General features: G+C 59.2%; 416 protein-coding genes, 14 tRNA genes, 1 other RNA gene, 6 pseudogenes and 1 riboswitch (1 of these 438 only partly in view). Of the genes and pseudogenes, 158 read left to right on the top strand and 279 right to left on the bottom strand.

Annotated features, from left to right (window positions below):
• The 4 genes from FB466_RS11570 to cydC form a co-directional block, all read left to right on the top strand.
• On the top strand, positions 1-37 hold the 3' end of the coding sequence (locus FB466_RS11570) for a cytochrome ubiquinol oxidase subunit I (RefSeq protein WP_141918538.1). 1,412 nt of this gene lie to the left of the window's left edge; 37 of the gene's 1,449 nt are visible here — the last part of the coding sequence; its start codon lies beyond the left edge, outside the window; the stop codon is at positions 35-37.
• Positions 38-51: 14 nt separating this feature from the next.
• Complete coding sequence (gene cydB, locus FB466_RS11565) at positions 52-1,083, top strand: cytochrome d ubiquinol oxidase subunit II (protein ID WP_141918537.1); 1,032 nt, start codon at positions 52-54, stop codon at positions 1,081-1,083.
• An 88-nt stretch (positions 1,084-1,171) separates the two neighbouring features.
• The gene (cydD, locus tag FB466_RS11560; protein WP_141918536.1) at positions 1,172-2,845 is read left to right on the top strand and encodes a thiol reductant ABC exporter subunit CydD; all 1,674 of its coding nucleotides are present in this window, start codon (positions 1,172-1,174) and stop codon (positions 2,843-2,845) included.
• On the top strand, positions 2,829-4,571 hold the full coding sequence (gene cydC, locus FB466_RS11555; RefSeq protein ID WP_141918535.1) for a thiol reductant ABC exporter subunit CydC: 1,743 nt from the start codon (positions 2,829-2,831) through the stop codon (positions 4,569-4,571). Before cydD ends, cydC begins: the two co-directional genes overlap by 17 nt.
• Here the strand turns inward: cydC and FB466_RS11550 are convergent.
• A complete protein-coding gene (locus FB466_RS11550) occupies positions 4,568-5,086 on the bottom strand; it encodes a flavin reductase family protein (protein WP_141918534.1) in 519 nt (172 codons plus the stop codon). The two genes, cydC and FB466_RS11550, sit on opposite strands and share 4 nt — an antisense overlap.
• An 81-nt stretch (positions 5,087-5,167) precedes the next feature.
• Between FB466_RS11550 and hisD the strand changes: the two genes are divergently transcribed.
• The 3 genes from hisD to FB466_RS11535 are packed head-to-tail and all read left to right on the top strand — an operon-like array spanning position 5,168 to position 8,022.
• Positions 5,168-6,472, top strand: a complete 1,305-nt coding sequence (hisD, locus tag FB466_RS11545) for a histidinol dehydrogenase (RefSeq protein WP_141918533.1) — start codon at positions 5,168-5,170, stop codon at positions 6,470-6,472.
• A gap of 15 nt (positions 6,473-6,487) precedes the next feature.
• Positions 6,488-6,982, top strand: coding sequence for a transcriptional regulator NrdR (gene nrdR, locus FB466_RS11540; RefSeq protein WP_141918532.1), 495 nt, complete (start codon positions 6,488-6,490; stop codon positions 6,980-6,982).
• Between the two features lie 8 nt (positions 6,983-6,990).
• On the top strand, positions 6,991-8,022 hold the full coding sequence (locus FB466_RS11535) for a quinone-dependent dihydroorotate dehydrogenase (RefSeq protein WP_141918531.1): 1,032 nt from the start codon (positions 6,991-6,993) through the stop codon (positions 8,020-8,022).
• A gap of 75 nt (positions 8,023-8,097) precedes the next feature.
• Here FB466_RS11535 and FB466_RS11530 read toward each other — a convergent pair whose 3' ends face one another.
• Positions 8,098-8,685 (bottom strand): DUF3043 domain-containing protein, encoded by a 588-nt coding sequence (locus tag FB466_RS11530; protein WP_141918530.1) that lies wholly within the window; start codon positions 8,683-8,685, stop codon positions 8,098-8,100.
• 168 nt (positions 8,686-8,853) lie between these two features.
• Between FB466_RS11530 and erpA the strand changes: the two genes are divergently transcribed.
• The 7 genes from erpA (at position 8,854) to FB466_RS14010 (ending at position 15,364) form a co-directional block, all read left to right on the top strand.
• On the top strand, positions 8,854-9,210 hold the full coding sequence (gene erpA / locus FB466_RS11525) for an iron-sulfur cluster insertion protein ErpA (RefSeq protein WP_141918529.1): 357 nt from the start codon (positions 8,854-8,856) through the stop codon (positions 9,208-9,210).
• Between the two features lie 114 nt (positions 9,211-9,324).
• Positions 9,325-10,212 carry an aa3-type cytochrome oxidase subunit II gene (gene ctaC / locus FB466_RS11520; protein ID WP_246054647.1) on the top strand — a complete coding sequence of 296 codons (888 nt, stop codon included), beginning with the start codon at positions 9,325-9,327 and terminating at the stop codon, positions 10,210-10,212.
• Positions 10,212-11,867, top strand: a complete 1,656-nt coding sequence (gene ctaD / locus FB466_RS11515) for an aa3-type cytochrome oxidase subunit I (protein WP_211344817.1) — start codon at positions 10,212-10,214, stop codon at positions 11,865-11,867. Before ctaC ends, ctaD begins: the two co-directional genes overlap by 1 nt.
• Positions 11,868-11,872: 5 nt before the next feature.
• Positions 11,873-12,289 (top strand): cytochrome c oxidase subunit 4, encoded by a 417-nt coding sequence (locus tag FB466_RS11510; protein WP_141918528.1) that lies wholly within the window; start codon positions 11,873-11,875, stop codon positions 12,287-12,289.
• A gap of 3 nt (positions 12,290-12,292) precedes the next feature.
• Positions 12,293-12,736, top strand: a complete 444-nt coding sequence (locus tag FB466_RS11505; RefSeq protein ID WP_141918527.1) for a GNAT family N-acetyltransferase — start codon at positions 12,293-12,295, stop codon at positions 12,734-12,736.
• 1,208 nt (positions 12,737-13,944) lie between these two features.
• Positions 13,945-14,370, top strand: a complete 426-nt coding sequence (locus tag FB466_RS13650) for a hypothetical protein (RefSeq protein WP_211344816.1) — start codon at positions 13,945-13,947, stop codon at positions 14,368-14,370.
• 811 nt (positions 14,371-15,181) lie between these two features.
• Positions 15,182-15,364, top strand: coding sequence for an IS1/IS1595 family N-terminal zinc-binding domain-containing protein (locus tag FB466_RS14010; RefSeq protein ID WP_425460910.1), 183 nt, complete (start codon positions 15,182-15,184; stop codon positions 15,362-15,364).
• Between the two features lie 447 nt (positions 15,365-15,811).
• Here the strand turns inward: FB466_RS14010 and FB466_RS11495 are convergent.
• Positions 15,812-15,897, bottom strand: a tRNA-Leu gene (locus FB466_RS11495).
• A 143-nt stretch (positions 15,898-16,040) separates the two neighbouring features.
• On the opposite strand from FB466_RS11495, the gene FB466_RS11490 reads away from it, so the two are divergent.
• The 12 genes from FB466_RS11490 to lnt all read left to right on the top strand — a co-directional run bounded on the left by FB466_RS11490 (position 16,041) and on the right by lnt (position 29,491).
• Complete coding sequence (locus FB466_RS11490; RefSeq protein WP_141918525.1) at positions 16,041-17,357, top strand: M20/M25/M40 family metallo-hydrolase; 1,317 nt, start codon at positions 16,041-16,043, stop codon at positions 17,355-17,357.
• A 42-nt stretch (positions 17,358-17,399) separates the two neighbouring features.
• A complete protein-coding gene (locus FB466_RS11485; RefSeq protein ID WP_141918524.1) occupies positions 17,400-18,224 on the top strand; it encodes an undecaprenyl-diphosphate phosphatase in 825 nt (274 codons plus the stop codon).
• 8 nt (positions 18,225-18,232) lie between these two features.
• Positions 18,233-19,537 carry a cysteine--1-D-myo-inosityl 2-amino-2-deoxy-alpha-D-glucopyranoside ligase gene (mshC, locus tag FB466_RS11480; RefSeq protein WP_141918523.1) on the top strand — a complete coding sequence of 435 codons (1,305 nt, stop codon included), beginning with the start codon at positions 18,233-18,235 and terminating at the stop codon, positions 19,535-19,537.
• A 61-nt stretch (positions 19,538-19,598) separates the two neighbouring features.
• Positions 19,599-20,297 carry an HAD family hydrolase gene (locus FB466_RS11475; protein ID WP_246054645.1) on the top strand — a complete coding sequence of 233 codons (699 nt, stop codon included), beginning with the start codon at positions 19,599-19,601 and terminating at the stop codon, positions 20,295-20,297.
• Positions 20,294-21,337 carry a tRNA (adenine-N1)-methyltransferase gene (locus tag FB466_RS11470; RefSeq protein ID WP_246054644.1) on the top strand — a complete coding sequence of 348 codons (1,044 nt, stop codon included), beginning with the start codon at positions 20,294-20,296 and terminating at the stop codon, positions 21,335-21,337. Before FB466_RS11475 ends, FB466_RS11470 begins: the two co-directional genes overlap by 4 nt.
• Before the next feature lie 50 nt (positions 21,338-21,387).
• Positions 21,388-22,317, top strand: coding sequence for an FKBP-type peptidyl-prolyl cis-trans isomerase (locus tag FB466_RS11465; protein WP_141918522.1), 930 nt, complete (start codon positions 21,388-21,390; stop codon positions 22,315-22,317).
• Positions 22,318-22,356: 39 nt separating this feature from the next.
• Positions 22,357-23,352 carry a helix-turn-helix transcriptional regulator gene (locus FB466_RS11460; RefSeq protein WP_141918521.1) on the top strand — a complete coding sequence of 332 codons (996 nt, stop codon included), beginning with the start codon at positions 22,357-22,359 and terminating at the stop codon, positions 23,350-23,352.
• Entirely contained in the window at positions 23,345-24,325 is a 981-nt protein-coding gene (locus tag FB466_RS11455) for a helix-turn-helix transcriptional regulator (protein ID WP_141918520.1), read from the top strand. Before FB466_RS11460 ends, FB466_RS11455 begins: the two co-directional genes overlap by 8 nt.
• Positions 24,326-24,407: 82 nt before the next feature.
• Positions 24,408-24,629: a twin-arginine translocase TatA/TatE family subunit gene (tatA, locus tag FB466_RS11450; protein ID WP_141918519.1), complete on the top strand. Its 222-nt coding sequence runs from the start codon at positions 24,408-24,410 to the stop codon at positions 24,627-24,629.
• A 58-nt stretch (positions 24,630-24,687) separates the two neighbouring features.
• Positions 24,688-25,449, top strand: a complete 762-nt coding sequence (tatC, locus tag FB466_RS11445) for a twin-arginine translocase subunit TatC (protein ID WP_141918729.1) — start codon at positions 24,688-24,690, stop codon at positions 25,447-25,449.
• Complete coding sequence (locus FB466_RS11440) at positions 25,446-27,890, top strand: DEAD/DEAH box helicase (RefSeq protein ID WP_141918518.1); 2,445 nt, start codon at positions 25,446-25,448, stop codon at positions 27,888-27,890. Before tatC ends, FB466_RS11440 begins: the two co-directional genes overlap by 4 nt.
• Before the next feature lie 44 nt (positions 27,891-27,934).
• Positions 27,935-29,491 carry an apolipoprotein N-acyltransferase gene (lnt, locus tag FB466_RS11435; protein ID WP_141918517.1) on the top strand — a complete coding sequence of 519 codons (1,557 nt, stop codon included), beginning with the start codon at positions 27,935-27,937 and terminating at the stop codon, positions 29,489-29,491.
• A gap of 33 nt (positions 29,492-29,524) precedes the next feature.
• On the opposite strand, the gene FB466_RS11430 is transcribed toward lnt, so the two are convergent.
• From FB466_RS11430 to FB466_RS11415, 4 genes are all read right to left on the bottom strand, one after another.
• Entirely contained in the window at positions 29,525-29,896 is a 372-nt protein-coding gene (locus FB466_RS11430) for an RNA polymerase-binding protein RbpA (protein WP_141918516.1), read from the bottom strand.
• 114 nt (positions 29,897-30,010) lie between these two features.
• Entirely contained in the window at positions 30,011-30,850 is an 840-nt protein-coding gene (locus FB466_RS11425; RefSeq protein ID WP_170206112.1) for a glycerophosphodiester phosphodiesterase family protein, read from the bottom strand.
• A gap of 4 nt (positions 30,851-30,854) precedes the next feature.
• Positions 30,855-31,832 carry an SPFH domain-containing protein gene (locus tag FB466_RS11420; RefSeq protein WP_141918514.1) on the bottom strand — a complete coding sequence of 326 codons (978 nt, stop codon included), beginning with the start codon at positions 31,830-31,832 and terminating at the stop codon, positions 30,855-30,857.
• Between the two features lie 18 nt (positions 31,833-31,850).
• Entirely contained in the window at positions 31,851-32,312 is a 462-nt protein-coding gene (locus FB466_RS11415) for an NfeD family protein (protein WP_246054643.1), read from the bottom strand.
• A 136-nt stretch (positions 32,313-32,448) separates the two neighbouring features.
• Between FB466_RS11415 and FB466_RS11410 the strand changes: the two genes are divergently transcribed.
• From FB466_RS11410 to FB466_RS11385, 7 genes and pseudogenes are all read left to right on the top strand, one after another.
• Positions 32,449-33,213 (top strand): SDR family oxidoreductase, encoded by a 765-nt coding sequence (locus tag FB466_RS11410; protein ID WP_141918513.1) that lies wholly within the window; start codon positions 32,449-32,451, stop codon positions 33,211-33,213.
• Positions 33,214-34,013: 800 nt separating this feature from the next.
• Positions 34,014-34,430 (top strand): annotated as a pseudogene (locus tag FB466_RS11405) (hypothetical protein); the annotation flags it as partial.
• Between the two features lie 56 nt (positions 34,431-34,486).
• Positions 34,487-34,801, top strand: a complete 315-nt coding sequence (locus FB466_RS13915; protein ID WP_281285147.1) for a transposase — start codon at positions 34,487-34,489, stop codon at positions 34,799-34,801.
• A 21-nt stretch (positions 34,802-34,822) separates the two neighbouring features.
• On the top strand, positions 34,823-35,707 hold the full coding sequence (locus FB466_RS11400) for an IS3 family transposase (RefSeq protein WP_342777452.1): 885 nt from the start codon (positions 34,823-34,825) through the stop codon (positions 35,705-35,707).
• A 101-nt stretch (positions 35,708-35,808) separates the two neighbouring features.
• A complete protein-coding gene (locus tag FB466_RS13910; RefSeq protein ID WP_141918512.1) occupies positions 35,809-36,702 on the top strand; it encodes a preprotein translocase subunit SecA in 894 nt (297 codons plus the stop codon).
• Positions 36,621-37,028 (top strand): hypothetical protein, encoded by a 408-nt coding sequence (locus tag FB466_RS11390; RefSeq protein ID WP_170206111.1) that lies wholly within the window; start codon positions 36,621-36,623, stop codon positions 37,026-37,028. Before FB466_RS13910 ends, FB466_RS11390 begins: the two co-directional genes overlap by 82 nt.
• Positions 37,029-37,237: 209 nt before the next feature.
• Positions 37,238-38,317, top strand: a complete 1,080-nt coding sequence (locus tag FB466_RS11385; RefSeq protein ID WP_141918510.1) for a winged helix DNA-binding domain-containing protein — start codon at positions 37,238-37,240, stop codon at positions 38,315-38,317.
• Between the two features lie 30 nt (positions 38,318-38,347).
• Here FB466_RS11385 and trpD read toward each other — a convergent pair whose 3' ends face one another.
• Positions 38,348-39,418, bottom strand: a complete 1,071-nt coding sequence (gene trpD, locus FB466_RS11380) for an anthranilate phosphoribosyltransferase (protein WP_141918509.1) — start codon at positions 39,416-39,418, stop codon at positions 38,348-38,350.
• Between the two features lie 156 nt (positions 39,419-39,574).
• Here trpD and ctaE point away from each other — a divergent pair, with 156 nt between their 5' ends.
• The 4 genes from ctaE to qcrB are packed head-to-tail and all read left to right on the top strand — an operon-like array spanning position 39,575 to position 43,781.
• Complete coding sequence (ctaE, locus tag FB466_RS11375) at positions 39,575-40,213, top strand: aa3-type cytochrome oxidase subunit III (protein WP_141918508.1); 639 nt, start codon at positions 39,575-39,577, stop codon at positions 40,211-40,213.
• A gap of 22 nt (positions 40,214-40,235) precedes the next feature.
• Entirely contained in the window at positions 40,236-41,039 is an 804-nt protein-coding gene (qcrC, locus tag FB466_RS11370) for a cytochrome bc1 complex diheme cytochrome c subunit (RefSeq protein WP_246054642.1), read from the top strand.
• 52 nt (positions 41,040-41,091) lie between these two features.
• Positions 41,092-42,171 carry a cytochrome bc1 complex Rieske iron-sulfur subunit gene (gene qcrA, locus FB466_RS11365; protein WP_141918507.1) on the top strand — a complete coding sequence of 360 codons (1,080 nt, stop codon included), beginning with the start codon at positions 41,092-41,094 and terminating at the stop codon, positions 42,169-42,171.
• Positions 42,168-43,781, top strand: a complete 1,614-nt coding sequence (gene qcrB / locus FB466_RS11360; protein WP_141918506.1) for a cytochrome bc1 complex cytochrome b subunit — start codon at positions 42,168-42,170, stop codon at positions 43,779-43,781. Before qcrA ends, qcrB begins: the two co-directional genes overlap by 4 nt.
• A gap of 11 nt (positions 43,782-43,792) precedes the next feature.
• Here qcrB and FB466_RS14005 read toward each other — a convergent pair whose 3' ends face one another.
• The 4 genes from FB466_RS14005 to FB466_RS11340 all read right to left on the bottom strand — a co-directional run bounded on the left by FB466_RS14005 (position 43,793) and on the right by FB466_RS11340 (position 48,820).
• Positions 43,793-44,542 (bottom strand): DDE-type integrase/transposase/recombinase, encoded by a 750-nt coding sequence (locus FB466_RS14005; RefSeq protein WP_425460913.1) that lies wholly within the window; start codon positions 44,540-44,542, stop codon positions 43,793-43,795.
• Between the two features lie 546 nt (positions 44,543-45,088).
• On the bottom strand, positions 45,089-46,429 hold the full coding sequence (locus FB466_RS11350; RefSeq protein WP_170206110.1) for a D-alanyl-D-alanine carboxypeptidase family protein: 1,341 nt from the start codon (positions 46,427-46,429) through the stop codon (positions 45,089-45,091).
• Positions 46,430-46,455: 26 nt separating this feature from the next.
• Positions 46,456-46,959: a GNAT family N-acetyltransferase gene (locus tag FB466_RS11345; RefSeq protein ID WP_246054662.1), complete on the bottom strand. Its 504-nt coding sequence runs from the start codon at positions 46,957-46,959 to the stop codon at positions 46,456-46,458.
• A 43-nt stretch (positions 46,960-47,002) separates the two neighbouring features.
• Complete coding sequence (locus FB466_RS11340) at positions 47,003-48,820, bottom strand: DEAD/DEAH box helicase (protein WP_141918502.1); 1,818 nt, start codon at positions 48,818-48,820, stop codon at positions 47,003-47,005.
• A gap of 86 nt (positions 48,821-48,906) precedes the next feature.
• Here FB466_RS11340 and FB466_RS11335 point away from each other — a divergent pair, with 86 nt between their 5' ends.
• The gene (locus FB466_RS11335) at positions 48,907-49,695 is read left to right on the top strand and encodes an SGNH/GDSL hydrolase family protein (RefSeq protein ID WP_141918501.1); all 789 of its coding nucleotides are present in this window, start codon (positions 48,907-48,909) and stop codon (positions 49,693-49,695) included.
• Here the strand turns inward: FB466_RS11335 and FB466_RS11330 are convergent.
• The 3 genes from FB466_RS11330 to FB466_RS13905 form a co-directional block, all read right to left on the bottom strand.
• Positions 49,692-50,519: a TrmH family RNA methyltransferase gene (locus tag FB466_RS11330; RefSeq protein WP_141918500.1), complete on the bottom strand. Its 828-nt coding sequence runs from the start codon at positions 50,517-50,519 to the stop codon at positions 49,692-49,694. The genes FB466_RS11335 and FB466_RS11330 overlap by 4 nt on opposite strands.
• Before the next feature lie 163 nt (positions 50,520-50,682).
• Entirely contained in the window at positions 50,683-51,537 is an 855-nt protein-coding gene (locus tag FB466_RS11325) for an IS3 family transposase (RefSeq protein WP_281285157.1), read from the bottom strand.
• Between the two features lie 51 nt (positions 51,538-51,588).
• Entirely contained in the window at positions 51,589-51,903 is a 315-nt protein-coding gene (locus tag FB466_RS13905; RefSeq protein WP_281285147.1) for a transposase, read from the bottom strand.
• 73 nt (positions 51,904-51,976) lie between these two features.
• Between FB466_RS13905 and FB466_RS11320 the strand changes: the two genes are divergently transcribed.
• Positions 51,977-52,774 (top strand): Sir2 family NAD-dependent protein deacetylase, encoded by a 798-nt coding sequence (locus FB466_RS11320; RefSeq protein WP_246054641.1) that lies wholly within the window; start codon positions 51,977-51,979, stop codon positions 52,772-52,774.
• On the opposite strand, the gene FB466_RS11315 is transcribed toward FB466_RS11320, so the two are convergent.
• Entirely contained in the window at positions 52,771-53,703 is a 933-nt protein-coding gene (locus FB466_RS11315) for an alpha/beta fold hydrolase (RefSeq protein WP_141918498.1), read from the bottom strand. The two genes, FB466_RS11320 and FB466_RS11315, sit on opposite strands and share 4 nt — an antisense overlap.
• Positions 53,704-53,772: 69 nt before the next feature.
• Here FB466_RS11315 and FB466_RS11310 point away from each other — a divergent pair, with 69 nt between their 5' ends.
• The gene (locus FB466_RS11310; protein WP_211344815.1) at positions 53,773-54,480 is read left to right on the top strand and encodes an exonuclease domain-containing protein; all 708 of its coding nucleotides are present in this window, start codon (positions 53,773-53,775) and stop codon (positions 54,478-54,480) included.
• Positions 54,481-54,616: 136 nt separating this feature from the next.
• Here the strand turns inward: FB466_RS11310 and FB466_RS11305 are convergent, their stop codons facing one another.
• From FB466_RS11305 to glgA, 3 genes are all read right to left on the bottom strand, one after another.
• Entirely contained in the window at positions 54,617-54,865 is a 249-nt protein-coding gene (locus tag FB466_RS11305) for a type B 50S ribosomal protein L31 (RefSeq protein WP_141918497.1), read from the bottom strand.
• A 143-nt stretch (positions 54,866-55,008) separates the two neighbouring features.
• On the bottom strand, positions 55,009-55,791 hold the full coding sequence (locus tag FB466_RS11300; protein WP_141918496.1) for an ABC transporter ATP-binding protein: 783 nt from the start codon (positions 55,789-55,791) through the stop codon (positions 55,009-55,011).
• Positions 55,792-55,827: 36 nt separating this feature from the next.
• Positions 55,828-57,015 (bottom strand): glycogen synthase, encoded by a 1,188-nt coding sequence (gene glgA, locus FB466_RS11295; protein WP_141918495.1) that lies wholly within the window; start codon positions 57,013-57,015, stop codon positions 55,828-55,830.
• Positions 57,016-57,066: 51 nt separating this feature from the next.
• Here glgA and FB466_RS11290 point away from each other — a divergent pair, with 51 nt between their 5' ends.
• Both FB466_RS11290 and serB read left to right on the top strand, forming a co-directional pair.
• Complete coding sequence (locus FB466_RS11290; RefSeq protein WP_141918494.1) at positions 57,067-58,308, top strand: glucose-1-phosphate adenylyltransferase; 1,242 nt, start codon at positions 57,067-57,069, stop codon at positions 58,306-58,308.
• Positions 58,305-58,970, top strand: a complete 666-nt coding sequence (gene serB / locus FB466_RS11285; RefSeq protein ID WP_141918493.1) for a phosphoserine phosphatase SerB — start codon at positions 58,305-58,307, stop codon at positions 58,968-58,970. Before FB466_RS11290 ends, serB begins: the two co-directional genes overlap by 4 nt.
• Positions 58,971-59,019: 49 nt before the next feature.
• Here serB and fabG read toward each other — a convergent pair whose 3' ends face one another.
• Entirely contained in the window at positions 59,020-59,730 is a 711-nt protein-coding gene (fabG, locus tag FB466_RS11280; RefSeq protein WP_141918492.1) for a 3-oxoacyl-ACP reductase FabG, read from the bottom strand.
• An 85-nt stretch (positions 59,731-59,815) separates the two neighbouring features.
• Here fabG and FB466_RS11275 point away from each other — a divergent pair, with 85 nt between their 5' ends.
• Together FB466_RS11275 and FB466_RS11265 are read left to right on the top strand one after the other, a co-directional pair.
• The gene (locus tag FB466_RS11275; protein ID WP_141918491.1) at positions 59,816-60,214 is read left to right on the top strand and encodes a DUF3099 domain-containing protein; all 399 of its coding nucleotides are present in this window, start codon (positions 59,816-59,818) and stop codon (positions 60,212-60,214) included.
• 274 nt (positions 60,215-60,488) lie between these two features.
• Positions 60,489-61,355, top strand: a complete 867-nt coding sequence (locus tag FB466_RS11265) for an SURF1 family cytochrome oxidase biogenesis protein (protein WP_141918490.1) — start codon at positions 60,489-60,491, stop codon at positions 61,353-61,355.
• A 61-nt stretch (positions 61,356-61,416) separates the two neighbouring features.
• Here FB466_RS11265 and FB466_RS11260 read toward each other — a convergent pair whose 3' ends face one another.
• The 6 genes from FB466_RS11260 to sufB all read right to left on the bottom strand — a co-directional run bounded on the left by FB466_RS11260 (position 61,417) and on the right by sufB (position 67,221).
• Positions 61,417-63,015, bottom strand: a complete 1,599-nt coding sequence (locus tag FB466_RS11260; protein WP_141918724.1) for an ABC-F family ATP-binding cassette domain-containing protein — start codon at positions 63,013-63,015, stop codon at positions 61,417-61,419.
• A gap of 150 nt (positions 63,016-63,165) precedes the next feature.
• The gene (locus FB466_RS11255; protein ID WP_141918489.1) at positions 63,166-63,495 is read right to left on the bottom strand and encodes a metal-sulfur cluster assembly factor; all 330 of its coding nucleotides are present in this window, start codon (positions 63,493-63,495) and stop codon (positions 63,166-63,168) included.
• An 8-nt stretch (positions 63,496-63,503) separates the two neighbouring features.
• Positions 63,504-64,265, bottom strand: coding sequence for a Fe-S cluster assembly ATPase SufC (sufC, locus tag FB466_RS11250; protein WP_141918488.1), 762 nt, complete (start codon positions 64,263-64,265; stop codon positions 63,504-63,506).
• A complete protein-coding gene (locus FB466_RS11245; protein ID WP_141918487.1) occupies positions 64,262-64,594 on the bottom strand; it encodes a non-heme iron oxygenase ferredoxin subunit in 333 nt (110 codons plus the stop codon). Before FB466_RS11245 ends, sufC begins: the two co-directional genes overlap by 4 nt.
• Before the next feature lie 3 nt (positions 64,595-64,597).
• Entirely contained in the window at positions 64,598-65,800 is a 1,203-nt protein-coding gene (gene sufD / locus FB466_RS11240) for a Fe-S cluster assembly protein SufD (RefSeq protein WP_141918486.1), read from the bottom strand.
• A gap of 2 nt (positions 65,801-65,802) precedes the next feature.
• Entirely contained in the window at positions 65,803-67,221 is a 1,419-nt protein-coding gene (sufB, locus tag FB466_RS11235) for a Fe-S cluster assembly protein SufB (protein WP_141918485.1), read from the bottom strand.
• Positions 67,222-67,516: 295 nt separating this feature from the next.
• Here sufB and FB466_RS11230 point away from each other — a divergent pair, with 295 nt between their 5' ends.
• Positions 67,517-68,518, top strand: a complete 1,002-nt coding sequence (locus FB466_RS11230; RefSeq protein WP_246054639.1) for a COX15/CtaA family protein — start codon at positions 67,517-67,519, stop codon at positions 68,516-68,518.
• Positions 68,519-68,616: 98 nt separating this feature from the next.
• On the opposite strand, the gene FB466_RS11225 is transcribed toward FB466_RS11230, so the two are convergent.
• Positions 68,617-69,549, bottom strand: a complete 933-nt coding sequence (locus FB466_RS11225) for a heme o synthase (RefSeq protein WP_141918484.1) — start codon at positions 69,547-69,549, stop codon at positions 68,617-68,619.
• 255 nt (positions 69,550-69,804) lie between these two features.
• On the opposite strand from FB466_RS11225, the gene tkt reads away from it, so the two are divergent.
• The 6 genes from tkt to pgl are packed head-to-tail and all read left to right on the top strand — an operon-like array spanning position 69,805 to position 77,951.
• A complete protein-coding gene (gene tkt / locus FB466_RS11220; RefSeq protein ID WP_141918483.1) occupies positions 69,805-71,898 on the top strand; it encodes a transketolase in 2,094 nt (697 codons plus the stop codon).
• A 38-nt stretch (positions 71,899-71,936) separates the two neighbouring features.
• Entirely contained in the window at positions 71,937-73,046 is a 1,110-nt protein-coding gene (gene tal / locus FB466_RS11215; protein ID WP_141918482.1) for a transaldolase, read from the top strand.
• Positions 73,043-74,650 (top strand): glucose-6-phosphate isomerase, encoded by a 1,608-nt coding sequence (locus tag FB466_RS11210; RefSeq protein WP_141918481.1) that lies wholly within the window; start codon positions 73,043-73,045, stop codon positions 74,648-74,650. Before tal ends, FB466_RS11210 begins: the two co-directional genes overlap by 4 nt.
• Before the next feature lie 35 nt (positions 74,651-74,685).
• The gene (zwf, locus tag FB466_RS11205) at positions 74,686-76,224 is read left to right on the top strand and encodes a glucose-6-phosphate dehydrogenase (RefSeq protein ID WP_141918721.1); all 1,539 of its coding nucleotides are present in this window, start codon (positions 74,686-74,688) and stop codon (positions 76,222-76,224) included.
• Positions 76,221-77,162 (top strand): glucose-6-phosphate dehydrogenase assembly protein OpcA, encoded by a 942-nt coding sequence (locus FB466_RS11200; protein ID WP_141918722.1) that lies wholly within the window; start codon positions 76,221-76,223, stop codon positions 77,160-77,162. The genes zwf and FB466_RS11200 overlap by 4 nt, the downstream gene beginning before the upstream one ends.
• Positions 77,163-77,222: 60 nt before the next feature.
• Complete coding sequence (pgl, locus tag FB466_RS11195; RefSeq protein ID WP_141918480.1) at positions 77,223-77,951, top strand: 6-phosphogluconolactonase; 729 nt, start codon at positions 77,223-77,225, stop codon at positions 77,949-77,951.
• A 76-nt stretch (positions 77,952-78,027) separates the two neighbouring features.
• Here the strand turns inward: pgl and FB466_RS11190 are convergent, their stop codons facing one another.
• From FB466_RS11190 to polA, 15 genes are all read right to left on the bottom strand, one after another.
• Positions 78,028-78,390 carry an RNA polymerase-binding protein RbpA gene (locus FB466_RS11190; RefSeq protein ID WP_141918479.1) on the bottom strand — a complete coding sequence of 121 codons (363 nt, stop codon included), beginning with the start codon at positions 78,388-78,390 and terminating at the stop codon, positions 78,028-78,030.
• Complete coding sequence (secG, locus tag FB466_RS11185; protein ID WP_141918478.1) at positions 78,390-78,641, bottom strand: preprotein translocase subunit SecG; 252 nt, start codon at positions 78,639-78,641, stop codon at positions 78,390-78,392. Before secG ends, FB466_RS11190 begins: the two co-directional genes overlap by 1 nt.
• Positions 78,642-78,730: 89 nt before the next feature.
• Entirely contained in the window at positions 78,731-79,519 is a 789-nt protein-coding gene (tpiA, locus tag FB466_RS11180) for a triose-phosphate isomerase (protein ID WP_141918477.1), read from the bottom strand.
• Positions 79,513-80,724 carry a phosphoglycerate kinase gene (locus tag FB466_RS11175; protein ID WP_141918476.1) on the bottom strand — a complete coding sequence of 404 codons (1,212 nt, stop codon included), beginning with the start codon at positions 80,722-80,724 and terminating at the stop codon, positions 79,513-79,515. Before FB466_RS11175 ends, tpiA begins: the two co-directional genes overlap by 7 nt.
• Before the next feature lie 18 nt (positions 80,725-80,742).
• Entirely contained in the window at positions 80,743-81,750 is a 1,008-nt protein-coding gene (gene gap, locus FB466_RS11170; protein ID WP_141918475.1) for a type I glyceraldehyde-3-phosphate dehydrogenase, read from the bottom strand.
• Between the two features lie 86 nt (positions 81,751-81,836).
• Positions 81,837-82,463, bottom strand: a complete 627-nt coding sequence (locus FB466_RS11165) for a superoxide dismutase (protein WP_141918474.1) — start codon at positions 82,461-82,463, stop codon at positions 81,837-81,839.
• Between the two features lie 67 nt (positions 82,464-82,530).
• The gene (whiA, locus tag FB466_RS11160; protein WP_141918473.1) at positions 82,531-83,514 is read right to left on the bottom strand and encodes a DNA-binding protein WhiA; all 984 of its coding nucleotides are present in this window, start codon (positions 83,512-83,514) and stop codon (positions 82,531-82,533) included.
• 48 nt (positions 83,515-83,562) lie between these two features.
• Positions 83,563-84,438, bottom strand: a complete 876-nt coding sequence (rapZ, locus tag FB466_RS11155; protein ID WP_141918472.1) for an RNase adapter RapZ — start codon at positions 84,436-84,438, stop codon at positions 83,563-83,565.
• Positions 84,425-86,380, bottom strand: coding sequence for an excinuclease ABC subunit UvrC (gene uvrC / locus FB466_RS11150; RefSeq protein WP_141918471.1), 1,956 nt, complete (start codon positions 86,378-86,380; stop codon positions 84,425-84,427). The genes rapZ and uvrC overlap by 14 nt, the downstream gene beginning before the upstream one ends.
• An 11-nt stretch (positions 86,381-86,391) precedes the next feature.
• Entirely contained in the window at positions 86,392-89,274 is a 2,883-nt protein-coding gene (uvrA, locus tag FB466_RS11145; RefSeq protein ID WP_141918720.1) for an excinuclease ABC subunit UvrA, read from the bottom strand.
• A gap of 86 nt (positions 89,275-89,360) precedes the next feature.
• Positions 89,361-91,430, bottom strand: coding sequence for an excinuclease ABC subunit UvrB (uvrB, locus tag FB466_RS11140; protein ID WP_141918470.1), 2,070 nt, complete (start codon positions 91,428-91,430; stop codon positions 89,361-89,363).
• A gap of 49 nt (positions 91,431-91,479) precedes the next feature.
• On the bottom strand, positions 91,480-92,097 hold the full coding sequence (gene coaE, locus FB466_RS11135) for a dephospho-CoA kinase (RefSeq protein ID WP_342777458.1): 618 nt from the start codon (positions 92,095-92,097) through the stop codon (positions 91,480-91,482).
• A gap of 118 nt (positions 92,098-92,215) precedes the next feature.
• Complete coding sequence (gene rpsA, locus FB466_RS11130; RefSeq protein WP_141918469.1) at positions 92,216-93,667, bottom strand: 30S ribosomal protein S1; 1,452 nt, start codon at positions 93,665-93,667, stop codon at positions 92,216-92,218.
• 172 nt (positions 93,668-93,839) lie between these two features.
• Entirely contained in the window at positions 93,840-94,850 is a 1,011-nt protein-coding gene (locus FB466_RS11125; RefSeq protein ID WP_141918468.1) for a variant leucine-rich repeat-containing protein, read from the bottom strand.
• Positions 94,851-94,874: 24 nt separating this feature from the next.
• Complete coding sequence (polA, locus tag FB466_RS11120; RefSeq protein WP_170206124.1) at positions 94,875-97,517, bottom strand: DNA polymerase I; 2,643 nt, start codon at positions 97,515-97,517, stop codon at positions 94,875-94,877.
• 82 nt (positions 97,518-97,599) lie between these two features.
• Between polA and FB466_RS11115 the strand changes: the two genes are divergently transcribed.
• Positions 97,600-98,019 (top strand): hotdog fold thioesterase, encoded by a 420-nt coding sequence (locus FB466_RS11115; protein WP_141918466.1) that lies wholly within the window; start codon positions 97,600-97,602, stop codon positions 98,017-98,019.
• Between the two features lie 63 nt (positions 98,020-98,082).
• Here the strand turns inward: FB466_RS11115 and FB466_RS11110 are convergent, their stop codons facing one another.
• Positions 98,083-98,700 carry an ANTAR domain-containing response regulator gene (locus tag FB466_RS11110; protein ID WP_141918465.1) on the bottom strand — a complete coding sequence of 206 codons (618 nt, stop codon included), beginning with the start codon at positions 98,698-98,700 and terminating at the stop codon, positions 98,083-98,085.
• Between the two features lie 38 nt (positions 98,701-98,738).
• Here FB466_RS11110 and FB466_RS11105 point away from each other — a divergent pair.
• Positions 98,739-98,822: transfer RNA gene (locus FB466_RS11105), tRNA-Leu, on the top strand.
• 86 nt (positions 98,823-98,908) lie between these two features.
• Here FB466_RS11105 and pyk read toward each other — a convergent pair.
• The 10 genes from pyk to FB466_RS11055 all read right to left on the bottom strand — a co-directional run bounded on the left by pyk (position 98,909) and on the right by FB466_RS11055 (position 112,101).
• Positions 98,909-100,354 (bottom strand): pyruvate kinase, encoded by a 1,446-nt coding sequence (gene pyk, locus FB466_RS11100; RefSeq protein ID WP_141918464.1) that lies wholly within the window; start codon positions 100,352-100,354, stop codon positions 98,909-98,911.
• Positions 100,355-100,422: 68 nt separating this feature from the next.
• Positions 100,423-101,880, bottom strand: coding sequence for a glutamate synthase subunit beta (locus FB466_RS11095; RefSeq protein WP_141918463.1), 1,458 nt, complete (start codon positions 101,878-101,880; stop codon positions 100,423-100,425).
• Positions 101,873-106,426 carry a glutamate synthase large subunit gene (gene gltB / locus FB466_RS11090; protein ID WP_141918462.1) on the bottom strand — a complete coding sequence of 1,518 codons (4,554 nt, stop codon included), beginning with the start codon at positions 106,424-106,426 and terminating at the stop codon, positions 101,873-101,875. Before gltB ends, FB466_RS11095 begins: the two co-directional genes overlap by 8 nt.
• A 128-nt stretch (positions 106,427-106,554) precedes the next feature.
• On the bottom strand, positions 106,555-107,508 hold the full coding sequence (gene lgt / locus FB466_RS11085) for a prolipoprotein diacylglyceryl transferase (RefSeq protein ID WP_425460909.1): 954 nt from the start codon (positions 107,506-107,508) through the stop codon (positions 106,555-106,557).
• 58 nt (positions 107,509-107,566) lie between these two features.
• On the bottom strand, positions 107,567-108,352 hold the full coding sequence (gene trpA / locus FB466_RS11080) for a tryptophan synthase subunit alpha (protein WP_141918461.1): 786 nt from the start codon (positions 108,350-108,352) through the stop codon (positions 107,567-107,569).
• A complete protein-coding gene (gene trpB, locus FB466_RS11075; protein ID WP_141918460.1) occupies positions 108,349-109,557 on the bottom strand; it encodes a tryptophan synthase subunit beta in 1,209 nt (402 codons plus the stop codon). Before trpB ends, trpA begins: the two co-directional genes overlap by 4 nt.
• A gap of 3 nt (positions 109,558-109,560) precedes the next feature.
• Complete coding sequence (trpC, locus tag FB466_RS11070) at positions 109,561-110,331, bottom strand: indole-3-glycerol phosphate synthase TrpC (RefSeq protein ID WP_141918459.1); 771 nt, start codon at positions 110,329-110,331, stop codon at positions 109,561-109,563.
• Position 110,332: 1 nt separating this feature from the next.
• Positions 110,333-110,566: a DUF6704 family protein gene (locus FB466_RS11065; protein WP_141918458.1), complete on the bottom strand. Its 234-nt coding sequence runs from the start codon at positions 110,564-110,566 to the stop codon at positions 110,333-110,335.
• A 530-nt stretch (positions 110,567-111,096) separates the two neighbouring features.
• Positions 111,097-111,402, bottom strand: coding sequence for an alpha/beta hydrolase (locus FB466_RS11060; RefSeq protein ID WP_246054660.1), 306 nt, complete (start codon positions 111,400-111,402; stop codon positions 111,097-111,099).
• A 108-nt stretch (positions 111,403-111,510) separates the two neighbouring features.
• Entirely contained in the window at positions 111,511-112,101 is a 591-nt protein-coding gene (locus FB466_RS11055) for a recombinase family protein (RefSeq protein WP_141918716.1), read from the bottom strand.
• 277 nt (positions 112,102-112,378) lie between these two features.
• Between FB466_RS11055 and FB466_RS11050 the strand changes: the two genes are divergently transcribed.
• The 3 genes from FB466_RS11050 to FB466_RS11040 are packed head-to-tail and all read left to right on the top strand — an operon-like array spanning position 112,379 to position 114,227.
• A complete protein-coding gene (locus tag FB466_RS11050; RefSeq protein WP_141918457.1) occupies positions 112,379-112,792 on the top strand; it encodes a TIR domain-containing protein in 414 nt (137 codons plus the stop codon).
• The gene (locus FB466_RS11045) at positions 112,789-113,748 is read left to right on the top strand and encodes a caspase family protein (RefSeq protein WP_141918456.1); all 960 of its coding nucleotides are present in this window, start codon (positions 112,789-112,791) and stop codon (positions 113,746-113,748) included. The genes FB466_RS11050 and FB466_RS11045 overlap by 4 nt, the downstream gene beginning before the upstream one ends.
• On the top strand, positions 113,745-114,227 hold the full coding sequence (locus tag FB466_RS11040) for a hypothetical protein (protein WP_141918455.1): 483 nt from the start codon (positions 113,745-113,747) through the stop codon (positions 114,225-114,227). Before FB466_RS11045 ends, FB466_RS11040 begins: the two co-directional genes overlap by 4 nt.
• A gap of 9 nt (positions 114,228-114,236) precedes the next feature.
• On the opposite strand, the gene FB466_RS11035 is transcribed toward FB466_RS11040, so the two are convergent.
• The 3 genes from FB466_RS11035 to FB466_RS11025 are packed head-to-tail and all read right to left on the bottom strand — an operon-like array spanning position 114,237 to position 118,049.
• On the bottom strand, positions 114,237-117,308 hold the full coding sequence (locus tag FB466_RS11035) for a Tn3 family transposase (RefSeq protein ID WP_141918454.1): 3,072 nt from the start codon (positions 117,306-117,308) through the stop codon (positions 114,237-114,239).
• Between the two features lie 60 nt (positions 117,309-117,368).
• Positions 117,369-117,812 carry an alpha/beta hydrolase fold domain-containing protein gene (locus tag FB466_RS11030; protein WP_141918453.1) on the bottom strand — a complete coding sequence of 148 codons (444 nt, stop codon included), beginning with the start codon at positions 117,810-117,812 and terminating at the stop codon, positions 117,369-117,371.
• A gap of 12 nt (positions 117,813-117,824) precedes the next feature.
• Complete coding sequence (locus FB466_RS11025; RefSeq protein ID WP_141918452.1) at positions 117,825-118,049, bottom strand: hypothetical protein; 225 nt, start codon at positions 118,047-118,049, stop codon at positions 117,825-117,827.
• Between the two features lie 372 nt (positions 118,050-118,421).
• On the opposite strand from FB466_RS11025, the gene FB466_RS11020 reads away from it, so the two are divergent.
• The 3 genes from FB466_RS11020 (at position 118,422) to FB466_RS11010 (ending at position 121,343) form a co-directional block, all read left to right on the top strand.
• Positions 118,422-119,633: an ATP-binding protein gene (locus FB466_RS11020; RefSeq protein WP_141918451.1), complete on the top strand. Its 1,212-nt coding sequence runs from the start codon at positions 118,422-118,424 to the stop codon at positions 119,631-119,633.
• On the top strand, positions 119,630-120,904 hold the full coding sequence (locus FB466_RS11015) for a tetratricopeptide repeat protein (RefSeq protein ID WP_141918450.1): 1,275 nt from the start codon (positions 119,630-119,632) through the stop codon (positions 120,902-120,904). Before FB466_RS11020 ends, FB466_RS11015 begins: the two co-directional genes overlap by 4 nt.
• Positions 120,905-120,992: 88 nt before the next feature.
• Positions 120,993-121,343: a hypothetical protein gene (locus FB466_RS11010; RefSeq protein WP_141918449.1), complete on the top strand. Its 351-nt coding sequence runs from the start codon at positions 120,993-120,995 to the stop codon at positions 121,341-121,343.
• Positions 121,344-121,710: 367 nt separating this feature from the next.
• On the opposite strand, the gene FB466_RS11005 is transcribed toward FB466_RS11010, so the two are convergent.
• On the bottom strand, positions 121,711-123,018 hold the full coding sequence (locus FB466_RS11005; protein ID WP_141918448.1) for a hypothetical protein: 1,308 nt from the start codon (positions 123,016-123,018) through the stop codon (positions 121,711-121,713).
• An 85-nt stretch (positions 123,019-123,103) separates the two neighbouring features.
• Between FB466_RS11005 and FB466_RS11000 the strand changes: the two genes are divergently transcribed.
• Complete coding sequence (locus FB466_RS11000) at positions 123,104-123,295, top strand: hypothetical protein (protein WP_141918447.1); 192 nt, start codon at positions 123,104-123,106, stop codon at positions 123,293-123,295.
• Between the two features lie 545 nt (positions 123,296-123,840).
• On the opposite strand, the gene FB466_RS10995 is transcribed toward FB466_RS11000, so the two are convergent.
• Genes FB466_RS10995 through FB466_RS10935 form a run of 13 tightly spaced genes read right to left on the bottom strand, consistent with a single transcriptional unit; the run spans position 123,841 to position 136,587 of the window.
• Entirely contained in the window at positions 123,841-124,470 is a 630-nt protein-coding gene (locus tag FB466_RS10995) for a Trp biosynthesis-associated membrane protein (protein WP_141918446.1), read from the bottom strand.
• A complete protein-coding gene (locus FB466_RS10990) occupies positions 124,467-126,011 on the bottom strand; it encodes an anthranilate synthase component I (RefSeq protein ID WP_141918445.1) in 1,545 nt (514 codons plus the stop codon). The genes FB466_RS10995 and FB466_RS10990 overlap by 4 nt, the downstream gene beginning before the upstream one ends.
• Positions 126,011-126,418: a phosphoribosyl-AMP cyclohydrolase gene (gene hisI, locus FB466_RS10985; RefSeq protein WP_141918444.1), complete on the bottom strand. Its 408-nt coding sequence runs from the start codon at positions 126,416-126,418 to the stop codon at positions 126,011-126,013. The genes FB466_RS10990 and hisI overlap by 1 nt, the downstream gene beginning before the upstream one ends.
• On the bottom strand, positions 126,418-127,179 hold the full coding sequence (gene hisF, locus FB466_RS10980) for an imidazole glycerol phosphate synthase subunit HisF (protein ID WP_141918443.1): 762 nt from the start codon (positions 127,177-127,179) through the stop codon (positions 126,418-126,420). The genes hisI and hisF overlap by 1 nt, the downstream gene beginning before the upstream one ends.
• Before the next feature lie 42 nt (positions 127,180-127,221).
• Positions 127,222-128,061: an ATP phosphoribosyltransferase gene (gene hisG / locus FB466_RS10975; RefSeq protein WP_141918442.1), complete on the bottom strand. Its 840-nt coding sequence runs from the start codon at positions 128,059-128,061 to the stop codon at positions 127,222-127,224.
• 45 nt (positions 128,062-128,106) lie between these two features.
• The gene (locus FB466_RS10970; RefSeq protein WP_141918441.1) at positions 128,107-128,370 is read right to left on the bottom strand and encodes a phosphoribosyl-ATP diphosphatase; all 264 of its coding nucleotides are present in this window, start codon (positions 128,368-128,370) and stop codon (positions 128,107-128,109) included.
• Positions 128,367-129,053 carry a ribulose-phosphate 3-epimerase gene (gene rpe / locus FB466_RS10965; RefSeq protein ID WP_141918440.1) on the bottom strand — a complete coding sequence of 229 codons (687 nt, stop codon included), beginning with the start codon at positions 129,051-129,053 and terminating at the stop codon, positions 128,367-128,369. Before rpe ends, FB466_RS10970 begins: the two co-directional genes overlap by 4 nt.
• 31 nt (positions 129,054-129,084) lie before the next feature.
• The gene (locus FB466_RS10960) at positions 129,085-130,560 is read right to left on the bottom strand and encodes an RsmB/NOP family class I SAM-dependent RNA methyltransferase (protein ID WP_141918439.1); all 1,476 of its coding nucleotides are present in this window, start codon (positions 130,558-130,560) and stop codon (positions 129,085-129,087) included.
• The gene (gene fmt / locus FB466_RS10955; RefSeq protein WP_141918438.1) at positions 130,557-131,483 is read right to left on the bottom strand and encodes a methionyl-tRNA formyltransferase; all 927 of its coding nucleotides are present in this window, start codon (positions 131,481-131,483) and stop codon (positions 130,557-130,559) included. Before fmt ends, FB466_RS10960 begins: the two co-directional genes overlap by 4 nt.
• Before the next feature lie 47 nt (positions 131,484-131,530).
• Positions 131,531-133,153, bottom strand: coding sequence for an ATP-binding cassette domain-containing protein (locus FB466_RS10950; RefSeq protein ID WP_141918437.1), 1,623 nt, complete (start codon positions 133,151-133,153; stop codon positions 131,531-131,533).
• Positions 133,134-134,018: an ABC transporter permease gene (locus FB466_RS10945; RefSeq protein ID WP_141918436.1), complete on the bottom strand. Its 885-nt coding sequence runs from the start codon at positions 134,016-134,018 to the stop codon at positions 133,134-133,136. Before FB466_RS10945 ends, FB466_RS10950 begins: the two co-directional genes overlap by 20 nt.
• Entirely contained in the window at positions 134,015-135,016 is a 1,002-nt protein-coding gene (locus FB466_RS10940) for an ABC transporter permease (RefSeq protein WP_246054637.1), read from the bottom strand. The genes FB466_RS10945 and FB466_RS10940 overlap by 4 nt, the downstream gene beginning before the upstream one ends.
• On the bottom strand, positions 135,013-136,587 hold the full coding sequence (locus tag FB466_RS10935; RefSeq protein WP_246054636.1) for an ABC transporter substrate-binding protein: 1,575 nt from the start codon (positions 136,585-136,587) through the stop codon (positions 135,013-135,015). Before FB466_RS10935 ends, FB466_RS10940 begins: the two co-directional genes overlap by 4 nt.
• A 177-nt stretch (positions 136,588-136,764) precedes the next feature.
• Here FB466_RS10935 and FB466_RS10930 point away from each other — a divergent pair, with 177 nt between their 5' ends.
• The 3 genes from FB466_RS10930 (at position 136,765) to FB466_RS10920 (ending at position 140,374) form a co-directional block, all read left to right on the top strand.
• A complete protein-coding gene (locus tag FB466_RS10930) occupies positions 136,765-137,397 on the top strand; it encodes a TetR/AcrR family transcriptional regulator (protein ID WP_141918434.1) in 633 nt (210 codons plus the stop codon).
• Between the two features lie 98 nt (positions 137,398-137,495).
• Positions 137,496-140,075: a valine--tRNA ligase gene (gene valS, locus FB466_RS10925; RefSeq protein WP_141918433.1), complete on the top strand. Its 2,580-nt coding sequence runs from the start codon at positions 137,496-137,498 to the stop codon at positions 140,073-140,075.
• A 14-nt stretch (positions 140,076-140,089) separates the two neighbouring features.
• Complete coding sequence (locus FB466_RS10920) at positions 140,090-140,374, top strand: hypothetical protein (protein ID WP_141918432.1); 285 nt, start codon at positions 140,090-140,092, stop codon at positions 140,372-140,374.
• Between the two features lie 82 nt (positions 140,375-140,456).
• Here the strand turns inward: FB466_RS10920 and clpX are convergent, their stop codons facing one another.
• The 5 genes from clpX to FB466_RS10895 all read right to left on the bottom strand — a co-directional run bounded on the left by clpX (position 140,457) and on the right by FB466_RS10895 (position 144,927).
• Positions 140,457-141,734, bottom strand: a complete 1,278-nt coding sequence (gene clpX, locus FB466_RS10915) for an ATP-dependent Clp protease ATP-binding subunit ClpX (protein ID WP_141918431.1) — start codon at positions 141,732-141,734, stop codon at positions 140,457-140,459.
• 177 nt (positions 141,735-141,911) lie between these two features.
• Positions 141,912-142,583 carry an ATP-dependent Clp protease proteolytic subunit gene (locus FB466_RS10910; protein ID WP_141918430.1) on the bottom strand — a complete coding sequence of 224 codons (672 nt, stop codon included), beginning with the start codon at positions 142,581-142,583 and terminating at the stop codon, positions 141,912-141,914.
• Positions 142,584-142,610: 27 nt separating this feature from the next.
• Positions 142,611-143,204: an ATP-dependent Clp protease proteolytic subunit gene (locus FB466_RS10905; protein ID WP_141918429.1), complete on the bottom strand. Its 594-nt coding sequence runs from the start codon at positions 143,202-143,204 to the stop codon at positions 142,611-142,613.
• Between the two features lie 182 nt (positions 143,205-143,386).
• Positions 143,387-144,793: a trigger factor gene (tig, locus tag FB466_RS10900; protein WP_170206109.1), complete on the bottom strand. Its 1,407-nt coding sequence runs from the start codon at positions 144,791-144,793 to the stop codon at positions 143,387-143,389.
• Positions 144,794-144,853: 60 nt separating this feature from the next.
• A tRNA-Pro gene (locus FB466_RS10895) sits at positions 144,854-144,927 on the bottom strand.
• Between the two features lie 243 nt (positions 144,928-145,170).
• Here FB466_RS10895 and FB466_RS10890 point away from each other — a divergent pair.
• Positions 145,171-145,244 (top strand) — tRNA-Gly (locus FB466_RS10890).
• A gap of 394 nt (positions 145,245-145,638) precedes the next feature.
• On the opposite strand, the gene FB466_RS10885 is transcribed toward FB466_RS10890, so the two are convergent.
• The gene (locus FB466_RS10885; protein WP_211344813.1) at positions 145,639-146,205 is read right to left on the bottom strand and encodes a gamma carbonic anhydrase family protein; all 567 of its coding nucleotides are present in this window, start codon (positions 146,203-146,205) and stop codon (positions 145,639-145,641) included.
• Positions 146,206-146,357: 152 nt separating this feature from the next.
• Here FB466_RS10885 and FB466_RS10880 point away from each other — a divergent pair, with 152 nt between their 5' ends.
• Positions 146,358-146,846 (top strand): Dps family protein, encoded by a 489-nt coding sequence (locus FB466_RS10880; protein WP_141918427.1) that lies wholly within the window; start codon positions 146,358-146,360, stop codon positions 146,844-146,846.
• A 90-nt stretch (positions 146,847-146,936) separates the two neighbouring features.
• On the opposite strand, the gene FB466_RS10875 is transcribed toward FB466_RS10880, so the two are convergent.
• The 6 genes from FB466_RS10875 to FB466_RS10850 form a co-directional block, all read right to left on the bottom strand.
• Positions 146,937-147,251 (bottom strand): AzlD domain-containing protein, encoded by a 315-nt coding sequence (locus tag FB466_RS10875; RefSeq protein WP_141918426.1) that lies wholly within the window; start codon positions 147,249-147,251, stop codon positions 146,937-146,939.
• Positions 147,248-147,976, bottom strand: a complete 729-nt coding sequence (locus FB466_RS10870) for an AzlC family ABC transporter permease (protein WP_246054635.1) — start codon at positions 147,974-147,976, stop codon at positions 147,248-147,250. The genes FB466_RS10875 and FB466_RS10870 overlap by 4 nt, the downstream gene beginning before the upstream one ends.
• A 131-nt stretch (positions 147,977-148,107) precedes the next feature.
• Positions 148,108-149,016, bottom strand: coding sequence for an ABC transporter substrate-binding protein (locus tag FB466_RS10865; protein ID WP_342777457.1), 909 nt, complete (start codon positions 149,014-149,016; stop codon positions 148,108-148,110).
• Positions 149,017-149,101: 85 nt separating this feature from the next.
• Positions 149,102-149,800, bottom strand: coding sequence for an ABC transporter permease (locus FB466_RS10860; RefSeq protein WP_141918424.1), 699 nt, complete (start codon positions 149,798-149,800; stop codon positions 149,102-149,104).
• Positions 149,797-150,438 (bottom strand): ABC transporter permease, encoded by a 642-nt coding sequence (locus FB466_RS10855; protein WP_141918423.1) that lies wholly within the window; start codon positions 150,436-150,438, stop codon positions 149,797-149,799. Before FB466_RS10855 ends, FB466_RS10860 begins: the two co-directional genes overlap by 4 nt.
• On the bottom strand, positions 150,419-151,258 hold the full coding sequence (locus FB466_RS10850) for an ABC transporter ATP-binding protein (RefSeq protein ID WP_141918422.1): 840 nt from the start codon (positions 151,256-151,258) through the stop codon (positions 150,419-150,421). The genes FB466_RS10855 and FB466_RS10850 overlap by 20 nt, the downstream gene beginning before the upstream one ends.
• A gap of 155 nt (positions 151,259-151,413) precedes the next feature.
• On the opposite strand from FB466_RS10850, the gene FB466_RS10845 reads away from it, so the two are divergent.
• Genes FB466_RS10845 through FB466_RS10835 form a run of 3 tightly spaced genes read left to right on the top strand, consistent with a single transcriptional unit; the run spans position 151,414 to position 153,534 of the window.
• Positions 151,414-152,745, top strand: a complete 1,332-nt coding sequence (locus tag FB466_RS10845; protein WP_141918421.1) for a GNAT family N-acetyltransferase — start codon at positions 151,414-151,416, stop codon at positions 152,743-152,745.
• Between the two features lie 40 nt (positions 152,746-152,785).
• Positions 152,786-153,193 (top strand): RNA-binding S4 domain-containing protein, encoded by a 408-nt coding sequence (locus FB466_RS10840; protein WP_141918420.1) that lies wholly within the window; start codon positions 152,786-152,788, stop codon positions 153,191-153,193.
• 26 nt (positions 153,194-153,219) lie between these two features.
• Entirely contained in the window at positions 153,220-153,534 is a 315-nt protein-coding gene (locus FB466_RS10835; RefSeq protein WP_141918419.1) for a hypothetical protein, read from the top strand.
• A gap of 289 nt (positions 153,535-153,823) precedes the next feature.
• Here the strand turns inward: FB466_RS10835 and FB466_RS10825 are convergent, their stop codons facing one another.
• The 3 genes from FB466_RS10825 to FB466_RS10815 form a co-directional block, all read right to left on the bottom strand.
• Positions 153,824-154,534, bottom strand: coding sequence for a DedA family protein (locus tag FB466_RS10825; RefSeq protein ID WP_141918418.1), 711 nt, complete (start codon positions 154,532-154,534; stop codon positions 153,824-153,826).
• A 536-nt stretch (positions 154,535-155,070) separates the two neighbouring features.
• Positions 155,071-157,725: a LuxR C-terminal-related transcriptional regulator gene (locus FB466_RS10820; RefSeq protein WP_141918417.1), complete on the bottom strand. Its 2,655-nt coding sequence runs from the start codon at positions 157,723-157,725 to the stop codon at positions 155,071-155,073.
• Positions 157,726-157,858: 133 nt separating this feature from the next.
• On the bottom strand, positions 157,859-159,145 hold the full coding sequence (locus FB466_RS10815; RefSeq protein ID WP_246054634.1) for a sodium:proton exchanger: 1,287 nt from the start codon (positions 159,143-159,145) through the stop codon (positions 157,859-157,861).
• Between the two features lie 390 nt (positions 159,146-159,535).
• On the opposite strand from FB466_RS10815, the gene FB466_RS10810 reads away from it, so the two are divergent.
• Positions 159,536-160,075, top strand: a complete 540-nt coding sequence (locus tag FB466_RS10810) for a helix-turn-helix domain-containing protein (protein ID WP_141918416.1) — start codon at positions 159,536-159,538, stop codon at positions 160,073-160,075.
• Here the strand turns inward: FB466_RS10810 and FB466_RS13645 are convergent.
• The 9 genes from FB466_RS13645 to recO all read right to left on the bottom strand — a co-directional run bounded on the left by FB466_RS13645 (position 159,974) and on the right by recO (position 168,446).
• Positions 159,974-160,639 (bottom strand): hypothetical protein, encoded by a 666-nt coding sequence (locus FB466_RS13645; protein WP_211344812.1) that lies wholly within the window; start codon positions 160,637-160,639, stop codon positions 159,974-159,976. The two genes, FB466_RS10810 and FB466_RS13645, sit on opposite strands and share 102 nt — an antisense overlap.
• Complete coding sequence (locus FB466_RS10800) at positions 160,636-161,094, bottom strand: OsmC family protein (RefSeq protein WP_141918415.1); 459 nt, start codon at positions 161,092-161,094, stop codon at positions 160,636-160,638. The genes FB466_RS13645 and FB466_RS10800 overlap by 4 nt, the downstream gene beginning before the upstream one ends.
• 223 nt (positions 161,095-161,317) lie before the next feature.
• Positions 161,318-161,390, bottom strand: a tRNA-Asn gene (locus FB466_RS10795).
• Between the two features lie 75 nt (positions 161,391-161,465).
• Positions 161,466-162,311 carry an ABC transporter ATP-binding protein gene (locus tag FB466_RS10790; protein ID WP_141918414.1) on the bottom strand — a complete coding sequence of 282 codons (846 nt, stop codon included), beginning with the start codon at positions 162,309-162,311 and terminating at the stop codon, positions 161,466-161,468.
• A gap of 121 nt (positions 162,312-162,432) precedes the next feature.
• Positions 162,433-164,313 carry a DNA primase gene (gene dnaG / locus FB466_RS10785; RefSeq protein WP_141918413.1) on the bottom strand — a complete coding sequence of 627 codons (1,881 nt, stop codon included), beginning with the start codon at positions 164,311-164,313 and terminating at the stop codon, positions 162,433-162,435.
• A 38-nt stretch (positions 164,314-164,351) separates the two neighbouring features.
• A complete protein-coding gene (locus FB466_RS10780) occupies positions 164,352-165,650 on the bottom strand; it encodes a deoxyguanosinetriphosphate triphosphohydrolase (protein ID WP_425460908.1) in 1,299 nt (432 codons plus the stop codon).
• Positions 165,640-166,824, bottom strand: a complete 1,185-nt coding sequence (gene dusB / locus FB466_RS10775) for a tRNA dihydrouridine synthase DusB (protein ID WP_281285174.1) — start codon at positions 166,822-166,824, stop codon at positions 165,640-165,642. Before dusB ends, FB466_RS10780 begins: the two co-directional genes overlap by 11 nt.
• A gap of 52 nt (positions 166,825-166,876) precedes the next feature.
• Complete coding sequence (locus FB466_RS10770; RefSeq protein ID WP_246054633.1) at positions 166,877-167,689, bottom strand: isoprenyl transferase; 813 nt, start codon at positions 167,687-167,689, stop codon at positions 166,877-166,879.
• Positions 167,690-167,708: 19 nt separating this feature from the next.
• A complete protein-coding gene (gene recO / locus FB466_RS10765) occupies positions 167,709-168,446 on the bottom strand; it encodes a DNA repair protein RecO (RefSeq protein ID WP_141918412.1) in 738 nt (245 codons plus the stop codon).
• 36 nt (positions 168,447-168,482) lie between these two features.
• Between recO and FB466_RS10760 the strand changes: the two genes are divergently transcribed.
• Entirely contained in the window at positions 168,483-169,343 is an 861-nt protein-coding gene (locus FB466_RS10760; protein ID WP_141918411.1) for a trimeric intracellular cation channel family protein, read from the top strand.
• 74 nt (positions 169,344-169,417) lie between these two features.
• On the opposite strand, the gene leuA is transcribed toward FB466_RS10760, so the two are convergent.
• From leuA to FB466_RS10730, 6 genes are all read right to left on the bottom strand, one after another.
• Positions 169,418-171,184: a 2-isopropylmalate synthase gene (leuA, locus tag FB466_RS10755; RefSeq protein ID WP_141918410.1), complete on the bottom strand. Its 1,767-nt coding sequence runs from the start codon at positions 171,182-171,184 to the stop codon at positions 169,418-169,420.
• A gap of 351 nt (positions 171,185-171,535) precedes the next feature.
• Positions 171,536-172,534, bottom strand: coding sequence for a GTPase Era (gene era / locus FB466_RS10750; RefSeq protein WP_141918409.1), 999 nt, complete (start codon positions 172,532-172,534; stop codon positions 171,536-171,538).
• Complete coding sequence (locus FB466_RS10745; protein ID WP_141918408.1) at positions 172,521-173,849, bottom strand: hemolysin family protein; 1,329 nt, start codon at positions 173,847-173,849, stop codon at positions 172,521-172,523. The genes era and FB466_RS10745 overlap by 14 nt, the downstream gene beginning before the upstream one ends.
• Positions 173,846-174,307 carry an rRNA maturation RNase YbeY gene (gene ybeY, locus FB466_RS10740; RefSeq protein ID WP_141918407.1) on the bottom strand — a complete coding sequence of 154 codons (462 nt, stop codon included), beginning with the start codon at positions 174,305-174,307 and terminating at the stop codon, positions 173,846-173,848. Before ybeY ends, FB466_RS10745 begins: the two co-directional genes overlap by 4 nt.
• Positions 174,304-175,317 carry a PhoH family protein gene (locus FB466_RS10735; protein ID WP_246054632.1) on the bottom strand — a complete coding sequence of 338 codons (1,014 nt, stop codon included), beginning with the start codon at positions 175,315-175,317 and terminating at the stop codon, positions 174,304-174,306. Before FB466_RS10735 ends, ybeY begins: the two co-directional genes overlap by 4 nt.
• A 16-nt stretch (positions 175,318-175,333) precedes the next feature.
• On the bottom strand, positions 175,334-175,687 hold the full coding sequence (locus FB466_RS10730) for an HIT domain-containing protein (protein WP_141918405.1): 354 nt from the start codon (positions 175,685-175,687) through the stop codon (positions 175,334-175,336).
• A 154-nt stretch (positions 175,688-175,841) separates the two neighbouring features.
• Between FB466_RS10730 and FB466_RS10725 the strand changes: the two genes are divergently transcribed.
• Positions 175,842-177,347: a UDP-N-acetylmuramoyl-L-alanyl-D-glutamate--2,6-diaminopimelate ligase gene (locus FB466_RS10725; RefSeq protein WP_141918404.1), complete on the top strand. Its 1,506-nt coding sequence runs from the start codon at positions 175,842-175,844 to the stop codon at positions 177,345-177,347.
• A 13-nt stretch (positions 177,348-177,360) separates the two neighbouring features.
• On the opposite strand, the gene FB466_RS10720 is transcribed toward FB466_RS10725, so the two are convergent.
• From FB466_RS10720 to FB466_RS10690, 7 genes are all read right to left on the bottom strand, one after another.
• Positions 177,361-178,113 carry a 16S rRNA (uracil(1498)-N(3))-methyltransferase gene (locus FB466_RS10720; RefSeq protein ID WP_141918403.1) on the bottom strand — a complete coding sequence of 251 codons (753 nt, stop codon included), beginning with the start codon at positions 178,111-178,113 and terminating at the stop codon, positions 177,361-177,363.
• Positions 178,114-178,124: 11 nt separating this feature from the next.
• Positions 178,125-179,228 (bottom strand): molecular chaperone DnaJ, encoded by a 1,104-nt coding sequence (dnaJ, locus tag FB466_RS10715; RefSeq protein WP_141918402.1) that lies wholly within the window; start codon positions 179,226-179,228, stop codon positions 178,125-178,127.
• A gap of 79 nt (positions 179,229-179,307) precedes the next feature.
• Positions 179,308-180,351, bottom strand: a complete 1,044-nt coding sequence (gene hrcA / locus FB466_RS10710; RefSeq protein ID WP_141918401.1) for a heat-inducible transcriptional repressor HrcA — start codon at positions 180,349-180,351, stop codon at positions 179,308-179,310.
• Positions 180,352-180,459: 108 nt separating this feature from the next.
• A complete protein-coding gene (gene hemW, locus FB466_RS10705; RefSeq protein ID WP_141918400.1) occupies positions 180,460-181,695 on the bottom strand; it encodes a radical SAM family heme chaperone HemW in 1,236 nt (411 codons plus the stop codon).
• Positions 181,696-181,699: 4 nt separating this feature from the next.
• Complete coding sequence (locus FB466_RS10700) at positions 181,700-182,383, bottom strand: DUF1990 domain-containing protein (RefSeq protein WP_141918399.1); 684 nt, start codon at positions 182,381-182,383, stop codon at positions 181,700-181,702.
• Entirely contained in the window at positions 182,380-184,230 is a 1,851-nt protein-coding gene (gene lepA, locus FB466_RS10695; RefSeq protein ID WP_141918398.1) for a translation elongation factor 4, read from the bottom strand. Before lepA ends, FB466_RS10700 begins: the two co-directional genes overlap by 4 nt.
• 27 nt (positions 184,231-184,257) lie before the next feature.
• A complete protein-coding gene (locus tag FB466_RS10690) occupies positions 184,258-184,611 on the bottom strand; it encodes a YchJ family metal-binding protein (RefSeq protein WP_342777456.1) in 354 nt (117 codons plus the stop codon).
• 348 nt (positions 184,612-184,959) lie between these two features.
• On the opposite strand from FB466_RS10690, the gene rpsT reads away from it, so the two are divergent.
• Positions 184,960-185,220, top strand: a complete 261-nt coding sequence (gene rpsT, locus FB466_RS10685) for a 30S ribosomal protein S20 (protein WP_141918397.1) — start codon at positions 184,960-184,962, stop codon at positions 185,218-185,220.
• Between the two features lie 80 nt (positions 185,221-185,300).
• On the opposite strand, the gene holA is transcribed toward rpsT, so the two are convergent.
• From holA to FB466_RS10660, 5 genes are all read right to left on the bottom strand, one after another.
• Positions 185,301-186,338, bottom strand: coding sequence for a DNA polymerase III subunit delta (holA, locus tag FB466_RS10680; RefSeq protein ID WP_141918396.1), 1,038 nt, complete (start codon positions 186,336-186,338; stop codon positions 185,301-185,303).
• An 18-nt stretch (positions 186,339-186,356) separates the two neighbouring features.
• Positions 186,357-188,735 carry a ComEC/Rec2 family competence protein gene (locus FB466_RS10675; RefSeq protein WP_141918395.1) on the bottom strand — a complete coding sequence of 793 codons (2,379 nt, stop codon included), beginning with the start codon at positions 188,733-188,735 and terminating at the stop codon, positions 186,357-186,359.
• Between the two features lie 3 nt (positions 188,736-188,738).
• Positions 188,739-189,443: a helix-hairpin-helix domain-containing protein gene (locus tag FB466_RS10670; RefSeq protein WP_141918394.1), complete on the bottom strand. Its 705-nt coding sequence runs from the start codon at positions 189,441-189,443 to the stop codon at positions 188,739-188,741.
• Positions 189,444-189,561: 118 nt separating this feature from the next.
• Complete coding sequence (gene leuS, locus FB466_RS10665) at positions 189,562-192,147, bottom strand: leucine--tRNA ligase (protein ID WP_141918393.1); 2,586 nt, start codon at positions 192,145-192,147, stop codon at positions 189,562-189,564.
• A gap of 79 nt (positions 192,148-192,226) precedes the next feature.
• Positions 192,227-193,660: an anthranilate synthase component I family protein gene (locus tag FB466_RS10660; protein WP_211344811.1), complete on the bottom strand. Its 1,434-nt coding sequence runs from the start codon at positions 193,658-193,660 to the stop codon at positions 192,227-192,229.
• 58 nt (positions 193,661-193,718) lie between these two features.
• Here FB466_RS10660 and FB466_RS10655 point away from each other — a divergent pair, with 58 nt between their 5' ends.
• Positions 193,719-194,552, top strand: a complete 834-nt coding sequence (locus FB466_RS10655; RefSeq protein ID WP_141918392.1) for an aminotransferase class IV — start codon at positions 193,719-193,721, stop codon at positions 194,550-194,552.
• Here FB466_RS10655 and FB466_RS10650 read toward each other — a convergent pair.
• The 15 genes from FB466_RS10650 to FB466_RS10580 all read right to left on the bottom strand — a co-directional run bounded on the left by FB466_RS10650 (position 194,549) and on the right by FB466_RS10580 (position 211,408).
• A complete protein-coding gene (locus FB466_RS10650) occupies positions 194,549-196,144 on the bottom strand; it encodes a DUF7059 domain-containing protein (RefSeq protein ID WP_141918391.1) in 1,596 nt (531 codons plus the stop codon). The genes FB466_RS10655 and FB466_RS10650 overlap by 4 nt on opposite strands.
• Positions 196,145-196,315: 171 nt before the next feature.
• On the bottom strand, positions 196,316-197,533 hold the full coding sequence (locus FB466_RS10645; protein ID WP_211344810.1) for an MFS transporter: 1,218 nt from the start codon (positions 197,531-197,533) through the stop codon (positions 196,316-196,318).
• Positions 197,534-197,618: 85 nt separating this feature from the next.
• A complete protein-coding gene (locus FB466_RS10640; protein ID WP_141918706.1) occupies positions 197,619-199,583 on the bottom strand; it encodes an ABC transporter ATP-binding protein in 1,965 nt (654 codons plus the stop codon).
• Between the two features lie 65 nt (positions 199,584-199,648).
• Positions 199,649-201,385: an ABC transporter ATP-binding protein gene (locus tag FB466_RS10635; protein WP_141918390.1), complete on the bottom strand. Its 1,737-nt coding sequence runs from the start codon at positions 201,383-201,385 to the stop codon at positions 199,649-199,651.
• Positions 201,386-201,566: 181 nt separating this feature from the next.
• Positions 201,567-201,642 (bottom strand) — tRNA-Ala (locus tag FB466_RS10630).
• 92 nt (positions 201,643-201,734) lie between these two features.
• Positions 201,735-202,112: a ribosome silencing factor gene (rsfS, locus tag FB466_RS10625; protein ID WP_141918389.1), complete on the bottom strand. Its 378-nt coding sequence runs from the start codon at positions 202,110-202,112 to the stop codon at positions 201,735-201,737.
• Between the two features lie 38 nt (positions 202,113-202,150).
• Positions 202,151-203,407 carry a hypothetical protein gene (locus FB466_RS10620; protein ID WP_141918388.1) on the bottom strand — a complete coding sequence of 419 codons (1,257 nt, stop codon included), beginning with the start codon at positions 203,405-203,407 and terminating at the stop codon, positions 202,151-202,153.
• Between the two features lie 230 nt (positions 203,408-203,637).
• Positions 203,638-204,240 (bottom strand): nicotinate-nucleotide adenylyltransferase, encoded by a 603-nt coding sequence (nadD, locus tag FB466_RS10615; RefSeq protein WP_141918387.1) that lies wholly within the window; start codon positions 204,238-204,240, stop codon positions 203,638-203,640.
• 6 nt (positions 204,241-204,246) lie between these two features.
• Positions 204,247-204,453 (bottom strand): hypothetical protein, encoded by a 207-nt coding sequence (locus FB466_RS10610; protein ID WP_141918386.1) that lies wholly within the window; start codon positions 204,451-204,453, stop codon positions 204,247-204,249.
• Between the two features lie 56 nt (positions 204,454-204,509).
• Entirely contained in the window at positions 204,510-205,781 is a 1,272-nt protein-coding gene (locus FB466_RS10605) for a glutamate-5-semialdehyde dehydrogenase (RefSeq protein ID WP_141918385.1), read from the bottom strand.
• Positions 205,782-205,785: 4 nt separating this feature from the next.
• Entirely contained in the window at positions 205,786-206,571 is a 786-nt protein-coding gene (gene proB, locus FB466_RS10600; RefSeq protein WP_141918384.1) for a glutamate 5-kinase, read from the bottom strand.
• Positions 206,558-208,072, bottom strand: a complete 1,515-nt coding sequence (gene obgE / locus FB466_RS10595) for a GTPase ObgE (protein ID WP_141918383.1) — start codon at positions 208,070-208,072, stop codon at positions 206,558-206,560. Before obgE ends, proB begins: the two co-directional genes overlap by 14 nt.
• 82 nt (positions 208,073-208,154) lie before the next feature.
• Positions 208,155-208,412 (bottom strand): 50S ribosomal protein L27, encoded by a 258-nt coding sequence (gene rpmA / locus FB466_RS10590; RefSeq protein WP_141918382.1) that lies wholly within the window; start codon positions 208,410-208,412, stop codon positions 208,155-208,157.
• Positions 208,413-208,451: 39 nt separating this feature from the next.
• Positions 208,452-208,760: a 50S ribosomal protein L21 gene (rplU, locus tag FB466_RS10585; protein WP_141918381.1), complete on the bottom strand. Its 309-nt coding sequence runs from the start codon at positions 208,758-208,760 to the stop codon at positions 208,452-208,454.
• A 236-nt stretch (positions 208,761-208,996) separates the two neighbouring features.
• Positions 208,997-211,408, bottom strand: a complete 2,412-nt coding sequence (locus FB466_RS10580; RefSeq protein ID WP_141918380.1) for an Rne/Rng family ribonuclease — start codon at positions 211,406-211,408, stop codon at positions 208,997-208,999.
• A gap of 272 nt (positions 211,409-211,680) precedes the next feature.
• On the opposite strand from FB466_RS10580, the gene FB466_RS10575 reads away from it, so the two are divergent.
• Positions 211,681-212,292 (top strand): vitamin K epoxide reductase family protein, encoded by a 612-nt coding sequence (locus FB466_RS10575; protein ID WP_141918379.1) that lies wholly within the window; start codon positions 211,681-211,683, stop codon positions 212,290-212,292.
• 64 nt (positions 212,293-212,356) lie between these two features.
• Here the strand turns inward: FB466_RS10575 and ndk are convergent, their stop codons facing one another.
• From ndk to FB466_RS10440, 27 genes are all read right to left on the bottom strand, one after another.
• Positions 212,357-212,776, bottom strand: a complete 420-nt coding sequence (ndk, locus tag FB466_RS10570) for a nucleoside-diphosphate kinase (protein ID WP_141918378.1) — start codon at positions 212,774-212,776, stop codon at positions 212,357-212,359.
• 33 nt (positions 212,777-212,809) lie between these two features.
• The gene (locus tag FB466_RS10565; RefSeq protein ID WP_141918377.1) at positions 212,810-213,226 is read right to left on the bottom strand and encodes a DUF4233 domain-containing protein; all 417 of its coding nucleotides are present in this window, start codon (positions 213,224-213,226) and stop codon (positions 212,810-212,812) included.
• Positions 213,223-214,578 (bottom strand): bifunctional folylpolyglutamate synthase/dihydrofolate synthase, encoded by a 1,356-nt coding sequence (locus FB466_RS10560; protein WP_141918376.1) that lies wholly within the window; start codon positions 214,576-214,578, stop codon positions 213,223-213,225. The genes FB466_RS10565 and FB466_RS10560 overlap by 4 nt, the downstream gene beginning before the upstream one ends.
• A 1-nt stretch (position 214,579) precedes the next feature.
• Positions 214,580-217,816, bottom strand: coding sequence for an isoleucine--tRNA ligase (gene ileS / locus FB466_RS10555; protein ID WP_141918375.1), 3,237 nt, complete (start codon positions 217,814-217,816; stop codon positions 214,580-214,582).
• Between the two features lie 243 nt (positions 217,817-218,059).
• Entirely contained in the window at positions 218,060-218,599 is a 540-nt protein-coding gene (locus tag FB466_RS10550; protein WP_246054630.1) for an NUDIX hydrolase, read from the bottom strand.
• 50 nt (positions 218,600-218,649) lie between these two features.
• Positions 218,650-220,698 (bottom strand): primosomal protein N' family DNA-binding protein, encoded by a 2,049-nt coding sequence (locus FB466_RS10545; protein WP_246054629.1) that lies wholly within the window; start codon positions 220,696-220,698, stop codon positions 218,650-218,652.
• 2 nt (positions 220,699-220,700) lie between these two features.
• Positions 220,701-221,900 carry a methionine adenosyltransferase gene (gene metK, locus FB466_RS10540; RefSeq protein WP_141918373.1) on the bottom strand — a complete coding sequence of 400 codons (1,200 nt, stop codon included), beginning with the start codon at positions 221,898-221,900 and terminating at the stop codon, positions 220,701-220,703.
• A 176-nt stretch (positions 221,901-222,076) separates the two neighbouring features.
• A complete protein-coding gene (gene rpoZ / locus FB466_RS10535) occupies positions 222,077-222,334 on the bottom strand; it encodes a DNA-directed RNA polymerase subunit omega (RefSeq protein ID WP_141918372.1) in 258 nt (85 codons plus the stop codon).
• Positions 222,335-222,348: 14 nt separating this feature from the next.
• Entirely contained in the window at positions 222,349-223,221 is an 873-nt protein-coding gene (gene gmk / locus FB466_RS10530) for a guanylate kinase (protein ID WP_141918704.1), read from the bottom strand.
• A 14-nt stretch (positions 223,222-223,235) separates the two neighbouring features.
• Positions 223,236-224,114 carry an orotidine-5'-phosphate decarboxylase gene (gene pyrF / locus FB466_RS10525; protein WP_141918371.1) on the bottom strand — a complete coding sequence of 293 codons (879 nt, stop codon included), beginning with the start codon at positions 224,112-224,114 and terminating at the stop codon, positions 223,236-223,238.
• Positions 224,111-227,398: a carbamoyl-phosphate synthase large subunit gene (gene carB, locus FB466_RS10520; protein ID WP_141918370.1), complete on the bottom strand. Its 3,288-nt coding sequence runs from the start codon at positions 227,396-227,398 to the stop codon at positions 224,111-224,113. Before carB ends, pyrF begins: the two co-directional genes overlap by 4 nt.
• Complete coding sequence (carA, locus tag FB466_RS10515) at positions 227,398-228,555, bottom strand: glutamine-hydrolyzing carbamoyl-phosphate synthase small subunit (RefSeq protein WP_141918369.1); 1,158 nt, start codon at positions 228,553-228,555, stop codon at positions 227,398-227,400. Before carA ends, carB begins: the two co-directional genes overlap by 1 nt.
• Positions 228,556-229,092 (bottom strand): PH-like domain-containing protein, encoded by a 537-nt coding sequence (locus tag FB466_RS10510; protein ID WP_141918368.1) that lies wholly within the window; start codon positions 229,090-229,092, stop codon positions 228,556-228,558.
• Between the two features lie 4 nt (positions 229,093-229,096).
• Entirely contained in the window at positions 229,097-230,440 is a 1,344-nt protein-coding gene (locus FB466_RS10505) for a dihydroorotase (RefSeq protein ID WP_141918367.1), read from the bottom strand.
• Between the two features lies 1 nt (position 230,441).
• Positions 230,442-231,395 carry an aspartate carbamoyltransferase catalytic subunit gene (locus FB466_RS10500; protein WP_141918366.1) on the bottom strand — a complete coding sequence of 318 codons (954 nt, stop codon included), beginning with the start codon at positions 231,393-231,395 and terminating at the stop codon, positions 230,442-230,444.
• Complete coding sequence (pyrR, locus tag FB466_RS10495) at positions 231,392-231,925, bottom strand: bifunctional pyr operon transcriptional regulator/uracil phosphoribosyltransferase PyrR (protein WP_141918365.1); 534 nt, start codon at positions 231,923-231,925, stop codon at positions 231,392-231,394. Before pyrR ends, FB466_RS10500 begins: the two co-directional genes overlap by 4 nt.
• A 146-nt stretch (positions 231,926-232,071) precedes the next feature.
• Positions 232,072-232,482: a transcription antitermination factor NusB gene (gene nusB / locus FB466_RS10490; protein ID WP_141918364.1), complete on the bottom strand. Its 411-nt coding sequence runs from the start codon at positions 232,480-232,482 to the stop codon at positions 232,072-232,074.
• Positions 232,483-232,501: 19 nt separating this feature from the next.
• Positions 232,502-233,065: an elongation factor P gene (gene efp / locus FB466_RS10485; RefSeq protein WP_141918363.1), complete on the bottom strand. Its 564-nt coding sequence runs from the start codon at positions 233,063-233,065 to the stop codon at positions 232,502-232,504.
• Positions 233,066-233,205: 140 nt separating this feature from the next.
• Entirely contained in the window at positions 233,206-234,831 is a 1,626-nt protein-coding gene (gene aroB, locus FB466_RS10480; protein ID WP_211344826.1) for a 3-dehydroquinate synthase, read from the bottom strand.
• Between the two features lie 32 nt (positions 234,832-234,863).
• Positions 234,864-236,069 carry a chorismate synthase gene (gene aroC / locus FB466_RS10475; RefSeq protein WP_141918361.1) on the bottom strand — a complete coding sequence of 402 codons (1,206 nt, stop codon included), beginning with the start codon at positions 236,067-236,069 and terminating at the stop codon, positions 234,864-234,866.
• A 10-nt stretch (positions 236,070-236,079) separates the two neighbouring features.
• Complete coding sequence (locus FB466_RS10470; protein ID WP_141918360.1) at positions 236,080-236,937, bottom strand: shikimate dehydrogenase; 858 nt, start codon at positions 236,935-236,937, stop codon at positions 236,080-236,082.
• Between the two features lie 3 nt (positions 236,938-236,940).
• Complete coding sequence (gene mltG / locus FB466_RS13515) at positions 236,941-237,993, bottom strand: endolytic transglycosylase MltG (protein WP_170206108.1); 1,053 nt, start codon at positions 237,991-237,993, stop codon at positions 236,941-236,943.
• Between the two features lie 1,358 nt (positions 237,994-239,351).
• Positions 239,352-239,825 (bottom strand): Holliday junction resolvase RuvX, encoded by a 474-nt coding sequence (ruvX, locus tag FB466_RS10460; RefSeq protein ID WP_141918358.1) that lies wholly within the window; start codon positions 239,823-239,825, stop codon positions 239,352-239,354.
• A 2-nt stretch (positions 239,826-239,827) separates the two neighbouring features.
• Positions 239,828-242,485: an alanine--tRNA ligase gene (gene alaS / locus FB466_RS10455; RefSeq protein ID WP_141918357.1), complete on the bottom strand. Its 2,658-nt coding sequence runs from the start codon at positions 242,483-242,485 to the stop codon at positions 239,828-239,830.
• Positions 242,486-242,507: 22 nt separating this feature from the next.
• Complete coding sequence (locus FB466_RS10450) at positions 242,508-242,726, bottom strand: hypothetical protein (RefSeq protein ID WP_141918356.1); 219 nt, start codon at positions 242,724-242,726, stop codon at positions 242,508-242,510.
• A 147-nt stretch (positions 242,727-242,873) separates the two neighbouring features.
• On the bottom strand, positions 242,874-243,503 hold the full coding sequence (gene rpsD, locus FB466_RS10445) for a 30S ribosomal protein S4 (RefSeq protein WP_141918355.1): 630 nt from the start codon (positions 243,501-243,503) through the stop codon (positions 242,874-242,876).
• 175 nt (positions 243,504-243,678) lie between these two features.
• Positions 243,679-245,124, bottom strand: coding sequence for a replication-associated recombination protein A (locus FB466_RS10440; protein WP_141918703.1), 1,446 nt, complete (start codon positions 245,122-245,124; stop codon positions 243,679-243,681).
• 102 nt (positions 245,125-245,226) lie between these two features.
• Between FB466_RS10440 and FB466_RS10435 the strand changes: the two genes are divergently transcribed.
• Positions 245,227-245,976 (top strand): peptidylprolyl isomerase, encoded by a 750-nt coding sequence (locus FB466_RS10435; protein ID WP_342777455.1) that lies wholly within the window; start codon positions 245,227-245,229, stop codon positions 245,974-245,976.
• Positions 245,977-246,050: 74 nt separating this feature from the next.
• Complete coding sequence (locus tag FB466_RS10430) at positions 246,051-247,286, top strand: DUF349 domain-containing protein (protein WP_141918354.1); 1,236 nt, start codon at positions 246,051-246,053, stop codon at positions 247,284-247,286.
• Between the two features lie 665 nt (positions 247,287-247,951).
• Here the strand turns inward: FB466_RS10430 and FB466_RS10425 are convergent.
• The 13 genes from FB466_RS10425 to FB466_RS10365 all read right to left on the bottom strand — a co-directional run bounded on the left by FB466_RS10425 (position 247,952) and on the right by FB466_RS10365 (position 261,046).
• Positions 247,952-250,204 (bottom strand): RelA/SpoT family protein, encoded by a 2,253-nt coding sequence (locus tag FB466_RS10425; RefSeq protein ID WP_141918353.1) that lies wholly within the window; start codon positions 250,202-250,204, stop codon positions 247,952-247,954.
• Between the two features lie 65 nt (positions 250,205-250,269).
• Entirely contained in the window at positions 250,270-251,295 is a 1,026-nt protein-coding gene (gene secF / locus FB466_RS10420) for a protein translocase subunit SecF (protein ID WP_141918352.1), read from the bottom strand.
• A gap of 2 nt (positions 251,296-251,297) precedes the next feature.
• Positions 251,298-253,028: a protein translocase subunit SecD gene (gene secD, locus FB466_RS10415; protein ID WP_170206107.1), complete on the bottom strand. Its 1,731-nt coding sequence runs from the start codon at positions 253,026-253,028 to the stop codon at positions 251,298-251,300.
• A gap of 82 nt (positions 253,029-253,110) precedes the next feature.
• Positions 253,111-253,458 carry a preprotein translocase subunit YajC gene (gene yajC, locus FB466_RS10410; RefSeq protein WP_141918351.1) on the bottom strand — a complete coding sequence of 116 codons (348 nt, stop codon included), beginning with the start codon at positions 253,456-253,458 and terminating at the stop codon, positions 253,111-253,113.
• Between the two features lie 91 nt (positions 253,459-253,549).
• Positions 253,550-254,563, bottom strand: coding sequence for a Holliday junction branch migration DNA helicase RuvB (ruvB, locus tag FB466_RS10405; protein ID WP_141918350.1), 1,014 nt, complete (start codon positions 254,561-254,563; stop codon positions 253,550-253,552).
• 4 nt (positions 254,564-254,567) lie between these two features.
• Positions 254,568-255,182 carry a Holliday junction branch migration protein RuvA gene (gene ruvA, locus FB466_RS10400; RefSeq protein ID WP_141918349.1) on the bottom strand — a complete coding sequence of 205 codons (615 nt, stop codon included), beginning with the start codon at positions 255,180-255,182 and terminating at the stop codon, positions 254,568-254,570.
• Between the two features lie 21 nt (positions 255,183-255,203).
• A complete protein-coding gene (ruvC, locus tag FB466_RS10395; protein ID WP_141918348.1) occupies positions 255,204-255,767 on the bottom strand; it encodes a crossover junction endodeoxyribonuclease RuvC in 564 nt (187 codons plus the stop codon).
• Between the two features lie 8 nt (positions 255,768-255,775).
• Positions 255,776-256,537 carry a YebC/PmpR family DNA-binding transcriptional regulator gene (locus FB466_RS10390; protein WP_141918347.1) on the bottom strand — a complete coding sequence of 254 codons (762 nt, stop codon included), beginning with the start codon at positions 256,535-256,537 and terminating at the stop codon, positions 255,776-255,778.
• Positions 256,538-256,581: 44 nt separating this feature from the next.
• Positions 256,582-257,202, bottom strand: coding sequence for a pyridoxal 5'-phosphate synthase glutaminase subunit PdxT (pdxT, locus tag FB466_RS10385; RefSeq protein WP_141918345.1), 621 nt, complete (start codon positions 257,200-257,202; stop codon positions 256,582-256,584).
• Positions 257,192-258,094 (bottom strand): pyridoxal 5'-phosphate synthase lyase subunit PdxS, encoded by a 903-nt coding sequence (gene pdxS, locus FB466_RS10380; protein ID WP_141918344.1) that lies wholly within the window; start codon positions 258,092-258,094, stop codon positions 257,192-257,194. Before pdxS ends, pdxT begins: the two co-directional genes overlap by 11 nt.
• Positions 258,095-258,113: 19 nt before the next feature.
• The gene (locus tag FB466_RS10375; protein ID WP_141918342.1) at positions 258,114-258,707 is read right to left on the bottom strand and encodes an HIT family protein; all 594 of its coding nucleotides are present in this window, start codon (positions 258,705-258,707) and stop codon (positions 258,114-258,116) included.
• Complete coding sequence (thrS, locus tag FB466_RS10370) at positions 258,695-260,617, bottom strand: threonine--tRNA ligase (protein ID WP_246054628.1); 1,923 nt, start codon at positions 260,615-260,617, stop codon at positions 258,695-258,697. The genes FB466_RS10375 and thrS overlap by 13 nt, the downstream gene beginning before the upstream one ends.
• A gap of 114 nt (positions 260,618-260,731) precedes the next feature.
• Positions 260,732-261,046 (bottom strand): DMT family transporter, encoded by a 315-nt coding sequence (locus FB466_RS10365; RefSeq protein ID WP_141918338.1) that lies wholly within the window; start codon positions 261,044-261,046, stop codon positions 260,732-260,734.
• Between the two features lie 9 nt (positions 261,047-261,055).
• Positions 261,056-261,122, bottom strand: a riboswitch (guanidine-III (ykkC-III) riboswitch).
• A 69-nt stretch (positions 261,123-261,191) separates the two neighbouring features.
• Between FB466_RS10365 and FB466_RS10360 the strand changes: the two are divergent.
• Positions 261,192-262,414: pseudogene (locus FB466_RS10360) on the top strand (IS3 family transposase).
• A 9-nt stretch (positions 262,415-262,423) separates the two neighbouring features.
• Positions 262,424-262,612, top strand: coding sequence for a hypothetical protein (locus tag FB466_RS10355; RefSeq protein ID WP_141918337.1), 189 nt, complete (start codon positions 262,424-262,426; stop codon positions 262,610-262,612).
• A 110-nt stretch (positions 262,613-262,722) separates the two neighbouring features.
• On the opposite strand, the gene FB466_RS10350 is transcribed toward FB466_RS10355, so the two are convergent.
• The 3 genes from FB466_RS10350 to FB466_RS10340 form a co-directional block, all read right to left on the bottom strand.
• A tRNA-Val gene (locus tag FB466_RS10350) sits at positions 262,723-262,797 on the bottom strand.
• 8 nt (positions 262,798-262,805) lie between these two features.
• Positions 262,806-262,879: transfer RNA gene (locus FB466_RS10345), tRNA-Cys, on the bottom strand.
• Between the two features lie 49 nt (positions 262,880-262,928).
• A tRNA-Gly gene (locus FB466_RS10340) sits at positions 262,929-263,000 on the bottom strand.
• Between the two features lie 118 nt (positions 263,001-263,118).
• Between FB466_RS10340 and FB466_RS10335 the strand changes: the two genes are divergently transcribed.
• Positions 263,119-264,126 carry a hypothetical protein gene (locus tag FB466_RS10335; protein ID WP_141918335.1) on the top strand — a complete coding sequence of 336 codons (1,008 nt, stop codon included), beginning with the start codon at positions 263,119-263,121 and terminating at the stop codon, positions 264,124-264,126.
• A gap of 61 nt (positions 264,127-264,187) precedes the next feature.
• A tRNA-Val gene (locus FB466_RS10330) sits at positions 264,188-264,260 on the top strand.
• A gap of 112 nt (positions 264,261-264,372) precedes the next feature.
• Here FB466_RS10330 and FB466_RS10325 read toward each other — a convergent pair.
• Both FB466_RS10325 and zapE read right to left on the bottom strand, forming a co-directional pair.
• Entirely contained in the window at positions 264,373-265,584 is a 1,212-nt protein-coding gene (locus tag FB466_RS10325; protein ID WP_141918333.1) for an ammonium transporter, read from the bottom strand.
• Between the two features lie 242 nt (positions 265,585-265,826).
• A complete protein-coding gene (gene zapE, locus FB466_RS10320; RefSeq protein ID WP_141918331.1) occupies positions 265,827-266,867 on the bottom strand; it encodes a cell division protein ZapE in 1,041 nt (346 codons plus the stop codon).
• 146 nt (positions 266,868-267,013) lie between these two features.
• Here zapE and FB466_RS10315 point away from each other — a divergent pair, with 146 nt between their 5' ends.
• From FB466_RS10315 to FB466_RS10305, 3 genes are all read left to right on the top strand, one after another.
• A complete protein-coding gene (locus FB466_RS10315; RefSeq protein WP_141918330.1) occupies positions 267,014-267,910 on the top strand; it encodes a sulfurtransferase in 897 nt (298 codons plus the stop codon).
• Positions 267,911-267,971: 61 nt separating this feature from the next.
• Positions 267,972-268,409, top strand: a complete 438-nt coding sequence (locus tag FB466_RS10310) for a SufE family protein (protein WP_141918328.1) — start codon at positions 267,972-267,974, stop codon at positions 268,407-268,409.
• Positions 268,409-269,128, top strand: coding sequence for a dihydrofolate reductase family protein (locus tag FB466_RS10305; protein WP_141918326.1), 720 nt, complete (start codon positions 268,409-268,411; stop codon positions 269,126-269,128). Before FB466_RS10310 ends, FB466_RS10305 begins: the two co-directional genes overlap by 1 nt.
• Here the strand turns inward: FB466_RS10305 and FB466_RS10300 are convergent.
• On the bottom strand, positions 269,067-269,975 hold the full coding sequence (locus tag FB466_RS10300) for an alpha/beta hydrolase family protein (protein ID WP_170206106.1): 909 nt from the start codon (positions 269,973-269,975) through the stop codon (positions 269,067-269,069). The genes FB466_RS10305 and FB466_RS10300 overlap by 62 nt on opposite strands.
• 348 nt (positions 269,976-270,323) lie before the next feature.
• Here FB466_RS10300 and FB466_RS10295 point away from each other — a divergent pair, with 348 nt between their 5' ends.
• The 4 genes from FB466_RS10295 to FB466_RS10280 all read left to right on the top strand — a co-directional run bounded on the left by FB466_RS10295 (position 270,324) and on the right by FB466_RS10280 (position 275,526).
• Entirely contained in the window at positions 270,324-270,917 is a 594-nt protein-coding gene (locus tag FB466_RS10295; RefSeq protein WP_246054627.1) for a DUF3000 domain-containing protein, read from the top strand.
• A complete protein-coding gene (locus tag FB466_RS10290) occupies positions 270,910-272,118 on the top strand; it encodes an HRDC domain-containing protein (protein WP_141918321.1) in 1,209 nt (402 codons plus the stop codon). The genes FB466_RS10295 and FB466_RS10290 overlap by 8 nt, the downstream gene beginning before the upstream one ends.
• 67 nt (positions 272,119-272,185) lie before the next feature.
• Positions 272,186-273,391 carry a thiolase family protein gene (locus FB466_RS10285; protein WP_141918320.1) on the top strand — a complete coding sequence of 402 codons (1,206 nt, stop codon included), beginning with the start codon at positions 272,186-272,188 and terminating at the stop codon, positions 273,389-273,391.
• Positions 273,388-275,526 carry a 3-hydroxyacyl-CoA dehydrogenase NAD-binding domain-containing protein gene (locus FB466_RS10280; RefSeq protein WP_141918318.1) on the top strand — a complete coding sequence of 713 codons (2,139 nt, stop codon included), beginning with the start codon at positions 273,388-273,390 and terminating at the stop codon, positions 275,524-275,526. Before FB466_RS10285 ends, FB466_RS10280 begins: the two co-directional genes overlap by 4 nt.
• A gap of 108 nt (positions 275,527-275,634) precedes the next feature.
• On the opposite strand, the gene dxs is transcribed toward FB466_RS10280, so the two are convergent.
• The 5 genes from dxs to dut form a co-directional block, all read right to left on the bottom strand.
• Positions 275,635-277,644 carry a 1-deoxy-D-xylulose-5-phosphate synthase gene (gene dxs, locus FB466_RS10275; RefSeq protein ID WP_141918316.1) on the bottom strand — a complete coding sequence of 670 codons (2,010 nt, stop codon included), beginning with the start codon at positions 277,642-277,644 and terminating at the stop codon, positions 275,635-275,637.
• A gap of 165 nt (positions 277,645-277,809) precedes the next feature.
• Positions 277,810-280,497, bottom strand: a complete 2,688-nt coding sequence (gene acnA, locus FB466_RS10270; RefSeq protein WP_211344825.1) for an aconitate hydratase AcnA — start codon at positions 280,495-280,497, stop codon at positions 277,810-277,812.
• A 128-nt stretch (positions 280,498-280,625) separates the two neighbouring features.
• Positions 280,626-281,387: a DUF3159 domain-containing protein gene (locus tag FB466_RS10265; protein ID WP_141918313.1), complete on the bottom strand. Its 762-nt coding sequence runs from the start codon at positions 281,385-281,387 to the stop codon at positions 280,626-280,628.
• A gap of 9 nt (positions 281,388-281,396) precedes the next feature.
• A complete protein-coding gene (locus FB466_RS10260) occupies positions 281,397-282,029 on the bottom strand; it encodes a DUF3710 domain-containing protein (RefSeq protein ID WP_211344808.1) in 633 nt (210 codons plus the stop codon).
• A complete protein-coding gene (gene dut / locus FB466_RS10255; protein ID WP_141918312.1) occupies positions 282,026-282,484 on the bottom strand; it encodes a dUTP diphosphatase in 459 nt (152 codons plus the stop codon). Before dut ends, FB466_RS10260 begins: the two co-directional genes overlap by 4 nt.
• 43 nt (positions 282,485-282,527) lie before the next feature.
• Between dut and FB466_RS10250 the strand changes: the two genes are divergently transcribed.
• Positions 282,528-282,971 (top strand): DUF3093 domain-containing protein, encoded by a 444-nt coding sequence (locus FB466_RS10250; protein ID WP_141918310.1) that lies wholly within the window; start codon positions 282,528-282,530, stop codon positions 282,969-282,971.
• Between the two features lie 79 nt (positions 282,972-283,050).
• On the opposite strand, the gene FB466_RS10245 is transcribed toward FB466_RS10250, so the two are convergent.
• Positions 283,051-283,341, bottom strand: a complete 291-nt coding sequence (locus FB466_RS10245; protein WP_141918309.1) for a DUF4193 domain-containing protein — start codon at positions 283,339-283,341, stop codon at positions 283,051-283,053.
• 202 nt (positions 283,342-283,543) lie between these two features.
• Here FB466_RS10245 and sepH point away from each other — a divergent pair, with 202 nt between their 5' ends.
• Positions 283,544-284,701, top strand: coding sequence for a septation protein SepH (gene sepH / locus FB466_RS10240; protein ID WP_141918307.1), 1,158 nt, complete (start codon positions 283,544-283,546; stop codon positions 284,699-284,701).
• Here sepH and FB466_RS10235 read toward each other — a convergent pair.
• Positions 284,698-285,849 (bottom strand): alkaline phosphatase family protein, encoded by a 1,152-nt coding sequence (locus FB466_RS10235; RefSeq protein ID WP_141918305.1) that lies wholly within the window; start codon positions 285,847-285,849, stop codon positions 284,698-284,700. The genes sepH and FB466_RS10235 overlap by 4 nt on opposite strands.
• Here FB466_RS10235 and FB466_RS10230 point away from each other — a divergent pair, their 5' ends adjacent.
• Positions 285,850-288,351 (top strand): DNA gyrase/topoisomerase IV subunit A, encoded by a 2,502-nt coding sequence (locus tag FB466_RS10230; protein WP_246054626.1) that lies wholly within the window; start codon positions 285,850-285,852, stop codon positions 288,349-288,351.
• Positions 288,352-288,407: 56 nt separating this feature from the next.
• Here the strand turns inward: FB466_RS10230 and FB466_RS10225 are convergent, their stop codons facing one another.
• Positions 288,408-290,495, bottom strand: coding sequence for a DNA gyrase/topoisomerase IV subunit B (locus FB466_RS10225; protein ID WP_141918304.1), 2,088 nt, complete (start codon positions 290,493-290,495; stop codon positions 288,408-288,410).
• Positions 290,496-290,679: 184 nt separating this feature from the next.
• Between FB466_RS10225 and FB466_RS10220 the strand changes: the two genes are divergently transcribed.
• Positions 290,680-290,901: a DUF7455 domain-containing protein gene (locus FB466_RS10220; protein ID WP_141918302.1), complete on the top strand. Its 222-nt coding sequence runs from the start codon at positions 290,680-290,682 to the stop codon at positions 290,899-290,901.
• A gap of 100 nt (positions 290,902-291,001) precedes the next feature.
• Here FB466_RS10220 and FB466_RS10215 read toward each other — a convergent pair.
• Together FB466_RS10215 and FB466_RS10210 are read right to left on the bottom strand one after the other, a co-directional pair.
• Positions 291,002-292,417: pseudogene (locus tag FB466_RS10215) on the bottom strand (RNA polymerase sigma factor); the annotation flags it as partial.
• A 247-nt stretch (positions 292,418-292,664) separates the two neighbouring features.
• On the bottom strand, positions 292,665-293,582 hold the full coding sequence (locus FB466_RS10210; RefSeq protein WP_141918299.1) for a proteasome assembly chaperone family protein: 918 nt from the start codon (positions 293,580-293,582) through the stop codon (positions 292,665-292,667).
• Positions 293,583-293,611: 29 nt separating this feature from the next.
• Here FB466_RS10210 and FB466_RS10205 point away from each other — a divergent pair, with 29 nt between their 5' ends.
• The 4 genes from FB466_RS10205 to FB466_RS10190 all read left to right on the top strand — a co-directional run bounded on the left by FB466_RS10205 (position 293,612) and on the right by FB466_RS10190 (position 300,487).
• A complete protein-coding gene (locus FB466_RS10205; protein ID WP_141918297.1) occupies positions 293,612-295,093 on the top strand; it encodes a leucyl aminopeptidase in 1,482 nt (493 codons plus the stop codon).
• A gap of 123 nt (positions 295,094-295,216) precedes the next feature.
• Complete coding sequence (gene lpdA / locus FB466_RS10200; RefSeq protein WP_141918295.1) at positions 295,217-296,590, top strand: dihydrolipoyl dehydrogenase; 1,374 nt, start codon at positions 295,217-295,219, stop codon at positions 296,588-296,590.
• A gap of 66 nt (positions 296,591-296,656) precedes the next feature.
• Positions 296,657-298,018, top strand: a complete 1,362-nt coding sequence (sucB, locus tag FB466_RS10195; RefSeq protein WP_141918293.1) for a 2-oxoglutarate dehydrogenase, E2 component, dihydrolipoamide succinyltransferase — start codon at positions 296,657-296,659, stop codon at positions 298,016-298,018.
• A 1,752-nt stretch (positions 298,019-299,770) separates the two neighbouring features.
• A complete protein-coding gene (locus FB466_RS10190) occupies positions 299,771-300,487 on the top strand; it encodes a DUF4191 domain-containing protein (protein WP_141918291.1) in 717 nt (238 codons plus the stop codon).
• An 88-nt stretch (positions 300,488-300,575) separates the two neighbouring features.
• Here FB466_RS10190 and FB466_RS10185 read toward each other — a convergent pair whose 3' ends face one another.
• Positions 300,576-301,004 carry an RDD family protein gene (locus FB466_RS10185; RefSeq protein ID WP_425460907.1) on the bottom strand — a complete coding sequence of 143 codons (429 nt, stop codon included), beginning with the start codon at positions 301,002-301,004 and terminating at the stop codon, positions 300,576-300,578.
• 135 nt (positions 301,005-301,139) lie between these two features.
• Here FB466_RS10185 and glnA point away from each other — a divergent pair, with 135 nt between their 5' ends.
• Positions 301,140-302,564 carry a type I glutamate--ammonia ligase gene (gene glnA, locus FB466_RS10180; protein WP_141918290.1) on the top strand — a complete coding sequence of 475 codons (1,425 nt, stop codon included), beginning with the start codon at positions 301,140-301,142 and terminating at the stop codon, positions 302,562-302,564.
• A 77-nt stretch (positions 302,565-302,641) separates the two neighbouring features.
• Here glnA and FB466_RS10175 read toward each other — a convergent pair whose 3' ends face one another.
• From FB466_RS10175 to FB466_RS10165, 3 genes are all read right to left on the bottom strand, one after another.
• Positions 302,642-305,638, bottom strand: a complete 2,997-nt coding sequence (locus tag FB466_RS10175; protein WP_141918288.1) for a bifunctional [glutamine synthetase] adenylyltransferase/[glutamine synthetase]-adenylyl-L-tyrosine phosphorylase — start codon at positions 305,636-305,638, stop codon at positions 302,642-302,644.
• 40 nt (positions 305,639-305,678) lie between these two features.
• Positions 305,679-307,016, bottom strand: coding sequence for a glutamine synthetase family protein (locus FB466_RS10170; protein WP_141918286.1), 1,338 nt, complete (start codon positions 307,014-307,016; stop codon positions 305,679-305,681).
• Positions 307,017-307,141: 125 nt separating this feature from the next.
• Positions 307,142-307,327: an SPOR domain-containing protein gene (locus tag FB466_RS10165; protein ID WP_141918285.1), complete on the bottom strand. Its 186-nt coding sequence runs from the start codon at positions 307,325-307,327 to the stop codon at positions 307,142-307,144.
• Positions 307,328-307,407: 80 nt separating this feature from the next.
• Between FB466_RS10165 and map the strand changes: the two genes are divergently transcribed.
• Positions 307,408-308,274 carry a type I methionyl aminopeptidase gene (gene map, locus FB466_RS10160; RefSeq protein WP_141918283.1) on the top strand — a complete coding sequence of 289 codons (867 nt, stop codon included), beginning with the start codon at positions 307,408-307,410 and terminating at the stop codon, positions 308,272-308,274.
• Positions 308,275-308,307: 33 nt separating this feature from the next.
• Positions 308,308-309,060 (top strand): polyphosphate--glucose phosphotransferase, encoded by a 753-nt coding sequence (gene ppgK / locus FB466_RS10155; protein WP_141918282.1) that lies wholly within the window; start codon positions 308,308-308,310, stop codon positions 309,058-309,060.
• Positions 309,061-309,075: 15 nt separating this feature from the next.
• Here the strand turns inward: ppgK and rnpB are convergent.
• The 6 genes from rnpB to FB466_RS10125 all read right to left on the bottom strand — a co-directional run bounded on the left by rnpB (position 309,076) and on the right by FB466_RS10125 (position 313,886).
• Positions 309,076-309,433: RNase P RNA component class A (gene rnpB / locus FB466_RS10150), an RNA gene on the bottom strand.
• Between the two features lie 51 nt (positions 309,434-309,484).
• The gene (locus tag FB466_RS10145; RefSeq protein ID WP_141918280.1) at positions 309,485-310,219 is read right to left on the bottom strand and encodes a zinc ribbon domain-containing protein; all 735 of its coding nucleotides are present in this window, start codon (positions 310,217-310,219) and stop codon (positions 309,485-309,487) included.
• 44 nt (positions 310,220-310,263) lie between these two features.
• Positions 310,264-311,118 (bottom strand): Nif3-like dinuclear metal center hexameric protein, encoded by an 855-nt coding sequence (locus FB466_RS10140; protein WP_141918278.1) that lies wholly within the window; start codon positions 311,116-311,118, stop codon positions 310,264-310,266.
• 75 nt (positions 311,119-311,193) lie between these two features.
• The gene (locus FB466_RS10135; protein ID WP_141918277.1) at positions 311,194-311,853 is read right to left on the bottom strand and encodes a methionine ABC transporter permease; all 660 of its coding nucleotides are present in this window, start codon (positions 311,851-311,853) and stop codon (positions 311,194-311,196) included.
• The gene (locus tag FB466_RS10130) at positions 311,853-312,881 is read right to left on the bottom strand and encodes a methionine ABC transporter ATP-binding protein (protein ID WP_141918275.1); all 1,029 of its coding nucleotides are present in this window, start codon (positions 312,879-312,881) and stop codon (positions 311,853-311,855) included. Before FB466_RS10130 ends, FB466_RS10135 begins: the two co-directional genes overlap by 1 nt.
• Before the next feature lie 72 nt (positions 312,882-312,953).
• The gene (locus FB466_RS10125; protein WP_141918273.1) at positions 312,954-313,886 is read right to left on the bottom strand and encodes a MetQ/NlpA family ABC transporter substrate-binding protein; all 933 of its coding nucleotides are present in this window, start codon (positions 313,884-313,886) and stop codon (positions 312,954-312,956) included.
• 299 nt (positions 313,887-314,185) lie between these two features.
• On the opposite strand from FB466_RS10125, the gene FB466_RS10120 reads away from it, so the two are divergent.
• On the top strand, positions 314,186-315,034 hold the full coding sequence (locus FB466_RS10120) for a universal stress protein (protein WP_141918271.1): 849 nt from the start codon (positions 314,186-314,188) through the stop codon (positions 315,032-315,034).
• 79 nt (positions 315,035-315,113) lie between these two features.
• On the opposite strand, the gene FB466_RS10115 is transcribed toward FB466_RS10120, so the two are convergent.
• Together FB466_RS10115 and FB466_RS10110 are read right to left on the bottom strand one after the other, a co-directional pair.
• A complete protein-coding gene (locus FB466_RS10115; RefSeq protein ID WP_141918269.1) occupies positions 315,114-315,377 on the bottom strand; it encodes a hypothetical protein in 264 nt (87 codons plus the stop codon).
• Positions 315,378-315,598: 221 nt separating this feature from the next.
• Positions 315,599-315,671, bottom strand: a tRNA-Val gene (locus tag FB466_RS10110).
• 265 nt (positions 315,672-315,936) lie between these two features.
• On the opposite strand from FB466_RS10110, the gene FB466_RS10105 reads away from it, so the two are divergent.
• Positions 315,937-316,608, top strand: a complete 672-nt coding sequence (locus FB466_RS10105; RefSeq protein ID WP_141918267.1) for an AIM24 family protein — start codon at positions 315,937-315,939, stop codon at positions 316,606-316,608.
• A gap of 83 nt (positions 316,609-316,691) precedes the next feature.
• Here FB466_RS10105 and FB466_RS10100 read toward each other — a convergent pair whose 3' ends face one another.
• Entirely contained in the window at positions 316,692-317,165 is a 474-nt protein-coding gene (locus FB466_RS10100) for a peroxiredoxin (RefSeq protein WP_141918265.1), read from the bottom strand.
• Positions 317,166-317,379: 214 nt separating this feature from the next.
• On the opposite strand from FB466_RS10100, the gene aceE reads away from it, so the two are divergent.
• The 6 genes from aceE (at position 317,380) to FB466_RS10070 (ending at position 324,990) form a co-directional block, all read left to right on the top strand.
• Positions 317,380-320,106 carry a pyruvate dehydrogenase (acetyl-transferring), homodimeric type gene (gene aceE / locus FB466_RS10095; protein ID WP_141918263.1) on the top strand — a complete coding sequence of 909 codons (2,727 nt, stop codon included), beginning with the start codon at positions 317,380-317,382 and terminating at the stop codon, positions 320,104-320,106.
• Positions 320,107-320,120: 14 nt separating this feature from the next.
• Positions 320,121-321,323, top strand: a complete 1,203-nt coding sequence (locus tag FB466_RS10090; protein ID WP_141918261.1) for a PucR family transcriptional regulator — start codon at positions 320,121-320,123, stop codon at positions 321,321-321,323.
• A gap of 76 nt (positions 321,324-321,399) precedes the next feature.
• Complete coding sequence (locus FB466_RS10085; protein WP_141918260.1) at positions 321,400-322,326, top strand: ACP S-malonyltransferase; 927 nt, start codon at positions 321,400-321,402, stop codon at positions 322,324-322,326.
• A 47-nt stretch (positions 322,327-322,373) separates the two neighbouring features.
• The gene (locus FB466_RS10080; RefSeq protein ID WP_141918258.1) at positions 322,374-323,372 is read left to right on the top strand and encodes a beta-ketoacyl-ACP synthase III; all 999 of its coding nucleotides are present in this window, start codon (positions 322,374-322,376) and stop codon (positions 323,370-323,372) included.
• A 58-nt stretch (positions 323,373-323,430) separates the two neighbouring features.
• Positions 323,431-323,679 (top strand): acyl carrier protein, encoded by a 249-nt coding sequence (locus FB466_RS10075; protein WP_141918256.1) that lies wholly within the window; start codon positions 323,431-323,433, stop codon positions 323,677-323,679.
• A gap of 81 nt (positions 323,680-323,760) precedes the next feature.
• The gene (locus FB466_RS10070) at positions 323,761-324,990 is read left to right on the top strand and encodes a beta-ketoacyl-[acyl-carrier-protein] synthase family protein (RefSeq protein WP_141918254.1); all 1,230 of its coding nucleotides are present in this window, start codon (positions 323,761-323,763) and stop codon (positions 324,988-324,990) included.
• 98 nt (positions 324,991-325,088) lie between these two features.
• On the opposite strand, the gene FB466_RS10065 is transcribed toward FB466_RS10070, so the two are convergent.
• Positions 325,089-325,592: a DUF3145 domain-containing protein gene (locus tag FB466_RS10065; protein ID WP_141918253.1), complete on the bottom strand. Its 504-nt coding sequence runs from the start codon at positions 325,590-325,592 to the stop codon at positions 325,089-325,091.
• A 181-nt stretch (positions 325,593-325,773) separates the two neighbouring features.
• Here FB466_RS10065 and FB466_RS10060 point away from each other — a divergent pair, with 181 nt between their 5' ends.
• Positions 325,774-326,331, top strand: coding sequence for a PadR family transcriptional regulator (locus FB466_RS10060; RefSeq protein ID WP_141918251.1), 558 nt, complete (start codon positions 325,774-325,776; stop codon positions 326,329-326,331).
• A 63-nt stretch (positions 326,332-326,394) separates the two neighbouring features.
• On the opposite strand, the gene FB466_RS10055 is transcribed toward FB466_RS10060, so the two are convergent.
• Together FB466_RS10055 and FB466_RS10050 are read right to left on the bottom strand one after the other, a co-directional pair.
• A tRNA-Ile gene (locus FB466_RS10055) sits at positions 326,395-326,471 on the bottom strand.
• Between the two features lie 74 nt (positions 326,472-326,545).
• The gene (locus tag FB466_RS10050; protein ID WP_246054625.1) at positions 326,546-327,466 is read right to left on the bottom strand and encodes a DMT family transporter; all 921 of its coding nucleotides are present in this window, start codon (positions 327,464-327,466) and stop codon (positions 326,546-326,548) included.
• 42 nt (positions 327,467-327,508) lie between these two features.
• Here FB466_RS10050 and def point away from each other — a divergent pair, with 42 nt between their 5' ends.
• Positions 327,509-328,075, top strand: coding sequence for a peptide deformylase (gene def, locus FB466_RS10045; RefSeq protein WP_141918249.1), 567 nt, complete (start codon positions 327,509-327,511; stop codon positions 328,073-328,075).
• 29 nt (positions 328,076-328,104) lie between these two features.
• Here the strand turns inward: def and FB466_RS10040 are convergent, their stop codons facing one another.
• Positions 328,105-329,148, bottom strand: a complete 1,044-nt coding sequence (locus FB466_RS10040) for an LLM class flavin-dependent oxidoreductase (protein WP_246054624.1) — start codon at positions 329,146-329,148, stop codon at positions 328,105-328,107.
• Positions 329,149-329,238: 90 nt separating this feature from the next.
• On the opposite strand from FB466_RS10040, the gene ybaK reads away from it, so the two are divergent.
• Entirely contained in the window at positions 329,239-329,736 is a 498-nt protein-coding gene (gene ybaK / locus FB466_RS10035) for a Cys-tRNA(Pro) deacylase (RefSeq protein WP_141918245.1), read from the top strand.
• A 57-nt stretch (positions 329,737-329,793) separates the two neighbouring features.
• On the opposite strand, the gene FB466_RS10030 is transcribed toward ybaK, so the two are convergent.
• Positions 329,794-330,546, bottom strand: a complete 753-nt coding sequence (locus FB466_RS10030) for an SDR family NAD(P)-dependent oxidoreductase (protein ID WP_141918243.1) — start codon at positions 330,544-330,546, stop codon at positions 329,794-329,796.
• 208 nt (positions 330,547-330,754) lie between these two features.
• On the opposite strand from FB466_RS10030, the gene FB466_RS13510 reads away from it, so the two are divergent.
• On the top strand, positions 330,755-330,922 hold the full coding sequence (locus tag FB466_RS13510) for a hypothetical protein (protein WP_170206104.1): 168 nt from the start codon (positions 330,755-330,757) through the stop codon (positions 330,920-330,922).
• 114 nt (positions 330,923-331,036) lie between these two features.
• Here FB466_RS13510 and FB466_RS10025 read toward each other — a convergent pair whose 3' ends face one another.
• Positions 331,037-331,444: a VOC family protein gene (locus FB466_RS10025; protein ID WP_141918242.1), complete on the bottom strand. Its 408-nt coding sequence runs from the start codon at positions 331,442-331,444 to the stop codon at positions 331,037-331,039.
• Between the two features lie 609 nt (positions 331,445-332,053).
• Here FB466_RS10025 and FB466_RS13900 point away from each other — a divergent pair.
• The 5 genes and pseudogenes from FB466_RS13900 to FB466_RS10005 all read left to right on the top strand — a co-directional run bounded on the left by FB466_RS13900 (position 332,054) and on the right by FB466_RS10005 (position 335,348).
• Complete coding sequence (locus tag FB466_RS13900) at positions 332,054-332,368, top strand: transposase (protein WP_281285147.1); 315 nt, start codon at positions 332,054-332,056, stop codon at positions 332,366-332,368.
• A 21-nt stretch (positions 332,369-332,389) separates the two neighbouring features.
• On the top strand, positions 332,390-333,274 hold the full coding sequence (locus FB466_RS10020) for an IS3 family transposase (protein WP_342777444.1): 885 nt from the start codon (positions 332,390-332,392) through the stop codon (positions 333,272-333,274).
• Between the two features lie 28 nt (positions 333,275-333,302).
• A pseudogene (locus tag FB466_RS10015) lies at positions 333,303-334,259 on the top strand (ATP-binding protein); the annotation flags it as partial.
• Between the two features lie 17 nt (positions 334,260-334,276).
• On the top strand, positions 334,277-334,486 hold the full coding sequence (locus FB466_RS10010; protein WP_141918241.1) for a hypothetical protein: 210 nt from the start codon (positions 334,277-334,279) through the stop codon (positions 334,484-334,486).
• 127 nt (positions 334,487-334,613) lie between these two features.
• On the top strand, positions 334,614-335,348 hold the full coding sequence (locus FB466_RS10005; protein WP_141918239.1) for a TIGR02391 family protein: 735 nt from the start codon (positions 334,614-334,616) through the stop codon (positions 335,346-335,348).
• Positions 335,349-335,384: 36 nt separating this feature from the next.
• Here the strand turns inward: FB466_RS10005 and FB466_RS10000 are convergent, their stop codons facing one another.
• Entirely contained in the window at positions 335,385-336,488 is a 1,104-nt protein-coding gene (locus tag FB466_RS10000; RefSeq protein ID WP_141918238.1) for a hypothetical protein, read from the bottom strand.
• Between the two features lie 543 nt (positions 336,489-337,031).
• Between FB466_RS10000 and FB466_RS13895 the strand changes: the two genes are divergently transcribed.
• The 6 genes and pseudogenes from FB466_RS13895 to FB466_RS13760 form a co-directional block, all read left to right on the top strand.
• Entirely contained in the window at positions 337,032-337,166 is a 135-nt protein-coding gene (locus FB466_RS13895; RefSeq protein ID WP_281285172.1) for a hypothetical protein, read from the top strand.
• A 58-nt stretch (positions 337,167-337,224) separates the two neighbouring features.
• Positions 337,225-338,988, top strand: coding sequence for a TraM recognition domain-containing protein (locus FB466_RS09995; protein WP_141918236.1), 1,764 nt, complete (start codon positions 337,225-337,227; stop codon positions 338,986-338,988).
• 152 nt (positions 338,989-339,140) lie between these two features.
• Entirely contained in the window at positions 339,141-339,650 is a 510-nt protein-coding gene (locus FB466_RS09990; protein ID WP_141918234.1) for a single-stranded DNA-binding protein, read from the top strand.
• 12 nt (positions 339,651-339,662) lie between these two features.
• Entirely contained in the window at positions 339,663-340,280 is a 618-nt protein-coding gene (locus FB466_RS09985; RefSeq protein ID WP_141918232.1) for a hypothetical protein, read from the top strand.
• The gene (locus FB466_RS09980) at positions 340,280-340,492 is read left to right on the top strand and encodes a hypothetical protein (protein ID WP_141918231.1); all 213 of its coding nucleotides are present in this window, start codon (positions 340,280-340,282) and stop codon (positions 340,490-340,492) included. Before FB466_RS09985 ends, FB466_RS09980 begins: the two co-directional genes overlap by 1 nt.
• A gap of 213 nt (positions 340,493-340,705) precedes the next feature.
• Positions 340,706-341,761, top strand: a pseudogene (locus FB466_RS13760) (recombinase family protein); the annotation flags it as partial.
• An 18-nt stretch (positions 341,762-341,779) separates the two neighbouring features.
• Here the strand turns inward: FB466_RS13760 and FB466_RS13755 are convergent.
• The 5 genes from FB466_RS13755 to FB466_RS09955 all read right to left on the bottom strand — a co-directional run bounded on the left by FB466_RS13755 (position 341,780) and on the right by FB466_RS09955 (position 345,068).
• Positions 341,780-342,223 (bottom strand): hypothetical protein, encoded by a 444-nt coding sequence (locus FB466_RS13755; protein WP_246054623.1) that lies wholly within the window; start codon positions 342,221-342,223, stop codon positions 341,780-341,782.
• A gap of 159 nt (positions 342,224-342,382) precedes the next feature.
• Positions 342,383-342,455, bottom strand: a tRNA-Arg gene (locus FB466_RS09970).
• Between the two features lie 57 nt (positions 342,456-342,512).
• On the bottom strand, positions 342,513-343,352 hold the full coding sequence (locus tag FB466_RS09965) for a metal ABC transporter permease (protein WP_141918229.1): 840 nt from the start codon (positions 343,350-343,352) through the stop codon (positions 342,513-342,515).
• Positions 343,349-344,125 (bottom strand): metal ABC transporter ATP-binding protein, encoded by a 777-nt coding sequence (locus tag FB466_RS09960; protein ID WP_246054622.1) that lies wholly within the window; start codon positions 344,123-344,125, stop codon positions 343,349-343,351. Before FB466_RS09960 ends, FB466_RS09965 begins: the two co-directional genes overlap by 4 nt.
• Positions 344,112-345,068 carry a metal ABC transporter substrate-binding protein gene (locus tag FB466_RS09955; RefSeq protein WP_141918227.1) on the bottom strand — a complete coding sequence of 319 codons (957 nt, stop codon included), beginning with the start codon at positions 345,066-345,068 and terminating at the stop codon, positions 344,112-344,114. The genes FB466_RS09960 and FB466_RS09955 overlap by 14 nt, the downstream gene beginning before the upstream one ends.
• A 132-nt stretch (positions 345,069-345,200) precedes the next feature.
• Here FB466_RS09955 and orn point away from each other — a divergent pair, with 132 nt between their 5' ends.
• From orn to FB466_RS09930, 5 genes are all read left to right on the top strand, one after another.
• Complete coding sequence (gene orn / locus FB466_RS09950) at positions 345,201-345,824, top strand: oligoribonuclease (protein WP_141918225.1); 624 nt, start codon at positions 345,201-345,203, stop codon at positions 345,822-345,824.
• A 39-nt stretch (positions 345,825-345,863) separates the two neighbouring features.
• Positions 345,864-345,939: transfer RNA gene (locus FB466_RS09945), tRNA-His, on the top strand.
• Positions 345,940-346,049: 110 nt separating this feature from the next.
• The gene (locus FB466_RS09940) at positions 346,050-346,400 is read left to right on the top strand and encodes a metallopeptidase family protein (RefSeq protein ID WP_141918223.1); all 351 of its coding nucleotides are present in this window, start codon (positions 346,050-346,052) and stop codon (positions 346,398-346,400) included.
• An 80-nt stretch (positions 346,401-346,480) separates the two neighbouring features.
• The gene (clpS, locus tag FB466_RS09935; RefSeq protein WP_141918694.1) at positions 346,481-346,732 is read left to right on the top strand and encodes an ATP-dependent Clp protease adapter ClpS; all 252 of its coding nucleotides are present in this window, start codon (positions 346,481-346,483) and stop codon (positions 346,730-346,732) included.
• Positions 346,729-347,358, top strand: a complete 630-nt coding sequence (locus FB466_RS09930; RefSeq protein ID WP_141918222.1) for a DUF2017 family protein — start codon at positions 346,729-346,731, stop codon at positions 347,356-347,358. Before clpS ends, FB466_RS09930 begins: the two co-directional genes overlap by 4 nt.
• Here FB466_RS09930 and FB466_RS09925 read toward each other — a convergent pair.
• From FB466_RS09925 to dinB, 3 genes are all read right to left on the bottom strand, one after another.
• Positions 347,324-347,881 (bottom strand): nucleoside/nucleotide kinase family protein, encoded by a 558-nt coding sequence (locus tag FB466_RS09925; RefSeq protein ID WP_141918220.1) that lies wholly within the window; start codon positions 347,879-347,881, stop codon positions 347,324-347,326. The two genes, FB466_RS09930 and FB466_RS09925, sit on opposite strands and share 35 nt — an antisense overlap.
• Before the next feature lie 21 nt (positions 347,882-347,902).
• Positions 347,903-348,241 (bottom strand): spore germination protein GerW family protein, encoded by a 339-nt coding sequence (locus tag FB466_RS09920; RefSeq protein WP_141918219.1) that lies wholly within the window; start codon positions 348,239-348,241, stop codon positions 347,903-347,905.
• Positions 348,242-348,313: 72 nt separating this feature from the next.
• Positions 348,314-349,519, bottom strand: a complete 1,206-nt coding sequence (gene dinB, locus FB466_RS09915; RefSeq protein ID WP_141918217.1) for a DNA polymerase IV — start codon at positions 349,517-349,519, stop codon at positions 348,314-348,316.
• A 105-nt stretch (positions 349,520-349,624) separates the two neighbouring features.
• Here dinB and FB466_RS09910 point away from each other — a divergent pair, with 105 nt between their 5' ends.
• Positions 349,625-351,310 (top strand): long-chain-fatty-acid--CoA ligase, encoded by a 1,686-nt coding sequence (locus FB466_RS09910; protein WP_141918216.1) that lies wholly within the window; start codon positions 349,625-349,627, stop codon positions 351,308-351,310.
• A 60-nt stretch (positions 351,311-351,370) separates the two neighbouring features.
• Here FB466_RS09910 and gatB read toward each other — a convergent pair whose 3' ends face one another.
• The 5 genes from gatB to mnmA form a co-directional block, all read right to left on the bottom strand.
• Complete coding sequence (gene gatB / locus FB466_RS09905; RefSeq protein WP_141918215.1) at positions 351,371-352,870, bottom strand: Asp-tRNA(Asn)/Glu-tRNA(Gln) amidotransferase subunit GatB; 1,500 nt, start codon at positions 352,868-352,870, stop codon at positions 351,371-351,373.
• Positions 352,870-354,399, bottom strand: coding sequence for an Asp-tRNA(Asn)/Glu-tRNA(Gln) amidotransferase subunit GatA (gene gatA / locus FB466_RS09900; RefSeq protein ID WP_141918213.1), 1,530 nt, complete (start codon positions 354,397-354,399; stop codon positions 352,870-352,872). The genes gatB and gatA overlap by 1 nt, the downstream gene beginning before the upstream one ends.
• Entirely contained in the window at positions 354,399-354,719 is a 321-nt protein-coding gene (gene gatC / locus FB466_RS09895) for an Asp-tRNA(Asn)/Glu-tRNA(Gln) amidotransferase subunit GatC (RefSeq protein WP_141918212.1), read from the bottom strand. The genes gatA and gatC overlap by 1 nt, the downstream gene beginning before the upstream one ends.
• Before the next feature lie 75 nt (positions 354,720-354,794).
• Positions 354,795-357,080 carry an NAD-dependent DNA ligase LigA gene (ligA, locus tag FB466_RS09890; RefSeq protein WP_141918210.1) on the bottom strand — a complete coding sequence of 762 codons (2,286 nt, stop codon included), beginning with the start codon at positions 357,078-357,080 and terminating at the stop codon, positions 354,795-354,797.
• Between the two features lie 5 nt (positions 357,081-357,085).
• Complete coding sequence (gene mnmA, locus FB466_RS09885) at positions 357,086-358,237, bottom strand: tRNA 2-thiouridine(34) synthase MnmA (protein WP_246054621.1); 1,152 nt, start codon at positions 358,235-358,237, stop codon at positions 357,086-357,088.
• A gap of 76 nt (positions 358,238-358,313) precedes the next feature.
• Between mnmA and FB466_RS09880 the strand changes: the two genes are divergently transcribed.
• Positions 358,314-358,949, top strand: coding sequence for a GyrI-like domain-containing protein (locus FB466_RS09880; protein WP_141918208.1), 636 nt, complete (start codon positions 358,314-358,316; stop codon positions 358,947-358,949).
• Positions 358,950-358,971: 22 nt separating this feature from the next.
• Here FB466_RS09880 and FB466_RS09875 read toward each other — a convergent pair whose 3' ends face one another.
• The gene (locus FB466_RS09875) at positions 358,972-360,138 is read right to left on the bottom strand and encodes a cysteine desulfurase family protein (protein ID WP_141918206.1); all 1,167 of its coding nucleotides are present in this window, start codon (positions 360,136-360,138) and stop codon (positions 358,972-358,974) included.
• Between the two features lie 57 nt (positions 360,139-360,195).
• On the opposite strand from FB466_RS09875, the gene glgX reads away from it, so the two are divergent.
• The 3 genes from glgX to glgB all read left to right on the top strand — a co-directional run bounded on the left by glgX (position 360,196) and on the right by glgB (position 366,554).
• A complete protein-coding gene (gene glgX, locus FB466_RS09870; RefSeq protein WP_141918204.1) occupies positions 360,196-362,262 on the top strand; it encodes a glycogen debranching protein GlgX in 2,067 nt (688 codons plus the stop codon).
• An 85-nt stretch (positions 362,263-362,347) separates the two neighbouring features.
• Positions 362,348-364,348 carry an alpha-1,4-glucan--maltose-1-phosphate maltosyltransferase gene (locus FB466_RS09865; protein WP_141918692.1) on the top strand — a complete coding sequence of 667 codons (2,001 nt, stop codon included), beginning with the start codon at positions 362,348-362,350 and terminating at the stop codon, positions 364,346-364,348.
• On the top strand, positions 364,329-366,554 hold the full coding sequence (gene glgB / locus FB466_RS09860) for a 1,4-alpha-glucan branching protein GlgB (RefSeq protein ID WP_141918202.1): 2,226 nt from the start codon (positions 364,329-364,331) through the stop codon (positions 366,552-366,554). The genes FB466_RS09865 and glgB overlap by 20 nt, the downstream gene beginning before the upstream one ends.
• A 22-nt stretch (positions 366,555-366,576) precedes the next feature.
• On the opposite strand, the gene FB466_RS09855 is transcribed toward glgB, so the two are convergent.
• The gene (locus tag FB466_RS09855; protein WP_141918201.1) at positions 366,577-367,533 is read right to left on the bottom strand and encodes a tetratricopeptide repeat protein; all 957 of its coding nucleotides are present in this window, start codon (positions 367,531-367,533) and stop codon (positions 366,577-366,579) included.
• Entirely contained in the window at positions 367,533-369,416 is a 1,884-nt protein-coding gene (locus FB466_RS09850) for a DUF8094 domain-containing protein (protein WP_141918199.1), read from the bottom strand. The genes FB466_RS09855 and FB466_RS09850 overlap by 1 nt, the downstream gene beginning before the upstream one ends.
• 288 nt (positions 369,417-369,704) lie before the next feature.
• Here FB466_RS09850 and FB466_RS09845 point away from each other — a divergent pair, with 288 nt between their 5' ends.
• Complete coding sequence (locus FB466_RS09845; RefSeq protein WP_141918197.1) at positions 369,705-372,551, top strand: DivIVA domain-containing protein; 2,847 nt, start codon at positions 369,705-369,707, stop codon at positions 372,549-372,551.
• Between the two features lie 12 nt (positions 372,552-372,563).
• Positions 372,564-373,637, top strand: coding sequence for an AI-2E family transporter (locus tag FB466_RS09840; protein ID WP_141918195.1), 1,074 nt, complete (start codon positions 372,564-372,566; stop codon positions 373,635-373,637).
• 26 nt (positions 373,638-373,663) lie between these two features.
• Here the strand turns inward: FB466_RS09840 and FB466_RS09835 are convergent, their stop codons facing one another.
• The 8 genes from FB466_RS09835 to rpsB all read right to left on the bottom strand — a co-directional run bounded on the left by FB466_RS09835 (position 373,664) and on the right by rpsB (position 380,277).
• Positions 373,664-374,386: an alpha/beta hydrolase gene (locus tag FB466_RS09835; RefSeq protein ID WP_141918194.1), complete on the bottom strand. Its 723-nt coding sequence runs from the start codon at positions 374,384-374,386 to the stop codon at positions 373,664-373,666.
• A gap of 336 nt (positions 374,387-374,722) precedes the next feature.
• On the bottom strand, positions 374,723-375,319 hold the full coding sequence (locus FB466_RS13745) for an aggregation-promoting factor C-terminal-like domain-containing protein (RefSeq protein WP_246054619.1): 597 nt from the start codon (positions 375,317-375,319) through the stop codon (positions 374,723-374,725).
• A 150-nt stretch (positions 375,320-375,469) separates the two neighbouring features.
• Positions 375,470-376,021 (bottom strand): DivIVA domain-containing protein, encoded by a 552-nt coding sequence (locus FB466_RS09820; RefSeq protein ID WP_170206103.1) that lies wholly within the window; start codon positions 376,019-376,021, stop codon positions 375,470-375,472.
• 59 nt (positions 376,022-376,080) lie between these two features.
• Complete coding sequence (locus tag FB466_RS09815) at positions 376,081-377,061, bottom strand: phosphatidate cytidylyltransferase (protein WP_246054618.1); 981 nt, start codon at positions 377,059-377,061, stop codon at positions 376,081-376,083.
• Between the two features lie 5 nt (positions 377,062-377,066).
• Entirely contained in the window at positions 377,067-377,621 is a 555-nt protein-coding gene (gene frr / locus FB466_RS09810; protein ID WP_141918188.1) for a ribosome recycling factor, read from the bottom strand.
• 50 nt (positions 377,622-377,671) lie between these two features.
• Positions 377,672-378,388 (bottom strand): UMP kinase, encoded by a 717-nt coding sequence (gene pyrH / locus FB466_RS09805; protein ID WP_141918186.1) that lies wholly within the window; start codon positions 378,386-378,388, stop codon positions 377,672-377,674.
• 141 nt (positions 378,389-378,529) lie between these two features.
• Positions 378,530-379,357 (bottom strand): translation elongation factor Ts, encoded by an 828-nt coding sequence (tsf, locus tag FB466_RS09800; protein ID WP_141918185.1) that lies wholly within the window; start codon positions 379,355-379,357, stop codon positions 378,530-378,532.
• A 38-nt stretch (positions 379,358-379,395) separates the two neighbouring features.
• Positions 379,396-380,277 (bottom strand): 30S ribosomal protein S2, encoded by an 882-nt coding sequence (rpsB, locus tag FB466_RS09795; protein ID WP_141918183.1) that lies wholly within the window; start codon positions 380,275-380,277, stop codon positions 379,396-379,398.
• A 342-nt stretch (positions 380,278-380,619) separates the two neighbouring features.
• Between rpsB and FB466_RS09790 the strand changes: the two genes are divergently transcribed.
• Entirely contained in the window at positions 380,620-381,183 is a 564-nt protein-coding gene (locus FB466_RS09790; protein WP_170206102.1) for a M23 family metallopeptidase, read from the top strand.
• Here the strand turns inward: FB466_RS09790 and FB466_RS09785 are convergent.
• The 12 genes from FB466_RS09785 to rpsP form a co-directional block, all read right to left on the bottom strand.
• Positions 381,180-382,088 carry a tyrosine-type recombinase/integrase gene (locus FB466_RS09785; protein ID WP_141918180.1) on the bottom strand — a complete coding sequence of 303 codons (909 nt, stop codon included), beginning with the start codon at positions 382,086-382,088 and terminating at the stop codon, positions 381,180-381,182. The two genes, FB466_RS09790 and FB466_RS09785, sit on opposite strands and share 4 nt — an antisense overlap.
• 106 nt (positions 382,089-382,194) lie before the next feature.
• Entirely contained in the window at positions 382,195-383,475 is a 1,281-nt protein-coding gene (dprA, locus tag FB466_RS09780; protein ID WP_141918178.1) for a DNA-processing protein DprA, read from the bottom strand.
• Positions 383,472-385,031, bottom strand: coding sequence for a YifB family Mg chelatase-like AAA ATPase (locus tag FB466_RS09775; protein WP_141918176.1), 1,560 nt, complete (start codon positions 385,029-385,031; stop codon positions 383,472-383,474). Before FB466_RS09775 ends, dprA begins: the two co-directional genes overlap by 4 nt.
• Positions 385,031-385,387 carry a YraN family protein gene (locus tag FB466_RS09770; protein ID WP_141918174.1) on the bottom strand — a complete coding sequence of 119 codons (357 nt, stop codon included), beginning with the start codon at positions 385,385-385,387 and terminating at the stop codon, positions 385,031-385,033. Before FB466_RS09770 ends, FB466_RS09775 begins: the two co-directional genes overlap by 1 nt.
• Positions 385,388-385,527: 140 nt before the next feature.
• The gene (locus FB466_RS09765) at positions 385,528-385,851 is read right to left on the bottom strand and encodes a DUF2469 domain-containing protein (RefSeq protein ID WP_141918173.1); all 324 of its coding nucleotides are present in this window, start codon (positions 385,849-385,851) and stop codon (positions 385,528-385,530) included.
• Between the two features lie 90 nt (positions 385,852-385,941).
• Positions 385,942-386,619: a ribonuclease HII gene (locus tag FB466_RS09760; RefSeq protein ID WP_211344807.1), complete on the bottom strand. Its 678-nt coding sequence runs from the start codon at positions 386,617-386,619 to the stop codon at positions 385,942-385,944.
• Positions 386,616-387,341 (bottom strand): signal peptidase I, encoded by a 726-nt coding sequence (lepB, locus tag FB466_RS09755; protein WP_141918169.1) that lies wholly within the window; start codon positions 387,339-387,341, stop codon positions 386,616-386,618. The genes FB466_RS09760 and lepB overlap by 4 nt, the downstream gene beginning before the upstream one ends.
• A 65-nt stretch (positions 387,342-387,406) precedes the next feature.
• Positions 387,407-387,754 carry a 50S ribosomal protein L19 gene (gene rplS / locus FB466_RS09750; RefSeq protein WP_141918167.1) on the bottom strand — a complete coding sequence of 116 codons (348 nt, stop codon included), beginning with the start codon at positions 387,752-387,754 and terminating at the stop codon, positions 387,407-387,409.
• Positions 387,755-387,907: 153 nt separating this feature from the next.
• Complete coding sequence (gene trmD / locus FB466_RS09745; protein WP_141918164.1) at positions 387,908-388,669, bottom strand: tRNA (guanosine(37)-N1)-methyltransferase TrmD; 762 nt, start codon at positions 388,667-388,669, stop codon at positions 387,908-387,910.
• A gap of 3 nt (positions 388,670-388,672) precedes the next feature.
• A complete protein-coding gene (gene rimM / locus FB466_RS09740) occupies positions 388,673-389,365 on the bottom strand; it encodes a ribosome maturation factor RimM (RefSeq protein ID WP_246054617.1) in 693 nt (230 codons plus the stop codon).
• Positions 389,365-389,601 carry an RNA-binding protein gene (locus tag FB466_RS09735; protein WP_141918160.1) on the bottom strand — a complete coding sequence of 79 codons (237 nt, stop codon included), beginning with the start codon at positions 389,599-389,601 and terminating at the stop codon, positions 389,365-389,367. Before FB466_RS09735 ends, rimM begins: the two co-directional genes overlap by 1 nt.
• Positions 389,602-389,604: 3 nt before the next feature.
• The gene (gene rpsP / locus FB466_RS09730; RefSeq protein WP_141918157.1) at positions 389,605-390,033 is read right to left on the bottom strand and encodes a 30S ribosomal protein S16; all 429 of its coding nucleotides are present in this window, start codon (positions 390,031-390,033) and stop codon (positions 389,605-389,607) included.
• Positions 390,034-390,286: 253 nt separating this feature from the next.
• Here rpsP and FB466_RS09725 point away from each other — a divergent pair, with 253 nt between their 5' ends.
• Positions 390,287-391,432, top strand: coding sequence for a glutamate--cysteine ligase (locus tag FB466_RS09725; RefSeq protein ID WP_141918154.1), 1,146 nt, complete (start codon positions 390,287-390,289; stop codon positions 391,430-391,432).
• Between the two features lie 45 nt (positions 391,433-391,477).
• On the opposite strand, the gene ffh is transcribed toward FB466_RS09725, so the two are convergent.
• On the bottom strand, positions 391,478-393,043 hold the full coding sequence (gene ffh / locus FB466_RS09720; RefSeq protein WP_141918151.1) for a signal recognition particle protein: 1,566 nt from the start codon (positions 393,041-393,043) through the stop codon (positions 391,478-391,480).
• A gap of 140 nt (positions 393,044-393,183) precedes the next feature.
• Here ffh and lipB point away from each other — a divergent pair, with 140 nt between their 5' ends.
• Together lipB and lipA are read left to right on the top strand one after the other, a co-directional pair.
• On the top strand, positions 393,184-393,843 hold the full coding sequence (lipB, locus tag FB466_RS09715) for a lipoyl(octanoyl) transferase LipB (protein WP_141918148.1): 660 nt from the start codon (positions 393,184-393,186) through the stop codon (positions 393,841-393,843).
• 101 nt (positions 393,844-393,944) lie between these two features.
• Positions 393,945-394,898 (top strand): lipoyl synthase, encoded by a 954-nt coding sequence (lipA, locus tag FB466_RS09710; protein WP_246054656.1) that lies wholly within the window; start codon positions 393,945-393,947, stop codon positions 394,896-394,898.
• Positions 394,899-394,930: 32 nt separating this feature from the next.
• Here the strand turns inward: lipA and ftsY are convergent, their stop codons facing one another.
• Both ftsY and smc read right to left on the bottom strand, forming a co-directional pair.
• Positions 394,931-395,803, bottom strand: a complete 873-nt coding sequence (gene ftsY / locus FB466_RS09705; RefSeq protein WP_141918143.1) for a signal recognition particle-docking protein FtsY — start codon at positions 395,801-395,803, stop codon at positions 394,931-394,933.
• 24 nt (positions 395,804-395,827) lie between these two features.
• The gene (gene smc, locus FB466_RS09700; RefSeq protein WP_141918140.1) at positions 395,828-399,463 is read right to left on the bottom strand and encodes a chromosome segregation protein SMC; all 3,636 of its coding nucleotides are present in this window, start codon (positions 399,461-399,463) and stop codon (positions 395,828-395,830) included.
• A 455-nt stretch (positions 399,464-399,918) separates the two neighbouring features.
• Between smc and FB466_RS09690 the strand changes: the two genes are divergently transcribed.
• Genes FB466_RS09690 through FB466_RS09680 form a run of 3 tightly spaced genes read left to right on the top strand, consistent with a single transcriptional unit; the run spans position 399,919 to position 401,224 of the window.
• Positions 399,919-400,338, top strand: coding sequence for an SRPBCC family protein (locus FB466_RS09690; protein ID WP_141918136.1), 420 nt, complete (start codon positions 399,919-399,921; stop codon positions 400,336-400,338).
• The gene (locus FB466_RS09685) at positions 400,335-400,745 is read left to right on the top strand and encodes an EVE domain-containing protein (RefSeq protein ID WP_141918133.1); all 411 of its coding nucleotides are present in this window, start codon (positions 400,335-400,337) and stop codon (positions 400,743-400,745) included. Before FB466_RS09690 ends, FB466_RS09685 begins: the two co-directional genes overlap by 4 nt.
• The gene (locus FB466_RS09680) at positions 400,742-401,224 is read left to right on the top strand and encodes a MarR family winged helix-turn-helix transcriptional regulator (protein ID WP_141918129.1); all 483 of its coding nucleotides are present in this window, start codon (positions 400,742-400,744) and stop codon (positions 401,222-401,224) included. Before FB466_RS09685 ends, FB466_RS09680 begins: the two co-directional genes overlap by 4 nt.
• Here the strand turns inward: FB466_RS09680 and FB466_RS09675 are convergent.
• Positions 401,175-401,309 (bottom strand): annotated as a pseudogene (locus FB466_RS09675) (zinc finger domain-containing protein); the annotation flags it as partial. The gene FB466_RS09680 and the pseudogene FB466_RS09675 overlap by 50 nt on opposite strands.
• 201 nt (positions 401,310-401,510) lie before the next feature.
• Between FB466_RS09675 and FB466_RS09670 the strand changes: the two are divergent.
• The 3 genes from FB466_RS09670 (at position 401,511) to FB466_RS09660 (ending at position 403,672) form a co-directional block, all read left to right on the top strand.
• Complete coding sequence (locus FB466_RS09670) at positions 401,511-401,867, top strand: hypothetical protein (RefSeq protein ID WP_141918124.1); 357 nt, start codon at positions 401,511-401,513, stop codon at positions 401,865-401,867.
• Positions 401,868-401,990: 123 nt separating this feature from the next.
• Positions 401,991-402,485, top strand: a complete 495-nt coding sequence (locus FB466_RS09665; RefSeq protein ID WP_141918121.1) for a hypothetical protein — start codon at positions 401,991-401,993, stop codon at positions 402,483-402,485.
• A gap of 14 nt (positions 402,486-402,499) precedes the next feature.
• A complete protein-coding gene (locus tag FB466_RS09660; RefSeq protein ID WP_141918117.1) occupies positions 402,500-403,672 on the top strand; it encodes a DUF6892 domain-containing protein in 1,173 nt (390 codons plus the stop codon).
• A 22-nt stretch (positions 403,673-403,694) separates the two neighbouring features.
• Here the strand turns inward: FB466_RS09660 and mutM are convergent, their stop codons facing one another.
• The 7 genes from mutM to FB466_RS09625 all read right to left on the bottom strand — a co-directional run bounded on the left by mutM (position 403,695) and on the right by FB466_RS09625 (position 410,447).
• Positions 403,695-404,582: a bifunctional DNA-formamidopyrimidine glycosylase/DNA-(apurinic or apyrimidinic site) lyase gene (gene mutM, locus FB466_RS09655; RefSeq protein ID WP_141918114.1), complete on the bottom strand. Its 888-nt coding sequence runs from the start codon at positions 404,580-404,582 to the stop codon at positions 403,695-403,697.
• Positions 404,575-405,315 carry a ribonuclease III gene (gene rnc / locus FB466_RS09650; protein ID WP_141918687.1) on the bottom strand — a complete coding sequence of 247 codons (741 nt, stop codon included), beginning with the start codon at positions 405,313-405,315 and terminating at the stop codon, positions 404,575-404,577. The genes mutM and rnc overlap by 8 nt, the downstream gene beginning before the upstream one ends.
• A gap of 76 nt (positions 405,316-405,391) precedes the next feature.
• Positions 405,392-405,595, bottom strand: coding sequence for a 50S ribosomal protein L32 (gene rpmF, locus FB466_RS09645; protein ID WP_141918110.1), 204 nt, complete (start codon positions 405,593-405,595; stop codon positions 405,392-405,394).
• A 24-nt stretch (positions 405,596-405,619) separates the two neighbouring features.
• Positions 405,620-406,162, bottom strand: coding sequence for a YceD family protein (locus FB466_RS09640; RefSeq protein ID WP_246054616.1), 543 nt, complete (start codon positions 406,160-406,162; stop codon positions 405,620-405,622).
• Positions 406,163-406,229: 67 nt separating this feature from the next.
• Entirely contained in the window at positions 406,230-407,567 is a 1,338-nt protein-coding gene (locus tag FB466_RS09635) for an aspartate aminotransferase family protein (protein WP_141918106.1), read from the bottom strand.
• A 95-nt stretch (positions 407,568-407,662) separates the two neighbouring features.
• The gene (coaD, locus tag FB466_RS09630; RefSeq protein ID WP_141918103.1) at positions 407,663-408,145 is read right to left on the bottom strand and encodes a pantetheine-phosphate adenylyltransferase; all 483 of its coding nucleotides are present in this window, start codon (positions 408,143-408,145) and stop codon (positions 407,663-407,665) included.
• Between the two features lie 76 nt (positions 408,146-408,221).
• Positions 408,222-410,447, bottom strand: coding sequence for an ATP-dependent DNA helicase RecG (locus FB466_RS09625; protein WP_141918100.1), 2,226 nt, complete (start codon positions 410,445-410,447; stop codon positions 408,222-408,224).
• A gap of 41 nt (positions 410,448-410,488) precedes the next feature.
• Here FB466_RS09625 and rsmD point away from each other — a divergent pair, with 41 nt between their 5' ends.
• Positions 410,489-411,067 (top strand): 16S rRNA (guanine(966)-N(2))-methyltransferase RsmD, encoded by a 579-nt coding sequence (rsmD, locus tag FB466_RS09620; RefSeq protein ID WP_141918097.1) that lies wholly within the window; start codon positions 410,489-410,491, stop codon positions 411,065-411,067.
• A 21-nt stretch (positions 411,068-411,088) separates the two neighbouring features.
• Here rsmD and FB466_RS09615 read toward each other — a convergent pair whose 3' ends face one another.
• The 3 genes from FB466_RS09615 to gabT form a co-directional block, all read right to left on the bottom strand.
• Positions 411,089-412,462: a flavin monoamine oxidase family protein gene (locus tag FB466_RS09615; RefSeq protein ID WP_141918094.1), complete on the bottom strand. Its 1,374-nt coding sequence runs from the start codon at positions 412,460-412,462 to the stop codon at positions 411,089-411,091.
• Positions 412,463-412,536: 74 nt separating this feature from the next.
• Positions 412,537-414,024 (bottom strand): NAD-dependent succinate-semialdehyde dehydrogenase, encoded by a 1,488-nt coding sequence (locus tag FB466_RS09610; protein WP_141918091.1) that lies wholly within the window; start codon positions 414,022-414,024, stop codon positions 412,537-412,539.
• 39 nt (positions 414,025-414,063) lie between these two features.
• A complete protein-coding gene (gabT, locus tag FB466_RS09605; RefSeq protein ID WP_141918087.1) occupies positions 414,064-415,413 on the bottom strand; it encodes a 4-aminobutyrate--2-oxoglutarate transaminase in 1,350 nt (449 codons plus the stop codon).
• 127 nt (positions 415,414-415,540) lie between these two features.
• On the opposite strand from gabT, the gene FB466_RS09600 reads away from it, so the two are divergent.
• Positions 415,541-417,124, top strand: a complete 1,584-nt coding sequence (locus FB466_RS09600) for a PucR family transcriptional regulator (RefSeq protein ID WP_170206101.1) — start codon at positions 415,541-415,543, stop codon at positions 417,122-417,124.
• On the opposite strand, the gene thiL is transcribed toward FB466_RS09600, so the two are convergent.
• Entirely contained in the window at positions 417,036-418,070 is a 1,035-nt protein-coding gene (thiL, locus tag FB466_RS09595; RefSeq protein WP_141918082.1) for a thiamine-phosphate kinase, read from the bottom strand. The two genes, FB466_RS09600 and thiL, sit on opposite strands and share 89 nt — an antisense overlap.
• Positions 418,071-418,092: 22 nt before the next feature.
• Here thiL and FB466_RS09590 point away from each other — a divergent pair, with 22 nt between their 5' ends.
• Positions 418,093-418,614, top strand: a complete 522-nt coding sequence (locus FB466_RS09590; protein ID WP_246054615.1) for a DUF3515 family protein — start codon at positions 418,093-418,095, stop codon at positions 418,612-418,614.
• Positions 418,615-418,639: 25 nt separating this feature from the next.
• Here FB466_RS09590 and FB466_RS09585 read toward each other — a convergent pair whose 3' ends face one another.
• From FB466_RS09585 to FB466_RS09545, 9 genes are all read right to left on the bottom strand, one after another.
• A complete protein-coding gene (locus tag FB466_RS09585) occupies positions 418,640-419,734 on the bottom strand; it encodes a D-alanine--D-alanine ligase family protein (protein WP_141918080.1) in 1,095 nt (364 codons plus the stop codon).
• On the bottom strand, positions 419,734-420,849 hold the full coding sequence (locus FB466_RS09580) for an NAD(P)H-dependent glycerol-3-phosphate dehydrogenase (RefSeq protein WP_141918076.1): 1,116 nt from the start codon (positions 420,847-420,849) through the stop codon (positions 419,734-419,736). The genes FB466_RS09585 and FB466_RS09580 overlap by 1 nt, the downstream gene beginning before the upstream one ends.
• Positions 420,849-421,610, bottom strand: coding sequence for a lysophospholipid acyltransferase family protein (locus FB466_RS09575; protein WP_246054614.1), 762 nt, complete (start codon positions 421,608-421,610; stop codon positions 420,849-420,851). The genes FB466_RS09580 and FB466_RS09575 overlap by 1 nt, the downstream gene beginning before the upstream one ends.
• A 144-nt stretch (positions 421,611-421,754) precedes the next feature.
• Complete coding sequence (murA, locus tag FB466_RS09570) at positions 421,755-423,083, bottom strand: UDP-N-acetylglucosamine 1-carboxyvinyltransferase (protein WP_141918073.1); 1,329 nt, start codon at positions 423,081-423,083, stop codon at positions 421,755-421,757.
• A 58-nt stretch (positions 423,084-423,141) separates the two neighbouring features.
• A complete protein-coding gene (leuD, locus tag FB466_RS09565) occupies positions 423,142-423,738 on the bottom strand; it encodes a 3-isopropylmalate dehydratase small subunit (RefSeq protein WP_141918070.1) in 597 nt (198 codons plus the stop codon).
• Complete coding sequence (gene leuC / locus FB466_RS09560) at positions 423,738-425,237, bottom strand: 3-isopropylmalate dehydratase large subunit (RefSeq protein ID WP_141918068.1); 1,500 nt, start codon at positions 425,235-425,237, stop codon at positions 423,738-423,740. The genes leuD and leuC overlap by 1 nt, the downstream gene beginning before the upstream one ends.
• Positions 425,238-425,396: 159 nt before the next feature.
• Complete coding sequence (locus FB466_RS09555) at positions 425,397-426,410, bottom strand: TerC family protein (protein ID WP_211344806.1); 1,014 nt, start codon at positions 426,408-426,410, stop codon at positions 425,397-425,399.
• A gap of 249 nt (positions 426,411-426,659) precedes the next feature.
• Positions 426,660-429,587, bottom strand: coding sequence for a UPF0182 family membrane protein (locus tag FB466_RS09550; RefSeq protein ID WP_141918065.1), 2,928 nt, complete (start codon positions 429,585-429,587; stop codon positions 426,660-426,662).
• A 44-nt stretch (positions 429,588-429,631) separates the two neighbouring features.
• Positions 429,632-430,777 carry a YlbL family protein gene (locus tag FB466_RS09545; protein WP_170206100.1) on the bottom strand — a complete coding sequence of 382 codons (1,146 nt, stop codon included), beginning with the start codon at positions 430,775-430,777 and terminating at the stop codon, positions 429,632-429,634.
• A gap of 180 nt (positions 430,778-430,957) precedes the next feature.
• Between FB466_RS09545 and FB466_RS09540 the strand changes: the two genes are divergently transcribed.
• Together FB466_RS09540 and FB466_RS09535 are read left to right on the top strand one after the other, a co-directional pair.
• Positions 430,958-432,412 carry a zinc-dependent metalloprotease gene (locus FB466_RS09540; RefSeq protein ID WP_141918057.1) on the top strand — a complete coding sequence of 485 codons (1,455 nt, stop codon included), beginning with the start codon at positions 430,958-430,960 and terminating at the stop codon, positions 432,410-432,412.
• A 76-nt stretch (positions 432,413-432,488) separates the two neighbouring features.
• Positions 432,489-433,304 carry a hypothetical protein gene (locus tag FB466_RS09535; RefSeq protein ID WP_141918055.1) on the top strand — a complete coding sequence of 272 codons (816 nt, stop codon included), beginning with the start codon at positions 432,489-432,491 and terminating at the stop codon, positions 433,302-433,304.
• Here FB466_RS09535 and FB466_RS09530 read toward each other — a convergent pair.
• Entirely contained in the window at positions 433,301-434,977 is a 1,677-nt protein-coding gene (locus tag FB466_RS09530; protein ID WP_141918051.1) for an ATP-dependent helicase, read from the bottom strand. The genes FB466_RS09535 and FB466_RS09530 overlap by 4 nt on opposite strands.
• Positions 434,977-435,903 (bottom strand): NAD(+) diphosphatase, encoded by a 927-nt coding sequence (nudC, locus tag FB466_RS09525; RefSeq protein ID WP_141918047.1) that lies wholly within the window; start codon positions 435,901-435,903, stop codon positions 434,977-434,979. Before nudC ends, FB466_RS09530 begins: the two co-directional genes overlap by 1 nt.
• A 67-nt stretch (positions 435,904-435,970) precedes the next feature.
• Here nudC and FB466_RS09520 point away from each other — a divergent pair, with 67 nt between their 5' ends.
• Complete coding sequence (locus FB466_RS09520) at positions 435,971-437,125, top strand: phosphotransferase (protein ID WP_141918043.1); 1,155 nt, start codon at positions 435,971-435,973, stop codon at positions 437,123-437,125.
• A gap of 12 nt (positions 437,126-437,137) precedes the next feature.
• Here FB466_RS09520 and FB466_RS09515 read toward each other — a convergent pair whose 3' ends face one another.
• Complete coding sequence (locus tag FB466_RS09515) at positions 437,138-440,431, bottom strand: ATP-dependent helicase (protein ID WP_141918040.1); 3,294 nt, start codon at positions 440,429-440,431, stop codon at positions 437,138-437,140.
• A complete protein-coding gene (locus FB466_RS09510) occupies positions 440,428-443,748 on the bottom strand; it encodes a UrvD/REP family ATP-dependent DNA helicase (protein ID WP_141918038.1) in 3,321 nt (1,106 codons plus the stop codon). Before FB466_RS09510 ends, FB466_RS09515 begins: the two co-directional genes overlap by 4 nt.
• Before the next feature lie 98 nt (positions 443,749-443,846).
• Here FB466_RS09510 and FB466_RS09505 point away from each other — a divergent pair, with 98 nt between their 5' ends.
• Complete coding sequence (locus FB466_RS09505) at positions 443,847-444,071, top strand: DUF3107 domain-containing protein (protein WP_141918035.1); 225 nt, start codon at positions 443,847-443,849, stop codon at positions 444,069-444,071.
• Positions 444,072-444,073: 2 nt separating this feature from the next.
• The gene (locus FB466_RS09500) at positions 444,074-444,364 is read left to right on the top strand and encodes a hypothetical protein (protein ID WP_141918032.1); all 291 of its coding nucleotides are present in this window, start codon (positions 444,074-444,076) and stop codon (positions 444,362-444,364) included.
• 18 nt (positions 444,365-444,382) lie between these two features.
• Here the strand turns inward: FB466_RS09500 and FB466_RS09495 are convergent, their stop codons facing one another.
• The gene (locus FB466_RS09495) at positions 444,383-445,102 is read right to left on the bottom strand and encodes a ferritin-like fold-containing protein (protein ID WP_141918029.1); all 720 of its coding nucleotides are present in this window, start codon (positions 445,100-445,102) and stop codon (positions 444,383-444,385) included.
• A 166-nt stretch (positions 445,103-445,268) separates the two neighbouring features.
• Between FB466_RS09495 and FB466_RS09490 the strand changes: the two genes are divergently transcribed.
• Positions 445,269-446,735: a DEAD/DEAH box helicase gene (locus FB466_RS09490; RefSeq protein WP_141918682.1), complete on the top strand. Its 1,467-nt coding sequence runs from the start codon at positions 445,269-445,271 to the stop codon at positions 446,733-446,735.
• 68 nt (positions 446,736-446,803) lie between these two features.
• On the opposite strand, the gene FB466_RS09485 is transcribed toward FB466_RS09490, so the two are convergent.
• The 9 genes from FB466_RS09485 to FB466_RS09445 form a co-directional block, all read right to left on the bottom strand.
• Complete coding sequence (locus FB466_RS09485) at positions 446,804-447,796, bottom strand: hypothetical protein (protein WP_141918027.1); 993 nt, start codon at positions 447,794-447,796, stop codon at positions 446,804-446,806.
• Positions 447,793-448,557 carry a hypothetical protein gene (locus tag FB466_RS09480; protein ID WP_141918024.1) on the bottom strand — a complete coding sequence of 255 codons (765 nt, stop codon included), beginning with the start codon at positions 448,555-448,557 and terminating at the stop codon, positions 447,793-447,795. The genes FB466_RS09485 and FB466_RS09480 overlap by 4 nt, the downstream gene beginning before the upstream one ends.
• Positions 448,558-448,579: 22 nt before the next feature.
• A complete protein-coding gene (locus FB466_RS09475) occupies positions 448,580-448,897 on the bottom strand; it encodes a hypothetical protein (RefSeq protein ID WP_141918021.1) in 318 nt (105 codons plus the stop codon).
• Positions 448,890-449,636, bottom strand: coding sequence for a hypothetical protein (locus tag FB466_RS09470; RefSeq protein ID WP_141918019.1), 747 nt, complete (start codon positions 449,634-449,636; stop codon positions 448,890-448,892). Before FB466_RS09470 ends, FB466_RS09475 begins: the two co-directional genes overlap by 8 nt.
• On the bottom strand, positions 449,624-449,914 hold the full coding sequence (locus FB466_RS09465; RefSeq protein ID WP_141918016.1) for a WXG100 family type VII secretion target: 291 nt from the start codon (positions 449,912-449,914) through the stop codon (positions 449,624-449,626). Before FB466_RS09465 ends, FB466_RS09470 begins: the two co-directional genes overlap by 13 nt.
• Entirely contained in the window at positions 449,902-451,269 is a 1,368-nt protein-coding gene (locus FB466_RS09460) for a hypothetical protein (protein WP_141918013.1), read from the bottom strand. The genes FB466_RS09465 and FB466_RS09460 overlap by 13 nt, the downstream gene beginning before the upstream one ends.
• Positions 451,256-452,572, bottom strand: a complete 1,317-nt coding sequence (locus FB466_RS09455; RefSeq protein WP_141918010.1) for a S8 family peptidase — start codon at positions 452,570-452,572, stop codon at positions 451,256-451,258. The genes FB466_RS09460 and FB466_RS09455 overlap by 14 nt, the downstream gene beginning before the upstream one ends.
• Entirely contained in the window at positions 452,566-452,901 is a 336-nt protein-coding gene (locus FB466_RS09450) for a hypothetical protein (protein ID WP_141918007.1), read from the bottom strand. The genes FB466_RS09455 and FB466_RS09450 overlap by 7 nt, the downstream gene beginning before the upstream one ends.
• Before the next feature lie 136 nt (positions 452,902-453,037).
• Positions 453,038-453,892, bottom strand: coding sequence for a PHP domain-containing protein (locus FB466_RS09445; protein ID WP_141918005.1), 855 nt, complete (start codon positions 453,890-453,892; stop codon positions 453,038-453,040).
• Positions 453,893-453,981: 89 nt separating this feature from the next.
• On the opposite strand from FB466_RS09445, the gene FB466_RS09440 reads away from it, so the two are divergent.
• On the top strand, positions 453,982-454,974 hold the full coding sequence (locus FB466_RS09440) for an endonuclease/exonuclease/phosphatase family protein (protein WP_141918001.1): 993 nt from the start codon (positions 453,982-453,984) through the stop codon (positions 454,972-454,974).
• Positions 454,975-454,999: 25 nt separating this feature from the next.
• A complete protein-coding gene (locus tag FB466_RS09435) occupies positions 455,000-456,430 on the top strand; it encodes an aminopeptidase P family protein (RefSeq protein ID WP_141916892.1) in 1,431 nt (476 codons plus the stop codon).
• A 71-nt stretch (positions 456,431-456,501) separates the two neighbouring features.
• Here the strand turns inward: FB466_RS09435 and FB466_RS09430 are convergent, their stop codons facing one another.
• Positions 456,502-456,999: a YflT domain-containing protein gene (locus tag FB466_RS09430; RefSeq protein ID WP_141916894.1), complete on the bottom strand. Its 498-nt coding sequence runs from the start codon at positions 456,997-456,999 to the stop codon at positions 456,502-456,504.
• 103 nt (positions 457,000-457,102) lie between these two features.
• Between FB466_RS09430 and FB466_RS09425 the strand changes: the two genes are divergently transcribed.
• Genes FB466_RS09425 through FB466_RS09415 form a run of 3 tightly spaced genes read left to right on the top strand, consistent with a single transcriptional unit; the run spans position 457,103 to position 460,138 of the window.
• Complete coding sequence (locus tag FB466_RS09425; protein ID WP_141916897.1) at positions 457,103-458,404, top strand: magnesium transporter MgtE N-terminal domain-containing protein; 1,302 nt, start codon at positions 457,103-457,105, stop codon at positions 458,402-458,404.
• The gene (locus tag FB466_RS09420) at positions 458,401-458,973 is read left to right on the top strand and encodes a DUF1003 domain-containing protein (RefSeq protein WP_141916899.1); all 573 of its coding nucleotides are present in this window, start codon (positions 458,401-458,403) and stop codon (positions 458,971-458,973) included. The genes FB466_RS09425 and FB466_RS09420 overlap by 4 nt, the downstream gene beginning before the upstream one ends.
• Positions 458,963-460,138: an Mrp/NBP35 family ATP-binding protein gene (locus FB466_RS09415; RefSeq protein WP_141916901.1), complete on the top strand. Its 1,176-nt coding sequence runs from the start codon at positions 458,963-458,965 to the stop codon at positions 460,136-460,138. Before FB466_RS09420 ends, FB466_RS09415 begins: the two co-directional genes overlap by 11 nt.
• Positions 460,139-460,252: 114 nt before the next feature.
• Here the strand turns inward: FB466_RS09415 and FB466_RS09410 are convergent, their stop codons facing one another.
• On the bottom strand, positions 460,253-460,618 hold the full coding sequence (locus FB466_RS09410; RefSeq protein ID WP_141916903.1) for a twin-arginine translocase TatA/TatE family subunit: 366 nt from the start codon (positions 460,616-460,618) through the stop codon (positions 460,253-460,255).
• 136 nt (positions 460,619-460,754) lie between these two features.
• Between FB466_RS09410 and FB466_RS09405 the strand changes: the two genes are divergently transcribed.
• Positions 460,755-461,373 (top strand): O-methyltransferase (locus FB466_RS09405; RefSeq protein ID WP_141917998.1); only part of this gene is annotated, 619 nt, incomplete at its 3' end.

The following is a 461,373-nucleotide window of genomic DNA, read 5'->3' as shown; positions in this document are numbered from 1 at the left end:
CGATGTTGACCACGCCGCTCTCACAACGGTCTACTAGAAGGAGATGAACTGATGGAACTGCAATACATTTGGTTCTTTATTGTCGGCTTTCTCCTGATCGGGTACTTCGTTCTGGATGGTTTCGACTTCGGCGTCGGGATGAGTATCCCCTTCCTCTCTAAGGACGACACTGATCGTCGTCAGATCATCAACACCATTGGACCGGTCTGGGACCTCAACGAAACCTGGCTGATCGTGGCCGGTGCGTGCCTCTTTGCGGCCTTCCCCGAGTGGTACGCCACGATGTTCAGCGGGTTCTACTTAGCTCTCCTTCTTATCCTGGTTGCGTTGATCCTGCGCGGCGTCTCGTTTGAGTACCGCCACCAGGGCAAGGGGGAGAAGTGGACAAAGTGGTTTGACTGGTTCATCGTGATTGGCTCGTTCCTGCCTCCGCTGCTGTGGGGAACGGCGTTTGCCAACCTCATCCAGGGCGTGCCGATGGAAACGATGGATAACGGAGGCTGGCTCTATACGGGAACGCTGTTTACCTTGCTCAACCCCTACGGCCTGCTGGGCGGGCTCACCGTGTTGCTACTGTGCTTCACCCACGGTGTCGTTTTTGTGGCGCTCAAGACGGATGGCGATGTTCGGGTTCGCGCTCGTGCCCTCGCCGTCAAGTCGGGCCTGATCACGATTCTGGCTGCCGCTGCTTTCTTGATATGGACGATTATCCAGCACCTCCAGTCGGACACCATCCTGCTCATCGTCGTGTTCTCCGCGCTGGCGGCTGTTGTGCTCATCGGGGCATGGCTTGCCAACTTCAAGGGTCGTGAAGGTGTGGCGTTTACGCTGCACGTGTTCACCTTTATCTTCGCGCTGGGGGCTATCTTCCTGGCTCTCTTCCCCAACGTGATGATTTCGAGTACCGACCCGGCATTCTCTATGAGTATTTCAGGTGCCTCTAGCTCGGCGATGACCCTGGAATTTATGACCTGGGTTGCGGTCTGTACTTTGCCCCTTGTTCTGGCTTACCAGGCATGGACATACTGGATCTTCCGTAAGAGAGTTAAGCGCACGGATATCGTGGCGGCTCCCGTTCACTAACGGTTATCCTGTCCACGCCACAACGACCGGTGGTAGCGTCAAGCTGCCACCGGTCGTTGCTTTTTATACATTTGGGAGAATAAGAGCCGTGAAGCCTTTTGATGCCAGACTCCTGCGCTACGCCCAATCTATTCGTGGGTTCTTGGTGCGCGGTGCCCTGCTGGGCCTGCTGCGGATCCTGTCGTTGGTGGGGGTGGCCTGGTATGCTTCCCAGGCAATCGTTGCTGTGGTTGAGGGCGACCTGGGCCGTTCCTTTGCCGTGTCGCTGTGTGGCCTGACCCTTTCGGTGTTTGTGCGCGCGGTAACAATCTGGCTGGTCGAGGCTAACTCGGCACGTGGGGCATCCGCCGTGAAGAGTGAGTTGCGACAGGCCTCGCTAGGGGCGATTGACCGGCTGGGGCCTTCCTGGTTATCTGGTCGGTCCTCCGCAACTATTACAACATCGGTAACTCAGGGTCTCGATGCACTTGACGAGTATTTCGCGAAGTACATTCCTCAGCTCATCTTGACGGTGTTGGCGACCCCGTTTCTCCTGATCCTGATATGGCGCAGTGATGCGCTGAGCGCGTTGATTATCATCGGTGTTTATCCCGTTATTCCGATTTTCATGGTGCTCATCGGCTGGGCGACTCAGAGCGTGCAGCGTAAACAGTGGGATGCTCTCAACACGCTCGCACGTAGCTTTCATGATGTAGTGGGAGGGCTCTCCACGCTTAAGATCTTCGGTCGTGCAGAACGCCAGAGTGCCCGAATTCAGCTTGTCACCGAGGACTATCGTGTTCGCACGATGAAGGTTCTCCGGGTCACCTTCCTGAGCGGGTTTGTGCTCGATCTAGCGGGCACCATCTCTGTCGCGTTTGTCGCGGTCGGTATCGGTGTGCGGCTGATTGAGGGCAGCATGCCTCTTGCGGTTGGGCTTTTTGTTTTACTGCTCACCCCCGAGGTTTTCGTTCCGATCCGTCAGGTGGGTGCAAGCTTTCACGCGGCGGCTGAGGGGCTCACCGCGGTCGAGGACGTGTTTGACATTCTTGACGAAGATCGTGCCCGCTCTGCATCGTTGACCCCAGGCGCAGTAGAGACCACCGCCAGTGAGATCCTCGGCGTGTCGGCGGCGCTGGAGCTTCGCTCCGTTAGCATCCGCTATGACACTCTCATCGCTGTGAACGAGGTGAGTCTCACGCTTGCTCCCGGCCTGGTCACTGCCCTGGTTGGTCCGAGCGGGGCGGGCAAGTCGAGTCTCCTGGGTGCCATCACGGGTCTTGTTCCGCACGGGGGTCGGGTGTGCGTGGCCGGTCAAGATGTTACGACCCAGCCACCCGGTCAGCGCGGCTGGTTATCCTGGGTCGGGCAGCGGCCGGGACTTGTCGCTGGTACCGTCGCGAGCAACGTTTCTCTGGGCAGCACGGATGCTGATAGTGCCCATGTGCGCGAGGCTGTCGCCGCCGCACTCACGGCAGCCGCCGGATCGGATATTGACCCGCTGTTGGAGCTGGGGCCTGCGGGCGAAGGATTATCTGGTGGCCAGGCTCAGCGGGTGTCGATTGCACGGGCGCTTTTTCGGCTTCGTGAGAAGGGGGCTTCAGTACTGATCCTGGACGAACCAACATCCGCCTTAGACTCTGTCACTGAGGGGGCCGTGCTTGACACGTTGCGCAAGGTGGCCGATAGCGGCATTGCGGTGCTCGTGGTGAGTCATCGTCACGCCGTGGCCGCACGGGCCGACACGATTTTAAGGATTGGTGACAATGTCAGCCTCAGCTAGTGTGCCCAGCTCTGATCACGGATCCGACACCAGCCGCAGGCCAGCGGCTGCGGATGTCGCGGGCATCCTGTCGTCTGCCCTACCCCCGCGCAAACGATTTGCTCCCGGTCTCATCTTGGCCGCGCTGGGTGATTTTTCTGCGGTAGTTCTTCTCGGTCTCAGTATGTGGCTCATTGTTCGTGCAGCTGAACAGCCGCCTATTCTCTACCTCAATTTTGCCGTTGTGGGGGTCAGGGCCTGCGCGATCGGGCGGGCGGCTTTCCGCTACGGCGACCGCCTGGCGAGTCACGACGCGGCCTTCCGCCAGTTATCTACTCTGCGTGTATCGTTCTACGAGCGTCTTCTGCCCATTGCCCCGGCTGGCCTACGCGCAACGAGTCGCGGTGATCTTCTCAGTCGCGTCGTACGCGATGTGGATGAGCTCCAAAACTACCCACTTCGGGTTGTGCAACCCGTGATCTCGTCGGGTATTGTCCTGGTATTGAGCGTCGTCACCGTTGGAATTATCTCGTTTCCCGCGGCCCTCGTTTTCACGGTGTGCCTGATTCTGGCAAGTATGGCGTCCGTGTGGGCTAACCGGGCTATTTCAGCAGCCTCCGAACGTCGAATTTCGGCACTTCGCGGCCGGTTAGCGGACGCTATCCTTGACGTTCTGGCTTCCCTTGACGTTCTCACCCTTTTTGGTGCACTTGAGCAACGTCTCGGTCTCGTGCAGAGGGCGGATGACGATCTCAGGCGGGCGGAGCGTCGCCGCGCCATCGGCTCTGGCGTCGCTGCGGCTGTTGTCTCGTTACTCGCCGGTGCAGCTACGGTTCTTACCCTCGTACTTACGGCAGGCTCCGTGAGTTCTGGCGCACTCGGGGCACCTCTCTTCGGGGCTATCGTGATGGTTCCCGCTGCCGTATTTGAGGTTTTCGCCGCCGTCCCTATTGCTCTGGCGGCCCGACGGCAGGTTGTGGCAAGCGCATATCGACTCTCGACTGCCGTTCCGGATGAGCTGCCGAGTGGTATTCCTGCGGATAGCGCGGATGGGGATGTTTCGGAGGTGGACGAGGTGAACCTTCTTGTCGAATTAGCGGGGCTATCCGCCCATCATCCCGGCAGCACTGAGTATGCGCTCAGGGAGGTGAACCTGAGGGTGGCCCCGGGGGATCGGCTGCTGATTGAGGGGGCGAGCGGGGCCGGTAAGACAACTTTGGCCCAGGTGCTCGTGAGATTTATCGACTACGAGGGTTCCTATCAGATTCGCGGAGTCGAGGCCCGAAAGCTGAGCCACGCGGCTGTTCGCGGAGTCGTTGGGCTGTGTGAGCAGTCTCCATATCTTTTCGATTCCGACATTCGGCAGAACCTCAAGTTTGCGGCTGAAGATGCGACGGATGACCGCCTGATGGAGGTCCTGACGCGCGTCGGTTTGGGGGAGTGGGTTGCTGATCGCGGTGGATTATCGGCACGTGTGGGCGAGAGTGGTGCCTTGGTGTCCGGCGGTCAAGCCCAACGGATTGCTTTAGCTCGTGCCCTTCTGGCCGGGTTCCCCGTCATCGTTTTTGACGAGCCAACGGCCAACGTTGACCCGGATCAAGCGGATGCCCTTATCGCCGATATTCTCGCTCTCGCTGAGGGCGGGGACCGCGCGGTCATTATCATCTCGCATACTCCCGTACCTCGGGACGCTGTCTCAGCTACACTGCGGCTTGCCGCGGGTCGGGTGACGGCCTCGACAGGTTAGTCCGTCAGGGGCTGCGGGGCTAGGTATACGCGTTCGCGGTAGAGCAGCCCCGCGTCGTCCTCGCCCTGATACCCGCCGACAACTTTTGCAACAATACACGCGGCACCGTGAACAACGTTTCGTTGGATAATTGTACCGATGAGAACAGCGGTCACATCGTTGAGAATCGGCAGGTTGAATTCGCCGCGATGCCAGTGGTCACCGACAAAACGGTTTGCACGAGGGCCAGCCATTCGAGCGGCCAGTGCGCGGTTACGCACACCCAGCATGTGAACGGCCACGTGGTTCGTCTCGGTGAGTGCCTCCCACGAGCTTGAGGATGTGGCGAGGTTAAAGGTCAGCATCGGTGGTTGTGCTGAGAGCGAGGCGAGCGAGGTTGCGGTGAAGCCGGTTGGCCTGCCCGTGATATCCGCGGCGGTGACGATAGCGACGCCAGCGGAGTGCCGTTGAAATGCTTGGCGGAATGCGGTCTGACTTCGCTCATCAGTAACCGTGGCGGGCAATTGAGTATTCATCACAGGTGGCAACCTGAGCTTGGGGAATTCTATTCCCTCTTTTCTTCTTTGTCAGGACAGTGCAACTAGACTGGGCAGGTCATGATTCAGACTTTAGATCTTCGCGGTAGCCACCTCACTCGTGCCGAGCTTCTCGCTCGTGTTCCCCGTGCACAGGTTGATATTGGCGCGGCCGTATCACGTGTTGAGCCCCTTATCGCGGATGTTCGAGAGCGGGGGAGCGTCGCGCTCGTTGATCAGGCCGAACGGTTTGACGGGGTCCGGCCTAGCCATGTGCGTATTCCGCCTGAACGAATTCAAGATGCCCTCACCAACTTGCCGCCGGAGGTCAAGCGAGCCTTGCTTGAATCTATCAACAGGGTGCAGCAAGCCACGGCAGCTCAGGTCCCGCCGGAGCGGGTCACTACGTTGGCCACTGGTGCCACGGTGACTCAACGCTGGAGTCCGGTTTCACGCGTGGGCCTGTATGTACCCGGAGGTAAGGCCGTGTATCCGTCGAGCGTGGTGATGAATGTTGTTGCCGCTCAGGTTGCCGGTGTCGAGCACATTGCGCTTGCTTCGCCTGCTCAGCGTGAGTTTTCTGGCGAAGTCCACCCCACCATTTTGGCGGCTGCAGCCCTTCTTGGCATCACGGAGGTCTACGCGATGGGTGGGGCCGGGGCCATCGCCGCGCTCGCTTACGGAGTAGCCGATATCGAACTGGAGCCGGTGGATGTCATCACCGGTCCGGGGAATGTTTTCGTTGCGGCCGCTAAGCGCGTTGTCAATGGTGTGGTGGGCATTGATGCGGAGGCTGGAACGACCGAGATCGTGATCATCGCGGATGCTACAGCCGTGCCTGATTTTGTCGCTAGCGACCTGATCAGCCAGGCGGAACACGATGAGGCCGCTGCTTCGGTCCTTATTACTGACTCGCCCGACCTGGCAGAGGCTGTTCGGGCTTCTCTCCAACGGCTTGTACCGGTAACCGGTAACCGCGACCGTGTGGTGGCTGCGCTGGGTGGACCACAATCAGCCATTATTCTTGTGGATGATAGCGACATGGCCGTCGCTGTCAGCAACGCGTACGGTCCGGAGCACCTTGAGTTGCATACCGCACACAACGCCACCCTGGTCTCGCAGATACGCAACGCCGGTGCTATTTTTGTGGGTCCGTATTCCCCCGTGAGCCTTGGCGACTATATCGCTGGGTCAAATCACGTTTTGCCCACCGGGGGGAGTGCTCGTTACACCTCTGGTCTCGGGGCGTATGCGTTTCTCCGTGCCCAACAAATTGTGGAATATTCCGCGGATGCTCTGCGAGATGTTCAGCTGCCTGTGGTCGCCCTTGCGGAGGCAGAACAGCTTCCCGGCCACGGCGACGCCGTCACTATCCGTTTCAGCTAGCTCAGGACGACCCTCATGCACTGTCCCTTTTGTAGACATCCCGATTCGCGTGTCATTGACTCCCGGACCGCCGATGACGGCACAGCAATTCGCCGCCGTCGGCAGTGTCCGGAGTGTAACCGTCGGTTTAGTACGACGGAAACGGCCAGTCTCACCGTCATTAAACGCAGCGGGGTCGTGGAACCGTTTAGTCGAGAAAAAGTTGTTACCGGCGTACGGAAGGCCTGCCAGGGACGTCCCGTGACCGATACTGATCTGGCTCTGCTGGCGCAAAAGGTTGAGGAGACGATCCGGTCCACGGGGGCTTCCCAGATTCAGGCCAACGACATTGGGCTCTCCATTCTGCCGCCGCTGCGTGATCTTGACGAGGTCGCCTTTATGCGGTTCGCAAGTGTTTACCAGGCCTTTGAATCGCTGGAAGACTTTGAGGTCGCTATCAAGGGGCTGCGTGACGTTCGTCAGGATGACGCCAAAGTGGGCGAGAGCGCACCTCGTCCGGGTCGGAGCTAGGCGTGGGAGTGTATGACCTTCTCTTTCGTGCGGTCCTGAGCAAGATGGACCCAGAACGAGCCCACCACCTTGCGTTCGACGCAATCAGGGCAATGCCGATGCTTGGTATCGGCCGCATTGTCCATCGGTTCACCCGCTCGCGCACCGATATCAGCGTCTCGACCATGGGATTAACCTTCCCGACACCGTTTGGTATTGCCGCCGGTTTTGATAAGGACGGAAAGGCTATCCGTGGCTTGGGTCAGCTGGGATTTGGCCACGTGGAGGTGGGCACGCTGACGCCGCTTGCCCAACCGGGTAATGACAAGCCCCGGCTGTTTCGTTTGGTTGCTGATCGCGCGATCATTAACCGGATGGGATTCAACAACGAAGGGGTCACAGATTCCCGCCCCCGGTTTGCGCGGGAATCTGCGCGCCGTATTCGCCCCGTTATCGGTGCCAATATCGGTAAGAACAGAGCGACATCAGTTGAAGACGCTATCCACGATTACCGGCTCAGCGCGCAACAGCTGGTCGGAGTCTCGGACTATCTTGTTGTGAACGTGAGCTCTCCAAACACCCCCGGCCTACGCGGTTTGCAGGAGGCCGAACAGCTTCGACCGCTGTTAGCAGCTGTTCAGGCTGTTTCACAGGGGAAACCGCTTCTCGTCAAGATTGCCCCTGATCTGGTCGATGAGGACATCCTAGATATCTGTGCCCTTGTTCGTGAGTTGGGCCTCGCCGGAATCATCGCCACGAACACCACGATTGAGCGTTCGGGCCTCCGCACGAATCCTGCGACGGTTTCGGCTGCTGGTGCCGGGGGTCTCTCTGGTCGGCCCCTTGCCGTCCGTTCGCTTGAAGTCCTTGCTCTGATTCGTACGGTGCTCCCCATGGAGACGTGTGTCATCTCGGTGGGTGGCGTAACGACCGCCCAGGACGTTGCAGATCGTCTGAGTGCTGGGGCGACCCTTGTTCAGGGCTACACCGCTTTCCTTTATGTTGGTCCGATGTGGGCACGTCGTATAAACAGGGGATTGGATCACCTCCTGAAACCCTGATCGACTCGTGATCGTGTGAGAGAGGGGCCGGGCACACAGTGTGCCCGGCCCCTCTCTCACATAATTGCTAATAATTTAGCTGGGGAACTGGCGTCGCTTCACCTGAGGCTTAGGCAGACGGAGGACACGCAGCTGCAAGATGCGCATGGCTGCGTACCAGCGATAGCCAGGTTGCACACTGTTCTCTCCAAACTTGCTGGCCAACTTTTTCTTGAGAATAAAGCCCACGACTATCGTGTCGATAATAGCCAGAATCAGAAATCCCCAGATTGCGAGGACGCTATACACCTGAAACTCCGGAATGGGCACAAACGTCATGACCAGAACAAGACCCATAAGCGGAATCATGAACTCACCGATGCTGGTCCGTGCGTCAACATAGTCACGGACCCATCGTCGCTGGGGGCCCTTGTCGCGTGCGGTGAGAAATTTTTCATCGCCAGCTGCCATGCCGAGTCGAGCACGCTCCCGCTGTTCGGCGACCTTAGCCCTGCTGGCCCGGTTGGCTTCTTTACGGTCGCTGACGACGAGGGGACGTGCCCGTGCGGCCTGCTGCTGCTTACGACTGGGGGTGGGATGCCCTTTCCCGGCTACCTGGTTAGTGGAGACCGAACCCTCCTGAACCGCTGAGCCATCCTGTGAAGTTTTATTGCGTGCCACCATCGAGTCCTCGTGTTGTGGGCGAAATTCCGTACAGAGACAAGAGTACCTCCTGAACGTGGGGAATATTCTCATACTTTCCCGGGTTGTAAGAGATAGAATCCCTACCTAACGGCTGGTGTGGATGCCGCGCGTAATCCCAGAGCCACCGGAAACCTTGAAGGAGCCACAATGACTGAGACTGCTACCGCGACTGTCGCGGAACACGGAGTTGGACTAACCGACGCCGCTGCACACAAGGTGCGCAGTCTCCTTGAGCAAGAGGGGCGGGATGACCTCCGCCTACGCATTGCAGTTCAGCCCGGCGGATGCTCTGGCCTGATCTACCAGCTCTACTTCGATGAGCGTTACCTCGATAACGATGCTGTTGTTGATTTTGACGGTGTTGAGGTCATCGTTGACAAGATGAGCGTGCCATACCTGGCTGGTGCAACCATCGATTTTGAGGACACGATAGAAAAACAGGGATTCAGTATCGACAACCCAAATGCGGCGGGAAGTTGCGCCTGCGGGGATAGTTTCAGCTAACTAGATTCCGTTTCGTGGCCGTTGTTGTCACGAGCGCCGCATCTCACAGGGTAGGCTTAGGACGACTAGTCATAGACTAGTTGAACAGAGTGTCTTACGTCTGAAAGGTCTGCGGTGCGATCCAATCGTCGTCTGAAATGGGTGGCAGCCCCGTTAGCAGTGATGCTAACTGTGGTGCTTGCTGGCTGTACCGAACAACAACTTCAGGGCTGGTTACCTGGAGATGGTCCCGATACAACGAACCACACAAGCGGAATCATTGGTCTATGGGTTAACTCATGGATCGTTCTTCTCGGTGTCGGTGCGATTACCTGGGGCCTCACTATTTGGGCAGTGATCGTTTATCGGCGACGGAAGGGCCAGACTGGTCTGCCCGTGCAGTTGCGATACAACATGCCCATTGAGACTTTCTTCACGGTTGTTCCGCTGATTCTGGTGCTTGGCTTCTTTGCCTTTACCGCGCAGGAGCAGGCAAAGATTGAAACCCGTGCGGATGATCCTGATGTCACCATTGAGGTAAATGGTAAGCGTTGGGCCTGGGACTTCAACTACCTGGATGAGAACGTTCATTTCCAGGGTGTGCAGGTAGCCCCGGATAAAAACTCCGACGTCCAGGGTGCGATTGATGAATCAACGTACCCGGTTCTCTATCTGCCTGTGGGCAGAGAGGTTGAACTTCAGCTTAAGTCGCGTGATGTCATCCACTCTTTCTGGGTGATTGAGTTCCTCTACAAGAAGGATATGATCCCCGGCAAGACTACCTACATGACTTTTGTGCCCGAGCGAATTGGCGAGTACGAAGGCAAGTGTGCCGAGCTCTGTGGCGAGTATCACTCGCTGATGCTCTTCAAAGTCAAGGTCGTCTCGCAGGCGGACTACGACGCGTATATTCAGAGCCTGCGCGATGCGGGTAACGAGGGCATCGTTGGTGACGAATATGACACCAACACGAACCTGCCCGGCACTAAGGTGCCCGCCGGCGAGAGTGACGAGGAGAAGTAGTGAAAAAAGGAAACGTCCTCGTCAGTTGGCTTACGTCAACTGACCACAAAGTGATTGGGTACATGTACCTGATTAGCTCCTTCGTCTGGTTTCTGATCGGTGGCCTAATGGCCCTCATCATCCGTGCTCAGCTATTTGCTCCCGGCCTTGAGATTGTGGCGACAAAGGATCAATACAATCAACTGTTCACAATGCACGGCACGATCATGCTTCTTATGTTTGCAACCCCGTTGTTTGCGGGATTTGCGAACGTTCTCATGCCTCTGCAGATCGGTGCGCCGGATGTGGCCTTCCCCCGGTTGAACGCACTGGCTTTCTGGATGTTCAGCTTTGGTTCACTGATCGCAGTGGCCGGGTTTTTTACTCCCCAGGGGGCTGCTTCATTCGGGTGGTTTGCCTACGCTCCTCTTTCTAATACGACGTTCTCGCCGGGTGTTGGTGGAAACTTGTGGGTTCTGGGATTGGGCCTTAGCGGATTCGGAACGATCCTCGGTGGTGTCAACTTCATCACCACGATCGTAACGATGCGGGCACCGGGTATGACGATGTGGCGTATGTCGATATTCACCTGGAACACCCTCATCACATCAATTTTGATTCTGATGGCTTTCCCCGTGCTTGCTGCAGCGATGTTTGGCCTTGCAGCTGATCGCATCTTCGGAGCCCACATCTATGATCCAGCTGCAGGAGGGCCAATCCTTTGGCAACACCTCTTCTGGTTCTTTGGTCACCCCGAGGTCTACATCATTGCTCTTCCATTTTTCGGAATCGTCTCCGAGATATTCCCTGTCTTCAGCCGTAAGCCAATTTTCGGATACAAGACGCTTGTTTACGCGACGATTGCTATTGCCGCCCTGTCCATCACCGTATGGGCCCACCACATGTATGTGACTGGATCCGTTCTGTTGCCGTTCTTCTCCCTGATGACCATGCTTATCGCTGTGCCAACGGGTGTAAAGATCTTCAACTGGATCGGCACGATGTGGCGAGGGTCAATCACATTTGAGAATCCCATTCTCTGGGCTCTAGGTTTCCTCGTATCCTTTGTCTTCGGCGGATTGACCGGTGTGATTCTGGCATCCCCGCCCCTCGACTTCCATATATCCGACACGTATTTTGTGGTTGCGCACTTCCACTACGTTATTTTCGGAACCGTTGTGTTTGCCATGTTCGCCGGGTTCTTCTTCTGGTGGCCGAAGTGGACTGGAAAGATGCTCAATGAGCGTCTGGGCAAGATTCAGTTCTGGATTCTGTTTGTGGGCTTCCACATGACTTTCTTGATCCAGCACTGGTTGGGAGTTATGGGAATGCCCCGGAGGTACGCCAGCTATCTGCCTGAGGATGGTTTCACCTGGATGAATGAACTGTCAACTTACGGCTCGATTCTTTTGGCTGTCTCCATCATCCCGTTCCTGCTCAACGTGTACATTACGCACCGGAGCGCTCCGCTGGTAACTGTTGATGACCCCTGGGGGTACGGGCGTTCACTCGAGTGGGCTACATCCTGCCCGCCGCCGCGTCATAACTTCACCTCTATACCTCGTATCCGTAGTGAATCTCCGGCTTTCGATCTCAATCACCCTGAAGTCAGTGGGGTAAAGCAGCCTGAGCCTGCGGTTCCCGTGGGTGAGCTGGTCAACGGGAAAGGTAAGTAAATCTCATGAAGTCTAACGTCGTAATTTTTTACCTCCTTACAGCCTTCTTTCTGATAATGGGTTGCATTTATATTGGATGGACAATTGCTGCTACGGGACAGCTTGAGTGGGCCGGTGCCCTGACGATTGTACTTTCTGGTGCGCTAACTGGGTTTGTCGGTTTCTATTTTGATCGGGTAAATCGGGCGCAGGGGGGCATTATGCCCGCCGACCGCGTTGACGCCGATATTGACGATGGAGACCCGGAGATTGGTCAGTTCAGCCCCTGGAGCTGGTGGCCCATGTTTATGGCCGCTTGCCTTGGTGTTGTCATTGTTGGGGCGTGTGTCGGATTCTGGATTGCCTTCTTTGGACTGCCCCTTCTATTGATTGCAATTGTGGGTTGGGTTTATGAGTACTATCGTGGAAACTTTGCGCGCTAGGGTATGACAACAATTCGACGCGGAGTAGCAGAGGATTCCCATTCGGTTTTCCTTTTGGCGCGCCAGTTCCAGACGGGACGCGTCCCTATTAATATTGATGATTTTCAGATCGCTTATGAAAACGTTTTGCGTCATCGTGATCAGGAGACAAACGTTTTGTTTGTTGTTGAAAACGACATGAGTGTTGTTGTTGGTTACTCATTGATGTCCGTGTCTCGTCTACTCCACGCTTCCGGCTTAACAGCTTTCTTGCAGGAGATTGTTGTTGATGCTGAGGAACGCGGGTCTGGACTGGGTTCTTCTTTGGTTGATGCTAATGAGTCCTATTGCGTTAGCCGTGGTGTTCGTCAGCTGAGCATGGCAACTTCACGGGCAGGGGAGTTTTATCACCGCCTCGGATACCATGCTGTTGGCGAATATTTTAAAAAAGTATTGGAACTTGGTTAACTAGTTTCGTGAGGTGTGGGTCACGCAGTTCTCTGTGTGGCCCACACTTTTTAAGCGGCGCTTCATAGTTGTGGGTGTCAGGGCGGAGCCGTGGAGGTGTTCGAGTTGGCTATTGATGCCAAGCGGGTGCTTGGCTGATCGACGTATGAGCTGCTGTTGGGCTTTCTGCAGTAGGATTGGTCGTTTTCTACTCTGCTTCTGCTGGCTGTTCGTAAGCGAACTGGACTTTGTTCGGTCGGCTGTAATCGAGCGCTGAGTGACGCCGCCGAGCGTTATGGACCTGCCGACGACTTTCTTCGAGTAGCAGTCGATGGCCGTGGCTAAGCAAATGAAGCCCCGCAAGCATGTCCTCAAGCACGTAATACGACCATCCCAGACCTGGTTCAACGCCCCGGTGTCCCTAATCTCTACACGATCAGTGATCGAGAGAACCCGACGTGACGCAAGAACCCCATTCCGCCCGACCCCACACAACACAGGGTGCGCTACCACGCTATGACACCAAGCCGGATCAACAGCGAAAAATCTCAGGGCAGAGCCTATGATCAGCTTTGTTGTAGAGGGGTGACGATGCGCATAGGGCTGTGCGCCGTCATGGCGGCGGCCGTCATGACGGCGTGAGAGCGAACATAATCGGGTTCCAGTAACCCTGAGTCGTCACGACAACCGGGAACGGCTGCATCGGCCGAATAGTCTGCTCGCTGACTGAGTAGTCTCGGTGTATGGATCAACAGCCTCAAGATCGGACCATATGGCAGAAGTGCTGGAGTTGGTTGTACACCGGGCACACCGGTTCCGGCGGGTACTTCACGTATCTGTCCATGAAGCGGGAACATATCTGGGGAGCCCCGGTTCGAGTATGGCGCATGCTCATGAGACGCCGCACTTCCCATCCAGTGCCACTGCTGTACGTTGTGGTCGGTGGCATCGGGTTGCTTATCGGAATCGCCGGGCAGAAGACGTTAAAGATGCGATGGTGGAGTGCGCCCCTCATACTGCTCGTCACTGCATGGACATACTTCTTTTCATCGATCTGGTGGCGATCTGTACAGCACCCGACAAGTTTACGCACAGATCTCCTCGCCGCAATCGCCCCCAAGCGGGGTGCACGCAGGCGGCTACGAGAGTCGTGTGAGCGGTTCCTTGCTTCACCTCTCCCGATCTTCGGCATTGACGGGGAGGAAGCCCCCGAACTGTCAGGAATGAGCATGGAGGGTGAAAAAGTTACGCACTTCTCAATCCTGTACCCAGATAGGGGGATGGTTGCGATTCTTGGCCCTGATACAGAAAGCGCGGAAGTTGAGGAACACCTGCGCGGAGAGCTGATCTCGCTGCGCGTGAATGAACTTGCTGACCAAGCTCCTCATGCTAATGACCCAGGCGACTGTTGTGAGCGCGTGATCTCGGAGACCGTGAACCTCGACTGGTCAGACACCGTGCTCACTATCGGCAGCGATCAAGTGCCTGGGTTCTCAACCTCGTTCTCCGGCCATGTCGTAGCATTTGCCCAAGCAAAATCATGCTGGGTCGCAATCATCGCACGGCCAGAGGAGTCGCTGCCACAGCTTCGAGAACTCAGCGAGGCCGAACGTGAAACGCTGGCGTCCAGAATCGGCATCGATGAGCAGCAATGACTCGTGTAGGGAGCCCATGTGTCGTTGGCGAGCTTGAAAAGCTCGCCCTCTCACAACAACTGAGCAGCACCAGGGCAACGACGCCAGCGGCGATAACTACGACTGGTTGTGGGGAAGCGGTGGAGGCTCCAGATCCATGTGCTTATTGACCTGGACAAACCCGAGCTGGGGGGGGGAGAGAAGCGGTTGACCCGTGGCGGGCTCACCGACCTCGAAGATGCACACCGTGAACGCGCCGCAATCTTCCCAGGCGCGAGCCCAGAAGCTCTCGCGCTCAGGTTGAACGACAACAACCCCAAGAGCGGAGGGCCAGTATCCGTCGGGCGGTGAAGACGAAGGATTGGAAGACCACGAAAATAGGCAATGCCCGTGTGATCGATGTGGACGCCTGTACCGCTGAAAGGGCCCGGCTTCTACACGGTTGCCCGCACCAAAGCCGACGCGTATGTGTTCGGTGGCGATGAGAGGAGCATCCGTCCGCCGGATACAATGACGAGCTGGTGGGATCGCTGCATGGAGTTGATCACCTAAGCCCACTCGACGCTGCCCAGCATCACGATTAGGGGGCTCCGTCACACGCACGCCACGCTCCTGCTGGTACTTAAGCGAGCATCCCGCGGTGGCGCAGGGACGCTCCTCCACCACCACGATGAACATTTACCATCGTGTCACTCCGCGGATACAGAAATCCGCAGCAGGCCGCTTCCCCCAGCATCTCGAGACCGCTTAGCGGTATCAGTCAAAAGGAGTGGATGGGATTCTCGTTTAGCCGCGTGATTCCGCGCTGAAACAGGGATCGGTATGGTCCGTGATGCTTAGGTGTGGACCTTCCCCAAATACGACGAAGCGCATGGTATACGGCAGTTCTCTTGTGAAGAATGGCCGACACCGATCAGGAACTCAACGCTGGCGGTGCCCATCATGCGGGGCATCCAGCGTGATACGCCGCCCAGACGTGACCCGCCGAGAGCAACTGCGACAGTTCGTGACTTGACTAGTCGGCAAGCACACCCAGGCCGGGACCGACGGAACCGGGAGCGGGCGAACCTTCCGACGCCAGACCGCATGGTGTTGGGATATCGAACCGCGACTCGCTCCCATCGACCATGATCCATCACGCGGTCCTGGTCGATGGGATCTGGATCTCTGGGTGGTGCTTGTTGATCACGCTCAGCGCGTGTTGGCCAGAGACGAAACACCAACGGTGTCTCTTCCACTTGCAAACGCGTGTGTCCAGGCATCTGACGATGAACCCCCGTACTGATGCGGGGAAAGCGTTACGGACGAAGGGCTCTGGCTACGCACAGGATGGGCAGGACGCGGGTGACACACCCGAACCATCCACTCTTTTTGGCCTATAACCCCCCATATATCTCAGCATGAACGAAAATGACCTCTAACCCGGTTATTTAAATCCCAGGTTAGAGGTCATTTTTATTCGTGCGCGAGGGGGGACTTGAACCCCCACGCCCTAATACGGGCACTAGCACCTCAAGCTAGCGCGTCTGCCTATTCCGCCACCCGCGCATGTTGTGACCGTTTTACCGGCCAGAGAAAACACTAGCATGAACTTTTGGGTCGTGTTGACCAGTTTTTGACGAATGAGCGACATTACGAGGAAAATCTCTTCGGAACGTGGTTAGGGCTGAGCAGTCGATACCCTGGGTTACATGGCTAACCACACTGATCCTGAGCTTGCATCCGTTTCTGCCACCGCACGCATTGCACAGGAGCTGATTCGATTTGACACCAGTAACTACGGCGGCGGAAAGTCCAACGGAGAGACTGAGGCGGCCGAGTATGTCGCCGAGCACCTACGTCGAATTGGCCTTGAGCCCGAACTTATTGATTCCGAACCGGGTCGCACGAGCGTCGTAGCCCGCGTACCAGGCCGCCACCCGGAACGCGATGCGCTCGTTGTGCACGGCCACCTCGACGTTGTACCCGCGGACGCCCAAAACTGGTCAGTTGATCCCTTCGCCGGCACCATCAAAGACGGTCTCCTCTGGGGCCGTGGTGCAGTTGACATGAAAAATATGGATGCCATGATTCTGACCAGTCTGGAAGAAATTCTGGCTACTGGTCAGCCTGCTCGTGACCTGGTCATCGCCTTCTTTGCAGACGAGGAAAACGGCGGCGTCTTCGGCTCGCACTACCTTGTTGATACCCGCCCTGACCTCTTCTCTGGTGCCACCGAAGCTGTCAGTGAGGTGGGTGGATACTCCATCACAGTTGCCGGGAAGCGTGCCTATCTCCTCCAGACGGGAGAAAAAGCCCTGTTATGGATCAAGCTCACGGCGCGTGGTGTAGCTGCTCACGGATCGCGTGTCGTTCGTGAGAACGCTGTCACCCGACTTGCTGAGGGCGTCGCGGCACTCGGCCGTCACGAGTGGCCCGTGCACCTCACCGATACCACGCGCCATCTGGTGCGTGAACTCGCGAGCATCCTTGGCGTGGATCCGCAGCAGGTCAGCCCAGACGAGATTGTTCTGGCCACGGGAAAGGCATCCGGATTCATCCATGCCTCACTACGAACGACCACAAATCCGACGGTATTAACCGCAGGCTACAAGCACAATGTCATTCCCGACAGCGCAGAGGCGCTTGTGGACGTTCGCGCATTCGCTGGCGACGAGGAAGCCGTGCTGAGGCAGATTCAGGAGCTTGTGGGCCCGGATATCGAGATCAGCATCCTCCATAAAGACGTTGGCCTAGAGACACCCTATAGCGGCCCTTTTGTGGACAGGATCACCGAGACTATCGAGCGCCACGATCCCGGCGCACAGGTGCTACCCTACCTACTCGCAGCTGGCACAGATAACAAAGCGCTCAGTAAATTGGGAATCACAGGCTACGGGTTTGTGCCTCTGCAACTGCCGACCGAGCTTGATTTCCCGGGGATGTTCCACGGGGTCGATGAACGAGTTCCCCTCACCTCGCTTGACTTTGGCCATCGTGTGCTCACAGACCTCCTTTCAACGTACTAATCTGGGGTGCTGGGCCGCCTATCGGCCAGGAATAGGAATACGATGGGTTTTATTGAGGCGATTATCCTTGGCTTCGTCCAGGGGTTGACGGAGTTCTTACCGATTTCATCGAGTGCACATTTGCGCATTGTGGGCGAGTTCCTCCCCTCCGGTACCGACCCGGGCGCAGCATTCACCGCCATCACGCAGCTGGGTACCGAGGCCGCAGTTGTCGTTTTTTTCTGGAAAGATATTACGCGCATCATCAGCCGCTGGTTCCAGGCTCTTGTCGGGAAGCTTCCACGCACGGACCCTGATGTCCTCATGGGGTGGTGGATTATTCTCGGCAGCCTCCCACTCGTTGTTCTGGGCGTCCTCTTTCAGGAGGCTATCGAGACTACTCTGCGTTCACTGTGGATCGTGGCATTCACTCTCATCGGGTTTGGGCTTCTTCTTGGCTGGGCTGACTACCTCGGGACGAAGCGCAAGACTCTCGACGATCTCAACGCAAAGAATGGCATTATCTACGGTTTTGCTCAGGCTCTCGCTCTTATCCCGGGGGTCTCCCGCTCGGGTGGTACTATCACGGCTGGGCTGCTCATGGGATATGATCGCCCCTCTGCAGCACGCTATTCGTTTCTGCTTGCTATCCCCGCCGTCATCGGCAGCGGCTTCTTCCAACTCGTTAAGAGCATGGATGGCAGTAGCCCGATCGGCCCGATCGAGACCGGTGCCGCGACACTCGTAGCTTTTGGAGTTGGCTTCGGTATCATCGCTTTCCTGATGAGCTACATCTCCAAACGGAGCTTCATGCCGTTTGTGATTTACCGGATCCTGTTGGGTGGCGTCCTCATCGGGTTGCTCTCGACCGGCCTTATTAGCGCTTAGGACCTCTCATGAAATCGTGGACCGCACCCCCCGTGCCTTCTCTCCCCGGCAGAGGAGTTATCCCTCGTCTGTTCGACACCTCTAGTCAAACTCTGGTAGAGGCAACACCAACAGACGGCATCGCCTCGGTATATGTCTGCGGAATCACGCCCTATGACGCCACCCACATCGGTCACGCGGCAACCTACCTCACATATGATCTGCTCCAGCGAGTATGGCGAGATGCGGGGGTCGAAACCCGTTACGCTCAAAATATTACTGATGTGGATGACCCGCTCTTAGAGCGTGCGACCGCGACCGGTGCGGACTGGCGCGATCTGGCAGCGGAGCAGATCAGCCTCTTCCGCACAGATATGGCAGCGCTCGGTGTCATCCCTCCCGAATACTTTATCGGAGTGACCGAAAGCATCAACCGGATTGCTCTCGGCGTAGCCGACCTCCTGTCGGCGGGCCTGGCCTATCGCGTTCCTACTCATGGATCCGAGGGGGATATATATTTTGATACCGATGCGGCGGGCCGCAAAACCCCCTGGCAGGTGGGCAGCACCACACCGTATGAATTCGTACAGCTCGCTGAATTCAGTCGTGAACGTGGGGGAGATCCTGATCGTGCAGGGAAGCGGAACCCGCTTGACCCTCTACTCTGGAGGACACAACGCGACAATGAACCGTCATGGGAGAGCCCCGTTGGTGCGGGGCGACCCGGTTGGCACATTGAGTGCACCGTCATCGCCGTTGACGCCCTGGGTAGCAACATCACGGTTCAAGGCGGGGGATCCGACCTCATCTTTCCGCACCATGACTTTAGCGCGGGGCATGCGATTGCCCTCCATCACAAGCCACTAGCCAGGATTTTTAACCACGCTGGTCTCGTCGCCTACGAGGGTGAAAAGATGAGCAAATCTCGGGGAAACCTCGTCTTTGTCTCGGCGCTAAGATCGGCGGGAATTGACCCGGCGATCATACGGCTGGCCATCGCCGCCCACCACTACCGCACGGCCTGGGAATGGACCGATGCGACTCTGACGTCGGCAGCCGATCGTTGGGCAACGTGGCGTGCAAGCTTCGTGGACCAGCCCTCACCACAGAAAGAGGGAGCGATGAGCTCTCTCGAGGTCCTAGCCCAGGTGCGCAAGGCTCTTGCACACGACCTGAATACCCCCGTTGCTCTCGCTACTATCGATCAAGCTGCTCACACCGGAGTGGACGACCCTGCGCTCCTTGAAGCAGCAATTCTCTCACTTCTCGGCATTTCTCTGGTGCCCGCTGCTGCCGCGACTCGTCTCGCCGTGAGCGCTGAATCAGCTGTATAGTCCAACGGATAGCGAACGAACCTCCGCATCAAGCCCGAGATGATGACTAGACTCGGTCGTTGTGAATACTCTCCTTCCTGCCGCCGTCCTGTGGGACATGGACGGCACACTCGTCGATACCGAACCGCTGTGGTATCGGGCCGAGGATCGACTTGCCGAACTGCATAACACCGGCATCAGCCCGGAGGTTCGCGCTCAACTCACCGGGATGGGCCTCTGGGAGGCCGCGCGCCTTATTCAGAGTTGTGGTGTTGAACTCGACGAAGACGGTATTGTGGAGTTTTTGACGGCCGAGGTCGCACGCCTCATAAAACCCGATAATATGCCGTGGCGTCCGGGAGCGTTGGAGCTTCTTAGCCAGCTGAATGAGGTGGGCATCCCCACCGCCCTCGTCACCATGTCTACTCGATCGCTCACCAACCGAATTCTGGAGTTCCTGCCCTTTAATAACGGGTTTAGTCTTGTTGTGAGCGGTGATGAGGTGCCTCACCCGAAACCCCATCCGGCCCCATATCAGATAGCTGCCCAGCAACTGGGTGTCGAGATTGAGCACTGTGTGATTTTTGAGGACTCAATAACCGGATTACGCTCAGCGTTTTTATCGGGTGGAGTTGCGATTGGCATCCCACATCTCATGGCACTCGACGCCACCGACCATCACGCCCTCTGGGAGACGCTTGTCGGCCGAACGATTACCGATATCTTCTACGAATTTTCCGTCGCACGACGCGACACCACTAACCAGGAGGTCACCGCGTGACAACGTCCCGCCCTGAACACATCGATACCCCGCGTACGTTCAGTGGCCCCTTCCGCGAGGGAGATAGAGTGCAGCTCACCGGGCCCAAAAATCGGCGAAACACAGTCACACTTGGCTCCGGTAAAGAGTTTCACAGCCACCGAGGCGTTATCAAGCACGACGATATCATCGGCCTCCCCGACGGCTCGGTTGTGGCCAACAGCGCTGGGGAGGAATATCTCGCTCTGCGGCCGCTCCTCACTGATTTCGCGATGTCCATGCCCCGCGGTGCGGCCATCATCTATCCGAAGGACTCAGCACAAATCATCACTCAGGCTGATATTTTTCCCGGTGCAACTGTGATCGAGGCGGGTGTTGGGTCAGGGGCGCTCTCTCTCTGGCTTTTGCGGGCGATCGGCCCCAGCGGTAGACTTGCGTCTTTCGAGCGCCGCGACGAGTTCGCCGATATTGCCCGTGAAAACATTGCCACGTTTCTGGGTTACGATCCTGATAACTGGTCCGTCACGGTGGGTGACCTTCAGGACGAACTTCACGCCACGTTCACGGATGGTTCAGTTGACCGCGTAGTACTTGACATGTTGGCACCCTGGGAATGCGTTGACGAGACGGCTCGTGTGCTGAAACCGGGCGGAGTTATCCTCTGCTACGTCGCAACGGCAACCCAGCTGTCCCGCGTCGCCGAGGGGCTAAGAGCGAGCGGTAAATTTACCAATCCAGACTCCTCCGAAACAATGGTTCGGGGGTGGCATGTTGAAGGTCTCGCTGTCCGTCCGGATCATCGGATGATCGCTCACACAGGATTCCTCATCACCGCTCGACGCCTGGCACCGGACACTATCCTGCCTGAGCTCAAACGTCGCCCGTCCAAGTCCGACTTCTCCGAGGAAGATGTTGAAGCTTGGACTCCCGGAGCACTCGGCGTCCGCGATAAAAGCGTGAAAAGCCTGCGCAAGCAATTACGCCAGGCTCAGGCGGGTGCCCAGCAGTCGCGCGCACTCCGTAACCGCGACAATGACGATAGCTTGCCCACCGTCCATTAGACTTTTTCCTGAGCGTAATGCCCACTCCGTCCCTTATGAAACGAGTTTTAGTGCGTCCCGTAGCCGTTTTTACAGTTGCTGCCCTGATCGTTACCCTGACCGGCTGTACCACATCCGGTGTGGTGACAAACGCGGATTGCGATGTGGCGGCGCAACCGGGCAATCTCTCCAATAGTGTTTCTGTTTCCGCCGAGGCTGGTACGGTGCCACAGGCGACATTCCCGCTGCCGCTGCGCTCAACCGAAATTGAGCGCACGGTCCTCACGAAGGGAACGGGGGACACCGTAGAGACTGGCGACCTTGTGCTGTTTGACTACTCAATGTACGAGGGAACAACAGGCGAAAAGCTGGGAACCTCTTTCCAGGAGGGGGGTACTCCGGCAACTCAGCTCCTGACGGAAAGTGCCGGGATGGCACTGTATTCCGGGCTGAGTTGCCAAACGATTGGATCACGACTCGTCCTCACCGCACCGGTTGCTCAGATTCTGGGCGATGAGGCGGCGGCGCAATTCCTGCCGACACTCGGCAAGAACGCCACAATCGTTGTTGTGTTGGACATCGTTGACCGTGTCCTCGGGCGCGCCGCAGGTTCACCGCGTGACTTGCCCAATGGTTTTCCGGTTGTAACAAACACGCCGGATGGCCGTCCCGGTGTGACCGTGCCCAGCGTTAAGGCCCCAGATACGCTTCTTTCTGCCACCCGGATCCAGAGTACGCTTCCCGAAGATGAGCAGGAAGTAGTGGCCTCCGATAGCGCTCTCATCCTCCAGGTGCTTGCCATCTCTTGGGACAATCGAACGGTGATTTCTTCTACCTGGGAGGATGGCACCCCCGGTAATTTCGCTTCTGGAACGGAACTTCCCTACATCGACGGGCTGACCGGCAAGAAGGCTGGAGACCAGGTCGTTGTCGTTACCCCCGGGCCGAATTCAATGATTTATGTGGTGGATATCCTCGGGGCGTACCCCGCCCAAGGCTAGTTCCGGCGCAGCACTGATTGACCACTCTAGAATGGATCCGTGCCCGAATTCACTCGCAAACCAGTTTCCTCAGAGAAACGCCTGTTCAGCCTTGTTTTGGCTCTCATCGCGAGCGATATCGGACTCACGAAACAGCAGATTCTTTCCTCTGTCTACGGCTATGCTGATCGCTATGCGGTGGGAAAAGATAACTCCACCTTGGAGCGACAGTTTGAGCGTGATAAAGACAGCGTGCGCGAACTCGGCATCCCGCTTGACGCGGTTGATGCTCCAGATTCCAACGGAAATACGCAGCTAACTCGATACCGGATTGTCAAGTCCGGATACAACTCGCCAGAGGATCTGACCTTCACCTCCCGTGAACGTGCTCTGTTGGCTTTGGCCTCAACTGTTTGGCGAGAGGGGTCTCTTTCAGCAGAGTCACGCCGATCATTGATGAAGCTGAGTTCTCAGGGGATATCAGCAGAGAGCGGACTCGTGGGCTACTCTCCACGCGTACACACACGCGAGGTGTCGTTTGCTCCGCTTATGCGCGCTATCCAGGCCGGGGTAGGTGCCGAGTTTGACTACCGCAAACCGGGAGAATCTCGAGCCAACACACGCCGCGTTGAGCCACTCGCGCTGGTGAGCTACGAGGGGCGCTGGCATCTGTACTCCCATGACTTTGCTGCTCATGCCCCCCGCACTTTTCTGCTTGCCCGGATTGTGTCTCCCGTCATGACGCTTCGACTTGACGACTCCGTTCGCAAGCCCGGCGCAGACTATGGTGCACGTGCACTTGCTGAACTCCGGCAATTAGCTGCCGAGCAGGTGGCTGTCATTTCGATTCGACCAGAGACGGATGCCGAGGCCCGCCTGGGGCCCCGAGGTCACGCCGCCGCTGTTGAAAACCAGCATGTCACCGGTTTTATCGATGGTCACCTATTCGCCGACGAGTTGGCAGGATTTGGGCCTGAAGTTACTGTAGTCTCACCTCCCACTCTCGTGAGCGCCGTCAAGGCCCGACTCGAAAGGGCCAAGATTCGCAATGAATAAGCCCATTCCCCTTCTTGCTCAGGATAAACTCACCTTCCTCCTGAGCGTCGTCCCCTACCTGATCGACCGAGGTTCGGTTACAGTTTCAGATATTGCCCGAGACTTCGGCGTAAGTCCTCAGTACGTGCGCAATATTATTCCCTTTTTGGGGAGCGCTGGCGTGCCTGGAGACACACTCACATACCAGCACTCAGACCTGTTCGATATCGACTGGGACGCCTTTGAGCAACATGATGAGGTCGTCCTCCGCAACTACGTGGGAATTGATGATGTTCCTCGTTTCTCAGGTACCGAGGCTGCCGCTCTCTTGGCGGGTCTCCAGTACCTAGCCGCCTCACCGAGCTTCGCAGCCCGCGAAGATCTTGGGGCCCTGATGGAAAAACTCAGCCGAGGAGTCGATCAACTCCCTCCGAGTGTCGTTGTCTCCTCGCCAACGGGCGGCCCCGTTGCCGACATCATCAATCAAGCTATCGCAGAGTCTCGACGGGTAGAGTTTCGCTATCGGGATGCACGCGGCACAGTTCACTCCCGCCAGGTTGATCCTTGGCAGCTCTACTCAACCGATGGCACGTGGCACCTCAACGGCTGGTGTTATCTTCGCGATGCGGTTCGCGTATTCCGCTTAGACCGAATCAGCGATATAACTATCACCCACCACGCAATACTGCAGCACAGTAATCAATCAGAAGCATACGGCCTACTCTTCGAATCAGCCTCAGCCGATATCGTTGTAACCCTGTCAGTCACGGGGGAGGGCAACGCTGCGATCCAAGATTATCGACCTGAGTACCCGCTCAACGAGGACGCGGATGCTGTCCGCCGCACCGCGTTGATACGCGTCGCAAATTATGCTGGTATCATTCGTCTGGTATGTTCTCGACCCGATGACATCGTTGTTATTGACCCACCGGATGCCCGGGCAGCTGTCGCACGGTGGGCCACAGATGCCCTAGAGTCCTATCGTTCTCAGTAAGCTCACAGCCGCAAACCGTGGCGGGCGGCACATGCGTTAGACTCGTACTTGACTTTTAAATAACTCAGAAAAGAGACTCACTATGCTTGCAGGCCTCACGGGATGGCATGCCCTGATCATTGTTGTGATAATCCTCCTACTTTTTGGTGCGCCAAAGCTTCCCGGGCTTGCCCGCAGCATGGGACAGTCGATGAAAATCTTCCGCAACGAGATCAAGTCTGACAAGAAGCCCGAAGATTTAGACGCGGATTCTTCGGATGCTCCCAGCTCGCGCACCGAGACTGACACTACCAACAAGCAGTAACCGGATAGCATCCGTGGCCTCATCACCCAAGGGTAAAAAGAAATCCCCTGATGGTCGAATGTCTTTGGGAGCTCACCTTGTTGAGCTTCGGAAAAGACTCTTTCGCATCGCTATAGCTGTCATTCTTGGAATGGTTGTGGGGTGGCTACTGTCTGATTTCGTATGGGGGCAACTTCGCCAGCCCATTCTTGATATTTCTCGCATCCAAAACAGGGATGCTCAGATTAACTACACCGATATCACGAGCGCGTTTGATCTGAAACTGCAGATTTCGCTGGTCATCGGAATCATCGTGTCTTCTCCTGTGTGGCTATATCAGATTTGGGCATTCCTTGCACCAGGTCTCACTGGTAAAGAAAAACGCTATGGCGTATTCTTTGTGATCGCGGCTATTCCGTTATTCTTTGCCGGCTGCTATGCCGGGTGGTACGTCCTCCCCAACATTGTGCGTCTGATGACGAGTTTTGCGCCAGCTGAGGACGCTGCATTCATCAGCGCACGAACCTATTTCGATTTTGCCCTTCGGCTCGTTGTCGTAGTTGGGGTAGCCTTTGTCGTGCCGGTGCTGCTCGTGCTACTCAACTTTGTGGGCATTCTGTCTGCAAGGTCGATCATAAAATCATGGCGTATGGCTATCTTGATCATCATCATGTTTACTGCCATTGCCACGCCGGCTGCCGATGTAATGAGTATGTTCTTCCTCGCCGTTCCAATGGTTGTGCTGTATTTTCTCTCCGCAGGTATAACGTACCTTCACGACCGCCGAGTAAAAAAGAAACAGGACGCAATCCTGTCTGAATACGAGAACCTTGCTTTGTGAATAACCAGGAGCTAAGCCCCTCTGAACGCTATGCGGCTTCACGCAGCAGAGCACGACACCCGCATACGCGAGATTTTTCTGCGGCCTCCGAATTTGCTCTGGACCCGTTCCAGATCGCGGCCTGCGAAAGCGTGGAGGACGGCAATAGCGTGCTTGTGGCGGCACCGACAGGTGCAGGTAAGACAGTTGTCGCTGAGTTTGCAATCTACCTCGCCATGAATGGGGAGAGCAATAAGGTTTTCTATACTGCACCGATGAAAGCGCTCAGCAACCAAAAGTACAACGAGCTTGTGACGGAATACGGCTACGAGAATGTTGGCCTTCTCACCGGCGACTCGAACATTAACTCGAGCGCCCGCATCGTAGTCATGACCACCGAGGTCTTGCGCAACATGATTTACGCTGATTCTGCTGCCCTGACACACCTGAGTTGCGTGGTGTTGGATGAAGTACACTATCTGGCAGATCGTTTTCGCGGGGCGGTGTGGGAAGAAGTGATCATTCACCTACCCTCGCACGTAACGATGATCTCCCTGAGCGCCACCGTATCCAATGCAGAAGAGTTTGGCGACTGGCTACAGACCGTTCGTGGCAACACCGATGTTATTGTGTCTGAACATCGTCCAGTCCCACTTGACCAACATGTGGTCACTCGATCCGGGCTAATTGAGCTTTTTGATCCTTCCGGGGGAGACGCGGTGGAGTCTTCCGCCAGGGTGAATCCAGAACTCGCCCGTCTCGCGCACAGTGAGTCTAGCCGTCGCCCCGGAAATCCACGCGGTAAACGCCGCCAAGACAATACCGCCCGAGGTCCGGCCCAGCGCACCGCAACGGCTCCTCGACGGTCGGAGATCGTCGAGGAGCTGTGGGATGCAGACCTCCTGCCGACAATCTTTTTTATTTTCAGCCGGATGGGCTGTGACCAAGCGGTAAAACAGGTGTTGCGTGAGGGGATTCGCTTGACAACCGTCGAAGAGCGTGACCAGATTCGCGCCATAGTTGAGCAGCGTACGCAAGATATATCGGACCAAGACCTAGCTGCGCTCGGCTACTGGGATTGGCTTAACGGTCTAGAGCGTGGGGTCGCCGCGCATCATGCGGGCCTCCTCCCTGCTTTCAAGGAAATCGTTGAGGAACTTTTCCAGAAGCGACTGGTCACCCTCGTATTTGCAACGGAGACTCTCGCACTGGGCATTAATATGCCAGCACGAAGCGTTGTCCTGGAAAAACTCGAAAAGTTTAACGGCGAATCGCGTGTGCCTATTACGCCGGGGGAGTACACACAGTTAACGGGGAGAGCGGGTCGCCGCGGCATTGATAGTGAAGGCCACTCCGTCCTCGTCTGGCAGGACAGCTTTGACCCCCATTCAGCGGCTGCCCTCGCCTCACGGCGAAGCTATCCCATGAACTCCAGTTTCCGCCCCACCTACAACATGGCTGTCAATCTCATTGATCGGTATGGTCGTGAGCGAACCCGTGAAATTTTAGAATCATCCTTTGCCCAGTTTCAGGCAGACAGGGCGGTCGTCTCACTCGCCCGCTCGGTGCGCCAATACGAGGAATCGCTTGCCGGCTACGAAAAATCGATGACCTGCCACCGGGGAGACTTCCGCGAGTATGCTGCTCTCCGCCGCGAACTTGTGAGTTGGGAACGTAAACCCCTCACGGGTGCGGCGGCCTCGGCTTACACTCAGGAGGAGCGTGCGGCACAGGTCACCCGGCTCCGCCAGCAACTAAAACAGCACCCGTGCCATTCGTGCCCAGAGAGGGAGGCTCACGCTCGATGGGCGGAGCGCTGGTGGAAATTACGCCAGAAAACGGACGAACTCTCCCGGCAGATTAGTGTCCGTACGGGAGCTGTTGCAACGGTTTTTGACCGAGTCACCGAGGTTTTATCTGAACTTGGCTATCTCAGTGTGGTTGACGGCAACCTTCAGCTAGGGCACTGGGGGAAGATCCTCAAGCGTATCTACGGTGACCGCGACCTCCTCATTGCCGAGTGCCTGCGGCATGACTACTGGATCGGACTTGATGCGCCCTCGCTCTCTGCGCTCTGCGCCGCACTCATTTATGAACCGCGACGCGACGAGAACGTGGGAGAGCAGTATCTTCCCACCGGGCTCTTCCGATCAGCCCTCCGCAACACGCTTGAGGCCTGGGCTCGCTTGGATGATGTTGAACGTACACACCGCCTACCTGGCAGTACTCAGCCGGCAACCGGGCTCAGTCCGGCTATGCATATGTGGGCCCGCGGAGAAAATCTTCATGAGGTTCTACGGGAGGCAGATATGGCCGCCGGTGACTTCGTGCGACGGGCCAAGCAGACAATCGATGTCCTTGACCAGATCTCTCTCGTCGCCCCTGACCCGACGGCTCACACTGCCCGGCAAGCGATCGAGGCCATTCGGACCGGTATCGTCGCTTACTCCTCGATGGTGTAGCCCGCGTGAAGAATCAATCGCTGCGTCCCCTGCCTCGAATATGGATGGCTCTCATCAGTGCAGCACTGGGCGGCGTTCTCTTCGATATGGCGTCCCCCGCTTTAGCGCTCTGGCCATTGGCCTTCCCCGCCATCTTTCTAATCTTGCTCGCACAGTGGGGTCGAGGTTTTTGGGCGGGCGCAGCGTTGGGTGCGGTTTCGGGAGCAAGTTTCTGGCTTCTCCACATTTCGTGGCTCACCCTATATCTGGGGGTTGTACCCTGGGCCGCACTCTCCGGGATCATGATCTTCTGGTGGTCATTGTTCGGCGGACTCACTGCAATGACAACCACGCAGCTTTCTCGGGTGCTTGACGGTCATCCCGGCTGGAGTGGAACTCTGCTTCCCGTCGCTGTGGCCACGCTCTGGATCGCCAGGGAAACCCTCGCGGGGAGTTGGCCCTACGGGGGATTTGCCTGGGGTCGCGCAGCACTCACACAGTCCGAAAGCCCGTTTGCGTCGCTTGTCTCCTGGGTCGGATTCACCGGTATGAGCGCGATCATGGTTGGTCTTGTTGCCTGGTTTATCCAGTCCTGGCTCTCGCATCGCGGTGCTGCTTCCTATCGCCGTGCCGCGTTCCAGCTGCTTCCGGTGCTCACCCTTGCAGTCATGGCAATCATTCCTCCATATCAGCTTGCCGTCACCGGACACACCCGAGTAGCAGCAGTGCAGGGAAATTCTGACTCTGGCATTTTTTCAGGCCATAGTCGCGCCCAAAATTTAAACGATCACTATAAGGCTTCTCTTCCCCTGGTCGGACAGAACCTTGACCTTGTCGTGTGGCCAGAGAATGCATCCGATATCGACCCACTTCGCGCATCAGACGCTGCCGCTACGCTGGACGACCTCAGTCGTCGCTTGGATGCACCCCTCGTTGTTGGGGCCATCACAACGGAGAACGATGAGTACTTTAACTCGTCTCTTGTCTGGCGAGTTGGGAGAGGGGTTATTGGCCAGTATGACAAGAAGCATCCCGTGCCATTTGCCGAGTACATGCCCAATCGAGAATTTTTCCACCTATTTGCACCAGATCTGGTAGACCTCGTGCAGTTGGAGTACACGCCCGGAACTCGGCCAACCACCATAGACATCAGCGGGACTCGCGTGGGCCTCTCGATCTGCTTTGATATCGTTGACGACTCACTCGCGCAGGAAATGGTTGACGAGGGGGCCGAATTTATTCTGGCCCAGACAAACAATGCGGATTTTGGTCGCACCGATGAGAGCGTTCAGCAACTCGCAATTGCTCGGCTGCGCGCGGTCGAGACGGGTCGTGCCGTTGTCAATATTTCAACAGTTGGGACCAGCGCAATGATTGCTCCTGGCGGCCACACCATCGAGTCTCTCCCCGCTCACACCGTGGGGCATATGGTTCAGGATATTCCACGGGTAGTCGGCTCAACACCCGCAATGATTATTGGATCCGGCCTGACTCTCGTGCTCAACGCTATCGGCTATATCGCGGCTCTCGTTAGTATTGTGGTCGCTATCTTTTATCGGTTTTCGCGCTCGCGCACAAGATATTCGGATAAAGAGTCGGGGCCACCCAGCTCAGCTGCGTAACCCCGACCGATTCTCACGAGATCTTGGTCGGTCTTATGCATCGACCCGATCGCCAAGGCCTCGGCGGGCACGCAGATATGTAAGTCGCTCTTCAAGAAGTTCTTCAAGTTCTTCTCTACTACGGCGCTCAAGTAACATGTCCCAATGACTCCGAGGAATTTTTGCCTCGGTGCCGTCGTCCGACTCTACGGGAACACCCAGGGCATCGAGCAGGACACCCGTATGCCCGCTTCTCAAGTCGCTCCATGTCCCTGGCATCTCAGCCTCACTCGAAAAAACCACATCGAACGTAGAGCCGTCATCGGCCCGGTAGGTTGCCGTTTTCCGCTCGGAATAGTGGACGCCTACCTCGCTCTGCAGGCTCGTGGCACCTATTCTTGCCCCCCGCAATGTCCGTTCAGCCATTGTTATTACCCCTCCTCTTTCGATTAACCGGTATAACACCGGTCTCTCCTTTTTTAGTCCCGCTCCAATAACCTTTCAGTTGTTATTCAGACTGAGTCGGCCCTTGTCTCGGGGCTACTCGGTGACGGACGATCCTGCGGAAGAACTTGGTGGCCTCTTTTTTACCAGGTCACAGGCAATATCTGCCCGATCAGTAACTATTCCATCCACGCCCATCCCCATGAGTCTAGTCATTGTTTCCCGAGTATTGACCGTCCACACATGAACCTCCACACCAGCGCGGTGAAGACGGTCAACGATCTGCTCGTTGAGAAGCGGCCATCTGCCAACATGCTCAGGAATTTGTAAGGCGTGATACCCGGATGTTGCCATCCAGAGCAGGGGAGTGGCGTTCAATCGGGCTAAGAGCAGAGCCCAGATGGCCTCACCGCGCGAAGCCCCCAGAACGACTCTCAGACGGTGTCGTGCGCGATGCTTTCGACGGCGCGAAAAGGAAGTGATGAGCACTCGGTCTTCAGACGTTGTGGCCAGGATTGCTTTTGCTGACGCACGGGAAGCCCGCGCATCTTTGATATCAAGGTTAAAATACATCTCGGGGAAGAACCGCAAAGCAGCTTCGAGAGTGGGGACATATACGCCGGGGGCCAACGGCATATTTGCGAGTTGGTCTGACGTGGTGTGCGCGATGTGCGCAACCCCATAAACAACACGCTCGGGGTCGTGAATGGGGGACCGGCGGACATAGCGAAAGGTACTGTCATGGAGGAGAACCGCGACACCGTCAGACGTAGCACGGACATCGGATTCAATGTGGGTCACGCCAACCAACTGGGCCGCCCGAAATGCAGGAAGGCTGTTCTCCGCCACGTCAACGGCGAAGCCGCGATGCGCAAAAACCCGCGGTCGGCCACCCGAGAAAAACCGAGAATGGCCGACCGCGCGTGGAAGCGTCACCTGTTTAGACCGCAGTCCCACCGTCAAGCGGCGGTAGCTTCGGGAACGTGGGCTTATGAGCATCGGTACGCTTGGGAGCATCCTCGTTGCTTTCGCCGCCAAAGGCCGAGGAAACGCTCTTGAGCGCATCCGTTAGTTCGCTCGGGAGAACCCAAAGGGTATTTGCTTGCCCCTCAGCGAGTTTGGGCAAAGTCTGAAGATACTGGTAGGCAAGCAGTGGGCCATCGGGATTGCCCTCATGGATTGCACGAAAAACCGTACTAATAGCTTCGCCCTCACCCTGAGCCCGTAACACTGCCGCCTGAGCCTCACCCTCGGCGCGAAGAATATCGGATTGCCGTGCACCCTCAGCCTCAAGGATGGCAGACTGTTTTGTGCCCTCGGCGGTCAAGATAGCAGCACGGCGGTCACGCTCGGCACGCATCTGCTTTTCCATGGAGTCCTGAATGGAGTGGGGCGGATCGATCGCCTTGAGCTCAACACGACCCACACGAACACCCCACTTACCCGTTGCTTCGTCAAGCACCACTCGAAGCTGACCGTTAATGTTGTCGCGGCTGGTGAGTGCTTCTTCAAGGTTGAGGCTACCCACAACGTTACGCAGCGTCGTGGTGGTGAGCTGCTCAACAGCGCCGAGGTAATTGGCAATCTCATAGGTTGCTGCACGAGCGTCAGTCACCTGAAAGTAGACGACGGTATCAATCGAGACCACCAGGTTATCTTCTGTGATCACCGGCTGGGGTGGGAATGAGACGACCTGTTCACGCATATCGATGAGTGGACGCACCCGGTCAATAAAGGGAACCAGTAAGTTGAGGCCGGGCATGAGTGTCTTATGGTATTTTCCGAGTCGCTCGACCACGCCAGCGTTCGCCTGCGGAATGATGCGCACGGAACGCACCAATACCGTAATCACGAAGATGACGAGAATGAGCAGCAATACAGCAAGTACTGCAAACCCGACGGTGCCGGAGTTGTCCATTTATATTCCTCTAGTTATTTAGACAGGCGAGACAACAGCGGTTGCCCCGTCGATGGAGATAAGAATCACGTCGCTACCGGGCTCAAGAACTCCGGCGAATGCAGAGGGAAGCAGCCTAGCCGTCCAGGTCTCGCCATTCGTAAATTTTACTGTACCAATCTTGTCGGAAGAGATCCCGGTCTGAACGATGCCGCGCAGCCCCTCAAGTGCATCAACGTTGCTTTTCGTTCGGTCCGAGCCGCGTTTTAACCAGCGCAGAAGCGGAGGGCGCAGAAACAGGATGAGAACGAGAGAGAACAGAGCGACAATGACAATCTGCACCCAGAAGGGGAGTGAAGTCAGGCCCAGGGGAATACCCATTAGGCTGGCGACGGCCAGCATGAGGGCAGTGAACTCAAGCGTGAACATCTCGACAATTAAAAAAAGCAAACCAAGAGCAAGCCACGCAACCCAGCCATGATTCACAAGAAAATCCACCATCAGTTCGTCTCCTGCGCCGTAGCCGTCATGCAACCAAAGCTACCATGTGTACGCGCGCGTCTTACGACCCTTGGTAGTCTCGGTGGGAGAGTTGAGGATCATTTCACCCTCAGTAACCGTCCCCGAGGAGATCACATTGTCTAACCCCCTAGCACCTGCCGCCCTGGCCGGAAAACGCATTCTTGTTACCGGTTCCTCACGGGGAATCGGCGCGGATACTGCCAGTTATTTTGCCGAGGCAGGCGCGGATGTTGTCATCAACTATCGCAATAAAGCGGCACGCGCTGAGAAGCTGGCTGCAACGCTTCGTGAGCACAACGTCCGTGTTATCACAGTTCAAGCCGACCTGACAGATGCCGATTCCGTTGCTGCAATGTTGGAGACGATCTCAACAGAATTTGGCGGCCTGGACATGCTCGTCCTGAACGCATCTGGTGGCATGGAAACCGGTGTGGCTGAGGACTACGCAATGGTACTTAACCGAGATTCACAGGTGAATTTACTCACCCAGGCCCTTCCGCTGCTCAGCGATGGAGCGCGCGTCGTCTTTGTCACAAGCCACCAGGCACACTTTATTGGTACTGTGCCAACAATGCCTGAGTATGAGGTTGTCGCCCTGAGTAAACGTGCGGGCGAGGATGCGCTCCGGGAACTCATTCCTGTACTTCAGAAGCGATCAATTGGATTTGTTGTCGTCTCGGGCGACATGATCGAGGGAACAATCACGGCCACACTACTAGAGCGCGCCAACCCGGGTGCTATCGACCAGCGTAAGGAGTCGGCAGGTCGGCTCTACAACGTGAGCGAATTTGCCTCGGAAGTAGCCTTGGCTGCCACCGAGTTGATTCCGGCCGATCACACCCGGTATGTGGGTGACGTCAGCTTTTTCACCCGCAGGTAGCGAGTCGTCATCCGGACCGCCTCGTGACGTTTGGTGAATGGCCGATAATGTATATTATGTCAGTAAAAGCCTTCGTTGTCTCATCGAATGAAATCCGAGAGCTGATTGTCTCAGTCCCAGGTCACCTGAAATCTTTTGAAGACGCGCACCCGTGAAGAACGTTACTGCATACAAGGCACAGCGAAACTTTCCCTTGCTCTGGGGGCGCACGAGAAACCAACGATACGTGGAGTTCACATCCTGGCGAGAGAGACCCTCTGATGCATCTGGATTTTGATCAAGCTGTTGTGGGGGTCTCGTCTCAGCTGTTCCGCATCACGGTCTCGGTTTCGCTCCCCCAAAGACTCATTTTCCTGACTGTTTCCTGAGACTCTCAGGCGGTACTGCCGTTGTGGTTAAGATGTGATTTCGACCAGTTCTTTGGCGCGGGGTACCCCATCCTCCGCACCCCGGGCACCGAGTATTGCCTTCCCCGATTTCGAGCAGTGGTGGTGTGCTTTTCGCGCCCCAAACCTGACGTGCTGACGCTATCGTGCCATCGGTGCGTTATGCATTGATAGAGAGTCCTCATCTTCAGAAGCAGAGCGTGGCTCCCCATGCGGGTGTCAGCTGTTGCCGACATCGTGCGACGGTGAGGCTTTCTCGGGGTATCGCAACAGTTGCTGCGAAGCCCGCGCCCGATTCTGATCGCTGCAAGGTCCATAGTCACGCACCTTGTGGAGATAATCGTCAAAATCTTCCAGTCCTTCCAGCTTGGGGTGGCCACAGAAGTGGCGAATTGCCCTCCGCAAAACTGGCATATGCTGGGGCAGCGCTCAGGTAGTCTCGCTAGGCTTTGCTCGTTCATTGCCTGGGTTGCATTTCGTGGCAGGTCGAACATTGGCGTTCTAGACAAGTTTGGGGTGGTCGTGGGTCTGTGTGACGACGTTCGGCGATACCTCGGGGTAGACGGAACTGTCCGGTTCCGTCGTCAATATTCGCTCGTGGAGAATCTCCCTCACCAAGGCGTGCGGCTTTCAGTTGAGGAAGTAATTGCTTCGGTGCTGCGGTTACGCTCGAGCCGTCGAGCGTGGGGCGTGGTAGAGCACGCAGAGTTCTGCAGAGTTGCTCGGGCGGTTACGCAGGCGGCGTTGGGTGTCAACGTGTTTGATACCCAACTGGTGGGCGCGCTGGCACTTCTGGGTGGGCACGTGATTCAGATGGGCACTGGTGAGGGGAAGACGTTGGTTTGGCCTGGGTTTAGTTCCGTACTTTCAACAAGGATAGGAACACCATGGCAAACAAATATGAACCAGAATTCCGTGAACGCGCGCTGCGTATGCTCACCGAAGCGCTCCCCGAGCATACGAGCCTCAACGCAGCCAGCAACCAGGTCGGCAAGCTCCTCGGTGTCTCACCAGACACGCTGCGTATCTGGCATCGTCAAACGCTGATCGATACTGGCCAAAAACCCGGCGTGACCACTGATATGAACGAGGAGAACCGGCGACTGCGCCGCGAAGTCGCTGAACTCAAGAAAGCAAACGAAGTCTTGCGAGCTGCGAGCATATTTTTCGCCAAGGAACTCGACCCGCCACGAACGAAATGATCCAATTCATCGATACCTATCGTGATCGTTTCGGGGTTGAGTTCCTGTGCCGTGTGCTGGGCTCGGCAATTCGTGTTTCTGACGTCCCGAGGATATCGGGCAGCGAAACACAGACTCCCGTCGGTCAGGAAACTACGCGACGAGATTCTCGTCACCGAGATCCGTCAACTCCACAAACAGCACTACAGCGTCTACGGGCGCCGCAAGATGCACGCCCTCCTCACCAGAGCAGGGTGGGTCATCGGACGCGACCAAACCGAGCGTCTGATGAAAATCGCCGGAGTGCGTGGGGTACGTCGTTCGAAGAGAGCCTTCACAACAACGAGTGACGTCAGGGATCAGCTGCCGGGTGATCTCGTCGAACGCCAGTTCGTGGCCGACGGGCCAATGAAGTTGTTGGTGTGTGACATCACTTACGTTGCTACGTGGGCTGGGTTCGCATACACCGCGTTCATTATTGATGTCTTTGATCGTAAGATCGTTGGCTGGAACGTTGCCTCAACACTGAAAGCTGAGATACTGCCGCTGCAGGCGCTTGAGATGGCGGCCTGGCAATCAGGTGGAACGCTCGACGGGGCCGTGCATCACAGCGACCACGGATCGAACTACATGTCGATGGTCTACTCCAACCGCGTCAGAGAACTGGGGGCGATTCCTTCAACGGGGACCGTAGGTGACAGCTACGATAATGCCCTGGCCGAGTCAGTGAACGCGCTCTACAAAGCAGAACTCATCCGCATGCGTGGCCCCTGGAAAACAGTTGAGGAAGTCGAACTCGCCACCCTGGAGTATGTGTGGTGGTGGAACAATGAGCGCCTCCACGGCGAGCTAGGCAGGCGAACCCCGGTCGAGGTTGAGACGGCGTACTATGCTGAGGCGCAGTCACTCGTGACAACCGTCGAGTGATGAACAAAATAGTCGGAACTAAACCCAGGCCAAACCACTAAACCCAGGCCAAACCAATCACGATCCAAGCCCTCATCGGCCGTTACCGAACCGTATGCGGGATGTCCGGGACGGCGCTGCCGGTCGCGGAGCAGCTCGCCGACCGGTACGGGGTGCGCACCGGTGAGATCCGCCCGCACCGCCCGGTCGCCCGGGAGGACCTCCCTGATCGGGTGCACCCCGACGGTGCATCACGGTTGCAGGCTGCGATCGAGTACATCACGGCGGAACATGTGTCGGGGCGTCCAGTCTTGGTCGGTACCGCCAGCGTGGCCCAGTCTGAGCATCTCGCGGATGAACTGGCACAGGCCGGGATCGCCTCGGTGGTGCTGAACGCGAAGAACGACGCTGACGAGGCTACAATCATTGCCCGCGCCGGAGAATACGGTCGGGTCACGATCTCCACCCAAATGGCCGGACGTGGAACCGATATCCGGCTGGGCGGAGCCAGCGGGAACGACTCCGAACGCATCATTGCTCTCGGCGGACTCTGCGTCGTGGGGATCGGCCGCTATGATAGCCGCCGCCTCGATGACCAGCTTCGCGGCCGCGCCGGCCGGCAGGGTGACCCGGGTACCAGCGTGTTATTCACGAGCTTGGAAGATGACCTCATGTGCCGCCACCTGCCCGGATTCGCGCAGTCCCTACGAAAGGCTTACGGGGCGCCGTTCAACCCCGACACGGCCGTCGAGCTTGTTGACCATGCCCAGCGCCTCGCGGAAGGGATCCAGCAACGATCCCACCAAAATACCCTCGCGTTCGCCGAGGTTCCCACTAACCAGCGTGCCGCTGTACTCCGGCTCCGCGCCGAAATCTTCACCGGCGGCCCGTTCGCCGATCTTCTGAACGACGGGCACGCACTGCTATCGATGCGTTGGGGGCCCAAATTAACCCCGCATCGATCTCGACTGCGGTCCGAGCCATCAGCTTGCACCAACTTGACCAGCGTTGGATAGAACATCTCGACATGCTTACCGCAGCTCGGGAGGGCATTCATTTGCGCTCTCTGGCCCGCAATACCCCGCTCAGCGAGTACAACAGGATCGCCTACCAAGCTTTCGATGGCTTCACCCGTGATGTCGTCGCCGCCATCGCGGCGACTCTCTCTCACGCTGCCAGAATGGGAACCCTCGATCCGGAAACCCTCGGCCTGAGCCGACCGTCAACCACCTGGACCTACATGGTCGCCGAGGACCCGTTCGGCTCTCCAGAACAACGTTTCGGCAACCTCATCCTCAACGCCCTCCGCCCTACCAAACCGAAAGGCACGCGAACGCCCTGACTCCGTTGATGCTGTTGGGGCTGGCCGCCCCCGGTTGCGGTCTGCACGGCAACCGCTGGATACGGTATGGGGCATACCCCAGCTAAGCCTCAACCGCAGGCAGGCCCGAACATCGAGTGGGGTTCTATGTGCTCTTTACTCTTTAGGCTGGCCAATGGCGACGCTATCCTGTCTGTTCGCGCCCTCACGCGTGATTTAGAATCCACAATATGACGGATCTCCTAGACCAGCGGCTCCATAACCAGCTTCTCACCCGCCCCACATCTAACGTTGAAGCAACGGTACGGCATATTGGTGCCATCCAGGCACAAGATCTTCCCGCCGCCCTGTGGGCGATCGGCGTGCGGACAGCGGACAGCACGGTTAGTTCGGTAAAAAAGGCTTTCAACGACGGTAAAGTCGTTCGTTCGTGGCCAATGCGCGGCACTCTACACGTCGTTATTGGCACCGATCTACATTGGATGCTCAGCCTCACAGCGGATCGGCTTATCGCAGGTGCAGCCCGCCGTCGCGAAGCGCTTCAACTGGATGACAGAATCATTGAACATGCGCGGTCTCTGGCTCAGGAACTGCTCCGCGATAACAAGACCGCCACACGGGCCGAATTCCTCAGCTATCTCGAAGACCACGGAATCGCTGTTTCAGGCCAGCGGGGATACCATTTGATCTGGAACCTAGCCCAGACCGGAACGTTCTGCTGGGGCCCATTTAACGACGCTGGTGACCAACTGTTAGTCCTCCTAGACGAGTGGGTGCCTCAGCCGACACGTTATGAAATCGACGAAGCCCTGGCAGAGTTTTTCATCCGTTATCTCAACGGGCACGCACCTGCTACCCTCGCCGACTTCGTTAGCTGGTCAAAGCTCACTCTCACCCAGGCGCGTCGAGCCGCTGCTATTTGTGCAGATCGGGTCATTCTGACGCGCATCGATGAAATCGAGTATTACCGCAGAGCCGAAGTTGAGTTGCCTGCTGGGGCCTCCCTCGCAACCAGCTATGCTCTCCCCGGATTCGACGAATATTATCTCGGTTATGCTGACCGTTCCGCGATTGCGACGCCAACCGTAGTCCAGGGGCTTGTGCCGGGTAATAACGGAATATTCCGTCCGATGATTCTCCAGAACGGTCGTGTTGTGGGCACATGGAAGCGAGCGGTCACACGGGCAGGGATCTCGATAACGGTCACACCGCTGGACACTCCCCTCCCCTCATTCGACTCCCTCGCCTTGTTGGGTGAAACTATCGCTAGGTTCTGGAAAATACCCTTTCACCACATAGTCGTCGAATAAACCGTGGGTCCCTCACCGAGGAACTCCGCTCTACGACACCACACCGGCCTCATCCCGGGTGGCTCCAATCCAGGCGGCGAGTTTGCGCTCTGCTGCCCCGCTGTCCACGGTATCCGCAGCGATAACAAGCTTGCTCGTAAGTCGCTCCAACATGGGAGTTTCGCTACTCGCCGGATCCAACGAAAGGTCGTAGGCTACAAGTCCAGCGGCAGCGTTGAGCAGGACTATATCACGGACCGGTCCAGCATCCCCCGCGAAAACTTTTCGGGCCACCTGAGCATTGTATGCGGCATCCTGACCGATAAGGTCTTCAATGTTTGCGCGAGCAATACCCAGATCCCGAGGGTCAAGGTCATGTTCTGTTACGCCCCCGCGGGTGACCTCCCAGATGTGCGAGTGACCGACCGTCGATAACTCGTCAAGGCCTTCATCACCGCGAAAAACGAGTGCGTTAGCACCTCGTGTTTGAAAGACCCCCACAATCAGGGGTACACGGTCACTCTGAGCCACCCCCACGGCAGAAGCCTCTGGCCGTACAGGATTGCACAGCGGTCCCAAGAAATTGAAGACCGTTGGTACACCGATTTCTTTACGCACCTTGCCTGCATACTGGAACCCGGGATGAAAGTGTCCTGCGTAGATGAAGGCAATCCCCGTCCTGTCAAAGACGCGAGCCAGCTGTTCTGGAGTGAGCTCTAGGCTCACTCCAAGGGACGCTAGAACATCGGATGAACCAGACTGCGAGCTAGCAGCGCGGTTCCCGTGCTTAACTACAGGAATTCCTGCCGCCGCTGCAACGATTGAGGACATGGTAGACACGTTGACAGTGCCAAACCGATCTCCACCCGTTCCGACGATGTCAAGCGATTGCGGCGTGATCGCCACAGATCGCGCGTGCTCCAGGATGGCGTCACGGAAACCGACCACCTCATTAACAGTCTCGCCCTTGATGCGCAGTGCGATCAGAAAAGCCGAGAGGGCCGCCTCGGATGCCTGACCCGTCATGATCTGCGTCATCGCCCAATCTGCTTCGCTGACGCTCATGTCGTCTCCGTCGATGAGCGTAGTAATTATTTGCGGCCAAGAGGGTGAGAAACTCATACAGAGATCCTAGGGTAGAAAACCCAACACCCGCGTATTCGCGTGAAAAAACCGCGTAAATACGATCCAGAATCTGGCCAGCCTAGCCTTACCTAACTCTGACACGCCCAGCCCCTTTACCTCAAGTGGCAAAAACCTTCCTGAGAATCAGCCATAATGGGTTGTGTGACAGCGACCTCAATCATTCCTAAGGCGACTACGCCCACGTTGAACCGACCCAACACTGTTGCCGTCGGAACCATTGTGTGGCTCGGCAGTGAAGTTATGTTCTTTGCGGGCCTCTTCGCAATTTACTTCACTCTCCGCTCAATGGCCCCCGAACTGTGGGACTTCGAGACGAGTAAGCACAACTTCACGTTTGCGCTTATTAACACCCTCATTCTGGTGTCGTCCTCGTTAACCTGCCAGTTCGGTGTTTTTGCCGCCGAGCGACTTCAAAACCGTTCCACAGGCTGGAAGCCCAACCAATGGGGAATGGTTGAGTGGTTCTTCCTCACCTATGCGCTCGGAGCAATCTTCGTCTCCGGTCAGGTCTGGGAGTACGCCACCCTCGTATCCGAGGGGGTAACACTATCCTCGAACGCGTACGGTTCCGCTTTTTACCTGACGACCGGGTTCCACGGTCTTCACGTAACAGCTGGACTCGTCGCTTTCCTTCTGGTTATCGGACGAGCCTTCGCCGTGAAAACGTTTGGCCACAAAGAAGCAACAAGCGCAATCGTTGTCTCTTACTACTGGCACTTCGTTGACGTGGTCTGGATTGGCTTGTTCTTCGTCATTTACGTACTCAAATAAGTAGCAGGAGCGACGTCACAGCATGATTCGTAGCACCAAGAAAAAAACAAAAAAGACCGGCCGTCGTCACCCGATGGCAACGGTTGCGCTCGTCGCAATCGGCCTGATCGTCACAGGTGCCGCTTACGCAGGGTTCAGTAATTCCTCTGCAATCGCGGAGGTTGATTTGCAAGCACAGAGCACGATTGATGAGGGGCAGAAACTCTTCGCCTCCAACTGTGCAACCTGTCACGGCATACAGGCAGATGGGACGGATGAAGGGCCTTCGCTCATTGGAGTAGGAGCCGCCTCAACCCACTTCCAGGTGGGGACCGGACGGATGCCGCTGGCATTTCAGGGGCCACAGGGAATGGTCAAGCCCAAGCAGTTCACAGAAGAACAAACTCTCCAGCTAGCCGCCTACGTCGCATCGCTCGCGCCGGGGCCGGGTATCCCCGAAGCGCAATACTTGGATGGCGATGGTGACGTTGCTAATGGCGGAGAACTGTTCCGTGTTAACTGTGCAATGTGCCACAACGTTGCTGGTGCAGGGGGTGCCCTTACCGAGGGAAAATGGGCACCAAAGCTCTCTGGTGTCGCATCGGTTCACATCTATGAAGCAATGGCTACTGGGCCCCAGAATATGCCCGTGTTCAACAATGCAAACATCTCTTCAGACGAGAAGCGCGACATCATCAGCTACCTGAAGTACCTGGAAAATTCCACTTCTGTTGGCGGATTCAAACTAGGATCCCTCGGCCCTGTCGCTGAAGGTCTCTTCATCTGGATCATCGGTCTGGGCGCTGTTGTCGCTCTTACCGTGTGGGTCACCGCAAAATCTAACTAATCAGGCTGACTGAGCAGCGCAACTATACAGATATCAAGGTTCAAGGAGAAACATGGCACAGGACGCGAAGAACGGCAGCAGCGACGCCGTTGTCGCCGCACCCTCTGCTGGAGATGTCAACACCGGCCTCTCCGCAGGAACAGCCGTGATACCGGCCGACTCGTTTGCCAATCCGGGGCATCCCCCGCACCGGGCACGGGTCACCGACACGGATCCCAAGAAGGAAAAGCGCGCAGTGCGCACCGTCTATACGCTGTTCTACATCTCGATCGTTGGAAGCATCGGGGCAATCGCTGCCTATGTAGCTTTCCCGATTGAGTCGGGTGATGATGTAGCAATTCGTCTCAGCACGCTATTCATTGGTGTGGGCATGGCACTGTCTCTATTCGGAATTGGCCTCGCAGCCATTCACTGGGGCAAGGCACTCATGTCTGATAAAGAGGGCGTTGACGAGCGTCACCCCGTTCGTGGCGACGACGAAACACGCCTTGCAGCGCAAGAAATCTTCAAGCAAGCCAATGAGGAATCTGGCTTCGGGCGACGCGCTCTCGTTCGTAACACCCTTATTGGAGCACTTATTGCGTTCCCCCTCCCCGGTGTTGTCCTCCTTCGGGGGCTCGCCCCACAAGACCAGGACCCCGTAGCTCTCCTCAAGCACACGATGTGGGACAAGGGGGTTAGGTTGACCCGCGATCCCTCCGGAACGCCGATAAAAGCGTCTGACGTGACCCTGGGATCAGTCTTTCACGTTATCCCCGAGGGTCTCAACGACATGGAGCACAAGTTGGACGAGAAGGCCAAAGCCATCGTTCTTCTGATGCGCCTAAAGCCTGAGGATCTTATCGAGGATGCCGATCGCAAGGATTGGTCGTACAACGGCATTGTGGCTTACTCAAAAGTTTGTACACACGTTGGCTGCCCTGTTGCTCTATATGAACAGCAGACCCATCATCTCCTGTGCCCTTGTCACCAGTCACAGTTCGATGTTACTAAGCATTGTGAGGTAATCTTTGGACCGGCCAAACGCCCCCTCCCCCAGCTTCCTATCACCGTGGACAGCGAAGGGTACCTTGTCGCGCAGAGTGACTTTACTGAGCCCGTCGGGCCGAGCTTCTGGGAGCGTGTGTCTTGAGTAACGCAACTGCAACACCAACTGTTACAGAATCTGAGCACGGAGTTCGATTCACGAGAGCTGCAGCGAACTACCTTGATGACCGTACAAAGATCTCGGTCGCTGTCAAAGAGTTTGGTCGCAAAATCTTCCCCGACCACTGGTCTTTTCTGCTTGGAGAAGTCGCTCTTTATAGTTTCGTTGTCATTCTTCTCTCGGGAACATTTCTGACGCTTTTCTTTCAAGCCTCGATGACTGAAGTGGAGTACAGCGGTTCGTTCGTACCGCTGAAGGGCATCGAAATGTCCGCAGCCATGGCCTCAACACTGGATATTTCATTCGACATCCGTGGTGGCCTGCTCATGCGACAGGTTCACCACTGGGCTGCACTTTTGTTTGTTGCCTCCATTGGTTTGCATATGCTTCGGATTTTCTTCACCGGCGCATTCCGTAAGCCTCGAGAGCTCAACTGGGTCATCGGATTCGTCCTGTTTGTCCTTGCTATGGCAGAAGGATTTACGGGCTACTCGCTCCCCGACGACCTACTTTCGGGTAACGGCCTACGAATTATTGATGGAATCATCAAGGGCATTCCGATCGTCGGTACCTGGATCTCTTTCCTCTTGTTTGGTGGAGAGTTCCCCGGCAATGACATCGTTGGGCGACTTTACTCAATGCACATCATGCTACTGCCTGCGCTTGTCATCGTTTTTATTGCTCTCCACCTGGTATTTGTTGTGGTGCACAAGCACACGCAATTCCCTGGAGCGGGTCGTACAAACAATAATGTTGTGGGCTTCCCTGTCCTCCCGGTGTATGCGGCAAAAGCTGGCGGTTTCTTCTTCGTAGTCTTTGGTGTAATCGTTCTGATCGCTTCCCTGTTCTCAATTAACCCGGTTTGGAACTATGGGCCCTATGACCCCTCCCCCGTTTCTGCAGGTACTCAACCTGACTGGTACATCGGTTTTGCTGATGGCGCTCTTCGGTTAGTCCCCCCGGGTTGGGAAACAGAATGGTTCGGATTCACCTGGTCTTGGAATATTCTTGTTCCTATCGGTGTAATCCTAATCTTCCTTGTAATGGTTGTTCTCTATCCGTTCATCGAAGGCTGGGTCACCGGTGATAAACGTGAACACCACATTCTTGATCGTCCTCGCAACGCGCCGACCCGCACTGCAATCGGCGCAGCGGGAGTGACCTTCTATGCGGCTATGTGGGCAGGTGCGAGTTCTGACATCGTCGCGACTCACTTCCAGATGTCCATGGAGGGCGTGATTCATTCTCTGCAATTTGCTCTGATCGTTGGACCGTTTATTGCATATGCGCTTACCAAGCGCATATGCCTGGGCCTGCAGAAGAAAGACAAGTCGATCGCATTGCATGGCTATGAGTCTGGCCGTATAGTACGGCTCCCAGGCGGTGAATATGTCGAGGTCCATAAGCAGGTCACTGATTATGAACGATGGGTTCTTGTGAACTATAACGAGTACAAACCGCTGATGGTTCGCCCGAACGATGAAGGCAAGATCACCGGAGGTCAACGCTTCCGTGGAGTTCTTTCACGGTGGTTCTTTGAGGATCGAGTCAGCCCCGCTACTCAATCTGAGTTGGACTCCGAGTCGCACCACTGAGTGTAAGTAGTTTAGACAGTTGGGGGTGTACAAGCCGAGGGCTGTACACCCCCAACTTTTGTATTTACGTCTGAGGCGTGAGGCTGACCCCGAAGTCCGGACGGGTGGTTGGTCAGGCTGCCAGCATGAGCTGGCAGCGTTCGTACTCTAGCGGGTTGATGTAACCGATTACGGAGTGGCGTCGGCGATGGTGGCGAAAACGTACCGGTGGTAGTACTCGTGTTTTGAACACAGACCAGAACGATTCCCCCAGCACACCCCGGTTCTTCCCATCGAGCGCAGCGCCCCGAGCTCGGCCGCGGCGTCGGCAAGCTGGCGCTGGTGTATTGGGTACCGCGGTCCGTGTGGAACACGACTTTCCTTGGCAGGTGTCCGCGGAGCGCGACGCTCTGCCGCAGCGCACCCTCGACCAGATCGGTATGCAAGCTGTCACCAACAGTGCACCCGAGAACCCGGCGAGTGTGACCATCGCGCACGACGCGCAGATAGGCCCCTCCTCCACCGGTACGCAGATAGGTGATATCGGAGAACCATGCGAGGTCCCGCTCGCCCTGGTCAAACTGCCGCTCGACAAGAAACGAGTCCCCGCCGTGAACGGTGCTCGCCGGACGCCACGTGCGAGGAATGATCCCCGTGATCCCGCCGATCTGCATGAGTTTCGCGACTATCTTGCGTGAGATCGTCACACCGGCTTCTTGCAGATCGGCGCGGATCTGCGGTGCCCCGTAAGTGCCATCAGATACGACATGGAACCCTTGGATCTAACCCTCAACTCAGCCGCACGCTGCGCCCAGGGCGATGGGCCTGCGGCCTGCCGGGCACGCCATTCATAGAACCGGCACCGATCCACTCCCAGTAACTGACACATACGAGTGAGCGTCATCACTGTCTTGTTCGCCTTCTCCGCCTCGATCACCGCGAACCCCTCCTCGGGTTCTGCTTCAACGCGAAGAAGGCCGCAGCTTTCCCAGGAACTCGTTGTACATTCGCAGCTCCTGAACCTCGCGACGCAACCGATCCAACTCGGCCCGCTCACCCAGCCCGAGCGGCGCGTCTCCAGGATCGGTGCACGCACGCTTTGCATGCACACACCGGCCCATCAGCTGCCCGCCGACCCGGATCTCTCAGGAGACAGCCACGACGGCGCCGCCTCATGACGATACTCAGCGTATACGTCTTCCTCTGCTTCGTGCCCGTCACGGACATCCTCCCCGACAGGATCGCAATCACGCGGATCCCGCCTGGCCAGTGTCCAGGCTTCAGGAGGAACCTCACCGATGATACGCCGCACTTGGGCTGTGTATTCTCTAGCCCCCGGTAAAAGCAGTCCAGAGCTCTGCTGGGTGAGTTAGTCGCCACACCAAACCTGGCTCGGTGACATCTCCCGCTGTTACAAGGTTCGTCGATTCTTGTGTCACGGGATCGGGCCTCAGCTGTACTTTGCCCACTACGTCTCCCTTCGGCGGGACTGCGGTATACGAGGTGAGCGAGGCTTCAGCGCTGACCGTGGCACCGTTCCAGAGCAGAGCCCCGAGGGAATCGGCGGCAGTTATGGTGATTTTGTCGCCCCAGGCCGTTGTGAGGTGGCCAAACTCATCCCCCTCCGATACCAGCGTTGGCTGGGAAAATGCACGTTCAACGCTGTGTGCCAGGTCAACAGCTGAACTATTGCGTAGGTAGTGACTATCGGCCCCCAAGATCACACCGACGGATGTCGTTGTCACGCCGTTAAACGTAAGGTCGCGTGCAAACATTACACAGTAGCCGGCCGCACTCGTGGTGCCGGTTTTAATGCCTCGAAAGCCGTCCGATCCGAGCAAGACGTTGGTGTTGGCCAGCTCTCCCCCGATGGGAATAGTTGCGGTGGACATGCTCACAGTCGCGGAGAGGAATGGGTTTTCCAGCGAGAGCTTCCCCAACCGCACCAGGTCGTTGGCTGAGGCCACATTGAGCGGTGACATTCCGTGGGGGTCAGCCATGGAAATGCTGTTGAGTTCCTGTTCAGCGAGCCACGTGGATGCGGCAGCCAGAAACTGGTCAAGTGAACCAAACGCCCAGCGTGCGAGGGTTTCAGCGTAGTTATTGGCCGAATTCAACATCATCCCCGTCATCAGTTCACGCTGGGTGAGGGACTGCCCAACCGCTACAGGAAGAACAACGCCGCCTCGGGCCGTCAGCGAGTTATAGGAGGCCATGTCTGCCGATGTAAATGTGATGGTGGGTCCCATCTCTCCCACGGCTAGAGGGTACTGCTTGAGCACAACCAGGGCCGTAACCACCTTCGACAGGCTTGCCATGGGTCGGGCCGTATCCGCACCCTCAGCGCTAACAACCAGGTCGTTCCCGATGAGGCTTACCGCGCCCGTGGAATCAGGGGAATCCGTGGTGGGCCAAACGGGTACCAGTGTGGGTGCGGTCGCTGTGAGAGCGGTTGTGTTCGCCGTGAGGGTGAGGAGCGGAGCGGGAAGCGGTGCCGCTGCTGCTGCACCAACGTAGCTACCAGCCAGTACCGTGAGCGTTGCTATCGTGACGATAGGCGCTACCCAGCGTCGCTTCCGACGCGTGTGGCTCTGTCCAGAGGAGGGCTGATCGCCTGGTTCTGGCTGGGCCGCATCGCGCACCAGTTCGTCAAATGTGTAGTCAGTCATCTCGCCCGACCCATCGCGAGACGTCATCAGCTTGCGGATCCAAGCGTGCGCTGAAGAAGAGAAACCCGTACGGTGTCGGCTTTAGTGGAGAGCTCCCCCACAGAGGTGAAGCCTAACCTGTGGTGGAAAGCGAGCGAACCGGGGTTGGGTGGGTCTAGGTTGACTTCGCAGAACACGCTCGGAGCGTTGCGTTCGGTCGCCCATGCAAAGATTCGTCCGTATAGCTGTGCTCCGAGCCCCTTGTTTTGGGCTTCGGTAGCCAGGACAATTCGGTCTAGGTAGATAAAGCGATCCGCGTACTCTGAGAACCAGCGATAGTTTTCGCTCTCGTAGTTGAGTCCTTCTGCAAGGGCGAGGGCAAAGCCGACGACTCGCCCGCTCTCTTCTTCCCACACGGCCAACGGCCGCTCAGAAAGGTTTACCAGGTGTGCAATCTCGCCCTCTGAGCTGAGGGGTACCGCAGGATAGGCGGCGTTGTTAATCGCGGTAATAGCGGGCACCATCTCAGCGGTCAGGGTGGTAATCGTCATAGTCACCCGACCAGAGTAGTAGAGGTTTGCTGAGCTTTTCGCCCTAGTGTGAGGCCCCCAGGCGCTTGCGGAGAACGCCGATCCGAGACTGCAACTGCGTTACGCTGGCCTGGGCCACCGCAGGCCCGCCACACACCCGCCGCAGTTCGGCATGGATGAGCCCGTGGGCCTCGCCGGACACCTTGGAATACATCCCTACCAAGCTGTTGAGTAGCTTTCGCTGCTCGCTGAGAGTCCGGTACAGCGGTTCGGGCGTTTCTGCAACTTCACTGGGGTGTTCCATCTTGCCGTGCTTCAGCGAGGAACGCTTGGCTTGGCGCGATTGGCGTTGGATGAGTAGGTCACGTACCTGGTCGGGCTCTAGAATTCCAGGCAGCCCAATGAAGTCGAGTTCCTCCTCAGTCTCAATGTCCGCGTAGCCGCCAAATTCGCCGCCGTCAAAGACGGCACGATCGAAGTGAGCCTCGGATTCGAGTGCCTGAAAGGAGAACTCGCGGGTGAGCTCGTCGGAGGCTCTTTCCTCCTGGTTGGCTGCTATCATGGCGTCCTCCTCATTCCACCCCTCCCCCTCTGAGGTCTGCCGGTCGAGGGCGTGGTCTCTCTCCCGTTCCATCTCCGCTGCCAGAGCCATGAGTCCGGGCACGTTGGGAATAAAGACGGATGCCGTCTCACCGCGGCGGCGTGAACGAACGAACCGACCGATCGCCTGGGCAAAGAACAGCGGGGTTGCTGCTGAGGTCGCGTACACGCCAACGGCCAACCGGGGCACATCGACACCCTCAGACACCATGCGCACAGCGACCATCCAGCGCGAGGTGTCGTCGGCGAAGTCATCAATGCGTTTACTCGCCTGGGTGTCGTCGGAAAGAATCAGTGCGACCGGCTCCCCCGTGAGTTGCCGCAGAATCAGGGCGTACGCTTTGGCAGTACTGTGATCGGTGGCGATGACGAGGCCACCGGCATCCGGAATGCTATTCCGTACCTCGCTCAGGCGTTTGTTCGCCGCCCGGAGGACGGCCGCGATCCAGTCACCGCTGGGGTCGAGAGCCGTGCGCCAGGCTTGAGAGGTGATGTCTTTGGTATTGCCCTCACCGAGCCGCGCCTCCATCTGGTCACCGGTGGTCGTTTGCCAGCGCATCAGGCCCGCGTAGACCATGAAAATCACGGGCCGAACGATGCCGTCGTTCAGGGCGCGGCCGTATCCGTAGTTGTAGTCGGTCTGGGACACTCGGATGCCGTGCTGGTCCGGCACGTACTCTACAAATGGAATTGGGGCGGTGTCCGAGCGAAACGGCGTTCCGGTGAGCGAGAGTCGGCGGGTAGCCCGCTCAAACGCTTCCCGGATGCCCTCCCCCCAGCTGAGCGTGTCGCCACCGTGGTGTACCTCGTCCAGGATAACCAGCGTGTTTTTCTCGGCTACGAGTTGACGGTGGAGCCCCGGGCGCATGACCACCTGAGCGTAAGTGAGGGCGGCCCCATCGTACTGGCGCGGGATCGTCATGTCGCTGTTGCGAAAATACGGGTTGAGTCTAATCCCGGCCCGGGAAGCGGCATCTGCCCATTGCTTTTTCAGATGCTCTGTAGGCGCTACCACAATGATGCGGTCAACGGTTCCCCGGCCACGGAGTTCAGCAGCTAGTCGGAGCGCAAACGTAGTCTTGCCCGCACCCGGTGTCGCTGCGGCGAGGAAATCGCGTGGTTCTGTACGAAAGTATGTTGCCAGGGCCTCTTCTTGCCAGGCTCGAAGGCGGCCAGCAGTTCCCCAGGGTGCGCGCGCAGGAAAGGCCGGAGAGAGATGTTCCGCCGCGCTGGTGCCGGGAACGTGCTCGCCTCCGGGATCAGGGTATTCAGGACTAGTCACGACCGTCAAGGATACCCGGCCTCACCGCATCCACGGCACACCTCGGTTACTATTGCACTGCGAAGACGAAAGGTTCTTGAGAACATATGACGCAACAGCATCCGTGGTCACGTTACGTTGCACTGGGCGATTCTTTCACCGAGGGTATTGGTGACCCCGAGCCTAATAGTCCCGGCGGTAATCGTGGGTGGGCTGACCGGGTGGCCGAGGTTTTGAGTGAAAAGACCGACGATTTTGCCTATGCCAACCTTGCCGTGCGTGGCAAACTCGTGCAGCAGGTTATCGACGAGCAGGTTGAACCTGCGTTGGCCCTCCAGCCAGATCTGATTACGATTTCAGCTGGTGGTAACGACGTGATCCGACCCGGCTCCGATCCGGACGCCGTGTCTCGCAAGTTGGAGGGTGCCGTTAAACGACTCAGCTCGAACAACGCTACGATCGTGCTCTTTACCGCTGTTGATGTGGGTTTTTCCCCAGTTTTCCGCAGTATTCGCGGCAAAGTTGCTATTTATAATGAGAATGTTCGTGCCATTGCGCATCGTTACGATTGTCTCGTCGCCGACCAGTGGGCAAGTGACTCTCTCCCGGATATCCGCATGTGGTCCGCCGATCGGCTTCACCTCAACTCACTGGGGCACCATACGGTAGCCCGGATTGTGCTTGATGCTCTCAATGTTGAGAATGTTCTTCAGCCGCTTGATCCGGAACCCTACCCGGCGCGTACCTGGCGGGCTGCCCGTCGGGAAGATATTAGCTGGGCTCGTGAGTACCTGGTTCCCTGGGTTATTCGCCGTATCCGGCATCAATCGTCCGGCGACTTTGTGAGCGCGAAACGCCCCGAGGCCGGTGCAGTGCATCTCTCAGACGAGAGTTAGCGTCCGGTGCCGCGGAGTTCTGAAGGTCGAAGCTCCCACAGAGCCACAGCGGATGCTGCAGCCACATTAAGCGAGTCAACTCCCGCCTGCATTGGAATGGTGACAACTCGGTCGGCTGATTGCAACGCACGTCGGCTCAGTCCGTCACCCTCGGTTCCCACCACGAAAGCAACGCGTTCATGGCCCTCAGCCGCAAAAACGTCGAGCGGGACGGCGCTGTCGGTGAGTGCGAGAGCGGCAACGGTGAATCCGTGTTCCTGAAACAGGGTACGTGCCTCATGCCACTCTGGTAGCCTGGTCCACGGTATCTGGAGCACAGTGCCCATACTCACACGGACACTTCGACGGTAGAGCGGGTCGGCACAGCGTGGCGTGATGAACACGGCATCCGCTCCCAAACCGGCCACGGAACGGAAGATCGCTCCCACATTGGTGTGATCGACGATATCCTCGAGCACGATCACACGCTGGGCCGTTGCGAGTAGAATCGCAGGCTCTGGTAGCGTCGGGCGCTGAATCGCCGCAAGCGCACCCCGATGCAGGTGGTACCCCGTCAGTTGCTCCAACTGTTTTGCCGTACCTGTGTAAATTGGAACGTTCGGATGCTGGTTAAGAGGTGCAGCGAGGGGTTCGAGCCAACGTTCCTCGCTGAGGATGGAGAGAGGCCGGTGGCCCGCGGCTAGCGCTCGCTCGATCACCTTGCTTCCCTCGGCCAGGTAGAGCCCCTCTCGTGGCTCCTGCACTCGCCGAAGGGACACATCCGTGAGTCGGGAATAGGCGGCCAGCTCGGGGGCGTTAACGTCACTGATGGGGATGAGATGCATCCGCCCAGCCTAACGCGACACTGACTGGCCTTCGGCGGAGTTGACTCCGCGGGCTTATCGGCAGTTGCCCACACCCGAGGAGATAACACATGAGATCGCGCGTGTTGAGTACGGGGTTTTCGGAGGTGGTTTGGCCTGGGTTTAGTTCCGACTATTTTGTTCATCACTCGACGGTTGTCACGAGTGACTGCGCCTCAGCATAGTACGCCGTCTCAACCTCGACCGGGGTTCGCCTGCCTAGCTCGCCGTGGAGGCGCTCATTGTTCCACCACCACACATACTCCAGGGTGGCGAGTTCGACTTCCTCAACTGTTTTCCAGGGGCCACGCATGCGGATGAGTTCTGCTTTGTAGAGCGCGTTCACTGACTCGGCCAGGGCATTATCGTAGCTGTCACCTACGGTCCCCGTTGAAGGAATCGCCCCCAGTTCTCTGACGCGGTTGGAGTAGACCATCGACATGTAGTTCGATCCGTGGTCGCTGTGATGCACGGCCCCGTCGAGCGTTCCACCTGATTGCCAGGCCGCCATCTCAAGCGCCTGCAGCGGCAGTATCTCAGCTTTCAGTGTTGAGGCAACGTTCCAGCCAACGATCTTACGATCAAAGACATCAATAATGAACGCGGTGTATGCGAACCCAGCCCACGTAGCAACGTAAGTGATGTCACACACCAACAACTTCATTGGCCCGTCGGCCACGAACTGGCGTTCGACGAGATCACCCGGCAGCTGATCCCTGACGTCACTCGTTGTTGTGAAGGCTCTCTTCGAACGACGTACCCCACGCACTCCGGCGATTTTCATCAGACGCTCGGTTTGGTCGCGTCCGATGACCCACCCTGCTCTGGTGAGGAGGGCGTGCATCTTGCGGCGCCCGTAGACGCTGTAGTGCTGTTTGTGGAGTTGACGGATCTCGGTGACGAGAATCTCGTCGCGTAGTTTCCTGACCGACGGGAGTCTGTGTTTCGCTGCCCGATATCCTCGGGACGTCAGAAACACGAATTGCCGAGCCCAGCACACGGCACAGGAACTCAACCCCGAAACGATCACGATAGGTATCGATGAATTGGATCATTTCGTTCGTGGCGGGTCGAGTTCCTTGGCGAAAAATATGCTCGCAGCTCGCAAGACTTCGTTTGCTTTCTTGAGTTCAGCGACTTCGCGGCGCAGTCGCCGGTTCTCCTCGTTCATATCAGTGGTCACGCCGGGTTTTTGGCCAGTATCGATCAGCGTTTGACGATGCCAGATACGCAGCGTGTCTGGTGAGACACCGAGGAGCTTGCCGACCTGGTTGCTGGCTGCGTTGAGGCTCGTATGCTCGGGGAGCGCTTCGGTGAGCATACGCAGCGCGCGTTCACGGAATTCTGGTTCATATTTGTTTGCCATGGTGTTCCTATCCTTGTTGAAAGTACGGAACTAAACCCAGGCCAAACCAGAGGAGATTATTGATCATATCCTCGTGCTTGCTCAGGAGGGTCCGCTCGCGGTGCTCACGGGTGCCGGCGTTAGTACCGACTCAGGTATCCCCGACTATCGAGGCGAGGGCGCTCCTCCACGTGCGCCCATGACCTTCCAACAGTTTTTGGCGAGCGAGACGAGTCGTAAACGCTACTGGGCGGGCAGTCACCGTGGCTGGGGCACCTTTATGGCAACAACGCCCAACGCTGGCCATCGTGCGCTCGCCTCTCTTGAAGCTAGTGGTCGAATAAATGGTGTTGTGACGCAGAACGTTGATGGCCTGCATGTGCGTGCTGGCTCGACCCGTGTCATCGACGTACACGGCTCCATGAGCCGAGTGTTCTGTCTGGTTTGTGGTCAAGCCTTTAACCGTGATTCTGTCGAAGAGCAGCTTCTACGAGAGAACCCCCGCCTGGACGAACCCGGATTTGTTGTGCTGGCACCGGACGGCGATGCGGATGTGAGCGGTATCGAGAATTTTGTTGTGCCCACTTGCTCGGTGTGTGCGGGAATGCTCAAGCCTGATGTCGTCTTTTTTGGTGAGCTGGTGCCACGCAAGCGGTTTGCCGCTGCACAGGCGCTCCTTACGGAGTCCTCCGGTCTACTTGTGCTGGGTTCATCGCTCGCGGTAAACACGGGTGTACGACTGGTGGAACAGAGCCGACGGGCAGCTCAGCCAGTGATCATCGTGAATCGTGGTGCCACAAAGGGAGATGCCAAGGCGAGCATTCGGGTGGAGTCTGGAACGACGGAGTTTCTACTTGCCCTCGCGGATCGGGCGGGTGTCCCTATCCTTTAGTCGTCTGTCATGAGGTAGGTCGTGATGGCGGTGACAGCTTCTTCCGGTGTCTCGTAGTGAACCAGGTGACCTACTCGGGGAATGACATCGAGCCGGGCGTTGGCAAAGCGTGTGAGGAGTTTTCTCTGGGCCGGGAGCGCTGTGATGTCGTCGTGTTCTGCAGCGATGAGCAGGGTGGGCGCTGTGACGCCGTCAGCAACGCTGCTGACATCGCTGCTGACGGAGGCTCGAAACGCCTCTAAGACGACCTCTCTGCTCGCGAACACGCTGAAATAGCGATCATGTTGCTGGTGAATCCAACGGCGCAGATGCTTATCTGACGTTTTTACCATGGCAATGCTGGTGATCCTCACAATGAGCCGATTCGTCAGGAGGGCGTATCCGAGTCTGTTCGGCAAAACGGCACCCAACCAATAATAGAAGACCGCGAACCGGGTCAGGATGCCGCGTGGACCACTAAGGGCCGGTGCCCCAATCGGGTTCACCAGGATGAGCCTGTCAACGGCGAGCCCCCCGGCCACGGCTGAGGAGGCAATGATCGAACCGAAGGAATGGCCCAGAAGATAGAGGGTCGTCCCTGTTGGCCGTATTCGTTCGGTGAAGAGGGTAAGCCACTCTACATATCCCGCCAGGTTGTGGATGTGCTGTGGAAAGGGTTGAGAGCGCCCAAAGCCCGGAAGGTCCGGTACTATAACTCGGTAGTCACGGAGTCCCGCAGTCAGCAAGAGCAGGCCGTGATGGTCTCCCCGGAACCCGTGCACCAGTACAATCGTGGGACGCTCGTCTAGCGTTTCATTACCCTGCGTGTATACCCAGTAGTGAGTGGTGGAACCCATCACCTCAATGGTCGCTTCGCGTCCCTGAAGACCAGAGAGAACCTGCTCTGGCGTACGGGCAGGTTCTGTGCTGTTGGTCGTCTGCGAAGTCATCACAGTCATTCTACGGCGGGGTGGCTGGCATTGCCACGAGTGTCACTGCTCTCCCCTAGAGTGGAGAACATGAACCAGAGCCAAATCGTGCCCCTGTGGTGCGAAAATATTGCCGTTTTTGATACCGAGACCACCGGTATCGATGTCACGACGAGTCGCATCGTGACGGCGACGATCGCCGTTCTAGATGCTCAGGGTACCGTCACAGAGCGGCACGACTGGTTTCTCAACCCCGGTGTAGAGATTCCTGAGCAGGCTTCTGCTGTGCACGGCGTCACAACTGAACAGGCAGCTGCCGGTGGTATGGACGCGGCGACGGGCGTGATGCAGATTCTCGACCGTGCTCACGATGTGTTGAGTCGAGGCCTTCCTCTGGTGGTCTACAATGCTCCCTACGACCTCGGTATCATGCGACATGAGGCCCTCCGCTACGGGTTGAGTCCACTGGATAATCCCACGCCCATTCTCGACCCTCTGGTTATCGACAAAGCTGTTGATCGCTATCGCAAGGGTAAACGTACTCTCGAGGCAACAACGAGTGAGTACGGGGTTACGCTCGGCGCGGCCCACGATGCTGGCGAGGACGCTATCGCTGCTGGCCGTGTCATGCAGCGGCTGGCTGCCCGTCACAGCACCAAGCTTCCTGACGACCTAGAAGCGCTACATGCGATGCAGGCCCGTTGGGCTCAGGAACAGGCCGCAAATTTCCAGGAGTATATGCGGCGCGTTCGCGATCCCGATTTTGTCGCTAATGGCTCCTGGCCCGAGCACGGCTGAGTCCCTGTGGTTGCGCGTGGGAGTCTGCGCGCAACCATCACAATTAGTGACTCTTCACGCGAAGCCCAATTGCCCAACGCAGAGGGGCGGTTCAGAAGCTGCTGCTCCTGAACCGCCCCTCTGACGGTGTGGCGTGTTACGCGCCAAACCCCTTGTAACGGGTGTTGAACTTCTCCACACGACCGGCAGAGTCGAGGATGCGCTGCTTGCCGGTGTAGAAGGGGTGCGATTCGCTCGAGATTTCGACGTCAATGACGGGATAGGTGACACCGTCCAACTCGATGGTCTTCTCGCTGGAAACGGTCGAGCGCGTGAGGAAAGTTGCGCCCGAGGCCAGGTCGCGGAATACCACCGGTGCGTAGTCGGGGTGAATGGCTGTCTTCATCGGATAATCCTTTTATCGCTCGTTATATTGGTGACGCCCAAGTGGGCACTAAAAAATTGTGAGGCTATCAAGCCAGCTATTCACTTTAGCAGATATCTCGCGCAGATGGCGGGACGCTCCCCCTAGTGCGTCTCAACAGGAAGTTAGAGCGCGCGTGCCGTGTAACGGTCATGATCTTTCGTGAGGTTAAATTCGAGGCCGAATGTGGAGCTGAGCGCTTCAGCAGTGAGCGTCGATTCACACTCGCCCGCGGCGATGACTCTCTCACCGCTCAGCAGGAGCGCGTGGGTGAATCCCGGTGGAATCTCCTCCACGTGATGGGTCACCATAACCATGGCGGGTGAGGTCGGGGAACTAGCGTAGCCACTCAATAATTGCAGTAGTCGTTCACGAGCGCCCAGATCGAGACTTGATGCTGGTTCATCCAAGAGGAGCATTTCAGGATCTGTCATAACGGCACGGGCAATGAGTGTGCGCTTTTGTTCCCCATCGCTCAGGGTGCCGAAGGTGCGCTGACTGAGATCGTGGAGACCCCACTCGCTGAGCACACGTTCGGCTCGGCGGACATCGAGATCCTCGTATTTTTCGTTCCATCGTCCCTCAACCGAATACGCGGCGGTCATCACTGTGTTGATCACCGTTTCGTTGGCAGGGATACGCTTAGCCTGGGCCGAAGATGCAAACCCAAGTCGGTTTCGTAGCTCAAAAATATTGACTGTGCCGAGTTGGCTACCGAGAACGGTAACGGTACCACTGGTCGGGTGCTCATGGCCGGTTGCTAGGCGCATCAGCGTGGTTTTCCCCGCTCCGTTGGGGCCAAGGATAACCCATCGCTGATCCTCTCGAACGCTCCAAGAAACGCCGTTAAGAATACGATTTCCGTTGCGAACATAGCTAACATCAGAAAACTCAAGCACACCAGACATGGCCACTAGCCTATCGGTCTTCACCTGTTGCGCAGATCACTTTTGGAGGAGTTCCGAATACAGCCCCCTGGTCTGCTCAGCGATGCTGTGCCAACTGAAATCGGACACGGCGCGTTCACGTCCTGCTGTGCCTAACATCCGTGCTAGTTCAGGATTCTCGATTACTCGGGTCAGCGCCGCCGCGAGGTCAACAACGTATTTCTCTGGATGCAGTGGTGTTCCTGTGCCGTCTTGTTCCTGCTCAAGTGGGACGATGAGCCCGGTCGTTTCATCGAGTACGACCTCTGGGATACCCCCGGTACCTGAACCCACAACCGGAGCGCCACAGGCCATAGCCTCCAAGTTGACAATTCCCAGCGGTTCGTAGATTGATGGGCACGCAAAAACTGTTGCAGAGGTGAGAAGCACACACAGATCCTCTCGGGAGAGGTGCCGGTCAATCCAGACAACCCCGTCACGGTGCGTCCGAAGCTCGTTCACAAGCTCGGTAACCTCGGCCAGTATTTCCGTCGTATCCGGGGCACCCGCGCAGAGAATAATCTGGGTGTGGGCCGGCAGGAGGCGGGCGGCGCGAAGAAGGTAAGGTAGGCCCTTCTGCCGCGTGATTCGACCGACAAAAACCACAGAGGGTAGGGATGGATCAACCCCCAGCGTACGAAGTTTCTCCTCGTCAACACGCGGAGTCCATTCGTCAGTATTGATGCCGTTGTAGATCACGTGCACCCGAGAGGGATCAACCTGCGGGTAGGAACGCAGGATATCCGCGCGCATTCCGTGGCTGACTGCGACAACCGCGTCTGCTGCCTCGTACGTCACCCGCTCAATCCAGCCGGATACCCGATACCCGCCGCCCAATTGTTCAGCTTTCCAAGGCCGTAGCGGCTCAAGACTGTGAGCCGTTACCACGTGCGGGATACCGTGCAGAAGCTTAGCCAGGTGCCCCGCGGCATTGGCGTACCAGGTGTGTGAGTGCACCAGATCGGCTCCCGCTACATCCTGGGCGATGGCCAGGTCAACGCCGAGCGTTGTGATGCTCGGGTTAGAGTTGCTGAGTTCTGCTGGCGCGGCGTAGGAGAAGGTATCCTGCTCATCACGCGGCGCGCCAAAAGCGTGCACTCGAACCGTTATCTCAGCCCGCAGAGCGCGAACGAGTTCGGCGACATGCACCCCCGCGCCACCGTAGACTTCTGGGGGATATTCCTTCGTTACAACATCAACACGCATACTCGAACTTTAACAGGGTCCGCGTTGAACGGATACCGCTAGCATTGCCTCATGGGTGCCCCAAAGATTTTTGCTATTGTTCTTGCCGGCGGTGAGGGAAAGCGATTGATGCCTCTCACTGAGGATCGCGCCAAACCCGCTGTGCCCTTCGGGGGGCAGTATCGACTGATTGACTTTGCGCTGTCCAACCTCCTCAATTCGGGCATGACCAAGATCGTGGTTCTCACCCAGTACAAATCGCACAGTCTTGATCGTCACGTCTCACAGACCTGGCGGCTGTCGAGTATGCTCAATTCCTATGTGGCCTCAGTGCCCGCTCAACAGCGCCTGGGTAAGCGATGGTTCAGCGGTTCTGCCGACGCAATCCTGCAGAGCCTTAACCTTCTCCGTGATGAGAAGCCAGACATTGTCGTTGTTGTGGGTGCAGATCACGTGTACCGCATGGACTTTAGCCAGATGGTGGAGGCCCACACGAATTCAGGTCTTGCCGTGACGGTTGCCGCTATCCGCCAACCTATTGGGATGGCTGACCAGTTTGGCATCATTGATATCGACCCCCTGCGTCCGCAACGGATTCGCGATTTCCTAGAGAAGCCAACCAATCCTGTCGGGTTACCCGACTCTCCTCAGGAGGTGCTTGCCTCCATGGGTAACTACGTGTTTAACGCGGACGCTCTCATCGATGCGGTTACCCGTGATGGGGTTAACCCTGAATCAAGTCACGATATGGGTGGGGACATTGTGCCCGACTTTGTGCGGTCAGGGCAGGCGGGGGTCTACGATCTCAAGCGTAATGAGGTCCCAGGTGCCTCCGACCGAGACCGCTACTATTGGCGAGATGTGGGAACGATTGATTCGTTCTTTGACGCCCACCAGGACCTCGTATCGGCCTTGCCTGTCTTCAACCTGTACAATAACTCCTGGCCAATCTTTAGCCAACAGCTCAATTCACCACCGGCCAAGATTGTGCGGGATGCTCGGGGAAACTTGGGGCAGACTATCGACTCGATCATCTCCCTCGGTGCTGTTATCTCGGGAGCCCACATCGAAAAAAGCGTTATTGGCCCGTGGGCCCGCATCGGTTCTGGTTCCCAAGTCCGACACTCGGTACTCTTCGACGATGTGGTGGTTCACCACGATGCCATTGTTGAGCGTGCCATACTCGATAAGTCTGTGATCGTGCACGCTAACGCCCGAGTAGGGATTGATCATGATCGGGATCGTGCCCGGGGTTTTACCGTGACCGATTCTGGCATCACCGTGGTAGGAAAAGGAATAGAAATTCAGCCATGACGCTTGCTACGCCTCCCGCGCTACCCTTCCTCGTTGTGTTAGACGCTGATTCAACCACCATCAAAGATGAGGTCATCGAGCTTCTCGCCGATGTGGCCGGTACCCGCGCTGAGGTATCCCTGGTTACTGAGCGTGCGATGCGTGGCGAGCTTGATTTTGCAGAGAGCCTCCGGGAAAGAGTCGCCACCCTTTCGGGCCTTCCCGATTCATGTTTCAATGACGTTTACGCACGGATCCGACCGAGTGATGGCGTCCACGACCTGATCGCGGCGATTCATGAGTATGGCGGTGCCGTTGGTGTCGTTTCCGGTGGCTTCCATGAGTTGCTTGACCTGCTCGCATCGGACCTTGAACTGGACTTCTGGCGTGCCAATCGCCTGGAGGTCTTTGACGGTGTGTTAACCGGCCGCGTGACCGGTCCTATTATTGATGCCCGCGCCAAGGCGGAGACCCTGCGGGGGTGGGCAACCACCTCAGGGATTCCGCTTTCTCGAACCGTCGCAATCGGCGATGGTGCTAACGACCTTGAGATGATGGCGGTCGCCGGTCTGTCGATTGCCTACAACGCAAAACCCGTTGTGCGTGAGCGTGCAAACGTGGTATTGGATACCCCCGACCTCAGCCTGGTAATTCCGTATATTCATACGCTGGTGGCGCCATAAGCTGACCCGGACAGCTGCGGCGGGGAGAGCCTCCGCCGTGACTGGTTGGCTAGTGGCCCATTCCTAATCCACCGTCAACGGGGATGACTGCACCCGAAATGTAGGACGCATTATCGCTGGCCAACCAGCTGACCGCTTGGGCGACCTCCCTGGCCTGGCCGTATCGTCCAGCGGGGATTGCATTGCGATACGCCGCCTGCTGTTCTTCCGGGAGTGCGGCCGTCATATCTGTCTCGATAAAGCCCGGAGCTACGACATTGGCCGTGACGCCGCGTGCGCCTAACTCTCGGGTCAGCGAGCGAGCAAAACCCACGAGAGCGCTCTTAGAAGCTGAATAGTTTACCTGACCGGCCCCACCATACAACCCCACCACGCTTGAGATAAAGATGACCCGGCCAAAACGCTGCTTCAAGAAGGCCTTCGAAGCACGCTTGACCACGCGGAAGGTCCCCGTGAGGTTGGTGTCGATGACATCGGTGAAATCTTGCTCGGACATTCGCATAAGAAGTGTGTCACGCGTAATTCCGGCGTTAGCGACAACCACCTCAACCGGGCCGAGGATAGATTCAATCTTGGTGAAGGCGTTGTCGATGGATTCCGCGTTGTTGACATCAGCGACAACAGTGAGCGAGCCCTCGGGGCCGTGGCCGGAACGTGCGGTGACGGCTACACGGTGGCCCTGGGTAATCATCTCCGCGGCGATAGCGTAACCAATTCCACGGTTGCCTCCGGTCACAAGAACGGTTCTAGGGGTGGTCATTGAAGGGGGTCCTTTCGGGGAGAATCAACAATCACCAATCATAGAGCGTAGGCTAGTGGTGCATGCTTACACCACACCCGTTGCTATGAAACCATCCCAGTCAGTAACCTATCTGTCCTCCGCTCCGGCTGATGACAGATCGTCACGTATGCTCAAATACAGCGTGATGATGGGTATCCGGTTTGCCTGCATCATCGCGATCCCGTTTATGCATGGGTGGTGGATGGTGGTCCCCATTCTGGGTGCTGTGTTTATGCCGTACTTTGCTGTGGTGATCGCCAACGTGAGCGGGGTGGGTAAACGAGCTACCCCTGAATCCCCCGTGGATCTGAGTCTTGAGTCGGCAGCTATTCCTCTCGCGGACACTCCTCCGATCATCATTGTTGATGAGCCGTTTGCGTCACCGGATTTCCCCGCCGTGAACTCCGGTCAAGAAACCTCCACGCGGTCCGTAGATCTACCCGATACTGGAGAGAATCAGTGACTGGCTCGCGATCACTGTGGGGCGGTAATCTCCCCCAGCGTTCCTGCTCACGGGCGGGGTGTACGGCGGAGGCCACCTGGCGGATAGACTGGCGTAATCCCCGCATTCACAGGACGGATCGGCTCAAAACCTGGTTGGCATGTGCCGAACACGTTGACTATCTGAGCGGTTTCCTTACCTCGCGATCTTTCCCTGTCACGATCACAGCGCTTGATGTGGTCGTTTCCTCCACGGGAGATCATTCCCGAAACCCCCTTCCGAGCGGAGACTCTCAATGACAACGGGCTGGCGTTTTCTCCTGTCAAAACGGTGGGGCGGGTATGTGGCTCTCCTGATTGTGTTCACGATTGTGTGTGTACTCTTGGCCCAGTGGCAGTTTAATCGAAGGGCTGATGCCCGGGCGGAGATCGCCAGGATTGACGGTAATTACGATGCAACCCCGGTACTCCTCACGGATGCGCTTCCCACTCTGGATGCCTACAACGATGAGGACCAAAAGTGGAGCACGGTGGAGATAACTGGTCACTACCTGAGCGATGACCAGGTGCTCGTGCGCAACCGGCCGCTCAACGGTAGCCCGGGGTTCGAGGTCCTCGTGCCATTCCAACTTGCGAACGGTAACGTCTTCGTGATCGACCGCGGCTGGTTGCCCACAGGGTCGAGTAACGGCGCGGAGAAAAATGCCCCCGATGTCGTCCCTGAAGCGCCCACCGGTACCGTGGAGGTCATCGCCCGGCTCAAGGCCGGTGAGCCGACTCTGCCGGGCCGTCGCTCAGTTGACGGTCAGATCGCCACCATCCATCTACCGGATATGGCGACGCGCATCGGCTTGCCTACGTACACCGAAGCATACGGGTTGCTGGTCTCCGAGAACCCCGCACCGAAGACTGCGCCAACACTCGCACCGAAACCAGAACGAGACGAGGGACCTCATCTATCCTATGCGCTCCAATGGTACGTTTTTGCCGTCATGGGGTTCATCGGTCTCGGGTACGGCGCGCGGCAGGAGTACCGCCAGGTCAACGTCTCAGACCTGCGCGAGCAAGAACGGGCCAGGATCCGTGACGATAAGAAATCACGTAGGCGCAAGAGTGATGCCGATATCGAGGACGCCCTGCTCGACTCCTCGCAGACGCATTAGCCTGGTGCGCGACACCGTAGGAGTCGCTGCCCATCGCATTCTTGGTCTGAATGCTATGGACTCAGGCGAGTTCGATGAGCTCCAGGTAGTCCTTGTTCCAGTGATCCTCCACACCGTCGGGCATGATGAGGACCCGTTCGGGGTTAAGCGCCTGGACGGCACCCTCGTCGTGGCTGACCAGAACAACTGATCCACTGTAGTGGGCGAGTGCATCCAGAATCTCGGCACGACTAGCCGGGTCCAGGTTGTTGGTGGGCTCATCAAGTAGCAGCACGTTGGCGGCCGACACAACGAGCATCGCCAGGGCCAAACGCGTTTTCTCACCGCCGGAGAGCACACCGGCCAGCTTGTGGCCGTCATCACCGGTGAATAAGAACGAGCCGAGCACCTTACGCGCCTCAGTTTCGGTGAGTGTTGCGGAGGCGCTCATCATATTCTGCAGGACGCTTGCCTTCACGTCGAGGGTCTCATGTTCCTGAGCGTAGTAGCCGACCCGGAGGCCGTGACCCGGCTCGATCTGACCGGTGTCGGGTTCGTCAACACCCGCGAGAATGCGCAGGAGTGTGGTTTTGCCCGCACCGTTGAGGCCCAGGATGACCACCTTGGATCCACGGTCAATCGCCAGGTCAACACCGGCAAATATCTCGAGCGAGCCGTAGCTCTTCGACAGATTGCTTGCCATAATTGGGGTCTTGCCGCAGGGGGCAGGGTCGGGGAAGCGCAGTTTAGCCACACGGTCGGCGGCCCGAACATCATCAAGGCTGGAAAGCATCTTCTCGGCGCGCGCAACCATCTGGTGGGCAGCAGCAGCTTTGGACGCCTTCGCCCCAAATTTGGCGGCTTGAAGCTGGAGCGCCGTGGCTTTTTTTTCCACGTTGGTGCGCTCCTTGCGGCGGCGTTCTTCATCGGCAGCCCGCTGCTTCTGGTAGTTTTTCCAGTTCATGTTGTAGATGTCGATTGCCTGGCGGTTGGCATCGAGATAGAAAACCCGGTTGACGGTCTCCCCCACCAACTCAATATCGTGGGTAATGACGATGAAGCCACCACGATAATTCTTGAGAAACTCACGCAACCAGACAACCGAGTCGGCATCGAGATGATTGGTTGGCTCATCAAGGATGAGGGTCTCGGCATCTGAGAACAGGATACGGGCCAGCTCGATCCTGCGGCGCTGCCCGCCCGACAGGGTGCTGAGCGGCTGCCCCAACACACGATCGGGCAAGTTCAGGTTACTCGCGATGGAAGCGGCCTCCGCCTCGGCCGCATATCCGCCCAGCGCGGTGAAGCGATCAGTCAGGCGTGCATACTTCTTCATCGCGGCCTCAGCAACTGCTGGGTGGGGGTCTCCCATGAGAAGAGATGACTCTGACATCCCCAGCACAAGTTGTCCTAGACCGCGGGCATCGAGGATGCGCGTGCGGGCTAACTCTTCGGGGTTGCCTGAGCGGGGGTCCTGTGGCAGATAACCCAACTCGCCTGAACGCTCGATCTTTCCTTCACTCGGTTCCAGATCTCCCGCCAGGTGTTTGGTGAGGGTGGTCTTACCCGCGCCGTTACGTCCCACGAGTCCAATTTTGTCACCGGCAGCAACTCGAAAGTTAACCTCAGACATGAGGCGGCGAGCTCCGACGTCAATTGCAACGTTGTGCACAGCAAGCATGGGCGGTGTGATTCCTTCCGGGGATTCCTCACGCGACATCCGATCAATGCGTGAGGCAAACCTCAAGACTACAGGCTAAACATGGTTTTTCCCCGCCCCCACTGCGGGAGGTGTTGGGAGTAGGTGCCGCTACATTCACCACAGACTGCGTTAGATTGAAAACCCGAGCGCACGCATCATATCGCGCCCGTCATCGGTGATTCGTTCGGCCCCCCACGGCGGCATCCATACCCAGTTGATGCGGAATGCCTTCACGAGACCGTCAAGCGCCTCCGCAATGTCGTTCTCGATGACATCTGTCAGCGGGCACCCCGCTGAAGTGAGGGTCATGCTGATAACCAGAGCTTCGTTCTCCGCATCCCATCCCAGATCATAGACCAAACCGAGATCTACGATATTAACGCCAAGCTCAGGGTCGGAGACCTCCTTCAGCGCCTCGATGGCTTGTTCGTGGAAGTCGGGTTCAAGTGAGGTGACCATGTGAATCCTTATGCCGAAGCGGTGAGATAGCGGTCGTAACCCTCGTCTTCGAGACGGTCGGCCAGCTCGGGTCCACCCTGCTCGGCCACCTTCCCATTGACAAAGACATGGACAAAATCTGGCTTGATGTAGCGAAGGATGCGAGTGTAGTGCGTGATGAGCAGCAGTCCGAGGTTGTTGTTCGCATGGGCCCGGTTGACCCCTTCTGATACGATCTTGAGCGCGTCCACATCGAGGCCTGAGTCGGTCTCGTCAAGGATTGCGAAGCGTGGCTTGAGTAGTTCCAACTGAAGAATCTCGTTGCGTTTTTTCTCGCCGCCAGAGAAGCCCTCGTTAACGTTGCGTTCGGCAAACGACTGATCCATCTTGAGGTTGGTCATGGCCTCGCGAACGTCGGCCACCCAGCCGCGGATGGCAGGAGCTTTACCGTCAACGGAAGTCTTCGCGGTGCGCAAAAAATTGGTGTTCGTGACCCCGGGGATCTCGACCGGATACTGCATCGCCAAGAATAGTCCGGCACGGGCGCGCTCGTCTACCGACATCGAGAGGACGTCCTCGCCGTCGAGCGTAATTGAGCCGCCCTCGACGGTGTACTTGGGGTGACCCGCAATTGTGTACGCCAGTGTTGACTTTCCTGAGCCGTTGGGGCCCATAACGGCGTGAATTTCGCCCTGTGTAATAGTGAGGTCAACACCGTGCAGGATCTGGATGGTGCCCTGATCGGTCTCTACGCTGACCTGAAGGTCCTTGATCTCGAGTACGGAACTCATACGGGAATCTCTTTCGTTACTGTGGGATCGATAAAAACATTGCCGTCTGTGATGACGATTTCATACACAGGCACGGGTTCATAGGCGGGTAGACTCTGCGGCTGCCCGGTTTTGAGGGAGAATGCTGAGCCGTGGGCCCAGCATTCCAGGGTGTTACCCTCAACAAAACCCTCGGATAGGCTGATGTCGCCGTGAGTGCAGGTATCGCCAATAGCGTGGACGTCACCGGCAGAATCCTTCACAACGGCAATGGGAACGCCCTCAAGGACAACACGGTATGCCTGATTAAAGGGCAGCTCGGCGACCGAGCAGACGAGTGTAAGGCTCACGGACTATCGGGCTCCCTGTGCGAGTTCGTGGGATTTATTGAGAGACTCTTCAACCGCGTCGTTAAGACGGGTTTCGAGAATGGAATTACCAATTTTCTGAATCACCTCAAGGAGGAAACCTTTGACAACCAGGCGACGCGCCTCCTCCTCGCGGATACCGCGCGACTGCAGGTAGAAAAGCTGCTCGTCGTCAAAACGGCCAGTGGCGCTGGCGTGGCCAGCACCCGTAATATCGCCCGTCTCAATCTCGAGGTTAGGGACGGAGTCGGCACGTGTACCGTCACTCAGTACCAGATTACGGTTCTGCTCGTACGAGTCGGTAGCCGTCGCGGTCTGACGGATGAGGACATCGCCAATCCACACGGAGTGCGCGCCATTCCCCTGTAACGCACCCTTGTATGTGACACGGCTAGTGGTGTGTGGTGCATCGTGGTTCACATAGACGTGCTGTTCAAGATGTTGTCCTGCGTCGGCGAAATAAGCACCGAACGCATCGACCCGACCGCCCTCCGTGTTGAGGTGTGTGGAGGGGTTGATGCGCACGACATCACCGCCGAGAGAGATGACGATATGCCGGAGGGTGGCGTTGCGCCCGATCGTGGCGAAGTGGCTGGCCAGGTGATGTGCGCCATCTGCCCACTCCTGGCTCGTCACCACGGTTAACTCGGCCTGCTCACCCACCACGATCTCGACGTTTTCGCTGAGTTCTGCGGTGCCAAAGTTTTCTAGGATGACCAAGCCGCGACTGAATGGGGCAGCTGAAATTACGGTGTGTGCGGCGAGGGCTGAAGTCCCCAGATCGCGCCGCGTGATGCTGATGACTTTGCTCTCCTCGCCCGTAACCTCGATGAGCAGGGCCTCTTCAAAAGCGCTCCAAGCCGCAGCGGAGCCGCGTTCCTCTGGGATTCCCGCCAGGCCGATTCGAGGATCGGAACGAGGAATCCACGACAGGGTGATTCCCGGGGCCTCAGACGCAGTGTAGTCATAGCGTGAGCCATCCAGATCGCCGTGGAGCAGCGCCTCAATGCGATCGACGGGGGTCAGCTTCCAGACAGCCTCACGACCGGTCACGTGAGCAAAGTCGGCGACGTCAAAGGAACGGAATCGCTCCGATCTGGTTTGCACGGGCACAACGGAGAGTCCGCCGTCGGTGGGGGTTTTAGCGCCATGTTGCCCACGCGTTGTTTCGGGTGTTGCCGTTGTCATAACTAACCGACGGATCCTTCCATGCCCATTTCAATGAGCTTGTTGAGTTCTAGTGCATACTCCATGGGCAGTTCACGGGCAATGGGCTCGATAAAGCCTCGAACGATCATAGCCATAGCCTCGTCTTCGGGCATACCTCGGCTCATCAGGTAGAAGAGCTGCTCTTCGCTGACCTTCGATACCGTGGCCTCGTGACCAAGCACCACATCGTCCACGCGGATATCTATGGCCGGGTAGGTATCGGATCGCGAGATGGTGTCAACGAGGAGCGCGTCACAACGCACAGTGTTGGCAGAGTGGTGAGCGTTGGCATCAATCTTGATCTCGCCGCGATAACCGGCACGACCGCCACCGCGGGCGATTGACTTCGACACGATAGAGGATTGAGTGTAGGGGGCCATGTGGATCATCTTTGCCCCGGTGTCCTGATGCTGGCCCGGGCCAGCGAAGGCTACAGAGAGCGTCTCGCCCTTCGCTCGCTCCCCCACGAGGAAGATTGAGGGGTATTTCATGGTCACCTTGGAACCAATATTTCCATCGACCCACTCCATCGTGGCACCCTCTTCGGCAATAGCGCGCTTGGTGACCAGGTTATAGACGTTGTTGGACCAGTTCTGAATCGTCGTATAGCGAACTCGGGCGTTCTTCTTCACGATGATCTCCACGACAGCTGAGTGCAGAGAATCCGACTTATAGATGGGTGCGGTGCAACCCTCAATGTAGTGGACGTAGCTTCCTTCGTCAGCAATAATCAGCGTACGCTCAAACTGGCCCATGTTCTCGGTATTGATACGGAAGTATGCCTGTAGTGGGATATCCACCTTGATGCCTTTGGGTACGTAGACGAACGATCCGCCCGACCACACGGCCGTGTTGAGCGCAGCAAACTTGTTGTCCCCCGCGGGGATGACAGTGCCGAAGTACTCCTCGAAAATGTCGGGATGCTCGCGCAGAGCCGTGTCGGTGTCCATAAAAATGACACCCTGCTCTTCAAGGTCTTCACGGATCTGATGGTAGACAACCTCGGACTCGTACTGGGCAGCGACGCCCGATACCAGGCGCTGGCGCTCGGCCTCGGGGATACCTAACCGTTCGTAGGTGTTCTTAATATCCTCGGGCAGGTCTTCCCAACTCTGGGCCTGCTTCTCGGTGGAACGGACGAAGTACTTAATATTATCGAAATCAATTGCAGAGAGATCAGCGCCCCAGGTAGGCATCGGCTTGCGCTCAAATAATTTTAGGGCTTTGAGGCGACGGCTCAGCATCCATTCCGGCTCATTCTTGAGACCAGAAATGTTTGTGACCACGCCAGGATTGATGCCACGCCGGGCCGAGGCCCCTGCGGCATCGGTGTCGTGCCACCCAAACTCGTATACGCCTAAGCTATCGAGTTCGGGCCGGTCGATCAGAATGTCCGACATAACCTCTTCTACCTTCTTCCCTTACTTAACCTGTATTAACAGGCCGGGACTGATTGCATTCCCCGCGACGATTGAAAAACCGCGTTTTCCACACCAGAGCGCTCATCGTCATGCTCATGGCAAGGCTTGGAGTATTCTGAGGAGGTGTGGATCACTTTGGCCCACTGTCGCGATTTCATCACGACCGCAGCCACCCGCCGTGGTGGCCGCAACGATGAATCTGATTCTACAGGGTTCCCCGCTCTTTGTGAGGATCTGCGCGCGATTAACAGTTTCCATTGAGTTGAGTTGAGTTGTGTCGAATCTAAGAGAAGTAGTGCAGAGCAGGACGACAAAACTGTGGCAGAGACTGCCCACGACGATTGATCAGCGGGTTCGATTCATTGCCTGGTTATCGCTGGCCGGTCAGGTCGTCATCGTCGCCACCGGCGGTGCGGTGCGACTGACCGCTTCTGGCCTCGGCTGCACCACCTGGCCCAAGTGCACTACAGATTCGTGGGTGGCAACGCCCGAGTACGCCATGCACGGCATTATTGAATTTGGGAATCGTCTCCTGACCTTTGTGCTCGCGGCAATAGCGGTCGCGGCTTTCCTTGCTGTCATCCGCTTCCGAGCACAGCGGCCAGATCTCTTCTGGATGACTTTTTGGCTCGGAATGTCCATTCCCGCCCAGGCCATACTGGGAGGTATCACCGTTCTCACCGGGCTCAATCCCTATCTTGTTGGCGCGCACTTCCTGCTCTCTGCCATTCTTGTGGTGTTAGGTACCGTACTTGTTTATCGCGTTTACAACGGACGCAGTGCCGGGCTAGGGGTTGACAGTCTGATGGTTGGTCTTGGCTGGCTGGTCGGGCTAGCCGCAGCGGTCACGATTGTGATCGGTATTCTCACGACCGGTGCGGGTCCGCATGCTGGTCATGATGGGGATGCAGCTGACGCGCCGGTCGTTCGCAATGGTTTTGACCCGATCAATATGCAGCACCTGCACAGCTATCCGGCCTACGCCATGCTGGGGCTCAGTATTCTGCTCCTCATCTGGCTGATCGCTGTGAGGCGGGGTCTCACCCTGCGGTTCGCGAGTGCGCTTATCGCAACGACACTGCTTCAGGTGGTCGTTGGGATTATGCAGGCTCGTCTTGGCTTGCCTGAGGTTCTTGTGGGAGTTCACATGGTGCTGGCCTGTATCGTCGTGTCGCTCGTTGCCGCCGTCATCCTGTCGTTCTACAACTCGTGTCAGGTTCTGCCAGGTCCCGTTCCGAACGATGCAGTTGAAGAACCTGCGACTCTTCGAAGCTAACCACTCTCACCTATCGATGTGAGAGATACGGTGGCTGCGTCGATCCGGTCTGCCCCGCATCTTTCACCGAGAACTGGTGGCGTCACTCTGCTTATCGGTTAGAAGACGAGAGGGTCAATTCCTACCGCCAAGAACAACAGCGTGAGATAACTGATAGAGCCGTGAAAAACACGCATGGGCTTGCTGTCTTCGCCTCGAATGGCGCGTCCGTACAGCCGGTGCGCCTCGTAAAGGAAGTAGCCGCCTGAGAGGAGTGCGACAGCCGTGTACAACAGACCCATATTTGCGATCGGGACCAGTAAAAGTGAACACGCCACCGTGGCCCAGGTGTAGAGAATGACCTGGAGGCCTACGACTGCCCGGCCGCGGACAACCGCCAGCATGGGTACTCCCGCGTGGGCATAGTCGGCGCGATACTTCATCGAGAGGGGCCAGTAGTGTGGTGGCGTCCAGAGGAATATAAGCATAAACAGTATGAGGGGGGGCCAACTCAGGTTGTTGGTCACGGCTGCCCACCCGATAAGGACGGGCATGCAGCCAGCGATACCACCCCAGACGATATTTTGAGTGGTGCGTCGCTTCAGAATGAGGGTGTAAAGCACAACATAGAAGAGGATCGCGGTAAGTCCCAGTGCTGCCGTGAGCAGATTAGTGAAGACTGCGAGCCAAACGGTCGCCGCCACGCCAAGTACCCACGAGAAGATGAGTGCCTCACGGTCGCTCAGTTCTCCCGTTACGAGAGGGCGGTTCTTGGTGCGATTCATGGTGCGATCAATGTCACGGTCGAAATAACAGTTGAATGCGCCAGCGGAACCCGCGCTTGCAGCGCCACCAATCAGTGTTGCAATAACAAGCCAGAGATTAGGGATACCCTGCTCGGCAAGGATCATGGTCGGCACTGTCACAACGAGCAGTAGCTCGACGACCCTCGGCTTGGTCAGAGAGAGGTAGCCAGCTACCTTGCGACGGAAACGTGGTTGAACGTGCCTGCCAGACACCTCATCGCTCTTTTTTTCACTCACGGTACTCATGTCCAGTACAGTGTACGCCACCCCGTGAGCGGCCAGGTGTCTGGTTCTCCGTGACCACCCGGATGTGACCGGTTGGGGCCCTAGTTTAAGAATGAGGTATGGATGGACTGAATATACTGTGGTGAATGCCCCTGCGCACTTCGCGATCCCCCGAGGGAAACCGTGTCTGTACCGCTGGGGAAGACTCGTGATTCGGATGCCTGTCGTTGCGCATCCCGCAAAGCGTCTTTCGGGACAATGAAAGGTGAGTTTCCAGTGGTAGATCTGCAGTGGGATTCAATTGATAACAAGGCCGTCGACACCGCACGTGTGCTGGCGGCCGATGCCGTAGAGAGGGTTGGTAATGGCCATCCGGGAACGGCTATCAGTCTCGCACCCGTTGCGTATCTGCTCTTCCAAAAGGTGATGCGTCGCGACCCACGCGATCAGGACTGGCTGGGGCGTGATCGCTTCATCCTGTCGGTAGGGCACTCATCTCTGACACAGTACGTACAGCTTTACCTGGGTGGATACGGTCTTGAACTTGACGACCTGAAGGCGCTGCGTACCTGGGGCTCTCTGACCCCTGGCCACCCCGAGTACGGCCATACTTCCGGGGTTGAGATCACCACCGGCCCGCTGGGCCAGGGCCTCGCATCCGCCGTTGGGTTTGCCTACGCGGCACGCTACGAGCGGGGTCTGTTTGACCCCGAAGCAGCAGCGGGCGAGAGTCCTTTTGACCACACCATTTACGTGATTGCTGGTGATGGCGACCTTCAAGAGGGCGTCACAAGCGAGGCCTCCTCATTGGCTGGACACCAGGAGCTCGGTAATCTCGTCGTTATCTATGACAGCAACCAGATCTCCATTGAAGACAACACCAATATCGCGTTCACCGAGGATGTTGCCGCTCGCTATGCGTCGTACAACTGGCATGTTCAGACAGTTGACTGGAAGAAGACGGGTGCCTACGTTGAGGATATTCGTGAGCTGAACGCTGCCATTGAAGCGGCCAAAGCGGTGCAGGACAAGCCTTCACTGATCATTCTTAAGACCATTATTGGCTGGCCAAGCCCCACCAAAAAAAACACCGGTAAAATCCATGGCTCGGCACTGGGCAGCGAGGAATTGGCCGGTTTGAAGCGGGAGCTTGGCTTCGATCCCGAGCAGACCTTTACGGTCTCTGACGAGGTCATTAATCGTACGCGTAGCGCCATTGAGCGTGGCGCGATCGACCGAGCTGAATGGGCGGTGTCATTCGACCGCTGGGCAGCCGCACACCCCGAGCGCAAGCAACTTCTTGACCGGCTTGAGGCCGGCAACCTTCCCGAAGGTTTCAACAACGCCTTGCCTGTTTTTGAGGCTGGTACCGAGGTATCCACCCGGGCCGCAAGTGGGAAGGTACTCAACGCGCTTGGTGGCATTATGCCCGAACTCTGGGGAGGATCAGCGGACCTTGCCGAGTCGAATAACACCACTATTGCCGGGGTGAAATCCTTTGTACCCGAGAAATGGTCAACATCAGAGTGGTCGGGTGACCCGTACGGTCGTGTCCTGCACTTCGGTATCCGAGAACATGCCATGGGCTCAATCTTGAACGGCATCGTACTTCACGGGCCGACTCGGGCCTACGGCGGAACATTTCTCATTTTTAGCGACTATATGCGCCCGGCCGTTCGTCTTGCTGCGCTCATGAATATTCCCTCCATCTTCGTTTGGACACACGATTCGGTTGCGCTAGGCGAGGACGGACCCACCCACCAACCGATCGAGCAACTCGCAACCTTGCGTGCGATCCCGAACCTTGCCGTTGTCCGACCAGCGGATGCCAATGAGGTGTCCTGGGCATGGCGCGAAATTCTGTCCCGTCGCGAAGGACCCTCGGGAATAGCCCTCACGAGGCAAAACCTACCCGTGTTCGAGCGTGGTGAGGGTGCAGCCTCCGGCGACACATTTGCCTCGGCTGACCACGTGGGCCGAGGTGCCTACGTACTTGCGGAGGCACCCAGTGGGACCCCTGACGTCATTCTGATCGCCACGGGCTCCGAAGTCCAACTTGCCGTTGCTGCCCGGGAACTGCTCCACATCGAGGGGGTTAATGCGCGTGTTGTATCAGCTCCCTGTCTGGAGTGGTTTGCCGAGCAAACCCTCGATTACCAGGAGTCTGTCCTGCCGCCATCCGTTCGCGCCCGTGTGTCTGTCGAGGCCGCTCTATCGCTTGGTTGGCGTGAGATTGTTGGAGACGCCGGCCGCAGCGTCTCCATTGAGCACTTTGGTGCATCCGCTGACTACAAGACACTGTTCCGCGAGTTTGGTATGACGACCGAGGCCGTTGTCGCGGCGGCTAAAGACAGCATCACCGCCGCCTAATTGACGGCACTACCCCACACAGAGGAAGACATAAAACTATGACTGAAACACCCACTGCCGCGCTGAGTAGCGCTGGCGTCAGTATCTGGCTTGACGATCTGTCTCGTAGTCGCATTAACTCTGGCGATCTGCAGCGACTGATTGCCGAGCGCAATGTCGTTGGTGTGACCACCAACCCTACGATCTTTGCTGGCGCGCTGGCCAACGGCGAGTCCTACGCTGAGCAGGTCGCTGTGCTGTCCGCTGAGGGCGTCGATGCAAGCCGCGCTGTTTTCGAGATTACAACCGACGATGTGGCCGCTGCCTCAAAAATCTTCTCTTCTATTTACGAGTCCAGCGACGGTTATGACGGGCGCGTGTCAATCGAGGTTGAACCTGGTCTTGCCCACGACGCAACTGGTACCGTCGTGCAGGCCCAAGAACTGTGGGCGAAGGTAGGCCAACCCAACGCAATGATCAAGATTCCGGCTACGGAGGCTGGCCTTGTGGCGATCACCGAGGTGATCGCCTTGGGCATCAGCGTTAATGTGACTCTTATTTTCAGTCTTGAGCGCTACCGTGCGGTGATCAATGCTTTCCTGACCGGGCTGGAGCGTGCTCGCACAGCTGGACACGACCTCAGCACGATCCACTCGGTTGCATCATTCTTCGTATCTCGTGTTGACGCCGAAATTGACAAGCGTCTTGCAGCGGTGGGCACTAAGGAAGCGCTCGCTCTACGCAGCAAGGCGGGGATAGCCAACGCCCAGCTGGCCTACCAGGTATTCGAGCAGGCCTTTGACAGCGAGCGTGCACGAGGGCTCTTGGCCGCCGGTGCACGCAAGCAGCGTCCCCTGTGGGCGTCCACTGGGGTGAAGGATCCGTCCCTCCCTGACACTCTGTACGTCACGGGGCTCGTTGCCGCAGGCGTAGTGAACACCATGCCCGAGAAAACCCTCGAAGCCACCTTTGACCACGGTGTCGTTACGGGTGACACGGTAACCCGTGCATACGATGAGGCTAATGCCGTCCTTGATGCTGTTGATGCGACCGGGGTGTCGTACACCGAGGTAACCGAGCTATTAGAGAAAGAGGGCGTTGAAAAATTTGTCGTCTCCTGGAACGAATTGCTCGAGACCGTTGACACCGCTTTGAGGGCAGCACGATGAGCGCTTTTGTAGCGGTTGGCTCCGCATTGCGGGAGCAGATCGCAGGATGCCTGACTGATCTCGTTCAGGACCATGTTGCGTCTAGGCTCAGCGGTTCTGATCACACTCTCTGGGGGCGTGAGGCTGAGGCCGAAGCGGTTAAACGACTGGGCTGGCTCGCCTCTACCAAGGTGTCGGCGCCGCTTGTAGAACAGATTCTTGCCCTCCGCGAGGAGTTCATCTCCGAGGGCATCACTCATATTGTCTTGGGCGGCATGGGCGGATCCAGCTTGGCTCCTGAGGTCATCACAGCAACCGCTGGTGTAGGACTCACGGTGCTCGACTCGACCGATCCTGACCAGGTTCGTGAAGCGATAGGCGACCGCCTGGCGCACACGGCTGTTGTCATCTCCTCGAAATCAGGATCAACGCTGGAGACCGATAGCCAGCGGCGCGCTTACGAGGCAGCGTTTACGGCCGCGGGGATTAAACCTGCTGATCGTATCGTTGTTGTGACAGACCCGGCTTCTCCCCTTCACGAGTCGGCGAGTGCTGCAGGCTACCGCGTTTTTCTCGCCGATCCCGCCGTGGGTGGACGCTATTCGGCGCTCACCGCGTTTGGCCTGGTGCCCTCCGGTCTCGCCGGGGTTGACATTGCAACGCTGCTGAACGATGCTGATGCCGTTATGGGCGAGCTTGCATCCGATTCCACGGACAACCCGGGGCTCGTGCTCGCTGCTGCACTGGCAGCGAGAGCACCGGGTGTCGATAAGGTTGGTCTCGTGGCTGATGACAGTCCGATCATAGGCTTTGGCGACTGGGCGGAACAGCTCATTGCCGAGTCTACGGGCAAGGGCGGCACCGGCATCCTGCCTGTTGTACTGTCCGCAGCCTCCTATGAGGCCCGCACCCCGTCAACAGACATTCTATTGGCTCGCTTGGTGAACGCCACCAGCATCCCCCGTCCGGACGAGATTCAGGTTACGGGACCACTAGGGGCTCAGTTTATGTTGTGGGAGTTTGCCACGGCTGTCGCCGGACGAATCCTGGGTATCAACCCGTTTGACCAGCCGGATGTGGAGTCCGCGAAGGTTGCTGCCCGGGGTCTTCTTGACTCAACTCCAGAAGTCGCTCCCCCGGTGTTTATCGATAACGGAGTGGAGGTACGTGGAAATTCTGATATTTTTGTTGGAGAAACGACCCTAACCGGTGCCATCTCGAAGCTCTTTGATCGTCTGAGCGACCGTGGGTATGCGTCTATCCAGGCCTACACGAGTAGGAACACTCACCCCGAGTTGGCGGCACTTCGTGAGGATGTCGCTGAGATGACTGGGCGTCCCACCACGTTTGGGTGGGGACCCCGCTTCCTGCACTCGACGGGTCAGTACCACAAGGGCGGAGCCCCGGTCGGTGTGTTCCTGCAGATTCGCACGGTTCCCACTGAGGATTTGTCGATCCCTGATCGCCCATTCACCTTTGGCCAGCTCATTTCGGCTCAAGCCGAGGGCGATGCTAGCGTCCTGATGGAACAGGGCCGTCCCGTCCTCATCGTGACGCTTCACAACGCAGCCCAGGGCGCTCAGGCGCTTCGTGAGGCTATCGCCGCCGCACGACTGGTCCGATAGTTCGTCCGTCGGCGGTTGAGAAAGGTTTTTCTGTGATAACAAGCAACACTCCACGCGCGGATAATCCGCTGAGGTCGGACGATGATAGCCGACTGAACCGAATAGCCGGTCCGAGCGCACTCGTCATCTTTGGCGTGACCGGAGATCTCTCCCGCAAAAAGCTCATGCCCGCTGTCTATGACCTAGCGAACCGTGGGCTTCTGCCCCCGGGGTTTGCACTGGTGGGGTTCGCCAGACGAGACTGGGCCGATGAGGACTTTGAAAAGGTGGTGCATGAGGCCGTTCAGGAGCACTCGCGTACACCCTTTAACGAGGATGTCTGGGCCCAATTGCGCCGGGGTATTCGTTTTGTTCAGGGTGAGTTTGACGATCCTCAGGCATTCGAACGGTTGCGGAGCACCCTAGATGAGCTTGATCGAGAGCGGGGAACCATGGGAAATCACGCGTTTTACCTCTCTATTCCGCCCCGGTCTTTCCCCGAGGTCACCCAGCGCTTGCGTGAGTCCGGTCTTGCCGAGGCTCGCGACGGTAGCTGGAGCCGCGTGGTGATTGAGAAACCTTTTGGCAGTAACTTGCAGAGCGCTCGTGACCTTAATGATGTCGTTGAGTCGGTCTTCCCACCCGATGCGGTTTTCCGTATTGACCACTATCTCGGTAAAGAGACGGTGCAAAACATTCTTGCGCTTCGATTTGCTAACCAGATGTATGAGCCCATCTGGAACGCTCAATATGTGGATCACGTACAGATCACCATGGCCGAGGACATCGGCGTGGGGGGGCGCGCAGGCTATTATGATGGCATTGGTGCGGCGAGAGACGTCATTCAGAACCACCTCCTCCAACTCCTTGCCCTTACCGCGATGGAAAAGCCGTACAGCTTCAACGCAGCGGATCTGCGTTTGGAAAAGGAAGCTGTTCTTGCCGGGGTGCGTCTTCCCAAAGACCTCGCAACCGCCACAGCGAGGGGACAGTACACCGGTGGCTGGCAGGGGGGCGAACAGGTTGTGGGGTTTCTTGATGAGGACGGAATGAACCCCGAATCCATCACGGAAACCTATGCGGCTATGCGTCTTGAGATTAATACTCCGCGCTGGCACGGTGTGCCTTTCTATCTTCGTGCGGGTAAGCGTCTTGGTCGTCGTGTCACCGAGATCGCTGTTGTTTTTAAGCGCCCAGAAGACTCGCTTTTCGCGCTCAGTCAAACGTCTGATCTGGGGCAAAATGCGCTCGTTATCCGAGTTCAACCCGATGAGGGGGTCACTATTCGATTTGGCTCAAAGGTTCCCGGACCGGTTATGCAGGTTCGGGACGTCACCATGGACTTCGGCTATGGTCATGCGTTTACGGAAGCTAGTCCCGAGGCCTATGAACGGCTCATCCTCGACGTTCTCCTCGGCGATCCGCCGCTATTCCCTCGCCATGAGGAAGTTGAGCTCTCCTGGAAGATTCTCGACCCTATCGAGGAGTATTGGGAGAGCGAAGGCAAACCTGAACCATACCGCCCAGGGACCTGGGGACCCAAGTCGGCAGATGATCTGCTCGCACGTGATGGAAGGACGTGGCGTCGACCGTGATCGTTGACCTACCCGATACAACAGTCAGCAAAATTTCTAAGGCTCTTGTCAAAATCCGTGAGGAGGGTGGTGCGGTTGCCCTGGGGCGAGTGCTAACCCTCGTGATCGCAACTGACCCGGAACATCTGGAGGATGCTGTCGCGGCAGCCAATGACGCCTCCCGTGAGCATCCCATGCGGGTTGTTGTTGTGGCCGTTGACCAGGGTGCCGAGCATATCGTTGAGGCCAGGATCAATGCTCAGATTCGGGTAGGCGGCGATGCCGGGGCAAGCGAGGTCATCGTATTGCGAGCTTTCGGTGCGGCCGCCAGCGACTCGGAAAGCCTCGTCACGGGGCTGCTGCTGCCCGATGCCCCCGTTGTTGTGTGGTGGGCGGGGGTATGGCCAGGGCATGCCGCGCAGACGTCACTCGGACGAATTGCCACGCGACGAATCACGGATGCGACCACACACCCTGACCCACAGCAGGCACTTGTTGATCTGGGCCACAACTACACCCCGGGTGATACCGATCTGGCCTGGTCACGAATCACCCTTTGGCGAGGGCAACTCGCAACTGTTCTGGATCAGCCACCCTATGAATCGGTTGACTCTATCCGGGTTAGGGGATCTGTTGAGTCTCCCTCAACAACGCTTCTGGCTGCCTGGTTACACCAGCAATTGCTTGCTCCCGTTGAGCACGTCCTCCATGAGGACAAAGCCGGCGGATGGGGCGTGGACAGTGTCGAGCTTACTCGCATAAGCGGAACCATTGTGCTCTCACGGACACATGATGCCGTTGCACAGTTGAGCGCCCCTGGGCAGCCAATCCACGACCTCTCCCTCCCCCGCCGTTCGCTACGAGACTGTCTGGCTGAGGAGCTTCGACATCTTGACCCGGATGAGCTCTACGGACGGGTTGTCACCAGCGGTGTGAAAGATTTGACAGCAGCTCAATAGAGAAAGACATAAGGGGCCCGAGGACGTACTCGGGCCCCTTATTCATGGAGGAGAGATAGTGTGACAATACAGCGTGAAATTCGCATCCATACCACCGTGTCCGACGTCGCTGAAGCTGTTGCGGGAGAGTTTATTAGTGTTGTAGGCGGTGTCCAACGCCTGGGAAAAACCCCGCGGGTGGTACTGACCGGAGGGACACTGGGAATTGCGGTGTTGCGTGCGACGGCTCAGCATCCTGCAGCCGCCTCAATCGAGTGGAACAACGTTGATCTGTTTTGGGGCGATGAGCGTTGGCTTCCCGACGGTGATGCCGAGCGCAACGACGAGCAGGCAAGGGAAGCATTCCTCGCACCGCTCGCGATCGGCGGAGACCGAGTTTATCGCTGTCCCAGCCCCGATTCGGGTCTCGATCTTGATCAAGCGGTCGCACGGTATGCGTCGGATATTAGTTGGGTGTGGGAAGAAAAAACCGCATTCGATCTTGTTTTTCTTGGGGTTGGGCCCGACGCGCACATCGCCTCAATTTTTCCCGGACGAACCGACTTGGTCGAGGCAACCGAACCGGTGATCGGTGTCCGCAACTCCCCCAAGCCGCCGCCTGAACGCCTGTCGCTCAGTCGCGTCGCGATTAACCGTGCCGCCCGTGTGTGGCTGCTCATTTCGGGGGAAGCTAAGCGTGAGGCATACGCACACATAATAAATGATGATGACGCCCTGGTCGCGCCCGCCGCATCTGTCGAAGGTCAGCTTCAGACGATTGTGTTTGCGGATACTGTTGTCAGCGATTAGTCCGCTTTAAGTGGTGCTCGGGCCGAGGAGATTTCTTTTCCCGGCCCGAGCACCACATAAACGTAGAGAATCGAAGCTAGGGTTTAACCGTGCCCCGACGAATGCGAAGCTGGCGTAGGGCATCCTCCAGAAGCTCTTCGGCTTCCTGTTCCGTCCGACGCTCCTTAACGTAGGCTAGATGCGTTTTGTACGGCTCAAGTTTTGCAATCTGGGGAGGGTTCTCCTTGTCGCGACCTGCTGGCAGGCCGGATGATGGGCAATCAATGTTCTCTGGGATCTCCTCGTCGGGAACATTCGCAGCGAAGTGACGAACAGTCTCATTGCCCAGAGCGTCCCAGTAGGAAATCGTAATCCGCTCTGCTTGGAAACCGTGATCCTGCTCGCCCATAGGGCCGGAGCCAACTCGCGATCCGCGGATCGCGCTACCGCCGCCCGCCACTAGAGACCCGTGTCAAACTTGGTGATGACGCCAAGCACAACGATTACGACAAACCAGACCAGACCAAGGATGACTGTGATGCGGTTAAGGTTACGCTCGGCAACACCCGAAGAGCCCAGGCTGGAGGTCATACCGCCGCCGAACATGTCTGACAGCCCACCTCCGCGGCCTTTATGAAGAAGAATAAGCATCGTCAACAGAAGACTCGTGATGCCGAGTACGATCTGCAGGATGACCTGAAGGATTTCCACCGAAGAGAACCTTTCACCAATTTGGAGGGCACGTCGCTATCGACGCTAAGACCACAGCCCAGTATACGTGATGATAACCAAGTTATCGGTTACACGCCCACGTGCTTCTTGAATTGAATAATGCGCGAGAACTCCTCGATCGCTAAGCTCGCCCCGCCGACAAGTGCGCCATCAATGTTGGGCTCTCGCATGAATCGGGCGATGTTTTCTGACTTGACTGACCCGCCATAGAGAATGCGCGTCGCGGTGGCTCGCTCCTCACCGAGGAGCTCAACCAGAGTCTCGCGAAGGGCGGAGCAGACCTGCTCAGCCTGCTCAGCAGTTGCGGCTTTGCCGGAACCGATTGCCCAAACTGGCTCGTACGCAACCACGATATCCGCGTCAGCAGAGAGCGAAGAGAGAACCTCGCGTAGCTGGGCAACGGGAACCGCACTGGGTCCATGTTCTGCTAGGTCCTCTGCGGTCTCGCCGACACAAATGATAGGAACGATACTATGCCGCACTGCGGCAGCGGCCTTCGCTCCGACAACTGCGTCCGTCTCGCCATGGAATTGGCGACGCTCTGAGTGCCCGACGATCGCATACTGCACATCCAAGCGAGCCAGGAAGTTGCCGGAGATCTCGCCGGTGTATGCCCCCGAGTCATGCTGGGAAACATCCTGAGACCCGAATCCGAGTTCGAGTTTGTCAGCCGATATGAGAGTCTGCACCGAACGCAGATCTGTGAAAGGTGGAAAAACTGCGACCTCAACCTGAGAAAAATCGTGCTTTGCGTCGCTCAGGCTCCACGAGAGTTTTTGTACGAAAGCGATGGCCTGGAGATGATCAAGGTTCATCTTCCAGTTACCCGCGATAAACGGTGTGCGCTGTTCTACCATCCCAATACCTCCAACCCCGGGAGCTTCTTGCCCTCGAGGAACTCGAGACTGGCTCCTCCGCCAGTCGAAATGTGACCAAATTGGTCGTCAGAAAAACCAAGCTGACGTACGGCTGCGGCGGAATCTCCCCCGCCCACAACCCCGAGGCCGGGAACCTCGGTGAGCGCGGCAGCGACGGCACGCGTGCCACCAGAAAAAGCCTCAAACTCAAATACACCCATGGGCCCATTCCAAAAGACCGTCTTTGCGGAGCGGATAGCGGCAGCGAATGTTTTTGCTGTGTCTGGCCCAATATCCAGCCCGATTCCGGCCGGGCCGTAGGGAGAACTCTCAATCTCGGACGCCGCTACCACAACGTGTGCGGCATCCTCCGCAAAGCGGTCTGCAACGATGACATCGGTGGGTAGCACAATGGTGACTCCCCGTTCCTGTGCCTCTTTAAGGTAGCCGCGTACGATGTCAAGCTGGTCGGCCTCCAGCAGGCTCGATGCAACCTTATATCCCTGGGCAGCTAGGAAGGTAAAAAGCATGCCTCCGCCAACGAGCAGAGTATCGACGCGGGGAAGTAAATGACCAATTACACCGAGCTTATCCGAAACCTTGGAACCGCCCAGTGCGACCACGTAGGGCCGCGTGGGGTTCTCGGTGAGTCGATCAAGCACCTTGAGTTCGGTCTCAATGAGCGAACCGGCTGCGCTCGGAAGAGCCTTGGCCAATTCGTAAACACTCGCCTGCTTGCGATGCACAACGCCAAAACCGTCAGAGATGAAAGCGTCCCCAAACGAGGCAAGCTGCGCGGCGAAAGCCTGACGCTCAGTTGCCTCATTGGACGTCTCCTCGGGGCAGAAGCGGAGATTCTCTAAGACAACAATATCGCCGTTGCTCAGGCTGGAGACGGCAGCCTGAGCACTCTCCTCAACCGTGTCGGAAGCAAATGACACGGGCGAGCCCAAAAGCTCTCCGAGGCGTTGAGCAACGGGGGCGAGCGAAAATTCAGTGGCGGGCTTGCCCGCGGGGCGACCCAGGTGGCTGATTACAACCACCCGGGCCCCCTCTTTCACCAGTGCCGACAGGGTGGGTAACGAAGCGCGTACGCGTCCGTCATCCGTGATTTTTCCTTTCGCCACAGGGACGTTCAGATCACAACGAACGATGACACGTTTACCCGTAAGGGAGCCCAACGACTCTCGAGTTCGAATCGACACTAGTTATTACTTCTTTCGTTAGAGCTTGCTCGCAACGAGCTCGGTCAGGTCAACAAGACGGTTGGCATATCCCCACTCATTGTCATACCACGAGGCCAGCTTAACCTGGTTCCCCATCACTTTGGTGAGGCCCGAGTCGAAGATCGACGAGTGCGGATCAGTCACGATGTCGCTTGAGACGAGTGGCTCATCGGTGTACTTCAGGATGCCCTTAAGCGGACCTTCAGCAGCAGCCTTGAACACGGCGTTAACCTCGTCAACCGTCAGATCGCTGCGATCGGTCTCGACAGTGAGGTCGGTGATCGAGCCGGTGGGCACCGGTACGCGCAGAGCGTAGCCGTCCAGCTTGCCCTTAAGCTCGGGAAGAACTATACCGATAGCCTTGGCAGCGCCGGTTCCCGTCGGAACGATGTTGAGCGCAGCGGCACGAGCGCGACGCAGGTCACCGTGGGGGCCATCCTGCAGATTCTGGTCGGCAGTGTAGGCATGAACCGTTGTCATGAGACCCTTGTTGATACCAAAAGCTTCATGAAAGACCTTGGCCATAGGTGCCAGACAGTTTGTGGTGCACGATGCGTTTGAGATGATGTGCTGCGTAGCGGGGTCATAGTCCTGCTCGTTAACGCCCAGCACAAAAGTGGCGGCATTCCCACTTGCCGGGGCTGAGACAATGACCTTCTGAGCGCCCGCGTCCAGGTGCTTCTGAGCGAGCTCGGCCTTGGTGAAGAACCCGGTTGACTCAATAACGATGTCGATACCGAGTTCTTTCCAGGGAAGCAGCGCGGGGTCGCGCTGCTCGAAAACTTTGATGCTCTTGCCATTGACGATAATTTCGTCTCCGGAGAGCTCTACCGTGGCATCCAGACGACCCGTAATGGAGTCATACTTGAGAAGGTGCGCGAGGGCGGCGTTATCAGTGAGGTCGTTAACGGCGACGATCTCAAGGTCACTGCCCTGTGCAAGGGCTGCACGTAGGAAGTTACGACCGATTCGACCGAAGCCATTGATGGCTACTTTTGCGGACACATTTGCTCCTGTTTTTGTGGCATCCAGAGATGCGCGTTTTTATGTTGTTGTGGCGTGCGAAGCGAACCTCACACGCCACAACGTCTTTAGGACTGCACGATCAGGTTCGATGTGAACTTGCGGGCGGTTGCCAAGCGCTTCTCGACATCGTCCCAGTTGACAACGTTCCAGAAAGCCTTGACATAGTCTGCTCGTACGTTGCGGTAGTCCAGGTAATAGGCGTGCTCCCATACATCAAGGAGGAGCAGCGGGATGGTGCCGGCAGGGAAGTTGCCCTGCTGGTCAAAGAACTGCTGAATATTGGCGCGCTGACCCAGAGAGTCCCATGTGAGTGCGGCCCAGCCGGAGCCTTGTACACCCATCGCCGCAGCGGTGAAGTGTGCGGTGAACTTGTCAAAAGAGCCAAAATAGTCATCAATGGCTGAGGCAACCTCGCCCGTGGGCTTGTCGCCACCCTCAGGTGACAGGTTGCTCCAGAACACCGTGTGATTCACATGGCCACCAAGGTTAAACGCGAGATCCTTCTCGAGTTTATTAACGTTCGCCAGATCACCCGAATCCCGCGCCTCCACCAGCTTATCCAGCGCCGTGTTTGCACCGTCAACATAGGTCTTGTGGTGCTTATCGTGGTGCAACTCCATGATGGTCCCGCTGATGTGCGGCTCCAGTGCCGAGTAGTCGTAGGGTAGGTCAGCAAGCGTGTATGTAGCCAAATTGCTCAACTCCTTGATATTGAGGTTTCACAGGCAGAAAATCTGCGACGTGGAAACCCAATTCTAGCTAAAGATCTTCCAGATCTGCGGGTAAACTCGCCTCTGTGCCGGGGACGCCGCGTAGGGAGGCTTCTTTGTCTGCCATTGCGAGGAGACGACGGATGCGGCCAGCTACCGCGTCTTTGGTCATGGGCGGTTCCGCATGCGAGCCCAACTCGTCCAAGCTGGACTCACGGTGCGCGAGTCGAAGTTCACCCGCATAGCGCAAATGGTCGGGAACACCTTGGCCTAGAATTTCGAGGGCACGTTCTACCCGAGCACAGGCAGCGACGGCGGCCTGCGCCGAGCGGCGCAGATTGGCGTCATCAAAGTTCACAAGTCGATTTGCTGTGGCTCGAACCTCTCGGCGCTGCCTCATGGCTTCCCATGCCGATACCGTGGCACTGGCACCCATCAGGGTCAGCATTTGAGCGATCGCCTCACCCTCGCGGATGACGACCTTGTGCACGCCCCGCACCTCGCGGCTCTTGGCCGGTACTCCCAAACGCCCTGCCGCCCCGACGAGGGCCATAGCGCTTTCGTTGGTGGGGCAACTCACTTCCAGGCTTGATGAACGACCGGGGTCGGTCAGGGTGCCCTGTGAGATAAATGCACCGCGCCATACGGCGGCGAGCTCTTCGGTGGTGCCCGTTGTGAGGCGATTCGGGAGACCGCGGATGGGTCGGCGGCGGGCATCCAGAAGCCCAGTTTGACGCGCGAGAGTCTCACCGCCCTCGATGACGCGAACCAGATAGCCCGGGGCACCTTTGCGTGATGTTCCCTGGGGCTGCACGCTCGCCGTGCTCCGTACTCCGTAGATTTCAGCGAGGTCTTTGCGGACGCGGCGAACGATAAGGGGGGTATCTAGCTCCGACTCCAGTGCAATACGCCCTGAGATGGTGTGTAATCCCCCGGAGAAACGCAGAATGGTCGATATCTCGGCGACACGTACGCTTGTCCGCCCGATCTCAACTCGCGCTAGTTCGTCCTTAACCTCGGCAGTCAGTGCCAACGCTGATACTCCTTCAAATAAATGTCAAAAGTGTGGAAGAGTACCGAATTACTCGCGCCCCAGATCCCGGTGTTTGATGTGCACCACCACACCCGGGAGGCCTTGAAAGCGATCTGCAAGTTCGCGAGCGACGGCTACTGAGCGGTGCTTTCCGCCCGTGCAACCTACAGCAACTGTAGCGTGTCGCTTGTTCTCGCGCTGGTAACCGGCAAAGACCGGCGCAAGCGCTTCTGCATACTTCTGGATAAACTCCGCTGCCCCCTCGCGGGACAGGACAAAATCCTTCACTTGACTATCGGCACCTGTGAGGCTGCGCAGCTCAGGAATCCAGAAGGGATTGGGCAGAAAGCGAACATCAGCCACAAGATCAACATCAGTAGGAATTCCGTACTTAAATCCGAAGCTCATCACGGTGAGCTGGAGGGCCGGGTCATCACTGCTTGCAAACATCTCATGTGTTGCATTCGCAAGCTGGTGAATATTGAAATTGGATGTGTCGATTACAACATCGCTCGATGCACGCAGCTCACGAAGCCTATTGCGTTCCTCGTGGATACCGTCGAGAAGGGTGCCCTCGCCCTGCAGTGGGTGTGGTCGTCGAACCGATTCAAAACGGCGAACCAAGACGTCATCGGTCGCCTCAAGGAACACGACACGCACCTGCGCGTTGGCCCGCAGGTCACTCAAGATTGCCTGGATATCATGGAAGAGATCACGGCCACGGACATCAACGACCGCGGCGATTTTGGGCAGTGACCCGCTTGCCTTGTCAGCGAGTTCAGCTAGCGGTCGGAGCATTTGGGGCGGTAGGTTATCAACGACGTACCAGCCCAGATCCTCGAGGGCGTTGGCGACAGTTGAGCGCCCGGCTCCTGACATCCCCGTAACGATCAGGACTTCCTGAGATGTGTCAGATTCCGTCATGATGACCGCTCCCGTTTCTGCTTGACTTCCCCTCAAGACTACCGTCTGACAGTCCTGGAGAAAGATCTTCGGAATCTGCTCCCAGGGTCGTGTCGGTTTTTCCCTGAAGTTCGTTGACAATGGCCGCTGCGAGTGCCGGACCAATGCCCTCGACCTCAGCGATGCCCTCTGCTGAAGCCTGCTGGAGACGCGCAACGGAGCCGAAGTGTCGCAGCAGAGACTTTGTGCGTGCTGGGCCGAGACCCGGCACGACGCTCAATCGGGTAGAAATATCTTTCTTGCGTCGATGCCGTTGGTAGGTGATCGCAAATCGATGGGCCTCATCGCGGAGACGTTGGATCATGAAGAGTGCATCACTGTTACGGGGCAAGATGACCGGAAAGGGCTCATCCGGAAGCCATACCTCTTCCAGCCGCTTGGCAATACCACAGAGCCCAATATCGGTGATACCTGCATCCGAGAGTGCGCGCTGGGCCGCGGCAACCTGTGGTTCACCACCGTCAACGACAATGAGCTGTGGGCGGTTGCGGAAAACGCCGGGGCCAGCATCCTCGTGAGCCTCAGCGTTGAGTTGCGCGGCGCGGCGCGAAACGACCTGGTTGATCGAGTCGGTGTCATCCGTGGTGTGCGGAATCGAGTATCGGCGGTATCCGGCCTTATACGGCAGCCCGTCCTCAAACACCACGAGCGAGGCGACAACGTTGGTGCCAGAGAGGTGCGAGACGTCTACACACTCCATGCGCAGCGGTGCCTGATTGAGTCCGAGCGCCTCCTGAAGCGTAGCGAGCGCGGCAGATCGAGTAGCAAGATCAACGCTGCGCCGGGTCTTGTAGAGAGCGAGGTGCTGCACCGCGTTGAGTCGTGCCCGGTCAAGCAGCGCAACTTTATCGCCACGTTTAGGTACGCGAATATCAATGCTGCCCAGGCCGTGTTGTGCAGCGAGAAGGGCCGCGAGTACCGCCGGATCTGGCGGAAGAGCAGCCACGAGTAGCGACTTGGGTGGGGGGGCATCCTCATATGCGGTCTGGACGATTGCCTCAATCAGCTTTTCCGGGGAGTCATCAAGCTCCAGATCCACGATCCAGTTGCGTTCTCCGCGAATGCGACCGCCACGCACAATAAACTGGTGTACAGACGCGGCCAGCTCGTCGCCTGCCAGGCCAAAGACATCCGCGTCTACCGAATCGTCAAGGGCTACAGCGCTCTTGGCCAGTATGAGATCGAGCGATTTTACTTGGTCCCGAATCTTTGCCGCAGTCTCATAGTCCTGGGCTTCAGAGGCGGCAATCATTCGGTTTGTCAACTCGCGAACGGTGCTGCGATCATTGCCGCTCAAGAAGGAGACCAATTGCATAACGATACTCAGGTGCTCGTCGAACGTAACCCGTTGTGAACAGGGACCGCCACACCGTCCGATCTGTCCGGCAAGGCAAGGTTTACCACTCGACATGGCCCGTTTGTAATCGGATTCGTTACAGGTGCGCATCGGAAACGCCGTCTGAAGAAGACTGAGCGTTTCTCGTACCGCCCACACTTTTGGGTAGGGCCCGAAGTATTTTGCGCCTCGGATTTTCGTGTTTCGGGTGATGAGCGCCCGCGGGGCCTCGTGGGCCAGGGTAACGGCGATGTAGGGATAGCTCTTGTCATCGCGGAACTGCACGTTGAAGGGAGGTTCATACTCTTTGATCCAGGTATGTTCCAACAGCAACGCTTCTGAGTCGCTGCCCACCATTGTCCACTCGACTTTGCTAGCCGTCGTGACCATACGCCGAGTGCGCTGGTGAAGAGATTCAATCGGCGCAAAGTAGTTGCTGAGTCGAGCCCGAAGGTTTTTTGCCTTTCCCACGTAGAGGATACGCCCCCGAGGGTCGGAGAACCGGTAAACTCCTGGGCCCGTGGGGATTTCGCCCTGAGCGGGACGATAATCACGCGGATTGGTCATCTGTCTATCGCCTATTTCTGGTGCGAGCGAACGATCCCCAGTACCTCGGCGAGAAACTCCCCCGTGTAGCTGTCTGGGTGTGCCGCAACTTTCTCGGGGGTTCCCGTGGCGATAATCGTACCCCCACCTGAACCTCCCTCGGGGCCCAGGTCGATGACCCAGTCGGCCGAACGAATGACGTCAAGGTTATGCTCAATAACGAGTACGGTGTTGCCCTTGTCTACGAGGCCGTTGAGTACGAGCAGCAGTTTACGTACGTCTTCAAAGTGCAGACCGGTTGTGGGTTCATCGAGCACATAGATGGTCCGCCCGTTTGAGCGCTTCTGTAACTCGGTAGCGAGCTTCACCCGCTGGGCCTCCCCACCGGAGAGAGTTGTGGCGCTCTGCCCCAGTCGTACATAGCCGAGGCCAACGTCCACGAGGGTCTTGAGGAAACGGTGGATGGCGCTGATCGGTTCAAAAAAGCCAGCGGCCTCGGCGATGGGCATGTCGAGAACCTCGGCAATATTCTTGCCTTTGTAGTGCACCGATAGAGTGTCACGATTGTATCGTGCGCCGCCGCACACTTCACAGGCTACGTACACATCTGGCAAAAAGTTCATCTCAATTTTGAGCGTGCCATCGCCGGAGCACGCCTCACAGCGCCCCCCTTTAACGTTAAAGCTGAAGCGACCAGGAAGGTATCCTCGGGCTTTGGCTTCGGGGGTCTCTGAGAAGAGAGTCCGTATACGATCAAAAACGCCCGTATACGTGGCAGGGTTAGACCGTGGGGTGCGCCCGATCGGATTCTGGTCAACGTGGACAACCTTATCAAGATGCTCAAGGCCGGTTACTCGAGTGTGGCGTCCGGGCACATTTCGGGCTCCATTGAGTTTACCCGCGAGAACACGGTAAAGGATGTCGTTCACCAGCGATGACTTGCCCGAACCGCTCACACCGGTCACCGCGGTAAATAGGCCGAGAGGGAAGTCAACTGATATGTTCTGTAAGTTATTGGCCTGGGCCCCCACAACACGAAGCATTCGGTCTTTATCCCTACGGCGACGAGAAAGCGGAGTCGTGATGGACAGCTGACCCGAGAGGTACTGACCTGTCAACGAACGGGGGTTGTCCAGTAACTCCTCGTAGCTGCCGGAGTGCACCACCTCTCCGCCCTCAACCCCAGCCCCGGGTCCGATGTCAACAATCCAATCGGCGGTGCGAATCGTGTCTTCATCGTGTTCCACCACGATGAGGGTGTTGCCGAGATCACGGAGTTTCACCAGGGTATCGATAAGGCGTCTATTATCGCGTTGGTGTAGTCCGATGCTTGGTTCGTCTAAAACATACAACACACCCGTTAGGCCGGAGCCAATTTGTGTGGCCAAGCGGATCCGTTGCGCTTCGCCACCCGAGAGTGAACCCGCAGCACGTGCGAGATCGAGATAGCTCAAGCCCACCTCGATTAAAAACTCAAGGCGCAGCCTAATCTCGCGAAGTACCTGAGCCGCGATAGAAGCCTGGCGGTCAGTGAGCGTCAGCGTATTCATGAAAGTCTGCGCATCACGGAGACTTAGCTCGCAGACATCCGCGATGCTTTTATCGCCGACCGTGACCGCAAGAACCTCGGGCTTGAGCCGCTGCCCCTGACACACGGGGCAGGGAACCTCACGCAGATAGTCAGACCACTTCTGACGCGCCCAATCGTTATCAGCTTGCAGGTATTGACGTTCGATGTAGGGCACAACTCCCTCAAAGCCTGAGGTGTAAGACATTTCTCGGCCGAAGCGGTTCTTCCACTTCACGTTGACCTCGAAATTGTTGCCGTTGAGAACCGCCTGCTGGATCTCGTTCGGAAGTTTTTTCCACGGTGTGCTGAGCGAGAAGTCAAGGTCGTTAGAAAGCCCAACGAGCAGCTTTTCGTAGTACTGGTAGAGGCCCTTTCCTTGTGTGGTCCATGGGATGATTACGCCCTCAGAGATACTCAGGGCAGGGTCCCCCAGCAGTAACTGTTCGTCAACTGACATGCGTGTGCCGAGTCCGCTGCACTCTCCACACGCGCCGAAGGGGGCGTTGAAGGAAAAAGTTCGAGGCTCAATTTCTGTCAATTGCACCGGGTGGCTGTTGGGACAGGAAAGCTTTTCGGAGAAGGTTTGCCAGGCACCATCACCGTCACGATCAACAAAATTGATCGTGACGAGTCCGTCGGTGAGGCGAAGAGCCGTTTCGAGCGAATCCGTGAGACGACCAAGGATCTCAGGTCCAGCAACGAGTCGATCAACAATCACCGAGATATCATGCTTGATCTGCTTCTTGAGTGTGGGCGGTTCACTCAGTTGAATACGCTCTCCATCTACGAGTGCGCGCGCAAACCCACTCGCGGCAAGATTACTGAAGAGGTCAACAAACTCGCCCTTCTTGGCCGACACTACGGGGGCTAAAATTTGAAAGCGGGTCTTCTCCTTCATACCCATGAGCCGGTCTGCAATCTGCTGGACCGTCTGTCGCTCGATAATTTCGCCGCACACCGCGCAGTGTGGGATTCCGGTGCGTGCCCACAGGAGGCGCATGTAATCGTAGATCTCTGTAATCGTGCCCACCGTCGAGCGTGGGTTACGGTTGGTGGACTTCTGGTCGATCGAAACGGCAGGGCTGAGCCCCTCGATAAAGTCAACATCCGGCCGGTCCACCTGGCCGAGGAACTGACGCGCATAGGCCGAAAGCGACTCGACGTAGCGGCGCTGCCCCTCGGCAAAGATGGTATCGAACGCGAGCGAAGACTTACCAGAACCAGAAAGTCCGGTAAAAACCACCAGCGAGTCGCGCGGAACGCTCACATCTACGTTGCGGAGGTTGTGGACGCGGGCGCCCTTGACGCTAATTGTCTGCTTGTCGTTAATGGTCAACTTTTCAATGATGGTGATCGCTCCGTGAGTAAGAGGTTGGGGCACAAGGACAATGGTAGATCACGCTACCGATACGTGGTGCGTGCGGTAGACGGTTACGAACTCACATGACCGGCCGAGATCATGTTGCGAAGTTCTTTCTTGAGATCCGCGACTTCATCACGAAGCCGCGCAGCCAGTTCAAACTTCAACTCGGAGGCCGCACTGAGCATTTGACTGTTGAGATCGGCAATTAGAGTTTCCAATTCGTTGGCCCCCTGTGCCGCGATTCCCGTCCGCTTGAGATGAGGCGTTGGCGCACGTTTCAGTCCGTCCCCACCAGACAGGAGCGCAGCTGTGTCGGCATCCTCGCGGGCCAGGATGGATGTGATGTCGCTGATTTTTTTGCGAAGAGGTGTAGGGTCAATGCCGTGAACTCGGTTGTACTCCACCTGAATAGCCCGGCGACGGTCGGTCTCCTCGATCGCCTGTCGCATGGACGGTGTGATGATGTCTGCATACATATGCACCTGACCTGACACATTGCGTGCGGCGCGGCCAATGGTCTGGATAAGTGATGTTGACGAGCGGAGAAAGCCTTCTTTATCGGCATCCAAAATAGCCACAAGAGATACCTCAGGAAGGTCGAGTCCCTCACGAAGCAGGTTGATGCCGACCAGGACGTCATAAATTCCCTGGCGAAGCTCACTCAACAGCTCAACACGGCGGAGTGTATCTACATCAGAGTGCAGATACCGCACCCGCACCCCGGCCTCCGTTAGAAAATCGGTGAGTTCCTCTGCCATTTTTTTGGTCAGGGTCGTGACCAGGATGCGTTCGTTTTGCGCCGTTCGCTGGCGTATCTGTTCAAGAAGGTCATCTATCTGGCCAAGAGAAGGCTTCACCACAATCTCTGGATCAATCAGACCGGTCGGCCGGATGATCTGTTCAACGATACCGTCGGCAATCCCCATCTCGTATTTACCGGGCGTAGCCGACAGGTACACCGTCTGCCCGACCCTCTCTGAGAACTCTTGCCAGCGGAGTGGACGGTTATCCAGCGCACTCGGCAGACGGAATCCATGCTCGACGAGGGTACGCTTACGAGATGAGTCGCCCTCGTACATAGCTCCAATCTGGGGCACGGTAACGTGCGATTCGTCGATTACAACGAGGAAATCATCCGGGAAGTAGTCGAGAAGACAGTGTGGAGCTTCGCCTGGCTGCCGACCGTCAATATGTCTGGAGTAGTTCTCGATTCCGGAGCAGAAACCAATCTGCTCCATCATTTCAAGATCGAAGGTGGTTCGCATTCGGAGTCTTTGCTCTTCGACAAGTTTGCCGGCGCGTTTAAGCTCGGGTAAACGTTCATCGAGCTCATCACGGATCGCACCAATCGCCCGATGCATCACATCGGTGCTTGCAACGTAGTGCGAGGCAGGAAAAATCGAGACGGAGTCCGGCCGACTCAGCACTTCACCCGTCAGAGGGTGCAAATAGTACAAAGCCTCAACCTCATCACCGAAGAACTCAACGCGTACGGCGAGTTCCTCATACATTGGGATGATCTCAACAGTATCGCCGCGCACACGAAAATTACCGCGTGAAAAATCGACATCGTTACGCTGATACTGCATCGAGACGAACTTACGAATAAGCCAGTCGCGATCAACGTGCTCCCCCACACGTAGCGCAGCCATCGCCTCATAGTATTCCTCGGGCTTACCCAGCCCGTAAATACAAGACACCGTGGAAACTACCACCACATCACGCCTGCTCAGCAAAGAATTTGTGGTCGAGTGCCGGAGTCGCTCAACCTCAGCGTTGACAGATGAATCCTTCTCGATGAAGGTATCCGTCTGCGGGACATAGGCCTCCGGCTGGTAGTAGTCATAGTAGGAGACGAAATACTCCACCGCGTTATGGGGCATGAGCTCACGAAACTCGTTCGCCAGTTGGGCAGCAAGAGTCTTATTGTGCGCCAGGATCAGCGTGGGTCGTTGTACTCTCTCGATCAGCCAGGCTGTCGTTGCAGACTTGCCGGTACCCGTGGCACCCAGCAAAACAACATCCGTTTCGCCCGCGTTAATTCGTGCGGCTAGTTCATCAATTGCTTTGGGCTGATCGCCACTGGGTGAGTAATCGCTTACGACCTCAAAGGGTCGAACCGCGCGTGTTGGTTCCATCACATCATTGTAAGTCCCACCACTGACATTGGCTTCGTTACCTGGGCATTTACGTGCCGGATACGGTGGCTAAGATGCGTTCCCAGAGGCTATCTGTTTGCGCAAGAGTTTGTTTCGTTGTTCCCGATGAATCGATCACAACGTGTGCTACTGCCCGCCGCTCTTCCGCGGAAGCCTGGCTTGCCACCCGATTGGCTGCGTCGGTGGTGGAGAAACCTCGCAGTTCGACAAGTCGGTTTTGGCGCATGTCTGCAGGAGCTTCGACCGTCACAACGAGATCCCAGGGATAGCTCAGCCCTGCTTCAACCAACAGCGGTATGTCATACACGATAATCACGTCGGGGTCGTTCTTCGCGAGCCGGGCAAAGCGGTCACGCGCCAAACGCTGAACTTCGGGGTGAACGATACTGTTAAGTGTGCTGAGTGCCTGCGAGTCGGCAAACACCCGGCTGCCGAGCGCGGCCCGGTCGAGTGAACCATCTTCCCGAAGCACATCACTGCCAAAAGCGGCCACAACAGAGGCCAGACCAGGCGATCCGGCGGCAACGGCATCCCGTGCTAGCTGGTCAGCATCAATCCGAACTGCTCCGAGCGCCTCCAAACGTCGAGCGACGGTGCTTTTCCCCGCGGCGATACCGCCCGTTAAACCGACAAGATACACGCGCATGATATTACCGCACATGAGGGCAGCAGGCGGTCACAGGTGCAGTGTGTGGTTTAACGACGTTGAGCCGCACCTTGTCGGTGCGGCTCAACGCTGAAAAACTACCCTGTCGGAAGGGGGACTAGTTGTTTTCCTCGAGCTTGGACTTGAGAGCGGCAAGTGACTCGTCTCCAGCCAGCGCCCCAGCTACCGTGTTGTCGCTTGAGAAAGCGGTGTCACCAGCAGAAGCAACCTCGGCGGCTTCCTCGGCTGCCGTCGTGGCGACCTGCTTCTTGTGCGCTTCCCAACGCTCCTGGGCTGCTGCGTAGTCCAGCTCCCACTTCTCACGCTGGGTTTCGAAGCCCTCTTTCCACTCGTTGGTTTCAGAGTCGAAGCCTTCGGGATACTTGTAGTTGCCTTCGTCGTCGTACTCGGTGAGCATTCCATAGAGTGCAGGGTCGAATTCGGTGCCCTCAGGATCGACACCCTCGTTAGCCTGCTTGAGGCTCAGCGAGATACGCCGACGCTCAAGGTCAATGTCGATGACCTTGACAAAGACCTCGTCGTTAACCGAGACGACCTGCTCAGCAAGCTCAACGTGCTTGCCAGACAGCTCGGAGATGTGCACAAGGCCCTCAATGCCGTCGGCAACACGAACAAATGCGCCGAAGGGAACCAGCTTGGTGACCTTACCGGGTGCAACCTGGCCGATTGCGTGGGTACGGGCAAACACCTGCCACGGGTCTTCCTGTGTGGCCTTGAGTGACAGGGAGACACGCTCGCGGTCAAGCTCAACCGACAGGACCTCAACGGTGACTTCCTGACCAACCTCGACGACCTCGGAAGCGTGCTCAATGTGCTTCCAGCTGAGCTCGGAAACGTGCACCAGGCCGTCAACTCCACCCAGATCAACAAAAGCACCGAAGTTAACGATCGATGAGATAACACCCTTGCGAACCTGACCGGGCTGGAGGTTGGCGAGGAACGTTGAGCGGCTCTCCGACTGAGTTTGCTCCAACAATGCACGACGTGACAGCACAACATTGTTGCGGTTCTTGTCGAGCTCAAGAATCTTCGCCTCGATCTCCTGACCGAGATACGGGGTCAGGTCGCGAACGCGGCGAAGCTCAATCAGCGATGCGGGGAGGAATCCACGCAGCCCGATGTCAACGATCAGACCACCCTTAACAACCTCGATAACCGAGCCGGTGACGACACCATCCTCGTCCCGGATCTTCTCCACATCGCCCCAGGCGCGCTCGTACTGAGCGCGCTTCTTGCTCAGAATGAGACGACCTTCTTTGTCTTCCTTCTGAAGAACGAGCGCCTCAACGCTATCGCCAACATTGACAACCTCGCTGGGGTCAACATCGTGCTTGATGGAAAGCTCGCGCGAGGGGATGACGCCCTCGGTCTTGTATCCGACGTCGAGTAGAACCTCGTCGCGGTCGATCTTCACGACGGTGCCCTCAATGAGGTCCCCGTCGTTGAAGAATTTCAGAGTCTTCTCGACTGCGGCAAGAAAATCTTCAGCAGAGCCAATATCGTTGATGGCTACCTGCTTGGCTGCCTTGCCGGTCGTTGCGGTTGTCATGTAGTTAGTACTCCAGTACGGACATAAATTAGGCCGTGACCGTTCGCCCTCGGTTGAGACGTCGTGCCGCGGCAGCGGATAAAAAATTGTCACACATGTGACTCTTGATTCTACCCCACGACACACCTGGTGTTCAAACCGTTTCAGCGGTCATTCCTGAAGCGTGCGCTTGTTAATTCTGCGAATACATGTTGACCGAGGTGATCCACTGTCGAAGCTCCGGGTAGCAGGCTGGGTTATTGGCGATGTCCTCGCGTAATTGCGGAAACTCGTATGCCAACTCGGCGAGACGTTCCGGTCTGCTAAGAGGGAATGACGCTTCCCGGGAGAATTCCTCAAGAGATGCTTCGATCCAGAGCCGGAGATCTGAATAACAGGAGGGGTGCTCAACAACTCGCGGCCAGGTTTGCACATCTGACTCTGCGATTGTCGCGAGAGTATCCTCGCCTGTGTCGAAACTTTCTAGTGCCAGTATGTGGGCTGCCGGAAGAGCTGGACGCGCGGCGGTTCCGCTGACGGGTGAATTCACAGATAGCGTGGGCGTGAGTACAGGGGCTGCAGATGTGAACGTGCCAGACTCCGGCTGCATCTGTAGCGGAGCCTGCAATAGATCACTGTGCGGAGCGGAGGGTGTGGGTGCTTCTGCGTGCGGTGACAGCGACGCTGTGGGTGCGACCATCATCGATACCGCAGGAGTTGGGTGACCACCTGCGGGAATCGAACCAGCAGGGATAAGGTGTCGCAAGAACTCTTTCTCTGCTTTGTCATGGACATCTCGTCCGCGCAGCTCATGGATATCCTCCACGGTTAAGAGCCATTCCGATGTTTCCAGCGTGATGCGTCGGGGACGCCGGTTGATGAGGCCCAGCGTTCCTTCCGTAGCAACGGTCATCGTTCCTTGATCAACATAAAAGGCCACACCCTCGCCGTTCGCCTGGCCCGATAGGACGTGGCCGAAAATTCGCTGCGGTGTTGTGCCGAGTGCGATGCTGCCGCGGACGGTCTGTGGTGAGTTGCCTTCCGCGCCAACAAATGCCGGAAGGCCCCGTTTGCTGGAAAAGGTGCCTGAAGCCATCAGCCAGAGACGCTCATCGCCATAGGTGCCATACATTGTGGGGAAATTATCGGAGGATACAAAGATCCCCAGAAGGGTCTCCGAATCGCGGAGAGACGTGACAGCCATAAATCTGGTCACCCTTTACGGAAATTAGTGAGCGGCAGCGTCCCAATTACTGCCATGCCCAACATGAACATCGAGCGGTACGCTCAGCCGGACCACATCACGCATTTCTTCACGAATAATGTGCTCTGCGATGTCCCACTCCCCCGGAGCTACCTCCACAATGATCTCATCATGAACCTGAAGCAACATGTGAGAGCCCAGTTTTTTCTCAGTGAATCGCCTTTCAATCCCGATCATTGCGAGCTTCATGATGTCGGCAGCGCTTCCCTGGATTGGTGCGTTGAGGGCTGCACGCTCGGCGTTCTCACGGACGAGACGATTGGGGCTGTTGAGCTCGGGGAAAAACCTCTTACGGCCAAAGAGCGTCTCGGTGTACTGATCTTCCTTGGCTTGTTCTACCACTGATCGCAAGTAATCGCGTACGGCACCGAAACGGGCAAAGTAGTCCTGCATGAGTTGCTTGGCCTCGGCTGAGGAAATACCTAGCTGCTTGGACAGACCAAACGCGCTGAGACCATAAGCGAGACCGTAGGACATCGCTTTGACTTTGCTGCGCATTGTCGGAGTGACGTCCACCGGCTCAACACCGAAAATTCGAGAACCCACAAAGCTGTGCAGGTCTTCCCCGAGATTGAAAGCTTCAATCAGTCCCTCGTCACCAGAGAGGTGGGCCATAATGCGCATCTCAATTTGTGAGTAGTCAGCGGTAAGGAGTGTCTCAAAACCCTCAGCCACGCAGAATGCTTGGCGGATGCGGCGACCCTCCGCTGTGCGCACCGGAATGTTCTGGAGATTAGGGTCAGTCGAGGAGAGGCGTCCTGTACTGGTCCCCACCTGTTGATAGGTGGTGTGAATACGGGAGTCATCACCGACAGCCTTCTCAAGGGTCTCGACAATCTGGCGAAGTTTCGTGGCATCCCGATGCTGCAGGAGAAGCCCGAGGAAGGGGTGGGGGCTCTTTGTTTGCAGGTCGGTCAGAGAAGCTGCATCCGTTGAAAAGCCCGTCTTGGTAGCTCGGGTCTTGGGCATACCCAGTTCTTCGAAGAGAACTTCCTGAAGTTGCTTCGGAGACCCGAGATTCACCTCGTGACCGATCTCGGCGTAAGCCGACTGAGCTAGTGCGGTTGTGCGATCCCCTAACTCGGTGTTGAGTCCCGCCAAAATGTTTCGATCAAGGGCGATCCCTCGGAGTTCCATGCTGCCCAGTACAGGGATGAGAGGCATTTCGATTGTGGCAAATACCCTCGCGGTTCCTTCGTCGAAGCGGGAGCGGATTGCCGCATCGAGGCGATGAATATACCAAGCGGCGTGACCAGCTCCCATGAGGTGATCGTCGCTGGGAATAAGCTGGTTGGGGTCGGCCTGGGGAAGTGTCTCGCCCAGATAACGGGTAACAAGATCGTCGAGAGTCTTGTCTGGGCTGCCGGGACGAAGGAGCCAGCCCGCAATGAAGACATCCGAGCGGAGACCGCCGAGAGGGGACCCCACACGTGAGAATGCCTGGGCCTGGTGTTTTCCGTCACAGAGTATTTTAGGTGCGTCACTCATGAGCCAGGTCTCAAACGGTGCATAGTCAGCGCTGCCGGGTTGCCAGGCTAGTTCAACGCTCGCCGACGTTGAGGCGATGCCCACCGTAACGATCTGACCAGTTTCGACATCAATGTCACAGTGCAAGCCAAGACCGTCTGGATGGGCAGCAGATTCGCGGTTCAGCCATGCTTCGAGTTCTTCATCGAGCAGGGTGACCGGAGTGGGTCGTGGGTCGGCAGGTGGGGAGGTCGTGGCGACAGCCACAGAACCCCCTTGTCCGTAAAGCTTAAGAACGCGTTCGAGTAGGCTACGAAATTCTAGGCGACCGAAAGAATCGCGTACAGCTTGCTCATCGAAGGGGTGGGGCGTGAGCTCGTCGAGTTCAAGCCCGAGTTCAACATCGGTAACCAAGCGATTTAGCCGACGATTACGAACCGCTAGGTGGGCATGTTCGCGAAGACTCTCCCCGACTTTGCCCCCAATTTCATCTTGATGCGCCAGGATCTCATCTAAGCTACCGAACTGATTGATCCACTTGACAGCGGTTTTCTCCCCCACCTTGGGCACGCCGGGTAAGTTATCGCTGGTCTCCCCGACGAGAGCCGCAATTTCGGGATACTGCTCTGGTCGCACACCGTAGCGCTCCCAGACTTTCTCTGCGTCATAGCGAGTGAGATCACTCACTCCCTGGCGAGAGGGATACAGGAGAGTAACGTTGTCATTAACCAACTGGATTGTGTCCCGATCTCCACTGACGACCAGGACTCGAAAGCCAGCAGCAGTCCCGCGCGCGGACAGCGTCGCCAGGATATCGTCGGCTTCGTAGTCTTCTTTTTCTATCGTAAAAAGCCCCATCGAGCGCAGGGTGGTCTGTAACAGCGGGATTTGCCCTTTGAACTCCTCAGGCGTCTCGCCCCGGGTGCCCTTGTACTCGGGGTACTCCCGCGTGCGGAACGAGTGTCGTGAGATGTCGAACGCGATAGCAACCGAATCGGGTTTCTCTGCTTTGAGGAGGTTGATGAGCATCGCAATGAATCCGTGGATCGCGTTGGTGTACTGGCCATCACGGGTCTGAAAACTCTCAACGGGTAGGGCGTAAAATGCGCGGAAGGCAAGCGAATGGCCGTCAATGACCATGAGGGTAGGCTGAGCAGTATCTGACACACCAACAGCCTACAAGCCCGCACCGATGGGCGGCTGACGAACTTGCGAGGACTTTATGACCAACACACCCGTTGATGGCATGGTATTTATCCGGGAACGGGGCTTGGGGGCTCTTGCCGAGAAAATGGGAATCGAGATTACCGAGTTCTCAATCGAACGGGCCGTCGCTCGGATGCCGGTTGAGGGGAATACCCAGCCAGCCAACCTCCTGCACGGTGGTGCCTACGTGGTAATGGGTGAATCGCTTGGTTCAATGGCGGCCAACTTGTTTGCTGGCCCGGGACGGCTCGCCGTTGGGATCGATATCAACGCTACACACACCACCTCGGCCGTCGCCGGTTTTGTGACGGGGGTGTGTACTCCGATCCACCTGGGGAACAGCCTCACAGTGCACGAAATAGCGATCACCGATGAATTGGGTCGCCGATGCTCCACCGTCCGGATCACCAACTTGATCAAAACCCTGCGCACGTAACCAGGGGACTTACACGCCGAGGGCCGGGGAAAATTTCCCCGGCCCTCGGCTAATGAAGTGTGGTTAGTCGTCGGCTTTCTTGCCGCCGCTGAGCTGCTCTATGATGGCCTGGGCGACATCGTGCATGGTGAGACGGCGGTCCATCGAGGCCTTCTGAATCCACCGGAATGCCTCGGGTTCAGTAAGCCCCATCTTCTCGTTGAGGATACCCTTAGCGCGGTCAACGAGTTTGCGGGTTTCAAATCGCTCAACCAGATCACCAACCTCGGCCTCCAATGCCACGATCTGCTGATAGCGGGACAGGGCGATCTCGATAGCAGGGAGGAGGTCGTTGGGAGTAAAAGGCTTTACCACGTAGGCTAAAGCACCGGCCTCGCTCGCTCGCTCGACGAGCTCCTTCTGGCTGAAAGCCGTCAGGAGAACAACGGGCGCGATGTGGTTTTTGCTCAGTCGCTCGGCCGCAGAGATTCCGTCAAGCTGAGGCATCTTGACATCCATAACGACAAGGTCGGGACGAAGCTCAGTCGCCAGGGCAACAGCGGTCTCGCCATCACCGGCTTCTCCCACGACGTCAAAGCCGTTGTCTCGCAGAATCTCAACGATGTCGAGACGAATGAGAGATTCGTCTTCGGCCACCACAACGCGTCGGGGTGCTGTATTTGATGTAGGTTGGTCGCTCACGGGGTCAAGCCTACGGTATTGTTGTACACGTTGTGCAAGCCGGATTGGCGGAATCGGCAGACGCGGAGCACTCAAAATGCTTTGTTCGAAAGGACGTGTGGGTTCAAGTCCCACATCCGGCACAGGTATTCTGTCCAGCAGATACAAAGGGAGATCCCCGCCAAAATTGGCGAGGATCTCCCTTTTCTTTGGGCGTGTCGCCCTCAGCCTAGTCGCGGTGTGCAGGCTCCTCCGGTCCGTACTTTGCATCCCCGACGTGATGTACGCGCATATCGTTAGTCGAGCCCACAACCCCGGGAGGAGAACCCGCAATAACGAGAACGGTGTCGCCGACGACCGCCTTGCCTGAGGACAGCAGACTCTCGTCTACCTGTAAGAACATTTCATCCGTAGAGTTCACCCGCTCAACCAGAAAACTCTCAACGCCCCAGGTGAGTTCCATTCGCCGACGGATATTGAGCGACGGGGTGAATCCCAGAATAGGAATCGGGCGACGCAGGCGAGACATCCGACGAACGGAGTCACCAGACTCGGTGAAGACGCACAGGAACTTTGCCCCGATGAAATCGGCAACCTCAGCGGCGGCCAGTGTGATCGCACCACCCTGGGTACGGGGGCGAGTACCGAGCGCGGGAATTCGCTCCAGACCGTGTTCCTCGGTGGACTCAATGATGCGTGCCATAGTTTCGACCGTAATCACGGGAAAGGCACCGACGCTTGTCTCCCCGCTCAGCATCACGGCGTCCGTTCCGTCGAGAACGGCATTGGCACAGTCAGAGGCTTCAGCACGGGTGGGGCGCGGATTTTCAATCATGGATTCTAGTACCTGAGTGGCCACGATCACGGGCTTCGCCATGCGGCGGCAGAGCTCTACAGCGCGCTTCTGCACGATAGGGACAGCCTCAAGCGGCAACTCAACGCCCAGGTCTCCTCGGGCTACCATAATGCCATCAAAGGCATCGATAATTGCTTCCAAGTTCTCCACAGCCTGCGGCTTCTCAATCTTAGCGATCACCGGAATCTTGCGATTTTCCTCTGCCATGATCTCATGTACACGAACGATATCGGTGGCGTCCCGCACAAATGAAAGGGCGATATAGTCGGCGCCAAGCTTAAGACCCCAGCGGAGATCTTCTTCGTCCTTAGCGGAGAGCGCCGGCACGTTAACGGCAACACCGGGCAGGTTAATGCCCTTATTGTTTGACACGTTTCCAGGAACCTCAACCACTGTCTTCACAGCCGTGCCATCTGTTTCCAGCACGCGCAGGGTCACCTTGCCATCGTCAACGAGGAGCGGGTCGCCAGGTTTGACATCCTGGGGCAGGCCTTTGAACGTTGTCCCACAGATATCTTTGGTGCCGACAACATCCTCGATTGTGATCGTGAAGATATCACCCTCGTTAAGATAGTGGGGGCCGTCGGCGAAGGTTCCAAGCCGAATCTTTGGGCCTTGCAGGTCTACAAGCACCGCGATGGGGCGACCGCTCTCATCTTCCGCTCGACGGAGGTTACGGTACACCCCCTCGTGAACGTTGTAGGTGCCGTGGCTAAGATTCATCCGCGCCACGTTGACTCCGGCGTTGATGAGCGCCAACGTCGTATCATAACTTGATACGGCGGGACCCCAGGTCGCGACGATCTTTGCATGCCTCATGAATTCTTACTCTTTCGATAATGGTGTGAGCACTTGGGATACGTGTCGCATCCGCTCACACGGAGGTGTTACAGGGTAAACCCGTGGTCGGTGGGCTTCACCGGTGATGGCAACACTGTCTGCCCTTCAAGGTACTCGTCAACTGCTGCGGCCGCAGCACGTCCCTCGGCGATTGCCCAAACAATCAGGGATTGTCCGCGTCCGGCATCACCGGCGACAAAAACCCCCGGATGCTCGGTGTGATAGTCAGCGCCGCGCACAACATTGCCACGACTGTCAAAGGGTACCCCTAATTGGTTGCTCAGCGTTTCACTCTCCGGGCCGGTAAATCCGAGCGCCAGGAGAACCAGATCAGCCGGAATCTCGCGCTCTGTGCCACTCCGGGGCACGCGCCTCCCCTCAACAAAATCCGTATCCGCCACACGGACTGCACGCAACTCGCCAGCCGGATTGCTCAGAAACTCAACGGTTGAGGCGAGATAGGTGCGCTCACCGCCCTCCTCGTGTGCAGTGGAAACCTCAAAAAGTATGGGTTGCATGGGCCACGGATGTGTCGGTGGGCGTTCCGGGGGCGGCTGGATACCGATTGCCAGCGACGTCACGGAAGCAGCACCCTGGCGGTGGGCCGTGCCGATACAGTCTGCCCCGGTATCACCACCGCCAAGGACAACAACGTGCTTACCCTCAGCGGTGATCTGACTAAATACGGACTCCTTGGCGGCGACGCGGTTGGCTGGCACCAGGTATTCCATTGCGAAGTGAACGCCAGGCAGGTCGCGCCCTGGGATAGCCAGATCACGCGGAACGGTGGCCCCGGTGGCCACGATAACCGCGTCATAGCGGCGGCGAAGTTCTTCCCAGGAGATGTCCACGCCAACATTGACTCCCGCTCGAAAGCGGGTGCCCTCAGCCTGCATCTGACCCAAGCGCAGATCAATGTGACGCTTCTCCATCTTGAAGTCTGGAATACCGTAGCGGAGAAGGCCGCCGATACGGTCGTCTCGCTCGTACACAGCAACCGTATGCCCTGCACGCGTAAGTTGCTGTGCAGCGGCCAAGCCAGCGGGCCCCGAACCCACCACCGCAACGGTTTTACCCGTGAGTCGTTCGGGAGGGTGCGGCTCAACCCAACCATTGCTGACAGCTTGGTCGATGATCGAAACTTCAACCTGTTTGATTGTGACGGCGGGTTGATTGATACCGAGCACGCAAGCCGACTCACAGGGCGCGGGGCATAGTCGTCCGGTGAACTCCGGAAAGTTGTTTGTCAGGTGCAGCCGCTCGATTGCAGCGCGGCCCTCACCCTGGTACATCAGGTCGTTCCACTCCGGAATGAGGTTGCCGAGTGGGCAGCCCTGATGGCAGAACGGTACGCCACAGTCCATGCAACGACCAGCCTGACGGCGCAGCTGACTTGGATCGCCCTGCTCATACACCTCCTTCCAGTCCATGAGCCGGATAGGGACGGGGCGACGGGCCGGAAGCTCTCGCTCTCGTGTTTTCAGAAACCCCTTCGGATCAGCCACCAGTCACCTCCAAAATACGAGCCCAGACGACATCTCCATCGGGGTCCAGTCCTTCGTCAACGGCCTGTTGACGGGTGTGCAAAACGGCCGCGTAGTCGCGGGGAACTACCTTCACAAACTCGTGAGATTCCAGTTCAAAATTATCGAGCATCCGTTGGGCAAGGTGCGAGCCTGTTTCAGCTACGTGAGTCTCTAAGAGGTCGCGCACGACTTCAACATCGACCTGGTCAAGCGCGGTGAGAGTAAGCTCTCCCGAGGACAGCGAATCGGTGTTCACCCTGGCCGGGTCAAGACGGTACACGTACGCTACACCGCCCGACATTCCCGCGCCAAGGTTGCGACCTGTCTCACCTAGAATCAGCGCGAGGCCTCCGGTCATGTACTCAAGTGCGTGGTCACCCACTCCCTCAACCACGGCCGTTGCTCCAGAGTTGCGTACGAGGAAACGTTCCCCCACAATTCCGCGGATGTTCAGCGATCCACTCGTGGAACCGTAGCCAATCACATTGCCCGCAATCACATTCTCCTCGGCTACGAGCATGGCGGTGGGGCTCGGTCTCACGATGATGCGTCCACCAGATAGGCCTTTGCCCACGTAATCATTGGCATCGCCCTCGAGCCGCAGTGTAATACCGGCCGGCATAAATGCCCCAAGAGATTGTCCCGCCGTGCCGTTCAGCGTCACGTTGATCGTGTCAGGGGCCAAACCCTCCTGGCCAAACCGTCGAGTAACGGCATTGCCCAACATCGTACCGACGGCACGTTCGGTATTACGGATCGGCAGCGTGATGTGCACGGGCTCACCATGCTCCAGTGCCGACTCGCTCAGCGCAATCAGCCGATTATCGAAATGCTGGTCAAGCTCGTGGTCCTGGGTGCGAGCACTGACACGCGGCTCGTACACGTCTTGCCCAATACCCGCAAGAATGGGTTCCACGTCGAGACCCGCTGCCTTCCAATGCTCGACCGCCGTGTTCGTGTTGAGTATCTCGTTATGGCCGATAGCCTCCTGGAGCGTACGGAATCCCAGCTGGGCCAGATACTCACGCACCTCTTCTGCGATGAACTCAAAAAAGTTGACCACAAACTCAGGTTTACCGCTGAAACGGCTGCGTAGCTCCGGGTTTTGTGTGGCAACACCAACGGGGCACGTATCCAGGTGACAGACGCGCATCATGATGCAGCCCTCCACGACAAGTGGGGCTGTGGCAAACCCGAACTCCTCCGCACCAAGCAGGGCTCCGATAATCACGTCACGGCCGGTCTTGAGCTGGCCGTCCACCTGCAGCACAACGCGGTCCCGCATCTTGTTGAGCATCAGAGTCTGCTGTGTCTCAGCCAAGCCCAGTTCCCAGGGCGTTCCTGCGTGCTTGAGAGAGTTCACCGGGCTGGCACCCGTACCACCGTCGTGACCGGAAACCAGGATGACATCCGATAGAGCCTTCGCAACACCGGCTGCGACCGCACCGATGCCCGACTGGCTTACCAGCTTGGTGTGGATACGGGCCCGCGGGTTAGCTCTCTTCAGATCAAAAATAAGCTGTTTGAGATCCTCGATCGAGTAGATGTCATGGTGTGGCGGAGGCGAGATCAGCCCGACTCCAGCCGTCGCATGACGGGTCCGTGCCACCCAGGGGTAGACCTTCGTGGGTGGGAGTTGCCCTCCCTCCCCTGGCTTTGCTCCCTGCGCGAGTTTGATCTGAATGTCATCTGCGTTGGTGAGATACATGCTTGTAACACCAAAGCGCCCGGAGGCGACCTGCTTAATCGCGCTGCGACGTTCAGGGTCAAGCAGCCGGTCAAGGTCCTCGCCACCCTCACCGGTATTGGATTTTGCACCCAGTCGGTTCATCGCAATGGCGAGCGTTTCGTGAGCCTCCTGGGAGATAGAACCATAGCTCATCGCCCCGGTGGAGAATCGTTTGACAATGGACGAGACCGGTTCAACCTCATCGAGTGGCACCGGAGTACGAGACTCATTAAAACGGAACATTCCACGCAGAGTCATCAACTGCTCGGACTGACCGTCCACGAGCGCGGTATATTGGCGAAAAATATCGTAGCGACGATTGCGGGTTGAGTGTTGCAACCGAAAAATCGTCTCAGGATTGAAGAGGTGAGGCGCTCCATCGCGGCGCCACTGGTATTCGCCACCGGTCTCAAGACGCTGGTGTGCCAGAGGTGCGCTGTCCTCCGGGTAGGCCTGCACATGGCGGTGGAGGTTCTCCGCCGAAATCACATCGAGTCCGATTCCGCCCAGTTTACTGGTGGTCCCCGTGAAGTAGCGCTCGATGAAGTCCTCGCTCAGGCCCAGAGCCTCAAAAGCTTGCGCACCCGCGTAGGAAGAGACGGTCGAGATGCCCATCTTGGACATGATCTTCAAGACCCCCTTACCGAGGGCCTTGATCAGATTGGCTACAGCCTTTTCCGGCGTGACACCCGTGACTCGGCCGCTACGGACCAGGTTCTCACACGTCTCCATTGCCAGGTAGGGATTGATTGCGGATGCACCGTATCCGATGAGCAAAGCTACATGGTGAACCTCACGCACGTCGCCAGCCTCAACAATCAGGCCCACCTTCATCCGGGTCGAACTGCGAATGAGGTGGTGATGGACCGCAGCCACCATGAGCAGTGATGGAATGGGAGCAAGGTCTTTGTTGGAGTCACGATCAGAGAGCACGATGAACTCCGCACCGTGATTGATGGCCGCATCAACTTCGGTGCATAGTTGAGCGAGGCGTCGTTCCATCGCATCGGTACCAGCGTCAAACCGGTACAGACCGCGCAGCGTGATCGTTCGTTCGGTGGCGACCGAATCATCAATATGTTGAAGCTTGGCAAGCTGGTCATTATCGATGACGGGAAAATCCAGAATAATCTGACGTGCATGATCAACCGAGGCCGAAAGTAAGTTGCGCTGTGGTCCTAACCCAAGACTGAGGGAGGTGACAACCTCTTCACGGATCGAATCCAGCGGCGGATTGGTTACCTGAGCAAACTGCTGCACAAAGTAGTCAAAAAGCAACCGGGGGCGTTCGGCGAGCACGGCAATCGGAGTGTCTGAACCCATCGCAGCGAGCGGTTCGGCCCCGTTCTTGGCCATCGGGGTCAGGAGAAGCCTTACCTCCTCCTCGGTGTAGCCGAAGGTTTGCTGACGGCGTGTAATCGAGGCTGGCGGGTGCACGATGTGCTCTCGCTCGGGTAACTCCGAGAGTCGGATCCGCCCCTCATTGAGCCACTCACCCCACGGCTTGAGGGAGGCGACAGATCCCTTAATCTCATCGTCTTCGATGACCCGTCCGCTTTCCGTGTCTATGAGGAACATTTTGCCGGGTTGGAGGCGCCCACGACGGACCACGCGCGCGGGGTCCACGTCAAGGACACCAGTCTCGCTACCCATCACGACAAGCCCATCATCGGTTATCAGGAATCGACCGGGGCGTAGACCGTTGCGGTCAAGTGTGGCGCCGACAAGGGTGCCATCGGTGAAGGTCAAAGCTGCCGGACCGTCCCACGGTTCCATCAGCATCGAGTGGTATTCGTAGAAATTTCTTTTATCTTGGCCGATCTCTGGCTGCTTCTCCCAGGCCTCGGGAACCATCATCATTATTGCATGTGGCAGAGAACGGCCCGACAGTGTGAGCAGTTCAAGCACCTCGTCAAAGCTAGCGGAATCACTCGCACCAGGGGTACAGATAGGCATGAGGGGTGTTAAATCGCCCAGCAGGTCTGACTCCAACTGAGACTGACGCGCTTTCATCCAGTTACGATTTCCCTCCACCGTGTTGATCTCGCCGTTGTGCGCCATCATGCGCAGAGGCTGAGCGAGCGGCCAAGACGGAAACGTATTCGTGGAATAGCGAGAGTGCACAATGGCAAACTTGGAGGCAAACCGCTCATCGCTCAGGTCAGGATAAAACGGCTCGAGCTGAAGCGTTGTTACCATGCCTTTGTACACCAGCGTCCGGGCAGAGAGAGAAATAAAATACGCGCCGAGCTCTCGCTCAACGCGCTTCCTCACCCGGAAAGTGAGCCGGTCCAGGTCGATGCCCATGAGCATGCCATCTTGACTTGCGACAAAGAATTGCTCAAATGCCGGCATCGCTTCTCGGGCCAGGGCACCAAGATTCTCCGGCACCGTTGGCACAACCCGCCAGCCGAGGATACGTAGCCCCTCCTCAACGGCAATCGCAGCGATGCGCAGCTTGATGGCGGCACGCTGAGCGTAGACCGTGGGAAGGAAAGCTACACCAACCGCGTATGAACCGCTTTCGGGGAGGTCAAAGTCAACCACCGCACGGAAAAAATCGTCAGGAATCTGGGTAAGGATACCGGCCCCATCACCCGTGCCTGCATCCGACCCAATAGCACCACGGTGTTCCAGATTTCGGAGTGCGTTGAGCGCGTTATCAATGATGTCGTGCCCAGGGGCACCGCGCAGTGTGGCTACCATCGCCAGGCCGCAGGCATCTTTCTCGGCGGCGGGGTCGTAAAGCCCTTGTTGTACGGGCATTGAGCCAACACCCAAAAATGGGTTCATCATATATTCACTACCGTCCTCACATGTCGTTGGGGTGGGACAGCGCTGGCCCGGAATATCAAGCAATTACCTCGTTCGCGCCCTCTCGGGGGCGCAAACCCGCGGCGCTGGCCAGTGCGCGCAGGCAATGACTAAGCCGGAGCGGATTCCTCGCTTGTGGCGGTCTCTTCTGCTGCAGTGTGCTGCTCGCCCGGCTCCGATTGTGAGCGGTTGAGGGAGTAGTACGCGTTTTCGTCTTCCGATGATACAACAGCCCGGGCAAAACTCGGACGATAAACGCTCGGCTCAACACCTGTGTGACGTCGTCGCTGAACGATGAAGAGCACCAGACCCAGCAGGATAGCCAGCAGGGCTGTCCAGAGGTTGACGCGAATCCCAAGGAAGACTTCGCTGGGGTCCAAACGAATCGACTCAATCGCAGCGCGACCAATGCCATACCAGACGAGGTAAAGAGCGAGCGTCTCGCCCCAGTGGGTGCGCAATCTACGCTCCACATAAAGGATGACGACTACGCCAAGTAGGTTCCAGATAATTTCATACAGAAATGTCGGGTGGAACAGCGTCCCTTCGGCAAGTCCCAGGGGGAAGGCCGGGTTGGAGGACTCAATCTCAAGACCCCAGGGCAGCGTCGTTGGGGTGCCAAAGATCTCATGATTGAACCAGTTGCCTAGACGTCCGAAAGCCTGCGCTAGGAGCAGACCGGGGACCAGCGCATCCGCAAAGGAAAGAAAACGTATGCCCGTGAATTTGCACGCAATGAGTGCGCCGACAGCGCCGCCCAGAAGGGCACCGAAGATTGCGATTCCGCCCTGGTTAACAGCAACCACGTTCCAGAAGTTTGCCCCCTCGTAAAAATAATCGTTGGGGTGTGTGAGTACGTGGTAGGCACGCGCACCGACAATGCCTAAGATCACCGTCCAAAATGCAAAATCAAGCACCACCCAGGGTTCACCGCCACGTCGGGTAAGTCGTCGGTTAGTGAGGAGAATCGCCGCCACAATACCCACCATGATGCAGAGCGCGTAGATGTGGATACGGAGACCAGCTATCGCAAAATAACTCACGTCAGGGCTGGGGATGCTCACGGGCAAGATCACCAAAAACTTCTCTCTCTTAAGCGGTTACTCGGGGGTGCAGTTGATTCTAGACCGAGGCACCGGCTGCAAGCGAGGCTGCCACGTCGGCAACCGCGCTCACTCCCCCGTCTGCAAGAGCGCGAACCAGGGCCGAGCCCACAATCGCGCCGTCAGCGTAGCTGAGGATTTCGGAAACGTGCTGCCCCGTAGAAATCCCGAGACCAACACACGCATATTCGGCTCCTACATTCCGGAGCCGACTCACGAGTTTCTGGGCGGCGTCGTCAATATCGTTTCGTGTGCCGGTGACCCCCATTGTCGAAACCGTATACACAAAGCCGCGACTTGACGCCACAGCTTGTCGCAGACGTTCATCCGTTGAGGAGGGCGCGGCTAGAAAAACACGGTCGAGACCGGTACGGTCCGATTCGGCCAGCCACTCGGCACCCTCGTCAGGAATAAGGTCAGGCGTGATCAGCCCGGCTCCACCCGCAGCGAGGAGGTCGTCGGCGAAACGCCCAACACCGTATTGCATGACGGGGTTCCAGTAGGTCATCACCAAGACGGGGGCATCAACACGTTGCTGGATTTCGCGAACGGCGGTAAACCCGTCCCTGAGTCGGAAACCGTTCTCACGGGCGCGCACGGTAGCAGCTTGAATAACGGGGCCATCCATCACGGGGTCAGAGTACGGCAAACCAAGTTCAAGGATATCGACGCCATTCTCGACGATAGCGCAGGCGGCGTCAATGCTCACCTCGAGCGAGGGGAAACCCACGGGCAGGTAGCCGATGAGCGCACCCGAACCAGCATCCCGTCGTGTGCGAATGACTTGTTCTACTGCTGAGCTCACGGGGCAATTTCTCCATCTAGAAGGTCGAAGTAGGCCGCAGCGGTTTCCATATCTTTATCGCCCCGGCCGCTGAGGCTGACCAGAATCGTGCTCTCTGGCCCACGCTCGCGGCCCAGTGTGAGCGCGCCCGCGAGGGCATGAGCCGACTCAATAGCGGGGATAATGCCCTCAGTTCGTGAGAGCAGGCGGAGAGCGTGCATGGCCTCCGCATCGGTGACGCTTCGATAGGTGGCGCGGTGAATATCAGCCAGCCAGGCGTGCTCCGGGCCAACACCCGGGTAGTCTAAGCCAGCTGAGATTGAGTGAGAGTCACGTGTCTGACCGTCTTCGTCCTGAAGCATCAGGCTGCGAGCACCGTGTAAAACGCCCGGGCGACCCATCCCGATGGTGGCCGAGTGCCTCGGTGTATCAATTCCTTCGCCCGCCGCCTCGAATCCGTATAAAGCGACAGAGGGGTCGTCAAGAAAAGCGTGGAAGATTCCGATGGCGTTGGATCCACCGCCGACACATGCGGCAACAACATCCGGCAGCTCACCCGTCAAGCTCAGAACCTGTGCGCGAGCTTCTTCTCCGATGATTTTCTGAAAATCGCGAACCATCGCGGGGAAAGGGTGTGGACCGGCAACAGTGCCAAAAATGTAGTTGGTGTGCTCGACGTTGGTCACCCAGTCACGCATAGCCTCATTAATCGCGTCCTTGAGGGTGCGCGAACCGGCTGTGACGGGGATCACCTCGGCACCCAGGAGGCGCATCCGGGCCACGTTGAGAGCCTGGCGTTCGGTGTCAACCTCCCCCATGTACACCACGCAGTCCAGGCCGAAGAGCGCAGCAGCGGTGGCCGTAGCAACACCGTGCTGGCCAGCGCCGGTTTCAGCAATTACCCGCGTCTTGCCAATACGCCGCGTCAGCAGCGCTTGGCCGAGAACGTTATTGATTTTATGGGAACCCGTGTGGTTGAGATCCTCGCGTTTGAGGATGATACGAGCACCACCAGCGTGCTCGGCAAACCGAGGAACCTCGGTAATAATTGAGGGGCGACCCGTATAGGTTCGGTGTAACTCAGTAAGTTCGGAAGCAAATGCCGGATCTTTCCGAGCTTCCGTGTAGGCAGCACTCAATTCATCCAAGGCGGCCACGAGCGACTCGGGAACAAATCGTCCACCGAAATCACCGAAGTAGGGCCCCTCTTCATCTCTTAAGCTCATGTGCTATACCGCCAAAAAATGGGCCAGGGTCGCCAAGGGATCACCAGTCACCAGTGCTTCGCCGACCAAAACGGCATCCGCGCCATCGCGACGGTAATGAGCTACATCGTCGGCTGAGTGCACAGCAGACTCGGCTACCCGTACTACACCCGAGGGAATCTGATCGGCGATGCGGCCAAAGAGATCCCGGTCCAGCTCGAAGGTGGAGAGGTTTCGAGCGTTAACGCCCACGATGCTGGCGCCGATATCGAGCGCACGCGAGACCTCGTCAGCATCGTGAGTCTCAACGAGTGCAGCCATGCCGAGCTCCCGGATAAGAGCGTATAGCTCCTGCAAGAGGGGCTGTTCAAGCGCCGCGACGATGAGGAGAACCATATCTGCCCCCGCGGCACGCGCTTCAAATACCTGATAGGGATCGGCGATAAAGTCTTTGCGTAGCACAGGGAGGCTGATCGCTTGGCGAACGGCCTCCAGGTCGGCCAGTGATCCACCGAACTTGCGTTGTTCCGTGAGAACGCTTACGGCGCTCGCCCCGCCGTCTTCGTACAGGGCGGCAAGCGCAGCCGGATCCGGGATATCGGCAAGGGCACCACGGGATGGACTCGCCCGCTTGACCTCGGCAATAATCTTGACTCTCTCCCCGGGCTGTAGGAACGCAAGAGCATCAAGAGCTGGAGCCTGCTCGTGCGCAGCGGCCTCAACGATACTGAGGGGGCGCTGCGCACGGCGAGCGGCCGCGTCTTCTAACGAGCCTGCCAATAAGGAATTCAGCACTTTAGTTATGTGCCTTAGCGACGTACTTGGGGCCGTTGACACCGTATCCAGCTTTGGACATGATGAAGCCCACCAGTGGACCCACAACAACCAGGCCAGCGCATGCCAAGACGATCATCGGCTGATGCATAAAGAATGCAACCGTACCGGCAGCCATTCCAATCAGCATCAGGACAACCGCGGTCCATGCTGCGGGTGAGTCTCCGTGGCCGGGTTCTTCGTGTTCGATACTCATGAATCTCCTAACGAAATGTACGCACCCGAGTCTATCGGGACGCAGGGGGCCTTTGCATGTTTACCACGCTGTCGCGGCTACGCAGAGGTATGCGAACCTGGTTCAGTGGGATTTGTTTTTCTGCGAATATTACCTGTAATGGGAACAATCAGTGAAGGAGAGGCCAATAGAAGCGAAGGGGCAAGCAGCTTACCGCACTAGGCGGGGCCTGAGCCTCAGTGGTAAAGAATCCTCCACTAGAAGAGAGTTCAGGAGTTGTTTGTAAGGAGGAAACGCCTGACGCCGAGTTGCTTGGCGATTGAGATAACGGCAACGGCTCGTTCGTTGGGCTATCGTCTCGAATACCTTCCAGAAGCATCGCCGCGGCGCGCTGGTTCCCGTACGTCTTTCTGGACGGCATGACGGAGTGTCGCCAACGATCGTCTGTCATCCAGGAAACGACCGGTTCTGACGTCGCGACGCTCAGAGTCTTGACCGTTTCACCAACCCGACCTGGATCGAAACCACTATCGGTACGGTAGAGTTCCGGCTCAGTGTTCCATCACGGCTCGCATCCACGCTGCAATTAGCGTGGTCGCGGTCGTCAACGCTTCTCGCTCAGGACGGTTCAGGAATGCATGATGTGTTCCCGGGAGTACGTGGTGCTGCACATCGACACCGGAGCGGATCAGCTCGGCGGCGAAGAGGTCGCCGGAGGCGCGCATGTTATCGTGCTCTGCATTGATGACAAGGGTGCTGGGGAAGCCGTAAATGTCGTGACCGCCGGGGAACCCAAGTCGGTCATCGAGCCCGAGTCGTGAACCGACGTAGTTGTGATTCGCGGCGTCGAGCGCCAGCGGTGCATGGGTGATGCGGCGGTGGCCCCGGGATCGGCCTAGACCATCGCTGGTTCGGGGGTGCCGTCCGTGAAAGGGGTCTTGGTAGCAGCGCCGTGAAAACGAGCCTTAGGCGGTTGGGTTGGGTCGGTTGCTGGTGTGGTGGCGGTAGTAGGTGGCGCGTGACCACCCGACGAGGCGTGCGGCGTCGGTGACGGTGCGACCGGCGGCGCGGGCTTGGTCGACGATGGCGAGCTTGGCTGCGACGTCGTCGGGGTCGAGGGGTGGTCGCCCGAACTTCGTGCCTGCTGCTTGGGCGGCGGTGACGCCGGCGCGGACGCGTTCGGTGATGAGCTCGCGCTCGTACTCGGCCAGGGTCGCCAGCATCCCGAGCAGCAGACGGCCGTTCGTGGTTGCGGGGTCGATGCCGTCGCTGATCGAGCGGACCCCGACCCCGCGGGTGCGCATGAGCTCGACGGTGGCCAGGACGTCGAGCAGGGATCGGCCGAGTCGGTCGATGCGCCACACCACGACGGTGTCGCCCTTGCCCGCGTACTCGAGGAGTCGGCTCATCCCTGGCCGGCCCGTCGCGGCCCGGGCGCCCGAGGTGACGTCGGCGTAGACGTCGCGCCGGGCGACCCCGGCGGCGAGGAGGGCGTCGACCTGGAGTCGGTCGTCTTGGTCGTTCGTGCTCACCCGCGTGTACCCCAGCAGTCTCATGCCCCGAATCGTCTCACAAAACTCCATCAGCCAACTTTCGGAGACAAGCGACCATGAGATGACTTTCTGAGACATTCGCCGATGACAGCATCTCGCGGTTCTCGTCGTCGAGCTCGTGGGCCTGTCGGGCGTCTCGGAAACCTACTCTTTTTCGAGACGACGCACGAAGTTCGATCACGCACCCTTGATGGTCATCGACGTCCAGGTGGCTACTGGTGGGATGTCGGGGGATACCTGTACGTTGGTGATCACCATCACAGACCCGCAGGAGGAACACATGTCCGACCCCCGCGCTTTCGTCAGCTTCGACTTCGACAACAACGCCGTTGAGAAGATCCTTTTCGCCGGTCAGGCGAAGACCGATTCACCCACGCCATTCACGATCGAGGACTGGTCGAGCAAGAGCGACCTTCCGCAGAACGAGTGGGAAGCTCTTATTGAAACAAAAATGTCCAGGACGCACATGTGCATCGTCTTGGTCGGCGAGTCCATGGCAAGTGCTACCGGCGTCGCTAAAGAGATCGCGATGGCCAAAGCCAACAACGTCCCCGTGTTCGGGGTCTACGTCGGTGGAGCGGGAACAAGTTCGACGCTTCCGACAGGGCTTGCGCGGAGCCGAACCATCGCCTGGACTTGGGCAGGCATCGCTGCAGCTGTCACCCAGATGATGGGTGAGGGTAAGAACGCATGAAACGTGCTCTATTGGTCGGAATCGACTACTACCAGGACGTCGGTCCGCTTTTTGGGTGCGTCAATGATGCCTCCTCGCTACATCCTTTGCTTGCTCGCAACGAAGATGACAGCCCGAACCTCGAGTGTCGCCTCCTCGCGGCGCGAGACGCGAATGGTCCAGTGACCCGGGACCAACTCCTGGGCGGGCTCGACGAACTACTGGCCAGTGGTCCCGCATTTGCTCTTTTCTACTTCGCCGGGCACGGTTCGCCGCGCAACGGTGACGTTACACTGGTGACCTCGGATGCGACTGAGCAGACGCCTGGGGTCGCGTTCGCTGAAGTTCTCGCCAAGATCAGCCAGTGTGCGCCACATACGGAGATTCTGGTGATCCTCGACTGCTGCTTCTCAGGGGGCGCGGGAACTATCGAGAGCCTGAACAATGGCCTGGCGAACTTGCGCAAGGGGCTCACTGTGTTGACTGCAAGCCGTGATGACCAGCCATCCGCAGAGGCCGGGGGGCGAGGCATGTTCTCAACCTACCTCGAAGGCGCACTCGAAGCTGGTGCCGCAGATGTCCTCGGACACGTGAACGTCTCAGGCCTCTACGCTTACCTGTCGGAGTCGTTCGGAGCCTGGGAGCAACGACCAACGTTCAAGGCGAACATTGATCGACTGCATGACATCCGCAAGTGTGAACCCCGAGTCCCATTGCCTACTCTGCGGAAGCTAACTGAGTGGTTTCCCAATCCCGAGGATGACTACTCTCTCGACCCCTCGTATGAGCCGACAGCCGAACCCGAGGATCTTGCGCATGAAGACATCTTTGCGGGTCTCCAAAAATACCGGGCTTGCCGGCTTGTCGAACCGGTTGACGAAGATCATTTGTACTACGCTGCAATGAACTCGAAAGGGTGTCGGCTCACTGCGCTGGGGAAGCACTACTGGCATATGGTCAAGGAAGGGCGGATATGACGCGTATTGGGATTACAGGCCATCAGGACATCCCCGCTGATGCTCTCGACTTCATCGTTGATGGTATCCGAGCGGTGCTCAGTACGCACGAGGAAGTGACCGGGTACAGCTGTCTCGCGGCCGGAGCCGACCAGTTGTTTGCAGTCGAAATTCTTCGCACTGGAGGCCAGTTGCACGTGGTGGTCCCTTGCACGGATTACGACACCACCTTCAATGATCGCGAGCTGGAGGAGTACCACGGGCTGTTTGCCTCAGCGGTCGACACAACTCGCCTTCCTTACCCGGCTCCTAGCGAGCAGGCCTATGACGCGGCAGGCCGGTACATCGTCGAGAACGTTGATCTGATGGTTGCCGTCTGGGACGGTGAACCTGCCCGCGGACAAGGTGGGACCGGTGACGTCGTAGCCTATGCCCGCGAACTAGGGGTTGAGGTGCGAGTCGTTTGGCCGCAAGGAGTCCGTAGAGACCCGGCGTCGTAGATCAAGCATCTACTGGGTGACCGGATCCGTTCCGCGTAGGGGCCGTAGCCCGTTGAAGGGTGGGGTGGTGAAGGCGTAGCGGCCGAGCATGTTGATGTGGGTGTCCACGAGCGGGGAGAGTCGGGCGAGGTCAGCGTCGGAGATCTCGCGTCCCTCGGTACGCAACGCAGTCACGGCGGCGTCGATGTAGGTGGTGTTCCAGACGACGACGGCGTTGACGACCAGTCCGAGTGCGCCGAGTTGGTCTTCCTGGTCGTCGCGGTAGCGCTGGTAGATCTGTCCGCGGCGGCCGTGGAAGATGGCTCGCACGAGCCTGTGGCGGGACTCATGGACGGTGAGTTGGTGGCCGATGCTGCGCCGGTGGGTTTCGTCGACGGGGTCGCACATGGTCAGTAGATGCTCGGTCTTGGCGATTCTCCCGTACTCGATGATGGCCGCCCCGAGCGGGGTTGGACGACCGTCACGGGCGAGCATGCGCAGGAGGTCGTAGGCGCGCACAGCGCCGGTGACAAGGGAGCCGGCCACGCGAAGCATCTCCGGCCAGTGGCGCCGGATCTTGTCCAGGTCGATCTTGTTGCGAGCGAGATCGTTCAGGGGACCGTAGTCGCTCGGGGTCCGTCCCGGTGGGTTTGCCCGCCACAGGCGGGCGTCGGAGACGTCGGCGATGCGCGGGGAGAACTTGTAGCCCAGGAGGCGGAAGATGCCGAAGACCATGTCGGAGTAGGAGGCGGTATCTGAAGCGATCATCTCGGGTTTGGGGCCGCCGTCCAGATTGAGCACCGTGTCCAGGACGTGCAGTGAGTCGCGCATCGTGCCGGGCACGACGACGGCCCCGACCCCGGCGACCTGGTCGTTGACCGCGTTGAACCACGTCAGGCCGTGCCCACGACCGAAGTACTTCGGGTTCGGACCCGCGTTGATCGTGCGAACCGGGACAGTGAACCTCAGACCGTCCACCGAGACAAGCAGACCATCCCCCCAGGAGCGCGTGATCGGGATTGCCCCTTGCGCTTCGATCAGGATCGCGTTGGCCGCCGCGTGAGTCTCGCTGCGCAGATAGTTCTGGTCGACGTGCCCGAGCCGGTCCCTGCCCAGGGCGGGGCTGGTCTCGGAAACCACCGGTGTCAGGCCGACGTTGCACGCTTCGGCGACCAGCAGCGCGGCGACCGACACCGCGAGATCCTTGACCCTGGTCCCGGCGCCGGACAGGTGGGTGTAGGCGTCCAGGAACCCGGTCCAGCCGTGCACTTCAAGCAGCAGCTCAGGTAGATCGACCTCGGGCAACATGCCGGCGACCCGTCGACGGAGCTCGTGCAACGAGGCGGGCACCTCGATCGCGTCGAGGCGGTCCATTGACAGTCGTGCCCGGTCGTCCTCGCCGATCTCTACCCGAACTGGCCCTTGGCCACCGGTGACCGACAGCCCGTCCGCCAGCGTGAGCCAGGCGGCATCCAAGCTCGCGGTGACGTCGGCGAGGTGCTCATCGACCGGCATGTCCAGGCCCAGACCGGTCAACGCCTGAGTGCGAACCTCATCCCAGCGTGGGCCTTCTAGGAGCTGGGCCCGCGGGTCGGCCCACCGCACCGACGGCTCGGCAAACACGTCGCGGCGGCGCAGCGCCGCGCGCAGCTGCTCAAGTACGCACAACACCCACGCATCACGGTCGACGTCCTGTCCGCCCTCACCCGTGAAGACCAGTCGCTGCCACCCGGGCGACACCAGCGAGGTATCCACCTCCTCGCGACGCACCCGCCGCCGCTGTCGCATCCCACCCAAGCCCTGCGCCGCCGCCAGCACAGCGGCGCCCTCAGCCGTAGCCAGCAAGGGCAGTGCCGCACCCAGCAACGGCAAGAACGGCGCGACCGTGCGGTACCGACGTGACATCTGCTCGCGTAGCTCAGACTGCTCACCCACCTCGGCAGGAACCAGCTCGCCGACCTTCGCTGCCGCAGCCGCGATCTGCTCGCGCGGAGCGACCTGCTCCAAAGCCGCCCACACTGCCTCCACGTCGAGCACGATGTTCTCGTCGTCGGCGTCCAGAACATCGACCAGTGCCCGACTCACCCGCGCCAGCACCGTCGACGCCTTCTCCAGCTCCGGCATACGCTTGGCCCGGTCCTCAGCGACCGCCCGCCGCGACGGATTGACTACCCGCCGAGTGATCAGCACATCGAACAGGTCCAGCGCGTCATCCACAGCCCGGCTCTCCAGCGACCACACCGCAGCCACCAACGTCGCAGTACGTCGCGGCTCTGCCAAGCGCCGCAACCGTTGCGACTTGGCCTTAAGCCCGTACCGGGCCAGGACCTGCAACCTCGACGCCGGCACGCCAGAGACGTCAACCGCACCAGCCCCCAGCGCCCGCACCGCCTGCACACGCGCAAGCGCACGGTCCATCTCCTTGCCCGACGTACGCGTCGGCGAGGTACGAAGCCGCTCCAGCTCACTACTTCGCTCCCCAGCACCCACCACCAACAACCCGCGCAACCGCGACCCCATCGACGGGTCCACCAAGTCCGCTGCATCAGCCAGATGCTCGTACAGACGGGTGTGAGCGGCCTCGCGAGACTGCTGGACGACCCGGACCAACGTCGTCACCCCAGGCAACAACACCCGGCGTCGGCGCAGCCAGGCTGTCGCCCGGTCGAACAGCGCATGAGGACCCTCCCCGTGTGTCCAGGCCCGCGCCTCGACGAACACCCTCAGCTCGCTAGCCAGCTCCTCACCCAGATCACGGAACCCATACACCCGGCGGATCTCCCGCGCATGCACACGCGCAGTCGCCTCCCGCTCCGAATACCCCTTGATCACCGACGGATCAACAACATCGAGCTGCCCAGCCACGAAGTCCAACACCGCCGTCGGAACCTCCAGAGGGTCAACCAGAAACGTGCCCAGGAACCGCACCGTTCCCAACTGCACCGCGAACCCCAACCGATTCTGCTCACCGCGGTGTCGCCCGACCAGCGCCAGGTCCGCGTCATCAAGGAAGAAGAAGCGCTCCAGCTCCGACCGCGACGGATCACCCACGAACCGTCCGAAAGCCGCAGCCTGCTCATCACTCAGAAACTCCACCGGCATGACAGTCACCCTACCCAGACAACCCACCAACCAGGCTAAACGCTCGTTTTCACGCCGCTGCTACCAAGACCCCTGAAAGAAACCGTACGCGAGGACGGCCCCGACGGCGCCGGTCCCCTCTTCGAGCGCACGGAGATTCGCTGCGGCAGCGAGGCATGCGCCCGCGCTTGCGCCACCCAGGACCACGCCATCCGGCGACTCAGCACCTACCTCCCGGTGGGCGTCGAGCACATCATCCAGCGCGAGTGGGTACCTTCCTCGGGTGCGTCCAGCCCACGACCTCACCCACGGCATCCCCGGAGGCGGCGCAAGACGATAGTCCACCGTCGCGACGGTGATCCCCTGTCGCGCGAGCGCCTCGCCGACTGCGTGGGCCTCCGGCTGATCGAGGCCGCCGCGAAAGAAGCCACCACCGTGCAGCCAGAGGAGAGTTGGTCGGGGAACGTTTGAAACGCTTGGTGGGCGATACCACCGGACGGGAACGCGTTGCGCTATCTCTGACATAGTGGGAGGCCTCTACGTCCGCCGCGATCGCGCGGTACCAACCAGCCCCACGATAAGACCGTCGATGAAGAGTATAACGGAAAGAGCGGTGACGACCAGGAGTCCGAGCACCGAAGGCACGTCGCCTACCTGCTGTTCATCGATCCAGGTTCCCAACGCAGTGCCACAGATGATCAGCAGAGCCGCCGAGATAGCGCCGATCCCAGCGATGACCCATCCCCAAACCATTCTGAGCATGACTCCACTCTCGCAGGGTTGAATCCGAGTCTTCTGGGAGCGCCAGAAAGGATCGTTTCCCGGACGTACCCAACATGATGCGGGTTCCATCCACAGGACGAGGAACCGCTCACCCCTGCGGTTGAGAACTGAAAAGATCGGGTCCCCAGTATGCTTACTCGGGAGAAGCCATGAGGTCTGGTCATCCTAGACAGCCGTGCACATGCCACCAGGTATGCGAGGGCGGCCGCGAGTTGGCTGATCATCCATTTGTCAGCGTCTTGGTGGGCGCAGCTCACCGCCGCGGTCGCGTTCAACGGCTATGGCCGAGTTACCGCTCATCGGTGCGAGGCGGGTGGAATTGACGACGTTGAGCATCGACTTGGAGGACTTATGGCGCAGGATGATAACTTTCTCGAGGTGATCGCTGCTGAGGTGGCACATGATCCGCAGAATATGGCGCTGCGAGAGGACTTCATCACGCTGCTGCTGCAGCACGATGTAGATCGTGCGGCCCAGGAGGTGACGGCCTTCGAGGCGCATGGTGGCGATCCGGCGCGCGTGGGTCTGCTGCGGGCTCGCGTGATGGCAACTCGGTTGCGTGGGGCGACGTCGGCACCGCCTGGACCCGTCGAGCCTGACCCTGCGTCGGTGGTGGCACCAGCAGCGCACGATCTGGTGGATGACGACCTCGACCAGGAGGACGACCTCGACCACCCCGCACTGTGGGATGCTGAACGCCCGACCGTCACCCTATCTGACGTCGCAGGCCTCGCTGACGTCAAGCAGCATCTGGATTCGACATTCCTCGCTCCGCTGCGTAACCCGGAACTCGCCGCTGCCTTCGGCCAGAAGCCTGGTGGTTCGTTGCTGATGTACGGCCCACCGGGCTGCGGGAAGACCTTCATCGCCAAGGCGATCGCTGGTGACCTGGGCGCCTCCTTCATCCACGTGACGCTCGCGGACCTGCTGAGCAAGTGGATCGGGGACAGCGAGAAGGCGATCCAGAGCGTGTTCCGAGACGCGCGCGCCGCGGGGACTTGCGTGATCTTCTTCGACGAGTTCGACGCCCTCGGTGGTCGGCGCACCTCCGGCAGCGGGTCGCAGTGGACGCGCATGGTCGTGACCCAGCTGCTTGAAGAACTCGACGGGGTCACCAGCAACAACGACGGCGTCTACTTCCTGGCGGCCACCAACCGGCCGTGGGACATCGACCCGGCGCTGCGGCGTCCAGGACGCATCGACAAGACCGTGCTCGTGCTGCCGCCGGACGCGGTCGCACGCGCCGCCATCTTGCAGGGCGACCTTGAGGGCAAGCCCGCCGACGGCGTCGACGTCACCAAAGTCGCCGCAGCGACCGAGGGATTCTCCGGCGCTGACATTTCACAGGTAGCCACCATCGCGTTGCAGCAGTCGTTGACCGCATCGATGAGCGCGGGCGCAATCGTGCCGGTCACCACCCAAGCGCTGCTCGATGCGGCGGCCAGTCTCACCCCGTCGACAACCTCGTGGTTTGACCAGATCACCCCGGTGCTCGACTACGGCATCGACGACGGCACCTTCGCCCAGCTTCGCGCCTACCGTGTGAAGAACGGCATGCGATGAACGAGCCGCGCGACATCGAACGGGCAGCGATTGAACACGACCGCGACCTCGCATGGGCGCTGTTCGAGGCCCAGCCCAAGCACCCGAGAATCCCGCAACTCACCCAGAGCGTCCTTGCTCGCGTTCCCGAGTTCACCGGCATGATCATCCTGCTGGCCAGGCATCGAAAGGCATGTGGAGAGAAAGACGAGGCCCGCCAACTACTTCAGGAGCTGATCGGGCAGCGCGACCGTCAGTACCTCAACGCCCTGCGCGACCTACGAGACCTCGAATACTCCGAAGGTCGCTACGTCGAGTGCCTGCGACTGGCACAGCTGGTCCTGCAGGAGGACCCGGAGAGCGACTGGGAAGATTTCATTGATCTCGGTGCCGCAATGGTCTTTCCGATAGATCCTGAGACTGGCTGGGCGTTGATCGATGATGCCGTCGAGATGTGCGCCCGCACCGACCCCGATAACTACGCCACCGCGCTCGGGCTACGTGCTGCACATTTCCTTGCCTTCGGCGTCCCGCCGGACCGGTTCCTCGTGGCAGCGGAGCAGGCGATCGAGGCAGACCCGACCCAGTCGGTGATTGCGACGGCCTTGGCCTACGCGTATTTGTACAGTTACCGCCTTGAGGATGCGTCCGAGATTCTCTCACGCGTGCTTCGCGAAGACCCCACCGACGAGTTCGCTCAAGCCGCGATGTCCGTGGCCAAGGCGATGTTGGCCCCACTTGAGAGTGGTGCCGGGACGATGGATGACCTGCGCAGTGCTGGCGCAGGTGAGATCGCGTGGCGCATCCTGCGGGACAAATCATTCGGCACCAGTGTCGACGAAGCGCTCCTAGCGCTAGAGGCCGTGATGCCGGACGACCTCGCCCAGTCGCTGCGTCCACCGTTGAGTCGGGAGGAAGCCCGGGAGAGCCGCGGGGAAGATAAGGTCATCGCCTGGCACGATGGTCAGGTGCCCGGTACCGGCGAACTGTGGGGCCAGGGGTGGCCTTTCCGCCTAATGACCGCCGCTGAGATCGGTGAGATGGACGAGGCGATTGAGCAACACCCTCAGGACTGGCCGCAGTGGAAAAACGAGAGCGAGTACTACCAACAAATCTTCACCGACGACGCCGGGGCGTACCTCATCGAGGGCCCCGGCGGGCGGTTGTATCGTCGCGGCACCCGGGAGGCAGACCAGGAGATAGCGGCGAGCCTGTCCGACTGGCTCTGGGACCGCGTCGCCGCCTTCGGCGGACACGACCCCCGGCCCGGCCGGGCCGGTCGCATGCGCTAGAGCACCCCACCGAGCAGAAGTGTTCTCGACGACGTGGAGGCGATGCCTCAGCTCTGGATATCGGCACCTCAGGTGACAGGATGTGTGCATGTCTGAAACGCCAGCCACTCTCTTCGCATTTCGCGATGACACTGGCCGCGAGGAGGTCCTGCCGATCAACCATCCCGACACCGGTTTTCGGCAGTTCACACGCTTTGTCAAGGAAGCCGCCGCTCAGGAGTACTCAGTCGAGAAGACGGAGACCGGCGAGCGGTTGACGATTGAGCCGGGTAGAGGCCTCATGACTCGCTTCAGCGGGCCGGACTCGTCGATCACGGAATACCTGATTGACGAGAGGCCTAGGCTGATCGGGAGCGCGCGCACGTTCCTCAAGGGGGGGATGCACGGCGCTCAACCGGCTCGCCGCAGGTCTCAGACCTTGGCTCCGCGACCCCGCTGATCTGGAGTTCTCGCCCGAGGAGCGGGGCACCGCTCGGGCCCGGGCCGTTCAGACCGAAGCGGAAGCGATCCATTGAGGTCATGGGCATCTGGGAAGTATGCGGCCATGTTGACGACACGATGAACCCGCCGAACGGGCACTACGTCATTCTTCGATGGTCACGCCGTTGACGATGTCAACGATCTGGAACGACGGGCTGTACTCAGGGTGCTCATACCCTTTCTCGGCCTCGAACAAGTCTCGGCACCGCCAGGCGCGTCCAAAGGTGCACTGTGGGTGCGCGCCAATCCACGCCTCGATGCCGTCGCAGAGAACTACTCGTAGCACCGCGATGCCGGTTGACCGCGAAACGCGCGGCCTGCACTGGTCACAGCAAGATGTTCGAGAACAGGCGCCGCTCCAGCAGCTCTAGCTCCGACTCGTCGTTGACGAACCCAATCCGCCAGCGCTGGGCGACGAGGAAGACGCCTGCCTCCCACTCGGCGCGCTCTCTCAAACCGGTGACCCACTCGGTGTCGTTCCCCGAGACCACTACTTGGACGCCCTTACGGACGAGTGCGACGATGACGTCGTTCGTCGTCTCGCCGGGGACGGCGCCGGAGAGCAGGAGTCGTTCGAGTCGAGGCAGTTCCATCAGGAACGAACAGTCCTCTCCGTCCAGGTTGAGTTCCAACCGTCGTACCGGGAGAGTGGCTAGCTGGGTGAGGTCGGCGTTGTGTGTCGTCCCGTTCAGATGCAGCTCGGTCAGCTCTGTCAGTCCCAGCAGAGGTGCCACGCTGAGCAGGCCGGGCTCGGCCTGCGCGGCGGCCCAGAGTGTCGTTAACCCGGTGCACTCGGCCAGCGGCGACAGGTCCGCTGGACCGCAAAACCCCACCTTCAAGCTGGTCAAACCGCTCACGGCACCGATGCCCTCGATGGATGAGGCGAACCCGAGATCGAGGCGCCACGGTGCCTGTCGGAACATCGTCGCTGCGAAGTCGCGCCGGTCGAACCGCCCCCAGGCCTTGTGCAGCTCGTCGAGGACCTTGTCGGGATAGCTCTCGCAGGCGTACTGGCCAAGCACCTCCAGCGCCTGCGGTGTGGCGATCTGACCGAGGGCCCGGATGGCGGCAAGGCGAGCCGTCGCCTTCTGTTTCTCGTACGGCGCCAGCACACCTAGGTCACCGTCGCCGTGCGTGCTCAGCCAGGCCTTGACCTCGGAGATTCGCTGCGGCGCGTCCGGCTGCGCCACCTGCGGAGCGGGCGCGGCTGTTGCGCTGCGACCAGCTGCTCTGTGCCTGGCAGCGCTACGACGGATCGTCGCCAGGTGCGTCTCGGACCAGTCCAGGTGGGCGAGCCTGCCAGCGACCCGGTCCACCACCTCGATGTCCGCACGAGCGGCCAGTGTCAACAACGCAAGGGTCGTCGTGTCCACTCTCAAGACGGCGACCAACCTCGCAAGGGTGGGGTCCATCCCCGGAACAGGGGACGAGTCCAAACCGAGGGTGCTGGCCATGCTCGAGTCGTCGATCAGCGCTAGCGCGGCAGCCTCGAGGTCAGGGGCCGCCGGCATCTTGGCGATACCTTTGATGAGGTTCGGATAGTTCACGTAGCGCGACACCTTGGCGGTGAAGTCGGCAGCCGTAGCAGGCCCGACATGCCGGGCGAGAGCGGCCTCGATGGGGTCGTCGGTCATGACCAGTTCTCCAGTGTCGTCGTCGATTCATGGCGCAATTGGCTGCCCCCGCCACTCGGGGTGGTAATGCAGTGTAGCAGTGTGGATGTCGCAGGTAGCGAACTTGCTGTTAGCGAACGGCTTGATGTACGCCGCTCTGCTCACAGAACGGGGTGTTACCTACCTGCAGGGGTCGGTACCCGGTCGGGCCGAACTGGGCGATTTCGCCTTCAATATCGGCCTCGATGGCTTCGAAGAGGTTGATGTTCCCGCTGTGCGCCGGGAAGATGCGGGCTAGTTCTACTGTCCAGGGACATTGATTGAACCACTGCAGTCGTTGACGAATAGGTGAGGGCCTCCGGTTCACAGTGGTGTTACTGACACAAAGACTGAAACCAGGGCCCATATGCCGGACCGTTCCTCTCGCCCGCATCAATCCCCAACGAAAACCTCGCCGGTTGGTGGGCAAAATCGTTCATTGACGGTGGAAGCAGAGCCTGGGAGCGATGGGATCGCGGGGAAAGTCAGGCTACCAGCTTCACTGGCTCCACCGATAAACTCCACGCATGAGCGACGCCTGCCACACCCCGGAGATCACGGTCAAGAAGCCCCACTCCTACAGGCTACAAATAAACGGCAAGACCGAACGATTCCATCGCACCACGGGGCGAGGGCTGGACATTCAAACGCTTCTATGCCGGCGAATCAGCACGCCTCATCGGGCTAGCAGCGTGGCTCCACGAATACAATCGTCACAGACCCTAATACCGCTATCGGAGACAAGTCGCCAATCACACGGTCAACCAACCTCCCTGGACATCACACCTAGGCATCCACTCGGCCTTAGTTTTCCGTAGGATCCACTCCCCGACTCATTCGGTCCCATTCGGAAATCCGATCCTCCGGCTCAGACGCATCAACATCCACCCCGGGACCTGACGCTTCAATCACGACCGTCTGATAGCGCGATGAGGACCGAGGCCACCGGGCGGAGGTGACGAGTACTCCCATCCCGCTCAAAACCACGAGGCCAGCCACCACACAGCCCAGCCATGGCCAGACCGATACCGCGACACTCTCCACCAGTGTGCGCAGCGACTCTGACCCCGCCAGACCCGTCTGCTCGGTGATGACCGCTCCCGCCCCGCTTGTCGGATCGCCCAGCGCCGCTGTTGTTGCCACAAGGATGCAGATACCGAGAAGGATTTGTAGGACGCCCAACACGTATCGAAAGACAAGGCCGGAGATTGACAGGGCACCACCCAACGCCAGACCACACAGTGCGAAAGCGCTCAGACTGGCTGCGGCTTGCTGGCCGGATATCTGGATAGGGTCGTCCACTCCCGCGGCATCCCTGAGAGTGAGAGTGAACCAGGGTTGACTCCACGCCAGGAACACCAAGCCGCTCGCGACCAGAACGCCGAGAATCGCGTAGCGCTTCAGCTGTGGGCTGGGAACCCGTTCGCGGGTCACGGGGTGCCCTCTAGAGGACGGAAGGTGTTAGCAATCGCGACCGCTCGGAGAGGGGCTGCTGCCTTATTTTGTGATTCCTCAAACTCCGACTGGGGAACGGAGTCAGCAACAATTCCGCCGCCAGCCTGCACGTGCGCGGTTCCCCTGACAATCGTGGCGGTACGAATAGCGATCGCGAGGTCTGCCGACCCGCTGAGGCCAAAATACCCCACCACTCCGCCATATACGCCACGCTGAGCGGGTTCTAAGCTATCAATAATTTCCAGCGCACGCGGTTTCGGTGCGCCAGAGAGCGTACCTGCTGGAAACGTGGCGCGAAAGACATCAACGAGACTGTTCTCTGGGCGTAACTCACCCTCGACCGTCGAGACAATGTGCATGATATGACTAAAACGTTCGATACGCATAAACTCGGTGACGTCAACGCTTGAGGCCTCACAGACGCGTAGAAGATCGTTGCGCGCGAGATCAACAAGCATGAGGTGCTCCGCTCGTTCCTTATCGTCGGCGCGCAGTTCCCGTTCCCAGGCGAGATCCTCCTCAACGGTAGAGCCGCGAGGTTTCGAGCCGGCAATAGGGTGGGTAATAACGTGTCCGTTATGCACCGTAACCAGGGCCTCTGGACTGGAACCCACAATCGAGTATGGACCAGTTTCAGCCGATTCAAGGTTCAAGAGATAGAGATACGGGCTCGGGTTGAGATGACGCAGCACCCGATACACATCGAGCGGATCGGCTGCACACTCCAAATCAAAGCGCTGCGACAGCACCACCTGGAAGATGTCTCCGTCGTGAATATGCTGCTGCGCCGTCGAGACGGATGCGAGAAAGTCGGCACTCCCGCTGCGATGGCGCGGTGTCGGAACGGCCGAAAAATCCGCCGTGACCAGCGGAGACTCCACGGGGGCGGCAAGACGGGCCTGGAGTGCGTTCAGGCGCCCCTGGGCATCCGCCCACATTGCGTCCGGGGTATCTCTCTCATCATTGAGAACATTGGCGATAAGCGTGAGCGTACCCTCGCGATGGTCAATGACGATGAGCTCCGAGACAAAGCTCAGTGCCTGCCCAGGGACGACGTAGTCGGCCGGCGGGTGCTCGGGCAGGTTCTCCAACTGACGGATCGCTTCCCAGCCGATAAAACCTACGAGACCGCCTGTCAGGGGCGGCGATCCAGGGGCGACGGGAGACGTCCACTTTGTCACGACCGCGTCAACAGCGTCCAAGGGGCTCATCTCACTCATGGGAGTGGCCACCAGCCGCTCTTCGGCGAGACCATACGCTTGCCAGGCGGCACGGTCTCCGACCTGCGTCAGTACGCCAAACGATCCTGCCCCGATGAAGCTGAATCGGGTCCAGATGCCGCCCTGCTCTGCGGATTCGAGGAGAAATGTGCCCGGTGCCCCAGCGGCCACCTTGCGATAGATGGATACGGGTGAGTCACTGTCGGCAAAAATTACCCGGGAAACCGGGACGACCCGCTGCGTCTCACGTAGCGAGTCAAACTCGCGGCGATCAGTGGAGTGCTGGGAAACGCCAAGCATTAGCTGTGCTCTTTCTTCTCGGTCCAATCGTGATGACCCGGAACAGCCCCAAGTGAGCGTCCCGTGAAACAGGTGCGGGTTCCTGTATGGCAGGCCGCACCAACCTGCTCCACCCTGACCAGAAGCGTGTCACCGTCACAGTCCGTAGCCACATCATGCACGTATTGGTGGTGACCGGAGGTGTCACCTTTACGCCAGAGTTCAGACCGAGAGCGGGACCAGAAAGTTACCCGACCCTCCGTAAGGGTGCGGTCGAGAGCTTCGGCGTTCATCCAGGCCATCATGAGGACCTCTCCTGAGTCCCACTGCTGGACAATCGCTGGAATCAACCCATCAGAATTAAAAATGACCTGATCGCGGAGATTGCTGAGCCCCTCAGGCTTCGATGACGCGGCGTCATTGGACACTAGCGGACCACCTCTCCCGCTCGGCTAAGCGCGTCCTTGACCTGGCCAATCGTGAAAGTTCCATCGTGAAAAACGGATGCTGCCAGGACAGCATCAGCGCCTGCAGCAATTGCGGGCGCAAAGTGCTCAAGCCGACCCGCGCCACCCGAAGCAATCACGGGTGCGCTGCTCGCAGCCCCCACGGCAGAAATGAGATCGATATCAAAGCCAGCGAGGGTTCCGTCGGCGTCAATCGAGTTGACAAGCAGCTCACCAGCACCGCGCTCAACAGCCTCGGTCGCCCAGGCAATAGCGTCGCGGGTGGTGTCTCGCTTACCGCCGTGGGTGGTCACGACGAATCCTGACGGTACGGCGTCGGAACGCTTAACATCGAGTGACAGGACAATGACCTGCTCTCCGAAGCGATCAGCAATCTCACCGATCAACTCGGGCCGGGCGAGCGCGGCGCTATTGATGCCGACCTTGTCTGCCCCGCTCGCGAGAAGACGGGCAACATCGTCTACCGTGCGGACCCCGCCTCCTACCGTGAGCGGGATAAAAACCTGCTCTGCGGTGCGGCGGACAACATCGTATGTGGTTGAGTGGTCGTCAACCGTGGCGGTGACATCCAAGAATGTGAGCTCGTCGGCACCTTGCTCGTAGTATCGTGCTGCGAGCTCAACGGGATCACCCGCATCACGCAGGTTGAGGAAGTTGACTCCTTTAACCACACGGCCGCCGGCCACGTCAAGACAGGGAATGACTCGAACAGCGAGTGACATGATGATGCTCCTTTGGTGACGCGGGTGGTGTTCTCGTACTGGTTACAACCGGGCCGCATGAATAGCCGTGACGAGAAGTGCCCTAGCGCCAAGGGCATACAGCGCATCCATCATCTGGTTGGCTGACGCGCGAGGAATCATGACCCGAACGGCCACCCACTCAGGGTCGCGTAATGGTGAAACCGTTGGTGACTCAATGCCCGGGGCAATAGTGACGGCTTCGTCCAGGTGGGCAACGGGCAAATCGTAGTCCATGATCACGTATTGACGGGCAACAAGAACCCCGTGCAGGCGACGCATGAGGGTCCGTAAACCGGGCTGTTCCTCGGGTGCGCTGATGAGGACTGCACTGGATTCTAGGATGACCGGGCCAAAAACCTCCAGACCGGCAGCTCTGAGTGTGGCCCCCGTCTCAACAACGTCGGCAATGGCGTCCGCAACACCAAGCCGAACCGCGGACTCCACCGCACCGTCGAGCGGTACCAGATGGGCAGTGACGCCACGTTCGCGCAGAAACGTGTCAACCAGAGCGGGGTAGCTCGTTGCTATTCGGAGGCCCTGAAGCTGGCTAATCTCGGTGTACTCACCCACCGGGGCGGCGAAACGGAAGGTGGAGCGAGCAAAGTCGAGACTCGAAACTTCGTGGGCGATTGAGCCAGAGTCGAGCAACAGATCGCGGCCCGTGATGCCGACGTGCAGGGCACCCGAACCCACATAAGTTGCGATGTCACGCGGGCGAAGATAGAAAAATTCCACCTCGTTTTGGTGGTCAGTAAAGACCAGTTGCTTGGGATCCCGGCGCAGGGAATACCCGGCTTCGGCAAGCATTTGGCTGGCGGTCTCGGATAGCGAACCCTTATTGGGAACCGCAATGCGCAACATATACGTGCTCTTTCGTTTAGCGTGTGGACCGTTACCTAACGGGGGTTAGAGATAGCGGTAAATGTCTTCGGTTGTCAGGCCTTTTGCGATCATGAGCACTTGGAGATGGTAGAGCAACTGCGAGATTTCCTCGGCTGTGGCATCGTTGCCCTCGTACTCGGCAGCCATCCAGACTTCGGCAGCCTCCTCGACGATCTTCTTACCGATCTGATGCACACCGGCATCTAAACGGGCAACGGTGTCAGAACCCTCCGGGCGCGTCAGCGCCTTAGCGGTGAGTTCACGGAACAGGTCGTCGAAAGTTTTCACCTGCTAAGGGTATCGTCTCGGTGGCTCGCCGTGTGCTGCTGCGCTGCGGCGCGTAACTCGGCGATGCGATCAGCGGGAACCCCGTTAAAAACGCTTGAACCAGCCACGAAAGTATCAGCCCCAGCCGTGGCTGCAACTCCAATGGTCTCGACCGTCACACCACCATCAACCTGAAGCCACACATCGAGCCCGTGCCTGCGCCGTTCAGCATCCAGCAGCAACAGCTTAGGCAGTGTCTCGGCCATAAAAGCCTGGCCACCAAACCCCGGTTCAACCGTCATTACGAGTACCTGGTCGAACTCGTGCAGGATCTCTAGATAGGGCTCAATCGGCGTACCCGGCTTCACCGCCAGGCTGGCCCGCGCACCAATGTCGCGCAAGCCGCGGGCAAGAGTAACCGGGTCAGTGGAAGCCTCCGCGTGGAACGTTACCGAGTATGCGCCGACCTCCGCGTAGCCGGGAGCCCACCGCTCAGGATCCTCAATCATCAGATGGACGTCAAGCGGCAGGGGTGAGACCTCCTGGAGGCGCTGGACAACCGGAAGACCCATCGTGAGGTTGGGGACAAAATGGTTGTCCATCACATCCACGTGAACGAGGTCGGCGGACCGAATGCTGTCAAGCTCACTCTGCAGGTTCGCAAAATCAGCCGATAAAATACTGGGGTTAATTCGTTGGCTCACATCAACATCCTAGGGCTGTCGAGAAAATTGCCTACACTCCATCACGTACCAGTAGCGCCACAAACATGGCATCTGTTTCATTTCGATGGGGCCACAGCTGGAGCGAAAGATCATCACCCGCCGTCTGGAGCGGGTGGGGGGCGATCTGGCTGGCCACCTCGCGTGCCGAGATCTCCCGCAGATCCGAGTGCTTGCGCAGAGCCGTTGAGACAACCATTCGGGTTTCGGCGCGGTGCGGAGAACAGGTGACGTAGGCGAGGATTCCCCCGGGGCGCAGGGCAGCAATCGCCGCCTCCATGAGTTCCTCCTGAAGTCGTGTAAGTTCGGGCACATCACCCGGCTGCTTGCGCCAGCGAGCTTCGGGGCGACGGCGCAGAGCGCCCAAGCCCGTGCACGGGGCGTCAAGGAGAATGCGATCAAACCCCTCCGGGTAAGCCTCGGTGATGTCGCGGCCGTCCCCTGAGACGACCTCAACCGTATCGCGCACGGCGGCCACTGAACGCCACACCAGATCAGCCCGAGAGGGGACAACCTCATTGGCAACTACCCGGGCACCGCCCAGACGCGCCTCGGCACCCAGCACCGCGCTCTTGCCACCGGGGCCAGCACAGAGATCAAGCCAGACCTCCCCCTCCTTAATCGGGCGAACGCGGCTCACAATTAATGCAGCTAACTGGGAACCCTGATCCTGCACCCGGATCCAGCCGTTACTGCGCGCCGTAATTTCACCGGGATCGCCGCCGTCGAGCACTGCTGAGAGCGGTGATACATCGCCCTCGTAGGCACGGTCCGGAAGCTCTTCACTGTGTGGGCCACCAGGAAGGCGAGCGAGGGTCACTCGCGGGGCCTCGTTGTCGGCGGCGAGTAGCTGTTCCAGCTCCCCTGCTCGGCCCTCCACCCGAAGTGACGCTCGAAACGCGCGCACAATCCACTCGGGATGCGAATACACCGCGGCAAGAACAGCGTCTTCAGAACCGGCGCTCTCACGCACCTCGGCCAGCCACTCCTCGGGCGACCGGCGGCCAAGGGCCCGCAACACACCGTTGACAAAGCCAACAGCCGATTCACGACCCACAATTTTCTGTAGGCTCACGGTCTCGAAGACGGCGGCGTGGCTCGGGATGCGCATTCCGAGAAGCTGATGGGCACCCAGGCGGAGAATCACGAGGGCGACCGGGTCAATATTGTCAACCGAGCGGCCGGCTGCGATCTGGATAATCTGGTCGTAGTAGCCCTGCATCCGCAGGGTTCCATAAACAAGCTCGGTGGTCAGAGCCCGGTCGGCGGCTGACAGTCCTGAGTCTCGCAGACGATGGGGAAGAACCAGGTTGGCATAGGCATCCGCATCCCGAACCTCCGCGAGTACCTGGTAGGCCACAAGCCGTGGACTGGCCGCCTGTGGAGCGTTGCGGTCTCTGGGGTTCTGACGGGTGGCACCGCCGCGGGAAGAGTTACGCCGATGGCTCGATCCGTGGGCCCCTCCGCCGCCGTCACGTTCTGTACTCACTCTGTTACCACCGTTTCTTCTCGAAGCCCCCGAAACCAGTCGGTTGCTGCCATCTCGCGTTTACCCGCCGGTTGAACGTGGAGCAGCACCAGAGGGGTCGTTCCCGTGCCCACTATTAGCTGTCCGTCGTGCAGGATGATATGCCCCGGGGGAACATTCACCGCGGCTATCGCTTTATCGAGGGGTAATAACGCGGCAACCTTCAGACGCTGCCCCCCCACCACGGTGAAGGCCCCGGGCTCGGGAGTAACTCCGCGGTAGCGGTTGTACACCCGTTCGGCAGGCTCCTGCCAGTCGAGGCGAGCGTCATCGAGCGTAAGCTTGTGGGCGTAGGAGCTGTCACCCTTCTGCATCTCGGGGACAAGGGTCCCCTCGTTCAGGCCGCTCAGCGCCCGAAGCACGGTGTCAGCCCCCGCGACGGCGAAGTGAGCGAGCACATCACCTGCCGTAGCATTCGGATTGATAACCTCGGTGTCCTGCACCAGGATTTCACCGGCGTCCAACTCGGCAACCAATCGAAACACGGTAACACCGCCGACGCTATCACCCGCCATGAGCGAGCGCTGTACCGGTGCCGCACCGCGCCAGGCTGGCAACAGCGAAAAATGTAGATTGATCCAGCCGTGTGTCGGCCCGCTGAGCAGGGGCTCCCGGAGGAGGCCGCCGTAGGCCACGATCACACCAACCTCAGGCTCGTAGGCCAGGAGTTGCTCGGTCACCTCGGGACCGAGGCGATTGGATTTGACCACCGACAGACCCAACTCTTCGGCAACGAGAGCAACCCTCGAGGGGGTCATTACACGTTTCCTCCCCCGTGGTGCATCCTCACGCGTCAGGACGGCCACAATTGTGTGGCCCGCGGCGTGGAGCGCACGGAGTGTGGGCTCAGCCACCCCAGGCGTACCCGCAAAAACTATCCTCATCTGGCAATTTTCCTGTCTTCATGAGCTTAACGGTCTCGCCCGGTCGTTCAGTTTACCGGTCTGCTCTGGCCCCCGGCCGCCGCATCAGCGAGATGGGCTGCAGAGGCAAGCAGTTCGCGCGTGAACGGATGCCGCGGGTGGCCTAAGACCGTCTCAGTGAGACCCTCCTCAACAACCTCGCCTCGATGCATCACAATGAGGCGGTGACTCATCTCGCGCACAACGTTCAGATCGTGCGAAATGAAAACGATAGCTAAGCCCGATACCGCTTGGAGAGAACGTAATAGTGCGACAATATCTGCCTGAACCGACATGTCCAGGGCACTGACCGCCTCATCACACACCAGGATGCTCGGGTCGGTCGCGAGCGCGCGGGCAATTGCCACACGCTGACGCTGACCACCGGACAGTTCACCGGGTCGGTGCCTTGCCAGGCCGGGATCAAGCCCAACTCGGGTCATGAGCTCCGCTACCCGGACGCTCCGCTCGCGGCGAGGGATACGCAGCGCCTCCGAGACAGACCAGCCAACCGTGCGTTCGGGGTTAAGCGCCGAGTAGGGATCCTGGTGGATGAGTTGGATACGACCCCGCAGTTTTTGCCGATGCCGCTCGCTGATCCCGCTCCAGAGCGTGCCATCGCATGTAACCGTGCCCTGATCGGGTGGCTCCACTCCCATGATGAGGCGGCTCAGCGTGCTCTTACCGGACCCCGACTCCCCCACGACCCCGAGCGTTGTGCCCGGATGCACGACACAGCTCACTCTCCTCACCGCGTGCACGGGTTCGGCCCCGCCCCTCTGGTAGGTCTTTGAAACACCATCCACAATCAGGCGCGGTTCGGCCACGGTCTCGGTCAACACGGGAGCAGAGGCGCGGGGAATGGCGGCGACAAGCTGTCGTGTGTGGGGATGCTGAGGCTTCGCCAGAAGGACCGCGGGATGGCCCCGTTCTACCACCTCACCGGCATGCAGCACGAGTAGGTCATCAGCGATATGCCGGACCAGACCGAGATTGTGACTGACGAGCAATAGTCCCATTCCGCCCTCGACGAGTTCCCGCAGAAGCGCAAGAATATGTGTCTGCACGGTACTGTCAAGGGCGGTTGTTGGCTCATCCGCGATCAGTAGCCGCGGTGCCGCGGCAATTCCCTGAGCAATCAGCACCCGCTGACGCATTCCGCCCGAAAGCTGATGGGGGTAGGCGTGACCCTGAATAGCCGGGTCGGGAAGGTGAACTCGGCGAAGCAAATCGTCCACGGCTCGGACGATGGAGACATCGCCGCGGGCAACGGGATGAACCACGAGCGGTTCGGCAACCTCCTTGTGAGCACGGCGGAGTGGGTCGAGGGAGAGCAGGGCATCCTGGCTGACCAACCCCACGCTACGTCCCCGCAATCGCCGCCACTCTTCTTCACCCAGTCGTCGGATATCCCGGCCTCCGAGCATCAGTTCGTCGGCCTCGACCGACAGCCCCGCCCCGGAGAGTCCAATCAGACTACGGGTGATCTGGGTTTTTCCCGAGCCCGACTCCCCCACAATGGCCACGCACCGACCCGGGGCGACATCAAAGGAGACACCGCGGATGATCTCGGCGTGTTGTGATCGGATCCGGAGCCCGCGTACTCGGGCGACTAAGCCCTCACTACCAGGATTATCGAGATAGTTCGTCACGATGCAGCCACCCCCTGCTTCGACGCGAAGACACACGAAGGTGGCCCCGAAAATCCTGTCGTCCCTGCACCGCCCGACTCAGGACGGACACCGAAAGGACTGTTCCGATGATCGCCAGACCGGGAAAAAGCGCAAGCCACCAGGCCTGGCTCAGCTTGTTGCGACTGCCCGCGAGCATTAAACCCCAATCTGGAGCAGGCTCCTGGGTGCCAAGCCCGAGAAAGCTGAGGCCCGCAGCCGTCACAATCCCCGTACCCACACCGATGGTGGCCAGCACCAGGAGGGACCGTACCGTAGTGGGCACAATGTGATGCAGAGCAACATGCCATCGGTTGCGACCCAGGAGAGTGCTTGCTTGTACAAATCCTGTCTGCAGCCGAGTCAGTGTCTCAGCCCTGGCTACGCGAATGTAGGCGGGAACGGCACCAATCAGCACCGCAATAGCCACATTCTTGGGGCCCGATCCCAACACTGCCAACACGATGAGGGCTATAAGGAAATCGGGAAAGGCCATGAGCACCTCGACAGCTCGAAGCAGGATCCCGTCAATCCAGCGTGGTGCCAGTCCCAGGCTAATACCCATCGCCCCTCCGATCAGGGCGGCACCGAATGCCGATCCGCACCCCACCACGAGTGAGAAGCGAGTGCCAAAGACCACACGGCTCCACACGTCACGACCCGTCTGATCGGTGCCCCAAAAGTGTTCGCTACTGGGCGGTTGAAGCGCCTCAGGCAGGCTCGTCGCCAAGGGGTCAGCGGTCGCGAGGAGGCTCGGCCAGAGAGCCGCCACAATAACCAGAGCCAGGAAAGGTGCGGCGAGAAGAACAGAGGGATTGATGCCCCACGGCACGCTCTTACTTCTCATCTCTCCCCTGCCACGACGAGCGATGCTCCCACAAACGAGCCGGATAACCGCGGGTCAATCACCGCGCTGAGCACATCAACCGCCGTGTTCACCACAACGAAAACGAGTGCAATCACAAGGATGGCACCCAGGACAACCGGGATGTCCCGCCCTAGAATGGCTGTGAGCATCACTCGACCCAGCCCGGATCGGCCGAATATCGTCTCGACCAGGACCGCGCCACCCACGAGAGACCCGGCGATGTAGGCACCCAGTGTCAGCGTGTTGTTGGCAGCGTGCCTCAGGGTGTGGTGCGTGAGAAGACGGCCTGGGCCGACCCCGCGTGCCCGAACGGTCTCGATAAAAGGCTCAGCTTCGGCCCGCTCGATACCCTGACGTAGCATCTGGCCCACCATGGCACTCACGGGAATCGCGATCGTGACGGCCGGTAGCACCAGCGAGTTGAGTCCGCGGGAACCCGAAACGGGAAACCACCCCAGCGCGAACGAAAAAACCGTGAGCAGGAGGAGCGCTGTCCAGAAGATCGGTGCGGAGACGGCAACCAGTTCCACAGTACCCAGGACGCGACGCATCCAGCGACGACGACCCAACAGCGCCCCCAACGACACCAATAGGGTTGCGATGAGCAGCGCGGTCGCGGACAGCTGAAGGGTGGGTACGAGCTGGTCGCCAATAATCTGAGCAACCGGCTTGCGTAGCTGGTAGCTGGTACCCAGGTCGCCCGACAGCACTCGGACCACGTAGCGGATGTACTGCTCGCCCCACGAGAGATCAAGGCCCCAGTCGCTCTCAATCTCGGCGCGTCGGGAGGGGGCTATCTGACCGTGCGTACCCAGCATGATGTCAACGGGATTACCACGAACTAGCTTGAGCGCAAAAAAAGCGAGTGTGACCGTTCCCCACAGCACGACAACGAGCCCACCGAGTCGGAGGAGAACGGCGCGGGCGATAACGTGTACCTGGCGGCTGCGATTTGATCGTGGCGAGATCGGTGTCACGTCACGGACACACCGTAGAAGAGGGGGCGACCGTAGAGATCATAGGCAAGCCCTCGCACGTGCAGGCCCGCCGCGGTGATGGCGGAGGGAACGTAAATAGGGACGATGGACACAAAATCATTATTCCATTGCTGTACCTGACGATAGAGATCGGCTCGCTGTGTCGGGTCCGTGCTCGCGGCTGCCCCGTCAAGTAGGGCGTCGATGTCGGGTCTAGACACGGTGGAGACCGTCTGGTAGCCATCACTGTGCAGGTGGTTGCGGAGGAGATCGGGGTCCACTCCGGAAAAGGCCCAGTCTGTCAGGTCAAAGGCCCTGGGGGTATATTTCTCCATATACTGCGCGGGTTCTAGATTCTCCCGCACGAGCTCAAAACCAATGGCTTTCAGGTCTTCCTGGAACGCGTTCGCCAGGCTCTGATTCTCCTCCGAGACGGGAGTGTAGGCAGTCCACGTAGCGCTCAATCGTTTCCCTTCCTTGGTGCGGTATCCCTCCGTATCACGCACGGTCCATCCCGCTTCATCAAGCAGCGCGTTGGCCTTCTTACGGTCGTACTGCCAGGTTCCCTCAAGAGACGCATCGTAGGCGTTAGGGGTCGTCGGCCCCAGGATGGACCAGGCTCGATCATACTGACCCGAGAAGACAGTCTTGACTGCCGAGTCAATGTCCATCCCCTGCCGAAAAGCTTGACGTACCTTCACGTCACGAAACACCCCAAATCCGTCGTTGAGGTAAAGGGAATATGGGAGGCCGGGCAGATCGATGGAGGTCACGGCCACCTCAGAGCCCAGGTCTTTCACGGATGACGGCGGCAGGTCAGTTGCCACGTCGGCCTCTCCGCTCGTGAGCGCGCCGATACGCACCGCACTCTCGGGCAAAATCGTGATCACGAGCCGATCAAGAAGTGCAGGACCGGAGTGGCTCGCAGCCTCCGATGGCCAGTTATAGTCTGTAAACTTCTCCATCACCAGCTGCTGCCCCGGCGTAAAATCGGTGAGCTCAAACGGGCCAGAGCCCACGGTGATGCCGGGGCCACCTGCGGCCAATTCATCCGCGTGTGTTTCCAACACAACGGGTGAGTAGAAGCCGAGCAGGGTTGAGCTAGCGTTCTGGAGGAAAGGGGCAAACGGGGCGGTGAACCGCACATTAACCGTGTAATCATCAACGATATCCGTGCCAGCATAGAGATCACCACCCAGAAGGCTGAGAGCTTGGGCCGACTCTGTCTCTGGAGCAACAACGTGGTCAAAGTTTGCCTGAACAGCGGCGGCGTTGAAGGGCTCCCCGTCCTGAAAGGTGACGTCGTTACGCAGGTGGAAGGTGTAGGTCAGACCATCCTCGGCGACCGTCCATGACTGAGCGAGCCACGGAACCGGATTGCCCTGAGCATCCAGATCAACAAGCGAGTCAAAGACGTTCCGCAACACCATGGCCGATGCATCAATTTGGGTCTTGTGGATGTCGAGGTGACCATCTGAGATATTGGCACCCTCAATGGCAAATGTGAGGCTCTGCTCGCCGTCCGAGGTTTCACCACTCGCACAGCCACCCAGGGCGAGGGATATAACCACGCACGCCGCTCCGATACGAACGATCCGATGAGACAGAGCAGACACTGGTCCTCCGAAGGTATTCTTAGGTGATTGAGTAGGGGGAATATAGAGTGATGCCCGACGACAGTGATCCCGTGGCTGTACCACAACTATATCCGTAAATATATTCAGTACAACAAGATACTCGGAGCGCATATGTCACCCACACCCGAAGCTGACCCCGAGGCTACCACTCAGGTCCGTCGAGGTCGCCCTCGCGTGTCGAGTCGTGACGTTCTGGAGGACGCCGCCTGTGAGCTTTTTATCGAAAAGGGCTACGCTGGGACGACGATTGACCACATCACCCAGCGGGCGGGCGTCAGTCGAGGCACTTTCTTCAACTATTTCACAGCCAAAGGCGACGTCTTCTGGGTGCACGTGGATGATAGCCTCGCCCACCTCAGCGCTCACCTTGCAGCCACCTCCCCTGAAGCGCCCGTCATGCACGCAATCAGCGAAGCACTCACCGCGGTAGCGCAAGACTTTGGCCCCAGAAAAGTACCGTGGATTCTTACCCAGTACCCCATTATCGGCAGCGTACACGAGCTACAGGCTTCGGCCCTGACCCGGCTGATTTCCTACACAGAAATTCTGCGCGCTTTCGCCGCGACTCGGCTCGGTCCCGCCGCAGACGACCTTACTCCGCGGCTCATGGCTTACTCGGCAATCAGTGCGCTCGTAGCCGCCGCCCAGACGTGGGCAACAGCCGGGAGCTCGCGTGGCTCACTCGTTCCCTACGTGGAATCCGCAATGGCTTCGTTCATCCGTGGCTTCAACGGGGAGAACTAGCCCTCCGATCAGGCTAAGCTGATTCGATCACATACTCAGGCACCCGGGGTGAACTCTGCCCCACGGACGCGGTGCCGCATAAAGCAACTGGAGCTGAGATGACCGACGCACGCGTTCCCCAGAAACCTGCCCTTGAGGGCCTCGAAGACACGTGGGGAACCCGGTGGGACGCCGCAGGAACTTATTCGTTTACTCGTGAGGGGGCAACACGCGAGTGCGTGTACTCCATCGACACGCCACCACCAACCGCATCGGGTTCACTACACGTCGGACACGTCTTCAGCTACACCCACACGGATGTCGTAGCTCGATTCCAGCGCATGAACGGCAAACGGGTCTTCTACCCGATGGGATGGGATGATAACGGCCTGCCGACTGAGCGCCGGGTACAAAACTATTACGGTGTGCGCTGCGACCCCAGCCTGCCCTACGTGGACGGCTTTGTTCCCCCGTTCGAGGGTGGGGATAATAAGAGCAGCAAGGCCTCCGATCAAGTACCGATCTCGCGACGCAACTTTATCCAGTTGTGTGAACGGCTCACGATCGAGGACGAGAAGCAGTTTGAATCACTGTGGCGCACACTCGGCCTCTCTGTGGACTGGGACCAGACCTACCGCACGATTGGACACGAGTCGCTCAGGGCGTCCCAACTGGCTTTCATTCGCAACCTTGAGCGAGGAGAAGCGTACCAGGCCATGGCCCCCACCCTGTGGGACGTCACCTTCCGCACCGCTGTGGCCCAGGCCGAGCTAGAGGACCGCGACCAGCCCGGTGCCTACCATAAACTTGCTTTTCACCGCCCGGATGGTGAGGATATCTTTATCCAGACGACGCGGCCCGAATTGCTTGCCGCGTGTGTGGCCCTCGTCGCTCACCCGGATGACGAGCGCTACAAGCCGCTTTTTGGCACAACCGTTACCACGCCACTCTTTGGTGTTGAGGTGCCCGTGCTCGCCCATCATCTCGCCCAGCAGGACAAGGGCTCGGGCATTGCCATGATCTGTACCTTTGGCGATGTAACGGATGTCATCTGGTGGCGTGAACTCGACCTACCCAACCGTGCCATCCTGGGTTTTGACGGCCGTATCGTGCAGGAGGCCCCCGAAGCTATCATGACCGAGGTCGGCCGGAACGCATTCGCGCAGATCGCCGGTAAGACCGTCTTCTCGGCAAAGAAAGTTATGGTTGAGTTACTCCAGGCCTCGGGCGAGATGGTGGGCGATGCGGTCACCATTACCCACCCAGTGAAGTTCTTCGAAAAGGGTGATAAGCCCCTCGAAATCGTCTCGACCCGCCAGTGGTACATCATCAACGGTGCGCGCGACGAGAAGCTCAAGAACCGCCTCGTTGAACTCGGTAACCAGCTCGAATGGTACCCGGAATTTATGCGGGTGCGCTACGAGAACTGGGTCAACGGACTTGCGGGCGATTGGCTGATCTCACGTCAGCGGTTCTTCGGCGTCCCGATTCCGGTGTGGTACCCGCTCGATGCCGAGGGTCATCCACTGTTTGATACCCCCCTCGTCGCTTCACCCGAGTCCTTACCTGTTGACCCCTCATCGGATGCTGCCCCGGGCTACAGAGAAGACCAGCGTGGTGTTGCTGGTGGGTTCGTTGGAGAAGTCGATGTCATGGACACCTGGGCCACCTCCTCCCTCACCCCCCAACTCGCGGGTGGATGGGAGCGCGACCCCGAACTCTTTGACCTCGTGTTCCCCTTCGACTTGCGCCCACAGGGGCAAGACATCATTCGCACATGGCTGTTCTCGACGATGCTGCGCTCGGTACTTGAATATGATGCCCAACCGTGGAAGGCTGCTGGCCTGTCCGGCTGGATCCTGGACCCCGACCGGAAGAAGATGTCGAAGTCAAAAGGCAACGTCGTGACCCCGGCTGGAATGCTTGAACAACACGGTTCCGATGCCGTGCGCTACTGGGCCGCCAGTTCCAAGCTGGGGGTTGACGCGGCCTTCGACCCCCAGAACCCCACCCAGATCAAGATTGGACGACGGCTAGCGATTAAAGTTCTCAACGCGTCCAAGTTCATCCTGGGGTTTGATACCTCCCACGCTCACGAGGCTACCGAGGCCGTCGATCTGAGTATGTTGGCCACCCTGTCCGAGGTGGTCGAGGAGGCTACCCGCGCGTTCGCCGCCTACGATCACGCCCGGGCACTTGAGGTGACCGAGACCTTCTTCTGGACCTTCTGCGACGACTACTTGGAACTTGTCAAGGAACGTGCCTACAGTGAGGATGGTGCGGGTCAGGGATCTGCTGTTACCGCTCTCCGCACCGCTCTCGCCACACTCCTACGCCTGTTTGCCCCGTTTATCCCGTTTGCGACAGAGGAAGCCTGGTCGTGGTTCAACGATACTTCGGTTCACCTCGCAGCGTGGCCAACCACGTCCGAGCTCCTGGGGTCCGCCGATGGCAACACGGATGTCTTGGTGCAGGCAAGCGCGGCTCTGATCGGTATCCGCCGGGCCAAGACCGACGCAAAGGCCTCACAGAAGACCGAGGTGGAACGGGCTGTGATCAGCGCTCCCGCCGACCAACTTGAGATCGTCGCCCTCGCAGCCAACGACCTCAAGGCCGTTGGCCGTATCGCTGAACTCACCCTTATTGAGGGTAGCGAGTTTGCGGTGACGGATATCGTACTGGTCCCGGTCGCCGAGTAGCTGAGGGAAGGCCTATGCAGTTGGGAACACGGTGGCGGTTCGGGGAGACTCCCCCGGGCCGCCTGTCTGCGGCGGTTGTTTCTGCGCTTGCCGTCGCGGAACGTGACGCTGCACACAACGCGACGGAAGCGGCCGGTTACGTCTGGACGCTCACCTGGCTGGAGGGTCACGCCGTGTGCGAGCTCGACGAATGCACGCGTGTTGTACAGCGGGCAGACGGCTCCGTCGGTATCGAGTCGATAACCGACCAAAATGATTTCGTCGGTGAGTGTCCCGAGGATGATTGGCTCATCCCATGAACCTCGTGCTCCTCTGAGCGGGTACAAAGGGGCCCCCGTCAGTAACTGCCGGGGGCCTCACTCAGATAATGGGGGTCTCTGCCTATGCAGACTTCTCCGATTGTTCTGGTTTGCTCATCACCAGGGTAGGCATGGCCCCCTCCAGCACACACTGCTCCGTAATGATGACCTTCTGCACATCCTCCGTTGAAGGAACCTCAAACATAATCGGACCGAGCACATCCTCCAGGATGGCGCGCAATCCGCGGGCTCCAGTCTTGCGCAGCACAGCCAAGTCGGCGATTGCCTCCAGGGCGGGTTTCTCAAACTCCAACTCAACACCGTCAATCTCAAACATACGCGCGTACTGGCGGACCAGCGCGTTCTTAGGTTCGGTGAGAATCTGCATCAGTGCCGATTGATCAAGCTGAGTCACCGTCGTCACGACGGGAAGTCGCCCGATAAACTCGGGGATTAGTCCAAACTTATGCAGATCTTCAGGGAGGACCTCACTGAACAGATTGACATCCTCACCTTTGCTGTGAAGGGGAGCACCAAAACCGATACCTTTTTTACCGGCGCGTGAAGAGATGATCTCCTCAAGCCCAGCAAACGCCCCCGCCACGATAAAGAGTACGTTCGTGGTGTCAATCTGGATAAATTCTTGGTGGGGGTGCTTACGCCCACCCTGCGGCGGAACTGAGGCAACAGTTCCTTCTAAAATCTTAAGAAGTGCCTGCTGCACGCCCTCGCCGGAGACATCACGCGTGATGGAAGGGTTCTCGGCCTTCCGGGCAATCTTGTCAATCTCATCAATGTAGATGATGCCCGTCTCGGCACGCTTGATATCGTAATCGGCAGCAGCAATCAGCTTAAGGAGGATATTCTCCACGTCCTCCCCCACGTAGCCTGCCTCCGTGAGGGCGGTGGCATCAGCCACAGCGAAGGGAACGTTGAGTCGTTTCGCCAGCGTCTGAGCCAGGTAGGTTTTGCCGCACCCTGTTGGGCCTACCAACAGAATATTCGACTTAGCAATTTCAACATCGTCGCCCAGGGCATCCGCGCTCATGAGAGAGTTGCGGGCTCGTATTCGCTTGTAGTGGTTGTACACCGCGACCGCAAGTGATCGTTTGGCTGGCTCCTGCCCAATCACATACTCTTCGAGGAAATCAAAAATCTCGCGGGGCCGAGGAAGCTCAAAATCACCACCCTGTGGCTCACCCTCTTCGGCTAACCGTTCCTCAATGATTTCGTTACACAGGTCAACGCACTCATCACAAATGTAGACTCCTGGACCCGCTATAAGCTGCTGAACCTGCTTTTGACTTTTGCCACAGAAGGAGCATTTTAGTAGGTCAGCACTCTCGCCTATCCGTGCCATGAATACGCCTCCCCTGGATTCACTACTCTAAAAACCTGCCACACCAATAACGGCGTGTATTGAGCCTACTCGGTACCTCAGACACCGGCCGCAGAATCGCCGCCGTAGCAGGATGTTGACAGGTTTCGTACCCTCAGATACGGAATTTTCCGTCAACACCCTGACACGTGACGATCACTACTGGGTTATTGCGGTTGCCGCAGATTTACGGCTCGTCAGAACCTGGTCGATCAACCCGTATTCGAGGGCTTCCTGAGCGCTCAGGATCTTGTCGCGGTCAATGTCTTTGTTGACCTGCTCAACACTGCGGTTGGAGTGCACGGACAGGGTCGCCTCCAGCCACTCACGCATACGGAGGATCTCGGCGGCCTGGATCTCGATATCGGAGGCCTGACCGTGACCTGCCTCACCAACTGCGGGCTGATGGATCAGCACGCGCGCGTTCGGCAGCGCGAGCCGCTTCCCGGGCTGGCCACCGGCCAGGAGAACCGCGGCGGCCGACGCTGCCTGGCCCAAGCAGACCGTCTGAATCTGCGGACGGATGTATTGCATCGTGTCGTAGATGGCCGTCATCGCGGTGAACGAGCCGCCGGGAGAGTTAATGTACATCACAATATCGCGGTCCGGGTCCTGGCTTTCAAGCACGAGGAGCTGAGCCATGACGTCATCGGCAGACGCGTCATCCACCTGCACGCCGAGGAAAATGATGCGGTCTTCGAAGAGCTTTGCATACGGATCCTGACGCTTGTATCCGTAAGCCGTACGCTCTTCGAAGCTGGGAAGAATATAGCGGGAACCGGGTGCCTGGAGACCAGAGAACGCCGTGCCGCCAACCTGTGGGATAGTCATCTGCTTGTTCCTTATCTCTCGCGACATTTAGTTCTCGTCCTGGACGGTTCCGCCGCCGCCAACCACATCGGTAGCCGACTCGCGGATGAAGTCAACAAAACCGTAGGCGAGGGCTTCCTGCGCAGTAAACCAGCGGTCACGGTCACCGTCCTCGTTGATCTGTTCAACACTTTTCCCCGTTTGCGACGCTGTAATCTCGGCCAGGCGGTTTTTCATTGAGACGATGAGCTGAGCCTGAGTCTGAATGTCGCTGGCTGTTCCACCAAAGCCACCGTGCGGCTGGTGCAGAAGCACGCGCGCGTTCGGGGTGATATACCGTTTGCCCTTGGTCCCGGCAGTGAGCAAGAATTGGCCCATTGAGGCAGCCATTCCGATACCCACCGTCACGATATCGTTCGGCACAAACTGCATGGTGTCATAGATAGCCATGCCTGCCGTGATCGAGCCACCGGGCGAGTTCACGTACAGGTAAATATCTGCCTTGGGGTCTTCCGCTGCCAGCAATAGGATCTTGGCACAAATCTCGTTGGCGTTTTCATCGCGCACCTCGGAGCCGAGCCAGATAATGCGGTCTTTCAGCAGTCGTTCGAACACACTGTTAGGCAGTGTTATTTCGCTCATAGAGGGCTCCATTTCGGTTGTGGGCTTGAGAAGAATCTATAGGGTTCAACGCCGCGAATCTGGCTAGTTCGCTCAGGGCAAACCCCGTGTCACCCGGGTTGCGCATAAACGTGTGGGGGTGCGAGTCGCTGACGCGAAACGCACCCCCACACGGGTGGCACTCAAAAATAGCCCGGAGCGGATTACTTCTTCTTGCTCGCAGCTGCCTTCTTCTGAGCTTTCGCGGGGGCAGCCTCATCTGCAACGATATCCTCGGCAGCAGGTGCGTCCTCGACGATCTCTTCGGTCTCGGCCCCCTCCTCGTTGCTGTGGTCAACGGCCGTGAACTCGGACAGGTCGATGAGGTTGCCCGAGGCGTCCTTCACAACAGCCTTGCCCAGAGCAATTGCGAGAGCTTTGTTACGGGCAACCTCGCCAACAATCACGGGGATCTGATTGTTCTGCTCAAGCGCCTGGATGAACTGCCCGGGCTCCATACCGTACTGGGAAGCCGAAGAGATGATGTACTGCGTGAGTTCACTCTGGGTGGCTTGGATGCTTTCTTGCTCCACAATCGCGTCAAGAAGCAGCTGGGTGCGGAGCGCCTTCTGGCTGGACTCAGTCACCTCAGCGCGGTGATCGTCATCCTCAAGCCTGTTCTCGCCTTCCAGGTGACGGTGTACCTCATCCTCAACAATTTCGGCAGAAACGGGGATATCTGCCTTCTCGAGCAGGAGGTCAACAAAAGCATCGCGTGCCTGACGACCCTGCGTGAAGACAGACTGCTGAGACACCTGCTCCTCCAGGCTCTTCTTGAGCTCTTCGATCGTGTCAAACTCGCTGGCGATCTGCGCGAAGTCGTCATCAGCCGGCGGAAGCTCACGTTCTTTGACTGCGGTGACGGATACCGTAATCTCAGCATCCTCCCCCTCGTGTTCCCCGCCCAGAAGGGTAGAGGAGAACGTGGTGCTCTCACCCGCGGTGAGTGAATCAACCGCCTCATCGATTCCAACGATCAATTCACCCGAACCCAGCTCGTAAGAAATACCCGTTGCGGAGTCAACCTCGTCATCGCCGATCTTGGCGACCAGGTCAAGCTGAACAAAATCGCCCGTCGTAGCGGGACGCTCCACCGTGACGAGAGTGCCGAAGCGTGAGCGCAACTCGTCAAGTTCGGCCTGCACGGCATCCTCGTCAATCACTGCGTCGTCAACGGTGAGTTCGAGTCCGGCGTATTCGGGGATGGTGAACTCGGGGCGAACCTCAACCTCGAAGGAAAGCGTCAGAGTTCCCGAGAGATCTTTAACATCCAGCCACTCGACAACGTCGGCCGAGGGACGCCCCATGGGGCGAACATCAGCACCGTCGAGGGCAATTCGGTAGAACTCATCAAGTGAATCATTCACCGCCTGCTCCACGACGGCACCTTTACCCACGCGCTGGTCAATAATGGCAGCAGGAACCTTGCCCTTGCGAAAACCGGGGATACTGATCTGCTCAGAAATCGTCTGGTATGCCTTGGCGATGTGGGGCTGAAGGTCATCTCCGGTAACCGCCACCAGCAGCTTGACGCGGGTGGGGTTCAGCTTCTCAACGGTAGTAGTAGGCACTTTATGTTCTTCCTTGGTTGATGACATTCGCGTCCTGAACGACGCGACTACAGACTCGTGTCGGGGCGACAGGATTCGAACCTGCGACCTCCCGCTCCCAAAGCGGGCGCTCTACCAAGCTGAGCTACGCCCCGGATCGCTATACAATCCGGACCCACACGGAAAATCCAACACTAAGATCGGTTCGCCCGAATGGCCTTCGCAAGTCTAACGGAGTTTACGGGCCGAGACGGACAGAAACGACATTTCTTGCTCCAAGCCCGAAAAGTTGGTAATTGCTCGTCCCCGGTGACAGGGCCCCAGAGCCCGGATTTTGCACCGAGAGTGCTTTTGTCATAGACTTTCGTCTCGCTGCGGTTTTACTGAGCGCGGCAAGCGGGGATGTAGCTTAATGGTAAAGCCTCAGTCTTCCAAACTGATTACGCGGGTTCGATTCCCGTCATCCCCTCCACGTACAACCCTTGATGTGTCACTATCTGTGCCTCTGCGCTGCGACCACAATCGAACGATATGATGCCGCCAATCCTGGTCCTGAGAGGATTGGGAGTAGTACCGAGCGAGAGCCACTCTCACCACATCTACCCCTCTGGAGAAGGCTTGTTCGATGTAGAACTGGCAAAGGGCCGGTGTCACAATGACACGACTCCTATCAACCGGCCTGAACTGGTCAATGGGCGCATCATCGGATCGCTCATTTTCAGATGGAACGGTTAGCGCGCGCACCTGTGTCGTCGTGCATTTCACCCCGACGCGCGACGACAAGGCAGAGGGATACGCGAAGCAGCCTGAGTAGCGTCGTTGGGCGCGAGCGGCCGCGAACGATCCCTATTGACCGCGGGCGATCACTACTCCAGTCCGGAGCCTGCTGCCGATGGGGCAACAGGTCTGTTCCGGTGTTCTTCGGTATGCACCAGGTACCCGGCGGCATTCTCCCGGAGTCCTTCCCGTTCCTCGGCGGTGAGCTCTCGGCGCACCTTGCCCGGGACGCCGGCTACAAGCGATCCGGGCGGCACAACCGTACCTGCCAGCACGAGTGCCCCGGCGGCGATGAGTGAGCCCGCACCGATCACTGCGCCGTTGAGAACGGTCGCATTCATTCCGATGAGGGCCCCGTCCTCGACCGTGGCCCCGTGCACAACCGCGTTGTGCCCCACCGAGACATTGCGACCCATCGAGAGAGGAAAGCCCGAGTCTACGTGCATCGCTACGCCATCCTGCACGTTGCTCCCCGCGCCAATGCGGATGTCCTCCCGCTCAGCCCGAAGAGTGGCGTTATACCAGATACTCGACCCGGCTTCCAGGATGACTCGGCCGACAACAACAGCACCAGGGGCTACCCAAGCGGAGTCGTGGATGCGGGGGCAAGCTCCGTCACCCAGGTCAATAATTCGGGCGTCACTGTCAGCAGCCACAGGGGATCTCCGCTCGTCGATGAGGTATGTAAGCCCATCCTAGGGGCTGGGGACTTAGCCGCGGCGTGCTCGGAGGAGCCTCAACTTGCTTGCAGAATATGCTCAGCCCGGTAGCGTTGTACACAACTATCGACGAAAAGGACAGCAAAACCATGACGACAATCAAGCCCGCCACAACTTCCGCCGTAACTAACCCCGATGTTGCTGCCGGCGTAGCCCAGTTTCTCGGCCCCGTCGTCGTTGATCTTCAGGCCCTCGCCATCAACGGCAAGCAGGCACACTGGCACGTACGCGGAGCAAACTTTGTGGGTGTTCACGAGCTCCTTGACACTATCGTGACGAACGCTCAAGGTTTTGCTGACCTGGCAGCCGAGCGCATCATTGCTCTGGGGCTCCCTGTTGATGCCCGCCTCGCCACGGTGGCCGCTCAGACCACCACTGGAACCCTCAGCGAAGGCTTCCAGCAGTCCCCCGTCATTATCCGTGAGTTTATTGCGCAAATGGACGCAGCCATCGCCGCCACGAACACGGCCGTTGCTGAACTAGACGACATTGACCTCGTTAGCCAAGATATCGCCATCGCCATTGCGCAGGGACTCGACAAAGACCGCTGGTTCCTGTTTTCCCACATCAGCGAGTAACGATCGCTCCAGGCACAACCCGGTGCCGCGTCTCACCCCTCGGGTGGTGCGCGGCACCACCCTGTGTGCAGCGCACGGGTACGGAAGAGGCTAAGCCCACCCGAGGAGAGCTCGCCCGCCTGCCGCCAGGGCACCCGCTGCAATCACCACCACAATAAAAGGAACCCTCAGCGCGTAGAGCGTCCCAGCCAGTAGCAGCGCCGGAAACCGAGCATCAAGAGTGAGGTTCTGCCCCACCGCCAACGTCTGCACGGCGACAAGCGCTGCAAGCAGCCCTACCGTGAGTGTATTGGCCGACCGGGCGATACCCGGTGACTCCACAACCGACGCTGGAACGTAGTACCCAGCCACCTTCAGCGTCAGGCAGAGCGCTGAAGCGATCAAGACGATATGCCAGAGAGTCACGCCGAACCTCTCCCCGTGTGCCGTGTAGGGTCCAGGACGTTGACCGCACCCAGGATGAGGGCAACGCTGCCCGCGGCGAGCACCGGGAGACCCGGCGACAGTACAGGGGTGAGCGCCGCAGCGATAACTGCTGCTGCCGCCGCCGCAGCGATAACCTGTCTGTTCCTCAAGCGTGGCCAGAGTAAGCCCAGAAACGCGGCGGCAGCAACCGCATCCAGACCGAAGACACGCGTGTCACCGAGTGAGTTCCCAATCAAAGCTCCGATCACAGTCGTGATATTCCAGCCCACAAATACCCCCAGTCCGGTCAGCCAGAACCCACGACGCTGGAGGGTCGGCGCGTCTTGTGATAGCGCCACAGCCGAACTCTCATCAATTGTCAACCATCCGGCCCAGAGCCGACGAAAACCTGTCAGCCCCAAAACGGGACCCAACTGGATGGCGTAGAAGGCATTGCGTGTGCCCAGGAGGACAGAACTACCAATTGCACCTGCAGCGGCGTCCACCCCGCCCGTGGCGATGACGCCCACGAGGGCAAACTGGGACCCTCCGGTAAACATCAGCAGGCTGAGGAGAGAGGTCTGCCAGATCGTGAGGCCTGCAGAAACTGCGAGAGCGCCGTAGGAGATTCCGTAGGCGGCCGTTGCGAGCGAAACGGCAATGGCCATCCGGGCCACGCGAGCGCGGGCAGAAACGTCCTCGGCGGTGGGGGCCTCCGCGGTCACGGCATCACGACTCCTTGAGAGAGGAACGGCGTACGAGATCTCTGCGACGCACCGATCAACCATAGCGGATGAGACCCGAGCATCCGTACGCATGCGGGAACCAGCGACTGTAGTCGTGGCCCGGCATGCGATCAGCTCGACAAAAGCCCCTTCTCCGTCAGCCAGTCCTGGGCAAGAGCGGCAGGCGCCGCCTTCTCATCGCCCTGGTTGCGCGCGTTCAGGTCGATAAGGTCCTCGGTAGTGAGCTGTGCCGACACATTGTTGAGAGTCTTGACCACAAGATCTGACGCGCTGTCTGAATTGATGAGGGGCAAGACGTTCTGCGGCAGGATCAAGTTTTTTGGATCAGCCAGGGTTACAAATTTATTTTCCGCGATTGCCGGCGTCGTGCTGAAGATGTCGGCCACCTGCACAGTACCGTCAATAAGCGCTGAAACAGTGAGTGGCCCACCGCTGTCGTTGATCGGCGAGAAGGTCATCAGATTGGCCTTCACCCCGTAGACATCGGTCAAGCCTCGGGGACCGTAAGGACGCTCGGCCAGCTCGGGGTTTCCCGCCACAACAAACGTCTCGTCAAGGTTTGCCAGGTCAGACAGCGTGTTGAGAGTGTGCTTTTCAGCAAACTCGGCCGTGACGTTGTAGGAGTCCTTATCTTCGGCTGCGGCGCGCTCAAGCACACGAAATCCGTCCGGCAGCGCGGAGCTGAGGGCGTCAAAAACCTCATCACTTGACCGTGCTGTGCTGTCGGCGGCGTAGTACTGCAAGAGGTTACCGCTGTACTCGGGGATCAGGTCGATTGAGCCATCCTGAAGAGCGGCTAAATAGACATCCCGTTGACCAATGTTCAGCTGCTTTGACACCGTAACGCCCTGAGCTTCAAGGGCCTGCGCGTAGATCTCGGCGATGATCTCGGATTCGGCAAAACCGGCCGAACCCACCACGATCGTGTCGGAGGGAGCGTCAGACGAGCCGCCTGACGCGAGTGGATCGATCGACCCGCATGCGCTCACAGATAGAAGGACTCCTGCGGTCAGAGCCACGGCGGCAGGGAATCGAAATCGCCCCACTGGTGATGATGATACAAACATGAGTATTCCTTTTCTCGGGTAGGTGGGGGTACGTAAATTAACGGAGGATTTCGGCGTGATCCTGCCCTGATCGAGCGACTCTAACACCGCGGGGGGTCACAATCCGCTGGATCAGGGCAAAAACGGCGTCACTCACGAGAGCCAACACAATCACTAGGATTGCACCGGCAAGCATTTGTGGATAGTCCCGCACCGGTAATCCATCAAAGATAAAACGTCCTAGGCCGCCGAGCGGCACAAAAGCAGCAACGGTTGCGGTGGCCACCACCTGGAGAAATGCTGATCGGAATCCACCCACCAACAGGGGTAAGGCAAGTGGGACCTCAACCCTGGTGAGAATCTGCCACTCTGTCATCCCGACGGCGCGTGCGGCCCCGCTCGCAGCAGGGTCTACCGACTCCACCCCCGCATAGGCACCGGCGAGGAGCGGCGGAATCGCTAACACGGTGAGGGCGAGGAGAGGCGCGAGTAGGCCCAGGCCCAAAAGCAAAGCCAGGAGGGTCACCAAGCCCAGGGTAGGAAGAGCACGAAGCGCCCCGGTGAGCCAGATGACAAGCGCCCGACCTCTGCCCGTGTGGCCGATAAAAAGGCCGAGCGGGGTCGCAATGACAGCCGCACACAGCACGCTGAGACCCGAATAGAAAAGATGCTCCCCCAGGCGAGCCCAGACACCGGTGGGTCCGCTCAGGTGTGCCGGGGTGAAGATCCAGAGGATAGAGTCCCAGAGATAGTTCATGAGCGAGCCGGCCGCATCCAGGGAGTACACCAGCGACCGCCCAGGACGATGAGCAGATCAAGGAGGCCAGCGATGAGGATCGTGCCTCCGATGCCCACCATGATCTCAGTGGGAAAATCGCGCTGAAACCCGCTCGTAAAGAGGTCACCGAGGCTTGAGACCCCGATCAACGATCCAACGCTCACGAGACTCACGGTGCTGGCCGAAACCACACGCAAACCCGCAACCACAATCGGGAGGGCGAGGGGCAACTCCACACGAGTGACCCGTTGCAATGGCGAGAATCCGACGGCCAGCGAAGATTGCCGCACCTCAGGGGACACGGAATCAAATGCCTCTGTCACTGTGCGCAGAAGTAAGGCAACCGCGTACAGGGTGAGCGCAATCACGACGTTGATCGGGTCAAGAATCTTGGTGCCGATCAGGACCGGGAGGATAACGAAAAGGGGCAGCGAAGGGATCGTATAGAGTAGCCCGCTGACTGTCAACAGCGCCCCGCGCGACCAACGGTATCGGTGAGCGAGCCAGCCGAGGGGTAACGAGAACACGAGCCCCAGCACAATCGGGGGGAGGCTGAGCGCAAAATGATCACGGGTGAGCCGCCAAATGTTCTCGGCGTTAGCGAAGATCCATTCCACCGGACGGCACCTCCTTCAACAGGCCAGCTGGAGTGCCGTGCTCATCAAGCACAACCGTGCGTCCATTGAGGACCCTCGTATGCAGGGTGCGCTTGGCTCGATCGGCTCCGATAAAACTCGCGACAAAGTCATCGGCGGGCGCACTCATAATGTCGGCGGGGCTTCCGCTCTGGGCGATGTGGCCACCCTCCCTCAGGATCACCACCTGATCACCCAGTTGGAAGGCTTCCTCGATATCGTGTGTCACAAACACAATGGTCTTGGCCAGATCACGCTGGATGCGCTGAAGCTCATTCTGCAACTCGGTACGCACGAGGGGATCGACAGCCCCAAACGGTTCATCCATCAAGAGAATATTTGGGTTGGCGGCCAACCCCCGAGCCACACCCACCCGCTGCTGCTGCCCGCCAGAGAGTTGGCTTGGATAGCGGAGGGCTAGCGCCTGATCCAGCCCCACCGTATCAAGCAACTCGCGTGCGCGCTGCCGGGCTACTTTCTTGGTGTCGCCGTTCAGAAGCGGAACCGTCGCAACGTTGTCAAGCACCGTTCGGTGCGGCAGCAGCCCCGAGTTTTGCATAACATAGCCGATCCGGCGACGCAAAGCCACGGGATTCAGGGTAGAGATGTCCTCGTCGTCAATACGGATAGTGCCACTTGTGGCATCCACCATGCGGTTGATCATCCGTAAAATGGTGGTTTTACCACAGCCCGATGACCCCACAATGACGGTAGTGGTGCGGGAGGAGATCTCTAAGCTCAGGCTTTCTACGGCGGTAGTACCATCCGTGAAAGACTTAGTAACGGAGTCAAACGTGATCATGCGAGGTGGCTCCTTTGATCATTCACCGATCATCAATACTCTCATGTGACCACCACTTCCTGGCCAGTAAATACGCTCACAGGGAACAGGGCATGGCGCTCCCCGGTCACGTCAGAACCCTGGTATCAGGACGATTTGCTCCGTATGCTGAGTAAATGAGCATCGATTTTGCCCGCATCCCCCACAGCGCTGCCGCCGTGGACAACCTCGCAACCTCCGGACTCCGCCTCAGTCTCATCCCCAAGGAAGACACCCTCGGCCGTGCCGCCTGGCTTCAGGCTGATGCACAAGGCTTCCACGAAGCAGAGCATTCTCCAGCGAAAGTAACTGAGCTACTCGAAGCGTGCGCACCACACCGGGTAACCGGCGTCTGGGACGACTCGGCTGAGCGAGCCGGGCTGCCCATCGCCACGGCGCGTTCGTGGCCAATGGCTCTGAGCGTTCCCGGAGCCACCCCCGTTACTGCCTGGGCAATCAGCTCGGTCACCGTCGCACCGACCCATCGACGTCGCGGCATCGCCCGCACTCTCCTGACATCTGAACTCCTAACCGCCAGGGAAGCCGGATGCTCAATCGCAATGCTTACCGTTACTGAGGCGACCATCTACGGTCGATACGGCTTTGGCCCCGCTGCCTGGGCAGCGCGGTGGGAGATCGCCACCGCCGGGGCGAACTGGGTTGGCTCGCGCCCGGCCGGTCGGGTGCAGTTCATCACGGCAGAGTCTGCCCTACGTTCCGGTCCAGAAGTGTATGAGAGAGCACGGGCAGCCACTCCCGGCGAAGTTGAGCTCAGCCCCTACTGGTGGAAGGTTCTCCTCGGGCTCAACTCCGCTTCGACCGATGAAGCTGCCAACAGCACGGTTCGGGCGGTGCGCTATGACGATGAGGATGGTGTTGCCCAGGGTATCGCTTTTTACACAGTGACGGCGGATGAACAGGTCATGGCGAACGGCACCCTAACGTTGAAATTCCTTGTGTCCGCAACCGACGACGCCTACGCAGCCCTCTGGCAGTTCCTGATCGAAATTGACCTGGTCTGCACCATCAACGCCCCCCTGCGGGCGGTGGACGAGCCTCTTCCCTGGCAACTGCGCGACGGGCGCGCCGCCCACAAGGTCGGCGAGCGCGACCATCTGTGGCTACGTATTATTGATGTCCCCGCGACGCTTACCGCACGCCGCTACAGCCACCCGGATGAGTTCCTCCTCACTATCACCGACACGCTTGGCCTCGCAAACGGTAATGTGCTTCTGACCATCGCAGAGGACGGATCAGCAACCACATGTGCCCACACGGGTGCTGTCCCCCACGGGGCCGCGCATCTCACTCTCACGATCGCCGACCTGGGGTCGCTCTATCTGGGCGGTGTCAACGCCGAAACCCTCGCCTCGGCCGGGCGGCTGTGGGAGCACACACCCCACGCGGCGGCACGGCTGGAACGCAGCTTTCACTCAACGGTGACGCCGCGAACCGGGAGTTGGTTTTAGTCGCGCCCGAAAGAACGACCGACTGCCCTAGAGTCGATATATGGATTCCTCCAGCACCGTACGCGTTGACAGCTGGCTGTGGGCCGTACGCGCCACAAAAACTCGCTCCCAAGCTACCTCCGCCTGCCGCGCCGGACACGTGCGAGTGGGCGATGTCCGGGTAAAGGCCGCGCATACCGTGCGCGTGGGTGACACCGTACGGATTCGGGCTAACGGGTTTGACCGTATCCTGGAGGTCACCCGGCTCATCACCAAGCGGGTGGGGGCCGAGGTCGCCGCGACCTGCTACCTCGATCACACTCCGGCACCGCTCACCGCTGAAAACGTTCCCGGGCTGCCCCGCCGCGACCGTGGCGCGGGTCGCCCGACCAAACGTGAGCGTCGCGACCTCGAAAAACTCCGAGGCCGCGATACCGACGACGGTCTTTTCACCACGGACAATACGTAAACGAGCGATAACAGATAAGGATTAATATGACCTCCCCCACACCTACCGCCGCCACGGACCAACCCCGGTACTCCATCATGGCCATCATGGCATTGGTCGTGGGAGTCGGTGCCGCTGCGCTCTTCGCCCTGGAGCCCTGGGGACTTGTAGTCGGAGCTGTGGCCATCATTCTGGGGGTGCTGTCACGACGAGAACTTCAGACCACGCCATCGCTTCGAGGCGTTGCCCCCTCGGTGCTCGGGTGCGCCTTGGGGGGCCTGGTCGTCATCGTTCAGGGGCTCCCCTGGGCTCTGCTCCTCATATCGGAGATCATTTATTTTCTGAGCCACCTGGGCGGCTAGCTGTAGTTCCTGAGTTACCACCTCGGTACCCCTCGCTCACCAGTGGACCGGGTCTTGAGCCGCTACCAAATGCCGTTACTCCATCACCTGGATCAGGCCACGGGACTCCCCCTGAGACAGAGTAAACCTCTCAGCTCCGAACAGGTGTTCCCGGAAGGTATCCAGAGGGTTCTTGCCAACAGGACCGCAGCCACGAAGATGTGAGGGCCAGCCGAAAACGGGTCATCCGAATCGCGGTGTGTGAGTGCAGGGTCACGGTCATCTTCACAAATGTACCGGCAGCAGCCAGTTAGCGGCGAAGGGTCTGCGGGCCGGTATCGGTAACCGGCATGACTTCTGGTTCCATGGTGTGTTTGGATGTGTCAGTGGCCCGCCCGGTGCCCGCAGCAATAGGCTGCCTCTCATCTCGACCTCGGGTGAGCGCAGCGATCGTAAGGTCAAGAAAAATACCCAGGATGATAGCGCCGACAATCGCCAAGACCGCGCCGAGCATTGGGTTACTACCCAGCCAGGCCCCTGCGAGAAGCCCAATCATCGTTGAGTACAGCGACCAGCATGCGGCCGCAATCAGAGTGAGGAGGAGGAACCGGCGGCGCGAAAACCGGGTAGCTCCCGCTGTCATATTCACGGCAACCCGGCCAACAGGGATGAAACGAGCTGTCAAGATAAGCGTAGCCGCCCGGCGCTCAAGGCCCCGCTGAGCCCAGGTCACCGCTGCGGCGATACGTGGACGGCGCATCCAGGCGATTCGATCGACCCCGATGAGTCGCCCCAGCGTGTAGGCGGCATGATCACCCAGCACAGCTCCCACAGCCGCAGCGATCATTATTAACCATATATTGGGCGAACCGCTCGCGGCCGCGAGCGCCGCCAGCCCGACGACAACCGACTCGCTCGGAACAGGTGGAAAGAATCCGTCTATGGCTACGAGGAGCAGCACCACGAGAGGTAGCCACGGGGAGGCGACAAACGATGCGACAACGTCGTTGACAAACTCCATCTACAGTCCTTTCATCGGCGATATACCCACACAGTAGGTGCCAAGCACCTCGGATGCGTCATACCCGAGTATGAGAACGCCCCTCCCCAGGCGGAAAAATTCGGAGAGAGGTTCAGAGGTCATAAAGGAACCCCGGCCGTATCGCTTGTTAGGGGTTAAGCGATAGAGCCGGGGTTCTATATGCTCCGAAGAGCCAGTAACACGATTGTGCTACTGATGCTCAGCGGCGCCATTGCCGCGAGCTGTCTCCGGCTACCACTAGCCGGAGAGTTTTTGGTTGAACAGGGCCGGGAAGGTGTTCTCTGTGGACAGTGTTACCCACGACATCCCCCCTACCGATCATATGTGTTACCCCGGAGGACCTTCCCCACGTTGTACGCCGAGACACTCTCTCGAGGATCACCGACACACCCTGCGGTGTCCCTTCCCGGTGACTGAAAGCTACGCTACGCGACTGGGATACCCCGGGGAAGTCATGACCCCTACTTTCACCCGGCTATATCACCCGCTCGCAGAAAGGACGCAGGAACCGTCATCTAGCGGAAGAGTCCCAGCTTCGAAGCGAGAGCGAGGGCCTCGTCCCGGTCGCTCACGCCCAGCTTCTTGTAGACACTTCGCAGCTGAGACTTGACCGTGTTAACGGACACATAGAGTTGATCCGCAATATCGGCGTTGGTTGCCACATGTTGCGAAATGCGCAAGACCTGAAGTTCCCGCTCCGTGAGCGAGGTGTTCAGCAACGCTTGGGGCATAAAGTGGGCCATTGTTGCCAGCTCGCTCATATATTCCCGGAGGGCAGCCCCGCCTCGCTCCCGGGCAACAGCGTGCAAATCGGCGAAGTCTTCGTGTGAGATGCACGTAAAAATAAACCGCAGGCGTCCTTTCGATCCCGGGAGGATGGCTTTGCTGAGGTATCCGACCGCCAGATCACGCGACCCGCTTCGCAGTGCGGCTGTCGCACGCATGAGCCAGAATGCAACCTGTATTCGCGGGGTGTAGATGGGGCGGTTGAGCGCCATATCGAGCGCCCGGATGGCAGCGTCCTGATCTGATACCACGAGTGAGTACAGGGCACGGGACATCGCGCTGAGCGAGTCGTTCTGTACGAGCCGATCCACGTAGAACTTTGCCTCGGCGACACGACCGGAACAGAGGTTAACCGTCGTACCGACAAAAGACGAGAACGAGTCGAGGTAGTTAGCGCCCCAATAGTCGGCTCTCCGGCGACGATACTCCTCGAAAACATCGGCCGCGTAGTTTGCTTGGCCTGCCGAAATAAGTGCAAAGATATGCGTGCCGGTCACAAAACCCCAGCGTTGGGGCTGGGCGAGCGATTGCACCCCCGCAGTAGCTTCCACGAGTGCGCTGTCGGCGTCTCCGCTGTCCAGATAGCCCCAGGCGCGACCCACGTGATACAGGGCACTGGTGATCTGCTGCGAGACATTGTGTTCGGGTACCGTTGCCGCCGCGTTGGCTCGTCCCTCCTCGCTGAGGATGTCCGGGTTACCAAAGAGCTCAGAGAGCGCAAACAGCCCGGTCAGGGCATCACGAACCACGATGCCCTGGGGATCTCCGTGGGCAGAGGCCAATTCAAACATTTCTTCGGCTTCCTCAAATGCCTCTAACTGGAGCATCGTATGGGCGAGGCTGAGTGAGTTCGAGGCTAAGATTTCTTCCTGATCGACATCGACCGTTGCGAGGTCTCGCGCAATTTCTCGGCCCCTCAGCGCGAAATCTCGAGCAAGGTCGCTGTGTCCCAAAAGCGCATTGACCGTTGCCTGTCCGGCCAAATCGCTGAGCCGTTCTCCTGGGTCTGAGGAGTGTTGATGGGCAAGAGCCACGAGATAACGGCGCATGAATGATTCCCCCTGGGCTGTCAACCCCGACTCTGCTACCCGGTAGAACCCGTTGAGGAGGAGCAGGGAGGGCCATCGGTTGAGGTCATCATTAGCTACCGCAAGAAGAGCATCGACCGTTTCCCGGTTGGCCCGAGTGAGAAGTTCACGAAAATAGCGACGAGCGATCGAACTAGCCGCGGCAAAGTCTTTCATGGTGAGGTACTGAACGAGGGCCGGGTGCGGCATACGATGGTTCAGATACCATTCTGCGACGATTCGACGCTGTCCCAGGATGTACTCCGTGCCTTCGCGAACACCCGCTGCACGTTGCAGTCGAGTCCAGATGTAGTCGCGCCACACAAACTCCAGCTCACCAAGTGCGTTGTTGGTCTCCCATGTGCCCATATTATTGTCCCGAAGACGCACCAGGTGACGCCCGATCTCCTGGACCCCACACAGCAGACGGGCGAGATCGACCGTGAATCTGCGTGCGACGGATAGGCTGTTCACAAATCCGAGGAAGTTATCGGAGGAGGAAAACTGAGGGGTTGAGTCGGCGACCAACCGGTGCGTGATGATCGCCAACCGGTCAAAATCGACACCTGGCCAGGGCCCCGGCCCTGGCCAGGCCAGGTATTGATCCATCGCGAAGAGAACACTCATGGGATGCGGAGAGGTGTCCCGAATGAGCTGTTCCACAATCTGGTCAGCGGCTTCACCCGCCCCGCCCCGTTGCAGAAGCGTACGCATCTCAGCAACGGTCATAATGAGCTGATCTTCCGTAATCCGAGAGACCACGATGGATGCATTCTGCGCCGCATCCGCAACCAGCTGATCGTCCATGGTCGTCACGATGAGGTAGAGTCCGTGGCAGGCGGAAAGCAGCGCAACCAGATCGGCTACGATTTCCGGTTGCTCAGCCCATTGGAAGTTGTCGAGGATGACGGTCAGCAGCCGATCTCCCTCATTCACGGCTTGCGCGAGCGCGTCAATTAGGTCATCGGGCATCTGGCCTCGTTCCACACGGTTCAGCATCGACCCCGCGGCGGGAACCCCGGCACCGCTCAGTTCCTCAAGAAGGAAGGCCCAGAACCCCGATCTCGTTCCGTGGCTCTGGTCCAGAGTGCACCACACGAGTGATTCGTCCTCGGTGTTTGTTGACTCACGAGCATCAACCCACTGTCGCACCACGGTTGTTTTACCCGCCCCCACAACTCCGCACACGGTCGTCAGTGGAGCACGACGATCCAGGCTTTCCAGTAGCCGGTGCCGGGACACCCACAGCGTAGCGAGTTCGCTGCGTGCCAGTAACGATTCGACCGTTACGGAAACCCCTAGTGCTTGTGTGTTCATCGCGTGTACTCCCCCATCAGCCGCCTCCCCGCGCAGCACGATACCGATGATTGTTTACCCGACGAGATGGAGGCTGCTTAAGCGTAGGGTGGCTGACAACAGAAACGCAAGCACCAGTCAGGAGGGTCACCCCCTAGCGGTGAACATTGACACCCTCAGGAGGATCGGTCACCTTCCTCGCCGGAAACCGGAACGGGGCACTCACCGTTGGCCATAGGTGACGTCGGTGACGTACACACAACACCAGAGCAATCACCGCGTAAAGGGCGGATACCGCGTAGCGTGCTTCCTGTCCCGTGACGATAAATGTTACGGCAAAAAGCACGAACAGACCTGCGGCCCAGCGTCCCGAGAAACGGAGTGTGAGCAGGATACTGATGCCCAGAACCGTCTGTGCCGCGGTCAGGACAAACTCTTCCACCTGCCTCGCATCCATGGGAAGAGCCCAGCCGCCGCCGCCCACCAGGTGGGCGATAGGGAGCGAGCCCACGAGGGCCGTCCACTGGTTGACCTTACTGGCCAGTAACATCCCGATGGCCATAGCCGATTTGCCGCGCAGCGCAAAGATGATGGCGATGACGAACTCGGGCGCCTCGGAGGCGAGCGGGGCAAGCCATTGAACGAGCAAAAAATCGTCGATTCCGAGCGCCTGACCGCCCTCGACCAGGCTCGTCGCGAAGGACTCTGCGAGGAGTAGAATCACCGCCGCCGAGAGGATAAATATGAGGAGGATAGTGGCGCGGCGCGACCGTGTTTCCAAGGTCCCGATGGAACGGGCTACTCCAACCAGATCGGGCTCCTCAGTTTCCCCCTGCGACACCCGGTAAAGGTAATACGTAAAGATGAGGAGCAGAATCACGCCCAGAAAGACATGAATCTGTCCAGTGAGCGGAATGATGAGGGTCAGCGTCGAAGCGATCAGAAGGAGGCCCAACTCAACCCGGCCATCACCCGGCAGGCGGATTGCAAACGGCCGAGACTCAATATCAATATCGAGCGTAGCATTGCGTTTTTGAGCGGCACGATACGCGAGGTACGACACGAGAAGAATAACCGGCCAGCCAAACCCCAGAAGGAGACGGTTAGATCCCGTCATATTGGCAGCGGCATAGGCGGCCTGAGAAGGGTCAGACCCCGCCGTGAACGCGAAGTAGAGGTCAACCGCGTACTCGGGCAGAATTGCGATAATCGCTAGGAGCCCCACCGTCAGGCCACCGGAGATGTCAACCTCTGCCGCCTCACCAGCCCAGGCCAGGGCAAACGCGGCGGCGACAATGGCCGCACCAAAGGCCAGCATCCCGAGCAGCGGGGAAATATCGGCACCCAAAAGGCGCAGAATAATTCCGGGAAGAGCAATCAGAACAACAACGCCCAGTGGGATAACCAGACGACGGAGAGAATTCGTGGAGGGTGCTGACACGGGGAACGGCCTTTCGACAGGTTTGACCGTCGCACACCGCAGGGGTGGAAAAAGCTTCGGTCAAAAGCGCTATTGACCGAAGGTCTCGCTCGCCCCGGAGAACCGGGGTGGGATGCCGGGCCGGTCACCGAGACCGGCCAGTATGTCGACATCGCCGCCGCCTGTGCGCACACAGACATCAGTGGGAACTACTCCCCTTCGATAGGAGTAATTGTGGCAGACCGATCACGCCACACCCCTTCGCAGCACAAAACTCTCAGGATTTTGGGTGCACGAACATCCTGATTCCGCAACCCGATTAGCAGTGTTGGGGTTAACGGCCACAGCGGCAGAGACGACAGAAAAGCGCAACGGTATTATTATCATTCTCAAGACCAGTATCATTTATTCATGGCCGGTTATGAGCTTCTCCTGCACCCCATCCGATTTCGTATCGTTCAAGAGTTCTTAGCCGGGGGCGAACTTACCACCGACCAGGTACATTCCCGCCTGGACGGCGTGCCGTTATCGAGCCTGTACCGACACATCAGCGAGCTTCTCAAGAACGATATCCTCCACGTTGTTCGGGAGCGTGCGGTGCGCGGCACCACCGAGAAGACCTACGAGTTAGCCCCCGAGAGCGTAAAGCTCACCGCAGCTCACCTCAGCACGATGTCTCCCGACGACCTGCTCGGCGCGTTCACCATGTTTCTCTCCGGAATAATTGCCGACTTTGACCGTTACGTCCACCGGCCGGAGGCCAATATTCTTGCCGATGGCGTCGGGTTCTCACAGGTGGCCTTCTACGCCACCGCCGAACAGTTTCAGGAACTCACCATGACCCTCAAGTCAAGTATTGAGCGCCTGCTCCCCCAGGGTCCCGGCCCGGACCGTGAGCGGCGTACCTTGACAACAGTATTCTTGCCTGACCCCGGCGGCGACGAGAAGTGATACCTCGCGCCCGATCCTAGGGATGCCGTGATAACCAGGTGAATCAATAATTGTTCCACCCGCCTCAGGAGCCTCACACAGCACACGCGTGCCAGCACCGCCACCGAGCGTGGGCTCCGCGAGCGCTCGCCCTCTCGACGAATAACGGGCTTCGCGCTCAGCATCCCAGTTGGCAGCAATCTGTCGGCACTGTGCGTACTGTTCCGGGGCAACGACAACGATCAGACGGTGATCGTGGTCACTGTACTGCACCAGAATATTGATGCCCGCGTCCGCAAGCCTGAGTGCGAAGGTTCCGAGCTGCCCAGGGACCTCCTGGTCGAGTCGAAGCGTCACCACGTCATGAACCCTCACCGGGCCTATCCCCTGTGCGACAAGAGCGGCTCGACCCCGTTCGGCATCATCCACAAGAAAGTGGGCAATAGCCTGACCATCGCGAGAAAACACGCCCCCGCCCTCCAGGCTCACTCCGGCCGCACCCAGCGTCCGCCCCAGCTCCGCAAGCGATCCGGGTGAGTGCCGCAGAATAACCTCGATGTCACGGAATGACTCACGAGCGCTCATGCGTCGAGAACCGTAACATCGAGCTCAATATCACTGTTTAACGAGTTAGCAATGTAGCACCCGCGATGGGCAAGGTGCACCAACCGGATGACCTCGTCACGGTCTGTCCCAGGGGTGACGCGTAGAACGGGGCGGAGGAGGATGCTCGAAATACGGGCTGGCAGTACCGAATCATCCATAAACCCCTCTCCGGTATCGGTATAACTCAATACATCAATTTTGTGCTGCGCAGCAACGGCGAGAAAGGACAGCAGCTGACAGGAGCTAGCAGCGGCCACAACAAGCTGCTCCGGGTTGAGACGGGTGGGGTCTCCCCGGAACGCGGGGTCAGCACTGAGCATAAGTGTTGTCTCAGCGGGTTCGGCGGTGGCCCTGTGGGCTCGGGAGTAAGCGCGGATGCCCAGCCCGGTTGAGCCCTCCCAGGTCAGCGATGCAGAGTATGTGTGTCTTGTCATAACACCACGCTACGGGCGGAACGTTTCGGGATTCACCGAAACGTGAGCGTGCGGGGCAGACTGATCCCGACCCGCAAGATCTAATCCGGGTGCAGGTCACGTGACATCCGCGACAAGAATAAGCCGCCACGAAGCCAGCTACCAGCACCCGGTCGGATAATCGGGCTTATTGGCAACATCGTTAACGCAAAAAGGCCCGGAGGGTGGAGCCTCCAGGCCTTCGCTCCCTGAGTTGGACTCGAACCAACAACCTGCCGGTTAACAGCCGGCTGCTCTGCCAATTGAGCTATCAGGGAATGCTGTTCGGTGAGATTCTCACCGGCAACAAGATACTACTCTAGCAAACGTTTTAGCATTCGTTGACCACTTTGCTAATCTGTTGACAATTCGTCGTAGGCGGTTGCCCTGAGTGCGTCCGCTAAACGACGAACATACCCGTGATCTGCTGCGGAAAACACGTCCTCAATGGTTCCCCGACCCACAAGCGAACCCTCCTGCAGAACAATGAGTTCTTCGACTAGATGTTCAAGGACGGCGATGTCATGACTCACCAGGAGCAGTGTCATCTCGTTTTTTTCGCGGAAGTGCGCCAAAAGGTTAATAATTCGCGGGCGATTAGCCACATCGACCCCAAGGGTCGGCTCATCGGCCACCAAAATCTTCGGCTGCATCACCATTGCGCGCATCACCGCAATACGCTGTCGCTGACCTTTGCTGAGTTCATGCGGATAATTGTTGAGCATCGTGAGAGGAAGCGCAAGCAGATCCATCATCTCGGCAATCACCAAGCCGACCGCTTTGCGGTCAAATTTCTTGGTGCGTTCCACGATGGGCTCCAAAATCACATCGGCCACCGTGCGATCAGGAGGTAGAGTGGCCCCGGCGGACTGACTGAGAAAGCCGATGTCTGCGGTAAGCTGATTCCGTTTTTTCTTGGAAAGCTTCACCACGTCTTCACCCAGAACGGTAGCAACACCGCTGTTCACGATCGGGGACACTCGACTATTGCCCTCATCAGCCCGAGCAGCCAAGACCCTCGCCAGAGTTGATTTACCCGAGCCGCTCTCGCCCAGAAGACCGTACACGCTCCCCCGCGGCACCGAAAAGCTCACGCCCTCAACGGCCTGGTGCTCAGCGCTTCCGCCGTGTGCCGGATAGTAGATGGAGAGGTCGGAGACGACAATCTCGTCGTTCTCGCGGGCAAGACGCTCGACCATAAATCTATTAACCTCCGGGAATGCTTGGCACCCGGTCGGGTGGCACATTCACTTTAGCCCATGTCAAACATCCCCCTTGACCCCAGGTCATTTCGCGAGTATTTCGCACGCGTGCGCGAGGCTACATCTGAGCTGCGCGCAGTCGCCGCCGCGCCGCCTCTAACTCAACCAATTGTCTCTGAACCCGCCGGTAGGGCTCACCCGTGCTATCACCCAGACGCTGGAGTTGTCCCACCAACTCGGCCTTGAAGGAGAGCATGTCACGCTCAATGAGGCTCGTCACCACGTCGTTGACATAACGCCCCAGCCCCGCCTGTGAACGTTCTGGGATGGGAGCGACCGCCAACTCACGCACGAGATCCTGAAAGGGGCCGGGAGCATCATTAATAACGTCGGCCAACCAGGCCGATGACTCCTCCGCCGGTAGATGTGCGGCAATCGCGTCACGCACAACTCCGAGAGAGGCATTAGCCAAACTCACCCGCACACCCTGGGCAAGTAGCTCACTCGTAATTAGCGTGGGATACTGCAGCATCGCCATCACCGCGTCACGCTCCAGGCGTGTCACCGGGTCGCGGGGAAGGGTCGTGATGCTGGCCCGCGACCCGGCGGATAGATCACGGTCCCCCACGCCCGGTTCTCCTTCCGGCCTGCTCGCCGAGGGCGGTGCCGCCGACTGCCGCGACTGCCGACCAGCCGCACGTACGGCAGCTTCAACCTCGCGCGCATCGGCACCGAGCATCCTGGCAAGTTCCCGCGTGTAGCCGGGCCGGAGTGAGACGTCACGAATATCAGACACAATCGGTGCGGCCGCCCGAAGAGCACCCACACGCCCCTCAACCGTATCGAGGTTGAAGCTGTTGATCGCCTGCCGCATCGCAAACTCGAACATGGGCTTCTTCTGGTCCATGAGCGCTACAACCGCCTCATTACCGTGCGCGAGACGCAGGTCGCAGGGATCAAGGCCTTCCGGCGCAACCGCCACAAATGTCTGAGCGCTGAATCGCTTCTCCTCACTGAACGCACGGAGGGCAGCCTTTTGTCCAGCAGCATCCGGATCAAACGTGAAAATAACCTCCCCCTGGCCCGTATCGTCGCCCATGATACGCCGGATAACTTTGATGTGCTCAACCCCAAAAGCCGTACCACAGGTGGCAACGGCTGTGGTCACACCGGCCATGTGGCAGGCCATAACATCCGTGTAGCCCTCAACAACAACCACACGGTGGCTGCGCGAGATATCGCGCTTAGCCAGGTCCAAGCCGTAGAGCACCTGAGATTTGCGATACACGGCAGTCTCGGGAGTATTCAGGTATTTAGGACCCTTATCATCCTCCAGCAGGCGGCGCGCACCGAAGCCCAGCACCTGGCCGCTCGTGTCACGAATCGGCCACATCAGTCGGCCGCGAAACCGGTCGTACACACCCCGGTCTCCCTGCGAGACAAGACCGGCCCCTACGATCTCCTGCTCGGTAAACCCCCGCGACCGCAGGTATTTGAGCAGCGCATCCCAACTTTTCGGGGCAAAACCCACGCCAAATAGTTGGGCAGATGCGGCATCAAAACCGCGCTCTCCTAGGAACGCTCGACCGATGGCCGCCTCGGGTAGCCCCAATTGCTCCGCAAAAAACTCGGCCGCCGCCTGGTTTGCCCGCAGTAGACGGGCGCGGTTAATTCCATCGCCCGCCTCGGAACCCTCCTCATAGTGCAACTGGTACCCAACGCTACCGGCGAGCCGCTCAACGGCCTCCGTGAAGGTCACATGGTCCATACGCTGAAGAAAGGTGATCGCGTCGCCACTCTCGCCACAGCCGAAACAGTGGTAGTAGCCGAGCGCCGGGCGCACATGAAAGCTTGGACTGCGCTCATCGTGGAAGGGACACAGCCCCTTCAGCGACCCTACACCGGCCGGTTTGAGGGCCACATGGTCGCTCACAATGTCAGCCAGATTGATCCGAGACTTCACCTCTTCGATGTCACTCTGTCGGATTAGTCCAGCCATGCGCACAGTTTAGTCGAGAGGATGCTCCCGCTGTGGGTCTACACAAGCGGCACGGCGCACAGACGCTTATGCCAGGCGATAGCGGATTGGTCGGTCAGGGTAGCGACCTGATCAACCACCACGCGCCGCCGCTCGACGTCTGACGCTGCGTACCGCCAATCAGCGGAAAAAGCGGCATCCAGGTCGATGCCATCGTTGAGGTAGAGGGTGTCAAGTAGCTCCGTGAGGAGTCCACGCTGGCGGGCGTATATAGGTTGACGTTTGCCACTCGCCATCACGAACGCCGCCACGACCCCCTTGAGGACAGCGATCTCAGACCGCACCTCGGCAGGCACCACCACATCTGCGCCGAAACGCACGAGGCTCTCCCGCGGAAACGCCAGGCGCGTGGCATCCGTCGCGGCCCGGGCAAACCGCCCAATCATCTGACTCGTAAAGTTCTTCAGGGTGGCGTGATCACGACGCGTACCCGCCCACCCGGTAAGCCATAGGGGGGACGCCGCCAGCCGGTCAAACGCGGCCCGCAGATCGTCCTCACTCATTTCGTTGCCCGCCCAATCAGCAACAGCCCGGATAAGCGAGTCGTGACCCACACGCGAACTCAGCATCGCGGGATCAATGTACTCCCCCACAATCGCATCCTCAAAATCGTGCACCGAGTAGGCGATATCGTCTGAGAGATCCATGACCTGAGCCTCGATACACACCCGCCCCTCGGGCGCACCCGAGCGCAACCAGGCAAACACCGGAAGATCATCCTGATAGGCCCCAAACTTCTGCCGCCCGCTGGGATCGCCCACGGCATTGCTCAGTGCCCAGGGATACTTGCAACTCGCATCAAGGCTCGCCCTGGTGAGATTGAGGCCGTAACCGCGCCCATCAGGGCCAAAAACCTTGGGCTCCAATCGTGACAGGATGCGTAGTGTCTGCGCGTTACCCTCAAACCCCCCGGCAGCGGCCGCCCAATCATTCAAGGCCCGCTCACCGTTGTGTCCAAATGGCGGGTGACCCAGGTCGTGCGCAAGACAGGCGGTATCGACAACGTCCGGGGCGAGTCCCAGCGATGCGGCCAACTCGCGACCTACCTGGGCCACCTCAAGCGAGTGGGTCAGGCGGTTGCGGGCAAAATCAATACCAGCGGTGGGGCTCAACACCTGGGTTTTGGCAGCGAGCCTGCGCAGGGCACTGGAATGCAGCAGCCGGGCACGGTCACGGGCAAAATCGCTCCGCTCCGAGTTCTGATGCTCCTCGGGTAACCATCGTTCCTCATCGTGTGCGGTGTACCGTTCATCTCCCACTGCACGGGCCGGATACTGCACGGGAAGACTATCCGCCACTGGTATCCAACTCCGCTCCGCTGAGTTCTGTTCCTTCGACGCTCGATAGAACACGGCTGTTCAACCAGCCATCCGGCAGCGCAGTCTTTTTGGCCGACCCGGCGCGACCCCGTGGACCCTCAGCATCCGCCCCCGGATAAGGTGCCTCCGCGTCAAGGGTAGCCAGAATGTCATCCATCTGGGCGAGCGATTCGACAAGCGCGAGGCTGCGCCGTGTCTCTGCGCCCACCGGATACCCCTTGAAATACCATGCAATGTGTTTACGGATGTCACGGCACGCCCGCTCCTCTCCGCCGAAGAACTCCACAAGCAGTTCGGCGTGTCGGCGCAGCGCAGTCGCAACACCACCCAGTGCGGGGTGGGTCTGGGCCGCGCGCGCCTCCGCGGCCGTGAGCTCACCCCGCCGGGCCCGGAAGGCGGCGGCCAGATCGCCGAAGAGCCAGGGTCGGCCCAGACATCCTCGACCGACGACCACACCATCGCATCCTGTTTGTTCCATCATGCGGATGGCGTCTTCAGCTGACCAGATGTCACCATTGCCTAAAATAGGGATGCTCGTGACCTGCTCCTTGAGAGCGCCGATAGCATCCCACTGTGCGTGGCCCGAATAAAACTGGTTGGCCGTGCGCCCGTGTAGGGCAACCGCCGCTGCACCCGCACCCTCGGCGGCCTTGGCCGCCTCAATATACGTGAGATGTTCCGCATCGATACCCATACGCATCTTAACGGTGAGGGGGATACTTCCAGCGGCCGCGGCCGCACGCTCAACGATGTCGCGAAACAGGTCGCGTTTCCAGGGAAGGGCGGCACCGCCACCCTTCCGGGTGACCTTGGGCACGGGGCAACCAAAGTTGAGGTCGATGTGGTCTGCACGATCCTCGGCTACCAGGAAGGTGACGGCCTCAGCAACTGTGGCCGGGTCAACCCCGTAGAGCTGGATCGAGCGGGGTGTCTCGCTCTCGTGGTGCTGTATCAGGCGCAGGGACTCGGGTGTGCGCTCAACAAGCGCCCGACTCGTAATCATTTCGCTCACGTAGAGACCCGCACCGTATTCTCGGCAGAGTCGGCGAAAAGCGGTGTTCGTGATACCCGCCATGGGTGCCAGGATCACCGGGACATCCATCTGGATAGTGCCGATACTCAGCTTCGACGGGGTTGGGGTCGCTACAGTCACCGGATCATTCTCCCAGATAGATCTGGGTACCGTTACACGCGCTGAAGAACGGCTAATCTACGGTGGGTGCGTCCACGGCCCCGCCAAAGCGCCGATCACGATACGCATACTGGTCAATGGCCCGCCACAGGTCCGTACGGGAAAAGTCTGGCCACAAGGTGTCCAAAAAGACCATCTCGGCATACGCCGACTGCCAGAGCAGAAAGTTACTTGTCCGCTGCTCGCCCGAACTGCGCACAAAGAGGTCCACATCCGGCATCTCGGGCAGATAAAGATACTTGCCAATTGTTTTCTCTGAGATCCCGGCGGGTCTAAGCCGACCCGCCGCAACGTCATCGGCGATCCTGCGCACAGCATCCGAGATCTCCATGCGCCCCCCATAATTAACACACATCGTGAGCGTGAGCGTACTGTTGTTGCGGGTGAGCTCCTCGGCCTCCCGCAGCTCACTAATCACCGAGCCCCACAGACGCGGTTGACGCCCCGACCAGCGTACCCGTACGCCCCAGGCATTGAGCTGGTCACGACGGCGACGTAATACCTCGCGGTTGAAGCCCATCAGAAAACGTACCTCATCCGGGGAACGACGCCAATTCTCCGTCGAAAACGCGTAAACACTCAGATGTTTTACCCCCATCTGGAGCGCCCCGGCAACCACGTCAAGCAGGGCGGCCTCACCGGCCCGGTGCCCCTCAATACGAGTAAGGCCGCGCTTATTGGCCCAGCGCCCGTTACCGTCCATCACGATGGCTACGTGGCGAGGCACCCGTGGCGGGATACTCTCCGGCCGCACCCCAGTCCAGTCCACCGGAATCAGCGGCTGCGGTGACGGGGATGCGCTCACACGTCGCTTTTTTTCACTCACGGTTCTAGCGTAGTGGCACTTAGTGACCGTACCGGAGCGAGCGGATGCCACGCTCAATATGCCACTGCGTGTATGCCGACACAAAGCCTCTGGCCTGCGCGCGGGTCCCCTCGCCATGCGCTTTCGCTCTCCCCCACTCACCGGCAAGAAGCGTGCCGAGCAGCGCGATAGTCTCAGCCGACATTCGCGGAGAGCCGGGGGGCGCACATGCGTCACACACTGTCCCGCCCAGCTGAACAACCAGAGCGGTCCCACCGCCGTGCGCTGCGGGAAGTTCGCCCCCACACCGCACGCACTCCGAAAAGTTAGGGGCCCATCCGGCCAGAGAGAGCGCGCGCAACAGGTACGAGTCTCGGGTGAGACCCGGAGGATGCTCACCCCGCGCGAGAGACCGCAACGCACCCACCAGCAAGAGATACTGTTGCCGCGCGGGTTCATCCTCGGTGGTCAACCGCTCGGCCGTCTCAACCATCACGTTGGCAACAGCGTAGCGATCAAAATCGGCCGCGATATTGCCGCCGTACGCGCCGAGTGTCTCAGCTTGCGTAATGGTGTCGAGCGTACGTCCCTCAAAAAACTGGATATCCGCCACCATAAACGGCTCCAGTCGGGCCCCAAATTTAGATGCGGTACGCCGCACACCCTTCGCCACAGCCCGAATCTGTCCGCGATCACGACTGAGCATTGTAACGATGCGGTCTGATTCCCCCAGTTTGTGGGTCCGCAGCACAACGGCTTCGTCACGGTAGAGGGGCATCTACCAATTATCAACCCTCCTAGGGGACAATAGTGTGTGCTCAACAGTAGTTTTACGATCCCGTGGTGGGGCGATCTCCTTGCCGTCGGCATCGGCAGCCTTCAGGGTGCCATGTTTGCCGCAGGGTTTAAAAAGATTGACCTGCTCGGCGTGGCCCTCATCGGCGTGGCCACCGGGCTCGGCGGTGGCCTGCTTCGAGACATCCTCCTGGGTGTGACCCCCGTAGCCTTTCAAAGCAACCCCTACCTAATCGTGGCCTCGGCAGCCGCCCTCATCGGCATGTTCCTTCAGCGCGTGTTCACCAAGGTAGACCCGGTGATTACCGCCCTGGATGCCCTCACCATCGGCCTCTTCGCCGCAATTGGCACCACCAAGTCGTTGTCTCTCGGGCTCCCCATCGTGCCCTCAATTTTTATCGGCTGCGTCTCGGCCGTCGGTGGGTCAATCCTGCGGGATGTGTTCCTCAACCTTCCCATCGCGCTCATGCATGTGGGATCGCTCTATGCGGTCGCAGCGATGGCCGGGGCTGGTTCGCTCGTTCTGTGTCTGCTGCTCGGACAACCCGTCGAGGCCGCTGCAGCCGTGTGTGTGATCGTGACAACCGTGATCCGTCTCCTGGCCGTGCGTTACGGCTGGAGCTTGCCGGAGCAGCGCGCGCTCAGCCGCATCCGCCGCCGCGAAACACCCCGACTACCGCGCCCGCCTCGGGGCAGCTCACGCCCCCTGTCGCTGAGACGACGTCGGCCGGGGGAATCCTCGTTAACCGGAACAATCCCCGTCATCCGCACGCATACGAGCAGCATACCCACCACACGCCCGCGGACAGGGAACAACGCAACCCTCCGAACTCTGCGTAGCGCTGAGCACCGACCCAACGAACCTGAACACCGCGCCTAGCCAGGTTTGTCTCGTCTGAACTACCGGTGGGCAGCCACCCACAGTATGTCTGCCCACCGATTTATCTAGTTATATTATGCTCCCGCACCGATCAAAGCCGACTCATTCAACCGAATCGAGCGGTTCACTGAACTGACAATAGCTTTGAGCGTCGCGGTCGAGATATCGGGGTCAATACCCACCCCCCAGAGGCGCTGTCCATCCACCTCGAGGTCAACATAGGCCGCCGCAACAGCGTCACCGCCCTCGCTCATCGCGTGCTCAACGTAGTCGTACAGGGTTACCTCATGACCGTGTTCGCGCATAACCGAGATGAATGCATCGACCGGGCCATTACCGGAGGCTGACACGGAGGCTATCCCCTCGTCAACCCGTAAATCAACGCTCAGTTCGGTGCCCCCGCCCAGATCACTACTGCTCGATGTACGGGTAATCTCGTAACGGCCCCACTTGGCGTGTGACGCTTCAACGGGTGCGGGCAGATACTCGTCCTGGAACACCGACCAAATCTGGTCGCTCGAGAACTCGCCGCCCTCGGCATCCGTTTTGCCCTGCACAACAGCGCTGAACTCGACCTGCAGTCGGCGCGGCAGGTCGAGCGAGTGGTCAGCCTTAAGCAGATAGGCCACACCGCCTTTACCGGACTGCGAGTTCACTCGAATCACGGCCTCGTAGGTACGACCTACGTCCCTCGGGTCGATCGGCAGATACGGAACAGCCCAGGGGATGTCATCGACCGTCACACCGGCGGCAGCAGCATCAGCCGCCATCCGCTCGAACCCCTTCTTGATGGCGTCCTGGTGCGAGCCGCTGAACGCGGTGTACACCAAATCACCGGCCCAGGGGCTACGCTCGGCCACACGCAATTGGGTACAGTACTCGGCCTTGCTACGAATCTCATCGAGGTTACTAAAGTCAATCTGCGGGTCAATGCCCTGTGTGAACAGGTTGAGGCCCAAGGCCACTAGGTCCACGTTTCCCGTGCGCTCCCCATTGCCAAACAAGCAGCCCTCGATACGGTCAGCGCCGGCCATGTAGCCCAGCTCGGCGGCAGCGATGCCCGTACCACGGTCGTTATGCGGGTGGAGTGAGATGATCACGTTCTCCCGGTGGTTGAGGTGGCGGCCCATCCACTCGATCGAGTCGGCGTACACATTGGGTGTTGTCATCTCTACGGTTGAGGGCAGATTGAGGATAACCTTGCGCTCAGGCGTGGGCTGGAAGACCTCCAGCACGGCATTGCACACCTCAACCGCAACCTCCAACTCGGTGCCGGTGTAGCTCTCGGGCGAATATTCATAGTAGATATCGGTGCCAGCTGCGATGGTCTCAGCAGCCACGCACAGTCGCGCGCCCTCGACGGCGATCTGAGTGACTCCCACAACATCAGTACGGAACACCACATCTCGTTGCAGCACGCTCGTAGAGTTGTACAGGTGTACAATGGCCCGTTTGGCCCCGATGATCGACTCATAGGTGCGCTTAATTAGGTGTTCGCGAGCCTGGGTGAGTACCTGAATGGTGACATCGTCCGGAATGGCGTTCTCTTCGATGAGACTCCGGACAAAATCAAAGTCGGTCTGGCTCGCGCTGGGAAACCCCACCTCGATCTCTTTGTAACCCATCTGGACCAGCAGGTCGAACATGATGCGCTTGCGGTCGGGGGTCATCGGGTCGATGAGGGCCTGATTACCATCGCGCAGATCCACCGCACACCAGCGGGGTGCCTCGGTAATGCGCTTAGAGGGCCAGGTGCGGTCGGGCAGTTCCACGACGATCTGCTCGTGGAACGGCCGATACTTGTGGATCGGCATCCCGGAAGATTGTTGTGTGTTTTCCATGATCTTAGAGTCCTTCTTCAGCTACTTAAAACGGCTGAGCCAACGACAAACTCCGCGACGAGGGAGGCCCAAAAAGCTAGGACTCGTCGCGGCAGCTAAGAAGGAGCATGCTGTAACCCACGCACCCACGTTAGCACCAACTGGGCAATTCGAAAACTTCATTTCTCGCGACCTTGGCCAACACACACGTTTTGTGACGTCGAGGAGGACCATACTGCACACGCCGACCCCCGCTCGCACGTGCGGCCCACCCGCGAGCAGGCGACCCGTCTGTAAGGATACACTCTGCCCTCGCCGCCACATCGTTACGGGGATGTCAAGAAAAGGCCGAACGCGACGCAGCGCTCCCGCCTAGAAGCCGAGTCTGCCCAACATTTTCGGGTCCCGCTGCCAATCCTTTGCTACCTTAACCTGGAGCGAAAGAAACACTTTCGAGCCCACGAGCGGCTCGATCTGTGCCCGAGCTACCCGACCCACCTCTCGGAGCCGCTCGCCACGATGACCAATGATGATGCCCTTCTGGCTATCACGTTCCACATAGATGTTGGCATAGATTTCGACGAGCGGTTTATCCTCGCGCACAATAGTATCCTCGACCGACACCGCGATCGAGTGGGGCAACTCGTCACGAACACCGTCCAAGGCTGCCTCACGAATGTATTCGGCGATGCGGTCGTCATCCATCTCATCGGTGACAGCCTCGTCCGGGTAGAGCTGGGCCGAGACGGGCATCAGCTTAACGAGCTCGCTAGAGAGCACATCAACCTGCTCACCGGTGAGGGCGGACAGAGGGATTACGGTATCCCAGTCACGCAGCATCCCCAATTCGGCCAACTGATCAATCGCCTCAGTACGTGTGGCCACATCCATCTTGGTCAAGATCGCCACCTTCTTCGCACGCGGAAACAGGTCAAGCTGCTCATTGATAAAACGGTCACCCGGGCCGATCTTCTCATTGGCCGGAACACAGAAACCGATCACATCAACATCGCCCAGAGTCGATTTCACGAGCGCATTGAGTCGCTCCCCGAGCAGAGTACGGGGACGGTGGATACCGGGAGTATCCACGACGATAATCTGACCGTCACCGCGGTGTACGATGCCACGAATCGCGCGACGTGTCGTCTGAGGCTTGTCGCTCGTGATCGCAATTTTCTCCCCCACGAGCGCGTTGGTCAGGGTAGATTTTCCTACGTTAGGCCGACCAATAAAAGAGACAAAACCGGCGCGATACGCGGGTGCGGGAGTTCCACCGCGCGGCTTACGTTTTTTCGAGGTGCCGGTGGCGGGTTCCTGCCCCACAGGGGTACCCCCCACCGGCTCGGAGAAGGTGTCATCAATCGGTGTCATGGGCTGTCCTGTTCTCTGGCTGATCGCCTGCGTCGTGTATGGCGGTGAGATGGTCATCTGCCCGCGCGGTGATTGTTGAGAGCATTTTCCCGCGCCCCTCGGTGCGCTCCGCGACGAGGATCAGGCCACCAGCCCGTACCTCGTCGCCGACGGTGGGGAGGCGTCCGTGAACTTTGGCAAAAAGACCTCCCACAGAATCCACCTCATCGTCATCCAAATCAATACCGAAGAGCTCACCCAGGTCGTCAATGGGGACGCGCGCATTCACCCGGTATAGGCCACCGCCCAGATCTTCGATGGGTTCCCGACTGCGATCATGCTCATCAAGGATCTCCCCCACGAGTTCTTCAAGGAGATCCTCGAGCGTTACCAAACCGGCGATACCGCCGTACTCGTCAACGACCATTGCGAGATGGTTTGATTCCAGCTGCATCTGTTTGAGTAGTGAGTCAACCTTCTGAGACTCCGGCACAAATACTGCCGGCTTCATGAGCTGAGTAACGGGGGTCACCTCTAGCGTATCCGGGTGCCGAAACAGGGCTTTACTCACATCCCGCAGATAGAGGATGCCCTCGATATTGTCCGCATCCTCCCGGACCACAGGCAGACGAGAGTGGCGTGACTGCATCAGGATCTCCATGGCGCTAGCCAGAGTTGCGGAGGAATCAACCGTCACCATATCGGTACGGGGCAGCATCACCTCACGAACCAGGGTCTCGTTGAACTCAAAAATCGAGTGGATAAGTTCGCGGTCATCGTCCTCCAGCAGATCCTGTTCCGCAGCTTGGTCAACCATGCTGAGGAGCTGCTGTTCGTTGCTAATGCCCGCTGAGCGCGGACGGCCGGGAGTTACCCTGTCTCCGAGGCTGACCAGACCATGTGCGGCCGGGCCCAGGACGACCCGAACACCACGGATGAGCGGTGCCGCAAAAGCCAAAATACCCTCCGGGTGGTGCCGACCCACGCTGCGGGGACTTGAGCCCACGAGCACAAACGACACTGCCGTCATTACCAGGGCCGACACGATCAGGGCCAGCCACAGCTCATCAATGGTGAACGCGAGCGTCAGCGTCACGAGAACGGCTGAGGTCGTTTCTGCGATAACGCGGAAAAAGTTCGTCGCGTTCATATGCGCGCCGGGGTCATGAGCAATCGCACGCAGTGCCGAAGCCGAACGGCGGTGGTGTGCCGCAAAGTCTTCCAACTCAGCACGGGAAAGCGAATTAATAGCGGCCTCAGAAGCCGCAAGTAGACCGCCCAGGGCGATCAGCGCGAAGGCGAGGGTCAGGAAAGCAACAACAATCCCGAGGGTCATCGACGGTGCTCGCCCGCCGCGAAACTCAGAAGAATATCGCGCTGTAAGCCAAACATTTCTTTCTCCTCCGCGGGCTCAGCGTGGTCAAAGCCCAGCAGGTGCAGGATGCCGTGGGTGAGCAACATCAGAATCTCATCCTGAACCGAGTGCCCGGCTGCCGCTGCCTGGGTCTCGGCCACCTGGGGGCAGATCACCACATCACCCAGGAGGCCAGCTGGCGTGACGGCATCAACCGTGCCGGGACGCAACTCGTCCATCGGGAAACTCAGCACATCAGTCGGGCCAGGTTCGTCCATCCACTGAACATGCAACTGTTCCATAGCGACCTCGTCAACCAAGACAACGGCCAACTCGGCATCCGGATGCACCTTCATGGCATCGAGAGCAAACACCGCGAGGCGTTGCAGCGCGGCCTCATCGACCGGGTACTCAGACTCATTATTAACCTCGATGCTCACGCGTTCCCCGCCTTTTTCTGCTGTTTGGTGTGTGCCACGGCTTGCCGCTCGGCGTCGTATTCGGTGTAGGCGTCGATAATACGACCCACGAGCGTGTGCCGCACCACATCCTCACTCGTCAATCGGGCAAAATGGATGTCTTCCACCCCATTAAGCACGCGAGTTACGAGCCGCAATCCGCTCGCCGCGATGGGGAGATCAACCTGCGTAATATCGCCCGTGATCACCATACGCGAGCCAAAGCCTAGGCGGGTGAGGAACATTTTCATCTGCTCAGGAGTGGTGTTCTGCGCCTCGTCAAGCACCACAAACGACTCGTTGAGAGTGCGCCCACGCATATATGCAAGCGGGGCAACCTCAATCGTGCCGTTGTCGATCAGCTTGGGTACCACATCCGGATCCATCATCTCGCTCAACGCGTCGAAAAGCGGCCGAAGGTAGGGGTCAATCTTGTCTTCCAGGGTACCGGGCAAGTATCCTAGGTTCTCACCGGCCTCCACCGCGGGACGGGTCAAGATAATGCGACTCACCTCCTGCCGCTGAAGCGCCTGTACGGCCTTCGCCATAGCAAGATAGGTCTTACCCGTTCCCGCAGGACCAATACCAAAAACGATTGTGTTGTCGTCAATCGAGGCCACATACTCGCTCTGCCCCACGGTTTTGGGTCGAATCGTCTTGCCCCTGGCGCTCAGGATGACCTCACCCAACACCTCAGAGGGCCGGTTTGTCGAGCCGGAGTTCACTAACTTGCTACTCTCTTTGACATCGCCGGTGTTCACACGGACTCCTTTTTGGGCCACGGCCAACAACTCACGGAGTACGGTAGCTGCAGCGGACACACTCGATGCGGGGCCGTCCATCGTGAGAATGTGGCCACGGATATGGAGGGATACGGTGGGATAGTGGGCCTCGACATCCCGAATGAGGTCGTCACCAGGCCCCAGGAACGAGACAAGATCGACACCATCAAGATGGATCACATCCCGAGCACGGTGCGGAGAACTGGACACACTTGAGGGCTCTTGACTACTCGGCACCGAGAGTATGCTCCTCCAGGCCACCAGCCAAAACGTGCGCGTGCACGTGAAAAATGGTTTGGCCAGCTGACGGGCCGTTGTTAAAAATAAGACGGAACTCGCCGTTGGCATGTTCCTCGGCCATCCGCTTGGCCACCGCCACCAGCTCAGCGAGCAGCTCGGGGTCACCGGCGGCCAGCTGGGTTACATCACGGTACTCACTCGTCTTGGGGATCACGAGGATGTGCACGGGTGCCCGGGGGGCCTGATCCGCAAACGCAATCACACGCTCGGTCTCGGCGAGAAGTTCAACGGGAATCTCGCCGGACACAATTTTACTAAACACGGTGGGTTCTGCAGACATAGGTAGAAGTCTATCGAGAGTACCCCGGATTCGGTGCGTCTCCGCTGGAAAACGATACCCTCCAGGGGATAAGCACAGCACATCTGCCGACCCGGCCGGGTCTGAGCGCTCTGGCGTCCGGACACCCATAGGGTAGACGCATGAGGTTTTTCGCATGAGCATCACCCCCGTCCGAGCCCTTGATCTTGGTAGATATGACCCCCGCCTAGCGGGCCGCAGCATCAGCGGACACCGCCTCGTTCAAAACAGCCGCGCAGTGATACACGGAGATATTTTCGTGGCTCTCGGCAGCACCGGGGCTGATGGCAGCACCTTTATCGGCGATGCCATAGCCCGCGGGGCGAGCGCTGTACTCTACGACGCCTCGGTAGCGGTGGGACACGAATTTTCCGATCACACCCACGGAGTCCACAACCTTCACGATCAGCTGGGTCAGATCGCCGATGACTTCTATGCGTGCCCCTCAGCCTCACTCACACTCGTAGGGGTCACCGGCACCAACGGCAAAACCTCGGCCGTGCAGCTCATCAGCCAGGCCTGGCACCGGCTCGGTATCCCGTCAGCCAGCATCGGCACACTCGGGGCAGGTCTCTACGGAGACATCAGTATCAACACGGGCCTCACCACGCCGCCCGTAACCCAAATTCACGAGCTACTGGCCGAGTTCCGAGATGAGGGCGTCACCCACGTTGCCATCGAGGTGAGCTCCCATGCTCTTGAGCAGAACCGCGCTGCCGGGGTCAAGTTCGACACTGCAGTGTTCACCAATCTCACACGAGACCACCTCGATTACCACCACACCATGTCCGCCTATGCGGCGGAAAAAGCCAAAATTTTCCGCCTCAGCGGAGTGCGTAACGCGGTGATTAATCTGGATGACCCCTACGGCGACGAGTTTTACCGCGCCGAGGCCGCGCACCTCGTCCGTATCGGCCTCAGCTCACGGGGACACGCGGATGCAATGATTCGGGCCGACGGGGTGCAGCTCACGGCCCAGGGCATCACCTGCACCCTGACAATTGGTCACAGGTCGTTCCCCCTGCACAGCAGTCTCCTTGGCCGCTTTAACGTGGATAACCTCCTCAGCTGTGCCGGTGTTCTGCACGCGCAGGGGGTGTCAGCCGATACAATCGTCACGACCCTAGGCACTCTTCAGCCGGTATTTGGCCGAATGAATCGTATCCAGCCCGACCCCTCGCTCCCCCTTGTTATCGTTGACTACGCACATACCCCGGATGCTCTCCGTCAGTCGCTCAGCGCACTCGCCGAGCACGCCTCCGGTCGGATTCTCACGGTCTTCGGGTGCACCGGGGATCGAGACCGCGGCAAACGGCCCGAGATGGCCCGAATCGCGGAGGACTCCTCAGATCTTGTGATCGTGACCGACGACGATGTGCACCACGAAGATGGTGATCGCATTCTCGACGACATCCGACCAGGATTCCAACGCCCTGAAGCCGTCGTGGAGGAGCGCAACCGCGCCAAGGCAATCGCCTACGCCATCGCACATGCTGGCCCCGCAGACATCGTGTTAATCGCGGGCAAGGGGCACGAAAGCTATCAGGTTGTGGGCGAAAAACGAGTGGGCTTCAGCGATACTGCTTGCGCCGAGCAGCTTCTCCAGAAGCGCCTCGCTGCTTCGCACACTGAGGCAGGCTAATACCTAGTATCACCTACCAGCGGTTGAGCGCCGCGTTCACGAGTGCCAGCGCGGCCGGACCGGCCGTCGAGGTGCGCAGGACGGTCTCGCCGAGAGCCACCCGCACCGCACCTGCTGAGGCTAACATCTCCAGTTCCCGTGGCGACAGGCCGCCCTCAGGTCCGACCACAATCACGATCTCACCACCCACCAGCGGGGTAAGCCACTCAATACCAAGCCGAGATAGTCGCTGGTCAGCCTCCGGGTCAAGAACAAGAACCCGATTGTTCGCCGCGAGAGCGACTAGTCCAGTAATGTCTACGAGTGGGCGCACAACTGGCAGGCGGAAACGCAACGACTGCTTAGCCGCCTCCCGGGCGACCTTTGACCAGCGGGCAGTCCCCTTCAGAAGTTTGTCACTCGTCCAGCGGGACACTGATCGTTCGGCCTGCCACGGGATTACCGCGTCAATACCCATCTCGGTCACAGCCTCAACCGCCCGCTCGTCGCGATCGCCCTTAGCCAGTGCCTGTACCAGCACGACACCGGGCGTCACGACGGGGCGTGTCTCAACGGCGGTGACCACCAGCTCTAGGCTCCTGGGGGTGGCCGTTCGCACCGAGCACTCGGCCCGGACACCTGCCCCGTTTCCCACCAGGATGCTCTCCCCCACACGCAGCCGACTCACCGTGACGGCATGCCGAGCCTCGTCACCGCTCAGCACCACGAGCGCGCCGGGGGCCAGATCATCGCCCGCAAGCGACTCATCAAAATAGAGGTTGCTCACGAATGCGCCCGCTATCCGCGGAAGAAACGGTCACGCAATTTACTGAACATGCCCTGTTGGAAGTGCCCCAACTCGGGGGCTGGCGGTTGGGATGATTCAGCGAGCTGACGTACCAGCTCCCTCTCCTTATGGTTAAGGCGCTGGGGGGTAAGAATTTGGAGGGCAATCTTGAGATCACCGCGCGTATTGCCTCGCATCTTGGTGATCCCCCGGCCTTTGACCGTAATGACCTCGGCGCTCTGGCTACCCGCCTTGATGTCGATGGGGACCTCGCCATCTAGGCTACGGATGCTCGTTGTGGTGCCAAGAATGGCGTCCGTCATCGCTACCTCAAGAGTGCAGAGCAGGTCCTCGCCATCGCGGCTAAAGATGTCGTGGTGGGCAATACGGAACTCAATAAACAGGTCGCCATTGGGCCCCCCGGCAGGGCCGGCCTCACCGCCGCCGCGCAGCTGCATACGCGCCCCCGAGTCGATACCCGAGGGAACCTCAACCGTAATGGTGCGCTGCGCACGCGTGCGTCCATTGCCGGCGCAATCGGGACAGGGGTGGGGAATCGTGGTGCCATACCCCTGGCACGAGCCGCAGGGGTGATTCGTGACAACATTGCCGAAGAGCGAGCGCACCTGCCGCTGGATAACTCCCCGCCCATGGCACACGTCACATGTAGCGGGTGAGGTGCCCGGTTGGCAGCAGGAGCCGTAACAGGTCGCACACGTCACAGCAGTATCAATTGTGACCTCGCGGGAGGTGCCAAAAACGATGTCGTCAAGCTCAACGTCAACACGAATGAGGGCGTCCTGACCGCGTTCGGCCCGCTCACGCGGGCCGGAATTACCACTGAAACCGCCGCCAAAGAACGTCTCAAAAATGTCGCCGAACCCGGTGAAGTTACCGCCCGCACCGCCCGGCCCTCCACCAAGATCATACTGCTGGCGCTGCTGCGGATCGCTCAGCACATCGTAGGCGTGGGTCACGTCCTTGAACTTCTCGGCGGCCGCCGGATCGGGGTTTACATCGGGATGCAGCTCTCGGGCGAGCTTACGGTATGCCTTCTTGATCTCATCAGGGGTCGCCTCACGCGAAACACCCAAAACATCGTAGTGGTCAGCCACCGAGGGCTACTCCTTTTCTCTGGTTAATCACAGTCTGTCCGAATTATGCACACCCGGGCGAGCCGGGGGTGATAGAAAGTTAATGGATATCCTCGCCAAACATGCGGCTCAGATATCGTGCGACGGCGCGCACTGCCGCGATATTACCCGCGTAGTCCATGCGGGTTGGCCCGAGCACAGCCAGCCGTGAGACGGAGTTGGCAGAGGACTCATAGCCCGTCGAAAGTACCGAAGTCTCCTCCAGGCCAAACGCCCGGTTTTCCCGGCCGATACTGATCCCCATCCCTGAGCCATCGAGCTCCAATTCGCCAAAAAGCTTGAGCAAAACAACCTGTTCCTCGATGGCATCTAGCAGGGGCGGAAGATTACGATTGAAATCGTTTTCAGTGCGCACCAGATTTGCGGTACCTGCCATGACGATGCGGTCGCTACGGTTGGCAGAGATCTGTCCGGCAACGATATCGAGCAGTGCCAGCTCTCGCACATCAACCTGGGATTGTACCGTATCGTCACGCATCGCGCGAACAGTCGCACTGGCGGTCGCGAGATCACTGCCTACAATCGTGGTAAGAACACGATCACGCAGAGCGTGCAGCCAGGCCTCATCAACGGGATCGGCGGCCAGCGAGGAGAGGTCGATCGTGCGCTGTTCCACCACGCCGTTACCCGCAATAAGGACCGAAAGCACCCGGCCTGGGGAGAGGGCCACGAGTTCCAAATGTCGCACCACGTTCTTGGCAAGCGAAGGATACTGCACCACGGCGACCTGGTTAGTGAGCTGGGATAGGAGGCGGACGGTGCGTGCCAACACGTCATCTAAATCTGCGGACTCGGCGAGAAAGTGCTCAATAGCGTGGCGCTGCGCGGAGGAAAGTGGGCGGCGATCAGCAAGCCGATCCACAAATACGCGGTACCCCTTGTCGGTGGGAATTCTCCCGGAAGAGGTGTGCGGGGCCACGATCAACTCTTCATCTTCAAGCTGGGCCATATCGTTACGGATCGTCGCGGCCGACACCCCAAAGGAGTGCCGATCAACAATTGATTTGGAGCCCACAGGCTCACGCGACTCAACGTAGTCGGTCACGATGGCACGCAGAACTTCAAGCCCTCGCTCTGAAACCATGACACCTCCCGTGAATCAGCGACCGCACCAATTGGCACTCGTTAAGTCCGAGTGCCAATTCTACCCCTAATTGAGCCGGATACCGCGTACATTCATCCCCGACCGGTGTTAGTCCGCAGTCTCGGCCAGCAGTCGGTGCACCACAGTATCCGCGAGTAGCCTGCCACGGAGCGTCGGAACGACCTCACCCCGCAGCGCGCTGCCGGGATCAAGCAGGCCATCGGCAATGAGCCCGGCAACCGCGAGACGCCCCTCACTCGTGAGCTGTGTGGTGGGCAGACCCTCCGCTAATCGCAAACGCAACAGCACGCTCTCAACCCGCCGGGTTTCCTCATCAAGAATCTCTCGGGCGGCCGCGGGCGATATCCCAGCGTTGATCCGATCGGCATAGGGCGAGGGGTGTTTAACGTTCCACCAACGTACTCCGCCCACATGGCTGTGCGCCCCAGGACCGACCCCCCACCAATCCTCGCCAGTCCAGTAGGACAGATTGTGTCGCGACCGATCAGTCAGGGTCTGTGCCCAATTACTGATCTCGTACCACTCGAACCCAGCGTCGCCCAGAAGCCTATCGACCAGCTCATACATGTCGGCGTGCAGGTCATCGTCGGGCTCGGGATACACCCCCCGACGAATCTGGCCCGCCAGCTTGGTACCCTCCTCGACAATGAGCGCGTAGGCCGAGATGTGGTCCGGTTGGCAGGCAAGGGCAGCCAGCACCGAAGTATGCCAATCGCCCAATGACTCCCCCGGGGTACCGTAGATGAGGTCGAGACTTACACCCAAACCCACCTCGCGAGCCCACTGCACCACGAGAGGTACCCGCTCCGGGTTGTGGGTGCGGTCGAGCGTCGCGAGTACATGAGGCACCGCCGATTGCATCCCAAAACTCACACGCGTAAAACCTCCGTCGTACAACTGCTGCAGGTAATCTCGATCAACAGAGTCGGGGTTCGCCTCCGTGGTAATCTCTGCCCCGGGTATCATCCCCCACTGGTCACGAATTGTATCGAGGATACGCACCAGGTCCTCGGCAGGCAGGAGAGTCGGCGTTCCACCTCCGAAGAAGACAGTGTTCACGGAACGCTCCGGAATACCCGAGGCAGCCAACGCCCGCTGGGCGAAGCTGAGCTCACCCTCGGCCAGCGACACAAAATCGCTCCGTGCGGCCCCCCGCAGTTCCTCGGCGGTATAAGTATTAAAATCGCAATAACCGCAGCGCACCCGACAAAACGGAATGTGGACGTACACCCCAAAGTTGCGCGTGTGAGCACCCACTCGGGCGCTAACCGGAAGAACCCCATCCGAGGGCGCGGGGATACCATCGGGAAGAACAGAGGGCATCCTGTTATTGCTCGTCGCTACGTGGAATAGCAGTGGCCCCAATCGCCTGAGTGGGGCGCAGCGCCCGTAACTGCTGGCGCGCACGCTCCTGGGCAGCACGGATGGCAGCCGTGCGCAAGGGCGCTTTCCACAGCGGCTGGACCACCTCGTGGAACCCACGGAATACAGCCCAGACGGTGTCATCCTCGCGCTGTTCCACGAGGTACAGTTCCTCGCCCACCGGGCCATTCTCGTCAACGGTACCGTAGGCGAATCCGATGCGTAGCGGCTCTTCCACTACATAAATCACGCGGACCTCGCGAGGGTCACCGCCAAGAGACTTGTGCGGCGCAAGAGTCGCCTCAATGCCCGGGGTGATGTAGGGGATGCCCTCCGCAGAGAACAACTGCTCGTCACGCTTGGGCACTACAAGAGGGTGACCATCCTCGTCAAACCGGACCCCCCGATAGTGGTTCCCGGTTCCTGCCCGCACATCACGCACCTCAAACCCGGCACCTCGCTGGGCACCCCACGTCATGAGGTGAGAACTTGCAATACGGAATCGCTCGTGACCGCTGCCCAGTTTGACAGCGTCCTCGCTGGGCGTGGATCCGACCGGAGGGTACTTCATCAGCGTAGCCTCACGAGTCGCACCGATCGCACCGTAGCTGATGGGCAGCTCGTCGTGTGTCGATCGGCGAGTCATCATTTTTTCTCTTTCGATTCAGTGTCCCCCGAGAGGGCGGCAATGAAGGCTTCCTGGGGAACCTCCACGCGCCCCACCATTTTCATCCGCTTCTTGCCCTCTTTCTGCTTTTCGAGCAGCTTACGCTTACGGGAGATATCCCCGCCATAACATTTCGCCAACACGTCCTTACGGATAGCCCGGATACTCTCGCGAGCGATGATTCGGGCACCAATAGCAGCCTGAATCGGCACCTCAAACTGCTGGCGGGGAATGAGATTCTTCAGGCGCTCGGTCATCAGCACACCGTAGGCGTATGCCTTATCACGGTGAACAATGGCGCTGAACGCGTCCACTTGCTCGCCCTGGAGCAGAATGTCCACCTTGACCAGGTCGGCTTCCTGGTCCCCCATGGGCTCGTAGTCGAGACTCGCATAGCCCTGAGTGCGGCTTTTCAGGTGGTCAAAAAAGTCAAAAACGATCTCACCGAGAGGGATGCTATAGCGCAACTCCACACGATCCTCACCCAGGTATTCCATGCCCAGCAGATTGCCGCGGCGGCTCTGACAGAGCTCCATGATCGTACCCACGTAGTCCTTCGGGGCCAGGACGGCCGCCTTGACAACGGGCTCACGTACACTCGCGATCTTTCCGCCGGGAAACTCGCTCGGGTTTGTCACGATCGCGACCTTTTTATCGTCGGTCATAACCTCATAGATCACGGACGGCGCGGTGGCAATCAGGTCGAGATCAAACTCGCGTCGCAGACGCTCGGTGATGATCTCCAGATGCAGCAGGCCGAGGAAGCCCACGCGGAACCCGAAGCCCAGGGCAACCGAGGTTTCCGGCTCGTAGTTAAGTGCAGCATCCGACAGTTTAAGCTTGTCAAGCGCCTCGCGCAGGATCGGATAGTCGCTGCCATCAATCGGGTACAGACCCGAAAACACCATGGGCTTCGGATCAGTGTAGCCGGGTAGCGCCTCGGTGGCGGGCTTGTTGCTCGTCGTGACGGTGTCGCCCACCTTGGACTGGCGAACGTCCTTGACGCCCGTAATAAGATAGCCGACCTCACCCACCGAAAGGCCCTGTGACGGGCGGGGCTCGGGTGAGCTGACACCAATCTCCAGTAGCTCATGCACGGCGCGAGTTGACATCATCTGAATCTTCTCGCGGGGCGAGAGACTACCGTCGATCATCCGCACGTAGGTCACAACGCCTCGATAGGCGTCATACACCGAATCAAAGATCATGGCGCGAGCCGGAGCGTTGGGATCCCCGACGGGCGGGGGAACCAACTCGGTCACGCGGTTGAGAAGCGCCTCAACACCAACTCCAGTCTTGCCGGACACCCGGAGCACATCCTCGGGCGAGCCGCCGATGAGGTTGGCGAGTTCCTGTGCATACTTATCGGGGTCGGCGGCCGGTAGATCAATCTTATTGAGCACCGGGATGATGGCTAGGTCATTCTCCATGGCCAGGTAAAGGTTGGCGAGTGTCTGAGCCTCGATACCCTGCGCCGCATCCACCAGAAGCAGTGCGCCCTCACACGCCGCAAGCGACCGGGACACCTCGTAGGTGAAATCCACGTGGCCTGGAGTGTCAATCATGTTCAGGCAGTAATCGGTGCCAGCCACGCTCCAGGGCATCCGCACGGCCTGACTCTTAATCGTGATACCGCGCTCACGCTCAATATCCATCCGATCAAGATATTGGGCGCGCATATCGCGGTCACTCACCACACCGGTTGTCTGCAACATCCGATCAGCTAGCGTGGACTTGCCGTGGTCGATATGCGCAATGATGCAGAAGTTACGAATAACCGCCGGATCGGTTGCGGCGGGAATCGGTGGGTTATCAGATCGTGGAGACATCGCCGATAATTGTCCCACATCGGGAGATTAAGCGCTAAAGCTCATATGCCCACGCGTCGGGCTCACCCGCCAGAGTGGACGTCGAGATTCGGCTAAGTTGCGGCGTTCAGGTACAGCCAGTGCCCCCGCTCCCGGACAAATGCGCTCACCTCTGTGCTGTTCGCCCCGCCCGCTAGAACCCGGAATACCACGAAAGTATGCGCGAAATTCGACCATGCCCCGCGTATCGAGCATACCGCCCCGCTCGACAGCCACGATATCGAGGCGATACCAGCTCATGTTGGCATCCAGTTCCAGCTCAGCCGGTCGCGTCTCCGGGTGCCATGTACTCAGGAGATATCGAGCATTGCCCACCGCGTAGGCGCTGAAGCGGGAACGCATGAGCCTGACGGCCGTTACCGGGGTTTCGGAACCGTTGTGCAGCGGACCACAACAGAAGCCGTATTTTTCGCCGCTCAGGCACGGGCAGCGCGCGGAATCTCTCAACGCCGCTCCGGCAGAAGAAGGTGTCTGTGGTAAGGCTTCGCGTGTCATCCCCCCATTATCGACCGGACGCCCCCAGACACCCTTCGGTGCGGTCACTATCGGCGTGTTTGCGCTGGAATCTCGAAGAAGAAACTGGTAGTGTCGGTTGTTGGCTTGCGTGTGGGTGTATCCGCACGAAACCGGTGAGTGCCTCTCACACTCGGCGGATCCATTATTAGACATCAAACGAAAGACATACCTAACGTGGCAAATATTAAGTCGCAGATCAAGCGCATTGGCACCAACAAGAAGGCCCAGGACCGCAACAAGGCGGTCAAGAGTGAGCTCAAGACAGTCGTCCGGGCCACTCGCGAGGCTATCGCCACTGGCGATAAGGACAAAGCCACCAGCGCTCTCGCCCTCGCAGCGAAGAAGCTCGACAAGGCAACGAGCAAGGGCGTTATCCACCAGAATCAGGCCGCTAACCGTAAGTCGGCCCTGGCCAAGAAAGTTGCTGCCCTGTAACATCAGCAGTCATAAAGTTTGTGGCTAGCACTGACAAAAATGCCCCGCTTCGGCGGGGCTTTTTTGTGATTCTTCTGGCGTTACGCCGCTGCTCGCCCCTTACGCGCGACCAGGAGAACCATCTTCTCAAGAGCGTAAACCGGGTCGCGTCCGGCACCCTTGAGCTGGGCATCCGTATCCGCAACGGCCTGGATACACACCGCAAGACCGTGCTCGGTCCATCCATCCATATCGCGGCGGGCTCGATCAACCTGCCAGGGTGCCATACCGTGGGCGCTGGCGAGCTGGCCCGCTCCACCACGCACGCCATAGATACGCCCCATCGTACGCAGTTTGCTCGCAAACGCGGCCAAGAGGGGGATGGGTTCTGCTCCTGTACCGAGTGCGTGCCGCAACAGGACGAGAGCCTCACCCGCCCGCCCCGCAATTGCAGAGTCAGCAACCCGAAAAGCATTAGTTTCGACGCGGCCACCGTAGTAGCGGTCAACCGTTTCCTCGGTGACCTCCGCCGAGGCATCCGCAATGAGCTGCCCACAGGCTGAGGCCAACTCACCGATATCATCGGCAAAGGCAGTCACGAGTGAGCGGAGCGCGCCGGGAGTTACCCGAACACTCGCGTGTGTAAACTCCGCCTGCGCAAATGCATAACGCTCTGTGTCTTTGGTGATTTCAGCGCAGATAATCTCGATGCCGTTGCCCTCCCCCCGGCGAACTGCGTCGAGAAGCGCTTTACCTCGCTGTCCACCGCCGTGCCGGAGCACCACGTAGGTATCATCGGCGACTTGGCTCAGGTAAGCCTGGGCATCGGCGAGAAACGCGTCACTACACTTCTCAACACTCGACACTCGAATCAGGCGTGGTTCCCCAAAAAGAGAGGGGCTCGCGAGGGTCATAAGTTCGCCGGAGGTGTAGGAATCGGCGCTGATATCGCTGATCTCGATGCTGGGATCCTCGGCGCGCAGGATATCACGGAACAGTCGGATGGCGCGATCTGCCAGAAATGCTTGGGTCCCCGAGACGAGAACGAGAGCGGCTGGCCGCACCTCGCTCCAGGAAAGCTGGGGGATCACCGCAGCCGCTTTAGCCCTGCCTCGATTATTAGCCTTTGCTACTGCCACTCCCCTAGCCTAGTTGCTCTACTTCTCAGCCGATGTCCCGGAGTTCCACACAACCCATTCAGGGCCCTCCGGCTCGCGTGACAGGGCCACCGTGCCGAGCTCATCCGTGCGGGCAACAGAGCTTCCTGCAGCGGAGAGGAGCGAGAGGGCATCATCCGTTGGATGCCCGTAGCCGTTATCTTGCCCCACCGAAACCAGTGCGACGGGTGCCCCCAGTTCACGGTAGAACTCGGGGCACTGGTCGCGCGAACCGTGGTGCGAGACCTTGACAACGTCCGGATGGGGCACGCTCCCGGTATCCCGCATGGTGGCGAGAAGTCGCCTCTGGGCGCTCTCGCCCAGGTCACCCAGAAAGATCGCGGAGCCCCGGGGTCCGTTCACCTCAAGGACCACACTGAGGTCATTGCTGTTGTCAGCATCATCTGTCGAGTCCGGGGCCCACACCCGCCATGCAGAGTCACCAACCACGCCGACATCGCCGCTGAGTCCTGTCTGTACCGGTATGCCCGCATGGTCGAGGCTGTCGAGCACAACGCCCTCACGACTCTCCCCAACGGTTGGTGCCACAACGGCCTCCCGAACCTGTCCAAGCACTCCCTCGAGCCCGCCCACATGATCCTGGTCGTAGTGGCTCAGAACGAGAAGATCAACCACCTCAACACCCATCAGGTCAAGGCAATCACGAATCAGAGTCGGGTAGGGACCAACATCAACCAAAACTGTGGCCGTCCCCGCATTGATCAGGACGGCATCGCCCTGACCCACATCGCACATGACGTAGGACCACTCGGCGGGGTGCGTAAGCTGGGCGTACCACCCCCGCCCATTGGCCCCACCCAACCCTGCACCCGCAACAAGCGCGATAGCCAGCAAGAGGACCGGACGCAGAATTGGCCGATAACCACGTCGAGCTGAGAGTCTCAGCACAATCACCCCCATAGCCGTACCCATCCCCAAGAGAAGAGCACCCAGGACACCCGAAACCCAGGAGACTTGGGCTCCGGGGAGTGAAGAACTTACCTCGGCAATCTGAGCGATCCAGGAGGATGGCCACCAGGCGACCTCGATAGCCACCCGGGCCAGGCCAGGAACCCCGGGGGCACAGACGCACGCGATAAGACCCACAATCGTTGCGATGGGGGCCGCCGGGGCCGCAGCGAGATTAGCCAAAACACCATAAACGGGAAGAACAGGCTGCAGAAGGATCAGAACCGGTTGGCAGGTCAGCTGTGCGGCGAGGGGAACAGCAAGTGCGGCGGCAATCCAGGCAGGAAACCATACCCGTAGACGCTCTGTGAGAGGACCGCTCAGGGCAAGGAGTCCCGCCGTCGCGAGCACGGAGAGAACAAACCCATAGTGACGCGCCAACCACGGATCCCACAACACCAGACCGATTACCGCGACAGCCAGCGACGATAGGCCGGCACCCGGTCGTCCGGTACCGAGCGACAGCATCACCACAAGCGACATCACTGCCGCCCGCAGAACACTCGGCTCTGGTGTCACCAACAAGACAAAGGCGAGTAGCGCCGCGGTTGCGGCAATCAGCCGGGTGCGGCGCCGCAGGCCGCACCAGCGGCCCACGCCCATAATCAGGCCGGTAATGACGGCACAGTTTGCCCCGGATACGGCGGTGAGGTGAGTCAATGAGCTCTCGACCATATCGCTCTCAAGTTCCTCCGAAACCAGCGTGGTGTCACCAATCGCCAACCCAGGAAGAAGCTGTCCGCCCCGCCCCGGCATATCTCTGGAGAGTTCCAGAAAGGATGCCCGGAGCCCATTAAGGTGCTGAAGCAGGACGCCCGGTGGGCTGACCTGCGTGGATGATGAATCAAGCCGGGCCCGATAAGCCTGCTGGTCCCCAGACGTGGTCGGGCTCAACCGAACGCTGCCCGAAACTACCCAACCGATTGTGACGGTTCGTTGTTCGGCGTCCCGCAGCGCGTTCCTCTCGGCGAGCAGTTGTACCGGTGCGCTCAGACTCACATGCGGGCCCTCCCCCGCGCACGGTCCTACTGAACGCATCGTAGCCGAGACAAATAGGCCATCGCCGAACCCCGACGCAGCACTCTCTGGGGTACCCATGATGAGGAACTCAGCACAGAGCTCAGTGCGGTCAGAAAGCAACCGCTCAAGTTCAGCGGGTGTCCGAGATTCCTCGCCAGTTGCGACACGACACCCGACAAGCCCGAGAAGCGCACAGGACACGAGAAGAAGAGTGAGCGTTCCGCCGCCCCGCCCGACCAAGAGCGTCCCAGCCCAGACCGCACACAGTGCAAATGCGCCGATGCCAGATGCCGAAGCATACTCAGGTACCCCCACAAGCACGATTGCTGCGCACCACACCACAACCGCCGGAATAACGAGCCGAAGGTCCGGCATCCGTCCGTTGCCCATCTCCTACACCGTGATCAGATCACGAAAGCCATCGAGTGTCTTTTCTCCAATACCGCTCACACCCAGCAGGCCATCGACGCTCGTAAAAGCACCGTTCGACTTCCGCCAGTCCACGATTCGCTGAGCGAGGGCAGGCCCTACGCGCGGAAGCTCCTCTAACTGGTCGCTCGTTGCCGTGTTGATATTGAGGAGACCTCCGGGGAGCCCGGAACCATTTTCTGAAGGAGCACCCGCGGCGGGTAGGGGCGGAGACTCACCCTCAGCGGGCACGTAAAGCTGCTCTCCGTCTACGACCACGCGGGCCAGATTGATGGCTGCCATATCAGCCCGAGCGGTCACCCCACCGGCCGCACCGACCGCATCGATAACCCGGGCACCCGTAGCGACCGTGTAGAGACCCGGAACCCGCACCTGCCCGAGAACGTGCACATACGCGTTATTGTCCGGACTGGGCATCGGGGTGGGCGGTTCAGACGATAACGCGGTTGGGGCGGCAACGGGTAACCGTTGAGTCGTAGCGTTCCGATCACTCAGCACACCCCAGAGGGCTGCGACAGAGAGGGCAGCAATAAAGAGCACAAGTGCAGCTAGGGTACTGATTCGCAGGCCTCGGCGCGGCTCAGCCTGCCCCGTAGGCACAGGTCCACCGCGGGTTTCCTCCGACAGCTGATCATCTAACAGGGCATCCGGGTTCTCTCGTGCTTTCATAAGGCCACGCTAGAAGAAGCACAATTTTCCCTCCACGGATGAGTCGCGTTAACGAACAACTTCCCCCCACACTCGGGGTGTGGAGGGAAGTAGACAGCGGTGCTGAGCGGGTTCGAAGCTAGAACGTCGTAGTCGCGATATTCACGATCTTCGGGGCCCGCACAATCACGTTCACAATCTGGCGACCAACCGTGGCCCTGGCAACCGCCTCCGAAGCCCGAGCCAGCGCCTCAAGATCCTCCACCGATATTTTGGGGGAAACCTCCACGCGATCTCGCACCTTGCCATCCACCTGAATGATCGCGGTCACGCTCTCCTCTACCAGCAGTGTGGGTGAGGCCTTGCGCCACTGGGCGTTGGCCACAGTCGCCTCATAACCCAGGCGATGCCACATGTCCTCAGCTGTATAGGGCGCGAACATGCTGAGCGCAACAGTGATGACCTCTGCCGCCTCACGGACAGCGGGGTCGGCCGGACCGGCACCGGAATCGATCACCTTGCGCGTCACATTGGTCAGTTCCATCAGGCGCGCCACCACCACGTTGAATTTGAACGACTCGGTCAGCCCAGGGGCCTCGGCAAGGAAACGGTGCGTGTGCCGACGTAGGGCCTGATCGCCTTTCTTCCAGTCAACATCTGGCGCACTCGAAACGTCCTTGGCGACCCGCCAGGCGCGGGCCAAAAACTTGGCCGAACCGTGCACGGATACATCCGCCCAGTCAACGTCCTCCTCGGGTGGGCCGGCGAAGGCCAGCGTCAAACGCAACGCATCCGCACCGTGCTCGTCCAACTCATCCGCAAACTCAACGAGGTTGCCTTTGCTCTTGCTCATCTTGGAGCCATCCAGCAGAACCATACCCTGGTTGAGCACGGCGCTAAAAGGCTCGGTAAAGTTCACGTAACCCAGGTCACAGAGAACCTTGGTAATAAATCGCGCATACAGCAAATGCAGGATGGCGTGCTCAACGCCTCCCACGTACTGGTCAACGGGTGCCCACTTCTCAGCCTCGGCAGGGTCGAAAGCCTGCGTACCGTCCTGGGCAGAGAGGAAACGCAGGTAATACCATGAACTGTCTACAAAGGTGTCCATGGTATCGGGGTCACGGCGCAGCTGACGCCCCGTATCGGGGTCAACTACCGTGGCCCAGGCGTCCGCCGCACCCAGCGGTGACGAACCCTTGGGTTTAAGGTCGAGTCCCTCACTCGCGGGAAGCCTCACGGGCAACTGCTCCTGTGGAACGGGAATAAGCTCACCATCCTCGCCATGCAGAATTGGGATGGGCGTCCCCCAGTAGCGCTGACGCGAGATGAGCCAATCGCGCAGACGGTAGGTCTTAGCGGAGCGGCCCGTTCCTCGCTCCTCCAACACCTCAATGGCGCGCCTGATGGCGTTGGTCTTACTCAGACCGTTAAGCGGGCCAGAGTTAGTCAGGCGCCCGTCACCCGTGAGTGCCCGGCCCGTCACCGCAGGATCAATGCTCTCGATGTCGTCAGGCAGGATCGGGACACCCTCACCATCGAACTCAATGACAGGCAACACTCCCGTAACGGGAGCGGTCGTGTCAACCACAACGCGCACGGGTAGGTCAAATTGCCGTGCAAAATCAAGATCGCGCTGATCGTGTGCGGGTACAGCCATCACGGCACCGTGCCCGTAGTCGGCCAATACGTAGTCGGCGGCCCAGATCGGGATACGCTCACCACTCACCGGATTAATCGCGTAGCGATGCAGGAACACGCCGGTCTTCTCACGCTCGGCGTTCTGGCGGTCTACCTCGCTCGTCTTCTGCACGGCGGTCAGGTAACTCTGGAAAGCCTCGGCCACCTCCGGCGTGGCCTCGGCCACCAGGTCAGCGGCGAGGTCGGCATCCGGTGCGACAACCATAAAAGTGGCACCGTAGAGAGTGTCTGGACGCGTGGTGAACACAGAGATTTTCTCCGGATGTCCCTCAACCTCAAAATCAACCTCGGCCCCGATCGAACGACCGATCCAGTTGCGCTGCATACTCAACACCTTGGCTGGCCAAGCGCCCTCCAACTGGTTAAGGTCGTCCAGAAGGCGGTCGGCGTAATCGGTGATTTTGAAGTACCATTGCGTGAGCTTTTTCTTAACCACGACAGCGCCCGAGCGCTCAGAGGTACCGTCATCAAGAACCTGCTCATTGGCCAGAACAGTCTGGTCTACTGGGTCCCAGTTAACCCAGCTAGCCTTGCGATAAGCCAGGCCTTTCTTATACATCTCAAGAAACAACCACTGGTTCCACTTGTAATACTCGGGATCGCTCGTGTGCAGCACGCGGCTCCAGTCGAACGAGGGAGCGTACAGCCGGAAGCTTTTCTTCTGCTGATCAATGTTGCTGTACGTCCACTCGCGCGGATCGATTCCCCGCTTAATTGCAGCATTCTCTGCGGGCAACCCAAACGAGTCCCAGCCGATCGGATGAAGCACATCGAAACCCTGACCGCGCCAGTAACGCGACACGATATCACCGAAGCAGAAAGCCTCGGCGTGCCCCATGTGCAGGTCGCCCGACGGGTAGGGAAACATGTCGAGGATGTACTTACGGGGGCGGACATCGCCCTCCCTGCCCGCCCGAAAAGGTTCTAGCTCATCCCAAACGGGTAACCAACGATCCTGGATGGCCCGGAAATCGTAAACCTCATCGGCGGTGGTTTCTTCAGCAGGGTATTGTTCGTCGCTCACTCAGTCCTCTTTGCATCACATCGCGGAGGCCACACACAGATTGCGGCCCGACTACCAAGAATAGCGGCATCCCGGCAGATTACGGGCCGAGAAGTGCTTGGAGAGGTGCCGCCGCCTTAATTTTGATTTCTGCAAGCTCCGCCTCGATGACGGAATCAATCGTTATCCCCCCGCCCGTGCCGATTGTCGCAACGTTACCGTCCAACATGATCGATCGGATGACCATGGCCAGATCCGTCGTCCCGTTGTCGCTCAGATATCCCCAGACGCCCGCATATATGCCACGCGGTCCGCCCTCCACGCTGTGCAGGATCTGCATAGCGCTCAGCTTGGGTGCACCCGTCATCGAGCCAGCGGGAAAGCAAGCGCGCAGTGCATCGACAGCTGTCATCCCCCTGCGCAGGCGGGCTTCAACCGTACTTACCAGTTGATGAACGTGGGCGTACGTTTCCACCCGGTGCAGAGTGGTAACCTGCACCGAGCCGATGTCGGCAACACGCTGAATGTCGTTGCGCATGAGATCAACAATCATTACGTTCTCAGCACGCTCCTTAGCGTTGCCCCGCAGTTCGAGAATGGTCGCAGCATCGTCCCCGACCGATTCGGCCCTGGGTCGTGTGCCCTTGATTGGTGCGGTGCGCACTACACCACGAGGGGTGACCGCAAGAAATTGCTCGGGGGTCGCGCTCACAAGCGAACACTCTCCCACCCGGATCAGGCCCCCGTGGTGTGTCGGGGATGATGCCCTGAGACGCTGATAGAGGGGAAACGGGGGCGGGCTTAGCCCAACCGTCACTCGGTTTGTAAGACAGAGCTGGTATGCGTTTCCGCGCCGGATTTGCTCCTGACAGGTTGTGATGAGTGCACGATAATCGCTGTCGCTGTGCCGCCAGGAGGGCAGCGGTGACGCTGTTGGCACCGGAAGTATCCGCGATACCGCCATCTGCTCATCCCCGTTCACCATGCGGGTATACAGGTCGCCATAACGACGCAACCACGCGTCACGCTTAACCTCATCACGAGCAACGAGAGTGATCTGCCGAGATGCGTGATCACAGGCAACAACGACGCCGACCTCCAGCAGCGCGGATGCGGGAATAGCCGAGAGCTCAGGTTGGGTTGGCAGACCCAGCTCGGCGACCCCCTCCTCATACCCGATCCAGCCAACCCAACCCAGATCGAACGAGGGGTTCTCCGCAGACCCACTCGCTTCTACCGGTGCCGGTACCCGCGTAGCCAGCTCGGCCAGGAAGGTTCCGGGTAACAGAAGGGCGTCGCGGATACCCGCGGCACCCTCCCCCGTAGCATCAGCGGACACTGTGCCCAACCGCACCACACCCTCGGAATCAGACCACAGTAGCCGTTCGCCCTCCCCTAGATAGCTGACCCCCGCAGAAGCGTTGCCACCCGTATCAAGCCAAAAAGAGTAGGGGTTATCTCCATAGAATGCGGCATAAAGTTGCTCGGGGTCAATCCAGCCCACAAGGGTATGACGGAAATGAGGTGCGGTCACTGTACTAGCCTAGAGTGGCTCGCGCAATCCGGCTGGGCAACACCGTGGGAGAAGCCTTGTGAGTGAACTCTTTTGGTGGGATGGCACAAGGCTCAATCCCGCCACGGACCCTGAGCCAATCGAGCGCCCCCTCCTCGCCGCCGACTCACACCGGGTGGTTGACGGGCGAGCTGTTGGGCTGGATCGCCATCGGGAAAGGTTTCTGTTCTCGGCTCTCATTATGGGGTTCACCGACCTGGCAGAGTACACACCCTACTACGCCGCCTCTGCCCAGCTCCTTGACGGGAAGGGTGAGTGGTTTCCCCGATACGAGTTGGTGTCTTGCCCCGACGGGCCGAGGTTGGCTCTGCTGCGCCGCGTGGCCCCGCCACGGACATCGGGTGTGGCCCTCATCACCAACTTCAGCGACCCCCGTCGGATGCCCACCGTTAAAGGACCGGATCTGAGAGCCCTCCGTCGCCTCAACGACGCCACCCGGTCCACGGATGCGGTGGTCACATCCGATGGACCCGCACATGAGACCGTCCTCTGCACCTCGCAGGGTCTGGTGATCGAGGGAACAACCACATCGCTCCTCTGGTGGCGAGGGGGAACGCTGTGTCGAATCGCGGACAACCAGCCCCGGGTTCGGAGTATCACCGAAGAGATTATCCTGGCCGTCTCGGCGGAATGGGGAATCCCAACGGTTGATGATCAGTTGAGGGCAGACGATCTCGGCAGCACCGAGCTGTGGGCGGTCAACGCGCTGCACGGCATCCGCCCCGTCGTGACGGTTAACGGTGCACCTGCGGCCCCCGCTAATCGCGAACGTCTTAACGCCTATGAGCAGGCCAGGACGCAACGGTACCAAGCGCTCAGCACGCCGTTCCACGCGCCGTCCGGCGGAGCCTAGGGCTCCCGGTCAATCTCCAAGAATCCGTCGCGAATCAGTTCGCGGACGCGCGGAAAGAGCGCAAGCCCTAACTCACGCTCATCAGCGGACAGCAGATCGGCCAGCGCGCTCGCGATAGCTCCGACCGTGAGCTCACCGTCACAGGCTCCCACACATGCCGCCAGTGCCGTGTCTGCGGCGACGGTACGGCCAAAGCCGCCACCCTGCACCAGCTGGATCACGGCAGGATGATCCTCCCCGGGGAGGTAGTGCCGATGCTCGGTGACATCGGAGGCCACGACACACCGCTGCCGGGCGAGTTCGCTGTCGCTAAGCCCCGCCAGCAACCGGGTGGCCATCAGACTCTCGGCCACGTGACGGCCGAGCCCGAGGGGGTTGTGCCCGAGGGGACCCGAGCAGCGTTCCAGTCGTCGTAGGGGCGCAGCAGCGAACTCCGATTCTGCAGGTCGTGCCACCAGCACGTAACCAAACCCCACCTCAGTGATGCCCCGCTCCTCAAAGTCGTGCAACCATAGGTCGTAAAGATCGTCAAAACGGGGTGTCCGAGGGAGGACACCACCGTCGCGAATCCAGGTCTCAGCATAGTCCTCGCACGACTGGCGCTCACGTTCGACAGCCCAGACATCCGAGACGGTTCCCTTCAACCAGGTGAGTACTGGCCCCAGATCGGGCTCACCCCGGCGATACTCCCAGTTAGCGAGAAGCTGCGCAACGCCCCCCGGCTTGAGCACCGAGGATACCCCGGTCGCAACGGCCCGTACCAGCGCATCACCGACCATTCCTCCATCACGGTACTCGTATATGGGCGCACCGTCCGCACGCGGCGTAATAACAAAGGGCGGATTGCTCACCACTCGATCAAATAGTTCACCCGTGACGGGCTCAAACAGGCTTCCCCTGCGAAATTCGACCTCCGTAACGCCGTTGAGCGCACAGTTCATCTGCGCGATGCGCAGTGCGCGTTCAGAAATATCAGTGGCAACGACCCGCCGCGCATAGCGGGTTGCGAGCATCGCCAACACACCGCACCCCGTGCCCAGATCAAGAACACTGTCAACCCGATCCGTCACGGCGCACGAGGCCAGAGTTCGCGTAGCACCACCGACCCCCAGCACATAGTCACCGGCAAGTTCATCACCACGGCTCAGTTCTCCCTGATCAGACAGGATGATCCATTCCACGGTACCCTGAGGGTCAGTGAATACCTGGGGGCGCGCATCCAGGAGTGGCGCAACCATGCCGTGATCAACGTCAACCCGCACCAGATGGATGTCGAGCGCACCGGGAAGAGTCACACCGCTCAGGGCTGCCTCAGCGTCAGCAAACGGCACCTTTTGGCCCAGCACAAAAAGCGCCACAAGGGTGTCCAGCGATGTATTCAGTCCCTGCCTGCGGCGAGAGGCGAGCCGCCGCCGCGCCGGCACCCCCTGAGATCTTTGGACAGCGGGCCAGGCCTCCCCCAGAAGATCGACCAGTCCCTCAGCTGTGTACCCTGCGGCCCGAAAGTCGTCCGCCAGGTTGTTGAGTGCCTCCGATATTGATACGGGCAGGTCCGGGACCGGGAGGTGGTACGAATCAGGAAATTCAGACATAGATCAATAGTGCCGCATGAGCACCCGACCCTCGCAATCACACGATCTCTGGACCCGGCCAGGGGGTATACGTCCACGATGAGTACGGAAATTGGCCAGATTTGCATCAATCCTGATCTGAAGTCGATGCTCGCCTCAGAGCGCCTTGTCAAACCGTTAAAGCGATACGCCTTAGCCGTCAACGATCGGAATCTCGCGGGTCTCCGTCCGGGAACGAGTATCCGGCGTCAGCAACCAGAGCAGCGAACCGCTGAGTAGTATCGCCCCTGTCACCGCAAACGCGACGGAGTACCCCGCGGCATCGGCTAGGAAACCGATCACAAGCGGCCCCAGGACCGCCCCCAGGTCCGAGACCATCTGAAATGTTGAGAGTACCTGACCGCCACGGGCGCGAGAGCCAATCACATCTGCGATAACAGCCTGCTGAGAGGGGGTCGCAACCCCCGTACCCACCCCGGCCAGTGCAGAGAGGGCCAGACACACCCAGAGCTCGGGAGCCATCCCGAGGAAAACAGTCGCCAATCCGGCCACCCCAAAACCGGCGCAGATGAAGGGCCGACGCCCGTATCGATCCGAGAGTCGGCCAGCCGGGATGATCACGGCCGCGTTGCCCACTGCATAGGCGGTCATCGCGAGTCCAGCAGCGGCAGGGCTGTACTGAAATGCCTCGACAACAAACATAGGAACAAGCGAGACGCGCACACCAAAAGAGGCCCAGCCATTGGCAAAATTAGCGCCAAGCGCCGAGCGGTAGGGCCGCAGCTGAAGCGCACGACGCAGAGTAAGCGCAGGACGCTGGTCCTGTGCCTGCTCCTCGGATAGGGGTGAGTTTCCCAGGGCTGTTGCCACAACCACACACGCGATTATGAGCGCCAACGAATAAATCACAAAGGGGGCCCTGAGGCCAAAACTGGCAAAAGCCGCACCCAGCACCGGGCCACCGATGCTGCCCACAAGAAAACTACCCGAGTAGAGGCTCGATATCCGAGCCCGCATGTGGGAGGGGCTGATCCGAATCAGCAGGCCCATGGCCGAAACCGTAAACATGGTGGAACCGATACCACCCAGGGAACGCAAAAAAAGCAGTTGCCAGTAGCTATCAGCGAGGGCACAGGCACCGGTCGAAAGCGCCACAATCGCGAGACCGCTCAGGTAAATTCTCTTTTCACCAAACTTCTGCACCAGCTGGCCACTTGCCGGGGCAAATAACAGACGCATGAGTGCAAACGAACTCACGATGGCGCTGGCAGCCCCTATGCTTACCCCAAACTCGCGCGCATAGGTGGGCAGAACTGGTGCCACAATACCGTAGCCCAACGCAATCACAAATGCCGCGCTGATCAGAACAAAAACTTCTCGCGGTAGTCCAGCACGCTTTGTTTCCAACACAACCCATCCTCACGGCGAGGGGGCCCAAAACCTCGGACCCCCTCACACCCTAAATGCTCACACGGCGCGCCGTTTTTCCCCCACCTTACGGGAGGGTCGAGTCTGGCACACTGGCCACAGCTGGCTCATCTTCATCAGCACGAAACTGAGCCGTGTACAGGTCAAAATAGGCTCCCTTGGCCTCAAGCAATTCGCTGTGTGTGCCCTGCTCCACGATGCGGCCCGACTCCATCACCAGAATGGTATGAGCATCACGGATGGTTGATAACCGGTGTGCGATCACAAATGACGTGCGATCAGCCCGCAGCGCGGCCATGGCCTGCTGCACCAGCAGCTCTGTTCGGGTATCCACCGACGAGGTCGCCTCGTCCAGGATGAGCAGCGACGGATTCGCGATGAAAGCCCGCGCGATTGTGAGCAGTTGGCGTTCGCCCGCCGACACACTTCCACCATCCGCATCGAGCACGGTGTCGTACCCGTCCGGTAGCTGACGCACAAAACGATCCACCATAGTGGCCTGCGCCGCAGCGATCACCTCTTCGTCGGTGGCGTCGAGCCGACCGTAGCGAATGTTCTCCCGAATCGTGCCCTCAAACAGCCACGCATCTTGAAGAACCATTCCCACCTGTGAGCGAAGCTCAGCACGCGATAGAGCGGTAATGTCCACCCCGTCAACCCGAATGCGGCCTCCGGTCAGCTCATAGAACCGCATCACCAGGTTGACCAGGGTCGTCTTTCCAGCACCAGTGGGACCCACGATCGCGACGGTCTGCCCGGGCTGGGCCGAGAAGGATAAGTCCTCAATGAGCGGAGTATCAGCACTGTACCGGAAGGACACACCTTCAAACTCCACATGGCCGTCAGTGCGCTCCGGCAGGTTTTCGGTGGCGTTTTCCTGGTCTTGCTCTCCGGCATCCAGCAGCTCAAAGGTCCGCTCAGCCGAGGCAACGCCTGACTGGAGCATATTGGCGATGCTGGCCATCTCGGTGATGGGCTGCGTGAACTCACGAGAGTACTGGATGAACGCGGTTGCGTCGCCGAGCGTCATCTGTCCGGAGGCTACCCGCAAGCCGCCCACAACCGCAATCAGCACATAGGAAAGATAGGACACAAACGTCATGGCCGGCATGATCATGCCGGAGACAAATTGTGCACCAAACGCGGCCCGATAAAGCTCTTCGTTGCGCACGTCGAATTCTTCCAGCATCTCCTTATCGCGCCCAAACACGCGGATAATTTCCTGGCCCGAGAATGATTCTTCAACGTGCCCATTGAGGGAACCAGTATTCTTCCACTGGGCAGCGAAGAGCTTCTGAGATTGCGCCCCGATCACACCCGCAATAATGCCCGACAGAGGCAACGCGATCAGCGCGATCAGCGCCAACTGCCACGACACAATAAACATCATGGCGATGATACCGATCACGGTCAGCAGAGACTGCACCAACTGCGAAAAGGCCTGTTGGAGGGCAGCTTGGATATTATCCACGTCGTTGGTGACGCGAGACATCAGGTCTCCCCGCTGGCGCGTATCAAAGTAGCTGAGGGGCAATCGGTTGAGCTTCTCCTCGATACTCTGGCGTAGGCGAAACACCACACGCATGACGAGACCGTTAAGCACGTAGCCCTGCGCCCACATGAGCGCCGAGGCAATCGTGTACATAGCGAGAACGATCAGAATGAGTCGTCCCAGCTCGGTAAAGTCCACGCCCTCACCGGGTACCACGGAGGTTCCCTGCAACATGTTGGCGAACTTCTCATTCCCCTGGGCACGAACCTGCTTGATCGCCTGATCAAGCGGTATCCCAGCGGGCAACTGAGCACCGAGAACGCCGTTAAATATGACGTCCATCGCCCGCCCGAGAATTTTGGGAGCGATCACCGTGAGAATTACCGAAACGATCACGAGCAGAACAACGATAGTCATCTTCACTCGTTCGGGCTTAAGCAGCCCAATGAGTCTTTTAGCTGAGGGCCAAAAGTGCTGAGCCTTTTTAGCGGGTGCGCCACCGAACATGTCACCGTCCGCCTCAGAGGGCGTGTATTCCATGCTCGACTCGACCGCGGCAGTGTCGGTCACGGGTACGCCATCATTCTTTGTGCGCTTCGCCACGGCTATGCCACTCCCTCGACGCTCAACTGAGACTCAACAATTTCTTGGTAGGTTTCGTTACTCTCGATCAATTCATCATGGGTGCCCCGACCCACAATAGCTCCGTCGTCAATCACAATGATCTGATCCGCCTCCATAATGGTGGAAACCCGTTGGGCCACGATAATGACCGTCGCGTCACCGGTCGCGTCACCGAGGGCAGCACGTAGACGAGCATCCGTCGAAACGTCCAGGGCGGAGAACGAGTCATCGAAGAGATAGATTCGTGGCTGCGCCACGAGCGCGCGCGCAATAGAGAGCCGCTGGCGCTGCCCGCCAGAAACATTGGTACCGCCCTGAGCGATGGAACTCTCAAGTCCGTCTGTCTTATCCCGTACAAAGTCGGCACCCTGAGCCACACGCAACGCGCTCCACAGTTCCTCATCGGTCGCGACAGCCCGCCCAAAACGTAGGTTGGAGGCAATGGTGCCGGTAAAAAGGTAAGGTTTTTGGGGCACAAGGCCCACGACTGCGGACATTTGCTCACGGGTGAGGTCCGCCACGGGCACACCGTCGATCGACACCGACCCCACCTGGGGATCGTAGAGTCGTGGGATGAGACTCATCAGCGTCGTTTTACCGGAGCCTGTTGACCCGACGATCGCCGTCACTTTACCCGGTTCTGCGGTGAAGCTGATGTTGTCGAGAACGGGACGCTCCGCTCCCGGATATCCAAAAGTCACGTTGCGGAACTCGACAATCCCACGTGTAGGTGTCGGCACTGTGGCCTCTCGGGGTGCCTTCAGCGTTGAATCTGTCGCCAGCACCTCATCAATCCGCTCGGCGCACACTACGGCCCGCGGAATCATCATGACCATGAAGACCCCCATCATCACGGCCATCAAAATCTGAAGCAAATACTGCAAAAACGCGGTGAGAGAGCCTACCTGCATATCCCCAGCGTCCACCCGCTGCCCACCGAACCAGAGAACCGCAGCCGTTGCCAAGTGCAGCACCATCATAATCACCGGAAACATGAGCACGAAGATGTTTCCCACCCGCACGGATACCCGAGTCAGGCTTTCGTTGGCTTTTTCGTAGCGGGCCGACTCGAAGGGTTCACGCACAAAGGCTCGAACCACCCTGATACCCACAATCTGCTCACGCAGGACACTGTTGATGCCGTCAATACGATCCTGCATCTGACGAAAAAGTGGCATCAACAGGTAAACGAGGAAGCCTACAATTGCGAAAAGGACCGGAACGGATACCCAGACAAGCCATGACAGACCGACGTCCTCACGCAAGGCCATGACGATACCACCGATACACATGATTGGTGTTGACACCATAAAGTTGAGCGTCATCAGCACGAGCATCTGTACCTGCTGGACGTCGTTAGTACTTCGCGTGATAAGTGTCGCCGTGCCGAATCGGCCCGTTTCCAGCGCACTGAGCGAATCGACTTTACGGTACACCTCGCGACGCAGGTCACGCCCAATAGCCATGGCCGTGCGGGCACCACAGTAGATGCCACCAATCGCCGTGGCGACCTGGACCAGGCACACAAGAAGCATCCGAACCCCGGTTGACCAGATAAAGTCGGTGTCACCCTGGGCCACGCCCTTATCGATGATCAGCGCGTTGAGGCTCGGTAGGTAGAGCGCGGCGATTGTGGATACCAGCTGCAGCACAAATACGGCCACGATCCACCCACGATAAGGCCGGGCATGGCGAAGAACAAGAGAAATAAGAACCAACTGGCATCCTGACAATTACGCAACAAAAATGACGACAACGATATGGTTGGCGTGGAGTCGAAAAATATCACCTCAATGGTACTCCACATCCGTTGACCTCGGCCTCGCAACCCTATCGGCGCGTACTCGGGGAACAGAAGAAGTCCCAGGCTTCATAAGATACCTGGGACTTTCCACTCGATGGTGGATCTGAGGGGACTCGAACCCCTGACCCCCTGCATGCCATGCAGGTGCGCTACCAGCTGCGCCACAGACCCGGGAAGCCAGACAAATGCTCGCCTGACAACTTCTCTATCGTACTACATAACCATTCCAATGATGAAATCGAGAAGCACAATCGGCGAAAATTTTAGGCATCAACAGATGCTTCGGGAACATCCAGCGAGATCGCGGGGCAGTCCTTCCACAGCCGCTCAAGGTCGTAGTAGGCACGCTCCTCCTGGTGGAAAATGTGCACGATAATATCGCCAAAATCGAGGAGAATCCAGCGGCCCGCCGCACGACCTTCACGACGAATGCGTTTTGTGCCCGCGGCGATCATTTTGTCTTCCACTTCGTCCGCAATCGCCTGAACGTTGCGCTCCGAGCGGCCGCTCACCAGAAAGAAAATATCGGAGAGGGGAAACAACCCGGACACATCAAGTGCCACAAAATTCTCTCCGTGCTTATCCCTCGCTGCCTCTACAGCAGTCGCGAGTTGATCCATGGATGTGCGCGATGCACTCATAAAGGGTGTCCTGTCATCTGAAAAAGTGTGTGTGTGTGTCAACCAAAGAGGCCGTTGGATGCCCCATAGCCAAGAAGCCCCAGGACGAGCAGGATGAACCCACCACCGGTCAGAGAGAGAATCAGCGGAAGGCGGTTGCCTGACTTAGTGGAGGGGGTCACGATGGCATTGCCCGATGCCTGCGCACTGATGGCGCGGGTCGCGGCAACGGGTCGAGTATCATCCGGGGCGAGCTCATCTGATTCCATATCGCCAAGCACGTTGTCGAGGTTGTCCACCGAATCGTGTAGACGGCCATGACCACCCGTCTCACCAAGCGCACGGGGAAGCTCGATCGAGCCGGTGATATATACCTCACCAGTCTCATTCAAGGCACCAGCAAGATCGGAACTATCCGGGATCACGGGAAGGATAAGGGCACCCGAAGATGTTTCAATCCCCTCGTCAGCAACCGCGCGCGAAATAATGTCGTCAAAGTCTCCTCCGCCGCTTCCCTCCACAGGGGAAGTGCCAGAGGCCATCGGTGTCTCCGAAGCTTCGACCACGGAGACTGTTGGCAATTCAGCGGGCAGGTCACCGGCATCAAATGTCACCGTTGATGGGTCAACAGTGACCTGATCCTCGGGGCTCTCCGGATCGATACTAGGGAATTGGTAGGGAGAGGTTGTTGGCGCTGCCTCGGCAACGGACGCGAACTCAGCCGTGACGTTCACCTCGGGAGCATCCGACGTACCAAGCGGGATTGAGTCGGTAACAAACTCTGCTTCCAGCGGGGCTTCAGAAAAAGTGGCCTCTGGAACGGGTGCTACCGGTTCTGGGTGAGGCTCGATAACGGGCATATCGGTAGCCGGTGCAGGTTGAACATAAATAGGCTCGACAAGCGGAGCAGCTGGAACGATTGCTGGCATATCCTCAACCGCGGGGAGCACGGCCTCGGCGGGAAGGGACGCAGGCTGTTGAACATACTCAATCGGTGAGGAACTCGGCTCGGCACCAACCGGCTGAGCATCAATCGCATGGGGTGGCTGTGCTATTGGCGTAACAGCGGGAGGGGTCACCGGAACGGCCACCGGATTGGCAGGGGGTACATCCGAAGCAACATAGGGAGGTGGAGAGATAACCGCATCCACAGTGGGAACAGCAGTCTGGGGTGCAGACACCGGTTGAGGTGAAGGGTAGTGAGTTTCCACAGGGGTGAACCGCTGTACGCTCTCATCCGGTGGTGCCACGGGCGGTACCGCCGGCGGCTGGGCAACATCGCGCTTGGCCTGCTCGGCCAGCCACAGTTCTCTCATCTCGCGTCGAGAGAGAGAGCGGCCTGACTCGGTCAGGTGAGGTGATGTATCCTCAAAGTTATCTTCAGCCGGAACGGCAAACGGTACCGGGGAAGACCCGGACCCTTCCCCCGCGGGTACACTAAAAGCACCGGTATCCAATGACCCTGTTTCTGGGGAGGATGACGATACCCCCAACCGCCTTTCCCGCATCTCACGACGGGTTAAAGGACGTTCTTCCTGTTGCTCACTCATTCCGTAACTCCATATAGGTGGTGCTTAGAAATGTACTGAACCACTCCATCAGGTACCAAGTACCACACCGGGAAACCCCGTTTTACTCGACTGCGACAATCTGTTGACGAGATTGCCAACGCCGGGACTTCCAACAAGCTTACGCCCCGCTCCGGCAATCCTGAAATAGAAAGATCGTGTCCCGGCCGGGACACGGCAACAAAATGGGCAAGCTCCCAGAACTTATCAACATCTTTCCAACTCAGAATCTGAGCGATCGCATCAGCCCCACTAATAAAAAACAACTCCGCATTGGGGCGGGACACACGGATATCACGAAGAGTGTCCAGCGTATAGGTTGGACCGCTCCGGTCGATATCAACACGACTCACCGTAAACCGAGGATTAGCAGCGGTAGCGATAACCGTCATGAGATAACGGTGCTCGCCATCAGTAACGTTATCCTTTTGCCACGGTTGCCCGGTGGGGACGAAGATGACCTCGTCCAGGTCAAAATGTTGCGCAACTTCGCTTGCTGCCACCAGGTGACCGTGGTGTATGGGGTCAAAGGTACCTCCCATCACGCCAATGCGTGGGCGCTGCACCTCAGCTGACACCATAAGTGACTAGTGCTGCGAGTCCGCGTGCTCGCGACGGAAAGCCTCTGCCTTGTCGGCGTGACGGTTGGCAACGTCGCGGAATGTCCAGGTCACAATGGCCAGAGCGGCGAAGGCAACGAGAGCGACTGCTCCGAAGAGGATGCTGGGCATGATTAGTTCGTTGGTCACGTGAGCCCCGCCCTCGGCGGCGCTCAGGATCGTCAAGAAAGACATAAAAATCTCGCAATCTTCATAGGGGTCCGGTCGGACACAATCTCTAGCTTAGCGTTTTAGCCGGGTCGTACCTGACCGTTCCCCCTCACAATCCACTTTGTGCTAGTTAGTTCGGGAAGTCCCATGGGACCCCTCGCGTGCAACTTCTGAGTCGAAATACCCACCTCAGCGCCAAACCCAAACTCTCCGCCATCCGTGAAGCGTGTCGAGGCGTTGACCATGACAACCGCGGAGTCAACCTCAGCCAGAAAACGTTCCGAGCGCGCAATATCGCGAGTGATAATCGACTCAGTGTGGCCTGTTGAGTATCGCTCAATATGCTGCATCGCTGCGTCCAGACCCGCAACAACACGAACCGCAACAATGAGGTCTCCATACTCCGTTGCCCAGTCATCATCTGTAGCAATGCCCGCACCGGGAAGGAAAGAACGGGTGATGTCACACCCGCGGATATCGACCGAAAGCGCAGTCAACCGCTCGCCGAGAACCGGGAGGAAGGTGGCGGCCACAGCAGCATCCACCAAAACGGTTTCGACCGCATTACATACACTGGGACGTTGCACCTTCGCGTTCACCACGATCTCGACCGCCATCGGCACGTCTGCGGTTGCCTCAACATAGATATGAACAACTCCAGCACCCGTCTCAAGCACCGGAACCGTTGAGTCTGCAACAACAGCACGGATCAACCTTGCGCTCCCTCGTGGCACCAAAACATCAACGTACTCCCGGGCCCGCATCAGCTCCTGGGCTCCCGCACGGCCGAACTCATCAACTGATTGCACGGCACCAGCGGGAAGGCCCACGCCAACCAGCGCGTCTCGAACCAATGCTACCAAGACCGCGTTGGTCTGTTCCGCTGCGGAACCACCCCTCAAAATAACGGAGTTACCACTCTTCAGAGCCAGGGCTGCGATATCAATTGTGACATTGGGCCTGGCCTCGTAGATGCTTCCCACAACGCCGAAGGGGACCCGGGTTTGGACAATCCGGATGCCATTAGGTAAAGTGCTCCCCCGCACTACCTGCCCCACCGGGTCAGGAAGAGCGCGAATCGCCAACACCGCCTCAGCGAGTGACTCCACCCGCGCAGCATCAAGACGCAGCCGGTCCTGAAGACCCGCCGACAACCCCGATTGTGCACCGACATCGCAATCGCGCGCGTTGGCCCGCACAATATCTTCAGAGCGAGCCCGGAGCAGCTCTGCCATCGCGGTGAGGGCAGCATCTTTCTGCTCGGTGGTCGCGATAGCCAAGCGCCGACCGGACACTTTGGCAGCCAAAAACTTTTCTGCGCAAGCCTGCGCAACGAGAGAGGTGCTTAGCATTCCCTCAGTTTAGGGGACGCGGTTCAAACCAGGTACCCACCTGGTCACCGTCAATCGCTCGGCCCACATTGGATGTTGAGGTGAGGAGAACACCAGTACCAACCTGTGCCGCATGTCGCGCAGCAGCCACCTTTGTTAGGGCACCGCCGGTACCGATCCCGGTACCCACACTCCCAATGGTGACTCCGTCGAGTTCGTCTCCGTAGGGAACAGATGCGATCGGAGTGGCACCAGGAGTTCCCGGAGGTGCCGTATACAGGGCATCAACGTCCGAGAGCAAGATGAGGCAGTCGGCACCCACAAGTTCCGCAACGAGCGAGGCAAGCCGATCATTGTCACCAAAACGAATCTCATGAGTCGCCACGGTATCGTTCTCATTCACGATGGGCAGGATACGCAGCCCCAGTAAACGCTCCATGGCCTGCTGTGCGTTCGTCCGAGACTTAGGATTCTCCAGATCACCCGCGGTGAGGAGAACCTGACCCGCTACGATTTTGTAGCGGTCGAACGAATTCTGATATCGAAAAACGAGGATATTCTGGCCCACCGCCGCGGCCGCCTGTTGGGTGGCCAAGTCGTTTGGACGTTCATCAAGCCGCAGGAAGGGCATCCCCGTAGCAATGGCACCACTGGAGACCAAGACCACCTCGGTATTCCGCGCGTAAACATCAGCCAAAGCGTCAACCAGGAGGGCAATATTACCGGAGTTCTCACCACTGATTGAAGAAGAACCAACTTTAACAACGAGCCTTCGAGCCGACCGGATGTCGGCGCGACTACGGGAGGTCACCGTCCTGATCCTTCCACAGGCCAGCCTCACGCTCACGTTCCAACAGCGCGCGCGCCTCAGCCTTCGCATCCATGCGATCAAGGTAAATCTCACGACGGGTTTTGTGAGTGGGGCGCTGGTTGTCATCCAGCCGCGCGTCCGCACCGCGTGGAGAGGTAATCAGCTCAGCCGTTGAGGTGAGTGTGGGTTCCCAATCAAATATCACCCCGTCACCAGGGCCGATAACAACCGTTGAACCGGCAATCGCACCGGCTTTGAATAGGCCGTCCTCAACGCCGATCTTGTTGAGTCGGTCAGCGAGATAACCGACGGCCTCATCGTTGGCAAAGTCCGTCTGGGCAACCCAACGCTCTGGCTTCTTACCCAAGACACGATAAACGTCTCCATAAGACCCTCCCTCTTTACGGATCGTAAAGGGTGCCTGGTCCACAGCACTCGGCCGCATAACGATGCGCGGAACCTCGGGGATGAGCGCAGCGAGAGCACGATGCTCCTCGACAATCTCGGCCAGGGCGAAGGTCAGAGCGCGAAGTCCGTCGTGTGCAACCGCAGAAATCGTGAAAACACGATATCCACGCGCTTCCAGCTCGGGAGTCACAAACTCGGCCAGCTCTCGGGCTTCAGGAACATCAACCTTATTAAGCGCAATCAGTTGTGGACGCTCATGTAGGGGAACCTCACCCTCAGCGACAGGGTAGGCTCTGAGCTCATTGAGGATAATGTCCAAATCGCTGATCGGATCACGGCCCGGCTCAAGAGTTGCACAATCGAGGACGTGTAACAGAGCGCTACAACGCTCAACATGACGCAGAAAGTCAAGACCAAGACCTTTACCCTCGCTGGCCCCCTCAATTAGCCCAGGCACATCGGCAACAGTAAAACGGGTTTCACCGGCTTGCACTACACCAAGATTGGGTTGCAGGGTAGTGAAGGGGTAGTCAGCAATCTTGGGGCGGGCCGCTGAGATCGCAGCAATGAGGCTCGACTTACCGGCCGAGGGGAAACCCACAAGAGCAATATCCGCAACCGATTTAAGCTCAATCTGCACGTCAATCTGTTCGCCAGGTGTGCCCAGCAGAGCAAAACCGGGGGCTTTACGCTTTGTGGTAGCGAGAGAGGCGTTACCTAGCCCTCCCAGACCGCCCTCGGCAACGACAAACCGCACGCCCGGCTCGGTGAAATCAATCAGCTCGTTGCCGTCAGCATCCTTGACAACTGTCCCAACCGGAACTTTCAGTTCTAGGTCGGCTCCCTGGGCGCCACTGCGATGATCACCCATACCAAAGCCACCATTTTCAGACGACCAATGAGGATGGCGATGGTAGGCCAATAAAGTGGTTGTTTGGGGATCTGAGACAAGTACAATATTTCCGCCATGCCCACCGTTACCACCGTCCGGACCGGCCAACGGCTTAAATTTTTCTCGACGCACGGAGACGCAACCATTGCCGCCGTCTCCCGCGCTCACATGCAATACAACGCGATCGACAAACGTAACCACAGTCCCCGTGCCTCCCTCTTACCTAAAACCCTACAAATGGGAAAGGCGAGCCGAAGCTCGCCCACCCGAAAGCTGTTACCGACTACTCGGCGGCAGCCACAATATTGACGACCTTGCGTCCACCCTTGGTACCAAACTCAACCGAGCCTGCTGCAAGAGCGAAGAGAGTGTCATCCCCACCACGTCCGACGTTAACGCCGGGGTGGAAGTGGGTTCCGCGCTGACGAACGATGATCTCACCGGCGCCAACAACCTGACCACCAAAACGCTTAACTCCAAGACGCTGTGCGTTCGAGTCGCGACCGTTGCGAGTGGAACTCGCACCCTTCTTATGTGCCATGGGCTTATCTCCTCAAATAATGGGCAAGTAGTCGAGAGACTACTTGATGCCCGTGACCTTGATACGGGTGAGCTCCTGGCGGTGGCCCTGGCGCTTCTTGTATCCCGTCTTATTCTTGAACTTCTGAATGACGATCTTCGGTCCACGCAGATCCTCAAGAACCTCTGCTACGACATTAACCTTCGCCAGAGCCGAGGCCTCCGAAGTGATCGTGTCGCCATCAACCAAAAGAACGGCAGGAAGCTGAACCTTGCCCTTATCATCGCCCTTGACGCGGTCAACAGTGAGGATCGTACCAACCTCAACCTTTTCCTGCCGACCACCGGCGCGCACTACTGCGTAAACCACTTCTACGTACCTTTTTCTTCAGGAACCCTGTCAGGTTCCGCAACTAATTCGAGCGGAATCACTCAAACACTGTTCGGGAGAGTTTTCCACCATAACGCGCGGACAACAACCGCTCGATGTCAAACCCAACGTGGGCCATTCGACAAGACGAACGACACCAACGCTCAACTCTATCGCACTGAATAAGGGTGGTCAAACCACGAAACGCCGAGAAATCCCCGAGTTCGTGGTAAAACCTAAGCTGACGACCCATCTCCCGGGAGCGTCCCCCCCTTGAGGGCGGTCGTCGTGACCCGACGACTACGTGACCGGCTCCGACCCGGAGCCGTCGGCTCTGGTAGCGCGTCAAGGACGGATCCTAGAAGCTGCTCAGCATCACTCAGGCTCACCCGGGCCGGGCGATCCGACTTGGCAATGACGGGGATGCCCAGAATAGGCACCTCAGTACCCGCTGTCTTCGCGGCGGGCTGCTGCGATACGGATGCCACACTCTGATTCGGGCGCGAAGAACCCATATCTTGGGCGACAGACGAACCACCCGCTGAAGATGAGCGCCGCGACGCACGCTTACGTCCACGGCGAGGCTCTGCGGACTCATCTGAGGACGCACTCCCCGTTCCGGAGGCACCCTCGTCGTCCTTGTGGATGGTGCTGGCAGCAATCTGGGCAAGAGCATTCTTAGCATCGTCGGTAATTGCGTGCGCCTGCGCGGGAGCGGCTGGGAGGCTGGCAGGAGCATTGTTCAGCGCGCCACCCTTGTTATTACGGCGGCGGGGCTCGTTGACCGTGGAACTACGGTGCTTAGCAACAGGCTCATGGTGAACGACAATGCCGCGACCGGCACACACCTCGCACGGCTCGCTGAAGGATTCGAGCAGGCCCAAGCCCAGCTTCTTCCGAGTCATCTGCACCAAGCCGAGCGAGGTCACCTCGGCAACCTGATGCTTGGTACGATCCCGACTCAGGCACTCCACCATCCGGCGCAAGACAAGATCGCGGTTGGACTCAAGCACCATATCAATAAAGTCAACAACGATGATGCCGCCAATATCGCGAAGTCGAAGCTGGCGGACAATCTCTTCAGCAGCTTCAAGGTTGTTCTTCGTGACGGTTTCTTCCAGGTTTCCACCCGAACCCACAAATTTTCCCGTGTTGACGTCAATGACCGTCATAGCCTCCGTACGGTCAATCACGAGGGAACCACCCGAGGGTAGCCACACCTTACGATCCAACGCTTTCGAGATCTGTTCTGTGATGCGGTACTCGTCAAAGAGATCGCGTTTGCCATCGTACTTTTCGACCCGACCCACCAGGTCGGGAGCAACCTGCTGCAGATACGTCTCGATCGTCCCCTGAGCCTCGTCACCCGCAATCACCATCTTGTGAAAGTCCTCGTTGAAGACATCACGGACGATTTTAATGAGCATATCGGGCTCGCTATGGAGCAACTGTGGTGCCTGACCCTTGGAAACCTGCGCGCTGATTGCTTCCCACTGCTTCGTGAGGCGGGTCACATCGAGCGTGAGCTGCTCCTCGCTTGCACCCTCAGCTGCCGTACGTACGATCACACCAGCGCTATCGGGCAGGACTTCTTTAAGGATCTTCTTGAGGCGCGCACGCTCCGTGTCAGGAAGCTTGCGCGAGATGCCATTCATGGAGCCGTTCGGCACGTAGACGAGGAAGCGGCCGGGCAACGACACCTGGCTCGTCAGGCGAGCACCCTTATGGCCCACCGGGTCCTTCGTTACCTGTACCAGAACCTGGTCACCTGCTTTGAGAGCAAACTCAATCTTGCGAGGCTGGTTACCCGTCTCTACGGCATCCCAATCTACCTCACCCGAATATAGGACGGCGTTTCGGCCGCGACCGATATCAACAAAGGCGGCCTCCATGCTGGGTAAGACGTTTTGCACACGGCCCAGGTAGACGTTTCCAATCAGTGACCCCTCATGCGAGCGAGCCACATAGTGCTCGGCCAACACGCCATCTTCAAGAACACCAATCTGGATACGGTCACTCTTAGAGCGGACAACCATCACGCGGTCCACAGACTCACGGCGCGCGAGGAACTCGGACTCGGTGACAACGGTGCGACGACGCCCAGCTTCGCGGCCATCGCGACGACGCTGCTTCTTCGCCTCAAGCCGGGTGGATCCCTTGACCTTCTGAGGTTCCGTGATGAGCGGGGCTTTCTCGCGCGGCTTACGCACTCTAATCACAGTGTTTTGTGGGTCATCGTTACCGGGGCGAGCCTCCTCGTCGGAACGGCGACGAGTTCGACGACGGACGGTAGAACTTTCTGACTCGTCGTCAAAAACGGAATTAATATCAAACTCGCGGTGGCGAGCACGCTTCAACTCAATCGGAGGCACGTCCGGCGCGAGGAACATCAATGCTCGTGTGGCCTGAAACTTCTCCAGGGCGGTCGGCTCACCGTCAGGCACAGAGTCAGAAGCAACTGGAGGAATCACTACCTGATTATCAGGAGATTGCTCGCTGGAACCAGTGACCACTGGGTCCAGCATGGGAGAAAGGTCCTCGCCGGGCGTTACCGGCACGGCTAACTCACCCCGCGTGGAGTCATCGGCTACCACGCTAATAGTCGGTGTCGCCTCGGAAAATTCATCGTGTGTATTGTTTTCCACCATCACTGGTGCACTCCTTCACCAAAAACTCGAGCATGTCGGCGTCTTGGGTACTCTTCTCGTGTATTGCGTCTTCCGCAATGCACTAATTCTTGTGTTGAGCCCAACCGGAATCTGCCAAGTTGCGCTCACGACCTCGTGGTCACTGGGTGGGCGGTGTATCCGCCACAAAGCTTTCAGTCCACGCTCGCCAGCATTTCAGCAACGAACGTATACAGTCATTATGTCACGTAACAGTTACAAATGAGCTTTTTCCCAGAGTAGGATCAAAAATTATGGGCAACAACGCACCCCGCCGCCGACCTGTCGGATTCGCGATTTTCACCGTTCTAGCGGGGATTGTCGGATGGTTTGCCTCGTTTGAGCTACTCACCGAGCGAATCAACACACTGATTGATCCCACCCACGTTCCCAACTGCAACATAAGCCTTCTCGTAAGTTGCGGGCCCAACATGGGGTCGTGGCAGGGGTCGGTGTTCGGCTTCTCCAACACCATACTTGGCGTGGCTTTCTTCATGGCCCCAATCATCGTGGGGATATCGCTTCTCTCAGGCGCTCAATTTGCCCACTGGTACTGGCGCACATACCTGGTAGGCCTCACCTTTGGCATTGGCTTTGTTGCGTGGCTATCTACGCAGAGCATTTTTAACCTGGGCACGCTGTGTCCCTGGTGCATGGTCGTCTGGACCGTCACCATCCCGCTCTTCTGGTACACACTCTTCTTTACCGCTAAGGAGGGACACCTGGGACTCCCAGCGTCTTGGCAGAATAAAGCCAACACCGTCTACTCCTGGGCTTGGGTAGTCACCATTGCTTGCTATCTCATCATCGCCGTTATCGCGCAGATTAATCTCGACTGGTTTGCCGAGGTGGCCAGGTCTTTCTAACCCGGCCACCTCGCCCTAAAACATACCGGCTACACCAACCGAAGTACCGGAAGTGGAACCCGTCCTAGCGTGTAAACCAGAGAGCGAGTTCGCGCGCGGCGCTCTCGGGGGAATCCGATCCGTGTACCAAATTCTGCTGGACTTTGAGCCCCCAGTCGCGTCCGAGATCGCCGCGGATCGTGCCGGGGGCAGCGGTCGTCGGATCGGTCGTACCGGCAAGCATCCGAAACCCCTCAATAACTCGATTACCCGCGATGCGAAACGCAACCGTAGGACCGCTCTCCATGAGCTCTAGGAGCGGCTCAAAGAATGGCTTTCCCTCGTGCTCGGCATAGTGCTGCGTGAGGAGGTCACGATCAGCTTGAACCAGGCGAATATCGACCAAAGAATATCCTTTAGCCTCAATCCGGCGCAGGATCTCCCCGGTAAGGTTACGGGCAACCCCGTCAGGCTTAACCAGAACTAGCGTTTCTTCTACGAGCATGTAAAACTCCTTCTTCTGAGTGCGATCATGAGTCTATCGGTCAGCCAAGGCCTGATATGCGGCGCGGTTACGGGCGTCAATCTTGTCACCGGTAATCATGCAGTACACCCACAGGGCGGTGAAGAGCGCTCCCACAATGAACATGACGGGCACCAAGATTCCCGTCAGAATGATGACACATTGCACGGCCCAGCCGATCCAAAATCCGATCGGGTATGTCAACAGGGCCATCGCAATAATCATGACCAGGCACATCCCGACCCCGCCCCACAGACCAAGCTCGCGCGGCTCAACCGCATTGAGTCCGAAAAGCAGCAAACCGGCCAAAAAGACAATGACAAGTTCAAAGCCCAAGACGATCGACGCAAGGCTCCGTTTCACGGAGCGGGGCGGCCCCAATGGGGTCACCTCGGGCTGGCTGATCGGTGGCTCCTGTGCTGCACTACTCATGACAGGGACCAGCCTTGCGTTCGGGCGAGGGCCATAACCTCGCCGAGGAGTATCACCGAACCGGTCACCAGCACACCCCTCGACTCCCCCTGAGTAGCCCATTCCCGGGCACCCTCCACGGCATCCTGAAGCGATGCCCCCCGAACAACCGTCAATTGCGGGGCGCGCTCGTGGATGATCTCGGCGAGCTCTGACACGCTGCGGGATCGCTCAGAGGACGACTCCGTCACAAAGACAACACTCGCTGAATGTGCAAGCGCGTCAACCACACCGGTTGTGTCCTTGTCATCGAGAGAGGAAAAGACGAGGGCCATATCGTCAAAAGCAAAGAACTCGGTGAGGGATGCGGCGAGGGCACGGGCACCGTGCGGGTTGTGGGCAGCATCCAGATACACCGGTGGGGTGGCGCTCAGGAGCTGCAGCCTCCCGGGTATCGTCACCTGACCGAATCCTTCCTCGATAACATCCCGGACAATAGCGCGACGCCCCGTGAACGCTTCAACGGCGGCCAGAGCCACTGCAGCGTTCTGGGCCTGGTGGCTGCCGTAGAGGGGTAGCATCACATCCTCATAGGCCGTTCCGGAGAGACCTCTCAGACTGATGACCTGCCCACCCACCGCCATGGTGCTGCTCATAACCGCAAAATCGGTCCCCTCCACAAGAAGCGGATCGTGCAGCGCATGTGCCCGAACGGCCAAAATATCAAGCGCCTCAGAGGTTTGCCGTGACGTTACAACGTCCCCGCCCGCTGCGATAATTCCTGCCTTAGTGGTGGCAATCTCGGCAATCGTGCGACCCAAACGATCAACGTGATCCAGGTCGATAGGGGTGAAAACGCTCACCGCCGCGGCGACAATATTTGTCGCGTCCCATTCTCCCCCCATCCCCACCTCCATAACAGCAACCTCGATGGGGGCATCGGCGAATGCTGCATAGGCCAAAACCGTCATCACCTCGAAGAACGTTAGGGGCGGCTCGTCCGCAACAGCCAACTCGGCATCAACCATCTCGACGTAGGGTTTGGTATCGGCCCACACGAGGGCAAGCGTGTCGTCTCCGATTGGTTCACCATCAATAATGATGCGCTCGTTAAAGCGCTCCAACTGGGGGCTCGTGAAGAGGCCCGTGCGAAGACCAAGCGCTCGCAGCAGTGACTCGGTAAGTCGACTCGTACTGGTCTTACCGTTGGTGCCGGTCAGCAGAATCACAGGGTAGCTATTCTGGGGGTCCCCGAGCAACTCTGCCACCCGACGGACCGGTTCGAGACGCGGCTGAGGAAACTGTTCCCCCGGCCGAGCCAGAAGCTCCGCGTACACCAGATCTCCGGGGCTATTCCCCGCAGTTTGCGCCATGTTAGACCTCCACTCGTGACAATGTGATGATGAGCGGTGAGCCCCGCCCCACCGTGATGCTGGACTCCCCCACACCGGAATTCACGCTGAACTCCGTCGCCAGAGTCTCGGAGCTCACCAGAGCCTGGAACGATCGCACGGAGCTAGCACCACGCTCATCGAGTGTGAGTGTGAGCGTAATGCGATCACTCACCTCGAGGCCAGCCGCTTTGCGGGCGTCCTGCACTGCCCGGATCACGTCGCGAGCAAGGCCCTCCGCTTCGAGCTCTGGGGTGGTTACCGTGTCGAGTAACACAAATCCTCCTTCGGGCAACAGTGCAAGCGCCGTACCCATGCCGGTGTTGCCCTCACCGATACTGAGGGCTAACTCATACTCCGCAGGCTCTAATTCCAGACCACCCGCCGTGACCACGTCGCCATCAATCGACCAGTCACCAGATTTAGCACCCATAATGGCTAGCTGAACGTTCTTGCCCAGGCGCGGACCGGCAACGCGCGCATTGACCGTCAGTTGCCGACGGATACCGTAGCGTTCAGCGCTGCCCTCCTCATGTTCCACGAGGATGACCTCCTTCACATTCAGTTCCTCTGCGATGATCGGAGCAAAGTCGGCCAGCGCATCAGCCTGTGAGACCACAACGGTCAACGAAGCCAGGGGAAGGCGAACCCGGAGGCCATTACCCTTGCGCAGCGAAAGTGCGGTCGAGGTTACGGCACGCACACGGTCCATGGTGTGCATTAGGTTGGTCTCTTCGGGGAACGCAGTAGCGTCCGGCCAATCAGTGAGGTGCACACTACGACCACCGGTGAGACCCTGCCACAGATGCTCACCCACAAGCGGGATGAGAGGCGCGGCGACACGGGCAACGGTCTCTAGGACCGTATAGAGCGTGTCAAAGGCCTGTGCGTTAGCGGGCTCGTCACGGACACCTACCCAAAACCGATCACGAGAACGACGAACAAACCAATTGGTGAGCACCTCGGCAAAGTCACGCAGACGGGCCGCCGCAACGGTACTGTCGAGCGCATCCAGATCGTGAGTAACATCGAGGATGAGCTGACGCGTCTTTGCCAAGATATAGCGGTCAAGCACATCCGTAGAATCGGTACGCCACGTGGCCTCATACCCGTCCGCGTTTGCATACAGGCTGAAGAAATACCAGCTGTTCCACAGGGGCAGAATAAACTGGCGCACCCCCTCACGGATGCCCTCCTCGGTAACCACCAGGTTGCCACCACGCAACACGGGGCTCGACATGAGGAACCAGCGCATAGCGTCAGAACCATCGCGGTCAAAAACCTCGTTTACATCCGGATAGTTGCGCAGTGACTTCGCCATCTTCTGACCGTCCGAGCCGAGCACAATGCCGTGGCTAATCACATTCCTGAAGGCCGGTCGGCCGAAGAGCGCCGTGGACAGAATATGGAGCATGTAGAACCAGCCACGCGTCTGGCCGATGTACTCCACGATAAAGTCGGCCGGTGAGTGGCTATCGAACCACTCCGCGTTCTCAAAGGGATAATGAACCTGCGCGAATGGCATAGACCCCGAGTCAAACCACACGTCCAGAACGTCTTCGATCCGACGCATGGTCGATCGGCCTGTAGGGTCATCGGGGTTCGGACGGGTCAACTCGTCGATGAAAGGACGATGCAGATCGGTCGGCCGCACACCGAAGTCGCGTTCCAACTCATCGAGTGACCCATACACATCAACACGGGGGTACTCAGGGTTGTCACTCTTCCACACGGGAATAGGGGAACCCCAGTAGCGATTACGGCTGATCGACCAGTCACGTGCGCCCGCAAGCCACTTGCCAAACTGGCCATCTTTAACGTTCTCGGGAACCCAGTTAATCTGCTGGTTAAGTTTTTCCATATCGTCACGGAAGCTCGTAACACGAACGAACCAGCTCGATACAGCCTTGTAAATGAGCGGGTTTCGGCAGCGCCAGCAGTGCGGATAAGAGTGCTCAAAACTCGCCTGCCGGAACAAGCGGCCCATGGCCTTAAGTTCCTGCGTCAAGGGTTTGTTAGCGTCAAAAACCTGCAAGCCGGCAACAGGAGTGACCGCGCTGAGGAAGGTACCACCATCATCCACAGAGATGATCACGGGAATGCCGTTCGCCTCACAAATCTTCTGGTCATCCTCACCGTAAGCGGGTGCCTGATGCACGATCCCCGTACCATCCGATGCCGTCACATAGTCGGCGACGAGAAACTTCCAGGCATTCTGCGTACCATAGGTTTCGGTATCGGCGTAGAAGTCCCACAGACGGGTGTACTGAACATCTTCCAACTCCGCGCCGAGCAGGGTGCGGCTGACCGCGGCCCGGGCAGCTTCAGCGTCCTCGTAGCCCAACTCGCGGGAGTAACTGCCCACCAAGTTCTCCGCCAAGAGATACTCGGCTGACCCCTCAGCGGCCGGCACAACCGCATATACCAGGGCGGGGCCCACGGCCAGAGCGAGATTAGTTGGGAGGGTCCAGGGGGTTGTTGTCCAGGCGAGCGCATTGATTCCTACCAGTCCCAGGTCTGCGGCTCTGGTACCGACAAGAGGAAACGTCACGGTGACAGTCTGGTCTTGCCGCATCTTATAGACATCGTCGTCCATACGTAGCTCGTGGTTGCTGAGCGGAGTCTCATCTCGCCAGCAATATGGCAGCACGCGGTACCCCTCATATGCAAGACCCTTATCGTGGAGTTGCTTAAAAGCCCAGATCACCGACTCCATGAAGGTGATATCAAGCGACTTGTAGTCATTATCAAAGTCAACCCAACGAGCCTGGCGCTCCACATACTCCTGCCATTGCGAGGTGTACTCCAGGACAGACTCACGGGCAGCAGCGTTAAAGGCCGCAACACCCATCTCTTCAATCTCGCGTTTCTCGGTAATCCCGAGTTGCTTCATAGCTTCCAACTCGGCCGGCAGGCCATGAGTATCCCAACCGAAGCGACGGTGCACCTGCTTGCCCCGCATCGTCTGATAGCGCGGAAACAAGTCTTTGGCGTACCCCGTCAGCAAGTGGCCGTAGTGTGGACGCCCGTTAGCAAATGGAGGGCCATCGTAAAACACCCACTCGGGCGCTCCCTCACGCTGGCGGACCGACTCACGGAAGGTGTCATCCGTCTTCCAGAAAGCCAGGACGCTCTCCTCAATGGCTGGGAATCGAGGGGATGAGGTGACACCGAACGCGGCACCATCGGTGTTGCTACTGTGAGACTTTGGGTATGGCATTGTTCTCCTGATTGATTGTCAGACGAGGACGCCAACCACTCAAACCGGTTGTCGCGGTACCACCCCGATTGCCGAGATTTCTCCCGACCGCTTGTTCATGGGCTGTTACGGGCCCGAACCCGTCCAGTTCTAATGGGCAGCAGGCGGGGCCCACTACCGTTCTTCCGGAAACTCACCGGTGATTGCCGGTTCACAGTTGCTGGGATAATCCTAACGCACAGGACCTTCGCTTAGCTGCCCCTGCTAAGAGACGGTATCAAGACGAGCCCGCAACGACGGCCAACTCTCCGCAAATTTGGGATGTAACGGCAGCGTGAGCACGTCGTCTAGGGCGACCCACCGGAGTTCCAGGCTCTCAGCATCACCGGCAATAGGCTCAAACGGAGTCAGCACACGGGTCACAACTGTGACGTACGACCAATACTTGAGGTCAAGCACCTCTGTGAAAAGTAACCGAAGGTGATCCTCAGGTACCCCGGCTTCCTCATGAGCTTCACGCAGCGCGGCAGTTTCCGCACTCTCCCCCTCATGTCGAGCCCCTCCGGGAATTCCCCAGGTACCTCCAAAATGGCTCCACTCCACTCGATGTTGCAGCAGAACTCCACGAGCACAATCGTGGACGAGCAGTCCTGCGGCGCCGTAACGCCCCCAGAATCGTGCTCCATTGGGGCCCACGACCCACGCATCGCCGCTATCGCGAACCGGATAGCCATCGGGTGGCAACAGCCCCTGTCCCCCACTCGAGTCGGACGGTTGAGCAGGGAGGTTAGAGGGCACAGTCACCCCTCTACCCTAGCGATCAGACCACCGAGAGGATATGGCCGGGCCTGAGGTTATCGAATATCAGCATCGTCCAGTTTAAGTCGAAATAGGGGCGGGGTTGCGCCCTGAGAACCAGGCATCTTCCTCGGACGACGATTCTTAATCGCGGTTGCAACCAGTTGGGCACGCAGAGTGCTGGCCACCGCTTCGCCGTTCCGATAGCCAAACCGAATAATTGACCGGGCCGACCCGTCTGCTTCTGACGTCGGGCCGAGGGCGTCAACACCCGCTATCCCGATCACACTGTCAACGGCGGCCTCAACGGCCTCGCGCGACCCTGTGATGGTCGCGATTCTCACGCTGGGCGGGAAACGCAACTCACGCCGATCAGCCAGCTCGGCTCTCGCGTAGTCGGGTTGACGCCAACCGGACAACGCGCTCCCGAGCGGGCCAGTCACCCCCACCAGCACACACGGGGCACCGGGACGCGCGAGCGCAACGGCGTTGGACCACCAGCGTAAACAGTCCTCACCCGTGCGCAGGCTTTCACGCCCCAGCATTCGTTCGCCGTCCAGCAGAATTACGGCGGCGTACCCCCCAGCAGCAGTGGGCTCGGCTCCGCGCGTCGCAACCACGATGGAGGGCCGAGAGTCCACGGACTGCCGGATGGTCTCACTATCAGACACCAACACGCGAACCCCGGGAAACGCTTTTTCCAGTTCCTCCGCGGTGCGACCAGAGCCGGAGCTGATAAGACGGAATGAGCTGGAGCCACAGTTACGGCAGGCCCAGTGACGGGCGAGCGTTCCGCACCAAGCACACCGAGGCGTCTCCCCCGCCCGGCGTACCCCCAGAGGCCCCTGACACGTGTGGCATCGCGCCGCCTCACGGCAGTTACCACACGCCAAGACAGGCGAGTACCCTGGACGAGCAACCTGGATGAGCACAGGGCCAACCGCCGCGGCTTCCTTGGCCTTGAGCCAGGCGATCGTGGGAATTCTGGCGCTAGACATCCCGCCCTCCTGATCGGTCGAGAGACTACTGAGGATGACACGGGGCTCAGGGCGACGCAACGGTTGGGCTTCTCGGAGCCAGGCGATATCGACCAGTCGCTGCACCTCAGTACTCCGGGTATGGGCAGCAAACACCAGACCACATCCCGCCTGTTCGGCCCTCACAAGCGCGGCATCACGAGTGTGGACGTAGGGGCTGAGTGGTTCCTCGTGCAGGGAATCGCCGTCGTCCCAGACAAAGATTGCCCCGAGGCGTGAAGCAGGCGCGTAAACAGCCGAACGATTCCCCACGATGATGCGCGGCTCGTCACCAAGAAGACGGAGAAACGAACGATATCGCTCCGCATTCGTCTGCTTAGCATCAACCCGCACGAGGGCCGCCTCGGACGAACCGGCTCGGTGGCTATCAAGAACAGCCTGTAAGGCGGAGAAGATTTGGTCGAGATCGCGGTAGTCCGGCAGCGCGATGATCACGCTGCGACCCTCATGATAGGTACCCACCGCAAGCGTCGCCAAGGTAAGGGCCCAGTCACCAACCCATTCCCCACTGGGCAACCGCTGGGGTCCAGGTATCGCACCCAACGCAAAGCGGTGGGCAGATGCAAGCCCGGTGAGAATTTCGGGATCATAGCGGCTCAGGAGGCGAATATCATCAGCTGAGTAGGCATCCGATTCACTCCCCGCAGGCCCGTCGGGCCCCGTGGTGCTGTCCGAGACTTCACTCGGCAGATCGGCATCAATCGCTGCCAGATACTGCTTCTCAACCCGCACCTGGCGCGGCGGAATCGCAAGCCGTAGGATATCTCCCACGCTCCCCGCCGCCCGATCTGCCAGAGTACGCGTGAGCGCCCATATCTCGGGGGTGAGCACGGGGATATCGCTCACAACATCTGACAGCAGGCTCAGTTCACCCGAAAAATCGGCAGTGTCCGTTACCTCAATGACATAGCCTCCAACGCTACGGGCAGCCGAGCGAAACGGAACCCGAACACGAACTCCCGGACGAACCCGACCCACAAGCGAGTGCGGAATCGCGTAGTCAAACAGATGGTCTAGCTGTGGGAGCGCCGAGTCGAGGAGGACCCGCGCCACGGGCCCGGTAACCATGATTACGGGATGAGGCCAGCAGCGCTCTGCAGCTCAGCCACCCGGTCGGTGCGTTCCCACGTAAAATCTGGCAACTCACGCCCGAAGTGACCGTATGCTGCCGTCTGAGCGTAAATTGGTCGAATCAGATTGAGGTCGCGGATAATCGCGAGTGGACGCAGATCAAACACCTCAAGAAGCGCCTTCTGAATCCGATCATTCGGGATATGCCCCGTCCCAAAGCTTTCCACGTAAAGGCCCACGGGATGGGCTTTACCGATCGCGTAAGCCACCTGAATCTCCAGTCGTTCCGCAAGCCCTGCGGCCACCGCGTTTTTGGCAACCCAGCGGAGGGCATAGGCCGCGGATCGGTCCACCTTCGACGGGTCCTTTCCACTGAACGCACCACCGCCGTGTCGGCTCGCCCCACCGTAGGTATCAATGATGATCTTCCGTCCGGTGAGCCCGGCATCCCCCTGGGGGCCACCGATCACGAAGGGGCCCGCAGGATTGATCAAAATAGTCGGTTGCGCCGAACGAAGGTCCACCCGGTCAAGAACCGGGCGAATAACGTGCTCGGTGACCTCAGCAGCCAGCCTATTTTGATCCACCTGCGCCCGATGTTGAGTTGACAGCACAATGGATTCGACCGATACAGGCCGATCCCCCTCGTAACCAACCGTGACCTGGGTTTTCCCATCGGGGCGCAGATAATCGAGCAGCCCCGATTTGCGCACGGCGGTGAGCTGCTCGGCCATCCGATGAGCCAACCAACTCGCCATCGGATGCAATTCGGGGGTCTCCCTGGTGGCGTAGCCAAACATGATGCCCTGATCCCCGGCACCCTGGGCACTCAATGCGTCTTCATCCCCACCCAAACGGGCCTCTAGCGAGGTATTTACTCCCCCGGCGATATCGGGTGATTGCTGGCCAATCGAGATTGATACACCACAGGACTGCCCATCAAAACCGATATCGGAGGAGGTGTATCCAATATCCTTCACCACTCGACGCACAATCTGTGGGATTTCCACATAACCCTGGGTGGTAACCTCGCCAGCAACATGGACGAGACCAGTTGTGACGAGCGTTTCAACCGCGACCCGAGCATGTGGGTCCTGGGCAATCATGGCATCCAGAATGCTGTCCGAAATTTGATCACAGATCTTATCCGGATGGCCTTCGGTGACTGATTCCGAGGTGAACAGCCTCAGTTCGCTCATGGATATTTCCTAACCCTCAATGTATTCATGCGTTCCTCGTGGTAACCCTCGCACCGCGAAGGTCCATACACACCAGCACCGGCCATTACCTGAAGAATGGCCGGTGCAAACCGGAGAGAGGACATTCGTTCAACTCGGCGAAGACGCCATCAACCGGCGGTGTGGTCCGACGAAGACTAGTTGGCGGTGTTAGACCGCAGGGTCAGCTTGTTCTCACCGATCTCGTGCAACGCAACCGACAGGGGCTTGTCCTCGACGGTGGAATCGACGAGAGGCCCGACGTTGTCAAGCAAGCTGCCCTCGTGCAGGGCGGCGTAGTAATCGTTAATCTGACGCGCTCGCTTGGATGCGAAGATTACCAGGGCGTACTTTGACTCAACCTTGGCCAGCAATTCGTCAATGGGCGGGTCAATAATTCCTTGTGCGTTTGGCATTTTTTTCCGTGCTCCTAAAGTGTATTCATCAATTCTACGACTCTTTCGGCCGCACGTTCCACTGTGTCGTTCACAACGACCTCATCAAACTCATCCTGCGCTGCCAACTCAACCTGGGCCGTCGCAAGGCGACGCTGCTGCTCATCCGTACTCTCCGTACCTCGCCCAACCAGCCGACGAACAAGTTCTTCCCAGGTAGGCGGCGAGAGAAACACTAGCCGGGCCTCGGGCATTGCCTCACGAACCTGACGGGCCCCCTGAAGGTCAATCTCCAAAAGAACCGATTCGCCGCGACGCGACGAATCCTCAATGGGCGTGCGGGGCGTACCGTAACGATAAGCGTTATGGACGGTTGCCCACTCCAGCAATTCTCCATCAGTAATCATCCGGTCAAATTCGGCATCACTTACAAAGTAGTAATGAGTACCGTTTATCTCGCCCGGGCGAGGCGCACGAGTAGTTGCTGACACGGAGAGAGAAATAGTCGGATAATTTTCCCGGATGTAGGCAGCCACCGTGCCCTTACCAACGGCAGTGGGCCCGGCGAGAACGGTAAGCCGAGGAACCTGCTGAGCCGCCAATCGCCGTAATGCTAAGTAATTCTCCAGACGCTGCCGCTGGTGAATACCCAGGCCCCCCAGACGTTTCTTGTCTGAGATCGTGAGCTCGGCGAGAATACGCGGCATTTTTGCAGAACCGATCGAAGGCAGGCAGAGAAGGAAATCCGTAACACGTAGGGAGTGGGCACTCGTCTCGGGATCGAGGGACTCAGCCAATACCTGCTCGGGAGTGAGCCCACCGGATCTCAGACGAGCCTTAACCTCGGCGCGGGCCTGCCGTGCCGCAACCGCTGCCCTATTCGCTGCCACACGATCAACCTCTGGCATCTGACGGTCTGCCACTACAGCGCCACCTCTCGTTTCACCAACTCCGCACGCTCACGCACAGCCGAGGCCACCGCTCCGGGGCCTGCTGACAAAACGCTACGCGATTCACTCACCAGAGTAGCGCGAGTTAGAGACCCAAAAAGACGCACCGCATCCGAGAGCGCTGCTCCCTGATGCCCGAATCCCGGCGCAAGCACTGGCAGTGCAGGCTTCCGCTGGGCAGCGATGCTGACGCCGTATTCCTCAAGATCAAGCGTTGCCCCCAAGACGACGCCAACAGAGCCGATATCGCCCTGCTCCGTCGGGTGGACGGCACGATTCCGTTCGTTCCAGCCCTGGGCCTCATTCACAATATGAGCAGCAACGGTCACCCCCTCCGGACCGACCCTGGCCCGCTGAATATCACGAGCCTCCGGATTGGACGTGGCTGCCAGGAGAAACAGACCCTTACCAGAATCAATCGTGTACTGCAGAGGATGCACAATCGAACCAAAACCCTGAAAGACGGAAATGGTCATAGCATCGGATTCCAGTGGGCTACCGGGCCGCAGCCAAGCATCGCCGTATGCCTGGACGCTCGTCCCGACATCGCCACGTTTCACATCCGCGATACTGAGAAGCTCTCGCTGCTTAGCGGCAACGAGCACCTCCTCGAGTACCGTATAACCGGCAGCACCAAACCTTTCGTAGAAAGCGATCTGTGGTTTAACCGCGGCCGCATGACCGGCAGCCGCGTCGAGGACACGCAGACTAAATTCGCGTGCCCCCGCCGCCGTATCCGCGAGGCCCCACTGCTCCAGGAGATAGCTGTGCGGATCTATGCCCACACACAAGCGTCCGCGCTGCAAAATAGCAGCACCCAGCCGGGAACCAAAAGTCTCTACCGCGCTCATGTCTCCAACGCTGCCTGGCGCTGGATGGCGTACTCCTGCAGGGAGGTCACTTCAAAACCGTCCCGAACCGCGGCAAAGGCCGCCACCGCAGCGGTCAATTCAGCCACCGTTGTGAAGAGAGGTTTATCAGCGGCAACAGCAGCCGCACGAATTTCATAGCCATCCGCACGAGCTGAGCGGCCACTAGGAGTGTTGATAACCAGATCAACCTCACCGGCATTGATCAGATCGACAACAGAGGGCTCATCACCAGCTTGGGAGAATTTTGCAACGGTGCGCGCGGTGATGCCGTTGCGAGCCAAGACGACGGCGGTTCCCGCCGTCGCCAACAGCTCAAAGCCCAACTCTTGTAGACGAAGCGCAGGCAAAACAACAGCGCGCTTATCGCGGTCAGCAACCGACACAAAAACAGAGCCGGACTGCGGAAGCCCGCCATAGGCCGCGGCCTGACTCTTGGCAAAAGCCCGCGGAAAATCTCGATCAATGCCCATGACCTCACCGGTAGAACGCATCTCCGGTCCGAGCAGAGAGTCCACGATGAGCCCCTCACGAGTGCGGAACCGCTTAAACGGGAGAACAGCTTCCTTCACCGATACGGGAGCATCAAGGGGTGCCCGCGATCCGTCACGCTCCGGTAGCAGCCCCTCAACGATGAGCGACTCGATAGTTTCTCCCACCATGATACGTGCTGCCGCCTTCGCGAGCGGAATTCCCAGCGCCTTCGACACAAACGGCACCGTGCGGCTCGCACGCGGATTCGCCTCCAACACGTAAAGAATGCCCTGACCAATCGCGAACTGAACATTCAGTAGGCCGTGTACCCCCACGCCCTCAGCGATGGCCAGCGTCGCATCACGCACCCTATTGATCTGGTCGTAACCCAGGGTCACGGGGGGCAAAGTACAGCTTGAATCGCCCGAGTGAACCCCGGCCTCCTCAATGTGTTCCATAACACCGCCAATATAGAGCTGCACACCGTCGAAAAGGGCGTCAACATCAATCTCAATTGCGTCATCCAGGAAGTGATCAACCAGGAGGGGGCTGCTCTGGCTGACAATGCCCTGGTCACTGATCCGTTCGAAGTAGTCTTCAAGCGAGGGGGCATCGTAGATAATCTCCATGCCTCGTCCACCCAACACATAAGACGGGCGCACAAGAACGGGGTAGCCGATCTCCTTCGCAATACGCTGGGCACCGGCAAAGTCATAGGCCATACCGTTTCGTGGAGCGACCAAACCCGCCTCGTCCAGAATATTTGAGAACAACCCACGTTCTTCGGCCAGGTCGATAGCCTCTGGTGTTGTACCCAAAATCGGCACTCCCGCAGCTTTCAGCCCCTTTGCGAGGCCGAGCGCCGTCTGTCCACCCAGCTGTACGATTACACCGACGATCTCGCCACTCGCACTCTCAGCGTGAATGATCTCCAACACATCCTCCAGTGTCAGCGGCTCAAAATACAGGCGGTCCGAGGTGTCGTAGTCGGTCGATACGGTCTCAGGGTTGCAGTTGATCATGATGGTCTCAAAGCCGGCATCTGACAGCGCAAACGACGCGTGAACACAGGAGTAGTCAAACTCAACACCCTGGCCGATACGGTTGGGGCCCGAACCGAGAATGATCACCTTGCGTCGCTCGCTCGGAACGACCTCGGTCTCCTGTTCGTAGCTGGAATAGTGATAGGGCGTGAGCGCAGGAAACTCTCCCGCACACGTATCAACCGTTTTAAAGACCGGACGCAGACCGAAGTTGTGACGGATAGCGCGAATATCGCTCTCCGCGCTGCCGCGTAGCTCGGCAATCTGGGCATCCGAGAAACCATGGTTCTTGGCCTGTCGGATGATGTCAAGTGACAGTTCGGCGGTTGAGGATACGGTGTCAGCAACCTCATTAATCAGCACAATCTGGTCGATAAACCACGGGTCGATCTTGGTGGCCTCAAAGACCTGCTCAGGCGTGGCACCGAAACGAAGAGCCTGCTGAACCAGGATAATACGGCCGTCCGTCGGTGTACGAGACTCCTCAAGCAGATCATCAACCGTGCGCGCCTCGGGGCCCCAGTGGAACGACGATCCCTTCTTCTCGAGCGAACGGAGCGCCTTCTGTAAGGCGGTCGTGTAGTTACGGCCGATTGCCATGGCTTCACCCACCGATTTCATGGTGGTCGTGAGAGTGGGGTCAGCAGCCGGGAATTTCTCAAACGCAAACCGGGGAACCTTAACCACGATGTAGTCAAGCGTAGGCTCGAAGCTGGCGGGGGTCACCTTGGTGATGTCATTCGGAATCTCATCGAGGCGGTATCCGATCGCCAGCTTGGCGGCGATCTTGGCGATCGGAAAACCGGTTGCTTTACTCGCGAGTGCTGAGGATCGAGATACCCGAGGATTCATCTCAATCACAATGATGCGACCGTTACTCGGATCAATCGCAAACTGAATGTTGCAACCGCCGGTGTCAACGCCCACCGCTCGGATAATGTCGATACCGATATCTCGGAGCTTCTGAAACTCCCGATCGGTCAGCGTGAGGGCGGGAGCGACCGTAATTGAGTCGCCCGTATGTACGCCGACGGGATCAACGTTCTCAATCGAACACACAACGACCGTGTTATCCGAGGTATCGCGCATGAGCTCAAGCTCATACTCTTTCCACCCCAGGATAGATTCCTCTAAAAGAACCTCGGTGGTGGGACTGTAGTGCAGACCGTCACCGGCAATCCGCACCAGTTCTTCGGGAGTATACGCAAACCCGGAGCCCAGTCCCCCCATCGTAAACGACGGACGGACAACGAGCGGATAGCCAAGGTCTTTGGCAAACTCCAGACATTCCTCAACGGTGTGAGCAATGTAGGATCGTGCCACGTCGGCACCTGCTTCAAGAACAAGCTCCTTGAAGAGTTGACGGTCCTCACCCTTCTGAATCGCCGCAACATTAGCACCAATGAGTTCAACCTTGTACCGCTCAAGAACGCCATTTTCATGCAGAGAAATGGCTGCGTTGAGAGCCGTTTGCCCCCCCAGAGTGGGCAGGATCGCGTCGGGACGCTCCTTAGCAATGATTGTCTCAATCACCTCGGGAGTGATCGGTTCGATGTAAGTCGCATCGGCAAAGTCGGGATCGGTCATAATCGTTGCCGGATTAGAGTTCACGAGGATGACTCGAACGCCTTCCTCCCGAAGTACACGACACGCCTGGGTACCGGAGTAGTCGAACTCGCAGGCCTGGCCGATCACGATGGGGCCAGAGCCGATGACAAGGACGGATGAAATATCGGTGCGCTTGGGCATTACTTGCTGTCTCCGTTATTGGCGCGAGCACTAACCAGCTCACGAAAACGATCAAAAAGGTAGAAGGAGTCGTGCGGCCCCGCAGCGGCCTCCGGGTGATACTGGACCGAGAAGGCCGGAATATCGAGGCAGCGAAGGCCCTCCACCACATTGTCGTTGAGACTGTAGTGGCTCACCTCCACCCGGCCGAAGCCGGAGGGTGAATCAGTGATCCCCTCACGCGGAGCATCCACCGCAAAGCCGTGGTTTTGGGCCGTAATCTCGACGCGGCCCGTTACCTTATCCCACACTGGCTGGTTGATCCCCCGGTGGCCAAACGGCAGCTTGTACGTATCAAAACCGAGAGCCCGACCCAGAAGTTGATTACCGAAGCAGATGCCAAAGTAGGGTATCCCTTCCGTTAGTAACGTGCGCAGGAGCGTGACATGTTCATCCGAGGCCGCGGGGTCGCCGGGGCCGTTGGAGTAGAACAGAGCATCCGGCTTAATCGCGCGAATCTGATCAACCGTGCTCGTCGCAGGCATCACGTGTACCTCAAAACCATGCTCAGCCAGGTAGGTGACCGTAGCACGCTTGATACCCAGATCGAGAACCGCCATACGGCCCACTGATTCGCCCATCGCCGGAACCACATAGGTTTCCGGCGTCGATACGAGCTCGGACAGATTCTGGCCAGTCATCTCGGCCACGCCGCGCACGAGGCTCAACTGCTCGTCATCGCTCAGCGAGTAGTCTGTACCGGAAAAGATTCCGGCACGCATCGCACCAGCGGAACGGATATGCCGGGTCACCGCGCGCGTGTCAATACCGCTAATACCCACGATGCTATAACGAGCCAAGTCGTCATCAAGACTCCGCTCGGAACGGAAATTGGATACGCGACGGGCAGGATCACGAACAACAAAGCCATTCACCCAGATTTGGCGCGACTCCATGTCTTCGTCATTCATCCCAGTGTTACCAATGTGCGGTGCCGTCATCATGACGATTTGGCCGGCGTAAGACGGGTCGGTCAGAGTCTCCTGGTATCCGGTCATCCCGGTGGAGAAGACGACCTCACCGAGAGTACGTCCGGCGGCTCCGTAGCTAGTGCCAATAAAACGGCGGCCGTCCTCAAGAACGAGAACCGCGGGTGGTGGTGCGGTGGTGGAACTCACCTATGCCTCCTGTGCTGGGTGTGTGGATGATATGGGCGTGTTGAGGAGGCCAGAAATCGCGCTTATCAGTGCGGATTTATCATCTGGCTCGGTGACACGAAAATAACTGTCTACGAGACGGGGAGTACCCTCCGAGTCAAAAAGGGTCCAGGTCAGTGCTACGAGGCCGCCACGCTCGACGACCTTATCGATCGTCAATTGGGCCGTATCAACGGCGCACAGCAGCTCCGCTGAGAGGGCAATCGGAGCCTCCCCCTGGATTGTGACGAGAATCCCGGTCGTACGCACCGAGATCGAGCAGAAACCACGATAGGTCAGGCGCGGCAGCGCGAGACGCTCCACAGGTTGATTGACCGGGGTTGTCGATACGTAGAGTGCTCTGGTCTGAAAAATCTCAAACCCAGCATCCCCGAGCATTTCAGGTAGAGCGGATGACTCAGCAGAGTTACGTTGACGTCGTGACCACGCACGCCACATCACGACAAAAATCAGAACGACACAACCCGCAACGATCAGGCCGGGAACAAGACGTTCCATACTGCTATTCCCCCATTTCCATCTGCGAGCCAGCACGGGCGCTCGCGGCAACAACCTCGGCCGGAACGACCAGACCATCATCGAGCGTGAGATACCCGTTGTGGAGGGTATATCGCACCGAGCCGCTGAGCTGCCTACCCAGATACGGACTGTTCACGCTCTTGCCTGCAAGATCTGTCACATCAAAAACACTCGATGTGGACGGGTCGTGCAGGGTGATGTCGGCCGCGGCACCTGCCCGAATCGCTCCCGCACCGATAAGCCCGCCGATCGCGGCCGGGGTAGCAGAAAGGAGACGCGCCACGTCGTTCCAACCGACCAGGTTCGTGTCCACGAGGGCTGTCTGGACCACCGACAGCGCCGACTCCAAACCAACCATGCCAAATGCGGCTGAGTCCCACTCACACTCTTTTGACTCGCTCGGGTGGGGAGCGTGGTCGGTGGCAATGATGTCGATTGTGCCGTCGGCGATGGCAGCACGCAGGGCAAGAACATCCTCGTCGCGGCGCAGTGGGGGGTTGACCTTATAGCGGGCGTCATAGCTGCGAACAAGATCCTCGGTCAGCAGCAGGTGATGCGGCGTGGCCTCAGCGGTCACTCGAATTCCCCGAGCCTTTGCCCAGCGGATCACCTCGACCGAGCCAGCTGTGGACAGATGACAAATGTGCAGGCGCGCTCCCACGTGCTCAGCGAGAAGCACATCGCGGGCAATAATCGATTCCTCCGCGACCGCGGGCCAACCTTTAAGTCCCAGTTCACTCGATAGCGAGCCCTCATTCATCTGAGCAGCTTCGGTGAGACGGGGATCCTGAGCATGCTGAGCAATGACACCGTCAAAACTGCTCACATATTCAAGGGCACGCCGCATGAGCAACGAATCATGCACGCACTTGCCATCATCAGAAAACACTCGAACCGCTGCGCGTGAATGGGCCATTGCACCGATCTCGCTCAGCTGCTCCCCGAGTAAACCACGAGTCACCGCTCCGATCGGGCGGACCGTCGCGTAGCCGGCCTGCTGCCCCAGCGATAAAACTTGCTCCACCACGCCTGCCGTATCGGCGACAGGCAGAGTGTTCGCCATCGCAAAGATTGAGGTAAAGCCGCCAGCCGCGGCTGCTTGGCTTCCAGTCAAGACCGTTTCACTCTGTTCGAATCCCGGTTCCCTCAGATGCGTGTGTAGGTCAACCAAACCGGGAAGAGCCACGAGCCCCGCAGCATCGATCCGACGGCTTCCGGCCGGGGCAGCGATGCTCCCCAGTTCGCGAATCACGCCACCAGCCACGAGGATATCGCTCTGAGAGCCACCGGGCAGGGTCGCTCCCGTTATTAGAATCGTGTCGATCATTCTAGGCACCCTCTCGTTCGCCGGCTAGCAGCATATATAAGGCAGCCATCCGGACGGAGACGCCATTTGTCACCTGTTCCAACACCGTGGATTGTGCGGAATCAGCCGCAGTAGAAGAGATCTCCAGCCCCCTGTTCATCGGGCCAGGATGCATCACGATGCTATCCGATCGCATCGCCGCAAAGCGTTCATCGTCAAGCCCCCACCACCGCGAGTATTCGCGTTCGTTGGGGAAAAACGCCGCATCCATCCGCTCGGCTTGAATACGCAGAAGCATAACAACGTCAGGCCGTCCCTCGCTCAACGTCTGATCGAGGTCGTAGCTGATCGTGGCTGGCCACTCTGCCGCCCCAAAAGGAATAAGCGTCGCGGGTGCCACAAACGTCACGTGAGCGCCCAGAGTACGTAGCAGCCAGAGATTGGAGCGCGCGACGCGCGAATGCGTGATATCACCAACGATTGCCACAGAGATTCCGTCGAGATCTTTCCCTCTGCTGGCATCACCGTGAATGCGTCGCCGCATCGTGAAAGCGTCCAAGAGGGCCTGCGTCGGATGCTCATGAGTACCATCACCGGCGTTCAGAATTCCCGCATCAATCCAGCGTGACTCAGCTAGGCGTTGAGGGGCACCGGAGGCCGCGTGCCGGATAATCACTCCGTCTGCACCGATTGCGGCGAGCGTCTGGGCCGTATCTTTAAGGCTTTCACCTTTCGAAACGCTTGATCCCTTCGCACTAAAATTGATGACATCAGCGCTTAGCCGCTTTGCAGCAGCCTCAAACGAGACGCGTGTGCGAGTCGAGTCCTCGAAGAAGAGGTTGACGACGGTCTTACCGCGCAGTGTGGGCAGTTTTTTCACCTCGCGCAACTGCGTATCAGACATGTCCTCTGCGATATCGAGAAGGAGAATTGCCTCGTCCCGACTCAAGTTTTTAGTACTTAGAAGATGTCTCATGAGTCGATAGTCACCTCATCAACGCCGTCCAACTCCTGAAGACGCACATTGATACGCTCCGAAACAGCACTCGGCAAGTTTTTACCGATGAAGTCGGCACGGATCGGAAGCTCGCGATGTCCACGGTCAATCAGGGCGGCTAGACGAACCGCACGGGGGCGACCGAAGTCGGCCAGAGCGTCCAGAGCTGCTCGGATGGTTCGGCCCGAGTACAGCACATCGTCAACGAGGACAATAGTTGCACCCTCTATACCGCCGACAGGGATATCCGTGGGTGAAGATGTACGGGTGGGATGGCTTGCGAGATCATCGCGATACATCGTCACATCAATCTGACCGACGAGCTGGCGCTCAGTAGGCTCAATGCCCTGAATAATGCCAGCGATACGTTGTCCCAGAAGGACACCACGGGTGGGGATTCCCAGAATTACGAGGTTATCCGTACCTCGGTTAGATTCAAGAATCTCGTGAGAAATTCGGGTCAACGCCCGAGTGATATCAGCCTGCTGCAGCACAACGCGTGTACTCATGCGGACTCCTTCCCCGCCTCACAGGACGGCTTTAAAGGTGCCAAAGATTAGACCCATCCTAGCAGGCAAACTAGTCGGAACCTTTCCCGATACACCTCAGCGGTGTGTCCGCGTAAGGCCGACACACCGCTGAGAGGTGTATGAAACTATACCGATTGGGCAACTTTACCGAGCACACCGTTGACGAACCCGCCCGAATCCTCTGTCGAAAAGGTCTTGGCCAACTCGACAGCCTCGGAGATCGCAACACCAGCAGGAACCTCGTCGTTAAAAAGAAGCTCCCAGACACCGATACGGAGAATTGCACGGTCAACCGCGGGCATCCGTTGCAAGGTCCAGCCCTGCGCGTACGTCTCAATAGTCTCGTCGATCTCGACGAAGTTGTCGTTGACACCATCCACGATGTCGCGCGCGTACAGCCAGGATGCGTGACGCTCCGGCTCGCTCACAGCCCGCTGGGCCTCAGACTGCAGCGCCTCGATCAGGGAAATCTCACGCAGATCAGCCTGAAAAAGGATGTCCAGGGCGCGCTTACGCGCCTTACTCCGGGCACTCATTCGGCGTAACGCTCCCCGACTACTCTTTGATCCGGCCGAGGTAGTCACCCGTGCGGGTGTCTACCTTGACACGGGTGCCGGTCTCAAGGAAGAGGGGCACCTGAATTTCAAAGCCGGTTTCAACAGTGGCCGGTTTGGTACCTCCGGTCGAACGGTCACCCTGAAGGCCGGGCTCAGTATATGTAACGACAAGTTCAACCGACGGAGGTAACTCAATATAGAGTGGCGATCCCTCATGCAGCGCAATCGTAACGTTCTGGTTCTCCAGCAAGAAGTTAACGGCGTCACCGACGACAGCAGCACCCACGGTGAGCTGATCGTAGTCGCTGGTATCCATGAAGACGAAGTCAACGCCGTCCTGATACAGATACTGATAGTCTCGACGGTCAACGTTGGCCGTCTCGATCTTGAGGCCGGCATTGAAGGTCTTGTCTACCAGCTTGCCCGTCGTGACGTTTTTCATCTTGGTGCGAACAAAGGCCCCACCCTTACCCGGCTTTACGTGCTGAAACTCGATGACCGACCAGAGCTGGCCCTCCAGCTTCAGGACAGTTCCATTCTTAATATCATTCGTCGTTGCCATAAAAGCGGTTTCCGTTCGATTATTACGTGTACAGGCGCGAGACAGTCGCGCAAAAGATTTGCCTCTTGAGCTTAGTGCTCCGAAGCAGAATCAGCCAATAGGGAACCCCGGTGCGCACAACACTCTCCGGCCTGGCCGGATTAGCTGGCTATCTCCTGATAGGCAGTAAAGAGCATCGACTCATCGGGACCAGCCAGAACGGCGGGCACGCCCAGCCGGTCAAGGACGATAAAGCGGAGCATTCCCGCGCGCGCCTTCTTGTCGCGTTGCATAGCAGCCAGCAAGCCGGGCCAGCGTCCGGCGGGGTACGTCGTGGGAAGCGTGAGCGATTTGAGAATGCTGCGGTGCCGGTCAACAGTCGCATCATCCAGACGACCCGCAAGCCGACCCAGTTCGGCCGCAAACATCATGCCGACGGCGATCGCGGCCCCGTGCCGCCACTGGTACCGCTCTGCATGCTCAATGGCGTGCCCCAGCGTGTGGCCATAGTTGAGAATCTCGCGAAGCCCCTGCTCGGTAAAGTCCTCACCAACCACCCGAGCCTTCACCCGAATTGACAACTCTATGACGCGACGGAACTCGGGAGTGAGTGGATCAATCGCTCGTGTAATATCAGCTTCAAGAATCTCCAGGATTTCAGGCTCAGCGATAAACCCACACTTCACCACCTCAGCGAATCCCGCCCGAATTTCGTTCTCGGGGAGTGTAGCAAGGTTGTCAAGGTCGGCAAGGACAGCCGCCGGAGAATAGAAGGCCCCCACAAGGTTTTTCCCCTCGGCCGTATTGATACCCGTCTTGCCCCCCACCGAAGCATCCACAATACCCAAAACAGTCGTGGGTATCTGGACCAGCTTTACCCCGCGAAGCCAGGTCGCGGCGACAAAACCGGCGAGATCGGTAACAGCCCCCCCGCCAAAGCCGATGACGGCGTCCGTACGGGTAAAGTCCGCCTGGCCCATCACCTGCCAGCAAAATGCGGCGACCTCAACGCGTTTAGCTGCCTCAGCATCCGGCACCTCGGCTAGGAGGACCTGCGCATACGTTTCACGCAAAATCTCGCGCAAGCGGGCGGCTGCGGCACCCAGGGTTGGCGGATGCACAATCAAGACCTGGTGGACGCTGTTGCCCAAAACATCCGGTAACGCACGAACCAGATCGCGGCCCACTAATATATCGTACGGATGCTCACCGGCGACAGAAATTGTCGTCATCTCGGGTTGATTAATCGTCATATTTTCTTCCTCGACGGTGTAACTGGGGCGGACCCACTCCGCGATGTCAGCAGCGATGGCGTCCTTGGGACGAACAGAGGTGTCAAAGGTGACCCGGGCTAGCCTCTTGTAGAGCGGCAACCGTTCGGACAGAATACGACCCCAGGCGGCAGGATCATGTGCGAGAAGAGGCCTGTCCTGAAGGCTCGATCGACTCAGCACAGCCTCCTCCGTCGTCATCACGAGAACCACACGACAGTCACGAATAAGGTCCTGGGTGGTGTCCGCGAGCACAGCCCCACCCCCCAGCGCCACAACGGTCAACCCCTCACCTGAAGGATCTCGCTCGGTATATTCCGTGCCGAAAAGAGCCGGGCTGCCAAGCACGCGGCGAACAGTGTCCGCCTCTATATCACGAAAGCGAGCTTCCCCCTGTGCCTCAAAAAGAGCGGGGATAGGCCCGTGCTCGGCAACAATCACCTTGTCAGTGTCGATAAAACGCGCACCGAGAAGCTTAGCCACTCGTCGACCGATGCTGGATTTACCGGAAGCCATCGGGCCGATAAGAATAACCGAAGTGGGTGGCGTCATCGGTCGCCGCGGTCGCCCCGAGTTGCCAGAGCAGCCGGAATATTGGCCAGATAATTCGTGAGGTTGCGGCGGGTCTCCCCCACGGAATCCCCACCAAACTTCTCGAGAATTGAATTAACCAGCACAAGTGCCACCATCGCCTCAGCGACAACACCCGCCGCCGGCACAGCACAGACGTCGCTGCGTTGGTGGTGCGCGGTTGCAGCCTCGCCGGTGGCCACGTCAACTGTGGGTAGAGAATGTGGCACGGTGGCGATGGGTTTCATCCCGGCACGAACACGTAAAACAGTCCCCGTGCTCATTCCGCCCTCGGTACCACCCGCCCGGTCACTTGACCGCTGAATACCTTCGGTCCCGGCGTGAAGCTCGTCGTGGGCAACCGAGCCACGGCGGCGAGTGGTCTCAAACCCGTCGCCCACCTCGACGCCCTTAATCGCTTGGATTCCCATGAGGGCGGCGGCCAACTGGGAGTCGAGGCGGCGGTCCCAGTGCACATGTGACCCCAGTCCCGGCGGCAACCCATAGGCCAAAACCTCGACGATTCCGCCGAGAGTGTCACCGTCTTTCTTTGCAGAATCAACCTCGACAACCATAGCCGCAGAAGTTTCAGGATCAAAGCAGCGAAGGGGATCGGCATCAAGGGCGGTGACATCGCTGGGGCGTGGCATGGCAGCATCGGCGGGAACGGTCACAGGGCCGATGGACAGCGTGTGACTCACGAGGTGAATGTTCAACTCGACGAGAAACGCACGAGCCACCGCCCCAAGGGCAACGCGGGCTGCGGTTTCCCGCGCACTCGCCCGCTCAAGAATCGGACGGGCCTCGGCAAAGTCGTACTTCTGCATGCCCACTAAATCGGCATGCCCCGGACGTGGACGTGTCAGAGCAGCACCGCGACCACGTGATTTCTCGGTGGGCTCGGCGGGCTCAGCACTCATTACTTCCATCCACTTGGGCCACTCGGTATTTCCGATGCGAAGCGCGATCGGGCTGCCGAGGCTGAAGCCCTGGAGCACACCGCTTGAGATGCTGAGCTCGTCCTCCTCGAACTTCATACGCGAACCACGTCCGTAGCCGAGCTTACGGCGGGCAAGGTCCGCCCGAATTTGAGAAAGGGAAACGGGTACACCGGAGGGCAACCCCTCCAGGAGAGCAATAAGTTCGGGGCCATGAGACTCCCCCGCGGTAAGCCAACGAAGCATGAATACCATCCTAGAGGGTGTGCGCAGGAAGGGCTGCCCTCATAGCGGATAGCACCTCAGCCTCGTGAGCTACAGGCTGCATAGCGGAACCTGTGGTAAAAATACGGACCTGCATCAGGGCCTGGTGCAGAAGCATTGTCACCCCCGAATGCGCACGTCCGTTAGCCGCCCGCCAGGCAACGGCGAGAGGGCTCGGCCACGGGTCATATGCAACGTCGTAAAGTGGGACCCGGGATCGAAGTTCCCGAGGAACGAGGATTTCACCCGTGTTATGCCCCGGAATCGTGCTGATGACAAGACTGGTATCGTTATTCCACGTCTCGCTAGAGAGCTCCACTGGTTCAACTCGAAGACCCTGCCGAGCTCCGAGTTCCACAAGCGGGGTGATCTGAGTCAGGTCACGGGCTCGGACGCTGAGACTAGTGGTGCCTAGCTGGGCGGCAGCAAGAATGACAGAGACGCTCGTGGCCCCAGCACCTAACACCGTTATGTGTTCGATCAAGCCCCCCTCAGCTTCACGGATCGCTCCGACGAGCCCCGCTACATCGGTGTTATAACCACACCAGGAAGGCTCCGGGTCGGGCTGGCCAGCGGGTCCGGACCGGACAAGAGTGTTCACAACCCTGCTTGCCTCGGCCACCGGGTCACGCCAGTCGGCCAACTCAAACCCGGCCTTTTTGAGTGGCATCGTCAACGACATCCCGTGCCAGTCGGTTGTTGCGACAAAGTCAACCAGTCCGTCCTCCCGACACGCGACAGCCGTGTAGGCCCAGGAAAGACCGAGTTGAGCGTATGCCGCAGCGTGAATACGCGGCGACAGGGAGTGTCCAATAGGGAAGCCTAGAACCCCCAGTCGTATATCCGGCATGACTCAGCAGGCCGCATTCTCAGGGTTGGCTACACACCACTGACGAGCCTGCTCAACAAGTTGTTCGTGCTCGGGCAAAGTGCTGCTAAAAAGAGTCTCGCCCGTATCCTGGTTCACGGTTACAAAGTACAACCAGGTGCCCTCAGCCGGATGCAGGGCCGCGTCAATCGCCACATCTCCAGGATTTGAGATGGGCCCGATGGGGAGACCGGTGTGATAGTAAGTGTTCCAACCATTATCACTATCACGCTGCTCGGTGGTAGTCCACACGTCTGCGCTACCGTTGGGCATCCCATATTTTGAGGTGGAGTCCATCTGAAGTTTCATCCCCTGGTCCAGTCGATTTTGGATCACACGACTGACCTTGTAGAAGGCATCCGTTGCGCGCGCCTCTCGCTGCACAATCGACGCTATTGTCAGCACGCGCTCCCGGTCATCAACCGGCACACCAGCCTCATCAAGCGCCTGGACCATCCGGGTCACAAGCTTCTGTAGGATCGACTGCGCCGTATCGTCCATCGCAAATTCGTAGGTAGCCGGGAACAACCACCCCTCAACGTTGGGGGCGGTAGCAGGAATCCCCAGCGCCGTTGGATCCTGAGCCGCCGTTTCAAAGTCAGCTACAGGGATACCCGTCACGCCAGAGATGATCTCGTAGATTCGGCTCGCTCGTGTGCCCTCGGGAATCACCGCCGTCATTTCTACCCGGTTGTCGGGGTTAAGTAACGCGTCAAGCGCAGCCGCGGAGCTCATTTTTTTGGCCAGAGTGTAGGCACCTGGCTGAAAAACGGGAACGGGGTCCTGGGCAAGAACGTGGCTGACAAACGCACCCGCTGTCAGAACAACACCGCTCGCCTCCAGGGTGTCAGCAATTGCATAACCGTCATCACCAGCGGCAATAGCAACCACGACCTCCCCCGACCCTGACCCCTCATAGTCTGTTTCAGACCAGCCCAAATAGTCAGAGATATCACCACCATAGGACGCCCATACCACCAAGCCGCCACCAACCGCAGCAACAAGCAGTGCCCCAATGATAATCAATGAAATAGTCATGCGGCGCTTCTTGCGCGGTGGCTGAACGGTTCGAGACGTGGGTGACATTGCGGGGTTACCTTCCGTGCCGAGTAGTTTGGCAAATGGGTTCTCCGAGGAAGATACCCCGTGATCCTGGGATATCTGGTGTGAATTCAATGGGAAAGAACGCGGTGAAGCAGTCTCACTGCGAACCTCTTCGTGACCAAGCGAGAGGGGAGCTGTGAGCGGTCCCCCACCCTGAATGGCGCCGCCGCTACGTCCTTCAATATCGTCAACACCAAAAATGACCTTATCGAAGGACTGATCCGTCGGCTGTCGTGGAATTATGGGACCAGTCGGGGGGTTACGAAAAACGTAAGCATCTGGCACAAAACCAGATGTACCCCGTGAGGTAGCGCTCCCCTCAAGATCATCAACGGGAATAATGGTGGGAAGACGTACCGTCGCAGGAGACAGATCGGAGGCGTCCGACCCGGCTGTTACCGCTCCGAGCACTGTGCGCACCGCCGTTGTGGATTCACGGAGTTCCGGTGTAACAACAGCCGACCGGTGCTCGTCCGCCTCCGGATCTGGAAGCGAAAGGAGCGAGGTGAAAGTGAGCTCGGGTTCCTTGCCTGGCGAGGCATCACAACAGACCTCAGTGCTTCTTGGCTTCTCCGCATCGCTGAGGTGAGGCGGGATCACATCGATTCGTGGAACCGTGCTGGTCTCGGAGGCTGCCGTCGCAACCTTCGCTTCCGGAACCACACGTTCAGCCTGGGCTGCACGTTCAGCCTGCAACCTGAGCTCACGTCGAGAAGGCAAGGGGGATGTCTCTGAAGAAACCGAATCTGGTCCGGCAGCCGAATCGCTGTCTGACAGCGATTTATCCCCTCGGGATGCGACAGAGCTGCGGGGTATTTCGACTGCATCCGCCGCTAATATCTCCCCCGGCAACGATGATGACCCGACATCGGGATCAGCAGCGGCAGAGGGTTCCGGAACTGTGGCGTGTCTATTATTGCCAGAGGAGGCGAAGGCACCCTCAGCCGAAGATGAAGAGAGACGATCAGAAATGGTGCGGCTAGACACACCAGCCGCTGCGGGGAGCGATGACTCCAGTTCGGGCGCGTCCTGCCCCGATTCGCCCTCAAGCGCCTCGTCAACACTCCACATCGGAGTTGTGGCACGCACCGGAGCAGGGTGACCCATTTCCTCGGGAAGAAGAGGAACAGATTTTAACGCCTCGGGAGCGGGACTCCATGTTGATCGGGTTCTCGCTGGGCCGCCCTTCGGCCCCTGGGCAGAATCATCACCCGTAAGCTCATCAACCGAGACGCCAAAAAGCTCCTCAAAAGGGTCTATTCCGCTGTCATGACCACCGTCGCTTTTACGTGTCATGTTGCCTGCCCCCGTTGCTCAACCGGTGTGCCGGGCGGGTTACCCGATGACCGCTCGGTATCAAGGGCCTGCTGCAAAATAATAACGGCTGCAACCTGATCGATAACAGAGCGCGATGATTTTGTCGTGCGCCCAACCCGGTGGAGTGCGCTCTGGGCACTAACCGTCGATAATCGCTCATCCACTAGTCGTACCGGAAGGGAAAGAGCCTCCGCTACCGCCAGGGCACAGGCAATAGCATCATCCGTCGAGGGGGTGCTCTCCCCCTGCATGTTCAGAGGGTGCCCCACAATAATCTCGAACGCCTCCAGCTCGGACGCGATCTCCGCGATACGGCTAACCGCATCATCGTTACTCATCTTACGCACGATAGTTTCCACAGGCATTGCGAGCATACCGTGGAAATCTGATCGCGAAACTCCGATACGAGCCTTTCCTACATCTATTCCGAGACGAACTCCGCCACGCATCACTACACCTGGATATTCCGACGCACCTCAGCGAGAGCGGCGCCCATCTGTTGCGGCTGCGAGCCACCGCCCTGAGCCATATCATCCTTACCGCCGCCGCCGCCACCCAACACCTTGGCCGCAATCTTGGCCAAGACACCGGCCTTCTCCCCAGCTTGACGCGCCTCGGCGGTGGTCGCAACGATCACGACAGGTTTCTCGGAACTCACGCCAGCCAGGACCACTACAGCGGGCTGATCCGCAATTTTCTCACGGACACCCAGCGCCAGCTGACGTACCTCATCCGCCGAACCAACAACGCCTAGATCTGCAATGATGACACTCACATTGCCAATAGTTTCGGCCCGGGATACGAGGTCCGGGATACGCGATTTCAGTACCTCCGACTCAAACTGAGCAATTTTCTTTTCTGCAACTTTGAGCTGCGCAGCCAAATCGACAACGCGATCTGTAATTTGGTCACGTGGCGCTTTAAGCTGCGTCGCCAACTGGGAGACCAATGCCCGCTCAGTGGCAAAACTACGAAAAGCTTCGATACCCACAAGCGATTCAACTCGTCGATTGGTCGAGCCAATTGACTGCTCACTAATAAGGTTGATAATTCCCACTTCGGAACTGCTGGACACGTGGGTGCCAGCGCACAGTTCACGCGACCAAGATCCCCCGATGTCAACCACTCGAACACGATCACCGTACTTCTCACCGAAGAGCGCCATAGCACCCAACTCTTTGGCTTCGGTGAGTGACATCTCACGTGTAACTACTTCGTGGTTAGCGCGAACTGCCAGGTTGGAAATCTCCTCGATCTCCGATTTGGTTTCAGTGCTCAGAGCCTGGGCCCAGTTGAAATCGAGCCGCAAATAGCCCGCCTTGTTAAAAGATCCCGCCTGGTGAGCAGTTGAGCCCAAGACTTGCCGGAGAGCCGCGTGCACAATGTGCGTACCCGAGTGGGCCTGCGTTGCTCCGCGCCGATAATCTTCATCTACGATACTGGTCGCATCAGCCCCCACGTGGACCTCACCTGCGACCACTTTTACGGTGTGGCTGATCAAACCGGATACCGGCTTCTGAACATCAACGACATCAAGCTCAAACCCATTCCCGACGATGCGACCTGCGTCGGCGGCTTGCCCACCCGATTCTGCCCACAGCGCGGTCTCCGCAAGGATAACCTCGGCGGTTTGTCCAGTTCGCGCAACAGGCGAGGGAAGACCCGCGACCAAAATACCCAACACGGCGGAATCGGTCGTGAGGTCGCTATACCCCGTGAAAACGGTTTCGCCCTTGGCCCGAAGGTCACTGTACACAGAGAGGTCAGCAAGAGTAGTTTTCTTAGCTTTAGCGTCCGCCTTAGCCCGCGTACGCTGGGCCGTCATCAACGAGGTAAAAACCTCACGGTCCACCGTGATTCCAGATTCCTCAGCGATCTCCAATGTCAACTCGATAGGAAACCCGTAGGTATCATGCAGGAGAAACGCCGTGTCTCCGGCCAACTCGGATGACCCACTTGACTTTGTTTCTGAGACAGCCAGGTCGAGAATCGTTGTCCCGCTTGCGAGCGTGCGAAGAAAAGTTTCTTCCTCGGCATAAGCCGACTGTGAGATCCGTAAATAATCATTCTCAACCTCAGGATATGCCGACTTCATTGCATCGCGGGAAGCAACAAACAGCTCAGGAAAGGTACCCTCGTCAACGCCCAGAAGGCGCATTGCACGCACAGTGCGCCGGAGGAGACGTCGGAGAATATACCCTCGACCCTCGTTAGAGGGGGTAACCCCGTCACTCATCAACATCAACGATGAACGTACGTGGTCGGCAATCACACGCATCCGCACATCGTCACCGTGGTCAACACCGTAGCGACGACCCGAGATCTCGGAAGCGCGGTCTAAAACAGGGCGAACCTGGTCAATCTCGTAGAAGTTATCGACTTCCTGCTTAATAAAAGCGACCCGTTCCAGACCCATGCCAGTGTCAATGTTTTTACTGGGCAACTCTCCCACGATACGGAAATCCGTTTTACTACGAACGTCCGCAACCAGATACTGCATGAAGACGAGGTTCCAAATCTCCACATAGCGATCATCATCGGTCGCAGGGCCGCCATCTTGACCGTAGTCCGGACCTCGGTCAAAGAATATCTCGGAGCAGGGTCCCGCCGGACCAGGTTGCCCGGTTGACCAGTAGTTTGTGTCCTTGTCAAGACGCTGAATCCGCTCATCGGGTAGACCTGCAACACGACGCCAGAGATCAATAGCCTCGTCGTCATCCCTGTAAACAGTAACCCAGAGATCCTTCTCCTCGAACCCATAACCGCCATCACTCTCAGAACTGGTCAGGAGTTCCCATGCATAGGCAATTGCTCCCTCTTTGAAGTAATCGCCAAAGGAAAAGTTTCCATTCATCTGGAAAAAAGTTCCGTGGCGCGGAGTCTTCCCCACCTCTTCGATATCGTTGGTTCGGATGCATTTTTGCACGCTCGTTGCTCGGCGGTACGGGGCAGGCACAACGCCGGTCAAATACGGCACAAAAGGAACCATGCCTGCGACGGTGAAGAGCAGCGTAGGGTCATCGCTGATGAGCGAGGCCGAGGGAACAATGGTGTGTTCACGGTCGGCAAAGAAGTTAAGCCAGCGCTGGCGAATGTCTGCAGTTTGCATGGGGAGTTACGCGTCTCCTGGGTTAGCGGTTCAGGTTGTTCAGGGCATGTTCAACGTCGTTGAGCGCAGAGCCCAACTCAGCACCACGATTGTGATAGCCGCGAGAAACGGCATCAGCAAACTCACGACGGCCCTGCTCAATTTCTTCAAAAAATCGGCGCCCCTCCGGGGACTGATTCACATAGTGAGCCGCCACAAATCCGATGGCAACACCACTTATTAACCACACCAGCTTACGCATGGGTTCTCCTAACCTGTTTAGCAACGCCGAACGGCGCGCGCACACTCGGAAACAAGACTACAGTCTCGCTCTGGCAAGGGGCAGAATGTGTCCCTTAACAAGGGAAGGGGATGACGGATAACCGTCATCCCCTTCCCTGCGGAAGAGTTAGCGAGCCGCGTAGTACTCAACCACCAGCTGAACTTCACACGTCACGGGAACCTCGACGCGCTTAGGCCGACGCAGTAGACGAGCCTGCAGCTTGTCGATCTCCACCTCAAGGTAGCCGGGGACGTTGGGCAGAACTTCCTGGTGTCCACCAGCGGCGGCAACCTGGAAAGGCTCCATACCTTCCGAACGTTCCTTAACATGGATCTGCTGCCCAGGCTTTACGCGGAAAGACGGGCGATCAACCAGCTGGCCATCAACAAGGATGTGACGGTGAACAACCATCTGACGAGCCTGTGCCGTGGTACGGGCAAAGCCCGCACGCAGAACGAGAGCGTCTAGACGCATCTCAAGAAGCTCAACCAGGTTCTCACCAGTCAGCCCCTCGGTGCGGCGAGCCTCCTGGAAAACGCGACGAAGCTGGGCTTCGCGAATGCCGTACTGGGCACGCAGACGCTGCTTCTCCCGCAGACGAACAGCATAGTCCGAGTCAGCTTTACGCTTGGTACGCCCATGCTCACCGGGCGCATAGGGACGCTTTTCAAGATACTTAGCCGCCTTGGGCGTCAGGGCGATGCCCAGCGAACGCGACAAGCGGGTCTTGCTACGGGTACGTGACTTAGTGGACACGATTTCCTTTCAGAAACAAAAAAACGTATAAAATCGCGTGCTGACTCTCAGAATCACGCGGAAAGTTTGAGGGATCAGCCATCGCAGCCCGGCTACAGGGCTCGCATTTTCGGATGAGCGCAACGCAGCCGCACGTCACAAACACCTAGGCCAGCGACAAGCATAGCACGGAGGTTTACTCGCCCCTCGTAATACGGCGCAATTTCTCCAACCGCTCCGAGATCTGCCGCTCATTTCCGTGATCACCGGGGCGGTAATATATTTTCTCTCCGATCTCTTCGGGAAGATAATTTTGGCGCACAACACCCAGTGCAGCATCGTGGGGGTATCGGTAGTCAACTCCGTGACCAAGGCTTTTCGCTCCCGGATAGTGACCATCTCTCAGGTGTTTCGGTACGCGACCAAAAGCCCCACCCCGCACATCAGCAATAGCTGCATCAATAGCCAGGTAAACGGCATTCGATTTTGCTGCAGTCGCAAGATAAATGGTGGCCTCCGCTAACGGGATTCGAGCCTCCGGCAACCCGATCAGCTGAGTAGCCTCCGCCGCTGCAACTGCGACGGTAAGAGCTTGAGGGTCAGCCATTCCAACGTCTTCCGCCGCCAACACGATGATGCGGCGGGCAATAAAACGAGGGTCCTCTCCCGCTTCGATCATCCGCGCAAGGTAGTGGATAGCGGCGTCAGGGTCTGATCCGCGAACAGATTTTATAAAGGCACTAATAACATCGTAGTGCTCGTCACCGTTCTTATCGTAACGAAGGAGGGCTCTGTTGACGGATGCGGCGACCATCTCGCTCGTGATCTCAGGAGTATTCGGCCCCGCAACAGAATCGTCCCTAGGGTCCTCCTCGTCAGGAACCTGAACCGGAGCGGGGGCGTCGCCCTTGCTCTCAAGATCTCCGCGCGCGGGATCCTCCATAGAACCCTGCACCGTGGCGAGAGCCGAGGAAGCTGTCGCCTCAAGAGCGGTCAGGGCGCGGCGGGCATCCCCTGAGGAAAGTTGAGTAATCGTGGCAACAGCTTCGTCCGTGATGGTCACTTGGCCAGCTAAACCACGCGGATCCGTCACGGCACGCCGAATAACCGCATCAATATCGCTGTCACGTAACTGCTCCAGCGTCAAGAGCAGTGAGCGTGACAGAAGCGGCGAGATCACGGAGAACGACGGATTCTCCGTCGTTGCGGCAACAAGGGTGACCCAGCCGTTCTCCACGCCGGGAAGAAGAGCATCCTGTTGAGCTTTGGTAAAACGGTGGATCTCGTCCAGAAAAAGGATTGTTGAAACGCTGTAGAGGTCACGATCGTTAAGTGCCCTCTCCATCACCGTACGCACGTCTTTTACCCCCGCCGTGACTGCGGAGAGTTCCACAAACCGGCGACCGCTACTGTGCGCAATCGCCTGAGCCAGTGTGGTTTTACCCGTACCAGGAGGCCCCCATAGGATAATGGATACAGCCCCGCTAGCCTGTTCTCCGCCCTCCCCTTTATTAGCTAAGGTCACGAGCGGCGAGCCCGGGCCTAGGAGATGCTTTTGACCCAGAACCTCGTCCAGGGATAAAGGTCTCATTCGGACGGCAAGAGGTGTGTGTGCACCGCCGAGAGCAAAACCAGTATCCATCACACGGACAGTCTATGAGCTAGCCGCAGTATGTTGGCGTGAGCCGCTCAGGTTGCGTAGAGTTCTGAATGGCGATTCCCCTTGAGAACCCGGAGCGATAACGTGGCACAGATTAAGACAAAGCGCGAAGAGCGCCTTCAGCGTGAACGACTGCGCGGATACCAAGCTAGGCGAACCGTTCACGCTGAGGGGGTCATCCGCCGCCGCCGCGACAATATCATCTGGACCGTTATCGGCGTCCTTGTTGTCACGCTCGCAACGGTCGGGCAGGTGTTCTTCCTCAACTCGAGTGTTCCCGATGCCTCACAAGACAACAAGACATTCACGCTTCCCACCGCTGAAACCGCCGAAAACCGGATGTGGACGGGCACTCTAACAATCAACGATATCCCCCTGGGCGTCTCACTCGACGGTACGGCTGCGCCTCAAGCGGTAGCAAGCACAGTCTCCCTGACAAACGGAGGCTTCTACAACAACACCTCCTGTCACCGCCTCACCACGGAGGGCATCTTTGTCCTGCAGTGTGGCGACCCGAAAGGAGATGGTACGGGCGGGCCCGGATATACGTATGGCCCCGTCGAAAACGCTCCGACCGACGACGTGTATGCCGCGGGAACCATTGCTATGGCGCGCACTAGCGGTGACGGCTCCAGCATGGGTAGCCAGTTCTTCATCGTTTATGACGAATCCACTATTCCCTCGGACGCCGCCGGCGGCTACACCGTATTAGGTACGATCACAAGTGGTCTCGACGAGCTGAAAGAGCGGGTCATTTCGCAGGGAACAGCAAATGGCTCCACCGATGGCAAGCCAGCTAGCGATGCTGTTATTACTTCGTTCGAACTCAAATAGCAGTCAGGCCCCCTCTACCAGTAGTCTTGGAGGGCGCTGAACAACGGCGTCCAGTAAACGTGAAACAGTAGGTGATGAGCTCAGTGTCCGACACAAATGCAAGCAAATCGTGGGGTCGTGTTGATGACACGAACACCGTGTATGTTCGTGAAGGCGATGGAGAGCGGGCAGTTGGTCAATATCCCGACGGCACCGCCGAACAGGCTTTAGCCTACTTCGAACGTAAATATAGTGACCTTGCTGGCCAGGTAACATTGCTTGAGCAGCGCATTAAACGAGGCACCTCCGTCTCGGATGTTGCTTCAACTGTTACTCGACTTCGGGAACAGATTGCAACCGCTAATGCGGTGGGCGACCTTGCTTCGCTCATCGCCCGACTTGATATCCTCACTGGGGCTGTAGAAGAGCTTTCCGAGCACCAGCGCCAGGAGCAAGAAAAGGCCCGTGCCGAGGCACGCGAACGCCGGGAATCCATAGTAGTTGAAGCAGAAAAACTTGCTGCCCAGGACTTGTCAAAGGTTCAGTGGAAGCTGACGAGTGCACAGCTTGACGAACTTTTTACCGAGTGGCAAACCCAGCAAAAAACGGGTCCACGCCTCCCCAAGTCCGAAGCCGATGCTCTCTGGAAGCGTTTTCGCTCGGCACGATCACACATTGAGGCCGCTCGTCGAGCTTTTTTCGCTGAGCTAGACGCCACGAACCGCGAAGTTCGGCAGCGCAAAGAGCGCCTCATCGAGCAAGCTGAAGCTTTGGCCTCCCGAGGCGCAGACGGTGTCCCCGCTTATCGTGACCTCCTCGAAAGCTGGAAAAATAGTGGTCGAGCAGGGCGCAAGCTTGATGATCAGTTATGGGCGCGATTCAAGACTGCCGGAGATGTTCTTTACGGGGCGAAGGCTCAAATCGACGCTCAAATCGACGAAGAGTTCGGGGCAAACCTGACCCTCAAAGAGGTTCTTCTTGAGGAGGCTGACCCGATTCTTAAACTCACCGATCATGTTGAAGCTCGATCCGCACTGAGCGCGATTCAACGACGGTGGGACGATATTGGGCGCGTTCCGCGAGATGCCGTCCGCTCTATCGACGCCAAGATTCGCAAAATCGAAGACCACGTTCGTCTACTCGAAGAAACACACTGGAAGGACAACAATCCGGAAACCAAGGCGCGTGCGGAAGGACTCCGGGGCCAGCTCGAAGAATCGATCACTCAACTGGAAGTAGAAATTGCCACGGCAACTACGCCAGCAAAGAAGTCTGAACTCGAAAAAGCACTAGAAACACAGAAGTCTTGGCTCTCGGCCATCGGGAACTAGTAGAGGCTGAAACCCATAGGGCTGGTTATCCACAGGACCACCAGCCGGATTCGGCAGGGAAGCCGTAGTAGGTCATGATTTAATCATGAAACCACGGCTTCCCTCTGTTATTACCACCCTTGATATGCACCCAACTGAGTTGTCGGCAGCAGTTCTCCAAGGCGAGCTTGTTCCGTGTGGACTCGCATTCCTCACGGCAGGTACAACAGATACCCCCATTGTACGAGCCAAAACCATGTCAGTGGGGCTCTCCCCCGCGGCTACACTTGAGCGGTTCAGCGCCGCCTGGGTCTACGCGTGTACTCGCGAATTAGAGATTCCTGTCGCTCTGTGCGTGAGTACCCGACAGCGCAAGCGACTCAGCTACCCCGTCCCGTTCACCTCGCGACAGGTCGTACTTGCGGAGAAGGAACGTCTGCTATTGGGTGGGGTATCGGTTACCACACCACTTCGAACAGTTTGCGATATTCTGCTTGTCGAAGAAACCTGGTCAGTCAGGGAACGGGTGACCTGCAGGTTGATCACCCAGCGCTACCTACTGGAATTTGATCGGATACATGCGGCGCTGGAGGCGGGTCGCCATCCTCGTCGCCAACGTGCTCTCAAAAGGCTAGCTCTCATGGCTCGGGCAAGCCGCATTGGCACCGCTCAAAAGTAACGAATAGCTAACCACCGTTTACCCGGTAGACGTCATATACCGTATCAATACGACGGACAGCATTGAGCACACGCTCCAGATGGGTCGTGTCCCCCATTTCAAACACAAACCGGCTAATCGCTAGGCGCGAGCTCGAGGTGTTAACTGAGGCGGAAAGAATATTCACGTGGTGCTCTGAGAGCACCCGAGTCACGTCTGAGAGCAGCCCCGAACGGTCCAGAGCCTCAACTTGGATGTGCACCAGGAAAACGCTCTTAGCAGTTGGTGCCCATTCAACCTCAATGAGTCGTTCTGGCTCCTTACGCAGGCTTTCGACATTCTTACAGCCCAGCTGGTGAACAGAAACGCCCTGCCCCTTTGTAATGAAACCGATCACCTCGTCCCCCGGCACAGGAGTACAGCACCGCGCCAGTTTGACTAAAATATCGGGGGCCCCACGGACAAGTACACCGCTGTGACTCGCCTGTCGCGTCGAACGTTGATCAGAAAAAGTCGGCTCTGGTAGGTGTTCCTCAGCCTCACCCTCTGCCTCGGCTACCTTGGCCATGACTTTCTCAAGCACTGACTGGGTCGAAACGTGCCCTTCTCCTACAGCCGCATAAAGGGCGGTAACATCGGGATAACGCAACTGAAGAGCAACTTGCTGGAAGGACTCCTGGTTCATGAGCTTCTGCAAGGGCAGATTCTGCTTACGCATCGCTCGGGAAATAGCATCTTTCCCTTGTTCGACCGCCTCTTCACGGCGTTCTTTCGTAAACCACTGGCGAATTTTGTTCCGCGCTCGTGTGCTAGTAACAAAGTTCAGCCAGTCTTTACTGGGGCCAGCATCCGGATTTTTAGAAGTGAACACTTCAACTACATCGCCGTTATTCAGTGGGGTTTCCAACGGTACCAGTCGACCATTGACACGTGATCCCATTGTTCGATGGCCAATCTCCGTGTGCACTGCATACGCAAAATCGACGGGAGTCGCGCCAGAAGGAAGCCCAACAACACGGCCCTTCGGTGTGAAAACGTACACTTCCTTTGCACCAATTTCGAACCGCAGAGCGTCCAGGAACTCCCCCGGGTCGGTGGTTTCAGCTTGCCAGTCTGAAATATGGGCCAGCCATACCATATCGGTCTTCTCAGTGCCGGCCTCGATTGTCTTCGAAGAACCAGGGTTCTGCTTATACTTCCAGTGCGCGGCAACACCCAGTTCGGCACGGCGATGCATTTCGGCCGTACGAATCTGAATTTCAACGGCCCGTCCGTCCGGCCCAATCACCGTTGTATGGAGGGACTGATACAGGTTGAACTTCGGTGTTGCGATGTAATCCTTAAATCGGCCGGGAATCGGGGTCCAGCGCGCGTGTACAGCGCCGAGCACGGCGTAACAGTCACGAATGTTCGACACGATAACCCGGATGCCTACCAAGTCGTAGATATCGTCGAACTCTCGACCACGTAAAATCATCTTCTGATAGATCGAGTAGTACTGCTTGGGGCGGCCAGCAACCTCACCTCGAATACGTGCCGCACGCAAATCATCGTTAATGGAAGTGACAACCGTTTGCACCATCTCGTCGCGTTGGGGGTTACGCTGTTGAACGAGATTTTCGATTTCAGCGTAGATCTTGGGCTTCAGCACGGCGAAGGAGAGGTCCTCAAGTTCAGTCTTAATCGATTGGATACCCAAACGATGCGCGAGAGGGGCGTAAATCTCCAAAGTTTCTGTTGCTTTACGTGCAGCCGACTCGGCCGGAACAAAGCCCCAAGTTCGAGCGTTGTGTAACCGATCAGCTAGCTTAATAACCAATACCCTGATGTCTTTCGACATCGCAACGATCATTTTACGAACGGTCTCAGCCTGCGCGCTATCACCGTACTTAACCTTGTCCAACTTAGTAACACCGTCAACCAGCATGGTGACCTCGTCACCAAATTCAGCCCGGAGGGTATCAAGCGAGTAATCGGTGTCTTCAACCGTATCGTGCAGGAGAGCGGCCGCCACAGTTTTAGGGCCAACGCCCAGATCTGCAAGGATCTGGGCAACAGCCACAGGATGAGTGATGTAGGGCTCACCGCTACGACGCTTCTGCCCACGGTGCGCACGCTCAGCAACCGTGTATGCACGCTCAATGGTCGCCAGATCAGATTTCGGATGCGAAAGGCGCACGGTTTTCATGAGAGCGTCCACAGCGCCGGGCGGGCTTCCCTTGGAAAAGATACGGGGCACCAGGCGCCGCAAACTTGTGCTTGTTGTGTGCGTATCAGTCATGCGTGCACCTCCACTGACGAAGTTACCACTTCTCCTAATGACCCGCTGTGCCTCACCGCCCATAACTAGGAGGGCTGAGGTTCCGTTCTCCTCGATTCAGGCCCCTGCTCACGACTGGCACTCATCCGAGCACGAACCTTCGCGTCGTGCTTTTTTACCAACGGCTCCACCTCACGCAAGTGCGCATAGGTGGGAGCCGCAATAAATATTGTTGAGTATGTTCCCACCAAAATTCCGATAAAAAGCGCAAGAGCTATATCGCGTAAAGTCCCAGCGCCCAGCACAAAAGCACCGATGAACAAGATAGAAGCTACCGGAAGCAGAGCCACCACCGACGTATTAATGGACCGAACCAGAGTCTGGTTGACCGCAAGGTTGACACTACTTGAGAAAGTTCGAGCCTCGTTAAGCTCACCTCGGCCTGTATTCTCACGAATCTTGTCAAAAACAACCACAGTATCGTAGAGGGAGTACCCCAGGATTGTCAAGAATCCGATCATCGCCGCTGGGGTAATCTCGAAACCAGTGATGCCATACACCCCGGCCGTAATCACGAGGTCATGCAACAGGGCAATAATGGCCGCGAGCGACATCTTCCATGTCCGAAAATACAGCGCCATCACAACTGTGGCAAAAAGGATAAATACGATAAGAGCGATAATCGCCTGTCGAGTAATGTCCTGACCCCACGAGGCACCAATGAAGGAGGATGTAATGCTGCTTTCCTTCACGTCGTACGCCTTAGCAAGAGCCGCACGCACATCGCCGGTTTGCTGGTCAGTCAGTTGCTCCGTCTGAACCCGGATGGAATCGTTACCGACAAGCATCACACGTGGAACGGTATTAGGTACCACAGATGTCACCGCGTCAACCGCCGGAGCTTGGTCACGACCATCCCCCACGATAATCTGGAACTGACTGCCACCGCTGAACTCAATCCCAAAGGTAAATCCACCCCGCGCAAAGGGTCCAATAACTGAGATGGCAATCATAACTGCGGCGATAATATACCAGAGTTTCCGCTTACCAACGATATTATACGAACGTTTTCCTGTGTAGAGATCGTTACCAAACTGAGCAAAAGTACCCATTGTTAGGACTCCTTTCGCGAGTCTGAAGAAGCGCTAGCTGACGAATCACCGGAGGCCGCAAGATCTGCGGCTTTCCGCTCGGCGATTGTCTGTCTCTTAGCCGCTTCACGGCTGCTGCGGTTTACTTTGCCATCGGTACTTACCGGAGCCTTGAACTGGGCGCGTCCTCGATACACAGCCCCCAATTGACGGGGGTCCAGGCCGCTGAAACGGTGACCCTCGGAATAGAACTTCGTTCGAGAAAGGAGCACCAAAACAGGGTGGGTGAAGAGCGCGACAACCACAACATCCACGATGGTAGTTAGACCCAGTGTGAAAGCGAATCCACGCACATTACCCACCGCGAGAATAAAGAGAACAGCTGCAGCAAGGAAGTTGACGCCATCAGAAGCAAGGATCGTTCGAAGGGCGCGCTTCCAACCGGAGGACACTGCCGACTCAATCCCGCGGCCATCGCGTAGTTCGTCGCGAATACGTTCAAAGTAGACGATAAACGAGTCAGCCGTTATCCCAATAGCTACGATGAGGCCAGCCACACCCGCAAGTGACAGACGATATCCTTCCTGCCATGACATCAGCGTGATGAGCAGATACGTAATCACCGCTGCAATCGACAGCGATGCGACAGTAACCAGGCCCAGAAGTCGATACTGAAGCAAAGAGTAGAGCACAACCAAAATCAAGCCGATCAAACCGGCGAGCAAGCCACTTTGCAGCTGGTTACTACCGAGCGTCGCCGATACGTTGTCTTGGCTCTGCACCTCAAACCCAATCGGGAGCGCACCGAACTTCAACTGGTCTGCCAAACTTTTAGCGCCCTCTTGAGTGAAACCACCAGTGATAGAGGGTCGGCCATCCGTGATCTGGCCTTGCATGGTAGGAGCGGAGATAACCTTGCCATCAAGAACAAAAGCGAACCTGTTGAGAGGTTCTTGAGCTCCATAAAGACGCTTGCTCACCTCAGCAAATTGTTTTGCACCTTCGCCATTCATGACGATCTGCACTGCCCAGCCGCCGGTGGATACTCCAGAACTCGAGACTTCAGGCTGGGCCGTCGCGTCGGTAATGACACCACCGTTGATCTCGACAGGCCCCAGAATGTATTTCTCCATCCCGTACGGGTCACACGTGATAAGTGGTTCCTTCGACGCAGCCGCTCCGCTCTCGAGCGCTTCTTTGGAGGAACAGTCAAAGGAGTTAAATTTGTTCGTCAGCTCCTCGGTAACCCAGGCAGGGTCACCAGGTGCCGTCGGGGTCGCGGTGGGAGCAGCCGCCTCACTCGTGGGGGTTGGAGTAGTGCTGTCCTCGCCAGTCCCGTCAGTCGCAGACTGTGTCGTTGCAGACGATGCAGAAAGCACCGGACGGAACTGTAATTGCGAGGAAGCCTGAATGCGATCAAGCGTGGCTTGATCGGGTTCACCAGGAATCGACACAACGATGTTCTGATTTCCCTGCGTCGTGATCTCTGCCTCGGAGACACCGCTCGCGTTAACACGTTGACGGATAATAGCGACGGCCTGTTGCAACTGCTCGCCCGACACTGTCTGGCCCGATTCCAACTGGGGGGCCAACAGGATCTGGGTACCCCCCTCAAGATCAAGCGCGAGTTGAGGCGTCCAGGAGCCCTTGTTCGTGAAGACGCCGAAAGCGTTCATTCCAACAAGTGCCACGATGATCACAAGGAGCCAGACGAGAGATCGCCAAGCTTTTTTTACCGGAGCGGGTTTCGCCACGAGTTACTGCTTTCTCAGGCTGCGTCAAGACGCAGGAGCGGACGGATACGAGAGGGAAGTCTTCCCCTCTACTATCAAAAATTTATTTTGTATCGTCGGGAGACGAGTCGTTGGTGCGCTCGCCAAAACGGGGATCATCATCAGCATGCGTCACATCGCTGGATGTTTCGTCCGCTTCAATAGGAGTCACAACATTTGCCACTGCATTGAGATGAACGGTCAGAATTGTTCCAGGGCTGGACTCCACACGAAGCTTATTGTCGTCCTGATCCACGGAAACAACCGTGCCGTAGATGCCTGACTGCAACATCACTTCTGCCCCGGGGACAAGCCCCTTCTTGAGCTCAAGCATGGTCTGCTGACGTTTACGACCGTTGCGAATCATCATGATGATGAGTACGCCGATGAGTGCGACCATGATCAGCGCCATGGGGTCTTGGAATATGGCTTCCACACATACCTTTCAAGACGCCGCCGGAGGGCAGCATCGGGTGAGGGTTGAGTTGACAAACAACAATCAACTATAGAACATTTGGCTGAGAAAGATTGAAATGATTCCACGCAGCTTCCGTAGCGACACGGCCGCGGGGTGTACGGGACACCAATCCCGCTCGCACCAGGAACGGTTCAACAACGGCCTCGATAGTTTCCGAGTCCTCGCCTACCGAAACGGCAAGAGTGCTCAACCCAACCGGCCCGCCCTTAAAACGCTCGATAAGACCTCGAAGAACGGCACGGTCCAGCCGGTCCAGCCCGAGGGTATCCACATCGTAGAGTTCAAGAGCCGCATCCACAGCTGAGCGGTCTCCCACGGATTGATGCACAAGGAAATAGTCACGAACACGTCGAAGCAGGCGATTGGCTATTCGCGGTGTTCCTCGTGAACGACTCGCAATGACCTGTATAGCATCGGCCGATATCTCAAATCCCATCAGGCGTGCGGCCCGCGAAATAACCAGTTCGAGCTCGGCCGGATCGTAAAACTCTAGATGCGCCGTAAAGCCGAAGCGATCTCGGAGAGGGTTGGGCAGAAGCCCCGCCCGTGTCGTCGCTCCAACAAGGGTGAACGGTGCTAGCTCAAGCGGGATCGACGTGGCACCAGCGCCCTTGCCCACCATAATGTCGATGCGAAAATCTTCCATCGCAAGATAAAGCATCTCTTCGGCAGAGCGGGCCATCCGGTGGATTTCATCCACAAAGAGCACCTCCCCCGGCATGAGCGAAGACAACATTGCGGCCAAGTCGCCCGCGTGCTGAATAGCAGGGCCGCTCGTCATCCGGAGCGGTTTTCCCGTCTCCTCAGCCACGATCATCGAAAGCGTAGTCTTACCCAGACCCGGCGGACCAGCCAAAAGGATATGATCAGGCGTTCGACCCTGCATGGAGGCCGCAGTGAGCAAAAGCTCCAGCTGCCCACGCACCTTCTTCTGGCCCACAAACTCGGCCAGAGTGTGGGGACGCAACGCACCCTCAAAGGCCAACTCGGTCTCGGCAACCAACTCGGGATTCGTTAGGTCTTCGGGGAGATCACTCATCGTGCTACCTCACCACTCCGCCAGAACCCAGCAACGCGAGTGCGGTTCGTAATAGCTCCTGGTCAGACAACAACCTGTCTGCAGGCGTTGTGATCTGTGCCACAGCGGCCTCAGCATCCCGCTCACTCCAGCCCAGACCAACAAGTGCAGCTTGGACGGATGCTGACCCTGTGGATACGGTGACGCGCCCGGTCGCCCCGGCAACCGCCTCCGCTGCAAGAGAGTCCAGCTTGCCTGCGAGTGAGACGGTAATCAATTTCGCGGTCTTTGGTCCGATACCGCTCACTGACCGGAACGGTTTGTCGTCTTCAGCGATTACCGCTGCGACGATCTCGTCCGGAGATAGAACGCTGAGCACTCCCAGAGCGGACCGGGGACCAACACCAGACACCCCCAATAAAATACTAAAAACGTCGAGTTCATCCCGCGTTGCAAACCCAAAAAGCGTGAGCGAGTCCTCCCGAACCACCAGCATCGTGTGGAAAAAAACCTCGGAACCCCGGGCAGAAGCTAACGCCTGAGTACCCGTCACCTCAACAGCGAAACCGACGCCGCCCACATCGACAACAACGGTACCGGAACGAACGTCCAGCACAGGGCCACGCAGAGAAGAAATCACCTCTTAAGAGTACGGGTTTCCTCAGCGTCGAGCACGCTGCTCGGCGGCGCGCCATGCCTCCTGGGCAGGAGTAAGCGCGTTGCCGGATGATCCGGGGGCCGCGAGCAACCCACCTCCGCCCCGCCACCCGTGACAGATCGCCAAGGCGAGGGCGTCCGCAGCGTCCGCGGGGCGAGGGGGGCTTGCCAGGCGAAGGATCTTTGCCACCATCACCCCCACCTGACTCTTATCCGCAGAACCGTAACCGGTGACGGCCGCTTTCACCTCGGAGGGAGTGTGCAGCCCGACCGGGATTCCTCGCTGGGCGGCGAGGAAAAAGGCCACCCCGCTAATCTGGGCAATCCCCATTACTGTGCTCACATTGTTTTGAGCAAAAACACGCTCAATCGCGATGGCATCCGGCTGGTGTTGTTCGATCAAGGCGTCGATTCCCTGACCGATCAGGAGAAGCCGCTGCGAGAGCTCCATAGCCGCCGGCGTACGGATGACAGCCACATCCACAAAGGTGGCAGCACGGGAGGGGGCGACCGTGACAATACCCACACCGCACCGGGTGAGGCCGGGGTCAATGCCAAGGATACGCATCCGCGAGATTACTCGTCTTCTTCGAGCTCTGCCTCAACCTCGGGCGAGAGGTCGTAATTACTATAGACATTCTGCACGTCATCACAGTCTTCCAGGTTGTCGATGAGTCGGAATACCTTACGAGCAGTCTCGGCGTCAACAGCAACCGACAGGTTGGGGACAAACGCCACGTCGGCAGACTCGTAATCTATACCAGACTCCTGAAGGGCCGTACGAGTAGCAACCAGGTCGCTTGGTTCACTGATGATCTCGAAGTCATCGCCTCGGTCATTGACCTCTTCGGCACCCGCGTCCAGGACGGCGATAAGAATGTCGTCCTCGGTGAGACCCTCGGTCTTATTAACGAGAACAACACCCTTACGATTAAAGTTGTAGGCAACGCTCCCCGGGTCTGCCATAGTACCGCCGCCACGACTCATCGCCGTGCGCACCTCGGCAGCTGCACGGTTTTTATTATCCGTCAAACATTCCACCATGAGCGCCACTCCGCTGGGGCCGTAGCCCTCATACATGATGTTAAGATACTCAATCGTCTCGCCCAGCAGACCTGCACCGCGTTTGATGGCGCGATCAATATTATCGTTGGGAACCGACGTCTTCTTCGCCTTTTGAACGGCATCCACTAGCGTAGGGTTGCCAGCCATATCGGCACCACCAATCTTGGCGGCTACCTCGATGTTCTTGATGAGCTTTGCAAACGACTTAGCACGACGAGCATCAATAACTGCCTTCTTGTGCTTCGTTGTCGCCCATTTAGAGTGTCCGGACACCTGTCTCCCTTAGTCGAAAAAATAGTGCACCGACAGTCTAACGCCTAGCCAGCCACTGTACCCTGATACTGCGAACGATCCACGTTATCGAGAAAAAGCCGATGGAACCGACCATCGTTCGTCATCTCAGGGTGAAATGACGAACCCAAAATGTTGCCCTGGCGGACTGCCACGACACGACCGTCCGACAGCATGGCAATAGTTTCGACGCCGGGACCAACTCGTTCTACAACGGGTGCCCGGATAAAAACCGCATGCATGGGAGGAGCACCAATGACCGGTACCATAAGCTCCGTCTCAAAGGAGTCTGCTTGAGAACCGAAGGCGTTGCGCCGAACAGATACATCAAGGCCACCAAAGCTCACCTGTCCGACGATGCCGTCTAAAACTTCATCGGCCAGCAAGATAAGGCCTGCACAGGTCCCATAGACAGGAAGACCGGCACCAATCGCGGTCCGAAGCGGCTCACGAACACCAAAGACTCGCGCAAGTTTATCGATGACACTCGACTCCCCACCGGGTATGACGAGACCATTGATGGCAGCCACGTCATCCGGCGAACGAACGAGTCGAACCTCCGCGCCCAACCGCTCAAGAATACTGCGATGCTCCCTCACATCTCCCTGCAGGGCAAGAACCCCAATGGGGCCGCTGCTACCAGCCACGTTCTGCAAGTCGATGCGGCGCGGCCAAATCGGAGACGTTGATACCCACCATTGCTTCCCCAAGCCCGCGCGAGACCTGAGCCAGCACGCCTGGGTCGTCGAACGCCGTCGTTGCCTTCACAATAGCTACTGCACGCTCGGCGGGGTTTCCCGATTTGAAGATTCCGGAGCCGACAAAAACACCGTCGGCTCCCAGCTGCATCATCATGGCTGCATCGGCGGGAGTTGCAACGCCACCGGCGGTAAAGAGCACCACCGGAAGTTTTCCGGTCTCTGCAACCTCGGCCACGAGCGTGTAGGGCGCTTGGAGCTCTTTGGCAGCCACGTAGAGCTCGTCGTGATTGAGCGACTGCAACCGACGAATCTCAGCGTTAATGGTACGTATGTGCTTGGTCGCCTCTGACACATCCCCTGTGCCAGCCTCGCCTTTGGAGCGAATCATTGCCGCGCCCTCTGTGATGCGGCGAAGCGCCTCACCCAGGTTGGTCGCACCGCACACAAAAGGAACGTTAAAACCCCACTTGTCGATGTGGTTCACGTAGTCGGCTGGACTCAAAACTTCAGACTCATCAATATAGTCAACCTTGAGAGCCTGCAGAATCTGAGCCTCAACAAAATGCCCGATGCGCGCCTTGGCCATCACCGGAATTGATACAGCGTTGATAATACCGTCAATCAAATCGGGGTCGCTCATCCGCGCAACACCACCCTGTGAACGGATGTCTGCGGGCACCCGCTCCAGGGCCATCACCGCAACAGCGCCAGCGTCCTCGGCGATCCGTGCCTGGTCAGCAGTGACGACGTCCATAATGACGCCGCCTTTGAGCATCTCTGCCAGGCCGCGTTTAACACGGTGTGAACCAAATTCTGATTTTTCGACGATTTCAGCCATGAAAAGCATCCTACTCGAGTCAGGTTATGGGCCAGGCATTGGATACAGCACGACGAACGTCGCCCAAAAGCTGGGGCAGGGCTTTTGTCTTGGCGATGATTGGCATAAAGTTTGCGTCTTGCGCCCAGCGCGGAACAATGTGTTGATGCAGGTGACCGGCGATACCCGCCCCGGCGACCTCACCCTGGTTCATACCAATATTGAAGCCGTCGTTTCGAGATACTTGGCGGATGACGCGCATGGCTGTTTGTGTCAACTCTCCAATCTCTGCAATTTCTGCAGACGTCGCCAGATCGTACGTCGAGATGTGCCGGTACGGACACACCAATAGGTGTCCACTGTTATAGGGGAACAGATTCAGCAGAACAAACGCGTGGACCCCACGAGCGACGATCAGACCATCTTCGTCGGACCCCCGTGGCGCAAAACAAAATGGACAGTCGGCAGCAGAAGGTTGCTGTCCAGTCTGGATATACACCATCCGGTGTGGGGTCCAGAGTCTCTGAAACTCATCGGGCACTCCGGCAAGGTGGGCAGAGTCCGTGACGTCGGGATCACCCGACTTCTCCGCACTGCCCGCGCCGGAGTACGAGTCAAGATCTAATCGGCCCATGAGGTCACAACTTGCTCGTGCGAGCGGATGGACTCACGGATACGGGCAACAGCATCAGCAACCGGCACACCGTTAAGCTGTGTCCCATCGCGGAAACGAAAACTCACAGCACCTGCGTTACGGTCTTCTTCTCCCACGATGAGTTGGAAGGGCACTTTCGCTTTCGTGTGATTGCGAATCTTTTTCTGCATCCGGTCATCGGAACGGTCAACCTCCGCACGAACTCCATAGGTCTGGAGCTGGTCAACAACATCGGCCAGATAATCAACGTAATCCTCGGCAACAGGAATACCCACAACCTGAACGGGAGCCAGCCACACAGGAAAGGCTCCAGCATAGTGCTCCGTGAGAACAGCAAAGAACCGCTCGATAGACCCAAAGAGCGCACGGTGAATCATCACAGGACGTTGGCGGGTACCGTCCGGGGCCGTATACTCCAGATCAAATCGCTCGGGCAGGTTAAAATCGAGTTGAATGGTTGACATTTGCCATGTGCGACCAATGGCATCACGGGCCTGAACGGAAATCTTGGGGCCGTAGAATGCAGCCCCGCCGGGGTCGGGTACAAGCTCCAGTTGTGAGGCCTCGGCGACTTCACGCAGCGTGTTCGTTGCCTCATCCCACAGCTCGTCACTTCCCACGAATTTTTCACTTTCATCGCGTGTGGAAAGTTCAAGGTAGAAGTCGCTCAGACCGTAGTCACGGAGCAGGTCAAGCACAAACTGGAGCGTGCTCGTTAGCTCAGCCTTCATCAGGTCGCGCGTGGTGTAGATGTGTGCGTCATCCTGGGTCATCCCCCGTACGCGCGTGAGCCCGTGAATAGTTCCGCTTTTCTCGTACCGGTACACCGAACCGAACTCAAAGAGGCGTAACGGTAAATCGCGGTAGCTACGGCTTGTGGCGCGGTAAATGAGGTTGTGAAATGGGCAGTTCATCGGTTTGAGATAGTAGTCGGCCCCCTGCTTGGTAACGTTTCCGGCGGCGTCCCTCTCTTCGTCAAGCGACATTGGTGGGTACATAGCATCCGCGTACCACTGCAGGTGTCCACTGGTCATAAAAAGATTTGACTTCGAGATGTGCGGTGAATAGACAAAATCGTAGCCCGACTCCTCGTGCCTACGACGCGAATAGTCCTCCATCTGCCGACGGACGATACCTCCCTTAGGATGGAAGACCGCTAGTCCGGAGCCAATCTCCTCCGGAAAGCTAAAGAGATCAAGCTCTTGTCCGAGACGACGATGGTCACGCTTGGCGGCCTCCTCCAGGCGGGTCTGGTGCGCGCGCATCTCGTCTTTTGTTGGCCAAGCGGTTCCATAGATGCGCTGGAGCTGCGGGTTCTTCTCGGAACCGCGCCAATAGGCGGCTGCGACACGTGTCAACGACCACCCGTTGCCTATCATGCGGGTGTTGGGTAGGTGAGGGCCACGGCAAAGATCTTTCCAGACAGTCTCCCCCGTCTTCGGGTCAACGTTGTCGTAGATAGTCAGTTCAGCCCCACCAACCTCCACGCTCTCATTATCATCACCCATGGATCCGCTTTTGAGCCCGATGAGTTCTAGCTTGTAGGGCTCCTCCGCAAGCTCAGCCCGAGCCTCATCGTCAGTGACGACACGCCGGATAAAGCGCTGGCCTTGGCGGATAATACGGTCCATGGCCTTCTGTAGGCCTTTGAGGTCCTCGGGAGTAAAATTTTCCGCAACATCGAAATCGTAGTAAAAGCCGTCCGCGATGGGCGGACCGATGCCAAGCTTGGCATCCGGGTTCACCTGTTGCACCGCTTGTGCAAGAACATGTGCTGCCGAGTGTCTCAGAATGTTAAGTCCATCCGGCGAATCAATCGTCACGGGCTCGACCGCGTCTCTATCTGTCACCTCAGATGCGAGGTCACGAAGCTCTCCATTGACGCGCATGGCGACTGTAGAGCGGTCGGAAAAGAGTGAGAAACCGTCGGCCACGAGTTGTGCTCCCTGACTAGATCGTTGTAACCAGTCAACTCTACAAGCTTCAGCAACCCTCCGTGGGAGTTACGAAACGGCTTTCAGCCCAAGCACGCAACCAACCAGCCCGACTATGAGCAATATTTTGACAACCGAAACATCCGCAGCCCCGCTAATAAAGGAGTAAGTAACCGTTAAAGCGGCGCCAATGCCTACCCACACCGCGTACGCGGTGCCTGTCTCAATATCTCGCATAGCCCAGGCCAGGCCAACCATGCTCAGAACGAGCGCACCACCAAAGACAAGCGTGGGGACTAATTTGGTGAACCCAGATGAAGCGCCGAGAGCGGTAGCCCACACGGCTTCAAAGATTCCCGACAGTATCAAAATAATCCACGACATGAGCGCTCTCCTGGCCAGTCTTGTCGCGTTCCGGGTACTGATCCCTCGTCCGGGCCCGCGATGACCCGCGAACGTAACGCACTATACCATGAAGTGTGATGCGCTCTGGGTGTTGTTCCGGTTTTTGTACAAGGATGGGAACAGCATGGCAAGAAAATATGATCGAGAATTTCGTGAGCGCGCCCTGCGCATGCTCACCGAAGCACTCCCCGAGCAGACGAGCCTGCACTCGGCAAGTAAACACGTCGGAGGCCTGTTGGGTGTCTCGCCCGATACGTTCCGTATTTGGTATCGCCACACCCAGACCGATACCGGTATGAGACCTGGTATCACGACTGATGTTGCCGCAGAAAACCGGCGGCTGCGGCGAGAGAACGCAGAACTGAAGAAAGCGAACGAAGTGCTCAAAGCAGCGAGCATATTTTTCGCGAAGGAGCCAGGCCAGCCACGAACGAAATGATCACGTTCATTGATGTGTATCGTGATCGTTTCGGGGTCGAGTTCCTCTGCCGCACCCTCCGTGCAGCAGTTCGTGGGTTTCTGACCTCCCGCGGGTATCGGGCAGCGAAACGTCGATAACCGTCTGCCCGGCAGCTGCGTGACGAACTACTCGTGCCTGAGATGCGTCGGCTCCATGAGGCCAACTATGGGGTCTATGGGGTGCGGAAGATGCATGCCCTCGTGAAGCGTGAAGGGTGGGAGATCGGCCGCGACCAGACCGCTAGGCTCATGCGCTTGGCCGAAGTTCAGGGTGTTACTCGCCGCGCGAAAACCTTCACCACGAGAAGCGACAGCGCCCGGGACCTTCCCAGGGATCTGGTGAATCGCGCATTCACCGCGGTAGCTCCGCGATGTTTGTGGGTCGCGGACATCACGTATGTCGCGACGTGGTCTGGATTCGCGTATGTGGCGTTCATCACCGACGTGTTCGCCCGCAAGATCGTCGGCTGGAGCGTCGCCGCAACATTGAAAACAGAAGCGCTGCCGTTACAGGCCCTCGATATGGCTGCGTGGAATACCGGCGGGGATCTGAGCGGGGTCACGCATCACTCAGACCACGGGTCGAACGACATGTCGCTGGTCTACACCGAACGAGTGCGTGAGCTCGGGGCGATGCCCTCAACGGGGACCATTGGTGACAGTTATGACAATGCCCTCGCGGAGACCGTGAACGGGCTCTATAAGGCCGAACTGATTCGCAAGCGCGGGCCTTGGCGGACGGCCCCGGAAGTCGAACTCGCGACGCTTGAGTACGTGTGGTGGTGGAATAACCAACGCCTCCATGAAGCTCTCGAGTACCGTACCCCGGTCGAGGTCGAGGCGGCGTACTACGCTGAGAATCGTCAACCCGTGATCACGCGGGTGTGACGGAACCCGATGCCGGAACCACACCCAGAGCGCATCACCTCTGGCCGCGCATACGAACTCATCCAACACACACCAGAACCCGCCCCAGACAACACCACCGAGCCAGCCGAACAAACAGACCAGCCACCGCTCTACGACACCGGCCTCGACGCCAGCGAAGGCCTCTGGGTACGCGCCGGATGGGCAGGCAGCGGATGACGCACCCGGGGCCATCCACTCTTTTCGTCCTATAAGCCAGACTTGCCCAACGCCGGGTTAAATAGAAAAACGCCTGACCTGAGATTTTCGTCTCTGATCAGGCGTTTCGTTGGTGGGCGATACTGGGATCGAACCAGTGACCTCTTCCGTGTCAGGGAAGCGCGCTACCGCTGCGCCAATCGCCCGGGTTATATGGAGGTGGCGACGGGATTCGAACCCGTGTAGACGGCTTTGCAGGCCGCTGCCTCGCCTCTCGGCCACGCCACCGTCGATGGAACCACCACCAGTGGCCCAATTGGTTTACTGGGCCTACTCGAGCGGATGACGAGATTCGAACTCGCGACCCTCACCTTGGCAAGGTGATGCGCTACCACTGCGCCACATCCGCACTGCACCCTCTCGGGTACTTGTGAAACTCTATAGGAAGAATTGACTGAACACAAAATCGGCCGGAGAAAAATTTTCAAACCCGCATTTTTACAGGGATCCGGCATAATTGATACACCATGACTGAACGCGCTCGAAGTATCAAAATCCGATTTGGAACAGCACTCGCATGTGCTGCTATTGCGGTGATAGCCATTCTGGGGTTTACGAACCGCCAACTCATCAGCGACCAAATATCCATCTGGGGCTTCACGCCTTCCCCCTCGGTCACCCAGGTGCAGGAGCGCATGCAGCTCACAGACCGAGGCGACTTTGTTTTTCTGGCCTCGAACCCCACGCTTGAGTCTAGTTCGCTCTTTAACGACCAGTGCGCACAGGTTGATCACAGCGAAGAAGGTCATGTGCTGGGCTGTTTTACCGGCTCACGCATCCACCTGTTTATGGTGGACGATGAGAGATTAGATGGCATCGTTGACGTCACAGCGGCTCACGAACTCTTGCATGCGGTGTACGCTCGACTCACTGACGGAGAGAAGGCCGATCTCAACAAAACGCTCAACGCTGAGTATCAGAAACTCTCGAAGTCGAACCCCGAACTGACCGAGCGTATGTCGGTTTATCAGTCTCTACCGGAGGATCGTTTCGTCAACGAGTTGCACTCGGTACTGGGCACTGAAGTAGGTGCTCTTTCGGGGGAACTAGAAAAGCACTACGCGGAGACCTTCCGCGATCGAGCAGCCGTTGTCACCTTCTTCGATAACTACCACGCGGTTTTTACCTCACTCCAGGATGAGGCCGAGAAAATCGAGTCAGAGATGAGTGAGTTGGGTGAGTCCATAGAGACCCGCAGCACCACCTATCAGGAAGATCTTGGGGTACTCAACGCTGATATCGCCTCGTTCAACCAACGGCTTAGCGATGGGGAGATCTCCTCTCAAACGCAGTACAACACGGAACGATCAGCACTCGTGACCCGGGCCGATGCATTGGAAGCCGCACGCAACACGCTTAAAACCGATGTCACCCGTTACAAAGACCTCCGCAAACGCCTTCTTGAGTTGGATGCAAAGTCGAAAGAGCTTAACCGCGTCATCAACAGCAACCTGGCCCCGGCCCCGTCGCTTTAACCCCAGTTTCGCGGAGGCCGAAAAAACCGGTAGGATCATTCGAGTGGTCGTTGAGGCCCACGGGCGATTGGCGCAGTTGGTAGCGCGCTTCCTTCACACGGAAGAGGTCATCGGTTCGAGTCCGGTATCGCCCACTAGAAACTCTAGTCAAGGGTGGTATATCCCGACTGACCCAGTGCGCGGTGAAGGTTGCTCTTTGAATCCCGGCAAAGCAAGGCTCGACCGGGATTCTAAAGTTACAACGTCCTAGCGGACCGACTGGGCCTCAAGAGCGTAGCCTTCCTCCCCGTGCACAATACTGTCGATACCGGCCACTTCGTCCTGAGCTGTCACACGGAACCCGATCGTCTTCTCAATCGCAGTGCCAATGACCAGTGCCACAACAAACGAGTAGACAACAATTGCGAGGACACTAATAACCTGGACCGCTAGCTGGCCGGCATCACCGCCGACAAACAGACCAGTGCCGGTGGCAAAGAAACCGAGGTACAACGTGCCGAGAATACCGGCGACAAGGTGAAGACCCACCACATCCAGAGAGTCATCAAAGCCCAACTTGAACTTGATATCAATAGCTACGGCGCAAACCGCTCCGGCGATGGCCCCAAGAAGGAGAGCCCAGCCCGGCGTGAGGTTCGCACAGGCCGGTGTAATTGCAACGAGCCCAGCCACAGCGCCCGAAACGGCTCCAACGGAGGTGGCCTTCCCGTCTTTAAGTTTCTCCACCACGATCCAGCCTAAAATAGCCGCCGCCGGTGCAGCGATTGTGTTCAGGAAAATTAACCCGGCCTCTCCGGCTTCACTCGCTGCCCCAGCGTTGAATCCAAACCAGCCGAACCAGAGCAGAGCCGCCCCCATCAGGACGAGCGGCACGTTGTGAGGCTGAGTGATGCCCTTGTGGAAACCAACACGCTTGCCCAGCACGAGAGCAAGGGCAAGGGCTGCAGCCCCCGCGTTAATATGAACGGCCGTACCACCCGCATAATCAATCACTGCAGGGAGCCCGCCGAGAGTCTCCCCCAGGTTAGCGATCCAACCGCCGCCCCACACCCAGGCTGCAACAGGGAAATAGACCAAGGTGGCCCAGATACCCGCAAAGATCATCCAGGAACCAAACTTTGCCCTATCGGCGATAGCTCCGGAAATTAGAGCGGTCGTGATGATGGCAAAGGTTGAACCATAAGCGACTCCGATAAGGTCTTCACCTGCGACCCCGGCTTGACCAAAGTTTGCAAAGGGGCTACCGGAGAAGGCCCATATATTTCCGCTGTCGATTGACGACATACTCGAACCGTACAAAATCCACAGAACCGCGACCAATCCTAGTGCACCAAAACTCAGCATCATCATGCTGACGACCGACTTAGCCTTGACAAGACCGCCGTAGAAAAATGCCAGACCTGGAGTCATCAGTAAAACAAGTGCTGCGCTGGTGAGCGTCCAAACTGTTGTGTTCATGAGAACCTCTTCTGTGGTGAGTAAAAAACGGCTTTAGGAGCAGGATTCCCACGGGCGTAAGGTCCAGCGGGCCATTTGTTACAGCATCACCACTAAATGTTTCGACAGGCAGCGGCATGTGTTTCGGCGGCGTAACACCGAGCTTCCCCACGTAACAACTGTGTTTCGGCTTGCGGGTACGAACGAAGACGGCCTGCCGACTAGAAGGGCCGGCAGGCCGTCGAACGAGAGCGCTTGGCCCGCTAGGCCAACTCCGAGGTGAGCGCGATCATACGGGACATCGCGCGCAGATATTTCTTGCGGTACCCCCCGTTCAACATTCCGCCAGCGAAGACCTGATCAAGCGGAACGCCCGTGGCTACGATGGGAATCTGGGCATCGTAGACGCGATCAATAAAAGCGACCAGCCGGAGTGCCTGTGTCTGATCATCGGTTGCGGTAACGCTACGAAGCCCGATCACCGCAACCCCGTCTAGGAGACGGACAAAGCTGGAAGGGTGAATTTTAGCGAGGTGCGCCATCAGCTCGGGGAAGCTGTCATCGGTGACGTTCAGCCCCTTCTCCGTCTCCTCGCCCAGAATGGCCTGATAAGTTTCTTCCCCGGTCGCCACGGCATGACCGTCAAGACCACGCTGACGGTAGTCGGTTCCATCGATACGGATTGTCTCGAAGTTGGAGGCTAGCGCTTGAATCTCCCGGAGGAAATCAGCGGCGGCAAAACGCCCCTCTCCGAGCGCGTTTGGCGGGGTATTCGAGGTAGCCGCAATCCGTGTTCCGCTCGCCGCCAGGGCACCGAGCAGGCGCGTCATAATCATGGTGTCGCCCGGATCATCAAGCTCAAACTCATCGATGCAGATCAAGCTTGCCCCGGTGAGGGCCTCGGATGCAGCAGCATAACCGAGAGCGCCAACAAGCGCCGTGTACTCAATGAATGTGCCAAAATATTTGCGCCCGGGAACCTCATGCCACAGGGCCGCTAAAAGGTGAGTTTTCCCCACGCCAAAACCACCGTCCAGGTACACACCAGTGGGGATGCTCTCGGGTGTCTTTATTTTCTTTGCAAAAAGACCCACAACTCTCGCTTTGTGTTGACTCTTGCTGAACTCACGCAGCCGCTTAACGGTCGCCGCCTGCGAGGGATATGCCGAGTCTGGCTGGTAGCTCTCGAAAGTTGCATGGGCGAATTGTGGTGGTGGAACCAGGTTCCGAACGATTTCTGGACCAGAGATACCGGGCAGTCGATCAACGAGGCGGGGCAGGGTAAGCAGAGGGTTGGTGTCCATTAACCTTGGTTTTCACAATCGGGAAAAATTTCGTGACTCAGTTTTACAGCCAAGATGCAATCCACAGCAGGATTGCGTAGATTCATGGAGTGGCTGCAGATGTAGCCTAGTGCGGTTCGCGCGCACAGAACACTCCTGGAGGAAACATGACAGTTGACCTTGACGCCGCCCCCGAACTGTTTGGCTATGCCCACCCCGAACGACTGGTGACAACGGCCTGGTTGGAAAAAAACCTTGGCCACGACGGGCTTGTTGTTGTGGAGTCCGACGAGGACGTTCTCCTCTACGAAGTCGGACATATTCCCGGAGCCGTCAAAATTGATTGGCATACCGATTTGAACCACCCGGTTGAACGCGACTATATCAACGGTGAGGCCTTCTCTGACCTGATGATAAAAAAAGGCATTAGCCGTGACACGGCCGTCGTGATTTATGGTGACAAGAGCAACTGGTGGGCAGCCTACGCCCTCTGGGTGTTCACGCTTTTTGGACACGAGGACGTCCGTCTGCTCAACGGCGGCCGCGATAAGTGGATCGCTGAGGGGAGAGCACTAACTTCGAACCCCTCCACACCGGCACCCGCCGAGTATCCGGTCATCTACCGCGACGATACCGAGCACCGCGCCTACCGCGAGGATGTACTTGCCCACCTTGGCAACCCATTGGTTGATGTGCGCAGCCCCGAGGAATATGTGGGAGACCGCACAACAGCCCCCGCCTATCCCGAAGAGGGCACCCTACGCGCCGGACATATTCCTACGGCCGTCAGCATCCCGTGGGCACGTGCGGCAGCTGAGGATGGTACGTTCCGCTCCATCGAAGAACTCACGGCAATCTATCGCGATGAGCTGGGGCTCACGGAGGAGGATGAGGTGATTGTCTACTGTCGAATCGGTGAACGGTCGAGTCACACGTGGTTTGTTCTCACCTACCTTCTGGGTCTGGACGGCGTGCAGAACTATGACGGTTCCTGGACCGAATGGGGCAGCGCCGTGCGTGTCCCGATCGTGAAAGGTGCCGAGCCGGGCGTTGTCCCTGTCTAACTGGCACCTCGCATGCTGCAACCCCACACGGTGGGGCTGCAGCATGCGATAATGTGTGGCAATGTCTGAGATCATTCTTCCGCCCTCGCTCACCGCTATCCGCGATGATTTCCTTGCGCTGGAGCAGCGTGATAGGTTGCAACTTCTCCTCGAGTTTTCACAGGAATTACCAGCTCTTCCTCCACGCTATGCGGAGCATCCTGATCTCTTAGAGCGGGTTGAGGAATGCCAAGCTCCCGTTTTCATTTTTCCTGAGGTGGATAGTGACGGTATCTTCCATCTGCACGCGACGGCTCCAGCTGAGGCCCCCACCACCCGCGGTTTCGCGTCCATCCTCGCACAGGGCCTCGACGGACTCACCGCTCAGCAGGTGCTCGACGTTCCCGATGATTTCCCGTACATGATTGGTCTGACGGAGGCGGTGTCACCACTCCGAATTCGGGGCATGTTAGGCATCCTGGGCCGGATTAAACGTGCCGTTCGAGCCCACCTCGGGTAATGGATCTCACACAGATCTACCCACCCACTAGCGGGCAGAACCTGCTGACAGATCACGATCTGCGCGCGCTCTACCGTCCACCCGCTGCGGATTGGATACGCAGCAACCTCGTCCAAACAATCAACGGTTCAACCATCGGCAGCGATGGCACCTCGAATACCCTCAGTACGCCGCTTGACCGCACCATCCTAGGCATCATCAGGGATCACGCGGATGCAGTTCTAGTGGGTGCCCAAACGGTGCGTGCCGAAGGTTACCATCTTCCCTCATCCGGCGAGCTTCTGATCGTGACAAGCACCGGTAACCTGGGCAAAACCACCATGGACACGCTCACCGGCTCGGGACGCGTCTGGTTGCTGGCACCCCTCTCTCACGAGAAAACGGTACGTCGTGCTGTGCCAACTGACACCCCGTTAGCCGTCTGGAATGACCGGAACGGAACCCAACCTGGTCGTGAGATCATCGCCACCTGTCGGCAACTCGGATATCGCTCGATCGTGTGCGAGGGGGGCCTGACCCTACTTAACACGCTTGTCGGTGCGGCAATGCTCGATGAACTATGTCTCACGACGGCACCGATATACACATCCCTCCACCACGCGTTACCCGGTCGCACCGGTTCACCTATCTCACTGTGCGCACGGTTATCGAGCCTGCTTATCGATGAGGAGTCGTACCAGTATGCCCGCTGGCGGGTAGAGCACGCAGCCATTCGGTAACCTCAGCGCCCCACCTCGCACAATCATAGTTCCAGAGTTTTGTGTGCCGGGCTACTCTGAACGGTACAAACGTGACGATGTCGGGGCGGGCCAGCGCAAGTTTTCGGGAGGGTACAGACGTAACAAAACCGTCATCCACGCTGTGCAAGAGCAGGATCGGCACTGTCAATCGACCAGCATGAGCCACAATATTGAGCTCGTCAAGGTCAATAGCGATGCGATCATGCAGTCGAAACCAACCGGTTCTGAACAGAGAGAATGTCCACCGCTGCAGCATCGAGGGCACCCGAGACTGCGACCCCAATACTCGAAGGGTCTCGTACCAGTCGATCACGGGTGAGTCAAGCATAACGGCGACAATCACGGCACGATGGCGAGCACGGAGCAGAGTCTGTAATACGACTGCACCCCCCATGGACCACCCCACGAGCACCACTTCGGTTGCCCCATGATCAACCGCATAATCAAGTGCGGCGCTGATATCGCGCCACTCAGTAGCTCCTAGACCAAATTGTCCGCGAACACCCTCGGGTGCCTCCCCATCATTTCGATAGGAAACCAGCAGGTTAGTAAACCCCTCCGCGGCAAAGGGCGGGATAGCCCTGATCGCCTCGGCACGCTGAACTCCTCGCCCGTGCACGTGAATTGCCCATCGGCCGACGGTTGAACCGTGAATAAGCCAAGCAGGTGCCGGTCCCAAATCTGTGGAGATAAGAATCCCCTCGGCCTCATACCCTAGGTCTGAGGGATGCTGATAAAACCAGCCTGCGATTCGTGATTTCATACCGGGCTCCGGAACGCCCGCATCAAGCCGCAGAATCCGTCGAGTGACGGTCTCTGAAGTCATGGATAGGATATCGCCAATCCGGGCATGCCCGCGGCCGTTGTCAAAGATGAGGGAGTAGCACCCGGGGAGCTCCGTATCGGCCGTTCTCGGCAAGGTGACGGCCCCTCCCCTCGGATCGTATCCAGTCACGGTCAGGGTGAGATCCCTACCCCGCGGAGGGGTCACCACCGTGCGAGCAAAGCGGAGAGAAACTGACGCGCACAGGGCGAAAAGCGCCAGGGCGGCAGTAGCGAGTGAAGTCAAACCAATAACCACGAGATGGCGTGGATGACGCATCTTTATGCCCTCTCCCCCTAGATGTCGGCGTGGCTGACGGAAACCGACGCAAAACAATCCTACTCTTCATCTGTGAACACTCAGAGTGAAGCCCCGGTGCCCCCTGAGTTCGCCCGTGCGCTTAAGTCGATCAACAAAGCTCATTACCGGGACGACCTTCTGGTCCGTGCTATCGCGTCTCCAGCACGGCTTGCGCCCTATTCCTACTCCTTGGCCGCAGATATCAACCCCCATCAACACGGTGTGGACTCTGAGCATGGCACCGGCCGGTTCATTCTGCTCTACGATCCGGCCGAACCAGAAGAGTGGGGCGGCCCCTTCCGGGCCGTGTGCTTTGCCCAAGCGCCCCTCGAAACCGAAATTGGGATGGATCCTTTCCTTGCGGAAGTCACCTGGTCATGGCTCGTTGACGGGCTTGACACACGTAACGCCCAGTACACGGCCGCCTCTGGCACATCGACAAAAATTCTCTCAACGGGATTTGGCGAACTAGCCGCACAGGGAGATGGTGCCCAAATCGAATTGAGAGCGTCATGGAGTCCGCTCACCTGCGACCTCGGCCCCCATGTGGAGGGCTGGGGCGAGTTGCTCTGCATGCTCGCAGGCCTCCCCCCACAAACTGAGGGTGTTACATCGCTTAAACTACGGAGGATCACGCGTGACTGATTGGCAACTTATCTCCAGTCAGGACGACTTTCACGACGCCGTCCAATCGCTCGCTAACGGAACGGGTGTCATAGGGGTGGATGCAGAGCGCGCCTCGGGCTACAAATACGCCCAGAGCGCCTACCTCATCCAGTTCTATCGGGAAGCCGCCGGAACCTACCTCTTTGACCCTATCGGGATCGAATCGTTCGCCGAGCTGCAGGACTCACTGAGCGACGTTGAGTGGGTTTTCCACGCTGCGAGTCAAGATCTACCTTGTCTCCGCGAGGTGGGTCTCAACCCGGAGACCATCTTTGACACAGAGCTTGCGGCGCGCCTCCTTGGTCTTCCACGCGTCGGGTTGGGTGCCGTGGTCGAGGAGCTACTCGGCGTACACCTGGCTAAGGAGCACTCCGCGGTGGATTGGTCCACTCGGCCTCTCCCCGATCCCTGGCTCAACTACGCTGCATCCGATGTGACCCTTCTCCCTGATCTCCGGGAGATCCTTGCCCAGCAGTTGGCCGAGAGCGGTAAAACCGAATACGCTCATGAGGAATTTTTAGACGTGCTAGAGCGCAAGCCCAAACTTGCGCCCGAGGAGCCGTGGCGACGGATGTCCGGCATCCACCACATCAGCGGCCTACGCAATCTTGCCGTCGCCCGCGAGTTATGGCTCGCCCGCGACGAACTCGCTCGAAGCACTGACGTCTCCCCCGGCCGACTCATTCCCGATGCAGCACTCGTTGCTGCATCGCAGGAGATGCCCCGGTCAAAAGGCCAGCTAGCCGCACTGAAAACATTTCACGGACGGGCCAGCCGACGCGAGTTAGACCGTTGGTGGGAGGCCATCATCCGTGGACGAGAAACGGAAGATTTACCCATACTCAAACCACACAACAGCAACACAATGCCTCCTCATCGCACGTGGAAAAACCGTTTTCCGGAGGCCTATGAGCGTCTCACTCTCGCTCGTAATGCCTTGACCGTCCGAGCAGAGGACATCGCTATCCCCCTGGAAAACCTGATGACGCCGGAGATCCTTCGACGCATTTGTTGGCACCCACCGACCGAGATCACCGCGGAAAACATATCTTTGACTCTGCATGAACTTGGCGCTCGTCCCTGGCAAATTAAAGAAACTGGACAGATAATCACGGATGTCTTTATAGACATCATCCAAAATCCGAGTTCACATAACGAGGAGACTTCGTTGGAAGAGTGAAACGACTTCCACGTGTCCGCCAACGTTCATACGATGGAGTCTTGGGCTAGTCACAGTTGGAGGCATAGTGACCGCAGTAAACGATGTTGTTTTTGTAGATGGTGTTCGTACACCATTCGGTCGAGCCGGCGAAAAAGGAATGTTCTGGAATACCAGGGCAGATGATCTTGTCGTCAAAGCCATGATCGGGGTGTTAGAGCGAAACTCCCAGGTCCCTCGTGATCGAATTGATGATGTTGCCATCGCGGCAACCACACAGCAGGGCGACCAGGGTCTTACTCTCGGCCGCACGGCCGCATTATTGGCTGGTTTGCCCCAGTCAGTACCAGGATTTGCGATAGACCGGATGTGCGCAGGTGCCATGACCGCCGTCTCGATGATGAGCGCGTGTATCGGTTTTGGTCAATACGACATCGCCATTGCTGGCGGGGTCGAACATATGGGGCGTCACCCGATGGGTTTCAACGCCGATCCCAACCCCCGTTTCCTCACCGAAAAGATGGTGAGCGAAGACGCTCTGATGATGGGAGCAACGGCCGAACGCATCCACGATCGGTTCCCTCAGCTCACCAAAGAACGCTCGGACCACTTCGCGCTAGGCAGCCAAAAAAAAGTTGCGGCGGCTTATGCAGCAGGACAGATTCAGCCCGATTTGGTCCCGGTGGCCATTCGCAGCGAATCGGGCTGGGATTTGGCCACACACGATGAGACCCCGCGCCCCGAGACGACGATGGAGGGCCTGGCCGCACTGAAGACACCGTTCCGCCCGCACGGCCGGGTTACAGCCGGTAATGCGTCCGGTCTCAACGATGGGGCAACTGCCTGCATCCTGGCGAGTGGGGATGCTGTGAAAGAATTGGGCCTCCAAGCCAAAATGAGGCTGGTCAGCTTTGCATATGCAGGCGTCGAACCGGAAATCATGGGTATCGGGCCGATCCCTTCAACAGAAAAGGCGCTCCGTAAGGCCGGGTTGAGCATAACCGATATCGGCCTCTTTGAACTCAACGAGGCTTTCGCTGTGCAGGTTTTATCATTCCTCGATCACTTCGGTATCGCTGATGAAGATCCCCGGGTGAACCTGTACGGTGGGGCAATTGCGCTCGGCCACCCCCTGGCCTCATCAGGTGTACGCCTGATGACACAGCTCGCACGTCAATTCAGTGAGCGACCCGACGTTCGTTATGGCGTGACAGCCATGTGCATTGGCTTGGGCCAAGGCGGAACGATGATCTGGGAAAACCCTCACTACACGGGGAAGAAACAATCACGATGACTGACTACACACAGATTGACTTTTCTGGTCTCCTGAAGATCAGCACCGACGAGGTCGTCACGCACAGCTTTGTGCGTGATATCCCGCTATCCGACGATAAGACGCTGGCTCTCATTACCCTCGATAATGGTCGCGACCACACCCGACCCAATACTCTGGGACCGGTAACTCTCACGGAGCTAGGGCAAACGCTTGATCAGCTCACCGAGAGAGCCAGTCGTGGCGAAATCGTAGCCGTTGCCATTACCGGCAAACCGTTTATCCTGGCAGCCGGAGCCGACCTCAGCAAAGTCACTGACCTGGCCGACAAAGAAACAGCCCTCCGGCTGGGCCAACTCGGGCACTTCACACTCGGTAAACTCAATACCCTGGGTGTTCCCTCGTTTACCTTCATCAATGGGCTCGCCCTGGGTGGCGGAACCGAGATCGGGCTCAACACTACGTACCGAACGGTGGATCGCTCCATCGCAGGTCTGGCGCTTCCCGAAGTCTTCCTCGGCCTCATCCCCGGATGGGGCGGTGCCACCCTCCTGCCTAACCTGATCGGCGTTGAGGGTGCCCTCCAGGTTGTCCTCTCAAACCCTCTCAAAAACAACCGGATGCTCAAGGGCCAAGAAGTCTTCGATCTCGGTATTGCTGATGCTATTTTCGATTCTGTCAACTTCCTGGAAGATTCAATCCGGTGGGCCGACGGTGTTCTCACGGGTGATATCACCGTAAAACGCCCCCACGAACCGGGCAAAGTTGAACGGATCGCCAAATGGGATACCGCTGTCAAGATCGCCCGAAGGCAGCTTGAGTCTCGGATCGGGAAGGTTGCTGCATCACCCTACCTCGCACTCGACCTCCTCAAAGCGGCCAAGGACAACGACAGAATACGCGGCTTTGAGCGCGAAGATACCGCCCTTGCAACACTGATTTCTGGTGACCAATTCCACGCGAGCATTTACTCCTTCAATCTGGTCCAAAAACGCGCCAAACGACCGGCTGGATCACCTGACCCCAGAATCGCCCGGCCCATTATGAAGGTAGGAGTGATCGGCGCTGGTTTAATGGCCAGTCAATTCGCGCTTCTTTTCGTTCGTCGGCTGAGAGTGCCAGTCGTGATTACCGACCTTGACCAGGCACGTGTTGACAAAGGTTTGGCGTACATCACCTCGGAAATTGACAAGCTGTCCGAGAGGGGAAGGATCTCGTCTGATGAAACGAACCGACTGAAAGCCCTCATATCCGGAACAACAGAGAAATCCGACTTTGCGGATTGTGATTGGGTGATTGAAGCTGTCTTCGAAGAGCTCAGCATCAAGCAGGACGTCTTCGCTGAGATCGAACAATACATCTCACCCGAAGCTATCTTGGCGACCAATACCAGTTCGCTCTCAGTTGAACAGATTGGGGCAACGCTGAAACATCCAGAGCGCCTGGTGGGGTTCCACTTCTTCAACCCGGTCGCGGTCATGCCTCTGATCGAGGTCGTACGCACCCCACGCACCAATGATGAGTCGCTCTCAACAGCCATGAGCACTGCCAAGAAGTTAGGCAAAACCGCAGTCATTACTCGAGACACGCCCGGCTTCGTTGTCAATCGGATCCTGGCCAAGTTACTGGGCGAGGCTATGCATGCGCTCGACAACGGAACCTCCTTTGAGGTGGTCAACCATGCACTCGATCCTTTGGGTCTACCCATGACTCCCTTTGAGCTTCTTGAACTCGTAGGTCTCACGGTGGGGGCACACGTACTCGATACGCATCACGCGGCTTTCCCTGACCGGTTCTACCGCAGCGATAACCTACATAAGCTAGCAGAGCATGGTCGCCTACTCGATCGCGATGGCGCAGGCAAGGTCAAAGGCATTGATAGGGGCGCCCAGAAGATTATCGCTGGAGGCCCACACCATCCCCTGATAGGCGAGGAGATCCTGCGCCGCGTTCAGGACGGGTTGGCAGATGAAATCCACCGGATGCTTGAGGATGATGTTGTTCATGGCCCGGAGGATATCGATCTCTGCATGATTCTGGGTGCCGGCTGGCCCTTCCAGATGGGGGGCGTAACCCCCTATCTGGATCGCACCGGTGCGAGCGAACGCGTGTATGGTGCCATGTTCCATAGCCCACCGATTCAGGGCATCCGCTAGATCAAGCATCATACGAGTGATTACCCGAGGCCGAGGCCCCGGGTAATCACTCGGTTAACGGGTGTCGATACTCCCGTCCTGCGGATGGTCTTCGCCCCGGGGAGGAAGTCAGCGCGAGCGGGGGTCGCGATTGGTCGCGATTGACTGTGTGGTGGCGGGGAGTCCGGCACCATGGACCGTGGCGGCCGGCAGTCTAGTCCCGGCAGGTTCATCGGCCAGGGGTCGAGCAATTGGGATTTTACTGCCGAGTACCTGCGCAACAACGTCACGTGCAATTTGCTGCGCGGTGAGGCCCGCGTCCTCCAGGATTTCCTCCCGCGAGGCGTGATCAAGAAATTGGTCGGGGAGTCCCAGCTCGGTAACCGCCGTATCCACTCCAGCACGACGAAGATCCTGCCGGATGCGGGTACCAATTCCGCCCACGCGCACACCGTCCTCGATACTGACAACCAAGCGGTGGTGAGCAGCCAAATCAATGAGGCTGACAGGAACGGGAACAACCCAGCGGGGATCAACCACAGTTGAGCCGATGCCCTGGTCAATTAGGCGTGCAGCAACATCCAACGCCACGTCCGCCATCGACCCCACAGCCACCAGGAGAACATCCTGCTGGGCATGCTCCTGAAGCACATCGACACCATCATAGGTGCGACGCGCAGCGGGGATACTGAGTTCAGCGGAACCTTTAGGAAACCGAACAACGGTGGGGGCATCTTCTACCACAACCGCTTCGCACAACTCCTCGCGAAGGCGCTCAGCATCACGTGGTGCGGCAATTCGAATGCCAGGAATTACCTGAAGAATCGCCAGGTCCCAGACTCCGTGGTGACTGGGACCGTCGGGACCGGTCACCCCAGACCGATCAAGCACGAAGGTCACACCCGCGCGGTGCAAAGCAACATCCATAAGCACCTGGTCAAAAGCCCTATTCATGAAAGTTGCATACATAGCAACGACCGGATGGAGTCCGCCATAGGCGAGGCCAGCGGCACTCGTCACCGCGTGCTGCTCAGCGATTCCCACATCATAAACCCGATCGGGAAACCGTTCGGCGAAAGCATGGAGACCAGTGGGCCTTAGCATGGCTGCGGTAATCCCGATAACCCGCGGATTATTCTCCGCAATGTGTAGAATCTCATCGCTAAAAACCGATGTCCACGAGGTTTCGGTGGAGGACACGCTCAGCGGTAGGCCGCTGCTGGGATCGATCTTACCCACAGCGTGGAACTGGTCCGCTTCATCGCGACGGGCAGGTTCATAACCACGGCCTTTTTCAGTAATCACATGAACGATCACCGGCTGACCGTAGTTCTTGGCTTGGCGCAACGCCTGCTCCATAGCACCCAGGTCGTGTCCATCAACGGGGCCAATATATTTAATATCAAGGTTGGAGTAGAGCGACTCATTATCTGTAAAGCGACTCAAGAATCCGTGCAAACCACCACGCACGCCCCGGTACAGCGCACGCCCCGGAGCCCCGAGGCGGTAGAAAGCCCGCTCACTGCTGCGCTGAAGGTCACGGTACGTACGCTGCGTGCGTACTCCGTTGAGGAACCGTGCCATCCCACCGATCGTGGGAGCATAGGAGCGACCGTTATCGTTCACAACGATAACCAACTTACGAGAGTTGTCATCGCTGATGTTATTGAGCGCTTCCCAGGTCATACCCCCAGTGAGCGCACCGTCGCCAACAACCGCAACAACGTGGCGATCAGTTTGACCCGTCTGGGCAAACGCCCGAGAGATACCATCTGCCCAGCTCAACGAGCTTGATGCGTGCGAACTCTCCACAATGTCATGTTTCGACTCTGACCGCTGAGGGTATCCTGCCAGACCGCCTCGAAGCCGGAGACGTGAAAAATCTTGACGCCCTGTCAGAAGCTTGTGCACGTAAGATTGATGTCCGGTATCAAAAACAATAGGGTCCCGCGGTGAGTCGAAGACACGATGTAAGGCAATCGTGGTCTCGACAACCCCCAGATTAGGGCCGAGATGACCACCGCTCTTGGCCACCTCGGTAATCAAAAAATCCCGAATCTCCTGGGCCAATTGCACCAGCTCATCCGGACTAAGTTTGTCAAGATCGCGGGGTCCGTTAATTTTCTGCAACAAACTCACGCGGCCTCCTCAGTAGTTCTTGTGTGCCTGGCGGCACATGTTCTCTGGCAGCTAACCGCTACCGCCCACCAGACCACTCTACACTCGCCGAATACCAGAAGCGCACAAACAAAGCAGGGGTTTAACGACAATACGACGTCGCTAAACCCCTGCTCGTGCGCCGTGTTACCCGACGAGCGAGCGCAGCACGTACTGCAAGATACCACCGTTACGGTAGTAGTCGGCCTCACCCGGTGTGTCAATACGAAGAACCGCATCAAACTCCACCGTAGGCTTACCGCTTGCGGAAAACTCACTCGGCGTAGCGACCACATGAACGGTCTTGGGCGTCAAGCCATTATTTAACTCTTCCACACCGGTAATAGAGAAGAGCTCGGTACCGTCAAGGCCAAGCGAGTTGGCGCTCTCGCCCGCGGGAAATTGTAAGGGCAACACACCCATCCCAATGAGGTTGGAGCGGTGAATACGCTCGAAGCTCTCGGTAATCACGGCGCGGATGCCCAGGAGGCTCGTCCCCTTTGCTGCCCAGTCACGAGATGAGCCCGAACCATACTCTTTACCCCCCAGGACAACAAGCGGAGTCCCCTGCGCCTGGTAGTTCTGGGCCGCGTCATAGATAAACGACTGGGGGCCATCAGCCTGTGTGAAGTCGCGCGTGTAACCGCCCTCAACGTCCTCCAACAGCTGATTCTTGAGTCGGATGTTCGCAAACGTACCTCGGATCATAACCTCATGGTTACCGCGACGTGAGCCGTAAGAATTGAAGTCCTTCCGACCAATTCCATGATTTGTCAGATACTCTCCTGCCGGACTATCAGCCTTAATATTTCCGGCTGGACTAATGTGATCTGTCGTCACCGAGTCGCCCAGCTTGGCCAAAACGCGCGCACCCGAAATATCGGCGACGGGAGTGGTATCCATCGACATCCCATCAAAATACGGAGGCTTGCGCACGTATGTGGACGTCGCGTCCCACTCAAATACGGCTCCCGTGGGAGTGGGCAAAGAGCGCCAGCGCTCGTCCCCCTCAAAGACGCTGCCATATTTATCGGTGAACATGCCGGTATCAATCGAGCTGTCAATAGTCGCCTGGACCTCTAGGGGGTCGGGCCAAATATCCCTGAGGTAGACGTCGTTACCCTCGTTATCAATGCCCAGCGAGTCGGTGTCAAAGTCGAAATTCATCGAGCCGGCAAGAGCATACGCGATAACCAGAGGCGGGCTCGCCAGATAGTTCATCTTGACATCGGGGTTGATCCGACCCTCAAAGTTGCGATTTCCGGAAAGCACTGAAGTTACTGCGAGATCGTGCGACTGTACAGCAGCCGAGATTTCGTCGGGTAGTGGACCTGAGTTACCGATACAGGTCATGCAGCCATAACCCACGAGATAAAAACCTAGATCCTCAAGGTACGTGGTAAGACCAGCCTTGTCATAGTAATCGGTGACGACCTTAGACCCAGGAGCCAAAGTGGTCTTAACCCACGGCTTGGACTTGAGGCCCTTCTGCGCTGCGTTACGCGCAAGCAATCCAGCAGCGAGCATCACTGAGGGATTCGATGTGTTTGTGCACGAGGTGATTGAAGCGATCGTCACTGCACCGTGGTCGATCGTAAATTCCTGGCCACCCATGCTGACAAGAGCGGGGTTCGAGTCGCCAGCATAGTTGACGATATCAACACCAAACTGTTTCTTTGCTTCGGTGAGCTCAATGCGATCTTGTGGACGTTTCGGGCCAGCAATCGAGGGAACAACCGTACTGAGATCAAGCTCAAGATATTCGCTAAAAACCGGCTCCGTGGCGGGATCATGCCACAGCTTTTGCAGCTTAGAGTACTGCTCAACCAGGGCGATCTGCTCATCGCTTCGACCGGTGAGACGCAGGTAACCGAGGGTAACATCGTCAACCGGGAAGATTGCAGCAGTCGAGCCGAACTCGGGGCTCATGTTTCCAATTGTGGCTCGGTTAGCAAGCGGCACAGAGGCCACGCCTTCACCGTAGAACTCCACGAACTTACCGACAACACCGTGCTGACGTAGCATCTGGGTAATTGTGAGTACAACATCCGTGGCCGTCACACCGGCAGGGATACTACCCGACAGTTTGAAACCAACCACTTTGGGGATGAGCATGGAGACAGGCTGGCCCAGCATGGCAGCCTCGGCTTCGATGCCACCAACACCCCAGCCCAGCACCCCCAGCCCGTTAACCATGGTTGTGTGCGAGTCAGTACCGACACAAGTATCAGGGTAGGCCTGAATCACACCATCAACCTCACGCGTGAATGTAACGCGAGCCAAATATTCGATATTTACCTGATGGACGATACCCGTTCCCGGAGGGACAACCTTAAAGTCATCAAACGCTGTTTGTCCCCAGCGCAAGAATTGGTAGCGCTCTCCGTTGCGCTCATACTCAATCTCAACATTGCGCGTGAACGAATCGGGCGTCCCGAAAAGATCGGAGATGACTGAATGGTCAATGACAAGCTCGGCAGGAGCAAGCGGGTTGATCTTTGCGGGGTCGCCGCCAAGATCAGCGACGGCCTCGCGCATGGTTGCCAGGTCAACCACACAGGGCACACCCGTGAAGTCCTGCATAATCACACGCGCTGGTGTGAACTGAATCTCGGTATCGGGCTCGGAAGTGGGATCCCAAGACCCCAGAGCCTCAATGTGCTGCTTAGTTACGTTTGCACCGTCTTCGGTACGAAGCAAATTCTCGAGCAGCACCTTGAGGCTGTAGGGAAGTTTCTCATAACCGGGTACGGAATCAATCCGGAAAACCTGGTATTTCTGAGAACCTACTGCGAGGGTGTCCCGTGCGCCAAAACTATTTACCGCGGTCACGATTTCTCCTTTACTGAGCTTCAGACAATCTTCCACTCGGGCTAGGAGATTTACTAGCAAGGTTTACCTAACCTAAAGGCATAATCTTGCGGAATTCCGCGGAAAATTATCTTGATGTCAAGATAATTATCTCACTCGCCATCAGAGTTGACCTCAGCATCAGGGGAAACGATCGTAGCCCTAACCAAAAGCCAGGAGACTACAATGACCAACGCAAAGAACGGAACGCCCATGGTGAGTCGTGCCGCACCCAGCAGTTCAAACGCACCCGCGTAGTACAGCGGCAACTGAACGGCCAATCGCGCGGCAAACAATCCACACCACAGCAGCGTGACAAGCCGCATGACTCGGTACACAGGCCGATCCTTACGCCAGGCCATATTCTGTCCCCTCGCGATAGCAACGCCCACACCGATGAGTGGCCACCGGACAATTACCGAGATCAAGAGCCCCGCTCCCCAGGCGATATTTGTGATGAACCCGGGAACATAGTAATCCTCTGGCTTCCCCGTGAGTAAGCTCAGTACAGCACACAGCACAATACCCAGCAAACCGGAAACTGCGGGGACAATAGCCTGTCTCTGCACTGCACGCACAACGATAGCGAGCACCGCAATCACGAGAGGAGCCACGACGCTCATGACTAGATCTCTCGTGAATGTATAAGTTACGAGGAACACAAGGCCAGGAAGAACAGACTCGATAATGCCGCGAGTTCCCCCGATGGACTCCATGACCGCATCCCGAGAAAGGGCCTCCCCCGCTGCGGCGCGGCTCACGCTTGCAGCAAGCCCGCCCAGACGAGCTGACGAGGCATCTGTCACAGCGTGGAGCTCTTCGCTCGAGGAGTCACTCTCGGGGGGTTCTGAGCCGGGAACATGAGACTCGGTCACGGCTCGACACTACTCCGCTTCGGCGGCCGCAGTCGCTGCGGTCGGGACTCGGAGTGGTAAAAGATCACGTGGCGGTAAAGGCAGATCGCCACGGACGACAACGATGCTCCGGAATAACTCGTGAATCTTGTCCGCCGCATCCAGATCATTCACAGCAGCCCCCGACACAACACCACGCAAAAGCCAGCGAGGGCCATCAACACCCACAAAGCGCACCCTATTGACAGCGGCGGTAGCTTGGTTTACAAGGTCCACCTGCAGTTCGGGCCCAAACTCGTTCTCCTGCTCCACAATGCTCAAGCCCTGGCCAGAGAGCTGGGTAAAAATCTGCCCGCGTACCTCGTGCCAGAGGCCGGTGCTGCGGGGAGCGGAAAAAGCCTGAACCTGAAGCGTCGAATCAGCATAATCCAGCGAAACGGCAACGATTCGCTGGGTTCCATCCTCCACATCCAACCGCAACTGGAGACCCTCTCGTGGGAGGACTTTGATAGACCCAAGATCTACATAGGGTCGGACGGCACTCGCTTCGGCGACATCAAGCGGCCCACGCTCAGCGCGATCATCCGGTGCTGATTTTGTCTCATCAACCAACACCTCGTTATCGCCGACTCCACCGTCAGAAACCTCCATACTGTCGTTCATTCGTGTTGCCCTTTCACATCTGCTCCAAAACCGGTTGACCCAAAGCCAGACTCCCCCCTGTCGCTGCCGGGCAGAATGTCAACCTCGATAAAATTTGCGCGCGAAACCTGCATAAAGATTACCTGCGCGATGCGATCACCAGCCGCGACACGATACGCCTCTGAGCGATCAGTGTTCAGAAGGGTCACTTTAACCTCTCCTCGATAACCAGCATCAACCGTGCCAGGGGCATTCACAACGGTAATACCGTGCTTCGTCGCCAGCCCACTGCGTGGCACAACAAACGCTACATACCCATCGGGCAGAGCAAACGACACTCCTGTACCCACCAATGCCCGCTCACCCGGCTCCAAGACAAGATCCTGCGTACTGCACAGGTCGGCCCCGGCGTCTCCCGGATGCGCGTAGACCGGAAGGCTGTCCGCGTGAATCAAAATGTCAACAGTTTCAGTCACCCTCGTAGCGTAGTCCACATTCACATCTGGTACTGATAGGAGTATGCCCATTTATCACGAACGACTCTGGCCCGGATTCTGGCTTTTTATCGCGACGCTCCTGATCGTGCCCGCCACTATCCTGGTGCTGGCACCAATTTCCATGCTGGCGGGAATAATCGCCGCGATCACGCTCTACTGCTTGACTGTAGGAATCCTGGTGTTCAGCAGCCCAACTATCGCGATTACCGATGGAACTTTGACCGCGGGCCGAGCCAGCATCCCCGTAAAGCTTCTCGGCAATGTGACGGAGTTCCAGGGAGATGAGGCTGTCCAAGAACGTGGACCGCGTTTGGACGCACGCGCGCACCTTATGATCCGTGGCTGGATCTCCCCAATCATCAAAGTATCTGTTACTGACGCCAACGATCCCACTCCCTACTGGATCATCTCAACCCGGAACCCCACCGGTTTTGCCAATGCCCTCAGAGAAGCGATCTCCGCGTAACCAAACATAAAACTGACGCCCCGAGGGGCGTCAGTTTTATGTTTGGTTACGCGTGCAGTCGTGTAGCAGCACAGGGTGACTAGGCCGAACACTCCCGACAGATTGGCCCGAGCTTGGACTCGTGGTCAATCTGAGAGCGGTGACGCACCAGAAAGCAACTCACACAGGTAAACTCGTCGGCCTGCGGCGGCAAGACAACAACATCAAGATCAAGATCGGACAGGTCCGCACCCGCAAGCTCAAACCCAGGGTTGTCCGAGTCTTCGGAGTCAACCGCGCCCGAGAGCTTATCGGGTACACGTTCCTTCAGCGCCTCAATCGATTCTGAGTCATCGTCGGTCTTGCGCGGAGCGTCGTAGTCAGTCGCCATTCTCTTCCACTTCTATAAGAACTCACCACCATAAATTTGGTAGGCGGCGATAGTTTGCACGAAAGTTGAACGAATAGCAAACTGCCCCCAGCACATTCCCAGACCGGCACGGTGGAGATTCCGGCACGCCCAACAACTTCACCAAAAAACTGCGTACAGCGTGGGAAGCTATTGGGCACACGACCATAACCGGAGGCACAACATGCAGGAGCTCAGAGTCGTTGGAATTGAGGACGGCTACCTCATCGTGTCCAACGATGCTGGTGAGAGCTTTCGCGTTTTGGCCGACGAATCTTTATTCTCCGAGGTCCGACGTCTGACCAAACGAGACACCGACCAGGTGCGGGTGTCTCCACGAATTATCCAATCGCATATCCGCTCCGGTCACACTCGTGAAGAGATTTCGACACTCACCGGTGCCAGCACTGAGGACATTGAAAAGTATGAGGGTCCCGTCCTTGCTGAGCGCGAGTACATCCTCAGCAGCGCGTTGGCCGTTTCCGTCGTTCTGAATACCTCCCAGGCTGAAATGCAGCAGTTACGATTTGGGGATGCTCTCAGCATCCGTCTCGATACCCTATCGGCCAGCGAACGGATCTGGACGTGCTGGCGGGACGAGGACAGTGGCTGGCTCATCCAACTTGCATTTGTTGCCAACGATATCTCACACCAGGCGGTGTGGGCCTTCGATAACAAGCGCTCGGCGCTAACTCCGATCAACTCAGACGCCATCACTCTGTCCAAGCAGGGCGATATCAGCGACCGACTTATCCCAAAACTTCGCGCGGTGGAGCCCACCGAGCCACGTCTTCACAGCGACCGTTTTGACTCCGGCGCTTTTGACCCTAACTCGCTAACCGCTGCAACCACCCCCGATCACACTGAGTCAACAGAAAACCCCGGCGAAGACCTACCACAGGAATCTTATTGGTCACGAGAGGTGGACGAACTGGCCGTCTCACGGGCCGATGACCACACCGATTTTGGCCAGACAGCAGACCTCCTCGAAGCTCTTCGCCGTCGCCGAGGCGAACGGGAATCAGCTGCTGCACAGGCTCAGTCCGACAGCTCGTCCGTCGAGAAACAAGACGCAGAGTCGTCGGCGACAACCACGCCGCTTTTCTCCGCAAATGAGGTTCCGCCGATCGACGCGACGGAACAAGTAATCACGCGAGGAAGTCGGTCATCCCACCCCGAACACCCCTCCTCAGGAATCATTCCGGCAGAGAACGAGGATGCTCACGGAAACGAATCCGCACCTGCCGCGACTACTCCTCGTGGCAGGAAAAAACGTGCTGAGATGCCCAGCTGGGATGACATCCTGTTTGGTGGTCCCCGCAACGACGATGACCCAGTTTAGGCAAAGGCTCCCCAGCGGATAAGCGGAACACCCAACTCTTCGGGCGTCAGGCTGCCGTGCTGTCCTGTCATCCGGCGCGATGCCTTGTCCGCGAGCCCCGAGCTATAAAACGCACACTCGGCCGTAGCCGCGATAATGACATCTCCAAGACGTGCCACTACGCAGTCGTCTACGGGTCCGAAGATTCCTTTTTCGAGAGCCTCATCACGCGTTAGTATTGTGGCCCATCGCCCGAAGACTTCTCGCCACCGGTCCACCACACACTGGGCGTTCGCCGGATTCTCGAGATATAAATAGCGGAACCGAGGCTCCCCCCCTACTTGAGACACTCCTCTCATCATCTCTGGATCTTCATCGTAGAGAATATGTCTGCGCTCAGGCACATCAACGATGCCGTGATCAGCCACCATCACCGCACCAACGTCAACAGGTAGCGCTGCGATGAAGCCGCGCACAGAGATGTCGAGAAGTTCTAGCCGTTCCTGCCAAGCCGTAGAAGACCACCCTGATGCATGGGCCACCCGATCCAACTCGTCCACGTAAAGGTAGACAAGCGGGTGCTGGCCTAACCGCACCAGTTCGCTAGCAGCCGCAAACCGGTCCGTAATTGACTCGGCCGATACGTAATCGGCACCGGTTAAGATAGCTCGGGTCAACCCGCTCTGGGCGTGAGCTTTACGCCCGATAACAGCGCTCGGGACCCCAGCAGAACGTGCCTGTTCAAAGACCGTTTCGCTGCGCTGCCAGTCACGCGTCTCTCCGATGTCCTCCCACTCGCTGAGGGTAGTCACAAGTTGATTGCGGCGCGGGTCACGAATCCGATACCCGATCAGACCGTGTACACCGGGAAGCGTTCCCGTGGTGATAGTGGTGAGGGCCGCACCTGTTGTTGACGGCGCGACAGTTTCGATACGACGCGGGTTGCTCCCCCACAGAAATCGTGCGTATCCTTTGCGCTGCTTGAGGTTTGTGTAGCCAAGGCCGTCCACAACAATCACCACGGCAATTCGAGCTCTACCGTACCCGTCACCCCGGCCAGCCCTGTTGACGGAGGCGAGGCAAGTTGGCAAAACCTCGGCAAGGCTCAAACCGAGAGACGAATGGGTAGATAACATGGGGGCAATCGTACCCGTCCACACAGATTCCATGTGAAAGCACCAGTGAGCGACAACCCCACACCCATCGAACGAATCGAAGACGTTGACATTTCGTCTGAGATGCAGGACTCATTTCTTGAGTATGCGTACTCGGTTATTTACGCGCGCGCGCTCCCCGATGCCCGCGACGGTCTGAAGCCCGTTCAGCGGCGCATCTTGTACCAGATGACCGATATGGGATTGCGGCCCGATAAGGGGCATGTCAAGTCTGCGCGCGTCGTGGGCGAGGTGATGGGAAAACTCCACCCCCACGGCGATGCGTCCATTTATGACGCTCTTGTCCGGCTCGCCCAGGGTTTTACGCTGCGTGTTCCACTCATTGACGGCCACGGAAACTTCGGCTCACTCGATGACGGCCCGGCCGCGGCTCGATACACCGAAGCCCGACTCGCCGGGGCTGCACTCGCTATGACCGACAACCTCGACGAGGACGTTGTTGATCTGGTTCCCAACTACGATAACCAACTCACCCAGCCAGAGGTTCTCCCTTCAGCGATTCCGAACCTGCTCGTCAACGGTGCCAGCGGAATAGCGGTGGGCATGGCAACCAACATGGCTCCCCACAACCTGATCGAGGTCGTCCAGGGAGCAATCTATCTACTAAATAAGCCTTCGGCCACCGTTGACGAACTCATGGAGTTCATTCCCGGTCCTGATCTTCCAGGTGGAGGCACTATCGTCGGCCTTGACGGCGTGAAGGACGCCTACCGTAGCGGTCGAGGCGCTTTCCGCACCCGTGCGAAGGTTCGGGTCGAACAGCTAACCCCTCGCAAAAGCGGCCTCATCGTCATGGAGCTACCATATCTGGTCGGACCTGAACGCGTCATCGAGAAGATCAAAGACGGTGTTGATTCCAAGAAACTGAGCGGAATCACGGATGTTGTCGATCTCACTGATCGTAAAAATGGTCTGCGCCTCGTTATCAGCATCAAGACCGGCTTTAACCCCGAGGCTGTCTTAGAACAGCTCTACCGCTATACGCCGCTTGAGGATTCCTTCAGTATCAACAATGTGGCACTCGTTAGGGGCCAGCCACAAACCCTCGGTCTACGCGAGATGCTTACGGTTTTTCTTGACCATCGAGTGTCGGTTGTTACCCGCCGCTCGCAGTTTCGCTTAGGCAAGCGCAAAGACCGTCTGCATCTGGTAGAAGGGATGTTGCTCGCGATCCTCGATATTGACGAGGTTATCCAGCTCATCCGCACGAGCGACGATACGGAAATGGCCAGAGGTCGGCTCATGGAGGTGTTTGACCTGAGCGAGATTCAAGCCGAGTACATTCTCGAGCTACGTTTACGTCGACTCACACGGTTTTCACGGGTTGAACTCGAAGCCGAACGTGATGACCTGGCCGCGCAGATCGCCGAGTTGGAGGCGATTCTTGCCAGCACAGAGCGCATACGTGAGGTGGTCGCCGGAGAGTTAGAAGTAGTAGCCAAGCAGTTTGGCACTCCCCGCCGTACCTTGCTGACCGGCGCGGCTCCCGCACGCGTATCCGCTGCACAGGCGAAAAAAGTCAACCTTGAAGTTGCTGACACGCCCTGCACAGTTCTGCTCTCAAGTACGGGAAACCTTGTACGCATCGATCACGATCCAGCAGTTGGAACGGGGACACTCAACACAGCGAGTCGCCGCTCACACCATGATGGGGTTTTGTCTGTTCTCAGCACAACGACCCGCTCAGACATCGCCGCAATCACATCAACCGGACGCCTCATACGGTTCACACCTGTGTCGATACCCGCTGTTCCTGCAGCAAGCGTTCAGCTGGCGGCCGGAGTATCCATCGACGAGTACGTCGGTTTGACCAATACAGCCGAGAAGATCCGCCTCATTACCCCCATCACGGACGACACGATAGTGGCATTTGGAACCCGTCAGGGCGTTGTGAAACGTGTTTCACTCGCCGATCTTCCCACCAAACCCGACCTTGAACTCATCGGGCTCAAAGACGGCGACACCGTAGTGGGAGCCACCGTCACAACCGATGCAGATGAACTCGTTTTTCTCACCAGTGACGCACAACTTCTGCGATTCTCCTCTGCTCTCGTACGACCACAGGGGCGCCCCGCTGGCGGGATGGCAGGCATCAAGCTCTCCGCAGGCGCCCGGGTCATATTCTTCACCGCGATCACGCCCGAAGCCTCTGTAACCGCACGTGTTGCAACGGTTGCCGAGAGCACCGCAACCCTCCCCGGTACGGCGCTGGGCAGCGGTAAAGTGAGCAGCTTCTCTGAGTATCCCGCGAAAGGCCGGGCAACCGGTGGCGTGCGGGCACAACGCTTCCTCAAGGGTGAAGACCAGATTGCAGTTGCCTGGGTTGGTGCGGGGGAACCTCGTGCGCTTACCGCAGATGGACGTCCGTGCGTCCTCCCTAACGAACTAGCCAAACGCGACGCATCCGGCCACCCTCTTGACGAGCTTCCTACCGTTATTGGTGGCGATATCAACACGGCCCTCGGCAGAAACGAAGCGACAGAGAGTTCGGTCTAATCCGCTCGATGAGGTGCAGGGCCAGCTACACCTCATTCCCTCACGCCGCGAGCCTGCTACACGTCAATGCGCTCTCGGGACAGGGTATCTGAGCTCGCCACGATAAACTCTTTGCGCGGTGCAACCTCATTACCCATCAGTAACTCAAAGATCTGTGAAGCTTGCTGACCGTCAGCAACCCGTACCCGACGAAGCAAGCGCTTGTCTCGATCCATAGTCGTTTCGGCCAGCTGGTCAGCATCCATTTCGCCAAGTCCTTTATATCTCTGGATAGGCTCAAGATAACGTCTGCCACGCTTCTTGAGATCGGCGAGCAACGAGTGAAGTTGCACCTCGCTGTAGGTGTAGATCGTTTCGTTGGGCTTCTTACCCGGATGCTGCACGATCACACGGTGGAGGGGCGGAACAGCGGCGTAGACTCGTCCCGCCTCAAGCATAGGCCTCATGTAGCGGAAAAAGAGAGTCAAGAGGAGGGTCCGAATGTGCGCACCGTCAACATCCGCATCACTCATAATAATGACCTTGCCGTAGCGGGCAGACGCCAAATCAAAGTCACGCCCCGAACCAGCACCGATCACCTTAATGATGGCCCCACACTCAGCGTTCGAAAGCATATCGGCGACAGAGGCCTTCTGCACATTGAGTATCTTGCCGCGGATGGGCAAGAGCGCCTGAAACTCGCTATCACGAGCGGGGCGGGCTGTGCCAAGCGCAGAGTCTCCCTCGACGATGAAAAGCTCACTACTACCAACGTCCTTACTCCGGCAGTCAATAAGCTTTGCGGGCAGAGAGGAACTTTCTAAAGAAGTCTTTCGGCGCTGCGTATCCCGCTGGGCCCGGAGGGAAATCCGAGATTTCATTTCGGACACGATCTTCTCAAGCACCAGCATGGACTGAGCCTTATCTTCACGTTTTGTAGACTCGTACAAGTCTTTGAGACCGTGGGTCACCACCCGATTCACGATTGTTCGCACAGCGGGTGTACCCAGGATCTCTTTGGTCTGGCCCTCAAACTGCGGTTCGGGTAATCGCACCGTCAAGACAGCAGTTAGCCCGGCAAGAAGGTCGTCTTTTTCAAGTTTGTCATTACCCGCTTTGAGCTTTCGGGAATTAGCCTCAACTTGTTGGCGGAAGAATTTCACAAGTCCCTGTTCAAAACCGGTGAGATGGGTCCCCCCCTTAGGGGTTGCGATGATATTAACGTAGCTGCGCACGGTTGTGTCATACCCCGCGCCCCAGCGGAGAGCTACATCCACCAGACACTCACGGTGTACTTCGGTAGATACGAGCGCACCCGCCTCGTTCATCACCGGAACAGTTTCGGTAAACGTATGGGCTCCCGTAAGCCGCCACGTGTTGGTTACGGCCGTATCTGGAGCAAGAAAATCGACATACTCTGAGATACCCCCCTCAAAGTGGAATTCCTCGTGCGTCGGCTCCTCCCCCCGTAAGTCGTCGAGCACCAGACGGAGGCCCGGAATTAAAAACGCTGTCTGCCGAGCACGGGCCCTAAGCTGCTCAGAGTCAAACGTTGCATCGGCGGTAAAAATTTGCGGGTCAGCCCAATAACGAACGCGTGTACCAGTTACTCCTTTCCGAACCTTTCCTGTCTCCAACAGTTCACTTTTCGTGTCGAAGGGGGTAAACGGAGAATTTGGACTGCGCTCGCCATCATCTGCATCTACGAAACGCCCAGGTTCACCATGACGGAACGACATGCTCCAGGTCTTACCGACACGATCCACCGAAACGTCCAGACGCCCCGACAGAGCGTTCACAACCGAGGCTCCAACCCCGTGAAGACCACCTGAAGAACCGTATGAGCCGCCGCCAAACTTTCCGCCAGCGTGCAACTTTGTAAAAATGAGTTCTACGCCGCTCAGCCCGCTCTTTGGTTCGATATCGACCGGGATTCCGCGCCCAAAGTCGTGAACCTCAACGCTACCGTCCGCGTGCAGGATGACGCGAATAGTCTCACCGAATCCGGCCAAGGCTTCGTCAACGGAGTTGTCGATAATCTCCCACAGGCAATGCATAAGACCACGCGAATCGGTAGAGCCGATATACATTCCGGGACGTTTACGAACAGCCTCAAGGCCCTCCAATACAGAAAGGTGTCGGGCAGAATAGTCGGACGCGGCCAAGACTCTCCTTGTATATCAGCGGTGGGATTACTTCACAAGAGTAGGCCCCGAAGACAAAAAACCCGACAGGACACTCAGGTCAACGCTACGCGGTCAGCGAAACGACATCAGATGGGAACAAAATCCAGCCACAACGTGCTTGTATAGGTGTAGCCACTTCGGCAACGGAAAGGGGAGGAAGCTCATGACAACGCTGACGACCGATATCGACAGTGCTCCAGTAGATGAGGAGCGCCCGCTGAGTGCGCTTGACCGTTGCGATAGCTGCGGATCGCAAGCATACATCAGGGCAACGATGGGCTCCGGGGAACTGCTGTTCTGCGCTCACCATGGAAACAAGCACAAGGAAAAACTTCAGCCCCTAGTCTCCTCCTGGCATGACGAAAGCCACAAACTGCAACCCTGACGTTCCAGGGGCGGCACGCCATCACTCTCTATATCCACCATGAGGACATAAGAATAAGGGTCCTTCCTCTATAGAGGAAGGACCCTTATTCTTATACTGCTTACTCTAGGTAATCGCGGAGCGACTGGGAACGGGAAGGGTGGCGCAACTTGGCCATCGTCTTCGACTCAATCTGGCGAATGCGCTCACGGGTAACGCCAAAGGTGTCACCGATCTGGTCAAGGGTCTTGGGCATGCCATCTCCCAGCCCAAACCGCATCCGAATGACTCCGGCTTCACGCTCTGATAATGAGTCCAGGAGCGACTCGAGCTGTCGCTGCAGCATAGTGAAGCCCACCGCATCCGCAGGCACAACGGCTTCAGTGTCCTCAATAAGATCACCGAACTCGCTGTCCCCATCCTCGCCCAGCGGCGTATGCAGGGAGATGGGCTCACGACCGTATTTTTGAACCTCGACAACCTTTTCGGGCGTCATGTCAAGCTCACGGCTCAATTCTTCCGGAGTAGGCTCACGGCCCAGGTCTTGAAGCATCTGCCGCTGAACACGAGCGAGCTTGTTAATGACCTCCACCATGTGAACTGGGATACGGATTGTACGGGCCTGGTCGGCCATAGCACGGGTGATTGCCTGACGGATCCACCATGTCGCATAGGTCGAAAATTTGAAGCCCTTGGTATAGTCGAATTTCTCCACCGCGCGGATCAGGCCAAGGTTACCCTCTTGGATGAGATCAAGAAACTGCATTCCGCGGCCGGTGTACCTCTTAGCGAGAGACACCACCAGACGAAGGTTTGCACCGAGCAAGTGGGCTTTGGCCCGCTGTCCGTCCCGAGCAACCCAGCGCAGCTCTCGCTGCAACTGCTTCGTCATATCAGGCGTATTCGCCAGCTTATCCTCGGCAAAAAGACCAGCCTCGATTCGCATAGCCAACTCGACCTCTTCAGCCGCGTTCAGCAACGCGACCTTCCCGATCTGCTTCAGGTAGTCCTTTACAGGGTCAGCAGTGGCACCGGTAATAGCGGTGGAGAAAACTGGGATCTCATCGTCATCATCACCTGAGGAGAGGACGATAGCCCCCGTGGGCAGTGGTTCTGTTGGCGACTTTTTCTTTGGAGTCGCCTCATCTGCTTCGTCTTCGCCGTCAACATCAACGATGACAACCTCAACGTCAACGACGGCGTCTTCATCAAGCTCATCCTCGTCAGGTTCAGCCACTGCAGCGGCCTTGCTCTTTACTGGGGTCTTAGCTTTGGCAGTCGAGGGGCGTTTCGTAGTGGTTACCGCCGTCGTCGCATCCGCAGATATCCCAGCTTTTACTTTGCTTGCAGTGCTCTTTGTCGCTGTCGCTCCCGTCTTAGCAGCGGAAGCTTTAGCCGCCGCGGTCTTGGTCACACTAGCGGCTGTTGCCTTCTTGGGAGCCGCAGCATTCGCTGCCAGCTCATCAACTTTCTCGGCAGCTTTCGATTGTGCGCTCTTACCTGTGGTCGTGGTTTTAGTAGCCACGCACCCGCCTCTCTTCTGAGCCGCGCTAGGGGATCCAGCGTGCCCGCACTCGTCATGATCTGCAAACTACTAAGACCCATGTCAAGTCGGAGAGGATAAAACGCAGGGTTCACCTCCCGACCCTGACCGGGTCTGGTGAGTTAATTATTGCACGATTCTTGCAAAGACTCGACATATTCAAACCCCATCAAGAATTTTCACAAGAACCCGCTTCGGAGTACAACGCCGTCTACTTCGAGCTCATTCCCAGCAGATCGCGCTAAAGCTCCCCCTCATCGTGCCGCTCCGCCAAAAACTTCTCCAGTTCGCTGGCGATCTGATCGGCGGTCGGTAGCAGCCCATCATCACCAATCAGAGGAGAACGGATGATCGTTCCTTCCATATATGCATCGTGTCGCTCCTCCAACGACTCTACGAGACGTCGGGTCTCAGGGCTTGACTCAACCTGCTTTTCAATCTTGGAATAAAATTCTCGTCCTCGCTCACGAATCGCGTCGGTCGGAAAGATGAGCCCGGTGGCCGAAGTAATACACTCCAAAGCACTCAACAGGGCATCTGGATACTCCGTCTCGGCCAGATAGTGAGACACAAGCAGCACAAAACCCGTGACCTCGTATCCGCCTGCCTGTAGCCGCATCTCAACGAGATGGCCAACCGTAGCCGAAACCTGGGCGCTCGGCTTCCAGACGGACAGTGAGTCAATGAGATCTTCACGAGTGCCGCTAACGGTGACACCAATCGGTCGAGTATGGGGAACTGGCATAGGAATGGAGTGCACCCACGTCGTATGCGAAACCCCGAGGCGCTCTACTAGACCGAGAACGTCATCCGTAAAACGCTCCCACAAAAAATCGGGCTCAAACCCCTGCAGGAGAAGAAAGTTCTGACCGAGTTCGTCCTGGGCCAGGTAGAGAGTGAGTTCTGGTGGCCGATAGGTCGTAAGCTCATCACCCTGGAAAAAGATTGTTGGGCGACGAGAACGATAATCGAGAAGCCTGTCTGTATCAAAACGAGCGACGGGCACAGACTGGATAGTTGACTCCATATAATTCTCCAGCTGAGACACAGCCGACCCAGCATCCGAGAAACCTGTCAGGACCACGATCAGAGGCAGCCCCGGCTGGATAGAACCGTAGGAGTCGTTCAGTGGCTCAAAGAGTGGTTCATCGCTTCGCATGTCCTAAGTGTAGGCGTAGGCTGTAGGCCATGCCGCTCATCCCCAACATTGAAATCAGCACCTCTTCCACCTCGTCTCTGAACGGTGGCGCAATCGTGATCGGCGTCATAAATAACGCCAATGGGCAGCCTGAAATCAGATCACGGGCTCACGTAGATACGAGTTCTCTTGATCTGAAGGCTCTCGGAGTAACGGGGGCGATTGACTCCCTCACACGCATCCCAAGTCCTAGCTCAACCGGCCCACAAACTCTTGTCCTTGCCGGACTCGGTAACAGCTTGTCAGCGAACAGCCTTCGCACCGGGGCCGGGTCAGCGATCCGGCAACTAGCGGGAACCCGCGATGTCGTCGTAGCCTTCCCAACTTCCTCACCTGACGAGCTCCGTGCGGTTCTTGAGGGCGCCACCCTCGGGGCATACAGTTTTGATCGTTACCGTAGCGCAGAAGCAGCGGCCAACACCCCCGTCCAGAACATTACTGTGGTGGCGGATGCCATCGATGCGGATCTGGTTGCCGGCGCACGGGCCACAGCCGATGCTGTTGCCCTCGTTAAAGACCTGGTAAACACCCCGGCCAACGACCTCTACCCTGAATCTTTTGTCGAGCACGCTATGGCAAGCGTCGCTGATCTGCCCATCACACACACCCTATGGACCGAAACCGAACTCAAGCAGGAAGGCTTTGGAGGTATTCTCGGGGTTGGTCAAGGCTCTGCCCGCCCACCACGTCTACTACGCCTCGACTATGCGCCAAAGAATGCCGTGGCGCATGTTGCCCTTGTCGGCAAAGGTATTACTTTTGATACAGGCGGACTCTCTCTCAAATCGCCGACATCCATGATCGGCATGAAATACGACATGGCAGGGGCTGCAACCGTTCTCGCTGTCGTGCGTGCCGCTGCAACTCTCAGCCTTCCTGTGCACATCACTTCGTGGTTACCTCTCGCGGAGAATATGCCGTCAGGTAACGCCACGCGCCCCGGTGACATCATTACAGTTCGTGGTGGACGTACCGTCGAGGTCCTCAACACGGATGCTGAGGGCCGGCTGGTCCTCGCCGACGCCCTCATCGCTGCCGGCGAAGAAAAACCGGATGCGATCATTGACGTGGCTACGCTCACGGGAGCCGCTGTCGTTGCCCTCGGAAACCGAACAACCGGTCTCATGGGCAACGATGAACTCGTTGCCGCGGTGTACGCTGCCAGCAACCGCGTCGGAGAGCCAATGTGGCCCATGCCCCTACCAGAGGAATTGCGCGCCATGCTCAACTCGCCCGTGGCTGATATTGCCAATATTAAGCAGGGAAATACGGCTGCGGGGATGCTACTCGCGGCCGTATTCCTCCGTGACTTTACCACCCCACAAGTGGATGACTCTGGAGCAACCATTCCCTGGGCTCACCTCGATATCGCCGGTCCAGGAAACAACGATGGCACCGCATACGGATACTCCGGCCTTGGCCCCACCGGAGCCTCGGTTCAGACTCTCATTGAGTTTCTAAAAAGCTACTAGCAAACTCGCGAATCCTACTCAACATTCAACGTAGTAGGCTGGTTCCTGCGCTTGACCGTAGTAGTTTCTCGCTGCCCTCAAGTCCACAGAACTCGTCTACAACCCACACAACAGGGAGACTCCGTGTCGGAACACAACTTTGACGTCGTCGTTTTAGGCGGCGGTAGCGCCGGCTATGCAACCGCCATCCGCGCTATTGAACTTGGCATGACCGCGGTACTGATTGAGAAAGACAAGCTGGGCGGCACGTGCCTGCACCGTGGGTGCGTTCCAACGAAGGCTTTACTGCACTCTGCCGAGGTAGCGGACGTTACACGCGACAGTTCAAGCTATGGCGTAAAGTCAACCTTCGAAGGTGTCGATATTGCTGCTGTCACAGCCTACCGAGAGGGCATCGTGGCAAAGAAGTTCAAGGGCCTCCAGGGGCTCCTGAAGGCACGCGGTATCACGGTTGTTGCGGGTGAGGGCCGATTGGTCTCCCCCACCACCGTACGTGTTGGGCACGACGACTACGTGGGAAAAAACGTTGTTCTTGCGACGGGCTCATACTCACGATCACTTCCGGGTCTGGAAATTGGGGGGCGCGTTATCACGAGCGAGCAGGCCCTTGAGCTTGATTTCATCCCCAAAAAGGTCGCCGTTCTGGGTGGGGGCGTTATTGGCGTTGAGTTTGCGAGCGTGTGGCGCTCATTCGGTTCTGAGGTCACCATCATCGAGGGGCTGCCACATCTAGTACCCAATGAAGAAGAGACCATCAGCAAGCAACTGGAACGAGCGTTCCGTCGTCGCGGCATTAACTACAAGCTTGGGCAACGATTCAAGTCGGTCACCCAGGATGATAGCGGCGTGACGATCTCCCTAGAGAACGGTGAGATTGTTGAGGCAGAGTTGCTTCTCGTTGCGGTGGGACGCGGACCCGTCACGGGTGGAATGGGATTTGAAGAGGTTGGCATCACGCTCGACCGCGGCTTTGTACCCACAAATGATCGCCTTCAGACCAACATTTCCGGGGTCTATGCCGTTGGCGATATTGTGCCAGGGCTGCAGTTAGCCCATCGCGGTTACCAGCAGGGCATCTTTGTTGCCGAGGAAATCGCCGGGCTCAACCCGGCCATCGTTGATGACCTGAATATCCCCAAGATCACTTATTGCGACCCTGAGGTCGCTTCTGTGGGACTTTCCGAGGCCAAGGCTCACGATAAGTTCGGCGTGGAGGCCGTCAGTTCCTACGAATACAGCCTCGCGGGGAACGCTAAGAGCGAGATCATCGGTGCCTCGGGCATGGTTAAGGTCGTTCGAGTGAAAGACGGTCCCGTCGTTGGCGTTCACATGATCGGTGGCCGTGTTGGTGAATTGATCGGTGAAGCTCAGCTCATCGTGAATTGGGAAGCTTACCCCGAAGATGTTGCACCACTAATACATGCACACCCCACACAAAATGAGTCCATCGGCGAGGCCATGCTTTACCTGGCGGGCAAGCCGCTGCACACCCTCTAACCACGATATTCGTATACAAGCAAGTACACTGAGGGCCACAAAGCCTTCGGCAATAAGGAGAAATTCATGAGCGAGTCGGTCGTCCTCCCCGAGCTGGGAGAGAGTGTCACCGAAGGAACCGTTACCCGTTGGCTAAAAAACGTTGGTGACACGGTTGAGGCTGACGAGCCCCTACTCGAGGTCTCAACCGACAAGGTTGACATCGAAATTCCCTCACCGTTTGCCGGTGTGGTGGAAGAAATTCTGGTCCAAGAAGATGAGACGATTGAGGTAGGAGCCGTCATGGCTCGTATTGGTGACGGCAGCTCCGCAACCGCAGTTCCAGCGGCAGAGCCAGTCCTTGCTGCGGTTCCCGAGCCCGCTGTGATTCCCGAGCCCGTCGCAGTGGCCACATCCATGACAGCCCCCGAGCCCGTCGCTGCATCGGTGACGACACACCAACCCGTGACGACCCCCGTTGCAACTGCCACGCAGACGATGGTCCCGTCAATACCTGCGGAACCCGTCACTCCCCCGACGACCTCCGTGGCTGACACCACCGGTCCGGGATACGTGACCCCCATCGTTCGCAAGCTTGCTCACGAACATGGCGTTGATCTGGCCGGTATCTCAGGAACGGGTGTCGGGGGACGGATCCGCAAGGAGGACGTGTTAGCGACCGCTCCAGTGCCTGCGTCCACGATCGCCCCTGCCTCGGCGTCTGTGGTCTCTGAGCTACGGGGCACCACGCAGAAGTTCTCACGACTGCGCAAAGTTATCGCTGAGCGCGCGGTTGCTTCGCTACAGAGCTCTGCACAGCTGACGACAGTGGTGGAGGTAGATGTCACAGAACTCGCCGCCCTCCGTGACCGGATGAAGGGTGAGTTCCTCACCAAGACAGGGAACAAGCTCTCGTTCCTACCATTCTTTACACTGGCTGCAACAGAGGCTTTACGCGTTTATCCGGTCCTCAACGCTACCGTCGAAGGCGACACGATTGTCTACCCTGAACACGAAAATATCAGCATCGCGGTAGATACTGAACGCGGTTTGCTCACTCCTGTGGTTCGCGATGCAGCCGGTAAAAACATCGCCCAGCTGGCCGCAGAGATCGCAGACCTGGCAGCCCGCACGCGTGACAACCAGTTGAAGCCTGACGAACTGGCGGCAGGTACCTTCACCCTCACCAATACCGGTTCACGCGGCGCGCTCTTTGATACCCCGCTAGTTTTCCTTCCCCAGGTGGCTATCTTGGGTACGGGAATTGTCACCAAACGTCCCATGGTGATGACCGCCGGTAACACTGATGCCGTTGCGGTCCGTTCAACCGTCTACCTGGCGCTCTCTTACGATCACCGCATTGTTGACGGTGCTGATGCAGCGCGCTTCCTGGGCCATTTGAAGAGTCGTCTCGAATCCGCACAATTCGAATCCGATCTCGGAATCTAGTACACCTCGCGGATACGCCACCCGGCTTCGCTCTTGATGATCAAGAGCGAAGCCGATGTGGTTTCGGTCTCCCCTAACGGCGGCCAGCTAACCGCCATAAGGGCGACACTCCCCAACTCATCAACTAGACTCACCTCAGGTGAGTGTGCAAGCAATCCAGCCCGCGCCAATTCGCTGAGTCGTTCCAGAGAACCCGGCTGAGCCTCACCAAGGATATCCTTCCAACATCCGAGATCCGCGGACTCAGTGAGACACTCACCCGACTCGCGGAGAAGACGAGTCGCGGCGGCAGTGGGAGATGCGTTGTCTGAGACACGCGCCTCATCAGAATTCGATGGCACCGTAGGCAACAACCTAGACGAACCTTGACGGGCAGCTCCAACAGTAAACGGTGCGATGCCGACCGGCGAAGCTGGTTTACCCTCACGAGAAATCTCAGCGTCAGGAAGCGTCTCCACTCGAGAAAGGACCGGTTCTATCGAGTTCTCTGGAAGAAGAATCCACAGCACACCCGAGAGAATCAATCCCCCACCGATCGCGATTACAATTTTGCGAGTCAGGGACAGGGAGGAGCCAGATGCGCTTCGTTGTGCTCTGTTGGGTAGCTGTCCCTTTCGAACATAAGGATGCGTCGCCAGCGCGTTACGAAGCCCGGGAGGCAGATGCATCATCGCAACGAGGTCGGATCCGATAGCCCGCGCCCCGCCACTCCGAGACCGGAGCTGACGCCGGGGAATGGATACAGGGGTCGGCTCCACACACGCTGAGTCATGGACGATGACATCAGTATGATCGATGCCCTCTAAAAGCTTAGTGGGATGAGTGCGAGCCGGCGCAGGGGTCACCCGATCGGTCACCGCCAATCTCAATGCTTCACAAAGGCCCCGTTCGTCGTGAGTATCTCGCCAGACACGTTCGATTACCGTTCGAAGCTCTTCAGTACGCTGAGATGCTGGAAAAACATCGGTAATAACATCCATAATGAGACCCTTATCAAGGCCGTACCGACAGCAGATCTCCCCCGGAGAACTCTCTCCGTTCGCCTCGTAGAGGTTAGCCCGTTCGCCGCGGACCGGACGCGCCGAGACCGGGAATTGAGAGCGTCGGTGCACCATAGTCGCAGAATAAATAACAAGATTTCCATTCTCATCATGACCCGCCTCCTCAAGACGAAGATGCCCCAGGCACAACCCAGACTCGATGAGGCGACTCGCAGCATCGAGAAGGTCCAACAGTACCCGAGCAGCAACCGCAGAGGTGCACGGGACTGCGCCAGGTCCGACAAAACGGTGAGAGGGGCGATACTCGACAAGACGGGCCGAACACCCCCTCTCCGCATATAGGTCACGCTGAACACGAGGAAAAACTCGATAGCCATCAGCTCGACCCGCCGCGCGACGCAGATCGTCAGGCTGCACGTTCGCCTCGGGAGTGGTCAATTCCAAGACCGCGAACCGCTCCCCGCGGGTATGGCTGGCAGCTTCCGGCACTCGGACAAGCCAGGTCTGCCGACCTGCCCGCGAGGAAAGCGACCGGACGAGTTCACCATCAACGGCTGCCGCCAGATCGCGCACCCATCCGGCTGGGTTTAGAGGACGGGATATTTTGTGCTGTCTCATAGAGGCTAGAATTCCCTGAGATCCAGGCAGAAGGGGAGAGTCCTCTCGCGCAGTGGATAACTATTGAGGATTTGCCCCTGTGAAGGGGATACCCTGGCTCGACTCCAAGCCAATCACCGGTATTCTTGATGACATGGCTAAAACCGCAGACGACACGACAAAACCCAAGAAAGTGAAGAAGCAGGGGCGCCTCTCGCAGATGTGGCAAGTCTTCCAGATGACTCGTCGTTACGATCCAAAAATAACGCTGATCCTGGTGGGATACTTTGTTGTGCCCGTTCTGGTCGGGGTGGGACTCGGCGTCTTCCTTCCTGGTGGCGTGCTAGGTACCATCGTCTGGATCCTCAGCGGGGTAATGGTTGGTATTTTGCTCGTCCTGATTGTCCTGGGACGTCGCGCAGAACGCGCCGCCTACTCACAAATTGAGGGCGAGCCGGGTGCGGTTGGAGCTATCGTCAAAAATGCCCTACGTCGCTCCTGGACAGGCAGTGAGATGCCCATCGCAGTAAATCCGCGCACGAAAGATGCCGTTTACCGGGTGACCGGCCGCGGCGGAGTTGTTCTGATCGGCGAAGGACCAAAATCTCGGGTACAGCGCATGATGGGTGATGAAGAACGTAAAGTGAAGCGGATCCTGCCCGCGGTGACTATCACCCACCTCTTCGTGGGGCCCGACGAAGACTCAATTCCTCTGTATAAAGTCTCGCGCAAGCTCGTCAAAATCAAACCCTCACTGACCAAACAGGAAGTTATCGCTGTCGGTAAGCGTCTCGGCTCTCTTCAGGCCAATCCCGTGGGGCTACCCAAAGGAATCGACCCCACTAAAATGCGTGCTCCACGCCCCCGCTGACAAAGCGAGACACGTTGATAGAGGAGGGAGCAACCCCGCGGAGGCGGGACTGCCTTCGGTTACTTTTCTACGTTGACAGGCCACGGACTTAGGCGACGATCAATACCGTTCCAGGGATTTTGTCATGGAACGCACGTTGATCGGAGTCCCAGACGATTGCAGGAAGGATGAGGCACAGAAGCAGACTCCGCAGGAACGGACGCCACACCCCTATCCAGCCGCCACGTAATGATACAACTCGGAGGCCAGCAATACGATGTCCAACGCTGCCCCCGATTGTAGGGATAAATACTACCTGAGCCACAAAAAAGATTATGAGGATGGCCAACGAGTTGTAGTTGAAGAAAGCAAGCGCAATTACCGACGAGTACCCCCAATCAATGATGAGAGCCAGGACGCGGCGACCCACACGAGCGATCGAGCCGGAACCCGTACGGGGCATCCCCAAGCGCTCTCCCGGCCACTGGCTCGGGGCAAGGTCACCAAAATTCTGAGAGGCATTCACGGAGTTGGGCACCCGTTCAGTCTACGGGACCGTACCATCCGTAACATGCCGGAAACATTTGGATAACCGTAACGAAACGGCATACCCGTAGCGTAAAAGAGCCTCGACAACCGGTTGGGCACTGAGATTCATCTGGAGTTCGTTCACATGTTTAATGATTCTTCCGAAGTACTGAAGTTCATCAAAGATACCGACGTCAAGTTCGTTGATATCCGATTCACCGACCTACCCGGTGTCCAACAGCACTTTAATATCCCCGCTTCGACCGTTGACGAAGACTTTTTCTCCATTGGACAGCTCTTCGATGGGTCTTCAATTCGCGGCTTTGCTACGATCAACGAGTCCGATATGCAGCTCATCCCGGACGTCTCAACCGCGTACATCGACCCTTTCCGCACCCACCGCACACTCATCATCCTCTTTGATATCTACAACCCACGCACAGGCGAGATCTACTCGAAGGACCCGCGCCAGGTAGCCAAGAAAGCCGAACGCTACCTTGCCTCGACCGGCATCGCTGATACGGCGTTCTTCGCGCCCGAGGCCGAGTTCTACATTTTTGACGATGTGCGCTACGAAACCAATCAGCACTCCAGCTTCTACTCGGTTGACTCCAGTGAGGGAGCGTGGAACTCGGGCCGCATAGAAGAGGGCGGTAACCTCGCCAATAAAACCCCTTACAAAGGCGGATACTTCCCCGTGTCCCCGGTTGACCAGCATGCCGATCTGCGCGACGACATCTGCCTCAAGCTGGAGGGAGTGGGTCTTCAGCTGGAACGGTCACACCATGAGGTTGGCACAGCCGGCCAGGGTGAAATCAACTACAGGTTTGACACTATGGTCTCGTCAGCAGACGACATACTCAAGTTCAAGTACATCGTAAAGAACACTGCCAGCCTGTGGGGGAAAACCGCCACCTTCATGCCGAAACCGCTTTTTGGCGACAACGGCTCAGGGATGCACGTGCACCAGTCACTGTGGAACAACGGCGTACCGCTCTTCTACGACGAGTCTGGCTACGGAGGACTCAGCGATACCGCACGCTGGTACATCGGCGGCCTCCTAAAACACGCGGCTGCCGTACTCGCATTTACCAACCCCACCATCAACTCGTACCGACGTCTGGTGAAAGGATTTGAAGCGCCCGTCAACCTCGTCTACTCGGCAGGAAACCGTTCCGCGGCCATCCGCATCCCGATCACGGGAACCAATCCCAAGGCAAAGCGCATCGAATTTCGTGTTCCGGATGCATCAGGTAACCCCTACCTCGGCTTTGCGGCGCAGCTCATGGCAGGAATTGATGGTATAAAGAACCGCATCGAGCCACACGAGCCTGTTGACAAGGACCTTTATGAGCTTCCCCCCGAGGAAGCAAAAGGTATTCCGCAAATTCCCGGTTCGCTCGAGGAATCACTTGCGGCACTCGAAATGGACCACGACTTCCTTCTGGAGGGCGGGGTATTCACTCCCGAGTTGATCTCCACCTGGATCGAATACAAGCGCGAGCACGAGATCAAGCCGCTCGCACAGCGTCCGCACCCATTCGAGTTTGAACTGTACTACGGCGTATAGACGCTAACCTCTCTAGCGCTGCTGGTACCGAGGTGGGCCGGACATCATGTGCCCGGCCCACCCCCATGAGAACGATGCTATGGCTCACCGTAAAAGTCGCGCTCGAATACAGCCCTGGCCCGTCGAGTCGTAGCCAGATACAGCTGTTCCAGATCCGTCGCCGAACCAGCGGGAAGCCCCACGATGCGGGCAATCCCCTCCAACTGCGCCCGATCAACAGGGAGAACGTCACTAGTCTTATTGAGCCACAGCGTCAAGGCTGACCGAATCTGAGTGGCTAGCACCCAGGACTCGCGCAGCAATAGCGCGTCTTCCTCTGTCACCAATGCGTAAGCTGCAGCTACCTCGAGCGCCTCCAGGGTGGACGTGGTCCGCAACCCAGGAATGTCGTGGGCGTGGACGAGTTGGGTGAGCTGCACAAACCACTCCACATCGCTGAGCGAACCACGGCCCAGTTTCAGGTGGCGGAGCGGATCTGCCCCCTGGGGAAGGCGTTCACTCTCAATCCGAGCTTTGATTCGCCGAATCTCTCTGAGCTCCAGATCGCTCACACCGTCGCGATATCTCACTGAATCAGCCAATTCCATGAAATCGTCGCGCAGAGCGGTATCACCGGCAACGGGCCTCGCTCGCAGGAGCGCCTGGGCTTCCCAGGTGAGTGACCACCGTTCGTAGTAGGCCCGGTAGGAGTCAAGGGAACGAACAACGGGACCATTTTTGCCCTCGGGCCGTAACCCCAAGTCGATGTCAAAGGGCAGGGAAGGGTCTTCGGTCAGCCGTTTAAGCTCGGAGACGATGAACTGCGCAACGGCCTGCCCCGTATCCAGCCCACTATGAGTAGGACGGAAAACATACATCAGGTCAAGATCAGACCCAAATCCCATCTCTGTGCCCCCGTAACGTCCCATCGCAATGACGGCAAACTCAATACCGTCACCGTGGGAGACCGCAGCATGCGAACGGATTGCCCCCAGAAGACCGCGCAGGACCGCCGTGTTAATATCCGATAGCGCTTGCGCTGTATCCCGCGCGGTTGCGACCCCCACCAGGGAGGCAATGGCGGAGCGAAGGATCTCACGCCGCCGGATATGTCGAATGGGCACCGCCGCCGCGTCAATCGAGTCATGCCGCGCAAGAATCGCGTCAATTTCCTCATTTAACACCGAGGTAGGCAGACGACGCAGACGGTTATCACCCTCCAGCCAGGCGACCGACTCCGGCATCTTCTCCATCAACTCACCAATAAATCGCGAGCCAGACAACACCGTCGTGAGTCGCCCTGCCGCCGCGGTTGAGTCGCGTAGAAGCCGAAGATACCACGGTGTTGTGCCCAGAGTATCGCTGATCCGCCGGAAAGCGAGCAGGCCGTAGTCGGGATCTGAGCCCTCCGAAAACCAGTGCAAAAGCACCGGCAAAAGCGCACGCTGAATGGTAGCGCGACGGGACACCCCGGAGGTGAGCACCGCAATATGGCGCAAGGCTCCTCGGGGGTCCAAAAAGCCGATCGCGGCAAGCCGGGCGGCAGCCTGGTCGTTCGTAAGGGTTGTGTCGCCAACAGGAATCGAATCCGCCGAAGCCGCAGCTTCCAGGAGCGGTCGGTAAAAAAGTTTCAGGTGAAGGGATCGCACACTGTACTTTGTACTCTCCCACAGCGCAACCAGCCCCTCGGCAGTTGGAGCCAAACCGGATGCGCGCGCAAGCCAGCGCTGATCATCCGCTGCCGTGGGCATCAGCGCGGTGCGGGCGAGGTGCCGGAGTTGAAGACGATGTTCAAGAAGACGCAGGAGGCGATAGGCCGCGCTGAATTGGGCTGCATCATCCCGTCCGATATAACCGCCCTCCGCAAGAGCGTGGATGGCCGGAAGGGTCCCGCGCTGGCGTACAGTGTCGTCTGCTTGACCGTGTACAAGCTGGAGCAGTTGAACCGTAAACTCGACATCCCGCAGACCACCGGGACCTAGCTTGATCTGATAATTAACATCCTCGCTGGGAATATGCTCCGTGACTCGCTCCCGCATTCGCTGCACGGAACCCACAAAATTCTCGCGCGCCCCACTCGCCCATACAAGCGGCGAGAGGGCGGCAAGATAGTCGGCTCCCAACTCGGAGTCTCCGGCGATGGGGCGAGCCTTGAGAAGCGCCTGGAATTCCCAGCCCTTAGCCCACCGGTCGTAGTAGGCGCGATGCGACGCAAGTGTGCGTACGAGGGCACCATCCTTACCCTCAGGTCGAAGATTGGGGTCTACTTCCCACAGGCCTGGTTCCCGCGAATATTCGTAAATACCACGCATCGTCTCCGCGGCTAGACGGGTCGTGATCAGCAGCGCCCGGTCGGTCGTAACAGTTTCAGCCTCGTCCGGCTCCCCCACAAAGATCACATCGACATCACTCACATAGTTGAGTTCCCGTGCACCCGCCTTGCCCATCGCGATAATTGCGAGCCGGGCGGCAGCCACCTGTTCACGGGGAAAAGTCTGTCCCAACGAAGTCGGGTCGGCCAGAGACGCACGCGCCACAGCCAGAGAGGCCTCGAGCGCTGCACCGGCAAGATCGCTCAGCGCCCGAGCCACCTCGTCAAACGCCCGCGCGGGCTCGGAGCTCTCCAGATCGTAGCAGGCGAGCCTAGCCACGTGACGGCGATAGCGGATGCGGAGGGCGACCCAACCAGGGTCACCGGTCAACCCGGCCACGCCACCCTGCGCCTCAACCGAACCGAGCAGCGAGGCGATGTAATCAGAGCCGGGCAAGGGCGAGACATCTGGATCGGTCAACCACTCCAACTCGCGGGGGTTACGGACAAAAAAGTCGCCGAGGGCTTGGGAGGCACCCAGGAGACGCACGAGGCGCTGAGGCACGGCCAATATTACAGCGGCGGCCTCCTCCGGAGCTCGTTCCAACAGGTCACGAACGCAACGCAGTGAACTGTCGGGGTCTGCACTGGCCGAGAAAAATTCCAGCCAATCGGCCCGCGGCCACAGCTGTGCCGCGTCGAGAGCGGCCAGATCATCACGCGAACGGGTCAGTTCAGAAAAACCGGCCCTGGCCAGCTCGGTCAGTGACGATGTGCGCGCCACGCTATAGCCGCCTATCCTGCCCGATACCCCTGATCATCATCTAGAGGATGCCCAAGTTGTGTTTGAGCTCAAACGGTGTCACCTCGGCGCGATAACCACGCCACTCCTCACGTTTATTGAGGATCGAATAGTTGAATACCTGCTCACCCAGCGTCTCGGCAACCAACTCCGAGTTCTCCATCGCAGCAATCGCATGGTCGAGACTCGCCGGCAGCGGGTTAAATCCGAGCGCGCGACGCTCAGAGTCAGTCAGCTGCCATACGTTATCTTCAGCCTCGGGGGGGAGCTCATAACCTTCCTCTATCCCCTTCATGCCGGCCGCCAGAAGAAGCGAGAATGAAAGATAGGGGTTGGAAGCTGAGTCGATACCCCGATACTCAACACGAACGCTCTGGCCCTTATTCGGTTTATACATGGGAACACGTACGAGTGCGGAACGGTTATTGTGTCCCCAGCACACAAAGCTGGGGGCTTCTCCACCACCCCACAGGCGCTTATACGAATTCACAAACTGATTTGTTACGGCGGTAATCTCGGGCGCATGGGTGAGTAACCCCGCCACAAATTGACGGCCCGTTTTTGACAGACGGTACTGGGCGCCTGGCTCATAAAAAGCGTTCTGGTCACCCTCAAAGAGCGAAAGGTGGGTGTGCATGCCCGAACCGGGCTGGTTAGAGAGAGGTTTGGGCATAAACGTGGCGTACACGCCCTGCTCAATCGCCACCTCCTTCACGACGGTGCGAAAAGTCATGATGTTGTCCGCGGTGGTGAGAGCGTCGGCATAGCGCAGATCAATTTCGTTTTGACCGTGGCCAGCCTCGTGGTGGCTGAACTCGACCGAGATACCCAGGTCTTCAAGCATCCGCACGCTATCGCGACGGAAGTCGTGGGCAGTTCCCCCGGGAACGTTATCAAAATATCCCGCCTTATCGACAGGCTTAGGGCCACTGGGGCCATACTCCGACGATTTCAGGAGGTAAAACTCGATCTCGGGATGCGTATAAAACGTAAATCCCTTATCGGCAGCTTTTTCGAGCGTGCGCTTCAACACGTTGCGTGGATCAGCCACAGCGGGCTGCCCGTCGGGCGTAGTGATATCGCAAAACATCCGGGCCGTGGGATCGATGCTGCCCCGCCAGGGCAAAATTTGAAAGGTTGCAGGATCGGGGAAAGCGAGCAGATCAGACTCAAATGATCGAGTCAGCCCCTCAATCGCGGAACCGTCAAAACCCAGACCCTCACTGAATGCGCCCTCTACCTCGGCCGGCGCGATAGCAACCGATTTGAGCGTTCCCACCACATCCGTGAACCAGAGTCGAACAAATTTGATACCGCGCTCTTCAATCGTGCGTAGAACAAAATCTCGTTGCTTATCCACGAACACACCCTTCTCGTCACTCCCCACCAGATTAGCGCCTGGCCGAGATCAATACGACCAGAAATACCCATGCTGACCACGGACCTCCCTCTGTGCCCGCCAGATGCGAAGCAGCCTTACGGAAGTTAGCTATCGGCCGTATCCTCCGCGGCCCACTTCTCGCTGCGCGCCCGCAGAATATCAAGCGCCCGAGCTGCCTCCTCCTCAGTGCTGAATGGACCGATTCGATCCATGGCAAGCGACTGTGGCCCCTGCTCAACCTGACCCGTCCGCACGTTGTACCAAAACTGATGATCCGGGTTTTCAGACATTGCATCCTCCAATTTGGCCTAGCCGCAATCCGGTCATCGGGCGAGCACAGAAGAGGCAGAGCCCCTTTAGGATAGAACCTATGCCCAAGGACACCAACGGTCACCTCATCCCCGGCGCAATCAGCCCCGAGCGGAAAGTACCACACTCGATCAGGCGGCCCCCGTACATAGGGCGACCCAAACCCCCGGAATATAAGGGTGATAACACCTACAATTCCGAGCAGATCGAGAAAATCCGTGCCGCTGGCACAATCGCCGCACAGGCGATTCGTAGAGTAGGCGAAGCAATCGTCCCGGGGGTCACAACCGAAGAACTGGATGCGATCGGTCACGAATTCCTGGTCTCAAAAGGAGCCTACCCCTCTACACTCGGGTACCGCGGCTATCCTAAGTCGCTGTGCAGCTCGGTCAATGAGGTGATCTGCCACGGCATCCCGGATGACACCGTGCTTGAAAATGGCGATATTGTCAATATCGACATCACCGCTTACCGTGACGGATTCCACGGTGACACAAACCACACCTTCCGCGTCGGCAGCGTTACGACGGAGATCGATCAGCTTATCGACCGCACGGCTGAGGCATTGCGTAGGGGAATCAAGGCCGTCGCCCCCGGCCGCCAGGTGAATGTTATCGGCCGAGCCATTGAGTCGTACGCCAAGCGTTTTGGATACGGTGTGGTACGCGACTTCACCGGCCACGGCGTGGGCGAAGCATTCCACAGCGGCTTAATCATCCCCCACTATGACTCAGCACCGCAGTTTAGCGATGTCATTGTACCCGGCATGGTTTTTACGATTGAGCCCATGCTCACCCTTGGCACGCACGAGTGGGACATGTGGGCCGACGATTGGACCGTCACGACACGCGACAAGAGCATTACCGCCCAGTTTGAGCACACCCTGGTCGTGACCGAGACCGGAGCCGAAATCCTCACCCTTCCGTAGTCATCAATTAATTCAATCAATAAGGCATCGCACATGATAAAGACACAGTACGCGGTAGGCGTAGACATCGGCGGCACCGGAATCAAGGGTGCCGTCGTTGATCTTGCCACGGGAGAACTCGTCAGTGACCGAGTCAAAATCCCGACCCCCGAGGGAGGTGAGCCCGAGGCAATCGCACAGACGGTAGTAGATATCGTTACGCAGCTTCCCAATATCGATGAAACGACTCCCGTGGGCGTGTGCTTTCCCGCCATCGTAAAGAAGGGTATCACCCGCTCCGCCGCAAACGTCTCCACACGATGGATCGGGCTTGCAGCCGAGAAACTATTCGAGGCAGCCCTGGGGCGCCCCATCCACTTCACTAATGACGCAGATGCTGCCGGATATGCAGAGGTCCGGTTTGGCGCTGCCAACAACCACCAGGGCTCAGTGCTTGTCACTACCCTGGGCACGGGAATTGGTACCGCGCTCATCTACAAGGGGGTGCTGGTTCCTAACCTGGAGCTAGGGCATATGAAGTACCGCGGCGACTCATTTGAAAAGTATGCGGCCAACTCGATTCGTGAGCGCGAAGAACTGTCCTACTCAGACTGGGCAGCGCGCCTGCAGATCTTCTATAACGAGTTAGAATTTCTCTTCTCCCCTGACCTCTTTATCGTGGGCGGCGGCGTCTCGAAAAGCCACGAGAAGTTCTTGCCGCTGTTGAACCTTAACACTCCGATTGTGCCGGCTACGCTGCGCAATAACGCCGGAATTCTGGGAGCGGCCGTCCTCGCAGTATCATAGCGCGACCGGATGGGGTGAATGGGCCGACTATTACGCCGGGTTCTGTCCACGCGTATGCGATGGACGGCCATCTATCTGGGGGCCACGTTACCGCAACCCTCTAGCGGTCTACCCGAAAACTCAGCGGGCCGCCTCAACGTTTTCTGTCTGACCTTGCTCCGGACGAGGTTTACCTAGCCGACCGTGTTACCACGACCGCTGGTGGTCTCTTACACCACCGTTTCAGCCTTACCCCCGGCCGAAGCCAGGGGCGGTTTGCTCTCTGTTGCACTTTCTCGCGGGTTACCCCGGGTGGGTGTTACCCACCGTCCTGCCCTGTGGAGCCCGGACGTTCCTCGACACCTGTAGATGCCGCGACCGTCTTGTCGACCCATTCACATCCCTCATCTTACTGCCCCGAACGACGGAACCGATGACAGTTGGGTTAGAGACCAGATTCGTCGGTACGTACCAGAATGCATCCACTATCTTTGCAGAAGAGAATCTCGTCAGGCCTCGCCTGGCGAATACCTGATAGGTCGGCCTCGGTCAGCGCCATGTTACTACCCTCTGACACGCCGTTGCGCAGCATCGCCGCGCCCAAGCCATAGCGCTGACGGGTCTCCTCGTATAGCGCTAGCAGATCGGAATCAATGTCGCGAACGACCTCATCGCGTTCAACCTGTGCGGCTGCCCGTTGCTCAGCGATCACTGCCATCTCGGCAGCAATCTTGTGCTCCAGTTCGGCACGTTGCGCGGCGAGATCATTGTAGAGGTTCTCAGCAGCACGGAACGCGGCATCCTCAACTTCCAAGCGCTCCATCACGACAAGCGTGACCTCCTCCAACTCCGCTGCGCGGCGCATGAGGGTAGCCAACTCAGACTCCAGGGTGACGGCCTCCTTGGCAGAGGTACTCGTAGAGAGACGCGCACTGTCGCGATCCGCCCGGGCTCGCACAGTAGCTACGTCATCCTCCAACCGGGTAATCTCTGCTTGACTCAGTTCAACAACTGATCGGGTGCGGTGCAGGGCCTCGCGTGCAGCGGCGTAGCCATCTGCCAGCGCCGCCAACTGCTGCCGCTCGGGCAAGGTACGACCTTTGTGCGCCGCACGACCCATCCGGGTGTCAATCGCCTGCACATCGAGCAGCCGTCGCTGTTGCTCCGGGGAAGCTTTCACGTGATTGTCCTACCTTCGTTTGACGTCGTTACCGGGTCCTAAGCCTACTGAACAATAGTAAAGTCCCAGACATCCGTCCGGGTGTCACTCACGACAAACTCGATGTGGGGGAGGCGGGCTCTTAGAGTCTCCGCCGCGACATCTAACCAGAGCCATTCGCTAGCCCAGTGCGACACGTCGATGAGAGCGGGACCGCCCCCACAAAGAGCCTGTTCGCGCGACTCTGAGGCAGGGTGGTGTCGCAGGTCAGACGTGAGATAGACATCGGCCGCACGTACGACCGGACTCGAAAGCAGACTATCACCAGCCCCACCACACAGAGCCACCGTGGAAACAGCCCGGTGATAGTCACCAGACACTCGGATGCCACTCGCCGTCGCTGGCATAATTCTCGCCACTCGTCGGGCAAAATCACCCAGAGTCTGAATCTCCGGCAGTCGGCCGATGCGACCGATTCCCCCGCAAGGATCAGCTCCCGGATCAATTGGCACACTATCAACCAGACCAAGAAGATCAGCGATGCGCGCCGACACGCCATCTGCCGGACGATCCGCGTTGGTATGGGCGGCAATCAGTGCACACCCCCCGCGGATAAGGTCAGCGAGCAGCGCCCCCTTGTACTCGTTCTCTCCCACGCTCGTGACACCACGCAGAAGAAGCGGGTGGTGGACCAATAGAAGGTCAGCATCCCTCCCTATCGCCTCATCTACCGTGGCTCGGACCGCGTCAACGGCAAGGAGTACGCGGCGCACGTGATGCGCAGGGTTACCCGATACGAGGCCTACACGATCCCAGTCTTCCGCTGCCGCCTCGGGCCAAAGCGAGTCGATGAGACGATGCACGTCGCCCAGGGTGCTATCGACTTCGACAGCGGAGTTAGTGAACGAGTTTTCAGTCATACCGTTGAGGATATCGTCATCGAATGCGCAGGACAGCCTCGCCCGGGGACACGGCCCCGTCTCATCACGCGCCGTTTATCGGCGCATAATTTTACGCGCCAGCCAGTTGCCAAAGAACTGTACGACCTGAACCAGCACAATAATGATCAGCACGGCGGCCCAGGTGACAAGCGGGTTGAACTGGCGATAGCCATAAAGCAGGGCAAACGTGCCGAGACCACCACCACCAACGTATCCCGCCACCGCCGACATGTCCACGAGCGCCACAAAGATGAAGGTATATCCAAGGACAAGCGGGCCCAGCGCCTCCGGAAGCACGATCTGGAAAAGGATTCGCAGTGGACTCGCTCCCACGGAGCGGGCCGCCTCGATAACTCCGGGCTGCACCGTCAGAAGATTTTGCTCAACGATTCGCGCAATAGCAAACGATGCCGCGAGCGATAGTGTAAAGATAATCGCCGGATTACCAATTCCAGTACCCACAACGAGCCGCGCCAGAGGCTGAGCTGCCGCGAGAAAGATAATGAAGGGGATGGGTCGGAAAACGTTCACAATCACGTTGAGAGTGGTGAAAACGGATCGATTGCCCATGATGCCACCTGGACGCGAGGAATAAAGACCCAGACCAATAGCCAGGCCGCCAATACCACCGAAGAGCAGTGTCAGGGCAACAATAACAAGGGTCTCCCCCGCGGCCTGCCACATCTGGGGTTGGAGGTCAATCAAGACGTCCATTAGGCAACCTCCTCCACGTTGGCGAAGCGGGAGACCGCATCAATAGCCGCCCGTACATTGTCGCTGGTTCCGCGGAGGGCGAAGGTGAGAGTACCGAAGGTTTTGCCCTGAATATTGTCAATTCCCCCGTGAATCAACTCAAACTCCACCTCTCGCTGAATAAGGTGACGAATCACTTCAGACTGGCTCGCGTCGGTATCGTTCACGGCCACACTGATAATGGTGCCGGGATGCCGCTCCACAAGCGCAGCCAACTCTTTATCCCGCGGTGCACTGTTGACAACGGTATTCACGAAGCGCTTGCTCGCGGCAGTCTGGGGGTGGGAAAACACTTCAAAGACGGGACCGCTCTCAATAATGCGCCCAGCTTCCATCACGGCGACATGGTTGGCAATACGCTTGATAACCTCCATCTCGTGCGTGATCACAATAATCGTTACGCCGTACTCGCGATTAACTCGCTGTAGCAACGTCAGAACCTCATCGGTGGTCTCAGGATCGAGCGCACTTGTCGCCTCGTCGGCAAGCAGGATACCGGGGCTCGTCGCCAGGGCCCGGGCTATCCCCACTCGCTGCTTCTGCCCGCCGGACAGCTCATCCGGATAACTGTGCGCTTTGTCCGCCAAACCCACAAAATGCAGCAGTTCGGAGATGCGAGCCGTTTGCTTCTCCCGGCTCACACCGGCCACCGTGAGCGGGTAGGCAATGTTCCCCCATACCGTTTTGGCCGAAAACAGGTTGAACTGTTGGAAGATCATCCCAATGCCAAGGCGCACACGGCGCAACTCAGACTCACGCAACCCCACCAGTTCAGTACCATCGACCACGATGGAGCCTCCGCTGGCCGTCTCAAGCGCGTTAACCAGCCGGACCAGAGTGCTTTTTCCTGCCCCCGAATATCCGATGATGCCAAATATGTCGCCCTTGTTAACGGTCAAATCAATACCGTCGAGGGCCACGACTTCGGATTGCCCACGCTGCCGTGGCGGGTAGACCTTATTCACTCCTGTCATGGAGATGATACTCATTCGTGTCCTTCGTGTTACAGCAGAATGCCGGGTACCGACAGCCTATTCTGTCAGCACCCGGCACCCTCAGGTCTACTTACTCGCCGCGTAATCCTTCTCAGTCTGCGCGAGCGACTTATTCAACTGGTCAACCGGAGTCTGCACAAAGACAGCCGTCCCGCCCGCATTCTTCTGCACCGCGTCTAACACGGGCTGCGAGGTCTGGTAGATGTCAACCAGTTTGCGGTAGGTCTCGTTGTCCTTGTCCTCTGCACGAGTCACGAAAATATTAATGTAGGGCAACGCGCTCTCGTCTTCGGGATCGTCCTGGAAGATCACGTCATCCGCCGTGAGGCCAGCGTCCTCAACGTAGTCGTTGTTGATAATGGCGGCATCGACATCGGGCAGCGAGGTGGCCGTGAACGCAGCACCCAGGGCTTTGACGGTGACTCTCGACTTATCAGTCTCAACATCGGCCAGGGTAGAGAAGGGGCTACCGCCATTCTTCAGCGAGATCACGTCGGCTGCCTGCAGTACGAGCAGCGCGCGAGCCTGGTTACTCGGGTCATCCGGGACTGATACCACGCCGCCCTCGGGGATATCCTTCACATCGTCATACTTCGTGGAGTACAAGCCCAACGGGTAGATAGCACTCGAGCCGATGATGGTAAGGTCATCGTCTGAATCCACGTTGTACTGTGCCAGGTAGATGATGTGTTGGAACATATTGAGGTCGATCTCGCCTTCGGAGACGGCCGGGTTGGGCTGGGTATACTCCTGAAAGTCCACGACCTCAACGTCAATACCCTCCTTAGCAGCTTCCTCGATAAAGATCTTCCACTGAGAGTCGCTTGCACCCACCACACCGAGGCGCACAGTTTCCTTGTTACCACCCAGATTGATGACAATGAGGATGGCCGCGACGATCACCACAACCGCGATGATTGCGCCCACGATAAAACCGGTCTTCTTCTTGGCGGGTGGGGCAGGGATCAGCTTATCCCCGGCGCTGGCTGTGTCTGACATGGTGATGCATTCCTCAATATTCTTCTGGACAATACAAGCAGAATCTACCGCTGCTGGATGCAGCACGCAGCTCTCACAAAGTTTTCAGTACCCACTGTGGATTGTCAGACAGGCTACACGCAAATCCTGAGTCGAAAGATGACGCTTCGTGACGCTGCCCGGGCAACACACGTGCGCCACGCCCCGGCCATTCTGCGTGGCGGGTTGGCTCTGGTGCATACGAAGGGTAGCGTTGAAGAGGGGGCAGTGCAGCCACCAGGGCTGCCATTTCATACCGCCACATGGAAGGTACACACATCATGACCCAGCGAATCATTATTGGCATCGATGGATCAGAACCGAGTCGGGCAGCGCTCGTCTGGGGAATGAACCGCGCACATCGTGAAGGAGCGAGTGTCCACCTGGTCCATGTGGTCGATGACTCGTTCCTCTCCGAAAGCCCCGTGTTTGTCGGCGAGGCTCGCACCGCCGCGGAGAGGATCGCCGCGGAAGAGAAAAGCGTCGCCGAGGCGCTGGGGTTGGACGTTCCGATCACTACTGAGGTCGTCATCGGAAACCCGGCTCGCGAGATTGAGCGGCTCTCCACCGAGGCCTCGCTCATTGTCCTGGGAACCCACAAGGGAGCAAAGGTACCCGCTGCCCTCTTCGGTACACGCGGAATCAAGATTGCTGCCGTCTCTCACTCGCCCGTTGCCATCATCCCCCTCAACGATGAGGCTAAGCGATCAGGGGTTGTCGTGGGCGTTGATACCTCTGAGGCGAGCGAGCGAGCCGTTCAGTACGCTGCGGCAGAGGCCGACCGAACCGGTCAACCGCTCATTGCCGTCTATGCCTGGACTCCCCCGGTGACCCCCGGACTCGAGTATCTGTGGAGTGAACAGCTGCTGACAAGTCAGAATGAGACTGCGGAGGAGGCAATGGCAATTGCTCTGGCGGGGCTCTCAGAGCGCTATCCAGACCTCGTGATCACCAAGAAGATTGTGCAGTCTCCTCCAATCGCTGCGCTCGTAGCCGAAGGAAAAAACGCCCAGCTACTCGTTGTTGGCAACCGAGGTCGGTCGGGCCTTACCCGGCTCCTGCTCGGCTCCGTGAGCCACGGCGTGCTCAACAACATCTCGTGCCCTACCCTGGTCGCCCGCACCGAGTAGCGCGAGTACCTTATGGGCTGTCCTCTTTCTCAGCGCAGAGAGGGCAGCCCTCTTTTTCTCTATTCAGTCAGTGCATTCCCTAAGAATGAGTTGGCGCAATCTTAAGGCCCGCCAAAGAGGAGATACCCCAGCCAATCCAGGCGATGAGCATCATCGCGGCGGGAAAGGATGCACAGGAGGCGATGGGCCCGGCATCCCGAATCTCGGCGCTCAGGCTGGGGCGAGATTCAGCATTCGAGTCACCGCGAATCTGGTGGCTAAAAATATCGGTCACCAGGTGCGTGATGCACGTCAAGACTCCCATTCCGATCACAAAGATTGTGGAGTGACCGCTCTCGATCACCTCAGGCGTTCACCCTGCATCGTCCCATCCCGCTTTCTTTCGGTCCCGACATATCAGCCCGGCTGCTCCTGTGGCGAACTTTCTAAACGACGCGGATACTGACCCTCGAGGCTTGACAACATACTGATTTCCGCAAACGTCTCGCCGAAATTTACCGACCAAGGCGAGCCAGAACGAAAGAGACGATGCTCGCAGCAAGGCCACGAGCATCGTCTCTTGGGTGGGCCCTACCGGGATCGAACCGATGACATCCACGGTGTAAACGTGGCGCTCTACCAGCTGAGCTAAAGGCCCCCTGCCCGCCAAAGCGAACTTGTTAATAATACAGATGAACAGGGAAAAAGCTAAACTCAATCAACCAAGAGCCTTCTTGCTCAATTAAAACCCAGATCAGAAGCTATAAAATTTTTCACCCTCATTCGGTTTGGTCGCGCACGCATCCACACAATAACCTGACCTCATTGGCACCACTGCCAAACTATCGAATTGGCACGCCCACGACGGGGGACATAGCCGTTCGTCGCCACTCGATAGAACAGCCAACGATCAGGATACAAAAGTGCGTTCAACACTCTTTAATACGGAACACAATGAGGTTCAAAACGACGAACTGATGTCGCTGCAGAACAGCTATCTGCTGCGCTCTCGCATCACCCCAGGCAACGAACTCATCACCCGCAAGGGCGCGATGGTCGCTTACCAAGGCAATATCGAATTCAAACACGAGGGATCCAGGAGCGCAGGTCAGCTCCTCCGCAAGATGGCCTCATCAGATGATCAGCCGCTCATGCGGGTCTTCGGCAATGGTGATGTCTTTTTTGCACACTACCAAGCCCACATCCACCTCATGCAGTTAGAGGGCGAGGCTATCACGATCAACGGCAGCAACCTGCTCGCCTTCCAGGCATCACTCGGATACGACATTAATCGCGTCAAGGGTGCCGGAATGCTCGCGGGCGGCATGTGGAACACGACCGTGCACGGTGCCGGTGTCATGGCGATTGCCACACAGGGCACCCCGCTCATTTTGGACTGCTCCCAGCAGCCAACTTTCACCGATATCAACGCCACGGTGGCATGGTCCGCCAACCTACAACCCACGATCAAGAGCAGTATGAGCGCGGGGGCACTCATCGGCCGTGGGTCAGGAGAAGCGTTCCAGTATGCGTTCCACGGCCCGGGGTGGGTGATTGTTCAGCCATCAGAGTTCTCGGGTGGGGTGACGGTCTAAGGACCAAGAACCGCCTCGCGGATGCGGCACCCAGGCGGGGTGCCGCATCCTTTATGGGTCACATCTGGACGGCCAATCGCACCCTAGGCAACGACGAGATCGAGAGTTTCCAGCGCATCCTTATACGCCTGGATGTCGCGCGCCTCACCCGGTGCCGTAATAAAGCTGGCCTGGATAATACCCTCCGAGTCAATGATGAAAGTTGCGCGGTTCGCAAACCCTTTATCCTCGAGGAAAACGCCGTATTCTTTAGCGAGCTGACCGTGTGGCCAGAAGTCGGCAAGTAGGCTGAAATCGAAGCCTTGGTCGTCAGCCCAGGCCCGCAGCGTATGTTTTGAGTCAACGGACACGCCCAAGAGCTCAACGCGTTTATCGCGGAACAGCCCAATGTTCTCCTGTAAGGCGCACAGCTCCCCCTGACAGGTTCCCGAAAAGGCCAGGGGGAAGAAGACGATCGCCACGGCTTTCTTGCCGTGAAAATCGCTCAGTCGAACTCGCTCACCAAATTGATTAGCAAGCTCAAAGTCGGGGGCAAACGTCTCGTTTTCGAGAGCCATCGTGACGCATTCCTTTCAGGGCTGTTCCCCGTGGCAGGAGCATGACCCGGAGACACATACTAGTCCTGCAGAAGACTTCCACCAAGAGCGACAGCTTAAGCATCTTTTGTGGGTAGGGTTGAAACAACTATCATCGTGGCGATCTACAAAAACGCCATTTCTTCGGATGACAAACCTCCATGCCGAAGACCGTAGCGAACAGAAAGAGCTCAGGGTGGCTGTACACAACCAAGACCCATATTCGGTACACAATAGCGACGCAGACCCGCAGGAGACCGCAGAGTGGACTCAGTCTCTCGATGCGCTCGTGCAGGCCAACGGCCCAGGGAGAGCTCGCGAGATCATGTTGAGTCTGCTCCAGCGCTCGCGGGAGTTGCACCTTAACGTACCTCAGGTACCCACTACCGATTACATCAACACCATCGCTTCCTCCAATGAGCCAGCTTTCCCCGGCGATGAGGAAATCGAGCGCAAATACCGCTCGTGGATTCGTTGGAACGCCGCGATGCTCGTTCACCGCGCCCAGCGCCCGGGGATCGGCGTTGGTGGCCACATCTCCACCTACGCTTCCTCGGCGGCACTTTACGAAGTTGGGTTTAACCACTTTTTCCGTGGCCAGGATCACCCGGGCGGTGGAGACCAGATCTTCATCCAGGGACACGCCTCCCCCGGCATCTACTCGCGCGCGTTCCTCGAGGGTCGCCTAAGCGCAGACCGCCTTGATGGATTTCGCCAGGAGAAGTCACACGCGGGCGGTGGCATCCCGTCATACCCGCACCCTCGGCTGATGCCTGACTTCTGGCAATTTCCCACGGTCTCCATGGGTCTCGGCCCCATCAACGCCATTTACCAGGCCCAGCTCAACCGATACCTCACCAATCGGGGTATCAAGGATGCCTCCGATCAGCAGGTCTGGGCTTTTCTCGGGGACGGTGAGTTGGATGAGGTCGAGAGCCGCGGCCAGTTGCAGGTGGCAGCCAATGACCGCCTCGACAACCTCAACTTTGTCATCAACTGCAATCTACAGCGCCTCGATGGACCCGTTCGCGGAAACGGAAAAATCATCCAAGAACTTGAAAGCTTCTTCCGCGGCGCTGGGTGGAATGTTATCAAGGTGGTTTGGGGCCGCGAGTGGGATGATCTCCTCGAACGTGACACTGACGGCGCGTTATTGAACCTCATGAATGTCACACCCGATGGCGATTTCCAGACGTATAAGGCCGAGAGCGGAGCCTTCGTGCGTGAAAACTTTTTTGGCCGTGACGAGCGCGCGCTCAAGCTGGTGGAGAACTACACAGATGACCAGGTCTGGGGTCTGCGCCGCGGTGGACACGACTACCGCAAGGTGTATGCAGCGTTCAAGGCGGCTCAGGAGCACACCGGCCAGCCCACCGTGATACTAGCCCACACCATCAAGGGCTATGGCCTCGGTCCCCACTTCGAGGGCCGTAACGCCACACACCAGATGAAAAAGATGACGCTGAACGATCTGAAATTGTTCCGCGACACGATGCACATCCCGATCTCGGATGCCACGCTCGAAGAAAACCCGTATCTACCGCCATATTTTCACCCCGGCGACAATGACCCCGCTATCGAGTACATCCACGAGCGTCGCCGCGAGCTTGGCGGATACCTCCCAGAACGCCGTGTCAGACATGTGCCGGTGACGGTCCCGCCCGAGTCAGCTTATGCGGTTGCAAAGAAGGGCTCTGGCAAGCAGGAAGCCGCCACGACGATGGCCTTTGTCCGTCTCCTCAAAGATCTGATGCGCGACAAGGAGTTTGGCCACCGCATTGTGCCCGTGATCCCAGACGAAGCGCGCACCTTCGGAATGGACGCTTACTTCCCCACCTCAAAGATTTACAACCCGAACGGGCAACACTACACCTCCGTTGACCGGGAGCTTTTGCTGGCGTACAAGGAAAGCCCCCAGGGCGTCCTGCTGCATGTAGGCATTAACGAGGCCGGCGCGGCAGCAGCGTATACCGCAGTGGGCACTTCCTATTCCACACAGGGCGAGCCGCTCATCCCCGTCTACATCTTCTACTCGATGTTTGGCTTCCAACGCACGGGCGACGCCCTCTGGGCTGCCGGGGACCAGATGGCTCGGGGCTTCCTCATCGGAGCCACCGCAGGGCGCACCACGCTGACGGGCGAGGGTCTGCAGCATGCCGACGGGCACTCATTAGTCCTCTCGGCCACCAACCCGTCGGTGATCTCCTACGATCCCGCCTACGGCTATGAGATCGGACAGATTGTCCGTTCGGGACTCGACCGGATGTACGGCGGCACGCACCCGAACCCCAACGTGTCCTACTACCTCACGGTGTATAACGAGCCCTTTATACAGCCAGCCGAACCAGAAAACGTGGATGTTGATGGCATCGTTCGCGGTATCTACAAGCTGAAGGACGGCTCAATCAACGGGCCCAAAGCACAACTGTTCGCGTCAGGAGTTGCTGTGCCCTGGATCATTGAAGCCCAGGAACTCTTGGCCGATGAGTGGGGCGTTTCCGCCGATGTGTGGAGCGTTACGAGCTGGTCAGAGCTACGCCGCGATGGCTTAGCCGCCGATGAGCATAACTTCCTCTACCCGGACGACGACTCCCGCGTTCCCTACGTTACGCAGAGACTCGCCGAATCTCGGGGGCCGGTGATCGCTGTCACTGACTTCAGTCATTCCGTTCCCGACCAGATCCGTCAATTTGTACCGGGTGACTACGCCACGCTCGGTGCCGACGATTTTGGATTCTCGGATACCCGCGCAGCCGCACGCCGTCACTTCAAGATTGACGTGCACTCCGTTGTTGTCCGCACGCTGCAGCGCCTCGCGCTCAGTGGTGATGTCCCGGCCAGTGCTCCCCGTGAGGCCATCGAGCGTTACCGTCTCCACGATGTTAACGCTGGCACCACCGGGAACACTGGTGGCGAGAGCTAGCCCTCTCACTGACCGTGTCCCGAACCAAAGAGCAGGCGCTGGCCTGGCTGCGAACCATCTCCGGTGAGCTAGCCACTACCACGCTCAAACAACTGGAAGATACGCTCCCCTGGTACAGGGAGATGCCACCAAGCCGACGGTCTGCCGTCGGCTTGGTGGCCCAGGCCGGCATCACCTCCTTCATTGCGTGGTATGACGACCCCAAGGCCACACCCTGGATTGCCTCAGACGTGTTTGGTGTTGCCCCGCGGGAGCTTCTGCGCTCCATTAGCCTGCAACAAACACTTCAGTTGATTCGTGTGGTTGTCGAGGTCGTCGAGAACAGGGTCAAGAGCGATAATGCTTCTCTGCGAGAGGCCATCCTGCTCTACTCGCGTGAAATCGCTTTTGCAGCAGCCGATGTATACGCCCGTGCGGCCGAGGCACGTGGGCTCTGGGACGCCCGTCTCGAAGCACTCGTGGTTGACTCCATTCTCACGGGGGACTCCGATGACGAGCTACAGAGCCGGATCGCAGCCCTCGGCTGGCACGGTCATGGCGAGGCATGTGTCCTCGTCGGCACCAGCACGTCATCTGTTGATGTTGACCAGATTCGCCGCACCGCCCGGCACCTCGGCGCGGATGTTCTTATCGGCTTGCAGGGAAATCGCCTCGTGCTCGTGATCGGACGCGCGGAGCCGGTCCAAACCGGCGGCGGCCCTCCTGAGTCACCGCTCAGTTTCATGGATATTGCCAGTAATCTTGAGTTTGGGTTTGGCGAGGGCCATCTGGTCCTGGGACATCCCGTTGACAGCCTGGTGGACGCCTCCAAGAGCGCCAGAGCCGCCCTAGCAGGCGTTGCGGTGGCTCGCGCTTGGCGCAACGCACCACGGCCGGTTTTGGCAGACGATCTCCTTCCTGAGCGCGCCCTCGCAGGCGATGGTATGGCAAGGCGCACCCTCATTGAGCGCATCTACGAGCCGCTCCAGACCCATTCACCAGAACTGCTCACTACCCTGTGGTGCTACCTCGACAACGGACGCTCACTCGAAGCGACCGCCCGCGAGCTCTTCGTGCACCCGAATACCGTGCGTTACCGTCTCAAACGGGTATCCGAGGTTATCGGCTGGGACGCGACGGGTGCCCGCGAGGCCCTCATACTACAGAGCGCCCTAATCGTGGGCTCAATCGCGGCAGGCAATCAGCGTGGCCGCAACGCCGAGTCCTCAAAACTATAATCATTCTACAAAGGATCTACGTTTTCTTAGTGAGTTATATCCAGCATTGGGATATGACTTCTGACAGACTATTCGAGTGATAATTGTTGCCTGCCCTGGACAGGGCTCACAGACCCCCGGATTTCTCACCCCCTGGCTGGAGGTACCCGAGTACCGCACACACTTGGAGCAACTCTCCGAGTTCGCTGGAATGGACCTAGTCGCCCACGGTACTACGAGCAACGCAGACACCATCCGCGACACCGCAGTAGCACAGCCCCTCATCGTTGCGGCAAGCCTCCTCGCCTGGCAAGCGCTCAGCGCCTCAGCTGACACCCGTTCAGTGTCGTTGGCAGGCCACTCCGTCGGCGAGTTCGCCGCGGCCTCTGCAGCGGGCGTGCTCACACCGGCCGATGCCCTCTCCCTCGTCCGTGTGCGCGGTGAGGCGATGGCGGATGCGGCCGCATCCGAACCCACCGGCATGGTCGCCGTTGTCGGTGGCTCCGAATCTGATGTTCTTGAGGCGATTGCCCAGGCTGATCTTGAACCGGCCAACATGAATGGAGCCGGTCAGATCGTGGCAGCCGGATCATCCGCTAGTCTGGCCCTGCTGGCAGAGAATGCCCCCCGCGGATCCCGAGTGATCGCCCTTCAGGTCGCCGGTGCATTCCACACCCGCTACATGCTGCCCGCGGTTGAGACGCTGCGCGCCGCCGCCGCTTCGGTCGCCGCCACCGATCCAACCCACACGCTGTGGACAAACCGCGACGGCACAACCATCACGAGCGGGATTGTCTACCGCGACCTACTCGTGGGGCAGGTTTCCTCCCCCGTGCGGTGGGACCTCTGTATGGCGGCTTTTCAGGCGGCTGGTATCACCGGGTTGATCGAACTCGCCCCCGCCGGTGCCCTGACCGGAATCGCTAAGCGCGGTCTACGCGGCATACCCACCGTTGCCGTTAAAACGCCGGAGGATCTCGCGGCTGCTGTGGAGCTTCTCTCGTCCGAATTACCCGATGCTTAACTCACGAACGACGACGACCAGTTCACATCCTAAAAGGAGAAACATCCATGGTTCAGCTTAATCAGAGCGTTGGGACCGAGTTCACCCGCATCCTCTCGGTGGGAGCCGCCCGTGGCTCGATCTCGGTGACCAATGATGACATTATTGGCCCGATTAACTCCTCCGACGAGTGGATTCGTCAGCGCACCGGTATTATCGAACGCAAGCGCGCCACGGCAGACGTGCGCGCCGCTGATCTGGCGACCGAAGCCGCCCGTGAAGCTATTCAACGGGCGGGCCTAACCGGTGCCGATATTGACGCCGTCCTCATCTCTACGATCAGCAACGCCGTGCAGACGCCCTCGATGGCCAGTCTCGTAGCTGACCGCGTCGGCGCAACACCCGCCGCGGCCTACGACATATCGGCCGCCTGTGCCGGGTACGCCTACGGCGTTGCGCAGGCGGACTCGTTCATCCGCAGCGGCCTTGCCACCCACGTTCTGGTTATTGGAGCAGAGAAACTCTCTGACTTTATCGACCCCACCGACCGCACGATCTCGTTCCTTCTGGGTGACGGAGCAGGGGCCGTTGTTGTCGGCCCCAGTGACCACGCGGGCATTTCACAGACGGTGTGGGGCTCAGATGGCAGCAAATGGGATGCCGTGGGCATGAATGCTCCCCTCACCGACTTCCGCGACGGTAAGTCCGAGTGGCCCACCATGCGCCAGGACGGCCAGACGGTCTTCCGCTGGGCCGTGTGGGAAATGGCCAAAGTTGCTCAGAAAGCGATGAAGGATGCCGGCGTCACAGCCGAGGACCTCGCCGCCTTTATCCCCCACCAAGCCAATATGCGCATTGTGGACGAGTTCGCCAAGCAGCTCAAGCTACCAAACAGCGTCGCGATTGCCCGGGATATTGAGACGACGGGGAACACCTCGGCGGCCTCCATTCCCCTCGCCATGCACAGGTTGCTGGAAGAGCAACCGGAACTCTCGGGGGGTCTCGCACTCCAGATTGGCTTCGGTGCCGGACTTGTTTACGGCGCGCAGGTAGTTGAACTTCCGTAAACCCCGCTCTTCCTTACTAAACTTACATTCGGTCACAACGACACTCAAGGAGAAAACAATGGCACTGTCCACAGAAGAAGTACTCGCCGGCCTGGCCGAACTCGTGAACGACGAGACGGGAATCTCGGCTGACGCCGTGGCGATGGAGAAGTCGTTCACCGACGACCTCGACATCGACTCAATCTCGATGATGACCATTGTCGTCAACGCGGAGGAGAAGTTCGACGTGAAGATCCCTGACGACGAGGTCAAGAACCTCAAAACTGTCGGCGACGCCGTCACGTTTATCGTCAAAGCGCAAGCGTAAGGCCCCTCCAGCGGGTTGGGATTCCACGGACTCCCAACCCGCTGAATACTTTTCATCTCTCTCAGGAAGTTGTTTAGACCCATGAAAATTGTTGTAACCGGCTTGGGCGCGACCACTCCACTCGGTGGAACCATACGGGAATCCTGGACCGCCCTGCTCGCCGGCGAATCCGGTGCGAGCACCCTTCTTCAGGAGTGGGTCGCTCAGAACGACCTCCCCATCACTTTTGCCGCTCAGGCCAAGGTTCCTGCCCACGACGTGCTCCCCCGTGTCCAGACCAAACGTCTTGACCCCTCCAGCCAATTTGCCCTGATCGCAGCCCGGGAGGCCTGGGCGGATGCGGGTTCTCCCGAGGTCGAACCCGAGCGTCTCGGGGTCGATTGGGCAACGGGTATCGGCGGGGTCTGGACCCTCCTGGATGCGTGGGATACGTTGCGTGAGCGCGGCCCACGCCGCGTCCTCCCGATGACCGTCCCGATGCTCATGCCCAACGGCCCCGCCGCCGCAATCGGCATGGATCTGCACGCCCGCGCAGGCAGCCGCACCGTTGTGTCGGCCTGCGCGTCAAGCACCGAGTCCATCGCAAACGCCTACGAACACATTAGGTCTGGTCTCGCGGATGTTGTTATTGCTGGCGGATCTGAAGCCGCCATCCACCCTCTGCCAATCGCCTCATTTGCAGCCATGCAGGCGCTCTCCAAGCGCAACGATGACCCAGCGCACGCCTCGCGCCCCTACGACCTCAGCCGGGACGGCTTTGTGCTCGGCGAAGGCGGGGCAGCTCTTGTCCTCGAATCCGAGGAGCATGCCAAAGCCCGCGGAGCACGAATTTACGCTGAGGTGATCGGCGGCTCGGTGACAAGCGACGCATACCACATCACGGCACCCGATCCCGAAGGTAGTGCGGCAGCTCGTGCCATGCGTGAGGCCATCGCACTCAGCGGTGGCTCGATTACGGACGTGGTACACATCAATGCTCATGCCACTTCAACCCCTGTGGGAGACATCGCCGAGTACAACGCCCTGCGCCGTGTTTTCGGAGATCACCTTGACAACATCGCGGTATCGGCGACCAAGGCATCCACGGGACACCTGCTGGGTGGGGCCGGGGCGGTTGAGGCAGCTTTCACCGTCTTGGCTCTGCATGAACGCACCTTACCGCCCACGATTAACCTCGTCGAGCAGGATCCAGAGATCCCGCTCGACGTGGTGACTTCCCCCCGCCCACTCGGACGCGGTGATGCCCTCGCCCTCAGCAACTCGTTCGGCTTTGGCGGTCATAATGCGGTGGCTGGCTTCCGCACGATCTAATACGTGTCGGCGTGATGATGCCACGCATGCGGAAGGGCCCGGACAACGTCCGGGCCCTTCCGCATGTAACGAGTCAGGTCAAATTCGTCGTCGGGCGACTATCCGGTTTTGTGCAACCACACCACGGTGTTGCCGTCTCCTGCGTAGCGGAACGGCTCAAGCTCGTCATCCCAGGCCTGCCCCAACGCCAGACGCAACTCTCGCTGAAGCTCCAACACCGAGGAGCCAGAAATCTCGATGGCATAGCGCACCCGGTCCTCGGGGATCACTGCGTTGCCAGAGGTGTCCACCTGCATGTGGAAGATGCCAAGCGCCGGCGTATGCAGCCAGCGTCCGCCGTCAACGCCCTCCGTAGCATGTTCGGTGATTTCAAAGCGCAGGTGTTCCCAGCCACGCAGGGCGGAAGCAACGATTGCGGCAGTGCCAACGGGCCCCTCCCAGGGGTACTCGGCACGCTGAGTGCCGCGAAGCGCGGGCTGCTCCGTCCAGGCAAAATCTACGGTACGACCAATAGCGCGGCCCATTGCCCATTCGAGGTGTGGGCTGAGCGCGCGCGGACAGGAGTGCACATAAAGCACCCCGCGTGTGTTGTGCGACGCCATTCTTTTCTCCGATCGACTCGTTACGTCTTCCCCAACGTCGAGTTTTCGCAAAAAGATAGGCACGCAAATTGAGTTATACCCCGATTATGCCCGGGAAAACCCCATATCACAAGCATATAACTATGCCTGTCGGCCCCAATTATGATCTACTGAGAGGCCCCAACAGGAGGAAGACCGCACCATGTCCATCAAGAACGGAATCCTCGCTCTATTGACGCTGGGCCCCGCCTACGGGTTGCAACTACGCAATGAGCTCCAAGCTCGGACGCTGCGGGAACCGGCACTCAACGTCGGGCAGGTCTACAGCACATTGGAACGGTTACAGTCATCCGGGCTTGTCAAACAAACAGCAGAGACGGATGACCGACTGCCGCTCTACACGCTCACCGACACGGGGGCTGCTAGCGCAGCATCCTGGATCACAACGGGGACCCTGGCGACAGCTTCACCCTGGGAGAGCATGGTTTTCCAAGTTCTCCTCGTGCGTTCACTTCCCGGAGTAGACAGCACCCCGTTGCTGGTCAGCCTGCGGGATCAATGGGTGCGGATCAACGAGATAGCCCAGGAAAGCTATCGGGCCGAGATAACCCATGACCTCCGCTCGCACGCGGGCGAGACGCTCAGCATTGCCGCGCTGAGTTGGCTCAGACGTGTAGGGGATACGAGCGACCACGGCATGCCCCTGGATACTCGAAGACCCCAGCGAGGTCGTCCCAGCACACGCGCTCTCGCCTTATAGCGGTTTCGCTCCCTCCGATGCAACACATCGAGGAAAAGGGGACCCTCCGCATCGGGAATCTTTTGGTGGGGCGTGCGGGGCTTGAACCCGCGACCGACGGATTATGAGTCCGCTGCTCTAACCAGCTGAGCTAACGCCCCGAGCACCAGACCAACGATACCGGTAAAGGCCCCTCCCGACGAAACCGCCCCACCGTGGCATCCAGATGAACGAGCTAAGCCTGCACCTGCGGGTGGTGCTTGGCCAGCATAAAGACCCCGGTCACGGCCACAGCACCGGCACCAATGAAGACAAACATTGCCCAGAGCGGCGCAGAGGCGGCCTCCCCCAGAACGACGACACCAATAACGACAGCCACCATGGGGTCAATCACGGTAAGTCCCGCAATCACCAAATCCGGGGGGCCGGAGGAGTAAGCGTTCTGAACAAAGTACATCCCACCACCTGTCGCCGCAAGAAGCGCGATCAGGCAGATGAGGGTGAGTACATCAAATTCGCCCTGCTGAAGTCGGCCGATGACCACTTTGGCAAGGGTAGCCACGAACCCGTAGATGATGCCGGCACCCACGATGTAGAAAATTGCTTTTGTCCGGTGTCGCATAAAAATAAAAGCCGCGGTAAAAAGCACCAATACCACTCCAAGGATCACGAGAATTGTGACGAGATGCTCCTCGGTAACCGGCTGGTCCGTTGCGGTGAATGCTGCGATTGTCACAAAAACAAACACGCCAGCAACGCACATGCCGATCGCAATCTTAGTTTTGTGATTGAGATCCAGCCCAGACATCCGGGCATTCAAAATAGAGGTGATTACGAGGGCCACCACGCCCAACGGCTGCACCACAATCAGTGGCGAGAAGGAGAGGCTTGCCAGTTGGAGAACAACGGCAAACCCAAGCAAGAGAGTGCCCACGACCCACGAGGGGCGCTTCAGGAGACTGACCAGTTGGTTACCGCTCAGCCCCGCGCTGGCCTTCTGACCCGAGATACGCTCAACTTTATTAACACCGCGCGACTGGTATTGCGCACCAAATGAGAGAAATACGGCACCCAACAGCGCAATAGGGATCCCCAAGAACTGGCTGGGGTCTCGCAGGATATCCTCCGCGGTCTCCGAAACCTCAAAAACTAGCACGCTGCAACGTTACCGTGCTTTCGGGTCGGTAGGCTTGTTATTATGGCTGTTCTTCCCATCTGCATCTCTGGCGAGCCCGTACTACACGAGGTCGCCGCGCCCGTCACCGATTTCAACGATGATCTACGTGCCCTCGTCGAGAGCATGTACGAGACGATGGATCTGGCACCTGGCGTCGGCTTAGCCGCGCCACAGGTGGGCATTGGTCAGCGCCTATTCGTCTGGTCCTACGACGAACAAGACGAGGGTCCCGCACGTGGCGTCGCAATCAATCCCACCCTGTGGGTCACTCCCCCTTCCATCGAAGAGCTTGACGAGGAGACCGAGATAGAGGGATGTCTCTCCTTCCCGGGAGAACGCTTCCCGCTTCGCCGCTCCGACCGCGTGCGACTTGAGGCCGTTGATCTCAGTAACACGCCCTTCACAATCGAAGCTAGTGGGTGGTACGCGCGTATCTTCCAGCATGAATACGACCACCTCAACGGCCTCCTCTACGTTGACCGCTTGGTACACCCACACGGGAAGGCCGCACACAAGGCACTCAAACGCAATTCCTGGGGCAGCCCCGGCCAAACCTGGACACCCGGCGTTGACAATCTTGAGGGGTAGGACATAATTCCTGTCCGCCGCGGGCAGTACTAGCCAAGCTCGGCATCCACGAGTGGCTTTACTCGGGTTCCCAGCAATTCAATGGCACGGAGCGACTCCTGCTGAGGCACACCGCTGAGATCCATCTGCAAAATAACTCGATCATTTCCGAGCACCTCATGGGCGTGGATAACCTTGGCCGCGACCTCCTCTGGTGAACCCACAAAATAGGCACCGCGCGGGCCCGAAGTCGCCTCGTAGGTAATCCGGTTCGGGGCGGGGAATCCGCGTTCCTCTGCGATACGGCGCATGGACTCATGCCAGTACGGATAGCACATGTCGCGGGCACCCTCTGTAGCCACAAACCCCATCGCCGACACCGTCACTGATCGGGTGGACTCAGGGCGCCCAGCCCGAGCATACGCTTCTCTGTACAACCTGGCGAGTGGTGCGAACTGGGCGAGTTCGCCACCGATAATTGCATAGTTGACGGGGAGGCCCAGCATCCCGGCCCGCAGTGAAGAGCGGGGATTTCCTCCCGTAGCGATGGACAGATTGAGGTGCGGCCCCCGCCCGGGGAGATCAACGGGGCGCGGACGCACGAGCACACCATCAAGCGGGGGGGGCGAAACTGGCCTTCCCAGGTGACAGGTTCCCCCGCATCCAACCGCAGCAAAGAGGTCAATCTTCTCGCCATAGAGGGCATCGTAGTCGGCCAGGTTGGCCCCAAAAATCGGGTACGACTCGATGAAAGACCCACGCCCCGCGAGTAGTTCCACCCGACCATCCGAGAACTGGTCCATCGTGGCGAACTGCTGGTATACGCGTACGGGATCCTCGGTCGAGAGCACTGTCACGGCGCTTCCCACATGGATTCGGTGCGTCTGGGCCAGGGCCGCGGCGATCACCGTTGAGGGAGAAGAAATCGAGTAGTCTTCTCGATGGTGCTCACCGATTCCCACATAGTCAAGACCAACTTCTTCGGCCAGGCGGGTACGTTCCAAGACATTCTGGATGGCCTTTCCCGGAGTTACAATCTCCCCCGTGTGCGGATCGGGATGAATGTCGCCAAATGTGTAAAAACCAAGTTCCATATTCATGCAAACGTATGAAGTTGAGTTCGTATTCCGGATGAGCGCTCACACAAAGCCTTATACACGCGGGATAGCTCAGGAAGGACATCCATGGCCGCGAAAAAATCCGCCGGAAGCCGTACCCCCGCCACGACAACACTTGACAGGTTGGGGCTCCCATACACGCCACACGAGTACACCCACGATCCCGCCGTGGACGATTACGGTCGGGAAGCGGCCGAAGCGCTAAGCATGCCCCCCGCACAGGTATTCAAGACGCTGCTGGCGGAGGTTGATGGCCAACTGGTCGTGGGGATTGTACCCGTCAACGGAAAACTCGACCTCAAAGCTCTCGCCCGCGCGGTCGGCGGTAAAAAAGCAGTCATGGCTAACCCTCTTCTGGCTGAGCGTAAGACGGGTTACATTGTGGGCGGTATCAGCCCCATCGGCCAAAAAACGTCTTCCCCCACATTCCTCGACTCCACAGCCGCAGAGCACGTTAACGTCTTGGTCTCCGGCGGTCGCCGCGGCCTCGACATCGAGATAGCGGTGACCGATCTCCTCCGGGCAACGGGCGGAATTCTCGCGCCAATCCGACGGACAGACTGAAAATGGGGTGAAGTACGAGGCATAAAGCCTCACACCCCACCCCGAGGGATGGTTGGCCTAGATGCTCGTGTACCCACCATCAACGGTGTACTGCGAACCCGTAACAAACGAGGCCCTGTCGGAAAGCAGGAAAGCGATGACCTCAGCGACCTCTTCCGCCGTGCCCAGGCGGCCAATCGGGTGCTTAGCAATAAGCGCATCGTGCGCCTCGGGTGGCATGCTGCCGAGCAGTGGGGTCTCGATGTAGCCGGGATGGATTGAGTTGACCCGGATGCCCTGGCTCGCGTATCCCGTGGCCGCCGCCTTTGTCAGCCCAGCCACACCGTGCTTAGCCGCGGTGTACGGGACCGCTGTGGGCTCTGCAACGAGACCGAGGATCGAGGAGACATTAACGATTGACCCGCCGCCAGCAGCCAGCATCGCAGGAATCTGGTAGTGCACACCGTAGAAAACCGCGCTGAGGTTAATGTCGATAACCTTCTGCCACCCGGCGATGTCAATGTCCGCTGCAAGACCCAGCGGACCGCCGATTCCAGCGTTGTTCACGGCCAAGTGCAACGCACCGTATGTACTGACAGCGTGGTCAACGGAAGCCTTCACCGAGTCGGGGTCAGAGGTGTCACCGACAAAAGCAGTAGCTCGACCCCCCGCAGCGGTAATCTCGGCAACAATAGCCTGAGCCGAAGCTTCGTTGATGTCGGCTACAACCACAGCGGCACCGCCACCGGCCAGGGTGCGCGAGACCGCCGCGCCAATACCCGAGCCACCTCCCGTAACCAGAGCAACCTTGTTCTCAAATTCGAGCGTCATGATGAAACCTCTTCTAGGGTGAATTATGCTCGCGCCCAATATGGGCGAGTAGCGTGCGCGACGGCCACAAACATCAAGTTAGGGTTCCACCCCTCGGTCGTTTCTCCGTGCGCCGTTGCCTTCCCCATACTGCTCCCTTTTCCTGACAGATTCCGGTGATACCGGTAGGTCGCCTCTTCCAAGTTAGTGGTGTGCAGCGACCCTCACCTTGCTCGGAATTTCAGCGGAAATCGCAGCCGAGATCAACGCAGATGACCGCGACATCCGGGTGGATGAGCGGCTCCCGACAATCACCGGCACCGCCCGATTCGTCTCCGGCCAGCCGCAACTCACCGACATCGCTGGACGGACCCTGCAGCTACCGGGTCAGCGGTAAACCCGATTGACCTGGCACTCCTTCAACAGACTGAGAATGCTCACGACCCACCGCCGAGTGGCCGCAGACCAGAAATCAGCCTGAGCCCGAGTCGAAAATCTGCGATATGGGCGCTCAGACAACCGGCATCTCAGGAGAAATCAGGCCAAACACGTTCCCATCAGGATCTCGCAGGTAGGCGAGTCGGCCAACACCCGGCGTAGTGTTCGGGGCCATCGCTTCCGCGCCGCCGAGTTCAATTCCGCGGGCAAAGATCCCATCCACATCCCCGACCGCAACAACAAGCACGGCACCGTTGACGGGGTCGCCCGACGCGGGGCGGGGACCGCGGCGCTGAGTCAGACCACCATTGATGCCGTAGCCGGTAGCCTCCGTCGTAACGGAGCCCTCCCCCGTCTCGATAGTCCAATACGTCATCTCGCCAAATCGGGTGAAGTTCCAACCGAGAAGCTCAGAATAGAATGCGATCACCTTCTCCGGCTCGGATGCATGAATTTCAAAATGAATAACCAGATGCGACACGCGCGTTCTCCACTTCTCTCCTGAATATCATCGCTTTCCGTGCAAGTGGCACCGCTAGAAAGCATTTCACCCCAGGATACGCCGTCCGTTCAGATAGGCGACCAGACGCCACGCGGCGAAAGATCACACGATAGCCAGGCATCAAAAAAGAGTCGAGACCCAACAGCAACCGCGTGGTTACACGTTGGAATGTCGAACGTTCAGTGCCGAGCTGGATGATGTTCGAAACCCGGTCGTCCCCGAAACAGCTGCTCGCCTGTTCGCTCTCTAACGCTGGTGCGTGTACTCGACAGGTGGCCGCCACGGTTGGGATGCATCGGCAAACTGTGATGCGTCATGTGCGCACGGCAGGAGCAACACGTCGTCAACCAGGTCTCGACCCAGAGTAGGTTGAACGAGTCTGACATCCCTATCGTGAGGACTATACCCTGGCGCAGATTAGTGAATCGCCCCGGGTTTAGTGGAGGGCGAGTTCTCCCGGCGCCGGCTGGCGCTGGGAGTTCATCTCACGGTAGTACGCGTTCTCTTTCTCGATGGGTGTGAGGTATCCGATCGAGGAATGGTTTGGCCTGGGTTTAGTTCCGTACTTTCAACAAGGATAGGAACACCATGGCAAACAAATATGAACCAGAATTCCGTGAACGCGCGCTGCGTATGCTCACCGAAGCGCTCCCCGAGCATACGAGCCTCAACGCAGCCAGCAACCAGGTCGGCAAGCTCCTCGGTGTCTCACCAGACACGCTGCGTATCTGGCATCGTCAAACGCTGATCGATACTGGCCAAAAACCCGGCGTGACCACTGATATGAACGAGGAGAACCGGCGACTGCGCCGCGAAGTCGCTGAACTCAAGAAAGCAAACGAAGTCTTGCGAGCTGCGAGCATATTTTTCGCCAAGGAACTCGACCCGCCACGAACGAAATGATCCAATTCATCGATACCTATCGTGATCGTTTCGGGGTTGAGTTCCTGTGCCGTGTGCTGGGCTCGGCAATTCGTGTTTCTGACGTCCCGAGGATATCGGGCAGCGAAACACAGACTCCCGTCGGTCAGGAAACTACGCGACGAGATTCTCGTCACCGAGATCCGTCAACTCCACAAACAGCACTACAGCGTCTACGGGCGCCGCAAGATGCACGCCCTCCTCACCAGAGCAGGGTGGGTCATCGGACGCGACCAAACCGAGCGTCTGATGAAAATCGCCGGAGTGCGTGGAGTACGTCGTTCGAAGAGAGCCTTCACAACAACGAGTGACGTCAGGGATCAGCTGCCGGGTGATCTCGTCGAACGCCAGTTCGTGGCCGACGGGCCAATGAAGTTGTTGGTGTGTGACATCACTTACGTTGCTACGTGGGCTGGGTTCGCATACACCGCGTTCATTATTGATGTCTTTGATCGTAAGATCGTTGGCTGGAACGTTGCCTCAACACTGAAAGCTGAGATACTGCCGCTGCAGGCGCTTGAGATGGCGGCCTGGCAATCAGGTGGAACGCTCGACGGGGCCGTGCATCACAGCGACCACGGATCGAACTACATGTCGATGGTCTACTCCAACCGCGTCAGAGAACTGGGGGCGATTCCTTCAACGGGGACCGTAGGTGACAGCTACGATAATGCCCTGGCCGAGTCAGTGAACGCGCTCTACAAAGCAGAACTCATCCGCAGGCGTGGCCCCTGGAAAACAGTTGAGGAAGTCGAACTCGCCACCCTGGAGTATGTGTGGTGGTGGAACAATGAGCGCCTCCACGGCGAGCTAGGCAGGCGAACCCCGGTCGAGGTTGAGACGGCGTACTATGCTGAGGCGCAGTCACTCGTGACAACCGTCGAGTGATGAACAAAATAGTCGGAACTAAACCCAGGCCAAACCAGTCGGTGGCAAGGCCATCATCCTGGGGCACGGCCTGCGCAACCGACTCAACCCCCTCGATGAGGGATACCGCCCCGGAGGTCTGACAGACCTCGAGTGGGGTGCCGCTGTTGAAGCCCGACGGCGAGACCTCATCGGGGCACTCGCCGAAACCGTCCTAGAGCGCCCTATGACACCGCTGGAGCATACGGCCGTGGATGTGGCTCTGAAGACGGTGATGGCAACAGCGACCGTGCCGATCCTGCCCATGGTCGTTGACTACCTGCTGAATCCTGACCCCGGCGGGTTTGGTGCAGACCGGTTGCAGGAGGACGGCCGACTTGTCGGGCATGCTCTGCGCCGACTCGTGTACGGAGACCTCGCCGGGCTTTTCGACGGGCCATCCACGGTAACCTTCGACCCCACCCTCCCCATGATCAGCCTTGACCTGTCCCGGGTGGTGGAGAATTCCACCCTGATCAGCGTGCTGATGACGTGCTCCTCGGCGTGGATGGAAGCGGCGCTCCTGGACCCGAACGGTGGGCAGCGGTGGGTGGTGTATGACGAAGCCTGGCGGTTAATGTCACACCCCGCCCTGCTCAAGCGAATGGATGCTCAATGGCGACTCGCCCGTCACTACGGCATCGCCAACCTCCTCGTCTTCCACAAGCTCACCGATCTCGACACCGTCGGAGATCACGGATCCGCGATGAGAGCCCTCGCCTCTTCCCTCCTAGCCAACGCAGAGTCCCGAATCATCTACCGGCAGGAATCCGACCAACTCGGAACAACAGCAGCAACACTCGGCCTCACCAGAACCGAACAGAAGCTCCTACCGACACTGGGGACAGGGCAAGGGCTGTGGCGAATCAAGGACCGGTCATTTGTCGTGCAGCACCAACTCCACCCCGAAGAACTCGCCGCCTTTGATACGACACAACGCATGACCCAAGAGCCCACGAACCGATAGCCGATAGGAGACACGACGTGAGTGAACCAGAGCAACAATCTGAGCGACGGCAGCCGTCACCAAGTCGGGGGCAACTCAGTGACATTATGTTCACCTTCGACATCTGTATGCAGCAAATTGGGATCACGTTCATGGACCACGTTCACCTGTCCTACGAGGACCCTGAAACCTTCGGCGGCGGCCACTGCTTGATGGAGAATAATTCCCCGGGCATGGCACGAGAGTAGCGCTAGCATATTTGCGCCACATACAAAATCTCGCTTTTCGTCCGTTAATGGTGCCTGGACTCTATCTCCTCTCAGCCAAACAGAAAAACGAGACCGAGTAGCATTGGTGGCAAACCAGGAGGTCCGCATGAAACCCGAACGCGCCATCATCGAGCTGCGTAATTTGAACGACTGCGCAGCCAGTGATCCTGCAGTTCAAGCCGATACACCTGCAAATAAGGAGTGGAAAGCGAAAGTACAGGCAGTCCTGCAGCAGAGTTTGGGCTCAGATTCCACCATTGTCGAAGACTTTTCAAAGCTTAAGTACAGTATGGGATTTTGGACAGGTGCTCCTGGCGAAGATGAGATACATGCAGAATTTTTCCGTAGTCGAATGCGCGATGCTTGCAGCATAATCGATGCAGCAATCTACGTGCTTGAAATCGCTGTAGGCCCATCAGCGGCAGATAGCACCCAGTATGATTCTGGGCTGTGGAGCCATGTAAGACACTCCGTAATAGAGGAACGTTGGGAGCAAGTCCCGAGTGCTGCCTGCATCTATGTAGAGCATAAAGTTCGCCAATGGGCAGGGAACCCCGTAGGCTCCGACGGCAAGAAGCTCGTGGGCCATTCCCTCTTCACCAAGGCGCTCAATTCAGGTGGGCCGTTAGCTTTGGGTAGTCAACCGAACGAGACTGATGGCTGGCGAAATCTAGGTACTGGCCTTATTGCAGCCATTGGAAATGTCGACAGACACGGAATCCAGGATCGCAACGACGTCAAGAAATACGCACTGGGGGTTCTAGGGCTATCCAGCCTACTACTCAGTCAGATCAAACTTCAACACTCCGACTTAATGGATCAAAACGATAAGCAGAAGTAACAAGATCACCCTTGTACTGCTACCAATATGAGTCGCCTAAGTGACGACAGTTATAGCATCACCCAATCCAAGCTGGAAAACGGACTCCATGAGCGAGGCCATTAGCATTACAGCTATCATGCAATTATGCTCATCTAGATGCTCATCAGAAACCCGATGCGATATCATATGACGAGCAATACCCTTAGGCTGAGGCTTACCGGATTTAGGGTGCCATTCGACATAGAAAGAAACGAATGGAGCCCGAGTAGCCTTCTCAATCGTTTCATCGGACACAGATGACCCTGCGAATCCGTGATTCTTTACTAGCCCTTGCGGGTTGGTAGGCCAGTCAAGGTTTTCAACAATCGTATGAACGATCATCACAGCAGATACAGCAGCAACACGCCAATGCCCAGAATGACACGCCTCAATAACCTCTTCAGCAAGTGGTATTTGTGCAGCCATAAAGTCATTCTCAAATCCTAAAACTAATTTTGTACAATCTTCAAGCACAGCATCGCGATGTTCATGGAGGATAACTATCCGCTCCTCGGCACTCGATGCCGTTACAAGCTTCAAGAAAATCTCGCGTCTTGGAACCCATGCCAGAGGCAAGCCTTCTACGTTAAGTGCCTCCTCAATAGCAGGCAGAAATTCCTCGAAATTTTCAGGCCAATTCGCAGGTATAAGACTGCGACGACGCAGAGATTCCCAGTCAATCCTCTCGAATATTCTATCAAGTTGGTCTTGAGCGATCCAGCTTAAAGTTGGAATCATGAATCGGGCAACAGTCGGGAAGCTTATTTTCGGAACCGAAGTTTGAATTTTGGCAATAAGCGGAGCGATTCCTGTAGCAAATGACTGAGACACATTGACACTCTCCACAAATGGGCTCAAATCAACTACCGGATTCACTGATTTCATCGCGGAAATCAATTCAGAGAATCTTGCCGTCTGCATTGATTGAATAGCATTTAGGGTGGAGGGGGCGATTAAGCGACTAACATCGATTTGAGGTGCATTTGTAACGAAAGCTTTCGCAATTCTAGTTCGTGCCACGAGGTCAGAACCTAATGAAATTGAGGGCGCTACCTCGACATTCTCGGCTTTTTCGTTCCCCACTAAATCCGGCGCGGCGTTCTCTTCTAGATCTGGCATTACGCTCCTCATACATAAAGCATCCCTTAACAGGGTAGCGGCCGCCTGGGCTAAGGCGCTCCACCCCACACTCATGAAGACCGTGCCTCGTACCTATCCCCTATGAAGTTTAAAGGTTTACGGTGGTCAGACTCGTTAACAACACATCGGATGCGCGGGGGAACCCGCCGCCTCACGGCCAACAAAATGGAACATCCGTTACGAGCGTCTGAACCGCATGGCCTGCCGGTTGTGGTTGCGAAGTTTCAGGACGCAGACCATGCCGTAGTGATTCTCAACGGAGAGCCCCTGAACGATGCCCGGGTTCACCGGTCTGCTCTTGGCGCCGCTATTACCGACGCGGTGAGTTCGCTGGCGAGGCCTACGCGGGTTGAAATTCACGAGAGTGACGGGTCTCGTCATGTCGACATTCTGACACCGCCACGTCCGCCCTCGGCCTGTGCACCCACTCGCACTTCGGAACCGCCTCGCACGCCTACCTCGCTCATCGACCTCGTCGGGGATGGCTTTGCTCCCGGGGAACACGTTGCAGTGTGTCTTGTGATGAAACATGTCCCCGCTACACACGACGGGCTCGTGCACACCACGATCGGCAAAGATGAGCAACTCCGCATGGCGGGAGAACTCGCCTTTGTCGGGCGGGTCTCGGGACGAGTGAGTATCCAGACGCTCCCCTGACCGCGGGTCTCCCTACCTTCCTCATGCCGCGCGAGCGGCGGGGAAGGAGGCACCGCTCATGGTGCAGCACGCGAGATCAGCAAACGACGCCCTACTGAATATCGCGCTCGGAGGGTTCGGGGCTACCGCGCTGACCGCAGCGCTCCTACGTGGGGCCGCATCTGTGGCCGCGTTTATTGCCGGGCTACCTGCACCAACGGGTGGCCCGGCATCGGGGCTTGCGGCGGTGTTCACCGCGGCCGACCCCGGCGGAGCCGTGGGTGCGCCGGGGCTGAACCCGTTTCTGTACTGGGGTGTCGTCGTGGTGCTGCTCAGCGCCTGCGGGGCCATTCTCGTCTGGGGATGGCGTGTGTTCCGTGGGGTTCGTGAGCGGAATGAGGTCCACAACATCCCGGGGACAGCATCGGCGGATGAAATCCGACGTGTCGCGTCCGCGAAGGCCCTCCTATCCCGCGCGAAAACCCTTCGGCCCTCCCTCGGACAACGTGTCACCGCCCCCGATCTGGGCTATCTTCTCGGGACGGCAAAGAGGGAACCGGTGTGGGCGACTGTCGAGGATTCTGTGCTTCTGATTGGGCCTCCCCGCTCCGGCAAAGGCCTCCACATTGTCATCAACGCGATCCTCGACGCCCCTGGGGCAGTCATTACGACATCCACCCGGCCAGACAACCTCACTGCCACAATCACCGCCCGGGAAGCTATCGGACCGGTGGCCGTCTTTGACCCGCAACAGCTTGTTCCCGGGCTACCGTCTGGGTTGCGGTGGTCGCCCGTTCGTGGGTGTCAGGATCCGCTCACCGCCATGATCCGAGCCAAGGGATTGGCTTCCGCGACAGGGTTTGGCGGTGTCTCGGATGCGAGCTTCTGGGAAGGTAAAACTACCGCCGCTATCCAGGCCCTCCTCCACGCCGCCGCGTTGGACGGGCTGAGCACGAAGATGCTCTACCAGTGGGCGCTCAACCCCACGAGCGCCGCCGACGCTGTACGTATTCTCTTCACCCACCCTGACGCTGCCGACGGGTGGGCAGAATCCCTGGACTCCATGATCCAGGCAGACCCTCGAACACGGGACTCTATCTGGCAAGGCGTGTCCCTCGCGTTCTCCGCCCTGGCTGACCCTCGCGTACTAACGGCGGTCTCCCCCAGCCCCGATGAAGAGTTTGACCCCGTGGAATTCCTCCGCAACCGCGGCACGCTCTACCTGCTAGCCACGGGCGCGGGGGCCGGTGCGTCATCCGCCCTGGTCGCAGCATTCGTGGAGGACCTCGTTGAAACGGCACGAAAGATCGCTGCCCGCTCTGCCGGTGCACGCATGGACCCGCCGATGCTCCTCGCTCTCGATGAAATCGGTAACCTTGCCCCGTTGCCGTCACTCCCAACGCTCATGGCCGAAGGTGGCGGCACGGGGATCACGACGCTGCCCGTTCTACAGTCCTTGGCCCAGGCACGAGAAAAATGGGGCGACAACAACGCCAACGCTATCTGGGACGCCTCCATCGTGAAGATCATCCTGGGTGGGGCGTCCAATTCCAGGGATCTCCAAGACATCGCGACTCTCATTGGCGACCGAGACGAAACGACCTACTCCACCACCACAGATGCTGGTGGCGGCCGGTCTGCCCAAAGTTCCATCCGACGAGTTCCCATCCTGCCACCGGACGCCCTCCGCACACTACCGTTCGGCACCGGCGTCGTCATGCTGCGCTCCGCCCGCCCAATCATCACCCGCCTGCGCGCCTGGCCGACACGTCCCGACGCCCAGCTACTGAAAACCCAAAAGGCAGCTGTGGAGGCGCAAATGGGCGGGGACGAGCCTCAATAGCTGTGTCGTTACCATTCGTCTCGCGAGCCACGTTCACGGCGTCCCGGTGTCTCAAGGACCACCGGCATCGGGCCTGAGGGCTTCGCCTCCGTACCTCTTTGTCAGGCAGCCGATTCGGGCTGCCCCACCTACTACCCTGCGGAGGTCACCCGATGGCTATTACAACAAAACTCTCACTCTCCGGCTTTATCGCTTCGGACCCCCAACTCACATTCACCGGTTCAGGTGATGCCCGCTTCTACGCGAGAGTGGGTCAGGAGCACTTCAGCCGATCTGAAGACGGAGTCTTCACGCCGCTGGATCCGACGTTCACCGATCTCGTGGTCTTCCGAAAAGCCGCAGAACGTGCATACACGCAGTTCCAGAAAGGTGACCGGTTTATCGCCGAAGGCGACGTGCGCTCTTACGCCCAGAAGATCGACGGTGAAGACGTCCAGCGTGAACAATTCGTCGCGGCCCGCGTCGGGCATGACGGCAACCGAACCACCTACACCGTTGACCGCACCCCACGCGGACGTGAGACGGAGCGCGAATCCGCGACGAAGGAGCCTGTCGGCACCGACCTCGTCCAGGCCGCCCTCGAACAGCGGGAAACGACCCTTGAGACAGAACCCACGCCGGCCGGTGTTGCTACCGACTCCCGTCCGCAGATCGCCCGATAGGCCCACAAGACCATGGACACGCACAACAACGAAGCTGAAGCCTTCGAGGACTCGGAAGCCGAGCTCGCGGACGCTCTTGAGCTGATCGTGAAAGAGCAATACGAGCAGCACATCAACGACGAGTTGGGTAGCGTCCCACGCCCAATCAATTTTCGGACGCTACAGCCCGGCGACCTAGAAGTTGAACTCCTCGCCCTCAACGCCTGGGTCGATTGGCTACGGCACGAATACGGCCTCCCCGCACAGATCGTGCCGCCGATGTGGCATCGACACCCTGAACTGGTCTGGGAGCTTTCGGCTCTACGTCAATATTGGTTGTTCTCCTACGACCCGCAAGCAAAAGGTAACCAGGCGGTGATGTGGCACCACGAATTCGCTGCCGCCCGCGAGCGGCTCCGTGACTGGGTCACGATCTCCGGAACCCGCCTCGACCGAGACCGGCCGACCCGCGTCACCCCCTGGCCGGGTGGTGAATCTGAAGACTGGACAGAACCCGATGCAGGAGAGCGTCCCGTCAGTCAGCGCACAAACGACTTCCTCGACTACGTCCACGAGCAGGTCACGACACGAGTTCAGAACTTGGAAGCTGCATCCACGACCGTTGTCGATGAGAATGCTGGTGGATTCTGATGGGTCGTACCCGTGTCTATCAGCGCACGACGGACTACGTTCCTCGGGATGAACGTGTTCTCACGGTGCGTGCCGTCCACCGTACGGAGCCTGACGTGGGGAAGCTCACCGAGGCGTTTATCCGTCTTGCGCTGCAACGCGTCACCGACGCGCGCGCGGCCAGGGAAGAGAAGGCACCGCCGTCTTCGCTGAAGCCCGGCACCCACCGCTAACACACTGGCAGGCAGAGGTAACATCACAAGCCAAGCCCGATAAACAAGAGATTTCGGGGCGCGTTACACACCACGGGCGGACCCCTGCTCGGAGCTTCTGCTCCCCAGGGAATGCAGCCGCAGGCCTTCCAGGCCTCGCACCTCTCGGCAGCCACCCGCGCCCCACACACCACTCGCGGCTTGCCTGCTCGACACGATTGAAAGGAGCCCTCGATGCTCACTCAGAGCCTGCTCACCCCCTCCACAACCATTGCCGAAGCCCAACTGTCTGAACGTGATCTGGCATCAGCGGTTTCTTACCTTCGCGTGTCAACAAAAGAACAGGCCGAGAAAGGAGGCAAAGCGGAAGGGTTTTCAATCCCGGCCCAGCGGGCTGCAAACCAGAAGAAAGCGGCACAGATCGGCGCGTCAGTCATCGAGGAATTTGTTGATGCTGGAGAGTCAGCCAAGAAAGCAGACCGGCCTGCGCTGCAAGAGATGATCCGGTACGTCAAGACCCACCGGGTCAAGTACTGCATCGTTCATAAAGTCGATCGACTCGCCCGGAACCGTGCCGACGACGTCGCGATCCACTATGCCCTCCAAGAAGCTGGCGTCACCCTCGTATCGGCTACCGAGAACATTGATGAGACCCCGTCAGGGATGCTCCTGCACGGCATCATGTCAACTATTGCCGAGTTCTACTCCCGCAACCTCGCCACCGAAGTTGTCAAAGGTATGACCCAGAAAGCGATGAGCGGCGGCACCCCTACCAAGGCACCCCTCGGGTATCTCAACACCCTTGAACGTGACAAACTCGGTCGGGAAGTGCGCTCCGTTGCGACCGACCCAGAACGTGCACCCCTCGTCGCCTGGGCGTTCCAAGCCTACGCATCAGGGAACTACAGTCTCTCCGAGCTCCAGAAAGAACTCGCGCTAAAAGGCCTCACGACGCTCCCAACACCCAAACGCCCGTCCCGGGCAGTCCCGGTATCATCCCTGCACAGGATGCTCCGCAGCCCCTATTACAAGGGCGACGTCGTCTACAAAAGCGTCCGCTACGACGGAGAACACCACCGCCTCGTTGAACCCGAAGTATGGCTCGCCGTGCAGAGCGTCCTCTCCGCCCACAACCTCTCCGGCGACCGCACACAACGACACGACCACTACCTCAAAGGCACAGTGTTCTGCGGGTCATGCGACTCCCGCCTCATGATCAACCACGCCCGCTCAGGAAGCGGCACAATCTACCCCTACTTCGTCTGTTCCGGCCGGCACCAACGCACCACCAACTGCACCCAAAAAGCCCTACACGCCACAGACATCGAAAACCTCGTCACGAACTACTACAAGAACATCCACATCCCGCGCGAAACAGTAGACGTCCTCCGCGAATCGCTCAACTTCGAGCTTGACCGGCTCACCGCGGCCGCGGGGACCGAAGCCGCCGAACTCAGCACCCGTCGAACGAAAAACCTCGCAGAACAAGACCGACTGCTGAACGCTCACCTCGCTGACGCAATCACCCTCGAACAGTTCACAGCAAAACAGAACACCCTCCGAGCCGAACTCGACACCATCGATTCCCGCCTCGCCGAACACCACAACGACTACGCCGAAGCACGCCTCCACATCAACGACTGCCTCGAACTCGCCGCAGACATATCCCGCATCTATAACGGATGCGATGACCACACCCGCCGACTCTGCAACCAAGCCTTCTTCGAGAAAATCTACATCGACGAAAACCACACCATCAGACCAGAATTCGCAACACCCTTCGATACCGTCCTCAACCAGGAAAAAACCAAAGCAGCACACGAATGGTCCACACAACGAGCAGCCACGAGCAACGAGTCCGAAGTCCCAACCCCAAGCATTTGGCTGCAAGTTGGAACGTCGAACATCAGGTGCCCCCGGCTGGATTCGAACCAGCGACCGACAGATTAGAAGGCTGTTGCTCTATCCCCTGAGCTACGGGGGCGACAAACCACTACCTTAGCGCAGTCTCCCGTACCTCGTCACCGCAACCAGCCGATAGCTAGCTCTGCAGAGCCTGACGCCTCACGCGGAAACGCGTTGCCCCGAACACAACAAAAAAGACGAGCCCCTGAATCAGCACGACCATCCCACCCGAAGAGGTATTGGCGTAGTAGCTAATGTAGAGGCCCAGCACGGCGCATCCGGCGGCCAACAGAGGGCCAGCCCACAGCATCCGACTCAGGCGCCTAGTGAGCAATAGGGAGGTCGCCCCCGGGATAATCAGCATCGCCACGACGAGGATCACACCCACCGCCTGAAGTGCCACCACAACGGTGAGCGCCAGGAGACCCAGCAGGAGGGCGTTAAGCCGACGCACGGATAATCCAACGGTGTGGGCCTGCACCGGGTCGAAGGCAAAAAGTGTGAGGTCACGCCGTTTGACGACCACGGTAGTGAGCACAACCGCCGCGACCACCACGACCTGCCACATATCGCCGCTCGTGGTGCCCAGCAAATTGCCAAAAAGGATGTGCTGAAGGTCCACCTGGCTGGGGATGATCGAGATCAAGACGAGTCCCAGTGCAAAAAGGGAGGTGAAAACGATCCCGATTGCGGCGTCCTCCTTCAGCTCTGAGCGGCCCCGGACAACCCCAATAAGGAACACCGCTCCCCCGCCGAAAGCGAGCGCCCCCAGGGCAAAAGGGACGCCAAGCGCATAGGCAATAACCACACCGGGCAAGACCGCATGCGACACCGCATCCCCCATCAGTGACCAGCCGATGAGTATAAGCCAGGAACTCAACACAGCACAGACAATACTTGCAATCACGGTAACGAGCAGTGCGCGCTGCATAAAAGCGTAGCCGAGGGGCTCTGTTAGCAGGTCGATGGGGTTCATACCGCGCCACCCTCCCCGGTCACGGCACCCGCGCTGCCCTCACCGAGGCCCGCGGCAAATGCTCGGGCAAGATGGGCGTCGCTGAGAGCATCAGCCGGTGAGCCCTCAAAAAGTGCACGCCGGTACCAGAGCACGACGCTGTCGCACAGCCCAGGCAGCGAGGCAACATCGTGGCTTGAGATCAGCACGCTCACCCCCTCGGCGGCAAGTGAGCGGATGACCGCACTAATCTCCCGTTGAGAAGTCGCGTCAACCCCGCTAAACGGCTCATCGAGGAGGAGAATGTCGGCTCCCTGCGCGATGGCCCTGGCCAGAAAAACCCGCTTGCGCTGACCGCCAGAGAGCTCACCAATACTTCGTTCGACAAGTTTTTCGGTACCCGTCCGAGCCACGGCCTCGCGGCAGGCGGCACGGTCCGCCGGAGCCAGCCTGCGAGTCATCCCGAGGCGGCCGTATCGTCCCATCTCAACCACCTGGCCCACACTCAACGGAAAGGTCTCGTCAATCGACTCGGTTTGCGGCACGTACGTGATCGACGCCTTCCTCCTCGCTGCCGCCACGGAACCACCCCGAACGGTTACCGTTCCGGACGTCGGCTGAACCAACCCCAGGATCGACTTCATCAGGGTGGACTTACCCGACCCGTTGACTCCGACCAGCCCCGTCACCACCCCCGCTCTGAGACGGAGGCTCGCCCCTTCCAGCGCCCGAACGGTACCGTAGGATACCGACACCTCTCGGAGCTCGAGAACCACATCATCAGCCGCCATCATCACCCCTCGTCAGCCCCGCCACAATTACGCCCACGTTGTATTCGATGAGTTTCATGTAGGTTGGCACGGGACCCTCGGGGGTACTGAGAGAGTCAACGTACAGCACCCCGCCGAATCGAGCCTGTGCCTCATCTGCCACCTGCTCCATGGTTCGGGCCGAAACCGTAGATTCGCAAAACACCGCCGACACATCGTTATCGCGTACAAAATCAATCGCCGCAGCCACCGACTGCGGGGTAGCCTCAGACTCCGCATTGACGGGCCACAGATACTGCTCTGTGAGGCCCTCGTCGCGCGCCACATAGCTGAAAGCTCCCTCGCAGGTCACGAGGGCTCTCTGCCCGGTAGGTAATTCCGCGAGTGCAGCGGCTAGCGTCTCCCCTATACCTCGAATATCGTCCGCGTAACTCTCCGCGTTGGCCCGGTAGGCGGCCGTGTTGGTCGGGTCAAGTCGAACAAACGCATCAGCAATGTTGTGGACGTAAATGATGGCGTTAGTCGGCGACATCCAGGCGTGGGGGTTAGCGTGCCCTACCGCTTGGCCCTCACCGATGGGGATGGGCTCAATCCCGTCTGACACGACCACGTGTGGAACGTCAAGATCGGCAACAAAGCGCTCAAACCATCTCTCCAACCCCAGCCCGTTGTCCAGGATGAGGTCGGCATCGGCAGCCACCGTGAGATCGGCCGGCGTCGGTTCATAGCCATGAATCTCTGCCCCCACCTTGGTGAGCGACTGCACGCGCAGGTGGTCCCCCGCCACGTTCCGCGCTATGTCGGCGAGCACAGTAAAAGTTGTTAACACGAGGGGACGGGAGCCAGCTGACGGGGAGTCGCTGACCGGGGGGCGTTCCGAGGCTGAACACCCCGCCATCACCAGAGCCAGGCATAGCGATGCGGCGAGTGATATCCGCCGCATTGACAGCGCAAGCATGTTCGACATGGCTAACATTCTACTTCGGTATGGCGACTTTAAGTGAGCTTCCGAGGCGACACACAAACCCAACACCATCCCCACGAAGATCAGCCCATAATCAAAGCCAGCATCGACACGAGACAGGCCTAAGCTAAGACAATGAGTACACCCGCGGAACAACTTGTTTGGATTGATTGCGAGATGACGGGACTCGACCCCAGCATCGACGAACTAGTCGAAATCGCCGTCGTCATCACAGACTTTGACCTTGCGCCACTGGATGCAGGGTTCAGTATCGTGATCGCCCCCAGCGAGGCCGCCTACAACAACATGGGCGAGTTCGTGTTGAACATGCACACGGAGTCGGGATTGCTCGCCGAAATCCCCGGTGGCGTTCCTGTTGCCCAGGCCGAGAAGCAGGTAATCGAATACATCGACCGCTTTGTTCCCTCCGGCAAGCGCGCTCTTCTCGCCGGAAACACGATCGGCACAGACCGGATGTTCCTGGCCCGCTATATGCCAACCCTCGACGAGCATCTGCACTACCGCAACATCGACGTGTCCTCAATCAAAGAACTCGCCCGCCGCTGGTTCCCCCCCACCTACTACAACGCACCCGAGAAGAACGGTGGCCACCGAGCCCTGGCCGACATCCTGGAATCCATCCGCGAACTGGCATACTACCGATCCGCGGTCTTTATTCCGGGCGAGGGCCCGGGCAATACCGAGTCTCAGGGCATTGCAACGGACACGGTGGACACCTTCGCCGAAAAAATGTACTAAGCTAGCGGGGTTGCTGTTTGATAAAGACAGTGAAACATGGTGGCTATAGCTCAGTTGGTAGAGCGCTGGCTTGTGGTGCCGGAAGTCGCGGGTTCGAGCCCCGTTAGCCACCCCATAGTGATCCTCAACGGATAACGCGAAGAACCCCCGGTCAACAGCCGGGGGTTCTTCGCGTTATGGATCAACCCTGTAGCCCCAGCGGCGCACCTGTGCCAGGCTTAAGAAATGGTTGAGATCACCGACACCGACTTCGAGCTGCTCGTCACAGCCGAACTTGACGCGCTGCCCGACGCCATAGTGGAAAACCTTGACAACCTTGTCATCGCGATCGAAGACATCCCCGAAGACGGCAGCGCCGACCTGCTAGGCCTCTACGACGGTCTTGCCCTCACCGAACGCGGAAACTATGGCTTTGGAGAGATCCCCGACCGGATCACGCTCTACAAAAACAATTTGCAGGCAATCTGCAACACCCTCGACGAACTCCGCGACGAGGTGCATATCACCCTCGTGCACGAGATCGCCCACCACTTTGGGATAGATGATGCGCGGCTGCACGAGCTAGGCTGGGCATAGTGTCCACCTATCCCAATCTCGAAGCCCCACCGCTGAGCAGTGCCGAGACCCATCAGCAGGTATCCCTCTCCCAGCAGAGCATGCCTGAGTCAGAGCGGCCGTGGCAGACGGTGGTCTGGGATGATCCGGTCAACCTCATGTCCTACGTAAGCTTTGTTTTCCAACGCCACTTTGGTTACACCCTGCAGCACGCGGAGGACCTGATGCTGCGTGTACACCACGACGGACACGCAATCGTGGCCGAAGGAAGCCGCGAAAAAATGGAAATGCACGTGGAGGCAATGCACGACTACGGCCTCTGGTCAACGCTCCGTCAGGCGGGTACCCCATGAGAATCAGCCGTATCAACGCCGAGGGGTTCACGGTGCTGCACATCCACGAGGACGAGGCCGACCTCGTGGAGACGCTGGTGGCCCAGTTGGTCAGTCTTTACCGCGACTACAGTACCGGAGAACCCGACCCCGACCCGCTCCTCGCGAGCCTCGACCTGGGCGGAGCAAGCTCGGCCCCCGCCGACCCCGCCCTCGCCCGGTTACTGCCGGATGCCTACGAAGATGACACCCTCGCAAGCGAGTTCCGACAGACCTCCGAGCGCGGCATCGTCAACCGCAAGATTCAGGACGCGGACAATGTCCTGGCCCTTCTTGGCGCAGCACGCCTCGACGGTATCGACCAGTTTCTACCCGACGAAGAAACCACCCTGACCCACGACGACCTACCCGCATTCGGTAGTGACACCGATAGCCGGGTGCTCAGCGTCCCCCTCGATGAGCACGGCTTCCTCTCCTGGGTTAAGACGTTGACAGCCATGCGGCTAGCCCTCGCCGCGCGACTCGCCATCGACACCGAGAACGACCTGGAACGTGAGCCCCTCGACGATATGGAGGCCAATACTCGCGCCGTCTACGACTGGCTCGCCGAGTTTACCGAGGCCCTCCTGAGCGCGCAGCGCTCGTAACATTGACCAGGGTAAGGTTTGCCAGCTGCGACGTGCCCTCCGTAGCGTAGAGCGCGTCCTCCTGTCGGCTCCAGCTCTCCCACCGGGGTTCAAACATCTCACCGTCGCGGGCGAGCGCACGTCGTTTCCGATCCGCCGCCGGGGAATCAAGCCACACACGCAGATCAGCTAGAGAGGCGCTCGCCCGGGTGACACAGCCACATCCCTCCACCAGCAGGGAGAGTGCGGGGTCAACCCGATGCCACTCGGCGAAATCTCCAGAGCCCCAGTCAAAGCGACGCCAACGTCCGACCACACCACGTGACCGCGGCTCAAGCACCTCGGTAATAATGGACTCACTCGCCGCGCGAAGCCCCTCCCAGCCCGGGTAGATATCGTCCATACTGATCAACTGGACCGGATCGGGCCGTGGCCAGGACTCCACGAGTTGCCGAGCAACAGTCGATTTCCCTGCGCCACTGCGCCCATCAATCAGGACAGTGACCGGCTGGGCGCTGAGCTGGGAAACGCGGGTACGGAGCATCCCCAACCCGGCATCCACGGCCTACCGCTTGAGCGCGCGCACGATTCGTGCAACGGCGCGTCCCGCAACCCACACAAAGGGGACAGCCACGCAGAGCAAAACAATCGGATTCGGCTGAAACTCAAGCGAGTCTCCCTGCTTGACATACGCCCCCAAGGGGACCGAGGCACCACCACCGCCACCGCCGTTCATAGCGCTATCGCTTTCGTCATCCTCAAGGCCCTGTCCCCCACCAAACCCAAACCAGCTGGAGGCCACGGGGATAATCGTGGTCCCCTCCAGCTCGACAGGGTCGCCATAAGATGCCTTAACACCGGTGGACGTCAGAATGTTCGCAAGATCTACGGTCAGATTAGCCATGAGCCAACGCTACCATCGGGTTCCCACCCGGGACAGTCCACAACGAACCTTGCCCCTCACAAAACCAAAGCTCTACCCTTCCGTGCGCGGGTCAACCATGCGCCCCGGCTTCTTCATCAGCGCGGCGGCGGTGACCGTGTGTGGCCCAAACCGCCGAATAGCATCGTCCATCACGTTCTCGGCTTCCCGCCACCGCTCGTAGGGATCCCACAACGCCGCCGAAGCCCCATCACCCGCCACCAGGTTTCCGGCCCGCACTCCTACGAGCCGCACACGCCGACCCGCGAATTTTAACTCATCAAACGCGGCAGCCGCCTCGGTGTAAATTTGCCGACCCACGCTTGTTGGCTCCCCCAGCGTGCGCGAACGTGTAATCGTGCGGAAATCGTCCCAGCGCAATTTGATACCCACCGTACGGGCCACCAGATGAGCTGTGCGCAGACGCGCCCCCACCTTCAACGAAAGTTGAAGAAGCTGGCGGCGGATGATCTCGGCATCCGCTACGTCGTATTCAAACGTGACCTCGTTACTGATGCTCTTCTCGTCGCGCTCTGGGGTGACGAGACGAAGATCACGTCCGTGAGCCAACTCGTGCAGCGCACGCGCCGAGGCGTCCCCCACGGCACGCTGGAGGGTGCCCAGTGGCAGCTCGGCGAGGTCACCGATCGTCTTCACCCCGAACGTGCGCAGGTGTTCCCCTGTGACCCCGCCGACACCCCATAGCGCACCGACGGGGAGGGGGTGCAGGAAGTCGAGAGTCAGGTGCGGCTCAATCACTAGGACACCGTTGGGCTTGGCCCGCTGCGACGCCACCTTGGCCACAAACTTGGTAGACGCGGCCCCGACCGAACAGGTCAGCCCGGTGCCCGCACGCACCCGGGCACGTACCAGGGCAGCAATCTCAGCAGGTGAGCCAAAGAGGTGGCGCGCGCCGGCCACATCGAGGAAGGCTTCATCAATACTGAGCTGCTCCACGAGTGGGGTGATATCCCGAAAAATTGCCATAACCCGCCGAGAGGCCTCGCGATACAGTTCCATATGTGGCGGCAATACGATCACGTGCGGGCACAGCCGCTGGGCCTGCGCCAGTGGCTGTGCCGAGTGGATACCGAACCGCCGCGCCTCGTAGGTGGCACTCGTCACCACCGAGCGACCGGTCGGGCTGGCCACCACTGCAGGCTGACCTCGTAGTTCGGGTTTGTCGAGCAGTTCGACCGACGCAAAAAATGCATCCAGGTCGATGTGAAGGATCGACGCCTCACTCCGCTCGTGTGTCATTACTCAAGCTAACCACCAGCTACCGACATTCAACCTGGCATTCGCCCCATAACCGGTTACAGTGGTACGGGGAATTTCGCCCCGGTAGACAAAGGACACCTGACAATGAGCACCCTCGCAGACCGACCGTGGACCGCGCACTACGCGCCCGGCGTGCCCGCCGACCTCACACTGCCCACAATCTCGCTTGTTGACGTGATTCACGCATCCGTCAACGACTATGCCGATACCATCGCCCTCGACTTTTTCGGCGCAACAACAACCTACCGCGAGTTAGGTGAGCAGATCGAGCGTGTCGCCACCGGGCTCCACACCCTCGGGGTGCGCCACGGCGACCGGGTTGCTCTCGTCTTGCCCAACTGCCCACAGCACGTCGTGGCCTTCTACGCGGCCCTGCGCCTCGGGGCCATTGTGGTTGAACACAACCCGCTCTACACGCCTCGCGAGCTGCGCACCCAGTTCGAAGATCACGGCGCGCAGGTGGTTATCGCGTGGGAAAACGTGTGTGGCACGCTCCAGGCGCTGCCTGCGGATGTCCGCCCCACCACAATCATTGCGGTAAACCTCATCGAGGCTATGCCCCTCAGTAAACGCCTTCTCTTGAAACTACCGATTGCGAAGGCCCGTGAAAGCCGACAGAAGCTGGGGACCACCACAACCGGCACCATCCCGTGGCGACGACTCGCCACGAGTGATCGGATTGCCGACAGCATCCGCCGACCCGGGCACAACGACCTGGCTCTCCTGCAGTACACAAGCGGTACCACGGGAACACCCAAGGGCGCCATGCTGAGCCACCGCAATCTCCTCGCCAACGCTCTCCAGGCACAATCGTGGGTGCCCGCCGTGACCAAGGGTGATTGCTGCGTCTATGGGGTGCTCCCCATGTTCCACGCCTACGGCATGACGCTGTGCCTCACTTTTGCAATGAGCATGGGTGCACGCCTGGTACTCTTCCCCTCGTTCGACGTTGACCTGGTACTCGCGGCTGCGCAGAAGCATCTGCCCACTTTCCTGCCGGCAGTTCCACCCATGTATGACCGCATCGCGGAGACCGCCCACACCAAACGGGTCGCCCTCGGCGGCATCACGTGCGCGATCTCAGGAGCCATGGACCTGCCTCCAAGTACGGTCGAGCGGTGGGAGGAGGCCACGGGCGGCTGGCTCGTTGAGGGCTACGGTCTCACCGAGGCGGCCCCGGTGGCTCTCTGTAACCCCGTGGGCAGCAGCCGCAAGGCTGGCACGGTAGGCGTTCCCCTCCCGGGCTGCGAAATCAAACTTGTGGCGGTTGAGAACCCCGAAGATTCTGCCCCCGACGGCGGACCAGGAGAACTGCTGTTCCGGGGCCCCCAGGTCTTCTCGGGTTACTGGAAAAACGCCGAGGCCACGGCCGAGGCGCTAACCCCCGACGGTTGGCTGCGCACCGGCGATATTGTCACGGCGGACAGAGACGGCTTTGTCACGATCGTGGACCGCAAGAAAGAGTTGATCGTCACAGGTGGCTTCAACGTATCTCCCACCGAAGTCGAGAGCGTGCTGCGCTCCTACGACGGGGTGGAGGACGCCGCAGCCATCGGTATCCCGCGCAGCAACGGCGGTGAAAGCGTCGTCGCCGTTGTGGTCATGCGCCCAGGGTACACCTTCGACGAGGAGAGCGTTCGAGAGCACTGCCGTACCGGTCTCACGCCGTACAAGGTCCCCCGATCAATCGAAGTGTGGGACGAGTTGCCTCGATCACTGATCGGCAAGATTCTCCGCAAAGAGATCAAGGAAAAAATTCTCGCGCGCTAACAGCCGACACAGCATGGGCCCCGCAGATTCTGCGGGGCCCATGCGTGCACTCGGTAGTTGCTATGCTTGGGCACGCTCCAGCACAAGCTCGCGCACTCGAGCAGCATCGGCCTGACCGCGCATAGCCTTCATGACGGCACCAATCACGGCACCGGCCGCCTGTACCTTACCGTCGCGGATCTTCTCCAGCACATCGGGTTGAGCCGCAAGGGCCTCGTCAATCGCGATGATCAGGGCACCGTCATCCGAGACAACGGCGAGACCACGGGCATCCACCACCTGCTGCGGGGTCCCCTCACCAGCGATAACCCCCTCAAGCACCTGACGAGCCAGCTTATCGGTGAGGGTTCCCGCGTCAACCAGAGCCGCCAGAGCGGCCACGTTCTCTGCCGAAACGAGCGAAGTAGCCTCGACACCCTGGACGTTAGCAACACGGGCGATCTCACCCGTCCACCACTTACGGGCGGCCTGGGGTGACGCTCCCGCGGCGACCGTCGCTGAGACCTCGGTGAGGAGGCCTGAGTTCTGGATGTCCTGGAACTCCAGGTCGGTAAAGCCCCACTCACCCTTGAGCCGACGGTAACGAAGGGTGGGCGCCTCGGGCAACTGGGCCCGCAACTCCTCAATCAACTGGGCGGTGGGCTGCACGGGCAGCAGGTCGGGCTCCGGGAAGTAACGGTAATCGTCAGCATCCGACTTGGGCCGACCGGCAGAAGTCTCTCCCGTGTCTTCGTGCCAGTGACGCGTCTCTTGGGTGATACTTCCGCCGTTCGACAGAATGTATGCCTGGCGCTGGATTTCGTAGCGCACCGCACGCTCAACCGAGCGCAGTGAGTTCACGTTCTTCGTCTCGGTACGCGTGCCCAGTTTCTCCTGGCCGCGAGGACGCAGAGAAATGTTGGCGTCACAACGGAGATTTCCGCGCTCCATCTTGGCGTCGGAGATACCCAAGTCGATCACCATGTCGCGGATGATTGACACGTATTGACGGCCTACCTCGGGTGCGTCCTCATTCGTCCCCACAATGGGTTTAGTAACAATCTCCACGAGTGGGACACCCGCACGGTTATAGTCCACCATCGAGTACTCGGCCCCCTGGATACGGCCCGTTGAGCCGCCCATGTGGGTCAGCTTACCGGCGTCTTCTTCCATATGCGCCCGCTCAATTGGCACGTGAATCACCCGACCACTGGCCAGCTCGATCTCGACCTCACCCTCATAGGCGATGGGCTCATCATACTGAGAGATCTGGTAGTTCTTAGCCATGTCCGGATAGAAGTAGTTCTTGCGGGCAAAACGCGAACTTTCAGCGATTGAGCAGCCGAGGGCAAGACCCAGGCTGATCGAATAACGCACCGCCTGCTCGTTGACCACCGGCAGAGAACCAGGTAGCCCCAAACAGACCGGGGTCAGATTGGTGTTGGGGGCTGCCCCAAAGTTATTAGGTGCCGCCGAGAACATCTTGGTCTCGGTGTTGAGCTCTACGTGTACCTCAAAGCCCAGGACGGGCTCATACAGTTCAAGGGCCTTGTCAAAATCCATCAGTTTAGCTTTAGCCATTAGTTCACGCCCTTTCCGGCACGCAGTTCGGGGGCCTGAGCCCAGAGCGGACCACCCCACTGGTCCTCGACAAGCGCCTCGAGCGCTGCCCCCACCCGATACAGGCGGGCGTCTTCCCGGGCCGGTGCCATGAACTGGATACCCACGGGCAGGCCGTCCTCAGGTGCCAGTCCGTTGGGCACGCTAATACCCGGAATACCGGCCAAGTTGGCGGGAATAGTCGTGACGTCATTGAGGTACATCGCCATAGGATCTTCGAGTTTCTCGCCCAGGCGGAAGGCCGTCGTGGGCGCGCTCGGGCTGGCAAGAACATCCACCCGACTGAACGCCGAGGCAAAGTCACGCTGGATCAGCGTGCGTACCTTCTGCGCACTACCGTAGTAGGCATCGTAGTAGCCGGCACTGAGAGCGTAGGTGCCCAGGATAATACGTCGCTTGACCTCTGGACCAAAGCCAGCCTCACGGGTGGCAGCCATAACGTGATCAACCGTGCCACCGCCCTCGGGGGTGACCCGGAGGCCAAAGCGAACCGAGTCAAACTTGGCCAGGTTACTCGATGCCTCAGCGGGCAGGATGAGGTAGTAGGCGGCAACAGCGTACTCAAAGTGGGGAGCGTCAATCTCAACGATCTCCGCACCCTGAGCTTCGAGAAGCGCAAGAGACTCGGTGAAGCGCTGAGTGACGCCGGTTTGAAAGCCCTCCCCCTGGAGTTGCTTGACCACGCCTACGCGCAAACCTTTCAGCACCTGGCCGGTGGCCCCCTCGCGAGCGGCGGCAGCCATGGAGGGCCAGGCATCAGGCAGAGAGGTCGAGTCGTGATGGTCGTGACCGGCGATAACGTCCTGCAGGAGGCCAGCATCCAGCACGCTGCGCGAGCACGGGCCCACCTGGTCGAGCGAGGATGCCAGCGCAATCGCACCGTAGCGACTGACCGCACCGTAGGTGGGCTTAACACCGACCGTGCCGGTCACGTGGGCGGGCTGGCGAATCGAACCGCCCGTGTCACTGCCGAGAGCAAGCGGTGTTTCGAAGGCGGCCACGGCTGCGGCCGAGCCACCACCGGAACCACCCGGGATGCGGGTGAGGTCCCACGGGTTGTGGGTGGGACCGTAGGCCGAGTGTTCGGTGCTTGATCCCATGGCAAACTCGTCCATGTTGGTCTTACCGAGTGGCACCAGACCTGCCGCGCGTGACCGGGCGACAACCGTGGCGTCGTAGGGCGACATCCAGCCTTCAAGGATCTTGGAACCGCTTGTGGACGGCATATCGGTCGTCACGAGCACGTCTTTAATGGCCAGCGGAACCCCGGCCAGCGGGCCGAGTTCTTCGCCGGCAGCGCGGCGAGCATCGATACTCGCCGCGACCTCGTGAGCCCGGGCGTTAATGTGCAGGAAGGCGTGCACCTCGGAGTCAACCTCGGCGATGCGCTCCAAATGAGCAGCGGTAGTCTCCACGGAACTCACCTCACCCGAGGCGAGCTTGGCGGAGAGGTCGGCTGCGCTGAGGCGCGTGAGATCAGTCTGGGTCATTACTGCTCCTCCCCCAGAATCGCGGACACAACAAAACGTCCCTCGAACTGTTCGGGGGCACCCGAGAGGGCCTGCTCCGCGGTGAGGACGTTATCACCCACCACATCCGGGCGAAACACGTTCTGTAGCGGAATCGGATGGCTCGTGGCAGGAATATCCGGTGTCGCCACCTCGCTCACCTTGGCAATGTTGCTCACGATCTGGCCGAGGTCCGCGGTGAGGAGCGTAATCTCGTCCTCACCCAACTGGATCTTAGCGAGCTCGGATAAGTGACGAACCACCTCAGGGGTGATCTCTGGGCTTGATGATGTTTCAGGCATACTGCTCCACATGACTAATATTCGAGGGAATCGGGGTCTAGTCTACGGCCTTCGCCACAGCGCCGGGCGCGAGCTCTACAGGGTGAGAGCGCCGGGTCCGTCGGTCACGAGGATGGCAAACTGGGCTGCGTCAAGCACGGGAATACCGAGCTCCTCAGCCTTACTCAGCTTTGATCCGGCACCGGGGCCAGCCGCCACGTAGTCAGTCTTTTTAGACACACTCGATGCGGCCTTCCCACCGGCCAGAATAATGGCTTCCTTGGCACCGTCACGGGTGAATCCATCGAGGGATCCCGTGGCTACCACGGTCAGCCCCTCCAGCACTCCGCCGACCGCCTCGCGCACCCCGGGACCGGGGTGGCCGGGCGTGGCAAACTGCACCCCAGCTGCGGCCCACCGCTCCACAATAACGCGGTGCCAGTCACGTTCACACCACTCCAGAAGCGAATCGGCAATAATCTCGCCGACCCCCTCGACCTCGGCCAGCTGCTCCCGAGTAGCGGCCCGGATGGCATCAAACGACCCAAACCACTCAGCCAACGCGCGCGCGGCAACGGGACCAACGTGGCGAATATTGAGGGCAACGAGGATGCGCCACAGCGGTTTACTCTTGGCCATACCCAGATTCTCGACCAATTTGATGGCGTTGGCCGAGGGGACACTCTCCTCATCACCCGCAAACGCCTCACCGTTCGCCGCTGCCGCGGGGTCAAAATCACCGTCTTTCTTCTGCCGACGGCGACGGAAGGGTGAGTCCTCACGCGGGGTGCCGTCGTCGTTGAGCTTAGGCAGACCGGTCTCAGAATCAAGAACAATCACGTCAACCGGAAACAAATCTTTGAGGGTCAGGTCAAAGAGTCCGGCCTCACCCACCAGGCCGTCCTCGTCGGCGAGCGGGGCTCGCTCGGGGCGCAGCGGTTGTGTGAGAGCCGCGGCTGACACCTCGCCCAGCACCTCAATGTCGAGGCCACCGCGCGATCCAATGTGTTCCACACGTCCACGCACCTGAGCGGGGCAACTGCGCGCGTTGGGGCACCGCAGGTCGATGTCGCCTTCTTTCATTGCCCTCAACGGGGTGTTGCACTCGGGGCAGTGCACCGGCATCACAAACTCACGCTCGGAGCCGTCACGCAATTCGGTGACCGGGCCGAGGATCTCTGGGATGACGTCCCCCGCCTTACGCAACACCACCGTATCGCCGATGAGTACGCCCTTAGCACGCACCACGTCCTGGTTGTGCAGCGTAGCCTGGCGAACGGTCGAACCGGCCACAAACACGGGCTCTACCACCGCGTACGGGGTGGCCCGGCCGGTGCGTCCGATACCCACGTGGATGTCGATGAGCGTCGTGTTGACCTGCTCGGGTGGGTACTTGTAAGCGATCGCCCAGCGCGGGGCGCGACTCGTCGAGCCAAGCTCAGCCTGAACGGCCACGGTGTCCACCTTGATCACGATGCCGTCGATCTCGTGCTCAACGCTGTGCCGCTCGGCTCCAAAGTGCTCGATAAACTCAGCGACGTCCTCGACTGACCCCACAACCTTCGAGTTACCCGAGATGGGGAGGCCCCACGTGCCGAGCAACCCATAGATCTCGGACTGGGTGGCCACGGGCGGGGTGGGCCAGGCACCGATACCGTGCACGAGCATCCGCAACCGACTGAGTCCGTCGCGCATGAGGGCGAGCTTATCGGCCGATTTTCCCTCACTCTTCTGCCGCAGCGAACCGCTTGCTGCGTTGCGCGGGTTTGCAAACATCTTCTCGCCCAGCTCTGCTCGATGGGCGTTGAGGGCCGCGAACTCCCTGACGGGGAAAAAAACCTCACCGCGTACCTCAACGAGGGGCGGGTGACCGACACCCATCAGGCGTGAGGGAATACCGGACACGTAGTGGATGTTCATGGTCACGTCCTCGCCGGTGACACCGTCCCCGCGAGTCGCCGCGCTCACGAGCACGCCGTTCTCATAGCGCAGGTTCATGGCAAGACCGTCGATCTTGAGCTCGCAAAGATACTGGGGCGTGAGACCAATACCACGCTCAATCTTGTGCGCCCATTCGCGAAATTCGTCGAGCGAGAACACATTGTCCAGGCTGTACATGCGCTCAGCGTGTAGAACCGGGGTAAAGAGGTCACTCACTCCCCCGCCGACACGACGTGTGGGGCTATCCTGGCCAGCAACCTCGGGAAAATCGCGCTCCAGCGCCTCCAACTGCTGCATGAGACCGTCATACTCGGCGTCAGACACAAGCGATTCGTCGCGCTCATAGTACGCGGCCTGCAACTCACGGATACGCTCCGCCAGATCGGCTGCCGCGGTTGCCGCCGCAGCCAGCCCGGCCCGGGTGGATTCTGTGTCACTCATAATACCTACGCCTGTGCCTCTACGGAAACGGCACTCACCGTTCGGTCGATCGTGAACTGTCCCAGCACACGCGTTCCCACGTAGAGCACCGCCGTCTGACCGGGAGCAACCCCGTGCAGCGGCTCATCGGGCTCCACGACGAACTCCTCCGTGGCTCCCTCGCGGTAGACCTCAGCCTCGGGGTCAATGCGGGCAATGCGCGCTCGAGCCGGAACAGGGTCGGCATGTGCGCGAATCTGCACCTCGCACTCAAAGTCGCGCTCGGGATGCGCGAGAGGCTGCCCGGCCCAGCTCCAGCGCCCACCGGCGATCGTACCAATCGCGAGCGCCTCCCGGGGCCCCACAACGACGGTGTTGGAGGTCGGACGCACCTCAAGAACAAAGCGGGGACGACCGTCCGGGGCGGGGCGACCGAGACTAAGCCCCTTGCGCTGACCCACCGTATAGGAGTGTGCGCCCCGGTGCTGACCCAGAACAGCACCCTCGTTATCCAAGATGTTTCCCACCTTCTCACCCACCTTCTCGGCGAGCCAACCGCGCGTATCACCGTCCGGAATAAAGCAAATATCGTGGCTGTCGGGCTTGTGAGCCACACCCAGGCCACGCCGCTCAGCCTCGGCACGCACGAGACCCTTCGAGGGGGTCTCGCCGAGTGGGAAGTAGCAGCGGGCGAGTTGCTCAGCGGTGAGCACCCCGAGCACGTAGGACTGGTCCTTGGCCCAGGCGCTCGCCCGGTGCAGTTCGGGATGACCCGCTTCATCAGTGACCAGGGTGGCATAGTGGCCGGTGCACACCGCATCAAAACCGAGGGCAATGGCTTTGTCGAGGAGTGCGGCAAACTTGATCTTTTCATTGCAGCGCATACACGGATTGGGGGTGCGTCCGGCCGAATACTCGGCGATGAAGTCGTCAACGACCTCCGCTCTGAAACGGTCACTGAAATCCCACACGTAGTACGGGATGCCGATAATGTTTGCGGCGCGCTGGGCGTCCATCGAGTCTTCAATGGTGCAGCACCCCCGCGAGCCGGTTCGGAGGGTACCGGGCATACGGCTCAACGCCAGGTGCACACCCACCACCTCGTGGCCGGCCTCGACGGCGCGCGCGGCCGCAACGGCCGAATCGACACCACCACTCATTGCTGCAAGAATCTTCACCCAGATATCCTAACCGCCATCACCGATATTGAGTCGGAAACTTCTCACTGATCAGCACCACCTTTTGGAGAACAACATGCCTGATACCTACCCAAAGGTTGACCTCAAAAAGCACTATGGAGAGCTTTTCTCCGCGGGGAAAAAAGATTTTGCGGTGGTGGAGGTGCCGCCCTTGTCGTACCTCATGGTCGATGGGGCCGGTGACCCCAACACTGAGCCGTCCTACACGGCCGCGGTCGAGGCTCTGTACTCCGTCTCGTTTACTGCCAAGTTTGCGAGCAAAAAGCAGCTGGGTCGCGACTACACCGTGTCCCCCCTGGAAGGCCTGTGGTGGGCGGATAACCCCGAGGCATTTACGGCTCGGGATAAGTCGTCATGGAAATGGACCATGATGGTCCTGCAACCTGAATGGGTCACAGCCGCTCTCATTTCTGATGCAATCGAAACCGTTCGAGCGAAGAAAAACCCGACATCGCTCGACCTTCTCCGCTTCGAGACCTACCACGAAGGCACGTCGGTGCAGATCCTGCACGTGGGTTCCTATGACGATGAGGCTCCCACCCTGGCCCGTCTGCACAACGAGTACCTCCCGGACCACGGTCTCACGTTCAATGGCAAACACCACGAGATCTACCTGGGCGACCCTCGCAAGACCGAGCCGGCCCGGCTCAAGACACTCCTCCGCCAACCCGTCCGGCGCATCGCGGCATAGCCCCTCTATCGGCGTTGCCCGCCTATGCGAGACCGGCCTGCTGCGCTCGTGTATAGGCCTGAGGGAGCGCAGCCACGAGAGCGGCCACGTCGGATGGGGTGCTACCGTGCCCGAGGGTGAAGCGCAGTGCACCGCGCGCCTCCCCCTCGGGCACACCCATTGCGGTCAGCACGTGCGAGGTCTCGGGCACCCCTGCCTGGCAGGCCGAGCCCGTCGAGACCGAGACTCCAGCGGCATCCAGTAAGAAAAGTAGCGAATCACCCTCACAGCCAGGAAACGTAAAGTGCGCATTACCGGGGAGTCGGTCACCGTTTATTGCGACTCCTCGCAACACCGCGTCTGGCACAGCCTCCTGGACACCCCTCACCAGGTCATCCCGTAGCGCGGACAAACGCCTGGCGAACTCGTCGAGCTCTGCGGTCGCCAGTTCGGCGGCGAGCGCAAAAGCCACGGCCCCGGCCACATCCTGAGTGCCGGATCTGGCGCGCTGTTGGCCTCCGCCGTGTTGGAGGGGTACCGCGGTGACACTCCGGGAAAGGATGAGCGCCCCAATGCCGACGGGCCCACCGATTTTGTGGGCGGATACGCTCATGGCCTGCACCCCAGAGCGGGCAAAGTGCACAGGAAGGTAGCCGAGGGCGGAAACCGCGTCGAGGTGAAGGGGTACGGCATACTCTGCGGCAACAGCAGCGAGTTCGGGAACGGGCTGGACGGTGCCGACCTCATTGTTGGCCCAGAGGGTGCTGACGAGGGCCACCTGTGGGCCGACCGCGGCGAGCGCGGCACGCAGCTCAGTAGGCGCAAGGCGGGCATTATCATCCAGGGGTAGTGGGGCGAGGCGCGCGCCCTGGGTCGCGGCGAGCCATTCGGCGGCGTCGATGGTGGCGTGATGTTCTGCGCCCGGGATGAGAAGAGTCGGCCGGACAGCGTCACGCTGCCGGGCCCACCAGATGCCCTTAATGGCGAGATTGATCGCCTCAGTACCACCACCGGTATATGTGATTTCGATGGGTTCACAGCCGAGAGCGGCGGCGAGGCGTTCGCGCGCCTCTTCAAGGGTACGTTTGGCACGTTGACCGTGGCTGTGGATAGAGGCAGGGTTACCGACAACGGCAAGCGCTTGCACATAAGCGTCGCGCACCTCGTCGCGCAGGGGGGTCGTTGCGGCGTGGTCGAGGTATACGCTCACGAGATTTGTCCTGTTCCGGTCACGGAATCCAGGATAACGCGGGATACCCTGTTACCCATGAATGATTCTGTTTTACCCCGGTTAGGTGTGGTTGTACCGACGGACGGTCGTGTGAGTGTTCCGCGATTATCGGTGTGGTCCGAGCACGCCACAGCTCTGTGGCTGTGTCTGTTGCCTGCTGGCGGTAATTCGACACCGCTCTCAGAGTGGCCGATGGCCCTGGTGAGCGATGGCGTATGGTCGGTGGAGTCGGCGGCGATGGTTCCCGGCCAGCGATACGCGTTGCGGGCAGAGGGGCCAGAGGGTCCTACGCATCGCTTCAACAGTGAGCGTCTCCTGCTTGACCCGTACGGCCGCGGGGTGGAACAGACGAGTGATGGGGTGTGGTGCTCGGTTGTAGTGGCGGACGGGTTTAGTTGGGAGGGCGTGGCTAAACCTGCCATCCCGCTGGATCATTCAGTGGTGTACGAGACCCATGTGAAAGGTTTTAGCGTGCTGAACGAGTTGCTGCCATTTCCTGTACGGGGAACATACGCGGGGTTGGGGCACCAGGTGTCGATCGCGTATTTGACGTCGCTGGGGGTGACGGCGGTGGAGTTGTTACCGGTGCACGCGTTTGTATCGGAGGAGCGGCTTCAGGAGTTGGGAATGGTCAACTACTGGGGGTATAACTCGCTCGCATTCTTTGCACCGCATAACGCGTATGCCACACGGGAGGCCCGGAAGGCGGGCCCGTCCGCGGTGATCGCAGAGTTTAAGACCATGGTCCGCAATCTACACCGAGCGGGAATCGAGGTCATCCTGGATGTGGTGTACAATCACACGGCAGAGGAGGGGCCGGAGGGGCCGACGACAAGTCTGCGTGGTCTCGATAATGCCTCGTACTATCGACAGGATGAGACGGGGCGTTACGTGGATGTCACGGGGTGCGGTAACACCGTAAACTTCGGTTCGGCCGCCGCGGTGCGGCTGGTTCTGGATTCACTGCGCTACTGGGCCAACGAAATGCAGGTGGACGGTTTCCGATGTGACCTGGCTGCCACGCTCGGGCGAAACGGGGATGCGGCGTTTACACCCGATCATCCGTTGCTATCGGCTGTGGTGAGCGACCCGGAACTGGCGGGCGTCAAGATGATCGCCGAGCCGTGGGATGTTGGCATTGGCGGGTGGCAGACGGGTCACTTCCCGCGCGGCTGGTCCGAGTGGAATGATCGCTATCGGGATCGAATGCGCGATTTTTGGTTGCAGGATATTGCAAAAGCCCGCCACGACGGGGATGCCGGGAGTGGTATCGGTCGGTTCGCCACGCGTTTTGCGGGCTCTTCGAACACGTTTGCGCAGGATCGTGGGCCGCTCGCCTCGGTCAACTTCATCACGGCCCACGACGGCTTTACGATGGCGGATCTCACGGCGTACAACGTCAAACACAACCTGCTTAACGGTGAAAACAATCGGGACGGCACCAATAACAACAACTCGTACAATCACGGGTATGAGGGGCCTAGCAATGACGAGAATATCGAGCGAGTGCGGCGCAAGGCGGTGCGTAATCTCCTGGGTACGCTGCTGTTATCGGCCGGTGTGCCGATGCTCGCGGGTGGTGACGAGTTTGGCCGTTCCCAGCAGGGCAATAACAACGCGTACTGCCAGGACAACGAGATTTCCTGGTTGCCGTGGCGACATGAGGCCTGGCAACACGATCTGCTGCGCACCACTCAGCACCTGGTGCGGTTGCGACACGAGAATCCGGCACTGCGCCCCCGACACTATGGGCAGATGGATCGGGTCATTCCCCAAGCGAGCAAAATGGAGTGGTTCGATGGGTCCGGTAATCGGATGCCGGAGAGCGATTGGAACTCCCCCCTCAACCGCACGCTACAGTACGTGGCAACGAGCACACCCGAGTTTGAGGAGTTTAACCGCATCCTCTGCATCGTGCACGCGCTTGAAGACGACACTATTGTGACGCTTCCCCGCTTTGACGGGGTCACAAGCTACGAATTGTTGTGGGATAGCGCGGATGAGGCACCCCGGCCCAACCCGGAAAGTTATGGCCAGTTCGCCCCGGGAACCACCCTGCGCATCCCCGGAACATCCATGCAGTTGTATCGCGCGCTGAGCTAACCCGCACAGAAGAGCTGTCGGGCCAATCTTCCCGTCTGCCTCGCGCTGATGGCTACGTATTCGGTACGGTCAGTGTGTGCAGTTAATGAGCCCAGCCCTCGGCCGAATCCCCCTTCTCGATCCCGCGCCCGCCGTGGCACATAATCGGTGGCGTCCTCGCGCGTTCTCCGGGGAGGTGGTGCCTTTCGCAATCACGGCGTTTCGGGAGGGCCACGACCGGATCGGAGCCCACCTGATCCTGATCTCGCCATTGGGCGATGAGACAACTCACGTACTCGCAGAGTTAGATCCCGGAAGCGACCGGTGGGGTACCCGCATTCGGCTGGATACCGAGGGCGAGTGGGCCTTCCACTTCCGCGGGTTCAGCGATGACTACGCGACCTGGCTACACAATGCGCAGATTAAAATCCCGGCCCGTGTCGATGTGGATGTGATGCTCGCCCTCGGCCAGCAGATTGTCACGCGGGGGGCGAAGGAACAGGGCCGACCGGCCGTCGAAAAGCGTCTCCTCACCACGCTAGCCACCGCTTTGGGGAACAGGTCACTCACCCCAGAGAAGCGGCTAGAGGTGGCGAGTGGCGAGCGAGTACGTGCAGTACTGGCGCTGCGTCCCATCGCCGAGCTTTCAAGCGTCACCGGAGATTTTCACCTGCTGGTCGAGCGGGAACGTGCCGGGGTTGGCTCCTGGTACGAGTTTTTTCCCCGGTCCGAAGGAGCAGTTCGCCGTGCTGACGGGTCCTGGCGCAGCGGTACTTTTGCCACGGCAGCCCGCCGGTTGCCGGCGATCAGCAACATGGGCTTTGACGTGGTGTACCTGCCGCCGATCCACCCGATCGGGCGGTCGTTTCGTAAAGGCCCCAACAATACTCTGACGGCCGGGCCACATGATCCCGGGTCCCCCTGGGCGATCGGCGCGGCGGAGGGCGGACACGACGCAATTCATCCCGACCTGGGTACGGTGGCCGATTTCACGGCTTTCTGCGCCGTGGCAGCCACCCACAATATGGAGGTTGCGCTCGACCTTGCCCTTCAGGCGTCACCGGACCATCCGTGGGTTCTGGAGCATCCCGAGTGGTTCACCACACTGCCGGATGGTTCAATCGCACACGCCGAGAATCCGCCCAAGAAGTATCAGGACATCTACCCGATCAACTTTGATAACGACCCCGAGGGAATCTACGCCGAGGTGTTGGGGATCGTACGCCTCTGGATCTCACGCGGTATCCATATCTTCCGGGTGGATAATCCCCACACAAAACCCGTCCATTTCTGGGAGCGGCTCATCGGGGAGGTCACCTCGGAGCACCCCGGAGTGATATTCCTGGCCGAGGCGTTTACCCGCCCGGCCCTGCTGCGCACACTCGCTCAGGTGGGTTTCCAGCAGTCCTACACATACTTCACCTGGCGCAACACGCGGGAAGATCTGGCGGAGTTTCTGACGTCGGTGACAACCGAAACCGCCGACTATCTGCGACCCAACTTCTTCGTGAACACCCCCGATATCCTCACCGAGTATCTGCAATTTGGAGGGAGGCCGGCATACAAGATCCGCGCAGCACTCGCCGCGACGACGGCCCCCACCTGGGGAATGTATTCTGGCTACGAACTCATTGAGAATGTTGCCCGTCCAGGGGCCGAGGAGAATCTCGACAGCGAGAAGTACGAGTACCGTCCCCGAGACTATGCTGCCGCCGAACGCGAGGGTCGCTCACTGGTTCCCTACATCACGCGACTCAACGACCTGCGCCGCACGCACCCCGCACTTCGCCAATTGCGCAATCTGACCCTGCACTCCTCCGACGACGACAGCATCCTGGTCTACAGCAAGCACCTTGCCGCCGAGCATGCCGACTCCGGCCAGAGCGACACCCTCATCGTTGTGGTCAATGTAGACCCGCACAACATCGCGGAGACGGTGGTCCATCTCAACCTCACGGCCCTGGGTCTGGCACCCGGGTCATCGTTCCCCGTCACCGACCTGCTCACAGACGCCACCTGGATGTGGAGCGAGCACAACTACGTCCGCTTAGATCCCGAGGTCGAACCGGTGCATATTCTCCGCCTGGATGGAGCCAGCCGTGGCTAGCGGCGGGGCGCGGACCTCAAACACCGCGTCCGAACCGACCCCCGACGTTCTACTCTCTCTCGCACACGGAACTCACTCAGACCCGCACTCGGTTCTCGGCCAGCACAGACAAACGGTCGCCGGGGGAACGTCGGTCACCGTCATCCGTGCGCTCCGCCCTCTCGCCGCGCGCGTCGTCGCGCGCCGCGATGATGGAACACGCGTCCCTCTCGCCCATCTGGGCCAGGGTGTCTGGCAGGGTAGCACCCTCGAGGAACCAGATGATTATGTCCTGCACACCGACTACGCCGAGGGCCACACGTGGGTTGCCGATGACCCCTATCGCTACCCCCCCACGCTCGGCGAACTCGATCTACACTTGCTCGCGGAGGGCCGACACGAACAACTGTGGACGGTACTCGGCTCCCATACACGCGATCACCACGGGGTTCACAAGCTGACCCCCGGCGTTTCTTTTAGCGTCTGGGCACCGCGGGCGCGGGCGGTGCGCGTGGTGGGTAACTTTAACACGTGGGATGGCGCGCTGCATAACCTTCGCCGCCTCGGCGGCTCGGGCGTCTGGGAGGTCTTCCTGCCGCATCTCACCCCCGGTGAGGTCTATAAGTTTCAGATTCTGGGACGCGATAACATCTGGCGCACCAAAGCCGACCCCGTCGCGCGTCGCACGGAACACCCCCCGGCAACCGCCTCAATTATCGAGAAAAGCCACTACGAGTGGCAGGACGAAGAATGGCTGGCTACGCGTGCCGCATCCTCACTGCACACGGCCCCCCTGAGCGTCTACGAGCTTCACCTGGGTTCCTGGCGTCCCGGTCTCGGTTATCGAGAGGCCGCCGATCAGCTCATCGAGTACGTACAACAGCTGGGGTTCACTCACGTTGAGTTCATGCCGCTCGCGGAGCATCCGTACACGCCCTCATGGGGCTACCAGGTCACGGGCTATTACGCCCCGACAAGTCGCTTTGGCACTCCCGACGACCTGCGCTACCTCATCGACAGGTTGCACGGGGCAGGTATCGGTGTGCTGCTGGACTGGGTGCCGGGGCACTTCCCCAAGGATGAGTGGGCTCTCGCGCGCTTCGACGGCGAGCCGCTTTACGAACATCCAGACCCGAGGCGTGGCGAGCAGCAAGACTGGGGCACTCTCGTGTTCGACTTTGGTAATCCGGGCGTGCGTAACTTCCTGGTGGCCAACGCGCTCTACTGGTGTGAGGAGTTCCACATTGACGGGTTACGCGTCGATGCTGTCGCCTCGATGCTTTATCTCGATTATTCGCGCGGCGAGGGTGAGTGGTTGCCCAATATCCACGGCGGCCGCGAGAACCTGGAGGCCGTGAGTCTCCTCCAGGAGGTGACCGCCACCGTGTACCGGCGGCATCCCGGCGTGATAATGATTGCGGAGGAATCCACCAGCTGGGACGGCGTCACTCGCCGCACCGACTCGGGCGGGCTGGGCTTTGGTCTCAAATGGAACATGGGCTGGATGAACGATACCCTCCGCTACCTAGCGAACGACCCGATGTACCGTTCCCACCACCACAACGACATCACGTTCTCCCTCGCGTACGCGTGGAGCGAAAACTACATCCTGCCGATCAGCCACGACGAGGTCGTGCACGGCAAAGGATCCCTGGTGGCCAAGATGCCCGGTACGCCCGAACAGAAACTCGCCAATGTACGCGCTTATCTAGCCTTCATGTGGGCCCATCCGGGCAAAAAGCTGCTCTTCATGGGGCAGGAGTTTGGGCAACTCGACGAGTGGAGTGAACAGCGCGGCCTCGACTGGTGGATCAGTGACGAGCCTGGTCACCGGGGCTTACTCGCGCTGACCGCTGACCTCAACGCGCAGTACCGATCAACCCCTGCCCTGTGGCAGCTGGATGAGTCCCCCACAGGATTCGAGTGGATAGCCGCCCACGATGGCAGCCACAATGTTGTCTCGTTCATCCGCTGGGATGAGCAGCGACGACCCACTGTGGTTATCGTCAATTTCTCGGGAATCGACCTCAACGGCTACCGCTTAGGTTTACCCCGCGAGGGACGCTGGGGCACCGTCTTCAGCAGCAACCACGCTCGGTACGGGGGCTGGGATGCCCCCGGCCAGGCCACCTGGCAGGGCGAGGCGCGACCGTGGGATGGCCAGCCAGCTTCGACGGCTCTCCTCGTGCCCGCGCTGAGTGCACTGTATCTGCAACCCACTACGTAGACGTACCGAACTGGCTGCCCTCCTAGTAGAGCAGGGCAGTCAGGCGACGGCGCGCTGCCCCGACACGGGGATCTGTCACACCCACCACGTCAAAGAGTTCGAGCAGTCGCTCGCGAATACGGTCCCGCTCATCCGTATCACGCGCAGCAAAAAGTGTCAGGAGACGATCAAAAGCGTCCTCAATGTGCCCGCCGGACAGGTCAAGGTCGGCCACGTCCAATTGGGCATCCAGATTCTGCGGATCTGCGGCTGCGGCTCCCCGAACCCCGTCGAGTGTCTTACCTGACAGGCGCGCAAGTAAGCTCACACGGGCGAGTCCGGCGACGGCCTCGGTATCGCGTGGATTGCTGAGGAGCGCCTGGCGGTACTCTTCTTTCGCTGTCGGGAAGTCTCCTCGCTCCAGCGCGCCGAGGGCCTCTGCATGATGCGGAGGCATCGGGGCAGGGGCTGCAGGGTCACTCGCCTCGGCCTCAACCACGACCACCGACCCGGTCACGCCCGCCTGGGCGGCCAACTCAAGTACCTGGTTAAGCACCTGGATAACATCAGCCTCCGGCAGCGCACCCTGGAATAGGGGGATCGGCTTACCAGCAACCACGGCGACCACCATAGGGATGGACTGAGCCTGGAATGCCTGTGAGAGACCAGGGTTACTCTCCACATCGACCTTCGCAAGGAGGATTCGACCGTTGAGTTCCCGAGTCAGCTTCTCCAATATGGGGGTGAGCTGTGTGCAGGGCTGGCACCACTCGGCCCACAGGTCAATGATGACCGGGACAACCGTAGAAAGACGCGCAACCTCCGCAAACGTCTCATCGGTTACGTCCATCACGAGGGAGGGAACGGACACGGGATCACCCGACGGGGAGGGGGCCCCGGGGACCGTGGCGGGCTGCTGACCCGCCTGCGACTTGTGAACGAGCGGCGATAAATCAACCGCACCGCCCCCCATGAGACTGTTAAGCCGAGGGTCAGACATCAATTTGCTCCCGCCTTCACCAGGCTGTGTGTGAAGCCCAGTAGTTTGATTTTATCTTTCGAGTCTGCACCCGGCACGGAGAAGAGTAGCTGGTACTCCCACGTCTGGTACAGACCGGTGTTCGACTTGTTGGTACCGGCCAGAGCAGCGGCAGCCGATCCGCTAAAGGTAATCTCTGCGCGTTCGTTCGTGGGCACAATCGTTTCGGTATCAAGAACCGACACCGCCACAAGCGCACCCTGCTGGGCCGTTGACAGGGCAACGACCTCGCCGTCACCCGGGACGGTGCTAAAGCTGGCCTCCCCTTCTTGATCGTTTGCCGCAAATCCCTGGCGCTCCGACTGACGCCAGGACTGGCCGACCTGGCTCACCAGGTTGTCATCCGTCACATCAAAGTAGTCGTAATAGTTGGAATCGGCACCGTTGTTCAACACGTCGGCATAGGCCGTCGCGATATTTTTTGGTTGCAGCTTGAGCGCGTTAAAGTCAGGGGCGAGCCGCGAAGTTCCGATATATGCCGGGGCGGCATCCGGCAGCACCGAACCACCGCTGATCTCGACCGCATAGTGAATCATGTAGTTATCGTGCGGAGACTTCTGGATCAGAACGACGCCAAGGGGCGGATTCTCGCTGTCGGTACCGTCCTCTACAACCGTAAAGATTGTGCGCGGCCATGTCTTTGTGCTCTGGGGCAACTCATAGTCCATCACGGTGGAAGACAGCGCTCCGGGGGCTTTGGTATCCGGAGACTTCGCACGAATAGTGTAGTTTGCCAGTCGCTCGTCAAGCGCTGCCCCGGCAAAGCGGGTCTTCGCCATCTCAGCATCGAGCTCGGTATCAGCGGTGGTCGCAACATCGGAGGCATCCGTGAGGATACGCGTGAGTTGCGGTGAGGTCACGGCGGGGGGCAGAGCATCCTGGTCCTCAGCTGAAGCCGTTGCAGCAGCGGTACTCCCTGGAGCCACAGGCTCATTGCCAAACTTGGGCCAGTAGTCAGCCGAGCAACCCGAGGCCATCAAAGCCACAGACAGAACAACGGGAATCGCAAGGAGCTTCGTGCGACCTCCCCCGAGGGCACGACGCCGATCCTTCTCAATGCTCTTGGGGCTGACCCCGGTGAGCGCAGATTGGCGGCGGAGACCAGCCAGTCGCTTAGTATTGCCCCGCCGTGGTCGGGTTGAACGGCGGTCGTGGTCAACAGCTAAAAGGTAGAGGAACAGACCGACTATTCCCAGGATGATACCCCCCACGAGAAGCGGACCGGCCAGGGGCGTTGATTTGTCCACCGACCAGCTCAGAGACACTCCGTCGAGAACTTTGTCCCCGTTACGGGCGGCCACAATCACGGAAATACCCTCGGGAAGGTCCATAGCCTGTGTCAGGAGGTTGTCCTCAGAGTATTCCGCGAGCCAGAGGTCGCTACCCTTCGGATCTGGGTTCTTCGGAAGAGCCAACTGAGATGTCTCCATCGCGTCGCCCTCGGCCGGAGTCTTCGTGGCCGTGGTATCGCTCGGCTCGCTATCGCCTGAGACCACCAGCTTTCTATACGCGTCCTCATCGGCCTTCACCGACACGCTCGACAACTCGCCGGTTTTCTGGTCGATTGACAGCACATCGTGCGGCACGGCGGTCAGCCACGCTTGCACATCGGCCGTCCGGGCATAGGCGAGATAAACGTTTTTTTCTCCGCGAACCGTGACCGTCTGACGACCCACATTCTCAGCCAGAACATCGGCAGGTAGGAGCGCGTATTGGCTGTCGGCGGAAAGTTCCGTGGAGACCCGAATGGCCGATGGTCCCGACAAAAAGGTTCGCTGGCCAATCCCCAACAGTATGAGGACAGCGGCCAGCGCAAGCGTGGCAATTGCGAAAACATATCGCACGTATAAGCTCCTTCGTTTCCCAGACCGCGCGGGCTCCCCGGTAGGGGGTGCGCAGGTATGGCAAGCGGATCAACGATACCTGACATCGCCCTCGACAGTACGTTTTATCGCGGCGGTCATGGGCCTTCGTGGAAGTTTAGTATGAACGGTGGACATGGATATCGCCTGAAAACCTTCCGACAAGGATGAGACATGGGGTGAGACGAGCCTCTCGTGCAATAGACTTTGGTGAGGTATTTAGTCTTGAGCGGAATCACCGCCGCCGCCACATCAACTACGGAGTAGCCAGTGTCCGAGTACGAGAGCCCGTTTAGCCAAGCATTCAGGGGATATGACAAGGTTGAAGTCGATGAGGCGATCCAGCAACTCAATAACGAGCTTGCCCAGTTGCAGCAGCGTCATCAACGGGCTCTGCACGAGCAAGAATCCCTTAAAACTCACATTGGTGAACTGACTGTAGAAGTCGAGGAGCTCGAATCCACCGGATACACCGGCTTGGGAACCAAGCTTGAGAGCAGCCTACAAATGGCCGAGGAGCACTCCGCTCGCGTCATCGCTCAGGCCGATCTGGACGCCGAGAAACTGCGCCGTACGACCGAGGCAGAGGCCGCACAGCTGCTGCGCCAGTCACAGGAACGTGCCGAGCAGATCCTGAACAGCGCAAAATCAGAGGCTTACACCCTGGTTGTCGGTGCAAAAAACGACGTGGCCGAATCGACAGCCAGAGCAAATAGTGACAAAGAAGAGATGTTGTCCGAGGCAACGCGTGAGGCCGCTGCCGTCCGCCAAGCCGCCAGCGCCTCAGCCCTCGAAATGACAACCTCGGCCAAGCTCACGTCCGAGGCAGAGAAGGCCGCAGCTGAGCGCACCGCCGCCGAGCTCCTGGCAACCGCTCAAGAACGAGCCAGCGCCCTTCAGGCCGAGGCAGAGGAACGAGCCCGGGCTACCGAGTTTGAGCGTGAGCAGAATGCCAGAGACCTCGAACTTGCCCGCACAGAGTTGCAGCAGAAGACCAACAACGCCCGTGCTGAACTCGTCGCAGCAACCGAAAAAGCTCGCCTTGAGCTAGCGGATCAGACTGCACAGCGACAGACCGAGTTGGATGCGGCCGCCCAGACCCAGACTATTGAGCTAGAAAACCAGCTGACAACGCACACCGCTAGACTCGCACGGGAACGCGCAGAGCACGACTCCACCCTTGCTCGCGAGCGTGAGACCCACGAATCCACGCTCGCAGAGGAACGCTCAGCACAGCAGCTCAAGTTGGCCGCTGACCGGCAGGAGCACCACGACCGTTTCGCACAGCTAGCCCGCGAACAGCAGAGCACTCTTGAACTGGAACGCAATGAGCAGGGTGCCGAGCTGGAGTTAGAGCGCGCTGCTCACGACAAGCAACTGGCCGCCGAAAAGAAGCGGCAGAGCGAAGAGCTCGAGGCAGAGCGTGCGGAACAGGCCGCCCTGCTCGCCGCTGAGCTGGAACAGCACCGCCAGACCATCGCGTCTGAGCGCACGGAACACGAGCACTCAATCGCTGCCGAGCAGGAACAGCACGCAGCACGCATTGTGCGCGAAATCGCCGAGCACACCGGGCTCATCCAGCGGGAACGCACCGCTCACGATACGGCTATCAGCCGCGAACGTGCTGAGCACGACGAAAAGATTACCCGCGAACGTGCTGAGCACGACGAAAAGATTACCCGCGAACGCGAGGAGCACAACGAACTACTCAGCCGTGAGTTGGCTGAGCACAACGAACTCATCGGCCGCGAGAGCAGCGAGCACAACGAAAAGATTACCCGCGAGCTGGAGGAGCACACCGAAACGATCGGACGCGAGAGGGCCGAGCACGAGGCATCCATTCGTCGCGAAGTGGAGCAGCATCGCGAAACAATCGAACGCGAACGCAACGAGCACGACGACGCCATTGAGAGCGAGCGCACCTCGCACGCCTCCGAACTCGCCGAACTCGCGGACCGCGCTCGGGCCGAGCGCGAACGTCAGCGAGATAGTCAAACTGCCGCCCTGGCCCGTGACCGCCATGAGTTTGAAGCCGCAATCAGCCGTGAGCGAGAGGCGCACGAGGCTAACCTCGCCGCGGCCCTCACCGCCCACTCGGCCAGGCTTGAGCAGGAAGCCCTTCTCAACGCAGAGAAAATCGCCGCCGCAGAGGCAGCTTCTCAGCACAACATCACACAGCGCAACCATGAAAGCGTCGCTGCCCTTGGAGAGCAGCGTGAGCGACAGGAAATGGAGTTGGAAGTTCTACGCGAGCAACAACGCCTCGAGTTGGAAGCACAGCGTTCCGAGCACGAACTGGCGCTACGGGAAGAGCGCGCGGCTCACGATATCGCACTCAACGCAGAGCGTCAGCAGACGAAGACCTCACTCGCCACAGAGGTGGAGCGCACCCGTTCCGAAGTTATCGCCGAGACCGACATGCTCCGTACCAATACCATCGCCGAACTGGGCACACAGCGTCACGAGCAGGAGACAGCCCTTGCAAACGCTAAGCGCGAGACTGACGCCTACGTCGCTAGAATGCGCACCGAGGTTGACACTATGGCTCGCGACACCGAGCGCGATCTGGCCACCCGACGAGACGAACTGGAACAGGCGCTCTCCGAGCGTCACAACACAGCGGCCGCCGAGACCCAGGCTTATCTGGACGAGGCCACTGCCCGGCTAGCCGACTTGCGCGCGCGCGCCGAAGAGAAGCGTCAGGAGATCGAGACGCTGACCTCAGCAGTACAGACCGAGGCACGCTCAATCCGGGACGAGGCCCAGAATCAGGCACGGGAAATCGTCACCCAGGCCGAGGAACGGGCACACCGTCTCGTTACCGATGCCGAAACACGCACCCACAAGGTACTCACCTCGGCCGAGGACCGGATGACTCAACTCAAGGTGGAGCGCGGTGCCGTTGCCCGCTACTTTGAGAGCCTGCATGATGTTCTCACCAATGCTCAGAAAATGGCCCAGCGTGCCACCAAAGAGGCCGATCGCGAGCCAATTCTGGCCCCCGTCACCCCCGCAATCAACGCGGCAACCCCTGCCCTAGAGAATGTTGATCTGATTGAGGATGACGACGAGGAAGACACCGTTGCGATGAATAACCGCCCCGAGACGTCCCACTAGGCACACCGTCGGGTGAGGGTACAAAACGCGTTTCAGATCGGGCTGGTTGCCACACTCGGTGTGGGTGTGGGCCTGCTCATCTGGGCAATGCTCGGTGAGCTTGCTACCGTCTTTACGTATGTAGGGGCCGCCGCGTTCCTGGCCCTCGGTCTCGATCCCGTGGTCACCTGGTTGGAAAGCAAACGATTTCCCCGCTGGGCCGCCCTGCTCACCGTCGTTCTCGGCGTTATCGGAGTGTTTGGTGGACTGCTGTCCACGGTCATCCCGCTCATTGTCCGACAAGCGAGCAGCCTCGTAGCCAATGTCACACACGCCATCAGTTCAGCGCAGAGCACAACGGGCAGTAGCGCTCTTGCTCGCTTCATCGAGATTCTGGACGAGCGATTCAGTCTGCGCGACTACATCAACATTGATCAGGCGCTGGACGCCGTTAACAACTGGGTCAGTAACCCCGACAACATCGCCAGCGTCGGCAGCGGGGTTCTTGAGGTCGGTGCCGGAATTGCGAGTGGTTTATTTGGTGCCATCGTCATTCTGATTCTGACGCTCTACTTCACAGGCTCTATGCACACCATCAAAAGTGCGTTTTACCGGCTCGTTCCGGCGACAAAACGTGAGGGGTTTGTCGAGATCAGCGAACAGATCACCAACTCTGTGGGTAAGTACGTGGTGGGCCAGCTTGCACAAGCATCCATTAACGGCATCCTCAGCATCATTTTTCTCAGCGTCATCAAGGCCCCCTACCCGGTGCTCCTTGCCACGATAGCCTTTCTTTTCAGTCTCATCCCTCTCGTGGGAACACTCACGGGCGCACTCTTCATCGTTGCGGTCTGTCTCTTTGCCGGTCCCACAACAGCACTGGTTGCCGGAATTTACTACCTGGTTTATATGCAGGTGGAGGCCTACGTAATTAGTCCGCGGATCATGGGTCGGGCCGTCCAGGTTCCGGCATCGGTTGTGGTCATTGCTGCACTCGCCGGAGGAACGCTCCTGGGGCTCCTGGGTGCTCTCATCGCTATTCCCGTCGCGGCCTCAGTAATGATCTTGCTTCGGCAGGTGGTTCTACCTCGAATCAACGAGCTGTAGCATTCTCGCTGCCGCCCGACAGGCTGCTATCGCTCCACCGTCTCAGGCAGAGGGTAGGCAGCCGGATTTACCTGGCGCACGATCTCGTTGAGAACACGACGGGTCTGAGTTTCTCCCACCCACAGGTGGCGGCCACCCTCAACCGGAATCAGTTCTAGCTGGGGTACCGCAGCAAACCGCAGGCGAGCCTCCTCCGGCCGCAAATAGTCATCGTGTTCTGGGATGAGCGCTATCAGCTTTCGTGGGTCCTCCCTCCAGGCGGCGACCTCGGCATCAGTAGCCCGATGTAGCGGCGGGGAGAGCAGGATGACACCCTCAACCGGAAAGTCACGACCATATTTAAGGGCAAGCTCCGTACCGAATGACCAACCAACCAACCAGGGGTGCGGGAGCCCTCGGTCGCTCACAAAGTCCATGGCAGCCGCAACGTCAAAGCGTTCCGCCACCCCTCCGTCAAAGGTCCCCTCGCTTGTTCCTCGTGGAGAGTGCGTCCCCCTGGTATTGAAGCGCAGGACGGCAAGCTTGGCCAGAGCGGGGAGGCGCCAGGCGGCCTTCCGATAAATGTGCGAGTCCATAAACCCGCCCGCAGTGGGCAGCGGATGCAACGTCACCAGTGTAGCAACGGGTTCTTCTGACTCAGGGAGAGCCAGCTCCCCCACGAGAGTGTGGCCGTCCACGGTGTGCAGCTCGATATCCTCTCGGCGCCCGGGTAATACGGTACCACTGCGGATCTCGGTCAGCTCGGACATGAGGCTTTCTCCCTATCGGATCTTCCAGCAGTGCTCGTGCCAGTGTCTACGACCTGCTAAGTCAGCATCGTCGCCCAACACTCCATGTGCACGCCAGACGACAACGTGCGCCACGCCCACAGCGATCATTCGCTCACACCCTGGACAACGGTATTCCTTCACCGACCGAGATGCAGCAATGGGCTGAACCGCCCACGACAACCCGGCACGCTCCTCAGTACGACGCCAACCACGGAGAAGAAAAGACAACTCTGGTCTCTCGTCATCGGTGAGTGAACGCGGTGAACGCTTCGGGCGATTGGAACGAGGCATAAGGACGATTCTAACGAAGAATGGCTAGTACCAGCCGACGCTCTGTGAGTGCCCCCAAGCACCGCACGGGCTACCATAGCGACCCGTAATATAGCCGAGACCCCAGCGAATCTGAGTATCCGGGTTGGTGGCCCAATCAGCGCCGGCGGAGGCCATCTTGGAACCGGGCAGAGCCTGCGGGATTCCGTAGGCTCCGCTGGAGGCGTTGTTTGCGTAGACGTTCCAGTGTGATTCTTTATTCCACAGCGCTACCAAGCAGTCGAACTCAGCACCGGCCCCAACGTACTCCATAGCAATCGCCTGAGCGGTACCAGGGTCAGGGGTGCCAGCCGCAGGAGCTCCCGAGGAAACGGGAGAAGATCTGCCTGCCCCCGTCTTCTCATCTGCCGCTTCCTCCACGACGGGTTCCGGCTCGGGAGCCAACTCAACCCCAAATGCATCAAGAGAGACAGTTTCGGCTTCTAAGTCACCAACCGCAAGTTTTTGACTTGAGATTTTATCATCAACGGAGAATGGGACGACCACAAAAGCCTGTGCCTGCGTGACCATTCCGCCGTATGGATCAACCGTGGTCACCAGGGTGAGCCCAATAGCGGCAATTGCTGCGAATCCAAACTTCACTGCCGCATTATTTCGGGTAGACAGCTGGTACCGCGAACGCCCCCGACGGAGTGTCGAGCTGCTTGCTGAAGACGATCTAAGGAAAACCACAGTATCTATATGCTAGCGGTCACGACCTGAAAACGCGGTGTGATGAGCAAAATTCATCATTTACCGCACCGACAGAATAATATCGACAACGTAGTCGAGCAGGTAATCCACCTGATCCTCTCGATACCCCCCCTTCTCGGGGAAGAACGCCACATCCCGCACCTCGGCCACCGTCAACGATTGACCTGCGTCAAGATATGACAGCACTCGATCAGTGAACGCATCCACCTGCACGCGACTATAACCGTTGGCCAGAAAAAGCGTGCGGCTAAAGCGAGACTTCTTAGGTTTGCTAAGCCGCCCACGAACAGCAAGAACCTTATCTCCAATCAACCGGTTCCAGGCGTCGTCGCCCCCTTCTCGGACAACAGCCTGGCGCTCACGCTCGAAAAAAACCTCCTCGAGGCGGTCAAGCGCCGCATCCACATGGCGAGCCGAGTAACCGCCGCGTTGTAGATCAAATGAGATACGGCGGAGGTCAGATGCGGTGACCGAGACTCGTCCCGCAGCATCCCGGTTATAGGCCTCGCGGGCTTCGGCCAGGAATTCATCAACCTGGTCAATGTTATAGGCCTGCTTCTTGTTCTTCACACGAGGAAAGGTTGTACTCACGGACTCTATTCTGCCTTCTTTTTCTGTGCGCACACCGTTTGACGCGGGGACGGCGCAAGTTAGTGCAGGGCAAAGATCAAGTACAGTCCGTATGTGGCCGAGATCGAGGGGAGCATGGAATCCAAACGATCAAGGAATCCGCCGTGTCCGGGAATCCAGCTACTCATATCCTTGACACCAAGGTCTCGTTTAATCAGGGACTCCGTCAGATCGCCACCCGTTGCAGTCAGCAGGAGCACAATGCCCATGATCGATCCGGCCCACCACGGATACTGCAACACCAATACAGTGAGCAGTATGGCTGCAATCTGACTCACAACAAAGGCTCCGGCAAAGCCCTCCCACGTCTTATTGGGGCTGATCCGCGGAGTCATCTTGTGCCTGCCCAGTGTGATACCCGCCGCATAGGCACCCACATCAACCGAAACAACGACGGCCACAAATGTGAAGATCCACCACTCTCCGTTTTCACCTTGACGGAGCAGAATCGCGAAGCCAGCAAAAAAAGCAACATACACAAGGGCAAGAACCCCGGCGGCCAGATCTGCGCTGAACCGCGCATTTGAGGTGCGATGAGTGGGGAATATCCAGAGTTCCACAAACCGCCACACCGTAACGACGATGACAGCGATAAGAAGCGAGACAAACAGCCCGAATGCACCCCAGAGGTAGGTGGCGAGAACCATCCCCTCGGCCGCAATAACCGTTCCAACTCGAGGAACGTAGCGCCCAGCCGAACGGAATGCGGTGCAGAGCTCCAGCACCGTCACTCCGACAAGTAGCGCTACGAGCACGGCAAAGAGCTCAGAAAACGCAAACAAGCTGACCAAGAAAACCCCGCCGAAAACCAGCCCAGAGGTCACAGCGAGGAAGAGGTTGCGGCCAGCCTTAGCCTCAATCTTGGCATTCGTCGCATCAAGTTGGGCACGCGTGGCCTCAAACTGAGCTTTTAGATCTCCGCGGGTTGACTCAAAGGTCCGCTGGATATCTTCCCGCGGAGACTCCTCGGGACGCTTCTGCGGGTGGTCACCGTCAGACACGGCACTTACACCTCAAGAAGTTCGGTTTCTTTGCGCTTGAGGGCATCGTCAATAGCGTCAACATGCGATTTGGTCAGAGCCTCCAGCTCTTTCTCCGCACGCGCCACCTCGTCGTCACCCACCTCGGCCTTCAGCGCGTCCAGTTCATCTTTGGACTTGCGGCGAAGATTACGTACCGTCACACGAGCATCCTCAGCCTTAGCCCGCACAACCTTGACAAACTCTTTGCGACGTTCCTCAGTGAGTTCGGGAAGCGTCACACGCACCAGAGAGCCGTCATTGGTAGGCTGTGCCCCCAGATTGGGAGTGTCTCTAATGGCCTGCTCAATGTCTTTCAATGCACCTTTGTCATAGGGAGTGATGACGATGGTACGGGCTTCCTGATTCTGAAAGGCCGCAAGCTGGCCGAGGGGCGTGGGGGTACCGTAGTAACTCACCAGAATCTTCTGAAAGAGAGCGGGGTTGGCACGTCCGGTGCGAATGGTCGCAAAATCCTCTTTTGCCACCTCCACAGCCCTGGCCATCTTCTGGGTGGTCTGGGCAAGAACGTCTGCAATCACGGCAACTCCTTCATCTGTAAGAACAGGACAAGTCTAGTAGAGCGACTTAGCTAAGCGTGTACTAGCGTACCGATATCGGCACCGAGAATAGCCGAGGTCACATTACCTGCTGGTTCCATCCCAAATACACGCATGGGCATCCTGTTGTCCATGCAGAGGCTAAAGGCTGTAGAGTCAACAACTTTTAGACCCTGCTGCAGTGCCTGCTGATATCCGATCGTGTCAATCTTCTCAGCGGCGGGATCCAAGCGGGGATCTGCGGTATAGACACCGTCAACACCGTTCTTGGCAACAAGCACAACATCGGCGTGAATTTCGAGCGCACGCTGTGCAGCAACGGTGTCGGTTGAGAAGTAAGGAAGCCCGGCACCGGCACCAAAGACCACCACACGGCCCTTCTCCAGATGACGGATCGCCCGCAGAGGGATGTAAGTCTCGGCCACCTGGGTCATGGTAATCGCCGACTGCACGCGGCATCCCACACCAGCCTGTTCGAGAAAGTCCTGCAATGCCAGAGCATTCATGACGGTACCCAGCATGCCCATATAGTCGGCGCGACCACGGTCCATGCCCCGCTGAGAAAGTTCGGCACCGCGAAAGAAGTTTCCCCCACCGACAACAATCGCGACCTCAACCACTTCTGCCGCGGCCGCAATCTCCTTGGCCATTGCACTAACGACATCGGGGTTAACCCCCAGCTGTCCCCCGCCGAACGCCTCACCTGAAAGTTTCAGAAGCACTCGACGCCTACGCTTGGTTCCTGTCATAATTTTTCCTTTACATCGTCCACTTCTCCACCCACCTCAGGGTAGCGGAGATGAGGAGTCAAACGATTGTCCGGCACACGTACTACAGAGCAAGGGAGCCCGAACCAATATATGGTTCGGGCTCCCTTACACTCATCTGCGCTATGCGCCAACCTTGAAACGGGCAAAGCCCGACAGGGTCAGCCCAGCGCTGTCAAGAACCTTCTTGACACTCTGTTTGTTGTCGCGAGCGTAGTCTTGGTCAACAAGAACAACGGTCTTGAAGAATCCGGTCAGACGACCCTCAATGATCTTCGGCAGGGCGGCCTCCGGCTTACCCTCGTTCTTGGCGATCTCAGTAACCAGCTCACGCTCCTTCTCCACCTCCGCGGCGGGGACTTCTTCACGAGACAGGTAAAGCGGATCAGCAAACGAAATATGCTGCGCAATGGTGCGAGCCGTTTCGTCGTCGCTGCCCGCGTAACCGACAACAACGCCAACCTGCGGCGGCAGGTCTTTGCTGGTCTTGTGCAGGTAAATCGCAAAGTGCTCTCCGTCGACAACCGCGATGCGACGTAGTTCAACCTTCTCGCCCAGGATGGCGGCCTCGTCAGTAATGACATCGGCAACAGTTTTGCTCCCGGCGGGAGCGGCCAGAGCCTCCTCCAGTGTGCGAGCACCAGCAGCAACAACCGCGTTAATCACCGTATCTGCCAGCGCGATGAACTTCTCATTCTTCGACACAAAATCTGTTTCACAAGCAAGCTCGATGATGGTGGCACTCGAATCGCTCTCCTGGGCGGCTACGAGGCCCTCACTGGTCGCACGGCCCTCTCGCTTGGCCACACCCTTCATCCCCTTGAGACGCAAAATCTCAATGGCCTTGTCGATGTCACCGTCTGCCTCAATAAGCGCATTCTTACTATCGACCATTCCGGCGCCCAGGCGCTCACGGAGGGTCTTGACGGCTTCTAGGCTGAAATTAGCCATGTACTTAAACTCCTCAGTTATAGATGTGTGAGAACGCTTTACTTGGCGTCGTCTACGGCGGGTGCTTCCACGGCAACCTCAGGTGCAGGCTCAACGACACTCTCAACAGGTGCCTCAGCCTCGATGGCCACTTCTGGGGTAGGCGCAGCGGCCTCGGCCTCAGCAGCACCAAGAAGCTCGCGCTCCCACTCGGCCATCGGCTCGGCAGCGGTTGCCGATGCGTCGGGCTTCTGGTGACGCTCAATGAGCCCCTCGGCTGCGGCATCCGCAACAACGCGCGTCAACAAGGCCACGCTGCGGATCGCGTCATCGTTACCCGGAATGGGGTACTGAACATCATCAGGATCGCAGTTGGTGTCAAGGATGGCAATAACGGGAATACCCAGCTTGCGTGCCTCGTCAATGGCGAGGTGCTCCTTCTTCGTGTCCACGATCCAGATCGCCGAGGGGGTCTTCGTCATGTTGCGAATTCCGCCAAGACTCTTGTGCAGCTTGTCCAGCTCACGCTTCTTAAGCAGCAGTTCCTTCTTGGTAAAACCGCTTGTGGTACCCTCGAAGTCAAGCTCCTCAAGCTCCTTCATCCGGGCGAGGCGCTGTGAAACCGTCTGGAAGTTGGTCAACAGACCACCCAGCCAACGCTGGTTAACGTAGGGCTGACCAACACGTGTTGCCTGCTCGGCAATAGCTTCCTGAGCCTGCTTCTTTGTTCCGACAAAGAGGATTGATCCACCGTGTGCGACAGTGGTCTTAACGAAGTCGTAGGCATTGTCGATGTGGGCCAGCGACTGTTGTAGGTCGATGATGTAAATACCGGAGCGCTCCGTGAGGATGAAACGCTTCATCTTCGGATTCCAACGACGGGTCTGGTGCCCGAAGTGCACACCACTGTCGAGTAGCTGGCGAATTGTAACGACGGCCATAGCCGTTCTCCATTTCTGCGCTCTCGTCGAGAGCGCGATTCGGTTTATTGACCTCTACCGGACGGCAGAAATCCCTGGCACCCGTTACCGCAACTGCTACCCACTGCCCGCTAAAAACCGGGAGAGTAAGGAGACCGAGATGTTGCGGCCATTAATTTGGGCACGCGTAGTCACTCCATCTCTGGAATGCTGAACTAATGCTACCACCACGCCGGATCGATAACCGTCCTCCACAGGCAAAAAATTTTATGGGTTTTCCCCAGTTCTGGGCGGGGTTGCGCCGGCTCAACCGCCCACAGGCACTCTAGCTCCATGACAATACCTACCATCCCCTGCAGCACAGTGACCCGACGCCCACACAAGAGGAAGACCCTGATCCTCCGAGCGGGTGCCTGCGCCCTGCTGATGGGAAGTCTCACCATCAGCGCGGTTCCGCTGACCGCCACTGCGACAGAATCGGCGCACCATCCCCGGTGGCAGTTGCCCGTCATCGCTCCGCTCCGGGTCAGCCGACCGTTTATCGCCCCGGAACATCGTTATGCAGCTGGTCACCGTGGAGTAGACCTTGCCGTGACTGAGGCCGCTCCCGTGACCGCCCCCGCCGCGGGGGTGGTGCACTTTGTCGGACTGGTTGTGGATAGACCAGTGTTATCCATTCAACACGCAAACGGTTACCTCTCCAGTTTCGAGCCGGTGAACGCAGTCGTCGTCGCGGGTCAGCTGATCGCGGCAGGCGAGCCAGTCGGCACGGTTGGAACCTCGACCCACTGCTCAGAGACTCTCGGCGCACACACCGCCTCGGGGTGCCTGCACATGGGGGTTCGAGTGGAGGGAGACTACCTCAACCCCATGATCTTCTTTGGCCTTGACGCACGCCCTGTGCTTCTTCCGCTGGACGGTGGCTAAGCTCGCGGATGGGCCGCCCGGTAGGTTCGGGCAAGTCGTTCAGCGGAAACGTGAGTATAGATCTGAGTCGTCGCCAGACTTGAGTGTCCCAGCATTTCCTGTACAGCGCGGAGATCCGCCCCCCCATCCACCAGATGAGTTGCGGCAGCGTGCCGCAGCGTGTGCGGGCCCAAGGGGCCCTGACCCGGAACCGACTCAAGCGCGTGCGAGACCACTCCATAAAGCGCGCGCACGCCCATCCGGTTTCCCCGTGTGGTGAGGAAAAAGGCTGGTGCAGCGCGGGCAGCGGTAGCAGCAAGCCGGATGCGCCCGTCCTGCAGATAGGCAGACAATGCGCTAGCCGCTGGCACCCCAAACGGTACAACCCGCTGCTTATCACCCTTACCTGTAACCCGAACGGTGAGCCGGTAGAGATCGAGGTCGTCTAAATTAAGTGCTGCCAGCTCGGATACGCGCAAAGCTGCCCCGTAAAGCAACTCGATAATGGCACGGTCTCGGATGGCACGAACATCTCCTGAACTAGCCCGCTCCGCCAACCGCGCGAAAAGGCCGGAGAGGTTAAGCTCGGTGACCACACGCGGGAGCGGCTGCTGGGCGGTAGGTCCGGTAAGCCGACTCGCCACATCGGTGTCCCGATATCCGTGACGTGCAAGCCAGTGGCTAAACGCTTTAACAGATGCCGTCCGACGAGCCAAAGTACTCGCGGAAAGCCCCCGGTTCTGACCGTCCCACAGCCAGTCACGCAGATCATCAAGCTCAAACCAGCCAGAGCCTGAATCACGTTCCATGAGGAATTTGAAGAGTTGGGAGAGGTCGGACCGGTAGGCGCGAACCGTCTGAGGGGAATACCCTCTCTCGTGTTCCAGATAACCGGTGAAGTCGTCAAGGTCCCGAACCGTGCTCATCTGCCCATTGTCCGGCATCAGACTCAAGTGCGACGCAGAAAACGCCGTAGCGGAAGGACCCATGCCAGCTTCCCCCAGTTCCGCGCGTTGTCATTGCTCAACACAGCTACCGAGCTCGCGAAGCAATAGAACGCCACCCCTCCTCATCGCAGCGGGCGCGACCCATGAGTTCAAGCTCGGCAACGGCGGTCCTCGTGTCCCCCGGCGATAACCCGGTCGCTGCGGCAATCTCCGCTAGGGTCTGACTCTTACGCGGGCGGAGAGCATCCGTGACCCGGAGAAGATGACCCGATATCGCATCGTGCATCGGAACGACCCCGGAAGCCGGAGCAATTCCCGCCAACTCAACAGCCTCATCAACCGTCGTGACGCACACCGCATCGTATTCACGCAAAAGTTTATGACAGCCTGCCGAGCTTGCCGACGTGATGGGGCCGGGGACGGCGCCCAAGGGACGCCCCATACTTGCCGCGTGGCCGGCCGTATTCAACGATCCGGAACGGCTTCCGGCCTCACACACCAGCGTTGCGTTCCCCAAAGCTGCAATGATGCGGTTTCTCTGCAGAAAACGCCATCGAGTCGGCGAAAAACCGGGTGGCATTTCGCTCACAATCAGGCCGTCAGCAAGAATACGATCAAAAAGGCTAACGTGCCCGCTCGGGTACAACCGATCAATACCTCCGGCCAGCACCGCAACGGTTGATCCGTGACTGAACAGTGCAGACCGATGCGCTGTACCGTCAATCCCGTAGGCTCCACCAGAAACAACGGCTAGGCCACGGGCGGCTACACCCGAAGCCAACTCAACCGTGGCGTGCTCCCCATAACCGGTGGATGCGCGCGACCCCACCATACTGAGACTGGCTCCCAAGAGGGCAGATGGCACCCTTCCTCGACTCCATAGGGCGATGGGAGAGTGGTCGCCTAGGTCGTTCACGCGCGCCGGCCAGCCGTCTAACTCCGGAACCAGGATGCTCGCAGCCAGCAGCGCAGCCGTGTCACAGGCCCGCAGCGCTTCCGCTGAGATCAACCGAGGCCGCCAGCGCTCACAGGCTGCACCAAGGTAGTCGGCGGTGGCAGGCTGCCGACGCCCGTCCCGACCTGAAGCGGCCAACTCCTCACGAGCCCCGTCCCCCATAAGGGATAACAGCCCCGAACTTGATGTCCCGGCGACCAACTCGTCGAGCACCCGGACGGCACCTAACTCATTGATGACCACTCCCGCAATCCTGTCCCCCGGCTCGGCCAGCCGACTCCACACCGATCGCGCAAAGACCAGCACAAGGACCTCATCTGCAACCTGCAGGGCCTCGGCGGTTTCCGCTCCACCCAGCAATTTTCGAGCGCCACCTCGGACGTCATTCCCAGACAGACCAAAATAGGTCATAGTGACACCCCGCTTCGCAGGAGGAGAGCCTCTCCGACATGCTGCCGGTGCGGAAACAACTCGCCGCTCAGGTCAGCGAGCGTCCAGGCCAGTCTCAGCACACGATCGTATCCTCGCATCGTAATGAATCCGGTTTCAAGAGCCCGGTCAAGACTCACCGTGGTAGCGGGTGACAACCGCTGAGGCTGAGAACGAAGCCAAGCGCCCGACACTTCGCCATTGGTTTTCCACGGTGAACCAGAAAGTCGGCATGCTGCTCGGCTTCGAGCTGCCAGAACGCGGGCTCGAGCCTCCGCTGTACTCGTTCGCTTCCCATCCTCCTCGGCAACTCGCAGCTGGGCAGCCGTGATGCGGTTGACGTTCAGATGGATATCGATCCGATCTTTAAGCGGCCCGGATACACGCCCCAGATAGCGCTTGCGCGTGTTGGGCGGACATGTACACTCAGCGTCACGCACGCCATAGTTTCCACACGGACAAGGATTCGCTGCGAGGACCAGCTGAAATCGACCGGGAAAATAGGCTGTGCTCCGCGCACGGTGTATCACGATGCGACCGGATTCGAGCGGTTGCCGCAGCGAATCCAAAACAGCGGCAGGAAACTCGGGCGCTTCATCGATGAAGAGAACACCGTGGGCAGCTCGCGCCGCAGCACCCGGACGGATAATGCTGCTTCCCCCGCCGATCAGGGCTGCGGCCGATGCGGTATGGTGTGGGCTCTCAAAAGGCGGGCGGGTTACCAAACCCTCCACCAGGCTAAACCCGGCGAGCGAACGCACACAGCTGGCCTCCAGAGAGGCCTCATCATCAAGATCAGGCAGGAGACCGACAAGGCGCGATGCCAACATCGTTTTGCCGGCCCCGGGCGGACCGAGAAGCGACATATTGTGTCCGCCCGCTGCCGCCACGATCAAGGCCGATACGGCCTCGTCGTTTCCAATAATGTCTTTCAGGTCGCCGGGGCAGGGATCTGTTGTTTGACCCCGGTGACCCACCGGATCTGGATCCCACGTCTCCTCCACAGCCTCGTTGCTCTCGGGATAGTCTCCCCCATGCCAACGGGCCGCCTCACGCAGCGTTGAGACCGCAAGCACCGTCATATCGGGAACCAGACTCGCCTCACGGGCGTTCGGCGCCGGCACCATCACCGTAGATATTCCGGCGCGCCGGGCTGCCACCACAGCCGGCAGAATGCCCACCGACCCCCGCAGCCTCCCATCCAAGCGCAGCTCACCCACATGCACAACATCACGAATTGAGGCGGCTGAGATGCTCCCCGCGGAGGCAAGGCTCGCCATAGCTATTGCCAAGTCAAAACCCGCACCGTGTTTCGGTAAGGAAGCGGGTGACAGGTTCACCGTGAGCTTACGATCCGTCAACGGGCACCCGCTATTGCTGGCGGCTAATCGAACCCTTTCTTTAGCTTCGCCGAGGGCAGCATCGGGTAATCCAATAATCACAAAACCTGGCAGGTTGTGGGAGACATCCGCTTCCACCTCAACTGGGTGTCCGTCAAGACCGCTCAGGGCGATGCCACGGGTGCGCGCAACCACCATTAGAACACCCCCATCAGATGCTCTACCTGGGCGCCCCGGTCCGGTCGCCCCAAGACTGCAACAGCATCCAGGCGAATACGTGTTGGTGGATGCTCCTGGGCGCGGCACCAGGCAAGTGCAAGCCGTCGTAAGCGGGCAAGCTTCTCGGTGGTAATTGCCTCGAACGGATGCCCATATCCCCTTCCACTGCGGGTCTTCACCTCGATAAATACCGTCTGATCTACGTCCCGTGCGATGACGTCAATCTCACCCATCGTGTGACGCCAGTTGCGCTCCACAATGGTATAGCCCAGTTGCTCAACAAAGCCGACGGCAATCTCTTCGCCCCAGCGGCCAATCTCATCTTTACGTGCCATGTGACACCTCCCAAAATGAGAGTGCCGGATAGCCACTTATCACCGTGAGCGGAGATCTCCCCGTGTGGAAAACTAAGCGAAAAACGAGCCTGTGGAGATTATTATCCGTATGCGCACGGAAAGGGGAACCACCTCAGTGATTATTCGTCGAGCGCAAGCTCTCGGGGGAGCTTGAGCTCACGATCAGAAAGCTCCTCAACGTTGACATCTTTGAAGGTGAGTACACGCACTGACTTCACAAACCGATCAGCGCGGTACACATCCCACACCCAAACATCATTCATGGTGAGCTCAAAGTAGAAGTCCTGGCCCGCATCCTGCCGCGTGAGATCAACACTGTTTGCCAGGTAGAAACGTCGCTCGGTCTCGACAACGTAACGAAACTGAGACACAACATCCCGGTACTCCCGAAACAGGGCAAGCTCAACCTCGCGCTCATAGTCGTCAAACTCGTCCTCGTTCATCCCACCATCCTATTCGGAAACTCACGGGAGATCTGCCCTGGGATGCATCTGACCCATGGTGTCGGCCGGAACACCGGGCACGTGGCACGGCTACTTCAGCCAGGTCTGTCTGTGTTGAACGCTCACGCCGCGTGCACGAATCGCAACGTAGTGAGAGGCAGCCCCGTACCCTTTATTGCTGCCCCACCCGTACCCGGGCAGTTCAGCGTCGAGGACGATCATGTGGCGATCGCGGTGGACCTTAGCCAAGACGGACGCTGCGGCCACCGATGCACAGTCTTGGTCAGCCTTAACCCGGGTCACTATCCGGAGAGGAGACACCAAGGCAGGGCTCAGCCAATCAGATGAGCCGTCAAGCAGAATCACGCTCGAGGCAACCGGCGCTCCCTGATCGTGTAAGCTCACCAGCGCACGCCTACCGGCCAGACCGAGCCCAACAGTGATACCACACCGGTCAATCTCGTCGGCAGAAGCATACCCGACAGCCCAGTAGGCGGCCCATCCAGCGGCAAGCGGGTAGAGCTCGTCGCGCTTCCGAGAGGTGAGTAGCTTAGAATCGCGCAGCCCCTCAGGGAAAGCCCCACACTCCGGCCGATACGCGGCCACACCCACTGCCACAGGTCCGGCAATTGCGCCTCGCCCGACCTCATCGCAACCAATCACGAGCGGCACCCCACCGCACAGAAGCTCGGTTTCATAGTTAAGATCTGGGTCGGGTTTAGGGAGGCGCTGGCGGGCAGGCCCACGCGTCGAGGCGGTTCCGGTCACTCCGAGTCCGACCCCGAATCAGAGGTCGGAAAGATGCCCGAATGGCTATCTAAGATAGTCAACCGGTTAAGTGGCCACGTGATGATGAAAGCGTGGCCGACAACGTTATCCATGGGAATCGAACCTCCACCGGGCTGATCCATGTGGTAGCGCGAATCCTGGGATGAGTACCGGTTATCACCCATCACCCACAAGGAGTCTTTGGGCACGATGATGTCAAAATCAATTGACGATACCTTGGTGGTGTTCGCCGGAAGCTTGACATACGGCTCTTTGATTGCTTCACCGTTGATAACAAGTTGGCCCAGGGTGTTACAGCACATCACATTGTCACCGGGTAGCCCGATCACCCGCTTCACCAGGTGATTATCGCTATCGGAGGGGGAAAGACCAATCACCTCGAAGAACCACTGGATCGGTCCGGGATCTTCCTGGGCGCGCGGAGTTAACCATCCACCCGGATCGGTGAACACCACAACATCGCCGTGGTGTACCGCCGACACCTCGGGAACTAGCTGATTCACCAGGATGCGGTCGTTGATTTGGAGGGTATCCTCCATCGAGGACGACGGGATGTAGAAAGATCGCACCAGAAACGTCTTCACGAGGAAAGACGCGATGAGAGCCAACACCAGGATGATGATGACATCGCGAATGAATGTCAGAGTACCGCGCCGCCGAGGCGATGCAGGACTCGCTGAAGATGAAGTATTTATTGTCACTTATTAACCGCCTGAGCTCCACACCATCTTATATGTTGGCGTGGAGCTCAGCTCTCAAGCAGATGCTATCGGTCGCGCTTCTCGCGAATCTTCGCCTTCTTACCGCGCAGTTCGCGCAGGTAGTAGAGCTTGGCACGACGAACATCGCCTCGCGTCACGACCTCGATCTTGTCAATCACGGGCGAGTGCACGGGGAACGTACGCTCCACGCCAACCTGGAAGCTGATTTTGCGAACGATGAACGTCTCACGCACACCATATCCTGAGCGCGCGATAACAACGCCCTGGAAGATCTGGATACGCGAGCGGGTGCCCTCGATGATGTTCACGTGAACCTTGACGGTGTCACCAGCACGGAAATCGGGAATGTCGGACTTCAGTGATGCAGCATCGACAAAATCGAGATTTTGCATGTCATATTCGCTCTCTGCGCCCGCCACAAGTCGAATCGCAAGTTTAGATGGTTAGTGGATGAAACGCGTCATCAGATAGCCGGAACCCTCGTGGCAGATCCGAGCGATGACACAAGGAACTATTATGCCACGAAAGTGACGGCCAGAACGAATCTATTCAGATTCGGGTGTAGCGGCATCCGCATCTAACACCACGGATAAAAGGTCGGGTCGCACCCGCCGCGTGCGTTCAACCCGCTGTTCATGGCGCCAGGAATGGACTGCACCATGGTTCCCGGAGAGTAACACAGGTGGCACATCATAGCCGCGCCAGGATGACGGTTTCGTGTAGCTCGGATATTCGAGTAGACCGTCCTCGTGGGATTCTTCCGTCAGGCTCTCCGGGTTTCCCACCACACCGGGAATCAACCGCCCGATAGCCTCGATCATGGCCATCGTGGCGACCTCACCCCCGTTGAGAACGTAGTCACCGAGACTCACCAGACGTACGCGGGCCTGGTCAGCAGCGTAGTCAACAACCCGTTGGTCAATACCCTCATAACGCCCACACCCAAAGACCAGGTGGTCCTCCTGCGCGAGGGTTCGGGCCATTTCCTGGTTAAAAACTTCTCCAGCCGGGGACGGGAAAATAACCAGCGGGCGGGGTTGACTTCCCGCTCCCGCCGCGTCAGCGGCCGAGGGCTCTTCCCGACCCAAGATACGATCAAGCGCTTCACCCCAGGGCTCCGGTTTCATGACCATCCCGGCACCACCACCATACGGAGTGTCGTCAACCGTACGGTGACGATCATGCGCAAAGTCACGTAAATCGTGCACCGCAAGGTTGATCATCCCGTTCTGACGGGCTTTGCCGAGGAGAGAGATATCGAGAACGTCAAAAAATGACGGAAAGATGCTCACAATATCTATTTTCACAAGTTACTCGGCATATGTGGGTGACCCTGAACCCTCTGGGCGGGGCAACTCAGACTCTACTGAGTCGCCCCCCGTTGGATCTGCAGACTCATCATCCAGGCCCGCGGCGCTCGGCGCAGCAATCTCCGCCTCGTCGGCCTCAAACAGACCTCGGGGTGGAGTCACGATAACCCGCCCTGCCTGAACATCAACGGTGGGCACAATAGCCGAGACGAAGGGAACCATTACCTCGCCAGCCGGTGTATTAACGATGAGTAAATCCTGGGCGGGTAGATGCTCCAAGCGAGCAACCGTCCCCACCTCTACCCCCTCACGGATGACGCTAAGTCCCACCAGCTGGTGATCATACCAGGCATCATCTTCACCGGTTCCCTCGGTGAGGTCCTGCTCGATCCAGAGGATCGCTTTGATAAGCTCCTCGGCCGCATTTCGGTCCTCAACACCCTGAAAAAAAGCAACAGGGTGGCTGTTGTACCAACGCAACTCTATAAGGCGCAGGGTTTTACCGTGCCACGACGAGCTCTCGGGAACCTGCAGAAGAAACTCTGCGCCGGGAGAAAAACGACGCTCAGGGTCGTCAGTATAGAGCTCTACCTTAATGGCACCCTTAAGCCCGTGGGCTTTTGTGAGCCGACCAACGCGCAATTGGTCGGGGCGTTCCTGATGTGCAGGCGAAGCCTGTTCCGAGCGCGCCACTACTTATCGGTGTCAACAACGTCAACACGCACGCGACGGCCATCAGCCAGCGCCGTAATCACGCTGCGCAGCGACTGCGCGGTGCGCCCAGACCTACCGATGACGCGACCGAGGTCCTCGGGGTGCACATGCACCTCAAGGACCTCGCCACGCTGGCTGCTCTTTGAGAGAACCTGAACTTCTTCGGGGTGATCAACGATCCCCTTGACGAGATGTTCGAGAGCCGGTGTGAGCACGAGTTATGCCTTGTCCTCGTCAGCTACTGCCTCAACCTCGGGGGTCTCCTCAGCTGCGGGCTCCTCTACCTTGGCCTTGGGGGTCTCCTTCGGCTTGAGAACGGGCTTCTTCTTCTCATCGGCCACGAAAGCAACCTTGGCTTCCTTCACCTTGACGGTGCTGACAGCATCCTTATCGCCCTTGAACTGACCCCAGTCACCCGTGAGCTTGAGGATGGCAGCAACCTGCTCGGTGGGCTGTGCGCCCACGCTGAGCCAGTACTGTGCACGGTCCGACTTAACCTCGATGAACGAGGGCTCCTCGGTGGGGTGATACTTGCCGATCTCCTCGATCACACGACCATCGCGCTTGGTGCGCGAGTCGGCCACGACGATGCGGTAATAGGGCGCGCGGATTTTACCGAGACGCTTCAAACGAATTTTGACAGCCACAATTCTCCTGAAAATATATGTTGTGTGGATGAACCGCTGCCGGACGCGTGGGGTGCACACTCGGCGCTAAAGCTCTAAAGGGACTCCGTGACACCTGATTAGAGGGTCGGGTAGACACAGACTCAAACACTCATTCTGTCAGACTTTTCGCCCCGATGGTAATTGTCTTCCGGCTGGCGTTCGCCGCGGGACCCGTGCAAGGATAAAAAGGCACGGTGCGCACCCCTCTCCCGCCACCGGAAGGGATGCGACTATGAACATTGAGTTTGCCCATTCGCCGCGTTCCACCGTTGGCGTGGAGTGGGAGCTCGCCATGGTTGATCGTGAGAGCGGCGAACTGGTCAACATCGCCGATCAGGTTTTTCATGAGCTCCGCCAGGCAGACGGTTCGAAGCATCCGAGCATCACCTCTGAACTCCTTCAAAACACCCTGGAACTAGTCAGCGGCGTACACACAACCGTTGCCGGAGCCGTCGCAGACCTACAGGGACAGCTGGCCGAGGTGCGTGCCGTGCTCGACCCGCTCGGAGTCGATGTTATGTGCGCGGGCAGCCACCCCTTTAGCCAATGGTTTAACCAGATCGTTACCGACACTCCCCGCTATCAGAAGTTCGTCGAGCGAACCCAGTGGTGGGGGCGCAATATGATGATCTGGGGTATACATGTGCACGTGGGTATTGACGACCGGGAAAAGGTTTTCCCCCTCTTGCACGGGCTCCTCACCTACTACCCGCACCTCCAGGCACTCTCAGCGTCAAGCCCCTTCTGGGCGGGCGAAGCCACCGGCTATGCCAGCAACCGGGCGCTGATGTTCCAACAAATCCCGACGGCAGGCCTCCCCTATGACCTCACCTCGTGGGACGAATTTGAACGCTATATCGATGATCTCACCGGTACAGGCATCCTCACCGAGGTCAACGAGGCTCGCTGGGATATCCGCCCCTCACCGCGCTGGGGAACTCTTGAGATGCGAGCATGTGATGGGCTCTCCACCGCCGAGGAAATTGGAGCCGTTACCGCGCTTATCCAGTGCCTCACCGAGAAGATGTCTAGCGACCTCGACAGTGGCATCCCCCTCCCGAAAATGCAGCCGTGGTTTGTGCGGGAAAACAAGTGGCGCGCGGCCCGATTTGGCTTGGACGCAACCATCATCGTCAATCCCCAGGGGGAGCAACAGCCCGTTACATTGGCTATCCGCAGTCTGGTCGATGAGCTGAGTCCTGTCGCCGAGCGCATGGGCTGCCTGGCGGAGCTCTACCAGGTCAACACCATTCTGGATACCGGGGCCAGCTACCAGCGTCAGCTACGCATCGCAGAATCCACCTCCGGAGATCTGCGCGCCGTCGTCTCATCACTCGCACAGGAACTCCGGCACGGCCTGAACTCCCCCAACGCCTAGTACACAAAGATTCAGGTACCACGGCGGATGCGATCAGAAATCGTGCTAGCGACCCAGAAACTTCTGCAACGCGGCCAACTCGTCCTCACTCGGAGCCGATGGGGCGGCGGAAGTTCCCCCGCCCAGCCCAAACCCGGAGCCAGCGGTCGTGACAGGAGTCTCAACCACCGAGGCCCCCGAGTTCTCGGCGGCACGCTTGGCCGGATTACCTGAACGCGAGCCCTTCTTACCCTTAACCTTCTGCTTACGTTTGGAGCTGAAGTTCGCACCGGGTACAGGACCCATCCCGGGAATTTGAGGCATTCCTCCCTTGGCAACTGTCTTCATCATCTTGGCGGCCTGTTCAAATCTGTTCACCAGGCTGTTCACCTCGGTCACAGTCGTGCCAGAGCCCTTGGCAATACGCAGACGGCGGGAGCCATTGAGTGATTTGGGCGTTACACGCTCGGCCCGGGTCATCGACTGAATGATGGCTTCGGTGCGCACAATCTCGCGCTCGTCGAAGTTATCCAGCTGCTCCTTCATCTGACCCATACCGGGCAGCATCCCCATCATCTTTTTGAGCGAGCCCATATTGCGCAGCTGCTGCATCTGCTTGAGGAAGTCGTCGAGGGTGAATGTATCGGTCGCAAATTTTTCCGCGACCTGACGAGCTTCCTCCTCATCGAAGTTCTGCTGGGCCTGCTCAATCAGGGTGAGGATGTCACCAAGATCGAGGATACGACTCGCCATCCGATCAGGGTGGAACGCCTCGAAATCGTCAAGACCCTCACCCGTCGAGGCAAAGATGATGGGGCGACCCGTGATGCTGGCCACAGAGAGAGCGGCACCACCTCGAGCATCACCGTCAAGCTTGGTGAGAACAACACCCGTGAAGTCAACGCCCTCTTGGAAAGCTTTGGCCGTGTTCACGGCATCCTGACCAATCATGGCGTCAATGACAAAGAGGACCTCGTCAGGGTTGATCGCCTGACGAATTTTGGCGGCCTGGGCCATCATCTCGGCATCTACACCCAAACGACCAGCGGTGTCAACGATGACAACGTCGTGCTGCTTCACCCCGGCATACTTTATTGAGTCTCTGGCCACCTGCACCGGATCACCCACACCATTACCGGGTTCGGGAGCAAAGATCGCCACACCCGCCTGCTCGGCGACGACGCCAAGCTGTGTCACAGCGTTAGGCCGTTGGAGGTCGGCAGCCACGAGGAGCGGGGTGTGTCCGTCCTTGGCCAACCATTTGCTGAGCTTGCCCGCGAGGGTGGTCTTACCCGCACCCTGGAGTCCGGCAAGCATAATGATGGTCGGCGGCTTCTTGGCGAACTCAAGTCGTCGCTGCTGGCCACCGAGAATGGCAATCAGTTCTTCGTTAACAATCTGCACGACCTGCTGGGCGGGGTTCAGAGCTTTATTCACCTCGTCACCAAGCGCACGCTCACGCACGTGACCGGTGAACTCCTTGACCACGTCGAGCGCGACATCCGCGTCGAGCAGAGCGCGCCGAATTTCGCGAACGGTGCCATCGACATCTGAGGCCGAGAGCTTTCCCTTTGTTCGCAGGTTCTTGAATGTGTCGGCAAGCCGATCCGAGAGGTTTCCAAAAGTAGCCATGACTCGACAAGTCTACTATCTGATGCGCCGACGTCCCGAGTGAGCTCTTTTTCGGCAACTCAGAGCTCCCCGCACAGCAGAATTACCACTCTTTATCTATTAATTGACTTGAGTTCATTAATAAATAGTAGGATGCTGGCATGACGGAAATCCTGCGTGCTGGCTTTGCCCCTACCCTGCTGAGCTATGCCCCGGGCTGGCTTCTCCAGCAACGAATTCATGGTGAAGTCGTCAGCGGCACTCGACCAAACACCCTCATTCTCTGCGAACACGAAAGCGTTTACACAGCCGGAAAACGCACGGAGCCCCAGCACCGGCCCCGGGACGGTTCGGCCGTGATCGACGTGGACCGAGGGGGCAGCATAACCTGGCACGGACCCGGTCAGTTGGTGGGTTATCCCATCATCCGGCTCGCCGAACCCCGCAACGTGGTGGGGTATATGCGCACGCTTGAGGAGGTTCTGATCCGAGCTCTCGCCACCTGGGGTATCTCGGGAGAACGGATCGCCGGGCGTTCAGGTGTATGGGTTCTCGGCGGCGGGTCGCCCGCAAAGATAGCGGCTATCGGACTTCGCGTCTCCCGCGGCGTCACCATGCACGGCTTCTCGCTCAACTGCTCCAACAGCCCGGAGGGCTTCGCCCGTATCACACCGTGCGGACTGAGCGATGTCAGCGTGACAAGCATCAGCGATCTTCTCGGGCAGACCATGACGCCGGAAGACTGCGCCGATACGGTGACCGCTCACTTCCTCACGGTCACCGGCAACGCAACCACAATCGCCCCGGTGGTGACCGCGTGACACGGCCGAGGAACCTCACCCCGCGCCCGACAACAGGATGCGACTCGACGCCCGCACAAGACAGCACCGATACCACCCCGGGTGGACGTAAACTCCTCCGAATCGAGGCCCGAAACGCGCAGACGCCCATCGAGAAAAAACCAGAGTGGATTAAGACCCGCGCCGCAATGGGACCCGCCTACCGTGAACTCACCGACTTGGTGCGCTCCCAGAAACTCAATACCGTCTGCCAGCAAGCCGGTTGCCCCAATATATTCGAGTGCTGGGAAGATCGGGAGGCAACCTTCCTCATCGGCGGAGCGCAGTGCACACGCCGCTGCGACTTTTGCCAGATTGACACGGGCAAACCCGCCACCTACGACACGGATGAGCCGCGTCGCGTCGCCGAATCGGTACGAGCAATGAACCTGCGCTACGCAACCGTAACGGGGGTGGCCCGCGACGACCTGCCCGACGAAGGTGCCTGGCTGCACGCCGAAACTGTGCGGAAGATCCACGAGCTCAACCCCGAAACGGGGGTAGAAATCCTGGCCACCGATTTCTCGGGTAACCCAGATCTCCTTCAACTCGTGTTCGACTCCCGGCCCGAGGTATTTGCCCACAACATCGAGACGGTGCCTCGCCTCTTCACACGCATCCGACCCGCCTTTCGCTACGAGCGTTCGCTCGGTGTACTGACGCTGGCCCGGGATACCGGGCTCATCACCAAGTCAAACCTCATCCTTGGCATGGGCGAGAGCCGAGCCGAGATCAGCGCAGCCCTGCGCGACCTGCACGCAGCAGGCACCCACATCCTCACGATCACCCAGTATCTGCGCCCCAGCCCGCGCCACCTCCCCGTGGATCGATGGCTCACACCAGAAGAATTTATCGAGATCACACACGAGGCCAAAGAGGTTGGCTTTGCCGGTGTACTCGCCGGACCACTCGTGCGCTCTTCATACCGCGCCGGGCGATTGTGGGCACAGACGATGACGGCCCAGGGCAGAACACTGCCACCCCACCTCGCCCGACTCGCCCAGCAACCCACAAATTTCACGCAGGCTGTGAACTAATACCGCCTGCGGCGACGGGTCATCGAGACAACTCAGCCGACAAGCTGCTGGGCAAAGACGTGGGGCGTGAACCCCGTCAGATCGCCAATCGCCTCGCCCTGCCCCACCAATTTGATCGGAATTCCCGTCTTCTCCTGCACCGCGAGCACAAAGCCCCCCTTGGCCGAGCCATCGAGCTTCGTGAGCACCAAGCCCGTCACACCCGCGTGCTGGATGAAAGCTTCGGCCTGTGCAAGGCCGTTCTGACCCGTCGTCGCGTCAAGCACTAACAAGACCTCTGAGACCGGGGCCTGTTTCTCAATAACCCGGCGAATCTTGCCCAGTTCATCCATCAACCCGCCTTTAGTTTGGAGTCGGCCTGCTGTGTCGATGATCACCATCTCGGTACCCGTCTCCACCGCGAACTGCACGGTCTGGAAAGCAACGGATGCCGGGTCCTGGCCCTCGTGCTGGGGCCGCACGATCTGTGCCCCCGCCCGATCAGCCCAGGTGGCGAGTTGCTCAACGGCGGCCGCGCGAAAAGTATCGGCGGCACCCACCACCACGCTGCGGTCATAGGAACGCAAAAAACGCGCAAACTTACCAATCGTGGTGGTTTTTCCCACACCATTCACCCCCACCACCAGAATGACAGCGGGTCGCTCGCTCAGCGTGAGCGTGGAATCCAACGCAGAGAGGCGTTCCTCGACGGTCTCGCGCAGCATCCGTCGCAGGTCTTTCGGGTCTGTCGTAGCGTATTTGGCAACCTGTGCACGCAGCTGGTCGATCAGCGTCTCGGTGAGGTCCGGGCCAAAATCAGCGGTAATAAGAGCCGCCTCCAAATCATCCCAGGTCTCCTCCGTGATCGTCTCACGCGAAAACATCCCACGAAGCGCGCCCGAAAGCGACCATGATTTTTCAGCCATACGCCCCATCCTATCCGGTGGGTCCTAGGCCGGATTGCTGACAGATTCACGATCAGCAGGTTCCGAAACCCGCTGCCCAACGACGGCTGAGACACCATCCTGACGCATCGAAACACCGTAGAGAGCATCCGCAATCTCCATAGTTCTTTTCTGATGGGTAATGACGATCAGCTGAGAGTGCTCACGCAGATCCTGAAAAATCGTAAGCAACCGCCCGAGGTTGGCATCGTCGAGGGCAGCCTCCACCTCGTCCATGATGTAGAAGGGGCTGGGGCGCGCCTTGAAAATCGCGATCAGCAGCGCAACAGCCGCGAGCGAACGCTCCCCACCGGAGAGAAGCGAAAGACGTTCGATTTTTTTCCCAGCGGGACGCACCGAAACGTCAATGCCGGTCGTGAGCATGTTTTCGGGATCCGTCAGAAAGATACTGCCAGTGCCCCCCGGGAAGAGCACCGGAAAAACGACGCTGAACGCGGCCTGGGTATCGGCGAAGGCGTCAGCGAAGATGCCCTCCATCTTCTCATCCAGCTCGCCGATGATCGTGAGGAGATCCTGCCGAGTCTTTGTGAGGTCGGCGAGCTGCTCCGTGAGGAAGTTATGGCGCTGCTCCAACGCCGAAAACTCCTCTAAAGCCAGCGGATTCACGCGACCCAACTGCGCCAACTTACGCTCCGCTGAGCGGAGACGTCTCTCCTGCTCCGCCCGCACGTAGGGGATACCACCGGGCTCGTCAGCCACCGATTCGGCTGCAGACCCCGGCTCCTCAACCGGATCAAGCAGCTCGGCGAACCCGGTACTACTGTCAAAGATCGGTTCCGCGGCCACGGGCTCAGCACTAACCGGGATGGGCTGATCGGGGCCATACTCCGCCACGAGAACGTCCTCAACTAAGCCCAATTCACTGCCAGCCCGCTCGAGAAGGCTCGACAGGCCCAGCTTCTTCTCGTAAATCTGTAACTCCAAGCTGTGCACATCGTCGGTCAAGAGGCGCAACCGCTCACGCAACTCGCTCTCCTCCCGACGCAGACGAGTGAGCTCCTCGTTTTGTGCGGCCAACTCCTGCTCCACCCGGCCCTGCTCCACCCGAGCCTGCGAGACGGAACGAGCTGCCGAGTTGAGCACATCGGGCAGGGCATCAGCCACCTCACGAGCAATCGCTACCTGGCGCGCACGGATCACCGCAAGCCGGGCAGACTCCTCGGCCTGACGACGCTCAGCCTCACACTGGGCACGCAGCGTGTCGAGCCGGGTCTGGGCGGCCCGCACCCGCTCCCGCGCGGTCTCCAGCATCAGGCGCGACTCGACCTCGACCTGGCGGGCCTCCTCCAGCTCATATTCGAGCGAGTCACGCTCACTCACGTCAAGGATGGGCCGCGGACGTGATTCGGCTTCAGCCAAGGCAGAGGCGGCGACGCTAAAGGCATGCTCAGCCTCCGCAACTGCGACGGAAGCCTCGTCCAAACCTCGCCGCACACGCTCAGCCTCCGCATACCCCGCTTCAGCCTGCACGCGCAAGCGGTTAAGTTTTTCGGTAATCGCTGCCTGCGCGGCGTCGTTCTGGCGGAGCTCGGTGAGCGCGCGCGCTGCCTGATCCTTGGACGCCTGCACCAGGCCACGCTGCTCTGTTAGCTCGTAACGGGCCGACTCAATCAGCTGCTCAACCGATACGAGCCGCTCGGCCGCCGCATCGCGGTCGGCGGTCAACTCGATACGACTTGGCGCGTTCCCGGAACCGCCCCGGAGAACCTGCTGCGTAAGTACCTCGCCCGCTCTGGTAACGATCGTGACCAAAGCGAGGTCGGAACGGCGCACAATTGCCGCGGCAACCCGACGCGCGGCGTCCAGGGAATCCGCGATCACGGTGTGCGCAAGGATTCCCAGGACACCACTGGGAGCCTGCACCACCGACAACGCGGGCACGACATCCTGCACGTCAGAGACATCGAGAGTGGTGTGTGGGGCAGAGGCAATGACAACCTCGACTCGCCCGAGTTCCTCACGGGTGGCCAGACCCACCGCCTCGAAAGCAGAATCATGGGTCTCAGACAACACCGCTTCACCCAGGGTGCCGAGCGCGGCACCGATAGCCGTCTCGTAACCCGGCAAAACCTGCACCTGATCGGCGACCCGCCCCCGCAGCCCCGCGGGGTGGGTCGCCAGAAGCTCGGCGCTCGCGTCTTTACGATCGAGAGCCAAGGACAGGGCGCTCACCCGGGCCGATAACGCCTCGCGCTCGCGCTCGTGGCCATGCAGAAGCTCGCGCAGCCGGTCAATCTCTACTTCAGCAGTGCCAAGTGTCAGCTGTGCCTGCTCGTAGGCCTCGTCAAGATCGTGGTCGTGCTGCTCGCTCTGATCCACCTGCTCGGCAAAAATCTCGTGGTCCTGAGCCGCCTTCGCGTGCCGACCGAGAGCCGCATCAAGAGCGTTTTGCTGGCGCAGCACCTCCCCGCGCACCGAGGCCAGGCGAGTTTGGGCGGTGTCCCGCTGGCCCGTCAGCTGCGAAATCTCCAAGTCGTGGCGCGAAACAAGGGCACTCTGCGCCGCGATGTGTTCATCAATCGCGTCGAGCGCCTCTCGGGCTGTCGCGGTACGAACCTGGGCATCTTCCCAATACAGCTCAGCAGCGGGAAGTGCATCAGCCAGATCGTCCACATCCTGCTCGGCCTCACTCACCGCCGCCTGTGTCACATGGTTTGCGAGTTCGGAGTGCTCTGCTTGGCTGCCCAGCAGCGCAAGGCGCTGGTTGGCGAGCGTGTACAAGCCACGCAAACGCTCCTCAACCGCCTCCAGACTGTAGGTGGTCTGGCGGGCGGTGTCTACCACATCGCTGACCTGCTGATGCTCCAGACGGGCAATACGAAGCTGCTTTTGTTCCAGCTGTTCCTGAAGCACGATACGCTCGCTGTGGCGTGAGGACTCGCTGCGATTGTACTCGTCGAGAGCGGTACGTAGAGTGACCACATCATCAGCGAGGATACGGGCCTTCGCATCCCGCACATCCGCGGCGATAGTCTGCGCTTCTCGGGCCACCTCAGCTTGTCGTCCCAGAGGCTTGAGCTGGCGACGGATCTCTCCGGCCAGATCGTTGAGTCGAGTGAGGTTCGTCTCCATCGCATCAAGTTTGCGAAGGGTCTTCTCTTTGCGACGGCGATGCTTGAGGATGCCCGCGGCCTCCTCAATAAAACCGCGGCGCTCCTCGGGGGTGGCCCGCAGGACGGCATCCAGCTGCCCCTGGCCCACGATCACGTGCATCTCGCGGCCCAGGCCGGAGTCGGACAAAAGCTCCTGCACATCCAGAAGTCGGCAATTTTCACCGTTGATAGCGTATTCGCTCGCACCGTTACGGAACAGGGTCCGGCTAATGGTGACCTCAGAGTAGTCGATGGAGAGCGCGCCATCGGAGTTATCAATCGTGAGTTGCACCTCGGCGCGACCGAGCGGGCCGCGCGTGCTCGTACCCGCGAAGATGACATCCTCCATCTTGCCGCCGCGCAGAGTTTTTGCCCCCTGCTCCCCCATCACCCAGGCGAGCGCATCCACCACGTTGCTCTTACCCGAACCATTGGGGCCCACAACGGCTGTCACGCCCGGTTCAAACACAAACGTGGTGGGCTGCGCAAAAGACTTAAAACCTTTGAGTGTCAGGCTCTTTAAATGCACGTGGCAGCCTCTTCCCCCTGCTTGCAAAACATCGTCCTGCTAACGCTACCGGATGCGCGGAATCATGCCGGAACACACGCGGGCAGTTCCCCGGATAAAACCGTTCGCAACTCCTTGATCTGTGGGTGCAGTTCGTCGAGACAGCTCCGTCCGGGACCCGGACTGAGACTCGCTGATTTAGCGTACCCGTTGGCACATCGGACAGAAAGGGCTCCCCTGTTCATGAAGCTCTCGTGCACGATGAGCATCCCACACCGCGCACACGGTTTACCCTGTTGACCATAAACGTTAAGGGAACGACTGAAATACCCCGCCTTCAACAGTTATATGGGGTGATATCCGAAGGGGTCCAATGATGGCCTTTCTGAGTCAGAGTGCGCGTGACGTCCCCGATATCTCTCCCTGGTAGCAGCGCACGTTTGCCAAACTATTCGTAAGCGCGCATACTATTGGCCATGAAGGTCATCGACTCCTACTCTGCTCCCACCGCCCATAGGGCCCAGCTCGTGTTCTCACGTTGGGCCGACCCCGCGGGGTGGCCAGCCTGGGATGCAGAAGTGCGGGAGGTCAGGTTCGAGGGGCCCGCGAAGCTGGGTGCACGGGGACGGATGCGCCCAGCCTCCGGCCCGGCTGCGACATTCTCAATCACAACGTTCGAGCCAGACAGGGTCTTCACAAACACTTCTTCCCTGCCGGGCGCGAAGCTGATCTTCGAACACCGAGTCACCCCGGCGGCCGAGAGCGCGGCAGTTGAGGTCACGGTCAGCGTCGAGGGATTCCTCGCTTCACTCTGGCACCGCATACTTGGCAAAAGCTTGGGGAACGCTGCACAGTCGAGCGTGACCGGGCTGCTCAATCACCTGGACGCAGCATGACTCGCGGCTGGCTCGGCGTCGTCTCCGCGGCGCATGTGCGCCGTGGCATCGAACTCGGCATCGCCCAAATCAACCACGGCAAACGCGCCCCGCTCACACGCATGCACGCCGACGACACGCTCATCTACTACTCACCGACAGAACATCGCGGCGACCGTGCGCCATACCAGCGCTTCACAGCGATCGGCTCATTCCCCGACGACGACATCTGGCAGGCCGATGAGGGCAGCTTCAAGCCTTATCGACGACGCATCGACTACCTCTCCGCGCGACCGGCTCCCCATGCCGCGCTACGCCCTCGACTCCACCTGACACAAGAGCCGAATTGGGGCTACCAACTCCGCTACGGACTCATACCGCTCGACACCCACGACGTGCAGATCATCACGGAGGCGATGTGCGTATGACCGGCACTCTCGATACCTCGTACCCCGACCCTCAGGCAAGCACCGGGCTGATGCTGTGGCGGGTCACGAACTCCTGGCAGCGCGAGATCCGTGCCACGCTCGCGCCCTGTGGCCTCACCCATGTGCAGTTCGTGCTCCTCGCGGTACTCGCCTCAATGGATAGCGCGAGCCCCGTTACGCAGCGCGACCTCGCCGAGCGTGCGGCGACCGATCCCATGATGACCTCGCAAGTACTCCGGGCGCTGGAGGACAAAAGTCTTATCGAACGCCACGCGCACCCGACGGACGGCAGAGCGCGCACCCTCATGATCACTCCCGCGGGCGTTCTCCTGGTGAACCGCGCCAACACCGCGGTTGAAGAGGCAGATCGCGACTACTTCTCACCCCTGGGAAACAGAACACAAACCTTCACAGCCTGCCTCGCGGCGCTCAGCGCTGCCGCTGACATCTCGGGCAGAAGTGCAAGCCCCGGTTCATGAAGTTCTCGCGCACGACCACCGCTCCACATCGGGGGCACGGCTCACCCTGCCGCCCATAAACGTTAAGGGAATGACTGAAATACCCCATCTTCAACAGTCACAGACGTTCATCTGCCAAAGCGGTCGGATCCTGTCAAAACCAGATACACGCTGAAAGGCTCCACCCGCCGGTAAAGAGTAGGTCACGTCTGCAATCCTTTACCCGAGCCGGGGCCCGACTCTGCAAACGATCTCCAGGGAGCTGACCCAAGTAGCATGGAGCTAAAACGTTCACAGCAGGAGAACAATGAGTTTATTCAAACGTAAGCCGAACCCGGCTACACCGGAGTCTGGACATGATCCGCGCTACGCTCGGCCGACACAGGTCGAGATGATGACGCACGCGCGCATCCCAGTGTTTCTCTCGAAAATGCATGCCGCGCACCCGCCACGCTGGGTGACAGTTCACGGTGATCGTCTCGAATCGGTAGTTGGCCTCGAATCAGAGGAGTATATGAGCGACTCAGACAATCACGAAGTCTGGTCGGTTGAGCACTTCATCAGCGACTTCCCGTTCGTAAAAGACTTCCTGAACGCAGCCAGCCCCGGTCAATCGGCGCTCTTTATCGACCAGTCGGGACGTTACTCCCTTGAGGAGGGCTGAGAGACAAGTTTTTCTGACCATGCTTAACAAGAATATGTCACCGACGGCGTTGGCACCTTGAGCAGAAAATGGCTCGATTACTCACCTTCACGGCAGTCAGACCTGCAATGCTCGCATTGCGGAATGCCAAATCAGACACGCGAACAAGCCGCAGCAGTTCGTGACTCAGCAGCAGCCGGATTCAATATCTCCGCACTCAAACTCCCTCGCAACGAATTTATCCGCGCCGCACTGAACCCGTTGAAGGGCAAGCTCTCGCTCGGGCCCAACGCATACCCGTATGTGCTGAACAATGCTGCCGCGTTCCTCGCAGTCTACGGTCACCAAAAGAGGTTACGCGACGGCGCTCTGCCGCTTGGCGAGGTCTGCCCTGAAACCTGGAACATCGTATATGAACCGATTCGCCAGCTCATCCATGTGGCCTATCACTTCGGACACCGTGCTGAGGACACAGACGGCGCAGCCAGTCTCGAACCCCTACTCTTTCGTGAGGGTGACACATACGAACTGATTCGCGGCCCATTTGTGCCGTCAGAACACCCGTCAACCGTGTGTCCGCCAGCTTTACCCCAGAGTGGGTTACAAACGAGGGCGAACCAGGTCGGCGAACCGCTCTGATACGATCTTGCCTCATGGCGTTGAACCAGAGACCCCACACCAAACCTGCCGTTTCGCAAGATAGGTCGCTCCTCACCACCGAACCAAACTCCGACTCAGATTCAGAGATTCGTAATCATTCAATTGATGTCACGGCCGCAGGTGTCACGATTAACGACACCTTGCTCGAAACACTAACCATCTCCTCGCTCACAGAGTTACTCGGTCAGCCGCGGATAATGCCGCCCGATGATCCGATGCCAGACAAGAATGGGATCATCGCCAACACGGTAGTGACTTGGGACTTAGCGGGAGTTTTCGCGCTCACTAAGGGCAACGATGAGGCCGTCGAGCTTCGTATTCTTCTTGCGAACGACCCAGATGGTGATGCGACGGTGCCGGCTCAGTTCGCACACAAACGACCATCCCATCTTCTGTCAGGAATCCTCACGGTTGACGGGCGGGCACCGCTTGACGCGATCCCAGCTGAGGAATTGCGCAATGCATACCTCTTCCTCAACGTTAATACGGGGAACTGGAGAGCAATATTCTTCCTGAACGCGACGGAATGCGGAGAAATTCAGAGAATGGAGTCCTCCGAACGACGCGCCAAAGCTGAGACCGACGAAGTGGCGGACATCGTTCGGGCCGCACCGCATCCCTTTGCCTGGGTGAGCATCAGCTACAACACTCCAAAGATCGTGAAGAAGTCGTCGGGTAAATGGAAGCATCCCGCGCCGAGCGAGCCTTCACTTGAACTGGCATCATTCCCCTTCCGCCTCGCGGTAATTCAGGAGCTTATGTACGAGCAGGATGCGCTCAGCCCACGTTTTGACGTCTACGATTTCGCGCAAGATCAAGGCGCTCGCTCGTTCGACCCCTACGAGCTTGGCGATGAGATCATCCCCTCGGTGCGCACCTGGTTCCGAAAACTATCAATTCCGGTCAGGCTCGCCGAACGCGTCGAAACGCTTGTGCTCGACGGGGGCAACGACATCTACCGGCAGCTCATCCCGCACTGGGACGGCGAGGACGACGTTTTTGATATCAAAAGCGTGAAGAACGAGGACCTAGCACCATTCACTCGACTGAGGAAGATTCAGGACATCGGTGGCTTACTCGGCCCTCGCGCGCAGGCGACCCTCATCAAACGAGGAATTGAAGTGGAGGATGAGGACGAGCATCATCAAGGTCTGGGGCTCGATTGAGAGCTACCGCCCTCAGCCTCCCTCATTTCCGCTGGCACCGCGGGCAAAAGTGCGACCCGCGGTTCATGAAGGTTTCGCGCACGATTAGCGTGCCGCAGCGCGAGCACGGCTTACCCTGCTGCCCGTAAGCGTTCAGCGAGTGGGCGAAGTAACCCGACTCGCCGTTAACGTTGACATATTGGGCGTCAAAACTGGTTCCACCCTCCACAAGCGCTTTGGCCAGCACCGTTTTCACGGCCGCAACAATGCTGCGGGCACGCCGGGTAGAGATGAGGTTGGTGGGATACTCACCGTGCGTACGAGACATCCAGAGGGCCTCATCCGCGTAGATATTACCGATGCCGCTGATCATCCCCTGATCAAGCAGCGCCCGCTTCACACCGGTGCGGCGCACAGCCAGCCGCCGAAAAAACTCTCGTTCGTCAAAGGCAGGGTCAACCGGGTCGCGAGCAATGTGCGCTGCCTGACTGGGGATCAGGGCGAGCGGCGAGCCGTACCCGCCCGAGCCACCGTCCAGGGTTGGTACGAGCGTATCGACAGCCATCGAGCCGAAGACTCGCTGGTCTACAAAGTCCATTCGCACCTCGCCATGCTGCGGATGCTCCAGATGGCACCGGATGCGCAAATGCCGTGGATCGGGCTGGTCAGCCGTGCGCAACAACACCTGACCACTCATGCCGAGGTGTACCAGAAGGGCGCGCTCCTCAGACATCAGGAGCCAGAGAAACTTTCCCCGACGCACCGCAGCGCTGAAACGCTGACCCCCGAGAACCTCCGCAAAGGGTCCAGCCGCTACGGGATGGCGCTTCAGAGAACGCTGGTCAAACACCTCAACCGACTGGACGGTGGCACCGGAGACGACAGGGTCGAGCCCGGAGCGCACCACCTCAACCTCAGGAAGTTCAGGCACCCTCACTGGTTTCCCGATTGAGTACTGTCCAGGCGTCCAAGGCAGCCGCAATCTCGGCTTGCTTTTTGCTAGACCCAACACCGTGACCGGAGACCAGAACGTTGAGATCACCGGCAACCAGGCGGGCACCGACAGCGTCACCCTTCTTCACGGAACCCACCGAAACCACGGCCGTAAAAATCCGGTCATGATCGGGACCCTCACCCGTCACAGAATACTGCGGTGGATTGAGACCACGCTCGGCGGCGGCCTCCTGCAGGCTCGTCTTGGGGTCCATAGCCGCACCGAACCGATCCGGGTCGGCAAAGAGGGGCGTGACAAGGTCGAGTACAAATGTATTTGCCACCTCCGGCCCGAGTCCAACAAAAACGGCACCGATGATGGCTTCCACCGTGTCGGCCAGAATCGAATCTTTTTCGCGACCGCCAGTGAGCTCTTCACCCCGACCCAGTCGCAGGTGCACCCCGAGCCCAATATGACGGCCCACCTCAGCCAGGGCCACGCTGCTCACAAGACTCGAGCGCCGCTTGGCCAGTGTGCCCTCACTCAAATCGGGATGATCCCGAAATAGTTTAACGGTCACAGCCTGGCCCAGGATCGAGTCGCCCAGAAATTCCAGGCGCTCGTTGTGCGGCTCTCCGCCGTTCTCGTAGGAAAACGAGCGGTGGGTCAGAGCCTGGGTGATCAGTAGGTCAGGGAGCTCTACTCCCAGGCGTGCCAAAAAGCCGTGCATGTCCTCTACTCGAGAAGACACGGACGACTCCGGCGCGGCAGAAGGATCTGGGACCCCCTGAGTATCCGTCACGTGCTTAGACGTCGGCTACCTTGCGGCCCTTGTACTCAAGGAACAGCGGCGTACCAGCTGAATCCTCGACTACCTTGGCACGGTGAGGCAGGCTGTAAACGGTCTTACCGTTTTCAACAGTCTTGACCAGGTTAGGAACCTCAGCCTTCCACTGCGAGCGACGCGCGTGGGTGTTGGCGCGAGACTTCTTCCGCTTCGGAACAGCCATGACTTTCTCTTTTCTCTCGTACGGTTAGGACGTTGACTCGGTGTCTTCGCCACGGTCTGTGGAAGCAGCCAACTCGGTAAGAGCGGCCCAGCGCGGATCAATATCCGGCTCGGCACTCACACCAGATGCCTCGGTAATCTCCTCCCCCGTAACAGGGTCGAGGCCGAGGCATTCAGGCTGGCACACTGGTTGGAACGGCAGCGACAAGACCACTGCATCCCTCAGCGGAGGTTCAAGATCCACGTAGTCACCGTGAACCTCATATTCGTATGCTTCGTCTAAAGAGTACGCGAAAAGTTCCTGAAACTCGACTTTGACATCCTGCTTCAGGTCTTTCAGGCACCGACCGCATATCCCTCGCGCCACGGTTTTCACACTCACCGAGGCCAAAATTCCCTCGTGAATAGATTCCAACCGGACGTCAAGACGCAAATTTTCTCCCGCTTTAACGGTCAAGAGACCGGCCCCCAACTCCTCGGGGACGGCGAACTCTCGGTCTCGCTCCCGCATCTCACCGGGACGATGGATGAGGTCGCGAACGTTCTCGCTATACAGGCTGATTGGCACCCCAATACCTTACCCGACCCACGGACATCTTGCTGACCGAGCCTATTCTCACCAGCAAGCTCTCGGGCTAACCCGCCATGAGGTCGCTGAGCGCGGAATCATACAGCGCGATCCCCTCGCGCACCTCGGCATCGGAGACCGTGCACGGAGGCACCACGTGAATCCGATTCTCGGCGATGAAGGGAAGCATTCCCCGTGCCAGCAGGAGACCTTTCAGCGCGGCCATCCGCGCGGCAGACAGCGGCTCCCGCGTGACGGGATCAGCAACAAGTTCTAGCGCCCAGAAAACGCCAACGCCGCGTACCTCACCGATGATCGGGTGCACGGCCGCGAGCTCGTGCAGTGCCGGGCCGAGCACATCGCGGCCGATACGGGCGGCATTCTCGACGATACCCTCCTCGGCCATGACGTCGAGAGTTGCCACAGCTGCAGCCGTCGCGAGCGGATGTCCCGAGTAGGTAAGACCACCCGGGAAAACACGTTCATCGAAGGTACGAGCGATCGCCGGAGGGATAATGACGCCGCCAAGTGGCACGTAGCCCGAGTTCACACCCTTGGCAAATGTAATGAGGTCCGGCCGGACCCCCGTCGGGTTGAGCTGAGAGTTGTGATGCGCAAACCAGTCACCGGTGCGGCCGAAGCCAGCCATCACCTCATCGAAGATCAACATAATGCCGTGGGCGTCGCAGAGAGCCCTCAAACCCGCCAGATAGCCGGGCGGAGGCGGAAGGATACCGGAACTACCCGGGATCGTCTCCATAATCAGCGCTGCAATGCTCCCGGGGCCCTCGGCACGGATAACGTGTTCAAGATGCTGGAGTGCGCGTTCGCTCTCCTGCTCGGGCGTTTCGGCCCAAAACTCGCTGCGATAAAGGAACGGCCCAAAAAAGTGCACGTGACCGTGGGCGTACTCGTTCGAGACCCGACGCCAGTCTCCCGTAGCCGCAATTGCTGCCCCCGTATTACCGTGGTACGAGCGATAGGCTGAAAGCACCTTGTCGCGGCCCGTATGGAGGCGGGCCATCCGGATGGCGTTCTCCACCGCATCCGCCCCGCCATTCGTAAAAAAGACTTTCTCGTAACCGTCTCCGGCGAGCTCAATAATGCGCTGAGCTGCCCGTCCGCGGGCCAGATGAGCGTGCGCCGGGTTGACGGTCGTCAGCCGGTCAGCCTGCTCTTTGATCGCTGCCACAACCCGCGGATGCTGGTGGCCGATATTGGTATTGACCAGTTGGCTAGAGAAATCGAGAAGGCGATGCCCCTCATGATCCCAGATGATCGTGCCCTCACCTCCCGCAAACACACGGGGAGTGAGGCTAGCCTGCGCCGACCAGGAATGGAAAACGTACTCGCGGTCCAGGCTGTAGGCCAGCTGGTCCGGAGCGATCTCTGTGTTGCTGGTCATCGAAGACCGCCTTTCGCCACGATCAAAGCGGACGGCGTGCGCAGCCCACACTCCCCGAGTGTATCCCGGCTGGGTGCGTCACACGATCTGGTCGCCTAGTTGCTGTGCAGAAACCGGGCGACGGCATCGGGGACGTAGGGACCAACATCTCCGCCCAGAGCGGCCACCTGACGTACCAGAGAACTCGACACATGCGCGTGGGCTGGGTCGGGAAGCAAGAAAACCGTCTCCACCCCGGCCAGGCTGCGGTTCATGATCGCCATCGGGGTCTCGTAGGCGACATCGACCTGCGAACGGATACCCTTGACGAGCACCGAGGCCCCCACATCGGTGCAGTAATCAACAAGAAGGCCCACCGTCCACGAGGCGACCACAATATTGGCCGGGAGATGGGCATCGCGCATTGAGCTTTCCAGAAGAGAAACCCTCGCAGTGATGGGTAGCAGGGCTTCTTTATCGGGGTTGTGTACCACCAAGACATGGACCTGATCAAAGATTCTCGCCGCCCGCTCAATCACATCAATGTGGCCAAGGGTGACCGGGTCAAACGATCCTGGGACAACGGCGATCCTGCTCATAGCGTTAAGCGTATCCTGCTTGCCAGGGGAGAACTGACACTGCACCCTCCGAGTCTGCTGAACAGGGCACCTGTGCCTATGATTTGGCGAGAAACTCTCGCTCCGCCGCGTCCAGGCGATAGGTCAGGGCGGCACGCAAGACAGGATGCTGGGTGAGATCGCCATCCGCATCCAGGATGCCACTGGCAAGCTCACGCGCCCGCGTAATAATGTCGCCGTCACGGGCAACCCGAAGAATGCGCAACGATGAACGTCCACCCGCCTGGGTGGTACCGAGCACATCGCCCTCCTGACGCAGCTCCAGGTCAACCTGCGCCAGCTCAAAGCCGTCGAGGGTCGCGGCGACGGCGGCGACGCGCTCGCGCGCGATTGTGCCGGCCGGGGCCGTGGTCACAAAAAGGCACAGCCCAGCTACGCCACCACGCCCCACCCGCCCACGCAACTGGTGCAATTGCGAAACACCAAAGCGATCAGCGTTGAGCACCACCATCGTGGATGCATTGGGTACATCAACCCCGACCTCGATCACGGTTGTGGCGACCAGTACCCTGATCTTCTCCGCCATAAAGTCACTCATGACCTGGTCTTTTTCATCGGAACTCATCTGGCCGTGCAGAGCGGCCACGGCCGTGGAGGAGAAGAGAGGGTGGGCGCGCAGCATCGCTACGGTCGTCTCGACCGAGGCGAGCGGTTCAACGGGACCCGTCGCAGCGTCAGCCCTCAGCTGTTCGACCTCCTCGGCGAGCATCTCGCCAGCCTCCAGGACGTCCTCGCCCGCGGGGGCGTCACGAATAGCTGGGCACACCACAAAAGCCTGCCGCCCCTGAGCCAGCTCCTCCGACACCCGCTGCCAGATGCGATGGCTCCATCTCGGGTGATCGGCAAGCGGAACCACATGGCTCGTGATACCGGCACGCCCGGCAGGAAGCTCGCGGATCGTACTCACGTCGAGGTCGCCAAATACCGTCATAGCCACCGTGCGCGGAATGGGCGTGGCCGTCAGCACGAGCGTGTGAGGCGGCGTGTGCGCCTTCAGGCGGAGCGCTTCACGCTGTTCAACACCAAAGCGATGCTGCTCGTCAACCACCACAAGGCCCAAATCAGCAAACTGCACCGACGCACTCATCAGCGCGTGCGTACCCACCACAATGCGAGTACCACCGGCAGCAACCGAAAGCAACGACCGCTTGCGAATGGCCGCGGGCTGCTGACCGGTGACGAGGGTGGGGGCAAGCTCGGCAGCCAGGTCAGGGCCAAGAGTGCGCACAATCGAGCGGAGGTGCTGAGCCGCCAGAACCTCGGTGGGGGCAAGAAGGGCGGCCTGTCCCCCGCTGTCAGCCACCTGAAGCATCGCGCGGAGGGCGACGAGAGTTTTACCGGAACCCACCTCGCCCTGCACGAGACGACTCATAGGATGGCTGCGGGACAGGTCAGCGGCGATCTCATCGCCCACGGCGCTCTGGTCACCCGTGAGGGTAAAGCTGAGGTCTCGGTCGAAGCGGTCAAGAAGTCCACCCGCCCGCACCGGTCGCGGTGTGGCCGGCTGGCGGAGCGACTCGGCACGCTGCTGCAGCAGCGCCGTCTGCAGCAGAAACGCTTCCTGGAAGCGCAGCGCCTCGCGGGCATCCTGCCAGTCAACCTCGCGAGTTGGACGGTGAATCTGGCGCACCGCCTGATCCGCGTCAATCAGGCCCTCCTGCTGCCGCACCTCGACCGGGACCGGGTCCGGGATTGTGCCCAGACTGTCGAGCACGATGTCCATCGAACGCTGAATCTGCCAGCTGGCAACGGTTGCCGTCGCGGGGTAAATCGGGATCGGGGTCTCAGCCCAGCGCCGGGCAGAGTCGGCGTGGGGTGCCGGTCGGTCCCCGGAATTCTCCGCCGATCCCTCCTCGAAAAGCTCGTAATCGGGATGTGCAAGCTGGTAGGTACCCCGATAGGCCCCCACCTTGCCCGCAAAGATACCGCGAGAGCCCACCACCAATTCCTTGGCCCGCCAGGACTGATTAAAAAAGGTGAGGGTGAGGATGCCACGACCATCAGTGATTGAGACCTCCAGGATGCCGCCCCTGCGATTGCGCATGGGCCGCTCGCGTACCTCACGCACTTCCGCCACAATCGTGACGTTTTCGCCCAGCGGCAGGGTGTCCAGGGCGGTCAGCTCACCGCGACTGGCGTAGCGGCGGGGGTAATGGCCCACAAACTCTCCCACCGTCGTGTACCCAAAAGCCCGCGCAATGGCCCCCGCGGTACGACCGCCGATCACTGCGCTCAGGGCGGTGTCCAGGGAGATGTCAGTCACCCGTCCACTGTAACGCCCCGCGCTGCCGGTACCCTCGGAGGGTGACACGAATTATTTCCGGCTATGCCCGCGGGGTACGCCTCGTGGTACCCCCCTCAGGCACCCGACCCACCAGCGACCGCGTGCGAGAGGCAATTTTTTCGTCGCTTGACGCGTGGGGGGTGCTCCCCGGCGCCCACATTATTGACCTCTACGCGGGTTCTGGCGCGCTCGGACTGGAGGCGATCAGCCGGGGCGCAATGGGCGCAACGCTGGTCGAAAAGGGAGGCAAGGCGGCCCAGACAGCACGACGCAATACACACCAGGTGATTGCCGCCTACCGCGGTACACCCAGCCCCCGCGTGGAGGTGATACCGCGCAGCGTCGCCGCTTTCTTGGAGAGCACCTCGGTAACCGCCGAGGTGATCTTTATCGACCCCCCCTACGACCTGAACGAAGACGCACTCGCGCACGATCTCGAACGAGTAGCCGGGCTACTCACCCAGAACGGCGTGGTGCTGGTGGAGCGCAGTTCGCGCTCTCCCGAGCCCCAGTGGCCCGAGGGTCTGGAACTGTTTCGCCGCAAAGACTACGGCGAAACAACCCTCTGGTGGGCCGATCACGGGGAGAGCACGAACTAGCGGCTCACGGCGCGAGAAACACTAGAGCGATGCCGCGACCTCCTGCGCGGTATCGCGCCCGATGCGCAAGGCACCATCCACGTGCTGATAGCCATGACCAGCAATATCGCTTGAGGCGAAGCGGATATTACCCACCGGCACACGCAGGTCCCGGCCGTAGCGAGCAAGCCCACCAATATCAAAGCTCGCCGCGTAGGCACCACCGGTCCACTCCTCCGCGGCCCAGTCGCTCTCGTAGTAGACCTCGGGGGTCATCGCCTCGGCACCGTAGTAGGCCGATAGCGACTCCAGAATCTGGTGTTGACGTTCCTCAGCCGAGAACCGAAAAAGGCGATCAGCATGCACATCTGAGACGAAGCCGACAAGGGTTCCGCGAGTGTCCTGGGTATCTGCATCCACGTTCCAGGTGTTGTCATAGGCTTCGTGCACAATCTGGTAGGGGCTGAATGCTGTGCCGGAGAGACCGGCATCGCGCCAGAACGGGCGACTGTAGACCGCGTGCACCTTGATCACAAACCCGAAGGATTGATGTTGCAGCATCTGCTGGCGCAGGCGGGGCAGGGCAGGGGCGAAGCTCATTCGGTTGACGAGATTCGGTGGTAGGGCGACAATCACGCGGTGTGCGGTCACCTCAACATCATCGGTGCTCACCGTAACCCTGGCACCGTTGTCTCGCACGTGGCGCACCGGCTGGTTGAGGCGCACGTCATCACCCAGGCGGGCGGCAAGGCCCAGGGGAACGCTCTGCAGGCCACCCACGACGCGCCGGTCGAGCATGAAGTCGGCATCCACCAGGCTGCTGAAGCCCCCAGCGCTGGCCGCCATGAGAAGCGCCTGGAGCAGCGAGAACGAATAGGCCGGCTTGGTCAGCATGGCCGGGCCCACAAACAGAGCCACGTTATCCTTGGCCACACGGTCGTCGCTCTGCTCGGCAAGCCACTGGGTGAAGGCGATCGCATCGAACTCCTCGGCGCGCGGATGCGTCCACGGGGACTCACAGCCCACCTCACCAGCAAGCTCGTCCAGGAGAGCAATGAGTCGGATAATCTCTGCCTCGCTCTTCTGCCCCACCGGAAAGATATCGCCGGTGAAGAGAGTGCGGGTACCATCCTCGGCCACGTAAACATTCTCACCCTCGCGATAGCGCGAGTAGGTACTCAGGCCAAGGTCGGCAACGACCGCTTTGAGGACGTCCTGGTCGGGAGAGATCCACTGGCCACCAATCTCAAGGGGTGCCCCGTTAATCGTGTTCGTCCAGAGCCGGCCACCCACACGGTCGCGGGCCTCCAGCACGATGACGCTGTGTCCGAGTGCTCGCAGCGTGGTCGCCGCGCTCAGGCCCGACGCGCCAGCACCAATGATGGCCACGTCGCGGGTGATGTGTTCCTGTGTCATGATTCCGTCCTTAAAAACTGTCGCTCGGGTAGCATCCACTTCATCGAGACGCTACCCGAGCGAGCGGGTGTGCGCTAGGCCCTGGTGTTGGGGATTAGAGTGTATTTCGTCGAGAGGTACTCGTGGATGCCCTCGGCACCGCCCTCGCGGCCAAGGCCCGACTGTTTAACCCCGCCAAAAGGCGCGGCGGCGTTAGAAACGAGGCCCGTGTTGAGGCCCATCATGCCTGTATCGAGGCGGTCAATCATCCGGTGCCCCCGAGCCAGGTCGGTCGTAAAAACATAGCTGATCAGACCGTACTCGGTGTTGTTCGCGAGCCGTACCGCCTCGTCTTCGGTGTCGAATGTGACGATGCCCACGACCGGCCCGAAAATTTCCTCGCTCAGAATGCGCGCATCCGCCGATAGCCCCGTCAACACGGTGGGCTCATAGAAATGCCCCTCGCGCTCGACACGCGAGCCACCGGCCAGCAGAGTAGCCCCCTTGGCGAGGGCGTCCTGAACCATGCCCTCGGCAGAGTCTACGGCGTCCGCGTTAATCAGCGGGCCGATATCGACGCCATCCTCCACCCCACGTCCGATGGTGAGGCTCTTGACCCGCTCGGCCAGCTTGCGGCCAAACTCGCCCGCCACGCTCGAGTGCACGATGAAGCGGTTCGCCGCCGTGCAGGCCTGGCCAATGTTGCGGAATTTAGCGAGCATGGCACCGGCAACGGCCACGTCAACATCGGCATCCTCAAAAACAACAAACGGCGCGTTGCCACCCAGTTCCATCGACGTACGTAGAACTCCCTGGGCCGACTGTTCAATCAGCTTCCGCCCCACCGGAGTCGAGCCCGTAAAACTCAACTTACGCAGGCGCGGGTCGGCAATGATGGGGGCAGACACCCGGGAAGAGGTTGAGGTGGTGATGGTATTGACCACGCCAGCGGGCACACCCGCGTCCGCTAACAGTTGCACAAAAAACAGCGTGGTGAGCGGCGTGAGTTCGGCAGGCTTAATCACCACGGTACAGCCAGCGGCCAGGGCCGGCGCAATCTTGCGGGTGGCCATCGCGAGCGGGAAATTCCAGGGTGTGATCAGGAAACAGGGGCCGACGGGGCGCTGTGAGACCACAATCTGTCCGGTACCCTCGGGATTCGAGCCGTAGCGGCCGTTAATACGCACAGCCTCCTCGCTGAACCAGCGTAGGAACTCACCACCGTAGGTCACCTCTCCGTTGGCCTCGGCGAGAGGCTTACCCATCTCCAGGGTCATCAGAAGAGCAAAATCGTCGCGACGTTCCTGCAGTAGATCAAACGCCCGGCGCAGGATCTCGGCCCGTACGCGCGGGGCCGTCGCAGCCCAGGCCGCTTGGGCGGCATCCGCCGCATCAAGGGCAGCCAGACCATCCGCGGGGCTCGCGTTGGCGATCGTTTTGAGCGGCTGCCCGGTTGCCGGATCGCTCACCGTGAGGGTGGTATCGCCCTCGGCACGGACCCACTCGCCATTGCGGTACAGCCCGCTGGGCACCCGTGAGAGAAGTTCCATCTCCCGGGGGCTCAGAGTAGTATTCTCGGTCATCTTGATGTCTCCGTCACTCTCGGTATACGTGGGAAGTAACTAGTTGTGGGCCAGGGCGTCGGCCACCACATCGAGGCCCTCGCGAAGCAGGTCATCGCCGATGGCGAGTGGCGGTAGGAACCGGATCACGTTTCCGTAGGTGCCGCAGGTGAGCACCACCACACCGCGCTCGTGGGCGTAACGAGCGATGGCTCCCGTAAGGGCGGCGTCAGGCTCGGTGGTTCCGGGCTTCACGATCTCAATCGCGATCATGGCACCAAGACCACGGATATCGCCGATGCGGGCATCAGCGACCTGGATCTGCGTAAACCGATCCACAATAATGGCACCTATTTCGCGGGCGCGGTGAACCAGGTTATCTTCACGATAGGTCTGGATGGCAGCCAGCGCCGCGGCACAGGCCAACGGGTTCCCGCCGTAGGTTCCGCCCAGGCCGCTCACGTGCGGGGCGTCCATGATCTCCTGGCGACCCGTGACGGCCGACAGCGGCAGACCACCGGCAATTCCCTTTGCCGTGACGATCAGGTCGGGCTCAATGCCGAAGTGCTCGGAGGCAAACATCTCGCCCGTTCGGGCAAAGCCAGTCTGCACCTCATCGGCGATGAAAACCACGTCGTGCGCGCGCGCCCAGTCCGCGAGAGCCGGGAGGAAACCCGGAGCCGGGACGATAAAACCGCCCTCCCCCTGAATCGGCTCAATAATAATGGCGGCCAGATTCTCGGCCCCCACCTGCTTCTCGATCACCGAGATCGCCGTGGCCGCAGCCTCGGCACCGCTGAGGCCCCCATCGCGGAACGGATAGGACAGTGGTGCACGGTAAATCTCGGCGGCAAACGGTCCAAACCCGCTCTTGTATGGCATGTTCTTGGCGGTCAGGCCCATTGTGAGGTTGGTACGACCGTGGTAGGCGTGGTCAAAGGCCACGACCGCTGATTTCTTCGTGTAAGAGCGAGCGATTTTAATGGCGTTCTCAACCGCCTCCGCACCCGAGTTGAAGAGTGCACTCCGCTTGGGAAAAGTTCCGGGCGTGATCTCGTTGAGGGCCTCAGAGACCTCCACGTAGGAGTCGTATGGGGTGACCATGAAGCAGGTGTGTGTGAACTGGGCTGCCTGGGCCTGTACCGCCTCCACCACGCGCGGGGCGCTATTGCCCACACCGGTCACGGCAATGCCGGAGCCGAGGTCGATCAGGCTGTTGCCGTCAACATCCACAATCACTCCGCCCCCGGCTGCAACGCCAAAAACGGGCAGTGTGATGCCCACTCCCGCGGCAACAGACTCCGACTTGCGACGCAACCACTCCTGCGACTGGGGACCGGGGATCGCCGTGACCAGCTTACGTTCCTGAACCAGCTGGGGGCCTCCGAGCGGCGCAGATGTGGCGGTCATAGTGTCTCCTTCATTGTTGAGTGATGAACGGTGGATGCCGAACACTCCTCATGGTACGAACCCTGCCCCACAACACAAGGTGCCATGCTGTACATTTTATAAAATACAAAATGTACACTGTGTCACTATGACCGTGACCCAGAGGCAGCTTCTCGACCACGCCCCGCTCGGACTCACTCTCCTGGTTGACCCGGAAACGGAGGCCGGGGGTCGGCGTATCGACTCGGTCATCCAGTGGGTCCACGGCACCGACCTCCTCGACCCCACCCCCTTTCTCTCGCCAGACAACGTACTTCTCACCACCGGCAGCCAGTTTGACGACGCCACGGCCACGGTGTACGAAGATTACGTCCGACGACTCGCTGACAGCAATATCCGGGGTCTCGGATTTGGTACCGACGTGAGCCGGCGGGGCACACCCGATCCACTCATCGCTGCGTGCATCGCCCACCAGCTACCACTATTTGAGGTGCCTTACCGCACCCCCTTTATCGCGATTGTGCGCTATGCCGCCGACCTGATCAGCCGCGAGAAACATGCGCGCGACGCCTGGTCGCTCAGCGCGCAACGTGCCGTCACCCTCGCGGCGCTACGACCCGACGGGTTACGCGCCAGCCTCAGGGAGCTCTCCCGCCAGTTAACCTGCTGGGTGGCCCTCTACGACACTGCCGGATTCCCCACCCAGGTGTTCCCCTCCACCCAACGCGACGAGGCGCTCTCGCCCGCGACGAGAACGGAAACTCGCAGAATCCTTGCGGCGGGAACCCGTTCCAGCGCCCGCCTAGCGGGGGAAACCGATAGCGCACACCAGGTGTCACTGCAAACCCTGGGGGCCAGCGGACATCTCCGCGGTGTCCTGGCAGTGGGCGGGTCCAGCACACTCGACTACGCCGCCCAGTCCGTCGTCACCGGTGTTGTAGCCCTGGCCAGCCTCGCGCTGGAGCAAAACCACGCCCTCAGCATCGCCACGCGACACCTACGCACGGGAACCCTCGGCACCCTCCTGAGCGGCAATCTCGCGGCCGCACGCGGCGCGGCGCGGCAGCTCTGGGGCGACCTCCCGAGCGAACCGCTCACCGTCATCACGTGCGTGGTACCGCCAGAGCGCGACACCCCCGTCACGGAGGCCCTCAGTACACTCGCCGCACGGACCGGCGGCGGGGTGTTTTACGCAGATCACGTGAACGAACTGGTGATTCTTGCCGCCGACCGCCACGTCGATGATGTGCACGAACGACTGGCGGCGCACGGCATCCCGTCGGGCGGCTCACGCAGCGGAGACTACGCCGAGATCACTACTCTGCTTGCTCAGGCGGAGCAGAGCCTCCAGCGGGCATTCTCGCGGGGAACACGAGGCCACGTATCATTCCAGGATCTGCGCGCGGACAGCATTCTTTCCCTACTCGACAAGACGGAGGCACGCGACCGGGCTGAGGCCTTTTTTGAGCCGGTCTTTCGCATCGGCAGCACGGAAGCAGAGACTCTCCTCAGCACCGCCGCGGAGTGGCTTGAACACAACGGGCAGTGGGCACCGGCCGCGGCGACCCTCGGCATCCACCGCCACACCCTGAAAGGTAGAATAGAGCTCCTCGAACAGTTACTGGGACGCGACCTCAGTCAATTTAGCGCGAGGGCAGAACTCTGGACGGCGCTGCGCTGCCGGTTTTCGTCACCTCGCTCACGGAAAACGGGTCCCAGCCCCGTAGACTGACCGGCACACCGTCCACCACAACGGGCGCACCCTCACGCGGATCAATCACACGGCCGATCACCCGAAACCCGTGGGCAACGGCGTCGCCGGGAAAAGTCGCGAGAAGCGCGTGGTCTTCACCACCGTACAGGGCGTCATCGGGATAATCGCCCAAACAATGCCCCCTCAGATGAAGCGTCACACCGCTCGCCTCGGCCAGACGCGAGGCATCGAGAGCAAGAGAATCAGACACATCCATCATGGCCGTCGCCCCCGCAATCGCCGCCTCAACCCCCAGTGGGATGGGTGGAGTGGGTGCCAACTGGGCCGCAATCAGTTCCGGACTCTCGGACCACAGCGCGGCGAGCCCCGCGGAGTGCGCCACGCCCCGAGCATCGGCTGAGCGCTCAAAAAGCAGGCGCAACCCAGCGGATGCCCAACCCAGATCCCCTGCAACCGCGACAACATCTCCCGGCCGAGCTCCCGAGCGCAACACGGGTGGCCGCCCTTCCAGGTCGCCCAGGGCGGTGACCGCGAGAGTGAGCACGCGAGAACGAGACAGGTCACCCCCGACAACACCGCAGCCGGGTGCCAATGTTGCACACGCAGCGTCCAAGCCGCGGGCGATCTCATCCAGATAGCGAACCGGAAGGTCAACCGGGGTAGCCAAGGCCACCGTGAGGCCGCTAGGACGCGCACCCATCGCGGCGACATCGGAGAGGTTCGTGGCCGCGGCTTTCCAACCCAGCTCAAACCCACTCGACCAGGACAACCGAAAGTCGGGGCCCTCAACCATCAGATCGCTCGTCACGACGAGGTCACCGCTCGGGGTCAGCACAGCCGCATCATCACCGGGGCCCACGGTGCAGGTGACCGCGGGGCGCAGCCGGGAAGTAATCATCGCCAAGACCTCCCGCTCGGTCAGGTCGGAGACAAGCGGACCGTCAAGGTCGGGAACTCTCTGCATAAACACACGGTAGCCTGAGGGGGTGCAAATCCCCATTCGACACGATGCTCGGCCACGCACTCGCGCAGGCCTCGCCACAGCATTACTGTTCACCCTCACGCTCACCGGATGCGGCAGTATCGTCCCGCTGGAGGCCGCGGTGAACGCCAACGACCCCGTGTGCGCCAACCTCATCGTGCGCCTACCGGATGTTGTCGCTGACCAACCGCAGCGCGAGACCAATGCGCAGTCAACCTCGGCCTGGGGCGAACCGGCAAGCGTGCTGCTCTACTGTGGCATCGAGTCCAGCGGGCCCACCGAGTTGCCGTGCACAAACCTCAACGGGGTCGATTGGATTGTGGACGACTCACGTGCACCTCTCTACCGATTTGAAGCCTACGGCCGAGAACCCGGTTTGGAAGTCATCATCGACAACGAGGCTGAGACCCCGGTCAGCTCCACGACCGTGCTCATTGACCTGGAACAGGCAGTAAAAGAGCTCCCCCAGAAGCGGCACTGCACCGCCACCGACGACCTCACCATCGGCGAGGATACCGGCACCTAAAAACTCAGCACCGTGCCCGTCGGGCCTAGGCTTTCTGCACCGCGAGAGTGATGAGCTCGGTAATCAGCTCTGGATAACTCACACCACTGACAGCCCAGCAGCGTGGAAACATTGAGATGGGGGTGAAACCGGGCATAGTGTTGATCTCATTGACAACCGGTCCCTGCTCGGTGAGAAAAAAGTCAACCCGCGCCAACCCCGACCCACCAATCGCCGTAAAAGCGCGGGCCGCGTGATCCTGGAGGGAAGCCAGTTCTTCGTCGGTGAGAATCGCTGGACACACCAATTCGATACCGGGCGCATCCAGGTACTTGGCCTCAAAGTCGTAGAACTCTCGACCCGTCACAATAATCTCGCCCGCCCAAGAGACACGCGGAGGCTCGCCACGACGTCCTTCGAGCACAGCCAACTCAATTTCCCGGCCCACGACACCGGACTCGATGAGCACACGCTCATCCGACTCAAAAGCCGTCGCGAGGGCGGCAGCCAGACCATCCAGCTGGGAGACGCGGGTCACCCCCACGCTGGACCCAGCCCGGGAGGGTTTCACAAATACGGGAAGACCCAGCTCAGCAACAGCTCGCTCGGGAAGGCGGGGATCGTTCTGCACCTGAGCCGCGGTCACGGTGCGCCACGGGGCCACGCTCAACCCGCTGTAGGCGAGGACCGTCTTAGTGAAGTGCTTATCCATGCCGAGGGCGGAGGCTAAAACGCCCGACCCCACGAAGGGAAGCGAGATAAGATCCAGCAAACCCTGCACTGTACCGTCTTCACCGAATGGACCGTGCAGGAGGGGAAAGACCACGTCAATATCGCCCAGTGAGCTCACCCGCCCCTCGGGATCAACCACACGCAACTCTCGAGTGGCACTGCTCTCGGGCCAGAGGATGCGGGAGCCATTATCGGTGACACACGGCATCCGCTCTGGGTTGAGGGCAAACTTTGCCACACTATCCTCTTCGGGCACGAAAGCCCCTTCGCGGGTAATACCCACCGGAATCACCTCGTAGCGATCCCGGTCAATCGCCGACAGCACCCCACTCACGGTGGCACAGCTAATTTCGTGTTCACTCGAACGGCCGCCAAAAAGCAGCACAACCCGCACGCGTTGTTGATTCATCACATCCCCTTCAGTGTGTTCCAGAGACGACGTAATCCGCGTGTTTCCTCCGGAGCCTCCTGTGGAAGGATATCCGAGCTCTCGGGTTGCGGTACGCCATCTTCAGTGGTGAGATGGGGGGCAAGATTCTGCGGTGAAAGGGTGCCTTCCAGCACCATGTTGACCTGTTCCACAATCGGCATCGACACCCCGCGGCTCTGCGCCAGAGCCAAGACGGGGCGCACGGAGGCGATACCCTCAGCGGTCTGGTTCATCTGTGCTACCACGTCGTCCAGGTTATAGCCCTGCCCCAGGAGACGGCCAGCAGTATTGTTCCGGGAAAGCGGCGACTGACACGTGGCGATCAGGTCTCCCAGGCCAGCGAGGCCCTGAAGCGTAGGTGGCTCGGCCCCAAATGCCACCGCAAAATCAGTCATCTCTACCAGACCGCGCGTAATAATAGAGGCCTTGGTGTTTTCGCCGTAGCCCACGCCATCCACGATGCCGATCGCCAACGCGATGAGGTTCTTCAACACGCCACCAAATTCGGTGCCGATTACGTCAACATTGACAAACGTCTTGAAGTAGGGTGTGGCGGAAGCCATCGCCACCGTCTTCGCCAGCTCCAAGCTGCGTGATGAAGCAACAGCCGCGGTGGGCTGCTCCTGGGCGATTTCGAGTGCAAGGTTGGGCCCCGAGACAACAGCAATCCGGTCAGGGTCATAATCAAGAGTTTCCTCAATGACCTGGCTCATCCGCAGGTTGGTGCCACGTTCAACCCCCTTCATTAAACTGACCAGCGCCGCGTCTCCGTTGAGTGAGGATTCGATGGCCGGAAGCTGCCCGCGCAGCGACTGACTCGGAACCGCCAGAAACACGAGACTCGCCCCGGAGACGGCCTCCGCAAGATCGGGAGTAGCCGTGACGGAGAGAGGTAGGTTAATACCCGGAAGGTAGTCACTATTCCGCTTGGCGATCGAGATCTCCTGGGCGAGTTCGGGGCGACGCGCCCACATCACAACCTCGCTCCCCGCATCCCCCAGAATCTTGGCGAAACTTGTACCCCAACTGCCCGCCCCCACGACAGCCACCCGACGACCCGTACTATTCCTCGAACGGGGGCCAGCGGGTGTCATCAAAACTTACCTGTTTCTGTCTGGTTGTTACGGGCTGGATCCCAGCGCTCGGGCGGTGGAGTTGCGCTCCGCAACTCACCCAGGAGGTCTGAGATTGCCGCCATAAGTCGGTCCGTTGCCATAGCGAGCGTCTTCTGGTCGAGAACCTGCCCTGCAAGATCAGACAGGTCCACCGGATCCCCGATAATGACGGAAATCCGTTTACGCGGGAACGGGTGAATGTTCTTGCCATAGCGCGGCATGAGCTCCTGAGTGCCCCAGTGTGCGCTCGGAATCAGCGGGATATCGTTCTCCAGCGCCAGCCGCACCGCACCACTCTTACCACGCATAGGCCACAGATCCGGCTCACGCGTGAGCGAACCCTCAGGGTACACGATGAGCCCCTGTCCGTGAACCACCAGCTGTTGGGCGGCACGGATTGGTTGCGAGGAGCCCCCGCCCGCCCGCTCCACCGGAATCTGCCCCGACGTGCGCAGCATCCAGCCCACCACCGGAATCTTAAACAGACTCGCCTTGGCCATAAAACGCGGTTGGCGACCCAGTTTCCAGACGGCGACACCCATCACAATGGGATCAATCTCGCTGTAGTGGTTAGGGGCCAGGACGAACGGCCCCTGAGCGGGCAGCTTCTCCGAATTCACAAAGCGGTACCGCACCATGAGCGCCCACAGAGGCAGCACAATACTAGCCAGCAGCCAGAAGATCGAGGGCCGAGACTTCTCGGGGCTGCGCGGTCGGGACGCTTTTTGAGGTGAAGGCACACAACGATTATTCCCTATCTTGGCTGCGTGAACGGTATCCAAGCGGGACCGCGACTGTGAATTTACTGACCTTTCGCACGCAGCAAACGCCCCGCTGACGCGGTGCGTCAGCGGGGCGAGAAAAAGGCTTTCTGTCTCTATGGGCTAAGCTTCAAAGACGAAGTCTGCACCAAGCTGGCGCAACTTACCAATAAAATCCTCATAACCGCGCGAGATAATACCCACGTTGCTCACGGTGGACTGGCCCTCGGCCGTGAGCGCGGCGATCAAGTGACTGAAACCGCCACGCAAATCCGGGACCTCAACATCCGCGCCCTTGAGCGGAGTAGGCCCGGTAATCACGGCGGCCTGCTCAAAATCACGGCGCGCTACACGGCGCTTGTACCCTTCTAAGCCGTCCTTATAAACGACGATATCGGCACCCATCTTATTGAGAGCGTCGGTAAAACCGAAGCGATTCTCGTACACGGTCTCATGGATGGTGGATACACCGTTGGCCTTGGTGAGGGCGACCACGAGTGGCTGCTGCCAATCGGTCATGAAGCCGGGGTGGACATCCGTCTCGATGACAACGGGTTTGAGCTCGCCGCCGGGGTGGTAAAACCGGATACCGTCATCCTCAATCTCGAAGGCTCCACCCACCTTGCGGAAGATATTGAGGAAGGTCATCATCTCCTCCTGACGCGCACCGCCAACAAAGATGTCACCCTCGGTAGCCAACGCTGCCGCCGCCCAGCTGGCGGCCTCGTTGCGGTCAAAGATGGCGCTGTGCTTGTAGCCGTGCAGCTCTTCGACACCCTCGATGAAGATGACGCGATTGGGCTCCACGTTGATGATGGCCCCCATCTTCTGCAGAATCGCAATGAGATCCATAATCTCGGGCTCAATTGCGGCGTTCTTTAACTCGGTGGTGCCCTCCGCGAGGACAGAGGTGAGCAGGACCTGCTCGGTTGCCCCCACGCTCGGATACGGCAACTCGATATCTGCACCGTGCAAACCGTTGGGGGCCGTCATCCGGATACCGCTCGGCAACTTCTCAACGACCGCGCCAAACTTGCGCAGGGCATCCAGGTGGAAGTCAATCGGACGGTCACCGATCCGGCAGCCACCCAAATCGGGAATGAAGGCCTCACCCAGCCGGTGCAACAGCGGCCCGCAGAACAGGATCGGGATGCGCGAGCTACCGGCGTGAGCATCGATGTCGGCCATATGTGCCGACTCCACCCTGCTCGGGTCCAGATAGTAATCACCGGGGGTGTCTCCCTTAGTGATCTGAACTCCATGCAGGGCCAGAAGTCCCGCTACAACCCGGACATCACTGATGTTCGGTACGTTGCGGAGGAGGCTGGTGCTCTGGCCGAGAAGGGCCGCAACCATAGCCTTTGTCGCGAGGTTTTTGGCCCCACGAACCTCGATTCGACCCTTGAGCGGTCGCCCACCGTTGATGATAATTTCATCGGATGTGAGTCCCACACGTTCTCCTGCCTTACGAGCATCGGTGTTCAGGTCGTTATTCTCAATTTGCTTCAAGCTATTTCACCGGGAGTGTTTGGGGCCGCCACGACTGGCGACGAGCTTCGAATTCGGTAATTTTGTGCTCATTGCGAAGGGTCAGGGCGATGTCGTCCAAGCCCTCCATGAGCCGCCACCTAGTGTAGTCGTCAATACTGAAGCCCACTGTCAGGTCGGAGACCCGGACGCTGCGCTCCTCCAGGTTAATGGTGACCTCGACACCCGGATTCGCCTCGATTGCGGCCCAAACCTTTGCAATGTCCGCTTCCTCAACCTGGGCGGCAAGCAGCCCTTGTTTACTCGAGTTACCTCGAAAAATATCGCCAAACCTCGAACTTAACACGGCACGGAACCCGAAATCACGGAGCGCCCATACGGCGTGCTCACGTGAGGATCCCGTACCGAAGTCGGGACCGGCCACCAGCACAGAGGCCCCCTGAAAGGGAGCTCGGTTCAAAACGAACTCAGGGTCCTGCCGCCAGCCGGCAAACAGGGCATCCTCAAATCCCGTCTTGGTCACGCGTTTCAGGTAGACCGCCGGGATGATCTGGTCGGTATCCACGTTAGACCGCTCTAACGGGGCAGCGATACCGGTGAAAGTAGTGAATTTTTCCATTAGAGCGCGGCCTCTCGTTCAGCGGTAGACGTGTCCTGAGCATCATGGGTGATCCCCTGGCTGGCATCGTTCTGTAAGTCCCAGGGACTCGACAACGTTCCACGGATAGCCGTCGCCGCCGCAACCAGCGGAGATACCAGGTGAGTGCGGCCGCCCTTACCCTGGCGACCCTCAAAATTACGATTACTCGTTGAAGCGCAGCGCTCCCCCGGTGCCAGTTGATCGGGGTTCATCCCCAGACACATAGAACAGCCGGCGAAACGCCACTCGGCACCAAAGTCCTGAAAGATCTGATCGAGCCCCTCTGCCTCAGCTTCGAGCCGCACCCGAGCGGAACCCGGCACCACCAGCATCCGGACGTTGTCGGCTTTCTTCTTGCCGCGAACCACCTCGGCCGCGGCCCGTAGATCTTCGATGCGGCTGTTGGTGCAGGAGCCGAGAAAGACGGTATCAACCGGAATATCCTTCATAGGGGTCCCCGCGATCAGGCCCATGTATTCGAGCGCCCGCTCGGCGGCGGCGCGCTCGTTGGGATCAGACATCTCAGCCGGGTGTGGCACGGGCTCACTCAGCAGCACACCCTGGCCCGGGTTCGTGCCCCAGGTCACAAAAGGTTCCAGGTCAGTTGCGTCCAGGAAGACCTCGGCATCGAACACGGCCCCCTCATCGGTTGGCAACGTCTTCCAGTAGGCGACAGCCTCATCCCAATCGGCACCGGTTGGCGCGTGGTCGCGGCCCCTCACATACTCAAAGGTGACCTCATCGGGTGCGACCATGCCGGCGCGTGCACCGGCCTCAATCGACATATTGCAGATTGTCATCCGTCCCTCCATCGAGAGCGAACGAATGGCGGAACCGCAGAATTCCAGCACATACCCCTGGCCACCACCGGTACCGATCTTGGCGATCACTGCGAGAATGATGTCCTTGGCCGTTACGCCGGGACGCAACTCACCCTCCACCCGAATCGCCATAGTTTTAAACGGCTTGAGGGGCAGTGTCTGGGTGGCCATAACGTGTTCCACCTCGGAGGTGCCGATGCCAAACGCCATCGCACCGAACGCGCCGTGGGTGGAGGTATGAGAATCGCCACACACAACAGTGATGCCGGGCATTGTCAGCCCCAGTTGCGGACCGACAACATGAACAATCCCCTGCTCTTTGTCGCCAAGTGAGTGTAGACGCACACCAAACTCTGCGGCATTGGTGCGCAGGGTTTCAATCTGAATACGACTCGTGGGATCGGCAATCTGCCGGTCAATGTTGAGCGTGGGGGTGTTGTGATCCTCCGTCGCAATTGTGAGATCGACCCGGCGCAACGGCCGACCGGCCAGGCGCAGACCATCAAAGGCTTGGGGGCTGGTGACCTCGTGCACCAGGTGCAGGTCGATGTAGATGAGGTCGGGGTTGCCGTCTTCCCCACGGACGACGACGTGGTCATCCCATACTTTCTCGGCCAGGGTGCGAGGACGGACATCCACAGCAATTTGTTCAGTCATTTCGCGTTCTTCTCACAGGTTGAAATCGGTCGGGCCACGACAGAACTCCGCGACGGGGATGGTCCGTAGGCTAGGACCCGTCGCGGCCACTAAGAAGAAGTCGGGCGAACTGCATTCCCACAGAATAGCACCCCGTTCCGAGCGCTCTGCCACATCGGGCTAATCGTCGCGCCCCAGATGCAGGTGCTCGCCCGAACTGGCATCCTCTCGCCTGGCCTTAATCAGACTAGCCACGGTGGCAACGGCCATTGCCACAACGATGAAGCCCAGAGACATCCAGGTACTGATCTCGGGAACCCAGTCAATATGCTCACCGCCGTTAATAAATGGCACCTCGTTGACGTGCAGGGCATGGAACACAAGCTTGACACCGATAAAGGCGAGGATAGCCGCAATACCGTACTTAAGGTATTCCAGACGGTCTAGGAGACCACCCAGCAGGAAGTACAACTGCCGCAGCCCCATCAGAGCGAAGACGTTCGCGGTGAAGACGATAAATGCGCTCTGGGTAATACCAAAAATGGCCGGAATTGAGTCGATCGCAAAGAGGAGATCGGTGGTACCAATCGCGATAAAGACAATGAGCATGGGGGTCCAGTGCTTAACACCGTTGACTGAGACGCGAAACTTGGTGCCAGTGAACTCATCCGTGATGCGCACACGCCGACGCAACAACCGCACAAGAGCATTTTCCGTGCCCTCCTCATCCTCCTTCTCCGGCAGAGCCTGTTTCCAGGCGGTGTAGACGAGGAAAGCCCCAAAAATATAGAAGATCCAGCTGAAGTTCTCGATCAACTGGGCACCCGCGAGGATGAAGATGCCGCGCAGGATGAGCGCCAGAATGATGCCGATCATCAGCACTTCCTGCTGGTACTTTTTGGGCACCGCAAACTGACCCATAATGAGGACAAAGACAAAGAGATTGTCGATACTCAGGCTGTACTCCGTAAGCCAGCCGGCCAGGAACTCCGCCCCGTGCTTCGGGTCCCCAATCGTAAACATGAGACCGGCAAAGATGAGCGCGAGCACTACATAGAAAGATACCCAGAGACTAGCTTCTCGCATCGACGGGATATGGGGCCGCCTGGCGACAAGAGCAAGATCGACGATCAAAATGATGGTGAGTACCACCATCGAGGTGATCTCAAACAACGGAGGAAGAGCTGCTGACACAGAGAATCCTTACAACATCGGTCGAGCGGGTAAACCGCACAAAAGAACCGAAAGTCTCTCCCCAACAACCCGTACAGGCTATTGCACCGCATCCGGGTCCACGTTCGATGCGGGCCGTACTGACGAACACGGCGAACCGGGATACTCCCCTTCGCTCAGGCAATATTACACTACTCGACGCCAAAAACCTCGGCGGGCCCGGATACCCGCGAGGGATAATCCGGGCCCGCCGAGGTGCCATTCGAAACGCTAGCCGCCCAGCGAGAGCGCCTGAGCCAGCGCATCCTGAAGGCGCTGGTCAGCCTCGCCGTACGCAGCCCAGTCGCCGTCTTTCATAGCCGTCTCACGGTCCGTAATCGCCTTCTGCATGGCTTTCAGGGCGGCCTGAAGGTCTGCCGATGAGTCACCCGGGGTCGAAGTCGAGTCAGATTTATCCGACTCGGTCGGCTCGACCGTGGGGGTACTGCCCGAATCTGTCTCGGCAGATGGCAGGTTCTGATCACCAGCCGTGGCTCCGGAATCTCCGCCAAACAGCTTGTCGAGAGCCAGATCGAGGGTGTCCTCGAACGCAATCTGGTCGCCAAAGGCCACCAGAATCTTTTTGAGCACGGGGTAACTGGTCTCGGTCTGGGACTTCACGTAGACAGGCTGCACATAGAGCAGACCGCCACCAACAGGAAGCGTGAGCAGGTTTCCGTTGATCACCTTTGTCTGTCCACCGTTGCTCAGAATATTGAGCACGGTGGAAACCTGGTTATCGGTCGTAAAGTTGTTCTGCACCTGGCCAGGTCCAGGAATCGATTCGCCCTTCGGTAGCGTGAGCAGCCGAAGCGTACCGTAACCCTCAGAGACCTTACCGTCGGTATTGCCCGCGTTGGCATTGGCCGTGAGATACCCGGTAAGCACGTTGCGTGCCGTCTCACCGGTCGCCAGCGGGATGTAGGTGCTGTATATCGAGTACGTCGGGTCCTCGTCCTTGCCCGGAGACAGGGTGAGGTAGTACGGAGGTTGCAGAACATCCTTGGTGCTCTTTGACACGGGGTCGTTGGGCGTGCGCCAGGCATCTTCCTTTGAGTAAAATGCACCGGCCTCGGTAACGTGGTACTGCCCCAGCACAGCGCGCTGTACCTTGAAGAGGTCGGCAGGGTAACGCACGTGGCTCAGCAAATCGCCGCTCATCTCTGACACCGGCTTGACCGTGTTCGGAAAGATCTTCTGCCAGGTCTTGAGGATTGGGTCCTCAGTGTTCCAGGCATAAAGCGTGACCGAGCCATCGTAGGCATTGACCGTGGCCTTGACCGAGTTACGGATGTAGTTAATATCGTCAAATGCCAAGGCTCGTTCGGCCGTGTCGCTATCGGCCGTGAGCTGACTCATACCGTTGATATCGGAGTACGGGTACTTATCTGAGATGGTGTAACCGTCCACGATCCAGACCAGCTTGCCATCGACCACGGAGGCATACGGGTCAGAGTCAAGGGTTAGGTAGGGTGCCACCTTCTGAACTCGTGTGAGCGGGTCGCGGTCGTACATGATCTGCGAACTGTTGGTGACATCCTCGGAGAGCACAATTTGCTCCGACTGGAACTTGAGCGCATAGACAAGGCGTTTCAGGAAGTTGTCGAGCTTGGGTCCGCCGTCACCGGTAAAGGTCGTGCGGGTCTGGTTCTCGCCGTCCTTACCTGCAGGGTAGTCGAGTTCAACATCCTTCTTGCCCGAACCGCCCACAATCGAGTAGGTGGGCGAGGACTCACCGAAGTAGACGCGGGGTTCAAAGTCTCCCAGTTGGCCCTCGGTGGGGATACCAGACTCCATAAACTCCGGCTGTCCCTCAACGGAGCGCTGGTTACCATAGGCAGCCACGAGGCCGTACCCGTGCGTGTACACGAGCGTCTTGTTGTACCAGCCCTCCTGGTTGGTGGCGTTGATGTCGCGAACGCCAACCACGGCATCCTGGACCTTGCCATCAATCTCGTAGCGGTCAACGTCGAGTCGATCCGCAAACTGGTAATAGGGCTTAATCTGCTCAAGCTGAGCCACGGTGGGCGGCACAATCGAAGGGTCCAGGATACGGATATTGGAGGTTGTCACAGCGTCGTTACGGAGGGCACCAGGCTCGGCATCCGTAATAGCGTCATAAGGCACTACCTCAACGTCGGACAGGCCGTAGGCATCCCGAGTCATGTCGATATTGCGCTGAATAAAGGGGCTTTCGAGTGTCTTCTCGCTCGGGTCTACCTGGAAGCGCTGCACCACCCAGGGGTACAGGCTACCCACCACGAGGCTGCTCACGATAAGCAGAGCTGTGCCTACGAGCGGCAGGCGCCAACGGCCATTAACCGCAGTGACCACGAAGAGCACCGCAACCAAGACCGCAATGACCGCGAGGATAGCCTTACTCGGAATGGTGGCATTGACATCGGTGTACCCGGCCCCCGTGATGAGACCGTTCGAACTCGTGAGGGTGGCGAACTGGTCGAGCCAGATACTCACCCCCTGAACGAGCAGGTAGACCGCTGCGAGAACAGCGATCTGGATACGCGCGCTCTTGGAGACACGGAAATCCTTACCCGTGACCGAGATACCACCGTAGAGATATGACGTGGCAATCGAGAGTAGAAGGCAGATAAGGATAACCGCCGAGGCAAACCCGGCAACGCCCTGATAGAACGGCAACTCAAACATGTAAAAGGTCACGTCAAGACCGAACTGAGGATCTGTGGTTCCTGCCGGGGTCCGGTTGAGCCACACAAGCACGACCTCCCAGCGAGACGCCGCTGACAGACCCGCGAAGATACCAAAGGCAGCAGGGATACCAAACGACGCCAGCTTACGCAGGGGCTCAATGACCTCCTGGTAGCGATCCAGTTGGGCGTTGAGCTTCGCGTAGACCGGCCGCTTACGGTAGCCGAGCTCAATGGCGATGTAGAGCGGAACTGCCATGGCAATGAAACCCACAATAAAAAGGGTGATGCTGGCGATCCACTGCGTGGTGAGCACGCTGAGGAATCCGAGTTGATCGAACCACAGGACATCGGCATACACCCCAGACAGTGCGAGGAATGCGACGATGAGAACACCAACGATGACAGCCGTGAGCGCGAGTGGCGAACGGCGTTTCTTGCGGGTGGTCTCTGGACGGCTCTCTGCAGCAGTAGTCAACTCAGGCCTCTTCATGGGTTAGCGGTCAGGGGATAACTCTACCTGTTCCTGGCTGAGGTTCAGCCGATCTCACAGCGGGGAAGCGATTCGACATCCCCTCCCGATGTCACGGTGTCCAGCACATGGAGGGAATCAGCAAGGGTCTCTACGGGATAAATCTCCATACTGTCGGGTATTCCCTCCCCCAATTCGCCACAGTTCGCGGTGGGCAGAAGAAAAATCGTGGCTCCGGCGGCAGCCGCGGCAAAGGCCTTCTGGCGTACGCCGCCGATGGCCCCCACCGCACCGCTCGCCGAGATGGTTCCCGTCCCTGCAATGTCAAAGCCGCCCGTGAGGTTGTCCGGGGTGGTTTTATCGATGATACCGAGCGCAAACATCATGCCGGCACTCGGTCCGCCAACCCGGTCAAGCTGTACCGTAACGTCGATCGGGAAGGTATAGCTGACAACAACCGAAATACCCATCACGGCCACCTCGGTACCATCGGATGCCGTGACGATCACGGGGGTGATCTTCACCTCTGTGGCCGTACCGTCACGCAGGATACCCACAGTTGCCGGACTATCCACACCGTGCGCAGCTATCTTGCCGCGCAAATCCACGAGATCATGTACCGGCTGGCCGTCAACGGAGGTAACGATGTCGTCTTTCTCGAACACACCGACGGCCGGCGACTCGTCGGTCACCGCGGTGACCGTAAGCGTGGTATCGAAGGGTGTACCCATCTCCGTCAGCGCGGCGGCAATCGCGGTCTGCTGCGAGTCCACCATCTGCACGCGGTTTTGCTCGGTACGCTCCTCCGCGGTCACACTGGGCGGGAAGAGCGCCTCCAGGGGAAGCACCACCTTTGTCCGATCAAACCACGCACTAGCAACCCCAAAAATCGAGGCCGGATACTCGGGGGTGCCAACGGTAGACACCGTCAGCAGGTTGAGGGAGCCCGTAGTGTCGTAGCTAGGGGTGCCCGAGATCTCGATCATCGGAACCTCCTTGTCCTCCACGGTAACGGCACCCAGGGTGTCATAGACCGGCCCAGGCTGCTCGATGACGTAACCCGTTGGCACGAGCAGGAGTACCCCGATGGCCACGACCGCCACGAGCGCCGAGCCGGTGGTGACGACCCGTTTGCGGGATATCCGCGGGGCTGATCTCGGGATATCCCTGCCCTCGCTCCCGTTCACATCACTGAGATTCACCGTTGACACCCTCTCCCCTCTCCGCCCCGGGGCCGCCCGTGACTTCTTCTGTTCGCCGCAAGCACAAACGCAACCGGCCCAGCCTAGAGCATTTTCAGCCTCAACCGGGGCTGCTCGGGTTAGCGTAGGTGTACTGCCCGTAAGCATCCTAACTCGCGGGTACCTGCCCACCTGAACGAGGACGCGATCATGGCACACGACAACAACAGCGGCGACGAAAACAACACGCCCGACGACGAGTTCCAGCGCATACTCCGTGACCTCTTAGCTGGAAAGCCGGTAGAGGGTCTTCCCGAGGGCTTCACAATAGATCCCACACAGTTTGCCAACGCCGCAGGTCTCCCTACCGACCCGGCCGCGCTGGCCAACCTGTTTTCCACCCTCCAACGCGCGATGAACTCAACAGATGACAGCATCGACTGGTCGTTATCGACAGAAAACGCTAAGACCCTCGCCCGCCCCCAGACCCTCGAGGTATCGGCGGCTGATCGCGACGTCTTCGACCGAGAGCTCCAGGTCGCCGCCCTCTGGCTGAGCGAGGCTACCGATATCACTGAACTGAGTGAAACGCCCAAACTCCTCACCCGCACCGAATGGATCTCGCGCACCATGCCCACCTGGAGTCAGCTTGCCGAGCCGGTTGCACTCAGTATCTCGCAGGCGCTCACCGATGCGATGCGAGAGCATGCCTCCGAGGAGATGCTCGGGGCGGTCAACGGGGCAAGCCGTCTCATTCGCAACGTGGGCGGCGCTCTCTTTGCCACCCAATTGGGCCAAGTAATTGGCCAGCTTTCACAAGAGGTGGTATCGGGAGGCGATATCGGCATTCCCCTGATCGAGCACGACACGGCGGCTCTCGTGCCGCAAAACATCACGGCGTTCGGAACGGGTCTCGACATCCCGCTTGACCAGGTGCGTCTGTATCTGGCCGTGCGTGAACTCGCCCACGCCAGACTGTTCAGGAACGCCAAGTGGCTGCGTTTGCACCTAATCAGCGCCATCACCGACTATGCCCGCGGCATCCACATTGATATGTCGCGGCTCGAAAACTTTGCCAATGATTTTGACCCCACGAACTCAACTGAATTGCGTCAGGCGCTCACGACGGGCGCTTTCATCCCGCCCAAGACCGAGGCCCAAATATCGGCCCACTCGCGCCTAGATAGTATGCTCGCCCTGATCGAGGGGTGGGTGGATGTTGTCACCGCGGAGGCCACCAAGCGCCTACCCAAAGCCGATGCGATTGCCGAAATGGTGCGCCGTCGCCGGGCCACGGGAGGACCGGCCGAGTCGGCATTCTCAACGCTCGTAGGGCTGGAGTTACGCCCGCGACGACTGCGCGAGGCTGCAACCATGTGGACCCGCGTAAGCGAGGCGGGCGGCGCGGAGGCCCGCGATAATCTCTGGGCGCACCCGGATATTCTGCCCACGAGCGACGAAATCGATACCCCCGAACTGCTTCTGCAGCGTCTGGGCCTGATCACGGGCGGAACGACCGACGAGTCGCTCAGCGATATTGACCAGGCCATTGCCGCGCTTCTGAGCGATACGAGCATCGAACGCCCCGTTGAGGACACACACGGCGGGATCACGGATGACCCAACCGGCGGGGATCCCTCCGTCGGTAACACTCCGACGGTCTAACGCGCAAACGGGCAACTCGCGCTCACCTGTGGATAACGGGTGGCTGCAGCGGAGCAGAACACCCACACTGGATGTCATGTTCCGACAGCTCCCACCACGGCTTCCCCTCGTATGGCGTGATCCCTACACCCTTCAACTCGGAGTAGACCGGCCACGCGCTCAGCTTGACCACGTCACCCTGAGCGAGGAGCGCCTGCTGCACCTCCTGCACGTGGGGGTTGACGACGCCACCTACCAGGGCTGCGGTGAAGCCCTGGATGTCAGCCCCGCCCGACGAGACCAGATCCTCGCGACCTTTGCCCCGGTGCCACCCCGAATACCCCCGTCAGTCACAGCGACCCAGAGCATAATTGTCCTGAGCGGGACACATCCCGCCCGTGGTGAACTGACTCGAATACTTACCTCCCTTCACCACACTGTGGCGGCCCAGGATTCGCTCGCCCATCGCTCGCCATCGCTGGCCGTTATCTGCGCCGATTACGCGGTAGCTCCCAGCAGATACCGCGGCTGGCTGAGCGCGGATGTGCCACATGTACCCCTCGTCTTCTCGGATGAGACGGTGCGCTGGGGGCCGATTGTGGAGCCCGGCACCAGCGGCTGCCTGCTGTGTGTTGACCTGCATCAGCGAGATACCGACCCAGCGTGGCCCGCCATCGCAAGCCAGCTGGCACAGAGCAGGGCACCCGCGCAGCGCGAGGACCTCCTCCTGCTGGCAGTGGCCCACCTCGCGGGCGACATTCACAACCACCTCACCTCGGGTCGCAGCACACTGCGGAGTCGCAGCGCCCGCCTCGACTCGGAGACCCGAACAGTCACCTACACGGAGACTCCCGTGCACTCGGAGTGCGGTTGCCTGAGCCTAACCCGGCCCGCCCACGTACGCGGCGGTTAGCGTGCCAGGTCGTTGAGGAATCGCGAGGCCTGACGTTCACGGTGACCGCGCCGTGCCCAGGACAGCTGAAGCTCGCGACGTGCCCGTGTGATCGCCACGTAGAAGAGCCGCCGTTCCTCGGCGATGTCCTCGACCGTTTCCGCGTATGAGACGGGCAAGAGCCCCTCACTCACCCCCAGCACGAAGACAATATCCCACTCCAGACCCTTGGCTGTGTGAATGGTCGCGATTGTCACCGCATCGAGTGACGGCTCGTGCTGAGACTTCTGACGTTCCACAAGCTCGTCGCTGAAGGCCCGTACGGTGGTACCCGGCGGTGCCTCATCGGCCAGTGACATGAGCGCACCCAGCGCATCCCACTTGTCCCGGGTGGCACCGATACCCTCGGGTGGCTGCTGGGTCCAACCCAGCGAGCGGAGCACATCGCTCACCGTCTGGAAGAGCGGATCAGTACTGCCGACGAGCGCGGCAGCACGCAACGCGTGGATGGCCTGCCGCACCACCGGTCGATCAAAGAAACGGCCAGCCCCACGCACCTGGTAGCTGACACCGCGGCGACTCAGCGCCGCCTCGACACTAGCCGTCTGCACATTGAGGCGGCACAGCACAGCGATATCGCGAGCGGATGCACCCGCGGCAAGCCGGTCCGCAATCTGGGCAGCAACCCACTCGGCCTCGGCACGATCATCCGCGAGGACGGTCACAGCCGGTACCGGGCCGGTCTTCTGCGCGTCGGTCGCCGGCACCAGACTCAGAGCCCCTGGCTGGGACCGCATCAGCGAGTTTGCCGCACCCACAATCGGTGCGGACGAGCGATAATTATGCTCCAGCCGGACCACGGTGGCCTCCGGGTAGGTCGAAGGAAACCGGAGCAAGTAGTCGCTTGACGCGCCCGCAAACGAGTAGATGGTCTGGCTAGCATCCCCCACCACACAGAGATCCTGACGGTCCCCCACCCACGCCATCAGGAGAGCCTGCTGTAGCGGGGACACATCCTGATACTCGTCAACAACAAAATGCCGATACTGCTCGTGCACCTGGAGGGCCATCCGCGGTTCATTTTCGAGCATTCCCGTGGTGAGGAGGAGGACATCCTCAAAGTCAACCTGGCGGCGGTCATCCTTGAGCTTCTCGTACATCGCCTGCAACTCGATGAGCTGATGATAGGTGAGCCCGGCAGGCCGTGGCCGCTCGGCCGAATGCAACTCGTACTGCTCGGGGGTGAGGAGGTTGACCTTGCGCCACTCGATCTCGGCCGCAACATCGCGCAGAGTCTCGTGATCCACCCGGATATGCAAAAGCTCGGCAGCCTGGCCCAGAAGTTTCCCCTTACCCGAGATAACACTCGGAGCCACTCCACCCACCAGCTGAGGCCAGAAGAAACCCAGCTGCGAAAGCGCCGCGGAGTGAAACGTGCGTGCGCTCACACCGGATGCGCCCAGCTCACGCAGGCGAGTGCGCAGCTCGCTCGCTGCCCTGCTGGTGAAGGTGAGGGCCATGACTTTCTGCGGCGAGTAGATGCCGGTCGTCACCCCGTGGGCAATACGGTATGTGATGGTGCGCGTTTTACCTGTTCCTGCACCGGCCAGGATACACACGGGGCCGCGGAGGGCGAGGGCGGCTTGTCTCTGTTCGCTATCGAGATCAGCGAGAATGCTGCGAGAAGATGCCACTACGCCTCAGCTAACCACTCATCAATCAGTGCCCGCGCGATCGAGGACTTACCAGGCAGCCTAAGCGAGGGCAAATCTGCCCGCACCTCGTCGCGGCTCACCCACATCAGATCGACAATTTCCTGGCCATCGGGCACCGCATTGGTGGGGGTCTCGTCGTCGGCAAGGCGGGCGGTGAACCCCAGCATCAGCGAGCGCGGAAAGGGCCAAGGCTGGGAGGCCCGGTAGGTAGGCTCGACCACACGCAATCCGGATTCTTCCGCGACCTCACGCAGCACGGCTGCCTCCAGCGACTCACCAGCCTCGACGAAGCCAGCCAGGAGCGAGTACCGGCCAGCTTCCCACAACACATTGGAGCCGAGCAGGATGCGGTCATCCCGATCCCGGACCAGCACAATCACGGCAGGATCAGTGCGCGGAAAGAATTGCTCGCCAGAGTCGGGGTCACGGCGCATCCACCCACCCTGGTCAACCACTGTGGCCCGCCCCGTCGAGGGTGAGAACCGGTAGCGGGAGTGCCAGTTCGCGAGGGCGAGAGACTGGGTCAGGAGCGCCGCATCGCGCGCGGGCAGCAGGTGCGCCAGGGCGCGCAGGTTGCCCAGTGGGTAGCGGGTGGCGGGACTGTTTGTCAGCACCCGCAGCGCCACGTGTGTGGAACGACCACTCTCCAGGATGCGACCGAGATAAAAGTCATCGCCCTCGCCAGGCAGTTCATCTCGGGTCAGGAGAGCGAGACGAGGCGCATCGGAACCCCGATCAGCTCCGGCACTCGGCAGGAGGATAGCTTCGGCGCCCACCAGAACAACAAACCGCGTCTCGGGTGAACTCAGGGCGGCGGCGAGCGCCACCGGATTTTCCCGGGTGGCTGCGTCACGGTCGTCCACAGACGCGGCGAGTGGCAGGCGAAATTGATTCACCGAAGACATCGGTTCCTTTCATCAGAGTGGGTCGCGTTGCCGGGCCCTGCGGAGCGTCACGGGTTAGTCTTGAATAATGGGTCGTTCACATCTCACTCTAGCCGCGCTTGCCACCTCGGCCGTGCCGAATCTGGAGGTAACACAGGTCCGACAACACACCTACGGTGGCTCCGGAGATTTCTCCTCGGCGATGCTCAGCACACCCGACGGGAACGACCTCATCATTCGGATTCCCACTACTCAAGCGGCGGAAACGCTACAATCGGCCGATCTCCTGGGTCTCGCTGCGCTCACACCGGGGGCGCGTCACAACCTGCCGTTCCGTGTCGCTGAAGCACTCGGCCAGACCCGGGCCGGCAACACGCGCGCGATTGTCTACACATATCTTGACGGTGTGAAGGTGGATGGCTCGCGCATCACCGCCGACTCGACCATCGTGCCCTCAATCGCCCGCGCACTACAGGCCATCCATAATCTACCGAGTTCGCTGATTGTGGAGGCAGGGCTGCCCGTGCGCAGCGCCATCGAGGCGAGGGAGGAGACGACGCGGTTGATCGCGCGGGGCGAGGCGACGCGGTTGGTGCCGTCGAGCGTCCTGACCCGGTGGCAGCGGGTGATGGCGGACCGGGCCATCTGGCAGTTCCACAGCACCGTGGTCAACGGCGCACTGACATCGGAGTCGTTCCTCTACGACGATGCGGATTCCGTGAGCGGGGTGCTCGACTGGTCGCAGCTGCGGGTGGCCGATCCCGCGACCGATCTGGCGTGGCTCGCGGAGACCCCGGGGGACACCATGGTGACGGTTGTCGCGGAGTATGCGCGACTGCGGGATATCCCCGACCCGGCATCCCTCCTGCGACGGGCACAGTTTTACAGCGAGCTCGACATTGTGCGGTGGCTGTTGCACGGCAAGGATACGCACAGTACCGAGATCGTGGATGACGCGGTGGGGATGCTCGGTACACTCGTGGACCGAATCAGCGGCGAGGCGGTGACAGAGAAGCCAGTCATGGGGGTCACCGAGGCGGTTGACTTGCTCGGTCAGGTCCCCGGCATCATCCCGGGTAACCAGCACGGGGCCGACGGTCTCCTGGATGACCCCGAGCTTCAGCGCGACACCGATTTTGACGAGGATGACTCCGCTGAGCATTCCACATCGACCGCCACCGGTCCAATTCCAGTCCAGGGCGGGGATGCCGGGCCGACGGGTGGCTCCCCCAGAACACGCTAAAAGCACATCCCCCTAGGAGCTGAGCCAGGGTGATCCGGTACCGGTCGCCGCATCGCGCCACAGCTGTTCCAGCTCATCAAGGGAGGGGAACGTGTCCGGACGGATGATCTCGTTGGCCGCAACATAGTAGAGGGCAACGCTCACCCGCACGGGGTCTATACCGCGCCAACGCGCGTAGGCGATGCGGTAGAGCGCGAGCTGTAGCTGTCGTTCCTTCTTTTCCTGTTCGGTACGTGGGACCCGACCCGTCTTCCAGTCAACGACCTCGAAGTGCTCTTCACCGTCAACGGTCGAACCGTAGACGGCATCGAGCTTACAAACGAGGGTACGACCGGCAAACGGGAGATGAATTTCCCGCTCCACCTCAACGGGTCGGCGGTCGCCCCACTCGGAGGCCTCAAAGTTGGCGCGTAACTGATCAAAGGTTGTATGGACCCCGGAGGAGGCTGCCTCATCGGGTACGGTCTCACTGGGTTCGGTATCCAGCTCATAGAGTTCGGCATCGAGTGTGTCGGCTGTGCCACCGGGAGTCGCGTAGCGCTCCTCCACCCACGCGTGAAACTGCGTGCCTAACCGGGTCTGGGTGAAGGGTTTCTGCGGGAGAGGGCGACGCATCCGGCGCGCGACCTCAGCGGGTTGAGTCACAAAGTCCTTAAACCGCGAGGCGGTGATGCGCTGGGGCAGCGGGATAGCCATCCCACGAGTGCCACATCGGTCCCGCTCCCGCAGCAGGAGAGAGAGATCCTCACGAAGATCGCTGGGTATGTGATCAGTGTCCGTCCCGTCAACCGAGGCCGCTGCGACGAGTTCGGCCGCACGCTCAACGATGGGGCGACGAGAACCGAGCGGGTCTCCGGGCCAGATGTGCGGGGCGTTGTGGGCATCCACCGGGTTCTCATCGTGTTCGCTGCTCTCCGGTAGGGCAGGGATGAGTCCACCCTCGGCGAGTTCGCGCAGGTAGGGGCTAGGCGCGCGCGGGGTCTTCGCTCCGGCCCAGAACGAGCCGGAGAGCAGAAGCGCTTTGCGGGCCCGGGTGGTGGCGACGTAGATCAGACGCCGCTCTTCGTCACGACGATGCCCCTTACCGGCGTCCTTGTACTCGGCCAGGCTGTCATGAAACTCCTTCTGGGTGGCACACTCACGCCAGTTCAGTTGCGGCAGCGAACCGGAGTCCCCCTTCAACTCATCCGGCAACTGACCAAAACGCAACCAGCCCGTACCCGTGCGGCTGCTCGCGGGGAAGTCGCCGTCAGTCAGGCGGGGCACGGCGACAACGTCCCACTCCAGTCCTTTGGACCCGTGAGCGGTAATCAGTTGCACGGCGTTGTCGTCGGCAGCCTCGGGTCGGGCAGCGAGGCTGTCCTGCTGCTCAGCGTGGTCAAGCCACGCGAGGAAGCTGGGCAGGGTGCCCTGGTCATCGACTGAGAGGAAATGGGTAACGAGGTCGGAGAAGGCGTCCAGATTGCGGCGCGCCCGTGAGAGCGTTGCTCGGTGAGAATCGGTCCCACCTCGACGGAACCCCGAGACAGCCACCACCTCGGTGTCGAGCCGAAGCTCCCACTCAATCAGGCGCACGAGCTCGGCGATCCCCAGACCACTCCGTTGGCGAATGGCGGCGAGAACGCCCCCCGCCTCCCGCACCCGCTCAAGACCGGCCACGCTGAACTCGGCGAGCATCGGGTGCCCCTCGGTCGCCGTAACCACCGAATCGAGCGCATCAATCAGGGAGACCGAGTCCTCGGGCTCCAGCGAGCGGCGCTGGGCTATCTTCTGTTCCTCGGAGAGCTCCGCCAACCGCCAATCGTGGGCGGATAACCAACGCGCGGCCGCGTGCAGCGCTGCGACATCGGCAATACCGACCCGCCACCGTGGGCCCGTGAGCAGGCGGATGAGGGCCGAGCCGGCATCCGTAAACCAGATGGTACGCAGCACAGAGACGATGTCAATAATCTCCGGGCTACTGAGCAGACCGCCAAGCCCCAGAATACGATTGGGCACGCCGTGCCGGGTGAGGGCATCGGCGAAGAGGGGCATAACGGAGCGGCTGCGACAGATAATGGCCCCGCTCACCGGGCTTTCATCGGTACCGGCTGCGAGTTGATCCACCATCCACCCGGCAACCTCGTTGGCTTCCTCCTCGACCGTTTCACGATAGATCGACTCAACCGTTCCCTGCGGAGCCTGGGGTCGCGGGGAAAGCGCATCGACGTGCACACGGGAACTCTGCGTGAGCGGGGTGACGAGCGCGTTGGCCACGGCAAGCACCCGGTCGGAGTTGCGCCAGCTGGTGGACAGGTTCAGGGCCTGCGCACCGCCGTCTGCAAACTGTGAAGAGAAGAGGGTGAGATTGTCGGCGCTCGCCCCGCGCCAGCCGTAGATGGATTGGTGCGGATCGCCCACCGCCATCACGCTGTGCCCAGCGAAAAGCTGGGCGAGCAACCACGTCTGCACAACCGACGTGTCTTGGTACTCGTCCAGGAGCACTATCCGATACCGGGCACGGTAGTCAGCCACCGTAGCTGGCGAACGTCGGCAGACCTCCAGGGCGAGGGCCACCTGGTCGGAGAACTCCATAAAGCCCCGTCGGCGCTTTTCGGCAGAGTAGGCCTCGGCGAGCTCAACAAGGGGGTGCAGGGCGGAGACGTCGTTGACGGCGTTGACCACCGAAGAGTAGGGCGTTTTTTTTGACCCCGTCTCGCTGATAGGGAGGTCTAGCAACCCGGAAAACTCGGTGGCAATTCGGTGCACATCCTCGGCGGTGCACACGTTTTCACGCAGGGAACGCTCCAACTGGAGGACGGTGTCGGTGATCCGGTTAATGCTGCGGTCGATGCCTACGAGACGGTCGTCGTTACTCGCCGTGACGAGGCCGCGGGCGAGCCGCCAGGCGGTGGACTCATCAATGATGACGGAGTCGGGCTCACGGCCCACGAGCAGGCTGCGCTCACTCACAATCGCGCTGGCAAAAGAGTTGTAGGTGGACACGGTCGGCTGGTCGAGCAGGTCGTCGCTGCGCGCCGGGGCAAGGCCGCGCTCGGCAAGCTGGTCGAGGCGCTGGCCGATACGTTCTCCCAGCTCGCCTGCGGCCTTGCGGGTGAAGGTGAGGCCGAGGATGTCGGCGGGGCGCACCATCCCGTTGGCAACAAGCCACAGGACCCGGTTGGCCATGGTCTCGGTTTTGCCACTTCCGGCCCCCGCGATCACGAGGGTGGGGGTGGCCGGGTCGGATTCGATCACACGGATCTGCTGCTCGGTGGGCGGAGGCTTGCCGAGGGCGTTCGCAATCTCTTGGGCGCTGATACTCATCGATAACTCACCGGCCGAACCGTGTGGATGACGCACAGGCCGTGACTGTGCGGGTTACTGCAGTGGCTGGCAATGCTCGCCCGGAAGGATGCCCCGGCCATCCCGGTCGCCGCCTCGCGCAGTCTGGCGCGGAACTCGTCCATCTTCTCAGCGGCAAACGTCTGCTGGGCAATCTCGACGTAGGTTCTGGCCCGGTCTGGTGACACCACCACCAGTTTGGCCCCGCCGGACACCGCGAGGGGCGGAACATCAGCGATGGCCCCCTCCGCGAGCGCCAACTGGTAGGCGGTCAATTGAGCGTTAGCGTCCACAGTATTTTTCGTCACGTCAGGATTCCCCGTCTTAAGGTCAACGATGACGATACGGCGAGCCTCCGCCGCATCGTCAAGAGGGTAGGACTCAACACGGTCGATGGCCCCACGCAGGTCAACAGGGCCGAGGCGCACGCGAAAGTTCTGCTCGGCACTCACGAGGGCACCCTTCGCCCGCTCAAACGAGTAGAGATACTCGGCCAGGCGGATGACCATCTGGTGAGCCTTCTCATGCATCCGTCGTTCATCCCAGGCAGCGTCGAAGGTGAGGGCTGGCCAGCCCTCGTCTACGTGCGCCATGAGGGTCGCGACGTGGGGCACCGGTTCTTCTTCGAGCGCACGGTGCACAAGCGTGCCCAGCCCGGCCGCGTTATTGGTGTTCCCCCCGCCCAGGGTTCCAATAATCCAGTCGAGTTCACAAGCCTCGAAGGATTCCATCCGCGAGGGGCTCACCCGTACTGCGGCATTGTCGGCGCTCAGGTCCACAAGCGGCCGGTCTGTCGTCGGCGGCTCGATACCATACCACTCATGGGGGGCGGCACCGGCGACACCCTCGCGAGCCAGGAGGGCGAGGGCCTGAGCGCTACCTCGGGTGCGTTCGTTCTCCGGGTGGCCCTCCTCGTCCGAGGCGGAAACTAGGCCGGTTTCGAGGTCGCTGCGCAACTGGCCAACAAGCCCGCGCAGTGAGAGCTGACCGCTGGGGAGGGAGGCCTCGCTGCCCTCGGGAGCGAGGTCGTAGAAGCGAGAGGGCACCGAATCCTCATCAGCGACGGACAGCACGATCACCTCTCCGGTGCTGCGGGAGACGGCCTGGGCGAACATCCGTAGCTCGTCGTGAAGTACAAGGCGCCGCTCATCGAGCGCATGAGAGGGCTCCGCCCCGTCGGAGATCTGAGCAGCCCGGGGGGTTCCGGTCACCTGGCCACGCTCGCTCAGGGCCGCGAGATGCTCCGTGCCCAGCAGGGAACCGCGAATGCGCAAGTTGGGCCACACACCCTCTTGTACCCCGGGGATAACCACGAGGTCAAAATCTCGTCCAATCACGCCGTTGGGGGTTGTAACGGTCACCGTGTCTTTAGTGCCCTGCGGGGCGAGGGTATCTTCGGGCACATCACTATTGCGCAGGGAATAGATGAACTCCCGAGGGTCGCTACCGGGCGAACGCTCCTCGAACCGTTGGGCGGAGAAGAAGAGGGCGACAACCGCGTCGAGCGAGCGATTGGCGTCCTCGGCAAGTACCCCCGTACTGTGCAGAGCCTGACGCTCCCAGCGATCGGACAGGCCGGAGCGATCCCACGCAGCCCAGAGGATATCCTCGATGCTGCCCGTGACGGCGGTCCTCGCATCGCGGATGATCTGGCGCAGGCGGTCCGCGGCGCGGGCCTGAGGGATGTCGAGAGTGAGGAACCCGGCGGGCTCCGTGAATGCGGTGAGCAGAAGCGCGTCGGCGTTCTGGTTGCCCCCGGCTTCACGTTCCTCATGCAGCAGGGAAGAGCGCAGGCGACGCAGAGCGATATGGTCGAGCCCCCCGAGGGGCCCGCGCAGCACCCGATTGAGAGAGGGGGCATCAATATCCTCCATCCCCACAGCGACAGCGGCCACCCAGACGAGGTCACGCACGATGCTGTGGTCGCGCAGCACGGTGCCACCGGCGGCAACAGCGGTGGGCACGTCAAGTGAGACCAGGGCCTCGGCGATCGAATCGGCCTGGCCCCGGGTGCGACAGATGATCGCCATGCGCGACCAGGGTAGGCCCTCACCGGAGGGGTCGCCATCCGGAGCCCTCAGGTTACGCTCACGCAGATAGCGTGCAATCACGGAGTTCTGTTCGGCAGCGGACTCGACACGGCTGAAGAGGACGGTATCTCGGCTAGTGGGCGACGACACCCCCTGCTCCCCGCCGGAAACATCACCGAGCGTGCTGGCGGCGGCGCGTTGTGTCCCCCAGCCGGCCGCACCGATAGCGCCCGTGATCCGCTGCACAAAGCCACGCACCCGCGGCCCGTGGCGGTACACGGCGTTCAGGACGATGCGCCTGACGGGCTGACCCACCACGTTTTCCAGCGCACCAAGAACCGTCGCCTCGGCCCCCTGGAAGGTACCCGTCGTGATGTCGGGGTCACCACACAGCACGATACTCACGCCGCGTCTGGCACAGGCCGCGAGCAACTCGATGCTGGAGCGGGTCAGTTCGTGGGCGTCATCAACCAGAATCACGCGCAGCCGGGCAATATCGCCCAGAAGCAGTTCCTGCTCGTTGCCGTTCGACACAGCGGTGAGCAGTTCGATGGCCTCGCGGTGAAACTGGCTCAGGTCACGCTCGTCCGGAAACTCGCGGGCCGCCGCCGCCCGGTAGAGGGGCAGAAAATCGGCACACGCAGCCCACACCGAACGGTCGTGCGCCCGGGAGAGGGCTCGCAGCTCCTCCGGTGAAATCCCGTAGTCGGTGCACACACGAATCAGTTCGCGCAGTTGGTTACGAAATCCTTGCAGGGAACGGACATCCTCCCCCAGCTCAACAGGCCAGGAGATCCCGGCGGTCGGGTCATGCTGCTGTGCTGCAACACCGTCATCTAGCAGACGGGCAATCAGGTGATCCTGACTCGGACCGGTGAGCAGCCGGGGCAGCGGCCGACCGCGCAGCGCCCGTGCCGTCGAAACGATTTGCACGGCGAGCGAGGTGGAAGTGCGGGCCCGCGGCCCCGCGCTCGGTGTGGGCATGAGCGCGTCGAGATCGTCGCGAAGCCGGGTGGCACTCAGCCGTGTCGGTGACAAGACCATAATCTCCTCGGCGCGAAGGCCATCCCGGAGGATACGGTCACGATACATCCGCATCAACACGGTCGTCTTACCGGAGCCGGGTGCCCCCACGATCACGGCGTGAGCGGCAACCGGCACGGCCAGGGCGACATGCTGACTGTGGTCAAAACCGAGGTCAATGGTGGGGGCGGAGGCGATATCCACCGACTCCCCGCCGAAGCTCATCTCAACCGGCTTTTCTGACATGCTCCCAACGTTACCCACTCGCGTGCCTATGAGGTTCGTCGGCACGGGTATTCTCGCGTAATCTAGTCGGGTACACCCTGACGAAAGGTCTCTTTAACGTGGATATCCGAATTGGCATCATCAACGCCCCCCGCGAAATTAGTTTTGAAACGAATGAGACGGCTGCTCAGGTTGAGGAGACGATCACAACCGCTCTCTCCGCCGGTTCTGCGCTGCTACGTCTCATTGATAGCAAAGGCAAGGTTTTCCTGATTCCCACCGCAACCATCGCCTACGTTGAACTCGGCAGCGATACCTCGCGCCGTGTGGGATTTGTTGGCTAGTCATGGAACTCATCTTTGTTGTGCTCCTGGGAATTCTGATCGGCCTGGTGGCCCGTTACGCTCTGCCTGGACGCGCGACCTACGGCGTTGTCGTACAGTTGGCGCTCGGGGCCGCCGTGAGCGCCGCGGTGTGGGTGGGCCTCACCCTCCTGGGCCTGGCCTGGGATGGTGGCTGGATCTGGGCGATCACGCTCACCGTCACCGCCCTGGTCTGTGTGACCTTCAGCCTCACGCTGCCACGGATTCGAGCCCGTAAGACGGAACTGCGGCTGCGGGAACTGTCGCGCTCATAACACCACCGTGTAGACCGTCTAGGCGGTGAGGCCCAAACCGTCCATACGCTTGATGTGGGTCGAGATTAACTCGGTGAAGACCGGCTCAATCTTCTTCTCGTCGTTGACCTCGTTATCGCTCAGAACGAGGGATGCCCGGGCGACGAGCAGCGAATCCCCCACCAGACGGCGACCCCACAGCGCCAAACGATCACCCGTGCGAGGATTTTCCCGAATGGCACGCTCCAGCAGGGTGGCCACCCCTGCCCGTCCGGACTCCCCACTGAGGATCTCCGCCGCCGTATCGCCGAAAGGATCCGTGACCCCGCGAGCCAGCTGCGAGAAGAAGTCGTCAAAGAGTCCACCACACAGGTAGACCAGCAGCAGCAACTCGTTCCAGTTAGCCGGGGTGACGCGATCAACAAAACGGTCAATCGCCGCGGCATAGGGCTGCATTACGACGGCCGGTTCCCGGTGCCGACGACGAATCTCGGCGGCGAACTCCTGGTGCTTATTCAACGCCATACCCGCGGCATTGCTGAGGATCTCTTTGGCCACAAGATCGGGGGCATCGGCCGCGGCGCGGGAGGTGGCCTGGTAGACCTCAAGCTCCAGGTAGGCGACAAGCCCCAGATACGGGATGACGCCCGGTGCCAACTCGGCAAGGTCGACCTTGGCCGATTCGCTTAATTCCTCACGGGACCGCAGACGACGCGCCTCTGTGGGCGCTGAGCGCCGCCGGCGAAACCAAGAAAACACCTGGCCAGTTTACCGAAGTCTTTATGCATAGAACTACACTGTAAAAGATGTGGTACGCCAATAGGAGCGACCACCCTACGCCTGAGATGACAAGATGGCGTAGCCAGAAACATAATCGAACAGGCTTTTTGTGACTACATTCTCCGAGCTCGGCATCGAACAAGACATGGTTGATGCCCTCGCTACCAAGGGCATTAGTGATGCCTTTCCCATCCAGGAGCAGACCATCCCGCTGGCTCTCACCGGCCAGGACATCATCGGCCAGGCCAAGACCGGAACCGGTAAGACTCTAGGCTTTGGCCTTCCGCTCCTCCAGCGCATCGGGGCCAACCCAGAACACGGGGTGCAGGCGCTCATCGTGGTCCCCACCCGCGAACTCGCCGTCCAGGTGACTGAAGACATCGAGTTGGCTGCGTCGAACCGCGGGGCAACCGTCGTGTCCATCTACGGCGGTAAAGCCTACGAGGGACAGATCGAGCAGCTCAAAGCGGGGGCTCAGATTGTGGTGGGAACCCCTGGCCGCCTCCTCGACCTGGCAGGCCAGCGACTTCTCTCCCTAGCACATGTGCGCGAAATGGTTCTTGATGAGGCCGACAAGATGCTTGACCTCGGCTTCCTCTCCGACATTGAGCGACTCTTCTCGCAGACCCCCGAGAACCGTCACACCATGCTGTTCTCGGCCACGATGCCCGGCCCGATTATCGCCCTTGCCCGCCGGTTCATGACCAAGCCCATCCATATCCGCGCCACCGACCCGGACGAGGGCCTCACCCAGGCCAATATCGAGCATCTAATCTATCGGGCGCACTCGCTCGACAAAGACGAGGTGATTGCCCGCATCCTGATGGCCGAGGGCCGCGGCAAGACCGTCATCTTCACGCGCACCAAACGGGCCGCTGCCAAGTTGGTCGATGAGCTCAACGACCGCGGCTTCAACGCCGCCGCCGTGCACGGCGACCTCAACCAGGACCAGCGCGAGCGAGCGATGGCCGCGTTCAAGGCGGGCAAGAAGGATGTCCTCATTGCCACCGACGTTGCCGCCCGCGGCATCGATGTTGACGATGTGACCCACGTCATCAACCACACCATCCCGGACGACGACAAGACGTACCTGCACCGCGCGGGTCGCACCGGTCGTGCCGGCAAGACCGGTATCGCCGTCACCTTTGTGGATTGGGATGACCTGCACAAGTGGGCCCTCATCAACAAGGCTCTCGAATTTGGTCAGCCCGAACCCACTGAGACGTACTCGTCATCACCGCACCTGTTTAGCGATTTGAACATTCCGACGGGCGTAACGGGTCGGTTGAAGCCGGCCGCGCCACGGGAACCGCGCGCCGAGGGCCGCGGCTCCGAACGCGGCGGACGGAGCAGTTCGGGGCGCGAGCGCTCCGAACGCGGCGGTTCGGGGCGCGAAAGTTCAGGACGCGAGAGTGCTGCACGGGACGGTTCGCGCCGCCGCAGCACCGACAGGGTGGCCGCAATCGACACAACCACAACCGCTGAGGCACCGCGCGGCGAGTCTACGGGTGGGGGCGAGGGCGCTCCCCGTACACGCCGCCGCCGCCGTCGCAACCACTCCGGAGCCGAGGGAGCAGCCTCGGCTGCCACACCGCAGAGTTCCGGAGAGTAACCGATCACTCACGGATGCCCGGCTCCACACAATCGTGCGGAGCCGGGCATCCGTCGTGTACGGGAACGTTAGTCGGCGAGCCAGTCCACGAAGGTGAGTTCACCGTCGGCATCGCGGGCAAGTGCACCATAGTAGCCCGCGGAGACCTCCCTCGTACGCACGGAGCCCGCACTCTCGTAGGTGTAGGAAAAAACTTTTCCCGTCTCGCCGTTGGCGGCCACAACCCAGCGGTGATCGCTGTAGTTAGGGGAATCCAACCCCAACAGGGGGTCGCCGATGAGGGCAGCCGAAAGGGGCAGTTCGTCTTCCTGCCAGTCCATCCACGGCGGGCACGTCGGGCCCACCAAGAGATCACTCACGCACTGCTCGGCGCTCCGCTGAAGAAAACCAAGAATTTCTTCTCGCCCGCCCGCAGAGAGCTCTGGGTCGGGCACGGAGGAGCGGTCGGTGTAGTCGAATTCGGCGCGGAGAGCGAGGTCAAACGATTCGGGCGCACCCAGCTTGAGCGCATCGGTGTATTTTACGGTGTATGTGCCCGGGAATGCCTCCAACGCATGGGTACTCGCGGTCAACGAGCACACGCCCTGAACGGTCAATCGATCCTCCAGGAAGATACTCCTCGGGCTGATCGTCACAAAATGCTCACCGATAAAACGGTAGTTTATTTCCCAGCGGTCAGCATGCTCACGATTCTGCACCACGTCCACGGTATCGGAAACGGTGTCTCCCCCCTTACCCAGCTGGTAGCTCACCGACACCGAGAAATAACCGGAGCCCTCATCCTCCACCCCGCGAATCCTCACGTTGACGGGCCGATCACGAACCGTTTCATACGCTGCGTTGGTCAGCAGCGCAGGACAGGCCACCGGATCAACCAGCTCGTCATCAAAGAGGGCGACGGCCCCCTCGGCATCGCCCTCCCCGAGGCGGTCGAAAAACTCTGTCACGGCCGCCGCGGCATCGCTCTCAGAGGTGTTCCCGAGACACCCACTCACCCCCCCGCTCAGCAGACCGGCCAGGCCGAGTACAAGCGCTGCCCGGCCAATGTGCCGCAGCCTCACGAGGGCTCCCCCAGAGAAATCTGGGGCCAGGAACCCTGGAAAGTACCCTCCTGATCCGCCAGGTCAAGACTAAAAGTGCGCCATATTTCTGCCGTCGTAAGAACATGGTTCAGATACACGTCCCCCAGCCCGACAAGATCTTTCAGGGAGTCCGACACAACTTTCGCAATATGTGGCACGATATCGAGCCACTTGAACGGATCCGCCGAGACAAATTCCGCGGCATTCTGAGCGAGAGTGATCTGAGACATCAGCACAGTGCTACAGATGCCGCCCCAAAAAGCAGCGACAGCAGTGGCATGATCACCCACCAGAGTACTGAACGACTCAGCGCGTTCTTTCAGTCGCCGCAGGGCTGCCGCCTGCAGCGCGGGAAGGTCTCGATAGGCGTGGCCGACATACCCCTCCCAGGAGGCGACGGCACCAAAACCAACCGGGGGATCCACGACAGAAATATGCCCGCTCACCTCGCCCACGATGGTCATCCAGCTTGTCGCCATCTCCATCAGTTTCCAGGGGTTCCCCGGAGAGAGCAACTGGGTGAGGAAGTCCACAATACCCACGACAGCATCACTCAGCGTCCTGAGCCCGTTCGCAATGGTTTCCGTCGAAAAGGTGATCGACATGGCCCCTAATTCCACGAGGTTGACGCCGTTAAAGCGATCAATGCAGCGTTGCACGTCGCCTACCATATCCCTGGCCCCACGAAACATCTCGTCGATGTCTTCCGGGCTCAGCTGGATTGTACTTGTATCACTCATCGTTAGTGCCCTGTTCTCTTGTCTAGTGACCGGTCTCGGCCTGCCACTGCTGGTACTCATCGCTGGCCTCGTAGGCCGCCCGTGTGGAATCGAGCTTTAGTTTCAGGGAGACGAGATAGGTTACCCCCTCCTGAAAGAAGGTCAGATACTCCTGATAGTGCTGGTCGTAGGAGCCTTTGAACCCCTGAGCAAACGAGACCCCGTCAAGCACATGGGTTCCCAGGGCACAGAGGGTCAGCACTTTCTGGTAGGTGCCCGCCAGATCGGCCCCCATCTGCTCCCAGCGATTTCCGTCCTTTGTGAGGTCCTCCAGGAGAACGCTAAAATCTAGGTCAGCCATTGTATCGCTCGCTTTCATCTGTCTCGGTTTCGCGCTGCATCTCCAGCCAGGACGCAATCGCGGGGACCTCGCTTCGCGTCCAGGCAACCGCCTCCTCAGCGTGCGCGGCCACACGATTCATCACCCGGCACGTCGCCGCACCAATCTGCTGGACATCGGCAAATTTGACTCGATATTCCTCATACTCCAGACTCGCGAGGGAACCACCCACGGCCGTTGCCGTGACGATCTCCCCGGGGTCGATGATGGTGCGCCGCTCCGCCCCCGCACGCAACAATCCGCTGCGGTACGCACTCATCGCCTCCCGCGCAGCCCGGTACATCTCCCAGCGGGAGGCAGACAGGGCCTCCGAGGAAGCTGGTGCCGCCGGGATGATGACATGGGCTTCCGCAGACTCGGCAACCAGCTCATCCCGACCCGCCGCGGCATTCTCCTCGATCCGCTCCTCGCGCACCGCCCACAGGACGTGGGTCGCACGAGAGTGGGCCTGGAGAACGGCATCGCCGAGGGAGCTCCAGTGCACGGAGCGATCCCACGTCGACGTAATCAGCACAGACAGGACAGTGCCGGTGGAACTCAGCTCAACCCGCGCGCAACCAGTGTCATCCTCGCCCCAGGCGGTCGCCTCAACGGGTAGCGCATCCGCCGCAATCCGGCGGCTGAGGGCAGTGAGGGGGGCGATCCGGTTGCGAGCCTGATCGAGCACAGGGGCCAGCGCATCCGACATCAGGATCTCCACATGCGGATATTGGAGCGCTCAGTCTCCTGGTAGTTTTGGTTGGCGTTCTCCACCCGATCAGAGAGCCGCTCGAGCGTGTCGTTCATCGCAGCCAACTCGCAGGTCCAGTCCCGCTGGGCCCGGTCATAGGCGTCGGAGGCGGCTCCCGTCCACTCGGCACGCAGGGTGGACACGGCGACATCCAGTGCAGCCAGAATCTCACGGATCTCACGGGTTGCCCGCGCCATTCCGCGGGAGAGCGCGTCGAGCGCCTCATTGTTGACGGTCAGTTCAGCCATGATAAAAACCTCTGCATTCTGCGTTCGGAGGGGGTGGGTTGTGGTGGTGCCTGAACAACAGGGGTATCGTCGGGAATCCGCGAGCCAGCCGTGCCGTAACTCTCACGCCGCGACGGCGGCTCGGCATCCGGGTCGTCCAGACGTACGGCGCGCAGGCCGAGACTCTTTCGACGTGATTCCGCGAGTGAGGCGGGACTGCCGGGCGGTGGGGCCATCATGGTGCCACCGGGTCGAGCACCCCCGCCCGAGGTGGGTGGCGTCACGGCAGAAGCGCCAGAAACAGCACCGGATGTTCCGCCACCCAAGGCTGCCACACCAGCGGCCCCACCCCGCAGCGCGGAACCGGCGACGGCACCCCCGCCGAGGCTGGCAACGGCACCCAGAGCCGTACTCATCCCCCCGCCGGTACCTACTCGACCTCCGGAGACTCCCAGCCCCGAAGTTCCACCTACCCCGCCCTCTCGGGTTCCACCGGTTCCCGGGAGGCCCGTATGGCCGGGCGTCTCGGTCTGTCCCGGACCGCTGCCGTCCACCGACGGCACCCACTCAACCGGGAGCGGCACGATACCGCGGCCTCCCGGCGGAGCCACCACAACCGGCAGACCGGGGCTATCGCCCACTCTCACGGGCGGTTGAACGCTCGGCCCGACGCCAGAAGCGCCGGGAGTATGCGGGGCTGGTAAGACAGGTGCGGATACCTCGTCACCAGCGCCCAATCGCCCTGCCTGTCCGCCGCCCGGAGTCGCGGCTGCGCTGTGTACCGGAGCCGTTGACCCCAGGACGACCCGTGCCGTCGTAGTATTCCGTTTACGATCCTCCAGATGAGATAAACCTTCAAGCGCGCGAACCATCAGATCCCCCGCTGCCGCCGTCTCAACGTCAAGAACCCGCAGTATCCGCGTTGCCTCAGCCTCCCGGGCAATGGCAAGAAGAGCCTCCACCCCGGTGAGGCTTTCCACCGAATCGGGAACCAGGGGTGTCTTCCCCACACCGGGGATCCAGAGCGACCCCGTTCCGCGAGCGACCGAAAACTCCGAGTCGTCAAGCGAGGCGGGCGGCAGGTTCCCCGCCGCGGTCTTGGCTCGCTCAAGAGACCGGTTGGCCTCGCTAATGCGGCTGACCACAATACGAATGCTGTCTGCCCCCACAAAAGTCCGACGGGCATCATGCTCGCACTTCTCGGCCGCGCGCTGCGCCGAGATTCCGGTCCACCCGGGATCACTCGCCACCCGTTTCAGTCGAGACGCACACAGCTCAACGGACTCACTCAACTCGGTGAGTCGCCGCAACTCCTCATACGTGTGGAACGGCTCCGCGGCCACGACCGCGTGTAGTTTCTGTTCACTGGGCCCCACGGGTGCCTCCTCGTCGTCGATAGCGGATCAGAATGTAGGCGGCTCCTCCGACCAGTGCTGCGGCCACAACCCCGGCCGCGGCCGCAAGAATGAGGCCAGCGGTGCCCCCGGGAGAATCGGTGGTCTCGGGGGTGAAGGCCGCAGCCTCCGGAGTCGCCGAGCTGTCCGCCGCAGCCCCCAATTGCGCCGCCGAGGGTCTAGCCCCCTCCGCAAAGGAGATGAGTGGGTTCACCTCCGGGTAGCGACCCGGATCTTCGCTCAGCATCCCGGTCAGTGACACCACCCCGTGACCCCAGCGGTCGGCCGAAACCGCACCGCTGGGGGGATCGCCAGGAGTCGCATGCCGGACGAGGGACTGAATGAGCTGGCTACCCGTGGCTTCCGGGTAGGCGGAGGCCAGCACAGCGAGAAACCCGGACACAATCGCGGTGGCGTTCGAGGTTCCGCTCCCCAGTGCGGGGGAGGTCCAATCACTATCAATCCCCCGCACATCTAAACCAGGCCCGACGACATCGGGGCTCTCATCAGCGTAGGGGTTGGATTCCTGAAGCGCTCCCACAGAATTCATGGCTTGCACGACCACCACCCCGTTCAGGGATTCCAGACCGGCAGCCTCGTTAATCTCATTACCCAACCCTGCGACCACAATGACTCCGGCCCGCTCCGCACGGGTGACCGCGGCAATCACCTCCGGCGTCGAGTACAGGGCAAGCGAGATCGAGATGATGCGGGCGCCATCGGCCACCGCCTGGTCGAGGGCCTCAGCGATGTAGGCCAGGTTCTCCGTCTCCAAGGTGCCGTCCCGGTAGCAGAGGATGTCATCCTCTCCCCACGCCGTCAGATCGGGGTATCGATAGGAGACCGGGTAGTAAAGTACCGTCGCCTCAGGGGCAACCCCGGCGATACCCGCCCCCACCGTGCCGTCCCCCGCGAGCAACAGCGCCATAGTGGTGCCGTGCTGCGCGACGGAGGAGGTACTCACGGCCGACATCCGAGTGCCCGGACTATCCGGCTCGTCGCAGTAGCCTTCGGGGTGCACCCGCAGGTCGGCACCGCCCAACCCGGGGGCATCCGCGTTAATCGGCGAGTCGAGCACCGCCACCCGGATGCCCTGCCCACGGTGACCGTCCCGGTGCGCGTCCGCCACGCCAAAGTCGTCGAAGTACCAGAGACCCGCCCGGGAGTCGTCGGCGGCGGCTGGCATCGTCTGCCCCGCGCTACACGCGGCAACCGCGAGGCACAGTGCCACGGCCCGAAGCCAGCCCCTGAGTACCGGTGCGGACCCGGAACCCGCCGCTACCACGCGGTGCCCGCCTCCACCTGGGCCGCCAATTCGTCCAGGATGCGCGCATTCTCTTCATCGAGCGTGCCGAGCTCCCGCACGGTCTCCTCGATGCCGCTCGCGATATCTGCCAGTTGGGATTGCACGCCCGCTGCTGCCGCGGCGACCGTTTCACGGGCGGCCCGAAGCGCGCTCGTGATGCGGGGGGTGATCTCCGCGCCGGGACCCCCAATTGTGAGCACCGCGATCCCGTGGCGCACCGCGGAGAGCTGCTCCGCAACGTCCCCGAGCTCCCGGAGACGCTCACTCACCGTCTCTGGGTCGATTGATATTGTCTGCACACTCGTCATGTATTGCCCTCCGCCAGAAACCACAACGGGGTGCCACCGATGACCCGGCAACACCCCCATGCCCCTCAAGAGCATTTACGGTACAAACAATACAATACAAATGATTACGTGTCTAATTATTGAGGCATAAAAACCGTTAAAGATGAGCCTCTGCCGCGAGCGCCCGCACGACCTCAGCATCCGTCGTGCACTGGCCCAAACGATTGGCCTTACCCGCGCCGTGGTAATCGCTGGCCCCGGTCACGGCGAGCCTCAGTTCGGTGGCGGCAACCCGTAGCGGCGGCAACCATTCGGCGCGATTCTCCGGATGGTCCAACTCAATACCGTACAATCCTGCCTCGGCCAGAGAGACGAGGGCCGAGACAGGAATCGCCCGCCGCTGGCGCTGGGCAGCCGGATGCGCTAGGATCGGCACCCCGCCGGCCTCCCGAATCAACCGAACACCATCAACCGTCTCAACCGCGTAGTTGGGCACATAATACTTACTCCCCGGGTGCAACACATCGGCGAATGCAGCACCCCGGTCCGCGTAGAAGCCGCGGCTCACAAGGGCGTCGGCGATGTGCGGGCGACCCACAGTTGCGCCGTCGGCCATGACGTTCAGCACATCGTCCCAGGTGAAGGCGATATCGTCCGAGAGCAGTTGGACCATGGCGCGGGCACGCCGGTCTCGATCCCCGCGAATGCGATCAGTCACCTCACGCAGCGGTGGGTAAGTCGGATCAATATAGTATCCGAGAAGGTGCACCGCGAGGCCGTTTGTCTTGGTGGTAAGTTCCATGCCCGGCACAAACGATAGCCCCCGGTCTGCGGCTCGCTGGGCCGCCTGGAGCCAGCCCCCGGTGGTGTCATGGTCAGTCAGCGCGATCCCGGCAAGCCCCAGGTCGGCCGCCTCATCTACGATCTCAGCGGGCGTAAGCGTGCCGTCGGACACCACCGAGTGGGTGTGCAGATCGTATCTACCGTCGTCTAACAACGTCTGTGGTGCCATGCTCCCCATGCTAGCCCGACCCACGCCACGACAGGCGAGCCCACCCGCATCGGCGAATAATCAGCTTGCTCGCCTAGGCTGTCACTGCCATGGGCCGACTCATCTATGCCATATCCCTGATCGCACTCTTTGTCGCGGCCACCCTCGCTACGTGGCCCCAGGTCGCACACCTTCACACCGTGTTTCCCTTTGCCCAGCTGGTCTCCGTGCGCGGCGCAGGTATTGCCACCGCCGCGGTGCTCATCGTAGTTGTCCTACTGTTAGCCATTGTGATCCGCCCAGCGCGCGGATTCTTGTCCGGTCTGGTCGTTGTGCTGGTGCTCTACTGCGTGGCCAACACGGCCGTCCTTGCTACGCGAGGGACGGGTAGTGACAGCCTGACACCGGATACCGATAACACGCTGACCGTCGCTGCCTGGAACACTCTTGGCGACGCCGTCCCCGCCGAAAAAATCGCTGCTTTTGCGACAGCCAACGGGGTGGATGTGCTGTCCCTGCCCGAGACGACACAGACCAGAGCACACCTGGTTGCGGCCCAGATCCTCGCGGCAGGCGGGCCCGCGATGACCGTGCACTCAGTCTCCAATTTGGCTTCCTCCCCCATCCACTCGACAAGCTTGCTCCTCGCAACCAGTCTCGGCGACTACAGCGTGACTCACGCTCTCGGCGACACCACGCTGCTCCCCTCCCTCGTTGCGGTACCCGACGGCGACGCCACGAGACCCACATTTGTGGCGGTACACACAACCCCGCCGGTGAGCACCCACATGGGGGATTGGCGTGACGACCTCGGATGGGTTGAGCGACTATGCGATCAGCCCAATGTGATCCTCGCGGGCGATTTTAACGCCACGGTAGATCACTTCCCCGCTGACCTCGGATGCTCGGACGCCGCCCAGTTCACAGGCGCGGCCGCCCTCGGCACCTGGAGCACATCGGTACCGAGCCTCCTGGGAGCACCCATTGACCACGTGCTCTACTCGTCCAGCTGGCGCGCAGTCGGTGTGAGTATCACCACGGACAACGATGAAGCAGGCTCCGATCACCGCCCCCTCACCACCCGCCTGACCCCTGCCCGATAACGGTCAACGATGAGAGAATAGACGCATGTCCACCAGCAATACACCCGCAGAAAGCGCTGCCCTTGTCGCAGAGGCCAACGAGGCCGTTGTGATCGACAACAGCAACCGCTCCACCACACCCACCTCGGAGGCGTTCACCTCCTTTATCATGAGCAACTGGGCTGACCGAGAGGATTCCTTACCGCCGCTGCGCGAGCAGGCCCCCTTTGCTGCCCGCCGCCGCGCAGAGCTCTCCCGCCGCTACCCCGGTCAACGGCTCGTCATCCGCTCCGGCGAGATGAAGCAGCGCTCCAACGACACGTTCTACGAGTACCGCGCGCACTCGGCCTTTAGCCATCTGACCGGATGGGCCACCGACAGCGAGCCGGGTTCCGTGCTGGTTTTTGAGCCGACGCCCACGGGCCACGACGTGACCCTGTACTTCCGTGAGCGCGCGGGCCGCGACTCAGACGAGTTCTACGCCAACCCCGAGATCGGCGAGTTCTGGATCGGCCCACGCCCCTCTCTCACGCAGGTTTCGGCCGATCTCGGCCTCCCCACTCTGGCTCTGGCAGAGTTTGCACCCACCGAAGCCGATGTGACACTCGCAGATACTCAGCTCCTCCAGGATCTCTCCGAGTTGCGTCTGGTGAAGGACCCCTACGAGATCCAGCAGATGCGGGATGCCGTGGCCGCCACGGCCCGCGGCTTCGACGACATCGTCGCCCAGCTACCAAGCATCACGGATCACAGCCGCGGTGAGCGCCTCGTCGAGGGCGCATTCCACAACCGCGCACGTCTCGACGGCAACGCGGTAGGCTACGAAACAATCGCGGCGAGCGGTTCGCACGCGTGCATCCTGCACTGGACCCGGAACGACGGCCCCGTCACCCCGGGGGATCTCATCCTGATCGACGCGGGCGTTGAGCTCGACAGCCTCTACACCGCCGACATCACGCGCACACTGCCCATCAACGGCACGTTCAGCCCCACACAGCGCCAGGTCTACGAGGCGGTACGCGAGGCAGCGGATGCCGCGCTGGCCGTCGTCCGCCCCGGCATCAAGTTCCGCGAGATTCACGCGACGGCCATGAACGTTATCGCCCGCTACACCTCCGAATGGGGTTTCCTCCCCGTCAGCCTGGAGGATACGCTGGGTAGCGATGTGCAGTACCACCGTCGATATATGGTGCATGGCACCAGCCACCACCTCGGCATCGACGTGCACGACTGCGCTCAGGCACGTCGTGACCTGTACCTTGAGGGAACGCTCGAAGCCGGTATGGTCTTCACAATCGAACCGGGTCTCTATTTCCAACCCGATGACCTCACCGTTCCGGCCGAATTCCGCGGCATCGGCGTGCGGATTGAGGACGACATCCTCGTCACGGAAACCGGTGCGGAGAATCTCTCGGCCTACATCCCTCGTACCGCGGATGAGGTGGAGGCGTGGATCGCGCGCCACAACGCGTCCTAGCCGTCACGATAACGCCGAAGGGGCGGTCCATCCGAACATTCGGGACCGCCCCTTCGGCGTGGTGGAGTTCTTCAACGGGGCGGAGACTGCAACACGTTACGTGCCCTGTTTACCAGGTCGGGATCAACCACCACGTCGTAGCGCGACGCAATCAGTTGCATCACCGAGGAGTACTCACGGCGGTTCCGGTTGAGGGAGTGGGAAAGCACACCAAAAAGCATCCCAAACCCGGCACAGATGATCACAGGAGCAAAGAAAACCGAGACAATGCTGGAGTTTTCCGGTTGGAAAAGAAAAAAGAGAATACCTAGGAAAAAACCGAGGTAAGACCCGGAAACAGCTCCCAGGAGCGCAACCCGGCCGTAGCTCATCCGACCGGTTACGCGTTCAACACTCTTGATATCGCCTCCCACGATGGAGATGTTGTTGAGCGGAAAATCGGCGTGCACTAGGTGGCCAACCGCCTCCTGTGCCTGCTGATAGGTGTCGTAGGACACGGCCACCTCGCCACGGGGCATGGTCGGAAAACGATTCGCGCCGCGCGAGGTCAGGGATCTAGGCGTACTCATCACCCCATTCTGTCACGCGACCCGGCGAGCGCAACGAGTATTTGCCCTGATTCCGGCGGGAATGCGGGCCGCCTCGGAGGCGAGGGCCGGGTAAGTTAGTGGTGTGACTTCAACCAGAGTATTCGTGGGCAGGCTGGCAGGCTGTGGCGTATTTGACCCGGTCGGTGATCGTGTGGGTCGAGTGCGCGATGTGGTTGTGGTCTACCGAAAATCTTCCTCACCTCGGGTGGTGGGGCTCGTGGTAGAAATCCCGGGTCGTCGGCGCGTTTTTGTCTCGATCGGGCGCATCACCTCGATTGGCTCGGGCCAGGTCATTACGACCGGCCTCATCAACGTCCGCCGCTTCGAGCAGCGCGGCGGCGAGGTGCGCGTGATCGCCGAGATGATCGGCCGCACTGTCAGCTTTGTGAACCGCAGTGGGGATGCCGTGGTTGAGGATGTTGCGGTCGAAAAGAACCGTGCCGGAACATGGGAGGTGAGCCAACTCTTTGTACGTAGACCGAAGCACAGCGCATCGCCCTTCAGCCGGGGCAGCACCGAGTTTGCCACCTGGCAGGAGGTCCGTGAGCAGATTCGCGCGGGCGAGAACCAGTCAGCGGAGCATCTGATCGCCACCTACTCCGACTTAAAGCCGGCCGACCTGGCTAATACCCTGCTCGATCTTCCCCGCGAGCGGATGCTCGCCGTCGTGGGAGAGCTCCCCGACAACCGCCTGGCGGATGTCCTCGAAGAGATGGTCGAGAGTGACCAGTTGGAGGTTCTTGCCGCCCTGGGCGATAACCGTGCAGCCGATGTTCTGGACAATATGCAGGCGGATGACGCAGCCGACCTCATCGCCCAGCTCCCCGAGGACGAGGGCGAGCATCTCCTGACCCTCATGGAGCCGGAGGAGGCTGAGGACGTCCGAATGCTCCTCGCCTACGGTCACGACACCGCCGGCGGCTTGATGAGCCCCGACCCCCTCGTGCTCTCGGCCGAGGCAACTGTTGCCGAGGCCCTCGCCCTGATCCGCAAGCACGAGCTAGCCCCCGCGATGGCCGCAGCCGTGTGCGTCACGCTGCCGCCCTACGAAACACCAACGGGCAGGCTCTTGGGCATCGTGCACTTTCAGCGGATGCTGCGCTACCCGCCGCACGAGCGCCTCGGCTCCATCCTTGATGAGGGCCTGGAGGTTCAGGTAGATACCTCAGCAGCCGAGGTCACGCGCATCCTGGCGAGCTATAACCTGGTATCCGTCCCGGTCGTCAATGGCGAGGACGGTCTCGTGGGGGTCGTCACGGTGGATGATGTCCTCGATCACCTTCTCCCAGATGACTGGCGCAGCCACGAGGCCGACGACGATCTGCATACCGGCCCCACCCCGACCATATCTGACCCCACCCTAGAGGAGGGTGAACGCGTATGAGCCGTTTCTCCCGCAACAATGACAACTTCGATTCACCCGTCCGGGCAGGTCGTCGTCGCGGCTCGACACAGCGTAATGTCTCGGGTAACGAATCCTTTGGTCGCTGGACCGAGGGTATCGCCCGCGCGATGGGTACCCCCTGGTTTTTGGTCGGCCTCACTCTCTTCTGCCTCGCCTGGCTCACCTGGAACACGTTTAGTCCCGAACAAGTACGCTTCGACTCTGCCGCGCTCGGCTTCACCGCACTCACCCTGATCCTGTCGTTGCAGGCTTCCTACGCGGCCCCCATGATCCTGCTCGCCCAGAATCGGCAGGACGACCGCGACCGGGTACAGATGGAGCAGGATCGGCAGCGCGCCGAGCGAACCCTCGCCGACACTGAGTACCTGGCACGCGAGGTTGTCGCGCTGCGCCTGGCCATCCAAGACCTCGCCGATAAGGATTTCCTCCGAGCAGAACTGCGCACGATTCTGCGCGAGCTGGAGGCGGATGAGAGCCAAGGGTCCGCCAACGGTGCGGATGCTCCCGGCAGCTTACCCGCGGGCGGACCGGTTCATCATGCCCGCTAGCCCCGACCTCACCTCGTCCGATCCGGTGGCGCGTCTTCACGCGGCCCTCGCCACAGTGATCGACCCCGAAATCCGCAAACCCATCACCGATCTCGACATGGTGGGCCGGGTTGAGGTCGAGGATGAAACCGCGCATGTCGTGATCAAACTCACGATTGTGGGCTGCCCGGCCGCACGCAGCATCGAGCGCGCCGTGCGGGCGGCGGTGCTGAGCGTGCCCGGTATTACCCGGGACGAGGTCACCATCACGGTAATGACCCCCGCAGAGCGCTCCGCCCTCACCGAGCGACTGCGCGCCGGACGGGGTGCCCAGACTGCCCAATTTGGCCCGGATAGCCTCACCCGCGTCTACGCGGTTACGAGCGGCAAGGGTGGCGTGGGCAAGTCCACTCTCACCGCCAACCTGGCCGTCGAATTGGCCACCCGGGGTCTCTCGGTGGGGCTGATTGACGCGGATGTTTTTGGTTTCTCGATCCCCGGTATCCTCGGTCTCGTACACGACGGCGTCACCCAGCCGCCCACCCGTGTGGGCGAAATGATCCTGCCACCCGTCGCGCACGGGGTCAAGGTCATTTCGATCGGGATGTTTCTGGAGGGCACCGATGCGGCCTCCCGCGCCGTATCCTGGCGCGGCCCCATGCTTCACCGAACGATCCAGCAGTTCCTCACCGACGTGTTCTTTGGCGACCTCGATGTGTTACTGCTCGATCTGCCCCCCGGCACGGGGGATGTGGCTATCTCGATCGGCCAGCTCCTCCCCCAGGCCGAGGTACTTGTCGTGACGACCCCGCAGCCTGCGGCTGCCGAGGTGGCCGAGCGCAGCGGAATCGTCGCCCGACAGACGGGGCAGTCCGTACTCGGCGTCGTCGAGAATATGGCGGGGGTTGAGCTTCCCGATGGTCAGCGGCTCAGTATCTTCGGTGAGGGAGGCGGGGCGGAGGTGGCCCGCAGGCTCTCGGCGGGGCAGCAGCACGCGGTTCCATTACTCGCAAGCGTCCCGCTGAGCGTGGCTCTGCGCGAGGGCGGCGACTCGGGACAACCTCTCGTGATCAGCACACCGGAAGATCCAGCCGCACACGCCATCAAAACGGTCGCGGATGTCCTCGGCCAGCGCCAGCGCGGCCTCGCCGGCCGGTCGTTGCCCTTCACTACCGCACACGGGTGAGGGGCACCGTGCACCGAGGAATACCACTCAGTCCGGTGTGGCCGCGTCCACACCGGGTCCGCATCCACGGGGAATACACGTCAGCCGGAAGATGCTCAGGGCCGTAGCAACGCGTTAGGTAGCCTCGGTGTCGTAGTGAAACACGAGCCCACCGCGAGCGTTGTCACCGCGCGGTTCATCTTCTTCCAGAGGCGGCGGACTGGCGGGAGCCGCGCTGGGGCTGTCGTCCTCCAACAGGGCGTCCCGGATGATGCGCCGCGGGTCGTATTGCCGCGGATCAAGCTTCTTCCAATCCACGTCGTCAAACTCTGGACCGAGCTCGTCACGCATGCGTTCCTTAGCCCCGCTGGCCATATCTCGTAGCGACTTAATCAGCTGAGCGAGCTTGGCCGTGTACATGGGCAACCGCTCAGGACCGAGCAGAAAAACGGCGATGACGCCGATCACCAAAAGCTTTTCAAACGTGAGTCCCACCCCCATAGCGTAATACGTTTTTCTCAGCGCCCCTGACACAACCCCGGTCGTCGTCTTCGTTCACGATTCAGCGCGCCTTACCGGGGCATCCACACACACGACATACGCTAAGAGCATTGCCCAGTCAACCGTGGAGTATCGCGTGTCCCAGATCGAAAATAATTGGAAGTTCGCCGAAGACTACCCCGTGGAGTCGCCGGTCCTGGAAAAAGCGCGAAAACTCTCGATTGAGATGGGCGTTGATCCCGTCTCCCGGGCCACTGCCGCACACCTGGCCAGCGTCGTTGCGATGACGGGATCACACAGCATTGCCGAGATCGGCACGGGATTGGGCGTCAGTGGGCTGAGCATGCTGACGTCTTTCCCCGCCGTCACGCTCACCACAATTGATGTGGAGTCGGAGTATCACCGCCTCGCTCGGGCCCTCTTCAGCGACGCCAACATCGCACACACACGCGTGAGATTCATCAATGGCCCCGCCGAGAATGTGCTGCCCCGAATGAACGAGAACAGCTACGACATCGTCTTGATCGACGGGGACCCCGACCGTCTGCTCGAGTATGTGGAACACAGCCTGCGCCTTGTCCGCCCGGGAGGAACCGTGTTGGTACCCCGCATCCTCGCGGAGGGCAGCGTCGCTAATCCGGCCTCCCGGGACCAGCTCTCGGTGGACTATCGGATGCTCATGGCCGAACTCGCCGACTCTGAGGCGGTCGTCACCTCGCTCCTGCCGGTCGGCGACGGACTCCTCCACATCACGC

Origin of the sequence: Klugiella xanthotipulae (genome assembly GCF_006716695.1) — a bacterium.
GTDB classification, from domain to species: Bacteria; Actinomycetota; Actinomycetes; order Actinomycetales; family Microbacteriaceae; genus Klugiella; species Klugiella xanthotipulae.
This window is presented reverse-complemented; position numbering and strand designations above follow the sequence as displayed.

Bases quoted from the DNA above. Each gene is read 5' to 3' on its own strand.
- hemW (WP_141918400.1), bottom strand. From the start codon at position 181,695: ATGCCCTCTGTTCTTCCCGATGGTATCCCCGCGCCCTCGGATGGGGTT.
- tsf (WP_141918185.1), bottom strand. From the start codon at position 379,357: ATGGCTAATTTCAGCCTAGAAGCCGTCAAGACCCTCCGTGAGCGCCTG.
- tatC (WP_141918729.1), top strand. From the start codon at position 24,688: ATGTCTTTGGGAGCTCACCTTGTTGAGCTTCGGAAAAGACTCTTTCGC.
- FB466_RS10920 (WP_141918432.1), top strand. From the start codon at position 140,090: ATGCAGTTGGGAACACGGTGGCGGTTCGGGGAGACTCCCCCGGGCCGC.
- FB466_RS10135 (WP_141918277.1), bottom strand. From the start codon at position 311,853: ATGGACGTCTTGATTGACCTCCAACCCCAGATGTGGCAGGCCGCGGGG.
- FB466_RS11260 (WP_141918724.1), bottom strand. From the start codon at position 63,015: ATGCTTGCTGTGCACAACGTTGCAATTGACGTCGGAGCTCGCCGCCTC.
- FB466_RS11210 (WP_141918481.1), top strand. From the start codon at position 73,043: ATGAGCGCTTTTGTAGCGGTTGGCTCCGCATTGCGGGAGCAGATCGCA.
- FB466_RS09415 (WP_141916901.1), top strand. From the start codon at position 458,963: ATGCCCGCTAGCCCCGACCTCACCTCGTCCGATCCGGTGGCGCGTCTT.
- FB466_RS10620 (WP_141918388.1), bottom strand. From the start codon at position 203,407: ATGAGAGAACTGTGGCTGGCCGAGCAGGCCAAGCGCGATGTTGCCCAG.
- FB466_RS11065 (WP_141918458.1), bottom strand. From the start codon at position 110,566: ATGAGTATCGAACACGAAGAACCCGGCCACGGAGACTCACCCGCAGCA.
- FB466_RS09990 (WP_141918234.1), top strand. From the start codon at position 339,141: ATGGCTATTACAACAAAACTCTCACTCTCCGGCTTTATCGCTTCGGAC.
- glgX (WP_141918204.1), top strand. From the start codon at position 360,196: ATGAATGATTCTGTTTTACCCCGGTTAGGTGTGGTTGTACCGACGGAC.
- FB466_RS10690 (WP_342777456.1), bottom strand. From the start codon at position 184,611: ATGCGTTCCCGCTTCAGCGCCTACGCGGTGGGCAATGCTCGATATCTC.
- clpX (WP_141918431.1), bottom strand. From the start codon at position 141,734: ATGGCACGGATAGGCGAGAGTGCTGACCTACTAAAATGCTCCTTCTGT.
- FB466_RS09775 (WP_141918176.1), bottom strand. From the start codon at position 385,031: ATGGTGGTTGCGCGCACCCGTGGCATCGCCCTGAGCGGTCTTGACGGA.
- FB466_RS10835 (WP_141918419.1), top strand. From the start codon at position 153,220: ATGACCTCCCCCACACCTACCGCCGCCACGGACCAACCCCGGTACTCC.
- FB466_RS09930 (WP_141918222.1), top strand. From the start codon at position 346,729: ATGAGAATCAGCCGTATCAACGCCGAGGGGTTCACGGTGCTGCACATC.
- FB466_RS09985 (WP_141918232.1), top strand. From the start codon at position 339,663: ATGGACACGCACAACAACGAAGCTGAAGCCTTCGAGGACTCGGAAGCC.
- FB466_RS10165 (WP_141918285.1), bottom strand. From the start codon at position 307,327: ATGTCTGAAAACCCGGATCATCAGTTTTGGTACAACGTGCGGACGGGT.
- FB466_RS10725 (WP_141918404.1), top strand. From the start codon at position 175,842: ATGAGCATCACCCCCGTCCGAGCCCTTGATCTTGGTAGATATGACCCC.
- FB466_RS09835 (WP_141918194.1), bottom strand. From the start codon at position 374,386: ATGTCCGAGCTGACCGAGATCCGCAGTGGTACCGTATTACCCGGGCGC.
- FB466_RS10245 (WP_141918309.1), bottom strand. From the start codon at position 283,341: ATGGCGACTGACTACGACGCTCCGCGCAAGACCGACGATGACTCAGAA.
- mshC (WP_141918523.1), top strand. From the start codon at position 18,233: ATGAAATCGTGGACCGCACCCCCCGTGCCTTCTCTCCCCGGCAGAGGA.
- FB466_RS10140 (WP_141918278.1), bottom strand. From the start codon at position 311,118: ATGACTGAAAACTCGTTCACTAACTCCGCTGTCGAAGTCGATAGCACC.
- cydC (WP_141918535.1), top strand. From the start codon at position 2,829: ATGTCAGCCTCAGCTAGTGTGCCCAGCTCTGATCACGGATCCGACACC.
- FB466_RS10235 (WP_141918305.1), bottom strand. From the start codon at position 285,849: ATGGAATCTGTGTGGACGGGTACGATTGCCCCCATGTTATCTACCCAT.
- leuD (WP_141918070.1), bottom strand. From the start codon at position 423,738: ATGGAAAAATTCACTACTTTCACCGGTATCGCTGCCCCGTTAGAGCGG.
- FB466_RS09580 (WP_141918076.1), bottom strand. From the start codon at position 420,849: ATGACACCCGCTGGCCCCCGTTCGAGGAATAGTACGGGTCGTCGGGTG.
- FB466_RS10580 (WP_141918380.1), bottom strand. From the start codon at position 211,408: ATGGTGGAAAACAATACACACGATGAATTTTCCGAGGCGACACCGACT.
- sucB (WP_141918293.1), top strand. From the start codon at position 296,657: ATGAGCGAGTCGGTCGTCCTCCCCGAGCTGGGAGAGAGTGTCACCGAA.
- FB466_RS11300 (WP_141918496.1), bottom strand. From the start codon at position 55,791: ATGTCTGGTGTGCTTGAGTTTTCTGATGTTAGCTATGTTCGCAACGGA.
- FB466_RS11430 (WP_141918516.1), bottom strand. From the start codon at position 29,896: ATGGCTGAACGGACATTGCGGGGGGCAAGAATAGGTGCCACGAGCCTG.
- FB466_RS09550 (WP_141918065.1), bottom strand. From the start codon at position 429,587: ATGAAGAGGCCTGAGTTGACTACTGCTGCAGAGAGCCGTCCAGAGACC.
- gatB (WP_141918215.1), bottom strand. From the start codon at position 352,870: ATGGCTAAAGCTAAACTGATGGATTTTGACAAGGCCCTTGAACTGTAT.
- clpS (WP_141918694.1), top strand. From the start codon at position 346,481: ATGCCTGAGTCAGAGCGGCCGTGGCAGACGGTGGTCTGGGATGATCCG.
- FB466_RS11505 (WP_141918527.1), top strand. From the start codon at position 12,293: ATGACAACAATTCGACGCGGAGTAGCAGAGGATTCCCATTCGGTTTTC.
- sepH (WP_141918307.1), top strand. From the start codon at position 283,544: ATGCAGGAGCTCAGAGTCGTTGGAATTGAGGACGGCTACCTCATCGTG.
- sufC (WP_141918488.1), bottom strand. From the start codon at position 64,265: ATGAGTTCCGTACTCGAGATCAAGGACCTTCAGGTCAGCGTAGAGACC.
- FB466_RS11290 (WP_141918494.1), top strand. From the start codon at position 57,067: ATGGGTGCCCCAAAGATTTTTGCTATTGTTCTTGCCGGCGGTGAGGGA.
- sufD (WP_141918486.1), bottom strand. From the start codon at position 65,800: ATGACAACGGCAACACCCGAAACAACGCGTGGGCAACATGGCGCTAAA.
- FB466_RS09440 (WP_141918001.1), top strand. From the start codon at position 453,982: ATGGGCCGACTCATCTATGCCATATCCCTGATCGCACTCTTTGTCGCG.
- FB466_RS10425 (WP_141918353.1), bottom strand. From the start codon at position 250,204: ATGACTGATACGCACACAACAAGCACAAGTTTGCGGCGCCTGGTGCCC.
- FB466_RS11335 (WP_141918501.1), top strand. From the start codon at position 48,907: ATGACGCAACAGCATCCGTGGTCACGTTACGTTGCACTGGGCGATTCT.
- FB466_RS10790 (WP_141918414.1), bottom strand. From the start codon at position 162,311: ATGGTCGAGCGTCTTGCCCGCGAGAACGACGAGATTGTCGTCTCCGAC.
- rpsB (WP_141918183.1), bottom strand. From the start codon at position 380,277: ATGGCCGTCGTTACAATTCGCCAGCTACTCGACAGTGGTGTGCACTTC.
- FB466_RS10470 (WP_141918360.1), bottom strand. From the start codon at position 236,937: ATGCCGGATATACGACTGGGGGTTCTAGGCTTCCCTATTGGACACTCC.
- fabG (WP_141918492.1), bottom strand. From the start codon at position 59,730: ATGACCACCCCTAGAACCGTTCTTGTGACCGGAGGCAACCGTGGAATT.
- coaD (WP_141918103.1), bottom strand. From the start codon at position 408,145: ATGAGCAGGATCGCCGTTGTCCCAGGATCGTTTGACCCGGTCACCCTT.
- FB466_RS13900 (WP_281285147.1), top strand. From the start codon at position 332,054: ATGGCAAACAAATATGAACCAGAATTCCGTGAACGCGCGCTGCGTATG.
- era (WP_141918409.1), bottom strand. From the start codon at position 172,534: ATGACACCGATTGATGACACCTTCTCCGAGCCGGTGGGGGGTACCCCT.
- FB466_RS10310 (WP_141918328.1), top strand. From the start codon at position 267,972: ATGTCTGAGATCATTCTTCCGCCCTCGCTCACCGCTATCCGCGATGAT.
- FB466_RS09540 (WP_141918057.1), top strand. From the start codon at position 430,958: ATGGCACACGACAACAACAGCGGCGACGAAAACAACACGCCCGACGAC.
- FB466_RS11020 (WP_141918451.1), top strand. From the start codon at position 118,422: ATGGCGCAGGATGATAACTTTCTCGAGGTGATCGCTGCTGAGGTGGCA.
- pyrH (WP_141918186.1), bottom strand. From the start codon at position 378,388: ATGACAGGAACCAAGCGTAGGCGTCGAGTGCTTCTGAAACTTTCAGGT.
- FB466_RS09680 (WP_141918129.1), top strand. From the start codon at position 400,742: ATGACCGGCACTCTCGATACCTCGTACCCCGACCCTCAGGCAAGCACC.
- glgA (WP_141918495.1), bottom strand. From the start codon at position 57,015: ATGCGTGTTGATGTTGTAACGAAGGAATATCCCCCAGAAGTCTACGGT.
- FB466_RS09665 (WP_141918121.1), top strand. From the start codon at position 401,991: ATGCCAAATCAGACACGCGAACAAGCCGCAGCAGTTCGTGACTCAGCA.
- FB466_RS11485 (WP_141918524.1), top strand. From the start codon at position 17,400: ATGGGTTTTATTGAGGCGATTATCCTTGGCTTCGTCCAGGGGTTGACG.
- FB466_RS10430 (WP_141918354.1), top strand. From the start codon at position 246,051: ATGAGCTCAGTGTCCGACACAAATGCAAGCAAATCGTGGGGTCGTGTT.
- glnA (WP_141918290.1), top strand. From the start codon at position 301,140: ATGTTTAATGATTCTTCCGAAGTACTGAAGTTCATCAAAGATACCGAC.
- FB466_RS11010 (WP_141918449.1), top strand. From the start codon at position 120,993: ATGTCTGAAACGCCAGCCACTCTCTTCGCATTTCGCGATGACACTGGC.
- tal (WP_141918482.1), top strand. From the start codon at position 71,937: ATGACTGAAACACCCACTGCCGCGCTGAGTAGCGCTGGCGTCAGTATC.
- nudC (WP_141918047.1), bottom strand. From the start codon at position 435,903: ATGTCTTCGGTGAATCAATTTCGCCTGCCACTCGCCGCGTCTGTGGAC.
- dnaG (WP_141918413.1), bottom strand. From the start codon at position 164,313: ATGGCTGGACTAATCCGACAGAGTGACATCGAAGAGGTGAAGTCTCGG.
- alaS (WP_141918357.1), bottom strand. From the start codon at position 242,485: ATGCAAACTGCAGACATTCGCCAGCGCTGGCTTAACTTCTTTGCCGAC.
- FB466_RS11330 (WP_141918500.1), bottom strand. From the start codon at position 50,519: ATGCATCTCATCCCCATCAGTGACGTTAACGCCCCCGAGCTGGCCGCC.
- map (WP_141918283.1), top strand. From the start codon at position 307,408: ATGCCCAAGGACACCAACGGTCACCTCATCCCCGGCGCAATCAGCCCC.
- FB466_RS09925 (WP_141918220.1), bottom strand. From the start codon at position 347,881: ATGCTCCGTACCCGCGTTTCCCAGCTCAGCGCCCAGCCGGTCACTGTC.
- FB466_RS10610 (WP_141918386.1), bottom strand. From the start codon at position 204,453: ATGTCTTTCTTGACGATCCTGAGCGCCGCCGAGGGCGGGGCTCACGTG.
- FB466_RS09980 (WP_141918231.1), top strand. From the start codon at position 340,280: ATGGGTCGTACCCGTGTCTATCAGCGCACGACGGACTACGTTCCTCGG.
- FB466_RS10860 (WP_141918424.1), bottom strand. From the start codon at position 149,800: ATGAACTATCTCTGGGACTCTATCCTCTGGATCTTCACCCCGGCACAC.
- ruvB (WP_141918350.1), bottom strand. From the start codon at position 254,563: ATGAGTGATCTCCCCGAAGACCTAACGAATCCCGAGTTGGTTGCCGAG.
- gabT (WP_141918087.1), bottom strand. From the start codon at position 415,413: ATGACCGCCACATCTGCGCCGCTCGGAGGCCCCCAGCTGGTTCAGGAA.
- FB466_RS13910 (WP_141918512.1), top strand. From the start codon at position 35,809: ATGTCCGGGACGGCGCTGCCGGTCGCGGAGCAGCTCGCCGACCGGTAC.
- FB466_RS10930 (WP_141918434.1), top strand. From the start codon at position 136,765: ATGTCACCCACACCCGAAGCTGACCCCGAGGCTACCACTCAGGTCCGT.
- FB466_RS11385 (WP_141918510.1), top strand. From the start codon at position 37,238: ATGACGGATCTCCTAGACCAGCGGCTCCATAACCAGCTTCTCACCCGC.
- FB466_RS09490 (WP_141918682.1), top strand. From the start codon at position 445,269: ATGGTTGATGCCCTCGCTACCAAGGGCATTAGTGATGCCTTTCCCATC.
- FB466_RS09765 (WP_141918173.1), bottom strand. From the start codon at position 385,851: ATGAACGAGGACGAGTTTGACGACTATGAGCGCGAGGTTGAGCTTGCC.
- FB466_RS10005 (WP_141918239.1), top strand. From the start codon at position 334,614: ATGAAACCCGAACGCGCCATCATCGAGCTGCGTAATTTGAACGACTGC.
- FB466_RS10800 (WP_141918415.1), bottom strand. From the start codon at position 161,094: ATGACAAGACACACATACTCTGCATCGCTGACCTGGGAGGGCTCAACC.
- FB466_RS10125 (WP_141918273.1), bottom strand. From the start codon at position 313,886: ATGTCAGACACAGCCAGCGCCGGGGATAAGCTGATCCCTGCCCCACCC.
- gatA (WP_141918213.1), bottom strand. From the start codon at position 354,399: ATGACCCAGACTGATCTCACGCGCCTCAGCGCAGCCGACCTCTCCGCC.
- lepA (WP_141918398.1), bottom strand. From the start codon at position 184,230: ATGTCTCCACGATCTGATAACCCACCGATTCCCGCCGCAACCGATCCG.
- FB466_RS11025 (WP_141918452.1), bottom strand. From the start codon at position 118,049: ATGCTCAGAATGGTTTGGGGATGGGTCATCGCTGGGATCGGCGCTATC.
- uvrC (WP_141918471.1), bottom strand. From the start codon at position 86,380: ATGACCAATCCGCGTGATTATCGTCCCGCTCAGGGCGAAATCCCCACG.
- FB466_RS09420 (WP_141916899.1), top strand. From the start codon at position 458,401: ATGAGCCGTTTCTCCCGCAACAATGACAACTTCGATTCACCCGTCCGG.
- leuC (WP_141918068.1), bottom strand. From the start codon at position 425,237: ATGACTGAACAAATTGCTGTGGATGTCCGTCCTCGCACCCTGGCCGAG.
- FB466_RS09475 (WP_141918021.1), bottom strand. From the start codon at position 448,897: ATGGCTGACCTAGATTTTAGCGTTCTCCTGGAGGACCTCACAAAGGAC.
- FB466_RS10945 (WP_141918436.1), bottom strand. From the start codon at position 134,018: ATGAGAAGTAAGAGCGTGCCGTGGGGCATCAATCCCTCTGTTCTTCTC.
- mltG (WP_170206108.1), bottom strand. From the start codon at position 237,993: ATGACTATTTCATTGATTATCATTGGGGCACTGCTTGTTGCTGCGGTT.
- rpsA (WP_141918469.1), bottom strand. From the start codon at position 93,667: ATGACAACCGCAACGACCGGCAAGGCAGCCAAGCAGGTAGCCATCAAC.
- FB466_RS10840 (WP_141918420.1), top strand. From the start codon at position 152,786: ATGGATTCCTCCAGCACCGTACGCGTTGACAGCTGGCTGTGGGCCGTA.
- FB466_RS10190 (WP_141918291.1), top strand. From the start codon at position 299,771: ATGGCTAAAACCGCAGACGACACGACAAAACCCAAGAAAGTGAAGAAG.
- FB466_RS11265 (WP_141918490.1), top strand. From the start codon at position 60,489: ATGACAACGGGCTGGCGTTTTCTCCTGTCAAAACGGTGGGGCGGGTAT.
- FB466_RS13905 (WP_281285147.1), bottom strand. From the start codon at position 51,903: ATGGCAAACAAATATGAACCAGAATTCCGTGAACGCGCGCTGCGTATG.
- FB466_RS10315 (WP_141918330.1), top strand. From the start codon at position 267,014: ATGACAGTTGACCTTGACGCCGCCCCCGAACTGTTTGGCTATGCCCAC.
- FB466_RS10505 (WP_141918367.1), bottom strand. From the start codon at position 230,440: ATGATCGACACGATTCTAATAACGGGAGCGACCCTGCCCGGTGGCTCT.
- dinB (WP_141918217.1), bottom strand. From the start codon at position 349,519: ATGACACACGAGCGGAGTGAGGCGTCGATCCTTCACATCGACCTGGAT.
- FB466_RS09610 (WP_141918091.1), bottom strand. From the start codon at position 414,024: ATGACCGAGAATACTACTCTGAGCCCCCGGGAGATGGAACTTCTCTCA.
- FB466_RS11455 (WP_141918520.1), top strand. From the start codon at position 23,345: ATGAATAAGCCCATTCCCCTTCTTGCTCAGGATAAACTCACCTTCCTC.
- FB466_RS09685 (WP_141918133.1), top strand. From the start codon at position 400,335: ATGACTCGCGGCTGGCTCGGCGTCGTCTCCGCGGCGCATGTGCGCCGT.
- FB466_RS10810 (WP_141918416.1), top strand. From the start codon at position 159,536: ATGGCCGGTTATGAGCTTCTCCTGCACCCCATCCGATTTCGTATCGTT.
- FB466_RS09855 (WP_141918201.1), bottom strand. From the start codon at position 367,533: ATGTCTGACCCTCGGCTTAACAGTCTCATGGGGGGCGGTGCGGTTGAT.
- FB466_RS09725 (WP_141918154.1), top strand. From the start codon at position 390,287: ATGAACATTGAGTTTGCCCATTCGCCGCGTTCCACCGTTGGCGTGGAG.
- FB466_RS11000 (WP_141918447.1), top strand. From the start codon at position 123,104: ATGTCGCAGGTAGCGAACTTGCTGTTAGCGAACGGCTTGATGTACGCC.
- uvrB (WP_141918470.1), bottom strand. From the start codon at position 91,430: ATGGAACCAACACGCGCGGTTCGACCCTTTGAGGTCGTAAGCGATTAC.
- FB466_RS10825 (WP_141918418.1), bottom strand. From the start codon at position 154,534: ATGGAGTTTGTCAACGACGTTGTCGCATCGTTTGTCGCCTCCCCGTGG.
- leuA (WP_141918410.1), bottom strand. From the start codon at position 171,184: ATGGAAAACACACAACAATCTTCCGGGATGCCGATCCACAAGTATCGG.
- fmt (WP_141918438.1), bottom strand. From the start codon at position 131,483: ATGAGGATAGTTTTTGCGGGTACGCCTGGGGTGGCTGAGCCCACACTC.
- nusB (WP_141918364.1), bottom strand. From the start codon at position 232,482: ATGAGTGCCCGGAGTAAGGCGCGTAAGCGCGCCCTGGACATCCTTTTT.
- FB466_RS11035 (WP_141918454.1), bottom strand. From the start codon at position 117,308: ATGCCGGTGGAGTTTCTGAGTGATGAGCAGGCTGCGGCTTTCGGACGG.
- FB466_RS11530 (WP_141918530.1), bottom strand. From the start codon at position 8,685: ATGGTGGCACGCAATAAAACTTCACAGGATGGCTCAGCGGTTCAGGAG.
- ruvC (WP_141918348.1), bottom strand. From the start codon at position 255,767: ATGCGTATCCTTGGCATTGACCCCGGCCTCACCCGGTGCGGTGTGGGT.
- FB466_RS10075 (WP_141918256.1), top strand. From the start codon at position 323,431: ATGGCACTGTCCACAGAAGAAGTACTCGCCGGCCTGGCCGAACTCGTG.
- ppgK (WP_141918282.1), top strand. From the start codon at position 308,308: ATGATAAAGACACAGTACGCGGTAGGCGTAGACATCGGCGGCACCGGA.
- rnc (WP_141918687.1), bottom strand. From the start codon at position 405,315: ATGCACGGCTTTTTGGCACGCCTGGGAGTAGAGCTCCCTGACCTACTG.
- FB466_RS10440 (WP_141918703.1), bottom strand. From the start codon at position 245,124: ATGGATACTGGTTTTGCTCTCGGCGGTGCACACACACCTCTTGCCGTC.
- FB466_RS11350 (WP_170206110.1), bottom strand. From the start codon at position 46,429: ATGACTGACTACACATTTGACGAACTGGTGCGCGATGCGGCCCAGCCA.
- FB466_RS09965 (WP_141918229.1), bottom strand. From the start codon at position 343,352: ATGAACCCCATCGACCTGCTAACAGAGCCCCTCGGCTACGCTTTTATG.
- FB466_RS09910 (WP_141918216.1), top strand. From the start codon at position 349,625: ATGAGCACCCTCGCAGACCGACCGTGGACCGCGCACTACGCGCCCGGC.
- rpoZ (WP_141918372.1), bottom strand. From the start codon at position 222,334: ATGCCAAACGCACAAGGAATTATTGACCCGCCCATTGACGAATTGCTG.
- qcrC (WP_246054642.1), top strand. From the start codon at position 40,236: ATGATTCGTAGCACCAAGAAAAAAACAAAAAAGACCGGCCGTCGTCAC.
- FB466_RS11125 (WP_141918468.1), bottom strand. From the start codon at position 94,850: ATGGCTGTCACGTCTCTCCGCGATTCGGAGACCCTTCTGGGGATCTTT.
- thrS (WP_246054628.1), bottom strand. From the start codon at position 260,617: ATGCGCGTCAATGGAGAGCTTCGTGACCTCGCATCTGAGGTGACAGAT.
- FB466_RS09445 (WP_141918005.1), bottom strand. From the start codon at position 453,892: ATGGCACCACAGACGTTGTTAGACGACGGTAGATACGATCTGCACACC.
- FB466_RS13915 (WP_281285147.1), top strand. From the start codon at position 34,487: ATGGCAAACAAATATGAACCAGAATTCCGTGAACGCGCGCTGCGTATG.
- FB466_RS09785 (WP_141918180.1), bottom strand. From the start codon at position 382,088: ATGAGCACGGTTCGGGACCTTGACGACTTCACCGGTTATCTGGAACAC.
- FB466_RS11490 (WP_141918525.1), top strand. From the start codon at position 16,041: ATGGCTAACCACACTGATCCTGAGCTTGCATCCGTTTCTGCCACCGCA.
- pyrR (WP_141918365.1), bottom strand. From the start codon at position 231,925: ATGAGTACACGCGTTGTGCTGCAGCAGGCTGATATCACTCGGGCGTTG.
- FB466_RS10845 (WP_141918421.1), top strand. From the start codon at position 151,414: ATGAGCATCGATTTTGCCCGCATCCCCCACAGCGCTGCCGCCGTGGAC.
- FB466_RS10500 (WP_141918366.1), bottom strand. From the start codon at position 231,395: ATGAGACATCTTCTAAGTACTAAAAACTTGAGTCGGGACGAGGCAATT.
- trpD (WP_141918509.1), bottom strand. From the start codon at position 39,418: ATGAGTTTCTCACCCTCTTGGCCGCAAATAATTACTACGCTCATCGAC.
- rsfS (WP_141918389.1), bottom strand. From the start codon at position 202,112: ATGAGTGCATCGCGCACATCCATGGATCAACTCGCGACTGCTGTAGAG.
- FB466_RS11345 (WP_246054662.1), bottom strand. From the start codon at position 46,959: ATGACGATTACCACCCTGACCGCTGAGATGGTGCCCGCTATTACCGCG.
- FB466_RS09600 (WP_170206101.1), top strand. From the start codon at position 415,541: ATGACCGTGACCCAGAGGCAGCTTCTCGACCACGCCCCGCTCGGACTC.
- FB466_RS09585 (WP_141918080.1), bottom strand. From the start codon at position 419,734: ATGAATCAACAACGCGTGCGGGTTGTGCTGCTTTTTGGCGGCCGTTCG.
- FB466_RS09535 (WP_141918055.1), top strand. From the start codon at position 432,489: ATGTTCCGACAGCTCCCACCACGGCTTCCCCTCGTATGGCGTGATCCC.
- FB466_RS10450 (WP_141918356.1), bottom strand. From the start codon at position 242,726: ATGCGTAAGCTGGTGTGGTTAATAAGTGGTGTTGCCATCGGATTTGTG.
- FB466_RS10910 (WP_141918430.1), bottom strand. From the start codon at position 142,583: ATGACTATCCCACAGGTTGGCGGCACGGCGTTCTCTGGTCTCCAGGCA.
- FB466_RS10060 (WP_141918251.1), top strand. From the start codon at position 325,774: ATGTCCATCAAGAACGGAATCCTCGCTCTATTGACGCTGGGCCCCGCC.
- FB466_RS10850 (WP_141918422.1), bottom strand. From the start codon at position 151,258: ATGATCACGTTTGACTCCGTTACTAAGTCTTTCACGGATGGTACTACC.
- FB466_RS11415 (WP_246054643.1), bottom strand. From the start codon at position 32,312: ATGGTGGATTTTCTTGTGAATCATGGCTGGGTTGCGTGGCTTGCTCTT.
- FB466_RS09770 (WP_141918174.1), bottom strand. From the start codon at position 385,387: ATGGCACGTAAAGATGAGATTGGCCGCTGGGGCGAAGAGATTGCCGTC.
- sufB (WP_141918485.1), bottom strand. From the start codon at position 67,221: ATGTCGGACATTCTGATCGACCGGCCCGAACTCGATAGCTTAGGCGTA.
- lipB (WP_141918148.1), top strand. From the start codon at position 393,184: ATGACGGAAATCCTGCGTGCTGGCTTTGCCCCTACCCTGCTGAGCTAT.
- gatC (WP_141918212.1), bottom strand. From the start codon at position 354,719: ATGCCTGAAACATCATCAAGCCCAGAGATCACCCCTGAGGTGGTTCGT.
- FB466_RS14010 (WP_425460910.1), top strand. From the start codon at position 15,182: ATGCTTAGGTGTGGACCTTCCCCAAATACGACGAAGCGCATGGTATAC.
- cydB (WP_141918537.1), top strand. From the start codon at position 52: ATGGAACTGCAATACATTTGGTTCTTTATTGTCGGCTTTCTCCTGATC.
- FB466_RS10205 (WP_141918297.1), top strand. From the start codon at position 293,612: ATGCCGCTCATCCCCAACATTGAAATCAGCACCTCTTCCACCTCGTCT.
- valS (WP_141918433.1), top strand. From the start codon at position 137,496: ATGACCGACGCACGCGTTCCCCAGAAACCTGCCCTTGAGGGCCTCGAA.
- FB466_RS10560 (WP_141918376.1), bottom strand. From the start codon at position 214,578: ATGGCGCAAACTGCGGGGAATAGCCCCGGAGATCTGGTGTACGCGGAG.
- pdxS (WP_141918344.1), bottom strand. From the start codon at position 258,094: ATGGCTGAAATCGTCGAAAAATCAGAATTTGGTTCACACCGTGTTAAA.
- yajC (WP_141918351.1), bottom strand. From the start codon at position 253,458: ATGGCGCTGATCATGGTCGCACTCATCGGCGTACTCATCATCATGATG.
- rpmA (WP_141918382.1), bottom strand. From the start codon at position 208,412: ATGGCACATAAGAAGGGTGCGAGTTCCACTCGCAACGGTCGCGACTCG.
- ybaK (WP_141918245.1), top strand. From the start codon at position 329,239: ATGGCCGCGAAAAAATCCGCCGGAAGCCGTACCCCCGCCACGACAACA.
- erpA (WP_141918529.1), top strand. From the start codon at position 8,854: ATGACTGAGACTGCTACCGCGACTGTCGCGGAACACGGAGTTGGACTA.
- orn (WP_141918225.1), top strand. From the start codon at position 345,201: ATGAGTACACCCGCGGAACAACTTGTTTGGATTGATTGCGAGATGACG.
- FB466_RS10510 (WP_141918368.1), bottom strand. From the start codon at position 229,092: ATGGAACGTCTTGTTCCCGGCCTGATCGTTGCGGGTTGTGTCGTTCTG.
- aroB (WP_211344826.1), bottom strand. From the start codon at position 234,831: ATGGCTTCCGGTAAATCCAGCATCGGTCGACGAGTGGCTAAGCTTCTC.
- FB466_RS09465 (WP_141918016.1), bottom strand. From the start codon at position 449,914: ATGGCTGAACTGACCGTCAACAATGAGGCGCTCGACGCGCTCTCCCGC.
- FB466_RS09500 (WP_141918032.1), top strand. From the start codon at position 444,074: ATGGAACTCATCTTTGTTGTGCTCCTGGGAATTCTGATCGGCCTGGTG.
- tpiA (WP_141918477.1), bottom strand. From the start codon at position 79,519: ATGGTAGAACAGCGCACACCGTTTATCGCGGGTAACTGGAAGATGAAC.
- FB466_RS10070 (WP_141918254.1), top strand. From the start codon at position 323,761: ATGAAAATTGTTGTAACCGGCTTGGGCGCGACCACTCCACTCGGTGGA.
- pyk (WP_141918464.1), bottom strand. From the start codon at position 100,354: ATGAGGCATGCAAAGATCGTCGCGACCTGGGGTCCCGCCGTATCAAGT.
- FB466_RS10565 (WP_141918377.1), bottom strand. From the start codon at position 213,226: ATGAGTAGTGCAGCACAGGAGCCACCGATCAGCCAGCCCGAGGTGACC.
- aroC (WP_141918361.1), bottom strand. From the start codon at position 236,069: ATGCTTCGTTGGCTTACCGCGGGGGAGTCTCATGGCCCCGAACTTATT.
- FB466_RS10575 (WP_141918379.1), top strand. From the start codon at position 211,681: ATGGGCAACAACGCACCCCGCCGCCGACCTGTCGGATTCGCGATTTTC.
- FB466_RS10335 (WP_141918335.1), top strand. From the start codon at position 263,119: ATGACTGAACGCGCTCGAAGTATCAAAATCCGATTTGGAACAGCACTC.
- FB466_RS09515 (WP_141918040.1), bottom strand. From the start codon at position 440,431: ATGAGTATCAGCGCCCAAGAGATTGCGAACGCCCTCGGCAAGCCTCCG.
- FB466_RS11115 (WP_141918466.1), top strand. From the start codon at position 97,600: ATGACCAACACACCCGTTGATGGCATGGTATTTATCCGGGAACGGGGC.
- FB466_RS11510 (WP_141918528.1), top strand. From the start codon at position 11,873: ATGAAGTCTAACGTCGTAATTTTTTACCTCCTTACAGCCTTCTTTCTG.
- FB466_RS09430 (WP_141916894.1), bottom strand. From the start codon at position 456,999: ATGAGTACGCCTAGATCCCTGACCTCGCGCGGCGCGAATCGTTTTCCG.
- FB466_RS10670 (WP_141918394.1), bottom strand. From the start codon at position 189,443: ATGAAAGCACGAGAGAACCCGGATGCCCTGTTAGATGATCAGCTGTCG.
- FB466_RS09410 (WP_141916903.1), bottom strand. From the start codon at position 460,618: ATGGGGGTGGGACTCACGTTTGAAAAGCTTTTGGTGATCGGCGTCATC.
- FB466_RS13895 (WP_281285172.1), top strand. From the start codon at position 337,032: ATGAAACATGTCCCCGCTACACACGACGGGCTCGTGCACACCACGATC.
- FB466_RS10040 (WP_246054624.1), bottom strand. From the start codon at position 329,148: ATGGAACTTGGTTTTTACACATTTGGCGACATTCATCCCGATCCGCAC.
- hrcA (WP_141918401.1), bottom strand. From the start codon at position 180,351: ATGGTTTCAGAGCGAGGGCTTGAAGTTCTGCGTGCCATCGTGACCGAC.
- FB466_RS10120 (WP_141918271.1), top strand. From the start codon at position 314,186: ATGACCCAGCGAATCATTATTGGCATCGATGGATCAGAACCGAGTCGG.
- FB466_RS10305 (WP_141918326.1), top strand. From the start codon at position 268,409: ATGGATCTCACACAGATCTACCCACCCACTAGCGGGCAGAACCTGCTG.
- FB466_RS11005 (WP_141918448.1), bottom strand. From the start codon at position 123,018: ATGACCGACGACCCCATCGAGGCCGCTCTCGCCCGGCATGTCGGGCCT.
- FB466_RS10080 (WP_141918258.1), top strand. From the start codon at position 322,374: ATGGTTCAGCTTAATCAGAGCGTTGGGACCGAGTTCACCCGCATCCTC.
- FB466_RS11055 (WP_141918716.1), bottom strand. From the start codon at position 112,101: ATGAGACTGCTGGGGTACACGCGGGTGAGCACGAACGACCAAGACGAC.
- FB466_RS11420 (WP_141918514.1), bottom strand. From the start codon at position 31,832: ATGGACAACTCCGGCACCGTCGGGTTTGCAGTACTTGCTGTATTGCTG.
- FB466_RS11030 (WP_141918453.1), bottom strand. From the start codon at position 117,812: ATGTCAGAGATAGCGCAACGCGTTCCCGTCCGGTGGTATCGCCCACCA.
- hisD (WP_141918533.1), top strand. From the start codon at position 5,168: ATGATTCAGACTTTAGATCTTCGCGGTAGCCACCTCACTCGTGCCGAG.
- thiL (WP_141918082.1), bottom strand. From the start codon at position 418,070: ATGCAGAGAGTTCCCGACCTTGACGGTCCGCTTGTCTCCGACCTGACC.
- def (WP_141918249.1), top strand. From the start codon at position 327,509: ATGGCTGTTCTTCCCATCTGCATCTCTGGCGAGCCCGTACTACACGAG.
- rapZ (WP_141918472.1), bottom strand. From the start codon at position 84,438: ATGACGGAATCTGACACATCTCAGGAAGTCCTGATCGTTACGGGGATG.
- FB466_RS11255 (WP_141918489.1), bottom strand. From the start codon at position 63,495: ATGGTCACCTCACTTGAACCCGACTTCCACGAACAAGCCATCGAGGCG.
- FB466_RS10375 (WP_141918342.1), bottom strand. From the start codon at position 258,707: ATGGGCCGATTAGATCTTGACTCGTACTCCGGCGCGGGCAGTGCGGAG.
- rplS (WP_141918167.1), bottom strand. From the start codon at position 387,754: ATGCAAAATCTCGATTTTGTCGATGCTGCATCACTGAAGTCCGACATT.
- FB466_RS10030 (WP_141918243.1), bottom strand. From the start codon at position 330,546: ATGACGCTCGAATTTGAGAACAAGGTTGCTCTGGTTACGGGAGGTGGC.
- FB466_RS10220 (WP_141918302.1), top strand. From the start codon at position 290,680: ATGACAACGCTGACGACCGATATCGACAGTGCTCCAGTAGATGAGGAG.
- FB466_RS11050 (WP_141918457.1), top strand. From the start codon at position 112,379: ATGTCCGACCCCCGCGCTTTCGTCAGCTTCGACTTCGACAACAACGCC.
- FB466_RS10745 (WP_141918408.1), bottom strand. From the start codon at position 173,849: ATGACCCTCGGGATTGTTGTTGCTTTCCTGACCCTCGCCTTCGCGCTG.
- FB466_RS10300 (WP_170206106.1), bottom strand. From the start codon at position 269,975: ATGACTTCAGAGACCGTCACTCGACGGATTCTGCGGCTTGATGCGGGC.
- ftsY (WP_141918143.1), bottom strand. From the start codon at position 395,803: ATGGCTGAAAAATCATGGTCGCTTTCGGGCGCGCTTCGTGGGATGTTT.
- FB466_RS11275 (WP_141918491.1), top strand. From the start codon at position 59,816: ATGAAACCATCCCAGTCAGTAACCTATCTGTCCTCCGCTCCGGCTGAT.
- metK (WP_141918373.1), bottom strand. From the start codon at position 221,900: ATGAGCGAACTGAGGCTGTTCACCTCGGAATCAGTCACCGAAGGCCAT.
- lnt (WP_141918517.1), top strand. From the start codon at position 27,935: ATGGCTCTCATCAGTGCAGCACTGGGCGGCGTTCTCTTCGATATGGCG.
- qcrA (WP_141918507.1), top strand. From the start codon at position 41,092: ATGGCACAGGACGCGAAGAACGGCAGCAGCGACGCCGTTGTCGCCGCA.
- FB466_RS09865 (WP_141918692.1), top strand. From the start codon at position 362,348: ATGAGCCCAGCCCTCGGCCGAATCCCCCTTCTCGATCCCGCGCCCGCC.
- gltB (WP_141918462.1), bottom strand. From the start codon at position 106,426: ATGATGAACCCATTTTTGGGTGTTGGCTCAATGCCCGTACAACAAGGG.
- FB466_RS10880 (WP_141918427.1), top strand. From the start codon at position 146,358: ATGACGACAATCAAGCCCGCCACAACTTCCGCCGTAACTAACCCCGAT.
- FB466_RS10000 (WP_141918238.1), bottom strand. From the start codon at position 336,488: ATGCCAGATCTAGAAGAGAACGCCGCGCCGGATTTAGTGGGGAACGAA.
- FB466_RS11045 (WP_141918456.1), top strand. From the start codon at position 112,789: ATGAAACGTGCTCTATTGGTCGGAATCGACTACTACCAGGACGTCGGT.
- FB466_RS09995 (WP_141918236.1), top strand. From the start codon at position 337,225: ATGGTGCAGCACGCGAGATCAGCAAACGACGCCCTACTGAATATCGCG.
- FB466_RS09435 (WP_141916892.1), top strand. From the start codon at position 455,000: ATGTCCACCAGCAATACACCCGCAGAAAGCGCTGCCCTTGTCGCAGAG.
- FB466_RS11550 (WP_141918534.1), bottom strand. From the start codon at position 5,086: ATGAATACTCAATTGCCCGCCACGGTTACTGATGAGCGAAGTCAGACC.
- FB466_RS10210 (WP_141918299.1), bottom strand. From the start codon at position 293,582: ATGCGAAGCGATGAACCACTCTTTGAGCCACTGAACGACTCCTACGGT.
- ligA (WP_141918210.1), bottom strand. From the start codon at position 357,080: ATGAGTGACACAGAATCCACCCGGGCCGGGCTGGCTGCGGCGGCAACC.
- FB466_RS09960 (WP_246054622.1), bottom strand. From the start codon at position 344,125: ATGATGGCGGCTGATGATGTGGTTCTCGAGCTCCGAGAGGTGTCGGTA.
- FB466_RS09690 (WP_141918136.1), top strand. From the start codon at position 399,919: ATGAAGGTCATCGACTCCTACTCTGCTCCCACCGCCCATAGGGCCCAG.
- nadD (WP_141918387.1), bottom strand. From the start codon at position 204,240: ATGGTGTCAGCTGAGGTGCAGCGCCCACGCATTGGCGTGATGGGAGGT.
- tatA (WP_141918519.1), top strand. From the start codon at position 24,408: ATGCTTGCAGGCCTCACGGGATGGCATGCCCTGATCATTGTTGTGATA.
- serB (WP_141918493.1), top strand. From the start codon at position 58,305: ATGACGCTTGCTACGCCTCCCGCGCTACCCTTCCTCGTTGTGTTAGAC.
- FB466_RS11015 (WP_141918450.1), top strand. From the start codon at position 119,630: ATGAACGAGCCGCGCGACATCGAACGGGCAGCGATTGAACACGACCGC.
- carB (WP_141918370.1), bottom strand. From the start codon at position 227,398: ATGCCCAAGCGCACCGATATTTCATCCGTCCTTGTCATCGGCTCTGGC.
- FB466_RS09955 (WP_141918227.1), bottom strand. From the start codon at position 345,068: ATGTCGAACATGCTTGCGCTGTCAATGCGGCGGATATCACTCGCCGCA.
- FB466_RS09520 (WP_141918043.1), top strand. From the start codon at position 435,971: ATGGGTCGTTCACATCTCACTCTAGCCGCGCTTGCCACCTCGGCCGTG.
- FB466_RS10130 (WP_141918275.1), bottom strand. From the start codon at position 312,881: ATGAGTATCATCTCCATGACAGGAGTGAATAAGGTCTACCCGCCACGG.
- ndk (WP_141918378.1), bottom strand. From the start codon at position 212,776: ATGCTCGTAGAAGAAACGCTAGTTCTGGTTAAGCCTGACGGGGTTGCC.
- ruvX (WP_141918358.1), bottom strand. From the start codon at position 239,825: ATGCGTGGCGGAGTTCGTCTCGGAATAGATGTAGGAAAGGCTCGTATC.
- FB466_RS09880 (WP_141918208.1), top strand. From the start codon at position 358,314: ATGCCTGATACCTACCCAAAGGTTGACCTCAAAAAGCACTATGGAGAG.
- ileS (WP_141918375.1), bottom strand. From the start codon at position 217,816: ATGCCATACCCAAAGTCTCACAGTAGCAACACCGATGGTGCCGCGTTC.
- ffh (WP_141918151.1), bottom strand. From the start codon at position 393,043: ATGGCTACTTTTGGAAACCTCTCGGATCGGCTTGCCGACACATTCAAG.
- FB466_RS13645 (WP_211344812.1), bottom strand. From the start codon at position 160,639: ATGAGCGCTCGTGAGTCATTCCGTGACATCGAGGTTATTCTGCGGCAC.
- FB466_RS09450 (WP_141918007.1), bottom strand. From the start codon at position 452,901: ATGACGAGTGTGCAGACAATATCAATCGACCCAGAGACGGTGAGTGAG.
- rpmF (WP_141918110.1), bottom strand. From the start codon at position 405,595: ATGGCTGTTCCGAAGCGGAAGAAGTCTCGCGCCAACACCCACGCGCGT.
- FB466_RS10365 (WP_141918338.1), bottom strand. From the start codon at position 261,046: ATGTCGTGGATTATTTTGATACTGTCGGGAATCTTTGAAGCCGTGTGG.
- FB466_RS10065 (WP_141918253.1), bottom strand. From the start codon at position 325,592: ATGGCGTCGCACAACACACGCGGGGTGCTTTATGTGCACTCCTGTCCG.
- pyrF (WP_141918371.1), bottom strand. From the start codon at position 224,114: ATGAGCGCGGTAGAGACTTTTGGTTCCCGGCTGGGTGCTGCTATTTTG.
- FB466_RS10100 (WP_141918265.1), bottom strand. From the start codon at position 317,165: ATGGCTCTCGAAAACGAGACGTTTGCCCCCGACTTTGAGCTTGCTAAT.
- FB466_RS09670 (WP_141918124.1), top strand. From the start codon at position 401,511: ATGAGTTTATTCAAACGTAAGCCGAACCCGGCTACACCGGAGTCTGGA.
- efp (WP_141918363.1), bottom strand. From the start codon at position 233,065: ATGGCAACGACGAATGATATTAAGAATGGAACTGTCCTGAAGCTGGAG.
- FB466_RS10280 (WP_141918318.1), top strand. From the start codon at position 273,388: ATGACTGACTACACACAGATTGACTTTTCTGGTCTCCTGAAGATCAGC.
- trpB (WP_141918460.1), bottom strand. From the start codon at position 109,557: ATGAGCTTAAGAGATGAAGAGGGGCCCTACTTCGGTGATTTCGGTGGA.
- nrdR (WP_141918532.1), top strand. From the start codon at position 6,488: ATGCACTGTCCCTTTTGTAGACATCCCGATTCGCGTGTCATTGACTCC.
- FB466_RS11315 (WP_141918498.1), bottom strand. From the start codon at position 53,703: ATGACTTCGCAGACGACCAACAGCACAGAACCTGCCCGTACGCCAGAG.
- ctaE (WP_141918508.1), top strand. From the start codon at position 39,575: ATGGGTTGTGTGACAGCGACCTCAATCATTCCTAAGGCGACTACGCCC.
- FB466_RS10325 (WP_141918333.1), bottom strand. From the start codon at position 265,584: ATGAACACAACAGTTTGGACGCTCACCAGCGCAGCACTTGTTTTACTG.
- FB466_RS09660 (WP_141918117.1), top strand. From the start codon at position 402,500: ATGGCGTTGAACCAGAGACCCCACACCAAACCTGCCGTTTCGCAAGAT.
- hisG (WP_141918442.1), bottom strand. From the start codon at position 128,061: ATGTTGCGCATTGCGGTTCCCAATAAGGGTTCGCTATCCGAGACCGCC.
- FB466_RS09510 (WP_141918038.1), bottom strand. From the start codon at position 443,748: ATGTCAGAAAAGCCGGTTGAGATGAGCTTCGGCGGGGAGTCGGTGGAT.
- FB466_RS09920 (WP_141918219.1), bottom strand. From the start codon at position 348,241: ATGGCTAATCTGACCGTAGATCTTGCGAACATTCTGACGTCCACCGGT.
- FB466_RS11225 (WP_141918484.1), bottom strand. From the start codon at position 69,549: ATGAGTACCGTGAGTGAAAAAAAGAGCGATGAGGTGTCTGGCAGGCAC.
- FB466_RS13650 (WP_211344816.1), top strand. From the start codon at position 13,945: ATGGAGGGTGAAAAAGTTACGCACTTCTCAATCCTGTACCCAGATAGG.
- FB466_RS10700 (WP_141918399.1), bottom strand. From the start codon at position 182,383: ATGATGACTCGCCGATCGACACACGACGAGCTGCCCATCAGCTACGGT.
- zapE (WP_141918331.1), bottom strand. From the start codon at position 266,867: ATGGACACCAACCCTCTGCTTACCCTGCCCCGCCTCGTTGATCGACTG.
- polA (WP_170206124.1), bottom strand. From the start codon at position 97,517: ATGGTCATTGACGGCCATTCGCTTGCCTTCCGCGCATTTTACGCCCTA.
- FB466_RS10605 (WP_141918385.1), bottom strand. From the start codon at position 205,781: ATGCTAAGCACCTCTCTCGTTGCGCAGGCTTGCGCAGAAAAGTTTTTG.
- FB466_RS10905 (WP_141918429.1), bottom strand. From the start codon at position 143,204: ATGAGCGAAATAACACTGCCTAACAGTGTGTTCGAACGACTGCTGAAA.
- FB466_RS10730 (WP_141918405.1), bottom strand. From the start codon at position 175,687: ATGTCTGCAGAACCCACCGTGTTTAGTAAAATTGTGTCCGGCGAGATT.
- gmk (WP_141918704.1), bottom strand. From the start codon at position 223,221: ATGCCAGAGGTTGATCGTGTGGCAGCGAATAGGGCAGCGGTTGCGGCA.
- glgB (WP_141918202.1), top strand. From the start codon at position 364,329: ATGGAGCCAGCCGTGGCTAGCGGCGGGGCGCGGACCTCAAACACCGCG.
- FB466_RS10675 (WP_141918395.1), bottom strand. From the start codon at position 188,735: ATGGGCAACGGACGGATGCCGGACCTTCGGCTCGTTATTCCGGCGGTT.
- FB466_RS10820 (WP_141918417.1), bottom strand. From the start codon at position 157,725: ATGAACACACAAGCACTAGGGGTTTCCGTAACGGTCGAATCGTTACTG.
- coaE (WP_342777458.1), bottom strand. From the start codon at position 92,097: ATGCGCGTGTATCTTGTCGGTTTAACGGGCGGTATCGCCGCGGGGAAA.
- FB466_RS10990 (WP_141918445.1), bottom strand. From the start codon at position 126,011: ATGCTTGGCGTTTCCCAGCACTCCACTGATCGCCGCGAGTTTGACTCG.
- FB466_RS10260 (WP_211344808.1), bottom strand. From the start codon at position 282,029: ATGAACGACAGTATGGAGGTTTCTGACGGTGGAGTCGGCGATAACGAG.
- hisF (WP_141918443.1), bottom strand. From the start codon at position 127,179: ATGTCACTCGCTGTTCGAGTCATTCCCTGTCTTGACGTGGCCGGCGGC.
- FB466_RS11040 (WP_141918455.1), top strand. From the start codon at position 113,745: ATGACGCGTATTGGGATTACAGGCCATCAGGACATCCCCGCTGATGCT.
- FB466_RS10650 (WP_141918391.1), bottom strand. From the start codon at position 196,144: ATGTCTGAATTTCCTGATTCGTACCACCTCCCGGTCCCGGACCTGCCC.
- FB466_RS09635 (WP_141918106.1), bottom strand. From the start codon at position 407,567: ATGACCAGCAACACAGAGATCGCTCCGGACCAGCTGGCCTACAGCCTG.
- FB466_RS10640 (WP_141918706.1), bottom strand. From the start codon at position 199,583: ATGGAATACACGCCCTCTGAGGCGGACGGTGACATGTTCGGTGGCGCA.
- secF (WP_141918352.1), bottom strand. From the start codon at position 251,295: ATGGGTACTTTTGCTCAGTTTGGTAACGATCTCTACACAGGAAAACGT.
- dprA (WP_141918178.1), bottom strand. From the start codon at position 383,475: ATGACCTATTTTGGTCTGTCTGGGAATGACGTCCGAGGTGGCGCTCGA.
- FB466_RS09480 (WP_141918024.1), bottom strand. From the start codon at position 448,557: ATGAGTGATACAAGTACAATCCAGCTGAGCCCGGAAGACATCGACGAG.
- FB466_RS11310 (WP_211344815.1), top strand. From the start codon at position 53,773: ATGAACCAGAGCCAAATCGTGCCCCTGTGGTGCGAAAATATTGCCGTT.
- FB466_RS09615 (WP_141918094.1), bottom strand. From the start codon at position 412,462: ATGACACAGGAACACATCACCCGCGACGTGGCCATCATTGGTGCTGGC.
- FB466_RS10545 (WP_246054629.1), bottom strand. From the start codon at position 220,698: ATGGTTACCGGGCCCGTGGCGCGGGTCCTCCTCGACTCGGCGCTCCCA.
- FB466_RS11305 (WP_141918497.1), bottom strand. From the start codon at position 54,865: ATGAAGACAGCCATTCACCCCGACTACGCACCGGTGGTATTCCGCGAC.
- FB466_RS10250 (WP_141918310.1), top strand. From the start codon at position 282,528: ATGCCCATTTATCACGAACGACTCTGGCCCGGATTCTGGCTTTTTATC.
- recO (WP_141918412.1), bottom strand. From the start codon at position 168,446: ATGCCCCTCTACCGTGACGAAGCCGTTGTGCTGCGGACCCACAAACTG.
- FB466_RS10355 (WP_141918337.1), top strand. From the start codon at position 262,424: ATGCCGGAACCACACCCAGAGCGCATCACCTCTGGCCGCGCATACGAA.
- FB466_RS09940 (WP_141918223.1), top strand. From the start codon at position 346,050: ATGGTTGAGATCACCGACACCGACTTCGAGCTGCTCGTCACAGCCGAA.